Annotated in this window: 304 protein-coding genes, 7 tRNA genes and 2 riboswitches (1 of these 313 cut by a window edge); of the genes, 196 read left to right on the top strand and 115 right to left on the bottom strand. The window is 68.0% G+C overall.

Features of this window, described 5'->3' with window-relative positions:
- The 30 genes from AC07OH_RS03735 to AC07OH_RS03880 all read left to right on the top strand — a co-directional run.
- Nucleotides 1-890: the 3' portion of a DUF4055 domain-containing protein gene (locus AC07OH_RS03735; protein WP_495299646.1), read on the top strand. It extends 541 nt beyond the left edge of the window; the window shows 890 of its 1431 coding nt (coding positions 542-1431); its start codon lies off the left edge, out of view; its stop codon occupies nucleotides 888-890.
- Nucleotides 890-2002: a minor capsid protein gene (locus tag AC07OH_RS03740; RefSeq protein ID WP_495299647.1), complete on the top strand. Its 1113-nt coding sequence runs from the start codon at nucleotides 890-892 to the stop codon at nucleotides 2000-2002. Before AC07OH_RS03735 ends, AC07OH_RS03740 begins: the two co-directional genes overlap by 1 nt.
- Nucleotides 2002-2244, top strand: a complete 243-nt coding sequence (locus AC07OH_RS03745; protein WP_495299648.1) for a hypothetical protein — start codon at nucleotides 2002-2004, stop codon at nucleotides 2242-2244. Before AC07OH_RS03740 ends, AC07OH_RS03745 begins: the two co-directional genes overlap by 1 nt.
- 81 nt (nucleotides 2245-2325) lie before the next feature.
- Nucleotides 2326-2490, top strand: a complete 165-nt coding sequence (locus tag AC07OH_RS03750; protein WP_495299649.1) for a hypothetical protein — start codon at nucleotides 2326-2328, stop codon at nucleotides 2488-2490.
- 443 nt (nucleotides 2491-2933) lie between these two features.
- Nucleotides 2934-3698 carry a DUF6651 domain-containing protein gene (locus AC07OH_RS03755; protein ID WP_495299650.1) on the top strand — a complete coding sequence of 255 codons (765 nt, stop codon included), beginning with the start codon at nucleotides 2934-2936 and terminating at the stop codon, nucleotides 3696-3698.
- Nucleotides 3699-3767: 69 nt separating this feature from the next.
- Complete coding sequence (locus AC07OH_RS03760) at nucleotides 3768-4922, top strand: major capsid protein (protein ID WP_495299651.1); 1155 nt, start codon at nucleotides 3768-3770, stop codon at nucleotides 4920-4922.
- A gap of 56 nt (nucleotides 4923-4978) precedes the next feature.
- The gene (locus tag AC07OH_RS03765; RefSeq protein WP_495299652.1) at nucleotides 4979-5218 is read left to right on the top strand and encodes a HeH/LEM domain-containing protein; all 240 of its coding nucleotides are present in this window, start codon (nucleotides 4979-4981) and stop codon (nucleotides 5216-5218) included.
- A gap of 63 nt (nucleotides 5219-5281) precedes the next feature.
- On the top strand, nucleotides 5282-5860 hold the full coding sequence (locus AC07OH_RS03770; protein WP_495299653.1) for a hypothetical protein: 579 nt from the start codon (nucleotides 5282-5284) through the stop codon (nucleotides 5858-5860).
- Nucleotides 5861-5877: 17 nt separating this feature from the next.
- Complete coding sequence (locus tag AC07OH_RS03775; protein WP_495299654.1) at nucleotides 5878-6645, top strand: LamG-like jellyroll fold domain-containing protein; 768 nt, start codon at nucleotides 5878-5880, stop codon at nucleotides 6643-6645.
- Complete coding sequence (locus tag AC07OH_RS03780) at nucleotides 6642-6989, top strand: hypothetical protein (protein ID WP_495299655.1); 348 nt, start codon at nucleotides 6642-6644, stop codon at nucleotides 6987-6989. Before AC07OH_RS03775 ends, AC07OH_RS03780 begins: the two co-directional genes overlap by 4 nt.
- On the top strand, nucleotides 6986-7477 hold the full coding sequence (locus tag AC07OH_RS03785; protein ID WP_495299656.1) for a DnaT-like ssDNA-binding protein: 492 nt from the start codon (nucleotides 6986-6988) through the stop codon (nucleotides 7475-7477). Before AC07OH_RS03780 ends, AC07OH_RS03785 begins: the two co-directional genes overlap by 4 nt.
- Entirely contained in the window at nucleotides 7474-7908 is a 435-nt protein-coding gene (locus AC07OH_RS03790) for an Ntn hydrolase family protein (protein WP_495299657.1), read from the top strand. The genes AC07OH_RS03785 and AC07OH_RS03790 overlap by 4 nt, the downstream gene beginning before the upstream one ends.
- Nucleotides 7908-8273, top strand: a complete 366-nt coding sequence (locus AC07OH_RS03795; protein WP_495299658.1) for a hypothetical protein — start codon at nucleotides 7908-7910, stop codon at nucleotides 8271-8273. Before AC07OH_RS03790 ends, AC07OH_RS03795 begins: the two co-directional genes overlap by 1 nt.
- Entirely contained in the window at nucleotides 8273-8677 is a 405-nt protein-coding gene (locus AC07OH_RS03800; RefSeq protein ID WP_495299659.1) for an HK97 gp10 family phage protein, read from the top strand. The genes AC07OH_RS03795 and AC07OH_RS03800 overlap by 1 nt, the downstream gene beginning before the upstream one ends.
- Entirely contained in the window at nucleotides 8674-9090 is a 417-nt protein-coding gene (locus tag AC07OH_RS03805; protein ID WP_495299660.1) for a phage tail terminator-like protein, read from the top strand. The genes AC07OH_RS03800 and AC07OH_RS03805 overlap by 4 nt, the downstream gene beginning before the upstream one ends.
- An 80-nt stretch (nucleotides 9091-9170) precedes the next feature.
- Nucleotides 9171-9815 (top strand): phage tail protein, encoded by a 645-nt coding sequence (locus tag AC07OH_RS03810; RefSeq protein ID WP_495299661.1) that lies wholly within the window; start codon nucleotides 9171-9173, stop codon nucleotides 9813-9815.
- A gap of 5 nt (nucleotides 9816-9820) precedes the next feature.
- A complete protein-coding gene (locus AC07OH_RS03815; protein WP_101489141.1) occupies nucleotides 9821-10129 on the top strand; it encodes a phage tail assembly chaperone in 309 nt (102 codons plus the stop codon).
- A gap of 14 nt (nucleotides 10130-10143) precedes the next feature.
- On the top strand, nucleotides 10144-10437 hold the full coding sequence (locus AC07OH_RS03820) for a DUF1799 domain-containing protein (protein WP_495299662.1): 294 nt from the start codon (nucleotides 10144-10146) through the stop codon (nucleotides 10435-10437).
- 3 nt (nucleotides 10438-10440) lie between these two features.
- Nucleotides 10441-13629, top strand: a complete 3189-nt coding sequence (locus tag AC07OH_RS03825) for a phage tail tape measure C-terminal domain-containing protein (RefSeq protein WP_495299663.1) — start codon at nucleotides 10441-10443, stop codon at nucleotides 13627-13629.
- The gene (locus AC07OH_RS03830) at nucleotides 13626-14216 is read left to right on the top strand and encodes a DUF2460 domain-containing protein (protein ID WP_495299664.1); all 591 of its coding nucleotides are present in this window, start codon (nucleotides 13626-13628) and stop codon (nucleotides 14214-14216) included. Before AC07OH_RS03825 ends, AC07OH_RS03830 begins: the two co-directional genes overlap by 4 nt.
- Nucleotides 14213-15166 carry a phage/gene transfer agent baseplate hub protein gene (locus AC07OH_RS03835; RefSeq protein ID WP_495299665.1) on the top strand — a complete coding sequence of 318 codons (954 nt, stop codon included), beginning with the start codon at nucleotides 14213-14215 and terminating at the stop codon, nucleotides 15164-15166. The genes AC07OH_RS03830 and AC07OH_RS03835 overlap by 4 nt, the downstream gene beginning before the upstream one ends.
- Entirely contained in the window at nucleotides 15163-15603 is a 441-nt protein-coding gene (locus tag AC07OH_RS03840; RefSeq protein ID WP_495299666.1) for an NlpC/P60 family protein, read from the top strand. The genes AC07OH_RS03835 and AC07OH_RS03840 overlap by 4 nt, the downstream gene beginning before the upstream one ends.
- On the top strand, nucleotides 15603-18329 hold the full coding sequence (locus tag AC07OH_RS03845) for a phage tail protein (protein WP_495299667.1): 2727 nt from the start codon (nucleotides 15603-15605) through the stop codon (nucleotides 18327-18329). The genes AC07OH_RS03840 and AC07OH_RS03845 overlap by 1 nt, the downstream gene beginning before the upstream one ends.
- Complete coding sequence (locus AC07OH_RS03850; RefSeq protein ID WP_495299668.1) at nucleotides 18329-19183, top strand: DUF2793 domain-containing protein; 855 nt, start codon at nucleotides 18329-18331, stop codon at nucleotides 19181-19183. The genes AC07OH_RS03845 and AC07OH_RS03850 overlap by 1 nt, the downstream gene beginning before the upstream one ends.
- Entirely contained in the window at nucleotides 19183-20220 is a 1038-nt protein-coding gene (locus AC07OH_RS03855) for a WD40 repeat domain-containing protein (RefSeq protein ID WP_495299669.1), read from the top strand. The genes AC07OH_RS03850 and AC07OH_RS03855 overlap by 1 nt, the downstream gene beginning before the upstream one ends.
- Complete coding sequence (locus tag AC07OH_RS03860; protein WP_495299670.1) at nucleotides 20221-20511, top strand: hypothetical protein; 291 nt, start codon at nucleotides 20221-20223, stop codon at nucleotides 20509-20511.
- 56 nt (nucleotides 20512-20567) lie between these two features.
- Nucleotides 20568-20912, top strand: coding sequence for a hypothetical protein (locus tag AC07OH_RS03865; RefSeq protein WP_495299671.1), 345 nt, complete (start codon nucleotides 20568-20570; stop codon nucleotides 20910-20912).
- Nucleotides 20912-21214, top strand: coding sequence for a hypothetical protein (locus AC07OH_RS03870; protein ID WP_495299672.1), 303 nt, complete (start codon nucleotides 20912-20914; stop codon nucleotides 21212-21214). Before AC07OH_RS03865 ends, AC07OH_RS03870 begins: the two co-directional genes overlap by 1 nt.
- Entirely contained in the window at nucleotides 21214-21747 is a 534-nt protein-coding gene (locus AC07OH_RS03875) for a glycoside hydrolase family 19 protein (RefSeq protein WP_495299673.1), read from the top strand. The genes AC07OH_RS03870 and AC07OH_RS03875 overlap by 1 nt, the downstream gene beginning before the upstream one ends.
- Nucleotides 21744-22244: a hypothetical protein gene (locus AC07OH_RS03880; protein WP_495299674.1), complete on the top strand. Its 501-nt coding sequence runs from the start codon at nucleotides 21744-21746 to the stop codon at nucleotides 22242-22244. The genes AC07OH_RS03875 and AC07OH_RS03880 overlap by 4 nt, the downstream gene beginning before the upstream one ends.
- A gap of 458 nt (nucleotides 22245-22702) precedes the next feature.
- On the opposite strand, the gene AC07OH_RS03885 is transcribed toward AC07OH_RS03880, so the two are convergent.
- The 5 genes from AC07OH_RS03885 to AC07OH_RS03905 all read right to left on the bottom strand — a co-directional run bounded on the left by AC07OH_RS03885 (nucleotide 22703) and on the right by AC07OH_RS03905 (nucleotide 25543).
- The gene (locus tag AC07OH_RS03885; protein WP_495299675.1) at nucleotides 22703-23911 is read right to left on the bottom strand and encodes a PIN-like domain-containing protein; all 1209 of its coding nucleotides are present in this window, start codon (nucleotides 23909-23911) and stop codon (nucleotides 22703-22705) included.
- 113 nt (nucleotides 23912-24024) lie between these two features.
- Nucleotides 24025-24330, bottom strand: coding sequence for a hypothetical protein (locus AC07OH_RS03890; protein ID WP_495299677.1), 306 nt, complete (start codon nucleotides 24328-24330; stop codon nucleotides 24025-24027).
- Entirely contained in the window at nucleotides 24327-24584 is a 258-nt protein-coding gene (locus AC07OH_RS03895) for a hypothetical protein (protein ID WP_495299678.1), read from the bottom strand. Before AC07OH_RS03895 ends, AC07OH_RS03890 begins: the two co-directional genes overlap by 4 nt.
- Nucleotides 24585-24589: 5 nt before the next feature.
- The gene (locus tag AC07OH_RS03900) at nucleotides 24590-24805 is read right to left on the bottom strand and encodes a hypothetical protein (RefSeq protein ID WP_495299679.1); all 216 of its coding nucleotides are present in this window, start codon (nucleotides 24803-24805) and stop codon (nucleotides 24590-24592) included.
- 324 nt (nucleotides 24806-25129) lie between these two features.
- Nucleotides 25130-25543: a hypothetical protein gene (locus AC07OH_RS03905; RefSeq protein ID WP_495299680.1), complete on the bottom strand. Its 414-nt coding sequence runs from the start codon at nucleotides 25541-25543 to the stop codon at nucleotides 25130-25132.
- Between the two features lie 86 nt (nucleotides 25544-25629).
- Here AC07OH_RS03905 and AC07OH_RS03910 point away from each other — a divergent pair, with 86 nt between their 5' ends.
- Nucleotides 25630-25839: a hypothetical protein gene (locus tag AC07OH_RS03910; protein ID WP_495299681.1), complete on the top strand. Its 210-nt coding sequence runs from the start codon at nucleotides 25630-25632 to the stop codon at nucleotides 25837-25839.
- Between the two features lie 3 nt (nucleotides 25840-25842).
- Nucleotides 25843-26550, top strand: a complete 708-nt coding sequence (locus tag AC07OH_RS03915) for an SOS response-associated peptidase (RefSeq protein WP_495299682.1) — start codon at nucleotides 25843-25845, stop codon at nucleotides 26548-26550.
- On the opposite strand, the gene AC07OH_RS03920 is transcribed toward AC07OH_RS03915, so the two are convergent.
- Nucleotides 26547-27848, bottom strand: a complete 1302-nt coding sequence (locus AC07OH_RS03920; RefSeq protein WP_495299683.1) for a tyrosine-type recombinase/integrase — start codon at nucleotides 27846-27848, stop codon at nucleotides 26547-26549. The genes AC07OH_RS03915 and AC07OH_RS03920 overlap by 4 nt on opposite strands.
- Nucleotides 27849-28072: 224 nt before the next feature.
- Between AC07OH_RS03920 and AC07OH_RS03925 the strand changes: the two genes are divergently transcribed.
- Nucleotides 28073-28146: transfer RNA gene (locus AC07OH_RS03925), tRNA-Gly, on the top strand.
- Nucleotides 28147-28462: 316 nt separating this feature from the next.
- Here the strand turns inward: AC07OH_RS03925 and AC07OH_RS03930 are convergent.
- A complete protein-coding gene (locus AC07OH_RS03930; RefSeq protein ID WP_489057112.1) occupies nucleotides 28463-29269 on the bottom strand; it encodes a transglutaminase-like domain-containing protein in 807 nt (268 codons plus the stop codon).
- A gap of 188 nt (nucleotides 29270-29457) precedes the next feature.
- On the opposite strand from AC07OH_RS03930, the gene AC07OH_RS03935 reads away from it, so the two are divergent.
- On the top strand, nucleotides 29458-30915 hold the full coding sequence (locus AC07OH_RS03935; RefSeq protein WP_495299684.1) for a GntP family permease: 1458 nt from the start codon (nucleotides 29458-29460) through the stop codon (nucleotides 30913-30915).
- Nucleotides 30916-31080: 165 nt separating this feature from the next.
- Here AC07OH_RS03935 and AC07OH_RS03940 read toward each other — a convergent pair whose 3' ends face one another.
- The 3 genes from AC07OH_RS03940 to AC07OH_RS03950 are packed head-to-tail and all read right to left on the bottom strand — an operon-like array spanning nucleotide 31081 to nucleotide 35494.
- Nucleotides 31081-33444 carry a CHASE2 domain-containing protein gene (locus tag AC07OH_RS03940; RefSeq protein ID WP_495299685.1) on the bottom strand — a complete coding sequence of 788 codons (2364 nt, stop codon included), beginning with the start codon at nucleotides 33442-33444 and terminating at the stop codon, nucleotides 31081-31083.
- Nucleotides 33445-33458: 14 nt separating this feature from the next.
- Nucleotides 33459-34751, bottom strand: coding sequence for a FecR family protein (locus AC07OH_RS03945; protein ID WP_495299686.1), 1293 nt, complete (start codon nucleotides 34749-34751; stop codon nucleotides 33459-33461).
- Entirely contained in the window at nucleotides 34751-35494 is a 744-nt protein-coding gene (locus tag AC07OH_RS03950; protein WP_495299687.1) for a response regulator transcription factor, read from the bottom strand. The genes AC07OH_RS03945 and AC07OH_RS03950 overlap by 1 nt, the downstream gene beginning before the upstream one ends.
- Nucleotides 35495-35807: 313 nt before the next feature.
- On the opposite strand from AC07OH_RS03950, the gene AC07OH_RS03955 reads away from it, so the two are divergent.
- From AC07OH_RS03955 to AC07OH_RS03965, 3 genes are read left to right on the top strand one after another with little or no spacing between them, the layout of a single operon-like run.
- Complete coding sequence (locus AC07OH_RS03955) at nucleotides 35808-48032, top strand: ESPR-type extended signal peptide-containing protein (RefSeq protein ID WP_495299688.1); 12225 nt, start codon at nucleotides 35808-35810, stop codon at nucleotides 48030-48032.
- A gap of 26 nt (nucleotides 48033-48058) precedes the next feature.
- Complete coding sequence (locus AC07OH_RS03960; protein ID WP_495299689.1) at nucleotides 48059-48919, top strand: OmpA family protein; 861 nt, start codon at nucleotides 48059-48061, stop codon at nucleotides 48917-48919.
- Nucleotides 48920-48921: 2 nt separating this feature from the next.
- Nucleotides 48922-49359, top strand: coding sequence for a hypothetical protein (locus tag AC07OH_RS03965; protein ID WP_099796569.1), 438 nt, complete (start codon nucleotides 48922-48924; stop codon nucleotides 49357-49359).
- Between the two features lie 39 nt (nucleotides 49360-49398).
- On the opposite strand, the gene AC07OH_RS03970 is transcribed toward AC07OH_RS03965, so the two are convergent.
- The 3 genes from AC07OH_RS03970 to AC07OH_RS03980 form a co-directional block, all read right to left on the bottom strand.
- Complete coding sequence (locus tag AC07OH_RS03970; protein WP_495299690.1) at nucleotides 49399-50193, bottom strand: winged helix-turn-helix domain-containing protein; 795 nt, start codon at nucleotides 50191-50193, stop codon at nucleotides 49399-49401.
- A 3-nt stretch (nucleotides 50194-50196) separates the two neighbouring features.
- Nucleotides 50197-50433: a hypothetical protein gene (locus AC07OH_RS03975; protein WP_492678465.1), complete on the bottom strand. Its 237-nt coding sequence runs from the start codon at nucleotides 50431-50433 to the stop codon at nucleotides 50197-50199.
- Between the two features lie 733 nt (nucleotides 50434-51166).
- Nucleotides 51167-51988: a ferritin-like domain-containing protein gene (locus tag AC07OH_RS03980; protein ID WP_495299691.1), complete on the bottom strand. Its 822-nt coding sequence runs from the start codon at nucleotides 51986-51988 to the stop codon at nucleotides 51167-51169.
- 260 nt (nucleotides 51989-52248) lie between these two features.
- Here AC07OH_RS03980 and alaS point away from each other — a divergent pair, with 260 nt between their 5' ends.
- The 23 genes from alaS (at nucleotide 52249) to AC07OH_RS04095 (ending at nucleotide 79006) form a co-directional block, all read left to right on the top strand.
- Entirely contained in the window at nucleotides 52249-54873 is a 2625-nt protein-coding gene (gene alaS / locus AC07OH_RS03985; RefSeq protein ID WP_495299692.1) for an alanine--tRNA ligase, read from the top strand.
- Between the two features lie 33 nt (nucleotides 54874-54906).
- Nucleotides 54907-55923, top strand: a complete 1017-nt coding sequence (locus AC07OH_RS03990; protein WP_495299693.1) for a 2-dehydropantoate 2-reductase — start codon at nucleotides 54907-54909, stop codon at nucleotides 55921-55923.
- A gap of 53 nt (nucleotides 55924-55976) precedes the next feature.
- On the top strand, nucleotides 55977-57236 hold the full coding sequence (locus AC07OH_RS03995; RefSeq protein ID WP_495299694.1) for a D-amino acid dehydrogenase: 1260 nt from the start codon (nucleotides 55977-55979) through the stop codon (nucleotides 57234-57236).
- A 191-nt stretch (nucleotides 57237-57427) separates the two neighbouring features.
- Nucleotides 57428-58411, top strand: coding sequence for a Bug family tripartite tricarboxylate transporter substrate binding protein (locus AC07OH_RS04000; RefSeq protein ID WP_062474573.1), 984 nt, complete (start codon nucleotides 57428-57430; stop codon nucleotides 58409-58411).
- Between the two features lie 20 nt (nucleotides 58412-58431).
- Nucleotides 58432-59247: an SDR family oxidoreductase gene (locus AC07OH_RS04005; RefSeq protein ID WP_370869887.1), complete on the top strand. Its 816-nt coding sequence runs from the start codon at nucleotides 58432-58434 to the stop codon at nucleotides 59245-59247.
- 43 nt (nucleotides 59248-59290) lie between these two features.
- Nucleotides 59291-59827: a cupin domain-containing protein gene (locus AC07OH_RS04010; RefSeq protein ID WP_062474577.1), complete on the top strand. Its 537-nt coding sequence runs from the start codon at nucleotides 59291-59293 to the stop codon at nucleotides 59825-59827.
- 27 nt (nucleotides 59828-59854) lie between these two features.
- The gene (locus tag AC07OH_RS04015; RefSeq protein ID WP_495299695.1) at nucleotides 59855-60724 is read left to right on the top strand and encodes an alpha/beta fold hydrolase; all 870 of its coding nucleotides are present in this window, start codon (nucleotides 59855-59857) and stop codon (nucleotides 60722-60724) included.
- Nucleotides 60725-60760: 36 nt separating this feature from the next.
- Nucleotides 60761-61594: an IclR family transcriptional regulator gene (locus tag AC07OH_RS04020; RefSeq protein ID WP_070060330.1), complete on the top strand. Its 834-nt coding sequence runs from the start codon at nucleotides 60761-60763 to the stop codon at nucleotides 61592-61594.
- 17 nt (nucleotides 61595-61611) lie between these two features.
- Nucleotides 61612-62451 (top strand): SDR family oxidoreductase, encoded by an 840-nt coding sequence (locus AC07OH_RS04025; RefSeq protein WP_495299696.1) that lies wholly within the window; start codon nucleotides 61612-61614, stop codon nucleotides 62449-62451.
- Complete coding sequence (locus tag AC07OH_RS04030; protein WP_062474586.1) at nucleotides 62444-64141, top strand: thiamine pyrophosphate-binding protein; 1698 nt, start codon at nucleotides 62444-62446, stop codon at nucleotides 64139-64141. Before AC07OH_RS04025 ends, AC07OH_RS04030 begins: the two co-directional genes overlap by 8 nt.
- Nucleotides 64142-64161: 20 nt before the next feature.
- Nucleotides 64162-64962: an aspartate dehydrogenase gene (locus AC07OH_RS04035; protein ID WP_495299697.1), complete on the top strand. Its 801-nt coding sequence runs from the start codon at nucleotides 64162-64164 to the stop codon at nucleotides 64960-64962.
- An 8-nt stretch (nucleotides 64963-64970) separates the two neighbouring features.
- Nucleotides 64971-66446 carry an aldehyde dehydrogenase gene (locus tag AC07OH_RS04040; protein WP_495299698.1) on the top strand — a complete coding sequence of 492 codons (1476 nt, stop codon included), beginning with the start codon at nucleotides 64971-64973 and terminating at the stop codon, nucleotides 66444-66446.
- 13 nt (nucleotides 66447-66459) lie between these two features.
- Nucleotides 66460-67431, top strand: coding sequence for a VOC family protein (locus AC07OH_RS04045; protein WP_495299699.1), 972 nt, complete (start codon nucleotides 66460-66462; stop codon nucleotides 67429-67431).
- A 14-nt stretch (nucleotides 67432-67445) separates the two neighbouring features.
- Nucleotides 67446-68432, top strand: a complete 987-nt coding sequence (locus AC07OH_RS04050) for a Bug family tripartite tricarboxylate transporter substrate binding protein (RefSeq protein ID WP_307693878.1) — start codon at nucleotides 67446-67448, stop codon at nucleotides 68430-68432.
- Nucleotides 68433-68464: 32 nt separating this feature from the next.
- A complete protein-coding gene (locus AC07OH_RS04055) occupies nucleotides 68465-69634 on the top strand; it encodes an FAD-dependent monooxygenase (protein ID WP_495299700.1) in 1170 nt (389 codons plus the stop codon).
- 30 nt (nucleotides 69635-69664) lie between these two features.
- A complete protein-coding gene (locus AC07OH_RS04060; RefSeq protein ID WP_062474598.1) occupies nucleotides 69665-69886 on the top strand; it encodes a recombinase-like helix-turn-helix domain-containing protein in 222 nt (73 codons plus the stop codon).
- An 11-nt stretch (nucleotides 69887-69897) separates the two neighbouring features.
- Nucleotides 69898-70941: a Rieske 2Fe-2S domain-containing protein gene (locus AC07OH_RS04065; protein WP_139701712.1), complete on the top strand. Its 1044-nt coding sequence runs from the start codon at nucleotides 69898-69900 to the stop codon at nucleotides 70939-70941.
- Nucleotides 70942-70964: 23 nt separating this feature from the next.
- Nucleotides 70965-71933: a PDR/VanB family oxidoreductase gene (locus tag AC07OH_RS04070; RefSeq protein WP_495299701.1), complete on the top strand. Its 969-nt coding sequence runs from the start codon at nucleotides 70965-70967 to the stop codon at nucleotides 71931-71933.
- Between the two features lie 57 nt (nucleotides 71934-71990).
- Nucleotides 71991-73097 carry a porin gene (locus AC07OH_RS04075; RefSeq protein ID WP_495299702.1) on the top strand — a complete coding sequence of 369 codons (1107 nt, stop codon included), beginning with the start codon at nucleotides 71991-71993 and terminating at the stop codon, nucleotides 73095-73097.
- Between the two features lie 15 nt (nucleotides 73098-73112).
- A complete protein-coding gene (locus tag AC07OH_RS04080; protein WP_495299703.1) occupies nucleotides 73113-74270 on the top strand; it encodes an alpha/beta hydrolase family protein in 1158 nt (385 codons plus the stop codon).
- 41 nt (nucleotides 74271-74311) lie between these two features.
- Complete coding sequence (locus AC07OH_RS04085) at nucleotides 74312-75628, top strand: MFS transporter (protein WP_495299704.1); 1317 nt, start codon at nucleotides 74312-74314, stop codon at nucleotides 75626-75628.
- Nucleotides 75629-76284: 656 nt separating this feature from the next.
- Nucleotides 76285-78519 carry a M1 family metallopeptidase gene (locus tag AC07OH_RS04090; protein WP_495299705.1) on the top strand — a complete coding sequence of 745 codons (2235 nt, stop codon included), beginning with the start codon at nucleotides 76285-76287 and terminating at the stop codon, nucleotides 78517-78519.
- Nucleotides 78520-78598: 79 nt separating this feature from the next.
- Nucleotides 78599-79006 carry a hypothetical protein gene (locus tag AC07OH_RS04095; RefSeq protein ID WP_495299706.1) on the top strand — a complete coding sequence of 136 codons (408 nt, stop codon included), beginning with the start codon at nucleotides 78599-78601 and terminating at the stop codon, nucleotides 79004-79006.
- Nucleotides 79007-79056: 50 nt separating this feature from the next.
- Here the strand turns inward: AC07OH_RS04095 and AC07OH_RS04100 are convergent, their stop codons facing one another.
- From AC07OH_RS04100 to AC07OH_RS04120, 5 genes are all read right to left on the bottom strand, one after another.
- Nucleotides 79057-79791 (bottom strand): transporter substrate-binding domain-containing protein, encoded by a 735-nt coding sequence (locus AC07OH_RS04100; RefSeq protein WP_495299707.1) that lies wholly within the window; start codon nucleotides 79789-79791, stop codon nucleotides 79057-79059.
- Nucleotides 79792-79861: 70 nt separating this feature from the next.
- Entirely contained in the window at nucleotides 79862-80710 is an 849-nt protein-coding gene (locus tag AC07OH_RS04105) for a substrate-binding domain-containing protein (protein ID WP_495299708.1), read from the bottom strand.
- A 53-nt stretch (nucleotides 80711-80763) separates the two neighbouring features.
- The gene (locus AC07OH_RS04110; protein WP_495299709.1) at nucleotides 80764-80967 is read right to left on the bottom strand and encodes a type II toxin-antitoxin system antitoxin; all 204 of its coding nucleotides are present in this window, start codon (nucleotides 80965-80967) and stop codon (nucleotides 80764-80766) included.
- A gap of 45 nt (nucleotides 80968-81012) precedes the next feature.
- Nucleotides 81013-81909 carry an SPFH domain-containing protein gene (locus tag AC07OH_RS04115; RefSeq protein WP_489057074.1) on the bottom strand — a complete coding sequence of 299 codons (897 nt, stop codon included), beginning with the start codon at nucleotides 81907-81909 and terminating at the stop codon, nucleotides 81013-81015.
- Between the two features lie 24 nt (nucleotides 81910-81933).
- Nucleotides 81934-82854 carry a LysR family transcriptional regulator gene (locus AC07OH_RS04120; protein WP_495300955.1) on the bottom strand — a complete coding sequence of 307 codons (921 nt, stop codon included), beginning with the start codon at nucleotides 82852-82854 and terminating at the stop codon, nucleotides 81934-81936.
- A gap of 109 nt (nucleotides 82855-82963) precedes the next feature.
- On the opposite strand from AC07OH_RS04120, the gene AC07OH_RS04125 reads away from it, so the two are divergent.
- On the top strand, nucleotides 82964-83395 hold the full coding sequence (locus AC07OH_RS04125) for a VOC family protein (RefSeq protein WP_495271528.1): 432 nt from the start codon (nucleotides 82964-82966) through the stop codon (nucleotides 83393-83395).
- A gap of 10 nt (nucleotides 83396-83405) precedes the next feature.
- A complete protein-coding gene (locus AC07OH_RS04130) occupies nucleotides 83406-84320 on the top strand; it encodes an amino acid ABC transporter substrate-binding protein (RefSeq protein ID WP_495299710.1) in 915 nt (304 codons plus the stop codon).
- 29 nt (nucleotides 84321-84349) lie between these two features.
- Here AC07OH_RS04130 and AC07OH_RS04135 read toward each other — a convergent pair whose 3' ends face one another.
- The 3 genes from AC07OH_RS04135 to AC07OH_RS04145 form a co-directional block, all read right to left on the bottom strand.
- Nucleotides 84350-85120, bottom strand: a complete 771-nt coding sequence (locus tag AC07OH_RS04135) for a TIGR04325 family methyltransferase (RefSeq protein ID WP_495299711.1) — start codon at nucleotides 85118-85120, stop codon at nucleotides 84350-84352.
- A gap of 92 nt (nucleotides 85121-85212) precedes the next feature.
- Nucleotides 85213-86106 carry a response regulator gene (locus tag AC07OH_RS04140; RefSeq protein ID WP_495299712.1) on the bottom strand — a complete coding sequence of 298 codons (894 nt, stop codon included), beginning with the start codon at nucleotides 86104-86106 and terminating at the stop codon, nucleotides 85213-85215.
- The gene (locus AC07OH_RS04145) at nucleotides 86078-89473 is read right to left on the bottom strand and encodes a hybrid sensor histidine kinase/response regulator (protein ID WP_495299713.1); all 3396 of its coding nucleotides are present in this window, start codon (nucleotides 89471-89473) and stop codon (nucleotides 86078-86080) included. The genes AC07OH_RS04140 and AC07OH_RS04145 overlap by 29 nt, the downstream gene beginning before the upstream one ends.
- 244 nt (nucleotides 89474-89717) lie before the next feature.
- Between AC07OH_RS04145 and urtA the strand changes: the two genes are divergently transcribed.
- The 8 genes from urtA (at nucleotide 89718) to AC07OH_RS04185 (ending at nucleotide 96908) form a co-directional block, all read left to right on the top strand.
- Entirely contained in the window at nucleotides 89718-90986 is a 1269-nt protein-coding gene (gene urtA, locus AC07OH_RS04150) for an urea ABC transporter substrate-binding protein (protein ID WP_062478305.1), read from the top strand.
- Between the two features lie 124 nt (nucleotides 90987-91110).
- Complete coding sequence (gene urtB, locus AC07OH_RS04155) at nucleotides 91111-92025, top strand: urea ABC transporter permease subunit UrtB (protein WP_139701702.1); 915 nt, start codon at nucleotides 91111-91113, stop codon at nucleotides 92023-92025.
- Between the two features lie 28 nt (nucleotides 92026-92053).
- Nucleotides 92054-93250, top strand: a complete 1197-nt coding sequence (urtC, locus tag AC07OH_RS04160) for an urea ABC transporter permease subunit UrtC (RefSeq protein WP_095744995.1) — start codon at nucleotides 92054-92056, stop codon at nucleotides 93248-93250.
- A gap of 21 nt (nucleotides 93251-93271) precedes the next feature.
- A complete protein-coding gene (urtD, locus tag AC07OH_RS04165) occupies nucleotides 93272-94015 on the top strand; it encodes an urea ABC transporter ATP-binding protein UrtD (protein ID WP_062478314.1) in 744 nt (247 codons plus the stop codon).
- A 15-nt stretch (nucleotides 94016-94030) separates the two neighbouring features.
- Nucleotides 94031-94720 (top strand): urea ABC transporter ATP-binding subunit UrtE, encoded by a 690-nt coding sequence (gene urtE, locus AC07OH_RS04170; RefSeq protein WP_070060401.1) that lies wholly within the window; start codon nucleotides 94031-94033, stop codon nucleotides 94718-94720.
- A gap of 24 nt (nucleotides 94721-94744) precedes the next feature.
- Nucleotides 94745-95977: a formamidase gene (fmdA, locus tag AC07OH_RS04175; RefSeq protein WP_495299714.1), complete on the top strand. Its 1233-nt coding sequence runs from the start codon at nucleotides 94745-94747 to the stop codon at nucleotides 95975-95977.
- A gap of 4 nt (nucleotides 95978-95981) precedes the next feature.
- Nucleotides 95982-96326 carry a zinc ribbon domain-containing protein gene (locus AC07OH_RS04180; RefSeq protein ID WP_495299715.1) on the top strand — a complete coding sequence of 115 codons (345 nt, stop codon included), beginning with the start codon at nucleotides 95982-95984 and terminating at the stop codon, nucleotides 96324-96326.
- A gap of 231 nt (nucleotides 96327-96557) precedes the next feature.
- Nucleotides 96558-96908, top strand: a complete 351-nt coding sequence (locus AC07OH_RS04185) for an alpha/beta hydrolase (protein WP_489057068.1) — start codon at nucleotides 96558-96560, stop codon at nucleotides 96906-96908.
- A gap of 91 nt (nucleotides 96909-96999) precedes the next feature.
- On the opposite strand, the gene AC07OH_RS04190 is transcribed toward AC07OH_RS04185, so the two are convergent.
- Together AC07OH_RS04190 and AC07OH_RS04195 are read right to left on the bottom strand one after the other, a co-directional pair.
- Nucleotides 97000-97353: a VOC family protein gene (locus AC07OH_RS04190; RefSeq protein WP_070060357.1), complete on the bottom strand. Its 354-nt coding sequence runs from the start codon at nucleotides 97351-97353 to the stop codon at nucleotides 97000-97002.
- Nucleotides 97350-97658: a hypothetical protein gene (locus tag AC07OH_RS04195; protein WP_495299716.1), complete on the bottom strand. Its 309-nt coding sequence runs from the start codon at nucleotides 97656-97658 to the stop codon at nucleotides 97350-97352. The genes AC07OH_RS04190 and AC07OH_RS04195 overlap by 4 nt, the downstream gene beginning before the upstream one ends.
- 136 nt (nucleotides 97659-97794) lie before the next feature.
- Between AC07OH_RS04195 and AC07OH_RS04200 the strand changes: the two genes are divergently transcribed.
- Nucleotides 97795-98724: a MurR/RpiR family transcriptional regulator gene (locus tag AC07OH_RS04200; RefSeq protein ID WP_492678533.1), complete on the top strand. Its 930-nt coding sequence runs from the start codon at nucleotides 97795-97797 to the stop codon at nucleotides 98722-98724.
- Here AC07OH_RS04200 and AC07OH_RS04205 read toward each other — a convergent pair.
- Nucleotides 98661-99536, bottom strand: a complete 876-nt coding sequence (locus AC07OH_RS04205) for an HAD-IIA family hydrolase (RefSeq protein WP_495299717.1) — start codon at nucleotides 99534-99536, stop codon at nucleotides 98661-98663. The two genes, AC07OH_RS04200 and AC07OH_RS04205, sit on opposite strands and share 64 nt — an antisense overlap.
- 187 nt (nucleotides 99537-99723) lie before the next feature.
- On the opposite strand from AC07OH_RS04205, the gene AC07OH_RS04210 reads away from it, so the two are divergent.
- The 6 genes from AC07OH_RS04210 (at nucleotide 99724) to AC07OH_RS04235 (ending at nucleotide 106545) form a co-directional block, all read left to right on the top strand.
- A complete protein-coding gene (locus AC07OH_RS04210) occupies nucleotides 99724-100659 on the top strand; it encodes a phosphate/phosphite/phosphonate ABC transporter substrate-binding protein (protein WP_495299718.1) in 936 nt (311 codons plus the stop codon).
- 8 nt (nucleotides 100660-100667) lie between these two features.
- A complete protein-coding gene (phnC, locus tag AC07OH_RS04215) occupies nucleotides 100668-101468 on the top strand; it encodes a phosphonate ABC transporter ATP-binding protein (RefSeq protein WP_495299719.1) in 801 nt (266 codons plus the stop codon).
- Nucleotides 101465-102463 (top strand): phosphonate ABC transporter, permease protein PhnE, encoded by a 999-nt coding sequence (phnE, locus tag AC07OH_RS04220; protein WP_495299720.1) that lies wholly within the window; start codon nucleotides 101465-101467, stop codon nucleotides 102461-102463. Before phnC ends, phnE begins: the two co-directional genes overlap by 4 nt.
- Before the next feature lie 147 nt (nucleotides 102464-102610).
- Entirely contained in the window at nucleotides 102611-102799 is a 189-nt protein-coding gene (locus tag AC07OH_RS04225; protein WP_495299721.1) for a hypothetical protein, read from the top strand.
- Nucleotides 102800-102868: 69 nt separating this feature from the next.
- Nucleotides 102869-105121, top strand: coding sequence for a phosphocholine-specific phospholipase C (locus tag AC07OH_RS04230; protein WP_495299722.1), 2253 nt, complete (start codon nucleotides 102869-102871; stop codon nucleotides 105119-105121).
- Nucleotides 105122-105126: 5 nt separating this feature from the next.
- Complete coding sequence (locus tag AC07OH_RS04235; RefSeq protein ID WP_495299723.1) at nucleotides 105127-106545, top strand: YadA family autotransporter adhesin; 1419 nt, start codon at nucleotides 105127-105129, stop codon at nucleotides 106543-106545.
- 276 nt (nucleotides 106546-106821) lie between these two features.
- Here AC07OH_RS04235 and AC07OH_RS04240 read toward each other — a convergent pair whose 3' ends face one another.
- The 7 genes from AC07OH_RS04240 to AC07OH_RS04270 form a co-directional block, all read right to left on the bottom strand.
- A complete protein-coding gene (locus tag AC07OH_RS04240) occupies nucleotides 106822-109101 on the bottom strand; it encodes a glycoside hydrolase family 3 N-terminal domain-containing protein (protein WP_495299724.1) in 2280 nt (759 codons plus the stop codon).
- Nucleotides 109102-109201: 100 nt separating this feature from the next.
- A complete protein-coding gene (tcuB, locus tag AC07OH_RS04245) occupies nucleotides 109202-110431 on the bottom strand; it encodes a tricarballylate utilization 4Fe-4S protein TcuB (RefSeq protein WP_495299725.1) in 1230 nt (409 codons plus the stop codon).
- Nucleotides 110415-111842, bottom strand: a complete 1428-nt coding sequence (gene tcuA, locus AC07OH_RS04250; protein ID WP_495299726.1) for an FAD-dependent tricarballylate dehydrogenase TcuA — start codon at nucleotides 111840-111842, stop codon at nucleotides 110415-110417. Before tcuA ends, tcuB begins: the two co-directional genes overlap by 17 nt.
- A 77-nt stretch (nucleotides 111843-111919) precedes the next feature.
- A complete protein-coding gene (locus AC07OH_RS04255; protein WP_495299727.1) occupies nucleotides 111920-112846 on the bottom strand; it encodes a LysR family transcriptional regulator in 927 nt (308 codons plus the stop codon).
- A 7-nt stretch (nucleotides 112847-112853) separates the two neighbouring features.
- Nucleotides 112854-113732 carry a bile acid:sodium symporter family protein gene (locus tag AC07OH_RS04260; protein WP_495299728.1) on the bottom strand — a complete coding sequence of 293 codons (879 nt, stop codon included), beginning with the start codon at nucleotides 113730-113732 and terminating at the stop codon, nucleotides 112854-112856.
- A 98-nt stretch (nucleotides 113733-113830) separates the two neighbouring features.
- Entirely contained in the window at nucleotides 113831-114598 is a 768-nt protein-coding gene (locus AC07OH_RS04265) for a class II aldolase/adducin family protein (RefSeq protein ID WP_070060369.1), read from the bottom strand.
- A 19-nt stretch (nucleotides 114599-114617) separates the two neighbouring features.
- A complete protein-coding gene (locus tag AC07OH_RS04270; RefSeq protein WP_062478352.1) occupies nucleotides 114618-115208 on the bottom strand; it encodes an HD domain-containing protein in 591 nt (196 codons plus the stop codon).
- Between the two features lie 123 nt (nucleotides 115209-115331).
- Between AC07OH_RS04270 and AC07OH_RS04275 the strand changes: the two genes are divergently transcribed.
- Nucleotides 115332-116054: a Crp/Fnr family transcriptional regulator gene (locus AC07OH_RS04275; protein ID WP_070060370.1), complete on the top strand. Its 723-nt coding sequence runs from the start codon at nucleotides 115332-115334 to the stop codon at nucleotides 116052-116054.
- A 102-nt stretch (nucleotides 116055-116156) separates the two neighbouring features.
- The gene (locus AC07OH_RS04280; protein WP_062478359.1) at nucleotides 116157-116849 is read left to right on the top strand and encodes an alpha/beta hydrolase; all 693 of its coding nucleotides are present in this window, start codon (nucleotides 116157-116159) and stop codon (nucleotides 116847-116849) included.
- Nucleotides 116850-116855: 6 nt separating this feature from the next.
- Here AC07OH_RS04280 and AC07OH_RS04285 read toward each other — a convergent pair whose 3' ends face one another.
- Nucleotides 116856-118379, bottom strand: coding sequence for an MFS transporter (locus AC07OH_RS04285; RefSeq protein WP_495299729.1), 1524 nt, complete (start codon nucleotides 118377-118379; stop codon nucleotides 116856-116858).
- Complete coding sequence (locus AC07OH_RS04290; protein WP_495299730.1) at nucleotides 118376-118951, bottom strand: GNAT family N-acetyltransferase; 576 nt, start codon at nucleotides 118949-118951, stop codon at nucleotides 118376-118378. Before AC07OH_RS04290 ends, AC07OH_RS04285 begins: the two co-directional genes overlap by 4 nt.
- A gap of 71 nt (nucleotides 118952-119022) precedes the next feature.
- On the opposite strand from AC07OH_RS04290, the gene AC07OH_RS04295 reads away from it, so the two are divergent.
- The gene (locus tag AC07OH_RS04295) at nucleotides 119023-119901 is read left to right on the top strand and encodes a LysR family transcriptional regulator (protein WP_070060373.1); all 879 of its coding nucleotides are present in this window, start codon (nucleotides 119023-119025) and stop codon (nucleotides 119899-119901) included.
- A gap of 6 nt (nucleotides 119902-119907) precedes the next feature.
- Here AC07OH_RS04295 and AC07OH_RS04300 read toward each other — a convergent pair whose 3' ends face one another.
- On the bottom strand, nucleotides 119908-121077 hold the full coding sequence (locus tag AC07OH_RS04300) for an ABC transporter substrate-binding protein (protein ID WP_495299731.1): 1170 nt from the start codon (nucleotides 121075-121077) through the stop codon (nucleotides 119908-119910).
- A 144-nt stretch (nucleotides 121078-121221) separates the two neighbouring features.
- Here AC07OH_RS04300 and AC07OH_RS04305 point away from each other — a divergent pair, with 144 nt between their 5' ends.
- Nucleotides 121222-121725, top strand: coding sequence for an energy transducer TonB (locus AC07OH_RS04305; RefSeq protein ID WP_495299732.1), 504 nt, complete (start codon nucleotides 121222-121224; stop codon nucleotides 121723-121725).
- A gap of 21 nt (nucleotides 121726-121746) precedes the next feature.
- Here AC07OH_RS04305 and trmB read toward each other — a convergent pair whose 3' ends face one another.
- The 4 genes from trmB to AC07OH_RS04325 all read right to left on the bottom strand — a co-directional run bounded on the left by trmB (nucleotide 121747) and on the right by AC07OH_RS04325 (nucleotide 125591).
- Nucleotides 121747-122520, bottom strand: a complete 774-nt coding sequence (gene trmB, locus AC07OH_RS04310; protein ID WP_062478378.1) for a tRNA (guanosine(46)-N7)-methyltransferase TrmB — start codon at nucleotides 122518-122520, stop codon at nucleotides 121747-121749.
- Nucleotides 122517-123422, bottom strand: coding sequence for a tRNA glutamyl-Q(34) synthetase GluQRS (gene gluQRS / locus AC07OH_RS04315; protein ID WP_495299733.1), 906 nt, complete (start codon nucleotides 123420-123422; stop codon nucleotides 122517-122519). The genes trmB and gluQRS overlap by 4 nt, the downstream gene beginning before the upstream one ends.
- A 15-nt stretch (nucleotides 123423-123437) precedes the next feature.
- Nucleotides 123438-124520: an NAD(P)/FAD-dependent oxidoreductase gene (locus AC07OH_RS04320; RefSeq protein WP_495299734.1), complete on the bottom strand. Its 1083-nt coding sequence runs from the start codon at nucleotides 124518-124520 to the stop codon at nucleotides 123438-123440.
- Between the two features lie 117 nt (nucleotides 124521-124637).
- Entirely contained in the window at nucleotides 124638-125591 is a 954-nt protein-coding gene (locus AC07OH_RS04325; RefSeq protein WP_095947849.1) for a LysR family transcriptional regulator, read from the bottom strand.
- Nucleotides 125592-125754: 163 nt separating this feature from the next.
- Here AC07OH_RS04325 and AC07OH_RS04330 point away from each other — a divergent pair, with 163 nt between their 5' ends.
- The 4 genes from AC07OH_RS04330 (at nucleotide 125755) to AC07OH_RS04345 (ending at nucleotide 128522) form a co-directional block, all read left to right on the top strand.
- Nucleotides 125755-126456, top strand: a complete 702-nt coding sequence (locus AC07OH_RS04330; protein ID WP_492678573.1) for a pirin family protein — start codon at nucleotides 125755-125757, stop codon at nucleotides 126454-126456.
- Nucleotides 126457-126511: 55 nt separating this feature from the next.
- Nucleotides 126512-126937 (top strand): DoxX family protein, encoded by a 426-nt coding sequence (locus AC07OH_RS04335; protein ID WP_492685478.1) that lies wholly within the window; start codon nucleotides 126512-126514, stop codon nucleotides 126935-126937.
- A 75-nt stretch (nucleotides 126938-127012) separates the two neighbouring features.
- Entirely contained in the window at nucleotides 127013-127564 is a 552-nt protein-coding gene (locus tag AC07OH_RS04340; protein WP_070060379.1) for a flavodoxin family protein, read from the top strand.
- Nucleotides 127565-127598: 34 nt separating this feature from the next.
- The gene (locus tag AC07OH_RS04345) at nucleotides 127599-128522 is read left to right on the top strand and encodes a pirin family protein (protein ID WP_062481625.1); all 924 of its coding nucleotides are present in this window, start codon (nucleotides 127599-127601) and stop codon (nucleotides 128520-128522) included.
- 9 nt (nucleotides 128523-128531) lie between these two features.
- Here the strand turns inward: AC07OH_RS04345 and AC07OH_RS04350 are convergent, their stop codons facing one another.
- The gene (locus AC07OH_RS04350; protein WP_495299735.1) at nucleotides 128532-129317 is read right to left on the bottom strand and encodes a sulfurtransferase; all 786 of its coding nucleotides are present in this window, start codon (nucleotides 129315-129317) and stop codon (nucleotides 128532-128534) included.
- Between the two features lie 87 nt (nucleotides 129318-129404).
- Between AC07OH_RS04350 and AC07OH_RS04355 the strand changes: the two genes are divergently transcribed.
- The 3 genes from AC07OH_RS04355 (at nucleotide 129405) to AC07OH_RS04365 (ending at nucleotide 134809) form a co-directional block, all read left to right on the top strand.
- Nucleotides 129405-130766: a tetratricopeptide repeat protein gene (locus tag AC07OH_RS04355; RefSeq protein WP_495299736.1), complete on the top strand. Its 1362-nt coding sequence runs from the start codon at nucleotides 129405-129407 to the stop codon at nucleotides 130764-130766.
- A 57-nt stretch (nucleotides 130767-130823) separates the two neighbouring features.
- Nucleotides 130824-134342, top strand: coding sequence for a DNA polymerase III subunit alpha (dnaE, locus tag AC07OH_RS04360; RefSeq protein ID WP_495299737.1), 3519 nt, complete (start codon nucleotides 130824-130826; stop codon nucleotides 134340-134342).
- Nucleotides 134343-134437: 95 nt separating this feature from the next.
- Nucleotides 134438-134809, top strand: a complete 372-nt coding sequence (locus AC07OH_RS04365; protein ID WP_083259096.1) for a YgiW/YdeI family stress tolerance OB fold protein — start codon at nucleotides 134438-134440, stop codon at nucleotides 134807-134809.
- Here AC07OH_RS04365 and AC07OH_RS04370 read toward each other — a convergent pair.
- From AC07OH_RS04370 to AC07OH_RS04440, 15 genes are all read right to left on the bottom strand, one after another.
- Nucleotides 134793-140003 (bottom strand): DUF4011 domain-containing protein, encoded by a 5211-nt coding sequence (locus AC07OH_RS04370; protein WP_495299738.1) that lies wholly within the window; start codon nucleotides 140001-140003, stop codon nucleotides 134793-134795. The two genes, AC07OH_RS04365 and AC07OH_RS04370, sit on opposite strands and share 17 nt — an antisense overlap.
- Complete coding sequence (locus AC07OH_RS04375) at nucleotides 140000-141238, bottom strand: M48 family metalloprotease (protein ID WP_495299739.1); 1239 nt, start codon at nucleotides 141236-141238, stop codon at nucleotides 140000-140002. Before AC07OH_RS04375 ends, AC07OH_RS04370 begins: the two co-directional genes overlap by 4 nt.
- Nucleotides 141239-141331: 93 nt before the next feature.
- Nucleotides 141332-142255, bottom strand: coding sequence for a cell envelope integrity protein TolA (gene tolA, locus AC07OH_RS04380; protein WP_495299740.1), 924 nt, complete (start codon nucleotides 142253-142255; stop codon nucleotides 141332-141334).
- A gap of 3 nt (nucleotides 142256-142258) precedes the next feature.
- Nucleotides 142259-142696: an ExbD/TolR family protein gene (locus tag AC07OH_RS04385; protein WP_495299741.1), complete on the bottom strand. Its 438-nt coding sequence runs from the start codon at nucleotides 142694-142696 to the stop codon at nucleotides 142259-142261.
- Nucleotides 142697-142730: 34 nt separating this feature from the next.
- Complete coding sequence (gene tolQ / locus AC07OH_RS04390) at nucleotides 142731-143453, bottom strand: protein TolQ (RefSeq protein ID WP_489057040.1); 723 nt, start codon at nucleotides 143451-143453, stop codon at nucleotides 142731-142733.
- On the bottom strand, nucleotides 143450-143908 hold the full coding sequence (gene ybgC / locus AC07OH_RS04395) for a tol-pal system-associated acyl-CoA thioesterase (RefSeq protein WP_495299742.1): 459 nt from the start codon (nucleotides 143906-143908) through the stop codon (nucleotides 143450-143452). The genes tolQ and ybgC overlap by 4 nt, the downstream gene beginning before the upstream one ends.
- Nucleotides 143905-145092, bottom strand: a complete 1188-nt coding sequence (locus tag AC07OH_RS04400) for a pyridoxal phosphate-dependent aminotransferase (RefSeq protein ID WP_495299743.1) — start codon at nucleotides 145090-145092, stop codon at nucleotides 143905-143907. The genes ybgC and AC07OH_RS04400 overlap by 4 nt, the downstream gene beginning before the upstream one ends.
- Nucleotides 145089-145619: a transcription antitermination factor NusB gene (nusB, locus tag AC07OH_RS04405; protein WP_070060390.1), complete on the bottom strand. Its 531-nt coding sequence runs from the start codon at nucleotides 145617-145619 to the stop codon at nucleotides 145089-145091. The genes AC07OH_RS04400 and nusB overlap by 4 nt, the downstream gene beginning before the upstream one ends.
- Nucleotides 145616-146077: a 6,7-dimethyl-8-ribityllumazine synthase gene (gene ribH / locus AC07OH_RS04410; RefSeq protein WP_070060391.1), complete on the bottom strand. Its 462-nt coding sequence runs from the start codon at nucleotides 146075-146077 to the stop codon at nucleotides 145616-145618. The genes nusB and ribH overlap by 4 nt, the downstream gene beginning before the upstream one ends.
- 6 nt (nucleotides 146078-146083) lie before the next feature.
- Nucleotides 146084-147238, bottom strand: a complete 1155-nt coding sequence (gene ribBA, locus AC07OH_RS04415; RefSeq protein ID WP_139705478.1) for a bifunctional 3,4-dihydroxy-2-butanone-4-phosphate synthase/GTP cyclohydrolase II — start codon at nucleotides 147236-147238, stop codon at nucleotides 146084-146086.
- A complete protein-coding gene (locus tag AC07OH_RS04420; RefSeq protein WP_489057038.1) occupies nucleotides 147235-147906 on the bottom strand; it encodes a riboflavin synthase in 672 nt (223 codons plus the stop codon). The genes ribBA and AC07OH_RS04420 overlap by 4 nt, the downstream gene beginning before the upstream one ends.
- Nucleotides 147907-147992: 86 nt before the next feature.
- Nucleotides 147993-149123, bottom strand: coding sequence for a bifunctional diaminohydroxyphosphoribosylaminopyrimidine deaminase/5-amino-6-(5-phosphoribosylamino)uracil reductase RibD (ribD, locus tag AC07OH_RS04425; RefSeq protein WP_495299744.1), 1131 nt, complete (start codon nucleotides 149121-149123; stop codon nucleotides 147993-147995).
- Between the two features lie 28 nt (nucleotides 149124-149151).
- On the bottom strand, nucleotides 149152-149595 hold the full coding sequence (gene nrdR / locus AC07OH_RS04430; RefSeq protein WP_007836918.1) for a transcriptional regulator NrdR: 444 nt from the start codon (nucleotides 149593-149595) through the stop codon (nucleotides 149152-149154).
- 33 nt (nucleotides 149596-149628) lie between these two features.
- Nucleotides 149629-150873, bottom strand: a complete 1245-nt coding sequence (gene glyA / locus AC07OH_RS04435) for a serine hydroxymethyltransferase (RefSeq protein WP_070060410.1) — start codon at nucleotides 150871-150873, stop codon at nucleotides 149629-149631.
- Between the two features lie 38 nt (nucleotides 150874-150911).
- Nucleotides 150912-151038: riboswitch (ZMP/ZTP riboswitch) on the bottom strand.
- Nucleotides 151039-151077: 39 nt separating this feature from the next.
- A complete protein-coding gene (locus AC07OH_RS04440) occupies nucleotides 151078-151938 on the bottom strand; it encodes a lytic transglycosylase domain-containing protein (protein ID WP_489057035.1) in 861 nt (286 codons plus the stop codon).
- Between the two features lie 712 nt (nucleotides 151939-152650).
- On the opposite strand from AC07OH_RS04440, the gene AC07OH_RS04445 reads away from it, so the two are divergent.
- On the top strand, nucleotides 152651-156469 hold the full coding sequence (locus tag AC07OH_RS04445) for a DUF748 domain-containing protein (protein WP_495299745.1): 3819 nt from the start codon (nucleotides 152651-152653) through the stop codon (nucleotides 156467-156469).
- A gap of 189 nt (nucleotides 156470-156658) precedes the next feature.
- Nucleotides 156659-159508, top strand: coding sequence for a DUF349 domain-containing protein (locus tag AC07OH_RS04450; protein ID WP_495299746.1), 2850 nt, complete (start codon nucleotides 156659-156661; stop codon nucleotides 159506-159508).
- An 86-nt stretch (nucleotides 159509-159594) separates the two neighbouring features.
- Here AC07OH_RS04450 and AC07OH_RS04455 read toward each other — a convergent pair whose 3' ends face one another.
- From AC07OH_RS04455 to AC07OH_RS04475, 5 genes are all read right to left on the bottom strand, one after another.
- Complete coding sequence (locus AC07OH_RS04455) at nucleotides 159595-160386, bottom strand: M90 family metallopeptidase (RefSeq protein ID WP_495299747.1); 792 nt, start codon at nucleotides 160384-160386, stop codon at nucleotides 159595-159597.
- 15 nt (nucleotides 160387-160401) lie between these two features.
- The gene (locus AC07OH_RS04460) at nucleotides 160402-161178 is read right to left on the bottom strand and encodes a UDP-2,3-diacylglucosamine diphosphatase (RefSeq protein WP_495299748.1); all 777 of its coding nucleotides are present in this window, start codon (nucleotides 161176-161178) and stop codon (nucleotides 160402-160404) included.
- A 25-nt stretch (nucleotides 161179-161203) separates the two neighbouring features.
- Nucleotides 161204-161716, bottom strand: a complete 513-nt coding sequence (locus tag AC07OH_RS04465) for a peptidylprolyl isomerase (protein WP_495299749.1) — start codon at nucleotides 161714-161716, stop codon at nucleotides 161204-161206.
- A gap of 27 nt (nucleotides 161717-161743) precedes the next feature.
- Complete coding sequence (locus tag AC07OH_RS04470; RefSeq protein WP_082818298.1) at nucleotides 161744-162340, bottom strand: peptidylprolyl isomerase; 597 nt, start codon at nucleotides 162338-162340, stop codon at nucleotides 161744-161746.
- A gap of 97 nt (nucleotides 162341-162437) precedes the next feature.
- Nucleotides 162438-163028: a tetratricopeptide repeat protein gene (locus AC07OH_RS04475; RefSeq protein ID WP_495299750.1), complete on the bottom strand. Its 591-nt coding sequence runs from the start codon at nucleotides 163026-163028 to the stop codon at nucleotides 162438-162440.
- A 192-nt stretch (nucleotides 163029-163220) separates the two neighbouring features.
- Between AC07OH_RS04475 and cysS the strand changes: the two genes are divergently transcribed.
- The 6 genes from cysS to AC07OH_RS04505 all read left to right on the top strand — a co-directional run bounded on the left by cysS (nucleotide 163221) and on the right by AC07OH_RS04505 (nucleotide 168845).
- Nucleotides 163221-164597, top strand: coding sequence for a cysteine--tRNA ligase (cysS, locus tag AC07OH_RS04480; RefSeq protein ID WP_495299751.1), 1377 nt, complete (start codon nucleotides 163221-163223; stop codon nucleotides 164595-164597).
- Nucleotides 164594-165265: a DNA-3-methyladenine glycosylase family protein gene (locus AC07OH_RS04485; RefSeq protein ID WP_095947831.1), complete on the top strand. Its 672-nt coding sequence runs from the start codon at nucleotides 164594-164596 to the stop codon at nucleotides 165263-165265. The genes cysS and AC07OH_RS04485 overlap by 4 nt, the downstream gene beginning before the upstream one ends.
- A gap of 157 nt (nucleotides 165266-165422) precedes the next feature.
- Entirely contained in the window at nucleotides 165423-166403 is a 981-nt protein-coding gene (locus tag AC07OH_RS04490; RefSeq protein ID WP_056582036.1) for an acetyl-CoA carboxylase carboxyltransferase subunit alpha, read from the top strand.
- A 20-nt stretch (nucleotides 166404-166423) separates the two neighbouring features.
- Nucleotides 166424-167401, top strand: a complete 978-nt coding sequence (gene tilS / locus AC07OH_RS04495) for a tRNA lysidine(34) synthetase TilS (protein ID WP_495299752.1) — start codon at nucleotides 166424-166426, stop codon at nucleotides 167399-167401.
- A gap of 55 nt (nucleotides 167402-167456) precedes the next feature.
- On the top strand, nucleotides 167457-168725 hold the full coding sequence (locus AC07OH_RS04500; RefSeq protein WP_495299753.1) for an aspartate kinase: 1269 nt from the start codon (nucleotides 167457-167459) through the stop codon (nucleotides 168723-168725).
- A 27-nt stretch (nucleotides 168726-168752) separates the two neighbouring features.
- Nucleotides 168753-168845 (top strand) — tRNA-Ser (locus AC07OH_RS04505).
- 120 nt (nucleotides 168846-168965) lie between these two features.
- On the opposite strand, the gene AC07OH_RS04510 is transcribed toward AC07OH_RS04505, so the two are convergent.
- The 5 genes from AC07OH_RS04510 to AC07OH_RS04530 form a co-directional block, all read right to left on the bottom strand.
- Complete coding sequence (locus AC07OH_RS04510; protein ID WP_495299754.1) at nucleotides 168966-169187, bottom strand: hypothetical protein; 222 nt, start codon at nucleotides 169185-169187, stop codon at nucleotides 168966-168968.
- Between the two features lie 30 nt (nucleotides 169188-169217).
- Nucleotides 169218-169493, bottom strand: a complete 276-nt coding sequence (locus tag AC07OH_RS04515) for a hypothetical protein (RefSeq protein ID WP_495299755.1) — start codon at nucleotides 169491-169493, stop codon at nucleotides 169218-169220.
- A 130-nt stretch (nucleotides 169494-169623) separates the two neighbouring features.
- Nucleotides 169624-170157, bottom strand: a complete 534-nt coding sequence (locus tag AC07OH_RS04520) for a nucleoside 2-deoxyribosyltransferase (RefSeq protein WP_495299756.1) — start codon at nucleotides 170155-170157, stop codon at nucleotides 169624-169626.
- 59 nt (nucleotides 170158-170216) lie between these two features.
- Entirely contained in the window at nucleotides 170217-170654 is a 438-nt protein-coding gene (locus AC07OH_RS04525; RefSeq protein WP_495299757.1) for a hypothetical protein, read from the bottom strand.
- A 138-nt stretch (nucleotides 170655-170792) separates the two neighbouring features.
- Complete coding sequence (locus tag AC07OH_RS04530) at nucleotides 170793-170999, bottom strand: hypothetical protein (RefSeq protein WP_062480931.1); 207 nt, start codon at nucleotides 170997-170999, stop codon at nucleotides 170793-170795.
- A gap of 221 nt (nucleotides 171000-171220) precedes the next feature.
- Here AC07OH_RS04530 and AC07OH_RS04535 point away from each other — a divergent pair, with 221 nt between their 5' ends.
- Both AC07OH_RS04535 and AC07OH_RS04540 read left to right on the top strand, forming a co-directional pair.
- Complete coding sequence (locus AC07OH_RS04535) at nucleotides 171221-171901, top strand: LuxR C-terminal-related transcriptional regulator (protein ID WP_495299758.1); 681 nt, start codon at nucleotides 171221-171223, stop codon at nucleotides 171899-171901.
- A gap of 74 nt (nucleotides 171902-171975) precedes the next feature.
- Nucleotides 171976-173760, top strand: coding sequence for a sensor histidine kinase (locus AC07OH_RS04540; protein ID WP_495299759.1), 1785 nt, complete (start codon nucleotides 171976-171978; stop codon nucleotides 173758-173760).
- Nucleotides 173761-173778: 18 nt separating this feature from the next.
- Here the strand turns inward: AC07OH_RS04540 and AC07OH_RS04545 are convergent, their stop codons facing one another.
- Nucleotides 173779-174708, bottom strand: a complete 930-nt coding sequence (locus AC07OH_RS04545; protein WP_095947825.1) for a LysR family transcriptional regulator — start codon at nucleotides 174706-174708, stop codon at nucleotides 173779-173781.
- Nucleotides 174709-174813: 105 nt separating this feature from the next.
- Here AC07OH_RS04545 and AC07OH_RS04550 point away from each other — a divergent pair, with 105 nt between their 5' ends.
- The 9 genes from AC07OH_RS04550 (at nucleotide 174814) to AC07OH_RS04590 (ending at nucleotide 182014) form a co-directional block, all read left to right on the top strand.
- Complete coding sequence (locus tag AC07OH_RS04550) at nucleotides 174814-175809, top strand: Bug family tripartite tricarboxylate transporter substrate binding protein (protein WP_495299760.1); 996 nt, start codon at nucleotides 174814-174816, stop codon at nucleotides 175807-175809.
- Nucleotides 175810-175870: 61 nt separating this feature from the next.
- The gene (locus tag AC07OH_RS04555) at nucleotides 175871-177091 is read left to right on the top strand and encodes a helix-turn-helix domain-containing protein (RefSeq protein ID WP_495299761.1); all 1221 of its coding nucleotides are present in this window, start codon (nucleotides 175871-175873) and stop codon (nucleotides 177089-177091) included.
- 48 nt (nucleotides 177092-177139) lie between these two features.
- Entirely contained in the window at nucleotides 177140-177838 is a 699-nt protein-coding gene (locus AC07OH_RS04560; protein ID WP_495299762.1) for a Vgb family protein, read from the top strand.
- A gap of 28 nt (nucleotides 177839-177866) precedes the next feature.
- On the top strand, nucleotides 177867-178625 hold the full coding sequence (locus tag AC07OH_RS04565; protein WP_495299763.1) for a DUF899 domain-containing protein: 759 nt from the start codon (nucleotides 177867-177869) through the stop codon (nucleotides 178623-178625).
- Between the two features lie 36 nt (nucleotides 178626-178661).
- A complete protein-coding gene (locus AC07OH_RS04570; protein WP_495299764.1) occupies nucleotides 178662-179228 on the top strand; it encodes a hypothetical protein in 567 nt (188 codons plus the stop codon).
- Nucleotides 179229-179332: 104 nt separating this feature from the next.
- Nucleotides 179333-180403 carry a putative FMN-dependent luciferase-like monooxygenase gene (locus AC07OH_RS04575; RefSeq protein WP_495299765.1) on the top strand — a complete coding sequence of 357 codons (1071 nt, stop codon included), beginning with the start codon at nucleotides 179333-179335 and terminating at the stop codon, nucleotides 180401-180403.
- A gap of 13 nt (nucleotides 180404-180416) precedes the next feature.
- Nucleotides 180417-181040: a CMD domain protein gene (locus tag AC07OH_RS04580; protein ID WP_495299766.1), complete on the top strand. Its 624-nt coding sequence runs from the start codon at nucleotides 180417-180419 to the stop codon at nucleotides 181038-181040.
- A gap of 7 nt (nucleotides 181041-181047) precedes the next feature.
- Complete coding sequence (locus AC07OH_RS04585; RefSeq protein ID WP_495299767.1) at nucleotides 181048-181659, top strand: alkylhydroperoxidase domain protein; 612 nt, start codon at nucleotides 181048-181050, stop codon at nucleotides 181657-181659.
- 94 nt (nucleotides 181660-181753) lie between these two features.
- On the top strand, nucleotides 181754-182014 hold the full coding sequence (locus tag AC07OH_RS04590) for a hypothetical protein (protein ID WP_495299768.1): 261 nt from the start codon (nucleotides 181754-181756) through the stop codon (nucleotides 182012-182014).
- Here the strand turns inward: AC07OH_RS04590 and AC07OH_RS04595 are convergent.
- Nucleotides 182011-182712 carry a TetR/AcrR family transcriptional regulator gene (locus tag AC07OH_RS04595; RefSeq protein WP_495299769.1) on the bottom strand — a complete coding sequence of 234 codons (702 nt, stop codon included), beginning with the start codon at nucleotides 182710-182712 and terminating at the stop codon, nucleotides 182011-182013. The two genes, AC07OH_RS04590 and AC07OH_RS04595, sit on opposite strands and share 4 nt — an antisense overlap.
- Nucleotides 182713-182910: 198 nt before the next feature.
- On the opposite strand from AC07OH_RS04595, the gene AC07OH_RS04600 reads away from it, so the two are divergent.
- Genes AC07OH_RS04600 through AC07OH_RS04615 form a run of 4 tightly spaced genes read left to right on the top strand, consistent with a single transcriptional unit; the run spans nucleotide 182911 to nucleotide 187609 of the window.
- Nucleotides 182911-184755: an FAD-dependent monooxygenase gene (locus AC07OH_RS04600; protein ID WP_495299770.1), complete on the top strand. Its 1845-nt coding sequence runs from the start codon at nucleotides 182911-182913 to the stop codon at nucleotides 184753-184755.
- Entirely contained in the window at nucleotides 184752-185285 is a 534-nt protein-coding gene (locus AC07OH_RS04605; RefSeq protein WP_495299771.1) for a VOC family protein, read from the top strand. The genes AC07OH_RS04600 and AC07OH_RS04605 overlap by 4 nt, the downstream gene beginning before the upstream one ends.
- A 20-nt stretch (nucleotides 185286-185305) precedes the next feature.
- Nucleotides 185306-186256 (top strand): fumarylacetoacetate hydrolase family protein, encoded by a 951-nt coding sequence (locus AC07OH_RS04610; protein WP_495299772.1) that lies wholly within the window; start codon nucleotides 185306-185308, stop codon nucleotides 186254-186256.
- Between the two features lie 39 nt (nucleotides 186257-186295).
- Nucleotides 186296-187609, top strand: a complete 1314-nt coding sequence (locus AC07OH_RS04615) for an OmpP1/FadL family transporter (protein ID WP_495299773.1) — start codon at nucleotides 186296-186298, stop codon at nucleotides 187607-187609.
- A 14-nt stretch (nucleotides 187610-187623) separates the two neighbouring features.
- Here the strand turns inward: AC07OH_RS04615 and AC07OH_RS04620 are convergent, their stop codons facing one another.
- The 3 genes from AC07OH_RS04620 to AC07OH_RS04630 all read right to left on the bottom strand — a co-directional run bounded on the left by AC07OH_RS04620 (nucleotide 187624) and on the right by AC07OH_RS04630 (nucleotide 189903).
- Entirely contained in the window at nucleotides 187624-188358 is a 735-nt protein-coding gene (locus tag AC07OH_RS04620; RefSeq protein ID WP_495299774.1) for an AP2 domain-containing protein, read from the bottom strand.
- Between the two features lie 13 nt (nucleotides 188359-188371).
- Nucleotides 188372-189082 carry a Crp/Fnr family transcriptional regulator gene (locus tag AC07OH_RS04625; RefSeq protein WP_495299775.1) on the bottom strand — a complete coding sequence of 237 codons (711 nt, stop codon included), beginning with the start codon at nucleotides 189080-189082 and terminating at the stop codon, nucleotides 188372-188374.
- Between the two features lie 161 nt (nucleotides 189083-189243).
- Nucleotides 189244-189903, bottom strand: a complete 660-nt coding sequence (locus AC07OH_RS04630) for a hypothetical protein (RefSeq protein WP_489057004.1) — start codon at nucleotides 189901-189903, stop codon at nucleotides 189244-189246.
- 356 nt (nucleotides 189904-190259) lie between these two features.
- Between AC07OH_RS04630 and AC07OH_RS04635 the strand changes: the two genes are divergently transcribed.
- Nucleotides 190260-191294 (top strand): AraC family transcriptional regulator, encoded by a 1035-nt coding sequence (locus tag AC07OH_RS04635; protein WP_495299776.1) that lies wholly within the window; start codon nucleotides 190260-190262, stop codon nucleotides 191292-191294.
- Between the two features lie 380 nt (nucleotides 191295-191674).
- Nucleotides 191675-192382, top strand: a complete 708-nt coding sequence (locus AC07OH_RS04640; RefSeq protein WP_495300956.1) for a winged helix-turn-helix transcriptional regulator — start codon at nucleotides 191675-191677, stop codon at nucleotides 192380-192382.
- A gap of 13 nt (nucleotides 192383-192395) precedes the next feature.
- Here AC07OH_RS04640 and AC07OH_RS04645 read toward each other — a convergent pair whose 3' ends face one another.
- Nucleotides 192396-192746 carry a c-type cytochrome gene (locus tag AC07OH_RS04645; protein WP_495299777.1) on the bottom strand — a complete coding sequence of 117 codons (351 nt, stop codon included), beginning with the start codon at nucleotides 192744-192746 and terminating at the stop codon, nucleotides 192396-192398.
- 173 nt (nucleotides 192747-192919) lie between these two features.
- Between AC07OH_RS04645 and AC07OH_RS04650 the strand changes: the two genes are divergently transcribed.
- On the top strand, nucleotides 192920-193600 hold the full coding sequence (locus tag AC07OH_RS04650; protein ID WP_495299778.1) for a hypothetical protein: 681 nt from the start codon (nucleotides 192920-192922) through the stop codon (nucleotides 193598-193600).
- Between the two features lie 28 nt (nucleotides 193601-193628).
- On the opposite strand, the gene AC07OH_RS04655 is transcribed toward AC07OH_RS04650, so the two are convergent.
- The 4 genes from AC07OH_RS04655 to AC07OH_RS04670 are packed head-to-tail and all read right to left on the bottom strand — an operon-like array spanning nucleotide 193629 to nucleotide 197093.
- A complete protein-coding gene (locus AC07OH_RS04655) occupies nucleotides 193629-194435 on the bottom strand; it encodes a PPK2 family polyphosphate kinase (protein WP_495299779.1) in 807 nt (268 codons plus the stop codon).
- Between the two features lie 48 nt (nucleotides 194436-194483).
- Nucleotides 194484-194951 carry an RNA-binding S4 domain-containing protein gene (locus tag AC07OH_RS04660; protein ID WP_447748714.1) on the bottom strand — a complete coding sequence of 156 codons (468 nt, stop codon included), beginning with the start codon at nucleotides 194949-194951 and terminating at the stop codon, nucleotides 194484-194486.
- A 19-nt stretch (nucleotides 194952-194970) separates the two neighbouring features.
- On the bottom strand, nucleotides 194971-196392 hold the full coding sequence (locus tag AC07OH_RS04665) for a sensor histidine kinase (protein ID WP_495299780.1): 1422 nt from the start codon (nucleotides 196390-196392) through the stop codon (nucleotides 194971-194973).
- A 17-nt stretch (nucleotides 196393-196409) separates the two neighbouring features.
- Nucleotides 196410-197093, bottom strand: coding sequence for a response regulator transcription factor (locus tag AC07OH_RS04670; RefSeq protein WP_099796689.1), 684 nt, complete (start codon nucleotides 197091-197093; stop codon nucleotides 196410-196412).
- A 153-nt stretch (nucleotides 197094-197246) separates the two neighbouring features.
- Here AC07OH_RS04670 and AC07OH_RS04675 point away from each other — a divergent pair, with 153 nt between their 5' ends.
- The 4 genes from AC07OH_RS04675 (at nucleotide 197247) to AC07OH_RS04690 (ending at nucleotide 200925) form a co-directional block, all read left to right on the top strand.
- On the top strand, nucleotides 197247-198206 hold the full coding sequence (locus AC07OH_RS04675) for a tripartite tricarboxylate transporter substrate binding protein (protein ID WP_489056997.1): 960 nt from the start codon (nucleotides 197247-197249) through the stop codon (nucleotides 198204-198206).
- A 99-nt stretch (nucleotides 198207-198305) separates the two neighbouring features.
- Complete coding sequence (locus tag AC07OH_RS04680) at nucleotides 198306-198857, top strand: tripartite tricarboxylate transporter TctB family protein (RefSeq protein ID WP_489056996.1); 552 nt, start codon at nucleotides 198306-198308, stop codon at nucleotides 198855-198857.
- Nucleotide 198858: 1 nt separating this feature from the next.
- Nucleotides 198859-200382 (top strand): tripartite tricarboxylate transporter permease, encoded by a 1524-nt coding sequence (locus AC07OH_RS04685; protein ID WP_489056995.1) that lies wholly within the window; start codon nucleotides 198859-198861, stop codon nucleotides 200380-200382.
- Between the two features lie 207 nt (nucleotides 200383-200589).
- Entirely contained in the window at nucleotides 200590-200925 is a 336-nt protein-coding gene (locus AC07OH_RS04690; protein WP_369632617.1) for a DMT family transporter, read from the top strand.
- 30 nt (nucleotides 200926-200955) lie between these two features.
- On the opposite strand, the gene AC07OH_RS04695 is transcribed toward AC07OH_RS04690, so the two are convergent.
- From AC07OH_RS04695 to AC07OH_RS04710, 4 genes are read right to left on the bottom strand one after another with little or no spacing between them, the layout of a single operon-like run.
- A complete protein-coding gene (locus AC07OH_RS04695) occupies nucleotides 200956-204066 on the bottom strand; it encodes an efflux RND transporter permease subunit (RefSeq protein WP_495299781.1) in 3111 nt (1036 codons plus the stop codon).
- A 20-nt stretch (nucleotides 204067-204086) separates the two neighbouring features.
- The gene (locus AC07OH_RS04700) at nucleotides 204087-205277 is read right to left on the bottom strand and encodes an efflux RND transporter periplasmic adaptor subunit (RefSeq protein WP_495299782.1); all 1191 of its coding nucleotides are present in this window, start codon (nucleotides 205275-205277) and stop codon (nucleotides 204087-204089) included.
- Nucleotides 205274-206764, bottom strand: a complete 1491-nt coding sequence (locus AC07OH_RS04705; protein ID WP_495299783.1) for an efflux transporter outer membrane subunit — start codon at nucleotides 206762-206764, stop codon at nucleotides 205274-205276. Before AC07OH_RS04705 ends, AC07OH_RS04700 begins: the two co-directional genes overlap by 4 nt.
- Complete coding sequence (locus tag AC07OH_RS04710) at nucleotides 206761-207489, bottom strand: TetR/AcrR family transcriptional regulator (RefSeq protein WP_495299784.1); 729 nt, start codon at nucleotides 207487-207489, stop codon at nucleotides 206761-206763. Before AC07OH_RS04710 ends, AC07OH_RS04705 begins: the two co-directional genes overlap by 4 nt.
- A gap of 128 nt (nucleotides 207490-207617) precedes the next feature.
- On the opposite strand from AC07OH_RS04710, the gene AC07OH_RS04715 reads away from it, so the two are divergent.
- The 10 genes from AC07OH_RS04715 (at nucleotide 207618) to AC07OH_RS04760 (ending at nucleotide 217448) form a co-directional block, all read left to right on the top strand.
- On the top strand, nucleotides 207618-209159 hold the full coding sequence (locus AC07OH_RS04715; RefSeq protein ID WP_489056989.1) for a sigma-54 interaction domain-containing protein: 1542 nt from the start codon (nucleotides 207618-207620) through the stop codon (nucleotides 209157-209159).
- Nucleotides 209156-209422: a hypothetical protein gene (locus AC07OH_RS04720; protein WP_070060447.1), complete on the top strand. Its 267-nt coding sequence runs from the start codon at nucleotides 209156-209158 to the stop codon at nucleotides 209420-209422. The genes AC07OH_RS04715 and AC07OH_RS04720 overlap by 4 nt, the downstream gene beginning before the upstream one ends.
- A gap of 156 nt (nucleotides 209423-209578) precedes the next feature.
- Entirely contained in the window at nucleotides 209579-210766 is a 1188-nt protein-coding gene (locus tag AC07OH_RS04725; protein WP_070060448.1) for a substrate-binding domain-containing protein, read from the top strand.
- Nucleotides 210767-210942: 176 nt separating this feature from the next.
- Nucleotides 210943-212397: an extracellular catalytic domain type 2 short-chain-length polyhydroxyalkanoate depolymerase gene (locus AC07OH_RS04730; RefSeq protein ID WP_495299785.1), complete on the top strand. Its 1455-nt coding sequence runs from the start codon at nucleotides 210943-210945 to the stop codon at nucleotides 212395-212397.
- Nucleotides 212398-212445: 48 nt separating this feature from the next.
- Nucleotides 212446-213210: an ABC transporter ATP-binding protein gene (locus AC07OH_RS04735; protein WP_062475886.1), complete on the top strand. Its 765-nt coding sequence runs from the start codon at nucleotides 212446-212448 to the stop codon at nucleotides 213208-213210.
- Complete coding sequence (locus tag AC07OH_RS04740; RefSeq protein WP_159277159.1) at nucleotides 213207-213935, top strand: ABC transporter ATP-binding protein; 729 nt, start codon at nucleotides 213207-213209, stop codon at nucleotides 213933-213935. The genes AC07OH_RS04735 and AC07OH_RS04740 overlap by 4 nt, the downstream gene beginning before the upstream one ends.
- Nucleotides 213932-214912 carry a branched-chain amino acid ABC transporter permease gene (locus AC07OH_RS04745; RefSeq protein ID WP_070060451.1) on the top strand — a complete coding sequence of 327 codons (981 nt, stop codon included), beginning with the start codon at nucleotides 213932-213934 and terminating at the stop codon, nucleotides 214910-214912. The genes AC07OH_RS04740 and AC07OH_RS04745 overlap by 4 nt, the downstream gene beginning before the upstream one ends.
- A gap of 13 nt (nucleotides 214913-214925) precedes the next feature.
- Nucleotides 214926-215993, top strand: a complete 1068-nt coding sequence (locus AC07OH_RS04750) for a branched-chain amino acid ABC transporter permease (RefSeq protein ID WP_070060452.1) — start codon at nucleotides 214926-214928, stop codon at nucleotides 215991-215993.
- 23 nt (nucleotides 215994-216016) lie between these two features.
- Nucleotides 216017-216889, top strand: coding sequence for an alpha/beta fold hydrolase (locus tag AC07OH_RS04755; RefSeq protein ID WP_495300957.1), 873 nt, complete (start codon nucleotides 216017-216019; stop codon nucleotides 216887-216889).
- A gap of 52 nt (nucleotides 216890-216941) precedes the next feature.
- Nucleotides 216942-217448 (top strand): DUF1993 domain-containing protein, encoded by a 507-nt coding sequence (locus tag AC07OH_RS04760; protein WP_495299786.1) that lies wholly within the window; start codon nucleotides 216942-216944, stop codon nucleotides 217446-217448.
- 6 nt (nucleotides 217449-217454) lie between these two features.
- On the opposite strand, the gene AC07OH_RS04765 is transcribed toward AC07OH_RS04760, so the two are convergent.
- On the bottom strand, nucleotides 217455-218306 hold the full coding sequence (locus AC07OH_RS04765) for a class I SAM-dependent methyltransferase (protein ID WP_495299787.1): 852 nt from the start codon (nucleotides 218304-218306) through the stop codon (nucleotides 217455-217457).
- Nucleotides 218303-219343 (bottom strand): ferrochelatase, encoded by a 1041-nt coding sequence (hemH, locus tag AC07OH_RS04770; RefSeq protein ID WP_495299788.1) that lies wholly within the window; start codon nucleotides 219341-219343, stop codon nucleotides 218303-218305. Before hemH ends, AC07OH_RS04765 begins: the two co-directional genes overlap by 4 nt.
- Before the next feature lie 15 nt (nucleotides 219344-219358).
- On the opposite strand from hemH, the gene AC07OH_RS04775 reads away from it, so the two are divergent.
- Nucleotides 219359-220090 (top strand): HAD family hydrolase, encoded by a 732-nt coding sequence (locus AC07OH_RS04775; protein ID WP_447743727.1) that lies wholly within the window; start codon nucleotides 219359-219361, stop codon nucleotides 220088-220090.
- Nucleotides 220091-220220: 130 nt separating this feature from the next.
- On the opposite strand, the gene AC07OH_RS04780 is transcribed toward AC07OH_RS04775, so the two are convergent.
- Nucleotides 220221-220526 carry an NIPSNAP family protein gene (locus tag AC07OH_RS04780; RefSeq protein ID WP_095947796.1) on the bottom strand — a complete coding sequence of 102 codons (306 nt, stop codon included), beginning with the start codon at nucleotides 220524-220526 and terminating at the stop codon, nucleotides 220221-220223.
- Between the two features lie 108 nt (nucleotides 220527-220634).
- On the opposite strand from AC07OH_RS04780, the gene AC07OH_RS04785 reads away from it, so the two are divergent.
- Nucleotides 220635-221276, top strand: a complete 642-nt coding sequence (locus AC07OH_RS04785) for a LysE family translocator (protein ID WP_495299789.1) — start codon at nucleotides 220635-220637, stop codon at nucleotides 221274-221276.
- 10 nt (nucleotides 221277-221286) lie between these two features.
- On the opposite strand, the gene AC07OH_RS04790 is transcribed toward AC07OH_RS04785, so the two are convergent.
- From AC07OH_RS04790 to hpnC, 4 genes are read right to left on the bottom strand one after another with little or no spacing between them, the layout of a single operon-like run.
- Nucleotides 221287-221595: a hypothetical protein gene (locus AC07OH_RS04790; RefSeq protein WP_495299790.1), complete on the bottom strand. Its 309-nt coding sequence runs from the start codon at nucleotides 221593-221595 to the stop codon at nucleotides 221287-221289.
- The gene (hpnE, locus tag AC07OH_RS04795; RefSeq protein ID WP_495299791.1) at nucleotides 221592-222857 is read right to left on the bottom strand and encodes a hydroxysqualene dehydroxylase HpnE; all 1266 of its coding nucleotides are present in this window, start codon (nucleotides 222855-222857) and stop codon (nucleotides 221592-221594) included. The genes AC07OH_RS04790 and hpnE overlap by 4 nt, the downstream gene beginning before the upstream one ends.
- 19 nt (nucleotides 222858-222876) lie before the next feature.
- Complete coding sequence (gene hpnD / locus AC07OH_RS04800) at nucleotides 222877-223716, bottom strand: presqualene diphosphate synthase HpnD (RefSeq protein WP_495299792.1); 840 nt, start codon at nucleotides 223714-223716, stop codon at nucleotides 222877-222879.
- Nucleotides 223713-224687 carry a squalene synthase HpnC gene (hpnC, locus tag AC07OH_RS04805; protein ID WP_495299793.1) on the bottom strand — a complete coding sequence of 325 codons (975 nt, stop codon included), beginning with the start codon at nucleotides 224685-224687 and terminating at the stop codon, nucleotides 223713-223715. The genes hpnD and hpnC overlap by 4 nt, the downstream gene beginning before the upstream one ends.
- 23 nt (nucleotides 224688-224710) lie before the next feature.
- Here hpnC and AC07OH_RS04810 point away from each other — a divergent pair, with 23 nt between their 5' ends.
- The 4 genes from AC07OH_RS04810 (at nucleotide 224711) to AC07OH_RS04825 (ending at nucleotide 231316) form a co-directional block, all read left to right on the top strand.
- A complete protein-coding gene (locus AC07OH_RS04810; protein WP_495299794.1) occupies nucleotides 224711-226633 on the top strand; it encodes a potassium transporter Kup in 1923 nt (640 codons plus the stop codon).
- Between the two features lie 109 nt (nucleotides 226634-226742).
- Nucleotides 226743-227945, top strand: coding sequence for an efflux RND transporter periplasmic adaptor subunit (locus tag AC07OH_RS04815; protein WP_489056978.1), 1203 nt, complete (start codon nucleotides 226743-226745; stop codon nucleotides 227943-227945).
- Complete coding sequence (locus AC07OH_RS04820) at nucleotides 227942-231127, top strand: efflux RND transporter permease subunit (RefSeq protein WP_495299795.1); 3186 nt, start codon at nucleotides 227942-227944, stop codon at nucleotides 231125-231127. Before AC07OH_RS04815 ends, AC07OH_RS04820 begins: the two co-directional genes overlap by 4 nt.
- A 102-nt stretch (nucleotides 231128-231229) precedes the next feature.
- A tRNA-Leu gene (locus AC07OH_RS04825) sits at nucleotides 231230-231316 on the top strand.
- An 85-nt stretch (nucleotides 231317-231401) separates the two neighbouring features.
- Here the strand turns inward: AC07OH_RS04825 and AC07OH_RS04830 are convergent.
- Nucleotides 231402-232376 (bottom strand): tetratricopeptide repeat protein, encoded by a 975-nt coding sequence (locus AC07OH_RS04830; RefSeq protein ID WP_495299796.1) that lies wholly within the window; start codon nucleotides 232374-232376, stop codon nucleotides 231402-231404.
- A 267-nt stretch (nucleotides 232377-232643) separates the two neighbouring features.
- Between AC07OH_RS04830 and tig the strand changes: the two genes are divergently transcribed.
- From tig to AC07OH_RS04875, 9 genes are all read left to right on the top strand, one after another.
- On the top strand, nucleotides 232644-233960 hold the full coding sequence (tig, locus tag AC07OH_RS04835) for a trigger factor (protein WP_495299797.1): 1317 nt from the start codon (nucleotides 232644-232646) through the stop codon (nucleotides 233958-233960).
- 123 nt (nucleotides 233961-234083) lie between these two features.
- A complete protein-coding gene (gene clpP / locus AC07OH_RS04840; RefSeq protein WP_062475843.1) occupies nucleotides 234084-234692 on the top strand; it encodes an ATP-dependent Clp endopeptidase proteolytic subunit ClpP in 609 nt (202 codons plus the stop codon).
- Nucleotides 234693-234802: 110 nt separating this feature from the next.
- Nucleotides 234803-236071, top strand: a complete 1269-nt coding sequence (gene clpX / locus AC07OH_RS04845) for an ATP-dependent Clp protease ATP-binding subunit ClpX (RefSeq protein WP_062475840.1) — start codon at nucleotides 234803-234805, stop codon at nucleotides 236069-236071.
- 15 nt (nucleotides 236072-236086) lie between these two features.
- On the top strand, nucleotides 236087-238528 hold the full coding sequence (gene lon, locus AC07OH_RS04850; protein WP_495299798.1) for an endopeptidase La: 2442 nt from the start codon (nucleotides 236087-236089) through the stop codon (nucleotides 238526-238528).
- 61 nt (nucleotides 238529-238589) lie between these two features.
- A tRNA-Gly gene (locus AC07OH_RS04855) sits at nucleotides 238590-238665 on the top strand.
- A 63-nt stretch (nucleotides 238666-238728) separates the two neighbouring features.
- Nucleotides 238729-238802, top strand: a tRNA-Cys gene (locus AC07OH_RS04860).
- A 98-nt stretch (nucleotides 238803-238900) separates the two neighbouring features.
- Nucleotides 238901-238992 (top strand) — tRNA-Leu (locus AC07OH_RS04865).
- 23 nt (nucleotides 238993-239015) lie between these two features.
- On the top strand, nucleotides 239016-239654 hold the full coding sequence (locus AC07OH_RS04870) for a DUF6806 family protein (protein WP_495299799.1): 639 nt from the start codon (nucleotides 239016-239018) through the stop codon (nucleotides 239652-239654).
- Between the two features lie 30 nt (nucleotides 239655-239684).
- Complete coding sequence (locus tag AC07OH_RS04875) at nucleotides 239685-240989, top strand: MFS transporter (RefSeq protein WP_495299800.1); 1305 nt, start codon at nucleotides 239685-239687, stop codon at nucleotides 240987-240989.
- A gap of 14 nt (nucleotides 240990-241003) precedes the next feature.
- On the opposite strand, the gene AC07OH_RS04880 is transcribed toward AC07OH_RS04875, so the two are convergent.
- From AC07OH_RS04880 to proV, 7 genes are all read right to left on the bottom strand, one after another.
- A complete protein-coding gene (locus tag AC07OH_RS04880; protein ID WP_495299801.1) occupies nucleotides 241004-243199 on the bottom strand; it encodes an Ig-like domain-containing domain in 2196 nt (731 codons plus the stop codon).
- 89 nt (nucleotides 243200-243288) lie between these two features.
- Nucleotides 243289-244077, bottom strand: coding sequence for a PA3715 family protein (locus AC07OH_RS04885; RefSeq protein ID WP_495299802.1), 789 nt, complete (start codon nucleotides 244075-244077; stop codon nucleotides 243289-243291).
- 17 nt (nucleotides 244078-244094) lie between these two features.
- Nucleotides 244095-244907: a glutamate racemase gene (murI, locus tag AC07OH_RS04890; protein WP_495299803.1), complete on the bottom strand. Its 813-nt coding sequence runs from the start codon at nucleotides 244905-244907 to the stop codon at nucleotides 244095-244097.
- Nucleotides 244904-246457 carry a fumarate hydratase gene (locus AC07OH_RS04895; RefSeq protein WP_492678709.1) on the bottom strand — a complete coding sequence of 518 codons (1554 nt, stop codon included), beginning with the start codon at nucleotides 246455-246457 and terminating at the stop codon, nucleotides 244904-244906. Before AC07OH_RS04895 ends, murI begins: the two co-directional genes overlap by 4 nt.
- 103 nt (nucleotides 246458-246560) lie before the next feature.
- The gene (gene proX / locus AC07OH_RS04900; RefSeq protein ID WP_495299804.1) at nucleotides 246561-247571 is read right to left on the bottom strand and encodes a glycine betaine/L-proline ABC transporter substrate-binding protein ProX; all 1011 of its coding nucleotides are present in this window, start codon (nucleotides 247569-247571) and stop codon (nucleotides 246561-246563) included.
- Nucleotides 247572-247593: 22 nt separating this feature from the next.
- Nucleotides 247594-248778 carry a glycine betaine/L-proline ABC transporter permease ProW gene (gene proW, locus AC07OH_RS04905; RefSeq protein WP_495299805.1) on the bottom strand — a complete coding sequence of 395 codons (1185 nt, stop codon included), beginning with the start codon at nucleotides 248776-248778 and terminating at the stop codon, nucleotides 247594-247596.
- A gap of 21 nt (nucleotides 248779-248799) precedes the next feature.
- A complete protein-coding gene (gene proV / locus AC07OH_RS04910; protein ID WP_062475815.1) occupies nucleotides 248800-250053 on the bottom strand; it encodes a glycine betaine/L-proline ABC transporter ATP-binding protein ProV in 1254 nt (417 codons plus the stop codon).
- 556 nt (nucleotides 250054-250609) lie between these two features.
- Here proV and fumC point away from each other — a divergent pair.
- Nucleotides 250610-252007: a class II fumarate hydratase gene (fumC, locus tag AC07OH_RS04915; protein ID WP_095947781.1), complete on the top strand. Its 1398-nt coding sequence runs from the start codon at nucleotides 250610-250612 to the stop codon at nucleotides 252005-252007.
- Nucleotides 252008-252071: 64 nt separating this feature from the next.
- Here the strand turns inward: fumC and AC07OH_RS04920 are convergent, their stop codons facing one another.
- Entirely contained in the window at nucleotides 252072-252689 is a 618-nt protein-coding gene (locus tag AC07OH_RS04920; protein ID WP_495299806.1) for an NAD(P)-dependent oxidoreductase, read from the bottom strand.
- Between the two features lie 107 nt (nucleotides 252690-252796).
- On the opposite strand from AC07OH_RS04920, the gene AC07OH_RS04925 reads away from it, so the two are divergent.
- On the top strand, nucleotides 252797-253708 hold the full coding sequence (locus tag AC07OH_RS04925) for a LysR family transcriptional regulator (protein ID WP_095947779.1): 912 nt from the start codon (nucleotides 252797-252799) through the stop codon (nucleotides 253706-253708).
- Here the strand turns inward: AC07OH_RS04925 and AC07OH_RS04930 are convergent.
- On the bottom strand, nucleotides 253705-254340 hold the full coding sequence (locus tag AC07OH_RS04930) for a YqhA family protein (RefSeq protein ID WP_062475803.1): 636 nt from the start codon (nucleotides 254338-254340) through the stop codon (nucleotides 253705-253707). The two genes, AC07OH_RS04925 and AC07OH_RS04930, sit on opposite strands and share 4 nt — an antisense overlap.
- A 153-nt stretch (nucleotides 254341-254493) precedes the next feature.
- On the opposite strand from AC07OH_RS04930, the gene acs reads away from it, so the two are divergent.
- Complete coding sequence (acs, locus tag AC07OH_RS04935; RefSeq protein ID WP_495299807.1) at nucleotides 254494-256491, top strand: acetate--CoA ligase; 1998 nt, start codon at nucleotides 254494-254496, stop codon at nucleotides 256489-256491.
- A gap of 199 nt (nucleotides 256492-256690) precedes the next feature.
- Complete coding sequence (locus AC07OH_RS04940) at nucleotides 256691-257191, top strand: Signal transduction histidine kinase (protein ID WP_070060479.1); 501 nt, start codon at nucleotides 256691-256693, stop codon at nucleotides 257189-257191.
- A gap of 30 nt (nucleotides 257192-257221) precedes the next feature.
- On the opposite strand, the gene AC07OH_RS04945 is transcribed toward AC07OH_RS04940, so the two are convergent.
- Nucleotides 257222-257533 carry a c-type cytochrome gene (locus tag AC07OH_RS04945; protein ID WP_495299808.1) on the bottom strand — a complete coding sequence of 104 codons (312 nt, stop codon included), beginning with the start codon at nucleotides 257531-257533 and terminating at the stop codon, nucleotides 257222-257224.
- A 105-nt stretch (nucleotides 257534-257638) separates the two neighbouring features.
- Here AC07OH_RS04945 and AC07OH_RS04950 point away from each other — a divergent pair, with 105 nt between their 5' ends.
- On the top strand, nucleotides 257639-257896 hold the full coding sequence (locus AC07OH_RS04950) for a TIGR04438 family Trp-rich protein (RefSeq protein WP_101492947.1): 258 nt from the start codon (nucleotides 257639-257641) through the stop codon (nucleotides 257894-257896).
- 46 nt (nucleotides 257897-257942) lie between these two features.
- A complete protein-coding gene (locus tag AC07OH_RS04955; RefSeq protein WP_495299809.1) occupies nucleotides 257943-258761 on the top strand; it encodes a DUF3592 domain-containing protein in 819 nt (272 codons plus the stop codon).
- A 7-nt stretch (nucleotides 258762-258768) separates the two neighbouring features.
- Here AC07OH_RS04955 and ilvD read toward each other — a convergent pair whose 3' ends face one another.
- Entirely contained in the window at nucleotides 258769-260463 is a 1695-nt protein-coding gene (gene ilvD / locus AC07OH_RS04960; protein ID WP_495299810.1) for a dihydroxy-acid dehydratase, read from the bottom strand.
- Between the two features lie 106 nt (nucleotides 260464-260569).
- Here ilvD and AC07OH_RS04965 point away from each other — a divergent pair, with 106 nt between their 5' ends.
- The gene (locus tag AC07OH_RS04965; protein ID WP_495299811.1) at nucleotides 260570-261511 is read left to right on the top strand and encodes a LysR family transcriptional regulator; all 942 of its coding nucleotides are present in this window, start codon (nucleotides 260570-260572) and stop codon (nucleotides 261509-261511) included.
- Between the two features lie 3 nt (nucleotides 261512-261514).
- Here the strand turns inward: AC07OH_RS04965 and AC07OH_RS04970 are convergent, their stop codons facing one another.
- Nucleotides 261515-262453, bottom strand: a complete 939-nt coding sequence (locus AC07OH_RS04970) for a LysR family transcriptional regulator (RefSeq protein WP_495299812.1) — start codon at nucleotides 262451-262453, stop codon at nucleotides 261515-261517.
- Nucleotides 262454-262593: 140 nt separating this feature from the next.
- Between AC07OH_RS04970 and AC07OH_RS04975 the strand changes: the two genes are divergently transcribed.
- The 8 genes from AC07OH_RS04975 to AC07OH_RS05010 all read left to right on the top strand — a co-directional run bounded on the left by AC07OH_RS04975 (nucleotide 262594) and on the right by AC07OH_RS05010 (nucleotide 270367).
- On the top strand, nucleotides 262594-263367 hold the full coding sequence (locus tag AC07OH_RS04975) for an SDR family oxidoreductase (RefSeq protein ID WP_495299813.1): 774 nt from the start codon (nucleotides 262594-262596) through the stop codon (nucleotides 263365-263367).
- A gap of 42 nt (nucleotides 263368-263409) precedes the next feature.
- Nucleotides 263410-263679 carry a hypothetical protein gene (locus AC07OH_RS04980; protein ID WP_492695956.1) on the top strand — a complete coding sequence of 90 codons (270 nt, stop codon included), beginning with the start codon at nucleotides 263410-263412 and terminating at the stop codon, nucleotides 263677-263679.
- Nucleotides 263680-263736: 57 nt separating this feature from the next.
- Entirely contained in the window at nucleotides 263737-264567 is an 831-nt protein-coding gene (gene lgt / locus AC07OH_RS04985) for a prolipoprotein diacylglyceryl transferase (RefSeq protein ID WP_495299814.1), read from the top strand.
- A gap of 190 nt (nucleotides 264568-264757) precedes the next feature.
- Nucleotides 264758-265426, top strand: coding sequence for a GntR family transcriptional regulator (locus AC07OH_RS04990; RefSeq protein WP_062480546.1), 669 nt, complete (start codon nucleotides 264758-264760; stop codon nucleotides 265424-265426).
- Between the two features lie 40 nt (nucleotides 265427-265466).
- Nucleotides 265467-266933: a malonyl-CoA decarboxylase gene (locus tag AC07OH_RS04995; protein ID WP_492685539.1), complete on the top strand. Its 1467-nt coding sequence runs from the start codon at nucleotides 265467-265469 to the stop codon at nucleotides 266931-266933.
- Between the two features lie 93 nt (nucleotides 266934-267026).
- Nucleotides 267027-268016: a Bug family tripartite tricarboxylate transporter substrate binding protein gene (locus tag AC07OH_RS05000; protein ID WP_495299815.1), complete on the top strand. Its 990-nt coding sequence runs from the start codon at nucleotides 267027-267029 to the stop codon at nucleotides 268014-268016.
- Nucleotides 268013-268795 (top strand): enoyl-CoA hydratase/isomerase family protein, encoded by a 783-nt coding sequence (locus tag AC07OH_RS05005; protein WP_495299816.1) that lies wholly within the window; start codon nucleotides 268013-268015, stop codon nucleotides 268793-268795. The genes AC07OH_RS05000 and AC07OH_RS05005 overlap by 4 nt, the downstream gene beginning before the upstream one ends.
- Nucleotides 268796-268822: 27 nt before the next feature.
- Nucleotides 268823-270367 (top strand): malonate--CoA ligase, encoded by a 1545-nt coding sequence (locus AC07OH_RS05010; protein WP_495300958.1) that lies wholly within the window; start codon nucleotides 268823-268825, stop codon nucleotides 270365-270367.
- Between the two features lie 21 nt (nucleotides 270368-270388).
- On the opposite strand, the gene AC07OH_RS05015 is transcribed toward AC07OH_RS05010, so the two are convergent.
- Together AC07OH_RS05015 and AC07OH_RS05020 are read right to left on the bottom strand one after the other, a co-directional pair.
- The gene (locus tag AC07OH_RS05015) at nucleotides 270389-271453 is read right to left on the bottom strand and encodes a phenylacetaldoxime dehydratase family protein (RefSeq protein WP_495299817.1); all 1065 of its coding nucleotides are present in this window, start codon (nucleotides 271451-271453) and stop codon (nucleotides 270389-270391) included.
- 20 nt (nucleotides 271454-271473) lie between these two features.
- On the bottom strand, nucleotides 271474-272478 hold the full coding sequence (locus tag AC07OH_RS05020) for a carbon-nitrogen hydrolase family protein (RefSeq protein WP_492742217.1): 1005 nt from the start codon (nucleotides 272476-272478) through the stop codon (nucleotides 271474-271476).
- A gap of 179 nt (nucleotides 272479-272657) precedes the next feature.
- Here AC07OH_RS05020 and AC07OH_RS05025 point away from each other — a divergent pair, with 179 nt between their 5' ends.
- Nucleotides 272658-273623 (top strand): AraC-like ligand-binding domain-containing protein, encoded by a 966-nt coding sequence (locus AC07OH_RS05025; RefSeq protein WP_495299818.1) that lies wholly within the window; start codon nucleotides 272658-272660, stop codon nucleotides 273621-273623.
- A 45-nt stretch (nucleotides 273624-273668) separates the two neighbouring features.
- On the opposite strand, the gene AC07OH_RS05030 is transcribed toward AC07OH_RS05025, so the two are convergent.
- The 4 genes from AC07OH_RS05030 to AC07OH_RS05045 all read right to left on the bottom strand — a co-directional run bounded on the left by AC07OH_RS05030 (nucleotide 273669) and on the right by AC07OH_RS05045 (nucleotide 275847).
- Nucleotides 273669-274094, bottom strand: coding sequence for a universal stress protein (locus AC07OH_RS05030; protein ID WP_495299819.1), 426 nt, complete (start codon nucleotides 274092-274094; stop codon nucleotides 273669-273671).
- 73 nt (nucleotides 274095-274167) lie between these two features.
- Complete coding sequence (locus AC07OH_RS05035; RefSeq protein ID WP_495299820.1) at nucleotides 274168-274995, bottom strand: sulfite exporter TauE/SafE family protein; 828 nt, start codon at nucleotides 274993-274995, stop codon at nucleotides 274168-274170.
- Between the two features lie 292 nt (nucleotides 274996-275287).
- A complete protein-coding gene (locus tag AC07OH_RS05040; RefSeq protein WP_062480529.1) occupies nucleotides 275288-275623 on the bottom strand; it encodes a cell division protein ZapA in 336 nt (111 codons plus the stop codon).
- Nucleotides 275620-275847 (bottom strand): hypothetical protein, encoded by a 228-nt coding sequence (locus AC07OH_RS05045; protein ID WP_056581479.1) that lies wholly within the window; start codon nucleotides 275845-275847, stop codon nucleotides 275620-275622. Before AC07OH_RS05045 ends, AC07OH_RS05040 begins: the two co-directional genes overlap by 4 nt.
- 133 nt (nucleotides 275848-275980) lie before the next feature.
- A riboswitch (cobalamin riboswitch) is annotated at nucleotides 275981-276220 on the top strand.
- 72 nt (nucleotides 276221-276292) lie between these two features.
- On the opposite strand from AC07OH_RS05045, the gene AC07OH_RS05050 reads away from it, so the two are divergent.
- The 17 genes from AC07OH_RS05050 (at nucleotide 276293) to AC07OH_RS05130 (ending at nucleotide 293385) form a co-directional block, all read left to right on the top strand.
- Complete coding sequence (locus AC07OH_RS05050) at nucleotides 276293-278245, top strand: TonB-dependent receptor domain-containing protein (protein ID WP_495299821.1); 1953 nt, start codon at nucleotides 276293-276295, stop codon at nucleotides 278243-278245.
- Nucleotides 278230-279627: a cobyrinic acid a,c-diamide synthase CobB gene (locus AC07OH_RS05055; RefSeq protein ID WP_495299822.1), complete on the top strand. Its 1398-nt coding sequence runs from the start codon at nucleotides 278230-278232 to the stop codon at nucleotides 279625-279627. The genes AC07OH_RS05050 and AC07OH_RS05055 overlap by 16 nt, the downstream gene beginning before the upstream one ends.
- Nucleotides 279614-280195: a bifunctional adenosylcobinamide kinase/adenosylcobinamide-phosphate guanylyltransferase gene (locus tag AC07OH_RS05060; RefSeq protein ID WP_070060494.1), complete on the top strand. Its 582-nt coding sequence runs from the start codon at nucleotides 279614-279616 to the stop codon at nucleotides 280193-280195. Before AC07OH_RS05055 ends, AC07OH_RS05060 begins: the two co-directional genes overlap by 14 nt.
- Nucleotides 280192-281073: an ABC transporter substrate-binding protein gene (locus AC07OH_RS05065; protein ID WP_495299823.1), complete on the top strand. Its 882-nt coding sequence runs from the start codon at nucleotides 280192-280194 to the stop codon at nucleotides 281071-281073. The genes AC07OH_RS05060 and AC07OH_RS05065 overlap by 4 nt, the downstream gene beginning before the upstream one ends.
- A gap of 5 nt (nucleotides 281074-281078) precedes the next feature.
- Complete coding sequence (locus tag AC07OH_RS05070; RefSeq protein WP_095747588.1) at nucleotides 281079-282089, top strand: FecCD family ABC transporter permease; 1011 nt, start codon at nucleotides 281079-281081, stop codon at nucleotides 282087-282089.
- The gene (locus AC07OH_RS05075) at nucleotides 282086-282868 is read left to right on the top strand and encodes an ABC transporter ATP-binding protein (protein ID WP_495299824.1); all 783 of its coding nucleotides are present in this window, start codon (nucleotides 282086-282088) and stop codon (nucleotides 282866-282868) included. The genes AC07OH_RS05070 and AC07OH_RS05075 overlap by 4 nt, the downstream gene beginning before the upstream one ends.
- 64 nt (nucleotides 282869-282932) lie before the next feature.
- The gene (gene cobO / locus AC07OH_RS05080) at nucleotides 282933-283502 is read left to right on the top strand and encodes a cob(I)yrinic acid a,c-diamide adenosyltransferase (protein WP_095745107.1); all 570 of its coding nucleotides are present in this window, start codon (nucleotides 282933-282935) and stop codon (nucleotides 283500-283502) included.
- Nucleotides 283503-283507: 5 nt separating this feature from the next.
- On the top strand, nucleotides 283508-284206 hold the full coding sequence (gene bluB / locus AC07OH_RS05085; RefSeq protein ID WP_495299825.1) for a 5,6-dimethylbenzimidazole synthase: 699 nt from the start codon (nucleotides 283508-283510) through the stop codon (nucleotides 284204-284206).
- Nucleotides 284206-284679 carry a MotA/TolQ/ExbB proton channel family protein gene (locus AC07OH_RS05090; protein WP_492735541.1) on the top strand — a complete coding sequence of 158 codons (474 nt, stop codon included), beginning with the start codon at nucleotides 284206-284208 and terminating at the stop codon, nucleotides 284677-284679. The genes bluB and AC07OH_RS05090 overlap by 1 nt, the downstream gene beginning before the upstream one ends.
- Nucleotides 284676-285029, top strand: coding sequence for a DUF2149 domain-containing protein (locus AC07OH_RS05095; RefSeq protein ID WP_070060498.1), 354 nt, complete (start codon nucleotides 284676-284678; stop codon nucleotides 285027-285029). The genes AC07OH_RS05090 and AC07OH_RS05095 overlap by 4 nt, the downstream gene beginning before the upstream one ends.
- Nucleotides 285026-289015 carry a cobaltochelatase subunit CobN gene (gene cobN, locus AC07OH_RS05100; protein ID WP_495299826.1) on the top strand — a complete coding sequence of 1330 codons (3990 nt, stop codon included), beginning with the start codon at nucleotides 285026-285028 and terminating at the stop codon, nucleotides 289013-289015. Before AC07OH_RS05095 ends, cobN begins: the two co-directional genes overlap by 4 nt.
- Nucleotides 289016-289033: 18 nt before the next feature.
- Nucleotides 289034-290014 (top strand): adenosylcobinamide-phosphate synthase CbiB, encoded by a 981-nt coding sequence (cbiB, locus tag AC07OH_RS05105; protein WP_495299827.1) that lies wholly within the window; start codon nucleotides 289034-289036, stop codon nucleotides 290012-290014.
- Nucleotides 290011-291027: an aminotransferase class I/II-fold pyridoxal phosphate-dependent enzyme gene (locus AC07OH_RS05110; RefSeq protein ID WP_495299828.1), complete on the top strand. Its 1017-nt coding sequence runs from the start codon at nucleotides 290011-290013 to the stop codon at nucleotides 291025-291027. Before cbiB ends, AC07OH_RS05110 begins: the two co-directional genes overlap by 4 nt.
- Nucleotides 291028-291081: 54 nt before the next feature.
- Nucleotides 291082-291435, top strand: a complete 354-nt coding sequence (locus AC07OH_RS05115; RefSeq protein ID WP_056581435.1) for a CidA/LrgA family protein — start codon at nucleotides 291082-291084, stop codon at nucleotides 291433-291435.
- Nucleotides 291432-292160 (top strand): LrgB family protein, encoded by a 729-nt coding sequence (locus tag AC07OH_RS05120; RefSeq protein WP_062479889.1) that lies wholly within the window; start codon nucleotides 291432-291434, stop codon nucleotides 292158-292160. The genes AC07OH_RS05115 and AC07OH_RS05120 overlap by 4 nt, the downstream gene beginning before the upstream one ends.
- 42 nt (nucleotides 292161-292202) lie before the next feature.
- Nucleotides 292203-292667 carry an OsmC family protein gene (locus AC07OH_RS05125; protein ID WP_495299829.1) on the top strand — a complete coding sequence of 155 codons (465 nt, stop codon included), beginning with the start codon at nucleotides 292203-292205 and terminating at the stop codon, nucleotides 292665-292667.
- Between the two features lie 91 nt (nucleotides 292668-292758).
- Nucleotides 292759-293385 (top strand): FMN-binding negative transcriptional regulator, encoded by a 627-nt coding sequence (locus AC07OH_RS05130; RefSeq protein WP_495299830.1) that lies wholly within the window; start codon nucleotides 292759-292761, stop codon nucleotides 293383-293385.
- A gap of 21 nt (nucleotides 293386-293406) precedes the next feature.
- On the opposite strand, the gene AC07OH_RS05135 is transcribed toward AC07OH_RS05130, so the two are convergent.
- Nucleotides 293407-294321: a LysR family transcriptional regulator gene (locus tag AC07OH_RS05135; protein WP_495299831.1), complete on the bottom strand. Its 915-nt coding sequence runs from the start codon at nucleotides 294319-294321 to the stop codon at nucleotides 293407-293409.
- Nucleotides 294322-294502: 181 nt separating this feature from the next.
- On the opposite strand from AC07OH_RS05135, the gene AC07OH_RS05140 reads away from it, so the two are divergent.
- The 4 genes from AC07OH_RS05140 (at nucleotide 294503) to AC07OH_RS05155 (ending at nucleotide 301607) form a co-directional block, all read left to right on the top strand.
- Complete coding sequence (locus tag AC07OH_RS05140) at nucleotides 294503-295384, top strand: alpha/beta hydrolase (RefSeq protein ID WP_307693759.1); 882 nt, start codon at nucleotides 294503-294505, stop codon at nucleotides 295382-295384.
- Between the two features lie 155 nt (nucleotides 295385-295539).
- The gene (locus AC07OH_RS05145) at nucleotides 295540-296793 is read left to right on the top strand and encodes an efflux RND transporter periplasmic adaptor subunit (protein ID WP_489056936.1); all 1254 of its coding nucleotides are present in this window, start codon (nucleotides 295540-295542) and stop codon (nucleotides 296791-296793) included.
- 40 nt (nucleotides 296794-296833) lie between these two features.
- Nucleotides 296834-300106 carry an efflux RND transporter permease subunit gene (locus AC07OH_RS05150; RefSeq protein ID WP_495299832.1) on the top strand — a complete coding sequence of 1091 codons (3273 nt, stop codon included), beginning with the start codon at nucleotides 296834-296836 and terminating at the stop codon, nucleotides 300104-300106.
- 25 nt (nucleotides 300107-300131) lie between these two features.
- Nucleotides 300132-301607, top strand: coding sequence for an efflux transporter outer membrane subunit (locus AC07OH_RS05155; protein ID WP_495299833.1), 1476 nt, complete (start codon nucleotides 300132-300134; stop codon nucleotides 301605-301607).
- A 16-nt stretch (nucleotides 301608-301623) separates the two neighbouring features.
- Here the strand turns inward: AC07OH_RS05155 and AC07OH_RS05160 are convergent, their stop codons facing one another.
- Nucleotides 301624-301863: a hypothetical protein gene (locus AC07OH_RS05160; protein ID WP_492735529.1), complete on the bottom strand. Its 240-nt coding sequence runs from the start codon at nucleotides 301861-301863 to the stop codon at nucleotides 301624-301626.
- 93 nt (nucleotides 301864-301956) lie between these two features.
- On the opposite strand from AC07OH_RS05160, the gene AC07OH_RS05165 reads away from it, so the two are divergent.
- The 4 genes from AC07OH_RS05165 to AC07OH_RS05180 are packed head-to-tail and all read left to right on the top strand — an operon-like array spanning nucleotide 301957 to nucleotide 305823.
- Nucleotides 301957-303423 (top strand): cobyric acid synthase, encoded by a 1467-nt coding sequence (locus AC07OH_RS05165; RefSeq protein WP_495299834.1) that lies wholly within the window; start codon nucleotides 301957-301959, stop codon nucleotides 303421-303423.
- Nucleotides 303420-304463, top strand: a complete 1044-nt coding sequence (gene cobT / locus AC07OH_RS05170; protein WP_495299835.1) for a nicotinate-nucleotide--dimethylbenzimidazole phosphoribosyltransferase — start codon at nucleotides 303420-303422, stop codon at nucleotides 304461-304463. Before AC07OH_RS05165 ends, cobT begins: the two co-directional genes overlap by 4 nt.
- Nucleotides 304460-305254, top strand: a complete 795-nt coding sequence (locus AC07OH_RS05175; protein ID WP_495299836.1) for an adenosylcobinamide-GDP ribazoletransferase — start codon at nucleotides 304460-304462, stop codon at nucleotides 305252-305254. The genes cobT and AC07OH_RS05175 overlap by 4 nt, the downstream gene beginning before the upstream one ends.
- Nucleotides 305251-305823 (top strand): histidine phosphatase family protein, encoded by a 573-nt coding sequence (locus AC07OH_RS05180; RefSeq protein WP_495299837.1) that lies wholly within the window; start codon nucleotides 305251-305253, stop codon nucleotides 305821-305823. The genes AC07OH_RS05175 and AC07OH_RS05180 overlap by 4 nt, the downstream gene beginning before the upstream one ends.
- A 10-nt stretch (nucleotides 305824-305833) precedes the next feature.
- Here the strand turns inward: AC07OH_RS05180 and AC07OH_RS05185 are convergent, their stop codons facing one another.
- Both AC07OH_RS05185 and nth read right to left on the bottom strand, forming a co-directional pair.
- A complete protein-coding gene (locus AC07OH_RS05185) occupies nucleotides 305834-306688 on the bottom strand; it encodes an Ivy family c-type lysozyme inhibitor (RefSeq protein ID WP_495299838.1) in 855 nt (284 codons plus the stop codon).
- Nucleotides 306689-306710: 22 nt separating this feature from the next.
- Entirely contained in the window at nucleotides 306711-307358 is a 648-nt protein-coding gene (gene nth / locus AC07OH_RS05190; RefSeq protein ID WP_492678793.1) for an endonuclease III, read from the bottom strand.
- A gap of 175 nt (nucleotides 307359-307533) precedes the next feature.
- Between nth and AC07OH_RS05195 the strand changes: the two genes are divergently transcribed.
- Nucleotides 307534-308721, top strand: a complete 1188-nt coding sequence (locus AC07OH_RS05195; RefSeq protein ID WP_447743806.1) for an aminotransferase-like domain-containing protein — start codon at nucleotides 307534-307536, stop codon at nucleotides 308719-308721.
- A gap of 9 nt (nucleotides 308722-308730) precedes the next feature.
- On the opposite strand, the gene AC07OH_RS05200 is transcribed toward AC07OH_RS05195, so the two are convergent.
- Nucleotides 308731-308958 (bottom strand): hypothetical protein, encoded by a 228-nt coding sequence (locus AC07OH_RS05200; RefSeq protein ID WP_013541760.1) that lies wholly within the window; start codon nucleotides 308956-308958, stop codon nucleotides 308731-308733.
- Nucleotides 308959-309015: 57 nt separating this feature from the next.
- Between AC07OH_RS05200 and AC07OH_RS05205 the strand changes: the two genes are divergently transcribed.
- Entirely contained in the window at nucleotides 309016-309342 is a 327-nt protein-coding gene (locus AC07OH_RS05205) for a DUF6172 family protein (RefSeq protein WP_495299839.1), read from the top strand.
- A 6-nt stretch (nucleotides 309343-309348) separates the two neighbouring features.
- Here the strand turns inward: AC07OH_RS05205 and AC07OH_RS05210 are convergent, their stop codons facing one another.
- Genes AC07OH_RS05210 through mfd form a run of 3 tightly spaced genes read right to left on the bottom strand, consistent with a single transcriptional unit; the run spans nucleotide 309349 to nucleotide 314599 of the window.
- Nucleotides 309349-310413, bottom strand: coding sequence for an Ldh family oxidoreductase (locus AC07OH_RS05210; protein ID WP_495299840.1), 1065 nt, complete (start codon nucleotides 310411-310413; stop codon nucleotides 309349-309351).
- Complete coding sequence (serB, locus tag AC07OH_RS05215; protein WP_447743810.1) at nucleotides 310410-311120, bottom strand: phosphoserine phosphatase SerB; 711 nt, start codon at nucleotides 311118-311120, stop codon at nucleotides 310410-310412. Before serB ends, AC07OH_RS05210 begins: the two co-directional genes overlap by 4 nt.
- The gene (mfd, locus tag AC07OH_RS05220; protein ID WP_495299841.1) at nucleotides 311117-314599 is read right to left on the bottom strand and encodes a transcription-repair coupling factor; all 3483 of its coding nucleotides are present in this window, start codon (nucleotides 314597-314599) and stop codon (nucleotides 311117-311119) included. The genes serB and mfd overlap by 4 nt, the downstream gene beginning before the upstream one ends.
- Nucleotides 314600-314717: 118 nt before the next feature.
- On the opposite strand from mfd, the gene ispD reads away from it, so the two are divergent.
- A complete protein-coding gene (ispD, locus tag AC07OH_RS05225; RefSeq protein WP_062480715.1) occupies nucleotides 314718-315431 on the top strand; it encodes a 2-C-methyl-D-erythritol 4-phosphate cytidylyltransferase in 714 nt (237 codons plus the stop codon).
- Nucleotides 315428-315919: a 2-C-methyl-D-erythritol 2,4-cyclodiphosphate synthase gene (ispF, locus tag AC07OH_RS05230; RefSeq protein WP_070060518.1), complete on the top strand. Its 492-nt coding sequence runs from the start codon at nucleotides 315428-315430 to the stop codon at nucleotides 315917-315919. The genes ispD and ispF overlap by 4 nt, the downstream gene beginning before the upstream one ends.
- A 15-nt stretch (nucleotides 315920-315934) precedes the next feature.
- Here ispF and AC07OH_RS05235 read toward each other — a convergent pair whose 3' ends face one another.
- Nucleotides 315935-317356 (bottom strand): sensor histidine kinase family protein, encoded by a 1422-nt coding sequence (locus AC07OH_RS05235; RefSeq protein WP_062480711.1) that lies wholly within the window; start codon nucleotides 317354-317356, stop codon nucleotides 315935-315937.
- 77 nt (nucleotides 317357-317433) lie between these two features.
- On the bottom strand, nucleotides 317434-318165 hold the full coding sequence (gene ompR, locus AC07OH_RS05240) for an osmolarity response regulator transcription factor OmpR (RefSeq protein ID WP_007837017.1): 732 nt from the start codon (nucleotides 318163-318165) through the stop codon (nucleotides 317434-317436).
- Nucleotides 318166-318260: 95 nt separating this feature from the next.
- On the opposite strand from ompR, the gene AC07OH_RS05245 reads away from it, so the two are divergent.
- Nucleotides 318261-318698 carry a hypothetical protein gene (locus AC07OH_RS05245; protein ID WP_495299842.1) on the top strand — a complete coding sequence of 146 codons (438 nt, stop codon included), beginning with the start codon at nucleotides 318261-318263 and terminating at the stop codon, nucleotides 318696-318698.
- Between the two features lie 54 nt (nucleotides 318699-318752).
- A complete protein-coding gene (locus AC07OH_RS05250; RefSeq protein ID WP_489056919.1) occupies nucleotides 318753-319460 on the top strand; it encodes an SIMPL domain-containing protein in 708 nt (235 codons plus the stop codon).
- Nucleotides 319461-319518: 58 nt separating this feature from the next.
- Here AC07OH_RS05250 and AC07OH_RS05255 read toward each other — a convergent pair whose 3' ends face one another.
- Nucleotides 319519-320289 carry a 3-hydroxybutyrate dehydrogenase gene (locus AC07OH_RS05255; protein ID WP_307693746.1) on the bottom strand — a complete coding sequence of 257 codons (771 nt, stop codon included), beginning with the start codon at nucleotides 320287-320289 and terminating at the stop codon, nucleotides 319519-319521.
- A gap of 68 nt (nucleotides 320290-320357) precedes the next feature.
- Here AC07OH_RS05255 and AC07OH_RS05260 point away from each other — a divergent pair, with 68 nt between their 5' ends.
- From AC07OH_RS05260 to rimO, 6 genes are all read left to right on the top strand, one after another.
- The gene (locus AC07OH_RS05260; RefSeq protein WP_495299843.1) at nucleotides 320358-321311 is read left to right on the top strand and encodes an alpha/beta fold hydrolase; all 954 of its coding nucleotides are present in this window, start codon (nucleotides 320358-320360) and stop codon (nucleotides 321309-321311) included.
- Nucleotides 321312-321369: 58 nt separating this feature from the next.
- Nucleotides 321370-323559 carry a RelA/SpoT family protein gene (locus AC07OH_RS05265; protein WP_495261621.1) on the top strand — a complete coding sequence of 730 codons (2190 nt, stop codon included), beginning with the start codon at nucleotides 321370-321372 and terminating at the stop codon, nucleotides 323557-323559.
- A gap of 38 nt (nucleotides 323560-323597) precedes the next feature.
- Nucleotides 323598-323674: transfer RNA gene (locus tag AC07OH_RS05270), tRNA-Val, on the top strand.
- Between the two features lie 267 nt (nucleotides 323675-323941).
- Nucleotides 323942-324265 carry a hypothetical protein gene (locus AC07OH_RS05275; protein WP_495299844.1) on the top strand — a complete coding sequence of 108 codons (324 nt, stop codon included), beginning with the start codon at nucleotides 323942-323944 and terminating at the stop codon, nucleotides 324263-324265.
- A gap of 69 nt (nucleotides 324266-324334) precedes the next feature.
- The gene (gene phaR / locus AC07OH_RS05280) at nucleotides 324335-324895 is read left to right on the top strand and encodes a polyhydroxyalkanoate synthesis repressor PhaR (protein WP_062480702.1); all 561 of its coding nucleotides are present in this window, start codon (nucleotides 324335-324337) and stop codon (nucleotides 324893-324895) included.
- An 82-nt stretch (nucleotides 324896-324977) separates the two neighbouring features.
- Nucleotides 324978-326384 (top strand): 30S ribosomal protein S12 methylthiotransferase RimO, encoded by a 1407-nt coding sequence (gene rimO, locus AC07OH_RS05285; RefSeq protein WP_495299845.1) that lies wholly within the window; start codon nucleotides 324978-324980, stop codon nucleotides 326382-326384.
- The last annotated feature ends 92 nt before the right edge of the window (nucleotides 326385-326476 follow it).

Genomic DNA, 326476 nt, shown 5'->3' on the forward strand with positions numbered 1-326476 from the left:
AGGTGCCTGACGGTGAGTTTGGCGTCAAGACTGAGCCGCGCGTGCGGGTGCTCGAGCCGGGCAAGTGGTCGGTCTACATGCCGGGCGCCAAGGCTGAAGACGATTGGACGCTGGAGGAGGGGGGTGTCACGACGCTCACCGAGATCCCCTTCGTGCCGTTCTACGGCAAGAAACTGGGCTTCATGTGTGGCGTCTCTCCGCTACTCGATCTGGCCCACCTGAACGTCAAGCATTGGCAGAGCCAGAGCGACCAAGACACCATCCTGCACGTCGCGCGCGTGCCGATCCTGGTCATGATCGGTGCCGAAGAGAATTCCAGCCTGACCGTGGGCGCATCGTCGGCGGTGAAGTTGCCGCTCGGTGCGGACATGAAGTTCGTCGAGCACACGGGCGCGGCCATCGACGCCGGCGAGACCTCCCTCGAAAAGCTCGAGGACCAGATGGTGCAGACCGGCGCCGAGCTGCTGGTGGTCAAGCCGGGTGAGCAGAAGTCCGCCACCCAGTCGAACAACGACGCAGAGGCGAACAAGAGCGACCTGCAGCGCATCACCGAGATCGTCGAGGACGGGCTCGACCAGGTGCTGCAGCTGATGGCGAAGTGGGTCAATGAGCCCGAGGGCGGCCATGCCAGCCTGTTCAAGGACTTTGGTGCCGGCAGCCTGAGCGATGCCTCGGCCCAGCTGATCCTGAGCATGCAGCAGGGCGGCCTGATCACGAAGCAGACAGCCATCCGCGAGCAGCAGCGCCGCGGGATGCTGGCTGCGGACATCGACCCGGAGACCGAGCTCGACGCAGTGGCCGAGGAGGGGCCGAAGCTGGGCGCGATCACGGACGAGGACATCGACCCCGCGACAGGCCTGCCGAGAAAGCCTGAACCGGCCGCTGCCTGATGGCCACGGTCAACGAGAAGCTGCTGGATGCGGAGACCGACCACACGGTCAACCTGCAGCAGTACAGCGCGGGGGTAGTGCAGCGCATCATTGCGATCCTGAACCGGGCTGACGCGCGGCTCGCAGCGGCCCTGATGGAGGCGCTGGAGGGGATGGACGCCACGACGTTCACGATTGAGCGCCTGGAGGTGATGCTGGGAGCTGTGCGGTCCCTGAATCAGGAGGCCTACGACGCCATCGGGCGCGCGCTGCCCGAAGAAATGGCGGTCCTGGCGACCTACGAGGCGGGCTACCAATTCGATCTGTTCGCCAAGACGATTCCAGCCGGCGTGCAGGCAGTCATTCCAGTGCAGGCGATCAGCACTGAACAGGCCTACGCGGCAGCAATGAGCCGGCCTTTCCAAGGGCGCTTGCTGCGCTCCTGGGCGGCGGCTGTCGAGCCGACCCGCATGGCGCAGATCCGGAGCGCAGTGCGCGACGGCTACCTGCAGGGCAAGACGAACGATCAGATCATCCGTGACATCCGCGGCACGAAGGCGAAGGGCTATGAAGACGGCATCCTGAACCGGGGTCGCATCGAGGTAGAGGCCGTTGTCCGGACAGCGGTGGCGCATACAGCGGCCATGGCCCGCGAGGAGTTCTACAAGGCAAACACCGAGTTGATCGCGGCCCTGAAGTGGGTGTCGACGCTGGACCTGCGCACGAGCGCGATGTGCCGGATCCGCGACGGGAAGAAGTACACGACGGACCACAAGCCCGTCGGGCACTCGGTGCCATGGCTGCAGGGGCCGGGCCGGCTCCACTGGCGGTGCCGCTCGAGCAGCGCGCCGATCACGAAGTCATTCCGCGAACTCGGCATCGACATCGATGAGCTGGCGCCGGCCGAGCGCGCCAGCATGGACGGCCAGGTGCCGGCGGAGATGAGCTACGGCGAGTGGCTGCAAAAGCAGTCGGCCAAGCGACAGGATGAGGTTGTCGGGCCAGTGCGTGGCAGGCTGATGAGAGAGGGGAAGGTTCCCTTCGACCAGTTTTACAACGCCAGGGGCGAGTGGATTGACCTGGATGTGTTGCGCGCTCGGGATGCCGAGGCTTTCAAGAGGGCGGGTGTCTGATGATCTACGGACCACGCGATTGCCAGGTGCCAGCCCATGTGCACGACATGGACGCGGGAGGAGCTCAAATCCTGCAAGTCCTGCAAATCGATACCGGCGTTGGAGAGGTGTTGCGTGCGCAGAGTCCACTGCGCACCGAGTGCGGCGAGGTGGCAACCAAGATCGAACGATTCCGGGCAATCTATGCCTTCCCGGAGCACAAGCCGACCCTGTTCCATTGCTACGGAAGGCTGACCCAGTAAACTGCCCGCGTGCCCCGTCTCAAGCTCGTACCCCCTACCGAACCCTCTCCAGCCGAGAAGGTCCGCCAGCGCGTGCGAGCGATGCCGAGGCCGGCAGCGGTGCTGCAGTGCAACTGCTGCGGCGGGCGCGAGATGATCGAGACGAAGACCGGCATGCTGTTCAAGGATGGCAAGGCCAGCGGCGGGACGAAGCAGATCGTCTGCGTGGCCTGCCTGATGAAGGGCGAAAGGGTGGTGGTGCTGTGAACGACGTGGAGCTGCAGTCCGCGACTGTGGTGCTGCTTTGCCTCGATGGCGCAAGGCTTCGGCTTCTGAGCGATGCAGGTGACTTGTACAAAGTGATCATGCGCTACGAGTACTTCGATCGAGCCATTGAGCGCCTCCAGCCCGGCAGTTTCATTGACATCAATGAGCCCGGGAAGTCACAACGCGAAATGAAGGTTGCAGTGGCGCCATCACGTTGGCGCGAAGGAGAATTGCTGCTTGTGCTTCGTGCCTGGCATTCCCCCTAACTGCCAGACCAACCCTACAACCCGCCCCGGGAAGCCGCGGCGGGTTTTCTTTTTCCCAAGCCGTTGTGCGCAAGCCCAGCGGCTTTTTTCATGCCCAGACGACGGATGTCTGAGGGCGCTTCGCCGCGGATGCGGCACCGAACCGACGGCGGATGCCCGAGGAAACAGCAACTCACCATGAAACTGAAACTTACCCCTGAAGGTCATGCCGTCGTTCTGGATGGCAAGCCGGTTTACACCACCGACGATGGCAAGGAAGTCGCTTTTGACGCTCTTGGCACGGTCGCGACCATCACTCGCCTCAATGGCGAGGCGAAGGACCATCGCATCCGCGCTGAGACTGCCGAATCGAAGCTCAAGCCATTCGAAGGCATCGAAGACGCCGCCGCCGCCATCAAGGCGCTGGCCACCGTCAAGAATCTCGACGACAAGAAGCTGGTGGATGCCGGCGAAGTCGAGAAGGTCAAGCTGGAAGCAATCCGCGCCGTCGAAGAGAAGTACGCACCCGTCGTCAAGGAAGTCGAGACGCTGAAAGGCTCGCTCTACTCCGAGAAGATCGGCGGCGCGTTCGCCCGTTCCAAGTTCATCGCCGACAAGGTCGCCATCCCGGCCGACCTGGTGCAGGCGAGCTTCGGCGGCCGATTCAAGATCGAAGACGGCAAGGTCGTGGCCTACGGTGCAGACGGGAACAAGGTCTATTCGAAGGCAAGCCCGGGCAACCCGGCCGACTTCGAAGAAGCACTGGAAATTCTCGTTGACCAATACCCGCACAAGGCATCGATCCTCAAAGGGTCGGGCGCTTCTGGTGGCGGTGCAGGCGGTGGTGGCAGTGGTGCAGGTGCTGGCGGCAAGAAGACCCTCACCCGTGAGCAGTTCGACAAGATGGACCCTGCGGCGAAAGCTGTTGCGGCCCGGGATGCGAACACCGTGATCACGGAATAGACCGATCCCTTTTTCCTCGCAACCTCGGGCCGCTCATGAGCGGCCTTTTTCATTCCAGAAAGGCTCGTCATGAGCAACACTCTCACCGGTCTCATCCCGACCATCTACAACGCCCTCGACGTCGTCTCGCGCGAACTCGTCGGTTTCGTTCCGGCCGTGTCCTCGGACATGACCTATGGCCGCGCGGCCGTCGGCCAAACGGTCACCTCGCCGGTTGCCCCTGCCGCCACCGCCAGCGACATCACGCCCGCCGTGACGCCGCCTAACGACGGCGACCAGGTCATCGGCAAGGTGGACATGACCATCACCAAAGCACGCCGCGTGCCGGTGCGCTGGAATGGCGAAGAAAAGCGTGGCCTGGACAACAACGGCGCCAGCTTCAACATCATCTTCCGCGACCAGATGGCTCAGGCCATGCGCGCACTGGTGAACGAAGTCGAGGCCGACCTCGCCGCCCTGCACATCTACGCCTCGCGCGCCTACGGCACGGCCGGCACCACGCCGTTCGCGTCGAACCTGGCCGACCCGGCCCAGATGCGCAAGATCCTGGCCGACAACGGCGCGCCCATGGGTGACCTGCAGCTGGTGATCGACACGTCGGCCGGCGCCGCGATGCGCACCTTGGCGCAGCTGACCAAGGCCAACGAAGCCGACGACACCTCGCTCCTGCGCCGAGGCGTGCTGCTGGACATCCACGGCTTCGCGATCCGCGAATCGGCCCAGGTGAAGACCTCGGTGGCCGGCACCGGCGCCAGCGCGACGACCAACACCGCAGGCTACGCTATCGGTGCCACGGTCATCACCCTGGCTTCGGCCGGCACCGGCACCGTCGTTGCAGGCGACGTGATCACCTTCGCGGGTGACACGAACAAGTACGTGGTCGCCTCGGGTGACGCGGACGTGTCCAACGGCGGCGCCATCACGCTGGCCGCTCCCGGCCTGCGCAAGGCGATCGCCACCTCGGCGACCGCTATCACCGTCGTGGCTGCTGCCGCGCGCAACATGGCTTTCGCCCGCTCGGCGATTGCCCTGGCCACGCGCGCCCCGGCCCTGCCGCCGCAAGGTGACAGCGCCGTCGACCGCCAGATCGTCACCGACCCGGTGAGCGGCCTGTCGTTCGAAGTGGCGATGTACCCGCAGTACCGCCAGATGCAGTACGAGGTCTCGCTCGCCTGGGGCGTCGCCGCGGTGAAGCCGGCCCACATGGGCATCCTGCTCGGCTAATCCGAGCCGCCCGGGGCTTCGGCCTCGGGCTCTTCCCACAACTTCGGAGAAGCGCCATGAAGACCATCAAGATCAAGCCGTCGCACGAGAGCCAAGGCGACCACATCCTCATCAACGAGGCCGACTTCAACCCCGACCTGCACGAACTGCTGGACGGCGCGCCGGCTGCGGACGAACCCAAATCGATGACCGCTGCCGAGCTCAAGGAAGCCCTGACCGCCAAGGGCATCGAGTTCCGCGGCAATGCCAGCAAGGCAGATCTGCAGGCGCTGCTGGACGGCGCGCCGGCTGCCTGAGCCTGCCTCGCGAAGCGTCTGTTGGGCGCTTCCCAAGACTGACTCTCCCTCGAAAGGCCTCCTATGCCACTCGTCAATTCCGGCTATCGCTTGGGCCAAGGCGGTTACTACAAGGATTCCGACGGCTCCGGCCCCTATGCCATCGACTCTGCTGGAGTCGCCACCCTGATCGGAGGCGGTGGCGGTGCCGGCGGTTCGGTCACTGTCACGAACTTCCCGGCGACGCAGCCCGTTAGCGCCGCTTCGCTGCCGCTGCCCTCGGGCGCAGCCACCTCGGCGGCCCAGACAACGGGCAACAACTCGATTTCGAGTATCGACGGCAAGCTGCCCGCGCAATCGACGGGCGCCGTGCCTGTCGAGACGATCAAGCAGGCCCTCGTGGCCCGGCAGCTTGCCTTCGCAGCCTCCAGCGGTGCGAGTGCCAACACTGCGCTGACCACGACCTGCCGCCGCATCAGCATCTACGCCCGCGGCGCCGACGTGCGCTACGCCATCGGCTCCAGCGGCCAGACGGCAAGCGCGACCAGCCACTTCATCGCGGCAGGCGAGCGCATGGACCTCGCAGTCCCTGCGACGCCGAACATCGCAGTTCTCGGCGCCACGTTGACCACTGGCACCCTGGAAGTCTCGGAGCTTTCGTGAGGCAGCGTGCAACACGCATGGGCGGCAACAGGGCGCCGGCCGCACTTGCCGCGCGCGTGGCCGCGCTCATGGCGTCGTTCTCAGGACCGAAGCTCTGGCTCGACCCGTCCGACGTGTCCACGATGCAGCAGGACAGCGCGGGCGCCACGCCCGTCGCGTCGGCAGGCGACCCCATTGGACGGATCATGGACAAGAGCGGGGCGGCGAACCACTGCATCCAGGCGACGACGACCAGCCGTCCACTGTGGCAGACGTCCCTTGCGGCGTTCGACGGCACAGACGACTCGTGGGCATCGGTATCGTCGATCGACTTCACCGCCACGGACAAGGTGACGGTGATTGCTGGGGTGCGCAGGCTCAGCGATGCTGCAGCGGCGATCTTGTGCGAACTGAGTGCATCGCTTAATGCCAATACAGGCACCTTCAACCTCAGAGCGCCAGACAGTGTCGGGGCGAACTATTCATGGAGCAGCAGAGGCGCCACACAAGCAAATGTTTTCGTCAGCTCAGCCGCATCGCCTGTCACGAATGTTCTGTGCGGCATCGGCGACATCTCAACAGACATCGCGACGTTGCGGGTCAATGGTGTGGCAACAAGCGCTGCAACAGACCAAGGCGCAGGGAACTACGGAAATTTTCCATTGTTCATCGGCCGCCGCAACAACGCATCGCTTCCATTCAACGGCAACCTCTACGGCCTGATCGTCATTGGTCGGCTGCTCTCGCCCGACGAGCTGTGGGTCTGCGAACGCTACATGGCTCGGCAGGCGGGGATTTCGATATGACCTATGTCCATCGGTGCCTGATTGTTCCCGCTGCGCTTGCACCCCAGGCGCGAACCCTGTGCGAGCAGCTGGCCGGCCCTCCCGGTTCTGGCATGTTCGTGATGGGACTTTCCGCCACAAGTTCCTCGCCCGCGACTCACTACGTTTCCAGCGGCAAGATCGAGGACACGTTTGCCGCCGTGCTGGCCGATCCCGCAGTCATGGTCGCAGCGTGCCTGAAGGCCGGGATCGTGATCTCGTTGGCCGTGTGCCAGGCACTTCTGTCGGGGAGTGATGTGAGCGCCGATTTGCCGTTTGCCGCGATGGCCCGGATGGGCCTGAAGCTGGTCCAGGAGCCCGCATGACCCTGATCATCCCTCCCGCCGCCAACGCGAACTCTCTCTGCTCGGTCGCGGATGCCGACACCTACCACGCCGCGCGCAAGAACGCCGCGTGGGCAGCGCTGGCAAACGACGACAAGGAGGCGAACCTCATCAAGGCGACCGACTACCTCGGCCAGGTCTACGGGCAGCGCTGGAAGGGCGTCCGCACCTCTTCGCTGCAGACCTTGGACTGGCCGCGCTACGACGTGTGCGCCAACGGCTATCCGGTGGCGAGTGACATCGTGCCGGTGGCCGTGGCCAATGCCTGCGCCGAAATGGCGCTGCGGGCGATCACCAGCCCGAGCCTGGCGCCTGATGTCGCGCGCCTGAAGAAGCGAGTGAAGGTCGGCCCCATCGAGACGGAGTATGTCGACGGCAGCACGGGCCTGACGCGGTACACGGCCGTCGACAACATGCTGGCCGCCTACCTGAGCTCGAGCGGCTCGATGATCAAGCTGGTGCGCGCATGACGATCATTGCGTGGGACGGGAAGACGCTGGCCGGCGACAAGCGCATCAACTTCGGCGGGTTGCACGCGACTACGACCAAGGTGCATAGGATCAAGGGGCATCTCGTCGGCTGCGCGGGGAACACGGCACAGATTCAGGAGATGCTCGACTGGTTCGCCGGGAGCTGCGAAGACGCGAAGTTTCCGGCGCTGCAACGGGACGCCAAAGAGTGCGTGACGATGCTGGTCATTGGTGCCGATGGGCGTGTGCTGCACTACGAGAACACGCCGCACCCGATTGTCATCGAGAACCCGTTCTGGGCGGTCGGGAGCGGTCGGGATTTCGCGATGGCGGCCATGCATCTCGGCCATGACGCCAGGAAGGCTGTCGAGGTTGCCTGCGCGCTCGATCTGGGCTGCGGCAACGGCATCGACGCTATGGAGTTGATCTGATGGCCTTCTACGACGAAATGGCGGCTCTCGCCGACGAGCTGCTGATCGAGTACGGCGCGCCGGCGCTGCTGACCCGAGTCACGCCCGGCGGCTACGACCCTGACACCGGCATGACGACGCCCGACGTCACGACCACATGGGACGGCACGGGCGCCAAGTTCGACTACGAGCAGGACGACATCGACGGAACCAAGATTCGGCAGGGCGACCAGCGCGTCTACATGAGCGTGGTGGGCGTGGCGAACCCCCAGACCAGTGACACCCTGACGATTGATGGCGTTGTCCTGAACGTCGTCATCTCGCGGGCGCTGAAGCCCGCCTCGACGGCCGTCCTCTACGACGTTCAGGTCCGCGGGGTGATCTGATGGGCCAGTTCGCCATTCAGCTGTCGGAGTTCGCAAAGAAGGCCGGCCAGAACGCCGACCTGGTCATCAAGAAGGTTGCCATCGACATCCTGGCGCGCGTGATCCAGCGCTCGCCCGTCGACACGGGGCGCTTCCGTGGCAACTGGCAGTTGACGGTGGGCTCGCCGGCGTCAGGCGCGAGCCAGGCCGCCGACAAGAGCGGCGCCTCCACCGTGGAGGCCGGCTCAAAGGTCATCGCGAAGTTCGAGGCGGGGCCAGACATCTACATCGTGAACAACCTGCCCTACGGGCCGCGCCTGGAGTACGAGGGCTGGTCGAAGCAGGCGCCCGCTGGCATGGTCCGAATCACAGTGGCCGAGTACCAAGGCCTGATCGCGAAAGCGCTGGGCGAGGTTCCGAAATGAGCGAACAGTTGATCCGCAGCCTGTACGAGGGGCGCCTGAAGGCTTGGGCGGCCGCGCGCGTGCCGGCGCTGCCCGTGGCCTGGGAGAACGTCTCTTTCACCCCGCCAACGGGCACCTACCTACGGGCCTTTCTGCTGCCGGGCGACACCAGGAGCCGAGACCTGATGGGCGACAACCGGCACCGGGTCGGCGTCTTCCAGGTGAATCTGGTGTGTCCAGGCGGCAACGGTCCCGGCGTGGCCGGAGGCATTGCGGCCGAGCTCGAAGCTCTGTTTCCCATGAACCTGATCCTCACCAGCGGCACCTTTTCCGTCACACAGGTGTCGCCGCTGCGCACGCGCGCCGCACTGACCGACGACCGCTACACAGTCCCGGTGGACTTCCAGTACCGCTCGGACACCTACCCGACCTGATTTCTCTCCCGCCCTTTCGTGGGCTTCTGCAACCTGGCCGCCATTGAGCGGCCTTTTTCATTTCCGAAAGGGCATCCGCCATGTCTTCCTACTTTCCCAACAAGACGATCCTGTCGATCAGCACGGGCTTCGACGCCGCAAAGACCGTCTCGGCGGTCACGAATGCGGATCCGGGCGTGGCCACGTCCACCGCCCACGGCTATGCGAACGGCGACATCCTTCTGATGGCGTCCGGCTGGACCGATCTCAACGACCGAGCCGTCCGCGCCGCGAACATCGCCACCAATGCATTCGACCTCGAAGGTTTTGACACCACCAACGCGACCCGTTTCCCGGTGGGCGCCGGCGTGGGCACGGCGAAGAAGGCGACCTCGTTCGTGGCCTTCTCCCAGGTCACCGACGTGCAAACGGCCGGCGGAGAACAGCAGTACTTCCAATGGGTCTACCTGGAAGACGGCCTGCAGCGCCAGAAGCCGACGTTCAAGAACGCGCGCTCGATGACTGTCACGCTGGACTACGACAACGCTCTGGCCTGGTACGACACGCTGCTCAACCATGACCTGACGGGCGACACGCAGATCCTGCGTGCCCAGCTTCCCAACGGCAAGGTCTTCTACTGGTCCGTCGTGGTCGGCTTCGACGGCGAGCCGAACTTCAACATCAACACCAACATGCAGGTCACTGCACAGCTGGCGCTGGTCAACCCCCGTTCGACGAAGTACTGATCCGCATGTTCAAGCTCAAGGCTGACCCTACTTTCTCCGCGAAGGTCGCATTCCCCGTCGCAGGCGGGGCTTCTGTGGACGTGCCCATCACGTTCAAGCACCGAACCAAAGCCGAGCTCAACGAGTGGCTCAAGGGTAGCAAGACCCGCAGCGACGAGGACACCTTCCTCGACATGGTGCAAGGCTGGGAAATCGACGAGCCCTTCACCAAAGAGAACGTCGCCATCCTGTTGCAGCACCACATCGGCGTCGCCCTGGCCGCGTACCAGGTCTACATCGACGAGCTCACAAGGCATCGCGAAAAAAACTCCTAGAGGCTGCGTGGCGGTTGTTCGATCCCCCGGATTGGGCAGGCCGCGCAGCACTCGGCTTTGAGCCGGAGGACTTCGGAGACGAGCGCTTCGAAGTCTGGCCGGACAACTGGCAGGCCGTGGGTGTTTTCTCCGCGATGCGCTCCCAGTGGCGCGCCGGCATGGGCGGCTTCTACGGGCTCGACCTCAACGTCCTGCCCGAGATCTGGCTACGCCTGAAGGTCCCAGAGGCCGACCGCGACGAAGTTTTCGAGTCCCTTCTTCTGATGGAGGGCTCCGCTCTGAAGTTCATGCATTCGAAGAAGGACTAGACCATGGACTTTGCAACCCTTGGCATCAAGATCGACAGCAGCCAGGCCAAGAAGGCGTTCGAGGACCTGGAGAAGCTGGAGAGCGCGGGCAGGGGCGCCGAGAAGGCTGTCGAGGACGTCGGCAAGGCCGCGGACAAGGCGGCAGTAGGGCTGGAAAGCGCTGGCAAGGCGACCAAGGAGGCCGCGTCCTCGGTCGACACCTACGCCCGAAAGGTCGATGGCCTTGCAAAGTCGCAAGTTGCTGCCGCTGCTGCTGCCAAGCAGATGGAGCTTTCGACCAAGGGCGTCGCTGCGGCCCAGGCAAGCATCGCCAAGGGCGGCCTCGACTCTGCGGAGATCAAGCGCACCAGCTCGGCAATCGATGAGCAGGTCAAGAAGCTGCAACAGGTCGCCTCGACGCATGGCATGAGCGCCCGGGAGGCGAAGCTCTACGAGTTGGCCGTGCAAGGCGCCTCGAAGGCTCAACTCCAGGCTGCGGACTCTGCGATCCGCATGAACGAGGGCTATGAGCGCGGCATTGCGATCGGGCAGCGCTTGCGCACTGGGCTGATCGCGACCGCAGCGGCAGCGGCGACATTGGCGGCCGGCGCTTTCGTGGCAACGAATCGGATCGCCGACAGCATCGCCAAGTACCAGGACCTTGCCGACAAGACTGGTGAGACCGCGTCGAACATTGCGTCGCTTCAAGCGGCGTCGGATCTTTCGGGCGTGTCGCTCGACACGGTAGCTGCGGCCTCCATTCGCCTGACGGCCGCTCTGTCGAAGACGGACGACGAGTCAAAGCTCGTTGGCAAGGGGATCAAGGCACTGGGCCTGAACTTCGACGAGTTCAAGAAGCTGTCTCCGGCCGAGCAACTTGATGCAGTGGCAAAGTCCTTGGCTGGGTTCAAGGACGGGGCTGAGAAGACGGCCGCTGCGGTCGCGATCTTCGGGAAATCGGGCGCCGAACTCATTCCGTTCCTGAACGACCTGGCCGATGGTGGCGAGCGCCAAATTCGCCTGACCGACGAGCAGATCAAGGCGGCCGACGAGCATTCGAAGGCTCAAGCGCGTCTTCGTACCGAGATCACCCAACTCGCCCAGTCGATCGTCGTCAACACCATTCCTGCTGTCTCGGACCTAACTGGCGCATTCAAGGATGTGATCGCGGAGGTCGTAGGCACGGGGAAAGAGGCGGACCAGCTCGGACGGAACAACAGCATTCGCCAATTTGCCGAGGACGGGGCCATGTTCCTCGCCACGCTCGCCGACTACGCGGTGAAGGTGGGGGAGGCGTTCCGGGCGCTTGGCAAGACCATCGGCGCCGCCGGCGCGGTGCAGTTCTCCCTGGCGAAAGGCGAATTTAAGGAGGCCTTCAATGCCAGCAAGGCGTTCTTCGAAGACACCGGGACCTTCTTCAAGACGCCGAGCCTGGCTGATGCACTCGGCAAACGCTTCGCCGAGCGCCGACAGAACGAAACGCAGCGCAGGCTAGAGGACCGAGGGTTTGACCCGCGGACGCGCATCGATGCGACGGGCCTAAACACCGACCGCGGGGCGAAGGGAAAGCGGGACAACACCGCGGCCCAGGAAGCCAAGGCTCAACTCGCCTTTGACCTGGACGACATTCGCAAGGCGCAGGAAGCGCTGTCGAACACCATTGCCAACGGCGAGAAGCTGCTCGAGGCCCGTCGCTCGGCGAGCCTGATCACCGAGGCCGAGTATTGGAAGCAGAAGCGCGTTTTCCTGCAGCAGAACGAGTCGTCGCAAGAGGCCGCGCTTGAGAAGGAGCTCGCGCGCTTACAGCAGGAGCAGCTGACCGGAAAGGAGAGGATCGACAACGATCGCAAGATCCTTGACGCCCAGGCGAAGCTGGCCAAGGTGCGCGAGAACGCGGCGACGAATCTCCAGGTCCTCGGGATCAAGGAGGCGGACGCCCTAGACAAGATCAAGATCAAGTTCGAGGAAGCGCAGAAGTCGGCACAGCAGTACGTCGACACGATCGCGCGCGCAAACCAACGCGATCTCGACGGGCTGGGCCGCGGCGCCCAGCAACGCGAGATCGGAGCACGGCGCAACCAGCGTGACGACCAGTTGCTCAACCGAAGTGATCAGCTTAGCTCGCAGCTGCGGGCCGGACAGATCACCAAGGAGGAGTTCGACAAGTACCTCGCCATTGAGAAGGCGGCCTATGACAGGGCGCTTGACGAAGACGCCAAGTATTGGCGAAAGAAGCTAGAAATCCAGCAGGATGGTGTCACAGGCGCACTGGAAGGGCTGCAGAACTACATCGACGAAGTCAACAACTCCTATGAGCGTGCAAACAAGCTCGTAGGGGACGGTCTTCGCGGATTCAATGACTCCCTGACTGATGCGCTGTTCGACAGGAATCTCGACTCGGCCAAAGATTTCGGCAAGCGATTCGCCAAGCAGATCATCTCCGGCATCCTGGATCAGCAGATTACAAAGCCGATTGCCGAATGGCTGCAATCCAGCTTGAAGGATGAGAACTCCATATTCGGCAATTTGATTGGCGGGCTCACTGGCACGAAGAAAACCGGCGAGAACTGGCTCGGACTTATCGGGCTTAGTGGAAAGTCTTCTGGCGCCAGCAGCGATCCACTCGGAGACCTGATCAAGTCGAAGGGGTTGATGGGCGATGCGACGGGCTTGTCATCTGCCGCGGCATCGACGGCTGCATTCTCTGCTGCACTTACGGCCGGAACTGCAGCGACTACGGCTGCGCTCGGCACGCTGGCGGCAGCTGCATCCGCTGCGGCTACGGCCATGGGTGGATCGAGCATCGGCGGCAGCCTGAGCGGTCTGGGCGGTCTGTTCTCCGGCAGTGGCGGCGGTGGCAGCGACCCACTCGGCGCGCTGATCGCGCTCAACGGCTGGGACGACGGCGGCTATACGGGCGCCGGGGGCAAGTACGAGCCGGCAGGCATCGTTCACCGCGGCGAGTACGTGGTGAACGCCGAGAACACCCGGCGTCTGGGGCTGTCGTTCCTAGAGCGCCTGAATCGCCGGGGCTATGCCGACGGTGGTTTCGTCGGTTCGGTGATGGGTGGCAGCCTGGCGGCGCCGTCGTCGAGCTCCTCCATTTCGAACACGAACAACATCAACGTAGCGGGCGACATGACGCGCAGCACGGCGAATCAACTCGCCAATCGCCTCGACCGCGACCAGCGTCGCGCCCGGAGACTACTGTGACCTTCATTGACCAAAGACTGAGCAAGAGTGTCGAAGCTGGGTTCACCGGTGGGCCTGAGTGGAAGACTTTGATCGTCCCGATGGCAAGCGGCCGCGAGGCCCGCCGCGGGCAGTGGTCGATGCCTCACTTCAAGTTTTCAGCCGACTATGCCGTCCTCAACCCGCGTGAGCAGAACGACATCCTGGCGGCGTTCATGGCCGCGCGCGGCCAGTTGCACAGCTTTCGGTTCAAGGACTGGAACGACTTCAAGGCGTCCAAGCAAGTTCTTGGCGTGGGAAACGGGACGAGCACCCCCATGCAACTCGTGAAGCACTACGAGTTCGGGCCAAGCTCGTACACGCGCGTCATCGAGTTGCCGATCGCCGCCAGCGTGACGGTGCGGACGAATGGCGTGCCGGTTTCCGTCTATATCGATGAGGACACTGGACTCGTGACTCCGATGTCGGGTTGGCCGAGCGGCCAATCCATCACTGCGGACTTCGAGTTCGATGTGCGAGTCCGATTCGCTGCTGATCACTTCCCTTTCACGCAGCACGCGAAAAGTGTTGGGCATGTGAGCATCGACTTGGTCGAGGTGATGACATGAGGTCGGTGCCATCTCTCCTGCAATCGCACCTCAACAGTGGCGCCACCACCGTCACGGTGCTGATGCGGATTGAGCCTGCCGCGCCGGGTTACGCGGTGGTCGGATGCACGCAGCTTGACCGCGATGTCGTCTACGACGATGGCTCTGGCGAAGTGGTCTATGCGGCCACAACGGCGCTCACCCCATCGAACCTGCAATCCACTGCCAGCATGGGCGTCGACAACGGCGAGTTTCAGCACCTGCTGCCCGAAGGCGACATGGGCATCAGCGAGAAGGAGTTGAACTCGGGCGCCTACGACTACGCGAAGTACAAGCTGTACCTCGTGAACTACGAAGACTTGACCATGGGTCACGTCCTGATCGGCAGCGGGACGCTTGGGCAGATCCGGGTCGAGGATGGCCTCACGTTCTGGACTGAGGCCGCGTCCACGGCGAAGAGCCTGAAAACCCAAGTCACTCAGAAGGGCTCGCGCACCTGTCGGGCCGTCTTCGGAAGCCAGGCGCTCGGCACTGCTGGTGGCGTGGTCACGGAGCGATTTCCTTGTGGCAAAGATTTGGCTGGCCTCTGGCAGGCCTTCGCGGTGCAGGCGGTCGGCATCGATTCGAATCGTATGTTCACGGTGACGAGCTGGGCCGCGCCAGCACGGACCTTCGTGCCCGGAATGCTCCGCTGGACCAGCGGGGCGAACGAGGGGCGCTCCTACGAGGTCGAGGTGCAAGGCGACGCGGGCAACATCGAACTTGCATTCGAGACCATGTTTCCAATCCAGGCCGGCGACGCATTCGAGATCCGTCCGGATTGCACGAAGTGGAAGGATGGCGCCAACGGCTGCAAGTCCCATTTCGGCGACCAGTGGGCCCTTCATTACCGAGGCGAGCCGAACATGAAGCCACAAGACGGAAACACGGTGATTGTTCCCGGCATCGCCATCAGCCAGGGGGTGGAATGAGCGAAGTCATCGAGGCGGCACGCTCATACCTTGGCGTTCCGTTCAAGCATCGCGGCCGAGATCGACGTGGGCTTGACTGTGCGGGACTGGCATGGTGTTCGTTCCGGGATATCGGGCAGGTGATGCCAGACGTGAAGCGATACGGGAGAGAGCCGCACCGCGACGGCTTGATGGAAACCTGCCGCCTAGCGTTTGGGGAGCCGGTGTGGGCGGGCTCAATCGACGAAGTCGTGTCGCGCGAAATGTTGGAAGTCGGTGACGTTCTCGTGATCCGATTCGAGCTGCATCCGCACCACATCGCCATGATTGGCGACGACTCGCTCTATGGGCTTTCGATGATCCATGCCGACGGCTCGCCGGCCGTGCGGCGCGTTGTCGAGCATGGTCTTGATGACCGTTGTCTGCGCATGATTTGCGCCGTGTTCAGGAGCGACTGATGGCCAGGCAGGTACTTCCAATTATTGGTGGGCTGGTCGGCAGCTACTTCGGCTATCCACAACTCGGATTCGTCGTGGGCGGCCTGCTCGGCGGGCTCGCGGATCAGGGTGTCGCCCAAGGGCCAAAGCTCGGTGAACTGGCGATCCAGTCTTTCGACGAAGGCTCGCCGCGGGCGATCATCTACGGCACCAGCCAGTGCTCTGGCTATGTCATGGAAGCCGGCATGCCGATCAAGACCACCGAGGTCGTGACGGGCGACAAGGGGGCGCCCAAGACAGAGAAAGAAGTGGTCTACCGCAACTATGCGATCGCGATCTGCGAGGGGCCTATTGCGGGCGTCCTGCGAGTGTGGTCCGACGACAAGCTGGTCTTCGACGTTCGCCCGGGCTCACTGATGCTCGCGGAGTCCTACGAGTGGGCCAAGAAGAAGACCTTCTACCTCGGCGGTGAAGAGCAGTTGCCCGACATCTTCCTCGGGGTGAATGTCTCGGGTGTCACTGAAACCCCAGCGTTTCGAGGCACGGCCTACATGTTCGCGCTACTCGATGACCTGACGGATCGGCGCGGCTCAATTCCCCAGTTCCGGTTCGAGGTCACCGAGACGGTGATCAGTACACCGTTGGAGCAGATTCCAAGCACTGAAGGATTTATCAACGGGTACTACGACCCGCTCTGGTTCGACTGGCAGACGGTTTTTGAGATGAGTACCACTGTGCCATTTCCAGACGCTCGGGTCGGGCTTTTCAAGTTAGAAATAAGAAAATCGCTTGCCGAAGCCCAGGTTGTCACGGACTTCACCGTCGCGTTCGGATCAGGGGAGGAGTTCCACGGAAGGATCATCGGCAACGGCACGTATCTCGTGGAGGTGCTTTCGATGAATCAGCTCATTCGAGTGGATGTGCACATCGAAAAGCTGGAAGGCGTGGAGACACCGATTGAGTATGACTCCAAGTTCTTCTACCCCGTTCCAAACGATCTTGATCCTGCGTACACGGCCTACTATGGCGGCGGCACCCCTCCGAGTCTCATCTATCCAGGCGACAGATATTTCGGTGTGCTCTACGACCCGGTGAGCGGAATCTTCGGGGTGGATTGGGGGCCAGCATTTCTTTTCGAGGAAGGAGGCCCGACCACACTCCAATCGATCGTGTCTGACTTGCACGCGCGCGTGGGCCTCGGCGCGTCCGACTTTGACGTCTCCGAGCTCACGAACAGCGTTGCCGGCCTGACCCTCTCCGGCGACTACAGCGCGGCCAGTGCAATCGATGTATTGCGTTCCTGTTACTTCTTTGATAAGTGCGAGCCGGGCGACAAGATACGTTACCCCAAGCGCGGCAAGCCGGTCGCGCTCACGCTGTCAATTGATGACCTCGTGGAGTTGCCAGACCTTGCACGTCGCGAGCAGGTCAGCGAGGTCCCGAAGAAAATCCATCTGCACTACTCGAATGCGCTGGCCGGCTATGCGCCGATCAAGGCCACGTACATGCGGTCGAGCCAGGACGATCAGAGCACGGTGGAAAGCACAGTGCAAGTGCCGGTCGTGCTCGATGTCGATGAAGCCGCGCGGATGGTGGAGAAGATGTTCAAGGTGACCGCGACCGATGCGCAGGGCGAGATCACGATCAGCGTGCCGGACAGCTTCATCCGCCTGGTCGCATCGGACTGCATCGGGCTCAACCTGCGCGGCCAGGTTCGCAGGCTGCGAATCGACGAGGTCAACTGGGCCGATGGCGTCATGAATCTGACTTGCCGCGTTGACAGGCAAAGCGCCTACACCTCGGTGCTGACGGGCATCCCCGTTGACCCGCCAGTGTTGCCGCCTTCAACCATCGTCGGCGACACCGTCTTTGCTGTGCTGGACATTCCCGCGCGCATCGATAGCGAGGACGACCTGAACTACTTGGTGGCGGGATCGGGAACGAAGCCGGCTTGGGCCGGTTGGGCCTACCAGCGCAGCACGGACGGCGGGGCGAACTACACCACGGTCAGCCGCATTGAGCAGTCGACGGTGATGGGGCGGCTTGTTGATCCGGTGCCATCGGCATCCGAGCATTTCACGGACACGACGAACGTTGTGCGAGTGCGGATGATCCGCCCGGGCCATGTGCTCGAGAGCCTGACCGAGCAGCAGTTTCTGAGCGAGCAGGGCGCCTTCGCGCTGCAACTGGTGGATGGTTCGTGGGAAATTCTGCAATACCTCGATGTCGACGACGAGGGTGACGGTGTCTATGCGCTTCGCTCCCTCCATCGCGGTCTGCTGAACACCGCGCCAGGGGAGCACGTTGCTGGCGCTTTGTTCGTTCGACTGGACAGGGCCACCCACATCGCCGCGCAAGCCTCCTGGCTGGGCGCCGATCTGACGCACCGCGGGGTGTCGTTCGGAAATTCGCCGGAAGGGGCTGCAGAGTTCGCGAAGGGCTTCCAAGGTCGATCGCAGATCGAGTGGCCCGTCGCATACCTCACTGTGAGCCGCGATGCTTCAAATGTGCTGACCGGTTCATGGACGCCGTGCCATCGATTCGGATCGGACGACGGCCCAGTGGCTTCGATAAATTTTCAGGGGTATCGAGTGAGCATCACCGACGGCAGCGCGAGCGCGACTTTCGACCGTGTGACGCCCGACTTCACCTACGACGCTTCGTCTATGACTGCACCGGTGACCGTCAGCGTCTCGGCGGTAAACCGAATCACGGGCGCAGGCCCAGCAACGACTGAAAGCATCTGATGGCAAGCACCCCGATCCTTCCCTTTGCCGTTTGGCAGTCTGGCACCAACCAAAATAGCATCCCGGCGAACGACAACGCGCTGCGCGCTGAGATCCTGCAGCGCAACGTCAACAACGCCACGACCGCGCAGCCCGGTAGTCCGACCGATGGCGACACATACATCATCCAGAGCACCCACACAGGGGCGCAGTGGTCCACGTTCACTCCGAAAGATCTAGCCATCTACAAAGGCGGGACATGGAAGGCGTTCGCCCCAGTGGAGGGCGTGAAGATCACTGTCGGCGGCGCGGTCTACGTCTACACGTCTGGCGCGTGGACGGCTGCGGGTGGCGGCGGTGGAGGCTCCATGACCAACCCTATGACCGCTGTCGCCGACCTTGTCGTGGGCGGAACGGTCACGGGCGGTGTGGCGGCCCCGACTCGCCTCGAAAAAGGCTCGGCTCTGCAAGATCTGCGCGTCAACGCGGCCGGCACTGCGCTGGAGTGGGCAACGCGGACCGTCGCAATCCCGATTGCGTGCAGCGATGAAACGACGGCGCTGTCGGCGGGCACCGCGAAGGTGACCTTTCGCATGCCCTTTGCGATGACGCTCACGGCTGTGCGTGCGTCGCTCACGACCGCGCAAGCCGGCGGCAGCATCTTCACGGTGGACATCAACGAGGGTGGCGCGACGATCCTCTCTACCAAGCTGACCATCGACAACACCGAGAAGACCAGCACCACGGCTGCGACTTCACCTGTCATCAGCGATGCGGCCTTGGCCGACGATGCCGAGATCACGATCGACCTTGACCAGATCGGCGACGGCACCGCCAAGGGCCTCAAGGTCTATCTCATTGGGGCGCCTGCGTAATGCTGCTCAACCCCTATCGATTCGGACCTCCGACAACGAGCAGCTACTCGCTCGCTGTCGCGCACTTCACGTCGCCCTACGTCTCTGTTTACCCATTTACCACGGGCGTCGGGTTTGGCGCGAAGTTCGCGGACCCGTCGACGCTGCCGACAGGCAACGCCTATGGAGTGAAGTTCTCTCCTGACGGCGCCAGCATCGCGGTGGGACACGATGTGACGCCCTATGTTTCCGCTTACCATTGGTCATCTTCTGGCTTCGGGACAAAATTCGCAAACCCCGTCGCATCTGTCGGCGGTTACTCGGCTGCGCTCGCTTTCTCACCTAGCGGAGGCGACATTGCAATCGCGTATATAAACTCGCCCCGGATAGCTGTCTATCCGTGGAATGGTGGCACGGGATTCGGATCAAGGCGAACAGACCCTGGAACTTACCCCGCCGGCAATGGCCAGGGCGTGGCTTTCTCTCCCGCCGGAAACGCACTTGTCGTTGGACATGCCACGACTCCCTACATCACAGCTTATTCATGGTCGACGGGATTCGGCTCTAAGTATTCCGATCCGGGGACGTTGCCAACAGGCGGCGGATGGGGTGTGGCCTTCTCTCCCGACGGCACGCGACTGGCGGTCGCACACGACACCTCTCCCTATATCTCGGTCTACCCATGGTCGCAGGTCACTGGCTTTGGCACGAAGATCGCTAACCCGTCAACGCTGCCCACTGGCAACGGCCGCGGAGTGGCGTTCTCTCCTGATGGAAGTTCTATCGCGATTGGATTCGCCGCTTCTCCCTATGTCTCGGTCTATCCCTGGTCGGGATCAGGCTTCGGCACGAAGTACTCCGACCCCACGGCCCTGCCAGCGGCAGTGGTGACTAGCGTTGCCTTTTCTCCTGACGGCCTAAGTATTGCCGTCTCACCCGTCAGTTCTCCCAACGTCATCGTCTACCCATGGTCTGGGTCCGGCTTCGGCGCCAAATATTCTGATCCTGCAACACTGCCAACAGGGGCCGGCACCGGCGTCGCCTGGGGAACCATCTAAATGAACATTGAAGAAGCCATCGCATCGGCCGTCGCTCAACGCGAAGAAGAAGTCGCGGGCTACCAATTCAACATCACCAACTTCGAGATGATGCTGGCGCGCCTGCCCGCGCGGTGGGACGACGCTGCCATTGCGCTGCGCGAGCGAGAGATCGTCTCGCAAGATGAGGCGCTTTTGCTGGGCCGCCACAAGTTGCGCGACGACATCCAGCAGAGGCTCGTCGCCGAGAAGGTGCAGATGCAGACCGCACAGCTCGTGCTCGATGTGCTGCTCGAGCGTCGAGGCCAGTAGATGGCACCACTCCCACAACCCGCTTCGGCGGGTTTTTTTATTCCTGAAAGGACTTCATGCCTGAGCCCACCACTACCGCCGGCGTGATCGTCGGCGCCATCTCGATGATGACTCTCGCGCTGCTGGGCGTGGACTACTACTCACTGCTCTGGGCGCTGGTGGGGGCGCTGCTCGCGCTTTACCAGTCCGAGTCGATGGGCAAGGTCCGCACGGTGATCTTCATCCTGCTGTCCACGCTGATCGGCGCCGCGTGCGGTACGGGTGCGCTCGCCTTCGTCAGTAGTGAATCGCGCCCGCTGCTGATCATCGCAAGCCTGGTGTCCGGCTACGGCGCGCAGATCGTCGTGACCGCGCTGCTCAACGCAGGGGTCAAGCGCATCGAGAAGCTGGGAGGTCAATGATGGAAACGATCCTTCGCCTGGCGGGCCTGTCCGGCTGCGTGCTGGTGCTGGCCGGCTGCATCTGCCGCATCGGCCTCATGCAGCGCAAGCGCAATCGCTTCATCTGGTGGCTGGTCTACGCACTCATGGCGGTGTATGCGGGCGGCGTGCTGCTCGACCTGGTCATGGATCGTCGCGTCGACTGGTACGAGATCGCCGGCATCGGCGGGATCGTGCTGCAGCTGGAGGCGACGCGGCGTGCGTGGCGCAACGGGGCGCCCCCTGAAACCCGCACAGACCATTCACCCCTCGGAGGCAAATGATGGACGCAAAGACCCTTGTGCGCTGCACGGGCGCGCGGATCGACCGTGCCCAGCGTTTCGCTGAGCCGCTCTCGGCCGCAATGGCGGAGTTCGGCATCGGCACGGCGGGGCGCCAAGCGGCATTCCTCGCGAATGTCGGCCACGAGTCGGGCGGCCTGCACTGGGTCGTGGAGCTGTGGGGCCCGACCATCGCCCAGCAGCGCTATGAGGGCCGGCGCGACATCGGCAACACGCAGCCGGGCGATGGCTTCCGATTCCGTGGCCGCGGCCTGCTGCAGACCACTGGCCGGGCGAACTACGCCGCGCTGAGCAAGGCGCTCGGCGTGGACTACGTCGCCGACCCAGACCGCCTGGCGCAGCCCATCGACGCTGCGCGCAGCGCGGGGTACTTCTGGCAATCGAAGGGCCTGAGCGCATTCGCCGATGCGGGCGACTTCCTGACGGTGGTGAAGCGCATCAACGGGGGCTTCAACGGCCTGAGCGAGAGGCAGATGCTCTGGGCTGATGCCAAGGCTGCACTGGGGCTCAAATGATCGGGCTTCTCGACCTCAAGACCCCGCTGCTGTGGGTGCTCGGCCTGGGGCTCGTGGCCGCGCTGGCCACGGCCGGCATCGAGCGCACGCGCGCGGCGGGCGCACGGGCCGATGCTGCCACGGCGCGCAAGGATCTCGCCAACTACAAGTTCTCGATCTCCGAGACCTCCCGCATCCTGCAGGCCGCCAACGACCGCAAGGCTGCAGACAACTACGCCCGACAACTGGAGGCACTGAATGCCGCTCGCACCCGTGAAACCCTGGCAGCTCGCACTGCTGACGATCTGCGCCTTGAGCGCGACAGGCTGCTCGACGTCGTCCGTATCGCCACCCGTCGCGATCGCGTGCCCGGCGCCGCCGCCACCGCCCAAGCTCAGCCGGCCCATCCCCTTGCAGACGTATTCGGCCAGTGCACGGCTGAAGTTCAAGAGCTGGTCCGAGCAGCTGACGACCACGCCTCCGACGTCCAAACCCTGAACGACAGCTGGCCGCGCTGACCTGCCAGCGCCTGCCACGCCCCCGCTCTGGCTCCGGCCGGGCCGGGGCGGGGCGGGGCGGGGCGGGGCGGGGGATTTTGTCATTTGGGGCGCCCAAGAAAAAGCCCGCACGAAGGCGGGCAAGGCGATCCCCGGAGGAGGGAGGATAGAGAGATGGGAATCGCGAAGTAAGTCTAACGTATTAATGTCTCCAGGGCGAGGCCCATGAAAAACCGTCTCGAGGGCGGCTGTGCGAGGCCGACTCATTGTTGAAGGGCGAGACAACGAAGTGCAGCTTTTGCATCAAACAGTGAAGAACGTTCGCGCGTTGCTCGTGGGGCCGTAGACTCGTCGCCAAAGATCCTAGGGCTTTCAACCTCTGTGGCGCGCGGCACTGCCGGGGAAAGTTGTTGCGCCTTCGGCCAGGATCATGTTGATCGGCGACACTGCAGCAGAATCGAAGCAGCAGGGCAGATGAATTAGCGACTCCTCGTGGCCTGCCACCACAAGTTTGGGTCTCGCTGGGAATCCCCGTCTCCGTGAATTAATAGCTCTTGAGCTGCATTGATTAGGAGTCCCCAGCCTCCCGTAGTGAGTTCGCTGTCACGAGAGATTGAATTAATCCCTCTGAGGCCAATCAAGGCGCCGGGATCCATGGACGACGCCAGTTTGCTGAACTCTTCAGCAACCTCTTCAAATTTCCAATTCAGCACATTTTTCGGACCAATAGTAAAAGCAATTTCCTTTAATATGGCCATCCTGCCCGGCGATACACCCCAATTTTCTGTTCGTGGAACATCTGGCGGAAAGAGTGTCGTCACGGGTTTTTCGGACGCAATCGATCTTACTTCGCTTATGTTGTCTGCTGTGACATCTATGTGTGTGATATGAGACGTCTTTTCTAGGAATTGGTCGACGGTATACATCCAAAAAGGCTGGTTGGACAGCGCTCTAAACTCATTAACCAATTCTGGCTGTGGGCCTATTCGTTGTCCTGATTGCTCTAGCCACCAGTCCTCTTTCTTGTCATCCGTCACAAGGATCATTGGAAGCTTGCACGACTGTGCTCTTGCTATTACCTGTTTCCAAATGAAGAGGTCTCCAAACTTTTTGTTGATGTCGCCGTCTGGCTCTTTATCTTTGTCTTTCCATCCAGGGGGGGTTTGAGACTTGTTGCGGCGCTCTCCTTCATTTCTGATTTCTGCCGCGCGATTGTCATCAAACGGCTCACCCGTGCAGTCTGAAAATAGGTCTTGAATAATTTTCAAGTGTGGATCGTCGGTGATTCTCTGGCTGATTTCTGATTTTTTATTTTCAAGCTGAGCGACGATTTTTGGCTTTAGCTGAAGAAATTGATCAAGAACTTCGCCTTCCAAGTAGGGGTGTCTACTTGTGTTGGTGAGTGCGTCTGAAATCTTGTTGAAATCTAGAGTTGCATTTGCATATGCTTTTGCTTGAAGGGCCGTAACGCCATGTCTGTTTCGCAAGAATTCTTTTGCGGCTTGGTGGGGGAGGAAAATTCTTCCCTTAAAAGATGTCAATGCTTGCTCTAGCTTCCCTCGGGTGGCATCTGAATATCTATAAATATTCAGTAAGACATTTGCGTCGAACGCAAAAATGCATTTCCCCAATATGGAATCAAATTCCTCGTTGGTCGGATGAAAGTAGCCTGGGAAGATGTTCTTCATATACGCTTAGTGCCGTGTGGACTCGAGCTTGCGATACTGGGTTTCAACTACAAGTGGTGGAAACCTTCGGGTCGACGGAGGTTTCTGCTGCAAGGGACGGGGTCGATCGTGTCTCAAGTGAGTTCGGGTATTTCGGCGCCGTACCGGGCCGCCACGATAGCCCGGCCGACGGCCATGCGCGGGTTCGGTCCTTCCTGCCACGGGCCTCGGCCTTCCGGCAGGCGACCGCCGGGCCGGCCCACGACGATAGAGCACCACTGGTGCCCCTTTCCGGGCATCGGCGCTACGTGGATTGCCTCGCGCTCGAGCAGCTGATCGAAGCCTGGCCAAGAGGTGGTGTACGCCGTGCCCGGCTCGTCGCCCAGGGCCTTGGCGATCCAGGCGTGCAGGGCGGCGCCGGCCAGCTCCGAGGTCTTCATTCCTCGGTTGAGACGAGCGACACCTCGGTGCCGTCGGCGGCGATCATGACGCCCGGCGTGCTGTCGGATACTTCCACGCGCACGCCCATGTGCTCGAACCCGTCGATGTTGGGCCCGCCGATGCCCTTCTTGCGCGTCTCCACGTAAACCGTGTGCTGCTCAGGCGTGAGGATGAATTTTTGGGGGTAGGCGTTGCCGTTCGCGCGCCAGTGCGCGATCAGCTTTTCGGTCATTGGGAGGTAGAGGCTTTGCATGGTGATCAGCCCCTCAGGACTTCGACAGGGCCGACGCCGTCGTAGACCGTCTCTCCGGTCTTCAGGTTGGTCACGGTCCAGCGCACGCCGGCCGCGCCCGGCGTGACCTTGTAGTCACCAAGGGAGAGGGGAAGAGGGTGGTCATCGCGCGCGACGCCGTCGTACCAGACGGGTGTGCGCAGGATCGTGGTCGGGGCGGGGAAAAAGTCGGTCTGGCTCATGGTCAGATTGTCGCGGTGATGGCGGATCGCCTCGCAACTTGTCCTGCTCCTTCATGCGCGCTTCATAGTCTCGAAGATGCCTGCCGATGGCTTCCGCCGTGTTGTTGGAGCCGTTGTGTCCCCGTGGCCAATCTGCCACTGCCGTGCGGATTTCGTCCTCCGTGTCTGGAAGCGTCTGGACCTCTCGCGTGCTCAAGATCGGCGTCGCGCCCGGATGGCGTCTTGCCGCCTGCTCCATCGTCAGTTTGAAGCTCGATGGGTGCGACTTCTTGCGCCAGATGTCGGGCGGCAGCATGAAGGTGAAGTACTCGACGTCTTTCACGGTCAGAACGGCAGGGGTCCATAGACTGCGCGGAGGTGGTGGCCGGCCGTGGCGCGAGCGGGATCTCCGTAGCCGTCGCCGACCTTCGCGCACAGCCCCACGATGTCGTAGGCGTAGTCGAGCATTCGCTGATCGAGCTTGTCGCCTTGCTTGATCAGGCCCTTCTCGGCGGCGAGGGCCGTGAAGATGTTGACCGGGTCGCGCACCCAGTTGAGGTGGCGCTCTCCAGCTTCCTTGTGGTGGCGGCGAGCGTACTTCGCTGGATCGGTCTTGCCATGCACAGGGAATGCTGCCTGGCCATCTTCGAACAGCTGCTCGTGGTCGGCCTTTCCGTCGGAAATGGCGAACCACTCTTTGATGAAGGCGGCGATCCACTGCTCCTCGGTGAAGGTGGTTGCGGAGGGAAGCTTGGGCATTTCGATCTCCAAAATACTGTATGGATAAACAGTATCTTCCTGCCCATGGCGCGCCGTCAACTGGTCCCCGAGTGCAAAATGTGGACATGAGCCACCTACGCCAAATCGCCCTCACGGTCGACGAGCAGGACCCAGGCCACTACTACTGGGTGCTGATCGAATCGAGGGACGACGCCAGGATTTACGGGGAGCTGAAGGCTTCAGACGAGCCGTTCGGCACCTATATGGAAGCCTTCGATGCTGGCGTCCAGGAGCTGCGGCGCATGGTCAACTGGCGCGACGGCCTGAGGGGGTGAGCGATGTGTACTCGTTACGTCTCCCCCGAAGAGCGTGAGATAGAGGCCTTCTGGAAGATCGATCGCACGACCAACCAGCGCAAGGACTGGGAGGCGCTGCTGACGGTGTTCCCGCTCTCGCCGGCCATGTTCATCCGCCGCGCCGACGCGGTCGACTACGCGCGCGAGCTGGTGACCGGGCAGTGGGGAATGATTCCACCCTGGTCGACTTCGAACGTCCCGGCGACGAAGCCGAAGAAGGGCGAGGAGAAGGGCAAGCGCCTGAGCACCGTCAACGCGCGCACCGAGGGCATGGAAAGGTCGCCGACCTACAAGAACGCCTGGGCCCGCGGCAAGCGCTGCATCATCCCGGCCGCCAGCTACGACGAGCCGAACTGGGAGACGGGCAAGAACGTCTGGTGGCGCTTCCGCCGTGCCGACGGGGCGCCTTGGGGCTTGGCTGGCCTGTGGGACGCCTGGACCGACCTGAAGACGGGCGAGGTCTGGGAGAGCTACACCATGCTGACGATGAACGCCGACGGCCACCCGCTCATGGGCCGCATGCACAAGCCCGATCCGAGGCTTCCGGCCGACCAGCAGGACAAGCGCACGGTAATCCCGCTCGAGGTGCGCGACTTCGACCGCTGGTTGACCTGCACAGTCGAAGAGGCGAGGAAGATGCTGAAGGTGCCGCCGGTCGAGTTGTTCGACGCCGGGCCGGTGCCAGCTTAGGCGCTCTTCGCCCGCGCCTCGCGCGCCAGCTTCTCCAAGTGCTTCGATAGGACCGTCAGCCAGCGGCGGCGCTCGACGTCGTAGGTGTGAGAGTTGTACGTGACCTCGATCACCGAGGGCATGTGGCCCAGCAGGGCCTCGCCGATTTCCTTCGGGCAACCCAAGGCCGCCAGCATTGTCCGGCTCGTGCGGCGCAGGTTGTGCGGCGTCCAGTGGGTGACTGGGAGAACAAGCCCTTCGCTTGCGCGCCGGCGGACCTTTTCCGAATACGGTTGCAGCCCGTAGATGTAGGTCGAGAAGTCGTGCTGCGTGTACTGCTCGCCACGAGCATCCTCGAACAGCCAGCCGGACTTTCCGACGTTCGCCAGCCGGCGCTGCACGATCTTCAGCGCGCGGCCGACCAGCGGCACCCGCAGGTCGACAGCATCGGCGAATCGCTCGTTCTTCGTCATCTCCCGCGGCACCGTCCACCACCAGCCGTCTTGTTCGTCGGTGATGTACTCAGGCCGCATGGATAGGATCTCGGAGCCGCGGGTACAAGTCCAGAGGTAGACCTGAAGCGTGTCCTGGCCAAGCTCGTGCATGTTCGGGAGCCAGGCCAATAGGTCGCCAACTTGTTCGCCCTGGAGCAGGGGGCGCTGTTGGCCCTGATGCTCGCCGCCGATGATCTTTCCCTTGCTTTTCAGCTTGCCCTTTTGAACCATGAGCCACCAGTTCGGTGTGTCCTGGTCGAGGCGGCCTGCGTCGAGAGCTCGGGCCCACGCGGCCCCGAGCATTGAGCGTAGCTTTTGGGCTGCGGTCGGCGTAGCTTTTCTGGATTCGAGGATGTCGAAGCAGGTCGAACGGCTGACAGAGGCGGCTGCCGAATCTGCGAAATCTGGCTCTTCGTCCATCAGCCGCTCCAGCGCGCGGCGCGCGGCTGTGGCGCCAGCTTCGTCTCGTTCCTGCAGGATGTGGCCGGTGATGTAGTCGGCGACCACCTTGCGCACCGTGAGCACTTCCGTCGTCGGAGCCGGCGAAGCCACTGCTTTGCGCTTTCGGCGCTGGTGCTCTTTCGGGTCTATTCCTTCGGCGCGCAGCTTGCGCAGTGCATCCCAGGCCGCGGCCGCCTCGGGCGCCTTCATGGATGGATACGCGCCGATGGACGTCTGCTTCATCAGTCCGCTGGCTGGCGACTTGTAGCGATAGGTCCACGTCTGCTTCGATGCCGACGCCACGAGGCGCAGCCCCTCGCAGCCATCAACCACAAGGTGTTCGCCAGGCTTGAGCAGCTTGGCGGCGCGGACGTCGAAGAACATGGACCTATACTCCCGGCTGTCGTCGTGGCGCAGAAGTGCCCACGGCGCGTAGGCCAAGCGAAGTTTCCTCAGAAACCTACGCCAAAACCTACGCTAAGGCGCGAAGTGTAAAGGGGTGAGGCGGGGTGAATTTGGGAATCCCCGCCGATGCCGAAAGGCAATATTTCCTCTGTAAATCAAGCACTTAGACTGAAAACTCGTTAGAAATCAACGAGTTGCGATAAGCGGGTGTAGTTCAATGGTAGAACGGCAGCTTCCCAAGCTTCATACGAGGGTTCGATTCCCTTCACCCGCTCCAGCTCCCATTCCCAGGCATTCCTTGCGACCTCCATGAAGGTCCACGCGAAGGAAGTCTGCGCGATCTGGCCAAAGCCAGCGCCTCCACGGGGCACGACACCGGGAACACCGGTGTTTCTGGTTGGACTCAAGCCGCCTCGCTCACCAACTGCACCAGCACATCCGCCAGCGGCGCGCAGCCACGGCACGCACCACCGTGCGCACCGGACTGGGCGCCAAGTTCACACGTGCACGTCAAGGCGTTGACACGCGCGCAAGCTGTCGTTCTTCGACGCTGTGGACTGACCCGACCCCGTGCGTGCAAGAAGCGATTCAGGTCACTGCACCTCGTCGCACCACACCCTGAACCCGTCCAGCTCGTTGGGCCCGAAGGTGCTGGACAGCGCGACATCGCTGGCGTCGCGCCCTTGCGCGATCAGCACGCGGCCGATGCGGGGCACGTTGTTGCGCGCATCGAAGGTGTACCAGCGGTCGCCCAGGAAGGCCTCGAACCAACCCGCGAAGTCCATCGTGCCGTACGGCGGCAGGGTGCCGACATCGCCGAGGTAGCCAGTGCAATAGCGGGCCGGAATGTTCAGGCAGCGGCACAGCGTGAGCGCCAGGTGCGCATAGTCGCGGCACACGCCTTGCCCTTCGTTGAAGGCCTCAAAGGCTGAGCGGGTGCGCCGTGCGTGCTGGTAGCCGAACTCGATGTGGTGGTGCACGAAATCGCACACCGCCTGCACGCGGCCCCAGCCGGTCGGGCCGTTGCCGAAGCGCTGCCAGGCGAAGTCGGACAGCAGGTCGGTCTCGCAGTAGCGGCTGCCCAGGAGGTAAAGCAGGGTGGATTCGGGCAGGTACTCCACCGGCACCTGCGGCGCCGAGGGCACGACGACGTCCGGCGCGCCGCTGTCGCGGATCACGGTGTCGGTGCTCAGCACGAAGCGGCCCGCAGGCGCGACCAGGCGTGTGCACCAGTTCCCGAACAGGTCGCGGTAGGCGGTGGTGGGGACGGACGGGTTGGTGAGCAGGTGGTCGGGGCGCTGCAGGTCCGAGGCGCGCGAGTAGTGGATGCTGAGGGTCAGGATCATCGGCGTCGGCCGGGGAAACTGGTACGCGATCTCGAAGCCGAGGTGGATGTTCATCGGCCCATGATGCGCCTTCGTTCGCGGGTGCGCGGGAATTCGCGGTGGGTTTCAAGCTGCACGGATCGTCGGCGCTCCTTGCGCAGGATGGCTTCCAGCGCTTTCATGGCTTGCGAAGCCCGACAGACGCAGGGATCGCCGGGACATGCCCGGCTGCTAGAGTGGGCCGCTCCATCAAGGGCGCAAGAATGGGCTTGTCGGGCATCCTCGTCGCACTCCTGCTGCTGATCTGGCTGGCGTTTCGCAGCTGGAGCGTGCTGCTGCTGGCACCGGCCGCCGCGGCGCTGGTGGCGCTGCTGAGCGGCGAACCCGTGCTCGCGCACTGGACCCACACCTTCATGGGCAGTGCGGCGCATTTCCTGGCGCAGTACTTTCCGCTGTTCCTGCTCGGCGCCGTGTTCGGCAAGCTCATGGAAGACAGCGGCTCGATCACCGTCATCGCCGATGTGCTGATGCGACGCCTCGGGCCGCGCCACGCGGTGCTGGCCGTGGTGCTGGCCGGCGCGCTCGTGACCTACGGCGGGGTGAGCCTGTTCGTCGCCTTCTTCGTGCTCGCGCCGATGGCGCAGCAGCTGTTTCGCGAGGCGGGTGTGCCGCGCCGCCTGATGCCTGCCGCCATCGCGCTGGGCACCTCGACCTTCACGATGTCGGCGTTGCCCGGCACGCCGGCGATCCAGAACGCAATTCCGATGCCGTTCTTCGGCACCACGCCGTTCGCCGCGCCGGGGCTGGGGCTCATCGCGTCGGCGGTGATGCTGGCCTTCGGCCTCGCATGGCTGCGGCGCCAGGAGGCGAGGGCGCGCCGCGCGAACGAGGGCTTCGGTGCCGATGGCGCACGCGCGGCGCCGGCCGCGCTCGAGAACGACGCCACGCTGCGCGAACGCGCCAGTGCCGCGCGCGAGTTCGATCCGGCCGAGATGGCGCACAGCCGGCGCGCCGAGGTGGCACCGCGTGCGCTGCTGGCCTTCCTGCCGCTGGCGGTGGTCATCGGCGTGAACCTGCTGATGTCGCTGGTCGTGCTGCCGCGCGCGAACCTGGCGTACCTGGCCGCGCCCGAATGGGGCGGGCTGTCGCTGTCGGCGGTGGGCGGGGTCTGGTCGGTGCTGGTCGCGCTGGCCTGCGCCATCGCGGTGGTGATCGCGACCCAGTGGCGCCGGCTCGATTCGCTGCGCGCCACGCTCGGCGCGGGCGCCAACGCCGCTGCGCTGCCGGTGCTCAGCGTGGCGAGCCTGGTCGGCTTCGGTGCGGTGGTGGCGGCGATGCCGGCCTTCGGCCTGGTGCGCGATGCCGTGCTGGGCATCGGCGGCGGGCCGCTGGTGTCGCTGGCGGTGTCGACCAACGTGCTGGCCGCGCTCACGGGCTCGGCCTCGGGCGGCCTGACGATTGCGCTCGACGCGCTGGGCGGCACCTACCTGGCGCGGGCCGCGGCCATCGGGCTCGATCCGGCCCTGCTGCACCGCGTGGCGGTGATCGCCTCGGGCACGCTCGACAGCCTGCCGCACAACGGCGCGGTCGTCACGATGCTGACGGTCTGCGGCTGCACGCACCGCGAGAGCTACCGCGACATCGTGATGGTCAGCATCGTCAGCGCCTTGCTGGCGCTGGTGGCGGTGATCGGGCTGGGGACGGTGTTCGGATCGTTCTGAGCCGTTGGAAGTGTGGCGAAAACGCCGAGAAAAATATTTCTCCGGGTTTTTCAGCGTCGCTGCCTGTTTCGTAGGCACCGTGTTGCAGGCCCCGCCAGGCAACGGTTTCGCGCGCTGCACACACGGTTTTCCACAACATTGTCCCCATCGGATTGGGAAAACCCGTCACTTCGGTGTGCTAGGGCCCTCGCTGGGCAGGGGGAGCAGCAGCCAGACGGTCGTGCCGACGCCGGGCGTGCTCTGCGCGCCGAGGGTGCCTTGGTGTTTCTGGACCACCGCACGCACGACCGAAAAGCCCAGGCCCATGCGCCGCGTGCCCGTTCCCTTCGTGTCGCCGGCGGCGGTGTCCGCGATGCTCGGGGTGCGTCGGCCGCGCGGTGCGTGGAGCAGGGCGTCGAGCTGTTCGGGCGTCATGCCCGAGCCCTGGTCGCCCACGGAAATTCGCACGCGGGCCGCGTCGGTGGCTGCGGCGCCGGGCGCGAGGTCCATGCGCAGTGCCACGCTGCGGCCGGACGGGCTGTGGCGGATGGCGTTGTTCAGCAGGTTGACGATGGCGCGGGTCAGCAGGGCGCCGTCGGCGTGCAGCAGGGTGTCGCCGGCGGCGTCGTCGACGCGGGCTTCGACGCGCACGCCGTGGGCCTGCGCGTAGTGCCAGACCTGGTCTCTTGCATCGAGCAGCACGGCGCCGACGTGCGTGTCTGCAAAGCGGTAGTCGTCCGATTCGGCGAGCGCGAAATCCATGAAGCCTTCGGCCATGGCGAGGGTGCGCTCGGCTTCGCGGCGGATCGCCGTGCGCATCGACGCATCGCCGGCTTCGTTCATCGCGAGGATGCTGAGGATCGTGACCTGCGGGCTGCGCAGGTCGTGCGACAGGAACTGGCGCCACTCGTCGCGCTGGCGCTGCGCCTCGCGCTCGGCCGTGAGCTCGGGCAGCATCACGACCCAGCCGCGGTCCTCGGGCGCGTCGCCGCTGAAGGCCGCGGCCTCCGGGCGGAACACGCGCGCGTCGGGTGTCACGTACTCGCCATGCAGCCGATCGGTCCAGTGGTCGGCGTCCGTGCGGGCCGGCGTGCCGTTGGCTGGCGGCACGGCCAGGGGCGCGATCAGCTCGGGCAGCCGCATGCCGCGCAACGCGACCGGGGTCGGGTCGTCGCCGTGCGATGGCATGGCGCTGCCGCCCAGCAGCCGGAAAGCCGCCGCGTTGCCCGACCCGATGCGTCCCTCTTCGTCGCAGATCAGCATGGCCACGGGCATCGCCTGCAGGGCCTTGTCCATGAGCTGCTGCATGCGCCGCAGGCGGGCAATGGCGCGGTCGAGCGCCTGCTTGGGATGCTCCGCCGGGTCCGCAGGCTCGGGCGCACGGGCCGGCACGACTTCGAAGGTGCCGCCCGGGAGCGCATCGAGCACCTGCGCGCGCTTGCGCAGGTAGATGAACTGCGACTCCAGGCGGCGCCAGCTCCACAGCAGGTAGAGGATCGCCAGGCCGAGCATCGGCGCGGCGGGCGGCAGCCAGTGGTGGCACGCCAGCATGGCAACGCCGCTGATCAGCAGGCAGGTGCTCGCCAGGCCGACGGCGATCGGCAGCGCATGCCGGCCCCTGCGCAGCAGCAGCCACAGCGCGATCCACAGCGGCACGACGGTCCAGGCCGCATGCCACAGCGGGGGCGACACGCTCACATTGCGCCCGTGCATCAGGTTGTCGATGGCATTGGCGTGCACTTCCACGCCGGGCAGCACGCCGCGGATGCCGGCGTTGGGCGTGAGCGTCTGGTCGCCGAGGCCGGGCGCGGTGGCGCCCACGAGCAGCAGCTTGTCGCGCAGCAGCTCGACGGGCACTTCGCCGCGCAGCACGCTCACGTAGGGCACGGTGCGGTAGCTGCCGCGCGGGCCGGCGAACAGCAGGCGCAGCGGGCTCTGGCGCAGCCAGTCGACCGGCGTCGCCTCGGGGTCGGCCACGGGCTGCGGGACGCGCTGCGCCATCAGCGCGCCCACGTAGGGCTGCAGCTGGTTCGGATAGCCCTCGAGCAGGTACAGCGTGCGCGCCACGCCGTCGCTGTCGGGCGCCAGGCCGGCATGCCCCACGCCGCGGGCCTGGGCGGCAAAGTCCGGCAGCGGCGGCAGGAAGCCCGGCCATTCGTGGCTGGTGAAGGCCAGGGGGCTCGCGTGCAGCAGCGGCAGGTACACGGGCAGCAGGCCCATGGCCTGCGCCAGGCGTGCGTCCTCGCGCGGGTCGGCGCTGGGCTCGGTCAGGAAGAGGTCGAGCAGCACGGCGCGCGGCGCCGCCGGCGCAAGCCGTTCGAGCAGGCGGGCGTGGGTCTCGCGGCTCCAGGGCCAGCGCCCGAGTTCGCGCAGGCTGTGCTCGTCGATGGCGATGATCAGGATGTCGGGCGACGCCCGGTGCGAGGCCAGGATCAGGAGGCGGTCGTGGATGTACGCATCCAGCTGCAGCAGGCCCGGGCGGTGCGCCAGGCCGAGCATGGCCAGCGGCAGCAGCAGCGCCATCAGCAACCGTTCGAGGACGAGGCGCATGCGCGTGCCCCGCTTCAGCGCACCGGAATGTCGAAGCTTCCGCCGAAACCGGTCGCTGCGGACGCAGCACCGTCGGGGGTGGCCTGGCGCGCGCGCCAGTGGTAGCGCCCGCCGAGCACGAAGGGACCGACCGTCATGCCGGTGGCGTAGACCGCAGGCTCGTTCACCAGCAACACGGCGAAGTCAGGGCTGCGCGAGAGTTCGAAGGTGTAGCGTTGGCCCGCGAGGCCCGGCCAGCGGACCTCCACGCGCCCGTCCGAAAGCACGGACGATGTGCCCGGGCCGCCCGCGCCGCCTTCGACCGTGGGCAGGTAGACCGCGCCGTCGCCCGGCAGCCCTTCGAGCCGGGCGGCGTCGAAGGCCGTGAGGCGCAACTGGTAGAGGCCCGACGGCAGTTCTGCCGGCACCGTGAAGGAAGGTCCTGGGCCGCGTTGTTCGTACACCGGCAGCAGGAAGCGCTCGTCGCGCGCCAGTTGCAGGCGGTAGGTTTGCGCGCCCGCAACGGGCGTGAAGCGGAACGTGCGGTCGTTGCGCGCCGTTGTTTCAGGCACCAGCTGGGGCGCCGGCAGCAGGCCCTGCGCCTGCGACGGGCCGCTCTCCAGCAGCACCGCGCCGCGGCCTTCGCGCAGCACGAGCGGCGGTTCGGACTGCGCGGGGCCTTGCACGACCACCTCGCCCGAGATCACTTCGCCCGTCAGCACGCCGTCTTCGTCGCGCACGCGGAAGTGCGTGCCCCGCACGCCCAGGCCCATCGACCGCGCGCGGATCTCGAACTGCTGGTTCGGCTGCTGCTTGTGCACCTGCGATTCGACGCGGCCTTCGATCAGCCGCAGCCGCACCGTGGTCGCGTCGATGGCCAGCACCTCGAGCGCGCTGCGCGAGGGCAGCACGACGCGGCTGCCACCCGTCACCCCGAGGGTCACGAAGGCGTCGGTGCCGGTGATGAGCGTGTCGCCGGCCTGGATGGGCATGCCGGGCGTGAGCGCCTGTTCAGGCACACCCGCGCGCTTGCGCGAGGCCCGGCCTTCGACCGCGGTGACCACCGCGGCGCCCTCGGGCACCAGCCGGCCGTCGGCAAAGTACAGCACCGTGCCCGGCTGCAGCAGGCGCGGCTCGCCCACCTGGTTGCGCTGCTGCACTTCGGGCCAGCGCAGCGGCGTGTCCAGCTGCTGGCCCGAGATGCCCCACAAGGTCTCGCCGGGCTTGACCACATGCGGCGACTGCGCGTTCGCGGCCATCGCGGCGACGAGCAGTGCGGCACCGGCCACGAGGCGATGCAGGCGAGGCCTGGTGTCGCGCGTCGCCATCACGCATCCACCTGCGGTTGTTGCGTGGCTTCGAGCCGGTAGCCGCGGCCGTACACCGTGCGCAGGCTCAGTCCGCTTTCGGCTTCGAGGCCGAGCTTGCTGCGCAGCCGGTAGATGTGGCTGTCCAGCGTGCGCGAAGGCAGCTCTTCGTTGCTGTAGCCGGCGCTTTCGAGCAGATGCGCGCGCGACACCGTGTCGCCCATGTGCTGGAACAGTGTCAGCGCGAGCTTGAATTCGCGGTCGGTGAGGGCATGCCGCTGCGGCGCGGCGTCGTCGCCCGGGCCCGGGTGGATCAGCACGCTTTGCGACACCCGTTCGAACTCCCAGCGGCCGAAGCGCTCGCCGTCGGACGGCGCCACCGGCACGCGCCGGGTCATGAGGCGCTGCACGCGTGCACGCAATTCCAGCGGTCGGAAGGGTTTGACGATGTAGTCGTCGGCGCCGAGGGTGAGGGCCTCCACCACGTCGTGCTCGGAGGCACGCGAACTCAGCATGAGCACCGGCACCTTGTCGGTCTGCCACTTGCGCAGCCACTGCAGCAGTTCGACGCCGGCCAGGCCGGGCACGTTCCAGTCGAGCACCAGCAGGTCGAAGCTCTCGCGCCGCAGCGCCTGTTGCAAGGTCGACCCGTTCGAAAACGTGATGCAGGTCACATTCGTCTCGCCAATTGTTAACAGCTGCTCGAGTGTCCGCACGAGATGCGAGAGCTGGTTCGGGTCGTCTTCAAGGATGGCGATGCGCATGGACTCCAGGGGTGGCGGTGGCAATTTTGACAGTGAATCCACGCCCGAAATCTGACGAATTCCGTAGCGTAAACGTTAGCAACATTGTTGGCGATGGTTATGAAGTAGTAAAGAAATTCACAAATGCAGACTAAAGCTGGCTGCAAATCTGACCAAACCTCACGCGGGCCCCTTGGCCTTCGGAGGCCCCCGACATCATCCGCCCCCTGTAGCGCCACCCGGCGCTCCGATCACTCCACATCTCCGGTTATCTCCGCTCGCCATGTCGCGATCCTGCGGGGTGCGGCCGGCTTGCATTTGAGGAACAGGGGAAATGAACAAGTCTTATCGGTCCATCTGGAATGAGGCGCTGGGCGCCTGGGTTGCTGCGTCGGAAACGACCCGGGCGCGCGGCAAGCGCGGCAGCGTGGTGCGCGCGGCCGTGACGGCCGGGGTGATGGGCGCGGCGCTGCTGAGCGGTGGCCAGGGCTGGTCGCAGACGATGATCAACGAAGCCGTCCCCACGGGGCACCCGGGTCCTGACGCGGTGCCGGGAGCCATCCTCGACATCAACTCGTACACCCGCGGCGTGATGATGCCGCGCGTGGCGCTCACCGATGCCACCACCTGGGGCCTGCCCGGCGGCGTGCCGGCCGACGGGATGATGCTCTTCAACACCACCGCCGGCACCACCACCAATGGCCTCACGCAGGGCTTGGTGACCTGGAAGGGCGGGCGCTGGGTGAGCGTCGACGAGACACCGTACCTGCACGTGAATTCCACGGCGGTCGGCAATTCGACGCAAGCCAACTCGGGCGCCATCGGCGCCAACAGCGTGGCGATCGGGCCCGATGCCAAGGCGCAGGCGGCCAATACGGTGGCGATGGGCAATGGCGCCCAGGCGCTCATGGACGGCGCGATTGCCATCGGCCAGGGCGCCAATACCGGACGGCAAACGGCCGCGAAGGACGCCATCGCCATCGGCACAGGCGCCAGCACGGGGGAGTACGCGCAAGCCGCCATCGCCATCGGCGCCAAAGCCGTCGCGGGCTCGGGCCGACCGGGCGCCATCGCCATCGGCGAAGGGGCGCAGGCGATCGGGGGCAATGCCATCGCCATGGGCAATGGCGCTGTTGTCAACGGGGCGTCGTTTGCCGTCGCCGTGGGCGATGCCGCGAAGGTGACCGGCGAATACGGTGTGGCAGTCGGTTCGGGCGCGCAGGCCGGCGGTGCCTACGCAACGGCGGTCGGCCCTGGGGCCGGCACCTCTGCCACGGGCGAGAGCAGTGTCGCCATCGGTCACGCAGCCGGCTATTCCGTGACCGGTGCCACGAACGTCGCCATCGGTCGCAGTTCGGGGCGAGGCCTCACGGGCGAGGGCAATATTTCCATCGGTGCGGATGCGGGCAACAGCGGAACCGCGCGCAACCACAGCGTGGCCATCGGTACCAACAGCGTGGTGCAGGCCGACTCGGCCATCGGCATCGGTCAAGGGACCATCGCCGGCGGCGCCAACGCCGTGGCCATCGGCGGCGACGCGACGCAAGGCGCCAACGGTGTCGCGGGCGCCGCCCGTGCCGAAGGCGCTCGCAGCGTGGCGCTGGGCTACGGCGCCATGACCAACAGCGCCGACAGCATTGCGCTGGGCGACAGCACGACCAACGGCACCGACACCATCGCGGCAGGACGCGGCGCGCTGGCGCAGGGCACCTTCGCCACGACCATCGGCGCCAACACACAGGCCACGGCCGTCAATGCAACGGCGGTGGGTGCTGCGGCAAGTGCCGCAGACGCCGCCCAGGCCACGGCTGCGCGCGCCACCGCGTTGGGCTACGGCAGCCTGGCCAGCGGCACGGACAGCGTGGCCATCGGCGACAGCACCGCCAGCGGCGCCAAGGCGATCGCCTTCGGCAGCGGCGCGCAGGCCAAGGGCACTCAGTCGATCAGCATCGGCACGGGCAACGTCGTCAACGGCAACAACAGCGGCGCCATCGGCGACCCGACCGTGATCGACGGCGCCAACAGCTACAGCGTGGGCAACAACAACACGCTGGGTGCGGCGGCGAACAACACCTTCGTGCTGGGCAACAACGTCAACGTCAACGTGGCCAACGCCACGGCGCTGGGCGATTCGACCAGCGTGACGGTGGCCGACGGCGTGGCACTGGGCAGCAAGTCGGTGGCGAGCACGGACAAGGGCGTGGCGGGCTTGGACCCGGCCACGGGCCTGGCCTCGACGGACACCTCGGCCGCGTGGAAGAGCACGCTGGGCGCGGTGAGCGTGGGCGGCAATGGCCAGACACGCCAGATCACAAACGTGGCGGCGGGCACGCAAGCCACCGACGCAGTGAACGTGGCGCAACTTCAGGCTGCGCAGGCCGCGGCGACCACGCACTACTACAGCGTGAACGATGACGGCAAGCAAGGCGGCAACTACAACAACGATGGCGCCAGCGGCAAGAACGCGATGGCCGCCGGTGTCGGCGCCCAGGCCTTGAAGCGAGGCGACGTCGCGATGGGCTTCCAGGCCGTCGCCAGCGGGGCAGACGTCCTGAACGGGCCGACCGAGAACTGGAGTTCCGTAGCGGTCGGCACCTATGCCACCGCCAGCGAAGGCAACTCCGTCGCCCTGGGCGGCTCGGCCAAGGCCGAGGGACGCGGTACGGCGCTGGGTTCGCGCGCCGAGGCCGGCTACGACACCGTCGCGATCGGCACGTTCGCGGGCATGGGCCGCCCCGCCAAGGCCGACCCCAACGATTTCAGCAATTCGCTCAACACCTTCGTCGGCAGCGGCTCGGGCGTGGCCGGCAATGGCGCGCGCAATTCCTACGTCGGCAACCAGGCGGGCCTGTCCGTGCAGGGCGACGAGAACGCCGGCATGGGCTACGGCGCGGGCGGGCTCTCGGCCGGCAACCGCAACGTCGCGGTGGGCCAGCGCGCCGGCCAGTTCGTGACGGGCGACCAGAACATCAACCAGGGCACGATGGCGGGCTTGCAGTCCAAGGGCAGCAACAACATCGCGCTCGGCACCCTGGCGAGCGCCAACCTGGCGCTGGCCGCGCAGGACCCGAATGCCCCGATCTCCCAGGCCGCCGTGCAGGCGGCGAACCTGGCGGCGCAGACCGAGTACATGGGCTTTCTGGCCAAGCGCGGCGTGACCGAGGCCGGCCTGGCCGACGGCACCTACACCCTGGACGCCAGCGGCAACGTCATCGAGGCCAGCAGCGGCAACGTGCTGGTCACCGCCGCCGAGCTGCAGACCTCGGTCACCCAGGCCTTCCAGCGCAACGGCGTGGCCGGCATCGACGCCAGCCGCACGACGGCCATCGGCCACCTGTCGCGCGCCACCGGCGACGACGCCGTGGCGCTGGGCTCGTCGGCGGTCGCCGGCGACAAGGCCGCCGTGGCCGTCGGCACGGCGAGCAAGGCGTTCGGTGTGTCCAGCGTGGCCGTGGGCGACAGCGCTTTCGCGCAGGGTGAAGCCTCCATTGCCATGGGCAAGGGTGCCCAGGCCAACGGCACGCAGTCGATCAGCATCGGCACGGGCAACGTCGTCAACGGCAACAACAGCGGCGCCATCGGCGACCCGACCGTGATCGACGGCGCCAACAGCTACAGCGTAGGCAACAACAACACGCTGGGCGCTGCGGCGAACAACACCTTCGTGCTGGGCAACAACGTCAATGTCAACGTGGCCAGCGCGACAGCACTGGGCGATTCGACCAGCGTGACCGTGGCCGACGGCGTGGCACTGGGCAGCAAGTCGGTGGCGAGCACGGACAAGGGCGTGGCGGGCTTCGACCCGGCCACGGGCCTGGCCTCGACGGACACCTCGGCCACGTGGAAGAGCACGCTGGGTGCGGTGAGCGTGGGCGGCAATGGCCAGACGCGCCAGATCACGAACGTGGCAGCGGGCACGCAAGCCACCGATGCGGTGAACGTGGCGCAGCTCAAGGCGGGGCAGACGCACTACTACAGCGTGAACGACAACGGCGTGCAGGGCGGCAACTACGCCAACGACGGCGCCACCGGCATCAATGCCCTGGCAGCGGGCGTGGGCGCGCAGGCGAACGGCGAGCGCAGCGTGTCCATCGGCTATCTGGCCGGCGTGGGCGCCAGCGCCGGCCTGGCCGGCCAGAACAACGTGGGTATCGGCACCGAAGCGGGTGGCGGTGTCGTGGGTTCCAGCAACACCGCCGTGGGTTCCGCTGCGGGCAAGGACGTGGCCGGCAGCTCGAACGCAGCGTTCGGCATTGCGGCGGGCCAGGGCGTTCAGGGCGACTACAACCTCGCGATGGGTGTCTACAGCGGCATCGGGACCAAGGGCACCTACAACACCGCGATCGGCGGCAGTGCGGGCCAGGCCGTGAACGGCAACGACAACATCGCCATGGGCGACCTGTCGGGCGCCTCGGTTGTCGGCGATACGAACGTCGGCATCGGCGCGGCGGCGGGCGCCGGCACCAAGGGCAACAGCAACGTCGCCATCGGCACCCTGGCGGGCGTGGTCGATCCTGCAACGTTGAGTGGCATCGCCGCCGACAACACGGTGAGCATCGGCAACAGCGCCGTGGCCAGCAAGAACGACGGCGTTGCCATCGGCCGCCAGGCGCAGGCCAGTGCGGCCAACGGTGTCGCACTCGGCGCGGACTCGAAGGCGACGCAGGACGCGGCCGCATTGGCGCTCAAGAACGCCTATGTGCCGGCAGGCGCGACGGCCGTGGCCGGCGCCATGCCGGTGGGCGAGGTGTCGGTGGGCAGTGCGGGCAAGGAGCGGCGTGTCACCAACGTGGCGGCCGGTTCGGACGATACCGATGCCGTCAACGTGAGCCAGCTCAAGGGCGCGCAGACGCACTACTACAGCGTCAAGTCGGCGAACCAGGCGGCGGGCTCGAACTACAACAACGACGGCGCCACCGGCGTGGACAGCCTGGCCGCCGGCGTGAATGCCGCTGCCGGCGGAAACAGCGCCATTGCCATCGGCAACAGCAACGCCGCAGGCGCACGCGCCATCGCCATGGGTTCGAAGGCGTCCGCGCCAGAGGCGGATACGGTCGCCATCGGAACCGGCGCCGCGGCGCTGACCAGCAATGCGACCGCGCTGGGAGCTGGTGCGCTCGTCAGCGCGTCGGGCTCGGGCTCCACAGCGCTGGGCGCAGGCAGCAAGGTCACGGGCGCACGGTCGCTCGCGGTGGGAAGCAGTTCGGTGTCTGCCGGGCAAAGCAGCGCCATGGGCTACCTCAACAACGTCGACAACACGGGCGGTGACGGCGCAGCGTTCGGCTCCTTCAACACGGTGTCCGGCACGGGCCGCGGCTCCCTGGCGCTCGGCTTTGTCAACACGGCCTCCGCAGATGCCGCCACTGCCGTGGGGCAGCGCAACGTGGCCTCCGGCAGCAAGAGCGTGGCCTTGGGCCACGGCAACAAGGCCGCCGGCGCCAACAGCATCAGCATCGGCACCGGCAACACCGTCAACGGCGACAACAGCGGCGCCATCGGCGATCCGAGCGTGATCGACGGCGCCAACAGCTACAGCGTGGGCAACAACAACACGCTGGGTGCTGCGGCGAACAACACCTTCGTGCTGGGCAACAACGTGAACGTGAACGTGGCCAACGCCACGGCGCTGGGCGATTCGACCAGCGTGACCGTGGCCGACGGCGTGGCGCTGGGCAGCAAGTCGGTGGCCGACAGGGCCGCCGGCGAGCCCGGCTTCGACCCGCGCACCGGCACGTTCAGCACGGCCTCCACCCCGACCTGGAAGAGCACCCTGGGCGCGGTCAGCGTGGGCAACGGCACCGACACCCGGCAGATCACCGGCGTGGCAGCGGGCACCGCCGAGACCGATGCGGTGAACGTGGCGCAGCTCACCGCTGCGCAGACGCATTACTACAGCGTGAACGACAACGGCACGCAGGGCGGTAACTACGACAACAAGGGCGCGACCGGCATCAATGCGATCGCGTCAGGCGTGGATGCCGTGGCCGCGGGCGTGGGCACCGTGGCGGTCGGCAACTTGGCCGGCTCGGGCAGCACGGCGGCTGGCAATTCGCACAACACCTTCGTCGGGTACGCCGCGGGCCGGCAGGTCGTGGGAGCGGACAACACGGCCGTCGGCAACAGTGCCGGTGTGTCGGTGACGGGCGGGACCAACACCGCGCTCGGGGCGAGCGCGGGCGCCCGCGTCACCGGGGATTCCAACATCGGCATCGGCGTGAACGGCGGGGCGGTCACGACCGGTTTCTCCAACGTGGGCATCGGAAGTTCCGCGGGGCAGGGCACCAACGGCGCCTTCAACGTGGCGCTGGGCGGTCTTGCCGGCGGCGGGGTCCAGGGCAGCGCCAACGTCGCGATCGGCTTGAACGCGGGCGAGAGCATCAGCGCCAGCAACACCGTCGCCATCGGCAACCGTGCCAAGGCCACGGGCGACAGCGGCGTCAGCATCGGCACCGATGCCAGCGCCACCTACGCGAACGCGGTGGCACTGGGTGCCAACAGCACCACGGCCTCGGACCTGACGACGTTGAACGCGAACGCGGCCTATGTGCCGCCGGGCGCCACGTCGGTCGCCGGCGCGACGCCGGTGGGCGAAGTGTCGGTAGGCGGCGTGGGTGCCGAGCGGCGCATCACCAACGTGGCGGCCGGCGCGGTCGATACGGATGCGGTGAACGTGAGCCAGCTCAAGGCCGTCGATGCGACCGCCAACGCGGGATGGAACGTGGCGGCCAACGGCGAAGCCACGGGGGGCAATGTCGCACCGGGCGCCAAGGTCGACTTCAGCAATTCGGACAGCAACATCGCGATCACGCGCACCGGCACCAATCTCGACTTCAAGCTCGCTGACGATGTGAAGGTCAACAACAGCGTGACGGTGGGGCAGAGCGTGCTCAACACCACGGGCCTGACGGTGAACGACGGCGCGGGCAATGTCACGAAGACGACGGCAGCGGGCACCACGGTGACCAACGGCACGACGACCACGGTCGTCGCGGCCGGTGGCGTGACCAGCGGCAGCGTGAATCTCAGTGGTGTCAGCAACGACATCCAGGGCCTGAGCAACAAGACGCTGACTGATCCGAGCTTTGCGACGGTGGGGCGCGCAGCGACCGAAGAGCAGCTCAAGATCGTCAATGACACGGCCAGCGCAGGCTGGAACGTGGCAGCGAACGGCGAAGCCACGGGCAGCAACGTGGCGCCGGGCGGCAAGGTCGACTTCAGCAACTCGGACAGCAACGTCACGATCACGCGAAGCGGTACGAACCTCGACTTCAAGCTGGCTGACGATGTGAAGGTCAACAACAGCGTGACCGTAGGCCAGAGCGTGCTCAACACCACGGGTCTGACGGTCAACAACGGCACGACGACCACGGCGGTCGCCGCCGGCGGCGTGACCAGCGGAACGGTCAACCTGAGCGGCGTCAGCAATGACATCCAGGGCCTGAGCAACAAGACGCTGACCGATCCGAGCTTCGCGACGGTGGGCCGTGGGGCCACGGAAGAGCAGCTCAAGATCGTCAACGACACCGCCAGCGCGGGTTGGAATGTCGCAGCCAACGGCGAAGCCACAGGTGGCAATGTTGCACCGGGTGCCAAGGTCGACTTCAGCAACTCCGACAGCAACATCGCGATCACGCGCACCGGCACGAACCTGGACTTCAAGCTGGCCAACGACGTGAAGGTCAACAACAGCGTGACAGTGGGCCAGAGTGTGCTCAACACCACGGGCCTGACCGTGAACGACGGCACGACCACCACGGCCGTTGCCGCCGGCGGCGTCACCAGCGGCACCGTCAAGCTCAGCGGCGTCAGCAATGACATCCAGGGTCTGAGCAACAAGACGCTGACCGACCCGAGCTTCGCGACCGTGGGCCGCGCTGCGACGGAAGAGCAGCTGAAGCAGGTCAACGACACCGCCAGCGCAGGCTGGAATGTCGCAGCCAACGGCGAAGCCACGGGCGGCAACGTCGCACCGGGCGGCAAGGTCGACTTCAGCAACTCGGACAGCAACATCGCGATCACGCGCACGGGCACGAACCTGGACTTCAAGCTCGCCGACGACGTGAAGGTCAACAACAGCGTGACCGTGGGCCAGAGCGTGCTGAACACCACGGGCCTGACCGTGAACGACGGCGCGGGCAATGTCACGACGACGTCGGCGACGGGCACGACCGTGACCAACGGCACGACCACTACAGCGATGGCTGCCGGCGGCGTGACCAGCGGAACGGTCAACCTGAGTGGCGTGACGAACGACATCCAGGGCCTGAGCAACAAGACGTTGACCGATCCGAGCTTCGCGACGGTGGGCCGTGCAGCGACTGAAGAGCAGCTCAAGATCGTCAACGACACGGCCAGCGCAGGCTGGAACGTGGCGGCCAACGGCGAAGCCACGGGCGGCAATGTCGCACCGGGCGGAAAGGTCGACTTCAGCAACTCGGACAGCAACATCGCGATCACGCGCACGGGCACGAATCTCGACTTCAAGCTCGCTGACGATGTGAAGGTCAACAACAGCGTGACCGTGGGCCAGAGCGTGCTGAACACCACCGGCCTGACGGTCAACAACGGCACCACGACCACCGCGGTGGCTGCAGGCGGCGTGACCAGCGGCAGCGTGAACCTCAGCGGTGTCACCAACGACATCCAGGGTCTCAGCAACACGACGTTGACCGACCCGAGCTTTGCGACGGTGGGGCGTGCGGCCACCGAAGAGCAACTGAAGAAGGTCAACGACACCGCCGGCGCGGGCTGGAATGTCGCGGCCAACGGCGAAGCCACGGGCGGCAATGTCGCACCGGGCGGCAAGGTCGACTTCAGCAATTCGGACAGCAACATCGCGATCACGCGCACGGGCACGAATCTCGACTTCAAGCTGGCTGACGACGTCAAGGTCAACAACAGCGTGACGGTGGGGCAGAGCGTGCTCAACACCACGGGACTGACGGTCAACAACGGCACCACGACCACCGCGGTGGCCGCAGGCGGCGTGACCAGCGGCAGCGTGAACCTCAGCGGTGTCACCAACGACATCAAGGGCCTCAGCAACACGACGTTGACCGATCCGAGCTTCGCGACGGTGGGGCGTGCAGCCACTGAAGAGCAGCTGAAGAAGGTCAACGACACCGCCAGCGCAGGCTGGAATGTCGCGGCCAACGGCGAAGCCACGGGCGGCAATGTCGCGCCAGGCGGCAAAGTCGACTTCAGCAACTCCGACAGCAACATCGCGATCACCCGCACCGGTACGAACCTCGACTTCAAGCTGGCTGACGATGTGAAGGTCAACAACAGCGTGACCGTAGGCCAGAGCGTGCTCAACACCACGGGTCTGACGGTCAACAACGGCACGACGACCACGGCGGTCGCCGCCGGCGGCGTGACCAGCGGAACGGTCAACCTGAGCGGCGTCAGCAATGACATCCAGGGCCTGAGCAACAAGACGCTGACCGATCCGAGCTTCGCGACGGTGGGCCGTGGGGCCACGGAAGAGCAGCTCAAGATCGTCAACGACACCGCCAGCGCGGGTTGGAATGTCGCAGCCAACGGCGAAGCCACAGGTGGCAATGTTGCACCGGGTGCCAAGGTCGACTTCAGCAACTCCGACAGCAACATCGCGATCACGCGCACCGGCACGAACCTGGACTTCAAGCTGGCCAACGACGTGAAGGTCAACAACAGCGTGACAGTGGGCCAGAGTGTGCTCAACACCACGGGCCTGACCGTGAACGACGGCACGACCACCACGGCCGTTGCCGCCGGCGGCGTCACCAGCGGCACCGTCAAGCTCAGCGGCGTCAGCAATGACATCCAGGGTCTGAGCAACAAGACGCTGACCGACCCGAGCTTCGCGACCGTGGGCCGCGCTGCGACGGAAGAGCAGCTGAAGCAGGTCAACGACACCGCCAGCGCAGGCTGGAATGTCGCAGCCAACGGCGAAGCCACGGGCGGCAACGTCGCACCGGGCGGCAAGGTCGACTTCAGCAACTCGGACAGCAACATCGCGATCACGCGCACGGGCACGAACCTGGACTTCAAGCTCGCCGACGACGTGAAGGTCAACAACAGCGTGACCGTGGGCCAGAGCGTGCTGAACACCACGGGCCTGACGGTGAACAACGGCACGACCACCACGGCCGTCGCGGCTGGTGGCGTGACCAGCGGCACCGTCAAGCTCAGCGGTGTCAGCAACGACATCCAGGGCCTGAGCAACAAGACGCTGACCGACCCGAGCTTCGCGACCGTGGGCCGCGCGGCCACCGAAGAGCAGCTCAAGCTGGTCGACGCCACGGCCAGCAAGGGCTGGAACCTGAGCGCGAACGGCGAGGCAACGCCGCAGAACATCGCACCGGGCGGCACGGCCAACTTCGCCAACGGCGACAACATGGTCGTCACCCGCAACGGCAACACGCTGACCGTGGCGACCGCCAAGGACGTGAAGTTCGACAGCGTGACCACCGGCGACACGGTGATGAACAACGCCGGCGTGACCGTCGGCCCGAACGTCACCCTCGGTGCGACCGGCCTGACCATCGTCGGCGGTCCGAGCGTGACCACGGCGGGGGTCGACGCGGGTGGCAAGGTGATCACGAATGTCGCGCCGGGCGTGGCCAACACCGATGCGGTGAACGTCAGCCAGCTCAAGGACACGGTCGCCGAGAGCAAGACCAAGTACTACAGCGTGAACTCGACCGGTGGCGGCAACGAGAACAACGACGGTGCCACGGGCGCCGACGCGATCGCTGCGGGCAAGGACGCACAGGCAACGGCCGTCAACGCGGTGGCGATGGGCACGGCGGCGCAGGCCGCGGGCGTCAGCGCCACGTCGATCGGCAATGCCGCCTGGGCGATGGGCGACCGCAGCACGGCGGTGGGTTACTTCTCGACGGCCGACGGCATCGACAGCGCGGCCTTCGGCGCCTGGGCGCGGGCTGCGGGCAACGGCAGCGTGGCCGCGGGCGCGGCCTCGAACGCCTCGGGCGTGGCAAGCGTCGCGATGGGCGCGGCGAGCGCCGCTGTCGGCGATGTGAGTGTGGCAGTGGGCGCAGGCAGCACGGCCGCCGCGGCCGGCGGTGCGGCCCTGGGCGCAGGCTCGGTGGCAGACCGCGCAGCGGGCGTGAAGGGCTATGTGCCGCCAGAGGCGACCGCGGCACAAGCGGATGCCATCGCGGCCACCACCAGCACGACGGGTGCGGTGGGCGTGGGCGACGTCGCCAACGGCGTGTTCCGCCAGATCACCGGCGTGGCCGCCGGCTCCGCACCGAGCGACGCCGTGAACGTGGCGCAGCTGCAGGCGGTGGCCAGCCAGGCTGCGGCGGCGGGCAGCAAGTGGATCACCGGGTCGCCGACGACCTACGTGGCGCCCACGTCCACGGGCACCGACAGCACGGCGGTGGGCTCGGGCGCGGCGGTCAAGGCCGACCGGGGCGTGGCCATCGGAACGGGCGCCGTGGTCACCACGAAGAACAGCGTCGCGCTGGGCAACGACTCGACCACGGCGGAGGCCAAGCCCACCAAGGAGGTCACGCTCCAGGGCACGACCTATCAGTTCGCCGGCACCAAGCCGGTGGGCGTGGTCAGCGTCGGCTCGAAGGACGCGGAGCGCCAGATCACCAACGTCGCGGCCGGCGAGATCAGCGCCACCAGCACCGACGCGGTGAACGGCAGCCAGCTGTACGCGACGAACCAGGCGATCAACAACATGACCACCGGTGGCGGCGGCATCAAGTACTTCCACGCCAACTCGAAGGCGGCGGACTCGAACGCCGCCGGCGCCGAGAGCGTGGCCATCGGGCCGAACGCGGTCGCGCTGGGCAACAACGCCATCGCCACCGGCAACGGCGCGCAGGCCAAGGCGGCCGGCAGCATCGCGCTGGGCGCCAACAGCACGGCCAGCGCGGCCAACAGCGTGGCGCTGGGCGACGGCGCGGTGGCCAACCGCGCCGGCATGAACGGCCAGCGCGAGATGTTCTCGAACACCGTCGTGCAGTCGGCGCAGGGCGCGGTGTCGGTCGGTTCGGCCGGCAACGAACGCCAGATCACCAATGTGGCCGGCGGCACGCAGGCCACCGACGCGGTGAACGTGCGCCAGCTGCAGGCCGTGCAGCAAAGCGCGGTGCGCTACGACACGAACGTGGACGGCAGCGTCAACTACAACAGCGTGACCATGGGCAACGGCGCCTCCACCGGCCCGGTGACGGTGCAGAACGTGGCACCGGGCGTGGCACCGACCGACGCGGTCAACGTGCAGCAGCTCAACCAGGCCGGCGCGGCCAACATGGCCTACACCGATGCGCGTGCCAACGCGCTGGGCGGCGAGATCCGCAATGTGGCGAAGAACGCGTATGCCGGCGTGGCCGCCGCCATGGCCGTGCAGATGCCGGGCACCTCGGTGCCGGGCAAGACGGTGATGCGTGTGGGTTACGGCACCTTCAAGGGCGAGAGCGCGGTGGGCATCAGCTTCCGTCGCACGGCCGAGAACAACGGCTGGAGCATGACCGGCGGCGTGGGCATGAGCCGCGCCGGGGCGGCGGCCACGGTCGGCGCCGAGTGGGTCTTCAATTGAAGCGGGAGAGAAAAAGAATGAAGCAGATGAATCGAACCCTGTCCGCCGTCGCCCTGGCGGCGGTGCTTGCGGCCCTTCAAGGCTGCGCCTCGCCCGGCGCCGCCATCGACAAGGACGCGCAGGCGCGCGCCGCGGCCGAGAAGCCGGCGCCGCCCAAGCCCGAGGAGTTTCCCGACCTGGGCAGCGCCAAGTGGAAGCAGGGCGCCTTCCCCGGCGTCGACAAGTTCCAGCGCGTGCGTCCCGGCATGGGCAAGGACCAGCTGCGCGAGCTGCTGGGCTGGCCGCACTTCAGCGAAGGGCTGTGGGGCGTGCGCGAGTGGAACTACATCTTCCACTTCTACACGGGCAAGGGCAGTGACTACACCACCTGCCAGTACATGGTGCGTTTCAACGGCAACGAGCTGATGACCGGCGGCTGGTGGAAGAACCCCGACTGCGCCTTGCTCGCGCAACCGCCGCTGGCCACGCCGATCCCGGCCAGCACGAAGCTGGCACCGCCGCAGAAGGTCACGCTCAGCGCCGACGGGCTGTTCCGCTTCGACGGCGCCTCGCTCACCGACCTGCAGCCCGCAGGGCGCGCGCGGCTGGAGCACCTGGCCGGCGAGCTGCGCAACAACTTCCGGTCGCTGCACTACATCGTGGTGACGGGCCACACCGACCGGCTGGGCGGCGACGCCTACAACGAGGCGCTGTCGCTGGAGCGTGCCAACACCGTGCGCGACCTGCTGGTGCAGCAGGGCCTGGACCGCAAGCTCATTCGCACCGCGGGCATGGGCAAGCGCCAGCCGGTGGTGTCCGATTGCGAAGGCACCCAACGCACGCCGGCGCTGCTGCAATGCCTGCAGCCCAACCGACGGGTCGAGCTCGACATCGCAGGGGAGCAGTGACGATGAACGCGCCCGCTCCTTCGGGATACCGGATCGCGCTGGTCGATTCCGACGCCCTGCAGCGCGCCTGCACCGGCAACTCGCTGACTGCATTGGGGGCCGACTTCATCCCGTTCGTGCGCATCGCCGACCTGATCCAGGCGCTGGAGGTGGGCCAGCGTTTCGACGGGGTGATCGTCGGGCTGCACGCCGACGCGCAGAAGACGGTGGCGCGCGTGCCCGCCATGCACCAGGCGGCCGACTGGATGCTGCCGCTGCTGTACCTCACGCACCGCTCGGAGCTGCCGAGCGTGGAGGCGGTGCCGGTCGCGGTGCGCGCGCAGCGCTCTTTCGAGCTGCTGCTGACGCCCGTGTCGAACGAGGATCTGGGCGTCTGGCTGGGGTCGCTCGACGGCCGGCTGAAGCCGGCGCGGCTGATTCGCGTGGGGGCGGACGCCTGACGCGTGCCCGGGGCCCGGCCCGATGCAGGGCCGGGCCTGTCAGAAATTCACGGCAAGGGCGGCATGGCGTGGCCGGCCTCGTCGCGTGAACTCCCTCTCCTTGACGGGTTTGGACACGGGCCACACCGGCACCAGCCGGTAGCCCTGCTTGTAGACCGCGCGCAGCTCGTACCCGTTCTCGGCGCACAGGTCCAGGCGCTTGCGGATGTTGGCCGCGCACACATCGAGCACGCGCGTGCCTTCATAGGGCGTGGTCTTGTCCCAGATCGACTGCCACAGCCAGTCGCGCGTGATCACCTGCCCGGCATTGCGAAACAGGGTGACGGCGAAGGCGTACTGGCGCGGCTGCAGGCGGATGCGCCGGTCGCGCAGCAGCACGGTGTGGGCCATGTCGAGAAAGCGGTAGGGACCCCAGGTCGGTGGGCCGAGGCTGGCGGTCTGTGCGGCATGCCGGGCGCGCAGCAGCAGGGTGCGCATGCGCCAGGCCAGCTCGTTCATGGCGTCGTCGATGCCGGCGCCGTGCAGCTCGATGAAGTCGTCCCAGACCGGCGCGTCGCGCCAGGGCAGGAGCTGCTCCCACCGCTTGTCGCGCACGATGAGCAGCGTCTGGATGTTCAGCGCCCGGCAGGCGGCAAAGAGGCTGCGGGAGGCCAGTTCGTTGTCGACCACCACGAGCAGCAGATCGACCTGTCGGCCGCTGTCCAGCGACGCAAAGAAGTCGGCCAGGCTCGAGAACTGGAAGGCGTCGTAGCCCAGGAGGGGCAGGTTGTGCAGCAGCTGCCCGCCGGTCACGCCCTGTTCGTCGAGCAAGGCCACGCGCGTGGTGAGCGGCATGGCTCAGGACGCCTTCTTGCCGTCCCGGGCCGCCAGGACGACGGTGCCCACGGCGCACACCGCGAACAGGATGCCCGTCGGAACGGCGCCGATGCTGCCCAGCAGCCCGCTGTACAGGTCGGTCAGCATGGCGATGAGCCGGTTGCCGCTGGACTGGCGGCTCAGGTCGTTGGCAATGAATGCGTTGAACGACAGCACGGCGAACACCAGTGCCACAAAGCCAGCCACGATCCACTTCACGATGTTTTGCTCCCTTTTCCCCGGCGCAGCGCAGGCTGGCCGCCCGGGTCCTTCGATGCTAGTGGCGGCTTCGAGGGAGGAGTCTGATGAATTCTTTCAGCGCGGTTCGCGTCGGCGACGGGCGGCAGGCGGGTGGCTTGGGGCGGTGGGAAACAGCCCGGAAAAATATTTTTCCGGATTTTTTCCGCCCGCTGCCTGTTTCGCAGGCACTGCGTTGCAGGCCCCGCCAGGCAACGGTTTCGCGCGCTGCACACACGGTTTTCCACAACGTTGTCCCCATCGGATTGGGAAAACGCGTCATTTCGATGTGGTAGGGCCCCTGGAGGGGGCGCGGCGGACAAAAAAATACCCGCCGGGGCGGGTATTTCGAGGGGCCCCCGAAGGGGCGCGCTCTAAGGCAAACAGAGAGCTCTTCTTCTGCGGCCCTGTTGCGTGACAGCAAGCTCATCCTCGGTGACGAAGGGCCTGCGGCCTGTCAGCGGAAAAATGTCGTAACCGTAGGACAAGTTAAAAAGTGTGAAGAATTTGGCACTTTTTCGAGCTTCCGGGGATACCCTCGGTCCGAACGATCGTGCAGAACTGTCGGTGTTGTCCGACAAGCCGGGGGCGGCCCGGGCCCTAAATTTTGCGGACTCGCTTCAAGTGCGGGTTCTCTGTGCGTGACAGCAATCCAGAGATTCAGCCCAGCATCGTGCTGGGTTTTTTTTGCCCGTTTTGGGGTGGTTTCGGCTCGTCAGCGCAGGAAGACGTGCTCCATGAACTGCCGGATCGGGTACTGGATCACCGTCTGCACCCGGGCCGGCAGCTCCAGCGGGCGCATCAGCATCTTCAGCGTGGCGCCGGGGCTCAGGTTGTTGCGGATGGTGCTGTTCATGCGCGCGCTGAGCTGCTGCACGTAGGCCGCGTCGCCGGCCCGGTGCGGGGCGCGGGCCTGCAGCACGTGGCGGACGGCGCAGTCGGCGTCCTCGCTTTTCAGCTCCAGCGTGCGCCGGCCGATGGTGCCCATCACGCGGAAGCGGTTCAGCCGCTCCTGTGCGCGGTAGCGGCGGAAGAACCGGTAGAAGTGCTTGTAGTGGTTGACCTCGTCGGTCGCGATGCGCGTGGCCAGGTCGCGCAGCACCGGCTCGGTGGTGCTGCGGGCCATGGCGCGGTAGTAGGTGGCGGTGCCGGTCTCGACCACGCAGCGGGCGGTCATTTCCAGGGCACGGGTCGGGGCCAGCAGCTCGACCTTGCAGTAGGTGGCGTATTCCGCCAGGAAGCCGCGATAGGCGGTGTCCCAGTCGAACTCGGGCCACACATGGCGCACGTAGGCGCGCAGGGCCTGACCGTGTTGCAGCTCTTCCTGCTCCCAGTGGTTCGACAGCCACTCGGTGACCTCGTCGTCGCCGCGGAAGAAGTCGACCAGGTTCTGCGTGTACAGGTCGGAGCCGCTCTCGATGAAGGAGGCCGACGCCACCAGGTAGAAGAGGTTTTCGTCCGAGCGCACCTGCTCGCGTGCGATGCGGGAGAAATCGAGGTCTTCGATCTTCCAGTGTTCCGAGGCCTGACCCGCCATGCGTGCTCCTTGATTCATGTTGCCGATGAAAACAGGGAAGAAACAGGCTGCAGCCGGGGAGGGCGCGCACCGCTTCAGCCGTCCATATTAGCCCCGGCTTGCGGATCGCGCGTGCGCATGGCCCGTGGCGGGCCCGGGCACCATGCGCAAACCTATAATCGATTGTTCAAGCAAATCAAGCAGTTAGGCCGGTTCAACGCAGTGGTTTCGACGCAGGGTCGCCATCGCCAGGCCGCCCCGACCGCAGACGAAATCCAAAGATGAGCCAGCCCACATTCACGGTCGCGGACATCCGCAAGACCTTTCTCGATTTCTTCGCCTCCAAGGGCCACACGGTGGTGCCTTCGAGCTCGCTGGTGCCGGGCAACGACCCGACGCTCATGTTCACGAACTCGGGCATGGTCCAGTTCAAGGACGTGTTCCTGGGCGAAGACAAGCGCCCCTACGTGCGCGCCGCCTCGGTGCAGGCCTGCCTGCGTGCCGGCGGCAAGCACAACGACCTCGAGAACGTGGGCTACACCGCGCGCCACCACACCTTTTTCGAGATGCTGGGCAACTGGAGTTTCGGCGACTACTTCAAGCGCGACTCGCTGAAGTGGGCCTTCGAGCTGCTGACCCAGGTCTACAAGCTGCCGGCCGAGAAGCTCTGGGCCACCGTCTACATCGAGGACGACGAGGCCTACGACATCTGGACCAAGGAAATCGGCCTGCCGCCCGAGCGCGTCGTGCGCATCGGCGACAACAAGGGCGGGCGCTACATGTCCGACAACTTCTGGATGATGGCCGACACGGGCCCCTGCGGCCCGTGCTCCGAAATCTTCTACGACCACGGCCCCGAGATCCCCGGCGGCCCGCCTGGCTCGCCCGATGAAGACGGCGACCGCTACATCGAGATCTGGAACAACGTGTTCATGCAGTTCGACATGCAGCCCGACGGCTCGGTCAAGAAACTGCCCGCGCCCTGCGTCGACACCGGCATGGGCCTGGAGCGCCTGGCGGCGATCCTGCAGCACGTGCACAGCAACTACGAGATCGACATCTTCGACGCGCTCATCAAGGCCGCCGGCCGCGAGACCGGCACGCAGGACCTGTCGAACAACTCGCTGCGCGTGATCGCCGACCACATCCGCGCCACCTCCTTCCTGGTGGCCGACGGCGTCATTCCGTCGAACGAAGGCCGCGGCTACGTACAGCGCCGCATCGTGCGCCGCGCCATCCGCCACGGCTACAAGCTGGGCCAGAAGAAGCCCTTCTTCCACAAGCTGGTGCCCGACCTCGTGAAGCTCATGGGCGACGCGTACCCCAAGCTGGTGGCCGATGAGAAACGCATCATCGACACGCTGAAGGCCGAAGAAGAACGCTTCTTCGAAACGCTGGCCAACGGCATGGAAATCCTCGACGCGGCGCTGGCCGGCGACGCCAAGGTGCTGCCGGGCGACGTGGCCTTCAAGCTGCACGACACCTACGGCTTTCCGCTCGACCTGTCGGCCGACGTGTGCCGCGAGCGCGGCCTGAGCGTCGACGAAGCGGGCTTTCACGCCGCGATGGAAAAGCAGAAGGCCGCGGGTCGTGCCGCCGGCAAGTTCAAGATGGACCGCAACGTCGAGTACGCCGGCGCGGGCAACACCTTCACCGGCTACGACCACCTGGAAGAAAGCGCCAAGGTCGTCGCGCTGTACCTCGACGGCGTGGCCGTCGACGCGCTGAAGGAAGGCCAGAGCGGCATCGTGGTGCTCGACACCACGCCCTTCTATTCGGAAAGCGGCGGCCAGGTCGGCGACCAGGGCGTGCTCGTGGCCGAAGGCGTGCAGTTCGGCGTCGACGACACGCAGAAGATCAAGGCCGACGTGTTCGGCCACCACGGCACGCAAACGCAAGGCACGCTGAAGGTCGGCGACGCGGTCAAGGCCGCGGTCGACACCGCGCGCCGCGCCGCCACCATGCGCAACCACTCGGTCACCCACCTGATGCACAAGGCCTTGCGCGAAGTGCTGGGCGACCACGTGCAGCAGAAGGGCTCGCTGGTCGACGCCGACAAGACGCGCTTCGACTTCGCGCACAACGCCCCCGTCACGCGCGAGCAGATCCTCGAGATCGAGAAGCGCGTCAACGCCGAGATCCTGGACAACGCGCCCACGCAGGCCCGTGTGATGGATCTCGAGTCGGCCCAGAAGACCGGCGCCATGATGCTGTTCGGCGAGAAGTACGGCGAGACCGTGCGCGTGCTCGACATCGGCACCAGCCGCGAACTGTGCGGTGGCACCCACGTGGGCCGCACGGGCGACATCGGCCTGTTCAAGATCGTCAGCGAAGGCGGCGTGGCCGCCGGCGTGCGCCGCATCGAAGCCGTCACGGGCGCCAACGCGCTGTCGTACCTGCAGGACCTCGAATCGACCGTGCACAGCGTGGCCGCGACGCTCAAGTCGCCGGCCGCCGAGCTGCAGGGCCGCCTCTCGCAGGTGCTCGAGCAGGTCAAGACGCTCGAACGCGAAGTGGGTGCGCTCAAGGGCAAGCTCGCGTCGTCCAAGGGTGACGAGCTCATCGCGCAGGCGGTGGACGTCAACGGCATCAAGGTGCTCGCGGCCAAGCTCGACGGTGCCGACGCCAAGACGCTGCGCGACACCATGGACAAGCTCAAGGACAAGCTGAAGACCGCCGCCATCGTGCTGGCCGCCGTCGACGGCGACAAGGTGCAGATCGCCGCTGGCGTCACGGCCGACAGCATCGGCAAGGTCAAGGCCGGCGAGCTGGTCAACTTCGTGGCCCAGCAGGTCGGTGGCAAGGGCGGCGGCAAGCCCGACATGGCCATGGCCGGCGGCACCGACGCCGCGGGCCTGCCGGCCGCGCTGCAATCGGTGCAGGCCTGGGTCGCCCAACGGACCTGAGGTCCTTTCCGCTCACTTTCCACACAGCACTTCATGTCCGACGCGATCCCCGGTGAAGTGCTCGTGATGGGGGCGGGCACCATCGGCTGTTTCATCGGCGGCAGCCTGGCGGCGGCGGGCGTGCCCGTCACCTTCGTCGGCCGTCCGCGCGTGCTCGACAAGCTCGCGCGCCACGGCCTCACGCTCACCGACCTCGACGGCGCCCGACACAAGCTGGCGGCGCCCACGCTGCGCCTGTGCGAGCAGGTGCCGGTGGGCGCGCGGCCCGCGCTGGTGCTGCTGTGCGTGAAGAGCGGCGCCACGGCCGAGGCGGCGCGCGAGCTGGCGTTTGCGCTGCCGGCCGGCACCACGGTGGTTTCGCTGCAGAACGGCATCTCGAACTGCGCCGCCGCGGGGCAGGCCGGCCCCTCGCTGAACATCCGCGCCGGCATGGTGCCGTACAACGTGGCGGAGATCGACGACGGCGCCTTCCATCGCGGCACCCCCGGCCGTCTGGCCGCGGAAGACGACCCTGCGCTGCGCGACTGGCTGCCCGTGTTCGAGCGCGCCGGCGTGCCGCTCGACCTGCATGCCGACCTGCTGCCGGTGCAGTGGGGCAAGCTGCTGCTCAACCTCAACAACCCGGTCAACGCGCTGTCGGGCCTGCCGCTGCGCGACGAGCTCATGCAGCGCGGCTACCGCCGCTGCTTCGCGGCGCTCATCGACGAAACGCTGGACGTGCTGCGCACCGGCGGCATCGTGCCCGCGCAGGTGGCGGCCGTGCCGGCGCGGCGGCTGCCGGGTTTGCTGCGGCTGCCCGACTGGCTGTTTCGCATCGTCGCGGCGCGCATGCTGCGCATCGACGCCAAGGCGCGCTCCAGCATGGCCGATGACCTCGCATTGGGGCGTCGCACCGAGATCGACGCGCTGAGCGGCGAGGTGGTGCGGCTCGCGCAGGAGCATGGCCTGAGCGCGCCGCGCAACGCGCGCATGGTCGCGCTGCTCGAGGCCTGGCCGCAAAACCAGAAGCGCTGGACGGCACGCCAATTGCAGGACGCACTGGGCCTCTAGTCGCCGACCCTGTACCCTCGGCCCATGGCGGCTTTCAAGAGGGAGGGGTTGTCATGCAGGTCCTGATTCTCGGCAGCGGTGTCATCGGCACCTCGGTGGCGTACTACCTGGCGCGCGCCGGGCACGCGGTGACGGTGCTGGAGCGCCAGCCGGCGCCCGCGCTCGAAACCAGCTTCGGCAACGCGGGCGAAGTCTCGCCCGGCTACTCGGCGCCCTGGGCCGGGCCCGGCGTGCCGGTCAAGGCGATCAAGTGGATGCTCATGCAGCACAGTCCGCTGGTCATCAAGCCGATGCTCGATCCGGCCATGTGGCGCTGGGGCCTGTCGATGCTGCGCAACTGCACGCAGGCGCGTTACGAACTCAACAAGGGCCGCATGGTGCGGCTGGCCGAATACAGCCGCGACTGCCTGAAGACGCTGCGCGCCGACACCGGCATCCGCTACGACGAGCGCATGCAGGGCACGCTGCAGCTCTTTCGCACGCAGGCACAGCTCGACGGCACCGCGAAAGACGTGGAAGTGCTGAAGGCGTCCGGCGTGCCCTACCAGGTGCTCGACCGCGACGGCTGTGTGCTGCATGAGCCCGCGCTCGGCGCCGTGAAGGACAAGTTCGTCGGCGGCCTGCGCCTGCCGGGCGACGAGACCGGCGACTGCTTCAAGTTCACGCAGGCGCTGGCCAAGCTGGCCGAAGCCGAGGGCGTGCAATTCAGATTCGGCGTGACCATCCAGGCCCTCGAACACGAAGCGGGGAAGGGCGTGACCGGGGTGCGCACCGACCAGGGCCGCTTCACCGCCGACCGCTACGTGATCGCACTCGGCAGCTACTCGCCCGCGCTGGTGCGGCCGCTGGGCATCGATCTGCCGGTGTACCCGGTCAAGGGCTTCTCGATCACGGTGCCCATCACCGACGCGAGCGGCGCGCCGGAGTCCACCGTGATGGACGAGACCTTCAAGGTCGCCGTCACGCGCCTGGGCGATCGCATCCGCGTGGGCGGCACGGCGCAGCTTTCGGGCTTCGACCTGGCGCTCGACGCGCGGCGACGCGACACGCTCGAGCACGTCGTGACCGACCTGTTCCCGCGCGGCGGCCCGGTGCGCGACGCGTCCTTCTGGACCGGCCTGCGCCCCATGACGCCCGACGGCACGCCGGTGATCGGTGCCACCCGCGTGCCCAACCTGCTGCTGAGCACGGGCCACGGCACGCTCGGCTGGACCATGGCGGCCGGCACCGGCCGCGTGATGGCCGACCTGGTCGCGGGCAGGGCGCCCGAGATCGACATGGAAGGCCTGACCGTCGCGCGCTACGGCGGGTAGCCGCTCCACGCTTTTTCCCTCGAAGGGCGGCCCGAAACGGCCGCCCTTTTTCGTGGGCCGCGCACCCCGGTGTCACTTCAACTAGGGTTTTTACCTAGTCATGAAGTTGTCTTCGTCGGTATTCTCGCGGTGTTCCATTAATAAATCGTTGTTTCGTTAGTGAAACAAATCACCGATTCCACGGACCCCCGATGACACACACTCGCCGCCTCGCCATCGCCGCTGCCGTCTCCCTGGCCGCCGCTTGCGCTTCCGGACTCGCCTGGGCTGACACCTACCCCAGCAAGCCGATCACGCTGGTCGTTGCCTATCCGGCGGGTGGCGACACCGACGCCCTGGCGCGCCTGTACGCCGAGAAGCTCTCGGCCCGCGTCGGCCAGCCCGTGGTGGTCGACAACCGCCCCGGCGCCAGCGGCATCATCGGCAGCGCCTTCGTGTCGAAGGCCGCGCCCGACGGCTACACGCTGCTGCTCGCGCCCAGCACCTTCTCGATCGCGCAGCTGGTGCTCAAGACCGGCAGCACCTCGGGCTACGACGTGCTCAACGGCTTCACGCCGATCGTGCAGACCGGCAACCTGCCGCTGTTCCTCGTGGCCAGCGGCGCCAAGGGCTACACCGGCCTGAAGGACGCGGTGGCCGCGGCCAAGGGCGGCAAGTCGCTGAGCTACGCCAGCCCGGGCAGCGGCTCGCCGATGCACATCCTGGGCGAGATGTTCGCCCGCGCCTCGGGCACCAGCCTGGCGCACGTGCCGTACAAGGGCGTGGCGCCCGCCGTCAACGACGTGCTCGGCGGCCACGTGCCGGTGACCTTCATCACGCTCGGCCCGGTGGCGCCGTACATGCCCAACGGCAAGATGGTCCCGCTGGCCGTGGCCTCGCGCGAGCGCTCGCCGCTCGCACCCAAGGTGCCGACCTTCGCCGAGCTGGGCTACAAGGACGTCGAGCTCACCGCCTGGAACGGCCTGTGGGGCCCGCGCAACCTGCCGCCCGAGATCGTGAAGACGCTCAACGGCCACTTCAACGAGATCCTGAAGATGCCCGACATCGTCGCGCGCATGGCCGTGCTGGGCACCACGCCCGTGGGCGGCGACGCCGACGTGCTGGCCAAGACCAACGCCGCCGACTTCGCGCGCTTCGGCAAGGTCATCAAGGAACTCGGCATCCAGGCCGACTGAACCTCACGGAGACGCCCGCCATGACCGACCTCAAAGCCATCGCCGATCCCTCCAGCCTGCAGGCCCTGCTGGCCGAGATGCCCGCCAACCTGCTGGCCGGCCGCCGCGTGCTCGTGACCGGCGGTGCGCGCGGCCTGGGCCTGGCGTTCGCGCAGTGCGTGGCCGCGGCGGGTGCGAGCGTGGTGCTGGCCGACATCCTCGGCGAGCTGGCCGAGACCGAGGCGAAGGCGCTGCGCGATGCCGGCCGCACGGCGCACGCGCTGGCCATCGACCTGTCGGACCCGGCCTCCATCGAGGCGGGCGCCGCCGAGGCGGTGCGCCTGCTGGGCGGCCTCGATGGCCTCGTCAACAACGCCGCCATCACCAACTCGGGCGGGCGCGACGCGCACCAGCTCGAGATCGACATGTGGGACCGCGTGATGAACGTCAACGTGCGCGGCAGCTGGCTCATGGGGCGCGCCTGCCGCCCCGCGCTGGCGGCCAGCGGCCGTGGCGCCATCGTCAACCTGGCGTCGGACACGGCGCTGTGGGGCGCGCCCAACCTGCTGGCCTATGCCTCGAGCAAGGGCGCTGTCATTTCCATGACGCGCTCGCTGGCGCGCGAATGGGGCGGCGACAACATCACGGTCAATGCCGTGGCGCCCGGCCTCACGCTGGTCGAGGCCACCGAGTACGTGCCGATGGCGCGCCACCAGAAATACCTCGAAGGCCGCGCCATCCCGCGCGAGCAGCAGGCGGCCGACGTCTGCGGCGCGACCGTGTTCCTGCTGTCCGGCCTGGCGCGCTTCGTCACCGGCCAGCTGCTTGCCGTCAACGGCGGCTTCGCGATGCACTGAACCTGTCACCACCGACCGAATTTCCCGACCAAGGAGTACACCCATGAGCGATTTGTCCGAACAGCAGAAGATCAACAACACCCTGGCGCAGCCCGAGGGCAGCAGCCTGGCCGAGTGGATGAACACCCGCATCGCCCGCTACGAAACCCGCAAGTACGATTGGGACGCGCTGAAGTTCCAGGCCGACTTCGACCCCAAGTTCCGCCGCGCGCAGATGCGCTACGTGGGCACCGGCGGCACCGGTGTCGCGGCCGACACCAACACCGTGCCCTCGGAGCACTTCACCTTCTCGACCATGGTGATCCCGGCCGGCCACGAAGGCCCGCCGCACATCCACACCGACGTGGAAGAAGTGTTCTTCCTCATCCGCGGCAAGCTCAAGGTCGTGATCGAGAAGGACGGCGAGCGCTTCGAGACCATCATGACCGACCGCGACCTGATCTCGGTGCCGCCCGGCGTGTACCGCGAAGAGATCAACATCGGCGACGAAGACGCGCTGATGTGCGTGATGCTCGGCGCCAAGAAGCCCGTCACGCCGACGTACCCCGCCGACCACCCGCTGGCCAAGATCAAGCGCTGAACGAGCGAGCAAGCGAGCGAACAGGCCATGAGCACCGTCGACATCTCCGCGCAGACCCTGCCGGCTTCCGAGCTGGCGCGGCTCGACGCGCGCTTTCCGGCCCGCGACGTCGCGGTCGGCGGCGGCGCGGTGGTGTCGGTGCGCGAATGCGGGCAGGGCCCGGTGATCGTGTGCCTGCACGGCATCGGCTCGGGCGCGGCCTCGTGGCTCGACACCGCGGCGCTGCTGGCGCCGCAGGCCTGCCTCATCGCGTGGGACGCACCGGGCTATGGCCGCTCGACGCCGCTGGCCTCGGCCGCGCCGACCGCCGTCGACTACGCCGCACGCCTTGAAGCAATGCTCGATGCGCTGTCGATCCGTTCCTGCGTGCTCGTCGGCCATTCGCTGGGCGCCATCGTGGCCGCGTCGGCCGCCCGCAGCGATGCGAGCGCCAGTGCCCGCATCCGCCGCCTCGTGCTCGTGAGCCCTGCCATCGGCTACGGCGCTGCCGCGCGCATCGACGCCCGCGCCAAGGTGCGCGCCGAACGCCTGGCCACGCTCGACGACCTCGGCATTGCCGGCATGGCCGCCAAGCGCGCGGGCCGGCTCGTGTCCGACGGCGCCTCCGAGCACGCCCGCCAGTGGGTGCGCTGGAACATGGCGCGCCTGAACGACCACGGCTACCGCCAGGCCGTCGAGCTGCTGTGCAACGCCGACCTGCTGGCCGACCTGCCGCCGCCGATGCCCGTGCGCGTGGCCTGCGGCGCGCTCGACGTCGTCACGCCGCCCGCCGCCTGCGAAGAAGTCGCGCGCCGCTGCGGCGTGCCCCTCGAATTGGTGGACGATGCGGGTCACGCCGGCTATGTGGAACAACCGCAGGCCGTCGCCGCCTTGCTGCGCGAATCGCTCGCCGGCTGACCCGACACGAACAAGACAACCGAGAGGAATTCCAAGATGGCCACCGACAACGAAGTGATGGAAGAGGGCGCGGACCGCTACAACGTGCCCGCGCTGGAGCGCGGCCTGCGCGTGCTGTGCGAGTTCAGCCGCGAGAGCCGCACGCTCTCGGCGCCCGAGCTGGCGCGCCGCTTCGACCTGCCGCGCTCGACCGTCTTCCGCCTGCTCACCACGCTGGAGAACATGGGCTTCCTCGAGCGCGCCGAGGGCGGGCGCGACTACCGCCTGGGCCTGGCCGTGCTGCGCCTGGGCTTCGAATACCTGGCCTCGCTGGAGCTCACGCAGCTGGGCACGCCGCTGCTCAACCGCCTGTGCGACGAACTGCGCACGCCTTGCAACCTGGTGGTGCGCGACGGCCGCTCGATCGTCTACGTCGCCAAGGTGGCGCCGGCCACGCCCTTCGCCAGCTCGGTCACGGTGGGCACGCGCCTGCCGGCCCACGCCACGGTGCTGGGCCGCATCCTGCTGGAAGACCTCACGCTGCCGCAGCTGCGCGCGCTGTACCCCGAAGACAAGCTCGAGACCTTCTCGCCGAGCACGCCCAAGACCGTGAACGAGCTGTTCGACATGGTGCAGGCCGACCGCCAGCGCGGCTATGTGCTGGGCGAGGGCTTCTTCGAATCGAACATCTCGACCATCGCCGCGCCGGTGCGCGACCACAGCGGCCACATCGTGGCGGCACTGGGCGCCACCATCACCTCGGGCCACATCGACGAGAACCGCATGGACGAGATGGTGCAGCGCGTGCGCGGCACCGCCGACGAGATCTCGGGCCTGCTCAATTACTCGCCCGCACGCACCAGCAAGGTGGTTCCGCTGCGCAGCGCCTGACACGCTTTTTTTCGATCATGACGACCTCCGCCCCTTCCTCCTCCTTCTTCGCCGCCGACGCACTGGCCGGCCGCGTGGCCGTGGTCACGGGCGGGTCGTCGGGCATCGGCCTGGCCACCGTCGAGCTGCTGCTGGGCTGCGGCGCCGCCGTGGCGCTGTGCGGGCGCAACGCCGAACGGCTCGATGCCGCCGTGGCCGGCCTGCGCGCGCAGTACCCCGACGCCAAGCTGTTCGCGCAGACCTGCGACGTGCTCGACGCCGCCTCGGTGCGCGCCTTCGCCGCCGCCAGCGAGGCCGCGCTCGGCCCGGCCTCGATGCTGGTCAACAACGCAGGGCAGGGGCGTGTCTCCACCTTCGCCGACACCGACGACGCGGCCTGGATGCAAGAGCTGAACCTGAAGTTCTTCTCGGTCATCCACCCCACGCGCGCCTTCCTGCCGCAGCTCACGGCGCAGCGCGCGGTGCTGGGCGATGCCGCCATCGTCTGCGCCAACTCGCTGCTGGCGCGCCAGCCCGAGCCGCACATGGTCGCCACTTCGGCCGCGCGCGCGGGCCTGTTGAACCTCGTGCGCTCCATGGCCACCGAGTTCGCGCCGCAGGGCGTGCGCGTCAACGGCATCCTGATCGGCCTGGTCGAGTCGGGCCAGTGGCGCCGCCGCTTCGAGGCGCGCGAAGACAAGTCGCAAGACTGGTCCGCCTGGAGCCGCCAGCTCGCCACCACCAAACACATCCCGCTGGGTCGCCTGGGGCTTCCGACCGAAGCCGCGCGCGCGATCCTTTTCCTTGCTTCACCGCTCGCGTCGTACACGACCGGCAGCCACATCGACATCTCCGGAGGCCATTCCCGCCATGCATAACCCCAACAACACCGTCACGGTCGGCGCCGTCGTCGCCGCCTTCCTCGAGCAGTGCGGCGTCAAGGCAGCCTTCGGCGTGATCTCGATCCACAACATGCCGATCCTCGATGCCTTCGCGCAGCGCGGCACGGTGCGCTTCATCTCGGCGCGCGGCGAAGCCGGCGCGGGCAACATGGCCGACGCCTATGCGCGCTCCACCGCCAGCCTGGGCGTGTGCATCACCAGCACCGGCCCGGCCGCGGGCAACATCGCCGGCAGCATGGTCGAGGCACTGACGGCCGGTGCGCCGCTGCTGCACATCACGGGCCAGATAGAGACGCCGTACCTGGACAAGGGCATGTCGTACATCCACGAGGCGCCCGACCAGCTCACCATGCTCAAGGCCGTGTCGAAGGCCGCGCTGCGCGTGCGCAGCGTCGAGACGGTGCTGGGCACGCTCAAGCGCGCGGTGCAGCTCGCCATGACGGCGCCGACCGGCCCGGTGAGCGTGGAGATCCCGATCGACATCCAGTCGGCGCTCACGACCATGCCGGCCGACCTGTCGCCGCTGCCCATCGAGCGCCCCGTGCCTTCGGCCGCCGGCCTCGATGCACTGGCCGCGCGCCTGGCCACGGCCAAGCGTCCGCTGCTGTGGGTCGGCGGTGGCGCTCGCCATGCGCGCAGTGCGATCCAGCGCCTGCAGAAGCTGGGCTTCGGCGTGGTCACGACCACGCAGGGCCGCGGCACGGTGCCCGAGGACGATGCCGGCTCGCTCGGCGCCTACAACATCCAAAAGCCGGTCGAGGCCTTCTATCAGACCTGCGACGCGATGCTCGTGGTCGGTTCGCGCCTGCGCGGCAACGAGACGCTCAAGTACGAACTGAAGCTGCCGCGCCCGCTGTACCGCATCGACGCCGATGCCGCCGCCGAAGGCCGCTGCTATGCGTCCGAAGCCTTTGTCTGCGGCGATTCCGCGCTGGCCCTCGACGGCCTGGCCGACCGCCTCGAAGCCGCGAAGTACCAGGCCGACCCGCAGCTGCTGGTCGACCTGCGCGCCGCGCACGACCAGGCCGTGGCCACGCTGCGCGACGGCCTCGGCCCGTACGCCGAACTCGTGCGCCAGCTGCAGTCGGTGGCCGGCCGCAAGTTCAACTGGGTGCGCGACGTCACGGTGTCCAACAGCACCTGGGGCAACCGCGAGCTGCGCGTGTTCGAACCCAGCGCCGGCGTGCACGCCACGGGCGGCGGCATCGGCCAGGGCATGCCCATGGCCATCGGCGCGGCCATCGGTGCGGCAGTGACGGGCTCGGGCCGCAAGACCTTCTGCCTGGCCGGCGACGGCGGCTTCATCCTGAACCTGGGCGAGCTGGCCTGCATGGTGCAGGAGAAGGCGCCCATGGTCATCGTGCTCATGAACGACAAGAGCTACGGCGTGATCAAGAACATCCAGGACGCGCAGTACGGCGGCCGCCAGTGCTACGCCGAGCTGCACACGCCCGACTACGACCTGCTGTGCAAGTCGATCGCGCTGCCGCACGCTCGCGTGAAAGACCTGGCCGACCTGCCGGCGCAGCTGGACCAGGCGCTCGCCGCCGACGGCCCGTTCCTGCTGGAGATCGACATGCTGTCGATCGGCGGTTTCAAGACCAGCTTCGCCGGCCCGCCGACCAACACGGTCACGCAGATTCCCGCGCTCGGCGCGGCCAAGTGAGCGAACGCGGAGCCCCACGCATGACCACTGCCATCACGCGCATTGCCCTCGTCGGCTGCGGAGCCATCGGCACCTCGGTGCTCGAACTGCTGCGCGGCGATCCCGCCCTGAAGGTGGTGGCCATCGTCGTGCCGGCCGAAGGCATTGCTGCCGCGCAGAAGGCCGCGCCCGACGCGCAGGTGGGCAGCGCCGTGCCCGCCGACGGCATCGACCTCGTGGTCGAGACCGCCGGCCATGCCGCCATCGAGGAACACGTGCTGCCCGCGCTGGCACGTGGCACGCCCTGCGTGGTGGCCTCGGTGGGCGCGCTGTCGGCCACGGGCTTCGCCGAGAAGCTCGAGGCCGCCGCCGTCGCCGGCCATACGCAGGTGCAGCTGATTCCCGGCGCCATCGGCGGCATCGACGCGCTGGCCGCGGCCCGCATCGGCGGCCTGGACAGCGTGCGCTACACCGGCCGCAAGCCGCCGCAGGCCTGGAAGGGCACGCCGGCCGAGCAGGGCCGCAACCTGGACACGCTGGCCCACGAAACCGTGATCTTCGAAGGCAGCGCGCGCGAAGCCGCCTTGCTCTATCCGAAGAACGCCAACGTGGCGGCCACCGTCTCGCTCGCGGGCCTGGGCCTGGACCAGACGCTGGTGCGCCTCATTGCCGACCCGGCCACCACCGAGAACGTGCACACCGTCGAAGCCGAAGGCGCCTTCGGCAGCTTCGCACTGACCATGCGCAACAAGCCGCTCGCGGCCAACCCCAAGACCTCGGCCCTGACCGTGTACAGCGCCGTGCGCGCGCTGCGCAACCGCGTCGCGGCCCTTGCCATCTGAGCCACCCCATGATCTCCACCGAACTCCTTCCGATCTGCATCGCCGGCGAATGGCGCCTGGGCGGCGGCGACGTCTACGAAAGCCTGTACCCGGCCACCGGCGAGCCCATCGCGCGCCTGAGGGCCGCGAGCCTGGCCGACGTCGAAGAAGCCATCACGCGCGCCGACCACGCCTTTCGCACCAGCGGCTGGGCCCAGCGCCTGCCGCACGAGCGCGCTGCTGTGCTGCACCGCGTGGCGCAGCTGATCCGCGAAGAGGGCGAGTCGCTGGCGCAGAAGCAGCGCCTGGACAACGGCAAGCCGATCAGCGAAACGCGCAACCTCGTGGCCAGCGCCGCGGGCACTTTCCAGTTCTTCGCCGCCGCATTGGAGACGCTGGAAGAAACCATCACCCCCTCGCGCGGCGCCTTCGTCACGATGAGCGTGCACGAGCCCATGGGCGTGGTCGCGGCCATCACGCCGTGGAACTCGCCCATCGCCAGCGAAGCGCAAAAGCTGGCGCCCGCGCTGGCCGCCGGCAACGCGGTGGTCGTGAAGCCCGCCGAAGTCACGCCGCTCATGGCGCTGGAACTGGCCCGCATCTGCGAGCTGGCCGGCGTGCCCAAGGGCATCGTGAGCGTGCTGCCGGGCAAGGGCTCGGTGATTGGCGACGCGATCACCAAGCACCCGCTGGTCAAGCGCGTGTCGTTCACCGGCGGCACCACCACCGGCAAGCACATTGCCCACATCGCGGCCGACAAGATGATGCCGGTGTCGCTCGAGCTCGGCGGCAAGTCGCCCACCATGGTGCTCGACGACGCCGACCTCGACCATGCGGTGAACGGCGTGCTGTACGGCATCTTCAGTTCGTCGGGCGAGTCGTGCATCGCGGGCTCGCGCTTGTTTGTCGCGCGCGGCATCTACGACGAGTTCCTCACGCGGCTGGCCGAAGGTGCCAATGCGCTGCGCGTGGGCGACCCGGCCTCGGAGCGCACGCAGATGGGGCCGCTCATCACGGCCAAGCACCGCGAGGGCATCGAGCGCTACGTGGACCTGGGCGTGTCCGAAGGCGGGCGCATCCGCACGGGCGGCGTGCGCCCGCACGGCGCCGACTACGACAAGGGCTACTTCTACCAGCCGACGATCCTCGAAGGCCTGACCAACAACGCCCGCATCAGCCAGGAAGAGATCTTCGGCCCGGTGCTGGTCGCGATGCCCTTCGACAACGAGGAAGAGCTGATCGCGCAGGCCAACGACAGCGTCTACGCGCTGGCTGCCGGCGTGTGGAGCCGCGACTTCAAGCGCGCCTGGAAGCTGGGCCGCGCAGTGCAGGCCGGCACGGTCTGGGTCAACACCTACAAGCAGTTCTCGGTCTCGACGCCGTTCGGCGGCTGGCGTGACAGCGGCCTGGGCCGCGAGAAGGGCCGCGAAGGCATCTTCCAGTACATGGAACAGAAGAGCATGTACTGGGGCACCAATGAACAACCGCTCCCGTGGGCGAACTGAACAGGAGCACACGATGAGCGTACTTGGCATCGACCAGATCACCTACGGCGCGGACGACCTGCCCGCCTGCCGCCAGTTCTTCCAGGACTGGGGCCTTTCACTCGTGTCCGAAGCCGCCGATGAACTCGTCTTCGAGTGCCTCAACGGCTGCAAGGTGGTCGTTGCGGCGTGGGACAAGCCCGGCCTGCCGCCCGCGATGGAAGAGGGCCCGACGCTGCGCGAAGTGGTGTGGGGCGTGGAAAGCGACGCCGACCTGGACCGCTACGCCGCCGCCATCGCGCAAGACCCGGCCTTCACCGACACCACGGTCGACGGCGCGCGCCGCATCGGCTGCACCGACCCCAACGGCCTGGCCGTGCGCCTGCAGGTCAGCCGCAAGCGCGCGGTCGAGGTCGACTGCGGTGCCATGAACACCTGGAACGCCAAGCCGCGCGTGAACCAGCCCGCACCGATCTACGAACGCGCCGCGCCGATCGAGGTGGGCCACGTCGTGTTCTTCGTGAGCGACGTGAAGGGCACGAGCGCGTTCTATGCGCAGCGTTTCGGCTTCGTGTCGTCCGACGGTTATCCGAACCGCGGCGCCTTCATGCGATGCGCGCCCGAGGGTGGCCACCACGACCTGTTCCTGCTGCAGATTCCGTCGGGCAAGCGCGGGCTCAACCACGTGGCCTTCACCGTGCGCGACATCCATGAGGTGTTCGGCGGCGGCCTGCATTTCTCGCGCTGCGGCTGGGACACCCAGCTGGGCCCGGGCCGCCACCCGGTGTCGTCGGCGTACTTCTGGTACTTCAAGAACCCGGCCGGCGGCCTCATCGAGTACTACGCCGACGAAGACCAGCTCACCGCCGACTGGCAGCCGCGCGAGTTCGAACCCGGCCCGACCGTGTTCGCCGAATGGGCGGTCGACGGCGGCCTCGATGGCCACACGCGCCGCCAGAAGAACGCCGAAGGCCCGAAAGGTGCTTTCCTGACCGAGAAGAAATGAATCCGGTGACCCTCATGCAACGACGTTTCTCCTTCTCCCTGCTGGCCGCCGCGGCGCTGGCCATCGCCTTGCCCGCGCACGCACAGAGCGACGCGCACAAGCAGCTGTCGAGCGACCGCTTCACCATCGTCTCGCCGTTCCCGCCCGGTGGCCCGGTCGACACGCTGGCCCGCATCCTGTCCGACGGCCTGGCCAAGCGCTACGGCCAGGCGGCCGTGGTCGAGAACATGGTGGGCGCGGCCGGCAACATCGGCATCGACAAGGTCAAGCGCGCCAAGGGCGACGGCCACACGCTGCTCGTGGTGCCGGCCGGCAACCTCACGATCAACCCGACGCTGATGCCGAACTTCCCGTTCAACATCGAGAAGGACTTCGTGCCCGTCACCATGCTCGCCAAGGCGCCCAACGTGCTGGTGGCGTCGCCTGCCTCGGGCATCAAGAGCGCGAAGGAACTGGTGGCGATGGCCAAGGCCAAGCCCAACACGCTGTCGTATGCCTCGCCTGGCGTGGGCAGCGGCCTGCACCTGGCGGGCGAGCTGTTCAAGCAGCAGGCCGGCATCGACCTGCTGCACGTGCCCTACAAGGGCACGGCGCCCGCGCTCAACGACGTGCTCGGCGGCTCGGTGCCGCTGATGTTCAGCAACCTGCCCGCGACCATGCCCTTCATCAAGAACGGCAAGCTCGTCGCGCTGGGCGTGACCGAAGCCAAGCGCAGCGCCGCCGCGCCCGACATCCCCACGCTGGCGGAGCAGGGCATCCAGGGCGTGGCCGTGACCTCGTGGTATGGCCTGCTGGCCCCCAAGGGCACGCCGCCCGCCGTGGTCGAGCAGCTGGCGAAAGACGCGGCCGAGATGCTGGCCCAGCCCGACGTGCGCGAGCGCCTGAAGGCGCAGGGCATGACCGACGCGGCCATGAAGCCCGCCGAGTTTGCTGCCCACATCCGCGATGAGACGGCCGTCTGGGCCCGGATCATCAAGGCCCGCAACATCGTGGCCGAGTGAGCCACCCCCAAGAACAAAGAGAGACAGAGACCATGCAGACAAGCGAATCCACCATCGGCATCGTCGGTGCCGGCATCGGCGGCCTGGTCGCCGCCATCGCACTGCGCCGCGCGGGGCACGACGTGGTCGTGTTCGAGCAGGCGAAACAGTTCGCCCGCGTCGGCGCCGACATCAACCTCACGCCCAACGCCGTGCGCGCACTCGACGGCCTGGGCGTGGGCGATGCCGCCCGCGTGACCGCGGCCCGCCCGTCGCACCGCATCAGCCGCACCTACGACAGCGGCGAGGAAACCTCGCGCCTCGAAATGGCCGACTCGGCCGAGCAGCGCTACGGCGCGCCGCAGCTCACCATCCACCGCGCCGACCTGCTGGCTGCGCTGGCCGACATGTTCCCGGCCGAGCGCGTGGCGCTGGGCAAGCGCGCCGAGACCATCGCGGCCGACGACAAGGGCGTGACCCTGTCGTTCAGCGACGGCACCAGCGCCCGCGTGGGTGCGCTGATCGGTGCCGACGGCATCCACTCGGGCGTGCGCACCGCGATGTTCGGCGCCGAGAGCCCGCGCTTCACGGGCATCGTCGCCTACCGCGCCGTGGTGCCCGCCGAGCGCGTGGCCGGCGTGCCCAACCTGGGCGCCTTCACCAAGTGGTGGGGCCCGAACCCGCAAAGCCAGATCGTCACCTTCCCGCTGAACTGCGGCAAGGACATCTTCATCTTCGCCACCACGCCGCAGGACACCTGGCACCTCGAGTCGTGGACCGCGCCGGGCAGCGTCGACGAGCTGCGCGAGCAGTACGTGGCCTACCACCCCGAGGCGCGCGCGCTGCTCGACGCCTGCGACACGGTGCTCAAGACCGCGCTGTACGAGCGCGACCCCATGCCCGCCTGGGCGCAGGGCCGCATGGCACTGCTGGGCGATGCCGCGCACCCGATGCTGCCCTTCATGGCGCAGGGCGCCGGCATGGCCATCGAAGACGCCGTGGTGCTGTCGCGCCACCTCGACGGCGTGGCCATGGCCGGCATCCCGGCCGCGCTGCAGGCCTACCAGACCGCCCGCATCGAGCGCGCCAGCCAGGTGCAACTTGGCTCGCGCGGCAACAACTGGCTGCGCGAAGGCGGCAACGCCGACTGGGTGTACGCCTACGACGCCTGGGCCGTGCCGCTGGGCGTGCCGGCGCAGGGCGCTGTCGCTGCCGCCGCCTGAAATTTTTCCCCTCGCTTACGGAGGCTCACGATGCAACAAGACCGCTTTCTCCAACCGCACCAGGCGCGCCAGCGCCCCGCGACCACCTACGAAGACCTGCTGGGCGACGTGATCGAACGCGCCTACGCCGACGGCATCCACGACCTGCCGGGCCTGGTGCAACGCCTGAACGACAGCGGCCTGGCCACGCCGGGCGGCCTCGCATGGACCGAGGCGCTGTACCGCAAGGAAATGGCCACGCTGGCCGCCTGAGGAGAACCACCATGACCATCGCCATCCATCCCGTTCCCGCCGATCCGGTCGACCACCTGCTCGAGATCGGCCTGAAAGACCTCTGGTACCCGATCTGCCCCTCGCACTTCATCAAGGAGAACCCCATCTCCCTGCGCCGCCTCGGCCGCAAGATCGCGCTGTGGCGCGACGGCGAAGGCGTGCTGCACGCGCTGGAAGACCGCTGCCCGCACCGCGGCGCGCCGCTGTCGCAGGGCGTGGTGCTGGGTGACCGCCTCTCGTGCCCGTACCACGGCGTTGAAGTGCGCCACGACGGCGTGGTCACGCGCGTGCCCGGCAGCCCCGGCTGCAAGCTCGAAGGCTCGCGCGCCACGCGCCACTTCCACGTGCAGGAGCGCGCGGGTGCCGTGTTCCTCTACAACTCGAAGGAGCCGGTCGATGTGCCGCCGCCGCTGGTGCTGCCCGAGCAGCTGACCGACGAGGCCGAGTACTCCAACTTCCTGTGCTACACGGAATGGAAGGGCGACTACCGCTACGTGCTGGACAACGTGATGGACCCGATGCACGGCACGTACCTGCACAAGCAGTCGCACTCGATGGCCGAGGGCGACTCGAGCGCCAAGTTCGGCGTGCGCCCGACCGACATCGGCTTCGTGTTCGAGAAGGAAGGCCAGCGCAACGTCAACTTCGACTGGACCGAGTGGGCCGACACCGGCATCCACTGGATGCGCCTGGAAATTCCCTACCCGAAGACCGGCGGCCCCGGCGGCAACTTCATCATCATCGGCGCCTTCTCGCCCATGGCCAACGGCATGACGGCCACCTTCTTCTGGCGCGCACGCAAGCTGGCGCCGGGCTGGGAGCGCGACACCTGGCGCTTCCTCTACAAGAACCGCCTCGAGGCGCGCCACTGGCACGTGCTGGAACAGGACCGCGTGATGCTCGAAGAAATGGAAGCCGACGCCAACCAGCACGAGAACCTGTACCAGCACGACCTGGGCATCGTCCGCCTGCGTCGCCACATGCGCAACCTGGCCCAGGCGCAGCTGGCGCAAGCCGAGGCCGCCACGGCCTGAACTGCAAGCAAGCGAGCATCGCCATGTCTTCTCCCACGCTGAACGCCCTCGTGCACACCATGCGCTACGAGGCCGACGGCATCGTCAGCGTCGAGTTCCGGCCGGCCACGCCGGCGGTGGACTTTCCCGCCTTCGAGGCCGGCTCCCACATCGACCTGCACCTGCCCAACGGGCTGGTGCGCAGCTACTCGCTGTGCAACCCCTCGAGCGACCGCCAGCGCTACGTGGTGGGCGTGCTCAACGACCGCAAGAGCCGCGGCGGCTCGCGCTACGTGCATCAGCAGCTGCGCGTGGGCATGACGCTGCCCATCTCGGCACCGCGCAACAACTTCAAGCTGGAAGAGGGCGCCGAGCACTCGGTGCTCGTGGCCGGCGGCATCGGCGTGACGCCCATCTGGTGCATGCTGCAGCGGCTCATCGCCATCGGCCAACCGGTCGAAATCGTCTACTGCGCGCGCACCCGCAAGGAAGCCGCCTTCTGCGACGCCATCGAAGCGCTGGCCGCCGAGAAGTCGGTGCAGCTCACCTGGCACTTCGACGACGAGAAGGGCGCGCCGCCCGACCTCGCGTCGCTGCTGGGCGGCAAGGGCGCCACCAGCCACTACTACTGCTGCGGCCCCACGCCGATGCTCGACGCCTTCGAAAAGAGCTGCGAGCAACTGGGCTACGCCAACGCACACATCGAACGCTTCGCCGCCGTGCATGTGGAGGCGCCCAGCGCCACGCAGACCTGCGTGGTGCAGTGCGCCAAGAGCGGCAAGAGCGTCGAGGTGCCTCCGGGCAAGTCGATTCTCGACAGCCTGATCGACGCTGGCCTCAACCCCGACCACAGCTGCAAGGAAGGCGTCTGCGGCGCCTGCGAAACGGCGGTGCTCGAGGGCGAAGTCGATCACCACGACGGCATCCTCACCAAGATCGAACGTGCGTCCAACAAGACCATGATGATCTGCGTCTCTCGCTGCAAGGGCGAGCGCTTGGTGCTGGATATCTGAGCAACAAGGCCACAACCCACAAGACGGCCGAGAGAAGAAAACCAACCGAGACATTCAATGAAAAAGTACTTGATCGCGATGGCTGCGGCCACCGCGGCTGGCGGAGCGCTGGCCCAATCTTCCGTGACGCTGTTCGGCGTCGTCGACGCCTCCGTGGTCTACACGCGCGGCAGCGGCAACGGATCGGCCCACAAGACGCAGCTGGGCAACAGCGGCAACATGTTCAGCCGCCTCGGTTTTCGCGGCACGGAAGACCTCGGCGGCGGCTACTCGGCCAACTTCTGGCTCGAGATGGGCCTGCAGAACGACAGTGGCACGGGCTTTCCGTCGAACTCCAACAACCAGGCCAGCGGCAACGGCACGCCCGGCGTGCTGAGCTTCAACCGCCGTTCGACCGTGAGCCTGGCCGGCCCCTTCGGCGAAGTGCGCCTGGGCCGCGACTACGTGCCCGCCTTCTGGAACACCGCGATCTTCGACCCCTTCGGTACGGGCGGCGGCATCGGCGCCAACCAGATCTACTTCTCGGGCCTGGGCGGCCTGGTGGCGCCCACCGGCACGCGCGCCTCGAACAGCATCGGCTACTTCCTGCCGGGCAGCCTGGGCGGCTTCTACGGCCAGGTGATGTACGCGATGGGCGAGAACGACTCGACCTCGGTGCTGCCCGGCACCCAGGTGTCGAACAAGCGCGACGGCCAGCACACGGGCGCGCGCTTCGGCTACCAGAGCGGCGGCCTCAACGTGGCGCTGGCCACCGGCCGCACGCGCTACGTCGCGGGCGACCTGCGCGTGACCAACCTGGGCGCGTCCTACACCTTCGATGCGGCGCTCATGAACCTCAAGCTCACGAGCGAGCTGTACAAGGAATCGAAGGGCAGCACCGACGCCAAGGGTGTGCTGGTCGGCTTCCAGCTGCCCATCGGTCCGGGCGAGATCAAGGCTTCGTACGCGCGCTACAAGCTGGAGCCCGCCAACGCGGTGCGCGAGCCCACGACGTCGAAGCTGGCCATCGGCTACGTGCACAACCTGTCCAAGCGCACCGCCGTGTACGGCACCATCGCGCGCATCAGCAACAAGAACGGCGCGACGCAGGCCCTGGCCGGCGCCATCACCATGCCCAACCGCGCCTCCAGCGGCGTCGAGTTCGGCATGCGGCACATGTTCTGACGCGGGAGGGCCGGCATGCGCGCAACCCCCGTCTGGCCGCAGGTGCGGCGCCTCGCGGCGCTGGCCCTCGGATCGCTGCTCGTGGCCGGCTGCGCCGGCATGTCGCCGACCGCGCAGCCCGCGCCCGGCCAGCTGCTGCTGGCCAGCCCCGACAAGCTGCACGGCCTGCCCGACGCAGGGCGCAACTGGGTCATGTCGTACGCGTCCACCGCCTTCGACGGCGCGAACGCGGTGGTCGTCGGCCAGGTGGCGCTGCCGCGCACGCCCGCGCCCGCCGGCGGCTATCCGGTGATCGCTTGGGCCAACGGCTCGACCGGGCTCGCACCGCAGTGCGCGCCTTCGCTGGTCGTCAACCGCGAGCGCGATGCCTACCTCAACGCCTGGGTGCAGCAGGGCTATGCCGTGGTGCGCACCGACTACGCAGGGTGGGGCGCCTTCGGGCCGGTGCCCGACCTGCACAGCCGCAGCAACGCCGAGAACCTGGCCGATGCCGTGGCGGCCGCGCATGCGCTCGACGGCGCGAAGCTGCGCCCCGACTGGATCGCCGTGGGCCACAGCAAGGGCGGCGGCGCCGTGCTGTGGGCCGCCGGCCTGCCGGACCGCAGCGCGGGCCGCTACCCGCTGCGGGCGGCCATCGCCATCGCGCCCACGGGGCCCGGCGTGCTGCGGTTCATGGACAGCGTGATGCGCGGCGAAGCGGTCGCCGTCCCGGCGCTGCCCTTCGTGTCGCTGACCGTGATGAGCGCCAAGGCGATGAAACCGGACCTCGACGTGCAGGGCCTGACCTCGCCCGCGCTGCGCCCGCACCTCGACGCGATGGGCTCGGCCTGCCTCTCGGGGCTGTTCGCGATGCCGCCGCTGCCGCCGGGCCCGTACCTGAAGCCCGGCGCGGCGTACGACGCGATGGCGCGGCTGCTGGCCGCGCAGGATGCCTCGTCGCTCACGATGCGGGTGCCCGTGTCGGTCATCCAGGGCGAGAAGGACGAGACGACGGTCACGCCCGACACCACGGCGGCGATGGTGCGCAGCCTGTGTGCGCGCGGCGCGACCGTGCAACTGAAGCAGTACGCCGGACAGACCCATCGGTCGGTCATCGGTGCCTCGCAATCCGACGCGTTCGGATTCGCCCGAACGGTCCTCGACGCAGGCAGGCCAGCGAGCGACTGCCCCTGAAGCCGCGCCGGCCCCCGTGCAACCCACCTGAGAAGAATCCCATGTCATCCAAGGCCATGCGCTGGTACGGGGTCGTCACCCTGTTCGTGATCGTCGCGATCTCCTACGTCGACCGCATCAACATCGCGGTGCTGATCACCGATGCGGCCTTTCTGAAGCACGTGGGCATCGACGCCGCCGACCGCGTGAGCCAGGGCCTGCTGGCCACGGCCTTCATGCTGGGCTACGGCATCTCGGCCTTCGTGCTCACGCCGTTCTGCTCGGCGCTGTTCGGCGTGCGGCGCAGCCTGATCTATGGTCTCGTGCTGTGGGGCGTGGTGACCTGGGCCTCGCCCATGTTCCACAGCTACGGCATGCTGCTGGCCTCGCGGGTGCTGCTGGGCGTGTCGGAAGGGCCGCTGTTCTCGCTGGCTTCGTCGTACATCAAGGCGCACTTCCAGAGCCACGAGAACGGCAAACCGAATGCGCTGGTGAACATGGGCACGGGCCTGGGCCTGGCGGTGGGCTACCCGCTGGTGGGCTACCTGCTCACGCAGTTCGAATGGGACAGCTCGTTCCATGTGCTGGGCGTGCTCAACATCGTGCTGGGCATTCCGCTGGTGCTGGCCTTCGTGCGCATGCCCGCGGGGCACGGCGACGGCATCAAGCCTTCGTCGCTGGGCGATGCGATGTCGCGCGTGGCGGGCATCGTGAAAGGCGCGCTGCACACGCGGCACCTGTTCCTCATCACGCTGCTCACCTCGGCGGCGCTGGCCTACCTCTGGGGCAGCAGCAACTGGCTGCCGACCTACCTGCGCGAAGCGCGCGGCTTCTCGCTGCGCGAGATGGGCTGGATCGCTTCGCTGCCGCAGTACGCCACGGTGCTCGCGGTGTTCACGGGCGGCGTGCTCATCGACAAGCTCGGGCGCGACCGCGTGCCCTTCATCTTCATGGGCGCGAGTGCGGGCGTGGCACTGTCGGTGCTGCTGGCCATCAACGCGCGCGACCCGTACATGGCCGCGACCTGCCTCGTGGCGGCGAACTTCTTCTGGGGCCTGCAAAGCCCCGCCATTCCGAGCACCGTGCAGCACTGCTCGCGGCCCGAGCACACGGCCAGTGCCTTCGGCGTGACCAACGGCGTGGGCAGCCTCGTGGCGGGCTTCATGCCGGCGCTGATGGGCGGCGTGATCACCGCGGTGTCGCACGGTGGTGGCGCAGCGCACACAGCGGTCACCGCGGCCTCGTCGGCGGCGGGTTTCTTCGCGGGCTTTGCACTGCTCATCGGCACGCAGGTCGTCGTGTTCGCATGCGGCTTTCTGCTGTGGTGGCGCGAGCGCGCGCAACGCACGGCTGCAGTCTCTGGTTCACAGCTTTCGTAGCCTTCGCCGCGGCTTGAACCTTCGTACTGTGGCCGCTTCGTCACAGTGAAGGGCCCGGGTTTTTGTCATCTGCGTGAGCAGGTGTTGCGGGCACAGAACCATCTTCGTATCGCATGGCACGCGTCGCGTGCCATGACGCCATTCGGCCTATCGCGCGCGAACAATTGGAGAGAGAAAAGTTCCGCGGATCGTTGAGCTCATTGCATCGATCAGCTACAACTGCGTGCACTTCAACGGACGAGGGAATGCGCGTGAAATCAACCACAAGAGCCGCAGCCAGTCTTGCCGTCGCCATCGCTTTCGCCATGGCCCCGGCCGTTCACCTGACGGGTGAACGCATCGCGTCGATGCACGGGCACTGAGCCCGGCCCGCGACACCCCACCGCGTTCACACGCTCCCCCCAACACCCCGCGTCTTGACGGGAATGGCGCCGCTCGCCCCGCGCATCCTGGGACCACCGCAGCACACGCGGTGCGGTCCGGCCTGAGCCTGCGTTCCTGACGAACTGCTTGTTCGCCGGGAGGGCGTTGTGCTGCCCGCATTTCCTGTTGATCTGTCGTTCCACTCATCCCGCGCGCGTCACGCGCATCGCCGGCTATCCGCCGGTGCCTGCGGTGCGGCGCATGTTCCTTACCAAGAGTACCCAGAGGCGATCATGAAATCACTGAATACACCTGTCGTTCATTGCCTGGCCCTCACGGCCGTGACCCTTGCCGCGCTGACGGCCTGCGGCGGCGGCGGAGACAGCGGCGGTGGCGCATCCTTCGGCGGCTCCGGCCTGAACGCGCCGTCGCTGGCCAACGCGCCCGCGGCCGACGGCGGAGACACCACCAAGAAGACCCCCGACGATGGCGTGCCCGCTGCACGCGATTCGGCAGTGGCCGCGGTCGATCGTTCGGCGCGGCCGATGGAACTGCCCGACACGGTCTGGCCCGTGAACTACAAGCTGTGGTTCCGCCCCGATGCGGCGCTCAAGACTTTCGTGGGCCGCGCCGACGTGGAGATCGACGTGCTCCAGCCGGTCGACGCCATCGTCGTCGCCGCGCACGACCTCAACTTTGCGCGCGGGCGCACCACGCTGCGCAAGGTGTCCAAGCCGGGCGAAGCGATCCCGCTGATTCCCACGCCGCAGACGCGCGGCGACTTCGTGCAGCTGCGCCTGAACGACGGCCAGATCGCCAAGGGCAAGTACCTGCTGCACATGGAGTGGGACGGCAAGATCCAGTTCTCCGACGCCGAGTACTGCACGCCGGACGTGATGGCGAAGAACCCGCTGTGCTCGGCCGCGTCGGGCATCTTCAAGGTGGGCCTCTCGACGCCCGAGGGCGTGAGCAGTGACGCCATCGTGACGCAGGGCGAAACCAACTTCGCGCGCCAGTGGTTCCCGGGCTGGGACGAGCCGGCCTTCCGCCACACCTTCGAGATCTCGGCCGAGGTGCCGGGCGACTGGAAGACCGTGTCCAACGGTGCGCAGACCGAGGCCGTGAAACTGCCCGACGGCTACCAGCGCGTGGCCTTCGAGAAGACGCCCTCGATGCCGATGTACCTGGCCTTCTTCGGCGGCGGCAAGTTCGACATCCTGGCCGACACCTTCAAGAACCCGCTGGACGGCAGCGACATGGCGCTGCGCTGGTTCACGCCGCCGGGCCGCTCCGACTGGGCCAAGTTCGCGATGGAGTGGACCAAGGTGTCGATGGACTACTACTACAAGTACACCGGCATCCCGCTGCCCTTCAAGAAGTTCGACACCGTGGCCGCCAACGACAGCTACGACAACAAGCCCAACACCGGCTTCGGCGGCATGGAGAACTGGGGCTCCATCTTCGAGTTTGCCGACGCGGTGCTCACCAAGCCCGGCGACAAGCCCACGCTGTACTCGGTGACCGTGGTCACGCACGAGGTGGCGCACCAGTGGTTCGGCGACCTCGTCACGCTCGACTGGTGGGACAACGTGTGGCTCAACGAGTCGTTCGCGCGCTGGTTCGAACGGCGCACCACGATCAAGTTCCACCCCGAGTACTACAGCTTCTCCGACTACGTGCTGGACAAGCACAACGTGATCGTGGCCGACCTGAAGCCCTCGGCCGTGCCGGTGCAGCGCAACCTGAACGACGCGGGCTCGTTCGGCTTCATCAGCCCGTCGATCTTCGTCTACAACAAGGGCAGCCACGTGCTGGAGACGATCCAGAACTACATCGGCGAAGAGGCGATGCAGAAGGGCCTGCAGATCTACCTGAAGGACTATGCGTACGGCAACGTCACGCCCACGCGCCTGTGGACCTCGCTGGAAAAGGCCACCAACAAGAAGGTCAGCGACATCGGCGACAGCCTCATCCGCCAGACGGGCGTGCCGCTGCTCACGGTGGATGCGCAGTGCGCCGGCAACCGCACCTACGTGAACATCACGCAGGAGTCGTTCCCCAACCAGAACCAGTTCCCGGCCTCGACGTGGACCATTCCCGTCACGCTGGCGTACGGCGACGCGATGGAAAAGCGCGAGACCTTCGTGATGTCGAACAACGCCACGCAGGTCGAGCTGCCGGGCTGCACCGCGGTGCTCGCCGGGCCGACGGGGCAGGACTACTACGTGAGCAACTACAGCGCGCAGTCCTGGAGCAACCTGCTGGCCAATGTGCAGAACTTCGCGGGCAACAAGCCGCTGCTGCTGAACATCGAGCGCGATGCCTTCCGCCTGCTGGGCGTGGGGCGCATCACGCAGGCGCAGTACGACCAGATCAAGGGCGTGCTGAACCTGCCGGCGCCGCTGCTCGCCAAGACGCAGCTGAGCCAGCAGAAGATGGCCGCGGTGGATGCCGGCGAGAAGGAAGAGTACCCGCACGCGCTGCGCTTCCAGGGCAAGCTGCCGCTGCGCGAGAACCAGAAGCGTTGAGTCGGATTGATCTGAGCCTTATTTCGTGAACCTCGCATGCGCCGCGCCGGCGGCGCATGCGTCACCTCATTCGAACCTCATGAAAACTCTTCTGAATTTCTTTCTGGCAGTGGCCTGTGTGTCGCTGCTCTCGGCCTGCGGCGCACGCGGCGGACCCGAGACCGAACTGGTCGGCGTCTACGCCGTCGAGCGCAACGGCGTGCTCAAGGAGGTCGTCAAGATCGAGCGCGACGGCGACCGCTACATCATGCGCGACAAGGTGCGCACCCCCGAGTGGAGCGAACCCAAGATGCAGCTGCAGCCGGTGACGCGCGAGCGCTGGAGCCGCATCACCACCGACACGGAGAACACGTCCTTCGTCGGCATCTCGAGCGACCAGCTCGGCATCTTCAAGGTGCCGCCCGGGTGGCAGAAGAACGGCTTCAAGACGCAGACGGGCTACTTCTTGTTCTATTCGCAGGGGCCGGTGGAAGCGCACAAGCTCTGATCGGCCACCAGCACCACGACAGCGCACGTGCCCCGAACGAGAGGACCTGGTTACGGCGCAACGATCGCGCCTTCGATGCGGTGACGCTTCAACGCATCAGCGACAAAACCAGAAGCCTTCATTTCTTCGACGAAGGAGGCAAGCAGCGCCTGCGCCTGCGCCCCGCGACTGGCCGGCGTCCCCATCGCCTGCTGGATCACCATGAAGCGCCCCGGCAGCACACGCACGCCTGGTGCGCGGGCTGCTTCACCTTCGAGCAGTTGGCGGATGCCCGCCGCCACCTCGACCTCGCCCGCACGCAATGCAGCGAGCGCAGGCCCCGCGCCCTGAAGGCGCACGATCTCGGCCGCCTTGATCTCGCGCGTGAGGAACAGGTCGTAGGCGCTCCCAGAGCCGACCGAGATGCGGTGGCCTGCGGCATCGACCTGCGCGTTGTTGGTCAGCGCAGAAGATTCGGGCACGAGGTAGCTGCCCTCGATCAGCACATAAGGCGCCGTGAAGCGCAGCCCTTCGCTGCGCGCCGGATCGACCGCGAAGAAGCCGATGTCGGCCTTCTCGTTCTTCACCGCGTCCACCGAGGCTGCGGCCTTCTCGAACACCACCAGCTCGATGCCCACGCCAAGGCGCCGCGCGAACTCGCGGGCCAGGTCGATCGACACGCCGACGGGCTCGCCCGTGCTGGCGTCCTTGTTGGCCAGGATCGGGTTGCCGAGGTTGATCGAGGCGCGCAGCGTGCCGCTGGGCGCGAAGGCGGTCACGAGGGCGGAAGAGGGCGAAGTGGTCATGGCGTCCGTTCGTCGGGAAGGCGGAAGGAGGGGATGAAGGCCGCCAGTTTACGGGCCGTGGGGCGCCGGTTCAGCGTGCCGACAGGGGTTCCAGCCCCGTCTTCGCGATCGTCGGCGCTGCGGCCGGCGCGTTGAGGTAGCGGATCAGCTGGCGCGCCGCCTCGGGCTGCTTCGAGGCCGTGGCGATGCCGGCCGAGAACACCGTCACGCGCTGCACCTCGGCGGGCAGCGGGCCGATGTAGTCGATGCCCTCGATGGGCAGCAACTCGCTCACTTGCTGCAGGCCGAGGGCTGCGTCGCCACGCGCCACCACCGTGCCCACGCGCTCGCTCAGGATGCGCTTGCTCTTGGGCTTGACCTGGTCCTCGATGCCCAGCGTCTTGAGCAGCTCGGTCTCGTAGTACGTGCCGCTCGCGCTCGCCGAGTAGGCGATCGACGGCGCTGCGAGCAGCGTGCGCTTGAGCGCATCGACCGTGCCGATGTCGGGCTTGGGCGCGCCCTTGCGCACCGCGAAGCCGATCGACGAACGCACCAGGTCGACCTGGCTGCCCGCCACCACCTTGCCCTGCGCCACCAGCGCATCGAGCGCGGGGCGGGCCAGGATCACGACGTCGGCGGGTTCGTTGCGGCCGAGGCGGCTGGGAATCGAATCGCTGGCATTGCCCATCGACGCACCGTAGGCCGTCTTCACGCTGCGCCCGGTGCTGCGCTCGAAGCCCGGGCGCAGCTCGTTGTAGGCGGCGGTGAAGCCGCCGGAGGTCATGACGTGGATGTCGCCTGTGGCGGCGGGTGGGGTGCTGACGCAACCGGCGAGCGCGAAGGAGGCGGCCAGCGCCAGGGCGGCGCGGCGGGTCAGGGCGGAACGGGGGAAGGCGAAGGCTGTCACGGCGTGTGTCTCCTGAAGATCGTGCCGTGCCATCGTAGGGGCCGAGCCTGTCAATCGGCCTTCAGGAAATTCCGGGTTACTACCAGCTACCCGCGCGAGGGCTTGGGCGGGTCCGCGTCCTTGGCGGGCGCCGCCGCCGGCAGCCGCCCCCGCTTCGCCAGCCCTTCGCGCAGCAGGAATTCGACCTGCGCGTTCGCGCTGCGCAGCTCCTGGGCCGCCAGCCGCTCGATCTCGGCCCACAGGGCCGGATCGATGCGCAGCGGGTAGGACTTCTTACCGGGACTGGCCATCAGGGAACAACGACGTGGCGGCGGTGAACGGGAGCCTTGGATGCATCAGGTGTAGAGCGTGCCCGTGTTGACCACGGGCTGGGTTTCGCGGTCCGAGCACAGTACCACCAGCAGGTTCGACACCATCGAGGCCTTGCGCTCGTCGTCGAGCACGACGAGGTTGCGCTCCGACAGCCCCTTGAGGGCGGCCTCGACCATGCCGACCGCGCCCGCCACGATCTGGTGCCGCGCGCTCACGATGGCCACCGCCTGCTGACGCCGCAGCATCACCTGGGCGATCTCGGGCGCATAGGCCAGGTGGGTGAGCTTGGCGTCGAGCACCTCGACGCCGGCGCTGGCAAAGCGCTGGTTCAGCTCGGCCTTGAGGGCATCGGCCACCACGTCGAGCCCGGCGCGCAGCGTGACCTCGTCGCTTTGCAGGTCGTCGCCGCTGTCGTAGGCGTAGAGCGTGGCCAGGTGGCGGATGGCGGCTTCGGACTGGATGGCGACGAACTTGTTGTAGTCGTCGATCTCGAACACGGCCTGCGCTGTGTCGTGCACGCGCCAGACCACGGCCGCGCCGATCTCCACCGGGTTGCCGCGCTTGTCGTTGACCTTCAGCGGCGGCGTGTTCAGGTTGCGCGCGCGCAGCGAGATCTTCTGGCCCGACTGGAACGGGTTGGTCCAGCGCAGGCCCTCGCTGCGGTCGGTGCCCTGGTACTTGCCGAAGAGCGTGAGGATGATGCCCTCGTTGGGCTTGAGCATGTACAGGCCCGGCAGCAGCGAGACGCCGACGACGATCAGCAAGATGCTCAGGGGCAGCGGCATCATCCGCCGCACGAGAACCCAGGCGCCGACCGCAAGGATCAGCAGCGCCACGGCGACGATGCCGTATCCGTTGACGGACCGGTACGGCCGCTCCCTGCGGACCGGGCGAGGGATGGACGGGGTCTGCTCGTGCATGAAGGCCTCCTGTTGAAAGTGATATCACTTTAATATCTTTTTGGAGGTCGTCAAGGCTTTCTTTCGGCTCGCCTTCGCCGGTTCGGCTGCCTCGCGCAGGCACTGCGCAAACTGCGCGACGAGGGGCGGGCTGGCGCGTGGCTTGCGCTGCAGGAGGCCGATCTCGCGATGGAACGTGGCCTCGCCGAGGGACAGCATGCGCACGCCCGGCGGCAGCGGCAGGTGGGCCTCGACCCGCGGCACGAGCGCAACGCCCAGGCCCTTGGAGGCCAGGTGGATGAGCCCGGAGATTTCGTCGACCTCGATGGCGTCGCTGACCACGAGGCCTTCGCGCTGGAGGAATCGTTCGACCATGCGCCCGCCGAACGATGCGCGGTCGTAGCGCAGGAACGGCTGTTCCTGCAGCAGGGTGCGCCAGTTCCTGCCCGGCACGTTCGCGGGGGCAATGAGCACATAGGGCTCGCGCACCAGGGTCTGCCACGTCAGCTCGGGAAGAATGCCGAAAGGCGGCCGGATGATCACGGCCGCATCGATGCTGCCGGCGTCCAGGTCGTCCATCAGCCGCATCGACACGCCGGGCGAGATGTGCACGCGCAGCAGGGGGAAGCCGGCGCGCAGTTTCTCGAGCGCCCGCGCCACCAGTGTCGGCTGCGCGGACGCGATGGCGCCGATGCGCAGCAGCCCGGCGTTCGCAGCGTCGTCGGGCAGCTCGCCGAGCTTGGCGTAGAGGCCGCAGATTTCTTCCGCCCGTCCCAGCGTGGTCTCGCCCGCCGCATTCAAGGTGGCAGAGCGGCCCGTGCGATCGAAGAGCGGGAACCCCAGGGATTCCTCGAGCCGCTTGATCTGGCTGCTGACGGCCGACTGCGTGAGGCCGATGCGCTCTCCCGCCGCGGCGAATGTGCCGTGGCGACACACGGCGATGAAGGTTCGAAGCTCGGTGATCATTAGGGATTCATCGAAATGGGTGGTGCTCAGCGATGAAATATATCGTTTTCGGTTATGTGGCTCGCTGCTTAGAGTTTGCTCACCCTGAACTCCTTGATCGATGAACCCCATGAGCACCCCCACTGCACGCATCCCGTTCCACCTGGCCTTTCCCGTGCGCGACATCGCCGAGGCACGCGCCTTCTACGGCGAGTTGCTCGAATGTCCCGAAGGCCGCAGCTCGACCGAGTGGGTCGACTTCAACTTCCACGGCCACCAGATCGTGGCGCACCTGGCGCCCGACGAATGCGGCCACAAGACGCACAGCGCCGTGGACGGCCACGACGTGCCCGTGCGTCACTTCGGCGCCGTGCTGCCGATGGACCTGTGGCAGGCAATGGCCGACAAGCTCATCGCACGCCAGACGCCATTCGTGATCGAGCCCTACATCCGGTTCAAGGGCGAGCCCGGCGAACAGGCGACGATGTTCTTTCTCGACCCGTCGGGCAACGCCATCGAGCTGAAGTCCTTTGCGGACCTGGATTCGCTGTTCGCCGTCTGAAAGCGCCGACGTGAAAACAACCCACTGCCTTCTGGCGGCCGCAACGGCCGCGGCGCTCCTGCTGTGTGCGGGGCGTGCATCCGCCCAAACCGACGTGCTGAAGAAGATCAGGGAGTCCGGCGCCATCACCATGGGCGTGCGCGATGCCTCGGGTGCCATGTCCTTCACCCTGGGGCCCGGCAGCTACACGGGCTTTCACGTCGAGGTCTGCGAACGTGTCATTGCCGACATCGGGAAGGCGTTGCAGATCGGCAAGATCCACGTGAAGTACCAGCTCGTCACGCCGCAGAACCGCATGCCGCTCGTGCAGAACGGAACGGTCGACATCGAGTGCGGCACCACGACCAACAATGCGGCGCGCCAGAAGGACGTCGCGTTCGCCCCGACGCTCTATGTCGAGGGGGTTCGCATCGCGGTCAAGGCGACATCCGGCGTTGCTTCGGCGGCCCAGCTCGCCGGCAAGGCGGTGGCCGTCACGACGGGGAGCACCTCCGTCCAGCTGCTGAGAAAACTCAAGCGCGACAACGCCCCGGAGATTGCGGAGGTGTACGCCAAGGACAACAGCGAAGGGTTCCTGCTGCTCGAATCGGGCCGCGCAGAGGGCTTCGTCGCCGACGGGCAGATCCTTGCCACCTTGATTTCCAGGAGCAAGGAGCCGGCGCAGTACCGCTTGCTCGACCAGGTGCTCAGCGTCGAGCCGATCGCGATCATGGTTCCCAAGGGCGATGCCGCGTTCAAGAAGCTGGTCGATCAAAGTGTCCTGGCGTTGGCAAGGAGCGGGGAGGCCGCGCGGCTCTACGACAAGTGGTTCATGCAGCCCATTGCGCCGCACGGCGCGAAGGTGGGGCTGCCGGCCAGTGCCCTGACCAGGGCCGCCTGGGCCAACCCCAGCGACAAGCCGATGGAAGACTACGAGGTGCGATAGGGTCGCACGCGCAAGGCGACGAGGTCGAATCAGACGATCAGGTCGAAGCAGGAGCCCGCGTAGTAAGGCTTGTCGCCGCCATCGACGAAGGGCACCTCGATCGGCTTGCCCTCGTTGCGCCACACGTCGCGCTTGCGGTAGCCGGCGCGTGCCAGGTCGGCCAGCAGCTCGTCGTGGTGCTGGATGCGGTAGGCGCACACGGCCACGCCGATGCTGTTGAGCGTGTAGATCGTGCGCTCGGGGTGCACGGCCGTGGTGTTCATGACGATGCGTCGGGGCTTCACGGCGAGCGCGGAAAGAATCGCGTCCATGCGCATCGGCAGGTACTGCAGGCTGCCCGACACGTACAGCACGTCGCAGCCGCTCGCGTCGCGGTAGTCGGTGGTGAAGCTCAGTTGCGCGGTCGCCTCGCGCTTGAGGGCCATCGCGCGGCCGCTCTCGACCACGCCGGGCACGTCGCACACCGTCCAGCGCAGGGTGTCGGGGTAGCTCAGCACGCGCCGGAAGGCGTAGTACTTGATGCCGACGTGCCCGCCCAGGTCGAACACGCGCGTCAGGCCCGCGTCGATGGAGCGGCCCAGCCAGAAGAGGCCGGGGTAGTCGTAGAAATAGATCTGCGGGCTGTAGAGCTCGCCCGCGTCGGCATTGGCGTAGCCGACGGCCTTGCTGGGCGGCGCGCCGGCCTCGGCCGCCTCGAAGCTCTCGAACGACCCCATGAAGAGGTTCTCGTCCGTGTTGTTCAGGAACTTGCGCCGGTAGGCGCTTTCGCGGGGCGGGAAGGTCAGCAGGCTTGAAAGCATGTCTCTCTCCTGTGGCTTTCGCATTCTGAGCGCAACCGGCGCCTTTGGGGGGCGATAGCCCAGCGCCGCGGGGGCGGTTACCCCGTGGGGGTTTACATGCCGCTCGCCAGCGCCGCAGCCGCCGCGCGGGTCTCCACCCCCAGCTTCTCGAAGATGTGCTCCAGGTGCTTGTTCACCGTGCGCGGGCTGGTGCCCAGGATCTCGCCGATGTCGCGGTTGGTCTTGCCCTTGGCGAGCCACGACAGCACCTCGGTCTCGCGCGGCGTGAGGGCCGCGTCGGCCAGGCGCGCGGCCGGGCCTTCGCGCTGGAGGGCGAACAGCAGCATGGTCTCGCCCAGCGCCGCCGCGCCCAGGTTGCGCACCGACAGGCGCATGCCCGTGGCGGTGCCGATGGCGATCGATGCACCCGGCGCCAGCGCGGGCTCCACCGACGCGGGCAGGCGCCCCGGCGCCACCGGGTCTTCGAGTGCATGCAGCCACAGCGCGGCCTGCGGCGAGCGCCAGGCGATGCGCCCGCGCGTGTCGACGAACACCACGCCCATGCCCGCCACGTCGACCGCGTCGCGCGCCATGCGCGTGATGCGGGCGTTGCGCGTGTGGGTGTGCAGCCGCGCCAGCACCTCCTGCGCGCGGATCGGCTTCACCACGTAGTCGACGCCGCCGCACTCGAAGCCCTCGACCACGTGCGCGGTTTCCGACAGGCCGGTCATGAACAGCACCGGAATGTGCGCCAGCGCCGCGTTGGCCTTGATGCGCCGGCAGGTCTCGAAGCCCGAGAGGCCGGGCATGAGGCCGTCGAGCAATATCGCGTCGGGCACCACCAGCTCGAGCCGCTGCAGCGCGGCCTCGCCGTCAGCCGCCACCAGCACGGTGTAGCCGCTGGCCTCGAGCGTGTCGCACAGCATGCCCAGGCTGCTGGGGGCGTCGTCCACCACCAGCACGACGGGGCGTTCGGGTTCATGACCGGGCGAGGGGAGTGTCTGCATCTTCTGCCAGTGCGTTGCGGAGGGTGTCGAGTTCGAAGCGCGCGACCATGCCGCGCAGCCAGGTGCAGGTGGCCGCCGCGGCGGGCGAGGCGGCGGCCAGCCGGTCGAGCGCGGTGTGCAGGCCGCGCACATGGCCCATCTGCACCAGGCGCATGAGGTCGGCGCGGTCGTCTTCGCCGAGCGCGAGCAGGGGCGGGCGCGGCGGCGCCAGGTCGGGGTCGGCGGGAGGCGGCAGGGCATCGCCGGTCGCCAGCCATTCGAGGCCCAGGTGCCGCTCCAGCGTGGCGATGAGTTCCGACTCGATCACCGGCTTGCCCACGAAGGCCTGGCAGCCCGCGGCGCGCAACCGGTCGGCCTGGTTCTCGAACATGTTGGCCGAGACGATGATGATCGGCAGCTCGGCAAAGCCCGAGGCCCGCACCGAGCGCGCGGTCTGCCAGCCGTCCATGTCGTCCATCGTCAGGTCCAGCAGGATGGCCGAGGGCAGCTCTTCGCGCAGGCTGTCCAGGCACTCGGTGCCGCTGGCCGCCTCGCGCACCGTGAAGCCCAGCGGCGCGAGCATGCCGGCGAGCATCTGGCGCTGCACCGGCTGGTCGTCCACCACCAGCAGCGTGCGGCGCTCGCCCAGGTAGCCCGACACCGGCTCGCGCGAGCCCGCCTGCGGGCCGGGGTCAGCCACCTCACGCAGGTACACGCGCACGCTGAAGGTGCTGCCCGCCGACGAGGTCGACGCCAGCTTGAGCTCGCCGCCCATGAGCGAGGTGAGCAACCCGGTGATCGTCAAACCCAGCCCCGTGCCCGGCTCGCCGCGCCGGCGACCCGCGGCGCCGCGCTCGAAGGGCAAAAAGATGCGCTGCCGGTCCTGCGGCGCCACGCCGATGCCGGTGTCGACCACGTCGAAGCGCAGCACCTCGCGCCGCGCGTCCACGTGCAGCGTGACGGTGCCGCTGTCGGTGAAGCGCACGGCGTTGGTCAGCAGGTTGATGAGGATCTGGCGCAGCCACTTCACGTCGGCATGCACCCACGGCGGCAGCCGGCCCGCATGCGTGTAGACGAACGCCAGGCCCTTGGCCTCGGCCTGCGGGCGCACCATCTGCACCACCTGGTCGAGAAAGGCCGGCAGCGCCAGCGGCGAGGGCTCCAGTTGCAGCCGCCCGGCCTCGATGCGCGCCAGGTCGAGCAGCCCGTCGATGAGGCCCAGCATGTGCTCGCCGCTGCGGTGGATGGTCTGCACCGCTTCGCGCGGTGGCAGGGCCGCGTCGCCGCCCTTGAGCAGGATCTGCGAGTAGCCCAGGATGCTGTTGAGCGGCGTGCGCAGCTCGTGCGTCATGCCGGCCACGTAGCGCGTCTTGGCCTGGTTGGCGGCCTCGGCGGCTTCCTTGGCGGTCTGCAGCGCGGCGTCGGTGCGGCGGTGGGCCTCGATCTCGAGCGCGAGCAGGTTGTTGTGGCGGTTCGATTCTTCCTGCGCCATCTGCCGGCTCTCGCTGCCCAGCACCACCCACCACGCGGCCACGGCCGCCACCACCGAGAGCAGCGCGAACACTTTCAAAAAGGCTGTCGCCATCGCCGAATCGATGGTGCCCGCGATGGCCTCCTGCGCGTAGACCACGCCCACCACCGTGGCCAAGAGCGCGATGAGCGAGGTGGCGACCAGCAGGTAGTGCGCGACGCGGAAGTTGAGCCGCGCCGACAGCGCGGGCGGCAGCAGCGCCTGCAGCCAGCCGCTCATCTGCTCGGCCGCGCGCGAGTCGGTCTTGCAGCGGTCGTGGCAGCGCGATTCGAGCGTGCAGCACAGCGAGCAGATCGGCGCGCTGTAGGCCGGGCAGTGCGCCATGTCTTCCGACTCGAAGCTGTTGTCGCACACCGAGCATTTCACGCTCTGGCCGGGCGTCCAGCGGTCGATGTCGGTGCGCGCCAGGTAGTAGCGCCCGCGCGTCCGCCACGCCAGCAGCGGCGACACGGCCATGGCCGTGGCCAGCGCGATGAAGGGCGAGAAGGCCCGCGCCCACTGGCCCAGCGCGCCCGAGTAGGCCAGCATCGCCAGCGCCGCCGCCACCAGCATCGCGACCAGGCCCACGGGGTTGATGTCGTACAGGTGCGCGCGCTTGAACTCGATGGTCTTCGGGCTCCAGCCCAGCGGCTTGTTGATGACGAGGTCGGCCACCAGCGCGCCGACCCAGGCGATGGCGATGTTGCTGTAGAAGCCCAGCACGTGCTCCAGCGCGGCGAACACGCCCAGTGCCATCAGCAGGATCGCGATGGCCACGTTGAACACCAGCCACACCACGCGCCCCGGGTGGCTGTGCGTGAGGCGCGCAAAGAAGTTCGACCATGCGAGCGAGCCCGCATAGGCGTTGGTCAGGTTGATCTTCATCTGCGACACGACGACGAACAGCACCGTGATGCCGAGCACCCATGCCGGGTCGCGCAGCACGTACGAGAAGCCCGTGAGGTACATCTGCGTGGGCTCGATCGCGTGGTTGGCCGGTATCTCGTGCTGCAGCGCCAGGAAGGCGAGGAACGCGCCGCCCATCATCTTCAGCATGCCCGGCACGATCCAGCCCGGCCCGGCGACCAGCACCGCCGTCCACCAGCGCCCGCGGTTGGCGGCGGTCTTCTCGGGCAGGAAGCGCAGGTAGTCGACCTGCTCGCCGATCTGCACCACGAGCGAGAAAGCCACCGTGGCCGCCGCGCCGAACATCAGCGGATCGAAGCCGCTGCTGTCCGAGGTGCGGCCCACGAGCCCGGTGAAATCGGCGTACAGCTCGGGCTTCTTCACCATCACCGCGATGAAGGGGCAGACGAACAGCACGATCCAGATCGGCTGCGTCCACAGCTGCAGCCCCGAAATGAGCGTGATCCCGCGTGCCACCAGCGGAATGATCACGATCGACGACACCAGGTACAGCAGCCACAGCGGCCAGTCCAGGTACATCTGCAGCGCCAGCGCCAGGATGGCCGCCTCGAGCGCGAAGAAGATGAAGGTGAAGCTCGCGTAGATCAGCGAGGTGAGCGTGGAGCCCAGGTAGCCGAAGCCCGCGCCGCGCGTGAGCAGGTCCATGTCGACGCCGTGGCGCGCCGCGTAGTACGAGATGGGCAGGCCCGTGAGGAAGGTGATGAGCCCCACCACCAGGATCGCCCACAGCGCGTTCGAGAAACCGTAGCTCAGCGCGATGGCGCCACCGATGGCCTCCAGTGCCAGGAACGAGGTGGCGCCGAAGGCCGCGTTGGCCACGCGGAACTCCGACCACTTGCGAAAGCTGCGCGGCGTGTAGCGCAGCGCGTAGTCCTCCAGCGTTTCGTTCGCGACCCAGGCGTTGTAGTCGCGGCGGATGCGAAAGATCTTCTGTCCGGAGACGGATGTCATGGCGGGTTCTCGCGGCGGCGGCAACGGTGGCATGCGGCAGGTACAGCAAGAAGCGCTCCCTGCGGTCCCGTGCCTTGTCTGCTCGCGAGTCTGCGGCCCGGGCAGGGGCGCATCGCTACGTTGAATGACGTATTCGCGCAGAGGCAAGTGATTTCTAAAGTACCAGCCATGGTGCTCGCAGCACCGTCCGATGCACTGCGATGGTGCGCGGCTCACTCTTCTTTCAACCTGCCTGGAGTTCCTGATGTCGCGTGATTCCGATCCTTCTTCCCTCGATGCCATGGCACTGCGCCGCCGCCGTCTGTTGCAGGGCGCCGCCGCGCTGCCCGTGATGGGCCTGAGCGGCCTGAGCTTCGGCCAGGGTCAGTTCCCCACGGCCAAGGTCAACACCACCAAGCTCGCGGTGACCGACACCGAAGTCACGGTGGGCCAGCTGCATTCGTCCACCGGCACCATGGCCATCTCGGAGACCGGCTCGATCCAGGCCGAGCAACTGGCCATCGACCAGATCAACGCGATGGGCGGCATCCTGGGCCGCAAGATCAAGGTCATCAAGGAAGACGGCGCCTCCGACTGGCCGACCTTCGCCGAGAAGTCGAAGAAGCTCCTGGTCAACGACAAGGTCGCCGCCGTGTTCGGCTGCTGGACCAGCGCCTCGCGCAAGGCCGTGCTGCCGGTGTTCGAAAAAGAGAACGGCCTCTTGTACTACCCGACCTTCTACGAAGGCCTGGAGCAGAGCAAGAACGTGATCTACACGGGGCAGGAGGCCACGCAGCAGATCATCTGGGGGCTGGACTGGGGCGCGAAGGAGAAGAAGGCCAAGACCTTCTTCCTCGTCGGCTCCGACTACATCTGGCCGCGCACCTCGATGAAGATCGCGCGCAAGCACATCGAGAACTTCCAGAAGGGTTCGGTCAAGGGCGAGGAATACTACCCGCTGGGCCACACCAACTTCAACTCGCTGATCAACAAGATCAAGGTGGCCAAGCCCGACTGCATCTTTGCGGCCGTGGTGGGCGGCTCGAACGTGGCCTTCTACAAGCAGCTCAAGGCCGCGGGCATCACGGGCGACAAGCAGTTCCTGCTGACGCTGGCCGTGACCGAGGACGAAATGACCGGCGTGGGCGGCGAGAACTTCGCGGGCTTCTACTCGTCGATGAAGTACTTCCAGACGCTGGACAACGAGAACAACAAGAAGTTCGTGGCCGCCTTCAAGGCCAAGTACGGCAAGGACGCGGTGATCGGCGACGTGACGCAGGCGGGCTACCTCGGACCGTGGCTGTGGAAGGCGGCGGTGGAGAAGGCGGGCAGCTTCGACATCGACAAGGTGGTGGCGGCATCGCCGGGCATCGAGCTGAAGACGGCGCCGGAGGGCTACGTGAAGCTGGATGCGAACCATCACTTGTGGAGCAAGGCGCGCATCGGGCAGGGGCAGCTGGATGGCAGCTTCAAAGTGGTTGCCGAATCGGGCGAGCTCATCAAGCCCGATCCGTTCCCCAAGGGGTATCAGTAACTCCCCCGAAGCGGCTCACTTCGTGTAGCCGCCTCCCCCTCAAGGGGGCGACACCTGCGGCCCGGCAAAGCCGGTTCCGCGGTGTCTCACGACTTGTTCCCTGACCCTTACCGGATATTGCGCAATGAGCCTCTCGGACATGATGAACATCGGCCTGATGCAGGGCTTCGCGGGGCTGAGCCTCTTTGCGGTGCTGCTGCTCATGGGCCTCGGGCTCGCGATCATCTTCGGGCAGATGGGCGTGATCAACATGGCACATGGCGAGTTCATGACCATCGGCGCCTACTCGATCTTCCTGGCCGCGCAGGTGACCGAGCGCATGGCGCCCTCGCTCATGCCGTACTACTTTCCGATCGCGATCGGGCTGGCCTTCGTGTTCGCCTTCATCGCCGGCTGGCTCGTGGAGTGGGCGCTGATCCGCCACCTGTACAAGCGCCCGCTCGACACGCTGCTCGCCACCTGGGGCGTGAGCCTGGGCCTGCAACAGATCTTTCGCACCTTCATCGGCCCGAAGGAGGTGAGCCCCACGCTGCCCGAGTGGCTCATGGGCTCGTGGACGCCGCACGAAGGCCTGGACATTCCGATCAACGGCCTCTTCGTGCTGGCGCTCACCGCGCTGGTCACGGGCGGCGTGCTCATCGCCTTGCACAAGAGCCGCTGGGGCCTGCGGGTGCGCGCCACCGTGGCCAACCGCACCATGGCCAACGCCACCGGCATCGACACCAAGAAGACCGACCGCCTCACCTTCGCCATCGGCTGCGGCATTGCCGGCGTGGCGGGCGCGGCCTTCACCACCATCGGCTCGACCGGGCCGACCTCGGGCTCGCTGTACATCGTCGACGCCTTCCTGGTCGTCACCTTCGGCGGCGCCGCCAGCCTGCTGGGCACCGTGGTCTCGGCCTTCGGCATTGCGCAGACGCAGTCGATCTCGGAGTTCTTCATGACCGGCTCGATGGCCAAGGTGCTGACGCTGTCGCTGATCGTTTTGATTCTGATGATGCGACCGCAGGGACTGTTCGCAGTCAAGGTCCGCCGTTGAACCCGATTTCTTCCCGGAGAACCTCCCGATGAATTTCCTCAAGGCCTCGATCCGGCGCTACCAGCTCGGCAGCCTCCTGCTGCTGGTGCTGCTGCTCGCGGTGGTGCTGCCGCTGTCGCTCGACATCTTCCGCCTCAACCTCGTGGGCAAGTACCTCAGCTACGCCTTCGTGGCCGTGGGGCTCGTCATGGTGTGGGGCTACGGCGGCGTGCTGAGTCTGGGGCAGGGCGTGTTCTTCGGCATCGGCGGCTATGCGATGGCGATGTTCCTGAAGCTCGAAGCCTCCGACCCGATCACCACCAAGATCCAGTCGACGCCCGGCATTCCGGACTTCATGGACTGGAACCAGATCACCGAGCTGCCCGCGCTCTGGTTGCCGTTCAAGAGCCTGCCGCTGAGCCTGGCGCTGGTGGTGCTGGCGCCGATGGCGCTGGCCTGGCTCATCAGCTTCGCGATGTTCAAGCGCCGCGTGGGCGGCGTGTACTTCGCGATCATCACGCAGGCGGTGGCGCTGATCTGCACCGTGCTCATCATCGGCCAGCAGGGCTACACGGGCGGCGTGAACGGCATGACCGACCTGAAGACGCTGCTGGGCTGGGACACGCGCACCGACAGCGCCAAGTACATCCTCTACTACGTCTGCGTGGGCCTGCTGGTGGCCAGCATCGTGCTGTGCCGCTGGGTGCAGACCAGCAAGCTGGGCACGCTGCTGCTGGCGATGCGCGACAAGGAAGACCGCGTGCGCTTCTCGGGCTACGACGTGTCGAACTTCAAGGTCTTCACCTTCTGCCTGGCGGCCGGGCTCTCGGGCATCGGCGGCGCGATGTTCGCGCTGCAGGTGGGCTTCATGTCGCCGAGCTTCGTGGGCATCGTGCCCTCCATCGAAATGGTGATCTTCTGCGCCGTCGGCGGCCGCATGAGCCTGGTGGGCGCGGTGTACGGCGCGCTGCTGGTGAACGCGGGCAAGACGCTGTTCTCCGAGAGCTTTCCCGACCTGTGGCTGTTCCTGATGGCCGCGCTCTTCATCGGCGTGACCATGGCCTTCCCGATGGGCCTGGCGGGCCTGTGGGAAGACACGATCAAGCCGTGGTGGGCCTCGCGCCGCCAGGCCCTGCGCGACGCCGCGACAAAGCCGCCGCCCGCCGCCGTGTCGGCCCCTTCACCCGTCGCCGCGCCGCAGGCCGAGCCCGTGCTGCCCGAAGGCATCGGCCGCCAGCGCGCCTGACCGACACCGGAGCCCCACCTCATGAGCAACACCGACTTCGCCCTCGCCGTGGAAGACCTCAGCGTCTCCTTCGACGGCTTCAAGGCCATCGACGACCTGACGCTGTACATCGACAAGAACGAGCTGCGCGTGATCATCGGCCCCAACGGCGCCGGCAAGACCACGCTGCTCGATTTGATCTGCGGCAAGACGCGCGCCAGCGCCGGCAGCATCAAGTTCAAGAACACCGAGCTCACGAAGATGGCCGAGCACAAGCGCGTGCGGCTGGGCATCGGGCGCAAGTTCCAGACGCCGTCGATCTACGAGAACCTCAGCGTGTTCCAGAACCTGGAGGTGTCGTTCCCGAAAGGGCGCTCGGTGTTCGGCGCGCTGGCCTTCCAGTGCGACGACGAGGTCAAGGGCAAGGTGCAGGCCATCGCCACGGAGATCGGCCTGGCCGACAAGCTCGGCACCGAAGCAGGCCTCCTGAGCCACGGCCAGAAGCAGTGGCTGGAGATCGGCATGCTGCTGATGCAGGAGCCCGAGCTGCTGATGCTCGACGAGCCCATTGCGGGCATGAGCGCGCGCGAACGCGAACTCACGGCCGACCTGCTCCAGCGCATCTGCCGCAACCGCGCGGTGATCGTCATCGAGCACGACATGGCCTTCGTCAAGCAGATCGCGCACAAGGTCACCGTGATGCACCAGGGAAAGATCCTCGCCGAAGGGCCGATGGAGAAGGTGCAGGCCGACCCGAAGGTCATCGACGTTTATCTGGGGCACTGAACCATGAGCACCATCATGCTGAAGGTCGACGACCTGCACACCGCCTACGGCCAGAGCGAGGCGCTGCACGGCATCTCGTTCGTGGGCCATGCCAACGAAACCATCGCCATCATGGGCCGCAACGGCATGGGCAAGACCACGCTGTTCAAGAGCCTCATGGGCGTGCTGCCGATCAAGAGCGGTCGCATCGAAGTGGCGGGGCAGGACGTGTCGCGCGACGAGAGCTTTCGCCGCGTGGCCAAGGGCATCGCCTACGTGCCGCAGGGCCGGATGATCTTCCCGACGCTGACGGTGGAAGAGAACATCCAGACCGGCCTGGAGAACTCGAAGACCCGCCGCATCCCCGAGGAAATCTACGCGCTGTTCCCCGTGCTGTGGGACATGAAAAGCCGCAAGGGCGGCAACCTCTCGGGCGGCCAGCAACAGCAGCTCGCCATTGCGCGCGCGCTCGTCACCGACCCGAAGGTGCTGCTGCTCGACGAGCCCACCGAAGGCATCCAGCCTTCGATCATCAAGGACATCGCCAAGGCGCTCAACGAGATCCGCAAGCTGCGCGGCATCACCATCGTCGTGTCCGAGCAGGTGCTGAGCTTCGCGATGGACGTGGCCGACCGGCTGTTCGTCATCGAAGGCGGCCGGCTCGTGCACGAGACCGCGCGCGACAAGACCGATGTGGACCACATCAAAGCCTATCTCTCTGTCTAACCACAACCCCAGGAGCCACTGCACATGACGGACACGCTGATCAAGGTCGACCTGACCAAGCCGCCCACGGAGAACGAAAACATCCACAACCGCTGGCACCCGGACATTCCGATGGCCTGCTGGGTCAACCCGGGCGACGACTTCATCCTGGAGACCTTCGACTGGACCGGCGGCTTCATCAAGAACAACGACAGCGCCGACGATGTGCGCGACATCGACCTGAGCACGGTGCACTACCTTTCCGGCCCGGTGGGTGTGAAGGGCGCCGAGCCCGGCGACCTGCTGGTGGTCGACCTGCTCGACATCGGCGCCAAGCAGGACAGCCTCTGGGGCTTCAACGGTTTTTTCTCGAAGAAGAACGGCGGCGGCTTCCTGACCGATCACTTTCCCGAAGCGCAGAAATCGATCTGGGACTTCAAGGGCATGTTCACGAGCTCGCGCCATATTCCCGGCGTCAACTTCGCGGGCCTGATCCACCCGGGCCTGATCGGCTGCTTGCCCGACAAGCCGATGCTCGACCTATGGAACGAGCGCGAAGGCAAGCTCATCGCCACCGACCCGGACCGCGTGCCCGGCCTCGCGAACCCGCCGTTCGCCGGCACCGCCCACATGGGCAAGATGACCGGCGAGGCGAGGGCGAAGGCGGCAGCCGAGGGCGCGCGCACCGTGCCGCCACGCGAACACGGCGGCAACTGCGACATCAAGGACCTGTCGCGCGGCTCGAAGGTGTTCTTTCCCGTGTACGTCGACGGCGCGGGCCTGAGCGTGGGCGACCTGCACTTCAGCCAGGGCGACGGCGAGATCACCTTCTGCGGCGCCATCGAGATGGCCGGCTGGGTGCACATGAAGGTCACGCTCATCAAGGGCGGCATGGCCAAGTACGGCATCAAGAACCCGATCTTCAAGCCCAGCCCGATCACGCCGCAGTACAACGACTACCTGATCTTCGAAGGCATCTCGGTCGACGAGAGCGGCAAGCAGCACTACCTGGACGTGAACGTGGCCTACCGCCAGGCCTGCCTGAACGCCATCGAGTACCTGAAGAAGTTCGGCTACTCGGGCGCGCAGGCCTATTCGATTTTGGGCACCGCGCCCGTGCAGGGCCACATCAGCGGCGTGGTCGACGTGCCCAACTCGTGCGCCACGCTGTGGCTGCCCACGGGCATCTTCGACTTCGACATCAACCCGAACGCCTCGGGGCCTGTGAAGTTCATCGACGGCAGCGTGGACATGCCGCTGTCGCACGACCTGCGTTGACGCCATGCCGACCTACGACTACGCCTGCGGGCAGTGCGGCGGCTTCGAATCGCTGCGGCCTTCGGGCCAGCGCGACGAGCCCGCTGCCTGCCCCGATTGCGGCTCGGCCTCGCCGCGCGTGTTCACGGCCGCGCCGCGCCTGGCGCTGATGGCCGCCGACACGCGCCATGCGATGGCCACCAACGAACGCGCGCGCCACGAGCCCGCGAGCTCGCGCGACTACGCGCGGCTGCGGCATCCCTCGGGCTGCGGTTGCTGCGCGGGATCGTCGCGGCGCAGTGCCACGCAGACCGCGCCGAACGGGGCGAAATCGGCCCCGTCGCGGCGGCCCTGGATGATCTCGCACTGAGGGTCCGGCGTGCATTCCTTGCATGCGCTAGGCGCATGCAAGGAATGCCGGCAGCGAGAACTTTCTCGTGCGTTCCCTCTGGAGGAGAGGGTTCCGGGTACCGCATCGCATGCGCGGGCGGCGCGCGATTGTTTCAATCCCGTGAACGCCGCGATTCCTTTTGCTGCGGTTTTTTGGGGCGCTTCAGGTTCAAACTTCATCCCATCGACACACCACCTGAAGGAGATTGAAATGAATGCCTCGAAGACCCTCGCCGCCGTTGCGCTCTCGCTCCTGGCTGTTGCCGGTGCCCACGCCGAAACCTATGACGGCGTGCACACCGTGAACTCGACCCTCTCGCGTTCGGACGTCGCGTCGCAAGCCGTGGCCGCCGCCCGTGCCGGCAACGAGTACAGCGACGGCGCCACTGCCGGCGCACAGACCTTCACCTCGACCGCCGACCGCTCGACGATCCGCGCTGAAGCCGTCGCCAAGGCCCACGACCCGCTCGCCAGCCTCGACCGCCGCGCGTTCTACCGCGACGAAGTGCCGGCCGCTTACAAGAAGCCCAGCGTGTCGTTCACGCGCCAGGCTGGCCTGTAAGCCAGGTCGCTGCGGCAAGCCGATGCTTCCATCGGCTGCCTGAAGAACGAACGGGCCCTTGCGGCCCGTTTTTTCGTTGGGACGTCGCGCGTCAGGCGGCGTGTGCAAGGACGTTGACGAGCTTCCCGAACGGATCGCGGACATAGAAACGGCGCACACCCCAGGGTTCGTCGACCGGGCCGTATTCGATGGCAAAGCCGGCAGCCCGCATGCGCGCAAGCGCCGTGTCGACATCGTCGACTTCGATGGAAAGGTCAGGCACTGGCGTGCCCGAACCGCCTTCAGACGCAAAGCTGACCTGCACGCTCATCTCGGCCTGCGAACCGTAGGTGCGTATCCAGCCGTGGTCCATCAGCAGATCGAGGCCGAGCACGTCGGCGTAGAAGACCTGTGCGCGTGCCACATCCTGCGTCGCGAAGTTGGCGACCAGTCGTTTGACTTTCATTGCTTGGAACTCTCTTCGACGGTTTCGGGTGCGATGCGGAAAGCCTTGGGCTTGCCGCCGGATTCGGCATGGAGCAGGTCACCTTCGATGCGGATGCGGGTCCACGTGTCGATGATGCCGTCGGCGCCGATCAGCTCGATGCTGTCGCCAGAAAGCACCCGGTAGCGAAACGACGGCGCGCACTGCGGACCATCGTGCGTGCCCAGCACCGCGCGAAGGAATCCGTTCGATGCGAACCAGTAGATCTCGACCCGGGTGTCGGAGATGAGTTGCAGCCGGCGGTCGATGGGGAGGGCGGTAGTCATGAGAGATGAGTGGGCGGGGGGGTCACCACAAGGCAGCCAATTCCGAATGAGGAGCGGCCGAATATAGAAGACCCCGCATGAGCCTGGCCAGCCGCGTGCGTGAAACCGCCATCGAGGGCGGGTAAGCTCGCGGCCCATGAAGCGCAACAGCACTCCCCGCACGTCCAAGTCCACCGGCGGCAAGGCTGCCGCGGCGCCCGCCGCCGAGGCACCCGACGTTCCGGTGTCCGCTGTGCTGGCACGCATCGAAACCCTCTGGTCCTCGCTCGGCCCCGTGGGGCAGCGCATTGCCGACTTCATCGTGAAGAACCCGCGCGAGGTGGTCCACATGTCGGTCAGCGAGGTGGCGGAGCGCACCGGCTCGAGCGAAGGCAGCATCGTCGGCCTGTGCAAGAACCTCGGCGCCACGGGCTTCCAGCAGATCAAGATCGCGCTGGCGCAGGAGATCGTGCGGCCGGTGCAGTTCATCCACGAAGACCTCGACCCGCAGGACAAGGCCGACGCGGTGATCCGCAAGATCTTCCAGAGCAATGTGCAGACGCTGCACGACACGCAGTCGATGCTCGACGCCAAGGCGATGGAGCGTGCGGTGCAGCTGTTTCGCAAGGCCGAGCGCATCGAGATCTACGGCATCGGCAGCTCGGCCACCATCGCCGAGGATGCGCACTACCGCATGCTGCGCATCGGCCTCAATGCCAAGGTGGTGGTCGATTCGCACGTGCAGGCCATCAGCGCCTCGCTCACGAATGCGAAGACGGCGGTGCTGACCATTTCGCATTCGGGCAGCACGCACGAGACGGTGACGGCCACGCGCCTCGCGAAGGAGGCCGGCGCTGCCACGGTGTGCATCACCAACTTCGGCAAGTCGCCGATCCAGGCCTTTGCCGACGTGCTGCTGTTCACCATGGCGCGCGAAACCAACTTCCGCACCGAGGCGATGACGAGCCGGCTCGCGCAGCTGGCGATCATCGACGTGCTGATCGCCTGCCTGGCGTTGTCGGACTACGACACCTCGGTGCGCACGCTGCGCCAGACCTTCGACGTGCTCTCGCTCAAGCGGTACTGAGGCGCGGGTTCCACTGCTTCTGAGACGGGCGGCACGAGCAGCCCGGCCACCGTGGGCGCCACCGCCCCCGGCGATTCACCCACCAGCACGCAGGCCAGGCCGAGCCGCGCGGCGCCTTCGCCGTCGGTCAGCGGATTGTCGCCGACCACCACCGTGCGCCCGGCGTGCGCGCCGAGGCGGCGCAGGCCTTCCTCGAACAGCAGCGGCGCAGGCTTGCCGACCACGCACCACGGCTGCACGCCGCTGGCCGCGACCACGGCCGCCAGCAGCGCGCCGGTCTCGGGCACCACGCGCCCGTGCGGGCCCGGGTGTGTGGCGTCGGCATTGGTCACCATCAGCCTGGCGCCGCGCCGCAGTGCGTTCGCGATGACCGACAGGCGCGCGTGGCTGAAGTGCATGTCGAGCGCCAGCAGCACGACGTCGGCCTCGGCCTCCGCGGACACCAGCCGGCAGCCCTGCGCGCGCGCATAGCGCTGCAGGGCAGGGCTGGCGGCCAGCAGCACGCGCGCCTGCGGATGCTGCTGCGCCAGCTGGCGCACCGCGAGTTCGCCGGCCAGCACGATGCGCTCGGGCGGCACGCGCAGGCCCAGCTTGCGCAGCCGCACCGACAGGCCCTGCGCCGTGTGCGTGGAGTTGTTGGACACGATGGCGTAGCGGTCGTGGAAGTGCGCCAGCAGGCGGGCCGCGCCGTCGATGGCCTCCTGCTGGCGCACCAGCGTGCCGTCGAGGTCGACCAGCAGGTGGCGGGCCTGCGCCAGCGCATGGACGGCGCCTGCGTTCAGGGTCCCTGTTGTCGTGTGATGCGTGCTCATGGATCTCCGGGATTGGGGCCGTCGTGGGGGCTCGGCCGTGGCGGCGGATTCTATTGAATATTGCTCAGTGAAATTTGAATTTTGAAATGAGCTTATTTCATTTTCCTGTCATCTGCGCCTCCTAAAGTTCTCTTCATCGGGGCGTTGCAACCGCACGCCCACTGCTTTCCAAACGAAGGAACCGACCATGAAAAAGCTCTTGGCCCTTGCGGCTGCCGCCCTCTCGCTGACTGCCGCGCTGCCGCTGGCCGCGCAGGCCCAATCGGTGGCCGACGGCTCGCGCGAGCGGCCCCTGCGCGTGCTGCTGATCCCGGCCGACGGTGGCACCGAGTCGGGCACCAAGGCCGACTACGCGCCGGTGTTCAACGCCATCACGCGCAGCACCGGCCTGAACTTCGACCTCAAGGTCGGCCAGTCGTACGGCGCGGTGGTCGAGGGCATGTGCAACCAGCTCGCCGACATCGCCTTCTTCGGCCCGGTGTCGTACGTGCAGGCGAACAAGCGCGGCTGCGCGCAGCTCCTGGCCGTGGGCGTGGAGAAGGGCGCCTCGGTGTACTACGCGGGCATGTTCGCCAAGGCCAACGCGCCCATCGTCTCGGTCAAGGACCTCAAGGGCAAGCGCGTGGCCTTCGGCGACGTCAACTCGGCCTCGAGCTTCACCTTCCAGGTCGCGATGCTGCTCGATGCCGGCATGGACCCGGCCAAGGACCTCGGCGCCATCCGCATGACCGGCAGCCACGCCAGCAGCCTGGCCGCGCTGGTGCAGGACCAGGTCGACGTGGCCTCGCTCTCGTTCGACTCCTACGAGAAGGCGGTGAAGCAGGGCGTGGTCGACCCGAAGACGGTGAAGGTGGTGGCGCGCAGCATGGCCATTCCGTACCCGCCGCTGGCGCTCAACTCGAAGCTGCCCGAGCCGCTGAAGGCGAAGCTGAAAGACGCCTTCCAGACCGTGAACAAGGCCCCCGGCGTCACGCCCGACATGATCCGCGGCTACGGCGGCGGCAAGATCGACGGCTACGACACCAAGTTCTCCGAAGCCGAGTTCAACGTCGCCGCCGAAAAGCTCGGCCTGCTGACCGACGAGCTCAAGGGCCGCATCCTCGCCAAGTCCGCCGAGCGTTGAGCGTCGCCATGCTGAATTTCGAATCGGTCGCCATGCACTACGCCGACGGCACGCGCGCGCTCGACGGCGTGTCGCTGCAGGTGCCGGCGGGGCAGTTCTGCGTGGTGCTGGGCGCCTCGGGCGCGGGCAAGTCGACGCTGCTGCGCATGGCCAACGGGCTGGTCAAACCCACGCAGGGCGCGGTGCAGGTCGAGGGCGTGCAGATTGCCGCGCACTCGCTGGCCCGCATCCGCCCGCGCATCGGCATGATCCACCAGCAGTTCAACCTGGTGCTGCGTTCCACGGTGGCCGACAACGTGCTGGCCGGTACGCTGCCCGCGGTGCCGACGTGGCGCGCGCTGCTCGGCCTGTTCACCGACGCGCAGCGTGCCAAGGCCTGCGCGTTGATCGAATCGGTCGGCCTGCAGGAGCAGCACCTGCTGCGCCGCGTGAGCGAGCTCTCGGGCGGACAGCAGCAGCGCGTGGGCATTGCGCGCGCCTTCATGCTGGAGCCGCCGCTGGTGCTGGCCGACGAACCCGTGGCCAGCCTCGACCCGCAGACCAGCCACGACGTGCTGTCGTTGCTGCGCACGCAGGCCCGCGAGCGCGGCACCACGGTGCTGTGCAGCCTGCACCAGATCGAGCTGGCCTGCGAGTTCGCCGACCGCATCGTGGCGCTGCGCCACGGCGCCGTGGTGTTCGATGGCGCGCCCGCGGCCTTCGACCCGAAGGTGTTCGACGCGGTCTATGGCCGCACGCCGGCGCCCGCGCGGCTCGCGCCCGAAGCGCCGTTGCCGCTGCATGCCGGCGCGCTGGAGCTGGTGCCATGAGCCGCCCCGCATCCGCCTGGGACCTGCCGCGCCCCTTCGGCGCCCGCAGCCTCGCCGTGCTGCTGCTCGTGGTGGTGGTCGGCTTCTTCGCCGGCCAGCGCGTGGAGATGGGCCGCATGCTGTCGCTCACGGGCGAGGGCGTGCTCGCGGCCGTCGGCCTGCGCGATCAGTCGCAGGTGCTGTCGGGCCTGGGCACCATCGCCAGGTCGCTCTTTCCGCCGCAGGTGTCGGAGCGCACCGAGGTGTCGCGCATCGAGGGCTTCGACCGCGAGCGGCTGCCGTGGTTTTCGCATGTCGAGATGGAGGAGTCGCGCCAGCCCAAGCTCAACCCGCAGACGCTGCAGATGGAAGAGGTGGTGGACCGGCGCGAGGTGCTGGTCGAGCCCTTCGGCTACCTCTGGCATGTGGCGGTGAAGATGCTCGAGACCTTCGAGATCGCCATCTGGGCGACGCTGCTGGCCATCGTGCTGAGCGCGCCGCTGGCCTGGTGCAGCGCGAAGAACTACACGCCGAACCGCGCCGTCTACACGCTGGCGCGCGGTGTGGTCGGCATGTTCCGCGCGGTGCCCGAGCTGGTGAGTGCGCTGTTCCTAGTGCTGGCCTATGGCTTCGGTCCCATCGCCGGCGTGCTGGCACTGGCGCTGCATTCGGCGGGCTTCCTCGGCAAGTTCTACGCGGAAGACATCGAGACCGCCGACGACAAGCCGCAGGAGGCGCTGCGGGCCATCGGCGCCAGCAAGTTGAAGGTGATGCGCTTCGCGGTGCTGCCGCAGGTGATGCCGCAGTTCATTGCCTACACGCTGTACATCCTCGACCGCAACGTGCGCATGGCCACCGTGGTCGGGCTGGTGGGCGCGGGCGGCATCGGCCAGGAGCTGAAGGGCCGCTACGACATGTACAACTACGCGCACGTCGGAACGATCCTGATCGCGATCTTCCTCACGGTGCTCGTGCTCGACAGGGTCGCAGCCCGGCTGCGCAGCCGCTATGCCTGAGCGCTGACACCCACCCATCCGCCCACTTCGGGCACCCGAGTTCTCCCCGTTTCTTCCCGTTCCGGTGCAAGCCCTTCGAGGCCTGCACGGCCCGGCTTCGCCCTGCTTTTCTTCCCACGCCCCTTCGATCCAGAAAAGGACACCTTCATGACCTCACGTTCTTCCCGGTATGGCCTCGCTGCGGCGGGCTTTCTCCTGTGCCTGAGCCTTGCCGCATGCGGCGGCGGAAGCGGCGGTGGTGGCGGCCTGCCGGTGCCGCCGCCCACCGGCCCCACGCCCCCGACCACCACGCCGGAGCCACCCGGCCCGACGCCGGCGCTGAAGTGCGCGCCCTGAGCCGCGCGCCGCCTTCATCCACACGCCTTCCATTTCTTCTCTTTTTGTCCTCGCGTTGAAAGACTCCCCATGAACCCCTCCAACCGTCGCGATTTCTTCCGCAAGTCGGCCGGCGCCGTCGGCGCGGCCTCGGCCCTCACCCTGCTGCCGCCCACGATCCGCAAGGCGCTCGCCGTCGAGGCCGCGGTCGACACCGGCACCATCAAGGACATCAAGCACGTCGTGATCCTGATGCAGGAGAACCGCAGCTTCGACCACTACTTCGGCACGCTGCGCGGCGTGCGCGGCTTCGGCGACCGCTTTCCGATTCCGCTGGCCAACGGCAAGTCGGTGTACTTCCAGTCGAACCCCGCGGGCGGCGCGGAGATTCCGCCGTTCCGCCGCGACTCGACGATCGCCAACGCGCTGATCGGCTCGGGCACGCCGCACAACTTTCCCGACCAGCAAGCCGCATGGAACCAGGGAAAGATGGACCGCTGGATCCAGTTCAAGAACCAGGCCACGATGGGCTACTACCTGCGCGAGGACATCCCGTTCCAGTTCGCGCTGGCCGATGCCTTCACGGTGTGCGACGGCTACCACTGCTCCATCCTCACCGGCACCGACCCGAACCGCATCGTGTTCTGGTCGGGCTCCAACTTCAACCCGGAGCTGCGCAAGAAGGGCATCAACAGCACCGACACCGACTCCGAACCGGTGAACTCGCGCTGCTGGCCCAAGCCGTCCAACTGGGTGGCGAACCGCCCGCAGGAGGCCGACGGCTCCGGCCAGAAAGACCCGATCACGGGCGACTACAACTACAAGTACGTCAACAACGCCTTCAAATGGGACACGCTGCCCGACCTGCTGGAGAAGAAGGGCGTCAGCTGGCACATTTACCAGAACATGAACAACAACTGGACGGGCGCCATGCACGGCTGCCTGGCCTTCGAGAGCTTCCGCACCGCGCAGCCGGGCTCGCCGATCTATGAGCACGGCCTCACGGGTGGCCCCGACACGGCCGACGGCGCCACCAACTTCCTGGCCCAGCTCAAGCAGGACGTGATGACGGGCAAATTGCCGGACGTCTCGTGGGTGCTGCCCACGCAGGCGCTGGCCGAGCACCCCGGCAGCAGCGAAGGCACGGCCGGCGCGGCCGACTTCATCGCCGACGTGCTGGACGCGCTCACGTCCAACCCGGCCGTGTGGAGCAAGACCGCGCTGTTCGTGACCTTCGACGAGAACGACGGTTTCTTCGACCACCTGGCCATGCCGGCCGTGCCCTCGTACGACGCCAACGGCACGCTCATGGGCAAGTCGACCGTGCCGCTGGAGGGCGAATACTTCGACGCCTCGGTGGGCAGCTACCTGGCCGCCGCCGACAACACCACCACCGGCAAGATCCGCCCCTGGGGCCTGAGCTCGCGCGTGCCGATGTACGTGGTGTCGCCGTGGAGCAAGGGCGGCTGGGTCAACTCGCAGGTGTTCGATCACACCTCGGTGGGCCGCTTCCTCGAGAAGCGCTTCGACATCACGGTGGATGCGATCAGCCCGTGGCACCGCGCCGTGTGCGGCGACCTCACGACCTGCTTCGACTTCGTGAGCCCGAACGACCCGGTCGTTCCCAAGCTGCCCGACACGAGCAACTTCCCCGCGATCAATGCGGCGCAGCGGCTGCTGCCCACGGCCCCCGTGAGAAACGCCCCCGCCACGCCGCAGCCGCTGTACCAGGAGACCGGCACGCGCTTCTCGCGCGCGCTGCCCTACGAACTGCACACCAGCGCGCGCGTCGAGCCGCGTGGCCTGGTGCAGCTGGTGTTCGCGAACTCCGGCACGCAGGGCGCCGTGTTCCATGTGTACGACAAGCTGCACCTGGACCGCATCCCGCGCCGCTACACGGTCGAAGCCGGCAAGCAGCTGGCCGACTACTGGAACACCGGCGCCAGCGACAGCGGCAAGTACGACCTGTGGGTGTACAGCACCAATGGCTACGTGCGCAGCTTCCAGGGCGACGCACTGGCCTTCGACACCGCCGCCTTCAAGCCCGAGGTGCAGGTCTGCTACGAGCCGGTCGACGGGCAGGTCTACCTGAAGGTGCACAACAACGGCAAGGCGGCCGGCAAGGTCACGGTGACGGCCAACGCGTACCGCAACGACGGCCCCTGGACGCTCGAGGTCGCGCCGGGCGCCACCGGCATGCTGCACTGGAGCCTGGACAAGAGCGGCTACTGGTACGACTTCACCGTCAGCGCCGGGCACACCGAGCGCCGCTTCGCGGGCCGCGTCGAGACCGGCAAGCCCGGCGTGAGCGATCCGGCCATGGCCCTGCACCTGAAGGCCTGAGCGTCATGAAGTTCAAGAACAGAACGCGCAGCAAGACCCTGCTCGGACTGGCCGTGGCCTTCGGCTCGGTGGCCGGCATGGGCATCGCCTCGGCCCAGCCGATCACCTGGGACCCGGCCAAGGGCAACCTGGGCATCGGCGACAAGGCCGGCACGACCGGTGTCACGGGCAGCAACGACCTGGCCTTCGGCAAGGGCGCGGGCAACAACGTCAGCACCAACTGGAACCTGGCCATCGGCGAGGGCGCCGGCACCGGCGTGTCGGGCAAGAACGCCAACCAGGCCATCGGCTACTACGCGGGCACCAACGTGGTCGGCGGCTGGAACCAGTCGATGGGCCGCAGCGCGGGCCAGAACGTGACCGGCGACTACAACAACGCCGTCGGCTTCTGGGCCGGCACCGACGTGAAGGGCAACGGCAACGAGGCCTACGGCAGCAACGCCGGGCGCAACGTGACCGGCAACGCCAACCAGGCCTACGGCGGCGACGCGGGTCGCAACGTGACCGGCAGCAACAACCTCGCCACGGGGCAGGGCGCGGGCAGCGGCGTCACCGGCTCGGGCAATCAGGCCTCGGGCCAGATGGCCGGCGCGCAGGTGGCGGGCAGCAACAACGTGGCCATGGGCCAGGCCGCCGGCGGCGGCGTGCAGGGCAACCAGAACCTGGCGCTGGGCACGGCCGCGGGCCAGGGCGTGGTGGGCAGCCACAACATCGCGCAGGGCAGCGGCGCGGGCCAGAACGTGATGGGCAGCGGCAACATCGCGATCGGCGCCGACGCCGGCGTGTACGTGAACGCGAACCAGGCGATCTCGCTGGGCAGCGCCGCGCGCGCGAGCGCCGACAACGCCATTGCCCTGGGCAGCAACGCATCGGCTTCTCACGCCAACAGCGTGGCGCTCGGCGCGGGCAGCACGACCACGCGCGGCGCGCAGTCGAACTACGTGGCCGTGGGCATGAGCGGGCTGCAGTCGTCGACCGGCGAAGTGGCGCTGGGCAACCGCCAGCTCACCGGCGTGGCGCCCGGCAGCGCGCCCGACGACGCGACCAACGTGGGCCAGGTGCAGGGCATGGTGCAGCAGGGCGTGAGCACTGCCAACGCCTACACCGACAGCGTCGCCGCGCAGGGCCTGCCGTTGGGCAAGGCCTACACCGACTTCACTGCTGCGCGACTGCAAAGCCAGATGGACGAGAACGCGCGGCGTGCCTATGCCGGTATTGCAGGTGTCGCCGCGATGGAAGCTGCGCCTGTCGTGCCGGGGAAGATCAGCTACGCCGTGGGGCTGGGCAACTTCCGCAGTGAAAGCGCGATGGGCGGGTCGATCCGTCGCACCTCGCAGGATGGGCGCTACAGCGTGACGCTTGGGGTGGGTGCGAGCAGCTCGGGCGTGGTGAGTCGGGTGGCGTTCACCGGGGTGTTCGACTGATCTTGTTCAGGGCGACGATCCCGCCGACGGGGTGCCTTGCTCCGCGAATGTCCCCCGGCCTGCGGCCTCCTCCTTGATTTCGCTGCGCAAGGCACCCCATCGACGTGATCGTCATCAGTGCTGTCGTTGATCGGCCAGCACCACGACAGCGCTCGGTGTGCGCAGGACACTGGGTGCTTCCCGCAGCGAAACCAAGGAGGAGGGCGTGAGGCGCAGCCCCGGGGGACATTCGCGGAGGGAAGTACCCGGTGGCCTGTGCACGCGCCCTGAAGAAACTCACTCCCGCGTCAACACGAAGCGCTTGCGAATCCCGTCAGAAGCAGAAGGCGCGACCCACAGATCGATCTCACCCGGTTCAACAACAGGCTTCATGTCCCGCCCCAGAAACTGCAGGTCGTCATTGCCGACAGCGAACTCGACCACCTCCGAAGCCCCCGGCGCAATCCGCACCTTGCGGAAGTTCTTCAACTCGCGCACCGGCCGCGTCACGCTCGCAGCGCGCTGCGCCAGGTACAGCTGCACCACTTCTTCCGCCTCGCGCGTCCCCGTGTTGGTGACGGTGGCGCGCACACGCAGCGTCTGGCCGATGGCGAGGCGGTCCGTGCTCAGCTCGACCTGGTCGTAGCGCACCGGCGCATAGCCGATGCCGAAACCGAAGGGGTACAGCGCCTCGTTCGTCGCGTCCAGGTAGCGGGTCTTGAAGGCCGTGCCCGGTGCGCTTTCGGGCGAGGGGCGGCCGGTGCGCTTGTGGGCGTAGTAGTAGGGCACCTGGCCCGCAGTCTGCGGAAAGCTCACGGGCAGGCGGCCCGAGGGATTGGCGTCGCCGAACACCACGTCGGCGATCGCGTGGCCGGTCTGCACGCCGAGGAACCACGTCACGAGGATGGCGCGCGCATCGCGCACCGCCCCCTTGAGCGCCATCGCGCGGCCGTTGCTCAGCAGCACGACCACCGGTTTGCCCGTGGCGGCCACGGCTTCGGCCAGGTCCTGCTGGGCCTGCGGCAGGCCGATGTCGCTGCGCGAGCGCGACTCGCCCGACATCTTCTGGCTCTCGCCGATGGCCAGCACCACCACGTCGGCGTCGCGCGCGGCGGCCACGGCGGCCTCGATGCCGCCAGGCAGCGGCGATTCGACGTTCGCACCGCGCGTGACGGTCAATCGCGAGGCCTCGGTGCCCAGCGCGGCATGCAGGCCTTCGTCGATGCCCACGGGCGCGGACTGGCCCGGGAACAGGCTCCAGGAGCCCATCAGGTCCTTCGTGCCTTCGGCGAAGGGGCCGATCAGCGCGATCTTCTGCGGGCCGGTTTTTGCGAGCGGCAGCAGCTGGCCTTCGTTCTTCAGCATCACGATGGAGCGGCGCGCGCTCTCGCGGGCCAGCGCGATGAACTCGGGGTTCTCCACGCGCTGCGCGGCCGGCGGGCCATCGAGGCCGCGCATCGGGTCGTCGAAGAGGCCGAGCTTGAGCTTGACCCGCAGCACGCGCCGCACGGCCTCGTCGAGCCGCGCCATCGGCACTTCGCCCGAGGCCACGAGGTCGGGCAGGTGGCGGATGTACAGGCCGCTTTGCATGCTCACGTCGGTGCCGGCCATGAAGGCCAGCTTGGCCGCCTCGCGGCCGTTGGCGGCGTGGCCGTGCTCGATGAGCTCCTCGTCGGCCGTGTAGTCCGACACCACGAAGCCCTTGAACTTCCACTCGTCGCGCAGCACGCCGGTGAGCAGCGCGGGGTTGGCGGTCGAGGGAACGCCGCCGATCTCGTTGAAGGCGCTCATGACCGACAGCGCGCCCGCATCGAGCGCCGCGCGAAACGGCGGCAGGTAGACCTCGCGCAGCGTGCGCTCGGAGATTTCGCTCGTGTTGTAGTCGAGCCCGCCCTCGGCCGCGCCGTAGGCCGCGAAGTGCTTGGGCGTGGCCAGCATCGAGTCGGCGTTCGCGAGGCTGCTGCCCTGGAAGCCGCGCACGCGCGCCGCCGCGAACTGGCGCGCCAGGTACGGGTCTTCGCCCACGCCTTCGAGGCCGCGGCCCCAGCGCGCGTCGCGCGCGATATCGACCATGGGCGCGAAGGTCCAGCGAAAGCCGTCGGCCGTGGCCTCGACCGCCGCCGCGCGCGCGGTGCGCTCGGCCAGCGCGGGCTCCCAGCTCGAGGCCTCGGCCAGCGGCATCGGGAAGATGGTGCGAAAGCCGTGGATCACATCGGCGCCGAAGATCAGCGGAATGCCCAGCCGCGACTCGCGCACCGCCACCTGCTGCAGCCGCCGCTTGCCTTCGAGGCCGGCGTTGTTGAACAGGCCCGTGAGCCGCCCGTTGCGCACGTCCTCCGTCTCCTGCTGCCCGTTGCGCCAGCCGGCCTGCGGGTTGTTCGGCGTGTTGATGTCGGCCGGGCCGTAGAGGCTGAGCTGGCCGGCCTTTTCCTGCAGCGTCATGCGCGCGATCAGCGATTCGATGCGGGCTTCGGCGGCGTCGGAGGGCTGGAGGTTTTTCGGAACGGACGCCGCGATCGCGGGGAGGGAGAGGGCGGACAGGACGAGGGCGAGAACGGCGGCTTTTCGAACATGCATGGCCGCCTATTCTGCAGACAACGCCCGCCCGCCCCGGCCAGCGGGTTTCCGCCCTGGGCGTAGGGCCTTGTCCGACCTTGGTCTCTTCAGGCCCTGCCGGTCAGTCCGCGCCCAGCCGCAACCGGCTGGGCAGTCGCTTCTCGATCGCGAACTTCAGGAGCGCCGCGCAGCGGAAGATGCCGTGCGCGAACTTGCCGTAGGGCAGTGTGAGAAAGAGCGCCATCACCACGCCCAGGTGAACCGCCAGCAGCAGCGCCATGAAGCGCGTGTCGCGCCACGCGAGCAGGGCCAAGCCCGTGAGGCTCGTGAGCAACAGCAGCGCGATGAAGCCGCGGTCCATCGGCCGCTGCGCCGCGTCGCCGTGCGCGGCGTGGCGCCGCAGGTTGAGCCACAGCAGGCCGACAGGGCCGATCACGAGGCCGATGCCGCCCGTGGTGCCCAGCAGCACGGGCAGGCTCGTGAGCGCATAGGGCGCATGCAGGTCGAACAGGTAGTGGTAGAGCGTCGCCACGCAGGTGGAGGCGAAGCACAGCATGAAGCCGTAGAAGGTGAAGTGATGGAAGCGCCGGCGCCACAGCGTGAAGCGGTCGTCGGCGTTGTTGCAGCCTTCGCCATGGCCGCCATCGAGATACCTCAGGCGCAGCGCGTCGTGCGCGGCTTCGGCGCTCGCTGCGCGGCGCACGCCCGGCAGGTCGGGCGCGTTGCCCGGGTCGTTCGCGGGCGAGACCTCGCGCCAGAAGCGGCGCGTGCCCATGGCCAGCGCAAACATCACGAACACGAACACCGCGCCGAACACCAGCGCGAGGAAGTTGTGCGGAAAGATCGCGTAGAAGTTGCCCGCGAGCGGTTCGTGCACGAGCGAACCCGCCATCGCCATGGCCAGCACGAGGAACAGCGCGAGCCCGCCTGCCAGCGCCAATGCGACGGTGAGCCCGGCCCGCTTGTAGAGCGCGCCCATCGTGGGCGGCCAGGCGTAGTCGTGGTAGGTCTGCAAGCGCACCTGCGCCATCGCCTGCGGCACGTTCACGGCGAACTCGTGCGGCGGCGCGTACTGGCAGGCATGCAGGCAGGCGCCGCAGTTGTGGCACAGGTTGGCGAGGTAGTGCGTGTCGGCCTTGCCGAACTCGAGCCGGCGCGTCATGGCGGGGAACACGGCGCAGAAGCCTTCGCAGTAGCGGCAGGCGTTGCAGATCTGCAGGATGCGCGCGACCTCGCCTTCGCTCGCGGTCACTGGAAGGGCGGGCTGGATCGGGATGACGCGCGACGGGGCGCTGCCGATGCCATCGGCATCCGCACGGGCGCGTGCGACGAGGTCAGTGAGCTGCTGCAAGGGTGGTCTCCGGGGACTTCTTTGAAATGTTCTTGGCGGCCTTCGCGGCCTGCGTCCCGGCGATGCGGCCGAAGGCCGTGCCGATGCTCATGCCGACGCCGGCCGTGTAGCCCTGGCCCAGCACGTTGCCGGCCATCATTTCGCCGGCCACGAAGAGGTTGGGGCTCGGGCGTCCGCCGAAGCGCACGGCGGCGGTCTCGTCCACCTTGAGGCCCAGGTACGTGAAGGTGATGCCGGGGCGCAGCGGATACGCATGGAAGGGCGCGGTGTCGATCGGGCGCGCCCAGTGCGTCTTGGCGGGTGCGAGGCCTTCGGTGTGGCAGTCGTCCAGCGCCGTGTGGTCGAAGCGGCCGACGCGGCAGGCGGCGTTGTAGTCCTGCACGGTGCGCACGAAGGTGGCTTCGTCCAGGCCGATCTTCTGCGCGAGTTCGCCGAGCGTGCTGGCCTGCGTGCCGGGGAACACGGGCGGCATGAAGCGCCCGACCGCCTGCTGGTCGATGACCGACCAGGCGATCTGCCCCGGCTGCTGCGCCACGAGCCGGCCCCAGATCGCATAGCGCTTGGGCCAGAAGTCTTCGCCCTCGTCGTAGAAGCGCTGCGCGTCGCGGTTGACCACCACGCCGAGTGACACGCAGTCGATGCGCGTGCAGATACCGCCGTCGTACAGCGGTGCGCGTGCGTCGATGGCGACCATGTGGCCCTGCGACGGATCGCCGATGGGGTCGGCGCCCGCGTCGATCATGTGCCTGAGCAGCACGCCCTGGTTGAAGCGCGTGCCGCGGATGAGGAAGTTGTCGGCCGGCCACTCGCCGCGCTCGTTTTGCCCCCACGCCTCGCGCAGCCATTCGCGGTTCGATTCGAAGCCGCCCGAGGCGAGCACGCAGCTCCTGGCTTCGATGCGCTCGCCGGCCTCGGTGCGCACGGCCACGAAGCGGTCGCCCTCGAGCTCGACCGAGGCCACGGGCGTGTCGTAGCGGATCTGCACGCCGAGCGCTTCGGCGCTGCGGTAGTAGGCGTTGACGAGCGCCTTGCCGCCGCCCATGAAGAAGGCGTTGGTGCGCGCGACGTGCAGCGCGCCCGACAGCGGCGGCTGGAAGCGCACGCCGTGGCGGCGCATCCAGTCGCGGCAGTTCGACGAGGCGCGGATCACGAGGCGCGCGAGGCGCTCGTCGGTGAGGCCGCCGGTCACCTTCAACAGGTCTTGCCAGTACTCCTCTTCAGGGTAGGCCTCGACCAGCACGTCCTGCGGTGCGTCGTGCATGCAGCGCAGGTTGCGGGTGTGCTGCGAATTGCCGCCGCGCCATTCTTTGGGCGAGGCTTCCAGCAGCAGCACCGAAGCGCCGGCCTCGCGCGCCATCAGCGCGGCGCACAGCGCGGCATTGCCGCCACCGACAACCAGTACGTCTATCACTCGTGGGTCTCCTTGGAATGCAGGAGACTTTAGGCAGCGAGGCCTTCACGCGAAAGGCCGAAAGAGGCAACAGGTGTTCAGCTTTCGAGAAGACTTGCGCCGACCCAGCGGCCTTCGCTGACCAGTGTGCGGGCCGTTTCGGCGACCACCACACGCGCGGCCAGCGCGGCGGGCGAGAGCTCGTCGTCCGACAGGCTCACGAGCAGGTTGCGGCGCCCGACGTGGGCATCGGCAATCTGCGTGAGCTCGAGGTCGTCGCCGTCGTGCCGTGCGGTGGCGGCGCCAGGCTGGATGGTGGCGCCGTGGCCGGCGCGCACCGCGTCCATCAGCAGCGCCAGGCCGTCGACCTCGGCCACGATGCGCGGCGCCACGCGCGCCCGTGCAAAGGCGGCCATCAACGTGGCGCGCAGGCCGTGGCTGCCGCTGGGCAGGATCAGCGGCACCTCGGCCAGCTGCGACAGGCGCACCTTCTTGCCCGTGGGGCGCGGCGTGAGTGCGGGCGACGCGATCACGAAGAGCTTTTCGGCCAGCAGCGGCGACACGCTCCAGCGCCGCGGCGTGTCGGTCTGGAACAGCACGGCGAGGTCGAGCTGGCGCGCATGCAGCATCGTCGTGAGGTGGCCCGACAGCGCCTCGACCATGTGCAGCCGCACCTCGGGGTAGCGCGCCTGCATGGCCTGCATCAGCGGCACGCCCAGCACGGCGGCGGTGGTGGGCGCCAGGCCCACGCTCACATGGCCCGACAGGCGTGCCTGCTGCGCGGCACGCACGGCGTCGTCGGCGTGGCGCAGGGTGAGCTGCGCCTGGTGCAGGAAGGCCAGGCCGGCGTCGGTGGGCATGACGCCGGTCGAATGGCGGCGCAGCAGCCGGGTCGAGAGTTCGCTTTCGAGCCGGCTGATCTGCTGGCTCAGCGCCGAGGTGACCACCCCCAGCTCCACGGCCGCGCGGCCCATGCTGCGCAGCTCGCAGACCTTGACGAAGTAGCGCAGTTGTCTCAGTTCCATGCGCGCATCATGGCGCAGGCACGGCGGCGGGCTGGCCGCGCCGCACCAACAGCCATCCGAACAGTGGGGCGGTGATGTACATCACGACCGAGTAGATGGCGGCCGGCAGCGCGAGCGGAAAGCTCCCCAGCACGCTCACCGCGATGAAGATGGCGAGCGTGGAGTTGTGGATGCCGATCTCGTAGCTGATGGCGGTGGCCAGCGGCTTGTCCAGGCCGGCGGCGCGGCTCAGGTAGTAGCCGGCCAGCAGGCTCACGAGGTTGAACAGCAGCACCGGCACGCCGATCTCGGCGAAGGTGGTGGTGATGTTCTTCCACTCGTTGGCAATGGCGAGCACCGTGACCACCGCGAGCACCACGCCGCTGAAGATCTTGGTCGGCTTTTCCATGCGCGCCGCGAAGCCGGGCTTTCGCGACGCCACGACCATGCCGATGGCCACCGGCACCAGCACGATGGCGATCACCTCGACCAGCTTGCGCGTCTGCAGCGGCACCACCTGGCCGCTTTGCGCGAAATGGCCGATGGCCCAGTTGGCGATGAGCGGCAGCGTGACGATCGACAGCAGCGTGTTCACAGCCGTGAGCGAGATGTTCATCGCCACGTTGCCGCCGAACAGGTGCGAGAACAGGTTGGCCGAGATGCCGCCCGGCGAGGCCGCCAGCAGCATGAGCCCGATGGCGAACACCGGCGACAGGCCGAAGCCCACGATGATCGCGTAGCAGGCCAGCGGCAGGCCGATGACCTGCAGCACGAGCGCGATGGTCACGGCCTTCGGATGCTTGAACAGGCGCCGGAAATCCTCGAGCGAGAGCGACAGCCCCAGCCCGAACATCACGAGCGCGAGCGCGCCGAACAGGAACCGGGTCACGATGAGCGTGGTGTCCATGCGGTGGTGTCTCCTCTTGGGTTCTTCTGCTTAAAAAAATGGCTGCCGGCACCCGTCGCGCGGGCGCTGGCAGCCGTACAAAACCGGGGTCGACGCTCTTATTGTTTGTAGCTGTCGTCGATGCGGTCGAGTTTGCGGATCAGCGAAGGCCAGACGAACATGCCGCCCAGGCCGCCGCTTTGCACCTTCATGGCCTGGCCCACGCCGTCGATGATCCTCGGGTCCACGTGCGTGAGTTCACCGCCGCCGGCCTGCGCGGCGATCTGGATCTGGCAGGTGTTCTCGAAGGTGTACATCGAAAGGAAGGCGTCGGCAATGGTCTTGCCGCAGGTCAGCAGGCCGTGGTTGCGCAGCATGAGGAAGTTGGCGTGGCCCATGTCGGCCTGCAGGCGCGGCTTCTCGTCGTCGCGGAAGGCCACGCCTTCGTAGTCGTGGTAGGCCAGCGAGGCCAGCACGAAGGTCGACTGCTGGCTGATGGGCAGCACGCCGTTCTTCTGCGCGCTCACGGCGATGCCGGCCCGGGTGTGGGTGTGCAGCACGCACTGGATGTCTTCGCGCGCGGCATGCACGGCGCTGTGGATCACGAAGCCGGCCGGGTTCACGGGGTAGGGCGAGTCGATGATCTTGTTGCACTGCTGGTCGACCTTGACCAGGCTCGAGGCCGTGATCTCGTCGAACATCAGGCCGTAGGGGTTGATCAGGAAGTGGTGCTCGGGGCCGGGCACGCGTGCGCTGATGTGCGTGAAGACGAGGTCGCTCCAGCCGTACAGCGCCACCAGGCGGTAGCAGGCGGCGAGGTCGACGCGCAGCTGCCATTCTTCGGCGGAGACGAGCTTCTGGATTTCGGAGGCGGAGGTGGCGTTCATGGGAGGTCCTTGGTCTTGATCAGGCAGCGGTCGGTTCTTGCAGCACCGTCTTGTAGACGCTCTGCTTGGGCTGCGCCATCAGGCGGCGCAGCATGGGCTCGAACTCGCTGATGGGCAGGGTCTCGGCCTTCGGGTCGAAGGCCGGGTTGTCGTAGAGCGCGCAGAACTCGGCCGTGCGCTCGTAATGCGGGTGGTCCTTGAAGCTGTCGCGCATGTCGCGGTCCAGCCCGATGTGGTGGAAGAAGTAGTGGCCCTGGAAGATGCCGTGGTTCTGCACCATCCAGTGGTTGGCCTCGCTCACGAAGGGCTTGAGGATGGCCGCGGCGATGTCGGGGTGGTTGAAGCTGCCCAGCGTGTCGCCGATGTCGTGCAGCAGCGCGCACACCACGTACTCCTCGTCGCGGCCGTCGCGCAGCGCGCGCGTGGCGGTCTGCAGCGAGTGGGTGTAGCGGTCGACCGGAAAGCCGCCGTAGTCGCCTTCGAGGATCTGCAGGTGCTTGATCACGCGCGCGGGCAGGCCGCCCGCGAACTGCATGAACTCGCCGCCGATCAGTTGCCAGTCTTCACGCGTGCTGTCCTGCATGCGCTTGAAACTTGCCCGTGCGTTCATCGTGTGGGGTCTCCGTTCTTGGGGGGATGGCGGCCACTGTAGACCTGCGCTTGACCTTCAACTGTCAAGAATTTGACAATGCGAGGTTCTGGTAAACCCGCCTCAGGCGCCTTTTTCCCCTCCATGGCCACCTCGACCAAGCCGCGCCTGTCGGCCGCGCACCGCGCCGCGCTCGACGGCAACCCCTGGTTCACCAGCATGCCGCGCGCGCAGCGCGATGCGCTGCTGGGCGCGGCCGAGCTGCTGCATGTGCGCCGCGGCACCATGGTGTTCCGCCAGGGCGATCCGATCCATGCGGCGGGCGGCGGCTTCTACGGGCTGGTGGCGGGCACGATCAAGATCTCGTCGCTGCGCCAGGACGGGCGCGAGGCCATCCTGGCGGTGCTGGAGCCGGGCAACTGGTTCGGCGAGATCACGCTCATCGACGGCTCGCCGCGGACGCACGACGCCACCGCGCTCGAAGCGCTCGACCTGCTGGTGGTGCCGCCCGAGGCCTTCGTGCGGCAGATGCGCGACGTGGTGTTTTCCAACGCCATCGCCGCCATGCTGGCCGCGCGCGTGCGCATGCTCTATGGCCTGGCCGAAGACGCGACCTTGCGCAGCCTGCGCGCGCGCGTGGCGCACCGGCTGCTGGTGCTGGCGCGCGGCGACGCCACGCAGTCGGTGCACCTGCGGCACGAACTCATGCTGTCGCAGGAGGCGCTGGCCATGATGCTCGGCGTGACGCGCCAGACGCTGTCCAAGGAGCTCAATGCGCTGGCGACCGAGGGCGTGGTGTCGCTGGGCTACGGGCGCATCGTGCTGCTGTCGCTCGAGGCGCTGCAGGGGCTGGTGCGCACGGGCTGAGGGTCTTGTCACAGCGCGGGCAGGGCACAGGCGTATAAGACCTTCCCGGCCCGCCATTCCGGCGGCCCGGCGTCTTATTTCTTCACAGGAAGGTGGCGAATCATGAGCAACAACAAACCGACGGTCGTCCTGGTCCATGGTTTCTGGGGTGGTGCGGCGCACTGGCACAACGTCATCGTGGAGCTGCTGCGCAAGGGCCACACGGCCATCCGCGCGGTCGAGCTGCCGCTGACCTCGCTGGCCGACGACGCCGAGCGCACGCGCAAGATGGTGGCGCAGGTGCAGGGGCCGGTCTTGCTGGTCGGCCACTCGTACGGCGGCGCGGTGATCACGCAGGCCGGCGACCTGCCCAACGTGGTGGGGCTGGTCTACATCGCCGCGTTCGCACCCGACGCGGGCGAAAGCCCCGGCGGCATCACGCAGGAGCATCCGCCCGTGGCCGTGCCCAACCTGGCGCCCGACAGCGACGGCTACCTGTGGGTGATTCCCGAGAAATACCACGAGAGCTTCTGCCAGGACCTGAGCGCCGAAGAAGGCCTGGTGATGGGCCTGACGCAGAAGGCGCCGCTGGCCAGCACCTTCGGCGACACCATCACGGCGCCGGCCTGGAAGAAGAAGCCGTCGTGGTACCAGATCTCGAGCGAGGACCGCATGATCTCGCCCGTGAACCAGGAGCGCATGTCGGCGCGCCTGGGCGCGAAGAAGGTCATCACGCTGGCGGCCAGCCACGCCTCGCTGGCCTCGCAGCCGCAGGCCGTGGCGGCGCTCATCGACGAAGCCGCGAGCGCTGCCTGAGGCCGGCTACGCGCAGCGCTCGGTGCGCTGCGCAGCCGTCGGGCGGGCCCGCCAGCCGAGGAACGCCACGGCGCAGGCTGCTGCAATCACGATCGCCACGGCGACGCCCATCACCGAGAAGAAGGCCTGGTCGAAGGCCGTGTGTGCGAGCGCCACGAGCTGCGAGGCGATGGGCGCGGGCAGCGTTTCGGCGGCCAGCAGCGCGGCATCGATGCTGTCGCTGGCCGAGGCCGGCACGGCCAGGCCGTCGGGAATCACCAGCGCGGCCGTGTAGCTCGCCGAGAGCACGCTGCCCAGCAGCGCGATGCCCAGCACGCCGCCGAGTTCGTACGACACCTCCTCGATCGACGCCGCCATGCCGGCGTGTTCCACGGGCGCGTTGTTCATGACCGCGTTGGACGCCGCCGTGATGGTTGCGCCCACGCCCAGCCCCAGCAGCACCAGGATCGCCGGCTTGAGCAGGCCTGCGGCATCGACCGCCAGTGCCAGCGCGCACAGCGCCAGCGCGGTGGTCACGAGGCCGCCCAGGATGACGGGGCGCGAGCCGACGCGTGCCAGCAGCAGGCCCGCGAGCGGCCCCGCCACGAAGGCGGCCAGCGGCAGCGGCAGCAGGGTGAGACCGGCTTGCAGCGGCGTGAGGCCGACCACCAGCTGCAGCCGCTGGCTGAACACCAGCTCGACACCGATCAGCGCCACCGAGGCCACGATGGCTGCGATCACGCCGCCCGAGAAGTAGGCGTTGCGGAAGAGGCGGAAGTCGATCAGCGGCGCGCTGCTGCGCCGCTGGCGCCGCACGAAGAGGGCCATGGCCACCACGGCCAGCGCGCCGGTGATGGCGGCCGTTGTGACCGAGGGCGCGAACTTGGTGAGTTCCTTGATGGTCAGCACCAGGAAGACCAGCCCCGCCAGCACCTGCACCGAGCCGATGAAGTCCCAGGGGCGCGTGCCGGTGTTCTTCTGCGTCGGCAGCAGCCACAGGGCCAGCACCAGCGCGAGCACCACCACGGGCACGTTGATGAGAAACACCGAACCCCACCAGAAGTATTCGAGCAGCACGCCGCCCACGACCGGCCCGAGCGCCGCGCCGCCCGAGGCCACCGAGGCCCACACGCCGATGGCCACGGCGCGCTCGCGCTCGTCGGTGAACACCAGCCGCAGGATCGCCAGCGTGGCCGGCATCATCATCGATGCGCCCACGCCCAAGAGGGCCCGCGCGGCGATGAGGACGGCCGGGTTCGGCGCGTAGGCCGCGCACAGCGAGGCCACGCCGAACACGGTCAGGCCCGCGACGAACATGCGCCGGTAGCCCACGCGGTCGCCCAGCGCGCCCATGCCCAGCAGGAAACCGGAGACGACCACGGTGTAGGCGTTGAGGATCCAGAGCTTCTCGGTGGCCGAGGCGGCCAGGTCGTGCGTGAGCGTAGGCAGTGCCGTGTAGAGCACGGTCATGTCGACCACGATCAGCAGCAGCGCCATCGAGACGATGCCGAGCGTGATCCATTTCTTGGCGGTGGGGTTCAAGCCGTTCATTGCGTGGCCCTCCGGTCGTGCGACTGTGCGGTGGTGCCGTCCAGTTCCTTGAGCATCGTCACCGAGACCGTCGCGCAGCCGCGAGCGTGGAAGAAGTCGTGCGCGCGGGCGTTGCCGATGCCGCTTTCGAGAAAGAGGCGCTGGATGCCGCGGCCCTGCAGCTCGGCGCAGACCCAGTCGAACAGCCGCCCGCCCAGGCCGATGCCCTGGAAGCGCGCGTCGACGACGAGGTCGTCGAGCGTCGCGAAGCTGCGCGCGGCGCGGCGGGTGTCGTCGATGGACACCAGCGCGAAGCCGGCCAGTGCGCCGTCAGCTCGCGCGACGGCCACGCGGGCGTGGGCGGTGGCCGGGTCCAGCGCTAGGGTCTCGCGCACTTGCGCCATGAAGACGGCGGGCAGGTCGCTGCGCCATTCGCCGAGGGCTACGGCGCGCTGCTCCTGCAGCTCCGAATGGGAGATGTAGGAAGGGGAAAGTTGCTGCAGGAACAGGGCGGTCAACGCCTGCGCCTGGGAAGGATCGCTGCACCAGCTGAGTTCGAACGCCGGTGTCGTCTTGTTGTTCACATTCGTCATGGCGCCATCTTGCGTCATTGAAATGAATGAATAAAGATGGAATTAATCTAAAAAATAGATGGATGACCGAAATGGAATGGACCGTTGACCAATTGCGCCAGTTCGTGACGACCGCCGAGTGCGGCTCGTTTTCGGCCGCGGCGCGCCACCTGGGCAAGGCCCAGTCGGCCGTGAGCACCGCCATCGGGCTGCTCGAGGTCGACCTCGGCGTGGCGCTGTTCGACCGCTCGCGCCGCAACGCGCAGCTGTCGGACGCGGGCCGGGTGCTGCTGCTGGAGGCGCGCGAGCTGCTGCGGCAGGCCGAGCAGCTCGACCAGCGCGCCCGCTCGCTGCACGAAGGCGACGAGGCGGCGCTGTCGCTGGCGCTGGACGAAGCCCTGCCGTACACCGCCATCGGCACGCTGATGCGCGAGCTGTCGGTGAAGTTTCCGAGCCTCGAACTCACGCTGCTCAACGGCACCGCGACCGAGGTGGCCGACTACGTCGAGCAGGAGCGCGCCAGCGTGGCCTTCCACTTCGACCGCGGCCCGGTGCGTGCCAGCTTCGACCAGCGCCACATCGGCAGCGTGCGCCAGGGCGTGTTCGTGGCCAGCGACCACCCGCTGGCCGACGGCCGCACCGTGCGGCGCCAGGACCTGGCGCGGCAACGCCAGCTGCTGATGCACGCGGACGACGTGCACGAGGTGGCCTACAGCCCGCGCGTGTGGCGCTCCGACAGCTTCTACAGCACGGCCGAGATGGTGGCCGACAACCTGGGCTGGGCCGTGCTGCCCATCAACATCGCGCGCTACGAAGGCTTCAGCAAGGCGCTGAAGGAAGTGCCGTGCCCGTCGCTGGCCTTGCCGCGCTTGTCGGTGCGCATGCTGTGGCTGCAGGGGCGCCCCCTCGGCGCGACGGCGCTGTACGTGCAGCAGCGCTTCACCGAGCTGCTGCGCGACAGCGCCGTGTGAGGCGCGTCAGCGGAGCACGCGGCCGTCGGCCGAGATGCTGATGAGGTCGATGCTGCGCACGTTGTCGCGCAGACCCGGGCGCAGGTTGATGCGGAAGCCGCCCACGTCGTAGTCGGTCATCGCCGTCATCGTGCGCTGCAGCGTCGCGGTGTTGAAGCCGCGGCCTGCGCGGCGCACGGCCTCGCCCGCGGCCTTGGCGGCGATGAAGCCCTCGAGCCCTTCGTACGACGCGGTCTGGTCGGAGTTGTCGACCGCCGCGAGGTATTCCTTGACGATCGGAATGGCCGAGGGCCGCGGCGAGGGCACCACCTGCGAGATCACGATGCCGCCGATGTCCTTGCCCAGCTCGGCGTAGAGCGGGTCGATGCCGACGATCGAGAAGGCCATGAAGTTGCCCGTGTAGCCGCTCTTGCGCAGCTTGCGGATGGCGCTGGCCGTGGTGCCCGAGAGCGACACCAGCACGATGGCCTGGGGCGTCTGCTGCTGCACGGTCTTCAGCGCGGCGTCGAGCTTGTCGGCGCCCGCGGGCACCAGCGCGCTGGCGACCAGCGGCGGCAGCTTGAGTTCGGAAACGGCCTGCTGCACGGCGGCCAGGCCGGCGCGGCCCATGGCGTCGTCGTCGCCCACCAGCGCGATGCGTTTCTGCCCCACGGTGGCGCATTGGCGCACGATCTTGAGGGCCTCGTCGATCATGCCGGGGCGCACATGGAACACGTTCGGGTGATCGGGGCCGCGCAGCGTGTCGGAGGCGGCGAAGGGCGCAAAGAGCAGGCTGCCCTGCTGCGTGGCGACCTTGGCGCCGGCCTCGCTGCTGGCGGTGCCGACAAAGCCGAACAGCATGTCGGCCTTGTTCGCGCCCAGCAGGGTGCGGGCATTGGTGGTGGCGCGCGCGGCGTCGTAGCCGTCGTCGAGCTGCAGCAGCTTCAGCTGCAGGCCGGTGGCGGCGTTGCGCGTGTTGAAGTCGCTCACGGCGAGCCGGCTGCCGGCCGCGAAGGCGTTGCCGATCTCGTTGGCGCTGCCGGTGAGCGGCACCGACTGGCCGAGCAGGACGACGCGGGCCCCGGCGGCGGCCGGGCGTGGCGTCTGTGCCAGCAAGGGACGGGTGATGCCGAGGCCGCTTCCCAGAAGCAGCGTTATGGAGGCTTTTCCCAGCCATGTCCTGCGAGACGCGTTCATTGGCTACCTTTTGCTAACAATAGTAAAAAAGTGTAGCAATTTCGAGGCCAGGGCGGAAGGCGCGGGTGCTCCAGAATTGCCCTGATGAAAACAACTGTGTCCTGGGTTCTGGGAGGGATGTGCGCGGCGCTCGCCGGGTGCGTCGTGTCGCCCCCATCGAAGGTGGTGGAAAAGGCGCTGCCCGCGCCGGAGGTCTTCGTGCCCGTGGCTGCGCCGCAGCCGCCGCAACCGAGGATCGAGCCGCCGCCCCTGCCGCCCCCATCGATGATCGAGCCGCCATCGCTGCCACTGGCGGGGCCGCCGATGGCATTGCCGTCGGGGCCGACCCTCATGGCGGCGCCGCGCGCCGATTCGCGCGTTGCGTCGGACGCGGTCGTGACGGAGCCGGTGATCCGCCAGCGCCGTTATCCCAGCTACCCGTCCGCGCTGGTGGAGGAGGGCATCGAGGGCCTGGTGATCACGGCCTTCTTCGTCGGCGTGGACGGCAAGCCCGAAGACATCCGCGTCGAACGCTCGCCGCACCCGCTGCTGTCGCAGGCGGCGACCGATTCGCTCAAGGGATGGCACTTCGACCCGGCGCGCACCGCGGACGGGCGTGCGGTGCGCGCCCGCATGCGGCTGCCGTTCCGCTTCAAGCTCGTCGAGTGAGCGGGGGGAGTTGACGCGCGCTCAGGCGCGTTTTTCGAACACCAGGTCCCACACGCCGTGGCCCAGCTTGAGGCCGCGGTTCTCGAACTTGGTGAGCGGGCGGTACGCCGGCTTGGGCGCGTAGCCGGTGTCCGGCGCGGTGTTGCGCAGCAGCGGCTCGGCGCCCAGCACTTCGAGCATCTGCTCGGCGTAGGGCTGCCAGTCGGTGGCGCAGTGGATGTAGCCGCCGGGGCGCAGGTGCTGCGCCAGCTTGGTCACGAACTCGGGCTGGATCAGGCGGCGCTTGTTGTGGCGCTTCTTGTGCCAGGGGTCGGGAAAGAACACATGCACGCCGGCCAGCGTGCCGGGCTGCAGCATGTGGTCGATCACGTCGACCGCGTCGTGCGCGCAGATGCGGATGTTCGAGATCGACTGCTCGCCGATGCGCTTGAGCAGCGCGCCCACGCCGGGCTCGTGCACCTCGCAGCACAGGAAGTTGGTCTCGGGCAGCACCGTGGCGATGTGGGCCGTGGCCTCGCCCATGCCGAAGCCGATCTCCAGCACCGTCGGGCCCACGCGGCCGCCGAAGGCCGCCGTGAGGTCGAGCCGCTCGGGCGTGTAGGGCACGAGGAACAGCGGGCCCAGCTCGGCGAAGGCGCGGGCCTGGCCGTCGGTGGTGCGGCCGGCGCGCTTCACGAAGCTCTTGAGGCGGCGGTGCAGCGGATGCGGCTTGCCGTCGGTGGCGTCGTCTTCGGGGGATGCGGGCAGGTCGTCGCCGGGCGGGAGGTCGTTGGACACGGTGTCGGGAATGTTCATGAGGGCCGCGAATTGTAGAGATCGCGCCATTCGGGCACCCAGCCGCCCAGGGCGGCGGTGCAGTGGCCGGCGGCCGTGGGGCGCAGGCCGAGCGCGCGCGCGGCGGTGTCGAGCGCGGCCAGCGCGGCCTGCGGCGTGGCGGTGTCGATGGCCGTGGCGCCGTTCTGCTTGGAGAGCTTGTCGCCGTCGGCGCCGCGCACCAGCGGCGTGTGCAGGTAGCTCGGCGTGGGCAGGCCGAGCGCCTGCTGCAGCAAGATCTGGCGCGCGGTGTTGTCGGCCAGGTCCTCGCCGCGCACCACGTCGGTCACGCCCTGTTCGGCGTCGTCGACCACCACGGCCAGCTGGTAGGCCCAGGGGCCGTCGGCGCGGCGCAGCACGAAGTCGCCGACCTCGCGCTGCACGTCCTGCCGCTGCGGGCCGAGGCGGCGGTCGTGCCAGTGCAGGTCGCCGGCCGGCATGCGGTGCGCGGCAAAGCGCCAGGCGCGCGCGGGTTTGCCGTGCAGGCCGTCGCGGCAGGTGCCGGGGTAGACGCGCTCGCCGTGGCGCTCGTGCGCGTGGCCGAGCCGGGCCAGGGCCAGGTCGATGTCCTTGCGCGAGCAGCCGCAGGGGTAGGTGAGGCCGCGCGCGCGCAGCGCGGCCAGCGCCGCCTCGTAGTGCGCGGTGCGCTGCGTCTGCCACTCGGGCGGTTCGTCGGGGAGCAGGGCGCAGTCGGCGAGCTGGCGCAGGATGTGTTCGCCCATGCCGGGCAGGCAGCGCTCGGTGTCGGCGTCCTCGATGCGGACCAGCCAGCGCGCACCGTCGCCGCGCGCCCGCACGTCGAGCCAGCTCGCGAGCGCGGCCACCAGCGAGCCGGCGTGCAGCGGGCCGGTGGGCGAGGGGGCGAAGCGGCCGGTGGCCCGCATCCTTTCTTGGAGGACTTAGAGAACGGCCAGGGCCAGCGAGAGGCCCGAAACGAAACCGTCTTCCACGCGATGGCCGATGCACCAGTCACCGGCGATGCCGATGCGCGCCTTGGCGTCCCACAGGTGGGTCTGGCCCACGGGCACCTGCGTCTGCGCTTCGGGCCAGCAGCGCGCCTTGGCGTGGCTGGGCGTGGCGTGGATGCCGGTGATCTCCGAGAAGGCGCGCAGCAGCTTGGCCTCGATGCGCGCGGGCGTGTCGCGCAGGTGTTCTTGCGACCAGGTGGCGCTGGCCTGCAGGGTCCAGCGCTCGACGCGCTCGCGGCCGGGCTTGGACGATTCGCGCGCCAGCCACGCCACGCGGTGGTGGGTGCTGCGCGCCACGTTCCATTGCGGGCCGAGGTGCGACATGTTGGCCTGGTTGGCCTGGGGGAAGGCGATCATCAGCGTCCAGCAGGGCGCGATGCGCACGCGGTCGATCTTGCGGCTCAGCGTGGCCGAGCGTTCGCCATCGGCCAGCAGCTCGCGGGTGCGCGCGGGCGGCACGGCCAGCAGCACGGCGTCGAAGCCGGAGTACACATGCTGCGAATCGTCGGCGCCGGCGGTGCGCAGCTGCCAGCGGGTGGCGTCGAGCGCGTCGGGCTCGATGCGGGTGACCTGGGTGCCGGTGACGAGGTGCTCGCCCAGCGGCGCGGCCCAGTGGGCCACGAGCGCGTCCATGCCGGGCTGGGCGACCCAGTGCGGCTCCAGCGAGGGCAGCGCCGCCTCGGCCACGCGGCCGTGGGCGTCGAGCACGCGCACGAGGTTGGCGCTCCAGGGGCGGCACAGCGCGGGCGTGGTGGCCAGCACCTGGGCAAAGCGCGGATCGCGCACGGTGAAGTACTGCGCGCCGCTGTCGAAGCGGCCGAAGGCGGTGTCGATGCTCGCCATCCGCCCGCCCGGCGTGGCCTCGCGTTCGAACACCGTGACACGGTGCCCGGCCTGCATCAGCGTGCGGGCACAGGCCACGCCGGCAATGCCGGCGCCGATGACGGCGTAGTGGCGGGCGGCGGCGGGAGTTCGGTGGCGGTCGGCGGTGGCGCGGGCTTTGGCTTTGGGCATGGCGGACTCTTTTCTTTTGACAGGGTGATGACTGAGGAGGCCGTGCACACTCTAACTCGGTCTGCGCGCGCCGCCGGGCTGGGGGCGACCCTTAGGCAGCCGCGAATCACATGGCGTTCAGCGACCGCGGTGGCGTTCGAGCAGCGCCTTGCGCGTGCCCTCGTGCTCGAACTGTGCGAGCCACCATTCGAGCGCGCGCCCCGGCTTGCCCGCGCTGCGCACGCGCCACGCGCAGTGCATGGTGCCCAGCGGCGGCTGGCGCTCGGTCTGCAGCTCGACAAGGTGGCCGGCCTCGATGTAGGGCCGCGCCATCGGCTCGGGCAGGAAGCCGCCGCCCAGGCCGTGCAGCTGCGCGGCGATCTTGGCCTGCATGCTGGGCACGGTGAGCACGTCCTGTCCGCCCACGAGGTTCACGGTCATGCTCGGCCCGCTGCGCACCGAGTCGGCCGCGGCCACCGCGCGGTGCTGGCGCAGCACCGCGTCGCTCAGCGGCTGCGGCAGGCGCGCGAGCGGATGGTGCGGCGCCACCGCGAACACGAAGCGCAGTTCGCCGATCGGCCGGCTGCGGATGCCGGTGGCGGTGAAGGCCAGGCTCGCGGCATCGAGCACCGCGCCGATGGCCAGGTCGGCCTCGCCGCTGGTCAGCGCCTCGATGGTGCCCAGCAGGGTTTCGTCGCGCAGCTTCAGCCGCGTGGGTGGCTCGAGCGCGAAGAAGGCGGTGCACAGGTCGAGCAGCGGGTCGCGTGCGATCACGCTGTCGACCGCGATGGTCAGCATCGGCTCCCAGCCGGTGGCCACGCGCTTGACGCGGTTGGCCACGGCGTCGATCTCGCCGAGCAGGCGCGCGGCCTCGCGCAGCAGTTCGGCGCCGGCCTCGGTGATGCGGGCCTGCCGCGCGCTGCGGTCGAACAGCAGCACGTCCAGGGCGTCCTCGATCTGGCGCACGCGGTAGCTCAGCGCGCTGGGCACCAGGCCGAGCGCGCGCGCGGCGGCGGCGAAGCTGCCGGTGGTGGCCACCGTCTGCAGCATGGCCAGCGCGTCGGGGGTGAGGACGTCTCGGGCGCTCGTCATGGGGCGGGCTCCATCATTCAAATAATTTGAATGATGCCATCAAAACCGGGCGTCTTTCAGAGGGGGATGGAGGTCCAGAATTCTTCTCATCCGCTGCGCATCCGGCGCGGCCCACGACGAAAGCCCCGGCGCCCGAACCGGGTGGGGCAGCAAGGAGTTCGATATGTTGCAAGTGCGTAAATCCCAGGAACGCGGTTATGCCGACCATGGCTGGCTGCGCTCGTTCCACAGCTTTTCCTTCGCCGGGTACTACGATCCGGCCTACATGGGCTTCGGCAACCTGCGGGTGATCAACGAAGACCGCGTGGCGGCGGGCGCCGGCTTCGGCACCCACGGCCACCGGGACATGGAGATCATCAGCTACGTGCTCTCGGGCGAACTCGCGCACAAGGACAGCATGGGCAACATCGAATCCATTCCGCCGGGCGACGTGCAGCGCATGAGCGCCGGCCGTGGCGTGATGCACAGCGAGTTCAACCACAAGGCCGACCAGACCACGCACTTCCTGCAGATCTGGATCGAGCCCAAGGAACGCGGCATTGCCCCCGGCTACGAGCAGAAGCAGTTCAGCGACGCCGAAAAGCGCGGCACCCTGCGCCTGGTGGCCTCGCCCGACGGCCGTGACGGCTCGGTGACGGTGAACGCCGACGCGCGCCTGTTCGCCGGCCTGTTCGACGGCAGCGAAACCGCCAGCCTGGCGCTCGACCCGCAGCGCAAGAGCTACGTGCACCTGGTGCGCGGCGAGCTCGAAGTCAACGGCCAGAAGCTCGTGGGCGGCGACGCCGCGATGCTCGAAGGCGAATCGCAACTCACGCTCGGCGCCGGCACCGATGCCGAAGTGCTGGTGTTCGACCTGACGGCCTGAGACGGCGTCTTTTTTTCCTGTCCCTTTGCTTCAACAACCAACGAGGAGTTTCACCATGGCCATTACGACCACAACCACCGCCCCCAACGCTGCCCAGGACACGCTGGCACTCATCGGCCGCGTGCTGCTTGCAGCGCTGTTCGTGCCCGCCGGCTTCGGCAAGCTCATGGGCTTTGCCGGCACCGTGGGGTACATCTCCTCGGTGGGTGCACCATTGCCGCAGGTGGCGGCGGTCATCGCGATCGTCGTGGAGCTGGGGCTCGGCCTGCTGCTGCTGGTCGGCTTCAAGACGCGCCTGTCGGCCATCGTGCTGGCGATCTTCACCGTGGCCGCGGCTGTGATGTTCCACAACTACTGGGGCATGCCCGCAGACAAGGCCTTCGTGAACCAGCTGATGTTCTTCAAGAACATCGCCATCGCCGGTGGCCTGCTCGCTTTCGCGGCATTCGGCGCCGGCCGTTTCAGCATCGATAAAAAGTAAGCTCGCTCCCCAGGCCGCGCACACCTCGTGGGCGCGGCCTGCTGACTTCATCGCTTCTTTGAGGAAATCCGTTTCATGGCAAACATCGTCGTTGTCTTCCATTCCGGCTACGGCCACACCCAGCGCGTGGCCCAGGCCGTGGCCGACGGGGCGGGCGCGCAGCTGCTCGCCATCGACGCCGACGGCAACCTGCCGGCCGGTGGCTGGGAGACGCTGGCCGCGGCCGACGCGATCATCTTCGGCTCGCCGACCTACATGGGTGGCGTGAGCTGGCAGTTCAAGAAATTCGCCGACGCGTCGTCCAAGGTCTGGTACACGCAAGGCTGGAAAGACAAGCTCTTCGCCGGCTTCACCAACAGCGCCACGATGAACGGCGACAAGGTCACGACCATGACTTACCTGTGGACGCTGGCCATGCAGCACAGCGGCATCTGGGTCAGCATGGGCATCCTGCCGACCAACAACAAGGCGGCCACGCGCGACGCGATGAACTACGTCGGCGGCTACGGCGGCCTGCTCACGCAGTCGCCTTCGGACGCGAGCCCGGCCGAGATGCCCAAGGGCGACCTGGAAACCGCGCGCGCCTTCGGCGAGCGCGTGGGTGCAGTGGCAAGATCACGCGCATAACGCCCCACTGAACTTCGCCCACAAGGACCCCACGATGACCGACACCATCCCCGAAATCCAATTGCTGCGGCCCCACGACAAGGACCTGGGCGGTGGCTTCAACGTGCGACGCGTGCTGCCGGCGGCGCAGCGCCGCTCGGTCGGGCCCTTCGTGTTCTTCGACCATTTCGGCCCGGCCACCGAGCAGCCCGGCAACGCGCACGACGTGCGCCCGCACCCGCACATCGGCCTGTCGACGGTCACCTACCTGTTCGAGGGCGCGATGATGCACCGTGACAGCCTGGGCAGCGTGCAGGAGATCCAGCCCGGCGCCATCAACTGGATGACCGCGGGACGCGGCATCGTGCACTCCGAGCGCAAGCCCGAGCGCCTCTTGGCCGACACGTTCGTGAACCACGGCCTGCAGCTGTGGGCCGCGTTGCCGCAGGCCCATGAAGAGGTCGAGCCCAGCTTCGAGCACACGCCGGCCGACGCCATTCCCGAGCTGACGGTGCAGGGCGTGCCCGTGCGCGTGCTGGTGGGCGAGGCCTTCGGCGTGCGCTCGCCGGTGAAGACGCTGGCGCAGACGGTCTACCTGGACATCGCGCTGCCGGCCGGCGGCCGTTTCGAGCTGCCCGCGCTGGCGCCCGAACTGGCGGTCTACATGGTCGACGGCGATGCGCGCGTGAACGGCGAGCCGGCGCCCGCCCACACGATGGCGGTGCTGCCGGACGGGCAGGGCGCGGTGTTCACTGCCGACGCCGCCGTGCGCCTGATGGTCATCGGCGGCGAGCCGCTGGACGGCCCGCGCTACATCACCTGGAATTTCGTCTCGAGCCGGCGCGAGCGCATCCTCGAAGCCGGTGCCGACTGGGCTGCCCAGCGCATGGGCCACGTGCCCGGAGAGACCGAGTTCATTCCGCTGCCGGGCAAGCCCTTCGGCGTGCGCGAGCCCGACACGGGCACCACGCCGGTCTGAGCCTTCCGTTTATTGCTTGATGCCGATGTCCGGGTCTTCCGAGGCCCGGGCGCTGGCATCGGAGGCGCGCGCGCTGAGGTCGGGCGCCAGGGCCCGGCGGCCGTCGAACACGAAGCAGTCGCCGTGGTAGTGCGCGCCGCCGACGTCCTCGAAGTACTTGAGGATGCCGCCTTCGAGCTGCAGCACGTGTTCCACGCCTTCCTCGCGCATGAGGATGGCCGCCTTCTCACAGCGGATGCCGCCGGTGCAGAAGCTCACCACCGTCTTGCCCTCGAAGTCGGCGCGGTGCGCCTTCAATGCGGGCGGGAATTCGGTGAACTTGGTGATGCGCCAGTCGATCGCGCCGTCGAAGGTGCCTTCGTCGACCTCGAAGTCGTTGCGCGTGTCCAGCATCACGATCTCCCGGCCCTCGTCGTCGTGGCCCTGGTCGAGCCAGCGCTTGAGCGTGGGCGCGTCCACGCCGGGCGCGCGGCCCGCGGCGGGCTGGATCGCGGGGTGGTCCATGCGGATGATCTCGCGCTTGAGCTTCACCAGCATGCGCCGGAAGGGCTGCGTGGCCGACCAGCTTTCCTTGGTTTCGAGGTCGGCAAAGCGCGCATCGGCGCGCAGGTCGGCCAGGAAGGCGTGGATGGCATGCGCCGTCCCCGCCAGAAACAGGTTGATACCTTCGGGCGCCAGCAGGATCGTGCCCATCAGGCCCAGGGCCTGCGCGCGCTCGCGCAGGGTCTCACGCAGCACGGGGCTGTCGTTGATGCCCACGAACTTGTAGGCGGCGATATTCAAAATCTCTTGCACGGGGCGGGATTGTAGGGACCGGCGAATGACGGGCGGACTCAGGGAGGAGGTAAAGTCTTGATACAAATAATCTGGAGGGAAGAATTCATGGTTCGACGTTTGATCGCGTGTGCGGCCATTGCGCTGTCTGCAACTGCGTGGGGGGCCTCCGACGCGTTGCAGGATGCCTACGATCTCTGCAATACAGGCCGGGGATTCACAACGGACAGGCTCACCGCCTGCGACAGGGTAATTGCCGCCAAGGGACTCACGAAGCGGCAATATGCCGTCGCACACGCGGTTTTGGGCAACGCGCTGAAGGAGGATGGCGATTTTTCTCGCGCGATGGCCGAGTACACCGAGGCTTCCCGTATCGATCCGACCTACACCTTTGGCTACAACAACCGTGGCGCTCTGTGGAATTTGGCGGGTGAGCCGCGCGAGGCGTTGCCCTTTTTCGACAAGGCGGTCGACGCCCATAAAAATCTCGACAAAGAAGCGACGCCAGCGCCCAAGTACGCGGAGGTTTATCGGAACCGCGGCGCGACGTTCGTCAAGTTACGCGAATTCAAGAAGGCGATCGCAGACTACGATGAGGCGCTTCGGATCCATCCCGAGAGTTCTGGGGCATATCAGGGGCGCGCGTCCGCTTGGGAGGAAGCAGGCGAACTGGACAAGGCGCTTGCAGATTACGACCAAGCGCTACGCATCGATCCGAAGGACTCCTTTGGCTATCAAGGTCGAGCTTTGGTGTGGGAGCGAAAGGGTGACTATGACCGCGCGATTGCTGACAACACCGAGGCACTGCGTACAAATCCCGGGAACGTCCAAGTGCTCAACAACCGTGCGGTGGTTTGGGAGCGGAAGAAAGAGCCGACGAAGGCGATCGACGACTACAGCGAAGCGATCCGTCGCTCGCCCTCGTTTCCCATGGCATACAAGAATCGCGGCATGCTGCGGGAGAAGTTAGGCGAGCACGACGCAGCCATTGCGGATTTTGATCAAGCGATTCGTCTGATACCGAGCTTCACCGAAGCTTATTTCGGTCGAGGGCTTTCTTGGGCCTCCAAAAGCGACTACGAGAAATCATTGGCTGATTTCAATGAAGTCATTCGTCAGACGCCGAAGCGAACGATGGCTTACGTCTATCGCGGGACAGCATGGATGAAGACACAGAATTTCGACCGCGCCTACCAAGACTTCGACCACGTCGTTCGTACGACACCTGAATATGTAGACGGCTATTTCGGTCGAGCAAATGCACGAAGGGCAAAAGGCGATCTTGACGGCGCGCTTGTGGATCTGGACAAGGTCATCAGCTTCAAGACTTGGCGCGCTGTCGATGCCCATCTTGTGCGCGCTGATATCTGGCGTAGCAAGAATGCCCCGAAGCGTGCAGCCGAAGAAGAAGAGGCCGCCTACCGCCTCGATCCCGGCCTCAAGGCGCGGCTGGCAAAACCCGCGACATGATCCGAACGAGGGTCTTCCTGACGGCGCCTCCGGGCGCCCGAAAACTACAATGGCAGGATGTTTGTTCACCTGCGTCTGCACACCGAGTTTTCCGTCGTCGATGGCACGAATCGAATCGACGAAGTCATCAAGGCCGCCGCTGCCGACAAGCAGCCCGCGCTGGCCATCACCGACCTGAACAACCTGTTCGGGACGGTCAAGTTCTACAAGCAGGGCCGGGGCAAGGGCGTCAAGCCCGTCATCGGCGCTGAAATCTTCATCGACGGGCTGGGCAAGGAGCCCGGCGCGCTGACCCGCCTCATTCTGCTGGTGCAGAACATGGAGGGCTACCTCAACCTGTCGGAACTGCTGGCCCGCGCCTGGACGCAGAACGTGAGCCGCGGCCAGTCGCAGGCGGCCTGCAAGCTCGAGTGGCTGCAGGAGCTGCAGGGCGGGCTGATCGCGCTGTCGGGCGCGCAGGCCGGGCCGCTGGGCCAGCCGCTGCTGCAGGGCCAGGAAGAGCGCGCCGCCGAGCTGGCGCTGCAACTCGCGGGCATGTTCCCGCACCGCTTCTACATCGAGCTGCAACGTGCCGGCCGCCCCGAAGACGAGCCGCACGTGATCGCGGCCGTGAAGCTCGCGGCCCGACTGAAGCTGCCGGTGGTGGCCACGCACCCGGTGCAGTTCGCCGAACGCCAGGACTACGAGGCGCACGAGGCGCGCGTGTGCATTTCCGAAGGCGAAATCCTGGGCAACCCGCGCCGCGTGCGCAAGTTCACCGAAGAGCAGTACTTCAAGTCGAGCGCCGAGATGCAGGCGCTCTTTGCCGACGTGCCCAGCGCGCTGGCCAACACGGTCGAAATCGCCAAGCGCTGCAACCTCACGCTGGTGCTCGGCAAGCCGCAGCTGCCCGACTTTCCCACGCCCTTCATCAGCGAAGGCGTGCGCATGCCGATCGGCGAGTTCTTCCGCCAGGAGTCGTTCGACGGGCTGGAGGTGCGACTGAAGCACCTGTACCCCGACGAAGCCAAGCGCGATGCCGAACGGCCGCGCTACGTGGAGCGCCTGGAGTTCGAGATCAACACGATCCTGAACATGGGCTTCCCCGGCTACTTCCTGATCGTGGGCGACTTCATCAAGTGGGCCAAGGAAAACGGCTGCCCCGTGGGCCCGGGCCGGGGCTCGGGTGCGGGCTCGCTGGTGGCCTACGCGCTGAAGATCACCGACCTCGACCCGCTCGAATACAAGCTGCTGTTCGAACGTTTCCTGAACCCCGAACGCGTCTCGATGCCCGACTTCGACATCGACTTCTGCCAGGGCAACCGGGACCGCGTGATCGACTACGTGAAGGACAAGTACGGCCGCAACGCCGTGAGCCAGATCGCCACCTTCGGCACCATGGCCGCGCGCGCGGCCATCCGCGACGTGGGCCGCGTGCTCGACATGAGCTACATGTTCTGCGACGGCATCAGCAAGCTGATCCCGAACAAGCCGGGCATGTCGGTCACGCTGCAGTACCCGCCCGCGACCAAGATCGAAGGCGACAAGAACAACTACGCCATCGAGATGGAGCCGCAGCTGGCGGAGCGCATCGAGAAGGAAGAAGAAGTGCGCATGCTGGTCGAGCTCGCGCAGAAGCTCGAAGGCATGACCCGCAACATCGGCATGCACGCCGGCGGCGTGCTCATTGCGCCGGGCAAGCTCACCGACTTCTGCCCGCTGTACCAGCAGCCCGGCAGCGAATCGGCCGTGAGCCAGTATGACAAGGACGACGTCGAAGCCATCGGCCTCGTGAAGTTCGACTTCTTGGGCCTGGCCACGCTCACGATCCTGGAGATCGCGCGCGAGTTCATCATGAAGCGCCACAAGGGCCAGGAGAACTTCGCGTTCGAGAACATCCCGCTGAACGACGGGCCGACCTACCGCCTGTTCTCCGACGGCAAGACCGAGGCCGTGTTCCAGTTTGAATCCCGCGGCATGCAAGGCATGCTGAAGGACGCGCGGCCCACGCGCCTGGAAGACCTGATCGCGCTGAACGCGCTGTACCGTCCGGGCCCGATGGACCTGATTCCCAGCTTCGTGGCGCGCAAGCACGGTCGCGAAGACGTGGAGTACCCGCACCCGGCCGTGGCCGAAATGCTCTCCGAGACCTACGGGATCATGGTCTACCAGGAGCAGGTGATGCAGACCGCGCAGATCCTGGGCGGCTACTCGCTCGGCGGCGCCGACTTGCTGCGCCGCGCGATGGGCAAGAAGAAGCTCGAGGAAATGGCCGAGCACCGCGAGAAGTTCCGCGCGGGCGCCCTGGCCACGCACGGCATCGTGCAGGACAAGGCCGACGAAATCTTCGACTTGATGGAGAAGTTCGCGGGCTACGGCTTCAACAAGTCGCACGCCGCCGCCTACTCGCTGCTGGCGTACCACACGGGCTGGCTCAAGGTCCACTACACGGCCGAGTTCTTCTGCGCGAATATGACCGTGGAAATGGACGACACGGACAAGCTCAAGCTCTTGTTCGAAGACGCCCAGAAGAATTTCAACATCACCTTCGAGCCGCCGGACGTGAACCGCGGCAACTACCGCTTCGAGCCGGTCACCAACCGGATCATCCGCTACGGCCTGGGCGCCGTGAAGGGCACGGGCCAGCTCGCGGTCGAGGCCGTGGTGCGGGCGCGCGAAGAGGGCGGGCCGTTCAAGAGCCTGTACGACTTCTGCGTGCGCATCGACCGCCAGCGCATCAACAAGCGCACGGTCGAGGCGCTCATCAAGGCTGGCGCGTTCGATGCCATCCAGCAGAACCGCGCCTCGCTCATCGCCTCGGTCGACCGCGCCTTCGAGTTCGCCATCGCCACGGCGGCCAACGCCTCGCAGGCCGACATCTTCGGCGACTGCGAGCACGGTTCGGCCACGCAGGAGCCCGACCTGGTCGACGCCACGCCCTGGGGCGTGAAAGAGCGTCTGACTTTCGAGAAGACGGCCGTGGGCTTCTACCTGTCGGGCCACCTGTTCGACGAGGTTTCGCACGAGGTGCGGCGCTTCTGCAAGCGCGAGATCGGCGACCTGCTCGACAGCCGCGACCCGCAGGTCATCGCCGGCATCGTGAGCGACTTCCGCGTCATCAACGGCCAGCGCGGCCGGCTGGCGATCTTCAAGCTCGACGACAAGTCGGAGTCCATCGACGCCACGGCCGACGAGGCGCTCATCAACGCCAACCGCAACACGCTGAAGGACGACGAGCTCGTCATCGTGAGCGGCAAGCTGCAGCCCGCGCGCGGCGGCTTCGAGGCGCGCTTCCAGGTGCAGCAGGTGTGGGACCTGGCCTCGGCGCGCTGCCGCTTCGGCAAGTTCCTGCGCGTGGCGGTCAATGGCAAGGTGCCGGAGATCGCGCGCCTCTTGAAAGACTTTCCGGCGCGCACCGAGCAGACCGAGGTCGGTGACCTGGTGCACGGCCTGCCCGTGCGTCTGTCGATGGCGCGGGGCGGGGCGCAGGTCGAGTTGCAATTGGGCGAGCGCGCCAAGTTCTTCCCGACCGATGCGGCGCTCGCGAGCTGGACCGCGCAAGCCGAAGCGGGCAAGGCGCAGGTCATCTACGATTGATCGGATCGCGCGGCCCCGGGGAACCTCGGGGCCTGCGCGCGGTCCATCAGACTGTTGCAACCCGGCCCTGGGCCATTCACAGGAGGAACGACCGCATGCATTTCAAGAAGATCCTCAAGACCACCGCATTGACATTCGGCGTGGCGCTGCCCATGGCCGCGGCCTGGGCCCAGTACGCCGGCCCGAGCTCGGTGCCGAACCTGACGGTCAAGCAGTTGATCGAGACCGGCCAGGACGACCAGCACGCCACGGTGCGCGGCTTCATCGTCTCGCACGACGGCGGCGAGCACTACACCTTTGCCGACGACACGGGGCGCCTGAAGGTCGAGATCGACGCCAAGTACTTCCCGCCGGGCGTGAAGATCGACGACAAGGTGCGCGTCGAGCTCAGCGGCGAGTTCGACAAGGACCGGCTCACCGGCAAGACCGAACTCGACGTCAAGCGCGTCATCACCGTCCTGCGCTGACCCCGGCCTTTTTTCCGAGCGCCTGCTCGACTTGGTCGAGCACGGCCTCGGGGGCGTGCAGCCAGTCCTTGGCCAGCACCTGCATCACCTGCCAACCGAAAGCGTCGAGGATGCGCGGACGCGAGACATAGCGTTCCAGCACGTTGTGACGCGTGCCGTCCTGCGCCGCGCCGTCCACGAGGAGGCCCAGCGCATAGTGGCCCTGTCCCGATGCGCGCACCGCGAGGTCGCAGCGAAAACGCGACTGTCCCACCTGTTCGTCCACCGCATGGCCGCGTGCGCGCAGCGCCTGCGCGATCTGCGCCGTAACCTCGTCCGTGCGCGCCTGCCGCGCCACGTGGCCGCGCGCCAGCGGGTTCATGCCTTCGAGCACGCGCCGCGCCGTGTCCTCGTCGCCGCGTGACAGGCACTCGGCATAGCGCAGGAAGTTCTTCAGCGCGGCTGCGCCTTCGTTGTGGTCGTTGGTGATCGCCTCATGGCGGATGGTCGAGACCACCGCCATGTGGTGCTTGGCGCGGCTGAAGATCACGTTCAGCCGCTTCTCGCCGCCGCGCTGGTTGATCGGGCCGAAGTTCATCAGCATGCGGCCCTCGGGGTTGGGGCCGTAGCAGATGCTGAGGATGATGATGTCGCGCTCGTCGCCCTGCACGTTCTCCAGGTTCTTGATGAAGAGGCCGCAGAACTGGTCGTCTTCCTCGCGCACGTACTCGGCCTCCAGCCGCGCTGCGAAGTCGGCATCGACCGCGCCGAGCGCGTTCAGCTCCTCCTCGATCTCGCCCTGCTGCGCCTCGGAGAACGCCACGATGCCCAGGCTGCGTCCGGTCTCGCGCTTGAGCAGCTCGCGCACCAACTGCGCAATGTGCCGCGCCTCGCCGTCGTTGATGCGGTTCTCGTACACCGCATCGGCCACGCGGTGGAAGCTGATGGCGCGCGAGAGCAGGGCGTCGACCTGCGCCTTCACGGACTCGTCGCTCGGGCTGCGCGACTGCACCACGATCTCGCCGCGCTCGGGCGCGGGCAGGCTGCGGTCGGGAATGGTGTACAGGTTGCCCGCGTAGAAGGCCGCGTTCGAAAAGCCGATGAGCGATTCGTAGCGGCTGCGGTAGTGCCAGGCCAGCAGCGTGGCCGGCAGGTTGCGCGCGCCCTGGTTCAGCAGGCTGTCGGCGTCGAGCACGACGGCGATGCGTTCGCCTTCCTCGCCGTTCTCTGCATCGTCGCCTGCCACCGACACGGTGTCTTCCTCGGCATCGCGGCCCGACGAGAAGAAGCTGGTCGGCGGCAGCTGCATCTCGTCGCCCACCACGATGATCTGCGGCGCGCGGTACAGCGCCGGCACGGCTTCCTCGACCGGGATCTGGCTGGCCTCGTCGAAGATCACCACGTCGAACAGGTCGGCCGCGAGCGGCAGCGTGTCGGACACCGACAGCGGGCTCATGAGCCAGATGGGCTTCATGTCGCGCACCACGCGGCCGGTGTCGCCACTGGCCAGCTCGCGGATCGCCTTGTAGCGCATGGTCTTGCCGAATTCGTGCTCGAGCTCGCGGCGGCCGGCGTTGTAGCTCTTCTTGAAGACCTTGCCGTCGGCGTCGAGCTGGCTGGCGGGCAGGGCGCTCTTTTGCACATGGTCGCGGAAACGCTGGCGTACCGCGGCGGCGAGCGTGCGTGCGTTGCGTTCGAGCAGCTTGCGTTCGCCTTCGCCCAGGCGCTGCGCATGGCGCGCGAGCGTGGCGCCGTCGAAGCGCGGCAGCCAGCGTTCGGTGCGGTACACGCGCTCCAGCCCTTCGCGCGCGACGGCGTACTCGATGGCCTCGGGCGGCAGCGGCAGGGTGCGCAGCGCGGCGGCCACGGCGGGGTCGGCGTCGGCCAGTTCCTGCAGCGGCTGGAGCACCGACGGCAGCGCGTCGGCCTGGTCGCGCAGCGTGCGGGCCAGGGCGTCGAGCGCGTCCAGCGGTTGCGCGCCGGCGTCGTGCAGCAGGTCGCGCCAGAGGGCCTCGAGCGTGTCGACGCGCGGCGCGGCGGCGACGAGCTGCTCGACGCTGCGGCGGCCCGCGTCGGTGCGCAGGTGAGCCTGGAACGCCGCGCGCAGGCCGGCGCCGGCGTCGATGCCGCGCATCGCCTGCAGCTGCTGCGCGAAGGCCTCGGCGTCGGTGCAGCCGTAGTCGGCCTCGAGGCGCGCCGCCTGCTGGTCGAGCGCGGTGCGCGCGGCCTGTTCGGCGCGCAGGTCTTCGAGGATCCGGCTGGGCCGCGGACGCACGGCATGGGCGGCGAAGTCGTAGCGGCGCTTGAGTTCGCCCGACAGGCGCCACCACGAGGGCTGCAGCCAGCGCAGCAGCGAGCCTTGCTGCGCGCGGGCCTGCGCCAGCGCGGCTTCGGTGTCGCCGGGCGAGAGCTTGTCGCGCCAGTGGGCGGTGCGCTGCAGCTGCGCGTCGAGCGCCTGCTGCAGCGTACGTCTTTCATTGAGGGCGGCGCCGAGCGTGAGGCTGCTCGGGTGCGTCGCATCGAGCAGCGCCAGCTGGCCACGCGCGGCCAGCGCGGCGACGCTGCGCGCATCGGCCACCACGGCGAGCGCATCGCGCCACAGCACGCCGGCCTCGGCCAGCGGCGACCAGGCATCGACCAGCGCATCGCGGCAGGGGGCGCTCAGGTCGATGGCGCGTTCGCTGCGCTCGACCAAGCGCGCCAGCGGCTTCTCCTGCGCGAGCAGCGAGGGCGCGAGCTGTGCGAACACATGCTGCGCGAAGCTGGGCGCACCCAGGCTTTCGGTCACGGCCAGGTGCAGGCGCGACACCAGCTCCGCATGCCGGCGCCAGGCCGCGAAGGCGGGCAGTGCCTCGGCCTGCAGCGGCGTGAGCGACGGGTCGTCGGCCTGGAGCGCCACCAGCCGCGAGAGCAGCTCGCGCAGCGTCACGGCGATGTGCTCGGGCACGTCGTGCATGGCGGCGTCGAAGCGTTCGAGCGCGCGCAGGTCGAGGTCCATGGCGTCTAGCACCTGCGTGCGCTCGGTGCTTTCCTGCGCCAGCGTGCCGGGCGCCTCGAGCCACAGCTCGTAGGTCTTGCGCAGGTTCTGCACGAAGGCCTTCTTGTCGCCTTGCGAGTCGTGGATCATGCAGCACAGCTCGTCCAGCCCCTGCTGGCGCAGGCGGTGGAACACGACGTCGATGGCGGCGCGCTTCTCGCAGACGAACAGCACGCGCTGGCCGCGGCCCACGTAGTCGGCGATCAGGTTGGTGATGGTCTGCGACTTCCCCGTGCCCGGCGGGCCCTGGATGATGTAGCTGGTGCCGGTGCGCGCTAGCGCCACCGCGGCGGTCTGCGTGGCGTCGGCCTGCACCACGGGCCACTGGTCGGCCAGCGGCAGGGCGGGCGGCGTCTCGGCGTCGACGCGGCGCGGCTGCAGCGAGAACACGCGGTCGAAGGCCTCGCTCGCCAGGTCGGATTCGGCCAGCCCCGAGTAGTCGCGCACCAGCGACATCTTGCGGTGGTTGAAGTTGCCCAGCGTCACGGCCGTGAGGTCGATGTCCCACTGGTAGGGGTTGCCGCTGCTTTCGCGCAGCGCGAAGGTCTTGCGCTCGGTGTCGTCGACCGCGGTGGCCGCCATCTGCGGTGCGCGCGGCTGGGGTGCGCCACCGACGGCTTCGCGCACCGGCAGCGGCACGGGGCGCACGCGCGCATGGAACAGCTGCAGCCCGCGCGGGCGGAAGTCGTCCTGCGCGTAGCTGAAGTCTTGCGCGGCCACGGGCACCGCCGAGGGCGAGCGCACGCGGGTGCGGCGCTTGAACTGTTCGAGCCGCTGGCGCGCGCGCTGGTGCATCACGGCGATCTCGGGCTGCTTCACGAGCCGCAGCTGCACGCCGGGCTCGCTCTGCGCGATCTGCGCCGACAGCTGCGCATGGAACTGCTCGAGCGAGGTCTCGCGCAGGTCCACCGTCTCGGGCAGCGCGATGCCGTAGAGCTGGCGCAGGTGATGGCGCAGCGTGGGGTTCACCTGCGCCTCGCTGGCCGAGGCTTCGAGCAGGTACTGGTCGCGCACGCCTTTCTTGCGCGTGAGCTCCACCGGCAGCATCAGCAGCGGCGAGGCGATGCGCTCGGCCTCGCCCTCCTTGAGGTTGTGCCAGCGCAGGAAGGCGATCACCAGCGACAGCTGCGAGAAGCCGTACTCGGCCCGGTCGCGCCGCGCCTCCTGCAGGATGCGGTCGAGCGCGCCGGGCAGGTAGGGCTGGTCTTCGAAGCGCAGCCAGCGCGCGAGCGGCACGGGGTCGCAACTGGCGATGTCGGCGGCAAAACGGCCGTCCCACACGCACAGCTGGTCGGTGCGGATGCTGTTCAGGTCGACCACCAGCGGCACGCTGGCGACGGTGAGGTTCACGTGCGCCTGCGTCGGCTTGAAGTACAGCAGGCGGTTGCGCCGCGAGAGGTCGAAGAGCCGGTCGCGCAGGTGCAGCTGGATCGCCTGGCGGCGCTGGCCCGCGCCGTCGCGGGCGGGCGCGATGCGGTCCAGGCCGAGGTCGACGGGCTGGTCGCGGTAGGTCTCGAGGCGCCGGATGACCGAGGGCAGGTCGCGTGCGCGTTCGTGGCGGTCGAGCGCGGTCATCTCGAAGATCACGGCGGCCACCACCGGGTGCAGCCGGCGGTTCAGCTCGAACAGGTTGCCGCGGTGCGTGGCGAAGCGGGTCAGGTCGTCGCCGTCGGTAAAGTCGAGCCCGCACGACAGGCTGGCCAGCACCTGGCCCAGGCACAGGATGTCGCCGAGCGCGTCGTGGTGGCCCAGGCGCAGTTCCCACGCGGCGTAGCCGGGCAGGTAGACGGGGCGCGTGGGCACGGTGTCGGGGCCGGCCTCGGGCATCACCGCGAGGTTCTCGAGCGCGACGCCGGCCTCGGCATCGACGGTCAGGCGCGTTTCGCCGACCACGCGCAGCACCGAGGCGGCGGGTTGTTCGAGCGGTGCGATGGCCTCGGGGTGACGGCGTGGTGCGGTGCCTTCAGGCTGGGCGAGCGCCAGCGCGGGTTCGGCGGGCGCGTCGGTCACGCGGTAGGCGAAGGCGTTGCCGAGCGCGGCGACGTGGCCGAGTTCGTGCAGGGCCGAGACCTCGCGCAGCAGCGGCAGCACGAGCTTGAGCACGTCGTCGGTCTGCAGGCCGCCGTGGGCCTCGGCGGTGGCGAGCAGTTGCAGGAGCGGGGCGGGAGCGAGGGTCATGCGGCGGCGGCCTGCGAAGAAGAGGTGGCGGCCTTGTCGAGCAAGGCGGCGGCGTCGCGCTTGACGCGGGTGAAGTTGCGCTTGGACAGACCCAGGTCTTTCAGCACGCGCTGTTCGAAGGGCGTGTCGCAGCCGAGCGCATCGGCCAGGCCCAGCGCGGCGGCGAGGGTGACGTCGTCCATCTCGGGATCGGCGGCGACGAAGTCGACCAGCACGCTGGCCAAGTAGTCGTGCAGGCCGGCGGGCGCGGGCTCGGGCGACGGCATCGCCGACGTGGGCGGCGCGAAGTCGGGGAAGAAGCGGCGCGCATGCGCCAGCAGCGATTCCGACTGCAGCACGGGCCGCTGCAGCAGCTGCGCGAGGGTGCCGCGCGTGAGCGCGCTCACGCGTTGCTGGCCGAGCACGTCGAGCGTGGCCAGGTCGAGCGGGCCTTCGAGCGCGGCTGCCAGCCATTCGTCGGCGTCGTGCTCGCGGCCGGCCCACAGGCGCAGCGCGCGGGCGCGCACGAACACCTCGGGGTGGCTCACGCCGCGCGTCTGCAATGCCTTGTTGTTGGGGTCGGCGCAGATTTCCTCGGCCTGCGCCAGGTAGCTCGCCACGTTGACCTGCGTGAGGCCGGTCTCGATCTTGATGAGCGCACTCACGGCGGGCTCGAGCGCGCCGCAGGCCACGCAGCCGCCGCGGTCGGCAAAGGCCTCGGTGTACAGCGCATGGCGCCGCGCGGCCTGCAGGTGGCTCGCATCGGCGCGCGGATCGGCCGCCGTGGCGTGCAGCAGGCGGTCGACGACGTGGTGCTGGCCGCCGTCGCGCTCCCACAGCAGATAGTGCGCGAGCTCGTGGCCGAGCACGGCCTGACGCTCGGGTGGCTGCAGCTTTTCGAGCAGCGGGCCCGAGAGCACGATGTGCGCTTCGCCCGGCACGACGTAGATCGCGGCGTTCATGGCCGCGCCGTCGCCGGACGGGGCCTGGTAGAGCGTGATGCGCGCCGTGACGCCGAGGCGCTGCGCGGCCAGGGTGGCATCCGCGTGCAGGTCGGGGTGCGCGTCGGCGTCGAGGCGGTAGGCGCTGCGCAGCAGTTCGGCGCGCATGGCGGCCGTGTGTTCCTCGCGCGCTTCAGCGGAGGCGGCCCAGCGCCAGGCCTCGGGTTCGTACGCCTGGAGGTGGGCGGCCAGTGCCTGCTGGTAGGGCAGTGGCGTCAGGTCTTGGAGGCGAACGGCAGGGAAAGAGTCGACCATGTCAGGAGCGCCAGCAACAATGAGTTGCCGACGATCCTAAACGAGCGGGTGGTGTCGCTTGCAATCACCCACGATGTGGGTGAATGCGGGGTGTCAACGCTTCGGCTTGAGCGTGACGATCAGCGACGGGAAGATGCGCCCGTCCGTGTCGCGCGGCAGCTTGTCGGTCTTGCGCAGGCCGCGTTCGGCCGCTTCGTCCCAGGCCGGAAGGCCGCTGGACTTGGCGAGCTTGACGCCGACGATGGTGCCGTCGGGTGCCAGGTTGACCAGGAACTCGGCCTCGGGGTTGCCGTTCACGCTGTCGGCATCGGGGAAGGTGATGTTCGGGCGCACGGCGGCGGCGATGCGGCCGGCATAGCCGCTCGACGGGCCGGACGAGCGTTGGGCATTGCCCTTGGCGTCTTCGTTGCCGCTGGCGCCCGCCATGCCCTGCATGCGCTTGAGCGTTGCGGCGCGATCGGCGGCCGCCTGCTTGGCGACTGCTTCCGCCTTCTTCGCTTCGGCCTGCTTGGCCTCGGCTTCCTGCTGCTTCTTCTGCTCGGCCAGTTTCTTCTGCTGCTCTTTCTTGCGCTCGGCTTCGTCTTCGGCGCGCTCCTTGGCCTCGAGCTCTTTCTTCTTTTGCTGCTGGCGCTGCTGTTCGAGCTCGCGCTCCTTCTGCGCCTTCTGTTCCTTGAGTTTCTTCTCGCGCTCCAGTGCGATGTCGGGCGCAGGGGCAGGCGCCGGCTCAGGTGGCTTGACGGCCGGGGGAGGCGGCGGGGGCGGTGCGGGTGCAGGCGGCGGCGGTGCGGGCACGGGCGCCGGCGGCTCCGGCACCGACAGGCGTGGGGCGGCCTGCATCACGGTGGTCGACCACAGCTCGGCATCGACCGCGCCGTCGTCGGCTTCGCTGCGCCAGCGCACGCCCCAGGTGAGGGCGGCGATCAGCAGCGCATGGGCAATGAGCGCGAGCACCACCGCGCGGGGCGTGCCGCGCTGCGGCGGCGGCGCGAACTCGGGGCGATCCAGGGCGAGCGACATGCCTTATTTGCCGCCCGTGGTCGTGACCGACAGCCCCACGCGCTCGATGCCGCTGCGCTTGAGCTGGTTCATCGCCTTCACGACGGTTTCGTACTTCACCGACTTGTCGGCGCTGATGACCACGGGGCGCTGGGCGTCGCCGCCTTGCGCGGCCTTGGCCGCCGAGCCGATCTGCGTCATGGGAATCGAGGCGCCGCCGGTGCCGGTGGATGAATCTTTCTTGATCTGCACTTCGTCGTCGCTCTTGATGACGATCTCGATGGGCTTCTCGGGCTGCTTGTTGGCTCGGTCGACCGAGGGCAGGTTGATCACGCTGGGCGTGATGAGCGGGGCCGTGACCATGAAGATGATCAGCAGCACCAGCATCACGTCGATGAACGGGACCATGTTGATCTCGTTGATCGTGCGGCGGCCGCGGCCCCGGGATGAAACGGCGGGCATGTCGTCGCGTCCTTTGTCTTATGCGCGCCGCTCTTCAGCGGTTCGCGGCGGTGACCGAGGCGGCGGGCGTCACGGCGCCGGGGTTGGCCGAGAGGTTGCGCTGCAGGATGTTGGAGAACTCTTCGATGTAGGTCTCCAGGGCGATGGCGATCTTGTCGATCTCGCGCGCGAAGCGGTTGTAGCCGACCACCGCGGGAATGGCGGCGAACAGGCCGATGGCCGTAGCCACCAGCGCTTCGGCGATGCCGGGCGCCACGGTGGCCAGCGTCACCTGCGTGAGGGCGGCCAGGCCGGTGAAGGCATGCATGATCCCCCAGACCGTGCCGAAGAGGCCCACGTACGGCGACACCGAACCGACGGTGGCCAGGAACGACAGGTTCTGCTCGGCCGCATCCAGTTCGCGCTGGAAGCTGGCGCGCATCGCGCGGCGGGCGCCGTCGAGCAGCGTGGGCGCATCGGTCACATGGCGCTCGCGCAGCTTCTGGTACTCGCGCATGCCGGAGGCAAAGATGCGCTCCATGGGGCCGGCGAACTTGGCGTTCTGCGCGGCCGAGGCGAACAGCTCGTTCAGGCTGGTGCCCGACCAGAACTCGCGCTCGAAGTCGTCGTTGAGCGCGCGGATGCGCTTCAAGGAAAAGTACTTGCGGATGATGGCGGCCCAGCTGGCGACCGACACGATCACCAGCAGCAGCACGACCAGTTGCACCACGAAGCTGGCGTGGAGCAGGAGATTGATGATGGAGAGATCTTGGTTCATGGCTTGAAAGGTTGAGTCATGGAGCCGCTGGAGTGCTCGAGGGTTCCCGAAACTTGGGCCGGAATGCGCGCAGGGCGCAAGGTGGCGGCGTTCACCCAGCCGATGCGGATCGTGCCTTCGCAAAGCAAGACCGGTGCCGCGGCCCCGGTGCGTTCTTGCTCTGTTTTTGATAGCACGCGCTGAGCGATTATCAACGACGCCGTGCCCAGTTGCCGCAGCTCGGCTGTAACCAGCAGTTCGTCGTCCAGCCGCGAGGGCCGATGGTATTTGAGCTGCGTTTCGCTCACCACGAACTGGCCGCCGGTGGCTTCCTTGAGCTTGCGCTGCTCGACGCCCAGGGAGCGCAGCCACTCGGTGCGACCGCGCTCCATGAACTTCAGGTAGTTGGCGTAGAACACGATGCCGCCCGCATCGGTGTCTTCCCAGTAGACGCGGATCGGAAACTCGAAACTCATTGGGCGATCATGGCCCGCAGGCGCTCGACCGATTCCTGCAGGTGCGCCATCGAACTGGCGGTGGAGAAGCGCACGAACTTCGCGGTCTCGGCCGTGCCGAAGTCGCGGCCCGGCGTCACGGCCAGGTGGGCGCGCTTCATGGTCTCGAAGGCGAAGTCCCAACTGCCCGAGATGCCGAGTTTGTCGGCCACGCTGGTGCAGTCGACCCAGGCGTAGAAGGCGCCGTCGGGCACCACGGGCACGTTCAGGCCCAGGGCGTTCAGTTGCGGAATGAACCAGTCGCGGCGCGCCTTGAACTCGGCGCGGCGGCGTTCGTACTCGGCGATGCTCTCGGCCTCGAAGCAGGCCAGCGCCGCGTACTGCGACACCGTGCTCGCGCAGATGAAGAGGTTCTGCGCCAGGCGCTCGACCACCGGCACCAGCACCTCGGGCACCACCAGCCAGCCCAGGCGCCAGCCGGTCATGTTGAAGTACTTGCTGAAGCTGTTGATGCTGATGACGTTGTCGTCGATGGCCAGCGCCGTCTGCCCGAAGGCATCGTCGTACGACAGGCCCAGGTAGATCTCGTCGATCAGCGTGATGCCACCGCGCTGCGACACCACCTCGTGGATGCGGCGCAGTTCGTCGGGCGCGATCGAGGTGCCGGTCGGGTTCGAGGGCGAGGCCAGCAGCACGCCGCGCGTCTTGTCGGTCCAGGCGGCTTCGACCTTGGCGGCGGTGAGCTGGAAGCGCTCCTCGGCCGTGGTCGGCACCAGCACGGCCTTGCCGTCCGCAGCACTCACGAAGTGGCGGTTGCAGGGGTAGCTCGGGTCGGGCATCAGGATCTCGTCGCCCGATTCGACGAGCGCGAGGCAGGCCAGCTGCAGTGCGGCCGAGGCGCCGGCCGTGACGACGATGCGGCGCGCCGGCACGTCGACGTTGAAGCGCTGCTTGTACCAGCCGCTGATGCGTTCGCGCAGGTGATCCAGGCCCGTGGCCTGCGTGTACTGCGTGGCGCCGGCGCGCACGGCGCGTGCGGCGGCTTCCTGCACCAGGGGCGGGGCGGTGAAGTCGGGCTCGCCGATGTTCAGGAAGATCATCGGACGGTCGGTGTGGGCCACTTCGCGGGCCAGCACGCCGGCGGCTTTCGCCACCTCCATCACATAGAACGGTTCGATGCGCTGCGCGCGCGTCGAGATCCTCATGGGCGCGCCTTGCCGGTGGCCCGGTCGGCTTCCACTTCAAGTGGGCGCAGCTGCGGTGCCAGCCCATTGAGCACGGCGTTCACGTACTTGTGGCCGTCGGTGCCGCCGAATTCCTTGGCGAGTTCGATGCACTCGTTGAGCACCACGCGCCAGGGCACGTCGGGGCAGTTCTGGAACTCGTACACGCCGATCCACATCACGGCGTGCTCGATGGGCGAGATTTCTGCGAACTTGCGGTCCAGCAGCGGCAGGATCAGCGCGTCGAGCTGTTCGGCGCCGTTGATCGAGCCGTGCAGCAGCGCGTCGTAGTGCGCCGCGTCGGCCTTGTGGAAGCCCGCGAGGTCGCGCGTGAAGTGGTCGATGTCGGTCGGGTCGTTGCGACCCACCAGGTGCTGGTAGAGCGCCTGCAGCGCGAACTCGCGCGCGCGGCTGCGGTTCGACTTGGCCGCGGCCTTGCGCACGCCCGTGCTCGTGAGGCCGGTGCGCGACTGGCGGGACTTGGCGGACTTGGAGGTGTCTTCGGTCATGAAAGGGTGGCCAGCAGTTGTGCCATCTCGACCGCCACCTGGGCTGCGTCGCGGCCCTTGTCGGTCTGGCGGGCGACGGCCTGTTCGAGGTTTTCGGTCGTGAGGATCGCGTTGGCGATGGGCAGGCGGTAGTCGAGTGCGACGCGGCTCACGCTCGCGCCCGATTCGTTGGCCACCAGTTCGAAGTGGTAGGTCTCGCCGCGGATGATGCAGCCCAGCGCCACGAGCGCGTGGTAGCCGCCGCGCTCGGCGAGCGCCTGCAGCGCCACCGGCACTTCGAGTGCGCCGGGCACCTGCACATGATGGATGTCGGAGGCGGCCACGCCGAGTGCCTCGAGCTCCGACAGGCAGGCCGTGGCCAGTGCGTCGGTGATGTCGGCGTTGAAGCGCGCCTGCACGATGCCGATGCGCAGGCCTTTGCCGTTGAGGGTGATCTCGCCCTTGTTGGAACCTTGCATGGTCGTTCAGTCTTTCGTGAGGTAACCGGCGATTTCGAGGCCGAAGCCGGCGGCCATGCTCGGCATGCGACGCGGCGCGCCGAGCAGGTTCATCTTGTGCACGCCGCATTCGCGCAGGATCTGCGCGCCGATGCCGTAGTTGCGCAGGTCCATGCGGCCGCGCTCGGGCGCTTGCGCAGGGCGCGCGGTGCCGTCGAACTGCGCGAGCAGCTCGGCCGCGGTTTCGCCGCAGTTCAGCAGCACGGCCACGCCCTTGCCTTCGTTCGCGATGTGCGAGAGGCTGGCGTCCAGGCTCCAGGAGTGCATTGGGCGGTTGACTTCGAGCGCGTCGAGCACCGACAGCGGTTCGTGCACGCGCACCGACACCGTCTCTTCGGGCGCCCACTGGCCGCGCACCAGCGCGAGGTGCACGCCGCGGCTGGGCTTGTCGACGAAGGCGTGGGCGGTGAAGGTGCCCCAGTTGGTCTGGATTTCGCGGCAGCCGACTTTTTCGACCAGCGATTCGACGCGGCTGCGGTGCTCGATGAGTGCGGCGATGGTGCCGATCTTGAGGCCGTGTTCGGCCGCGAAGATCTGCAGGTCGGGCAGGCGGGCCATCGTGCCGTCTTCGTTCATCACCTCGCAGATCACCGAGGCGGGCGAGCAGCCGGCCATGGCGGCCAGGTCGCAGCCGGCTTCAGTGTGGCCGGCGCGCATGAGCACGCCGCCGTCCACGGCCTGCAGCGGGAAGATGTGGCCGGGCTGTACCAGGTCGGCGGCCACGGCGTTGCGCGCCACGGCGGCCTGCACGGTGCGGGCGCGGTCGGCGGCCGAGATGCCGGTGGTCACGCCTTCGGCGGCCTCGATGGAGACGGTGAAGGCGGTGGAATGCTTGGCGCCGTTGCGCTGGACCATCGGCGGCAGCTGCAGCCGCTCGCACATCTCGCGCGAGAGCGTGAGGCAGATCAGGCCGCGCGCGTGGCGGGCCATGAAGTTGATGGATTCGGCGGTGATGTGGTCGGCGGCGATGACGATGTCGCCTTCGTTCTCACGGTCTTCCTCGTCCACGAGGATGACCATGCGGCCGGCGGCCAGCTCGGCCACGATGTCTTCGACCGGGGAGATCGGTGCGGGTGCACGGTCGGCGCGCGGGGCGCCGATCGGCGTGACGGAGGCGTTCATTTCGAAGTGTCCTTGGGAGACGTGGAAGACGTCAGAGAGGGGGTGAGCATGCCGGCCTGAAGCATGCGCTCCACGTAGCGCGCCACGGTGTCGATTTCGAGGTTGACCTTCGAGCCGGCCTTCAGGCCGCCGAGGGAGGTGTTTTCCACGGTGTGCGGGATCAGGTTGATGCTGACCTCGGCGCCGCCTTCGATGTCAGCCACGCTGTTGACCGTGAGGCTCACGCCGTTGATGGTGATCGAGCCCTTGTAGGCCAGGAAGCGGGCGAGGGCAGGCGGTGCGACCACGCGCAGCTCCCAGCTTTCGCCGACCGGCGCGAAGAAGCTCACGTGGCCGATGCCGTCCACGTGGCCCGAGACGATGTGGCCGCCGAGGCGGTCGCTCGCGCGCAGGGCCTTCTCGAGGTTGATGCGGCTGCCTTCGTCGGTCAGGCCGGCCGTCTTGTCGAGGGACTCCGCGGAAATGTCGATGGTGAATTGCCCGCGTTCAGGTGCGAGCGTGGTGACCGTCATGCAGGCGCCGTTGAGCGCGATGCTGTCGCCGAGCCCGACGTCGTCGAGGTAGCCGTCGGGCACCTCGATGCTGAGTCGCTTGCCGTAGGAGGAGGAGGTGCCGAGGTCGTGGATGGCGGCGATGCGCCCCACGCCGGTGATGATTCCGGTGAACATTTCCACATTTTCGCAGACATCGAGGGGTCTTCGGCCCGAAGGGCCGGTTTGCGGCTGCGAATGTGCCGCGCCGCGTGGGCGGCGGCTCAGAAGCGGTCGCGGCCGACGACGCGCGCGACGATGCGCAAGTCGGGCCCCAGCATGTCCACCGACTTGAATTCGAGCGGCAAGGCGCCCGCCAGCGAGGTGAGCGGGCCCTCGGCATGCAGGTGGCTGGCGATGTCGAGCCCGCTGCCGATCAGCTTGGGCGCCAGGTACACCAGCAGCTCGTCCACGCAGCCTTCGCGCAGCAGCGAACCGTTGAGCTTGTGGCCCGATTCGACGTGCAGCTCGTTGACGCCGCGCGCCGCGAGGTCCTGGAGCATCGCGGGCAGGTCGACCTTGCCGTGCAGGTTGGGCAGGCAGGTGATGGTGGCGCCGCGGGCTTCGAGCGCGGCTGCCTTTTCTTCGTTGTGGCGGCTGGCGGCGTAGATCCAGACGGCGCGGCCAGCTATGAAAATGTGAGCGTCGGGCGAGGTCTGGAGATGGCTGTCGACCACCACGAGGTGGGGCTGGCGCGGCGTGTCGACCAGGCGCACGTCCAGGCGCGGGTTGTCTTCGAGCAGCGTGCCGACGCCGGTCAGCACCGCGCCGGTGCGGGCCCGCCAAGCATGGCCGTCGGTGCGCGCAGCCTCGCCGGTGATCCACTGGCTCACGCCGTTGTGCAGGCCGGTGCGGCCATCGAGCGAGGCGGCAATCTTCATTCGAACCCAGGGCTGCTTGCGGATCATGCGGCTGAAGAAGCCGATGTTGAGTTCGCGGGATTCGTCGGCGCCCGGGCCGACTTCGACTTCGACGCCCGCCGCGCGCAGGCGCTCGAAGCCTTGTCCCGACACGAGCGGGTTCGGGTCGGCGAGCGAGGCCACGACGCGGCGCACGCCGGCGGCGATCAGCGCGTCGCAGCAGGGGCCGGTGCGGCCGTGGTGCGAGCAGGGTTCGAGCGTGACGTAGGCGGTGGCGCCCGCGGTCGAATGGCCCTGGGCCTGCGCATCGCGCAGCGCCATCACCTCGGCATGCGGACCGCCGGCTTGTTGCGTGTGGCCCTGGCCGATCACGCGGCCTTCAGCGTCGCACAGCACGCAGCCGACGCGCGGGTTCGGGTCGGTCAGGCGGATCGCGGAGGCGGCCAGCCGCAGGGCGGTGGCGATGTGGGAGGCGTCGTGTCGGGAAGAGGACATGCCGGGTTCGTTCACGCCTTCTCGGGGGTCAGATGTCGCGCAGCAGCTGGCGGAACTCGTCCACGTCCTCGAAGCTGCGGTACACCGAGGCAAAGCGCACGTAGGCGACCTTGTCGAGTTTCTTGAGTTCGCGCATCACGAGCTCGCCGACTTTCGTCGAGTCGATTTCGCGCAGGCCGCTGGCCAGCAGCTTCTGTTCGATGCGCAGCAGGGCGTTGTCGATCTGCTCGATGCTCACGGGGCGCTTGCGCAGCGCCAGCATCATCGAGGCGCGGACCTTGGTCGAGTCGAAGTCGGCGCGGCTGCCGTCCTTCTTGACCACGACGGGGAAATTGACGTCCGGGCGCTCATACGTGGTGAAGCGCTTGTCGCAGGCGCTGCACTGGCGGCGCCTGCGGACGAAGTCGGCGTCTTCCGAAACGCGGGTCTCGACGACCTGCGTTTCGAGATGACCGCAAAAAGGGCATTTCATGCGGCCAGTGCTTCTCTTCTTCTATTTACGAAATCAACGGTAGACAGGGAAGCGGCTCGTCAAGGCGTGGACCTTGGCGCGCACCGCGTCGATGTTCGCCGCGTCGCGCGGGTTCTCGAGCACGTCGGCCACCAGGTTCGCCGTGATGCGGGCCTCTTCGTCCTTGAAGCCGCGCGTGGTCATGGCGGGGGTGCCAATACGCACGCCGCTGGTGACCATCGGCTTTTCCGGGTCGTTGGGGATCGCGTTCTTGTTGATCGTCATGTGGGCGGCGCCCAGCACGGCTTCGGCTTCCTTGCCGGTGATGCCCTTGGAACGAAGGTCGACCAGCATGACGTGGCTTTCGGTGCGTCCGCTCACGATGCGCAGGCCGCGCGAGGTGAGGGTGTCGGCCACGATCTGGGCGTTCTTGACCACCTGTTGCTGGTAGGCCTTGAACTCGGGCGTCAGGGCTTCCTTGAACGCGACGGCCTTGGCGGCGATCACGTGCATCAGCGGGCCGCCTTGCAGGCCGGGGAAGATGGCGCTGTTGATCGCCTTCTCGTGCTGCGACTTCATCAGGATGATGCCGCCGCGCGGGCCGCGCAGGCTCTTGTGCGTGGTCGAGGTCACGATGTCGGCGTGCGGCACCGGGTTGGGGTACACGCCCGCGGCCACGAGGCCGGCGTAGTGGGCGATGTCGACCATGAAGATCGCGCCGACGTCCTTGGCGACCTTGGCGAAACGCTCGAAGTCGATGTGCAGCGAGTAGGCCGATGCGCCCGCGATGATCAGCTTGGGCATGTGCTCATGCGCCTTGCGTTCCATCGCGTCGTAGTCGATGGCTTCGTTGGCGTCCAGGCCGTAGCTCACCACGTTGAACCACTTGCCGCTCATGTTCAGCGGCATGCCGTGGGTCAGGTGGCCGCCTTCGGCCAGGCTCATGCCCATGATGGTGTCGCCGGGCTTCAGGAAGGCGAGCATCACGGCTTCGTTGGCCGAGGCACCGCAATGCGGCTGCACGTTCGCGGCGTCGGCGCCGAAGATCTGCTTGACGCGGTCGATGGCCAGTTGCTCGGCCACGTCGACGTGCTCGCAGCCGCCGTAGTAGCGCTTGCCCGGGTAGCCTTCGGCGTATTTATTAGTGAGCTGCGAGCCCTGGGCGGCCATGACGGCCGGCGAGGCGTAGTTCTCGCTGGCGATCAGCTCGATGTGGTGTTCCTGGCGCGCGTTTTCGGCTTGAATGGCGGCCCAGATTTCGGGATCGGTCTGTTCGACCAGGATATTGCGTTGGTACATGGCAGTCCTTTGAAGACGAGGTCCTTGTTCAACCAAACAAGGGCTGCCCAGGCGAACGGCTGAACGCCTGTTGTGGTCAGGCGGCACGCTTCCCAGTGGTATTCCACGTCAGCGCGTGGCACCTTTTTCAGGGTGCTGCGCCTATCGCCAGTCGCGTACAGGCCGAGTGTAGCGCAGGCCCGGAGGCTTCCGGGCCGCAGGGCTTCAGGAAACTGCGGAGAGCAGGGCGACCTTGGCCGGCTCGCTGCCGGTGGCCGGTTCTTCACGCGCCGGCTTGGCCGGTGCCACGACCGGAATTGGCTGTGCACGCGCCGTGGTCGGCGGCGGCACGACCATCGTCGACGGCGCACGGCCGGCGGCGACCTGACGCAGGCGCTCGTGCTCGGCCAGCACCTTGGCGGCATAGCCGCCGTCGTCGTCGAGGTTGGCGGCGCCCACGTAGTAGCGCAGGCCGCCTTCGAGCGAACCGGCGCGGGCGATGCATTCCTGCAGCACCTTCACGCCGACGCGCATGTTGGTCACCGGGTCGAAGGCGGTGAGCGTGCCGCCCGCGCTTTCGTACTTGTCGCCATGCACGCGGGTCATGACCTGCATCAGGCCCTGGGCGCCGACGTGGCTTTGCGCGAACGGGTTGAAGCTGGATTCGATGGCCATGATGGCCAGGATCAGCGTCGGGTCGAGCTTGGTGCGCTTGCCGATCTGGTAAGCCTCGGAGACCAGCACGCTCAGCGGCTCGGCCGCAACGCGGTACTTCTTGCTGAGCCAGTAGGCCACCGCCGCCTGCTGCTTGGGCAGATCGTCGGGACTCGCGGCCGTGGTGCGCTCGATGGCGGTCGGCTCCAGGTCGGTGGCTTCGGGCGCGGGCTTGCGCGACTGCAGCCAGCCCATCAGTTGTTCCTCGCCGGTCTTGCGCAGATCGGGCCGCGCCACGAGGGCGAGGGCCGCGAACACGATGGCCAGGCCGACCAGTGCAAACCCGTTGTGGGTGATTTCAAAAAAGCCGTCTGCCACATCGGACACGAAGGTCCGTAGCCCGCGGGCTGTGGCATCAAACGCCTTGCTCATCGCTTTTTTTCCTTTCTGTGCGGCACCTGGCATGCAGCGCCGAAAGGGCGATGGATGAAGGCAGCGGCGCTTGGATTGGTATGTACGAATCAGGCTCCGCGCATGGAGGGGGTGGGGTAAGGAGCGCGGCGGCCTGATCACGCCGGTGGAATTCGGCAGCGGATTCAGGAAGGCCCTCCTGCGTCCGGCAGCGAGGGCAGGCGGATTCTAGCGTGGCTAAATACACGGTCAAGCATAAGGATTTGGTTTCATATGTTAATAAGTGCTTGAAGAATCCCCTCGTCCGAGGGGGCTCCAGGGGGAGTGCACCTACGGGAAATCCCTGGGAAAAAGGCATTTGCAAAGGAAGGGAGGGACGCCTAATCTGGACGGGCCTGAGGTTTCAGGCGTTTTTCCGAAGTCAGGCAGTCCGAGGTGCAAGTCAAGGACTCGAACGATGGAGGACTCCACGGCGGCAATCTCTTGCTGCCAGCACGGCGGGAACCAATTGACTTCCGGTCGCGCGAATCGATGGCATGGGTTTTGAGCCCGCCATCAAGCCCGGTGACAAGACACTTCGTCGACTCACCGGGCTTTCTTGTTTGTGGCGTTCACACTTTCGGCCTACCGATCCTGTCGAGGGGCGCGCGGGCATCGCAATGCCTCGCCAAAAGGGAACGCATTCACGTTTCAGCCAACTTTGTTGGCATCTGTTTGCGGCACACTTCTGCGGATGGATGCTGCTTCGATCAAACAAAACAAATGGGTGCGGCGTGGGGTTGTCGCGTTGCTGGTTCTGCTGGCCCTGTGGGTCATCGCCTGGCTGGCGGTGCCGCCGATTGCCAAGAGCCAGCTCCAGAAGATCGCGAGCGAGAAACTGGGCCGGCAGGTCACCGTCGGCAAGATCGATTTCAAGCCCTGGACGCTCGAACTTGCACTGAATGACCTGCGCATCGCCACGGCCGACGGCAAGCAGCCGCAGGTGGCCATCAAGCGCATCTATGTCGACGCCGAACTGCAATCGCTGTTCCGCCTCGCGCCGGTGATCGATGCGGTGACGGTCGAGGCACCCGCGGTGCTGCTCACGCACCAGGCCGACGGCAAGTACGACATCGACGACATCCTGGCCAAGCTGGCCTCGGGCCCGCCGCCCGACCCGAAGGCCGAGCCCGCGCGCTTCGCGATCTACAACATCTCGATCAAGGACGGCGCGGTCGATTTCGACGACCAGACCGTCAAGCGCCGGCACGAGCTGCGCGGCTTCATGCTGAACGTGCCGTTCCTGAGCAACCTCGCGTCCAAGCGCGAGATCACGACCGAGCCCAAGCTGGCCTTTGCGCTCAACGGCAGCCACTTCGACTCGGCCGCCTTCACGACCCCGTTCGCGCAAAGCCGCAAGACCGACGCCCACGTGCAGTTCAAGGGGCTCGACCTCGTGCCGTACCTGGGCTACATCCCCGGCGGCCTGCCGGTGAAGCTGCAGGCCGGCAGCCTGGACGCCGACCTGAAGATCGATTTCCAGCAGACCAACACCATCGGCCTGAAGATCACCGGCACGGTCGAGGCCCACGGCGCCAAGCTGGGCGACGCGCGCGGGCGCGACCTGCTGGGTTTCGACTCGCTCAAGCTGGCACTGGCCGACGTGCGGCCGCTGGAGTCCGTGTTCCACCTGAGCGAGGTCGCGCTGACCAAGCCGCAGTTGGTGGTGGCGCGCGATGCGGCCGGTCAGCTCAACCTGATGGCCACGAACCCCGCGACCGGCGCGGCCGAAAAGGCGGCGCCGCTGCCCGCGCCCGCCGCCAGCGCCCCGGGCGGCAAGCCGGCCGCCGAGAAGCCCAAGCTCAAGGTGCAGGTCGACAAGATCGCGCTCGACGGCGGGCGCATCGGCTGGCGCGACGAGACCGTCAAGCCCGCCGCGGCCATCGACCTCACCGACCTCGGGATCAACCTCACGGCCGTCACCTGGCCCATGGAGAAGCCGGCACAGTTCGACGGCAGCACCGCGGTTGCCGGTGCCACGCTGAAGTTCAAGGGCACCGCGACCGACAAGGTCGCCGACGTGCAGACCGAGGTCGAGGCGCTGCCGCTGTCGCTGGCCGCGCCGTACCTGGCGCAGAGCCTGGAGCCCACGCTCGACGGCAAGCTCAGCGGCCAGATCGACGTGTCCTGGGCCCAGCCTGACCTGAAGTTCAAGGCGCGCCGCCTGGCCGCCGACGGCCTGGCACTGACCCAGGCCAAGACCGCGCTGGCCAGCGTTGGCCGCTTCGAGCTGGTCGATGCCGAGGTCGACATGACCAAGCACACCTTGAACATCGCGTCGTTCACCGCGACCAACCCCAAGGTGAGCGTCGAGCGCGACAACGAGAAGCGCTGGATGTTCGAGCGCTGGCTCAAGACCCCGGCCGGCGGCGCCAAGGTGGCGGCGCCCAAGCCGGCCGACGCCGGCGCGGCGCGCCCCAACAGCGCCAACACCAAGCCCTGGGCGCTGACCCTGGGCACCCTGGCCGTGGACAACGGCAGCCTGTCCTATGCGGACAAGGCCGGCTCGGCGCCGGTGGCGATCGAGGTCACGGCCTTCAAGCTGCACGCCCAGAAGATCGCACCCGACACCAACACCGTCTCGCCGCTGCAGGTGTCGGGCCGCATCGGCGCGGGCCGCCGCGCGGACCCGGGGCGCTTCGACTACAAGGGCACCGTCGTGCTCAAGCCGCTCGCGGCCGAGGGCCGGCTCGAGGTGGCGTCGTTCCCGGCGCATGCCTTCAAGGCCTATTACGCCGACGCGCTCAATGTCGACATCCGCCGCGCCTTCGCGAGCTACCGCGGCACGGTGCGCTATGCAACCGCGCCGGCCGGCATGAGCGTCAAGCTGGCGGGCGACACCGCGCTGGACGACTTCCGCGCCAACAGCGTGTCGCTGACCCAGTCGCCGGGCTTCGACCGCAGCAACAGCCAGCTGCTGAGCTGGAAGACGCTGAGCCTGCGCGGCCTGCAGGTCAGCCTGGCGCCCAACGCAGCCCCGACCGTGGACGTGCGCGAAACCACGCTGACCGACTTCTTCGCCCGCGTGATCGTCGACCCGACGGGCCGTCTCAACCTGCTGAGCCTGACCAAGAAGGGCGAGGAGGCCTCGAAGGCGGCCGCTGCCGCCGCCACCGAAGCCAGCACCAAGAAGGGCCCGGGCGGCACGACCACCACGACCCGTGCGCCGGCCTCGGCGCCGCAGCGGGCCTCGGGCGGCGCGCCGGTGTCGGCCGAAGCCATGGTCGGCGGCGCACCCGACGCCGCGCCGGCCGCACCCGCCCCGGCGGTGGCCGCCGCACCCGCGGCCGACAGCGGCCCGGCGCCGGTCATCAACTTCGGTCCGATGAGCCTGGTCAACGGCAAAATCGATTTCACCGACCTGTTCGTCAAGCCCAACTACTCGGCCGACCTGAGCGAGCTGACCGGCAAGCTCAGTTCCTTCTCGTCGAATCCGCCGAACGGGCAGGGGGGGCGGCCGGCGCTGGCCGACCTCGAACTGCGCGGCAAGGCGCAGCAGACCGCGGCGCTGGAAATCACCGGCAAGCTCAACCCGCTGGCCAAGCCGCTCGAACTCGACATCACGGCCAAGATGCGCGACCTTGACCTCGCGCCGCTGTCGCCGTACTCGGTGCGCTACGCGGGCCACGGCATCGAGCGCGGCAAGATGAGCATGGACGTCAACTACAAGATCGCGCCCGACGGCCAGCTCACCGCCACCAACAAGCTGGTGCTCAACCAGCTGAAGTTCGGCGACGAGGTGGCCGGCGCGCCCAACAGCCTGCCCGTGCGCCTGGCCGTGACGCTGCTGGCCGACCGCAACGGCGTGATCGACGTCGACCTGCCGCTCAGCGGTTCGCTCAACGATCCGCAGTTCAGCATCGGCCCGCTGATCTTCAAGGCCGTGGTCAACCTGATCGTCAAGGCCGTGACCGCGCCGTTCAGCCTGCTCACCGGCGGCCTGGGCGGTGGCGGCGGCGGTGATTCCAGCGCGATCACCTTCGAGCCCGGCAGCTCAGCGCTCAGCACCGGCGCCAAGGAAAGCCTGGACAAGGTCGTGAAGGCCCTGACCGACCGGCCGACGCTGCAGATGACGGTGGTGGGCACCTCCAGCCTCGAAAAGGAGCGCGATGCCTACCAGCGCCAACGCCTGCGCCAGCTGACCCAGGCCGAGAAGCGCCGCGTCGCCGTGCGCGGCGGCGAGACCGGCACCGAGGTGCCGCCGGTGACCGATGCCGAATACCCGGCGCTGCTCACTGCCGTCTACAAGCGCTCCGACATCACCAAGCCGCGCAACATGGTCGGCCTGGCCAAGGACCTGCCGGTGAAGGAAATGGAAAACCTGCTGCTGGCCAGCGTGCCGGTCGACGAAGAGTCGATGCGCCAGCTCGCCGTCGAGCGCGGCGCCGTGGTGCGCGACTACCTGCTGGCGCAGAAGCTGCCGAGCGAACGCCTGTTCCTGGGGGCCGTGCGCACCACGGCCAGCGGCGCCGACTGGAAGCCCGGCGCCGAGCTGAGCCTGACCATGAAATAGCCGGCAGGGCTTGGCTTTTCGCCACGCCTTGCTATATATCCAGCGGGCCCTTTCCAGCCCGCCGAACGGTGCACGCCGCAGTTCCGACACGGAATTCGGCGGGCTGTTCGCCAACTGGGTGAAAATGTCGATGTGCGCCGGCCTTTGCCGGCGCCTTCGCTTTCTCTACCAAGACAACGATTTCGCGCAGTGACCTCTACTTCTTCCAAGCCACACGACCTCCAGGCCCTCGATACGCTCACCGGTGGCGCCTTCACCGCGCCAACCTCGGGCGAGCGTTCCGCGCGCATCCGCGACTGGCTCGCGGGCAACCCCACGTCCGAGCAGATGCAAGAGGTCTTCAAGGAGTTGAGCGGCCGCGACAAGGGCGCGGCGCGCCTGCTGCGCGAAAAGCTCGACGAAATCAAGCGCGCCAAGGGCCAGGAGGCCATCGCCGCCGAGTGGGCGCAGAAGGCTGAAACGCTGCTGGCGCAGTCCAAGCTCAACATCGCCGACGCACTGGCCTGGCAGCGTGACGCCGCCAAGGCCGGCGCGCCGCTGTCGCGCGAACCGCTGGCCGGGCTGAAGGCCCAGCTGGCCGAGCGCGTCAAGGGCATCGAAGACCTGCAGCACCGTGCGCAGGTCCACCGCGAAGCCGCCGTCTTGCTGGCACAGCGCTTCGAAGTGCTGTCCACCAAGGGCTGGAAAGACGCCCAGGCCGCCGAAGAATCGCTGCGCGCCGACGTGACCCACTGGCAGCAGCAGGCCGCCGATATCGTGGCCGATGCCAACTGGAACAGCCTCGACGCCAAGTTCGCACCCCAGCTCGACGCGTCCAAGTCGCAGCTGCTCGTGGTGTCCGACTCGTTCCACGGCGCGCTGGCCCAGGCCATTGCCGCCGCGGCCGATGCCGCCGCACCGCTGCCGCCCGTGCCCGTCTGGGCCGACGAGCTGCGCGCCGCACGCGGCGAAGTGGTGGCCCCCAAGGCCGCCGCACCCGCGCGTCCCGCCGCACCCAAGGTCGACCCGGCAGTGCGCGCTGCAGCGCAAGACGCCGTGCAGGCCGCCCTCGCCAAGCTCGAACAGGAAACCGCCGAAGGCCACGGCAAGGCCAGTGCCGGCGCCGCCGCTGCGCTGCGCGCCGTGCTCAAGGAACACGGCAAGCTGGTCGACGCGCCGCTCGAAGCCCGCGTGCATGCCGCACTGGTCGCCGCCGGCGAACTCGAAGGCTGGCAGCGCTGGAGCGCCGACAAGGTGCGCGAAGACCTCGTCGCCAAGGCCGAAGGCCTGCTCAAGCGCCCCGAAGGCCAGGCCCTCGGTGGCCGCAAGATGCAGGAAACCCTGCGCGCCCTGCGCGACCAGTGGAAGCAGGCCGACCAGGGCGGCGTGCCGAACCACGCGCTGTGGAAGCGTTTCGACGAAGCCTGCAACGAAGCCCACAAGGTCGTCGAGGCCTGGCTCGAGAAGGTGCGCGCCGATGCCGCCGAACACCGCGCCCTGCGCGTCGCACTCATCGAAGAGGTCAAGGCCTGGGCCGCGGCGCATGCCGGCGCCACCGACCTGAAGGCGCACAACCGCGCGCTGCACCAGTTCGCCGATCGCTGGCGCGATGCCGGCCACGTGGGCGAGAAGGTGTTCGCCGAACTGCAACCGCTGTGGAATGAAGCCTTCGGCGCTGCCCGCGCCCCGTTCGAAACGGCGCAGAAGGCCAGCGTCGAACGCCGCCAGGCCATGATTGCCGAGGCCACCGAGCTGGGCGCCCAGCCGATGCTGCGCATCGACGCCGTGAAGGCGCTGCAGCAGCGCTGGCAGGCCGAGGCACAGAGCGTGCCACTCGACCGCCGCCACGAACAGAAGTTGTGGGACGCGTTCCGCGCGCCCATCGACGAAGCCTTCAACCGCAAGACGGTCGAGCGCGAAAAGGCATCGGCCGCGATGAGCGAGCACGATCGCTACGTGCTCGACGCGTCCAAGGCGCTCGACGCGGCCAATGCCGGCGGCGACGCACAGAAGATCCGCGCCGCCATCGCCGGCCTCGAAGCCGCGCTGCGCGGTGAAGCACCGGCGCCCGCGCCGGCACCCGCCACCACGAGCGACGGCCCCTCGGTCGGCGCGACCGGTGTCGAAGCCCCCGGCCAGGCCGCCGCCGAGTTCGGCGAAAGCGCCGAGCAGACGCCGGGTTCGAGCGACGCCGAAGCCCTGCCATCCGCCCCCGCGGCGGCAGTGGCCGATGCACCCGATCTGGTCGCTCCCGCAGACGGCGCCGATGCCTCGGCCCGCAGTGACAGCGCCGCGCACGAAGCGGGTGAAGCTGCAAGCGTCGCGCCGGCCGCGCCGCCGAAGCCCGCACCCAAGCCCGTGGTCGCCATGCGCGGCGACGACCGGCCGAGCAGCAAGAAGGGTGAAGCTGCACCCGCTGCGCGTGGCACCGGCCGTTTCGGTGACCGCCGCGACGCCGGCCGTCCCGGTGCCGGTGGCCCCGGTCGTCCGAACGACCGTGGTGGCCCGCGTCCCGATGCACGCGGTGGCGATCGCGGCGCACCCGGCGGCGGTGGCCGTTTTGGCGACCGTCCGCCGCGCGAAGACCGCGGCCCGCGTCTGGGCGATGCCGCCTTCCGCGCCCAGCGCGAAGCGCTCGAGCGCGCCGACTTTGCGCTGCGCAAGCTGGCCGCGCAGGCCCACGGCGAAGCCCTCACGCAGGTGCTCGGCGCCTGGGAGCAGCGCGACGCCGCCCGCCTGCCGAGCGTGCAGGAACTGGGCCGCGCCGTGACGCCGGCCGTGCGCAGCCAGTGGTCGCAAGCCGTGGGTACCGCACCGACGGCCGCTGCAGGCGATGCCGCCGAAGCGCTGCTGCGCCTGGAGATGGCCGCCGAAGTGCCGACGCCCGCCGAGCAACTCGACGCACGCCGCGCGCTGCAGCTCAAGCTGCTGACGAAGCGCGGCGATCCGACGCCGGCCCAGACCTGGGGCCAGGACGCCGGCAAGGTGCTGGCTGCTGCGCATGACGCTGCCACCGCGCGCCGTCTGCAGAACGCGCTGAAGGCGCTGCTGCGCAAGTAAGAAGAGGTATCGCGGCGATGCAGCCGCATGCATGAAAAAGGGGCGCCTCACCGAGGCGCCTTTTTCTTTGTCTGAATCGCGTCAGCTCAGGGCTTCGCGGGAAGGAAAAATGCGTCGAACAACGCCACGACCTGCGGAAAGTCGCGCGCGAAGTTCGGCCGGTTCACGAAGTAGGCCTCGCAGGCCACCGCGAAGAATTCGCTGATCGAGGTCGCGCCGTAGTCGTCGAGCCAGGGCGGCTCGGCGCCGAAGCGCTCGGCGAGGATGGTCTTTTCTCGGAAGTCGTCATAGGCCGGCTGCAGCACCGCCATCCAGGCCGCACGCGCCTCGCGTGCGCTGCGCCGGCCCATGAAGCCGGCCGGCAGCGGCGGGCAGCCGTCGGCGATGCCGCTGCGCATGTCGATCTTGTGGGCGAACTCGTGGATCACGACGTTGTAGCCGCCTTCGCTGGTCACGCTGCTCGCGAGCACGTCCTGCCAGCTGAGCATGACGGGGCCCTGGTCCATCGCCTCGCCGGCGACGACCTCTTCGTACTCGTGCACGACCAGCGCGTCATCGACGACCTTGCGCTGCGCCACCACCTCGGACGGATGCACCACGATGCCGACGAAATCGTCATACCAGTCGAGCCCGTCCTTCAGGTGCAACACCGGCAGCACGGCCTGCGCCGCGATGGCCAGCGCCACCTCGTCAGTGATGACGAAGCCCTGCGTGCCGTGGAATTCCTTGTCCCGCAGGAACTCGGCCGCCAGCGTGCGCAGCCGTTGCTGCTGCGCAGGCGGCAATGCGCCCAGGAAGGCGTAGCGCGTGAGCGTGGTGCGCCAGGCGGCGTCGGGAATCGGAGGCAGGGTGCGCAGCCGGCGCAGCCACTTGAACATCGGTGGGCGGTGCGGCTAGCGCAGGTCGACGCGCTGCGCGCCGGCGGCCGACAGGCACAGCAGTTGCGCGCGCGGCGGATGGGTGGCGGCATCCCAGTCGCTCAGCACGATGCGACGCAGGCCATGGCCCAGGTCGTGGACGGCGGGGCGGTGGGTGTGGCCGTGGATCAGCGCGCTGGCGCCCGCGTGTTGCAGCCATTGGCGGGCAGCGTCGGGGTCCACGTCGGCCCAGAGGGTCGAGGGATCGCGCTTGCGGTCTTCGCTCTGTGCGCGGATGGCGCGGGCAAGCGCGCGGCGCTCTTCCAGCGGGCGCGCGAGGAACGCGGCCTGCCATTCGGGCGTGCGCACCTGGGCGCGAAACTGGAGGTAGTCGGTGTCTTCGAGGCAGAGCGCGTCGCCGTGGCTCAGCAGCCAGCGTTCACCGTGCAGCACCAGCACGGTGGGGTCGTCGAGCAGCGTGAGGCCGCATTGCGCGGCAAAGGCCTTGCCGACGAGGAAGTCGCGGTTGCCGTGCATGAAGAACACGGGCATGCGCTGCGCCGTACGCTGCAGCAACTCGACGCATTGCGCCTCGAAGCCGGGCTGGTCGGCGGCATCGTCGCCCACCCACACCTCGAACAGGTCGCCGAGGATCACCAGCGCATCGGCCGGCGTGGTCTGCAGGTAGCCCTGCCAGGCCTCGAAGGTGGCCAGCTCGCTAGCCTGCAGGTGCAGGTCGGAAATCAGGTCGACGGTGCGCCACGCGGGCGGCGCCACCAGCTCGGAGAAAGCCGGGTTCGCCATGGGCGTCATGCCGCGCCGCCGTGCCTGGAATGCGTCATTCCGCGATGACGACGGCCTTTTCGATCACGACGTCTTCGAGCGGCACGTCGTCATGGAAGCCCTTGCGGCCCGTCTTCACGGCCTTGATCTTGTCGACGACATCGGCGCCGCCCGTGACCTTGCCGAACACCGCGTAGCCCCAGCCCTGGGCCGAGGGGGCGGTGTGGTTCAGGAAGCCGTTGTCGGCCACGTTGATGAAGAACTGGGCGGTGGCCGAGTGCGGTGCGCTCGTGCGGGCCATGGCCACGGTGTAGTTGGCGTTCTTGAGGCCGTTGTTGGCTTCGTTCTCGATCTCGGCGCCGGTGGGCTTTTGCTTCATGCCGGGCTCGAAACCGCCGCCTTGCACCATGAAGCCGGGGATCACGCGGTGGAACACCGTGTTGTCGTAGTGGCCCTTCTTCACGTACTCGATGAAGTTGGCGGCCGACTTCGGTGCCTTTTCGGCGTCGAGTTCGAGCGTGATGACGCCGTAGTTCTTGATGTGCAGTTCGACTTGGGGGTTGCTCATGGGATAGCTCCTTCTACGGAAATGAGATTACTTCGCCAGCGTGGCGGACTTGATGGTGAGGGTTTCGACGGGCACGTTCTGCATGCCGCCCTTGTTGCCGGTCTGCACGGCGCGGATCTTGTCGACCACGTCGGTGCCGGCGACGACCTTGCCGAACACGGTGTAGCCGTAGCCGTCAGGGTTGGGTGCGTTGAGCGAGTCGTTGTTCTTCACGTTGATGAAGAACTGCGAGGTGGCCGAGTTCGGGTTGCCGGTGCGGGCCATCGCGATCGTGTACTTGTCGTTCTTCAGGCCGTTGTTGGCCTCGAGCGGGATCGGCGGGCGCGTGGGCTTTTGCTGCAGGTCGGCCGTGAAGCCGCCGCCCTGGATCATGAAGCCGTCGATGACGCGGTGGAACACCGTGCCGTCGTAGTGCTTGTCCTTGACGTACTGCAGGAAGTTTTCGACCGTCTTGGGGGCCTTGGCCGCATCGAGCTCGACCACGATGTCGCCCGCCGAGGTGGCGAGCTTGACGCGCGGCGCGGCCTGCTGGGCGTGCGCGCCGGCGGCGGCGCCGAAGGCCAGGGCCGCAGCCAGTGCGAGGGCGCCGCGGCGGCTGAAACGGGAAAGTGCAGAGGTCGTCAAATGAGGCTCCGTGTGCGGGTGGAGGGGAGGGCGGTGGGCCTGCGAGGGCGCAGGTTGGGAGGCAACTGTGTGCGCACCGCCGGATTGCAAGAGGCTGTTACTTGGTCGTGCGGCCCACGGGCTTGCGCACTTCGGCGGGTGCGGCCGGCAGCGCGGCCGCATCGGCCGCGGCCTTGGGCGTGAAGATCTGGCGGATCAGCGCGAGCTTGGGCGCGACGCTCGCGTTGGTGGTGGCGAACTGCTGGGCGCGCTGGTATTCCTGGGCCGCCAGGCGCGCGTACACGTCGCCGAGGTTTTCGTGCGCGGTGGCGTAGTTGGGGCTGAGCTTGAGCGCGGTTTCGAGCGCGGCGCGGGCCTGGTCGAACTTGCTCTGCGAGGCATACAGCGCCGCGAGATTGTTGTAGGGCTCGGGCAGTTCCGGGAAGTCCTGCGTGAGCTGCGTGAACGCGGTGGTCGCCTCGGCGGTCTTGTTCTGCTCGGTGAGGATCACGCCGCGCAGGAAGCGCATCTGCGGGTCGCGCGGCTTGCCGGCGATGTAGGTGTCTGCCTTGGCGAGCGCCTCGGCGGACTTGCCCTGGCGCAGCAAAAGGTTGACGTCGTCGTAGTCGTTGGCGTGCGCGGCAAAGCCCCACAGACCGAACAGCAGTGCAAAGGCGAGGGGGAGTTTGGAGAACACGGCGTGCTTCATGAAGTCTCGGCAGGATAGGGGGAGCGGGCCTGGAGAACACCCGGATGCTGCGCGGCGGCAGCCGTTTATACTGCGTCGCATTGTAGCCGAGGGGCCACGTCCAACCCCTCGTAGCCACGCCCCCCGTCACCCCTGAAATACACCGTTGTTCGCCCGTACCGCACGTGCGCGAATCAACGCTTTCCGAGTCCCATGAGTCTGCGCATCTACAACACGCTGTCGCGTGAATTGGAGGAATTCTCCCCCCTGCAACCTGGGCAGGTTCGCATGTACGTGTGCGGCATGACGGTCTATGACCTGTGCCACATCGGCCATGCCCGCATGATGATGGCGTTCGATGTGGTGCAGCGCTGGCTGCGCGCCAGCGGCTATGCCGTGACCTATGTGCGCAACATCACCGACATCGACGACAAGATCATCGCCCGCGCGGTCCAGCGCGGCATCACCATCCGCGCGCTGACCGACGAGGTGATCGCGGCCATGCACGAGGACATCGGTGCGCTGCGCATCGAGCCGCCCACCATCGAGCCGCGCGCCACCGAATACGTGCCGCAGATGCTCGGCATCATCGAGACGTTGGAGCGCAAGGGCCTGGCCTACCGCTCGGACAACGGCGACGTGAACTATGCCGTGCGCAAGTTCCCCGGCTACGGCAAGCTCTCGGGCAAGTCGCTCGACGAACTGCACGCCGGCGAGCGCGTCGCGGTGCTCGACGGCAAGCAGGATCCGCTCGACTTCGTGCTCTGGAAATCCGCCAAGCCGACCGAGCCCGACGACGCCAAGTGGGAGAGCCCCTTCGGCACCGGCCGCCCAGGCTGGCACATCGAGTGCTCGGCCATGAGCTGCGCCACGCTCGGCGAAACCTTCGACATCCACGGCGGCGGGGCCGACCTGCAGTTCCCGCACCACGAAAATGAAATTGCGCAGAGCGAAGGCGCCAACGGCAAGCCGCTGTCGCGCTTCTGGGTGCACAACGGCTTCGTGCGCGTGGACAACGAGAAGATGTCCAAGAGCCTGGGCAACTTCTTCACCATCCGCGAAGTGCTGCAGAAGTACGACGCCGAGAGCCTGCGTTTCTTCCTCGTGCGCACGCACTACCGCAGCGCGCTGAACTACAGCGACGCGCACCTCGACGACGCGCGCAACTCGCTCAAGCGCCTGTACACCGCGCTCGACCTGGTGGCCCCCGCGACCGTGGCCATCGACTGGGCGCAGCCCCACGCCGCGCGCTTCAAGGCGGCCATGGACGAAGACTTCGGTACGCCCGAGGCCATCGCCGTGCTGTTCGAGCTGGCCGGCGAGGTCAATCGCACGAAGTCCGCAGACACCGCGGGCCTGCTCAAGGCGCTGGCCGGCACGCTGGGCTTGCTGCAAGGCGATCCGAAAGCGTTCCTGCAAGCGGGCACCACGCTCGACGAAGCCACCATCCAGGCGAAGATCGATGCACGCGCGGCGGCCAAGGCGGCGAAGAATTTCGCCGAAGCCGATCGCATTCGTCAGGAGCTCCTCGAGCAGGGCATCGTGCTCAAGGATTCGCCCACGGGAACGACCTGGGCGGCCGCACAGTGAACGGAACGACGAACCCCGTACCCGCCACCCAGCAGACCAGCGTGCGCATCTACACGCCGGACTATTGGGAGGAAGCCTGCAAGCACCTGGCCAAGAAAGACCGCGTGATGAAGCGGCTCATTCCGAAGTTCGGCGAGGCCTGCCTCGAGTCGCGCGGCGACGCCTTCACCACACTGGCGCGCAGCATCGTGGGCCAGCAGATCTCGGTCAAGGCCGCGCAGTCGACCTGGGACAAGTTCGCGGCGCTGCCGCGCAAGCTGACGCCGGCCAACGTGCTCAAGCTCAAGGTCGACGACATGCGCGGCGCCGGGCTGTCGGCGCGCAAGATCGAGTACCTGGTCGACCTGGCCCTGAATTTCGATTCGGGCACCGTGCATGTCGACCGCTGGAAAGACATGTCGGACGAGCTCATCATCGAAGAGCTCGTGGCCATCCGCGGCATCAGCCGCTGGACCGCCGAGATGTTTCTCATCTTCCACCTGATGCGCCCGAACGTGCTGCCAGTCGACGACCAGGGCCTGCTCAACGGCATCAGCGTCAACTATTTTTCGGGCGACCCGGTCAGCCGCAGCGATGCCCGCGACGTCGCCGTGGCCTGGGCGCCGTATTGCAGCGTGGCGACTTGGTATATTTGGCGATCGCTGGACCCCGTGCCGGTCGTTTACTAAGGATCACCCCCAGGCTTCGCGCACTTCGTGTCGCTTCGCCAACCCCCTTCGAGGGGGCAACACCGCAGGCCCGGCAAAGCCGGTTCCTCGGTGTTTCTGGAATGAATGCAAAAGAGCCGGATGGCCGGTCAATTGATGAAATAAACAGGAGAAGACGTTGGCGAAACGAACCTTCCTCGACTTCGAGCAGCCCATTGCTGAACTCGAAACCAAAATCGAAGAACTGCGCTATGTCCAGACCGAATCGGCGGTCGACATCTCGGAAGAAATCGATCAGCTCGGCAAGAAAAGCCAGCAGCTCACCAAGGACATCTACAGCGACCTGACGCCCTGGCAGATCACCAAGATCGCGCGGCATCCGGAGCGCCCGTACACGCTCGACTACGTCAACGAAATCTTCACGGACTTCGTCGAGCTGCATGGCGACCGCCACTTCTCGGACGACCTGTCGATCGTCGGTGGCCTGGCACGCTTCAACGGCGTGCCCTGCATGGTGCTCGGTCACCAGAAGGGCCGCGACACGAAGGAGCGCACCGCGCGCAACTTCGGCATGAGCAAGCCCGAGGGTTACCGCAAGGCGCTGCGTCTCATGAAGACGGCCGAGAAATTCAAGCTGCCGGTGTTCACCTTCGTGGACACGCCCGGCGCCTATCCCGGCATCGATGCCGAAGAGCGCGGCCAGTCGGAAGCCATCGGCCGCAACATCTTCGAGATGGCGCAGCTCGAGGTACCCATCATCGTCACCATCATCGGTGAAGGCGGTTCGGGCGGCGCGCTGGCCATTTCGGTCGGCGACCAGCTCGTGATGCTGCAGTACTCGATCTACTCGGTGATCAGCCCCGAAGGTTGTGCCTCCATTCTCTGGAAGACCAGCGACAAGGCGCAGGAAGCCGCCGATGCCCTGGGCATCACGGCGCACCGCCTCAAGGCGCTGGGCCTGGTCGACAAGATCGTCAACGAGCCCGTCGGCGGCGCGCACCGCGACCATCGCCAGATGGCTGCGTTTCTCAAGCGCGCGCTCAATGACGCCTTCCGCCAGGTCAGCGACCTGAAGACGAAGGAACTGCTGGACCGCCGCTACGAGCGCCTGCAGAGCTACGGCCGATTCAACGACACCAAGGCCGACAACAGCCGCTGAGCGGCTTTCCCTTTTCCATCATGAGCGAAGCCTTCGAACGCGCCATGGCCGCGTTCGAACCGGCCTGCCTGCCGCTGGCCGTCGGCTTCAGCGGCGGTGCGGATTCGACCGCCTTGCTCGCGGCCTGCGCGGCGCGTTGGCCGGGGCAGGTGATCGCTTTTCATGTGCACCACGGCCTGCAGGCGGCGGCCGACGACTTCGAGCGGCAGTGCGCGCAGGTCTGCGAGCGGCTCGGTGTGCCGTTGGTGACGCACCGGGTCGACGCGCGGCATGCCTCAGGTGACAGTCCCGAGGATGCGGCGCGACGCGCACGCTATCAGGCGTATGCCGCCATGGCGCAAGCCGATGGGGCGCGGCCTGCCGTGTCGTCCATTGCGCTGGGGCACCATGCCGATGACCAGATCGAAACACTCCTGCTGGCGCTGTCCCGCGGCGCCGGCCTGCCGGGCCTGGCCGCGATGCCTGCGCATGCTGTGCGCGACGGATTGAACATTCACCGGCCGCTGCTCGCAGTGCCAGCGGCCGACATCCGCAGCTGGCTGGTGCAGCAGCAGTTGCCATGGATCGAAGACCCGAGCAACGCCGACGCACGCTACACCCGCAACCGCATTCGCGCCGTGCTGCTCCCTGCATTGGCGGACGCTTTCCCGCAGTTCCGCGCCACCTTCGCGCGCAGCATCGGCCACGCGGCGCAGGCGCAGCAGCTGCTGGGCGAATTGGCTGTGCAAGACCTCGCCGCGGTGGGCGAGCCGCCGCAGATCCGGCCGCTGCAGGCGCTGTCCCGCGCACGGCAGGCCAACGTGCTGCGCCACTGGCTGATGCAGTCTCATGGCTGCGCACCGAGTGCGGCGCAACTCGACCAGCTGCTGGACCAGGTCCGCGCCTGCACCACGCGCGGCCACCGCATCCACCTCAAGGTGGGCGCAGGCTTTGCCGAGCGCAGGGGAGAGCGGCTGCATTGGTACAATGCCCCGCCCTCGCTGAAGACTTCGCTCTGACGGCTTGCAGGGCGCCGCTGTCCAGGCGGCCCTTTATCTTTCTCTGATTTCATCCATGGCATTGATCGTTCACAAATATGGCGGCACGTCGATGGGCTCGACCGAGCGCATCCGCAATGTCGCCAAGCGCGTCGCCAAATGGGCGCGTGCGGGTCACCAGATGATCGTGGTGCCCAGCGCCATGAGCGGCGAAACCAACCGCCTGCTCGGTCTTGCCAAGGAGCTCTCACCGGGCAAACCCGGCGTGGCCTATCACCGCGAACTCGACATGCTCGCCGCCACCGGCGAACAGGCCTCGTCGGCGCTGCTGGCGATGGCGCTGCAGGCCGAGGGCGCAGAGTCCGTGAGCTACGCGGGCTGGCAGGTGTCGGTGCGCACCGACAACTCGTACACCAAGGCCCGCATCGAGAGCATCGACGACGCCAAGGTGCGCGCCGACCTCGCGGCCGGCCGTGTCGTGGTCATCACCGGTTTCCAGGGCGTGGACGACGAGGGCAACATCACCACGCTCGGCCGTGGCGGCAGCGACACCTCGGCCGTGGCCATCGCGGCGGCCATGAAGGCCAGCGAGTGCCTGATCTTCACCGACGTCGACGGCGTCTACACCACCGACCCGCGCGTCGAGCCCGATGCGCGCCGCCTGAACACCGTGAGCTTCGAAGAGATGCTCGAGATGGCCAGCCTCGGCTCCAAGGTGCTGCAAATCCGCTCGGTGGAATTCGCCGGCAAGTACAAGGTGCCGCTGCGCGTGCTTTCGAGCTTCACGCCGTGGGACATCGACATCAATGAAGAGGCCAAGTCCGGCACGCTGATCACTTTCGAGGAAGACGAAAACATGGAACAAGCCGTCGTATCCGGCATCGCATTCAATCGCGACGAAGCCAAGATCTCGGTGCTCGGCGTGCCCGACAAGCCGGGCATCGCGTATCACATCCTCGGTGCCGTGGCAGACGCCAACATCGAAGTCGATGTGATCATCCAGAACCTCAGCAAGGACGGCAAGACCGACTTCAGCTTCACCGTGCATCGCAACGAGTTCGCGCGCACGGTCGAGCTGCTCGAGTCGAAGGTGATGCCTTCGCTGGGCGCCACCGAAATCGTGGGCGACACCAAGATCTGCAAGGTCAGCATCGTGGGCATCGGCATGCGCAGCCACGTGGGTGTGGCGAGCAAGATGTTCCGTGTGTTGAGCGAAGAGGGCATCAACATCCAGATGATCTCGACCAGCGAAATCAAGACCTCGGTCGTGATCGACGAAAAATATATGGAATTGGCCGTGCGCGCGCTGCATAAAGCGTTTGATCTCGACCAACCGACCGCTTAAGTAATGGCATAATTGCGGTTGCTTTCAGGAACTGTGACCGAGTGGCCGAAGGTGCTCCCCTGCTAAGGGAGTATGGGGTGTAGAGCCTCATCGAGGGTTCGAATCCCTCCGGTTCCGCCAGGATTGGCTTCCTGATCACCTTGCAGTGATCAAACAGCCCAAAAGAGCCCCGCCAGTCGGGGCTTTTTTGCGTCTGCGCGCGACGCGTGGCTGCCTCGCCGAAAAGGCGAGGCGATGTCTTCAGGACGGCTGCGGTCCGAGCACGGACAGCGTTGCGATCGGCGCTGCGCCCACATGCAGTTCGCAAGGATCGCAAGGCACCGAAATCTGCCGTCCGTCGAAGCGCACCCGCACATGCGGATAGGTTGCTCCGGTGATGGTGCCGAGCCGGCCTTCGCTGACGACGCGGTCGCCGCGACGGAACGACCGGCCGAACCGCAGCTTGATTTTTTCGAAGCTCATTTCAGTCTCTCCTTGGTGGGCACCTGATGCTCAACGCACCGGATCGGATTCGATCGATGGCCGGACCAGGGTCGCGGCCGTGTCTTGAAGGATCAGCGCGTGATCCGGGTCGTGGCTGAGGTAGGGGCTGGTCAGCAACTGGCCGATCAGCCGGTCGAAATGGAATCGGACCTTCGCCGGCTCGGGGTGTGCGGCGTACAGGGCGCGAAGCATCGAGACGATGGCGCTGATCTGCGTGGCAAGGACCTCCATGGAACCCAGGCGGCCCGCCGCTTCGAAAACTGCTTGTTGATCTGAGGGGGGCATCCGGGCCTCCTTTTTGGGGCGTTGGCATGTCCAACGCAAAAAGAGGCTGAAAGGCTTACTTCGAGAGGATCGCTCCCCAGAATTGGTGATGTCCCGCCTTCAATTCGTGACTTATTTCACGAATCTAGGCTCACTGGCGCTGGGCGGGCGCAGACCCCAACACCTCCGCCAGCACCCGCAAGGCGTCAGTCGCCAGGTCCGAAAAGCGCACCGAGCAGGCCAGCATGAGGTTCAGCGGCAGCCCGAAGTCTTCGATCAGCGTGCCTTCGGGGTCGCGCAAGGTGCCGTCCGGATCGCGGCCGACGAGGCCTGCCGTGCCGACGCGCTGCGCGTAGGTGCCCGGCGGGACGCCATAGGCGGCCACCGGCAGGCCCAGTGCGATGGCCACGCCAACTTCGAACACCGTGCCCGAGTCCGGCTCCAGCCCGCGAAACGGCGCGAGGTTGGCAATGACGCCGTCCACCGACCGCAGCAGCTTCATGTTCTCCTCGTAGATCCGGCGCGCGGGGTCGGGGCCGGCGTGCGTGCCGTCGAACGGCGGTACGGCCGTCATGCCAAGCGCGTCGCAGGCCAGCGCCAGCGCGGCAAAGTACTGCGCGGCGTCGGGCCGGAACACGTCGGGGCCGGCGAGGTAGACCCGCGGGCGCGTGGAAGAGGAGGGCATCTGTCGAGTATGCGACCGCCCCCGGCCAGCGCCAACGGGAAGGGCTGCGACCCGGTTGGTTACTTCTTCATCGCCTTGACTTCGGCCATGCCCTTGCTTTCGTCGGCCTTGGCCTGCTTCACGCAAGTCGACTTGGCTTCGCCCTTCTGGTCGTCGCATTTTTCCTTGGCGATGCTGTAGGCCACTTCCACCTTGGCTTCGGCCACCTTGCGGGCATTGCTGTCGCTGGGCTTCATCTTCTGGTCGAGCTCGGCCTTGGCGATCTTTTCCTTGCCCTTGGCTTCCTCGACGCAGACGTCCTTGGCGTTGTCCTTCATGGCATCGCAAGCGGCGCGGTCGGTCTTGTAATCGGCCGAGATCTTGTCGCGGGCTGCCTTGTATTCGGCGACCGCCGGGTCGACCGTGGCCGCGGGCGGCGGGTTCACCTGCGCTTGCGCCGACACGGCCGTGAGACAGGACACGGCAGCGGCGCACATCCACATGAGCTTTCTTTGCATGGTCATCTCCTTGAAGGCGCCGGCGGTTGCTTCATTGCCACAAGCGCAAGAGAACCGGCGCCCGAAAACCATCCTAGGAACCGATGGCGCGAGAGCGGTAGGACGCCTCGCGAATCCGCCGTCAGCGCATGCTGACGCTCAGTGGCCTTCTGTTGTAGCGTGCGCGCGCATCTCGCTGCGCAGGGCGCGCTGTCCCGACGCCAGGGCGAGCTCGTAGCTCTCGACCGGGTCGAAGGCGCAGCGAAGGACGGTGGGATGCGCACCGTCGGTGTCGGTTTCAAGCAGCCGCCAGACAAAGGATCCGGGAGCCGGCTCGTCGATGATGAGTTCGATCGGATGTGTCATGGCCCCACGATGGTCGCTCGCATGGCGCGTGTCTGTAGGCGAAGACCGCCCGATGCCGCGCCTTGCCCCCAGAACCCCCAGATCTGGTGATGGCAGGAGCGCAGCCGCGAGGGGACACTGCACCTTCGCGCGCGAAGCCTGGGTGATGATTCGGGCATGCTTCCCACCTTGTCCGAACCGTCCTGATGTCCGCTTTCTCTCCCCCGCCCGAAGGTCCGGCGATGACGCCGCCGCCCAGTCCCGACCTGCCGGCGCCCGTGCTGATCGTCGAGGACGACGCGCTGATGCAGCGGCGCATCGTCGACATCCTGGCCCAGCTGGGCTACGCCCGCGAGGTGCTGGTGCTGGCAGGCACGCTGGCCGATGCGCGCATCGAACTTGCCCGGCAGCCGTTCGCGCTGGTGCTCGTCGACCTGGGCCTGCCCGACGGCAACGGCGTGGAGCTGATCACGCAGATGAGTGCATCGATGAATGCGGACGACGGCCCCGGCATCCTCGTGATCTCCGCCTGGAGCACCGACGACCTCATCCTCAACGCGCTGCGCGCCGGCGCCACCGGCTACGTGCTCAAGGAGCGCGACGACCTGGAGCTGCTGCTGTCGATCCGCAGCGTGCTGCGCGGTGGGGCGCCGATCGATCCGTTCATTGCACGCCGCATCCTCGACCTGACGCAGGCGCCGCCGGCCACGCCGGGGCGCGTCGGCGAAGATGTGCTGACCTCGCGCGAACTCCAGATCCTCCAGCTGGTTGCCGAAGGCCTGACCAACCGCGAGATAGCCGAGCAGATCTTCCTGTCGCGGCACACCGTCGAATGCCACATCAAGAACATCTACCGCAAGCTCACCGTTTCCTCGCGCACGCGCGCCGTTTTCGCAGCGCGTTCGCGTGGCTTGCTGGCCTGAGCCTGTGGTGGTTGTTCGCGCACACGGCATGGGCGGTCGAGGCGTGCGCGCCGCACATCGACAGCGTGCGAGCCGTGCGCGCCACCGCCGGCGCGGGGCCTGAAGCACCGCCGCCCATCGACGGCTGGCAGCCGGTGACGCTGCCCGACCACTGGGCCACGCGCTGGCCCGGTTTCGAAGGCATCGTGTGGTACCGCATCGACTGGCAGCGCCCCTGCGCGGGCCGCGACGACGCACCGCAGCTGGGCGTGGCCTTCGACTACCTGAGCATGGCCGGCGCGATCTCGCTGAACGACAACCTGCTCTGGCGCGATGCCAGCCTGGTCGAGCCGCTGAGCCGCAGCTGGAACACGCCGCGTGTCTTCTTCCTGCCGGCCGCCGCGTTGAACCCCGGCACCAACACGCTGTGGGTGCAGGTGGTGGGCGGCAGCATGTACGGCTCGGGGCTGGGCCGCGTGGTGCTCGGCCCGGCGGACGAGGCGGTGGCATACCACGACGAACGCCGCCTGTTCGCGCGCGTGCTGCCCGCGGTCAACCTCGTCATCTCGATCACGCTGGGTTGCTTCTTCCTCGTGCTGTGGCTCATGCGCCGGCAGGAGGTCGCCTACGGCTGGTACGCGCTCAGCGCCATCGCCTGGCTGGTGTTCGCGAGCAACACCGTGGTCAGCACCTTGCCGTGGCCGTTCGCCTCCACCGACGCCTGGTCGCGCTGGATCACGGCCTGGATGGTCCTGTACGTGAGCTGCTTCTGCATGTTCATGTGGCACTTCGGCGGCCAGCGCTTTCCGCGCCTGAGCCGCGCGCTGTGGACCGTGGCCGCGCTGGCCGTGGCGGCGATCGCACTGCTGCCGCAGCCTGCGCTGTCGGTCGCGACGCTGGCGGTGTTCATCGTCTACTCGCTGCTCTTCATGGCCGTGTGCGTGCAGTTCATCCTGCGCGCGCTCGACACCAAGAAGACCGAGCACCTGCTGCTGGCCCTGTGCGCCTTCGGCTTCCTGGTGGCCGCGGTGCACGACGCGCTGATGATCCTGCGCGTCATCGACGACCGCTTCGGCTACACCGTGGTCACGGCGCCGCTGATCATGATCGGCATGTCGCTGATCCTGGCGGGCGGCTTCACGCGCAGCCTGCGCCGCGTCGAGAGCTTCAACGACGAGCTGGCGCGCGAAGTGCTGGGGGCACGCACCGAGCTGGCCGACACGCTCAGCCGCGAACACCGGCTCGAACTCGACAACGTGCGGCTGAACGAGCGCCTGAGCGTGGCGCACGACCTGCACGACGGCCTGGGCAGTTCGCTGGTGCGCTCGATCGCGCTGGTGGAGCAGTCGGGCGAGGCGCTGCAGCGGCCGCAGTACCTGTCGATGTTCAAGTCACTGCGCGACGACCTGCGCCAGATCATCGACACCCACAGCGGCGGCGCGGCCCCGGTGGCCGCCACGCCCACGCAATGGCTGGCGCCGATGCGCCACCGCTTCGGCCGCCTGTTCGAGGAGATGGGCATGCGCAGCCACTGGCAGACGCCCGCGGCCTGGCCCTGCGCGCTGTCCGCGCGCCAGGTGCTGGGCCTCACGCGCCTGCTCGAAGAGGCGCTGGCCAACGTCGTGAAGCACAGCCGCGCGCGCACCCTGCGCGTGCAGCTGCTGGCCGACGGCGAAGCGGGCGTGCTGCTGAGCGTCGAGGACGATGGCGTGGGCTTCGATGCGGTGACGGTCGCCTCGTCGATCGGCGGACTGGGCTTGCGCAGCATGCAGGCGCGCATGACGCGCATCGGCGGCACGCTGCAGATCGACGCGGGCGACGGAGGCACGCGGCTGGAGGCGAGGGTGCGGGCGCCCGTGGCAGGCGCTGGCAGCAGCTGAGGCACGCTGCGCGCGTGATCAGCGCGCCTTGCGGAACGCGCGCACCTCGGGCGCCGGATGGTCTTCGATGTGCTGCAGCAGGAAGTCGAGAAACTCCTGCGCCGACGGCGAGAGCCCTCGGTCCTTGTTGAGCCACACCTGGAACTTGCGGCTGAGCACGGGCGTGACGAGGGGGCGGAATTCGAGCTGCTGGCGCTGCAGCAGCACGCCCGCATACGGCAGGCAGGTGGTCACGCCCAGGCCGTGCTCGACCATGCTCAGCGCCGTGGTCAGGAAGGCGACTTCATGCGTCGGGCTGAACTCCAGCCGGCCCGGCGACGCATAGAGCTCGGCGCTGAGCAGCTGCGTGTATTCGCCCTGCAGCGAGATCACGGGGTAGCGGACCAGGTCGCTCCAGGCGACCCTTTGCTTTTTGGTGAGCGGATGCCCCGGGGGCAGCACCGCCAGAAAGGGCAGGGTGAAGAGCGTGCGCGCCACCACGTTGGCCGGCGCGTCGCGCTCGGGGCCGATGGCCAGGTCGACGTCGCCGTTGATGAGCCGGCCCAGCACGCTTTCGACCATCGAGTCCTGCAGGCGCACGCGGATGCCGGGGTACTTCCGGGCGAAGGCGGCCATGATTTCCGGCATGACCGTGCACGCCATCACCTGCGGCACTGCGATGCGCACGGTGCCGGTGCGCAGCTCGCGCAGGTCGGACACCGCATCGAGCGCCATGCCCAGGTCCTGCAGGATGCGCTCGGCCATCGGCAGGAAGACCTCGCCCGCGCTGGACAACTGCAGCTTGCGCGTCGTGCGGTGAAGCATCTGCACGCCCAGGTTCGACTCCAGGTCCTTGATGAGGCCGCTCAGTGCCGACTGCGTGATGTGCAGCCGCAAAGCCGCCTCGGTCACGCTGCCTGCGCGGGCCACCGCGATGAAGGCGCGCAATTGGCGCAACGTGACATTCATCGGTTTATCAGATAAGTAGGAAAGAAATATCTGATTGAACCATGAATGAAGCTCGCATCCAATCGCAGCGCTGTCACAACAACCACTGCCCAGGAGACATCGTTCATGCCCGTTTCTCATCGCCTCGCGCGCCGCGCCTTCCTTTCACTTGCGGCTGCCATGCTTGCTTCCGGCGCGGGCCACGCGCAAGCGCAGGCGCAGGCCTTTCCGTCCAAGCCGATCAAGTGGATCGTCGGCTATCCCGCCGGCGGCGGCAGCGACTTCCTGGCCCGCACCATCGGCGCGCAGATGTCGGTGCAGGCCGGCCAGCCGGTGATCGTCGACAACCGCGCCGGTGCCGGCGCCATCATCGGCGCCGAGGTCACGGCCCGGTCGCCCGGCGACGGCTACACCGTGTTCACGGCCGACAACGGCGTGCTCGTGTACAACCCCGCGCTCTACAAGAAGCTGCCCTATGCCGTCGATCGCGACTTCGCGATGCTCGGCCTGATGGCGCGTACGCCGCTGGTCCTGGTGGCGGCGCCCTCGACGAACCTCAAGACCATCGGCGCCCTGATGGAGCAACTGAAGAGCAAGCCGGGCACGCTGTCGTACGCCTCGCCGGGCAACGGGAGCCCGCACCACTTGGCGATGGAACTGTTCCTGAGCCGCAGCGGCCTGTCGACCATGCACGTGCCGTACCGCGGCGCCGCGCCCGCGCTGCAGGACGTGATGGGCGGACAGGTGCCGCTGATGGTCGTCGACACCTCGTCGGGGCTCAGCGCCATCCAGTCGGGCAAGGTCATTCCGCTGATGGCGTTCAGCGCCAAGCGGCTGCCGATCCTGCCCGCCGTGCCCACGGTGGGCGAGCAGGGCTTCAAGGATTCGGAAGCCTACGCATGGCAGGGGCTGGTGGTGCCGGCCAGCACGCCCGCGGCCATCCAGGAGCGTCTTTCCAAGGAGATGCAGGCCGCACTGGCCAACGAGGGCGTGCGCAAGCGGCTGCAGGAAGGCGGCTGGGAGCCGGTGCCGAGCGACAGCGTGCTGATGAAGACCTATGCCTTCGCCGAGACCAAGAAGTGGCACGCGCTGATCCGTGAGCGTGGCATCTCGCTGGACTGAAGACGCCGCCTCGTGAGGGGGCGGGCCGGGGCGCACCGGCGGTGTTGTAGCCTGTCGCCCCATGGATTCCCTCATCGCCGCCTCCGCGCGCGCGCTCGCTGCCGGCGACGCGCTGGGTGCCCTCAAGCGCGTGGCCCTGCGCGACGACCCGCCGGCGCTCGCGTTGCGCGGCATCGCCATGGCCCAGCTTGGCGAGCACCCGCGTGCGCGCGAGCTGCTGCGGCGTGCCGCGAGCGGCTTCGGATCACATGAAGAACTGGCGCGCGCACGTTGCGTCGTTGCCGAGGCCGAGGTGGCGCTCGCGATGCGCGACCTGGGCGGCTCGCCACGCGCGTTGACCGCGGCGGCCGTCACGCTCGAGGCGCGCGACGACCTGGTCAATGCACTGCAGGCGCGGCTCATCGCGGCGCGTCGGCTGCTGCTGCTCGGCCGGCTCGACGAGGCTGCCGCCGCGCTGTCGCTGCTCGACGGACACAGCCTGCCGCCGTCGCTGGCGGCGGTGGCTGAGCTGGCGTCGGCGGAACTCGCCCTGCGTTCGCTGCGCACCGGCACGGCACGGGCAGCGCTCACCCGCGCACACGACGCAGCCCTGCGTGCGCGCGTGCCGGCGCTGCTGGCCGAAGTGGCGGAGGCGCGCGCCGCGCTCGAACGTCCCGCCGCCCGGCGCATCGCTGCCGGCGGTGAACAGGCCCTGCGCCTCGATGAGGTCGAGGCGCTGCTCGCGTCCGATGCACTCGTCGTCGATGCCTGCCGCCGTGGCGTCGGAGGCGGCGACACCTGGCGCTCGCTTGCACGCCGGCCCGTGCTGTTCTCGCTGGCACGTGCGCTGGCCGCGGCCTGGCCCGGCGATGTCGACCGCGACGCGCTGATCGCCGACGCGTTCCGCACCCGCGACTCCGACGAGACGCACCGCGCGCGCCTGCGCGTCGAGATCGGCCGGCTGCGCGCGCTCGTCAAGCCGATGGCGCGCATCGAGGCCACGCCGCAGGGCTTCATCCTCCAACCTCTGGATGCGCGTCCGGTCGTGGTGCTGGCGCCGCCCATCGACGGCGAGCAGGCCTCGCTGGTGGCGCTGCTGTCCGACGGCGCGGCCTGGTCGACCTCGGCGCTCGCGCTGGCCCTGGGCGCGAGCCAGCGCACGGTGCAGCGCGCACTGGCCGAGCTCGAGGCCGAGCGGCGCGTGCGCGCCATCGGCCAGGCCAGGGCGCGCCGCTGGCTGGCCCCGCCGCTGGCGGGATTCACGACGATCTTGTTACTCCCCGCCGCGCTGCCGATTGAATAGAGTCGGGCTCATGCGCTACCCCCTGTGGCGCACCTACAGGAGCCCACCATGAGCAGCAGCAACAGCAGTCAGAGCAAGAAGGCAGGCAAGGACCGGTTCGAAGGCGCGGTGCAGGCCGCGCAGATCGTGCGCGAATACGGCCCGTTCGAAGGCGTGGAGCGCATCCACGGCGTGACGCACGACGGCCACCAGGTGTGGGCCGCCACCGGCGGGCAACTGGTCGCCTTCGATCCCGCGAGCGGTGAAGCCACGCGCCGCATCGACGTCGCCTGCGACGCCGGCACCGCCTTCGATGGCACCTGCTTCTATCAGATCGTCGAGGCGCGCATCGACAAGATCGACGCCGCCACCGGCAAGGTGCTGGCCTCGATTCCCGCACCCGGCAACGGCTCCGACTCGGGCCTCACCTGGGCCGAAGGCAGCCTGTGGGTGGGCGAGTACCGCGACCGCAAGATCCACCAGATCGACCCGGCGACGGGTGCGATCCGCCGCACCATCGAATCGAACCGCTTCGTCACCGGCGTGACCTGGGTCGACGGCGAACTCTGGCACGGCACCTGGGAAGGCGACCAGAGCGACATCCGCCGCATCGACCCCACCAGCGGCGACGTGATCGCGCGGCTGGAAATGCCCAGCGGCGTCGGCGTGAGCGGCCTGGAGTCCGACGGTGCGGGGCTCTTCTACGCCGGCGACGGCCGGGCCAGCAAGGTCCGCGCGGTGCGCCGCCCGAAGACGGCCACGGCCTGAACGACACACACGCCAAGGAGCACACACCATGAACACCTCTGTGAATCACCCCGTCGTGACCCCCGAGCGCTGGATCGATGCGCGCAAGTCGCTGCTGGCGCGCGAGAAGGAGCTGACCCAGCTGCGCGACCGCATCGCCGAGGAGCGCCGCGCGCTGCCGTGGACCCGCGTCGAGAAGGCCTACGTCTTCGACACGCCTCAGGGCCGCCGCCCGCTCGCCGACCTGTTCGAAGGCCGTCGCCAGCTGCTGGTGCAGCACTTCATGTTCGGCCCCGACTGGGAGCAGGGCTGCCAGAGCTGCTCGTTCATGGCCGACCATACCGACGGCATGCGCGTGCACCTCGAGCACCGCGACGTCACGCTGGTGGCCGTCTCGCGCGCGCCGCTGGCCCGCATCGAAGCGTTCCGCCATCGCATGGGCTGGCAGTTCGCCTGGGTCTCGTCGCACGACAACGACTTCAACCACGACTTCGGCGTGAGCTTCACGCCCGATGAAATGGCCAGCGGCGCGGTCGCCTACAACTACGTGAAGCAGCCGTTCCCGAGCGAAGAAGCACCTGGCGTCAGCGTGTTCTTCAAGGACGACGCCGGCGACGTGTTCCACACCTACTCGACCTACGGTCGCGGCGTGGAAGTGATGATGGGCACCTACAACATGCTCGACCTCGTGCCCAAGGGGCGCGACGAGCACAACCCGTCCTACACGATGGACTGGATCCGTCACCACGACCGCTACGAGCCCGCGCCTGTTGCGGCGGTGGGTGGTTGCTGCCACGCGCAGTCGTAAAGAAGCGCACGACCTGCGTGCTGATCGGTCCGCACCATGGCAAGCCTCTGGCCCTGGCTGGCGGTGGCGGGAATGGGCGTCCTGCACGGCCTGAACCCCACCACCGGCTGGATGTTCGCCGCCGCCTGGGGCCTGCGCTCGCACGACCGGGCGCAGGCGCTGCGGGCGCTGTGGCCGATCGGCGTCGGGCACGTCGCCTCGGTGGTGCTCGTGGTCGTTGCGGTGGCCTTCGGCCTGTCGATGGACCGGGGCCTGCTGCAGTGGCTGGCCGGCGGGTTGTTCGTGGGGGTCGCGCTCGTTCACCTGTCGGGTCGTCTTCCCATCATGGCGCGTGCGCCGGCGGGGCATGCGGGGCTGGCGTTGTGGTCTTTCATGATGTCCACCGCGCACGGTGCCGGCCTGATGCTGGTGCCGGCGCTGATCCCGCTGTGCATGGGCGATGCAGCGAAGGGCGTGATGAGTGGTTCGCTCGTGCTGGCGTTCGCGGCCGTCGCGCTCCACGCGGCGGCGATGCTGGCCACCACCGGGCTGATGGCCATCGCCGCCGGGGCGGGCGTGAGCTGGCTGCGGCGCCTGGCGCGCCGGCCTACTGCCTTGCGCTGAACGCCCGATGCGCGCAAAGCGCATAAGCAAACGCGAAAACCGGCGTTCCATTCGAGCGGCCTGCGGCGCAACACTCGAAGGCTCTCGACCCCACAGGCCTTCGGATGCCCGGTACCTTCACTTCCCCGCGCAAGCGGCTCGGCTTCTTCAGCCGGCTGCTCGACGATGCCCCCGCCGCCGAGCGCTACCGCCTCGTCACCGCGCAGATCGCCCACGCCGAGGCCTTCGGCTTCGACTCCGCCTGGGTGGCGCAGCACCATTTCCATGAGCACGAGGGCGGCCTGCCGTCGCCCTTCGTCTTCCTCGCCCACGTGGCCTCGCGCACGCGGCGCATCCGCCTGGGCACGGGCATCGTCACGCTGCCGCTGGAGAACGCGGTGCGCACGGCCGAAGACGCGATCGTGCTGGACCTGCTCTCGGGCGGCCGGCTCGAAGTGGGCGTCGGCACGGGCGGCACGCCGGCGTCCTTCGCCGCCTTCGGGCTGGACAGCGACAACCGCGCGGCGCTGTTCGAGCGGCAGCTCGCCACGGTGCGCGACGCCTGGGCCGGCCGGCCGCTGCCCGGCGGCGACACGCTGTACCCGGCGGGTGCACAACTGCTCGGCCGGCTCTGGCAGGCCACGTTCTCGGTGAGCGGTGGCACACGCGCGGGCACGGCCGGCGACGGGCTGATGCTCTCGCGCACGCAGCCGCGCACCGCGCAGGCGCCCGATGCATCGCTGGCCGACCTGCAGGACCCGATCATCGACGCCTACCTGGCCGCGCTGCCGCCGGGGCGCACGCCGCGCATCGTGGGTTCGCGCAGCGTGTTCGTGGCCGACTCCCGCCAGGAGGCGCTGCGCCTGGCCGAGACCGGGCTGCGCCGTGCGGTGGTGCAAGCTGCCGCCACGGGGCAGATCGGCCTGGCCGACCGCGTCCGCGCCGATGCGCCGCTCGAGCAGCTGATCGCCGCGTACGACGTGCATGTCGGCGCGCCCGACGACGTGATCGCCTCGCTGCGCGCCGACCGCACGCTCGCGCGCGTGACCGACCTCGTGTGCCAGGTGCACTCGGTCGATCCGCCGCACGCGGCCATCCTGCGTTCCATCGAACTGACCGCCACGGTCGTCGCACCGGCCCTGGGCTGGGCGCGCGATACGGGTGTGCCGGACCTTCAATCGCTTGCGCTTCTCTAGGTTGTTCTTTCTTATGAATGCCGTTGTTTCTTCTACTCCCATTCTTCAGACCTTCGACGTGATCGATGAGTTGGTGGGCATCGCGCCCGGCAGTGCGCTCGACCGGCTGCGCGCGCAGCGTGAGCAGGCGCGCACGCAGGCACAGCAGAGCTATCTCGCGCTGTTTGCGCCGGCTGAACCCGTGGTCGGGCACTTCGAGATCGCGGACCGTTTCGCCGTCGCGGCCTTCGTCGCCGGATTGCACGGGCAGCCCGAGGTGGCGCGCTTCTATGCCGAGGCCTTGGCGGGGCAGGGCGTGGCAAAGGCCATCGAGGCCGAGGTTGCACGCGGTGCCACGCAAGGGCCGTATGGCCGCTATCCGGAAGGTCCGCTCAGCGTGGAAGACGCGGCCGGCCCGGTCTACGCCGTCGAGGCGGCGCAGCGCGCGGTGCTGGGCGAACGGCTGTCGGCCGGCCTTGCACACGCGCACCTGCTGGTCTTCCACCCGCGCGACGCCAGCCCGGCGGCATTGCAAGCGCTGCTCGATGCGGGATGGCGCACCACGGAGATCGTCACCTTGTCGCAACTGGTGGCGTTCCTCGCGTTCCAGATCCGCGTTGTCATCGGCCTGCGCGCGCTGGCCACCACCTCTGCATGAGCGCCCCATGAGCACCGAATCGACCCTGACCCATCCCCACAACACGCACCCGCGCGCCTTCACGCAGACGCAGCTCGAATGGCTGCCCTGGCTCGAACCGTTGCCCGAGGACGAACTGACCGAGCGCCACTACGCAGGCCTCGTCGACGCGTCGCGCGCCAAGTCGCCGTACTTCCGTCTGCTGGCGCGCGACCCCGACATCCTCGGCGCACGCACGCGCACCGACAAGGACATCTTCTACAACCCCGACGCCGGCCTGCCGCGCGCTGAACGCGAGCTCTCGGCCGCTGCGGCCTCGCGCTTCAACGGCTGCATCTACTGCGCCTCGGTGCATGCGCGCTTTGCCTCGCACTTCTCGCAGCGCACGGACGACGTGCAGCGGTTGCTCGACGAGGGCGTGCAGGCCGAGCTGGGCGCGCGCTGGAACGCGATCGTGCAGGCGTCGGTCGCGCTGTCGGCCACGCCGTCGACCTTCGGTCCTGCGCACATCGACGCCTTGCGCGCGCAGGGGCTGGACGATCTCGCGATCGCCGACGTCGTGCACGGCGCGGCCTTCTTCAACTGGGCCAACCGGTTGATGCTGTCGCTGGGCGAGCCGCAGGAGCCTGCTGCCGCCTAGGCGCGGATCACCGCACGCAGCTTTGTTGCGGCGGCAAGTGAGGGGGATCACAGTCGGGCGCGCGGTACGCTTTCGGGTCGGCACGATGACCCGCATGGACACCGACGCCCCTGTGTACGCAACGACACGCCAAGGCCGCGCTCCGGCGCCGGGCCTTGCTTTCGGCAATCCTTTTGTCCGCTGCCGATGCGGACTGGCCGGCCTGGAGCGCATCCACCGACGGTCGTGGATGAAGTTCCTGCCCGGCTTGCGCTTCTATCGCTGCAGCGGTTGCGGCAAGCCGCAGCTGGCGCCGAAGCGCGCGGTGCGCGACGCGGTCATTGCGCACAGGAGCGAGCAGCAGAACCAGCGCTAGCGGCTCTTCTCCCGAGGTGCGTCCGTCAGCATCCCATTCAGCAGCAGGTCGATGGTCTGCTCGGTGTGCTGCTCGGCCTGCTCGGGGCTCATCGGATCGACGTTGTAGAGCCGCTTGATCAGGTGCATGGACGACTGCACCGAGGTCAGCAGGCTCGTCATCATGACGCTCGCATACGCACGCGGATAGGGCTTGATCAGGCCCTCCGCCTGGCATTCGGCGAGCAGCGCGTCGAGCAGCTCATGGAACGGCCGCATGTAGTGCTCGATGATCCAGTCCAGCCGTGGCCCGGCCTGCGCCACCTCGCGCAGCACCAGCGAATGCGCCGCGGGGTGCAGCACGTTGATGATGGCGAACACCCGCAGCGCGCTGCGCAGCTTGGTGAGCGCATCGGCCGTGTCCTCGTCGACCTGCATCGCGTCGATGGACGCCATCGCCTCGGTATACGTGCTCTCGACCACGGCGCGCCACAGGCCTTCCTTGCCGCCGAAGTGGTAGTTGAGCAGCGGCTGCTTCACGTCCGCGCGCCGCGCGATGGCCAGCACCGACGTGCCCTCGAAACCTTTCTCGGAGAACTCGACGATGGCCGCGTCCATGAGGCGCTGCCGGCCTGAGGTGTCGGCCGCGGGTTCCGCCGCCTCGGTGCGGGCAGGGGCGGGGGTGCGCTTCGGGGCGGTCTTGCCCGTGGGAGTCTTCATGGATGGCGTGCGCCGGCGGGCCGTGGCTGGTTGACGATGGCCGCATTGTCCAACAGTCGCGCGCACCGGTCGGCCGGTCGACGTGTTTGACTTATATAAGTATAAACACGCATCTTGCATCGACTTATATTTGTATAAATTCACGTGCATGGCAGCCGTTGGTGCTGCCGAAGGTCGAGAGAGCCACAGATGCACGTGTTGGAAGTTCCCGTTTTGATCGTCGGTGCCGGGCCCGTCGGGCTCACGATGGCGGCCCTGCTGGCCGACCAGGGCATTGCGTCGCTGCTCGTCGAGCAGCGCGACGGTCTGCACCAGGCGCCGCAGGCGCATGTCATCAGCGCGAGGACGCGCGAAATCCTGGCCAGCCTGGGCATCGCCGACGAGGCGTTGGCGCGCGTGACCACGCCGCCGGCCGACGCGCGCTACGTCACGTGGCGGCGCAACCTCGCCGAGGAAGACATCGCACGCATCGAGATCGGCGGCGAGGCGCGCTTCGTGCAGCTCGATTCGGTGAGCGGCAAGCGCAGCGCGAACGTGCCGCAGCATCATCTCGAGCGCGTGCTGTTCGACGCGCTCGCCGGCCGCACCCACTGCGAGACGCGCTTCGGCCAGACCTGGCGGGCGGCGGAAGAAGAGGGTGATCGCGTCGTCTCGCGCATCGAGGACGCGGCGAGCGGCGAGGTCTATGCCGTGCGCAGCCAGTGGCTGCTGGCGGCCGACGGCGCGAGCAGCTCCGTGCGGCGGGGCGCGGGCATCGCGATGGCCGGCGACACGAACCTGGCCCACATGGTCACGGTCAACTTCGAGGCCGACCTGCGCCCGCTCGTGAAGGACAGCCCGTCGATCCTGTTCTGGACCCTGTCCGCGAAGGCGCCCGGCACCTTCATCGTGCACGACGCGGCGCGCTACGCGGTGTTCATGACGCCGTACTTCCCGCCGCACGAACAGCCCGCGGACTTTCCGGTCGCCCGCTGCGAACGCATGCTGCGCGCCGCGCTGGGCACGGCCGAGGTGCCGTTTCGCATCACCTCGCTCTCGCACTGGACCATGCAGGCGCACGTGGCCGACCGCTACCGCCAGGGGCGCACCTTGCTGATCGGCGACGCGGCGCACCGCTTTCCGCCCACGGGCGGGCTGGGGCTCAACACGGGCATCGCGGACGCGCACAACCTGGCGTGGAAGCTGGCGCTGGTCATGCAAGGCCGCGCGGACGAGGGCCTGATCGACACCTACGGCGCGGAGCGCCGCCCCGTCGCGGTGGCGAACTGCGAGGCCAGCGTGAAGAACTTCCACAAGATGCGCGAGGTCACCGCGGCCATGGGCATCGACGACCGCCGGCTGCCGCTGCTGGGGCGCGTGCGTTCGAGTGCGCCGGCGCGCGCGCTGCCGGGGGCGGTGCGCTCGGCGCTCGGTGGGCTGTTCGTGGCGCCGGTCGAGTGGCGCACGCGCCGCATCGCGAAGGCCGCGTCCGTGCGCTGCGCGGCCATCCGGCAGCGCGTGCAGCGCGCCGCCGAGGACCAGATGGCGCACTTCAGCACCGTCGGCCTCGACCTGGGCCATGCCTACGAGGGCGCGGCCGTGCGGGGCGACGGCACGACCGCGCCGGTTGCGCCAGACCCCGTGCGGGACGTGTGCCAGTCGCTCACGCCCGGCGCGCGCTGGCCGCACTTTCACCTCGCCCCCGATGCCGGCGTTGCGTACCGCACCAGCTCGCACGAGCTTCTGAGGCCCGGGCACTTTCTCTTGGTGGGCATGGGCCGCCACGGCGCGGCGTGCGAACGGCTGGCGGCCTCGCTGGGCATGGCCGTCGTGGGCGTGAACCTGGACCTCGCCGCCTCGCACAAGGCGCTCGCGCAGCTGATCGCCTGGAACGACGGCCGGGCCGACGCCACCCTCCTGGTGCGGCCCGACGGTCACATCGCCTGGCGCAGCACCGCGCCGCAACCGCCAAGCCAGGACGAGGTCTCGGCGGTGCTGTGCGCCATCTTGCAGATCACCCCCTCCCGCCTTCTCCAACCCCTCGACAACAAGGACATGCAATGACGAACCCCATGGACCGCTTTCCCCTTCCTTCGCCCGACCCGCAGGCGAGGTCGCCGCGCAAGCTCGCGCACGTCGTGCTGGCGACACGCCGCTTCGACGAATCGATCCGCTGGTGGAGCGTGGTGCTCGGCGCACGCACGATGTTCCGCAACGAGATGCTGTGCTTCCTGAGCTACGACGACGAGCACCACCGCGTGGCGCTCATCAACGCGCCCACGCACAGCGCCGGGCAGGCCCAGACCGCGGGCGTGGACCACGTCGCCTTCACCTACGGCACGCTCGACGACCTGCTGCACACCTACGCGCGGCTCAAGGGCCACGGCATGCAGCCGGTGTGGAGCATCAACCACGGGCCGACCACCTCGCTGTACTACCTCGACCCCGAGGGCGTGAAGGTCGAGCTGCAGGTCGACAACTTCGAGAGCGCGGCCGAGCTGGACGCGTGGTTTCGCGCCGGCGATTTCGCGACGAACCCCATCGGCGTGGAGTTCGATCCCGAGGTGCTGCTCGCACAGCATCGCGCGGCCTGACGCGCAAGGAGAACCACCCCATGCGCCTGTGCACTTTCTCGACCGATGCGTTCTCGCGGCACGTCGGCCTCGCCTTGCCGGACCAGCGGCTGCTCGATGTCAGCGCCGCGTTGCCCGGCGATCCGCGCTTTGCCACGTTGCTGGACGTGATCCAGCATGAAGACGACACGCTGCCGATGCTGCGCGCGCTGCTCGCGTCGACGCAGATGCCGCAAGGCTGCCTGCATGACCTGAAGGACGTGCGGATCGAGCTGCCTTACCAGCCGCCGCAGATCCGCTGCTTCAGCGTGTACGAGCAGCATCTGAAGAATGCCTTCCGGCAGGTCGCCGCGAACGTCTCGCCGGCGGCCGGTGCACCGGCGTGGGCGATGCAGATTCCGGCGGCCTTCTACGAGACACCCGTCTACTACAAGGGGGTGCGGCTCAACCTGTCCGGCCCGGGCGCCCCGGTGCGGCGGCCCGCGCCGGGCACGATGCTCGACTACGAGGCCGAGCTGGCCGTGGTGGTGGGGCGCGGCGGCAAGAACATCGCGGCGTCCACGGCCATGGCGCATGTCTTCGGCTACGTCGTCTTCAACGATTTCTCCGAGCGCGCGCAGCTCATGAAGGAACTGCGCAGCGGCGTGGGCACCGGGCCCGCGAAGGGCAAGGACTTCGATGGCAGCAACAGCCTGGGGCCCTGGATCGTCGCGGCCGACGAGATCCCCGATCCGCATGCGCTCGACGTGACGGTGCGCGTGAACGGGCAGCTGCGCGGGCAGGGCAGCACCTCGGGCATGACGCACCGCATCGATCGCATCCTGAGCTTCGCGTCGCAGAACGAGACGCTGCATGCGGGCGAGCTGCTGGCCACGGGCTGCGTGCCTGAGTGCGCGGGCGTCGAGCAATGGCGCTTCCTGGACGACGGCGACCGCGTGGCGGTCGAGATCGCGGGGCTCGGGGTGCTGGAGAACACCGTCATCGCCGCCTGATCGCCTGCACGCTCAAAGAAAACAACAACGGAGACAACGATGACAACGACATGGCGGACCCTGGTGTCTGCAGCTGCGCTGTGCCCGGCGCTTGCCGCGGCCGACAACGGCTATTTCCAGATCGGCTACGGCGCCGAGGCACGGGGCCTTGCCGGCGCCGCGGCCGCATCGACCCGCGATGCCTTCGGCGGCGCGAGCAACCCCGCCACCACGGTGTGGGTCGGCGACCGGATGGAAGGCAACTTCATCGCCACGCGCGGCGACACGCAGATGGTGCGCACGGCGAACATGCCACCGCCCACCACGGGCCTGCTCGACACGCGGACCGACAGCCTCGGCCGCTGGGAGCCGCTGGCCGAACTGGCGATCAGCCGCGTGATCGCGCCGGGGCTGTCGGCCGGCCTCGTGGCCTACAGCAACGGCGCTGGCACCTACTTTCCCGCCGACAGCACGCCGTGCCCGTCGCCCGGCGGCGCAGTGCAGCGGGCGAACGCGGCCTGCGGCACGGGGCGCAGCATCACGACGATCAAGCAGCTGACGGTGGCGCCCACGGTGTCGAAGCAGCTGGGCGAGCGCTGGTCGGTCGGCGCCTCGCTGCTGCTCACGGCGCAGCAGTTCAAAGCCGAGGGCGTGCAGCCGCTGGCGCCGCAGTCGGCGGCGCCGCTGCACCTGAGCAACCAGGGCGTGGCCTCGTCGTTCGGCGTGGGCTTTCGCGTCGGGGCGTACTGGCGCGCGAGCGACACGCTGAGCCTGGGGGCTGCGTGGTCGCCGCGCACGCGCATGGGCCGCATCAAGGCCTACGAGGGCTTGCTGGCAGACCATGGGCGGCTCGATGTGCCGATGAACCTGCTCGTCGGGCTGCAGTGGTCGCCGACCGAAGCGCTGTCGGTGCTGCTGGACTACCAGCGCATCGGCTACGCGGGCGTGTCCGGGTTGGGCAACCGGCCCTTCGATGGATCGGTGCCGCGCGGTGCGGCGGGTGGCCCGGGCAACGGCTGGAAGGACATGAACGTCGTCAAGCTCGGCGTGCGCTACCAGGCCACGCCGGCCTTGCGCCTGTCCGCGGGCGTGTCGGCGAACAGCGCCGCCTATGCGGACGCGGCCACCAGCGACAACCTCAATTCGCCGTCCACGTTCCGCCGGCACTTCACGCTGGGGCTGGGCTATGCGACGTCGGCGCGCACCGAGTGGTCGGTCTTCTATTCGCTTGCGCCGGCGCACCGCACGAGCGGACCTTCGGCGCTTGCCGCAGCGGTGGGCGCGCAGCTGAACGGTGTGTCGAACCCCTGGGGCCGGGAGAGCCTGGCCACGCGCCAGCAGAGCCTCGGCGTGCAGTACGCGGTGCGTTTCTAGTGCGTTGCCAGCGCTCAGGCGTCGTCGGCCGCCGTCTTCGCCTGCAACTGCTGCTGGCGTTCGGCGATGGCCATGTCGCGGGCCACGTCATGGCCGAGCGTGCGCACCGAGAACGACCGACTCACGCTGCCCTTGCCCGCCGTGTAGGTGATCGCCACCCAGTACCCGGGATGGCCCGCGCGCGGCGTCTTGAACTGCACGCCGCTGACGCCGCTCGTGTTGTTGCGTCGCACGATCTCCGACTTGGATCGCTTGGGCGGCAGCTCGGCTTCGTCGTCGGGCGGCGGGCGTTTGCGGATGGCTTCCTCGGCGGGATGGATTCGGGCAAGGCCGACCATGCGGCCGAGTTGGCGTTGCCGCTCGCCGATGGCGTGCGCGCGCGCCGCGGGGCCCCAGTCGGCCAGGTCGAACTCGGTGCGAAGGATTTCCTCGTGGCCGAGGTAGGTCTTGGCCAGCCAGGCCACGGGTTTGCCCTGCGCCGAAAGCCGGGGGAAGACGCCAGGCTCGCCCGTCCTGTTGTTGCTGCGCAGGGCCTGCGCGCGTTCCTTGCGCGCGACCGGCGGGTGCTCTTTCACGATGGTGTCGCGCCAGGCCTGCGCGCGCCGCAGCGCCTGTTGGGTGCCGCCGTAGCTGGCGTGGCCGAAGAGGCGCGCGTAGCGCACGCCGTCTCGCACGAGCGACACCTCGAAGCCCCAGGGACGGGGAGAAATGCCGTACATGTCGGTGGGGTTCGGAATACCTTTGGGCATCGTCAGTGCGTGGTCATGGCGTTTCGGGGCTGTCGCTGTCCCAGGCGCAGAGCTCGTCGGACAGCTCGTGGGCTTCCGGCAGCAGGCTGCCGAAATCGGTCGAGGCGAAGGTCGGCGCCACGTGCACGCCCTGGTCGTCGCGGCGCACCAGCCCGCGGCTTTCCATGTCGCGCATGGTCTTGTTGACGACCTCGCGCGAGAGCCCCGAGTACGACGCGATCACCGCCTGCGTGATGCGCTTGTCGTAGCCGCCGGTGGCCGCAGGCGCCAGCTGCGTCAGCTCGTGCAGCACGCGGCTCACCAGGCTTTCGGACGACAGCGACGAGATGCGGCGCAGTTGCCCGCGCACCATGGCGACGCGCTTCATCGCGATTTCCAGCAGGCCCATGGTCACCTCGGGGTACAGCGCGCACAGCCGGCGCACCGCGGCCACCGGCAGGTGGTAGACCGACGAGGGCAGGGCGGCCACCAGCGTCGAGGTGGCCTGGTAGCTGTTCTCGCCCAGCGAGGGGCCGAGGAAGAAATCGCCCCGGCGGATGAAGTCGGTCGTCACGTCCCGGTCGACCGCGCGCAGCAGGCCCGTGGCCACGCAGTAGATGCGGTCGGTGTGCGTGTCGGCCTGCAGCACGATCTCGTTGCGCCGGTAGGAGTGAAGCGCGCTGCTGCGAATCAAGGCGGCGCGCTCGTCGGGCGGCACGCTGGCGATCAGGGGATGGAGATACATGGCCATGGCGGTTGCGAGACCAGCGGCGGTTCATGCGCATGCGCGAATCCACGGGCGGCGGTCAAGGAACAGGACGGTGCGGCGCCCCCGGGGCGGCTCGCCATCGAGCGCCCCTTCGCCGGACCGGGCTGCGACGGGCTGATGAAGGCGACGAAGCCATCTCAGCCGGGCTGGAGCTGCGCGAACAGCGTGTCGATCCGGGCCCGTTCCTCGGCCCCTCGCAGACAGCGCTCGCGCAGCCACAGGGCATCTCCCTGCCGCGCGATGCGCAGGTCGTAGACGTGTTCGATGTCGTCGACCACGACGTCGCCCGCAGGCCGCGCCTTGGCCGTGGGCGCGGGATGCGGTTGTGCGGCCCACAGGGCCAGTTCGATCTCGGCCGGGCTCATCGGCCCGCTGTCGCGCAGCGCGATCCAGTCGGCATGCAGTTGTGGCTGGGCGGCGATGCCCTTCACGAGGATCGGCTCGCGCCCGAGCGCCGCGAGCAGGTCGTCCAGCCGTGCGTGGCGGGTTCGCAGCAGAAAGCAGTCGTCGCGCAGGCAGGTGAGGTCGGTGTCGGCCACCGGCGACGGCGGAAAGGCCGCGAAGAGCCGGCGCCGGACCTCGCGGCTCACGCCCGCCGCCACCTCGGGGCCGTCGGTCTCGGCGAGCTGCGCAAGGTTGGCAATGAAGACCAGCGCACACACCCGGTCCGGCGGCGGCAGGGGAGGCGAAGGCCGCACCGTTTCGGCATCGCGGCGCGGGCCCGGCAGGCAGGACGCCAGCGCCGCGCGCCATCGTGCGCCGAAAGGTTCGAGTTCCGTGAAATACAGAGCAGCCATTTCATCCCCAGTAGAGAGAGTTCCGGTTGACGTTCGGTCCGAAGGGATGCTACGAATCGCGCCCTTCTTTGGCATTCGCTTTCGCGGCGCGGATGTGTCGCGAGTCACATTCAGATGCAATTGCCCGCCGGGGGCCCGGCCCTGGGCGCCGCGGCGGCCAAACCGGCGGGCGTCGTGCAGCTTGCTTCGGTCCGCGCGCCGCTCCATCCCCCCGAACACCTGGGCTGTTATCTCTGTTATTGTTTGTAAAAATTATCCGAGGTCCGCACGGATCTGTCAGGAAGAATCGGGGAGTTCCCGCTTGTGATTCGTGGCCCTGGCGTTGCGCGGGCCGCCATGGAGGGAGGGCGTGCAGCATGTCCGAGCCAGAGACCGACGCGCGCATTCAGCGCTTTCACACCGGCATGGTGCCGCGCAAGGATGGGTTCGCCTTCTGGGCCGACGAGATCGGTCCTCATGTGGGGCGGCTGGACAGCCCTGAGCGCTCGCACTTCCAGCAGGAACTCACCATCGTCGACACGGCCGGGCTGGCGTTCATGCGCGTGCACGGCAGCGGCGCGAGCATCGAGCGCAAGGGCCCGAGCCAACTGATGGGGGCCGACGTCTACCCCTATCACCTGCTGATCAAGCTCGACGGCGGCCTGGCCATCAGCGAGCAGCGCGGGCGCGTCGAGCTCGGCGCCGGCGACATGGTGCTGATCGACTCCTGGCACCCGCTGCGCCTGCGCTCGACCGAAGTCACCAACTCATGGACGCTGGGTCTGTCGGAGGCCGTGGTGAACCGCTGGCTGCCCCATGCCGGCCAGTCCATCGACCTGCGGCTGGCCGGCGACAAGGGCTGGGCCGCGTTGCTGTCGGGCTATCTGCGCGCGCTGGATATCGGGCACCTGTGCGCCATCCACAGCCCCGCGCAGCGCCAGCTGCTGGGCGAGCACCTGATGTCGATGCTGTCGTTCACGCTGGAGCAGAACGGGCTGTCGGCGCAGCCGGGCGCGCTGGGCGAGCGGGTGTCGCCGCGCGACGGCGAACTGCACGCTCGCATGCGGGCCTGGATTCGCGAGCATCACGCCGACACCGAGATCGATGCGCAGAAGCTGGCCGCCAGCTTCAATGTGTCGGTGCGCTACGTGCACAAGGTGTTCGCCAAGGCCGGCCGCGGCATGACCTTCCTGGAAACCCTGCAGGGCGACCGGCTGGAGGCCGCGGCCCGGATGCTGCGCAGCCCCGAGGGCGCGCGCAAGTTCGTCGCCCAGGTCGCCTACGAGTGCGGATTTGCCGACCCGGCCTACTTCGGCCTCGTCTTTCGCAAGAAATACGGCTGCACGCCGCGCTCCTTTGCGCTGCAACAGCCAGGACACGCCGAGACAGACGGCGCACCCCTTCTTTCCTGATTCGGGCACCTGGCGCCGTGCCGCAGTTCACGGCCGGCCGGTGTTTTCGGGCATGGCCGCGCGACCGTGCCCGATTTTCATACTTCTGTTCCCTTCATTGATACCTGTGAATTTTCTTTGGGAATAAATTCTCTATTCGGCAATTCTGGTTGAATAAAAATGCATTCGTAAAAAAATGCATCTGCCTTCAACAATTTAGAGCAATTTATTGTCAGAGGTGTGAATGATGAGGGCCAATTTCCCGGTGAATGAGGCAAAAATAGAAGTTTGTAACGCCACGGTGTGCAAGGTAATTTTCAATGTTTGATCAAAAATCTCCGCACATTGCAGTGTTGGATTCTTCCCCCCGAACGCGATGGCACGCCAGTCGCGCCGTGAAGATGCTGGGCTATACGCCCATTGCATTTTCGAATATCGATGAATTGATTTCGCAGGTCGAGCCGGACGGCAAATTCGAGGCATTGCTGGTCGCAATTCCATCGGCACCCGACGATGTGCAAAAGCTGATCGGCCAGGTGCGTGAAACGCTGCGCTACAACACGCCGCTGGTCATGAGCGCGCGCAAGCGCCAGATCCGCGGGCTGTCGCTGCTGCACGCCGGTCCTGACGACGCCGTGCTGCCCGAGCCGTCGACCTTCGAAGAGATGTACTTCATGCTCGAATTCTTTCTGCGCCAGCGCAACCGGCCGGTGGTGCCGCGCAGCCTCGATTGGCAGGAATTCAGCCTGTTGTCGCCGTTCGACATGGTGGATGTGGCGGGCACGGAAATTCGCCTGACGCCCATCGAATTCGACCTGGCGGCTGAATTCTTCCGCCACATGAACCGGCCGCTGGGCCGCGAGCACTTGGAAATGATCGGTTGGCAAAGTGGTGTCGCCGCCGGCTCCCGCACGCTGGACGCCAACGTGTCGAAGCTGCGCCGAAAGCTCGGCCTGTATGTCGACCAGCCGCACGGCCTGTCGCTGCACGCGGTGTGGGGCATGGGCTACCAGCTCAGCCAGATGGGCAAGCGCGACGCGCCCGGCACCTGGACCTTCCCGACGGACTTCCGGGTGGAGGCGGCGTCACAACCGCGGCTGGCGTCCTGAACGACGCTGCGATTCAGCGGCCCGGCGGTTGTGCCAGCACCCAGCGCGCGAGCACCTGCGCGTCGGCCTCCGAGACCAGCGACTGGCGCGGCATGATCACGCGGCCCCAGGTGCCCACGCTGCCGTTGCGGATCTTGTCGGCCAGGCGCGCGGGCGCGGTGGCGTCGTTCCGGTAGCGATCGGCAATCTGCGCGAAACCCGGCCCCACCTGTTTGTGCACCAGCCCATGGCAGGCCATGCAGGCGTTCTTGCGGGCCAGGTCGACGGCAGAGGGCTGCGGCTGCTGGGCTGCGGCGCCGACGGACGCGGCGGCGAGTGCGATCGCGAGAAAGTGGGGAGCGGGAAGCCGGGGAATGCAGGGCATGGAGGGGAAACCGGGGAGGGGCGAAAACTGTACCGCGCCCCTTCGCACACCTGCGTTTACAGCCCGAATGCCCTTGCCGGCGCTCGTCGCTCATTCGCGACAAGTCGATTCAAGAGTAACTAGTTGTATGGTTAAATCCCTCGCAACTACCGCGAAGAGGACGAGGGATTCCCATGAAGCTGCCGCTCTGCATTGCATTGGCCACCGTGGTCCTGGCCGGATGCGCCAGCGCACCGCCGACCGGTCCCGGCCAGGGCACCGGCATGTCGTACATGCCGATGGTCGCCATGGAAGGCGTGGACAAGGCGCGCTACGACAGCGACGTGGCGGACTGCCGCACGGCGGCCACCCGCATCACCGCGCGCAGCGAATCGGACGACGCCATGTGGGCCGCGCTGGGCCTGGGCCTGATCACGGTGCACGGCCAGGGCATCGTCGCCGCGGCCTCGTACACCGGCATCACCGCCGCCGTCATCGACTGGAACACCCGCCCCAGCGGCGCGCTGATCGCCGAGCACCAGCAGATCGCCATCGTCCATTGCATGGCCAAGCGCGGCTACCGCAACCTCGACCCGAACGTGCAGGACACGTTCTACGGCAACACCTACAACCCCGTGCTCGCGCTCAAGCCGCGCCGCACGAGCATCGACACCTACAACGTCGAGCGCCTGGCCAAGGCCGGTCGCTGCAACGTGCAGCCGCGCGCCGAGATGACGGCCAAGGGGCCGGGCTACGAGACCTACAGCGTGCCGTGCGCGAGCGGCATGGCCTGGGCCGTGCGCTGCGAATTCGGCAACTGCCGCGTGCTGGCGCAGACGCCGGTTCGCCCGACGGCGCCCGTGCGCCGCTCCTGAGCCCGTACCGCCCACCGGGCGGATCGGCTCACTTCACGACCATGCCCTTGAGCGCCGGGTCGGGCGGCGGGGGCTTCAGCTTCATGTCGCGCAGCGTCTTCACGAGCAGCTGCGCAATCATCATGTTGCGGTGCCGCTTGCTGTTGGCGGGAATCACGTGCCACGGCGCGTGGTCGCTCGAGGTGGCGACCAGCGCGTTCTGATACGCCTTCTGGTAGTCGGCCCACTTGGTGCGCACCTCGAGGTCGCCCATGCTGAACTTCCATTGCTTGCCGGGCGTGTCGATGCGGGCCTGCAGGCGCTCGCGTTGCTCGTCCTTGTCGATGTGCAGCATGCACTTGACGACGACCGTGCCGGTCTCGGTGAGCAGCCGCTCGAAATCGTTGATCTGCGCGTAGCGGCGGCGGGCTTCGTCGCCGTCGATCCAGCCCTCGACCACGGGCACCAGCACGTCTTCGTAGTGGCTGCGGTTCCAGACCATGATCTCGCCGGTGCGCGGCACGGCGGCGTGGCAGCGCCAGAGGTAGTCGTGCGCGCGTTCTTCCTCGCTCGGCGCCTTGAAGGCCGTCACGCGCACGCCCAGCGGCGAGGTGCGCGAGAACACCCAGCGCACCGTGCCGTCCTTGCCGCTGGTGTCCATGCCCTGCAGCACCAGCAGCACCTTGCGCCGGCCTTCGGCGTGCAGCACGTCCTGCAGTTCGTCGAGCTCGACGGCCAGGGTGTCGACCTCGGCGCGCTGGCCTGACTCGTCGCCCGTGAGGAAGGGCGTGTCGTCCGGGTCGATGCGCGAGAGCTTGAACTTGCTGCCGACGCGGTACTTCTTGAATTTGGACATCTGCGGGCGCTCCGTCAAAAAAGAAACGAAGCCCGCAGGGTACGCGAATCAGCGCTGCGGGCGGCCACGCGGCGGCGGGTGGTCGTCGTCGCCGTTGCTTTCGTCGATCGATGCGCTCCAGCGGTTGTCCCACTCCGCCTGGTGGCGCACGCCGTCGATCTCGCGCCGGTCGCGCTTGGTCGGTCGGCCCTGTTCGATGGCCAGGGCCGGCTCGCTGCCCATGCGGCGCTGCTCGCGGAAGGCGGCCTGCGCCGCCAGGCTCTCGGGCGTTTCCTCGTAGAGCTGCTGGGCCACGGGCGCCGGACCGCGCTGGCCGCTGAGGCCGCGCACGGTCACGGTCCGCGTGAGCGGGCCCAGGCGCATCGCGACCGTGTCGCCGGCCTTGACCTCGCGCGAGGCCTTGGCCACGTCGCCGTTCACCTGGATGCGGTTCTTGCCGATTTCGTCCGCGGCCAGCGAACGGGTCTTGAAGAAGCGGGCGGCCCAGAGCCACTTGTCGATGCGCAGACGGTCCATGAAGGTCGGAAATGAAAGGTCAGCCATTGTGGCGCGACAGCGGCAGCCGCACCACGGCGTCGAGCCCGGTCACGTAGGCGCTGCCGCCGGCGCCGAGCACGGTGCGGTTGTCCAGGCTGATGCGCCCGCCCAGCGCCAACACGATCTCGCGGCAGATCGCCAGGCCCAGGCCCGAGCCGCTGGAGGTGTTGCCTGCCGAGAACGGCGCGAACAGGCGCTGGCGCAGCTCGGTCGAAATGCCCGGGCCGTCGTCGCGCACGGTGAGCACGGCCTCGTCGCCCTCGGCGTGCACGCGCACCGAGAGCGGGGCGCCCACGGGGCTGTGCTTGATGGCGTTGTGCAGCAGGTTGCGCGTGAGCTCCTGCAGCATCCACTGGTGCGCGCGCACCGTCACCGCGTCGTCGGCGGCCAGCTCGAAGTCGAGCGCCTTGTCGGCCACCAGCGGCGACAGGTCGAGCGCGATGTGGCGCACCACGTCGCCCAGGTCGAGCAGCGCCGATTCGGGTTGCTGGCGCAGTTGCTCCACTTTCGCCAGCGACAGCATCTGGTTGGCCAGCGTGGTGGCGCGCTCGACGGTCTGGCTGATCTCGACCAGCGCCTGCTCGGGCGCCACGTCGCCGCGGCGCGCCGACTGCACCTGTGCCTTGAGCACCGCCAGCGGCGTGCGCAGCTGATGGGCGCTGTCGCGCACGAAGCGCTTCTGGTGGTCGAGCAGCCGCTGCAGCCGCCCCATGACCTCGGTGGTGGCGTCGATGAGCGGGCGCAGCTCGGCCGGCGCACCGGGCGCGTCGATGGGCGACAGGTCGTCTTCCGGGCGCCGCTCGATGGCTTCGCCGAGCTCACGCACCGGCCGCGTGGCGCGCTGCACCACGACCACGGTGACGAGCGCGATCACGCCCATCAGCAGCAGCTGGCGCCAGAGCATGTCGAGCAGCAGCTTGCGCACCAGCGTCTCGCGCAGCTCCAATGTTTCGGCGACCTGCACCACGGCCATGCCGCGACCGCGCGCGCTGGCCACGGGCTGCAGCAGCACGGCGACGCGCACCGGCTGGCCGCGAAACTCGGCGTCGTAGAAGTCGACCAGCGCCGCATACGCCCCGCGATCGGGAATGCGCCCGCGCCAGAACGGCAGCTCGGCAAAGCCCGAGACCATCTCGCCGTCGAGCGCCGACACGCGGTAGAACAGGCGGCTGCGGTTGTCGGCCTCGAAGGCCTCGAGCGCGGAGTAGGGCACGATCGCGCGCAGCCGCGCCATGTCGTCATAGCCTTCCACGTCGAGCTGTTCGCCGATGGTCTTGGCCGAGGCCAGCAGCGTGCGGTCGTAGGCGGTGGTGGCGGCTGCCAGGCTCTGGCGGTACAGGCTCACGCTGTTGATCACGACGAACACCGCCACCGGCACCAGGATGCCGAGCAGCAGCCGTGCGCGCAGGGACGACATCATCTGCCGCATGCCTGCGGTCAACTCTCGGCCCGCAGCAGGTAGCCCAGGCCGCGCATCGTCATCAGCACCGTGCCCGTGCCCACCAGCTTCTTGCGCAGGCGGTACACGACCACCTCGATGGCTTCGTACTGCACGTCGGCCTCGCCCGGGAACACCAGCTCGAACAGGCGCTCCTTGGTGACGGCGTGGCCGGGCTTCATCATCAGCGCCTTGAGCAGTGCCAGTTCGCGCGGTGTGACCTCGAGCAGCTCGGCGCGGTGGTAGATGGCGCCGTTGTCGGGCTCGAAGCGCAGGCCGCCGACCTCCATCGGATTCATCGCAGCCGCCTCGGGCCCGGCGCTCTGGCTGCGCCGGCGCAGTGCGCGGATGCGCGCCTCGAGTTCGTCCAGGTCGAAGGGCTTGGGCAGGTAGTCGTCCGCGCCGGCGTTCAGGCCCATGATGCGGTCGCCCACCGTGCCGCGCGCGGTGAGCAGCAGCACCGGCGTGCGCAGGCCCTCGGCGCGCGCCTGGGCCAGCACCTGCAGGCCGTCGACGTTGGGCAGGCTCAGGTCGAGCGCGACCACGTCGGGCTCGATGGCGCGCCATTGCGCCAGCGCTTGTGCGCCGTCGCCGCAGATGCGCACGTCGATGTGCCGGCGCCCGAGCGTGCGCTGCAGGGTGAGTTGCATCGAGGGGTCGTCTTCGACGAGCAGCAGCTTCATACGGGGCGCGGGATCGGGAGGGATCGGAGGGGGAGCTTCTTCGGTGTTTTCCCCAGTCTGGTGGACAGCCAACTGACAGCGGGGCGGCGCATGATAGCGGCTCAGGTCCAAGTCAGGTTCCATCCGTTCCCAAGTTCTGAGGAGACACCAACAATGCGTCGCGATACCTTTTTGAAGTCCCTGGCCGCACTGGCCGCTGCCGGTGCCTTGCCGCTGTCGGCGCGCGCTGCCGCCAACGTCAAGATGATGATCCCCGCCAACCCGGGCGGCGGCTGGGACACCACGGGCCGTGCACTGGGCAAGGCCCTGACCGACGCCAAGGTGGCCGACACCGTCACCTACGACAACAAGGGCGGTGCCGCCGGCGCATTGGGCCTGGCCCAGTTCGTGAACGGCTCCAAGGGCGACGCCAACGCACTCATGGTGATGGGCTCGGTCATGCTGGGCGGCATCATCACCGGCAAGCCGCCCGTGAAGCTCGAACAGGCCACGCCCATCGCGCGCCTGACCACCGAATACAACGTGTTCGTGCTGCCCGCCAACTCGCCTTTCAAGACCATGAAGGACGTGGTCGACCAGCTCAAGAAGGACCCGGGCAGCGTCAAGTGGGGCGGCGGTTCGCGCGGTTCCACCGAGCACATCGCCGCGGCCATGATCGCGCAGAAGGTCGGTGCCGACCCGTCCAAGATCAACTACGTGGCCTTCCGCGGAGGCGGTGAAGCCACTGCCGCCATCCTGGGCGGCAACGTCACCATCGGCGGCAGCGGCTACAGCGAATTCGCCGAGTACATCGCCGCCGGCAAGATGAAACCCATTGCTGTCACCTCCGCCCAGCGCCTGCCGGGCATCAACGTGCCGACCCTGAAGGAACAGGGCATCGATGTCGAGATCGGCAACTGGCGCGGCGTGTACGGTGCCCCCGGCATCTCGGCCGAGCAGCGCAAGGCACTGACCGACATGGTGCTGGCCGCCATGAAGAGCCCGTCGTGGGCCGAGTCGCTCAAGAAGAACGACTGGACCTCGGCCGTGCTGTCGGGCGAAGCCTTCGCCAAGTTCGTGGACGACGACTTCGCCAGCCTGCGCGCCATCATGACCAAGTCCGGCATGGTGTAAGCGCGCCAGCGCCTGCCTGCCCGCTCAACGGCGCGCTGTCCTCGCAAGAGACGACAGCGTGCCGTTTTCAAATCCAGCACCACATTCCGGGAGCAAAAAATGACAACTCCAGATCCCTCGGTCTCGTCGTCTGACGGGGCCGCGCAAGCCGCGGCCGTATGGCCTCAAACCCTGGTCGGCGCCGGCGTGCTGCTGACCGGCCTGGCGCTGGCCTTCGGCGCCATCGGCATTTCTTCCGAAGCCGGCTACGGCGGCGTCGGCCCCAACTTCCTGCCCTGGCTGGTGTCGGTGGTGCTCGTGCTGTGCGGCGCGTGGATTCTGTGGGAGGCACGCACCGGGGGCTTTCGCGAACTCGACGCGCCCACCGGTGCCGACCGCGCCTACTGGCCCGGCTTCATCTGGGTCTCGGCGGGCCTGCTGCTCAACGCTGCGCTCATCACGACGCTCGGCTTCATCCTCAGCTGCACGCTGTGCTACGTGCTGGCCGTGCAGGGCTTGCGCCGCGCGAGCGGGCAGGCCGGCGTGAACGCGCCGCGCACCTGGCTCACCGACTTCATTGCGGGCGCACTCATCTCCGCGCCGGTGTTCTGGATGTTCACCCAATTCCTGGCGATCAACCTGCCGGGCCTGACTTCTTCCGGGTGGTTCTGACATGGAAATCTTCAACGCACTCATGGCGGGTTTCGCCACGGCGATCACCCCGATCAATCTGCTCTGGTGCCTGGTCGGCTGTGCCCTGGGCACCGCCGTGGGCGTGCTGCCTGGCATCGGCCCGGCGGTGGCGGTGGCGATGCTGCTGCCCATCACCGGCAAGGTCGACATCACGGCCTCGATGATCTTCTTCTCGGGCATCTACTACGGCGCCATGTACGGCGGCTCGACCACGTCCATCCTGCTGAACACGCCCGGCGAAACCGCCAGCATGGTGACAGCGATGGAGGGCAACAAGATGGCCAAGAGCGGAAGGGCTGGCGCAGCGCTTGCCACTGCCGCCATCGGCTCCTTCGTGGCCGGCACCATCGCCACCGTCATCGTCACGCTGTTCGCGCCCTTCGTGGCCGAGTTCGCGGTCAAGCTCGGCCCGCCCGAGTACTTCCTGTTGATGCTGCTGGCCTTCACCACGGTGAGCGCGGTGCTCGGCAAGAGCACGCTGCGCGGCATGACGGCGCTGTTCGTCGGCCTGGCCGCCGGCTGCGTGGGCCTGGACCAGATCTCGGGCCAGGGCCGCTACACGGGCGGCGTGCCCGAGCTGCTCGACGGCATCGAGATCGTGCTGGTCGCGGTCGGCCTGTTCGCCGTGGCCGAAGTGCTCTATGCCGTGCTGTACGAAGGCAAGGTCGTCGAAGGCCAGAACAAGCTCAGCCGCGTGCACATGACCAAGCGCGACTGGAAGCGTTCCATTCCGGCCTGGCTGCGCGGCACCGCCATCGGCACGCCTTTCGGCTGCATTCCGGCCGGCGGCACCGAGATTCCGACCTTCCTGAGCTATGCGATGGAAAAGAAGCTCGCCAAGGACAAGGACGCCAAGGCCGAGTTCGGCACCAAGGGCGCCATCGAAGGCGTGGCCGGCCCCGAGGCCGCCAACAACGCCACGGTGACGGCCGCGCTGATTCCACTGCTCACGCTGGGCATTCCCACGTCGAACACCACCGCCATCCTGCTGGGCGCATTCCAGAACTACGGCATCCAGCCGGGCCCGCAGCTGTTCACCACCTCGGCCGCGCTGGTGTGGGCGCTGATCGCCTCGCTCTACATCGGCAACGTCATGCTGCTGGTGCTGAACCTGCCGATGGTCGGCCTGTGGGTCAAGCTGCTGAAGATTCCGAAGCCCCAGCTCTACGCCGGCATCCTGATCTTCGCGACGGTCGGTGCCTACGGCATGCGCCAGAGCGCGTTCGACCTGTTCCTGCTCTACGGCATCGGCCTGCTGGGCGTGGTGATGCGGCGCTACGACTTCCCGACCGCCCCCGTGGTGGTCGGCATGATCCTCGGCCCGCTGGCCGAAGCGCAACTGCGCAACGCCATGTCGATCGGCGAGGGCAGTGCGGCCGTGTTCTTCCAGCGTCCGATGTCGATCACCCTGGTGGTCATCGTGGTCGCCGTGCTGGTGCTGCCGCGCCTGGCCAAGCGCATGAGCGAGCGCAAGCTGAAGCGATTGGCACAACTGGACGCCTGACGCGACCGGCTTTCTTTTTCGGTTCACATGCCGCGGGCGATTGGCGCCCGCGGCATTTTTTTGAATGCGCCTGCGGCGCCAAGGGGCTTGACTGCGCAGTCATCACCGCGTCGCCGCAGGTCCCCAGAATGGCGGCTTCGTTCGGGGTACCGCTTGCATCGCCCGCATTCCATGCCCGGTACGGCAGGGGTGTGACGAGGTATTCCCATGAAGAGTCCACAGACTCTGGCCTGGCTGCTGCTCGCGGCCAGCGTGGCGGCGGAAGTCGCCGGCACCATCGCCCTTCGCCATGCCGAAGGTTTCACCCGCCTGTTGCCCTCGCTGCTCACCGCCGCCTGCTATGCCGGCGCGATCTGGCTCATGTCGCTCGCGGTGCGCGTACTGGATGTGGGGCTGGGCTACGCGGTCTGGGCCGGTGCCGGCACCGCGCTGATCGCGGTCGCCGGCATGGTCTGGTTCGGTGAAGCGGTCACGCTGACGCGCGTGGTCGGCCTGCTGGCCATCGTGGCAGGCGTGGTGGTGCTGAACATCGAGGCGCGGTAGCGGGGGCACCGCTGCCTGCGCTCGGAGGTCTCAGCGCTGCGGCGCCTCGACCAAATCGTCGTCGATGTGCGGATCGGCCGGCTGCCCGCGCAGCTTGCGCACCGTGCGCCGTATCCAGTGCTCGATGTCGTCCACGTAGGTGAACACCGCCGGCACCACCAGCAGGCTCAGCACCGTCGAGGTGATGAGCCCGCCGATCACCGCCATCGCCATCGGCGAGCGGAAGCTCGAGTCGGCGGCCCCGAAGCCCACGGCAATGGGCAGCATGCCGGCGCCCATGGCGAGCGTGGTCATGATGATGGGCCGGGCGCGCTTGTGGCAGGCGTCGCGCAGCGCGTCCCAGCGGCTCATGCCGTGGTCGCGGCGCGCCACGATGGCGTACTCCACCAGAAGAATGGAGTTCTTCGTGGCGATGCCCATCAGCATGATCAGGCCGATCAGCGACGGCATCGACAGCGCCTTCTGCCCGATCAAGAGGCCCACGAAGGCGCCGCCCAGCGCGAGCGGCAGCGCGCACAGGATGGTCACCGGGTGCAGGAAGTCCTTGAACAGCAGCACCAGCACGATGTAGATGCACAGCACACCGGTGAGCATGGCCAGGCCGAAGCTGGCGAACAGCTCGGTCATCACTTCGGCGTCGCCCACCTCGGCGATGCGCACGCCCGGCGGCAGCTTCTGGATCGAGGGCAGGGCCTCGACGGCGGTCTTGGCGTCGCCCAGGCCCACGCCCGACAGTTCGATCTCGAAGTTGACGTTGCGCGAACGATCGTAGCGGTCGATGACGGCCGGGCCGCCTTCCATCGTGAGCGAGGCCACCTGGCTCAGCATGACGGGGCCGCGCGCGCCCGGCACCGACAGGCGACCGATGAGGTCGAGGTCTTGTCGCGCCGAGTCTTCGAGCTTCACCACGATCGGCACCTGCCGCTGCGCGAGGTTGAGCTTGGCCAGCGCCTGGTCGTAGTCGCCCAGCGTGGCCACGCGCAAGGTCTCGGCGATGGCCGAGCTGGTCACGCCCAGGTCGGCGGCGCGCGCGAAGTCGGGGCGCACGGCGATCTCGGGGCGGATCAGGCTCGCGGTCGAGGTGATGTTGCCCAGGCCGGGAATGGTGCGCAGGTCTTTCTCGACCGCGCTCGCGGCGGCCGACAGCGCGACCGGGTCTTCGCCCGTGAGCACCAGGATGTACTTCTCGCCCGAGCCGCCCAGGCCCACGGTGCTGCGCACGCCGGGCAGCGTTTCGAGCGCGGTGCGGATCTCTTTCTCGATCACCTGCTTGCGCGGCCGGTCGCCGCGCGGGTCGAGCTGGATCGTCAGCGTGGCCTTGCGCGTCTCGGGCGTGCCGAAGTTCGCGAACGGGTCGCCGCCCGCGCTGCCGCCCGCCACCGTGGTGTAGACGCTCTTCACGTGGTTGATCTTCATCACGCGGCGGCGCGTTTCCTCGGCCGCGGCCGTGGTCTGCGCCAGCGTGGAGCCCGGCGGCAGCGACAGGTAGACCTGCGTCTGCGAGTTGTCGTCGGCCGGGATGAAGCCGGTCTTGAGCAGCGGGATCATCGCCAGCGAGCCGAAGAAGAAGAGGGTGGCCATCACCATCGTCTTGAAACGGTTGTGCGTGCTCCACGTCACGGCGCGCATGTACCAGCGCAGCCAGCCCGGTTCCTTCTCGGCACCGACGATGGGCTTGAGGATGTAGGCCGCCATCATCGGCGTGAGCACCCGCGCGACCACCAGCGAGGCGAACACCGCGAGCGACGCGGTCCAGCCGAACTGCTTGAAGAACTTGCCGGCCACGCCGCTCATGAAGGCCGTGGGCAGGAACACCGCGATCAGCGTGAAGGTGGTGGCGATCACGGCCAGGCCGATTTCGTCCGCCGCTTCCATGGCCGCCTGGTAGGGCGACTTGCCCATGCGCAGGTGGCGCACGATGTTCTCGACCTCCACGATGGCGTCGTCGACCAATATGCCGACCACCAGCGAGAGCGCGAGCAGCGAGATCACGTTGACCGAGAAGCCCAGCAGGTACATGCCGACGAAGGCCGGAATCACCGACATCGGCAGTGCCACCGCCGAGACGAAGGTGGCACGCCAGTCGCGCAGGAACAGCCACACCACGATCACCGCGAGGATGGCGCCCTCGTACAGCAGGTGCAGCGAGCCGTTGTATTCCTCTTCCACCGGGTCGACGAAATTGAAGGCTTCGGTCAACTCCAGGTCGGGCCGCTGCGCGCGCATGTCGGCCAGCGCTTTCTGGATGGCGTGGCCCACTTCGACCTCGCTGGCGCCGCGGCTGCGGGCCACCTCGAAGCCCACCACGGGCTTGCCGTTGAGCAGCGCGGCGGCGCGCGGCTCGGCGATGGTGTCGCTGATGCGTGCCACCTGGTCCAGGCGAATGCGGCGGCCGTCGCTCAGTGCGATCTGCATGTCGGCGAGCTGGTCGGCCGACTGCACGGTGGCCATGGTGCGCACCGGCTGTTCGCTGCCGCCCAGGTCGATGCGCCCGCCCGCGCTTTCGGTCTGCACCTGGCGCAGCTGGCGCGAGATGTCGGCCGCCGAGGCGCCCAGCGCCTGCAGCTTGCTCGGGTCGAGGTCGATGTGCACCTGGCGCGTGACGCCGCCCACGCGGCTCACCGCGCCCACGCCGGGCAGCGCGAGCAGCTTCTTGGTGACGTCGTTGTCGACGAACCAGCTCAGCGCCTCGTTGTCCATGCGCGACGAGGCGATGGTGAAGGCCAGCACCGGCTGGGCCGCGAAGTCGAGCTTGGTGACGACCGGGTCGCGCACGTCGGCGGGCAGGTCGGCACGCACCTTCTGCACGGCCGAGCGCACGTCGTCCACGGCCTCCTGCACGGGCTTCTCGAGGCGGAACTCGACGATCAGCGTCGCGGCACCGTCCTGCACCTTGGTCGTGATGTGCTTCAGGCCCTGGATGGTGGCGATGGAGTTCTCGAGCTTGCGCGCGACGTCGGTTTCGAGCTGCGAGGGCGCGGCGCCGGGCAGCGAGACCGAGACCGTGACGGTCGGCAGGTCGATGTCCGGGAAGTTCTGCACCTTCATGGCGTTGAACGACAGCAGCCCCCCGAAGGTGAGCAGCACGAACAGCATCACCGCCGGAATGGGGTTGCGTATGGACCAGGCGGAAACGTTCATGGCGTGTCCTTTGTGCTTGCTTATTTAGGCGAAGGCGCGGATGCCGCTGCCTTCGCCGGGGTGGCGGACGCAGGCGTCGCCGCGGGCGTAGCGTCCACCACGCGCACCAGGTCGCCGTCGTTGAGGAAGCCCGCGCCCTGCACCACGATCTGCACGCCCTCGGGCAGTGCGTTGGTGATTTCGACGCGGTCCTTCAGGCGGCGGCCGGTCTGCACCTTGAGCTGCGCCACGCGGCCGTCGGGCAGCAGCGTGAAGACGTTGTTGAAGCCGTCGCGTGGCACGATCGCGCTTTGCGGCACGGTCGGCGCGGAACTGCGGCCGAGTTCGAAGTCGCCGCGCGCGAACATGCCGGCCTTCACGCCGGTGTTCTGCTGCACGTTGGGCAGGTCGACGTAGACCAGCGCCGCGCGCGTCTGCGGATCGACCGTGGGCGCGATGCTGCGCACCGTGCCCTTCACCTGCGCGCCGCTGGCGCTGACCACGAAGGCCGGCGTGCCCACGGCGATGCGGCCCAGCTCGGCCGAGGTGACTTCGGCGCGCCATTCGAGCCGGCCCTGGCGGATCAGGCGGAACAGTTCGGTGCCGGCGCTCACCACGCTGCCGACCGTGGCAGTGCGCGCGGAGATCACGCCGTCGTCCGGTGCCAGCACCTGCGTGTTGCGACCGCGCACCTGTTGTGCGGCCAGCACGGCCTCGGCCGCTTCGGCGCGCGCCTTGGCGGTCTGCTCGGTGGTCTGGTACTGGTTGATCTGCTGCTGGCTCAGCGCGCCCGTGGCCTGCAGCGTGCGGGCGCGCGCGGCGTTGCCGGCGGCGTCGGCGGCCGAGGCGCGGGCTTCGGCCAGCGAGGCGCGCGCCTGCGCGATGTCGGCCTGCACCGTCTCGGGCGAGAACACCGCGAGCACCTGGCCCTTCTTCACGGTGTCGCCCACGTTGACGCGCACCTCGGCCAGCTTCAGGCCGTTCGATTCGGAGCCGACCACGGCCTCCTGCCAGGCCGCCACGTTGCCGTTGGCGGCCAGCGTGACGGTCAGCTCGGTGGCCTCGGGCTTGGCGACCGAAACGGTCAGCGCCGGACGCTGCGCGGGGCCCTTGGCGGCGGGCGCGGCCTTGTGGTCGCCGTCCGGCTTGCGGGTGAGCCACAGGCCTGCGGCGACAACGACGACGAGCGCCAGCAGCGCGAGGACAAGGGTGGAACGCTTCATTGTTTTCATGGCGACGTCGCGACCTTGGCGGCCGGGGTGGTGGTCATTGGGGACGATGCTTCGGCGGGGCGGCTCCAGCCGCCGCCCATCGAGCGGTACAGGGAGACCCAGGCTTCGGTGCTCTCGCGCTGCAGCGAGACGCGCGCGGTCTGCGCGGCGAACAGCGTGCGCCGCGAATCTTCGAGTTCGAACAGGCTGGCCAGGCCGCTGCTGTAGCGGGCCTGGGTGGCGTCGAACGAGGCCTGGTAGTTCTTCACCGCGCTGTCGGCGTCGGTGCTGCGCGCGGTGGTGGCGTCGAGGTTCACCAGGGCTTCCTCGACCTCGCGCACCGCCTGGCGCACGTTGGCGCGGTAGAGCGACACGGCCTCGGCGTAGCGCGCCTTGGCGGCCTCGGTGTTGGCCGCGCGCGCACCGCCGTCGAGCAGCGGCACGGTGAGCGACAGCGGCCCGACCGTCCAGGTGTCGAGCGATTCGCGAAAGCCGCTGGTGCGGATCTGCATGCGGCCGATCGAGCCCGAGAGCGTGAGCTTGGGGTAGCGCTCGGCCTCGGCCGAGCCCACCTCGGCGCTGGCCGCGGCCACGCCGAGCTCGGCCGCGTACACGTCGGGCCGCTGCGAGAGCGCCTGCGCCGGCACACTGGCGATGGCGCCGACCACCGGCAGCGCACGCTGCGTGGGCGAGGCCGCGAGCTTCTGTGCGAGCGTGGGCTCGTCGAGCCCGCTGAGCGCCACCAGCGCCTTGCGCTGCACCGCGCACAGGGCGCGCTGTTGCGTGAGGCGGCCTGAGGCGTCGGAAGCGCTGGCACGCGCCAGCGCGGCGTCGGCCGGCGCGGTGAAGCCGGCGCGCGCCGACAGGTCGGTGAGCCGCGCCGTTTCGCCGCGCGACTTCGCATCGGACTCGGACACGTTCAACTGCTGCTGGCAGGCGCGCTCGGCGAAATAGGCGTTGGCCGTCTCGGCCGCCACGGCGACGCGGGCGTCGTGCCACTTGGCGGTGGCGCTGTCCAGCTTCTGCTGGGCCGCGTCGCGGTCGGCGCGCAGGCGGCCGAACAGGTCGATCTCCCACTTCGACTGCAGGCCGGCCTGCAGCGTGGTGACGGGCGCGGTGGAGGCGCTGCTGCTGCTCGAAGAGCCGCCCGCGCCGAACGACGAGCCCGAGACGCCCCGGCTGGCCGACGCCGTGCCGTCCAGGCTGGGCAGCAGCGCCGCGCCGGCCTGCACGCGCGTGGAACGCGCCTCGGCCACGCGCGCTGCGGCGCTCGCGAGGGTGGGGCTGGCGGTTTCGGCGGCGGCGATCAGCTCGACCAGCAGCGGGTCGTCCAGCTGGCGCCACCACTCGGCCAGCGCGGCCAGCGAGCCGCCGTGGGGCAGGGGCGCGTGCCACTGCGCGGGGAAGGGCGCCTGCACCGAGGCGGGCGGGCGCGTGAGGCCGCAGCCGGCAAGGCCGAGGCCCAGCGGCAGGCTCAGAACAAGGGCAATCCGTCGGAGTCGTCTCATGGCTTCTTTCTCTGCTCGGCGGCCACCTGGCGGCGGCGTGCGGTTTCGGCCTGGACCAGCGCCATCGCGTAGCCCGTGAGCCGGTCGGCCCAGGTGTCGATGGCGCGCGGCGTGCGCAGCAGCGACGGGCGCAGGGCCTCGATGAAATCCTGGCTCACGTACAGCTGCATCGACAGCCCCGTGATCGCGAAGGTCAGGCGGTGGATGTCGTCGTCGGCGCGCTCCACCTGCAGGTGGCGGCACAGCAGCTCGACGATGGCACGGTGCGGGCCCTTGATGTCGCGTTCCAGTTCCTTGGCCCACTGGCTGGTGGGCTCCAGCATCTCGCGCATGTGCAGCTGGATGCACTGGCGCACGATCTCGCCCTGCTTGAGCGGATCGATCATGGTCGCCATGCAGATGCGCAGCGTGTCCTCGAGCGACTGGCCGGGCACGTTGCAGGCGGCCACCAGGTCGTTCGAATCGCTGCCCATCGGTTCGTTGAAGGTGGCGCCGTACAGCCCCTCCTTGTCGCCGAAGTAGTAGCTGATGGCCGACACGTTCACCCCCGCCTCGCGCGCGATCTCGCGGATCGAGGTCTTGGCGAAACCGTTCTGGGCGAACAGCCGCAGCGCGGTGTGCAGCAGGCGGTGGCGCGCCTCGGCGCCGTCGCTGCGGGGGGCGCGGCGCGGCGAGGGCACGGGCGTTGGCGTTGGCGTGGGGGTGAGAGGGTCCCTGGCGTTCATCGGCGCGATTAGAGCATGATTGAAATCAAACGATTGATTTACTTAAGGCTTGCTGAAGGCTTTTGTTTTTGGTTGCATCTGGGCCTGCGCGAGGCCGGGGCGGGGGCCGCACACAGTACGATCCGCGCATGTCCGTCGCCCCCTTTGCCGCCGCACCGCCGCCCGCCTTGCCCCTGGACGCCGAAGGCATCCTCGCGCTGGCCGCGCGCTCGATGTTTCATCTGTTTTCGAGCATCAGCCAGGGCATGTTCCTGGTCGACCGCAGCGGGCGCATCGTCTGGGTGAACGAGGGCTACCGCCGCTTCCTGCCGGCGCTGGGCTTTTCGTCCATCGACGAGTTCATGGGCCACATGGTCGAGGACGTGATTCCGAACACCATGATGCGCCGCGTGCTCGAAACCGGCGAGCCGATCCTCATCGACCTGCTGACCAACAAGGCGGGCACCTTCGTGGTCAGCCGCATCCCGCTGCGCGAGGAGCGCGAAGACGGGGAGGGCCTGGGCAAGGTCATCGGCGCCATCGGCATCGTGCTGTTCGACCAGCCCGAGACCACGCTGCAGCCGCTCATCAGCAAGTTCGCGCTGCTGCAGCGCGACCTCGACGACGCGCGCCGCGAGCTGGCCAGCCAGCGCAACAACCCGCTGTACCAGCACGCACCCGACGGCCAGCGCCGTTCCAAGTACACCTTCGCGAGCTTCATCGGCAGCAGCCCGGCGGCCGTGGAGGTGAAGCGCCATGCACGCCGCGCCGCGCAGTCCACCAGCCCGGTGCTGCTGCTGGGCGAGACCGGCACCGGCAAGGAGCTGCTGGCGCATGCGATCCATGCGTCGTCCACGCGCGCCAAGGGCCAGTTCGTCAGCGTCAACATCGCGGCCGTGCCCGACACGTTGCTCGAGGCCGAGTTCTTCGGCTTCGCGCCCGGCGCCTTCACCGGCGCCGACAAGCGCGGACGCGAAGGCAAGTTCAAGCTGGCCGACGGCGGCAGCCTGTTCCTCGACGAAATCGGCGACATGCCGCTGGGCCTGCAGGCCAAGCTGCTGCGCGCGCTGCAGGAAGGCGAGATCGAACCGCTGGGCTCCAACAAGCTGATTCCCTTCGACGCCCGCGTGATCGCCGCCACCTCGCGCGACCTGCCCGAGCTGGTGCGCCGCGGCCTGTTCCGCGAAGACCTGTACTACCGCCTCAACGTGCTGCCGCTGCGCGTGCCGCCGCTGCGCGAGCGACGCAGCGACATCCCGGCGCTGGTCGAGGCGCTGGGCGAGGACATGGCGCTGCGCAGCGGCGAGGCCCCGCCCGAACTCACGCCCGACGCGCTCGCGCTGCTGGCTGGCCAGCACTGGCGCGGCAACATCCGCGAGCTGCGCAACGTGCTGGAGCAGGTGACGATGCGCAGCGACTCGCAGCGCATCGACGCGGCGCAGCTCGAACGCATCCTGCGCGAGGCCGGGCTGGAGCAGATCGAGGCGCCCGACACCTCGCACAGCCTGCGCGACGTCGACCAGGAAGCCGCGCTGCTGCGCCCGCTGTCGCAGCAGGTGGCCGAGCTGGAGCGCAAGGCCATCGCCGCCGCGCTCGAAAGCACCGGCGGCAACAAGCTCGCGACCTCGCGGCTGCTGGGCATCTCGCGCGCCACGTTGTACGAGCGCATGACGGGGATGGGCCTGTCATGAGCGTGAAGGCACTGCGCTCCACCTTCGGCCCGAACTGCCATTGGTGCGGACTGCCGATGGACTTCGACGAGCCGCACGGACGGCCCGAGTCGGCCACCATCGAACACCTGCTCGACGCCACGCTGGGCGGCGTGCGCCAGCAGAAGCACCGGCGCCTAGCGCACGCGGTGTGCAACCACACGCGCAACGAGCTGCGGATGCGGGCCGAGCGCGAGTTCGAAAGCTGGCTCGCGGCGCGCCGCGACTCTGCTGGGAAACCCTGACTGATCAGCAGACAGTTGTCTGAAATAAAGACAACTCAAATGCACTGAAATCAGGCGAAACCGGTTGCGCCCGAATGAGGAAGCCTTTGTTATCAATGGCTTAGGCGGGTGGCACGAACTGTGCAATATTCAGTCACCTTTATCAGGAGACAAGACATGCACCGTCGCCACCTCATCGCCCTGGCCGCCCTCGGCGCCACCGTTGCCACCATGCCCGCCTGGGCCCAATCGAACGAGATCCGCATCGCCCACGTCTACAGCAAGACCGGCGCGCTGGAGGCCTACGGCAAGCAGACGCAGACCGGCCTGATGATGGGCCTGAACTACGCCACCGGCGGCACGATGATGGTCAACGGCAAGAAGCTGGTGGTCATCGAGAAGGACGACCAGGGCAAGCCCGACCTGGGCAAGTCGTTGCTGGCCGCCGCGTACTCCGACGACAAGGCCGCGCTCGCGGTCGGCCCGACCGCTTCGGGCGTGGCGCTGGCCATGCTGCCGGTGGCCGAGGAGTACAAGAAGATCCTGATCGTCGAGCCCGCTGTGGCCGACTCGATCACCGGCGACAAGTGGAACAAGTACATCTTCCGCACCGGCCGCAACTCGAGCCAGGACGCCATCTCCAACGCCGTGGCCATCGACAAGGCCGGCGTCACCGTCGCCACGCTCGCACAGGACAACGCCTTCGGCCGCGACGGCGTGAAGGCCTTCGGCGCCGCGCTGAAGAAAGCCAAGCTCGCGCACGAGGAATACCTGCCGCCCGCCACCACCGACTTCACGGCCGGTGCGCAGCGCCTGATCGACAAGCTCAAGGACCAGCCGGGCCGCAAGATCATCTGGATCGTCTGGGCCGGCGCGGGCAACCCGTTCAAGATCGTCGACCTCGACCTGAAGCGCTACGGCATCGAGATCGCGACCGGCGGCAACATCCTGCCGGCCATGGCGGCCTACAAGTCGCTGCCGGGCATGGAAGGCGCGGCCTACTACTACTTCGGCATCCCGAAGAACCCGGTGAACGAGGCGATGGTCGCGGCCCACTACAAGGAATTCAAGACGCCGCCGGACTTCTTCACGGCCGGCGGTTTCTCGGCCGCGATGGCGGTGGTGACGGCGCTGAAGAAGACCAACGGCGACACCGGCACCAACAAGCTCATCAGCACGATGGAAGGCATGAGCTTCGACACGCCCAAGGGCAAGATGACCTTCCGCAAGGAAGACCACCAGGCGATGCAGTCGATGTACCACTTCAAGATCAAGGCCGACCCCGCCTTCGCGTGGGGCGTGCCGGAGCTGGTGCACGAGATCAAGCCGGAAGAGATGGACATCCCGATCAAAAACAAGCGCTGAACACGGCGCTGATCGCCCCCTGAACCCGCGGCGCGCATGCAGGCGCCGCCCCCTTTTCGCCCCGGATGGCCGCCGGGCGAAGCGCCAGCCTGCGTCCGCGCCAGCTGTCGTGTGCCACGGTCAATTCGTCAGTCTGCAAGCAAGCGTTCGATCAAACACAACAGAAGGAGACAGCGATGCCAGCGATGCGATGGAACAACTGGAGGGGGTTTGCCGCAGCAGCGGTGATCACGGCGGCGGCGCAGGCCGCCACGGCGGCCGTGCCGCTGCCGGCACTGGGCGCCAACCCGGCGGAGGTGAGCGTGTCCGGCCTGTCGGCCGGCGGCTTCATGGCGGTGCAGCTGCACGTGGCCTACTCGGCCACCTTCAAGCGCGGCGCGGGCGTGGTCGCCGGCGGTCCGTACTACTGCGCCGAAGGCTCGGTGGTCAATGCCACCGGGCGCTGCATGACGCACAGCACCAGCATCCCGGTCTCCACGCTCGTGAGCACCACCAACAGCTGGGCCGCCAGCGGTGCGATCGACCCGGTGTCGAACCTCAGCAACTCCAAGGTCTACCTGTTCTCGGGCACCTCGGACAACACCGTCAAGCAGCCGGTGATGGACGACCTGAAGACGTATTACCAGAGCTTCGTGCCGGCCGCCAACACGGTCTACAAGAACAACCTCGGCGCGGGCCACGCGATGGTCACCGACGACTACGGCGGCGCCTGCAGCACCACGGCCGCGCCGTACATCAACAACTGCGGCTTCGACCTCGCGGGCGAGATCCTCACGCAGCTGTACGGCCCGCTGAACCCGCGCAACAACGGCGCGCTGGGCGGCACCTTCACCGAGTTCAACCAGTCGGAGTTCGTCTCCGGCCACGGCGTGGCCGCCACCGGCTGGCTCTACGTGCCGCAGGCCTGCACCACCACCTCGTGCCGCGTGCACCTGGTGCTGCACGGCTGCAAGCAGAACTACACCGACGTGAGCGACCAGTACGTCAAGAAGACGGGCTACAACCGCTGGGCCGACACCAACAACATCATCCTGATCTACCCGCAGACCAGCACGGCGGCCACCAACAGCTGCTGGGACTGGTGGGGCTACGACAGCGCCAACTACGCCAAGAAGTCGGGCCCGCAGATGGCCGCCATGAAGGCCATGATCGACCGCGTCACCGGTTCGGCCGGCGGCGGCGGGCTGCCGGCGCCCACCGGCGTGGGCACCTCGGGCGCGACCAGCAGCAGCATGGTGATCGGCTGGGCCGGCGTGTCGGGCGCCAGTGGCTACAACGTGTACCGCGGCGGCAGCAAGGTCAACGCCTCGCCGGTGGCGGGCACCAGCTACACCGACACCGGCCTGGCCGCGTCGACCACCTACAGCTGGACCGTGGCCGCCCTGAACGCGAGCAACGTCGAAGGCGCGATGTCGGCGGCCGCCACGGGCGCGACCACGGCGGGCCCGGGCGGCGGCGGAACCTGCTACACCGCGAGCAACTACACCCACACCATCGCCGGACGCGCCTATGCGCTGTGGGGCCTGACCTATGCCAACGGCTCGGGCCAGTCGATGGGCCTGTGGAACATCTACGCCATGACCACGCTGAAGCAGACGGGCGCCAACTACTACGTGATCGGCACCTGTTGAGGCCGTTCACCCTGCACTGATTTTTCGATTCGCAAGGACCTTTCCACAATGCTTGAGACCCGGGATCTGACCATCCGCTTCGGAGGGCACGTGGCCGTCAACAGCGTGAGCTGCGCATTCGCGCCAGGCACGCTGACGGCCATCGTCGGCCCCAACGGGGCGGGCAAGACCACTTACTTCAACCTGATCTCCGGGCAGCTCAAGGCCACGGCCGGCACGGTGTCGCTCGACGGGCAACCGTTGTCGCACCTGTCGCCGTCGGCGCGCACGCACGCCGGGCTGGGGCGCGCGTTCCAGCTCACCAACCTGTTCCCGAACCTCACGGTGCTGGAGAACGTGCGGCTCGCGGTGCAGGCCACGCGCGCTGGCGCGCACCGCCACGGGCTCAACCTGTGGAGCATCTGGAGCGACCACAAGGCGCTGACCGAACGCGCCGAGCAGATCCTGGCCGACGTGGCGCTCGAGCCGCGCGCGCACGCCACCGTGGCCAGCCTGCCGCACGGCGACCAGCGCAAGCTCGAGGTGGCGCTGCTGATGGCGCTCGAACCCAAGGTCTTCATGTTCGACGAGCCCACGGCCGGCATGCACGCGGCCGAGGCGCCCGTGATCCTCGACCTGATCCGCAAGCTCAAGCAGGACAAGACCAAGACCATCCTGCTGGTCGAACACAAGATGGACGTGGTGCGCGAGCTCGCGGACCGCATCATCGTGCTGCACAACGGCACGCTCGTGGCAGACGGCGAACCGGCCGAGGTGATCGCCTCGCCGGTGGTGCAGGAGGCCTACCTGGGCATCGCGAAGGAGGCCGCATGAGCACCGAAAATTTGCTGACCCTGGAAGGCGTGCAGACGCACATCGGGGCGTACCACATCCTGCACGGCGTCGACCTGGCCGTGCCCAAGGGCCAGCTCACCATGCTGCTGGGCCGCAACGGCGCAGGCAAGACCACCACGCTGCGCACCATCATGGGCCTGTGGCACGCGTCGCAGGGCAGGGTGCAGTTCGCCGGCAAGGACATCACGGCCCTGCACACGCCGCAGATCGCCGAGCTCGGCGTGGCCTACGTGCCCGAGAACATGGGCATCTTCTCCGACCTCACGGTGAAGGAGAACATGGTGCTGGCCGCGCGCGGCGCCAAGAACGCCGACGCCATCGACGACACGCGGCTGAAGTGGATCTTCAAGCTCTTTCCCGCGGTCGAGAAGTTCTGGAACCACCCGGCCGGCAAGCTGTCGGGCGGGCAGAAGCAGATGCTGGCCGTGTCGCGCGCCATCGTCGAGCCGCGCCAGTTGCTCATCATCGACGAGCCCAGCAAGGGCCTGGCGCCCGTGATGATCAACAACATGATCGAGGCCTTCGGCGAGCTCAAACGCAGCGGCGTGACGATCCTCTTGGTCGAACAGAACATCCACTTCGCCCAGCGCCTGGGCGACACCGTCGCGGTGATGGACAACGGCCGCGTGGTGCACAGCGGCTCGATGGCCGCGTTCTCCGCCGATGCGCAACTGCAGCAATCGCTGCTCGGACTTGCCCTATGAAACTCGACTTCGACTGGAAGCCACTGCTTCTTGCCCCCATCCTCGCGCTCGTCGCGCTGCCGCTCACGGGCTCGGTCTCGACCTGGCTCACGCTCACGGTGGCGGGGCTGGCGATGGGCATGATCATCTTCATCATCGCCTCGGGCCTCACGCTGGTGTTCGGCCTGATGGACGTGCTGAACTTCGGCCACGGCGTGTTCATTGCGCTGGGCGCCTTCGTGGCCAGCAGCGTGCTGGGCCTCATGGGCGACTGGACCGGCTCGGGCGAGCTGTGGCGCAACCTCGTGGCCGTGTTCCCGGCCATGCTGGCCGCGATGGCGGTGGCCGGCGCCATCGGCCTGGCCTTCGAGCGCTTCATCGTGCGGCCGGTGTACGGCCAGCACCTGAAGCAGATCCTCATCACGATGGGCGGCATGATCATCGGCGAAGAGCTCATCAAGGTGATCTGGGGCCCGGCGCAGATTCCGCTGCCGCTGCCCGAGGCGCTGCGCGGCTCGCTGCTGGTGGGCGACGCCGCCATCAGCAAGTACCGCCTGCTCGCGGTGGCTGTGGGCGTGGTGGTGTTCGGCGTGCTGGCCTGGACGCTGGGCCGCACCAAGATCGGCCTCTTGATCCGCGCCGGCGTGCAGGACCGCGAGATGGTCGAGTCGCTGGGCTACCGCATCGGGCGCCTGTTCGTGGGCGTGTTCGTGGTGGGCAGTGCGCTGGCCGGCCTGGGCGGCGTGATGTGGGGGCTGTTCCAGCAGAACCTGGTGCCGCAGATGGGCGCGCAGGTCAACGTGCTGATCTTCATCGTGATCATCATCGGCGGGCTGGGCTCGACCGGCGGGGCGCTGCTCGGCGCGCTGCTGGTGGGGCTCATGACGAACTACATCGGCTTCTTGCTGCCCACGCTCACGCAGTTCGCGAGCATCTTCCTCATGGTGGCCGTGCTGCTGTGGCGCCCGCAGGGCGTGTACCCCGTGGCGAACCGTTGAGGAGAAAGCCGTCATGTTCCTGAAACGACTTCTCTCCAACGACATGCCGCGCAGCCGCCTGCTGGCGCTGCTGCTGGTGGCCCTGTTCCTGGCGCTGGCCTTCGCGCCGTTCCTGTTCCCGGGCGTCAAGGCGCTCAGCGTCGCGGCCAAGATCCTGGTGTTCGTGGTGCTGGTCGCGAGCTTCGACCTGCTCCTGGGTTACACCGGCATCGTGAGCTTCGCGCACACGATGTTCTTCGGCATCGGCGCCTACGGCATCGCCATCTCGGCCTCGCGGCTCGGGCCCAACTGGGGCGCGGTGCTGGTGGGGCTGGGCGCGTCGCTCGCGATCTCGCTGGTGCTTTCGCTGGCCATCGGCCTCTTTTCGCTGCGGGTGCGCGCGATCTTCTTCGCGATGATCACGCTGGCCGTGGCCTCGGCGTTCCAGACGCTGGCCTCGCAGCTGTCGGACTTCACCGGCGGCGAAGACGGCCTGACCTTCAAGCTGCCCGAGCTGATCTCGCCGAGCTTCGAGTTCGCCGAAGAGCCCTTCCTCGGCGTCTCGCTCGACGGGCGTCTGCTGTGCTACTACCTGCTGTTCGTGGCGGCGGTGGTGCTGGTGCTGGCAATGCTGCGCATCGTGAACTCGCCCTTCGGCCGCGTGCTGCAGGCCATCCGCGAGAACGAGTTTCGCGCCGAGGCCATCGGCTACCGCGTGGTGGTGTACCGCACCACGGCGGCCGTGCTGTCGGCGCTGTTCGCCACGCTGGCCGGCGCGATGCTCGCCATCTGGCTGCGCTACAACGGGCCCGACACCTCGCTGAGCTTCGAGATCATGATCGACGTGCTGCTCATCGTCGTGATCGGCGGCATGGGCACGATCTACGGCGCGGCCATCGGCGCGGTGCTGTTCGTGGTGGCGCAGAGCTACCTGCAGGACCTGCTGCGCCTGGGCAACGAGGCCGCCAGCGGCCTGCCGTGGCTCGCGGCGCTGCTGTCGCCCGACCGCTGGCTGCTGTGGCTGGGCGTGCTGTTCGTGCTCTCGGTCTACTACTTCCCGACCGGCATCGTCGGCAAGCTGCGGGCGAGGGCAGCGAAATGAGCGACGGCAACAACAACAGCACCATGACGCCGACATCGCACTACGCACAACTCGCAGGCCGTGAAATCCACTGGCTCGATTGGGGCGATGCCAACGCGCCCGTCGTCATCGCCTGGCACGGCCTGGCGCGCACCAGCCGCGACATGGACGAGCTGGCGCAGCACTTTGCGGCGCGCGGCTTTCGCGTGATCTGCCCCGACACCCTCGGGCGCGGCCTGAGCCAGTGGAGCCCGGCGCCCGACGAGGAATACACGCTCGCGTTCTACGCGCGGCTGGCCAATGCGCTGTGCGACGAGCTGCGGTTGGGCCGCGTGCACTGGGTGGGCACCTCGATGGGCGGCGCGATCGGCACGGTCTGCGCGTCGGGCCTGTTCGAGCCGCGCATGAAGGCGCGCATCGCCAGCCTCACGCTCAACGACAACGCACCGCAGCTCGCGCAGGCCGCCATCGAGCGCATCCGCGCCTACGCCGGCGACCCGCCGGCCTTTGCCACGGTGGCCGAGCTCGAGGCCTTCTTCCGCACGGTCTACAAGCCCTACGGCTGGCTCAGCGACGCGCAGTGGCGCCGCCTGACCGAAAGCTCCACGCGCCGCCTGGCCGACGGCCGCGTCACGCCGCACTACGACCCGGCGATGGTCAAGCAGTTCAGCGCGCACGACAACGACTACCTGATCTGGCCGCACTACGACGTGATCGAGGCGCCGGTGCTGTGCCTGCGCGGCGCCGAGTCCGACCTGGTGCTGCCCGAGGTGATCGACGAGATGCACCGGCGCGGGCCGGGCGCGGCCGGGCGCCTGCAGGTGATCGAGGTGCCGGGCTGCGGCCATGCGCCCGCGCTCAACGTGGCGGAACAACTGGACCCGATCGAGGGGTTTATCCGCGCGGCCGGTCGTTGAAGGCATGGCCGGATCACAATCCGGCCGACTTCAACTCCAAGATCACCTCGCCATGGCCCTCTCGATGTACGACCTGTCCGTGCCGGTTTTCACCCGCGGACTCGGGCAACTCACCCACCTGCTCGACAAGGGCCTCGCGCATGCGAAGGCCCAGGGCATCGACCCGGCGACGCTGGTCGAAGCGCGCCTCGCGCCCGACATGCTCACGCTGGCCGGCCAGATCCAGCGCGCGAGCGACGCCTCCAAGCTGGGCACGGCGCGCATCGCCGGCATCACCGCGCCGAGCTTTCCCGACGAGGAAAAGACCTGGGACGACCTGCTGGCGCGCATCGTGAAGACGCAGGATTTCCTGGCCGGCGTGGACCGCGCGCTCATCGACGGCCAGGAAGAACGCCCCGTGACCATCAAGGCGCGCGAAGGCGAGGCGCACTTCACGGCGCAGCGCTACCTGCTGCAGTTCGCGCTGCCGAATTTCTTCTTCCACGTGACCACCGCCTACGACGTGCTGCGCCACAAGGGCGTGCCCGTCGGCAAGATGGACTACCTCGGCCGCTTCTGAGTTCGCTCAGGCGCGGCGGGCCGCCAGCGCGTACATCAGCGGAATGCGCGGCATGCCCTCGGCCGGGGCCATGCGCCGTCCGCCGAGTTCGCGCATGCCCTCGAAGGGCTTCCAGCCGTTGGTGTACGGGTACTCCTCGAAACGCTCGATGGCCAGGCCCGCCTGCGCGAGCGCGGTCGTCACCTGGCCCAGGCCCCAGGTGAACTCGAAGCTCGGGTGCGGGTTGCGAAAGCCTTGCACGCCGGGCATCGGGCGGTCGTCGGCCACGAGGCCGTCGCCCGACTCGGCCACGTAGTCGCCCACGCCTTCCTCGGGCACGGGCGCGTCGTTGAAGTAGTCGTAGTGGAACTTCCACTGCGGGTCGAACACCAGCGCGAACGGGTGGAACTCGACGATCACGAAGCGACCGCCGGGCTTGAGCAGCTGCGCCACGCCGCGCGCCCAGGCGCCGATGTCGGACAGCCAGCACAGCGTGCCGTACGAGCAGAACACGAGGTCGTGGCGCTCGCCGCGCGCGGCGGCAGCCTCGAAGTAGTCGTAGACGTCCGCGCGCTCGAAGCGCGCCGCAATGCCCGACTCGGCCGAGAGCCGGGTGGCGAAGTCGATGGCCTCGTCGGAGATGTCGACGCCGGTCACGCGGGCGCCGCGGCGCGCGATGCTCAGGCTGTCCTGCCCCGCGTTGCACTGCAGGTGCAGCACCGAGAGGCCGTTCACGTCGCCGAGCAGGGCGCTTTCCTCAGGGAAGAGCGTGGAGCCGCCCGCGCGGAAGAAGGCGGCCTGGTCGCCCTTGTGGCTGTTGTGCGCCACCGTGGCGGCGTTCCACGACTGGCGGTTGGCTTCGTGCAGGTCTTTCTTCATGGTGTCGTCGTGTCTTGTCGGGTCGGCCAGCCCGCCAGGTGGCGTTCGGCGATGCCCGTGAGCGCGGTGATCCACGCCGGGCTGTCGTTGAGGCAGGGGATGTAGCCGAAGCGTTCGCCGCCCGCGTGGAGGAAGGCTTCGCGGCCTTCCATCGCAATCTCTTCGAGCGTTTCGAGGCAGTCGGCCGGAAAGCCCGGGCACACCACGTCGACGTGCTTCACGCCGCGCGCGCCGAGCTCGCGCAGGGTGGGCTCGGTGTAGGGCTCCAGCCACTTGGCGCGGCCGAAGCGCGACTGGAAGGTCGTTCGGTACTGCGTGGACGCCAGGCCCAGCCGCGCCGCGAGCAGGCGCGCAGTCTCGAGGCACTGCGCCTCGTAGGGGTCGCCCAGCGCGATGTTGCGCGCGGGAATGCCGTGGAAGCTCATCACCAGCAGTTCGCCGCGGCCTTCGGTCTTCCAGTGCTTCTCGATGCCTTGCGCGAGCGCCTCGATGTAGGCGGGGTCGTCGTGGTACTGGTTGACGAAGCGGAACTCGGGCACGTGGCGCTGGCGTCGGCTCCAGGCGTTCACGGCGTCGATCACGCTGGCCGTGGTGGTGGCCGAGTACTGCGGGTAGGCCTGCAGCACCAGCACGCGCGTGGCGCCCTCGGCCTGCAGCGCGTCGAGCCGCGAGGCGATCGACGGGTTGGCGTAGCGCATCGCGTCGCGCACCGTCACGCGGTGGCCGCGCTCGCCGAGCCAGCCGGCCAGCAGGGTGGCCTGCTTCTGCGTCCAGACCTTGAGCGGCGAGCCTTCGGGCAGCCAGATGCTGGCGTACTTCGCGGCCGACTTCGCGGGCCGCGTGCGCAGGATGATGCCGTGCAGGATCAGCGCCCACAGCGCCCTGGGAATCTCGACCACGCGCGGGTCGCCCAGGAAGTCGGCGAGGTAGGGGCGCACCGCGGCGGCGGTGGGGGCATCGGGCGAACCCAGGTTGCACCAGAGCACGGCGGTGCGGTCGTTCTTGCTGTTCTGACTGTCTTGGGGGGCGAGAGGCATGCGATATTCTCGGGCATGACTTCCGCTTCCCCGGCGCCCGGCGGCGCCACGCCGCTCGACATCTCGCGCATCTCGGCGATCACGCTCGACCTCGACGACACCCTGTGGCCGATCTGGCCGACCATCGAGCGTGCCGAGCGCGTGCTGCACGAATGGCTGCTGCGCGAGGCGCCCAAGACGGCCTCGCTGCTGCTCACGCCGGGCGTGCTGCGCGAGCTGCGCGAAGCCACCGCCAAGGAGCGCTCCGACCTCGCGCACGACCTGAGCGCGCTGCGCCGCGAGTCGATCCGCACGGCGCTCGTGCGCGCGGGCGAAGACCCGGCACTCGCCGACCCGGCCTTCGACGCCTTCTTCGAAGAGCGCCAGCGCGTCACGCTGTACGACGACGCCCTGCCGGCACTCAAGTGGCTCAGCGAGCGCTACCCGCTGGTGGCGGTGTCGAACGGCAACGCCGACCTCCACAAGACCGGCGTCGGCCGGTGGTTCCGCACCGCCTTCAATGCGCGCGCCTTCGGCAGCGGCAAGCCGCACGCGCCGATCTTCCGCGCCGCGGCGGCCTCGGTCGGCCTGCTGCCGAAAGACGTGCTGCACGTGGGCGACGACGCCGCGCTCGACGTGGTGGGCGCGCTCAATGCCGGCATGCAGGCCGCGTGGCTGGTGCGCGACGAGCGGCCGTGGGAGCACGGGGCGCGTCCGCAGCTGATCGTGCCCAACCTGCACGCGCTGTGCATCGCGCTGGGCGCCTGACGCTCGCCAGCACCAAGAACGTCACCGCGGTCGATACCAGAAACACCGAGGAACCGGCTTTGCCGGGCCTCTGGTGTTGCCCCCTGCAAGGGGGTTGGCGTAGCGACACGAAGTGCGCGAAGACTGGGGGTTAGCCAAATACTGGGCGGAAGAAGCTGCGTTCGTAGCTGACGATGCAGCGGGTTTCCTCCGCGTAGCGGAAGGCGGCCTGGCAATCGGCGTCCTGCATCGAATCGGCCCGGTAGGTCTCGTACGCGGCCAGGCTCGGAAAGCTGAACATCGCCAGCGCCACGTTGTTCGCGCCTTCGGACGGCAGGAAGTAGCCGTGGTGCTGGCCGCCGAACTTCTCGACCAGCGGAATCCAGAGCTTGCCGTAGTGCTCGAATTCCTTGAGCTTGAAGGGGTCGACGATGTAGCGCAGGTAGCAGGTGATCATGGGTGAGGAGCGTCAGGGGACTATCGGCGCGGCCCGAGCGGCGCGCGGCTGCCCGGACTATAGTTTTGCGACGGCCTCCTTTCACTGCTTTCGCGCGAATTTCCTCCCATGCATCTTTCCACCTGGCTCCTCTTTTGCGGCGTGACCCTGCTCGTCGTCTTCACGCCCGGCCCGGCCGTGCTGCTCGCGGTCTCCAACGCCATCACCGTCGGCCCGCGCCGCGCGATGATCAGTTCACTGGGCAACGCCTGCGGGCTCTTCCTGGTCTCGGCCGCCGCGATGGGCGGGCTGGGCGTGGTGCTCAACACCTCGGCCACGGCCTTCATGGTGCTGAAGGTGGCGGGCGCGGGCTACCTCGTGTACCTGGGCATCCGGCAGTGGCGCAGCCGCACGAGCGTGCTCGCCGAGCTGCAACCGTCGGCCACGCCGGCGCCTTCACGTTCCGCGCGCCGGCTGTTTGGGCATGGCGTGACGGTGGCGCTGACCAACCCGAAGGGCATCCTGTTCTTCTCGGCGCTGTTCCCGCAGTTCCTCACGCATGACGCGCCGATCCTCACGCAGTTCGCCGTGCTCACCACGACCTTTGCGGCCGGCTCGGTGTTGGCGCATGGCTCGTACGTGCTGCTGGCGCGCCTGCTGAAGAAGCAGTTCGCGAACCCCAAGCGTGCGCAGCTGTTCAACCGCGTGTCGGGCGGCGCCTTCGTGCTGTTGGGGTTGAGCCTGCTGCGCCTGCGCAACAAGACCGCCTGAACCGGCTTTTTCAGTCGAGCCCGAAGCGTTCGCGCAGCGCCGCGCAGAAATCGGCGGTGCCGCTGAGCGAGAGCGTGAGGGTGTCCAGGCGCGGGTTGTCTTCCCGCGTGCGCTGAACGTCGCAATCCCACGTCGCACCTTCGTCGAGCGCGCCGCGCATACCCGGGAAGCTGGCCTCGGCCCAGGCCAGCACCAGCGCGATCTCGGCTTCCACCTCGGGCGTGCGCTCGGGCGGGGTCGAGGCCATGGCGTCGAAGGTGCCGTGGTCTTCGGTGTCTTCGCTGTAGTCGAAATCGAGGTAACGCAGGGTCGTGGTCATGGGGTGGCAAGCGCGCGTGCGACGGCCAGTCCGTTGAGGACCGCGCCTTCGAGCGTGGCGGGATAGGGGCCTTCGGTGTAGTCGCCGCAGGCCTGCAGCCCCGGCGCGATGGCGGCCGGCGGACGCGCCAGGCCGGGCGTGCAGGCGAAGGTGGCGCGTTTTTCGACCACAGTCTGGATCGGTGTGAGCCCCGGTTGCCCGAGCTGCGCGCCGGCTTGGATGAGCACCTGTTTCTCGAGCGTCTCGCGCGGCGTTTCGTTGGCGCTCACGACAAAGGCGAGCACGCCTTCTGGTCCACCGAGCTGGCCGCGATCGAACACGAACTGGGCCGGTGCGCTGCCCGGCTGGCTGCGCAGCGCGAGCATCGGTTCGGCCAGCGGTGTGGCGCCGCGCACGTAGACCGTGGCAATCGCCTCGAAGCGCAGCGATTCGGTGACGTTGCACCAGCGCGAGGCTACGGGCAGGCCGGTGGCGCGGGCGAGCCGCGCGGCGTCCCAAGGGGCGCCCGCGAGCACGGCCTGGTCGAAGACCTCGTCATCGACGCGCCACCGGTCGCCTTCGGGCGCGATGGTGCGCACGCGGTGCCCGATGCGCGTGGTGGCGCCATGCCGGGCAAGCCACGCCAGCGCGGCGTCGGGCAGCAGCGCGCCAAGGTCGACGCGCGGCAGCAGCAGGTCGGCACCGCCGCGCCCGCTGAACAGCGCGTCGTGCAGCACGCGCAGGAACACCTGGCCGCTCGATTGCGGCACGGGCGTGTTGAGCGCCGAAACGCACAGCGGCTCGATCAGCTCCTGCATGACGCGTGGCGTGAGCCCGGTGCAGAGCGTGGCGACGCTGGTGCCGGGCGCGCAGCGAAAGCCCGCGAGGCGCCAGCGCACGGCGGTGGCCAGCAGTGCGGCCTTGTCGCGCCAACTCCAGCCGCGCGCGGTGAAGATGCCGATCAGCAGGTCGAGCGGCGGCGGCCGGCCCGCGGGCAGCTGCAGCCCGCCGCCGTCGGCAAAGCGCAGCGAGAGCGGCAGGCGCTGCAGGGCGGTGTCGACATCCACACCCACGTCGCGCATGACCGCCAGCGTGGCGGTGTAGGCGCCGATCAGGATGTGCTGGCCGTTGTCGAGCGCCATGCCGTGCATGTGATCGACCCGGCGCGCGCGCCCGCCGGCCATCGGCGCGGCTTCGAACAGGGTGACGGCGTGGCCGAGGCGCGTGGCCTCGACGGCGCAGGCGAGGCCGGCCCAGCCGGCGCCGATGACGGCGAGCCTCATGGGCACGAAGGGTGGGGCGTCATATCCGGCCTAGGGCCTGGACTTTCCATGCGAGCCACAGCTTGCGCACGGGGGTGAGGCTGACGCGCTGGTTCAGCACCTGGAAGTCGTCGCGCTCGATCTCGCGCAGCAGCGTGCGGTAGATGCTGGCCATCATCAGGCCGGGCTTCTGCGTGCGACGGTCGGCCAGCGGCAGCAGGGCCAGCGCTTCGTCGTAGGCGGCGTGGGCGCGCTGGGCCTGGAACTTCATGAGCGCGACAAAACGGTCGGAGTGCACGCGGTTCAGGATCTCGTGCGCCTTCACGTCGAACTGCTGCAGCTCGTTGACGGGCAGGTAGATGCGACCGCGCAGCGCGTCTTCGCCGACGTCGCGCAGGATGTTGGTCAGCTGCAGCGCCAGGCCGAGCTTGTGGGCGTAGGCGGTGGTCTGCGGATCGGTCTGGCCGAAGATGCGCGCGGCGACTTCGCCGACCACGCCGGCCACCAGGTGGCAGTAGCGCGCGAGGCCGGGAAAGTCGAGGTAGCGGGTCTGGTCCAGGTCCATCTGGCAGCCGTCGATCACCTCGTGGAGCTGGCGCGCCTCGATGCCGTAGGCCGCGGCATGCGGCGTGAGCGCCTGCATGACCGGGTGGCGCGGCGTGCCGGCAAAGGCCTGGGCGACCTCGGTGCGCCACCAGGCGAGCTTGGTGGCGGCCACGCCGGGGTCGGAGACCTCGTCGACCACGTCGTCGACCTCGCGGCAGAAGGCATAAAAAGCCGTGATCGCGGCGCGCCGCGGCTTGGGCAGGAACAGGAAGGCGTAATAGAAACTGCTGCCCGAAGCGGCGGCTTTGTCTTGCACGTATTGCTCGGGATTCATCGGGGAGGCGCTGCTTTCATGGGGCGTGATTGTCTCCGCATCCGCCATGCCTTCCAGAGCAGCACGGGCGCATCGGCCTTGCCGACGGTGGGGCGCTGCGAGAAGGTGTCGAAGCCCAGGTCCTCGATCTTGTCGAGGATGCGCAGGCCGCCCTGCACGACGAGGCGCAGCTCCCAGCCCACGCGGCCCGGCAGGCGGTGCACGAGCGGGGCGCCTTCGGTCATGAGCTCGCGCGCCCAGAAGGCCACCACTGCTATCAGATTGATAGCTTCCTGCGGCGGCGGCGCCGGCGACAGCGGTTCGAAGACTTTGAAATGCTCCGAGGTGAGGCCGCGCCGCGCGCAGTCGGTGCGTGGAAAGTAGAAGCGCCCGCGCGGTAGGTCGACGCTCGGGTCCTGCCAGAAATTGATGAGCTGCAGCGCGCTGCAGATGGCGTCGCTCTGGGCCAGCGCCTGCGTATCGGTCACGCCGTACAGGTGCAGCAGCAGCCGGCCGACCGGGTTGGCGGAGCGGCGGCAGTAGTCGAGCAGCTCGGCGCGGTCGGCGTAGGTGCCGCGGTCGCGGGTCTTCTCGATGTCCTGCATGAAGGCGCTGAGCAGGTCGGCGAGCAGGTCTTCGGGCAGGCGGTACTCGGTGATGGCCCAGGCCAGCGGGCCGAACACGTGGGGCCAGCGCGAGTCGGGCAGCGCGTCGCCGCGCGCGGCGGCGGCCAGTTCCTCACGGTAGGCGCGCAGCTCGGCCAGGCGCGCATCGGGCGAGGCGTCGCCCTCGTCGGCGATGTCGTCGGCGGTGCGCGCGAAGTGGTAGATCGCGGCAATGGGCGGACGCAGGTGCGGCGGGCACAGCCAGGAGGCCACGGGAAAGTTTTCGTAATGGGCCGGCGCGGCGGCTTGGGGGGGAGTGGCGGACACGCCACGATTGTCGGCGACGTCATGTCCGGGCACTATGCTCGTGGCGTCGCCACTTTCCATCTCTCTTTCTTTCGCCTATGACGATGAAAGCAACTGCCGCGGCTTCCGGGACCTCGCTTCCCGCTTCGGGCGACACGGCACACGCGGCCGGGCCGGGACTGATGATCGCGGCGCTGGGCGTCGTCTTCGGCGACATCGGCACCTCGCCGCTGTACGCCTTCAAGGAGACGATGAACCCCGAGCACGGCGTGCCGTTCTCGCCCGACGCAGTGCTGGGCCTGCTGTCGCTGATCTTCTGGGGCCTGATGTTCGTGGTGACGCTCAAGTACGTGGTGTTCGTGCTGCGCGCCGACCACGACGGCGAGGGCGGCATCCTGGCGCTGCAGGCGCTGGCGCGCAACGCCGTTTCCGGCCCGAAGACCAAACCCTGGGTGTGGCGCGGGATCGGGCTGCTGGGCCTGGTGGGCGCGGCCATGTTCTACGGCGACAGCCTGATCACGCCGGCGATCTCGGTGCTGTCGGCGGTCGAGGGCCTGGAGGTGCAGGCACCGGTGCTGCAGCGCGCGGTGATCCCGATCACGCTGGCGATCCTCGTCGGGCTGTTCATGGTGCAGAAGAAGGGCACCGGCGTGGTCGGCAAGATATTCGGGCCGGTGATGCTGCTGTGGTTCCTGGTGCTGGGCCTGGCCGGCCTCTGGCAGGTGCTGCAGCAGCCGCAGGTGCTGGCGGCGCTCGACCCGCGCCGGGCGGTGAGCTTCCTGGTCGTGCACCGGGCGCAGTCGCTGGCCGTGCTGGGCGCGGTGTTCCTGGCGTTCACGGGCGGCGAGGCGCTGTACGCCGACATGGGGCATTTCGGCGCCAAGCCGATCCGGCTGGCGTGGATCTTCATTGCGCTGCCAGGGCTGGTGCTCAACTATTTCGGGCAAGGCGCGCTGGTGCTGGCGAACCCGGCGGCCATCGACAACCCGTTCTTCCGGCTCTTTCCGTCGTGGGGCGTGCTGCCGATGGTGGTGCTGGCCGCCATGGCCACGGTGATCGCGTCGCAGGCGGTGATCTCGGGCGCCTTCTCGCTTACGGCGCAGGCGATGCGCATGGGTTACCTGCCGCGCATGCGCGTGGTGCAGACCTCGGGCACGGCCATCGGGCAGATCTACGTGCCGGCCGTCAACTGGCTGCTGATGGTCGGCGTGCTGCTGCTGGTGCTGGGCTTCCGCAGTTCGGGCGCGCTGTCGGCGGCGTACGGCATCGCGGTGTCGATCACGATGGTGACGACCACGTTGCTGGCCGGCATCGTGGCCTGGGGGCTGTGGCGCTGGAACAAGGTGGCGGTGGTGGTCGGCGTGCTGGCCTTCGCGGCGGTCGACCTGACCTTCGTGGTGTCCAACAGCCTGAAGGTGGCCGAGGGCGGCTGGCTCACGCTGGCGGTGGCGGCCGGGGTGATGGTGCTGTTCACCACCTGGGCCAAGGGCCGGCGCCTGGGCCTGGAAGCGGCCGAGGCCGACAGCCTGCCGCTGCGGCCCTTCGTCGAGTCGCTGGCGCTGAACATGCCGCACCGGGTGAGCGGCACGGCCGTGTTCCTGAACCCCGACGCCACGGCGGTGCCGCACGCGCTGCTGCACAACCTCAAGCACAACCAGGTGCTGCACGAGCAGGTGATCGTGCTGCGCGTGCTCTCGTGCGACACGCCGCGCGTGGACGCGCGCCTGCGCATCGAGGCCGAGCAGCTGATGGACGGCATCTGGGTGGTCACGGCGCGGCACGGCTTCATGGAGCGGCCCGACGTGCCCGAGTTCATCCGCATCCTGGCCTACCAGAAGACCCTGGCCATCGACTCGATGAAGACCTCGTACTTCGTCTCCCGCGCCTCGGTGGGCGAGGAGAACCTGCCGGGCATGAACCCGGTGCGACGGGTGCTGTTCGGCTGGCTGCAGCGCAACGCGGGCCGGGCATCCGATTACTTCGAGCTCCCCGACAACCGGCTGGTAGAGATGGGGCAGAGAACTTAGCGGGAACGTGGTCAACTGACCGGCGGGTCATTGACACTGTTTAACGTTTACCCTAGATTACTAACCGGTGGGTCATTAATGACCCGGTTCCTCTCTTCTTGGGTGTCTCATGACCGCCTCCGCCGCCTCACTCCGTGCCCGCAGCGCCGCCTGGCTGCTGCTTCCTGCCATCTTTCTGGCCGGCTGTTCGCCGAAACCGCCTGCCCAGGAGCCCGTGAGGGCGGTCAAGTTCGTGACCGTCGGCACCAGCGACTACGACGCCCAGCCCGAGTTCTCGGCCGAGGTGCGGGCCCGGGTCGAATCGCGCCTGGGCTTCCGGGTGGCGGGCAAGATCACCAAGCGCCAGGCCGAACTCGGCCAGCACGTGCAGGCCGGCCAGGTGCTGGCGCAGCTCGATCCGCAGGACTACCGCCTGGCCGCCGAGGCCGCCCGGGCCCAGCAGGCTGCCGCGCAGACCAACCGCGACCTCGCAGCCGCCGACCTGAAGCGCTACACCGAGCTGCGCTCGCAGAACTTCATCAGCGGCGCCGAACTGGAGCGCCGCGAAACCACCTGGAAGGCCGCGCAGGCGCAGCTTGAGCAGGCGCAGGCGCAACTCGCCTCGCAAGGCAACCAGGCCAGCTACACGACCCTGGTGGCCGATGTGGCGGGCATCATCACCGCCATCGAGGCCGAGCCGGGCCAGGTGGTGCAGGCCGGTACGCCGGTCGTGCGCATTGCCCAGGACGGCGCGCGCGACGTGGTGTTCGCGGTGCCTGAAGACCGCGCCGCGCTGATCAAGCCCGGCTCGCCGGTCGCGGTGCGCGGCTGGTCCGGCGGCGAGGTGCTGCAGGGCAAGGTGCGCGAGGTGGCCGCCAGTGCCGATGCGGTCACGCGCACCTACTCGGTCAAGGTGTCGATTGACGCCGCGACCTCGCCGGCGCTCGGCGCTACGGTCTATGCCAGGCCGCAGGCCCTGGCGCGCACCGACGTCGCGGTGATCAAGCTGCCGACCAGCGCGCTGCGCCAGGAAGGCAAGGGCTCGGCAGTGTGGGTGCTCGACAAGGACAGCATGACCGTGCGCTCGCAGCCGGTGCAGGTGGTCACGGCCGACGGCAATGAAGCGGTGATCGGTTCGGGCCTGGCGCCCGGCATGATGGTCGTGGCCGCGGGCGTGCACGTGCTGTCGCCGGGGCAGAAGGTCACCATCTACCAGTCGAAGGAGGCCATGGCGGCCGCCGCCAATGGCCAGCAACAGGCGCAGGCGAAGCAGCAGGCCGTCGAGGCCGTGGCCGCGACGAAGAAGGAGATCGCAACGGGTGCCGCCAAATGACGGAAGGCCCTGCAACCCCTGAGACTCCCGGACACAAACCCGCCGGCTTCAATCTTTCCAAATGGGCGCTGGACCACGCGCCGCTCACGCGCTACCTGATGGTGGTGCTGATGGTGCTGGGCGCGTTCGCGTACTTCCAGCTCGGCCAGGACGAAGACCCGCCGTTCACCTTCCGCGCCATGGTGGTGCGCACCTACTGGCCCGGCGCCACCGCGCAGCAGGTGGCCGAGCAGGTCACCGACAAGCTGGAGCGCACGCTGCAGGAAGCGCCGTACGCCGACAAGATCCGCAGCTATTCCAAGCCGGGCGAGTCGCAGATCATTTTCCAGATCAAGGATTCGTCGAAGGCCGCCGAGGTGGCCAACGTCTGGTACACGGTGCGCAAGAAGATCGGCGACATGCGCGGAACCTTGCCCGCGGGTGTGCAGGGGCCGTTCTTCAATGACGACTTCGGCGACGTCTACGGCGTGATCTACGCGCTGGAGAGCGAAGGCTTCAGCTACGCCGAGCTCAAGACGCTGGCCGACGACGTGCGCCAGCAGCTGCTGCGCGTGAAGGACGTGGCCAAGGTCGACCAGTTCGGCGTGCAGGACGAAAAGGTCTTCATCGAGATCTCGCAGAAGCGCCTGGCGCAGCTGGGGCTCGACTTCAACGCCGTGCTGGCTCAGCTCGGCTCGCAGAACGCGGTCGAAAGCGCTGGCACGATCCAGTCGCCGCTGGACGTGGTGCAGGTGCGCGTGGGCGGCCAGTTCACCAGCGTCGAACAGCTGCGCGAAATGCCGATCCGCGGCAGCTCGGGCAACCAGATCAAGCTCGGCGACATCGCCGAGATCCGCCGCGGGTACGTCGATCCGCCGGCCGTCAAGGTGCACCACCAGGGCAAGGAAGTGATCGCGCTGGGTGTGTCGATGGCCAAGGGCGGCGACATCATCGCGCTGGGCAAGGCCCTCAAGGCCACCACCGCCACCATCGACCAGCGCCTGCCGGCTGGCGTGAAGCTGGCGCAGGTGCAGGACCAGCCGGTGTCGGTGGCCAGCTCGGTCAACGAATTCGTCGGCGTGCTCATCGAGGCCGTGGCCATCGTGCTGGCGGTGAGCATCATCGCGCTCGGCCTGCACAAGGGCGGGCGCTTCGGCTGGTACATCGACATGCGCCCGGGGCTGGTGGTGGCCATCACCATTCCGCTGGTGCTGGCCGTGACCTTCCTGGCCATGAACTACTTCGGCATCGGGCTGCACAAGATATCGCTGGGGTCGCTCATCATTGCGCTGGGCCTCCTGGTGGACGACGCGATCATCGCGGTCGAGATGATGGTGCGGAAGATGGAAGAGGGCTACGACAAGGTCCGCGCCGCCACCTTCGCCTACGACGTGACGGCCAAGCCGATGCTCACGGGCACGCTCATCACGGCGGCGGGTTTCCTGCCGATCGGCATCGCCAAGTCGGTGACGGGCGAATACACCTTCGCGATCTTCGCGGTGACGGTGATCGCGCTGGTGCTGTCGTGGATCGTGTCGGTGTACTTCGTGCCGTACCTGGGCACGCTGCTGCTCAAGGTGAAGCCGCACGACCCCGATGCGCCGCCGCACGAGCTGTTCGACACGCCGTTCTACAACGGCTTCCGTCGCGCGGTGAACTGGTGCGTGCAGCACCGCTGGCTGACCATCGGTGCCACCGTGCTGATCTTCGCGCTCGGCATCGTCGGCATGGGCAAGGTGCAGCAGCAGTTCTTCCCCGATTCGAGCCGGCCCGAGATCATGGTGGACATCTGGTTCCCCGAAGGCACCTCGTTCGCCGCGAACGAAGAAGTGGCCAAGCGCGTCGAACAGCGCGTGATGAAGGAAGAGGGCGTGAAGACCGTCAGCACCTGGATCGGCTCCGGCGTGCCGCGCTTCTACCTGCCGCTGGACCAGGTGTTCCCGCAGACCAACGTGTCGCAGCTCATCGTGCTGGCCAAGGACCTGAAGGTGCGCGAGACGCTGCGCCTGCGGCTGCCGGCCTTGCTGGCCGAGGAATTCCCCGAGGTGCGCGGCCGCGTCAAGCTGCTGCCCAACGGCCCGCCGGTGCCGTATCCGGTGCAGTTCCGCGTGATCGGCACGGAGCCCGCCCAGCTGCGCGCCCGTGCCGACGAGGTGAAGGCCGTGCTGCGCGAGAGCCCCAACATGCGCGGCGTGAACGACAACTGGAACGAGTCGGTCAAGGTGATCCGCCTCGAAATCGACCAGGCCAAGGCGCGCGCGCTCGGCGTGACCAGCCAGGCCATCGCCCAGGCCTCGCGCACCATGTTCAGCGGCACCACGGTCGGCCAGTACCGCGAGAACGACCTGCTGATCGACATCGTGCTGCGCCAGTCGGCCGACGAGCGCGAGGCCATCTCGGACATCGGCAACGCCTACATCCCGACGACTACAGGCCGTTCGATCCCGCTCACGCAGATCGCCCGCCCGGTGTTCACCTGGGAGCCCGGCGTGATGTGGCGCGAGAACCGCGACTACGCCATCACCGTGCAGGGCGACGTGGTGGAAGGCCTGCAGGGCGCCACCGTGACCGAGCAGCTGCTGCCGAAACTGCGCGAGCTGGAAGCCGGCTGGCATGCGGCCGGGCAGGGCGGCTACCGCATCGAGGTGGCGGGCGCCGTGGAGGAAAGCTCCAAGGGCTCGGCCTCGATCGTGGCGGGCGTGCCGATCATGCTGTTCCTGGTGTTCACGCTGCTGATGCTGCAGCTGCACAGCTTCAGCCGCTCGCTGCTGGTGTTCATCACCGGCCCCATGGGCATCGCCGGCGTGGCCGCCGCGCTGCTGCTGCTGAACCGGCCCTTCGGCTTCGTGGCGCTGCTCGGCGTGATCGCGCTGATGGGCATGATCCAGCGCAACGCCGTGATCCTGATCGACCAGATCGAGAGCGACCGAGCGGCCGGCGTGCCGGCCTGGGATGCGATCGTCGAATCGGCCGTGCGGCGCCTGCGCCCCATCGTGCTGACCGCTGCGGCGGCGGTGCTGGCGATGATTCCGCTGTCGCGCAGCGTGTTCTGGGGACCGATGGCCGTGGCCATCATGGGCGGACTGATCGTGGCCACCGTGCTGACCCTGCTCGCGCTGCCGGCGATGTATGCCGCGGCCTTCCGCATCAAGCGGGAGCCGACGGAGTCGGAGGCACCGAAAGGCACCCCCATTCATGTTTAAAATCGAAAGCTGACCGATTTCAAGCGGATGGTCTTTGGCCCGAGGGATTCCCGAGGTGCCGGAAGGCCGTCCGCTTTTGCATTCACCTGAAAGATTGGCATCGCGCGGGTGGCGAAATTGGTAGACGCACCAGGTTTAGGTCCTGACGTTCGCAAGAACGTGCCGGTTCGAGTCCGGCCCCGCGCACCAGCCCTGCTATGTAGCCCGTTCTATCGAGCAGTGACGAAGCCCCGTTTCGCAAGGAACGGGGCTTTTTCTTTGGCCGTCGTTCGCTTCACCAGTCGCTGCTGCTACTGCTGTCGCTGCTTGAACTGTCCGAGCTGCTACTGCTGCTCGAGTCGTCCCACGAACTCGTGTCCTTGATGCCGAAGTTGTCGTCCACGAAGCTGTGGTCGGGCTCGGGGGCGGAAGAAGGCCAGAGGCTGCGCCCGATGTCGGCGTTGTGGCTGCGGCTGCCGTGGTGGTTGAAGATGTTGATCGTGCTGCCGCGGTGGTCGTCCGACCGGTCGCGCAGCAGGTGGTGCAGCAGTTCGCCCGCGACCGCCGCGCCGACGCCGACTGCGGCGCCGGTCGCCAGCGCGCTGCCGATGCCCAAGTCCTGGCTGGGCGGCGGCGCGGGCGGAAATCCTCCGTCGCTGTTCGCTGCGGCGTAGCCCATCGACGAGTCGCTCGTGGGCCGGGAGAACCGGGGCGCCGGCGCGGCGGCGGGGAAGGTGGCGGCGCGCGAACGCCGCTGGAAGAAGACGTAGGCCGCAACGATCAGCGCGACGACGCCGATGGGACCCCAGGGGATCGAACCGGTGGGCGGAAAGGAGTCGACCGGCGCGGGCGACGCTGCGGGCGCCGGCGCGCTGACGGGGCTGGGCGCGGGTGGCGGCTCGGGCGTGATCTCCACCGGCTTTTCGAGCTTGCGTTCGAGCTTGGCGACCGACTCGGCTTTCGCGAAGGAGAGCTCCGGCGAGATGTCCCTGGCCCGGTCCAGCGCCTCGCGCGCGTCGTCGAGCTTGTTCTCCATGGCGAGGAGTTCCGCGTGGACGTAGTGGGCCTTCGCGCTGTTGGGGTGGCTCTTCAGCACCTTGGCGATCATCGCGTTGGCCTCCGCCATCCGGCCGTTGCTCGCAGCCTGGTGGATCTGCTGGATCGTCGGCTCCTTCGCTGCCGGTACGGCCGTCTTGGCCTGCGAAGGCGAAGCAATGCCAAACGCAAGAACCAGGGTGAAGGCGAGGGCGGCGAACAGTCGCTGAAGCATGGAAAGGTCCCTGTGGGCGGTGGCAAATCGCCCGCCACTTTAAAGGGGAATTCGCCCCCGGAGCCGGGGGCAGGGCGCAATCCGCGCGCACGGGCGTTCGCATCGGCGAGAGCGGGTGTTTTCCGCCGATTAGAATCGCGGGTTGCCCAGTTTTGCAGGCGGCACGTGTGTGCCTCCGCATAAATCCCGCGAGCGCGTGTAAGTCCTTGATCTGTATTGATTAAAAGATGCAGGCCCGCGCACCAGCCCCCTTACCAGGAAGACATCATGACCGTGAACGTTGAAACTCTCGAGAAGCTCGAACGCAAGATCACGCTGACCCTGCCGGTCGGCACCATCCAGAACGAAGTCGATTCGCGCCTCAAGAAGCTCGCGCGCACCGTCAAGATGGACGGCTTCCGTCCCGGCAAGGTGCCGATGAACGTCGTGGCCCAGCGCTACGGCTACTCGGTGCACTACGAAGTCATGAACGACAAGGTCGGCGAGGCCTTCTCGCAAGCCGCGAACGAAGCCAAGCTGCGTGTCGCCGGCCAGCCCCGCATCACCGAGAAGGAAGAGTCGCCCGAAGGCCAGCTCGCCTTCGACGCGGTCTTCGAAGTGTTCCCCGAAGTCAAGATCAACGACCTGTCGGGCGCTGAAGTCGAGAAGCTGTCGGCCGAAGTCGGCGACGAAGCCATCGACAAGACCCTGGACATCCTGCGCAAGCAGCGTCGTACCTTCGCCCAGCGCGCCCAAGACGCCGTGGCCGAAGACAACGACCGCGTGACGGTCGACTTCGAAGGCAAGATCGACGGCGAGCCCTTCCAGGGCGGCAAGGCCGAAGACTTCCAGTTCGTCGTCGGCGAAGGCCAGATGCTCAAGGAATTCGAAGACGCCGTGCGCGGCATGAAGTCCGGCGACAGCCGCACCTTCCCGCTGTCGTTCCCGGCCGATTACCACGGCAAGGACGTGGCCGGCAAGCAAGCCGACTTCATGGTCACCGTGAAGAAGATCGAAGCCTCGCACCTGCCCGAAGTCAACGAACAGCTGGCCAAGTCGCTCGGCATCGCCGAAGCCACCGTGGAAGGCCTGCGCGCCGACATCAAGCGCAACCTCGAGCGCGAAGTGAAGTTCCGCCTGCTGGCCCGCAACAAGAACGCCGTGATGGACGCCCTGGTGGCCAACGCCGAACTCGACCTGCCGAACGCCAGCGTGCAGTCGGAAGTCGCCCGCATGATCGAAGGCGCCCGCGCCGAGCTCAAGCAGCGCGGCATCAAGGACGCCGACAAGGCCCCGATCCCCGAGGAAGTGTTCCGCCCGCAAGCCGAGCGCCGCGTGCGCCTGGGCCTGGTGGTGGCCGAGTTGGTGCGTGCCAACAACCTGCAGGCCAAGCCCGAGCAGATCAAGGCCCACATCGACGAGCTGGCCGCCAGCTACGAGAAGCCGCAAGACGTCGTGCGCTGGTACTTCAGCGACAACAACCGCCTGGCGGAAGTCGAAGCCGTGGTCATCGAGAACAACGTGACCGACTTCGTGCTGGGCAAGGCCAAGGTCAACGAAAAGTCGGTGTCGTTCGACGAACTGATGGCGCAGCAGCAGCAGTAAGCTGGTTTCCGTCGCTGCATGCAGCAACGCCGATGGGGCTTGTGCTTTGCGGCACGAGCCCCATTTCACTCAGGCGTACAGTTCAATTAGAGCGAACGAATCCATTTTCCGGAGAGCAAATTCATGAGCGCACAGGAAATTCAAGGCCTCGGCATGATCCCGATGGTCGTCGAGCAGTCGGGCCGCGGCGAGCGGTCGTATGACATCTACTCGCGTCTCCTCAAGGAACGCATCATCTTCCTGGTGGGCGAGGTCAACGACCAGACCGCCAACCTCGTGGTGGCCCAGCTGCTGTTCCTCGAGAGCGAGAACCCGGACAAGGACATTTCGTTCTACATCAACTCCCCGGGCGGTAGCGTGAGCGCCGGCATGGCGATCTACGACACGATGCAGTTCATCAAGCCGTCGGTGTCGACCATGTGCCTGGGCTTCGCGGCCAGCATGGGCGCCTTCCTGCTGGCAGCCGGCGAGAAGGGTAAGCGTTTCTCGCTGCCCAACTCCAAGATCATGATCCACCAGGTGCTGGGCGGCGCACGCGGCCAGGCCACCGACATCGAAATCCATGCGCGCGACATCCTGCGCACCAAGGACCAGATGAACCGCATCCTGGCCGAACGCACTGGCCAGCCGCTGGAAAAGGTCAAGTCGGACACCGAGCGCGACTACTTCCTGACCGCCGACGAGGCCAAGGATTACGGCCTGGTCGACCAGGTCGTCTCCCAGCGCGGTTAATGCCGCCCGGCGCCTCGGGCGCCCAAAAGGCAAAAACGGCGTTTCCCACACGGGAAACGCCGTTTTTGTTTAGTTATCATTGTCCATACCCTGTCACGAGGCAAAAGTCCATGGCCGAAAAAAAAGGCACCTCCAGCGAAAAAACGCTTTATTGCTCGTTCTGCGGCAAGAGCCAGCATGAGGTCAAGAAGCTGATCGCGGGCCCTTCGGTCTTCATCTGCGACGAATGCATCGACCTGTGCAACGAGATCATCCGTGACGAGCTGCCGGCCGGTGAGGAAGCGCGCGACGCGCGCAGCGACCTGCCCACGCCGCTGGAGATCAAGACCAACCTCGACAACTACGTGATCGGCCAGGAGCCGGCCAAGCGCATGCTGTCGGTGGCGGTCTACAACCACTACAAGCGCCTGCGCCACAAGGAAAAGAACACCAAGGGCGACGAGGTCGAGCTCAGCAAGAGCAACATCCTCTTGATCGGCCCCACGGGTTCGGGCAAGACGCTGCTGGCGCAAACGCTCGCGCGCATGCTCGACGTGCCCTTCGTGATGGCCGACGCCACCACGCTGACCGAAGCCGGCTACGTGGGCGAGGACGTCGAGAACATCATCCAGAAGCTGCTGCAAAGCTGCAACTACGAGGTCGAGCGCGCCCAGCGCGGCATCGTCTACATCGACGAAATCGACAAGATCTCGCGCAAGTCCGACAACCCGTCGATCACGCGCGACGTGTCGGGCGAGGGCGTGCAGCAGGCGCTGCTCAAGCTCATCGAAGGCACCATGGCCAGCGTGCCGCCCCAGGGCGGGCGCAAGCACCCGAACCAGGACTTCCTGCAGATCGACACGACCAACATCCTGTTCATCTGTGGCGGCGCCTTTGCCGGCCTCGAGAAGGTCATCGAAAACCGCACCGAGGCCTCGGGCATCGGCTTCGGCGCGGCGGTCAAGAGCAAGGCCCAGCGCAGCATCACCGAGGTGTTCCGCGAAGTCGAGCCCGAAGACCTGATCAAGTTCGGCCTGATCCCCGAACTGGTGGGCCGCATGCCCGTGGTCGCGTCGCTGGCCGAGCTGAGCGAAGACGCGCTGGTGCAGATCCTGACCGAGCCCAAGAATGCGGTGGTGAAGCAGTTCACCAAGCTGCTGCAGATGGAAGGCGTGGACCTCGAAATCCGTCCCGCGGCGCTCAAGGCGATCGCACGCAAGGCTCTGGCCCGCAAGACCGGCGCGCGCGGCCTGCGCTCGATCCTTGAACAGTCGCTGATCGACACCATGTTCGAATTGCCGAACGCGACCAATGTCGACAAGGTGGTGGTCGAGGAATCGACCATCGACGAAAACAAGCCCCCGCTGCTCGTGTACCGCGAAACGGCGAAAAAGGCCTAAAGGACAAGGACGCTCATGTCTGGTCATACCCCATTGCCCCCCGAAGCCCTCGACCTGCCGCTGCTGCCGCTGCGCGACGTCGTGGTGTTTCCCCACATGGTGATCCCGCTCTTCGTGGGTCGCCCGAAGAGCATCAAGGCGCTCGAGCTGGCGATGGAGGCCGAGCGCCGCATCATGCTGGTGGCCCAGAAGGCTGCCGCCAAGGACGAGCCCTCGGTCGAGGACATGTTCGAGGTCGGCTGCGTCTCGACCATCCTGCAGATGCTCAAGCTGCCCGACGGCACCGTGAAGGTGCTGGTCGAAGGCCAGCAGCGCGCCCGCGTGAACCGCATCGATGACGGCGAAACGCACTTCTCGGCCAACGTGACGCCCGTCGAGGCGCCCGAAGGCGGCGAGAAGGGCACCGAGGTCGAGGCGCTGCGCCGTGCGGTGATGCAGCAGTTCGACCAGTACGTCAAGCTGAACAAGAAGATTCCGCCCGAGATCCTCACCTCGATCTCGAGCATCGACGACGCCGGCCGCCTGGCCGACACCATCGCCGCCCACCTGCCGCTCAAGCTCGACAACAAGCAGGCTGTGCTCGACCTGGACGACGTCAAGGCGCGCCTGGAAAACCTGTTCGGCCAGCTCGAGCGCGAAGTCGACATCCTGAACGTCGACAAGAAGATCCGTGGCCGCGTGAAGCGCCAGATGGAGAAGAACCAGCGCGACTTCTACCTCAACGAGCAGGTCAAGGCCATCCAGAAGGAGCTCGGCGAAGGCGAAGAGGGCGCGGACATCGAGGAGATCGAGAAGAAGATCAAGCTCGCCAAGATGTCCAAGGAAGGCCTGAAGAAGGCCGAGGGCGAGCTCAAGAAGCTCAAGCTCATGTCGCCCATGTCGGCCGAAGCCACGGTGGTGCGCAACTACATCGACGTGCTCATCGGCCTGCCGTGGAGCAAGAAGACCAAGATCAAGCACGACCTGGCCAATGCCGAAGCCGTGCTCAACGCCGACCACTACGGCCTCGAGAAGGTCAAGGATCGCATCCTTGAATATCTCGCGGTGCAGCAACGCGTCGACAAGGTGAAGGCACCCATCCTGTGCCTCGTGGGCCCGCCGGGTGTCGGCAAGACCTCGCTGGGGCAGTCGATCGCGAAGGCGACCGGCCGCAAGTACACCCGCATGGCGCTGGGCGGCATGCGCGACGAAGCTGAAATTCGCGGCCACCGCCGCACCTACATCGGCGCGCTGCCGGGCAAGGTGCTGCAGGGGCTGAGCAAGATCGGCACGCGCAATCCGCTGTTCCTGCTCGACGAGATCGACAAGCTGGGCACGGACTTCCGCGGCGACCCGTCGAGCGCGCTGCTCGAGGTGCTCGACCCCGAGCAGAACCACACCTTCGGCGACCACTACGTGGAAGTCGACTTCGACCTGAGCGACGTCATGTTCGTCGCCACCTCGAACTCGATGAACATCCCGCCGGCGCTGCTGGACCGCATGGAAGTCATCCGTCTCTCGGGCTACACCGAGGACGAGAAGACCAACATCGCGATCAAGTACCTGCTGCCCAAGCAGTTGAAGAACAACGGCGTGAAGGACGACGAACTGGCCGTCACCGAATCCGCCGTGCGCGACATCGTGCGCTACTACACGCGTGAAGCCGGCGTGCGTTCGCTGGAGCGCGAGCTGTCCAAGATCTGCCGCAAGGTGGTGAAGGGCCTGCTGCTCAAGCAACTGACGCCCAAGGTCACGGTCGACAGCGAGAACCTCAACGAGTTCCTCGGCGTGCGCAAGTACAGCTTCGGCCTGGCCGAGAAGCAGAACCAGGTCGGCCAGGTGGTCGGCCTTGCATGGACCGAGGTCGGCGGCGATCTGCTGACGATCGAAGCGGTCACCATGCCCGGCAAGGGCGTGATCAGCCGCACGGGTTCGCTCGGCGACGTGATGAAGGAATCGGTCGAAGCCGCGCGCACCGTGGTGCGCAGCCGCTCGCGCCGCCTGGGCATCAAGGACGAGGTGTTCGAGAAGCGCGACATCCACATCCACGTGCCTGATGGCGCCACGCCCAAGGACGGCCCGAGCGCGGGTGCGGCGATGACGACCGCCTTCGTGTCGGCGCTCACCGGCATCCCGGTGCGTGCCGACGTCGCGATGACCGGCGAGATCACGCTGCGCGGCGAGGTCACGGCCATCGGCGGCCTGAAGGAAAAGCTGCTGGCCGCATTGCGTGGCGGCATCAAGACCGTGCTGATCCCCGAAGAGAACGCCAAGGACCTGCAGGACATTCCCGAGAACGTGAAGAACGGCCTCGAGATCGTGCCGGTGAAATGGATCGACAAGGTGCTCGAGATCGCGCTCGAGAAGATGCCCGAACCGCTGTCCGACGAAGAGGTGGCCGCATCGGCTGCTGCGGTGGCCGAACTGGCCAAGCAGCGGGCGGGTGCGCCGCCTTCCGAAGGCTCGGTCAAGCATTGATCGATTGATTGCAGAACTTGTGAAGCCTCAAAAAACTGGTATATAATTTGAGGCTCGAAACGCGGGAATAGCTCAGTTGGTAGAGCGCAACCTTGCCAAGGTTGAGGTCGAGAGTTCGAGACTCTTTTCCCGCTCCAGTTTTGAAAAAGGGAAGCAAGCAGCTTCCCTTTTTTTCGCAGTTCGATTTCGTTATTCAGCGTGGCGCGATAGCAAAGCGGTTATGCAACGGATTGCAAATCCGTCTAGCCCGGTTCGACTCCGGGTCGCGCCTCCACTCTCTCATCAAGACCGATCGGCTCCGATACGCAAGCCCCGCCAACCGACGTTGCCGGGGCTTGTTTCATTTGGGTTATCGTCGATGTTCAACCTGTGGCCCGGATGGTGAAATTGGTAGACACATCGGACTTAAAATCCGCCGCTTCCTTGATCGGGGCATACGGGTTCGACCCCCGTTCCGGGTACCACCATATTTACAAGGGAGTATTTGATGCCTCGCTACAACGCTCCATTTGAGATCCATGTGCATGGCGATGTGCCGCTGCGCGCGGACGCGAGCTTCGAGCAAATCCAGGAGGCGCTGAAGCCGCTCTGGAAATACGCGGGCGCCAAATCGCTGGCCGACGGTGCCACCAGCACCTACGAAGAAGAACCCGGCATTCGCTTCGAGCAAAAGGATCACACGCTGCAGATCTGCTGGACCGTGCCCGGCGACGAAGACTTCCGCCAGGCGCTCGACGAGATGTGCATGGCCCTGAACGAACTCTCCGAGCGCGGCGCCGCCATTGAAGTCACCTTCTACGACACCGATTTCGACGAGGAAGAGGGCGACCCCGGCGAAGAGTCGCGCGACGACTTCCTGATGCTGTTCGTGGGCCCCAACCCGGCCGCGATCATGCAGGTGCAGCGCGACCTGCTGGTCGAAGACGTGGTCAACCTCATGGAACGCCACTTCGACGGCGCCGAGCTGGGCGGCGTGGTCGCCGAGATCGATCGCCTCTTCAGCGACCGTTTCGATGCCCTCGTGAACTCGCTCGAAATCGGCAAGCGTCCGCGCGGTGCCGGTGGGGCCGGCGGCGGCAGCGGTGGTGGTCACGGCGGTGGCCGTCGTCCGCGCCACCTGCACTGATCCTTCACCCCGTCCGGTCCTAAAGGCCGCATGGCCCTGTTCCCAGCCTCCGCGTTGCGCCCCGGCGTGCGCAAGCGCGAGGTGTTCGGCTGGGCGATGTACGACTTCGCGAACTCGGGCTACACCACGGTCGTGATCACGGCGGTGTTCGCCGCCTACTTCGTGGGGGGCATCGCCAAGGGCGCGCCATGGGCCACCTTCGCGTGGACCGCGGCCCTCAGCACCTCGTATGCCATCGTGATGTTCACGATGCCCGCCATCGGCGCCTGGGCCGACCTGCGCGCCGCCAAGAAGCGCGTGCTGGTCATGACGACCGCGGGCTGCGTGCTCGCCACCGCGGCGCTCGCGCTCACGCCGGGCTTCGCGGGCGGGGCGATGGGCGTCGCGCTCGCGGTGGCGCTGGTGATCGTCTCCAACGCGTTCTACTCCTACGGCGAGTCGCTGACGGGCGCCTTCCTGCCCGAGCTGGCGACGGCCGAAGGCATGGGCAAGGTGAGCGGCTGGGGCTGGGCCTTCGGCTATGTCGGCGGCATGCTGGCGCTGGGGTTGTGCCTGGCCTACGTGCTGTGGTCGCAGGCGCGCGGGTTGCCGGCGGCGCACTTCGTGCCGGTCACGATGCTGATCACCGCGGCGATCTACGGCGTGGCCGCCTGCGTCACCTTCGCGCTGCTGCCCGAACGCGCCGTGCCGCAGGTCAGTCGCGGCGAGGACAGCGCCTGGCGGCAATTGCGCGCCACGTTCCAGCAGGCGCGCGCCTACCGCGACTTCATGTGGCTGCTGGTCTGCACCGTCTGCTACCAGGGCGGCGTGGCGGTCGCAATCACGCTGGCCGCGATCTACGCGGAGCAGGTGATCGGCTTCGTCGCGAGCGAGACGATGGTGCTGATCTTCGTGCTCAACATCGCGGCCGCGCTCGGCGCTTTCGCCTTCGGCTACGTGCAGGACCGCATCGGCCACAAGGTGTCGCTGGCCGCGACGCTGCTCGCGTGGATCGCGGTGTGCGTGATTGCCGCGTGGGTCACGACCAAGGGCGGCTTCTGGTGGGCCGCCGCGATCGCGGGGCTGGCGATGGGCTCGAGCCAGTCGGCCGGGCGCGCGATGACGGGCTACCTTGCACCGCCGCAGCAGCTGGCCGAATTCTTCGGCCTCTGGACCTTCGCCACGCGCCTGGCCAGCATCATCGGCCCGCTGAGCTTCGGTGCCATCACCTGGGCCACCGGCGGCAACCAGCGCATCGCGATCCTCTCGACGGCCGTGCTGTTCGTCGGCGGGCTGTTGCTGCTGCTGCCGATCGACATGCAACGCGGCCGCAAGGCCGCACTGCAGGCGCGCTAGTTACTCAACGACGCTCAGGGCAGCTTGTCGCCGAACAGGCTGTCGCGCGTGAGCGGGTAGCCGGCTTCCGGCGCATAGCGCTTGATCCAGTTGTCGGGGTTCTTCACGCGCGTCGCGAAAGCCGCCAGGTCCGAGCGATCGAGCGAGCCGTTGTAGATCGCGTTGGTCTGGTTGGCCGGGCTCACGGTGAAGCTGAACGCCGTGCCGGCCGTCGTGAGTGCATCGGGAATCGTGCCGGCGGCGCCGCCGAGCGTGATGCTCGCCAGGTAGTTGCCGACCGCCGTGATCTTGCCGGCCTTGCCTTCGCCCAGGCCTTCGATCGTGCCGCCCGCGATGGCGTAGACGGTTTCCGACTTGCCGATACCACCCGGCGAGCCCAGCGTGAAGCCCTTGTCCGCGATCGGGCTGCCCACGACGTCGGTCTGGATCGTCACGATGGTGCCGGCCGGCAGGTTCTGGTTCGCGGTCCAGAAGAAGGCCGTCTCGTTGGTGATGTCGGTGAACTCGGCCGCGTCCTTCTTGCGGTCGCGGTCGGTGAACAGCACCTGCGTGCCGCCGTTCACCGCCTTCAGCAGCACGAAGGCATAGGCGTCGGGTGCCTCGGCGTTGGCGGCCATGAAGAGCAGGTCGCCGGCCGCCAGCGGCGTGGGCACGCCGGCCGTCGTGAAGCCCAGCGTCGCCGTGTCGTGGATGCCCGCGAAGGCGTTGCCGGCGGCGTCGGTGATGGCGTCGGCATCGACCGTGACGTAGTAGCCGGCATTCATCGCGAGCTTGGCCGTGGGCACCAGCGTCAGCACGTTGAACGCCACCTGCACGCGCGCGGCGGGGCTGTTGGCGTGGAAGGTCTCGACCACCGCGCCGTCGGCCGCATGCAGCACGATGCGCCCGGACCCGAGGCGCACCGCCTCGTTGAACGACAGGATGATCGAGGTGTCGAGGTTGACGCCCACGCGGCCGGCCGGCGGCGACGCCTTCTGCAGCTTCGGTGCGGCCGTGTCGACCCACGGCGCGCCCAGGCGCACGACGAAGCCGTCGAACTTCTGCTCGGCGGCGGGCAGGTCCTTCGAGGCCGTCTTGCCGTCCCACTTGGTGTCGCCGTTGTCCAGCAGCAGCTGCACCTGCGTGCCGGCCTTCACTGGGCCCGGCACCTCGACGACCGATTCGAAGCTGCCGCCCGTGGCCTTGCGCAGCGCGTCGAGGTCGTTCGACAGCTCGACCGGTGCGCTGTTCGGGTTGCCGTCCCAGGCGAACAGGGCGAAGTTGCGGTCGACCTCCGGCACCGCGGCGCCCGCCGGGCCCGCGACGATCAGGTAGTTGCCGTCGGTGCCCTTGTCGATCGAGCGGATGCCGCGGCCGCCCAGCTCCAGTTCGATGGGCGCGCCGAAGACGGCCTGCGTGGCGGTACCGGCCATCAGCGCGGCGTGGTTCTGCAGCGGCACGATCAGCGCCTTGGCGCGCACCGAGGCGCCGGTCTGCGGCGCGCGAAAGCCCAGCCACAGGGCGGCGTCGCCCGGCGCGCTGGTCAGGCCTTCGATCGAGAAGCCGTCGATGCGCTCTGGCACGACGCCGGCAGCGGCCGACACGGCAAAGCCGAAGTGGTCGGCGCCGAGCCCGTGGGCGTTGCCTTTGTCCCAGGCGATGAGCTGCGCTTCGAGCAGCGAGAACTGGCCCACGTAGTCGAAGGTGGTGGCCGCGCCGGTGCCGCCGACCTTCACCGCGAAGAGGTGTGAACGGTCGGCCGCTGCGTCGCCGCCGTCCTTCTTGTTGCTGTTGGAGCCGGTGAAGTACAGCGTGTCGCCAATGCGCGTGCCGGCTTCGAGGTCGAGTTCCTTGGCGAGCTTGGGGCCTTCGAGCTTGTAGCTCCATTCCTTCACCGCGGCGCCGCCGGCGCGCGGGTATACGCGCAGCACGTTTGCTTCGTCGTCCGCCACCAGCATGAAGTCGCCGGGCAGGGCGAGGGCGGTCGATGCGTCCGACGAGCCTTCGGTGGTGCCTGCGTTGGGCGTGAACTGCGCCTTCGACACGAGCTGGTCGGGCTCGGGCTGCACCACGGCGGGTGGCGTGGTCGGCGGCGGGTTGGCGACCGGCGGGAAGAACCCGCTGAAGCCGCCGCCGTCACCGCCGCCGCAGGCCGCCAGCAGGATCGAGAGGGTGCCGGCGAGCAGCATGGGGCGGAAGGGAATGCGGGTCGGGTGGGAAAGCGAACTCATGGTGCGTGGCCGTTCTTTGGAACAAACCGCGCATGCTGTTGCTTTCGTATGACGGGTCCGTGAATGACCCGCCGGGTTTCAAGTGCGCCTCAGGGCGTTTGCTGCAGCGGCTTGGGCGCCTTGTAGCGCTCGCCGTCGTAGCGCAGCGTCACGGTGCTGAATTTGGCGGGCAGCGCTTTTTCGACGCAGCCCTGGTCTTCCTGTTCCTGCGCGCGGCTTTGCACCAGCGTGCGCGACAGCTGCAGGTCGGCCAGGCCGTTGCTCGTGGTGCGGGCGACCGACAGCATGGTGCGCAGCTTCTCGAAGTGGCCGGTGCAGGTGGCGTCCCAGCCGCCGTTGTCGTGGTCGAGCTCGATCTCCTGCAGCACCTGGCGCAGCTTGTTGCCGTGCTGCACGTACAGGCGCACGGTCTCGCTGGCCTGCGGGCCCGAGGTCGTGCTGTTGCCGCGGTAGCGCACGCGCAGGCCGAAGGCGCGCGTGTCGGGCGACAGCACATAGCGCGAGGTGTCGACGCGGATTTCCTGGATCGAGGTGGTGGCGTCTTCATCGAGCGCCTCGGGCAGGAAGATCCGCCCGATCACCGTGTCGCGGTCGGTGTTGCCGTTGTCGGGCCGCTGGATCAGCAGCAGCGCGAGGTCGAAGACCTTGGCGCCCTTGTCCGTGGTCTCGCGCGGCATGGGCAGCACCACGATGCTGCGGCCGGGAAACGCCGGCCAGACCTTGCAGGCGGCCAGCCGCTCATCGAGCGGCTGCTTCGGATAGAGCTTGGCGTGCATGCGCTCGGCCAGCCCGCTTTCGCAGGCGGCGTGGCCCAGGCCGGCGGCCGAGGCCAGGCCCAGCAGGACCAGTGCATGACGCAGAAAGAAGAGGGCGCGCATTTGCTGGTGAGTGGATGTCAGGCTGCGTTCGCCGCCGGCACCGAAGCGCCTTGCACGCGCGCGGGTAACCAGCGCGCCGCGGCGGCTTCGAGCACCGCCAGGACGCCGCTGCTCTCGAGCACCAGAGCGCCTTCGCCGTTGTCATCTGCCAGCCGGCCGAGCGATGTCAGCACGCGGCGCGTCTGCTGCGCGACCGGTGCGCCGGTGTCGATGAAGCGCAGCGTCGGCGGTGCGTGGCGCTGCAGTTCGTCTTTCACGAGCGGATAGTGCGTGCAACCGAGCACCACGGTGTCGACCTCGCCTGGCCCGTCGCCGAAGGGGCCTGCTTCCGCCATGTAGCGCTCGCACAGCGCGGCGATGCCGGGGTTGTCGAAGCCTTCGATGGCCTTCACGAGGCCGTCGCACGGCACGGGCCGCACGGTCGTCGCGCCTGCAAAGGAATCGCGCAGCGCTGCATACCGGGCGCTGGCCAGCGTGCCGCGCGTGGCCAGCACCGCGATGTGGCCCGTGCGGCTCGTCGCCACGGCGGGCTTGAGCGCCGGCTCCAGGCCCACGATGGGCAGCGAGGGAAATTCGGCGCGCAGCACGTGGATCGCCGCCGTGGTGGCCGTGTTGCAGGCCACCACCAGCGCCTTGATGTCGTGCGCACGCAGCAGGTGTTCGACCACCTGGCGCGAGTGCGCGATGACGTAGGCGTCGCCGCGCTCGCCATACGGCGCGTTCGCGGTGTCGGCGAAGTAGACGAAGCGTTCCGTCGGCAGCTCGGCCTGCAGCGCGGCGAGCGTGCTCAGCCCCCCGACGCCGCTGTCGAACACGCCGACCGGGTTCAAGCGACTTCCAGCGGAATGGTCTTGAACTCGCCGCTGGCGATGCGCTTTTGCCACTCGGCCGGGCCGGTGATGTGCGCGCTGGTGCCGCCGGCATCGACCGCCACCGTCACGGGCATGTCGACCACGTCGAATTCGTAGATGGCTTCCATGCCCAGGTCCGCAAAGCCCACGACCTTGGCGGTCTTGATGGCCTTGCTCACGAGGTAGGCGGCGCCGCCCACGGCCATGAGGTAGGCGCTCTTGTGCTTCTTGATGGCCTCGATGGCGACCGGGCCGCGCTCGGCCTTGCCGATCATGGCGATCAGGCCGGTTTCGGCCAGCATCATCTCGGTGAAGCCGTCCATGCGCGTGGCGGTGGTCGGGCCGGCGGGGCCCACGGCTTCGTTGCCGACCGGGTCGACCGGGCCGACGTAGTAGATGACGCGGTTCGTGAAATCGACCGGCAGCTTCTCGCCCTTGGCCAGCATGTCCTGGATGCGCTTGTGCGCGGCATCGCGGCCCGTGAGCATCTTGCCGTTCAGCAGGATCGTGTCGCCCGGCTTCCAGCTGGCGACTTCGGCGGGCGTGAGCTTGTTCAGGTCGACGCGCTTGCTCTTCTTTTCGTCGGGGGCCCAGTTCACGTCGGGCCACAGGTCCAGCGACGGCGGATCGAGGTAGACCGGGCCGCTGCCGTCCATCACGAAGTGCGCGTGGCGCGTGGCCGCGCAGTTGGGGATCATCGCCACGGGCTTGCTGGCCGCGTGCGTGGGGTACATCTGGATCTTGACGTCGAGCACGGTGGCCAGGCCGCCCAGGCCCTGCGCGCCGATGCCCAGGGCATTGACCTTCTCGAACAGTTCGAGGCGCAGCGCCTCGACCTTGCTGAGCTCGGCGCCCGAGGCGGCCTTGGCCTGCAGCTCGTGCATGTCCAGGTCGTCCATCAGGCTTTCCTTGGCCATCAGCGCGGCCTTCTCGGCCGTGCCGCCGATGCCGATGCCCAGCATGCCGGGCGGGCACCAGCCGGCGCCCATGGTCGGCACGGTCTTGAGCACCCAGTCGACCACGCTGTCGCCGGGGTTCAGCATGACCAGCTTGCTCTTGTTCTCGCTGCCGCCGCCCTTGGCGGCCACCGTCACTTCGACGGTGTTGCCGGGAACGATCTCGGTGAAGATCACCGCGGGCGTGTTGTCCTTGGTGTTCTTGCGATCGAACTGCGGGTCGCCCACGACCGAGGCGCGCAGCGTGTTGTCGGGGTGGTTGTAGCCGCGGCGCACGCCTTCGTTGATGGCGTCGTCCAGCGAACCGGTGAAGCCGCCCCAGCGCACGTCCATGCCCACCTTGAGGAACACGTTGACGATGCCGGTGTCCTGGCAGATCGGGCGGTGGCCCGTGGCGCTCATCTTGCTGTTGGTCAGGATCTGCGCGATGGCGTCCTTGGCGGCGGGACTCTGCTCGCGCTCGTAGGCCTTGGCCAGGTGGGCAATGTAGTCCGCGGGGTGGTAGTAGCTGATGTACTGGAGCGCGGCGCTGATCGATTCGATCAGGTCGGCCTGCTGGATCGTGGTCGTCATGGTGGGGAGTCTTCTTGGAGGGGGAACGCCCTCGATTATCTCAGCCACCAATACCGCAGGCCGGCGCCGGGCGAAAGGGCGCCGGCGCGGGTGTGAGTCGGTGTTACCGGGCGGCGGCGCGCGCCTGCGCAATCCACCCGTCGAACGTCGCCTGGTGCACGCGAATCCACCCGTCGGTGTGGCGCGTCACGTCCTGCATGCTGTTCGCGCCTTCGCTCATGCGCAGGTTCTGCGCGTTGATGTCGCTGATCGGCAGCTTCATCACCTCGAACAGGCGGCCGGCGGCGGGGTTCTTCTCGATGAAGGCCCGGTTGGCGACGATGCGCTGCTCGTTGGCCAGGAAGCCGTAGTTGCGGCCATTGGGCAAGCGGGTGTCGACCTGCGCGCCGGCCTGCGCGGGCGAGAAGGGCACCTGCAGCCAGACCACGTCGGCGCCCGGGCGCAGCACGGCGCTGACCCAGTAGGGCGTCCAGGTGTAGTAGAGGATCGGCTTGTCCTGCTTGAAGCGCGCGATGGTGTCGGCCATGAGCGCGGCGTAGCTGCCCTGCTTGTGGGTCACGCTGTCGCGCAGCTGGTAGGCGCTCAGGTGGCCCTCGATGGCCAGTTCGCAGCCCCAGCCGGGGTTGCAGCCGGTGAGGTCGGCCTTGCCGTCGCCGTCGGCATCGAACAGCTTGGCGATGGCCGGGTCTTTCAGCTGCGCGAGGTTCGTGATGTTGTATTGCTCGGCGGTTTTGCGGTCGATCAGGTAGCCCTGCACCGCGCCGTCGGAGTACGTGCCCTGGCGCCACAGCTTGGCGTCGCCGCCGCTGTTCTTGTAGAAGTCGGCGTGCAGCAGGCTCCAGTGGTTGGCCATGAAGGTGGCGTCGCCGTTGGCAATGGCCAGGTGCTCGGTGGCGGGCTCCAGGTCTTTCATCGGCTCGACCTTGTAGCCGAGCTTTTCGAGCGCGCGCATCACCAGCAGCGTCTGGAAGGCTTCCTCGGCGAGCGAGCTTTTCAGCGGCTGCACGGTGATGCCCTGGCCGGGCAGGTCGTTGGCGGCCTGTGCGGTCGCTCCGAAGGCGACGAAGCCCAGCGCCAGGAGGCTGCGGGCGAAGAGGAGGCGGGTGGTCTTCATGCGTGGATGTCCTCCGTGACGGTCAGTGCGCTGGCGTGGAAGGGGCGGGCACGGCGTCGTCGGCGTGCGCGCCGCGCGAGGGCGTGCCGACAAGACGCTGCAACGTGCGCAGCGCAAGGCCGGCCGGTCCCGTGTACCACCAGCGATGGCCGGCGCTGCGGCGCGACTTGCCCATGGCCTGTGTCAGGCGGTCCAGCGTGATCGCCAGCAGCACGATGCCCAGGCCGCCGACGGTGGCCAGGCCCATGTCGAGCCGGCCGATGCCGCGCAGCACCATCTGGCCGAGGCCGCCCACGGCGATCATCGAAGCGATCACCACCATCGACAGCGACAGCATCAGCGCCTGGTTGATGCCCGCCATGATCGACGGCATCGCCAGCGGCAGTTTCACCTTCACGAGCATCTGCCAGGGCGAGGCGCCGTAGGCACGCGCGGCCTCGATGAGGTCGGGGCGCACCTGGCGCAGGCCGAGGTTGGTCAGGCGCACCAGCGGGGCGAGCGCGAAGACGATGGTCACGATCACGCCCGGCACGTTGCCGATGCCGAACAGCATCACCACCGGCACGAGGTACACGAAGGCCGGCGTGGTCTGCATGGCGTCGAGCACCGGGCGCATCACGCGCTGGGCACGGTCGTTGCTGGCCAGCAGCACGCCCAGCGGCAGGCCGATGACCATGCAGAACACCAGCGAGGTCAGCACCAGCGACAACGTGACCATGGCCTCGGGCCAGATGCCCAGCACGGTCACCAGCATCAGCGACACGACGGTGCCGACGGCCAGCGCGCGGCCGGCGAACTGCCAGGCGAGCAGGCCGATGAGCGCGATCATCGGCAGCGCGGGCAGGGCGGTGAGCAGGCCCTGCACCGAGTTGAGCGTGCTGTCGATCGGCAGGCGCACGGTTTGGAAGAAGGGGCGGAAGTGCTCCACCACCCAGCCCAGGCCCTGGTTGATCCAGGCCTCGACGGGCAGCGAGCCGTCCCACAGGCGGTGCAGCGCGAAGCCATTGGTGGCGGTGTCGGCCTGCCCCGCGAGGGCGTGCGCGGTGTTCGCCGACGCGTCGAGCCAGGCGCTGGCGGTCGAGGTGTCAGGTGCGGCCGAGATGGCTTCCCACGGATCGAGGGCAACAGGGGGCGCGGCGGGCGTGTCCAGGACGGGGGTGTCCAGCAGGGGCGCGTTCAGGTCGGAAGGCAATGTGGTGTCGTTCATCGTTCAAGGTCCTTCGTGAATTCAGTGCGGCTCGGCGGCGAGTGCGGGCGCGGCATGCGGCGAGACGGGTTCGATCGGCGGCGTGTCGCGGTCGAGGAAGCGCAGCAGCGTCGTCTTGCTGATCGCGCCGCAGAAGCGGCCGTCGCCGGCCACGACCGGCAGCGCGCACGGTGCCTGCGCGAGCTGGCCGATCAGGCCGGCCACGGGGGCCTCGGCGTCGATGCGCGGCAGGTCCTCGAGGAAGGCGTGCTGCAGTCCGAGCGGGCCCGAATGCCCGTCGAGCGCACCGCGCAGCGTGTCGGCCGACACCACGCCCAGGAAGCGCTTGGTCGGGCTGGTCACGTAGGCAAAGTCGCGGTCCTGGTCTTCAAGCAGCTTGAGCGCCGCGCGCGCGCCGCGCTCGGGGTGCTCGCACACCACGGTGAGCGACTTGCGCGCGATGTCGGCCGCCTTGAACACCGCCGCCGCGTCCACGCCGCGCACGAAGCTGCGCACGTAGTCGTCGGCGGGGGTGCGCAGGATCTCGTCGGGCGTGCCGACCTGGATCACGTGGCCGTCCTTCATGATCGCGATGCGGTCGCCGATGCGCATGGCTTCGTCCAGGTCGTGCGAGATGAAGACGATGGTGCGCCGCTGCACCTGCTGCAACCGCAGCAGCTCCGACTGCATCTCGGTGCGGATGATCGGGTCGAGCGCCGAAAAGGCTTCGTCCATCAGCAGGATCGACGGGTCGGACGCCAGCGCGCGCGCCAGGCCCACGCGCTGCTGCATGCCGCCCGAGAGCTCGTCGGGGTAGCTGTCGCCCCAGCCCGAAAGGCCCACCTGCGCCAGCGCCAGGTCGGCCTGCGCGAGGCGGTCTTTCTTGCGCGTGCCCGACAGCTCCAGGCCGAAGGCGGTGTTCTCGCGCACCGTCATGTGCGGCATGAGCGCGAACGACTGGAACACCATGCTGATGTCCTTGCGGCGCAGCGCGCGCAGCTTGCTGTCGGAGTGCTCGTTGATGTCGGCGCCGTCGATCACGATGCGCCCGGCGGTCGGCTCGATCAGCCGGTTCAACAGGCGCACCAGCGTCGACTTGCCCGAGCCCGACAGGCCCATGATCACGAAGATCTCGCCGGCCTGGATCTCGAAGGTGGCATCGAACACGCCGATCGACTGGCCGGTCTTCGCCAGGATTTCCTTCTTGGAAAAACCTTGGCGGACCAGCTCGAGGGCTTGTTCGGGCGAATCGCCGAACACCTTGAAGACATGGTCGATGAGAATTCCTTTGGCCATATGCCGGGGCTCCTTGAGTGAAGGGTGGACACAGCACCGCCCCGGAGGGCGGCAACGGCCACGCCATCAGCCCGATGAGGGAGCTGCCCGACAGCGCGCATGAAGATTGCGCATGCGCATGCAATGGCCCGGCGAGCCCCGAGGGCTGCCGACAGGCACTGAAGACGACTTGGCGACGAAGCCAGTGCCCGCCGGATGCTTCATTCGCAGACAACGGGCCTGGTCGAGGGGCGCCGCCTGGATGAGCGTGACGTGGCAATGGGGCCGGAAAAAAGATCCGGCCGGTTTGCCGGGCTGGGCCCGGCGTGAAGGGCCTTGCACCGCGACGGGATTCACAGATCCGCGAGTAGTGCAAGGGTGACCAATATGACTTGTTGGTCGTCGGAAGCCGCTAATTATAACTTTTTGGCATGACGCGAGTCAACCCGCAGGCGTATCGTGTCTGTGGGACCCGGGCGAAAGGCCTCGTCAGATGCGAGCCATTCTTATCGAGACCATACTCGGCATCGCGCCCGATAAGCGGCGCAACCATCCAAGACTGCGGAGCCTTTTTCTCATGACGACTTCTCCCAAGACCCGTGCCGAGCGCGACACCTTCGGCCCGATCGACGTGCCGGCTGACAAGCTGTGGGGCGCGCAAACGCAGCGCTCGCTGCAGAACTTCGACATCTCCGGCGAACAGCAGCCGCGCGAGATCATCAAGGCGCTGGCCCAGGTCAAGCGCGCGTCGGCGGTGGTCAACCATGCGCTGGGCCTGCAGGATGAAAAGAAGACGCACGCCATCGTGGCCGCGGCCGACGAGGTCATCGCCGGCAAGCACCCGGGCGAGTTCCCGCTCGTGGTCTGGCAGACCGGCTCGGGCACGCAGAGCAACATGAACGTCAACGAGGTGCTGGCCAACCGCGCCAGCGAACTGCTCGGCGGCGAGCGCGGGGAAGGGCGCCTCGTGCACCCGAACGACGACGTGAACCGCAGCCAGTCGAGCAACGACGTGTTCCCGACCGCCATGCACGTGGCGGCCGTGGAAGCCATCACGCACAAGCTGCTGCCCGCCATCGCCAAGCTGCGCGGCACGCTGGCGAAGAAGGCCGAAGACTTCGCCGACATCGTGAAGATCGGCCGCACCCACCTGCAGGACGCCACGCCGCTCACGCTGGGCCAGGAGTTCTCGGGCTACGTGGCGCAGCTGGCGCACGGCGAGGCGCATGTGCGCGCCGCGCTGCCGCACCTGTGCGAACTGGCGCTGGGCGGCACGGCCGTCGGCACCGGGCTCAATGCGCCCAAGGGCTACGCGGAGCAGGTCGCGGCCGAACTGGCGAAGCTCACGAACCTGCCGTTCGTGACCGCGCCGAACAAGTTCGAAGCCATGGCCAGCGTCGACGCGCTGGTGCATGCCCACGGCGCGCTCAAGACGCTCGCCGCCAGCATGAACAAGATCGCCAACGACGTGCGCTGGCTCGCGAGCGGCCCGCGCAGCGGCATCGGCGAACTGAGCATTCCCGAGAACGAACCGGGCTCGTCGATCATGCCGGGCAAGGTCAACCCGACCCAGAGCGAGGCCGTGACGATGCTGGCCGCGCAGGTGTTCGGCAACGACGTGGCCATCAACATCGGCGGCGCCTCGGGCAACTTCGAGCTGAACGTGTTCCGCCCGATGGTGGCGCACAACTTCCTGCAGAGCGTGCGCCTGCTGGCCGACGGCATGGTGAGCTTCAACGACCACTGCGCCGTGGGCATCGAGCCGAACCGCGAACGCATCACGGAGCTGGTGCAGCGCTCGCTGATGCTGGTGACGGCGCTGAACACGCACATCGGCTACGACAAGTCGGCCTACATCGCGAAGAAGGCGCACAAGGAAGGCACGAGCCTGCGCGAAGCGGCGATTGCGTCGGGGCACCTCACGGCCGAGCAGTTCGATGCGTGGGTGGTGCCGGAGAACATGACCGGTCGCTGATTCGTTCGGCAGCCCTCATGAAAAAAGGACCCGCGAGGGTCCTTTTTCGTTGCCGGCCGATCGATCAGTAGCCGATCGTGTAGCGCTGGCGCGAGTGCGCGGGCTTCTCGAGCTCGTCGATGAACGCGATCGCGTAGTCCTCGAACGTGATCCAGCTGCGGCCTTCGGCGCTCACGAGCAGGTCGTCCTTGCCCAGGCGGAACTTGCCGGTGCGCTCGCCTTCGACGAATTCGGCGGAGGGCGACAGGAAGGTCCAGTCGAGGTCCTTCTCGTTGCGCAGCGCATCGAGGAACACGCCGCCTGCGGTGGCTTCGGCGCGGTAGGCATCGGGGAAGTTCGGCGTGTCGATCACCTTCAGGCCGGGCGCTGCGAACAGGCTGCCGGCGCCGCCGACCACCAGCAGGCGCTTCACGCCCGCGCGCTTCACGGGCTCGATGACGGCCGCGGGCGGCACGGTGGCGAAGTGCGCGGCGCTGAACACGGCGTCATGGCCGGCCACGGCCTTTTCGAGGGCGGCGGCGTCGAGCGCGTCGACATCCACGGCCTTCACGTTGGCGCGGCCCGACAGCTTCTCGCTGGCCTTGCGCGCGATGGCGGTGACGGTGTGGCCGCGGCGCAGTGCTTCTTCGAGAAGGCGACCGCCGGCACGTCCGGTGGCGCCGAGGATGGCGATGTGGCTCATGAGGGACTCCAGTCAAAAGTTGGGAAGGGGATGAACCGCATCTTAGGTTTCTGGTTTCGAAAGAAATACCTCGAATTCCGCGCTTCTTTATTCCTAAAATCGTTCGAATGGACCGATTGAACGCAATGCGGGTGTTCGTGACCGTGGTGGACGCGGGCAGCCTCTCGGCCGCGGCCGACAAGCTCGACCTGTCGCGCCCGGTGGTCACGCGCTACGTGGCCGAACTGGAGCAATGGACCGGCGCACGTCTGCTGCACCGCACGACGCGCCGCCTCAGCCTCACGGCGGCGGGCGAAGAGTTGCTGCCACGCTGCCGCCAGGTGCTGGAGCTTGCGGGCGACATGCAGGCGGCGGTGCGCCATCCGGCCGAGGCGCCGAGCGGGCAGCTGCGCATCACCGCCAGCACCTCGTTCGCGCAGGCGCAGCTGGCCGGCGCGGTGGCCGACTACGTGCGGCGCTACCCGGGCGTGGCGGTCGACCTGGTGCTGCTCGACCGCGCGGTGAACCTGGTGGACGAGCGCATCGACCTGGCCATCCGCGTGTCGTCCGAGATCGATCCGAACCTCATCGCGCGCCGGCTCTCGGTGTGCCGTTCGGTGGTCTGCGCAACGCCCGATTACCTGAAGGCACACGGCCAGCCGCAGCGCGTGGAAGAACTGGCGCAGCGCAACTGCCTCACGCATTCGTATTTCGGCCGCAGCCTGTGGAACTTCACGCGCAAGGCCGACGGCCTGCCGGTCTCGGTGGCCGTGGCCGGCAACCTCTCGACCAATGACGCGGCCAGCCTGATGGCGTTGGCGCGGGCCGGAGCGGGCATCGCGATGCTGCCCACCTATCTGACGTCGGGGTTGCTGCAATCGGGCGAGCTGGTGTCGCTCTTTCCCGATCACGAGCCGCAGGTGCTGGGGGTGTATGCGGTGTACGCCTCGCGCAAGCACATGCCGTCTGCGCTGCGCACCTTGCTCGATTTCCTGGCCGAGCGCTTCACCGAAGTGCCGGCCTGGGACACGCCTTCCTAGTGGTGGGCGTTGGCGGCGGCCGCCTCGTTCATCAGTTTGTCGGTGTAGGCGATGGCCATGGCCGAGAACAGGAACGCGATGTGGATCACGGTCTGCGCGATCAGCACCTTGTCGGTGTAGTTGTCCGCGTTGATGAAGGTCTTGAGCAGGTGGATCGAGCTGATGCCGATGATGGCGGTGGCCAGCTTCACCTTGAGCACCGAGGCGTTCACGTGGCTCAGCCACTCGGGCTGGTCCTGGTGGCCTTCGAGGTCCATGCGGCTCACGAAGGTCTCGTAGCCGCCCACGATCACCATGATCAGCAGGTTGGAGATCATCACCACGTCGATCAGCGCCAGCACCACCAGCATGATCACCGTCTCGTTGAGCGCGCCGACCGGTGCGGTGGTCTTGTAGCCGATGCTCGCGATCAGGGCCTGCAGCGCGTCCTTGTTGCCGAAGGCGGCTTCGACCAGGTGCAACAGCTCGACCAGGAAGTGCACCACGTACACACCCTGCGCCACGATCAGCCCCAGGTACAGCGGCAGCTGCAGCCAACGGCTCGCGAAGATGAGCCGGGGCAGGGGCTTCAGCGGGGAACTGCGCGCTGGTACGGGCGCGTTCCGGGCGTCGAAAGGATCGGGGGCGGACATGGGGAGTAAGAAGACAGGTGTAAAAAGTCGGGCGATTCTAGAGGTCTCCCAGTGACGCACTCGTGATAACCCTGCGAACTAACATCGACCCCGTCAGTGGCCCGTAAGTGCGTGCCCCGACATTACGGCCGCATTCAATCAGGAGACAAGAGCATGAGCAGCGCATCGAAGAACATTGAATCCGTCCTGGTCGAGAACCGTGTGTTCCCGCCCGACGCCCGCGCCACCGAAGGCGCCCGCATTGCCGGCATGGCCGCCTACGAGGCGCTGTGCAAGGAAGCCGAACAGGACTTCGAAGGCTTCTGGACCCGCCTGGCCAAGGACAACCTGCAGTGGACGAAGCCCTTCACCCGCACCCTGGACGAATCGAAGGCGCCGTTCTACGAATGGTTCGGCGACGGTGAACTCAACGCCAGCGCCAATTGCCTGGACAAGCACATCGGCACCCCCGTCGAGAGCAAGACCGCCATCGTCTTCGAAGCCGACGACGGCGCCGTCACCCGCGTCACCTACAAGGAGCTGCTGGCCCGCGTGAGCCAGTTCGCCAACGCGCTCAAGGCGCAGGGCATCCGCAAGGGCGACCGCGTCATCATCTACATGCCGATGACCATCGAAGGCGTGGTCGCCATGCAGGCCTGCGCGCGCATCGGCGCCACCCACAGCGTGGTGTTCGGCGGCTTCTCGGCCAAGGCGCTGCAGGAGCGCATCATCGACGCGGGCGCGGTGGCTGTCATCACCGCCAACTACCAGCTGCGCGGCGGCAAGGAACTGCCGCTCAAGGCCATCGTGGACGACGGCATCGCACTGGGCGGTTGCGACACGCTCAAGACCGTGCTCGTGTACGAGCGCACCCCCACCGCGTGGAACCGCGTCGAGGGCCGCGACAAGACCTTCACCGAAGCGCTGGCCGGGCAGAGCACCGAGTGCGCGCCCGTGCCGGTCAATGCCGAGCACCCGCTGTTCATCCTCTACACCTCGGGCTCCACCGGCAAGCCCAAGGGCGTGCAGCACGCCACCGGCGGCTACCTGCTGTGGGCCAAGCTCACGATGGACTGGACCTTCGACATCCGCCCCGAAGACCTGTTCTGGTGCACCGCCGACATCGGCTGGATCACCGGACACACCTACGTTGCCTACGGCCCGCTCGCGGCCGGTGCCACGCAGGTCGTGTTCGAAGGCATCCCGACCTTCCCGCATGCGGGCCGCTTCTGGGAAATGATCCAGAAGCACAAGGTCTCGATCTTCTACACCGCGCCCACCGCCATCCGCTCGCTCATCAAGGCGGCCGAAGGCGACGAAAAAGTGCACCCGAAGAACTGGGACCTGACCAGCCTGCGCATCCTCGGTTCGGTCGGCGAGCCGATCAACCCCGAGGCGTGGATGTGGTACCACCGGAACATCGGCGGCGAGCGCTGCCCGATCGTCGACACCTTCTGGCAGACCGAGACCGGCGGCCACGTCATCACGCCGCTGCCGGGCGCCACGCCGCTGGTGCCGGGCTCGTGCACCTTGCCGCTGCCGGGCATCATGGCCGCCATCGTCGACGAGACGGGGAAAGACCTGCCCAACGGCGCCGGCGGCATGCTGGTCATCAAGCGGCCGTGGCCCTCGATGATCCGCACGATCTGGAACGACCCCGAGCGCTTCAAGAAGAGCTACTTCCCCGAAGAGATGGGCGGCACGATCTACCTGGCCGGCGACGGCGCGGTGCGCAGTGCCGACCGCGGCTACTTCCGCATCACGGGCCGCATCGACGACGTGCTCAACGTGTCGGGCCACCGCCTGGGCACGATGGAAATCGAATCGGCGCTGGTGTCCAAGACCGACCTCGTGGCCGAAGCCGCGGTGGTGGGGCGTCCCGACGACGTGACGGGCGAGGCCGTGTGCGCCTTCGTCGTGCTCAAGCGCGCGCGCCCGACCGGCGAGGAAGCCAAGCAGATCGCCAACGAGCTGCGTGCCTGGGTCGCCAAGGAAATCGGCCCCATCGCCAAGCCCAAGGACATCCGCTTCGGCGACAACCTGCCCAAGACGCGCAGCGGCAAGATCATGCGGCGCCTGCTGCGCAGCATCGCCAAGGGCGAGGCGATCACGCAGGACACCTCGACGCTCGAGAATCCGGCGATCCTCGACCAGTTGTCCGAGACGAACTGACCTCCGCGATTGGCCGAATCCGGCCAATCCGGAACAGTTGTCACGAACCTGCTGTATCGAGGTGTAGGACATGGCCGTTTGTGCGGCCGTGTGCACCAAAGCGGGCTCCTTGCTGAGGTAAAACCGATGTCGTTACCGCGCGCCACGACAGGCGCGCGGCTTTTGTCATCGTGATCGGTTGTTTGCAAGGAGGCGCCACATGGGCGTGAGATCCGCTTTTCTTTTTGTCATCGTGCTGCTCATCGCGGGGCTTGCCGCGCTGAACTGGGGCACGTTGTCCGCACCCACTGACGTGTGGCTCGGCTTCATGAGCGTGTCGGCGCCGCTGGGGCTGATCATGCTGGGGCTCACGGCCGTGCTCGCGGCCTTCTTCCTCGTGTACGTGCTGTACCTGCACAGCTCGGTGCTGCTGGAGACCAAGCGCCACACGAAGGAAATGCAGACCCAGCGCGACCTCGCCGACAAGGCCGAGGCCTCGCGCTTCACCGAGCTGCGCAACTTCCTGGAAGCGCAGGAGAAGCAGCACATGTCGCACAACGCCGATCGGCACACGGCGCTGCTGGCGCGCATGGATCAGCTGGAAAGCGCGGTCAAGCTGCGTTCGGACCAGACCGACAACACGGTGGCCGCGCACATCGGGCAGCTCGAGGACCGCATCGAGCGCCGTCCGCTGCCCAGCGACATCAACCCGAGCATCTGACCGGGCGCGCCGCGCGCTTCGTTTCTCTGATTACTTCGTCGACAGCACCCAGGCCGCGAGCTTCTTCGCATCGGCTTCGCTGACTTGGTTGTTGGCCGGCATCGGCACCGGGCCCCACACGCCCGAGCCGCCCTTGATGATCTTGGTGGCCAGCGTGTTGGCCGCACCCTTGTCGTCCTTGTACTTGGCCGCGATGTCCTTGAACGACGGCCCGAGCACCTTGCGTTCGACCGCGTGGCAGCTCATGCAGTTCTTCGACGTGGCAAGGGCCAGGTCGGCAAAGGCGGGCGCCGCGAGGCCGAGGCCCAGGCCCAGGGCTGCCATCAACATCGTTCTTTTCATGGGGCTGTTTTCGTAAGGGCTGAGTTACATTCGATCAACGCGATTGTAGGTAGCGCGGTGCACACGCACCGGCGGCGATACCGACCAACTCGGAGGGTATTCGCGATGTGGTTTCTGCTCTTGGGCCTGCTTGGTATAGCCCTCAAATATTTCGAAGTGGGCATGGTCGCCGGCTGGAGCTGGTGGATCGTGCTGAGCCCGTTCGCGCTGGCGCTGGCCTGGTGGGCCTGGGCCGATTCGTCGGGCTACACCAAGCGCAAGGTCATCGAGCGCGAAGAGCGGCGCAAGCAGGCGCGCATCGACCGCCAGAAGACCAACATGGGCCTGCGCACCAGCAACGGTCAACAGCGCCCGCGCCGCTGACCAGGCGGCCCCGTCACCTGCGCCGCATGCCGACAGGACGCGCGCCATGGACGACGAAGCCGCCACCCACGCCTTGCTCGTCTTCGGGCTGTCGCTGCTGGTCGGGCCGGCTGTCGGCGCGCTGGTCGGGCGCTTCAAGACCTTCTTCTGGGGCGCCGGCGTTGGCGCCTTGCTGATCGGCTGCGCCGGCCTGTACGGCGCGGTCACGGTGGGTTGGCAGCGCTACCAGTCGATCGCGGGCACGGCCAGCACGCAGGGCAGCCTGATCGAGTTCGTGGAAGAGCGCAGCAAGGACAGCAAGGGCTACGTCACCACCACGCGCGCGCCCCTCGTCGAATACACCGCCGCCGACGGGCAGAAGCGCCGCGTCAAGGGCCTGGGCGGCAGTCTGTCGGACAAGGAGTGGGGCGATGCGGTCGAGGTGCGCTACAGCACCGCCGACCCGGCCCAGGCGCTGGTGGCCGACTTCCAGAACATGTGGGGCATCGTCTGGGGGCTCGGCCTCTTCGGCGGCTTTCCGACGATGTTCGGCCTGTTCTTCACCGGCATGGCGCTCAAGGAAGGCCGCAGGGGCCGGCCGGCGCCGGTGCGCGAGCCGACGCCCACGCAGAAGAAATGGCGCATGCGCGGCACGGTGCTGGCGAACGTGGTGTTCCTGGCCGGCTTCGCGCTGGTGTTTCTCTATCCCGACGACAGTGCGATGAAGCAGTTCGGTGCGGGTTTTCTCACCATCGGCGCGGGGGCGCTGCTGCACTTCGTCGTGCAGAGCTTTCCCCCGGCGATGGACTTCGAAGCCCGAGGCATCTTCGCGATCGTCGGCCTGGGCTTTGCGGCCTTCGGCTACGGCGCGTGGATGATGGGCTGATGCCGCTTCAGAACTTGTCGAGCACCGCACCCGAGCTCGCGCTCGAGGCGTTGAACGCGAACTTGGCTTGCACGCCGCGCGTGTAGCGCGGGGCCGGCGGCGTCCAGCCTTCGCGGCGCTTGGCCAGCTCGGCTTCGGGCACGTTCAGTTCGAGCACCAGCTTGTGCGCGTCGATGGTGATCGAGTCGCCTTCGTTGACGAACGCGATCGTGCCGCCGGCCGCCGCTTCGGGCGCCACGTGGCCGACCACCATGCCCCAGGTGCCGCCCGAGAAGCGCCCGTCGGTGATGAGGCCGACGCTCTCGCCCAGGCCCGCGCCGATCAGCGCACCCGTGGGGGCCAGCATTTCCGGCATGCCCGGGCCGCCCTTGGGGCCGAGGTAGCGTAGCACCATCACGTCGCCGGCGACGATCTTGCCGGCCAGGATGGCCTGCAGCGCCGACTGCTCGTCGTCGAACACGCGGGCCGGGCCGGTGATGACCGGGTTCTTTAGGCCGGTGATCTTGGCGACTGCGCCTTCGGGCGACAGGTTGCCCTTCAGGATGGCCAGGTGGCCTTCGTCGTACATCGGCTTGTCGATGGGGCGGATCACGTCCTGGTCGGCACGCGGCACGTCGGGCACGTCCTTGAGCACTTCCTCGATGGTCTGACCGCTGATGGTGATGCAGTCGCCGTGCAGCAGGCCGGCCTTGAGCAACACCTTCATGACCTGCGGAATGCCGCCGGCCTGGTGCAGGTCGACCGCGAGGTACTTGCCCGAGGGCTTCAGGTCGCAGATCACGGGCACCTTCTTGCGCATGCGCTCGAAGTCGTCGATGGTCCAGTCCACACCGGCCGTGTGCGCGATCGCCAGGAAGTGCAGCACCGCGTTGGTCGAACCGCCGGTGGCCATGATGACTGCCACGGCGTTCTCGATGGCCTTCTTGGTCACGATGTCGCGCGGCTTCAGGTCTTTCTTGATGGCCTCGATCAGCACCTTGGCCGATTCCTTGGCCGAGTTGGCCTTTTCGTCGTGCGGGTTCGCCATGGTCGACGAGTAGGGCAGCGAGATGCCCAGCGCCTCGAACGCGCTCGACATGGTGTTGGCCGTGTACATGCCGCCGCACGAGCCCGTGCCGGGAATGGCACGCTTCTCGATCTCGAGCAGGTCTTCGTCGCTCATGTTGCCGGCGGCGTTCTGGCCCACGGCCTCGAACACGCTGACGATGTTCAGGTCCTGGCCCTTGTAGCGGCCCGGCAGGATGGTGCCGCCGTAGACGTAGATGGCGGGCACGTTGGCGCGCAGCATGCCCATGAGACCGCCGGGCATGTTCTTGTCGCAGCCGCCGACCACCAGCACGCCGTCCATCCACTGGCCGCCGACGCAGGTCTCGATGCAGTCGGAGATGACTTCGCGGCTCACCAGCGAGTACTTCATGCCTTCGGTGCCCATCGCCATGCCGTCGGAGATGGTGGGGGTGCCGAACACCTGCGCGTTGCCGCCGGCTTCCTCGATGCCCGCGATGGCCGCGTCGGCCAGCTTCTGCAGGCCCGAGTTGCAGGGCGTGATGGTGCTGTGGCCGTTGGCGACGCCGACCATCGGCTTCTTGAAGTCGCCTTCCTCGTAGCCCATGGCGTAGAACATCGAGCGGTTGGGGGCGCGGCTCTTGCCTTCGGTGATGTTCGCGCTGCGGCGATTGATCTGGATGGTCTTGGTGTCCATGGTGTCTCTTCTGTCGTGGGGAGATCGTGAGGGGGAGCGCCAAGTATCGGACTTCTGATTGATTGGTTCCAATCCAATTTGAAGCATGGATTGATATGCTCAGCGTATGAATGAAGCCCTCATCGACCTGCGCGCCTGGCGTCAGTTCGTGGCCGTGGCCGAAGAACTGCACTTCGGCCGCGCCGCCCTGCGCCTGCACATGACGCAGCCGCCGGTCACGCAGGCCATTGCCCAGCTCGAGAAAACGCTGGGCGTGGTGCTGTTCGACCGCACGCGCCGCCGCGTGGCGCTCACGCCGGCCGGCGAAGCGCTGCTGCCCGACGTGCGCGAGCTGCTGGCGCGTGCCCAGGCGCTGCCGGCGCGGGCGCGTGCGGCCGCGGCGGGGCAGGTGGGGCGCGTGCGCATCGCCTTCGTTTCGACGGTCGGGTTCGAGCAGCTGCCGGCCTGGGTGCGCGAGTTCCGCGTGCTGTGCCCCGAGGTGGCGCTGGAGCTGGTCGAGGCCACCGGCGACGTGCAGCTCGAAGCCTTCGCGCGCGGCGAGATCGATGCCGGCCTGATGCTGCATTCGCCGGGCGCCGCGCCGCCGGGGCTGGCCTGCCTGCCGGTCGAGGTGGAGCCGCTGGTGCTCGCGCTGCCCGCCCAGCACCGGCTGGCCGAGGCGCGGCCCGTGCCGCTGGCCGAGGTGCTGGACGAGCCGCTGGTGATCTTTCCGCGCCGCATCGTGCCCTCGCTGCACGACGCGATCTTCGACCTGTACCACGCGGCCGGGCGCACGCCCCGGGTGGCGCAGGAGGCGATCCAGATGCAGACCATCGTCAACCTCGTGTCGGGCGGCATCGGCGCGGCCTGGGTGCCGCACAGCGTGATGCAGTTCCGGCGCGCGGGCGTGGTCTACCGGCAGGTCCACGAGTTCAAGGGCGTGGGGCGCCGCCGCGTGACGCTGCCGGTGTGCGAGACCAGCCTCGTGTGGCCCGCGCAGGCGGCGCACCCGGCGCTGGCGCGCTTCGTGGCCTTCGTGCGCGAGCGGGCCGGGCGCGTGCCGGCGTAAGGCTCAGGCGCTGCGCGCCGCCCGGCCGGCGGGCGAGGGCGCATCGAGCGAGGCCGCCAGCAGCGCATCGAGCCAGCCCGCGAAGGCCTGCACCCGCCGCGACAGATTGCGCCGGTGCGGGTAGACCAGGTGCACCGGCAGCGGCTCGGCGCGCGCGTCGGGCAGCACTTCCACCAGCTCGCCGGCCGCCAGGTGCTCGCGCACGTCGTAGGCCGGGATCTGGATCAGGCCCAGCCCGGCCAGCGCGCAGGCGATGTAGGTCTCGGCGTTGTTCGCCGCCACCTGGCTGCGCAGGCGCAACACCTGGGTCTCGCCGTCGCGCACTTGCCACTCCCAGGGCGCGGCCCGGCCGCTGGTCGGCGAGGCGTAGTTGACCGCCATGTGCTGCGGCAGGTCGGCCGTCGTGCGCGGCGTGCCGTGACGCGCGAGGTAGGCGGGGCTGGCGCAGTTGATGAGCGTGAAATACCCCAGCGGCCGGGCCACGAGGCTGCTGCTGGCGAGCGGGCCGACGCGCAGGGCGCAGTCCACACCTTCGAGCACGAGGTCGACCGCGCGGTCGCTGGAACCGAGTTCCAGTTCGACCGCCGGGTGGTGCGCAAAGAAGTCGGGCAACGCCGGCGCGATCAGCAGGCGCGCGATGCGGCTGGGCACGTCGACCTTGAGCCGGCCGCTCACGCTGCTGTGCGCGGGCTGGAACTGCTGCTCCATGTCTTCCATGTCGGCCACCAGCGCGCGGGCCCGCTCGAGCAGCACCTCGCCGTCGGGCGTGAGGCCCACGCGGCGTGTGGTGCGGTGCAGCAGGCGCGAACCCAGGCGCGCCTCGAGCTGCTGGATGGCGGTCGAGATGGTGGCGCGCGGCAGGGCCAGCCGGTCGGCGGCGCGCGTGAAGCTGCCGGTTTCGGCCACGCGCAGGAAGACCTGGAGGAGTTCGATGCGGTCCATGGCGGCGGGGCTGATTGTTCGTGGTTTTCAGAACAGTCTAGCCTTGAATGAATGATTTATCTGCAACTTGGCGATCAATAGACTGGCGGCTCGTCACACATCCCGTCCCGGGTCTTTCACTCACTCAGAGGAATCCATCCATGTCCGCACGCACGCTCACGAACAAGGTCGCCGTCATCGCCGGCGGTGGCAAGAACCTCGGTGCCCTCATCGCCCACCAACTGGTCGACGGCGGCGCCCGCGGCATCGCCATCCACTACAACAGCGACGGCTCGCGCGGCGAGGCGGAGCAGACGGCCGCCGCGCTGAAGGCCAAGGGCGCCGACACGCTGCTGGTGCAGGGCGACCTCGCCGTGGTCGAGAACAACGTGAAGCTGTTCGACCAGGCCGTGAAGCACTTCGGCCAGGTCGACCTGGCGATCAACACGGCGGGCGTGGTGATCAAGAAGCCGATCCTGGACATCACCGAGGCCGACTACGACAAGAGCTTCGACGCCAACGCCAAGGCGGCCTTCTTCTTCATCCAGCAGGCCGGCCGCACCATGGCCGACGGCGGCAGCATCGTGACGCTGGTGAGCTCGCTGCTGGCGGCCTACACGCCGTTCTATGCCATCTACCCGGCGGCCAAGGCGGCGGTGGAGCACTACACGCGCGCGGCCTCCAAGGAGTTCGGCGACCGCGGCATCTCGGTGAATGCCATCGGCCCGGGCCCGATGGACACGCCGTTCTTCTACGGCCAGGAAAGCCCCGAGGCCGTGGCGTACCACAGCAGCGCCGCCGCGCTCAGCAAGTACTCGAAGAAGGGCCTCACCGACATCGAGGACATTGCGCCCATCGTGCGCTTCCTGGTCACCGAAGGCTGGTGGATCACGGGCCAGACCATCTTCGCCAACGGTGGCTACACCACGCGCTGACCCGCCGATATCCGGCAAGATGCGCCCAGGAGGGCAACGCAGATGCACACAGTCATGGTGATGGGAGGCGGCTTCGCGCTGCTGGTGGTGTTTCTTCTGGCCGGCCGCTTCATGGGCGACGGCTCGACGATGGCGCTGGCCGCGGCGGCCAAGTGGTTCATTCCGGCGTGGTTCGTCGGCGCGGGCATCAACATGGCCGTGGGCGTGCTCAAGGCCGGGTACTCGGTGGCCGAGGAGCTGCCGATCTTCCTGTTCATCTTCGCGGTGCCGGCCCTGGTGGCGGGGTTGCTGTGGTGGAAGTTCGGGCGCTGACATTGCCCTGAATGCCCCCGTGGCGGCGGCGTCATTGCGCCACGGCACAATCGTCGGATGCTCATGTATCCGCAGATCAATCCCATCGCCTTGCAGCTGGGGCCGGTGGCCATCCACTGGTACGGCCTGACCTACCTGGCGGCCTTCGCGCTGTTTTACTTTCTGGGCACGCGCCGCCTGCACCACGAGCCGTTCCGCTCGCTGGCCACGGCCGGCGTGTGGCAACGCAAGGACATCGAGGACATCCTGTTCCTGGGCGTCATGGGCGTGATCGTCGGCGGCCGGCTCGGCTACTGCCTGTTCTACAAGCCCGAGTACTACCTCACGCATCCGCTCGAGATTCTTTATGTGTGGCAGGGCGGCATGAGCTTCCATGGCGGCCTGCTCGGCGTGATCGGCGCCATGGTGTGGTTCTCGCGCTCGCGTGCGCGGCCGTTCTGGCAGGTGATGGACTTCGTCGCGCCTTGCGTGCCGACCGGCCTGGCCGCAGGCCGCGTGGGCAACTTCATCAACGGCGAGCTGTGGGGCCGCTTCAGCAGTCCCGACCTGCCCTGGGGCATGGTGTTCCCGCAAAGCGGTTCGATGCTGCCGCGCCATCCGTCGCAGGTCTACCAGTTCCTGCTCGAAGGCCTGCTGCTGTTCGTCGTGATGTGGCTCTATGCGCGCAAGGAGCGCAAGCAGGGGCAGGTGGCCGCCGTGTTCCTCATCGGCTATGGCGTGCTGCGCTTCGTGGCCGAGTACTTCCGCGAGCCCGACGATTTCCTGGGCCTGCGCGCGCTCAGCCTGAGCCAGGGCCAGTGGCTCAGCGTGCCGATGGTGATCGGTGGCATCGCGCTGTGGATCTGGTTCGGCCGCGCCGGAAAGACCGGCAGCACCGCGCGCGCCTGATCTTTCAGACCCCCGCATAACGCGGCGCAGCACCTTCGGGTGCGCGCCGCTTTTTTTCGTCCGTCTCAGGGTAATTCCGGGCCGCAAGGGCAGGGCGCGGCCCTTGCATTGCGTTAACCATGCACTCACAATTATGCGTAATTACAGGAAATTACGCGAAACGCCCACCGACTTTCCGAGTCCTCAACGCATGCGCCTGGTCCCCAATTCCCTCCACGACGAAGTCGCCGCCACGCTGCGCGAGCAGATCTTCGACGGCACGCTGTCGCCCGGCAGCTTCGTGGACGAGGTGGCCCTGTGCGAGCGGCTGTCGATCTCGCGCACGCCGCTGCGCGAGGCGCTGAAGGTGCTCACGGCCGAAGGCCTGCTGCGCCACGAGCCGCGCCGCGGCTGCTTCGTGAACGAGGTGACCGAGCGCGACCTGGACGAGATCTTTCCGGTCATCGCGCTGCTCGAAGGGCGCTGCGCCTACGAGGCCGCGCGCAACGCCAGTGACGCCGAGTTGAACGAGCTCGACGCGCTGCACGAGCGCCTGGTGCGCCACGCCAAGGCGCGGCGCATCAACGACTACTACGCCACCAACCACATCATTCACGAGGCGATCATCAAGCTCGCCGACAACAAGTGGCTGGCCCAGGTGATCGGCGACCTGCGCAAGATCCTGAAGCTGGCGCGGCTGCAGCAGCTGCACGCGCCGGGGCGGCTCGACCAGAGCCTGTCGGAGCACCTGGCCGTGTTCGCGGCGCTCAAGGCACGCGACAGCGAAGGCGCCGACGCCGCCATGCGCACCCACATGACGCGCCAGCGCGAAGCCTTGCGCGAAGTGATGCAACAGCAGAAATCCCGGGTGATGCCGTGACAGGCGCCACCCATCCAGCCAACGGCACAGGAGCAGATCGATGAGTGCGACCGAGTGGTTCCAGGCGCGCCTGCGCATGGGCGAATCGTCCAAGGTTCCCGTGGCGAGCAACGGCGCCACGAAAGGCCCGGCCCGCCACACGCCCAAGCCCAGCGCCCGCACCACCGCCGAGCGGCTGCAGGCCACGCTGCGCAAGGCCGACGAGGCGCTGTCGCCGCGCACGCTGCGCCGCGTGCTGGCCGAGCTGCAGGCGGTGATCGATCCGCGCGTGAGCGAGGTCGAGGGCGGCCGCCGCGCCCATGCCATCGCGCAGGCCTACGCCGGCGCCTCGCCCGAAGAGCGCCGCGACTACTGGGCGCTCATGAGCGAGCATTTCGCCGCCGACGCGGGCAAGCTCAAGAGCGCGCGCGATCAGCACCAGAGCGCCGTCGGCACGCCCGACGAAGGGCAGGCCGAGCTGCGCCTGCGCCGCGCGCTGGTGTCGCCGCGCATGCGGCTGCTGCAGCGCTTCGCGGTCGAGCCCGGCGGCATGCGCTTCCTGGTCGACCTGCGCGCCGACCTGCTGCCGTGCCTGAAGTCCGACAAGCGCCTGCTCGCGCTCGAGGCCGAGCTGGAGCACCTGTTTTCCACCTGGTTCGACGTGGCTTTTCTCGAGCTGCGCCGCATCGACTGGAACTCGCCGGCCTCGCTGATCGAGAAGCTCATCCGCTACGAGGCGGTGCACGACATCAAGAGCTGGTCCGACGTGAAGAACCGGCTCGATGACAGCGACCGCCGCTGCTACGGCTTCTTCCATCCGCGCCTGCCGAACGAGCCGCTCATCTTCGTCGAGGTGGCGCTGGTCGACCGCATCAGCGAAGGCATCATGCCGCTGCTCGACGAGGCCGCCGTGCCGGTGCAGCCGGCCAAGGCGACCACCGCGATCTTCTATTCGATCAGCAACACGCAAACCGGCCTGCGCGGCGTGAGCTTCGGCGACTCGCTCATCAAGCGCGTGGTCGAGACCCTGCAGGACGAACTGCCGCGCCTGAAGACCTTCGCCACGCTGTCGCCCATTCCGGGCCTGCGCGCGTGGCTCGCCAAGAACGCCGCCGAGCTGCTGCCGCGCCTGGACGAGAAGCGCGAAGCCGAACTCGGCCGCCTCGTCGGCTCGGTGCCGCCCACGGCCGAGCGCCTGCTGGCGGCGGTCGATGCGGCCGCAGAACTCGACGCGAAATCGCCGCTGCGCCAGTGGCTGCTGCAGGCCACCGCCGAGTACCTGGGCCGCACGCTGGTCGACGGCACGCCGGCCGACCCGGTGGCGCGCTTTCACCTGGGCAACGGCGCGCGCGTCGAGCGGCTCAATTGGGCCGGCGACCCGTCGGCCAAGGGGCTCAAGCAGTCGTACGGCCTCATGGTCAACTACCTGTACGACCTCAAGCGCCTGGACCGGCATCGCACCTGGCTGGCCGAAGGCAAGATCGCGGTTTCGGGAGACATCGAAGGCCTGTTCCTCAAAAAAGGCTGAGTCCGTTCGCTTCGCCGCGGCAGCGCTGCGGCCCGCACCTTGACCGCCGGAGGGCGGCAACATCTACAACGACGACGACAGGAGACGAGACAGATGACGCAACAGAGTTTTCAACGACGCGATGTGCTGCGCGTCGCCGCAGCAGCCGGGGCCGTGGCCCTGTGCGGTGGCGCACGTGCCCAGGGCTGGCCGACCAAGCCCGTGACCATGGTGGTGCCGTTCCCGGCCGGCGGAGGCACCGACGCCTTCGCGCGCCCGCTGTCGGCGCAGTTCTCCCGCGCGGCAGGCCAGACGCTGGTCATCGACAACCGCGGCGGCGCGGGCGGCACCGTGGGCGCGAGCATCGCGGCCAAGCTGCCGGCCGACGGCTACTCGCTCTTCATGGGCGCCGTGCACCACGCGATCGCGCCGTCGATCTACCCCAAGCTCGACTACGACCTCGAGAAAGACTTCGTGCCGCTGATGCTGCTGGCCAACGTGCCGCAGGTGGTGGTGGTCAACCCGAAGCGGGTGCAGGCCGCGACCATCCAGGAGCTGATTGCCACCGCCAAGCGCAACCCCGGCAAGCTCAACTACGGCTCGGCCGGCTCGGGCACCTCGCACCACCTGGCGGGCGAGTTGTTCAAGCTGCAGACCGGCACCTTCATCACGCACATTCCGTACCGCGGCGCGGGTCCGGCGCTGTCCGACCTGATCGCGGGCAACGTCGACCTGATGTTCGACGGGCTGGGTTCTTCCGCGCAGCACATCAAGGGCGGCCGCATCAAGGCGCTCATGGTGGCCGGCGCCAAGCGCAACCCCGCGTTCCCCGACGTGCCCTGCGCCGCCGAGGTCGGCCTGCCCGACTACACCGTCACCACCTGGTACGGCCTGTGGGCGCCCAAGGGCACGCCGGCCGAAGCGCAGACGCAGATCATCGACACGATGAAGAAGGCGCTGGGCACCGACGAGCTGAAGGCCATCTGGGCACAGAACGGCTCCGAGATCCCGAACGTCACGACCGCCGCCTACGGCCGCTTCGTCAACGCCGAGATCAAGCGATGGGCGACCGTCGTGAAGGCCTCGGGCGCCAAGCTCGAATGAGCGAGCGGCAGGTCTCGCTGCGCCGCGACGGCGCTGTGGCGCTCGTCACGCTGTCGAACCCGGGGCGTCTCAATGCGATGACGCGCGCCATGTGGCGCGCGTTGCGCGCCGTGTTCGACGACCTGCACGGCGACACCGCGCTGCGCTGCGTCGTCGTGCGCGGGGAGGGCGGTGCCTTCTGCGCGGGCGGCGACATCTCCGAGTACCCCTCGTTCCGCTTCGAGGAAGCGAGCCTGCGCGAATTCCACGAGAACGAAGTCTGGGCCGCGCTGCAGGCGATGCTCGACTGCCCGCTGCCGCTGGTGGCCCAGATCGAAGGCGCCTGCATGGGCGCCGGCGTCGAGATCGCCAGCTGCTGCGACATCCGCCTGGCCGGCGCGTCGGCGAAGTTCGGCGCGCCCATCGCGAAGCTGGGCTTTCCGATGGCGCCGCGCGAAGCCGCGCTGGTGCATGGCGCCATCGGCGACGTGCTGGCGCGCGACATGCTGCTGGCCGCCGGCGTGCATGGCGCGCAGCGGCTGTACGACGCCGGCTTTCTCTTGCACGTGCTGCCCGACGCCGAGGTGCCGGCCGCTGCGCAGGCGCATGCGGCGCGCATTGCCGCGCTGTCGCCCCAGGCCGCGCGCTTGCACAAGGCCACCTTCACCGCACTCAAGAGTGGCGGCGCGGCGGCACAGCAGCTGCTGGCCACCGCGTACGACTATGCCGACACCGCCGAGCACCGCGAAGGCATCGAGGCCTTCCTGGGCAAGCGCCCTCCGAATTTCCGCTCTTCCTGAGCCTGCCGTTCGATGATGACGAAGATGATGAAGACGAAGTCCTCCCCCAACGCCAACCTGTTCGCCGCCTTGCGCGCCGCCTTTCCCGCTGACCTCGATGCCATCGCGGTCGAGACCGACAACGGCCTGCACTATTCGTGGCGCGACCTCGACCGCGCCAGCGCGATGATCGCCAACCTGCTCGACGGCCTGAAGCTCGAGAAGGGCGCGCGCGTCGCCGTGCAGGTCGAGAAATCGGTCGAAGCCATGCTGCTGTACCTCGCGACCTTGCGCGCGGGCTACGTGTTCCTGCCGCTCAACACGGCCTACCAGAGCGCCGAGATCGAGTACTTCATCGGCAATGCCGAGCCCGCCGTAGTCGTGTGCACCGGCCGCAACGCGGCCTGGGTGCGCCCCATCGCCGAGGCGGCCGGCACGCGCCATGTGTTCACGCTGGACGACGACCGCACCGGCACGCTGCTCGATGCGGCGGCGCGCTGCAGCGACCGCCACACCGTGGCGCTCAAGAAGCCCGACGACCTCGCCGCCATCCTGTACACCAGCGGCACCACCGGCCGCAGCAAGGGCGCGATGCTCACGCACCGCAACCTGCTGTCGAACGCCGAAGTGCTCAAGGACTACTGGGGCTGGACGAAGGGCGACGTGCTGATTCACGCGCTGCCGATCTTCCACGTGCACGGCCTGTTCGTGGCGCTGCACGGCGCGCTGCTCAACGGCAGCAAGATCCTGTGGTTCTCGAAGTTCGACCCCAAGCGCATCGTCGCCAAGCTGCCCGAGGCCACCGTGTTCATGGGCGTGCCCACGCTCTACGTGCGCCTGCTGGCCGAGCCGGGCCTCACGCGCGAGGCGGTGCGCACCATGCGCCTGTTCGTCGCGGGCTCGGCGCCGCTGCTCATCGAGACCTTCGACGAATGGCGCGAGCGCACCGGCCACACCATCCTCGAACGCTACGGCATGAGCGAGACCGCCATGCTCACGTCCAACCCGTATGACGCCAAGAAGGGCGAGCGCCGCGGCGGCACCGTCGGCTTCGCGCTGCCCGGCGTGCAGCTGCGCGTGCGCGACGACGAGGGCAAGGACCTGCCGGTCGACGAGATCGGCGGCATCCAGGTGAAGGGCCCCAACGTGTTCGCCGGCTACTGGCGCATGCCCGAGAAGACGAAGGAAGAATTCACCGCCGACGGCTTCTTCAAGACCGGCGACGTGGGCAAGATCGATGCGCGCGGCTACATCACTATCGTCGGGCGCAGCAAAGATTTGATCATCAGCGGCGGCTACAACGTCTACCCGGCCGAGATCGAGGGCTACATCAACGAGATGGCCGGCGTGGCCGAAAGCGCCGTCATCGGCGTGCCGCATCCCGACTTCGGCGAGGTGGGCGTGGCCATTGTGATCCCCAAGGGCGGCGCCACGATCGACGCCGACGCCATCGTGGCCGAGCTCAAGGCCAAGCTGGCGAACTTCAAGATCCCGAAGCGCTGCTTCGTCGTGCCGGAACTGCCGCGCAACACGATGGGCAAGGTGCAGAAGGCGCTGCTGCGCGCCGAGCACAAGGGACTGTTCGCCGCCTGAGCCCCGCCGCGCGCCCGGGCTTCAGGCGGGGGGCGCGAGCCCGTTCATCAGCCCGCTGCGCGCGTGGCAGTTGATGTACTCGTAGCTCTGCTCGTCGGCCTTGAGCACCGACACCTCGTGGTACAGGCGCAGGCGCAGCTCGAAGTTCAGCGCCTGCACGTAGCGCATGAAGCTGCCGAAGATCGCGACGTGTGTCGGGTGCGACTCGGCCCAGCGCTCCATGTCGGCCAGCGAGCGCCAGTAGCTCAGGCCGAAGGACTTCTGCAGCGGTGCACCGTGTGCGTCGAGGTGGTGCATGAAGCGGTTGCTGTAGCAGCCGATGGGCAGGCCCTGGTCGCGCAGGAAGTCCATGCCGTCGCGCAGCACCGGGGCCATGTCTTCCAGGTAGCGCTGGCGTTCCTGGCCGCTGGTCTCGGTCCATTCCTGGCCCGAACGGATCATCGCGAGGTGCGCGTGGCCCGCGATGCGCACGCGCTGACCCGGTGCAGGCGTGCCGGCGATCACCGCGCGCGTGCCCGAAGGCGCGAGCGCGTCGGCCTGCGCGAGCGGGAGCCGATCGCGCATCGACCCCCAGTAGCCGTGCTCCTGCAGTTCGCCGCTCACACCGCCCATCACCACGCCGATGCCCTCGAGGCGGTCGGGCGTGCTGAACAGGGTCTCGAAGTGCGCAGCACGCGGGGAAGCGATTTCTCGGAAGTAGCCGAGGCCCTCGTGCAACCGCTCGTTGGCGTTCCACCAGGCTTCGACGGCGGGCGTGGCACACCAGCGCGCGAACGCCGCCGCATCGCGCCAATAGGCGATGGCGATCAGGTTGTCGTACCCGTCGGCGTCCACGCAATGGGCCAGGTCGTGGTGACCGGGGCCGTCGGGCAGGGCGAAGTCGCCAGCGATTTTCAGGAGCGCGGCGCAGGCCCGGCCCTGCATCGCCGGACCGCGCGACTGCACGCCGAAATAGCCCATCACGACCTGGGTCGTCGCCACGGGCGCGCGCGCCGACCAGCCGGGGTAGGGCGGGGTGTGGTCGCCTGCCACGCGACGCTCGCGGGTGCGCGGGCAGCGCAGGTGCTCGGGAATGGCCGATTCCATGGTGCGGCTCCGTGGTCGGCTCAGGCCACGACCGGCTCGGGCACGCTGCCCTCGGGCTCCGGCGTGAGCTGCACCACCACGGGCGTGCGCCGCGTCTTGTTCAGCAGCAGCTGTGTGACGTCGGGCCGCGAATAGTGGCCGCTCGGATCGGCCGCCGCCTTGGCGAGCGCGATCATCCCGAGGTCGATGTCGGCGATCACCAGGCCCTCGGCGTCTTCGGCCAGCGGCGTGCCCAGTGGCGAACCGTCCGGGCCGTAGATGCGCGCATGCCCGCCGCCGACGCCCAGCATCTGCCGCTTGCCGTCGTCGGTGCACATCAGCTCGCTCATGGCCTTCGACACCGTGGCGCAAGGCGCGATGACGAAGCAGCCGCCCTCGACCGCATACACCTGGCTCGCGGCGTTGTTGACCTCATGGCCCAGCGCGTAGGCCGCGCCGCGGTAGAGCGAGAAGCTCGGCCATGCGCCGCAGTGGATCTGCTCGTTCTGCGCGTACATCGCGTACTTGCTCAGCGGCTGCAGGTGTTCCCAGCAGCACAGCGAGCCGATGTTGCCCAGCGGCGTCTGGACCACGTGCAGGTCGGCGCCGTCGCCTTCGCCGAACACGGTGCGTTCCACGTGCGTGGGCTTGAGCTTGCGGCGCGTCTGCACGGTACGACCCTGGTCGTCGATCAGCGCCTGCGCGATGTACAGGCTGCCCGCCGCTTTCTCGCTGTAGCCGAGCGAGAGCCAGATCTTGTGCTGGCGCGCCGCCGCCTGCAGGCGTTCGAACTCGGGCGAGCCGATGACCAGCGAGTTGTCGTGGTAGCGCTGCACGAACTGCATGCCCCAGGCCGGCGAGTCGAGCCAGACCCACCACGGGTAGCCCGGGACCCAGGTCTCGGGAAAGGCGATGAGCTGCACACCCTGTTTCGCGGCCTGCGCCATGAGGTCGATGGTCTTGTCGATGGTGGCGTCGAGGTCGAGGAACACAGGCGCGGCCTGCACGGCGGCGACGCGGAGCTGGGGGTGGACGGTGGTCGGCATGGGGTGTTCTCCAGGGGGCAATGAACGTAACGAAATCCCCACTGTGCGCACCGGGTTTGCGCGGTGGCATGCGGGTTGCATGAAGCGTAAATTCGCGCCGCCGGAACGCCTTGACCCGGATTGGCGGCGTTCTTGTTCCAGCGTTGCATGTGCCTTGCGAAGGCCTTCCGAGGACCCCGATGACCCCCTTGCTCAGCACCGATGCCGTCCCGCGCGAGCAGCGGCTCGCGTACTGGACCGACATGATCTGCAACGTCTACGTGCAGCTCGAATGCGACGCGGTGCGCACCGGCGGGGGTGGCGACTTCGAGGGCAGCATCCGCCAGCACGCGCTGCCCGGCCTCGGCATGTCGGTCGTGACCTCGCGGGCGCAGAAGGTGATGCGCACGCCGGGCCACATCGCGGCGTCGAGCGACGACTGTTTTCTCGTGAGCATCCAGGCGCGCGGGCAAGGCGTGGTGCGCCAGGACGGACGCGACGCCGTGCTCGGCGCCGGCGACTTCGCGCTGTACGACAGCACGCGGCCTTATCAATTGCTGTTCGACCGGCCCTTCGAGCAGATCGTGCTCAAGCTGCCCGGCGAGCGGCTGCGCAGCGAACTGCGCGACACCGAAGCGCTCACGGCCACCACGGTGTCAGGGCGCGAGGGCGCGGGGCACCTGCTGCTGGGCATGATCCGCACGCTGCGCGAGGACTTCGACGCGCTGCAGCCGGCCTCGGCGCTGGCGGTGGCCCATGGCGTGCAGAACATCTTGGTGGCCGGCTTGCAGACGCTGCCTGCGGCGCACGCACCGGCGCTCAGCAAGCTCACGGCGTACCACCTCGCGCGCGTGAAGCAGCGCATCGACGAGCAGCTGGCCGATCCGACGCTGTCGGTGGGCACGCTGGCGGCGCAGCTGGGCATGTCGGTGAGCCACATCCACCGCGTGTTCAAGAGCGAGCCGCTGACGCCCTCGCAGTACATCTGGGAGCGCCGGCTCGACGCATGCAGCCGCGACCTGCTGGAGCCGCGCCTGGCAGGGCGGCCGGTGGGAGAGATCGCGTACGGGAGAGGGTTCAACGACGCGGCGCATTTCAGCCGCGCGTTTCGCGAGCGCTTCGGGTGCTCGCCGCGCGAATGGCGGCGGCAGCGCTCGCAGCCATGACCGCGGCCACGGCGCATCGGCCGTCGCCGCGGTGGCCGGGGCTGCTTACTGGACCAACAACACCGAGATGTCGGTCTCGGCCACGACCTTGGTCGCGACCGAACCCATCAGCGCGCGGCCCAGGATGCCGTGGCCGTGCGTGCCGAGAACGATCAGCTCGGCCTTCGATTCGGTGGCCGACTTGAGGATTTCCTCGGCCGCGTGGCCGTGGCGCGCGTCGGCCTTGAAGTTGGTCACGCCCTTGTCGGCGAACCAGGCCTTCACCGGGTCGAGCACCTTGGCGTTTTCCTCGGCGTAGTAATCGGTGACGATTTCCTTGCTGAGGTGCCGTGCCACGTGGCCGGAGATGCCAGTGCAGACATTCACCACCACCAGCTCATGGCCGTCCACGAACATGGCGCGGTTGGTCAGCAGGTAGTTGAGGGCTTTTTGCGTGTAGGCGCTGCCGTCGACTGCGATGAGGATTTTCATGGCTTTCCTTGTACGACTGTGAAGAACTGCCACATAGGATGGCACAGGAAAGCCAGCGAGTGTTTGATATGCCTCAGCCCCGCAGGCCCTTCCAGAGCATGTAGGCGGCCAGCAGGTACAGGATGCTCGCGAACACGCGCTTGAGCTTTTTCACCGGCAGGCTGTGCGCGGCCCTGGCGCCCAGTGGCGCGGTGAACACGCTGCAGGCCGCGATCACCACGAGCGCGGGCAGCCAGATGTAGCCGAAGGCGCCGGCCGGCAGACCCTGCACCGACTGGCCGCTGAGCACGTAGCCCAGCACGTTGGCCACGGCGATCGGAAAGCCCAGCGCCGCGCTGGTCGCCACCGCGTTGTGGATCGCCACGTTGCACCAGGTCATGAACGGCACGCTGATAAAGCCGCCGCCCGCGCCCACCAGGCCCGAGATGAAGCCGATGATGCCGCCCGCCGCGAGCTGGCCGCTGGTGCCCGGCATCTGCCGCGTGGGCTTGGGCTTCTTGTCGAGGAACATCTGCGTGGCCGAGAAGCCCACGAACAGCGCGAAGAAGATGGCCAGCGCCGTGCCCTTGAGCAGCGCGAACACGCCCAGGCTGCCCGCGAGGCTGCCGATGACGATGCCGGGGGCCAGGCGCTGCACGATGTCCCAGCGCACCGCGCCGCGCTTGTGGTGCGCGCGCACGCTGGACACCGACGTGAAGATGATCGTCGCCATCGAGGTCGCGATCGCCATCTTCACTGCCAGGTCGGCCGGCACGCCGCGCTGGCCCATGATGATCGTGATGAACGGCACCATCAGCATGCCGCCGCCGATGCCCAGCAGGCCGGCGAGGAAACCGGTGCCCAGGCCGAGCGCGGCGAGTTCGGCGATCAGGAGCGGGTCGAGCAGGGCAGCGAGGTTCACGGGAGGATGGGGAAAGAACGAGCGGCTGAAAAAGCAACGGCCCCGAGCGGTGAGGCAGGGGGCCGTGGCGGGAAAAGGTGTCTGCAGATGGTGTGCCGGACCCGCATCCTGAACCAGGGTTCAGGTGGGCGAGGGCAGCAGGACTTCGGGTTCATCTGACGCGAGATGATCACGCCCGTCAAGCGATGTACCAAGCCCGGCTCCGGAGAGCATTGGAACAAGGAAATATTAAGCCCGACACGTCTGCAGACAAAACGGATTTTACGCCCCGGATGTGCCGGGCCGCGCGCCCTCAGAGCAAATGTCCATCGCCCGCCAGGGCCTGATCGAGTCTCTGAATGAGCTGGGCGGCCTTCGGGTCGGTGTCGGTGGCGGTTTCTTCCGTGCTGCTGGCCGCGACGGGGGCCGGTGCGGCGGCAGCAGCGGCCTGCTGGGCCGCGAGATCGAAAGCCAGGTTCAGCGAGGCGAGCACGGCGATGCGGTCGCGTGCCTTCACCTTGCCCGCGTCGCGGATCTTGCACATGGCCGCGTCCACGCGGTCGACGGCCTCGCGCAGTTGCGCTTCGCCGCCGTCGGGACAGCCGAGCAAATAGCTCTGGCCCATGATCTGTACTTCAATCTGCTTCATGCGTGATGGGAATCTTCGGAAGGGGGTTCGGCCGGCAGCCGTTCGAGCAGGGCATCGAGGCGGGTGCGGGCCGCGGCGAGCCGCGACTTCAGGCCGTCGCGTTCACGCGTGAGCGCATCGACCTGTTCCTGCAGCAGCGCGTTGGTGCGCTGCACCTCTTCGTGACGCACGAGCAGGCGTTCCACACGCTCGGCGATCTGGTCGATGGGGCTGGAGGCGGGCATGGTTGGCGATTGTAGTTTCCCGGGAATTCGGAAGGTCTGGCGCACCGCGCGGGGCGCGCACCGGACGTGGCCGAGATTCTGGGGCCTGCGCCGTCCGTGATCAAACCCGGTGTGGCGTGCCCGCCCCGTGGGCCTAAAATCTCGCCCGTTGGTGCTCGCGGCGTGGTTCGCACGGCGCAGTTCAACGGGAAGCAGGAGTGGACGCCCCCCGGGGCCGAAGCCGCCTGCGCTGCCCCCGCAACGGTCAAGCAGACGACGCCGCAACGCGTCACCCCTTTCCATCCAGCCACTGGGCGCCCTGAAACAGGTGCCTGGGAAGGCGGCAAAGGGTCGATCTGCCAGCCCGGATACCGGCCAACAAGGCGGCTGCCGCATCGGCAGCCATGACGCCCATGGCGCCGGCGGGGAAGCCGGCCAGGGCATAGAAGTTCGTTCGGTTCACCCCATGATTTCCTGTGTTTCCCTCTCCAGCGGCCGCGCCAGCGTGCGCCGCAACCGTCCCGCGTGCCTGCCGCTGACGCTCGCCCTGGCCTCGGCCTTCGGCGGCCTGGCCCTGGTGCCGCTGGCCGCGCAGGCGCAAGCCGCCGCAGCAGCATCTGCCACGCTCGACGAGACCGTGGTCACCGCCAACCGCACGCCGCAGGCGCTGTCGGACCTGGTGGGCGATGTCTCCATCATCGACCGCAAGACCATCGAGCGCAGCGGCGCGACCGGCGTGGCCGACGTGCTGGCGCGCCTGCCCGGCATGGAGATCTCGCGCAGCGGCGGCGTGGGCAACGCCACCAGCGTGTTCATCCGCGGCGCCGAATCGCGCTTCACCGCGGTCTACCTCGATGGCGTGCGCATCGATTCGCAATCGACCGGCGGCGCCGGCTGGGAAGGCATTCCGCTCGCGCAGATCGACCGCATCGAAGTGCTGCGCGGCCCGGCCGCCGCGGTGTACGGCTCGGATGCCGTGGGCGGCGTGATCCAGCTTTTCACCAAGCGCGGCGAGGAGGGCGTGTCGCCCTACGCCGGCATCGGCTTCGGCAGCCACGGCCTGCGCCGGATCGAAGGCGGCGTGAGCGGCAAGTCGGGCCTGCTCGACTACTCGTTCGGCGTCGCGCATGAAGAAAGCAAGGGCTTCAACATCCAGCCGATCGCCAAGCGCACGCCCTCGAAGGACGGCTTCACCAACCCCGACCGCGACGGCTACCGCAGCACCTCGGGCAACCTGAAGCTGGGCTTCCAGATCACGCCCGACCAGCGCATCGACGCCACCTTGCTTACCAGCAACACCGAGGCGGCCTACGACCCGTCGGTGAGCTTTCGCACCAAGCCGCCGATCACCTTCCGCGACGACGTGTCGACCAACGAGCTGCGCACCGCCGGCCTGACCTGGTCGGCCAAGTGGAACGACATCTACAGCACCCGCCTGCAGGTGACCGATTCGCAGACCGTCTACAAGACCCAACCTTCGTTCTACCGCACCGAGACCCGCCTGCGCGGCTACCTGTTCCAGAACGAATTCCGTTTCGGCGCGCACCTGGTGACCGCCACGCTCGAGCGCCGCGAAGACGCGCTCGAGAACGCGCCCACCACCTCGGCCAAGCTGTTCTCGCGCGACCGCTCGCAGAACGCCGCCGCACTGGGCTACGGCTACGTGAAGGGCCCGCATTCGCTGCAGCTGCACGTGCGCCATGACGACGACAGCGAGTTCGGCGGCAAGACCACCGGCAGCGCCGCCTACGGCTACGCGATCACGCCGAGCCTGCGCGCCACCGTGTCGGCCGGCACCGCGTTCCGCGCGCCCACGCTGTACCAGCGCTTCAGCGAGTACGGCCTGGCGAGCCTGCAGCCCGAATCGAGCCACAACGTCGAGCTGGGCCTGCAGTACACGGCCGGCGCCACGCAGGCCGGCATCGTGCTGTACCGCAACCGGGTGCAGAACCTGATCGTGTTTGACGGCAGCGCCAAGGGCTGCCAGTCGTCGTTCGGCTGCTACGCCAGCACGGCGCGCGCACGCTACCAGGGCGTGACGCTCACGGGCGGCCACCGCATCGGCGACGTCACGCTGCGCGCCTCGCTCGACTACCAGGACCCGCGCGACCTCGCCACCGACCACCTGCTGGCACGCCGCGCCCGGGCCCACGGCACGCTGGGCGCCGACTGGCGCATCGCCGGCTGGACGCTGGGCGCCGAGGTCCAGAGCTCGGGCAAGCGCTACGACGACGCGGCCAACACCGTCAAGCTCGGCGGCTACACGCTGCTGAACCTGTCGGCCAGCAAGCAGATCACGCGCGACCTGAACCTGGTGGCGCGCGTGGACAATGTGGGCGACAAGGACTACCAGTTCGCACGGCTCTACGCCACCGGGGGCCGCACCGCGTACGTCGGACTCAAGTGGACTCCGCAGTAAACACCCGCCGCTCCTCGCCCGGCGCAGCCGTCACCTGCGCCGCGGTGCTCGTGGCCGCGCCGGCCTCGGGGCAGGGCAAGACCACGGTCGCGGCCGCGCTGGCACGGCTGCACGTGCGCCAGGGCCGCCGCGTGCGGGCCTTCAAGTGCGGGCCCGACTTTCTCGATCCCCACTGGCTCGCGCTGGCCACCGGCGCGCCGGTGCATTCGCTCGACCTGTGGATGACCGGCGAGGCCGACTGCCGCGCGCGCCTGCATGCCGCCGCGAGCGAGGCCGACCTGGTGATCGTCGAAGGCGTGATGGGCCTGTTCGACGGTACGCCCAGCGCGGCCGAGCTGGCCGAGCGCCTGGGCCTGCCGGTGCTGGCCGTGATCGACGCGCAGGCCATGACCGGCACCTTCGGCGCGCTGGCCTACGGCCTGCAGAACTTCCGCCCGGGCCTGCCCTGGGCCGGCGTGCTCGCCAACCGCGTGGCCGGCGAGCGCCATGCCGACATGCTGAAGGACGCATTGCGCGAGCCCGACGACTGGCTCGGCGCCTTGCCGCGCAGCGCCGATTTCGCGCTGCCCGAACGCCACCTGGGGCTGGTCGGCGCCGCCGAACTCGGCGATGCGATGGTGCGGCTCGACGCCGCGGCCGACGTGCTCGCCGCCACGCCGCTGGGGCAGCGCGCGCCCGGGCAGCTGCCGCAGGTGCGCTTCGAGCCGGAGGCCGCTGCGCCCGTCGCGCCGCTGCTGGCCGGACGCACCATCGCCATCGCGCGCGACACGGCGTTCTCGTTCATCTACCCGGCCAACCTCGAGGTGCTCGAAGCCCTCGGCGCGCGGCTCGCGTTCTTCTCGCCGCTGGCCGACGAACCGCTGCCGCCTTGCGACGCCACCTGGCTGCCCGGCGGCTACCCCGAGCTGCATGCGGCCGTGCTGTCGGCCAGCGACCGGCTGCGGCTCTCGCTCGCCAACCACGTCACGGCCGGCAAGCCGATCTGGGCCGAGTGCGGCGGCATGATGGCGCTGTTCGACGAACTCGCCACGCGCGACGACGCCGAGCCGACCGACGTGCACCGCCTCTGGGGCGTGCTGCCGGGGCGGGCCGTCATGCAGAAGCGGCTGGCCGGCCTCGGCCCGCAGCAGCTCGATCTGGGCGCGCATGCTCTGCGCGGCCACACCTTCCACTACTCGCGCTGCGAGACGCCGCTCGCACCCGCCGCGCGCACCGTCGGCACGCGCGGCGGCGAGGCGCTGTACGTGCATGGGCCCGTGCGCGCGAGCTACTTCCATGCGTGGTTCGCGTCCAGCCCGGAAGCGACCGCGCGGCTCTTCAGCGCCATGCCCCTCGAACTCGACAGCCACGCCGCACAGGCGCCCCCCGATGCCCCTCACTGAGCACGAATTCATCCTCGGCGGCCAGAAAAGCGGCAAGTCGCGCCGCGCTGAACAGCGCGCGGCCGACTGGCTGGCCCAGGCGCCCGCATCGCGCCGTGCGGTGTTGATCGCCACCGCGCAGGCCCACGACGACGAAATGCGCGAGCGCATCGCGCGCCACCAGGCCGACCGCGCCGAGCGCGTGCCCGGTCTGCAGACCCTCGAGGAGCCGATCGAGCTGGGGCGTGCCATCGTCACGCAGAGCGCGCCCGACACGCTCGTGGTGGTCGACTGCCTCACGCTGTGGCTCACCAACCTGCTGATGCCGCTGCGCACCGAAGGCGCCGCCGTGGTCACGCGCACGCCCTCGGCGCACGCCACGCTGCTGCTCATCGCGCTGCGCGAGGCGCGCGGGCCCGTGGTGCTGGTGGGCAACGAGATCGGCCTGGGCGTGATCCCGCTGGGCCGCGAGACCCGCGCTTTCGTCGACGTGCTCGGCCGGCTGAACCAGGACGTGGCGGCCGCCTGCCATCGCGCGACGCTGATGGTCGCCGGCCTGCCGCTGACGCTGAAGGCACCCGGCGCATGAGCTTCGATCGCACGAAGACCTGGTTGCGCGCGTCGTTGCTCGGGCTCGCCCTGGTGGTGGGCGCGCAGGCGGCGCAGGCCGTCGATGTGGTCGATGAGCGCGGCGTCACCGTGCATCTGGTGCAACCGCCGCAACGCATCGTCTCGCTGCTGCCGTCGCTGACCGAAGGCGTCTGCGCACTCGGCGCCTGCGACCGCCTGATCGGCGTCGACCGCTATTCCAACTCGCCCGCGCAGGTGCGCGCGCTGCCGCAGCTCGGCGGCGGGATCGACCCGAACGTCGAAGCCGTCGTCGCGCTCAAGCCCGACGTGGTGCTGCTCGCCAAATCGTCGCGCGTCACGCAGCGGCTCGAAGCGCTGGGCCTGAAGGTGATCGTGCTCGAACCCAAGAGCCACGCCGATGTGCGCCGCGTATTGGGCGCGCTCGACCAGGTGCTCGGCACGCACGAGGCGCCCGCCGTGTGGCGCGCCATCGACGCGGCCGTGTCGGCCGCGGCGCAGTCGCTGCCCGCCAGCGCCAAGGGCCTGCGCGTGTACTTCGAGGTCAACACCGGCCCCTACGCGGCGGGCGATTCGTCCTTCATCGGCGAGACGCTCGCGCGGCTCGGCGTGAAGAACATCGTGCCGGCGTCGCTTGGCCCCTTTCCCAAGCTCAACCCCGAGTTCGTCGTGCGCGCGAACCCCGACCTCATCATGGTCAGCGTGCGCAGCGCGATGGGGCTGGAGCAGCGACCCGGCTGGGGCGGCATCCGCGCGGTGCGCGAAGGCCGCGTGTGCCGCTTCGACGCCGAGCAGACCGACGTGGTCGTGCGCCCCGGTCCGCGCATGGACGAGGCCGCGCGCCTGATGGCGCAGTGCCTGGCGGACAAGGGGCGGTGAGCGGCATGCATTCCGCCCATCTGCGTCGCGTGCTGCTGCTCGGTGCCGGCCTGCTGGTGCTGGGCGCGGCGCTGCTGCTTTTCGGCCTGGGCATCGGCAGCACCGGCTTCCAGAGCCTGCTGTCCGCGCGGCACGACCCGGTGGCGCTGCAGATCGTGTGGGACATCCGCCTGCCGCGCACCCTCGGTGCGTGGCTCGCGGGCGCGCTGCTCGGGCTTGCGGGCGCGGTGGCGCAGGGGCTCTTTCGCAACCCGCTGGCCGATCCGTACCTGCTGGGCAGCGCCTCGGGCGCGTCGCTCGCCGTGGCGTTGGCGCTGATGCTGTTCGGCGGCTCCGTCACCAGCACGCAATGGGTGATGCGGCTGGGGCTCACCGGCGCGGCCTTTGTCGGCGCGGTGGCCGCGGTGCTGCTCACGCTCACGCTGGCGCGCGGCGTGCAGCAGACCCTGCGCCTGCTGCTGGCGGGCGTGATCGTCGGCGTGGTGCTGGGCGCCGCCAAGGACCTCATCACCATCGCCTCGGCCGACATTCTTCAGGCGCTGCAGGGCTTCGTGCTCGGCAGCACCGGGCTGGTCGGCTGGGCCGCCTGCGCCGTGATGGCGGCGGTCGGCGCGGCCTGCCTGCTGCTGGCCTGGGCGCTCGCGCCGGTGCTCGACGGGCTGGCGCTGGGCGAGGCCACGGCGCGCAGCCTGGGCCTGCCGCTGGGCGCCATGCGCGCCGCGCTGGTGGCGGTGCTGGCGCTGGCGACCGGCGCCGCCGTCGCGCAGACCGGTCTCATTGCTTTTGTCGGCCTGGCCGCGCCGCACCTGGTGCGCTCGGTGGTCAAGACCACGCATGCGCGGCTGATCGTGCTGTCGGCGTTGATGGGCGGGCTGCTGCTGATGGCGGCGGACCTGCTGGCGCGCTGGCTGATCGCACCGCAGGAGCTGCCCGTGGGCGTGCTCACGGCCGTGCTCGGCGGCAGCTACCTGCTGTGGCTGATGCACCGGCGCGGCGCGAAGGGAGGCGGCCTGTGAGCCGCACGCCATCCGCCGCGCTCGAAGCGCATGGCCTCAGCGCCACGCTCGGGTCGGTCGAGGTGCTGCACGGCATCGACCTGTCTCTCGCGGCCGGCCGCTGGACCAGCATCGTCGGGCCGAACGGGGCCGGCAAGTCGACGTTGTTGAAAGCGTTGGCCGGCCTGCTTGCACATCGCGGCGAGGTGCGGCTCTTCGGCGAGGCGCAGGCTGCTGTGCCGGCCCGCGTGCGCGCGCGGCGCCTGTCCTGGTTGGGCCAGAGCGGCACGGGCGAGGGCAGTGCCGACGACCTGATGGTCTACGACGTCGCCATGCTGGGGCGCCTGCCGCACCAGCGCTGGCTCGCGGCACCCAGCGAAGCCGATCGCGATGCGGTGGAGCGCGCATTGCGCAGCACCCAGGCTTGGGACTGGCGCGACCGTCCGCTGGGGCAGCTCTCCGGCGGCGAACGCCAACGTGTGCTGCTGGCGCGTGCGCTGGCGGTCGAGGCAGAGCTGCTGCTGATGGACGAGCCGCTGGCCAACCTCGATCCGCCGCATCAGGCCGACTGGATGCAGACGGCGCGCGAACTGGTCGCGCAAGGCCGCACCGTGGTCAGCGTGTTGCACGAGCTGCCGATGGCGCTGGCTGCGGATGAACTGGTGGTGATGAATCGGGGGCGGGTGATGCATCACGGTGCTTGCGCCGATCCTGCGACGCATGCTGCGCTCGAACAGGTGTTCGACCACCGGATTCGCGTGCATCGCGTGGCAGACCAATGGATAGCGTTGCCGCTATGAAGCTTCGCGCCTGTGCACACGCCCTGAACGACAGCGCCAAAGACACAAGCAAACGGAAAACCTCATGCAAATAGAAACCCCTCCCAGCGAAAAGCCCTACGAAAAGCCCGAAGGCGAACGCCGCGGCATCGTCATCGTCAACACCGGCGACGGCAAGGGCAAGAGCACGGCGGCCTTCGGCCTCGCGCTGCGCGCACACGGCCGTGGCAAGGCCGTGAAGATCTACCAGTTCATGAAGGTGCCTTCGGCGCGCTTCGGCGAGCACCGGATGTTCGAGCAGATCGGCATTCCCATCGAAGGCCTGGGTGATGGTTTCAGCTGGAAGAGCCAGGACCTCGAACGCTCGGGTCAGCTCGCGCGCGACGGTTGGGAAAAGGCCAAGGCCGCCATCCTGTCGGGCGACTTTTTCCTCGTGGTGCTCGACGAGATCACCTACCCGCTGATCTACGGCTGGCTGCCGCTCGAAGGCGTGCTCGAGACCCTGCGTGCGCGTCCCAAGCACGTGCACGTCGTGCTCACCGGCCGTCGCTGCCCGCCCGAGATCATCGAGCTGGCCGACACGGTCACCGAGATGCAGATGGTCAAGCACGCGTTCAAGGCCGGCATTCCGGCGCAGCGCGGCATCGAGGACTGACCCCGATGGTGGCGCATGCGTTCGCGGCCGACGAGGCGAGGGCGGTGTACCGCGCCATCCACGAGCGGCGCGACATGCGCCACTTTGCAGGCGGCGAGGTGGCGCCCGAGGTGCTGCGCCGCCTGCTCGACGCCGCGCACCACGCGCCCAGCGTCGGCTTCATGCAGCCCTGGCGCTTCATCCGCGTGCGCGGCGAAGGGCTGCGCCGGCAGTTGCACGAGGTGGTCGAGCGCGAACGCGTGCTCACCGCCCGCGCGCTCGGCCAACGCGAAGAGGAGTTCATGCGCCTCAAGGTGCAGGGCGTGCTCGACGCGGCCGAGCTGCTGGTGGTGACGCTGGCCGACGGCCGCGAGCCGCATGTGTTCGGCCGCCGTACCCTGCCGCAGATGGACCTGGCCTCGGCCTCCTGCGCCATCCAGAACCTCTGGCTTGCGGCGCGTGCCGAAGGGCTGGGCATGGGCTGGGTGTCGCTGTTCGAGCCCGCCGAACTGGGCGTGCTGCTCGGCTTGCCCGAAGGCGCGGAGCCGATCGCCTTGCTGTGCCTGGGCCCGGTGCATGCGTTCTACGAAGAACCGATGCTGCAGCGCGAACGCTGGGCCCGGCGCGCGCCGCTGGCCTCGCTGGTGTTCGATGAAAGCTGGGGCCGGCCGTCGGACCTGTTCGATCCTTCTTCCACTTCATCTTCTTGCGTGGAGCTCACCTGATGCTGGCCTTCGACACCGTTCTCTTCGAGCTCGCGCGCCTGTTCCTCTGGCCCGTGACGCTCGGCGTGCTGCTGTCCTTCGTCTACGCGGTGTACTGCCTCGGCGCCTTCGGCATCGAGTGGTGGCAGCGCCGCGGCGATCCGTCGCGCGCGCTGGTGCTGCAGCGCCACGCGCAGGCCAGCCAGGAGCAGATGGAACTGGTCGTGCTCAAGCAGCTCGAAGGCGTGCGCCTGTGCAGTCGCGTGGCGCCGATGCTGGGGCTGATCGCCACCATGATCCCCATGGGCCCGGCGCTCGTGGCGGTGGCCTCGGGCGAATCGCAGGGCGTGGCGCAGAGCCTGGCGCCCGCGTTCGCGGCCGTGATCGTGGCGCTGGCCTCGGCCTCGATCACCTTCGTGGTCTACACCGTGCGCCGCCGCTGGCTCATGCGCGAGCTGGTGATGCTGCTCGACGCGCGGGACCGGCTGTCATGAGCCGGCGCCAGTTCTCCATCCTGAGCAGCCTGGACAGCGATGACGACGACCCGGTGCTCTCGACCATCAACCTGATCGACGTCTTCATGGTTGTCATCGGCATGCTGATGATCGCGGTCATCAACAACCCGGTGAATCCGTTCTCGCAGGACAAGGTGACGGTCATCCGCCACGAGGGCCAGCCCGACATGGAGATCATCACGCGCGAAGGCCGGAAGGTCACGCGCTTCAAGGCCAGCGGCGCGACGGGGCAGGGCGATGGCGAAAAGGCCGGCACCGCCTGGCGTCTGAAGGACGGCACGATGATCTACGTGCCGGCGGACGCGGTGCCGGCGCCGGGCGGGAAGTGACGCGGCTTCTCGTCTTCTGGCTCGGGTTCCTGTGCCTGATGGCGCAGCCTGCGGTGGCGGCCGACTCGCGCGTGGTGGTGCTGAGCACGGCGCTGGTGTCGCCTGCGCGTGTGGTGCGGCTGCAGGCGGCGGCGCGCGAGGCTGGCGTGCCGCTGCAGGTGGTGTCGGCTGCGCAGGAGACGCCCGAGGCGCTCGCCGCCGCGCTCGACGGCGCGCGCCTGCTGGTCATCGATGCGCCGCACCTCAGCGTCGCGCAGTCGGCGGCGGCGCGCTTCGGCGATGTCATTGCGCGAACCTCCGTCCCTTACGTGCAGATCGGGGAGTTCGCGCTCGTGGCAAAAGGCCAGAAACCGCCCGAGGTGCCACCGCTCGCGGCCGAGCGCGGCGTCGATGCGGCCTGGGCGCAGCGGTTGCGTGCCTACTGGCGTTTTCCGGGCGAAGCGAACCTGAAAGCCTCGATGCAGGCGATGGCACACATCGGCGATGCCGCCGGGCTGCCCGACCCCGTGCCGTTGCCGCTCGCGGGCTTCTATCGCCCCGATTGGCCGCGCGTCGAAAGCAGCATCGCCGTCGTCGAGGCATTGCCAAGCGGGCAGGGTACCGTCGCCATCGCCGTCAACAGCGCCACGCTCACCAGCGACGACACCGACTGGCTCGACGGCCTGATCGGCACGCTCGCGCAGCGTGGCCTGCGCGCCTATGCCTTCTACGGCCCACGTCAGCAGAAGGACCTGTTCTTCCGCATGACGCACGCGGGGGAGGGCGATCGCCGCGTGGCCGACCTCCTCATCAACGCCGCGCTGGTATTCAGCCCGAACGAACGCAAGGCCGAACTCGAACGCATCGGCGTGCCCGTGCTGCAGACGCTGCCCTCGCTGGCCATGGACGCGGCGCAGTGGGCGCGCAGCAAGGACGGCCTGGCGCAGACCGACATCGCGGCCTACTACAGCCCGAGCGAACTCGCGGGCATGACCGACCCGATGCTCGTCACCGCGCGCGATGCCGTCACCGGCAGCCTGCAGCCACTGCCCGCGCAGATCGACGCCGTGGCCGACAAGGCCGCCGCGCTGCTGCGCCTGCGGCGCACGCCCGCCGCCGAACGCCGCGTGGCGATGCTGGTCTACAACTACCCGCCGGGCGAGGCGAACTTCGGCGCGTCGTTCCTCAACGTGCCGCGCAGCGTCGACCGGATGCTGTCCGCGATGCAGGTGGCCGGCTACCGCACCGAGGCGCCGGGCGCAGACAAGGTCATTGCGCAGGTGCAGGCCACGATGAAGGCCTACTACCCGACCGCGCAAGGCGGCGATGCGTTGCAGCCGCTGCTCGACCAGGGCCTGGCCGATACGCTGCCGCTGTCGCAGTACCTCGCGTGGTTCCGCGCGCTGCCCGTCGAGACGCAACGCCGCATCGAAGCCTACTGGGGTCCGCCCGAGGCCTCGACGATGCTGCGGCCCGTGGCCGGCGCGCCGGCCTTCGTGGTGCCGCGCGTGCAGTTCGGTCAGGTGGTCGTGCTGCGCCAGCCGCCACGCTTCGAGCCCGGCACGCAGGTGGCCGACAAGGCGCAGCAGGTCTACCACCGCGCGGCCGTGCCGCTGAGCCACGGCTACCTCGCGACCTACCTCTGGCTGCGCAGCCGCTTCGGCGCCGATGCGCTCGTGCACGTGGGCACGCACGGCACGGTCGAGTGGTCGGCGGGCAAGGAGCGCGGGCTCTCGGTGCAGGACGATCCGCTGCTCGCGCTGGGCGACGTGCCCAACGTCTACCCGTACATCATGGACAACCTCGGCGAGGCGACGACCGCCAAGCGCCGCGGTCGCGCGACCATGGTGAGCCATTCGACGCCCATGTTCGCGCCCGCGGGCTTCCGCCCCGGCGTGCGAGAGATGCACGAGCGCCTGCACGACTGGGAAACGCTGTCGCCCGGCGCGGTGAAGACCGCGCTGGAACGGCGCCTGACCGCCGAGTTCGTTGCCCAGCACTACGACCGCGACCTGCAATGGACGCCCGCGCGCATCCGCGCCGATTTCGCGGGCTTCATCGCCGTGCTGCACCCGTACCTCGACGAGCTGGCGCAGACCGCGCAGCCGCTGGGTCTGGCGACCTTCGGCGAGGCGCCTGATGCGCAGCGGCGGCGCCAGACGATCCTGCAGATCCTCGGCAAGCCCGTGGCGCAGGCGATGGGTGAAGACCTGGACGAGATGTTCCTCACGGATGCGCAGGGCATCGCGGCTTCGAAGCCGGCGCGCTGGCTGGAGGCCGTGCTGGCGGGCAACGACACGGCCGACGCTGAACCTCTGCGCACCCTGGCCGCACGGGCCCGCGCCCTCGACGCGGTGCTGGCCCACAACGAGGAAATCGAAGGCCTGCTCACCGCGCTCGACGGCCGTTACCTGAAATCGCGCTACGGCGGTGACCCGGTGCGCGACCCCGACAGCCTGCCGACCGGGCGCAACCTCTACGGCTTCGACCCCAGCCGCGTGCCCACGCGCGCCGCCTGGGACACCGGCGTCGCCGCGATGGACGACTGGATCGCCGCGCACGCCCGCACCCACGGCGGCCGTGCGCCGCAGAAGATCGCCTTCACGCTCTGGGCCGGCGAGGCCTCGCGCCACCAGGGCGTGACCGAGAGCCAGGCCTTCCACGCGCTGGGCGTGAAGCCGCGCTGGGACGAGGCCGGGCGCATGGTCGGCATCGAGATCGTGCCGGCTGCGGTGCTGAAACGACCGCGCATGGACGTGCTGATCAGCGTCACCGGCTCCTACCGCGACCAGTTCCCGCACGTGATGCGCTGGCTCGATGAGGCCGTGCAGCAGGTGGCCGCGCTCGACGAGCCCGGCAACGCCGTCGCGCAGCACAGCGAGGCGATGGCGCGCACGCTGCGCGCCGGGGGCGCGACGGCGGCCGAGGCGCGGCGCTGGTCGACCGCGCGCGTGTTCTCGAACGAGCAGGGCAGCTACGGCGCCGGGCTCGAGGAAGCGGTGCTCGCCACCGACCTCTGGAAGGGCCAGCAGCGCGGCGGCGGTGATGCGCAGATGGCCGGGCTCTACATGGACCGCATGGGCCACGCCTACGGGCGCGGCCTCGACGGCGCGGCGCGCCCGGGCGCCTTCGCGGGCAACCTCGCGCAGGTCGATGCGGCGCTGATGGCGCGCACCTCCAACCTCTACGGCGTGCTGACCAACGACGACCCGTTCCAGTACCTGGGCGGCATCGCGCTGGCCGTGCGCCATCTCACGGGCAAGGACCCGGCGCTGTACGTGCAGAACCTGCGCGACGGCGCGGCCGTGCGCACCGACACCGCCGCCGGCGCCATCGCACGCGAGATGCAGACGCGCTACCTGCACCCGCAGTGGATCGAGGCGCAGAAGGCCGAGGGCTACAGCGGCGCGCTGCAGGTGCTCAAGACCGCGCAGTTCCTCTGGGGCTGGCAGGCGACCGCGCCCGCCGCGGTGCGCGCGGACCACTGGCAGTCGCTGCACGAGGTCTATGTGCGCGACACCTACAAGCTCGGCACGCGGCAGTGGCTGGAGCGCGAGAACCGTGCCGCCTTCGCACAGACGCTGGAGCGCATGCTCGATGCCGTGCGGCTGAACTACTGGGCGCCCGACGCCGCGACGCGGCGTGAGCTGGCGCAGGCCTACACCGAGGCGGTGCGCGCCACGGGGCTGCGGGAGCGCAACGAGGCGGTGCAGCGGTTTGCGAAGGCTGCGTTGGCGCCGTCGCCTGTCACTGCCCCTGCACCGGTCGTCGTCGCACCCGCCGTCGCGCCCGTCGAAGCGACCCAGCCCGCACCCGAATCGCCCGCCGCAGCGGACCTCACGCAACCGGTGGCCGGCTTGCAGCTGAAGCCCGTCGCCGATACCCCATCGCCCCCGCCGCCATCCGCCGTGCTGCCGCGCCTGCTCGCCGCTTTCGGCGCTGCCTTGCTGCTGGCTGTCGGTGCGCTGGTGCAATGGCGGCGCGGCCGGGCCGTGCCTGCCGCCTGATTCACGAGAATGCCTGCCATGCCCGCGCTCGATCCCTTCACTGTCTTCGCCCTCGCGCTGGTCGCCGCCCTGTGGCTGGCGTTGGCCGTCGACCGCTGGCTGGGCGAGCCGCCCGCCGCGCTGCATCCGGTCGTGTGGATGGGGCGCTACCTGGACTGGATGGGCAGCCGCCTCGCACCGCGCGCGGCCGACGCGAAGCCGCGCGACCTGCCCGGCTTCGCGATGGGGGCGCTCAGCTGGTGCGTGGGTGCGATGGCCGCGTTCGCCGTCGCATCGGCGGTGCAGAGCCTGGCGATGCAATGGCTGCCTGTGTGGGCCATGGCCGTGGTGCTCGGGCTTGCATTCAAGCCGCTCTTTGCGTGGCGCATGCTGCGCGACGAGGTGCAGGCGGTCGAGGCCGCGCTGGGCGAATCGCTCGACGCGGGCCGCGCACGGCTCGCGCGCCTCGTGAGCCGCGATGTCTCGGTGCTGAGCGAGCGCGAAGTGCGCGAGAGCGCCATCGAGTCGCTGGCCGAGAACCTCAACGACTCGCTGGTGGCGCCCGTGTTTTGGTTCGTGCTGTTCGGCCTGCCCGGCGCGGCGCTCTACCGCTTCGCCAACACCGCCGATGCCATGTGGGGCTACCGCGGCGAACGCGGCGGACGCGACTGGACCTGGTTCGGCAAGTGGGCCGCGCGCGCCGACGACGTGCTCTCGTGGCTGCCTGCACGCCTCACCGTGCTGTTGCTGGCCCTCGCGGCCGGCCGCTGGCCGCGTGGCGTGGCCCGCGAAGCGCGCCGCACGCCGTCGCCGAACAGCGGCTGGCCGATGGGGGCGATGGCGCTGTTGCTGGGCGTGCGGCTCGCCAAGCCGGGTGTCTATGCGCTGAACGGGGAAGGGCGCGCCGCCACGTCGGCGGACACCGCGCGCACCGCGCGACTCGGCGAACGGGCGGCGTGGGGGCTGGCGGTGATCGCTTCGCTGGCGATGCTGTCGCCGTTGCTGGCGAGGTGGGCATGACGAACCCCGCCATGGTGCATGGCGGCCCCGACGAGACCGGGGCCGCGCCGCACGACTTCTCGACCAACGGCAACGCGGTCGGCTCGTGCCCCGCGGTGCTGGCTGCGCTGCGCGAAGCGGACGCCGCGCACTATCCCGATCCGCGCTACACCGCGCTGCGCGCCGCGCTCGCCGATTTCCACGGCGTGGCCGTGGAGCGCATCGCGATCGCCGCGAGCGCGAGCGAATTCATCCACCGCATCAGCGCCGCTGTGGCGCAGGACGGTGGTGCAGAGGTCTGGCTGCCCGCGCACAGCTACGGCGACTACGAACGTTCGGCCTTGGCCTGGGGCCTCGGCGTGAAGCGCGCACCCGAGGAGGCCGACGGCGCCGCGCTGCGTTGGTGCTGCGAACCGTCGAGCCCGTTCGGCCAGCCGCAGCCCGACATTGCCGAACATGCCGCGAGCGATGCCGTCTGCGTGCTCGACATGGCCTACGAGCCGCTGCGCCTCGAAGGCCAGCCCTCGCACGACGCCGCGCAGCGCGATCGCCTCTGGCAGCTGTGGACACCGAACAAGGCCATGGGCCTCACGGGCATCCGCGCCGCCTACGCCATTGCGCCCGCGAACGCCGACGAGGCAGGTCCGCTGCTGGAACGACTCGAACGTCTTGCCCCGTCGTGGCCGCTGGGCACGCACGGCGTCGCGTTGCTCACGACCTGGACCACCGACGAAGCACAAGGCTGGCTCGCGCGCAGCCTCGACATCCTGCGCGACTGGAAGGCACGGCAACGCGCCGTGTGCGAATCGCTGGGCTGGCAGGTGCTGCCGGGCGACGCCAACTTCTTCGGTGCGCAGCCCGACGTGCCATACCCGCCCCGCGCCGCCGCACTGCGCGCCGAGGGCATCAAGCTGCGCGATTGCGCGTCCTTCGGCTTGCCGGGGCACCTGCGCCTGGGCGTGCTGCCGCCGGCCAGCCAGCAGGCCTTGAAGGCCGCGTGGGCGAGGGCCAGCGTCGCACGACACAGCGGCTGAACGCACCTCGCACCACAATAGGGCCGTCTCAAGAAAAGGAAAACGAACAGGCCCATGCTCTACGCCATCACCACGCTCTTCCTGTGCCAGCTTGCGGGCGAACTGCTCGTGCAGTGGCTGTCGCTGCCGATTCCCGGTCCGCTGATCGGCATGCTGCTGCTGTTCGTCGGCCTGCTGGTGCGCGGCGGCGTGCCGCAGGAGTTGACCGACACCTCGGGCCACCTGCTGCGCAACCTGATGCTGCTGTTCATCCCGGCGGTGACCGGCGTCATGCTGCATTTCGAGCGGGTGGGGCGCGAATGGCTGCCGTTCCTGGCGGCCGGCGTCGTGGGCGGCGCCTTCACCATGGCGGTGACCGCGCTCACGCTGCGCTGGATGATCCGCATCACCGGCAAGGACGCCGAATGAACGCGCCCGCCAAGTTGTCTGAAATCTGGGTCTTCCTGGCCCAGTCGCCGCTGTTGTGGCTGTCACTCACGTTGCTGGCCTACCTGGGCGCGCTGTGGCTGCATGCGCGCAGCGGACGCAACCCGATGGTCAACCCGGTGCTGGTGTCGGTGATCGTCATCGTCGGCGTGCTGCTGCTCACGCGCACGCCTTACGACACGTATTTCGAGGGCGCCAAGTTCGTCCACTTCCTGATCGGCCCGGCCACCGTGGCACTGGCCGTGCCGCTGTACAGCCAGGTCGGCCGGCTGCGGCGCCTGTGGCTGCCGATCGGCGTGGCGCTGCTGGTGGGCTCGGTCGCTGCCATCGTGTCGGCCATCGGCATCGGCTGGGTGCTCGGCGGTTCGCACGAGCTCCTGATGTCGCTCGCACCCAAGTCGGCCACCATGCCGATCGCGATGGGCGTGGCCGAAAAAATCGGCGGCCTGCCGTCGCTGGCGGCCGTGGCCGCGGCCATTGCCGGCATCTCGGGCGCGATCATGGCGACGGGTTTGCTGAACCTGTTGCGCATCAAGGAACCCGCGGTGCGCGGCTTTGCCGTCGGCATGGCGGCGCACGGCATCGGCACGGCGCGCGCCATCCAGGTGAACGAGACCGCGGGCGCGTTCTCTGCGCTGGCGATGGGGCTGAACGGCATCGCGACCGCGCTGCTGGTGCCGCTGATCGTGAAGCTGATGACCGTCTGACATCCATCGCTCATTCATTCCATTCATCGAGGAGCACGACCCATGTCCGAGTACACCGCCGAGATCGTCTGGGAGCGGGGCGACCAGGACTTCCTGGCCAACACCTACAGCCGCCACCACGTGCTGCGCTTCGATGGCGGCGCGCAGGTGCCGGGCTCCTCGTCGCCGCACGTGGTGCCGCTGCCGTTCTCCGACGCGTCGGCGGTCGACCCGGAAGAGATGTTCGTGGCCTCGCTGTCCAGTTGCCACATGCTGTGGTTCCTCACCATGGCGGTGAAGCGCAAGTTCGTGGTCGACCGCTATGTCGATGCGGCCACGGGCGTGATGGAGAAGAACACCGAAGGAAAGATGGCGATGACTGTGGTCACGCTGCGCCCGCAGGTGAGTTTTTCGGGTGAGAACCTGCCCACGCGCGAGCAGATCGCGCACCTGCACCATCGGGCGCATGAGGAGTGCTTCATTGCGAATTCGGTGAAGACCGAGGTGCGGTGCGAGCCGGTCTACTGACCCGTGGCGGGTGGGTGACCTCCACGCGACTGCGTTGGACGGGAGGGGGCGCAATACTCGACGCGCATCGATCCCCCGAAAGGCCTCCCCCGTGCACATCCAGCCCCTCTTCGCCATCGAGGCGCGCGACGAGCTTCACCGGCTCATGCGTGCCTACCCGCTGGCCACGCTCTTCACGGTCGCGGGCAGCTCGGTCGATGCCAACCTGCTGCCGCTGGAGGTGATCGATCGCGGCACGCACGGCGTGTTGGCAGGCCATGTGGCCCGCAGCCATTCGCTATGGACCGGCGAGGCGCGAGGCGGTTGCGACGTCACCGTCGTGTTCCAGAGCCCGAACGCGTTCATCTCCCCGCGCTGGTACGTCAACGGCCAGCGCAGCGGGCGATTGGCGCCGAGCTGGAACTACATCGCGGTGCAGGCAACGGGGCGGTTGCGGTTCGTCGAAGACGCCGCCTGGCTGCGCTCGCACCTCGAAGCGCTGACGCGCTCGCAGGAAGCGGGGCGCGAAGAGTCTTGGTCGCTGGCCGATGCATCGCCCGAATTCGTCGATGACGCGCTGCAGCGGCTGGTCGGGTTCGAGATCGACATCCTCGCGCTGAGCGGCAAGCGCTTTCTCTCGCAGCAGCGCACCGAGGCCGACCGGCGCAGCCTGGTCGAGCACCTGTCCCGAGAAGAATCGCTGCCGGCGCGTGCGCTGGCAGCGCTGATCCAGCCCTGAAAAGGCGAGAAAGGGCGCCCCTCAGCGCCGCTGCAACCGCGGATTCTTCGCAAACAGATCCGCCGCCCAGTCCACAAACGCCCGCACCTTCGCGCTCAGGTGCCGGTTCGGCGGATACACGACATGAATCGGCAGCGGGTCGCGCTGCCAGTCGGCCAGCACTTCGACGAGTTCGCCGCTTTCCAGCAGCGGCTCGGCGGTGAAGGTGATGCACTGCGACAAACCGAAGCCCGCGAGCACGGCCGTCATGTGGGCGTTGCTCTCGTTGACCGACACGCGGTAGGGGCCGTTGAGCTCGATGTACTCGTCGCCCTTCTTGAACTCGTGCGGGTACACGCGCCGGGTGGTGCCCGAGAAGTAGCTCACGACGTGGTGGCGCTTCTCGATGTCGTTCGGATGCTGCGGCGCACCATAGCGCTTGATGTAGGCCGGCGAGGCCACGGTTATGAAGTGCAGGGTGCCGATGCGGCGCGCCACCAGCGACTGGTCGTTGAGTTCGCCGGCGCGGATCACGCAGTCGACGTTGTCGCTGATCAGGTCGACGGTGCGGTCGCTCACGCCCAGGTCGACCTGGATGTCGGGGTAGCGGTCGCAGAAGCTGGCCAGGTTGGGCAGGATGATCTGCTGCGCCACCGAGGTGCCCACGTCGATGCGCAGCCGCCCCGTGGGGTTGGCCTGCGCATTCGTCATGCTGGCTTCCATGTCGTCGAAGTCGTTCAGCAGCCGCGCGGCGCGCTCGAAGTAGGCGGCGCCGTCGGGCGTGACGGTGACGCGCCGGGTCGTGCGGTTGAGCAGCTTCACGCGCAGGCGCGATTCCAGCGCCTGGATCTGCTTGGTGACGGTGCCCTTGGGCAGGGCCAGAGAGTCGGCGGCACGGGTGAAGGTGCCGGCTTCCACGACGCGGACAAAGATCCGCATTGCCTGGATTTGATCCATCGAATGCCTGTTCAGGGAGACCGGCATATGCCGGAAGGAGGCGGATTCTCACACAAGGAATGCGCCCCTACGGAGTGCCCGATTGTTCTCCGTTTGGAAACAGAGTAGGGCTGTGTTTCCTGTTTCAACGTGCTTGTAGCGCCTTATATTTCAACCATCGCCCATCCCCCTGAGGTCGCCCATGTCACCCCGTCCATCGTCCCGGTCCGCTGAAGCTGCTGCGCTTGCCGCGGCGCAAGGCGTGGAGTCCGATCTGTCGATCGAGCTGCCCGGCCGCGAGCCCGTGGCTGCCCGTGTCTACGGACTGCGTCCACGGGGCGAGACCGTGCCGCTGGTGCTGCACTTCCATGGCGGCACTTTCATCTGCGGCAACCTGGACAACGGCCGCAACGTGGCCCGGCTGCTGGCCGGCGCGGGCGCGGTGGTGGTCTCGCTCGACTACCCGCTGGCCCCGGCGGCCCCGTTCCCGGAGCCGGTCGAGGTGGGTTATGCGGCGCTCGAATGGCTCTACAAGCAGCGCGTGAAGCTCGGCGGCAAGGGCGCCCAGGTGTACCTGGCCGGCGAAGAGGCCGGCGGCAACCTGGCGGCCAGCGTGGCCCTGGTGGCCCGCGACCGCGCCCATCCGCCGCTGGCAGGCCAGATCCTGCTGTCGCCCATGCTCGACCCGTGCGCCGGCACCGCCTCGCTGCGCAATGCCACGAACGACGCGGCCGAATGCCGCTGGGCCACGGGCTGGGCCAAGTACCTGAGCTGTCCCTCGAACGCCACGCACCCCTATGCGGTGCCGAGCGGATCGCTGCGGCTGGCCTCGCTCGCACCGGCGCTGGTGCTGGTGGGGCCCGACGACGCGATGCGCGACGAGGCCATGACCTTCGCGGGCCGGCTGCGCTCGGCCGGCATCGAGGTCACGAGCAGCGTGCTGACCGGCGCCGACAACTGGCCCAAGGCGCTGTACGACACCGAGGCTGTGGGATGCGCGTCCTGCGAAGCCAGCGTGCAGCAGCACTTCCGCGAGTTCTTCAGCGCCACCACACCGCCCCCGGCGGTCCCTGAGCCCAGCTAGGCCCGCGAGGGTCCGCTCCGCCCCCTGAACCAAGCCGCCGCCTCCACCGAGGCGGGTGGCAGGGCTTTCTGTTCTCCGAATTCCGCCTCCTGACGCCGCTGGCGCCGGGATGGCCTGTTGCATCCCGAAAAAGTCATCGAGAAGGACGAACCATCATGTCGAACAAGAACGAACAATCGCTGTCTTCCGCTGCTCGCAAGAGCCTGTGGCCCGCCGTCACCGGCCTCACCGCGGTGCTGGCCGTGGCCGCCGCGGTGGTGGGCATGTACAGCTTCAAGGCCGAGGCCACCGCCCCGGTCGCCGCGCAACAGGGCACGCCGGTGTCGGTCGCCACCGTGGCGTCGAGCGAGATCAACGCCTGGGACGAGTTCTCGGGCCGCCTCGAAGCCGTGCAGCGCGTCGACGTGCGCTCCCGCGTGGCAGGCGCCGTGCAGGCGGTTCACTTCCGCGAAGGCGCGCTGGTGAAGCAGGGCGACCTGCTGATCACCATCGACCCGGCGCCGTACGCTGCCGAGGTGGAGCGTGCCGAAGCGCAGGTCGCGTCGGCACAAGCCCGCCAGGCCTTCAGCCGCAGCGAGCAGGAACGCGCCAAGCGCCTGTGGGACGAGCAGGCCATCGCCCAGCGTGAACTCGACGAGCGCGTGAACGCTGGCCGTGAAGCCGAAGCCAACCTGCGCGCCGCGCAGGCCTCGCTGCAGACCGCACGCCTGAGCCTGGGCTACACCCAGGTGCGCGCACCGGTCTCGGGTCGCATCGGCAAGCTCGAAGTGACCGTGGGCAACCTGGTGGCCGCCGGCCCCGGCGCGCCCGTGCTGACCACGCTGGTGTCGGTGAGCCCGATCTACGCGAGCTTCGACGCCGACGAGCAGGTCATCACCCGCGCGCTGAAGGACCTGCCGGCCAACGCCGGCGCCCGCGGCCAGATCGACACGATTCCCGTGCAGATGGGCACCGCCGGCCTCGAAGGCACGCCCTTCACCGGCAAGCTGCAGCTGATCGACAACCAGGTCGACGCCCGCAGCGGCACCGTGCGTGTGCGCGCCTCGTTCGACAACAAGGACGGCGCGCTCATTCCCGGCCAGTTCGCCCGCATCCGCATGGGCCAGGCCCGCAACGACACCGCGCTGCTGGTGAGCGAGCGCGCCATCGGCACCGACCAGAACAAGAAGTTCGTGATGGTCGTGGGCGACGACAACAAGGCCATGTACCGCGAGGTGACGCTGGGCGCACCCATCAACGGCCTGCGCGTGGTGAGCAAGGGTCTGAAGGCCGGCGACCGCGTGGTGGTGAACGGCCTGCAGCACATCCGCCCGGGTGCGCTGGTGGTGCCGCAGACCGTGACGATGGACGCCAAGCTCGATACGAAGCAACAACAACCGGAACGCGTGGCCGAGGCCGCGAAGTCCTGATTTCGGAGGAGGGCGCCCTGGCGCCCGCCGGAGAACCAACATGAATCTCTCAAAATTCTTCATCGACAGGCCGATCTTTGCCGGCGTGCTGTCGCTACTGATGCTGATCGCGGGCCTGATTGCGCTGCGCGGTCTGCCGATCTCGGAGTACCCCGAAGTCGCGCCGCCCTCGGTGGTGGTGCGCGCAACGTACCCCGGCGCCAACCCGAAGGTGATCGCTGAAACGGTGGCCACGCCACTCGAAGAGCAGATCAACGGCGTCGAAGGCATGCTCTACATGGGCAGCCAGGCGACGACCGACGGCGTGATGACGCTCACCGTCACCTTCCGCCTCGGCACCGATCCCGACAAGGCCCAGCAGCTGGTGCAGAACCGCGTCTCGCAAGCCGAGCCGCGCCTGCCCGAAGAAGTGCGGCGCCTCGGTATCACGACCGTCAAGAGCGCACCCGACCTGACGATGGTGGTCCACCTCGTCTCGCCGAACAACCGCTACGACATCAACTACCTGCGCAACTACGCGGTGCTGAACGTGAAGGACCCGCTGGCGCGCATCGAAGGCGTGGGCCAGGTGCAGATCTTCGGCGGCGGCGACTACTCGATGCGCGTCTGGCTCGACCCGCAGAAGGTCGCGCAGCGCGGCCTCTCGGCTTCCGACGTGGTGGCGGCCATCCGCGGCCAGAACGTGCAGGCCGCGGCCGGCGTGGTCGGCGCATCGCCGGGCCTGTCGGGCGTGGACATGCAGCTGTCGATCAATGCGCAAGGGCGCCTGCAGAGCGAAGAAGAGTTCGGCGACATCATCGTCAAGAGCGGCACCGACGGCGCCGTGACCCGCCTGCGGGACATCGGCCGCCTCGAAATGGGCGCCGCCGACTACTCGCTGCGTTCGCTGCTGAACAACGACCCGGCCGTCGGCATGGGCGTGTTCCAGGCACCGGGCTCCAATGCGCTCGACATCTCGTCCAACGTTCGCAAGACGATGGAAGAGCTCAACAAGAACATGCCCGAGGGCCTGGAATACCGCATCGCCTACGACCCGACGCAGTTCGTGCGTGCGTCGATCGAATCGGTGATCCACACGCTGCTCGAAGCCATCGCGCTGGTGGTGCTCGTGGTGATCCTGTTCCTGCAAACGTGGCGCGCGTCGATCATTCCGCTGCTGGCCGTGCCGGTGTCGGTGATCGGTACCTTCGCGGTGCTGCACATCCTCGGTTTCTCGATCAACGCGCTGAGCCTGTTCGGGCTGGTGCTGGCGATCGGCATCGTGGTGGACGACGCCATCGTGGTGGTGGAAAACGTCGAACGGAACATCGAAGCCGGGCTCACGCCGCGTGAGGCCACCTACCGTGCCATGCGCGAAGTGTCGGGTCCCATCATTGCGATCGCGCTGGTGCTCGTGGCCGTGTTCGTGCCGCTGGCGTTCATCAGCGGTCTCACGGGCCAGTTCTACAAGCAGTTCGCGGTGACCATCGCGATCTCGACGGTGATCTCGGCCATCAACTCGCTGACGCTGTCGCCGGCCCTCGCGGCACTGCTGCTGCGCGGCCACGACCAACCGAAGGACGCCCTGACGCGCGGCATGGACAAGGCCTTCGGCTGGCTGTTCCGTGGCTTCAACAAGTTCTTCCATCGCGGCTCCGAGGCCTACAGCGGCGGTGTCAAGCGCGTGATCTCGCGCAAGACGCTGATGCTGGTGATCTACCTGGCGCTGGTCGGCGTGACCTTCGGCCTCTTCAAGGCGGTGCCCAGCGGCTTCGTGCCGGCGCAGGACAAGCAGTACCTGATCGGTTTTGCCCAGCTGCCCGACGGCGCCACGCTCGACCGCACGGAAGAGGTGATCACCCGCATGGGCGAGATCATGAAGAAGAACCCGAACGTGGAAGACGCCATTGCCTTCCCGGGCCTGTCGATCAACGGCTTCACCAACAGCTCGAACTCGGGCATCGTGTTCGCCACGCTCAAGCCCTTCGACCAGCGCAAGCGCCCCGACCAGAGCGGCGGTGCGGTGGCCGGCCAGCTCAACGGTGCGTTCTCGAGCATCCAGGACGCGTTCATCGTGATGTTCCCGCCGCCGCCGGTGGCAGGCCTGGGCACGACCGGCGGCTTCAAGCTGCAGATCGAAGACCGCGCCTCGGTCGGCTACGACCAGATGGACGTCGCGGTGAAGGCCTTCATGGCCAAGGCCTATGCAGCGCCTGAACTGACGGGCATGTTCACGAGCTGGCAGGTCAACGTGCCGCAGCTGTACGCCGACATCGACCGCACCAAGGCGCGCCAGCTCGGCGTGCCGGTGACGGACATCTTCGACACGATGCAGATCTACCTGGGTAGCCTGTACGCCAACGACTTCAACAAGTTCGGCCGCACGTACAGCGTGCGCGTCCAGGCCGATGCGCCGTACCGCGCCCGTGCCGAAGACGTGGGCATGCTGAAGGTGCGCTCGACCTCGGGCGAAATGGTGCCGCTGGCCGCGCTGATGAAGGTCAACTCGACCTTCGGCCCGGAACGCGCCATGCGCTACAACGGCTACCTGGCCGCTGACATCAACGGCGGCCCGGCCCCCGGCTATTCGTCGGGCCAGGCGCAGGACGTGATCACCAAGATCGCGGCCGAGACGCTGCCCAAGGGCGTGAGCTTCGAGTGGACCGAGCTGACCTACCAGGAAATCCTGGCCGGCAACTCCGCCTTCCTGGTGTTCCCGCTGGCGATCCTGCTGGTGTTCCTGGTGCTGGCTGCGCAGTACGAAAGCCTGACGCTGCCGATCGCGATCATCCTGATCGTGCCGATGGGCATCATGGCCGCGATGGCGGGCGTGTGGATCTCGGGAGGCGACAACAACGTCTTCACGCAGATCGGGTTGATCGTGCTGGTGGGGCTGAGTGCGAAGAACGCGATCCTGATCGTGGAGTTCGCACGGGAGCTGGAGTTCGCCGGACGCACGCCGATCCAGGCCGCGATCGAAGCCAGCCGCCTGCGCCTGCGCCCGATCCTGATGACCTCGCTGGCCTTCGTGATGGGTGTGCTGCCCCTCGTGCTCTCGACCGGCGCCGGCTCCGAGATGCGCAAGGCGATGGGCGTGGCGGTGTTCGCCGGAATGATCGGCGTGACGGCCTTCGGCCTGTTCCTGACGCCGGTGTTCTATGTGCTGATGCGCCGCCTGGCGGGCAACCGGCCGCTCAAGCTGCACGGCGAAGTGCCGCACGGCGACGACTTCGTGTCGGCCGACCATCCGGTGACCCCGTCGCACGGTGGCGGTGGTGGCGGTCTGCACCCGGTGCCGGCCTCGCCGCGTCCCTCGCATGGCGCGCATGACTGATCGACAAGAAGAAAGAAGGTTGTCCATGACATTCGCAATCCCAACCCTGATGCGCCCCTTGCGCGCCGCCGTGCTGCCATTGGTGGCGGCCCTGGTGCTGGCCGGTTGCGCCAGCGTGCCTTCGGGCATGCCCACGGTGCCGACCGCGGCGCAGTTCAAGGAACAGCCGCAGCAGCAACCGGGTGCCACGGCACCGGCCGGCTTCACCCGGGCCACGCCCGCCGAGGCGCAACCGCGCGGCGAGTGGTGGCTGGCGTTCAACGACCCGGTGCTCAATACGCTGATCCAGCGCGCCGAGGTCGACAACACCAACATCCAGGCCGCCGCCGCGCGGCTGGCCGAGGCCCGCGCGCTGGCGCGCAGCGCCCAGGCCGACCGCCTGCCGCAGATCGGCCTGGGCGCCGGCGCCAACCGCGGTGCGGGCCTGGACAAGGCAACGGCCAGCACCCGGCCCGGCACCATGACCAACATCGGCGCCACGTTCTCCTACGAGGTCGACCTGTTCGGCCGCCTCTCGGGCGCGGCCGATGCGGCCAAGCTCGACGCGGCCGGCCGCGAGGCGCTGCTGCAGAGCACCCGGCTCGCGGTGCAGGCCGAGGTGGCGCAGACCTACCTGCAGCTGCGCGCGCTCGACGCTGAACGCGTGCTGGTGCGCGAATCGGTCGCGGCCTACCGCGACACGCTGCGCCTGACGCAGCGCCGCCAGCAGGCCGGCGACATCGCCGAGCTCGACGTGGCGCGCGTGCAGACCGAGGTGTCGTCCACCGAGTCGGACGCGCTCGCGCTCGACCGCCAGCGCGCCCAGGTGGAGCATGCGCTGGCCGTGCTGGTGGGCGATTCGGCCTCCAGCTTCGGCATGCGGCCCGACGACTGGGCCACCGCGCTGCCGGTGATCCCGCCGGGCGTGCCGTCCACGGTGCTCACGCGCCGGCCGGACGTGTCGGCCGCGCAGAGCGCCGTCATGGCGGCGCAGGCCCGCGTGGGCGTGGCGCAGACGGCGTGGTTCCCGAACATCTCGCTGACCGGCGCGGCCGGCTATGCCTCGCCCGAGATCGGCGACCTCTTCAAGTGGTCGGCCCGCTCGTGGGGCGTGGGCGCGCTGCTGTCGCTGCCGATCTTCGACGGCGGGCGCCGCGAGGCCGGCGTGCAGGGCGCCAACGCCCAGCTCGACGGCGCACTGGCCAGCTACCGCTCGCAGGTGCTGGTGGCGTTCCAGGAGGTCGAAGACCAGCTGGCCGCCATCCGCATCCTGCAGGAGCAGTCGGTGGTGCAGGCGCAGGCCGTGACCTCGGCGCAGCGCGCCACCAGCCTGTCGGACACGCGCTACCGCAACGGCTACGTGAGCCAGCTCGACCTGCTCGACGCGCGCCGCAGCGAGCTGCGCAACCGGCGCCAGGCGCTGCAGGTGAAGTCGGCCCAGTACCAGGCGACGGTGGGGCTGATCCGCGCCATCGGCGGCGGCTGGGAAGTGCCGGCCACGGAGAAGGTGGCGACCCGCTGATCGGGCGGTTCCGGGCTCAGGCTCTGTCGCCAGGGCCCGGATGTGTCGCCGTGGCGGCCGCCTGTTTCAGCGCTACCGCCCCCAGCGCGAGCGCGCTCGAATAGCTGGCCTGCGGGCGCGCAGCCACCCGCAGCGGCCGGTAGCCGAGCGTGTCGGAGGTGCTGCCGGTGTCGTGGACGGCTTCGAGCAGGAGCCAGTAGAACCGGCCCGGCTCACGTTCCTCGACCGTCAGCGCCAGATCGTTGAGGGCGGACATGGCTTGGCGGAGGCGGCCCGCAGCGGGCCGCATCCCTTGGTACGTCCGATTCGGCTTTCCGGATTCGGTTCAGCGCTCAACGACAATCCCCGGATGAGTTCTAGAGCGACAAGCGGGCCGGCGCGCTGCGTCATGGTCCTGGGCACCACCAGCGGCGCCGGCAAGAGCTGGCTGGCCACCGCGCTGTGCCGGTGGTATGCCCGCCAAGGGCTGCGGGTGGCGCCGTTCAAGGCGCAGAACATGAGCAACAACGCCCGCGTGGTCGAGGGCGGCGAGATCGGCAGCGCCCAGTACTTCCAGGCCCTGGCCGCCAACGCCGTGCCCGACGTGCGCATGAACCCGCTGCTGCTCAAGCCCGAGCGCGACACCCACAGCCAGGTGGTGCTGATGGGGCAGGTGAGCGAGTCGCTGTCGACCCTGCCGTGGCGCGGGCGCAGCGAGCGCGTCTGGCCGCAGATCGCGCAGGCCTTCGATGAGTTGCGCGCCGAGAACGACGTGGTCGTGATTGAAGGCGCGGGTTCGCCGGCCGAGATCAACCTCATGGCCAGCGACATCGTCAACCTGCGCGTCGCCCGCCACGCCCAGGCGCGCTGCCTGCTGGCGACCGACATCGACCGCGGCGGCGCCTTCGCCCACCTGTACGGCACCTGGGCGCTGCTGCCCGAGGCCGACCGGGCGCTCATCAACGGTTTCGTGCTCAACAAGTTCCGGGGCGACGCGTCCCTGCTGGCGCCCGCGCCGCAGCAGCTGCAGGCACTGACCGGCGTGCCGACCGTGGCGACGCTGCCCATGTGGTGGCAGCACGGCCTGCCCGAGGAAGACGGCGTGTTCGACGACCGCAGCCGCGCCAGCGGCGTGGTCACGCGCACCGTGGCGGTGGTGGCGTATCCGCGCCTGAGCAACCTCGACGAATTCCAGGCACTGAAGAACGTGCCCGGCGTGCGCCTGGTCTGGGTCCGCACGCCGGCCGACGTGGCCGGCGCCGACTGGATCGTGCTGCCGGGCTCCAAGCACACGAGCGGCGACCTCGCCTGGCTGCGCGCGCAGGGGCTGGACCGCGCCGTGGCCGAGCATGCCGGGCGCGGCGGCGCGGTGCTGGGCGTGTGCGGCGGGCTGCAGATGCTGGGCGAGGCGCTGGTCGATCCGCATGGCATCGACGGCAACGCACCCGGGCTCGGGCTGCTGCCGCTGGTGACCGTGTTCGAGCGCGAGAAGACCGTGCGGCACCGCGAGGCGACCTTTTCCAGCGATCTCGTGGCCGGCCCCTGGTCCGCGCTGGCGGGCGTGCGCATCGCCGGCTACGAAATCCACCACGGTCAGACGGCCGCCCACCCCCAATTGGCCCACGACGGCCGCGCCGTGATGCCCGAGGGCCTGGCCTGGCAGAACGCGCGCGGCAACGTGCTGGGCCTGTACCTGCACGGCCTGTTCGAGGACCCGGCCGCGCTGCAAGCGCTGTTCGGCACCACGGCGCCCACGCTGGACGCCACCTTCGACGGCCTGGCCGACTTCATCGACACCCACTTCGACGCCGGCGTGCTCGCCGGCCTGATCGCATGACCGACATCGACCTGATTCCCGCTGTTCCAGACATCACCGACGCCGCACTCGCGGCGCGCCTGCAGGCCACGCTCGACAACAAGACCAAGCCCGTCGGCGCACTGGGCCGCCTCGAAGCACTGGCGCTGCGCATCGGCACTATCCTGGGCACCGAGCAGCCCGTGCTCGACGCGCCGCAGATGCTGGTGTGCGCGGGCGACCACGGGCTGGCGGCGCGCGGCGTGTCGGCCTACCCGAGCGACGTGACCTGGCAGATGGTCGAGAACTTCCTGGCCGGCGGCGCGGCCGTCAGCGTGCTGGCGCGCCAGCACGGCCTGGCGCTCACCGTGGTCGATTGCGGCGTGCGGCGCGACTTCCAGCCGCGCCCCGGCCTGGTGTCGCGGCGCATCGCCGCCGGCACGGCCGACGCGTCGGCTGGCCCCGCCATGACGCCCGAACAGTGCGCCCAGGCCATCGCCAACGGCCGCGAGGTGGTGCGCGCGCTGCCGGGCAACGCGCTGCTGCTGGGCGAAATGGGCATCGGCAACAGCTCGTCCGCCGCGCTGCTGCTGTCGCGCCTGGCCGGGCTGGACATCGGCCTGTGCACCGGCGCCGGCACGGGGCTCGATGCTGACGGCCTGGCGCGCAAGCGCGAGGTGCTGCGCGAGGTGCTCGCCCTGCACGCGGGCGCGACCGCGCCGCTCGAGGCGCTGGCCGCGTTCGGCGGCTTCGAGGTGGCGACGCTGGTCGGCGCCGTGCTGCAGGCGGCGCAGGAGCGGCGCGTGATCGTGGTCGACGGCTTCATCGCCAGCGCGGCCGTGCTGGTCGCCCAGGCGATTCGCCCACAGGTGACGCAGCGCTGCGTGGCTGCGCACAGCTCGGCGGAGCCCGGGCACACGCTGCTGCTGAAACACCTCGGGCTCGAGCCCTTGCTGAACCTCGACCTGCGCCTGGGCGAGGGCTCGGGCGGTGCGCTGGCGTGGCCGCTGCTCGAATCGGCCTGCCGCATCCTGCGCGAGATGGCGAGCTTCGAATCGGCGGGCGTGTCGCGCCAGCAATGAACGGCGTGCGCCATTTCCTGCTGGCGGTCCAGTTCTTCACCCGCGTGCCGGTGACGGGAAAACTCGCCGCCTGGGTCGGCTTCAGCCCGCAGATGCTGCGCGCCGCCGCGGCGCATCTGCCGGCCATCGGCTGGATCGCGGGTGGGGTGGCTGCTGCGGTGTTTGTCGCCGTGGGGGCCGGCCTGCCGGGCGTGGCAGGGGCGCTGGTCGCGGCCGTGCTGAGCACTGTCGCCACCGTGATGCTCACGGGCGCCTTCCATGAGGACGGCCTGGCCGACGTGGCCGACGGCCTCGGTGGCTCGGCCAGCCGTGAGCGGGCGTTGGAGATCATGAAGGACTCGCGCATCGGCGCTTTCGGCGCGGTCGCGCTGGTGCTGGCGCTGGGCCTGAAGTTCGGCCTGCTCGCCGCACTCGCTGCGCGCGGGCTGGACGTGGTGGCCGTGTCCATCGTCGGTGCGCATGTGCTGTCGCGGCTGGCGCCGCTGTTCCTCATCCGCTGGCTGCCTTATGTGGGCGACAGCAGCGGCAGCAAGGCCAAGCCGCTCGCCGACGCGATCAGCGGCGGTGCGCTGCTCGTCGCCGTGCTGTGGGCCGCACCCGCCGTGGCGCTGCTGCTGTGCGCGCACGACGTGGTGCATGTGGGCGCGGCGCTCGCGGCGCTGGTGCTCGCCGGGGGCTGGATGGCGCGGCTCTTCGTGCGTCGGCTGCAGGGCTTCACGGGCGACGGGCTGGGCGCCACGCAGCAGGTGTGCGAACTGGCGATCTACCTCGCGCTGGCGTGGAAGGCATGAGCACCGCGACCGCCCGGCTCTGGCTGCAGCGCCACGCGCCGGTGATCGCGCCGGCGGGCCTGTGCTACGGCGCGACCGACCTCGACGCCCATGCGGACGGCACGCAGGCCGCCGCGGCGCGCATCGCCGCGGTGCTGCCGGCCGGCATCGCGCTGTGGAGTTCGCCGCTGCGGCGTTGCGCCTTGCTGGCGGACGCCATCGTCGCGCTGCGGCCCGATCTGTCGGTGCGGCGCGATGCGCGGCTGGCGGAGATGAGTTTCGGCGCCTGGGAAGGGCGCCTGTGGTCGGCCGTGGCCCGCGAGGAATTCGAGGCTTGGACGAATCGTTTTGCTGATGCCCCCGCAGGAGGCGATGGCGAGAGCGTGCGCGTCTTCATGCAGCGCGTGGCCTCGGCGCATGCCGACTGGCTGGCGACCGGCGGCGATGCGCTGTGGGTCACGCATGCGGGCGTGCTGCGCGCGGTGCAGCTGCTGTCGCAGGGCGTGTCGTGCCCCGAGCGGGCCGATCAATGGCCCAACGACGCAGCGGCTTTCGGCGACTGGCGCGTGGTCGCCGCGCCGGTCGCCTGACGAGGCGCCGTCAGTTCTTCGCGCGCCACTGCTCGCGCCAGAGCCGGTCGAGCTGCCCCGCGAACTGTGGCGAGGGTCCACCTAGGAGCTGGTTCTGCCCGTTGCGCTGCACCAGGCCGTAGAGCCGGCCCGAGCCCTGGTCGTAGAGCGCGATGGCGTTGTGGTCGTAGCAGTCGTGCGGCTTGCAGAAGGCGTGCAGCAGGTAGCGCGTGCCGTCCACCGTCACCCATTGCGGCTCGGGCGCCGGGCCTTCGCGGCGCACCAGCCAGCGTTCAGTTTCGCGCGTGCCCAGCGCGGCGCGCCAGGCCTTGTCCATCGCAGGGCCCCGGGCGAGGGCGGCCGGGCTGCCCGTGGCGGGTGCCGGTGGCTTGATCGTGGCAGCAGGTTCGGCGGGCGGCGTCGCGGCGCGAGCCGGGCCGTCGCAGCGCCAGTAGCGCTGCTTCATCAGCTCCGGGCCCAACTGACCGACGACCGGCTTGTCGGCCTTCAGCGTGATCGACTGGCCGCGCGCGTCGCGAAAGACCAGGAAATTCATCGTCGCGTTGTCGCCCTTGCCCACGCGGCTCATCAGCGCCACGTCGAAGTTCGGCGGTGGCGGCTGGTTGCCGAAGAAGCTGTGCGCCGTGTCCGGCTGGCGGCCGACCACGCGGCGCTTGCCGCGCTCGGCGATCAGCATGTCTTCGCGCACCTGCAGCGTCGGTGCGGCTGCGTCGGCGCAGTTGGCGGACCAGCGCCCGCCGTAGAGCGCCATCGTCTCGGGCGGCAGCACGCCGTCGCGCGACCAGGCGGCGCCCGCGCTGCACAGCGCTGCGAGGAAGAGGAGGGCGGCGGAAGGCGTCTTCTTGAAAATCGTTGTCGTCGTCATGTGCGAGATGGTGTGGTGCCGCTCAGGCGGTCTTGGGGGCCGGCGTCTTGGGCTTGAACGAGCAGAAGCTGGAAACCGCGCATTCCCAGCAGCGCGGCTTGCGCGCCACGCAGACATAGCGCCCGTGCAGGATCAGCCAGTGGTGCGCGTGCAGGCGGAATTCGGGTGGGATGCGCTTTTCGAGCTTGAGTTCCACGTCCAGCGGCGTCTTGCCGGGCGCAAGCCCGGTGCGGTTGCCGATGCGAAAGATGTGCGTGTCGACCGCGATCGTCTCCTCGCCGAAGGCCACGTTGAGCACCACGTTGGCCGTCTTGCGCCCCACGCCCGGCAGCGCCTCGAGCTCGGCGCGCGTGCGAGGCACCTCGCCGCCGTGCAGCTCGACCAGCATCCGGCAGGCCTCGATCAGGTGCTTGGCCTTGCTGCGGTACAGCCCGATCGTCTTGATGTACGACTCCAGTCCTTCCACCCCGAGGTCGAGGATCGCCTGCGGCGTGTTCGCCACCGGATACAGCCGGCGCGTCGCCTTGTTCACCCCCACGTCGGTGGCCTGCGCCGACAGCAGCACGGCGGCCAGCAGTTCGAAGGGCGTGGTGTATTCGAGCTCCGTGCGCGGCTCGGGGTTGGCGGCCTGCAGGGTGGCGAAGAAGAGGGGGATGTCGGATTTTTTCATGGGTCGTGGTGGCCGCCGTTCACGGCGAGGGGCTCGCGGGGCGCGTGCCGTGGAAGGCAGGGCGAGCACCGGCGTTTGCGGCGATGGATGCAATATATCGTCGAAAAGCCATGGCCCTACGCAGCTTTCCTGCCCGGGCTTTCGCGACAATGACGCCCAGAAAGTGAGACTGACCATGCAATTCGCCTCCCGCCTCGACAACGTCGAAACCTCCGCCATCCGCGAACTCTTCAAGCTGCTGGGCAAGCCCGGCATCATCAGTTTTGCGGGCGGCTTTCCCGACAGCGCCATGTTCGACGTCGAGGGCCTGAAGGAGGCGAGCCAGAAGGCGCTGGCCGAAGAGCCCGGCGCGGCCTTGCAATATGGCGCCACCGAAGGCTACGAGCCGCTGCGCAACCAGCTCAGTTCCTTCATGAAGACCAAGGGTGTCGACGTCGACCCCAGCGGCCTGATCGTCACCACCGGCAGCCAGCAGGCGCTGGACCTGCTAGGCAAGACCATGATCTCGCCCGGCGACAAGGTGATCGTCGAAGGGCCGACCTTCTTGGCCACGATCCAGTGCTTCCGCCTGTACGGCGCGCAGCTCATCAGCGCACCCATCGACGCCAACGGCGTGAAGACCGACGAGCTCGAGAAGCTTATCGCCGAGCACAAGCCCAAGTTCGTCTACCTGATCCCCACCTTCGGCAACCCCAGCGGCGCCATGCTGAGCCTGGAGCGCCGCAAGAAGGTGCTCGAGCTGGCCGTGAAGTACCAGACGCTGATCGTCGAGGACGACCCCTACGGCGACCTGTACTTCGGCGAAGCGCCGCCGCCGTCGATCATGTCGCTGAGCAAGGACGTGCCCGGCAGCCGCGAACTGCTGGCGCATTGCGGCAGCCTGAGCAAGGTGCTGAGCCCCGGCCTGCGCATCGGCTGGATGATCGCGCCGCCCGAGCTGCTGGCCAAGGCCACGATGTGCAAGCAGTTCAGCGACGCCCACACCAGCACCTTCGCGCAGGCCACGGCCGCGCAGTACCTCAAGAGCGGCCGCATGCCCGGCACGCTGGCGCATGTGCGCGAGGTCTACGGCCAGCGTGCGCAGGCCATGGGCGCCGCGCTGACGCGTGAGCTGGGCGATGCGGTGAGCTTCACGCAGCCCAACGGCGGGCTGTTCTTCTGGGCGCGCCTGACGGGCGCCAACGGCAAGCTGGCCGATGCCAACGAGTTGGCCAAGCGTGCGATCGAGAAGCTGGTGGCTTTCGTGCCCGGCGCGCCGTTCTTCGCCGAGAAGCCCGATGTGGCGACGCTGCGCCTGAGCTTTGCCACGGCCGACATCGAGAAGATCGAAGAAGGCGTGAAGCGCCTCGGCCAGGCCCTGTAACGCCGACGTTCAGGGGGACCGGTGCAGCCGGGGCGCCGCCAGCAGGTCCAGGTTGTCTGAAATGGCCGCATCCACGTTCGGATAGCGGCCTTTCATTTTGGAGAGCGTCATGATGGTCTGCAGCGCCTTCAGGTCCTTGACCGACGGCGCGACCTTGATCTGCGCGATGGCCGCAGGGGCGTTGCCGCCGTTCACCAATGCCATCACCTTGCTTGCCCAGTCGTTTGCGCGTGCCATGTCTTCACCTGCTTTCCATTTGAACCGCCGACTTTACACAGCGGGTTACCATCACCCATGAGAAAAACCTTCCAGCTTCAGGTCGAGGGCAAGCACCCCGACCGTCTCCTCGAAGCCGTCAAGCACGAGATCCGCAAGTACATCAAGCGCGAGCGCCGCCGCGACCTGCCCGAAGGCGCCGACTTCTGGGACTTCGACTGCCGGTTCGGCACCGCCCAGGAATCCGCCGAAACCATCCACCTCACGGCCATCACCGGCCTCATCGACGGAGTGGTGAAAGAGGGCGGCAAGCAGTTCTACATCGAGATCCTGGCCAAGCCCGGCAAGCGTCAGCCGCGGCCCGCGGGTGCGTCTGAGCACACCGAGAACGACGGCGAGGAATAAGCCCCGTCAGATCAGCGCCTGCGCCAGCCGCAGGCCATGCCGCTGCTCCGCCTCCTGCAGCGAGCGCGCAATCGACGGGTGCAGCCGCACCCCGTTCGCCGATTGCGCTTCCCGACGCTTCAACCCGCCTTCACCCGGCAGCCGCACAGGCTTGGCCGGGTCGACGGGCGCGTTGTCGCGGCATTTCTCGGCCACGTGGTCCATCTGGCGCAGGAAAGCGTCCTTGCCGCCGAAGGCGTGCAGGTCATGCAGCGTGAGGTGCACCGTCGCGCCCCAGCCTTCGGGCGGGTCGGCGCGCCCGTGGCCCGCGAGGCCGGCCGTGAGCGTCTCGACCAGCAGCGCCATGCCGTAGCCCTTGTGGCCGTGGCTCAGGCCGCCCACGGGCAACAGCGTGCCGGGCGGCTGGTCGAACAGCACCTGCGGGTTGTTCGACGGCTTGCCCGAGGCGTCGATCAGCCATTCCTCGGCGAAGGTCTCGCCGGCCGCGCGCTTGCGGTTGCTCATGCCATTGGTGGTGATCGAGGCCGAGATGTCGACCATCACACCGCCCTGCGACAGCGGAAAGCCCATCGCCAGCGGATTCGGCGTGAACACCGCCTGCGTGCCGCCGAAGGGCGCGACGCTGGCGGTGTTGGGGTCGGAGCAGGCCAGCAGCATCAGCATGTCTTCCTGCAGCGCGCGCAGCATGTAGACCGCGAGGCAGGCGATGTGGTGGCTGCGGCGGATCACGAGCGAGGCCGTGCCCAGTTCGCGCGCACGCGGCACCAGCAGGTCCATGCCTTGGTCCATGAGCCAGGGGCCGGGCAGGCGCCTGCCGTCCCACAGCACGGCGGCGGGGCGGTCGGACAGCACCTCGGGCGCGCCGTCGCGCGTCATGCCGCCCGATTCGATCTCTTTCACGTAGCCGGCCAGCAGCGCAAGGCCGTGCGTGTCGTGGCCCAGCAGGTCGCCTTCGACCAGCGTGCGCGCCACGCTGTCGGCCATCGAGGCCGCGAGCCCCGCTTTCTGCAGCAGGGCACTGGCGTAGTCGCGCAGTGCGTCGGCGCGGTAGAGCGGGGCGGCGTCGGTCATTTCAGGATTTCCAGCACGCGGTCGAGCCCGCCTTCGTTGATCGCCACCATGGCCTGCTCGCGCACCTTCGGCTTGGCGTGATAGGCCACCGACAGCCCGGCCTCGCCCATCATCGGCAGGTCGTTGGCACCGTCGCCCACGGCGATGGTTTCCTGCGGCGAGATGCCCATGAGCGAGGCCACTTCGAGCAGCGTGCGGCGCTTTTCGGCGCCGTCGCAGATGTCGCCCCAGCTTTGCGTCACGACCTGGCCGGTGAGCTGGCCGTCGGCTTCGTCGAGCAGGTTGGAGCGCGCGAAGTCGATGCCCAGGCGGTCCTTCACGCGGTTCGCGAAGAAGGTGAAGCCGCCCGACACCAGCAGCACCTTGAGGCCGGCCTTCTTGCAGGCCGCGACCAGCTCGGTGGCGCCGGGGTTGAGCTTCAGGCGCTCGTCGTACACCTGCTGCAGCGCGGCCACGGGCACGCCCTGCAGCAGCGCCACGCGGCGGCGCAGGCTTTCCTTGAAGTCCTTGATCTCGCCGCGCATCGTGGCTTCGGTGATCGCGGCCACCTCGGCCTTCTTGCCGACGGCATCGGCGATCTCGTCGATGCATTCGATGTTGATCAGCGTCGAGTCCATGTCGAACGCGATCAGCTTGAAGTCGGCGAGCTTCAGCGGCGGCTTCACGCGCTGGAGGACGAGGCCGGGGGAGATTTCAGTAGCGCTCATGCGGGGGCGGTTTCCTTGACGAGGGGTTGTCCGAGGCTGCGCAGCACGTCGCGCACCATCTGGGCGCGGTCCTTCGGCTCCTTGAGTTCGCGCTCGATGCGCAGCTTCTCGTTGCCGGCGAGCTTGATGTGCTTGTTCTTCTGGATCAGCTGGATGATGGCCATGCCGTCCACCGGCGCGTCCTTGCGGAAGGTGATGTTGATGATGCCCGGCGCCGCGTCGACCTTGACCACGCCGTAGGGCCGCGCCAGCACGCGCAGGCGGTGCGTGTCGATCAGCGTCTGGGCCTGCGGCGGCAGCTTGCCGAAGCGGTCGACGATTTCTTCCAGCAGCGTGTCGATCTGGTCGGGCGTCTTCGCGGTGGCGAGCTTCTTGTAGAACGACAGCCGCAGGTGCACGTCGCCGCAGTAGTCGTCGGGCAGCAGGGCCGGGGCGTGCAGGTTGATCTCGGTCGTGACCGACAGCGGCGAGAGCAGGTCGGGCTCCTGCCCGGCCTTCAGCGAGCGCACGGCTTCGCTGAGCATCTCGTTGTAGAGCTGGAAGCCGATCTCCATCATGTTGCCGCTCTGGTTCTCGCCGAGCACCTCGCCGGTGCCGCGAATTTCCAGGTCGTGCATCGCCAGGTAGAAGCCCGAGCCCAGCTCTTCCATCTGCTGGATGGCCTCGAGCCGCTGCGAGGCCTGCTTGGTCAGGCCTTCGGTGTCCGGCACCATGAGGTAGGCATAGGCTTGGTGGTGCGAGCGGCCGACGCGGCCGCGCAGCTGGTGCAGCTGCGCCAGGCCGAACTTGTCGGCGCGGCTCATCACGATGGTGTTGGCGGTCGGCACGTCGATGCCGGTCTCGATGATGGTCGAGCACAGCAGCATGTTGTAGCGCTGGGCCACGAAGTCGCGCATCACGCGCTCCAGCTCGCGCTCGGGCATCTGGCCGTGGGCCACGGCGATGCGGGCCTCGGGCAGGATTTCTTCGAGCTTCTGGCGCCGGTTCTCGATGGTCTCGACCTCGTTGTGCAGGAAGTAGACCTGGCCGCCGCGCTTGAGCTCGCGCAGCACGGCTTCGCGGATCACGCCCGTGCCCTCGTTGCGCACGAAGGTCTTGATGGCCAGCCGGCGCTGCGGCGCGGTGGCGATCACGCTCAGGTCGCGCAGGCCCTCGAGCGCCATGCCCAGCGTGCGCGGAATCGGCGTGGCCGTGAGCGTGAGCACGTCGACCTCGGCGCGCATCGCCTTCATCGCCTCCTTGTGGCGCACGCCAAAGCGGTGCTCCTCGTCGATGATCAGCAGGCCCAGGTTCTTGAACTTGACCGACTGCGACAACAGCTTGTGCGTGCCGACCACGATGTCGACCTGGCCCTCGGCCAGGCCCTTGGCGGCGGCCGTGATTTCCTTGGCCGAGCGGAAGCGGCTCATCTCGGCCACCTTCACCGGCCACTTGGCAAAGCGATCGACGAGCGTCTGGTAGTGCTGCTCGGCCAGCAGCGTGGTCGGCGCGAGAAAGGCGACCTGCTTGCCGCCGGTGACGGCGATGAAGGCGGCGCGCAGGGCGACCTCGGTCTTGCCGAAGCCCACGTCGCCGCACACGAGGCGGTCCATCGGCTGGGGCGAGATCATGTCCTGCACCACGGCGTGGATCGCGGCCTTCTGGTCGGCGGTTTCCTGGAAGCCGAAGTCGTTGGCGAACACCTCGTAGTCGGCCGGCGAGTAGCGGAAGGCATGGCCTTCGCGCGCCGCGCGGCGGGCGTAGATGTTGAGCAGCTCGGCGGCCGAGTCGCGCACCTGTTCGGCGGCCTTGCGCTTGGCCTTTTCCCACTGGCCGGAGCCCAGCTTGTGCAGCGGCGCCTCGTCGGCGCTCACGCCGGTGTAGCGGCTGATCTGGTGCAGTTGCGACACGGGCACGTACAGCGTGGCCTTGTCGGCGTACTCCAGGTGCAGCATTTCCTGCAGCAGCGGCTTGCCGTCGGCGCCCGTGCCCTGGCCCAGGTCCATGTGGATCAGGCCGCGGTAGCGGCCGATGCCGTGCGCGCTGTGGACCACGGGGTCGCCCACGTTGAGTTCGGACAGGTCCTTGATCAGCGCCTCGACGTCGCTGACCTGTTCCTGCTTCTTGTTGCGCCGGCGCGTGGTGGGCGCGGTGGCGAACAGCTCGGTCTCGGTGACGAAGTCGATCGCCTGTTCGCGCCACGCGAAGCCCGAGGCCAGCGCGGCGGTGGCGATGCCGATTTTTTCGTCGCCCGAGGCTTCGAACTCGGCCAGCGAGTCGAAGGCCGGCGGGTTCACGCCGCTGGCGCGCAGGAAGTCGAGCAGGCTCTCGCGGCGGCCGTCGCTCTCGGCGATCAGCAGCACGCGGTGCGGCGTGGCGGCGATGTGGGCCTTCAGGCCGACCAGCGGGTCTTCGGCGCCGCGCACGACGGCAAAGGGCGGCAGCTTGTCGAACTCGGCGTAGGGCGCGTCGGTGGCGATGTCGCCGCGAATGGCCAGCTGCGCGTGCGGCTTGGCGCGCTGATAGAACTGCTCGGCGTTGAGGAACAGCGCCTCGGGCGGCAGCGCGGGGCGCTCGGGGTCGCCCTGCACCAGGCGGTAGCGCTCGTTGGTGTCCTGCCAGAAGTGCTGGAACGCGGGTTCCAGGTCGCCGTGCAGCACGACGGTGGCGTCGGGGCCGAGGTAGTCGAACACCGTGGCCGTCTCGTCGAAGAACAGCGGCAGGTAGTACTCGATGCCGGCGGTGGCCACGCCGTTGCCCATGTCCTTGTAGATGCGGCTCTTGGTCGGGTCGCCCTCGAGCAGTTCACGCCAGCGGCTGCGAAAGCGCGCGCGGGCGTCGTCGTCCATCGGGAACTCGCGGCCTGGCAGCAGGCGCACCTCGGGCACGGGGTACAGGCTGCGCTGGGTGTCGGGGTCGAAGGTGCGGATGGAGTCGATCTCGTCGTCGAACAGGTCGACGCGGAACGGCACCAGCGAGCCCATGGGGAACAGGTCGATCAGGCCGCCGCGCACCGCGTACTCGCCCGGGCTCACGACCTGCGTCACGTGGCTGTAGCCGGCCAGCGTGAGCTGCGCCTTGAGCTTGGACTCCTGCAGCTTCTGCTTGGCCTTGAACTGGAAGGTGTAGCCGGCCAGGAAGGCCGGCGGCGCCAGTCGGTACAGCGCGGTGGTGGCAGGCACCAGCACCACGTCGGCCTCCTTCTGGCTGATGCGCCACAGCGTGGCCAGGCGCTCGCTGATCAGGTCCTGGTGCGGCGAGAAGCTGTCGTAGGGCAGCGTTTCCCAGTCGGGGAACAGGGCGCAGCGCAGCTCGGGGGCGAAGAAGGCGATTTCGTCGATGAGCCGCTGGGCGTCGTTGGCGTCGGCGGTGAACATCGCGGTGGCGCGGCCCGCGGCCTTCTCGCGCATGCCGAGCTGGGCCAGCATCAGCGCATCGGCGGACAACGGGGGACGCGGCAGCGTGAAACGCTTGCCCGCCGGGAGAAGGGGGAGGTCCATGGAGCGGCTCGAAAAATGCACGACACCCCGCGCCGGACGGCGAGGGGTGTGCGAATGTCAATTCTAGAATGGCGGCCCCTTATCCGCTTGTCGGCCATCGGCCCGTGCCGCACCCTCCATGTCTTCTTCCCGTTTCTACGTGCTGATCCCCTGTGCCGGTTCCGGCCACCGCGCCGGCGGCGCGCAGCCCAAGCAGTACCGGCGCCTGGCGGGCCAGTCGATGGTGGCCCACACGGTGGACGCGTTTCGTGCGTTGGCCGGGCGTTTCGCGGGCGTGGCCGTGGTGGTGTCGCCCGACGACCGCGAGGTGCAGACGGCGCTGCCGCGCTTCCCCGTGACCGGCGAGTACCTGCTGCGCGTGGGCGGCCTGACGCGCGCCGCTTCGGTGCGCAACGGCCTGGCGGCGCTGCGCCAGAAGGGCGCCGGGCCGCACGACTGGGTGCTGGTGCACGACGCGGCGCGCTGCCTGGTCACGTCCAGCCAGATCGAGGCGCTCATCGCTGCCTGCGAGCACGACGCCGTCGGCGGCCTGCTGGCGCAGCGGTTGGCCGACACGCTGAAGGTCTCGTCGACCGACAGCCGCTCGACCCAGACCCTGCCGCGCGCCGACAAGTGGCTGGCGCAGACGCCGCAGATGTTCCGCATCGGCATGCTGCTCGACGCGCTGGAGCGCGTGGGCGATGTGGTGACGGACGAGGCCAGCGCCATCGAGACCCTCGGCCTGGCGCCGCTGCTGGTGCCCGGCAGCGCGCAGAATTTCAAAGTGACGTTCCCCGAAGATTTCGCACTGGCCGAGGCGGTGCTGCTCGGTCGCAAGAAGGCCATGGCATGACGACGACCCCGTTCAACATCCGCATCGGCGAAGGCTGGGACGTTCACCAGTTGGTGGCAGGGCGCAAGCTCATCCTGGGTGGCATCGAGGTGCCGCACACCACCGGCCTGCTCGGGCATTCGGACGCCGACGTGCTGCTGCACGCCATCACCGACGCGCTGCTCGGCGGCGCCGGGCTGGGCGACATCGGCCGGCATTTTCCCGACACCGACGCCCAGTTCCGCGGCGCCGATTCGGCCGTGCTGCTGGCCGAGGCGGCGCGCCGCGTGCGGGCCGCCGGCTGGGAAATCGGCAACGTCGACAGCACCGTGATCGCGCAGGCGCCGAAGCTGGCGCCGCACATCCCGGCCATGTGCCAGCGCATCGCCGACACGCTGGGTATTGCGCTCGATCAGGTCAATGTGAAAGCCAAGACGGCCGAAAAGCTCGGCCCGGTGGGCGAGGGGCGGGCGATGGAAGCCCGCGCTGCGGTGCTGCTGCACCGCTGAACCCGGGATTCTTCTTCAGGCGACCTGCTTCTTGCCCGGCACCTCGCCGGGCTTGCTGCTGCCCGCCGGCATCGCGCGCGGCATCCGGATGTGGGCTGCGAGGCCCCGGCCCGGCGTGCTGGTGAGCGCGAAGGTGCCGCCCATGCGCTCGATGTTCTTCGCCACGATCGACAGCCCCAGGCCGGCGCCGGCCGCCGAGGTGCGTGCCGCGTCGCCGCGGAAGAAGGGCTTGGTCAGCTGCACGAGCAGGGCGGGCTCGACGCCCGCGCCGTGGTCGCGGACCTTGATCAGCACCGCGTCGTTGTTGGCCTGCGCCTGGATCGTGACGTCGGCCACGCCGGTCGACGGCGTCTTGCCGTAGCGCCGGGCGTTCTCGACCAGGTTGGAGATCACGCGCGTGAGCTCCACCTCGTCGCCCATCACCTTCAGGTCGGCGGGCACGTCGACGTGGATGTTCATCTCTTCGTAGTCCTGCACGGCGTAGGTGCAGGCGTCGATCACGTCGCGCAGCAGCACCGGGCGCTGGTCGACATGGTCGGGGCGGGCGTAATCGAGGAACTTGTCGATGATGGCGTCGAGCTGTGCGATGTCGGCGGCCATGTGGTCGCGCGCGTCTTCGTCGGCCACGCTCATCTCGGTTTCGAGCCGCAGCCGGGCCAGCGGCGTGCGCAGGTCATGCGAGATGCCGGCCAGCATGATGGCACGGTCCTGCTCGATCTTGGCGAGCTGGTCGGCCATGCGGTTGAAGCCGATGTTGACCGCGCGGATCTCGTTGGTGCGGGCGCGCTCGTCGAGCCGGTGCGCCTCGTACTCGCCCTCGCGCACCTGCAAGGTGGCGCGCGACAGCTGCTTGAGCGGCAGGTTGATGAGCCGCGTGATCAGCGCCGCGCCGGCGAGCGACAGCGCCATCGCCGTGCTGAGCCAGACCAGCCAGGTGCGCCCGCCCACGCGGCTGAAGCGCGTGGGGTCGAGCAGCAGCCAGTAGGTGTCGCTCTCGATGGTGAAGCCAATCCACAGGCCCGGCTCGTCGTTCACGCGGCTGGCCACCGTGGTGCCTTCGCCGAGTTGGGCGATCAGCTCTTCGGTGACGCGCTCGTCGAGCGCGCCGCTGGTGTAGGGCTGGAAGCGGTCGTTGGGTTCGCGCGGCAGGATGCGCACGCCTTCCTGGTCGGCCAGCGTCTTGATGAGCGAAACCCGCGTGATCGCGTCCGAATACACGAGCGCCGCGCGCGTGAGGTTCACGAGCGAGGCGATCTGGTGCCCGGTCTGGATGGCACGCGGCTCGTATTCGAGCGAGCGGAAGGTCTGCAGCCAGGCGACCGTGCAACCGATCAGCAGCAGTGCGAGCAGGAAGAAGGTGCGCCAGAAAAGACTGAAGCCCAGCTTGAGGCCGGGGCGGCGGTCACGTTGCGCGCTCGCTTCGAGCGGGCTCGGCATCGTGACCTGCGCACCGTCCTCCTGGGCCGGGTCAGGTCGGGCGGAATGGAGGCCGATGGCCACCTCTCAGCGGGTCGTCAGGCCGTGCCGTCCGGCACGAACACGTAGCCCACGCCCCAGACGGTCTGGATGTAGCGCGGCGCCGCGGCGTCGGACTCGACCAGCTTGCGCAGGCGCGAGATCTGCACGTCCAGGCTGCGGTCGAAGGGTTCGAATTCGCGGCCGCGGGCCAGCTGGGCCAGCTTTTCACGTGACAGCGGCTGGCGCGGGTGGCGCACCAGCGCCTTCAGCATCGCGAACTCGCCGGTGGTCAGCGAGAGTTCTTCGCCGTCCTTCTTCAGGGTGCGCGAGCCGAGGTCGAAGGCGAACGGGCCGAAGGTGACGGTCTCGTTCTCGGTGGAGGGGGCGCCCGGCGCCTCGAGCGGCGGACGGCGGCGCAGCACGGCGTGCACGCGGGCCAGCAGTTCGCGCGGGTTGAAGGGCTTGCCCAGGTAGTCGTCGGCGCCGACTTCGAGACCGACGATGCGGTCCACGTCTTCGCCCTTGGCGGTGAGCATGATGATCGGCGTGCGGTCGTTGGCGGCGCGCAGGCGGCGGCAGACGGAGAGACCGTCTTCGCCGGGCATCATCAGGTCGAGCACGATCAGGTCGACCGTGTCGCGCAACAGGATGCGGTTGAGCGCCTTGCCGTCCTCGGCCACGATCACTTCGAATCCTTCCTGCGTCAGGTAGCGGCGCAGGAGGTCGCGGATGCGGGCGTCGTCGTCGACGATCACGATCTTGTCGGTGCGAGCGGGAACTTGAGTCATTTCTACAACGTTGAATTTGTAACAGCGCCGATTCTGAAGGCGTTAGGACCCCATTGCTGCCGAATTCCGTAGTGGTTGACACTAAGTTACACAACTTGCGGCCGCTCGCCGTCTGGTCATCCGGGCTTTGCCCGGCGGTGGCACAGTCCGTGCTGCCTTATGACGATTGCGCGATGAGACCTTCTTTTTCTGCCTTGCCTCTGCTTTTTTTCGCATGCGCCTGTGGTGCGACGTCCGTCGCTTCCGAAGGGTTTTTGCGGGTCAGTGAAGGGCGCCGCAGCGAAGTGCGCGATGCCGTGGCCGCGCACCGGGCGGCCCAGCGGGAAGAGCAGCGCCGTGGCGAAGCGATCGCCGGGCGCCGCCTCACGGCGGGCGAATTGTTCGAGTTGAGGCAGCAGGTCCGGGGGCAGTGGGTGCCCATGGGAACGGGTGTTCTTCTGAATTCGGCAGAATCACAGCCTGCCGAGCGCATCGTGCCGGCACCGCAGCCCGTCGCCAGTCCGCAAACCGCGCCGCGCAGCCTGCGCCACTGAAGAAGAAGGCGCAGGCGAGGGCTTTTCCTCGCATCCACCAGGGAGAAATCTGTCTTGAAGACTGTTCAATTGATCGCGGCCTGCGCCGCGCTGACCTTTGCCGGTGCCGCCTTGGCCCAGAATGCCGTCATGCCTGCTCCACAAAACGTGCTCCAGCTGTCGGTCTCCGGCACCGTCGAAGTTCAGCAAGACCTGCTGAGCATGACCCTCGTCACCACGCGCGACGCCGCCGAAGCGGGCACCGTGCAAACCCAGCTCAAGACCGCGCTCGACGCCGCGCTGGCCGAAGCCAAGAAGAATGCGCAGCCGGGCCAGCTCGATGTGCGCACGGGCAACTTCAGCCTCTCGCCGCGCTACACCAAGGACGGCAAGATCAACGGCTGGCAAGGTTCGACCGAACTCGTGCTCGAAGGCCGCGACTTCGCGCGCATCACCCAGACGGCAGGGCGCATCAGCACGCTCAGCGTGGGCAACGTCGGTTTCGGCCTGAGCCGCGAACAGCGCGCCAAGACCGAGACCGAGGCACAGAACATCGCCATCGACAACTTCAAGCAGAAGGCCACCGAGCTGGCCAAGGGCTTCGGCTTCGGCGGCTACACACTGCGTGAGGTGTCGGTGAACGCGAACGACAGCGGCCCGATTCGTCCGCGCGTGATGGCCATGCAGGCCAAGTCGTTCTCGGCCGCCGATTCGGCCGTGCCGGTGGAAGCAGGCAAGACCAGCGTGGTCGTGAACGTTTCCGGGTCGGTGCAGCTCAAGTAAGAAGCGCACGGCGCCGGCGGGCCGATGCCGCCGGCGTCTTCCGTATCTCTCTATTTATTTACTGAGCCGTCCAGCCGCCATCCATGGCCCAGGCGACGCCCCGCACCTGATCGGCTGCGGGAGAGCTCAGGAAGACGGCCAGCCCGCCCAATTGCTCGACTGTCGTGAATTGCAGCGAGGGCTGCTTTTCCCCCAGCAATTCGTTCTGCGCCTGGAGGGCCGAAATGCCTTCGCGCGCCGCGCGGTCGTCGATCTGCTTTTGCACCAGCGCCGTGAGCACCCAGCCCGGGCAGATCGCGTTGCAGGTGACGCCGGTGGTGGCGGTTTCGAGCGCCACCGATTTCGTCAGGCCCACGATGCCGTGCTTGGCCGCGACATAGGCCGACTTCTGCGCCGAGGCCACGAGCCCGTGCGCCGATGCCACATTGATGATGCGGCCCCAGTTGGCCTCGCGCATCGCCGGGATCGCCAGGCGCGTCGTGTGGAAGGCGCTCGTGAGGTTGATGGCGATGATCGCGTCCCAACGTTCGGTCGGAAAGTCTTCGACCTTGGCGACGTGCTGGATGCCGGCGTTGTTGACGAGGATGTCGACGCGGCCGAACTTCGACGCGGCGAACTTCATCATGTCCTCGATCTGGTCGGGCTTGCTCATGTCGGCCCCGTGGTATTCGGCGCGCACGCCGAGCGCCTCGATCTGGGCCTTGGGGGTGTCGGCGTCGCCGAAGCCGTTGAGCACGATGTGTGCGCCCTGTTGGGCCAGCGCCTTGGCGATGGCGAAGCCAATGCCACTGGTGGACCCCGTGACAAGCGCGGTTTTGCCTTTGAGCATGAAGATCAATCTCCGGATGAATTAGGATGCAACGAGACCATTATCCGCACCCGAACCCCTCCGTTTCCATGACAGAACCGACCCTTCACGACGTGGCCTGCAACGACGCCCAGGGCGGTCACCGCATGGCCTATTGGCAATGGGGCAGCGCGCACAGCGCGCATGTCGTGGTCTGCGTGCACGGACTGACCCGGCAGGGGCGCGATTTCGACGTGCTCGCGCAGGCCATCGTGGCGCGCGCGGGCGGCGATGTGCGCGTGGTCTGTCCCGACGTGGTCGGGCGCGGGCGCAGCGACTGGCTGCGCGACCCTGCTTTCTATCAAGTGCCCGTGTATGCCGCCGACATGGTGACGCTGATCGCGCAGCTGCACGGTGAGCATCCCATCGACACGCTCGACTACGTCGGCACCAGCATGGGCGGGCTGATCGGCTTCGTGCTGGCCGGCCACAAGGAGCTGCCGCTGCCACGGCCCATTCGCCGCTTCGTTGCGAACGATGTCGGCCCCACGGTCGAGCCCGCAGCCATCCAGCGCATCGGCGCGTATGTGGGCAAGAGCGGCCAGTTTCCGAGCGTGCAGGCTGCGGCCGACGCGATGTGGGCCATGTCGACCACCTTCGGGCCGCACACGCCGGAACAGTGGCGTGCGCTGTCGCAGCACATGGTGGTGCCGGCGTCCGAACGCAGCGCCGACGGTGCCGCCAAGACCGCCAGTGCCGGCCCGGTGGGCGAGGGCGCCTGGGTGCTGCACTACGACCCGGCCATCGGCGTGCCGTTGCGCGCCATCACGCCCGAAATCGCGGCGCAGGGCGGGGCGGTGATGTGGAGCCTGTACGACGCCATCGAGGCGCGTACGCTGCTCACGCGCGGCGCGGTGTCCGATCTGCTGTCGCCCGAAACGGCGGCGGCGATGACGCAGCGCGGCCCGCGTGCCACGCTCGTCGAGTTCGAGGGCGTGGGGCACGCGCCGACTTTCGTCGATCCCGCGCAGGTCGCCGTCGTCACGAATTTCCTGTTCGATTGAGGGCATCGTGAAGCGAGAGTCTGCGAACCTTCAGACGGCACCCCTGTCCGACGGTGTCATGGTCGACTACCCGCTGTCGGCTGCCACGGCCGACCGCTCGCCGGTCATGGAGAACATGCTGGCGCGCGCCCGCGCGTTCGCCGAGCCGCTGATCGCCGACGAAAAACTCGACACCGGCGAGAACACGCTGGCGCACGCCGATGCCGTGGCCGCCATCGTCGCGAAGATGGGCGGCTCCGAGGCGATGCAGGCCGCGAGCTACCTCGTGTATTCCTGCCAGCACCTGAACCGCCCGCAGGAAGTGATCGCCAAGGTTTTTGGCGACAACTTCGCGGCGCTCGCGGTCGAGACCACCAAGCTCGTGCGCGTGCAGGAGCAGGCGCGCACGGCCTCGCAAGGGCACCACGCCGAAGGCGCCGGCGCACAGACCGAGAACGTGCGCAAGATGCTGCTCGCGTTCTCGCGCGACCTGCGCGTGGTCATGCTGCGACTGGCCTCGCGCCTGCAGACGCTGCGTCACGCGGCGGCCAGCAAGCAGCCCGCGCCCGAGAGCGTGGCGCGCGAGTCGCTGCAGGTGTTTGCGCCGCTCGCGAACCGGCTGGGCATCTGGCAGGTGAAGTGGGAGATCGAAGATCTCTCGTTCCGCTTTCTCGAGCCCGAGACCTACAAGCTGATCGCACGGCTGCTCGACGAGAAGCGCATCGAACGCGAAGGCCACGTCGAGCAGTTGCGCTCGCAGCTGGAGCACGAGCTGCAGGCCGAAGGCGTCAAGGCCACGGTGCAGGGGCGTCCGAAGAACATCTACAGCATCGTCAAGAAGATGCGCGGCAAGTCGCTCGACTTCGAGCAGGTCTTCGACATCCTCGCGCTGCGCGTGGTGGTGCAGGACGTGAAGGACTGCTATGCCGCGCTGGCCTGGGTGCATTCGCACTTCCAGCCCATCGACGAAGAGTTCGACGACTACATCGCACGGCCCAAACCCAACGGCTACCAGTCGCTGCACACGGTGGTGCGCGAGATCGTCGATGGCAAGGTGGGCAAGCCGATCGAGATCCAGATCCGCACCGAAGAAATGCACGACCACGCCGAACATGGCGTGGCCGCGCACTGGGCCTACAAGGAAGCGGGCCACAAGGGCTACGCGGGCGTCTGGGCCAGCGGCGAGTACGACGCCAAGATCGCGGTGTTGCGCCAGCTGCTGGCCTGGGAGCGCGACCTGTCGGGCGGGTTGCAGGGGCAGGGGCTGTTCGACGACCGCATCTATGTGCTCACGCCCGATGCCGCCATCGTCGAGCTGCCTCAGGGCGCGACGCCGGTCGATTTCGCCTACACGGTGCACACGACGCTGGGACATCGCTGCCGCGGTGCGCGTGTCGATGGCGCGATGGTGCCGCTCAACACGCCGCTGTCGAACGGGCAGACCGTCGAGATCATGGCGGCCAAGGAAGGCGGGCCGTCGCGCGACTGGCTGAATGCGGAGCTGGGTTATCTGGCGAGCCACCGCGCACGCGCCAAGGTGCGCGCCTGGTTCAACGCGCAGATCACGCACGAGACCGTGGCGCGCGGACGCGAGGCCGTCGAGAAGCTGCTGCAGCGTGAAGGCAAGACGGCCATGCGGCTTGAGGACCTGGCTTCGCAGCTCGGCTTCAAGTCGGCGGACCATCTGTTCGAGGTGGTCGGCAAGGACGAGTTCTCGCTGCGCAACATCGAGACGCTGCTGCGCCCGCCCGAGCCGGCGCTGAACCCAGATGACGGCGTGCAGATCAAGAAGGCCCGCGGCAGCGAGAAGTCGGGCAAGGGCGGTGTGCTGGTGGTGGGCGTGTCGTCACTGATGACGCAGCTCGCCAAGTGCTGCAAGCCGGCGCCGCCGGATGCGATCCGCGGCTTCGTCACGCGTGGCCATGGCGTCAGCGTGCATCGCGCGGATTGCAGCAACTTCCGCACGATGGCTGCGAAGGATGGCGAGCGTGTGATCGATGTCGAATGGGGTCTGCCGAAGAAGGGCGCGGATGCGCCGGTCTACGCGGTCGACGTGGCCGTGGAAGCGGCCGACCGTCAGGGCCTGCTGCGCGATATCTCTGACGTGTTTGCACGCGAGAAGATGAACGTGATCGGCGTGCAGACGCAGTCGATCAAGGGCACGGCCTGGATGACCTTCACCGTGGAAATCGCCGATGCCGCGCGTTTGACGCAGGTATTGAGTGTGGTGACTGCGGTGACTGGTGTGCGATCTGCACGTCGGCGCTGAAAAGGGCCATTTCTCCTGCTATACTCGATGCTTCTCTTAGGCGCGTAGCTCAGTTGGTTAGAGCACCACCTTGACATGGTGGGGGTCGTTGGTTCGAATCCAATCGCGCCTACCAAATTCAAACACGGGTTGCAGCGATTTCGCTGCAACCCGTTCGTCGTTTGGACGACGTGTTTGTCTCTGGATTCGCCCGGTCGTCCTGAGTGATCGGCGCAAGCAAAAAACCCTTTCGCGGGCAGCCCTTCGCGCGGTGCAGGCAAGGCCCTGGCGCCATGTGGTTGTGCTACCTTGAGTGGTCTGCCAACCTTCTCGAATTTCCTTGATAAGCGATCTGATGAATACGCGATCAACGCCAGTTGATCGGGCGCACGCCGACCACCGCGTGGCCGCATTGCTCAAGCAGGCCCCTCTCGAATTTGCGCGCGCGGTTTACGGCATCAATGACCTTGCTGTCGGCCGCGCCGACACCATGGCCGCGCGCGAAGTGGCGCGTGCACAACGACAGGGCATGCCTGTGACCGAGGAGCGCGCCGAGCAGCGCGCGCGTGCCTATCTTCCGACAGCGGGGCAGGAGCATTGCCCCCGATGCTGGGTTGTCTACGGGCAGAAGATCCCGCTGCGATTCAGGTTGTCGACCCCGGAGCGTCCAGAAACTGCAGCGTGTCATGCGTGCGGTGCCGAGTACGCGACCGCGCCGGATGCCTGAAGAAGAATCACGGTCAGGGTAAACCTTGTCGCGATGCAGCAAAACCGCTCCCTAGAATCATCCGATGACATGGGCGTCCATGTGAAGGAGTCTGTAGTGCAGAGCAAGAAGTCCGGGGTGAAGCCGGTCCAGCGTGTGATCAAGAAGTACCCCAACCGACGGCTCTACGACACGGAGACATCCACGTACATCACGCTGACCGAGGTCAAGCAACTGGTCATCAAGAACGCGCAGTTCGTGGTGCGCGACGCCAAGACCGGCGACGACCTCACGCGCAGCATCCTGCTGCAGATCATTCTGGAAGAAGAGGCGGGTGGCGCGCCGATGTTCACCGAGCAGGTGCTGGCCAACATCATCCGTTTCTATGGCCAGGCCATGCAAGGTTACATGGGCCCGTACCTCGAGAAGAACATCCAGGCCATGACCGAGATGCAGGCCCAGCTCGCCGAAAAGGCCGAAGGCCTGACGCCCGAGATGTGGTCGCGCTTCATGACCATGCAGTCGCCGATGATCCAGGGACTGATGGGCAATTACGTCGAACAATCGAAGAACGTCTTCCTGCAGATGCAGGAGCAGATGCAGAAAAACACCGAGCAGGTGCTGGGGGCCTTTGGCATCAAGCGCCCCTGAGCGCCGCGCGGCGGCCCGCCCGAATGGGGCGACTGCCCGATGAATGCCCTGCTGTCACCGATAGCTGGGACAATAGAGGCCTATGAGCGAAGTTGCCTCCCCTGAACGTACCGTCACGCCGACCGCCCCCAAGGTCGGCTTCGTCAGCCTTGGTTGCCCCAAGGCTTTGACCGATTCCGAATTGATCCTGACCCGGCTGAGCGCCGAGGGATATCAAACCTCCAAGACCTTCGAGGGCGCCGACCTCGTGATCGTCAACACCTGCGGCTTCATCGACGATGCCGTGAAGGAAAGCCTGGACACCATCGGCGAAGCACTCGCCGAGAACGGCCGTGTGATCGTCACTGGTTGCCTGGGTGCCAAGACTGGCGATCAGGGCGGCAACCTCGTGCGTCAGATGCACCCCAGCGTGCTGGCAGTCACCGGCCCGCATGCCACGCAGGAGGTGATGGACGCGGTGCACGCCAACCTGCCGAAGCCGCACGACCCGTTCATCGACCTCGTGCCGAACACCTTCGGTGTGGCCGGCCTCAAGCTGACGCCGCGGCACTACGCCTACCTGAAGATCAGCGAAGGCTGCAACCACCGTTGCACCTTCTGCATCATTCCCTCGATGCGCGGCGACCTCGTTTCGCGCCCGGTGGGTGATGTGCTCAGCGAAGCCAAGGCCTTGTTCGAAGGCGGCGTGAAGGAGCTGCTGGTGATTAGCCAGGACACCTCGGCCTACGGCGTCGACGTGAAGTACCGCACCGGCTTCTGGGACGGCAAGCCGGTCAAGACCCGCATGCTCGAGCTCGTGCGCACGCTGGGCGAGATCGCCGAGCCGTATGGCGCCTGGGTGCGTCTGCACTACGTGTACCCGTATCCGAGCGTGGACGAAATCATTCCGTTGATGGCGAGCGGCCTGGTGCTGCCGTACCTCGACGTGCCGCTGCAGCACAGCCACCCCGACGTGCTCAAGCGCATGAAGCGGCCGGCCAGCGGCGAAAAGAATCTGGAGCGGATCGCGCGCTGGCGCGAGACCTGTCCCGAACTCGTGATCCGCAGCACCTTCATCGCTGGCTTCCCGGGCGAGACGGAGCAGGAGTTCGAGCACCTGCTCGACTTCATCCGCGAGGCCGAGATCGATCGCGCAGGTTGCTTTGCCTACAGTCCGGTCGAAGGCGCAACCGCCAATGACATTCCGGGCATGCTGCCTGAAGCCGAGCGCGAAGCGCGCCGTGCTCGCTTCATGGAAGTGGCAGAGGCTGTGTCGATCGCCAAGCTGCAAAAGCGCATTGGCTCGACGATGCAGGTGCTGGTCGATTCAGCGCCGGCGATGGGCCGCAAGGGTGGGGTGGGGCGCACGTACGCCGATGCACCGGAGATCGACGGCACCGTTCGCCTCCTGCCGCCCGAAAAGATCAGCAAGACGATGAAGGTCGGCGAGTTCACGCGTGCCCGCATCGTCGGCGCCGAAGGCCACGACCTGATCGCGTTGCCCGTTTGATGCGCCTGATTCAAACGGCCAAGAAAAAAGCCACCGGAGGCCGGTGGCTTTTTATAGAAGACCTGGTAAGGGTCTGTTCAATCTTGGTGCCC

It is taken from the genome of Variovorax sp. GW821-FHT10C12 (assembly GCF_059415405.1).

Bases quoted from the DNA above. Each gene is read 5' to 3' on its own strand.
- AC07OH_RS04690 (WP_369632617.1), top strand. From the start codon at position 200,590: ATGAAGAGTCCACAGACTCTGGCCTGGCTGCTGCTCGCGGCCAGCGTG.
- AC07OH_RS05050 (WP_495299821.1), top strand. From the start codon at position 276,293: ATGATTTCCTGTGTTTCCCTCTCCAGCGGCCGCGCCAGCGTGCGCCGC.
- AC07OH_RS04590 (WP_495299768.1), top strand. From the start codon at position 181,754: ATGGACACCGACGCCCCTGTGTACGCAACGACACGCCAAGGCCGCGCT.
- AC07OH_RS04330 (WP_492678573.1), top strand. From the start codon at position 125,755: ATGTTGCAAGTGCGTAAATCCCAGGAACGCGGTTATGCCGACCATGGC.
- rimO (WP_495299845.1), top strand. From the start codon at position 324,978: ATGAGCGAAGTTGCCTCCCCTGAACGTACCGTCACGCCGACCGCCCCC.
- AC07OH_RS03945 (WP_495299686.1), bottom strand. From the start codon at position 34,751: ATGGCGACGCGCGACACCAGGCCTCGCCTGCATCGCCTCGTGGCCGGT.
- AC07OH_RS03865 (WP_495299671.1), top strand. From the start codon at position 20,568: ATGCCTGAGCCCACCACTACCGCCGGCGTGATCGTCGGCGCCATCTCG.
- AC07OH_RS04705 (WP_495299783.1), bottom strand. From the start codon at position 206,764: ATGAGACGACTCCGACGGATTGCCCTTGTTCTGAGCCTGCCGCTGGGC.
- fumC (WP_095947781.1), top strand. From the start codon at position 250,610: ATGACGACTTCTCCCAAGACCCGTGCCGAGCGCGACACCTTCGGCCCG.
- AC07OH_RS05040 (WP_062480529.1), bottom strand. From the start codon at position 275,623: ATGAAGCAGATTGAAGTACAGATCATGGGCCAGAGCTATTTGCTCGGC.
- AC07OH_RS05095 (WP_070060498.1), top strand. From the start codon at position 284,676: ATGAGCCGGCGCCAGTTCTCCATCCTGAGCAGCCTGGACAGCGATGAC.
- AC07OH_RS04055 (WP_495299700.1), top strand. From the start codon at position 68,465: ATGCAGACAAGCGAATCCACCATCGGCATCGTCGGTGCCGGCATCGGC.
- ribH (WP_070060391.1), bottom strand. From the start codon at position 146,077: ATGCAAGGTTCCAACAAGGGCGAGATCACCCTCAACGGCAAAGGCCTG.
- AC07OH_RS04545 (WP_095947825.1), bottom strand. From the start codon at position 174,708: ATGAATGTCACGTTGCGCCAATTGCGCGCCTTCATCGCGGTGGCCCGC.
- AC07OH_RS04020 (WP_070060330.1), top strand. From the start codon at position 60,761: ATGGCCACCGACAACGAAGTGATGGAAGAGGGCGCGGACCGCTACAAC.
- AC07OH_RS04475 (WP_495299750.1), bottom strand. From the start codon at position 163,028: ATGAAGCACGCCGTGTTCTCCAAACTCCCCCTCGCCTTTGCACTGCTG.
- AC07OH_RS04295 (WP_070060373.1), top strand. From the start codon at position 119,023: ATGGAATGGACCGTTGACCAATTGCGCCAGTTCGTGACGACCGCCGAG.
- AC07OH_RS04135 (WP_495299711.1), bottom strand. From the start codon at position 85,120: ATGCTTTCAAGCCTGCTGACCTTCCCGCCCCGCGAAAGCGCCTACCGG.
- AC07OH_RS03890 (WP_495299677.1), bottom strand. From the start codon at position 24,330: ATGAAGACCTCGGAGCTGGCCGGCGCCGCCCTGCACGCCTGGATCGCC.
- AC07OH_RS05060 (WP_070060494.1), top strand. From the start codon at position 279,614: ATGCCCCTCACTGAGCACGAATTCATCCTCGGCGGCCAGAAAAGCGGC.
- AC07OH_RS04460 (WP_495299748.1), bottom strand. From the start codon at position 161,178: ATGACGCCCATGGCGAACCCGGCTTTCTCCGAGCTGGTGGCGCCGCCC.
- AC07OH_RS04085 (WP_495299704.1), top strand. From the start codon at position 74,312: ATGTCATCCAAGGCCATGCGCTGGTACGGGGTCGTCACCCTGTTCGTG.
- AC07OH_RS05150 (WP_495299832.1), top strand. From the start codon at position 296,834: ATGAATCTCTCAAAATTCTTCATCGACAGGCCGATCTTTGCCGGCGTG.
- AC07OH_RS03940 (WP_495299685.1), bottom strand. From the start codon at position 33,444: ATGCGCCTCGTCCTCGAACGGTTGCTGATGGCGCTGCTGCTGCCGCTG.
- AC07OH_RS03885 (WP_495299675.1), bottom strand. From the start codon at position 23,911: ATGAAGAACATCTTCCCAGGCTACTTTCATCCGACCAACGAGGAATTT.
- AC07OH_RS03790 (WP_495299657.1), top strand. From the start codon at position 7,474: ATGACGATCATTGCGTGGGACGGGAAGACGCTGGCCGGCGACAAGCGC.
- AC07OH_RS04240 (WP_495299724.1), bottom strand. From the start codon at position 109,101: ATGCATGTTCGAAAAGCCGCCGTTCTCGCCCTCGTCCTGTCCGCCCTC.
- AC07OH_RS04065 (WP_139701712.1), top strand. From the start codon at position 69,898: ATGACCATCGCCATCCATCCCGTTCCCGCCGATCCGGTCGACCACCTG.
- AC07OH_RS04605 (WP_495299771.1), top strand. From the start codon at position 184,752: ATGACGAACCCCATGGACCGCTTTCCCCTTCCTTCGCCCGACCCGCAG.
- AC07OH_RS03770 (WP_495299653.1), top strand. From the start codon at position 5,282: ATGCCACTCGTCAATTCCGGCTATCGCTTGGGCCAAGGCGGTTACTAC.
- AC07OH_RS04500 (WP_495299753.1), top strand. From the start codon at position 167,457: ATGGCATTGATCGTTCACAAATATGGCGGCACGTCGATGGGCTCGACC.
- AC07OH_RS04325 (WP_095947849.1), bottom strand. From the start codon at position 125,591: ATGACGAGCGCCCGAGACGTCCTCACCCCCGACGCGCTGGCCATGCTG.
- AC07OH_RS04745 (WP_070060451.1), top strand. From the start codon at position 213,932: ATGAAACTCGACTTCGACTGGAAGCCACTGCTTCTTGCCCCCATCCTC.
- ompR (WP_007837017.1), bottom strand. From the start codon at position 318,165: ATGACTCAAGTTCCCGCTCGCACCGACAAGATCGTGATCGTCGACGAC.
- AC07OH_RS04535 (WP_495299758.1), top strand. From the start codon at position 171,221: ATGACGCCGCCGCCCAGTCCCGACCTGCCGGCGCCCGTGCTGATCGTC.
- phnC (WP_495299719.1), top strand. From the start codon at position 100,668: ATGCTGAATTTCGAATCGGTCGCCATGCACTACGCCGACGGCACGCGC.
- AC07OH_RS04755 (WP_495300957.1), top strand. From the start codon at position 216,017: ATGACGCCGACATCGCACTACGCACAACTCGCAGGCCGTGAAATCCAC.
- AC07OH_RS04785 (WP_495299789.1), top strand. From the start codon at position 220,635: ATGCATCTTTCCACCTGGCTCCTCTTTTGCGGCGTGACCCTGCTCGTC.
- lgt (WP_495299814.1), top strand. From the start codon at position 263,737: ATGCTCATGTATCCGCAGATCAATCCCATCGCCTTGCAGCTGGGGCCG.
- AC07OH_RS04095 (WP_495299706.1), top strand. From the start codon at position 78,599: ATGAAAACTCTTCTGAATTTCTTTCTGGCAGTGGCCTGTGTGTCGCTG.
- AC07OH_RS03775 (WP_495299654.1), top strand. From the start codon at position 5,878: ATGGGCGGCAACAGGGCGCCGGCCGCACTTGCCGCGCGCGTGGCCGCG.
- AC07OH_RS03980 (WP_495299691.1), bottom strand. From the start codon at position 51,988: ATGGCGGGTCAGGCCTCGGAACACTGGAAGATCGAAGACCTCGATTTC.
- AC07OH_RS05175 (WP_495299836.1), top strand. From the start codon at position 304,460: ATGAACGGCGTGCGCCATTTCCTGCTGGCGGTCCAGTTCTTCACCCGC.
- AC07OH_RS05030 (WP_495299819.1), bottom strand. From the start codon at position 274,094: ATGAAAATCCTCATCGCAGTCGACGGCAGCGCCTACACGCAAAAAGCC.
- AC07OH_RS03870 (WP_495299672.1), top strand. From the start codon at position 20,912: ATGGAAACGATCCTTCGCCTGGCGGGCCTGTCCGGCTGCGTGCTGGTG.
- AC07OH_RS03810 (WP_495299661.1), top strand. From the start codon at position 9,171: ATGTCTTCCTACTTTCCCAACAAGACGATCCTGTCGATCAGCACGGGC.
- AC07OH_RS04765 (WP_495299787.1), bottom strand. From the start codon at position 218,306: ATGAAGAAAGACCTGCACGAAGCCAACCGCCAGTCGTGGAACGCCGCC.
- AC07OH_RS05200 (WP_013541760.1), bottom strand. From the start codon at position 308,958: ATGGCACGCGCAAACGACTGGGCAAGCAAGGTGATGGCATTGGTGAAC.
- AC07OH_RS04570 (WP_495299764.1), top strand. From the start codon at position 178,662: ATGGCAAGCCTCTGGCCCTGGCTGGCGGTGGCGGGAATGGGCGTCCTG.
- AC07OH_RS04185 (WP_489057068.1), top strand. From the start codon at position 96,558: ATGAATGCCTCGAAGACCCTCGCCGCCGTTGCGCTCTCGCTCCTGGCT.
- AC07OH_RS04440 (WP_489057035.1), bottom strand. From the start codon at position 151,938: ATGAGCAAGGCGTTTGATGCCACAGCCCGCGGGCTACGGACCTTCGTG.
- AC07OH_RS04635 (WP_495299776.1), top strand. From the start codon at position 190,260: ATGTCCGAGCCAGAGACCGACGCGCGCATTCAGCGCTTTCACACCGGC.
- AC07OH_RS04420 (WP_489057038.1), bottom strand. From the start codon at position 147,906: ATGTTCACCGGAATCATCACCGGCGTGGGGCGCATCGCCGCCATCCAC.
- AC07OH_RS04075 (WP_495299702.1), top strand. From the start codon at position 71,991: ATGAAAAAGTACTTGATCGCGATGGCTGCGGCCACCGCGGCTGGCGGA.
- AC07OH_RS05045 (WP_056581479.1), bottom strand. From the start codon at position 275,847: ATGCCCGCCTCCAGCCCCATCGACCAGATCGCCGAGCGTGTGGAACGC.
- AC07OH_RS03780 (WP_495299655.1), top strand. From the start codon at position 6,642: ATGACCTATGTCCATCGGTGCCTGATTGTTCCCGCTGCGCTTGCACCC.
- AC07OH_RS03855 (WP_495299669.1), top strand. From the start codon at position 19,183: ATGCTGCTCAACCCCTATCGATTCGGACCTCCGACAACGAGCAGCTAC.
- AC07OH_RS04995 (WP_492685539.1), top strand. From the start codon at position 265,467: ATGAGTGCGACCGAGTGGTTCCAGGCGCGCCTGCGCATGGGCGAATCG.
- acs (WP_495299807.1), top strand. From the start codon at position 254,494: ATGAGCAGCGCATCGAAGAACATTGAATCCGTCCTGGTCGAGAACCGT.
- AC07OH_RS04895 (WP_492678709.1), bottom strand. From the start codon at position 246,457: ATGACGACCACGATCCAGCAGGCCGACCTGATCGAATCGATCAGCGCC.
- AC07OH_RS05000 (WP_495299815.1), top strand. From the start codon at position 267,027: ATGACGCAACAGAGTTTTCAACGACGCGATGTGCTGCGCGTCGCCGCA.
- AC07OH_RS04040 (WP_495299698.1), top strand. From the start codon at position 64,971: ATGATCTCCACCGAACTCCTTCCGATCTGCATCGCCGGCGAATGGCGC.
- AC07OH_RS04235 (WP_495299723.1), top strand. From the start codon at position 105,127: ATGAAGTTCAAGAACAGAACGCGCAGCAAGACCCTGCTCGGACTGGCC.
- trmB (WP_062478378.1), bottom strand. From the start codon at position 122,520: ATGAACATTCCCGACACCGTGTCCAACGACCTCCCGCCCGGCGACGAC.
- clpP (WP_062475843.1), top strand. From the start codon at position 234,084: ATGAGCGCACAGGAAATTCAAGGCCTCGGCATGATCCCGATGGTCGTC.
- AC07OH_RS04115 (WP_489057074.1), bottom strand. From the start codon at position 81,909: ATGCACGAGCAGACCCCGTCCATCCCTCGCCCGGTCCGCAGGGAGCGG.
- alaS (WP_495299692.1), top strand. From the start codon at position 52,249: ATGAGCCAGCCCACATTCACGGTCGCGGACATCCGCAAGACCTTTCTC.
- AC07OH_RS04620 (WP_495299774.1), bottom strand. From the start codon at position 188,358: ATGCCCAAAGGTATTCCGAACCCCACCGACATGTACGGCATTTCTCCC.
- AC07OH_RS04610 (WP_495299772.1), top strand. From the start codon at position 185,306: ATGCGCCTGTGCACTTTCTCGACCGATGCGTTCTCGCGGCACGTCGGC.
- AC07OH_RS04775 (WP_447743727.1), top strand. From the start codon at position 219,359: ATGACTTCCGCTTCCCCGGCGCCCGGCGGCGCCACGCCGCTCGACATC.
- AC07OH_RS05070 (WP_095747588.1), top strand. From the start codon at position 281,079: ATGCATTCCGCCCATCTGCGTCGCGTGCTGCTGCTCGGTGCCGGCCTG.
- AC07OH_RS05260 (WP_495299843.1), top strand. From the start codon at position 320,358: ATGACAGAACCGACCCTTCACGACGTGGCCTGCAACGACGCCCAGGGC.
- AC07OH_RS05005 (WP_495299816.1), top strand. From the start codon at position 268,013: ATGAGCGAGCGGCAGGTCTCGCTGCGCCGCGACGGCGCTGTGGCGCTC.
- AC07OH_RS04950 (WP_101492947.1), top strand. From the start codon at position 257,639: ATGTGGTTTCTGCTCTTGGGCCTGCTTGGTATAGCCCTCAAATATTTC.
- AC07OH_RS04945 (WP_495299808.1), bottom strand. From the start codon at position 257,533: ATGAAAAGAACGATGTTGATGGCAGCCCTGGGCCTGGGCCTCGGCCTC.
- AC07OH_RS04335 (WP_492685478.1), top strand. From the start codon at position 126,512: ATGGCCATTACGACCACAACCACCGCCCCCAACGCTGCCCAGGACACG.
- AC07OH_RS04970 (WP_495299812.1), bottom strand. From the start codon at position 262,453: ATGGACCGCATCGAACTCCTCCAGGTCTTCCTGCGCGTGGCCGAAACC.
- AC07OH_RS04210 (WP_495299718.1), top strand. From the start codon at position 99,724: ATGAAAAAGCTCTTGGCCCTTGCGGCTGCCGCCCTCTCGCTGACTGCC.
- AC07OH_RS05015 (WP_495299817.1), bottom strand. From the start codon at position 271,453: ATGGAATCGGCCATTCCCGAGCACCTGCGCTGCCCGCGCACCCGCGAG.
- AC07OH_RS05025 (WP_495299818.1), top strand. From the start codon at position 272,658: ATGACCCCCTTGCTCAGCACCGATGCCGTCCCGCGCGAGCAGCGGCTC.
- AC07OH_RS04675 (WP_489056997.1), top strand. From the start codon at position 197,247: ATGCGTCGCGATACCTTTTTGAAGTCCCTGGCCGCACTGGCCGCTGCC.
- AC07OH_RS04010 (WP_062474577.1), top strand. From the start codon at position 59,291: ATGAGCGATTTGTCCGAACAGCAGAAGATCAACAACACCCTGGCGCAG.
- AC07OH_RS04025 (WP_495299696.1), top strand. From the start codon at position 61,612: ATGACGACCTCCGCCCCTTCCTCCTCCTTCTTCGCCGCCGACGCACTG.
- lon (WP_495299798.1), top strand. From the start codon at position 236,087: ATGTCTGGTCATACCCCATTGCCCCCCGAAGCCCTCGACCTGCCGCTG.
- hpnE (WP_495299791.1), bottom strand. From the start codon at position 222,857: ATGAGGCTCGCCGTCATCGGCGCCGGCTGGGCCGGCCTCGCCTGCGCC.
- AC07OH_RS03805 (WP_495299660.1), top strand. From the start codon at position 8,674: ATGAGCGAACAGTTGATCCGCAGCCTGTACGAGGGGCGCCTGAAGGCT.
- AC07OH_RS04080 (WP_495299703.1), top strand. From the start codon at position 73,113: ATGCGCGCAACCCCCGTCTGGCCGCAGGTGCGGCGCCTCGCGGCGCTG.
- AC07OH_RS04385 (WP_495299741.1), bottom strand. From the start codon at position 142,696: ATGCCCGCCGTTTCATCCCGGGGCCGCGGCCGCCGCACGATCAACGAG.
- AC07OH_RS03845 (WP_495299667.1), top strand. From the start codon at position 15,603: ATGGCCAGGCAGGTACTTCCAATTATTGGTGGGCTGGTCGGCAGCTAC.
- ribD (WP_495299744.1), bottom strand. From the start codon at position 149,123: ATGTCCTCTTCCCGACACGACGCCTCCCACATCGCCACCGCCCTGCGG.
- AC07OH_RS04145 (WP_495299713.1), bottom strand. From the start codon at position 89,473: ATGACATCCGTCTCCGGACAGAAGATCTTTCGCATCCGCCGCGACTAC.
- ybgC (WP_495299742.1), bottom strand. From the start codon at position 143,908: ATGAGTTTCGAGTTTCCGATCCGCGTCTACTGGGAAGACACCGATGCG.
- AC07OH_RS04665 (WP_495299780.1), bottom strand. From the start codon at position 196,392: ATGATGTCGTCCCTGCGCGCACGGCTGCTGCTCGGCATCCTGGTGCCG.
- AC07OH_RS05140 (WP_307693759.1), top strand. From the start codon at position 294,503: ATGTCACCCCGTCCATCGTCCCGGTCCGCTGAAGCTGCTGCGCTTGCC.
- AC07OH_RS05135 (WP_495299831.1), bottom strand. From the start codon at position 294,321: ATGGATCAAATCCAGGCAATGCGGATCTTTGTCCGCGTCGTGGAAGCC.
- AC07OH_RS03920 (WP_495299683.1), bottom strand. From the start codon at position 27,848: ATGTTCTTCGACGTCCGCGCCGCCAAGCTGCTCAAGCCTGGCGAACAC.
- AC07OH_RS04370 (WP_495299738.1), bottom strand. From the start codon at position 140,003: ATGACCCTCGCTCCCGCCCCGCTCCTGCAACTGCTCGCCACCGCCGAG.
- AC07OH_RS04980 (WP_492695956.1), top strand. From the start codon at position 263,410: ATGCACACAGTCATGGTGATGGGAGGCGGCTTCGCGCTGCTGGTGGTG.
- AC07OH_RS05145 (WP_489056936.1), top strand. From the start codon at position 295,540: ATGTCGAACAAGAACGAACAATCGCTGTCTTCCGCTGCTCGCAAGAGC.
- AC07OH_RS05235 (WP_062480711.1), bottom strand. From the start codon at position 317,356: ATGCCGAGCCCGCTCGAAGCGAGCGCGCAACGTGACCGCCGCCCCGGC.
- AC07OH_RS04630 (WP_489057004.1), bottom strand. From the start codon at position 189,903: ATGGCTGCTCTGTATTTCACGGAACTCGAACCTTTCGGCGCACGATGG.
- AC07OH_RS04790 (WP_495299790.1), bottom strand. From the start codon at position 221,595: ATGACCACGACCCTGCGTTACCTCGATTTCGACTACAGCGAAGACACC.
- AC07OH_RS04015 (WP_495299695.1), top strand. From the start codon at position 59,855: ATGAGCACCGTCGACATCTCCGCGCAGACCCTGCCGGCTTCCGAGCTG.
- hpnD (WP_495299792.1), bottom strand. From the start codon at position 223,716: ATGAATCCCGAGCAATACGTGCAAGACAAAGCCGCCGCTTCGGGCAGC.
- AC07OH_RS03800 (WP_495299659.1), top strand. From the start codon at position 8,273: ATGGGCCAGTTCGCCATTCAGCTGTCGGAGTTCGCAAAGAAGGCCGGC.
- AC07OH_RS04555 (WP_495299761.1), top strand. From the start codon at position 175,871: ATGGATTCCCTCATCGCCGCCTCCGCGCGCGCGCTCGCTGCCGGCGAC.
- AC07OH_RS05195 (WP_447743806.1), top strand. From the start codon at position 307,534: ATGCAATTCGCCTCCCGCCTCGACAACGTCGAAACCTCCGCCATCCGC.
- AC07OH_RS04105 (WP_495299708.1), bottom strand. From the start codon at position 80,710: ATGGCACGGCACGATCTTCAGGAGACACACGCCGTGACAGCCTTCGCC.
- AC07OH_RS03765 (WP_495299652.1), top strand. From the start codon at position 4,979: ATGAAGACCATCAAGATCAAGCCGTCGCACGAGAGCCAAGGCGACCAC.
- urtB (WP_139701702.1), top strand. From the start codon at position 91,111: ATGAGCCTCTCGGACATGATGAACATCGGCCTGATGCAGGGCTTCGCG.
- AC07OH_RS04515 (WP_495299755.1), bottom strand. From the start codon at position 169,493: ATGCCCCCCTCAGATCAACAAGCAGTTTTCGAAGCGGCGGGCCGCCTG.
- AC07OH_RS04340 (WP_070060379.1), top strand. From the start codon at position 127,013: ATGGCAAACATCGTCGTTGTCTTCCATTCCGGCTACGGCCACACCCAG.
- phaR (WP_062480702.1), top strand. From the start codon at position 324,335: ATGGGCGTCCATGTGAAGGAGTCTGTAGTGCAGAGCAAGAAGTCCGGG.
- AC07OH_RS04070 (WP_495299701.1), top strand. From the start codon at position 70,965: ATGTCTTCTCCCACGCTGAACGCCCTCGTGCACACCATGCGCTACGAG.
- AC07OH_RS03860 (WP_495299670.1), top strand. From the start codon at position 20,221: ATGAACATTGAAGAAGCCATCGCATCGGCCGTCGCTCAACGCGAAGAA.
- AC07OH_RS05125 (WP_495299829.1), top strand. From the start codon at position 292,203: ATGTCCGAGTACACCGCCGAGATCGTCTGGGAGCGGGGCGACCAGGAC.
- proX (WP_495299804.1), bottom strand. From the start codon at position 247,571: ATGAAGACCACCCGCCTCCTCTTCGCCCGCAGCCTCCTGGCGCTGGGC.
- AC07OH_RS04750 (WP_070060452.1), top strand. From the start codon at position 214,926: ATGTTCCTGAAACGACTTCTCTCCAACGACATGCCGCGCAGCCGCCTG.
- AC07OH_RS04940 (WP_070060479.1), top strand. From the start codon at position 256,691: ATGGGCGTGAGATCCGCTTTTCTTTTTGTCATCGTGCTGCTCATCGCG.
- AC07OH_RS04525 (WP_495299757.1), bottom strand. From the start codon at position 170,654: ATGCAAAGAAAGCTCATGTGGATGTGCGCCGCTGCCGTGTCCTGTCTC.
- AC07OH_RS04300 (WP_495299731.1), bottom strand. From the start codon at position 121,077: ATGAACGCGTCTCGCAGGACATGGCTGGGAAAAGCCTCCATAACGCTG.
- AC07OH_RS04060 (WP_062474598.1), top strand. From the start codon at position 69,665: ATGCAACAAGACCGCTTTCTCCAACCGCACCAGGCGCGCCAGCGCCCC.
- AC07OH_RS04715 (WP_489056989.1), top strand. From the start codon at position 207,618: ATGTCCGTCGCCCCCTTTGCCGCCGCACCGCCGCCCGCCTTGCCCCTG.
- AC07OH_RS03755 (WP_495299650.1), top strand. From the start codon at position 2,934: ATGAAACTGAAACTTACCCCTGAAGGTCATGCCGTCGTTCTGGATGGC.
- AC07OH_RS04640 (WP_495300956.1), top strand. From the start codon at position 191,675: ATGCTGGGCTATACGCCCATTGCATTTTCGAATATCGATGAATTGATT.
- AC07OH_RS03995 (WP_495299694.1), top strand. From the start codon at position 55,977: ATGCAGGTCCTGATTCTCGGCAGCGGTGTCATCGGCACCTCGGTGGCG.
- AC07OH_RS03880 (WP_495299674.1), top strand. From the start codon at position 21,744: ATGATCGGGCTTCTCGACCTCAAGACCCCGCTGCTGTGGGTGCTCGGC.
- nusB (WP_070060390.1), bottom strand. From the start codon at position 145,619: ATGACCGAAGACACCTCCAAGTCCGCCAAGTCCCGCCAGTCGCGCACC.
- AC07OH_RS03905 (WP_495299680.1), bottom strand. From the start codon at position 25,543: ATGCCCAAGCTTCCCTCCGCAACCACCTTCACCGAGGAGCAGTGGATC.
- AC07OH_RS04725 (WP_070060448.1), top strand. From the start codon at position 209,579: ATGCACCGTCGCCACCTCATCGCCCTGGCCGCCCTCGGCGCCACCGTT.
- AC07OH_RS05010 (WP_495300958.1), top strand. From the start codon at position 268,823: ATGAAGACGAAGTCCTCCCCCAACGCCAACCTGTTCGCCGCCTTGCGC.
- AC07OH_RS04685 (WP_489056995.1), top strand. From the start codon at position 198,859: ATGGAAATCTTCAACGCACTCATGGCGGGTTTCGCCACGGCGATCACC.
- AC07OH_RS05210 (WP_495299840.1), bottom strand. From the start codon at position 310,413: ATGACCGACGCCGCCCCGCTCTACCGCGCCGACGCACTGCGCGACTAC.
- AC07OH_RS04400 (WP_495299743.1), bottom strand. From the start codon at position 145,092: ATGAGGATCTCGACGCGCGCGCAGCGCATCGAACCGTTCTATGTGATG.
- AC07OH_RS05065 (WP_495299823.1), top strand. From the start codon at position 280,192: ATGAGCTTCGATCGCACGAAGACCTGGTTGCGCGCGTCGTTGCTCGGG.
- cysS (WP_495299751.1), top strand. From the start codon at position 163,221: ATGAGTCTGCGCATCTACAACACGCTGTCGCGTGAATTGGAGGAATTC.
- AC07OH_RS05090 (WP_492735541.1), top strand. From the start codon at position 284,206: ATGCTGGCCTTCGACACCGTTCTCTTCGAGCTCGCGCGCCTGTTCCTC.
- AC07OH_RS04205 (WP_495299717.1), bottom strand. From the start codon at position 99,536: ATGAGCACGCATCACACGACAACAGGGACCCTGAACGCAGGCGCCGTC.
- AC07OH_RS04035 (WP_495299697.1), top strand. From the start codon at position 64,162: ATGACCACTGCCATCACGCGCATTGCCCTCGTCGGCTGCGGAGCCATC.
- AC07OH_RS04355 (WP_495299736.1), top strand. From the start codon at position 129,405: ATGGTTCGACGTTTGATCGCGTGTGCGGCCATTGCGCTGTCTGCAACT.
- AC07OH_RS03960 (WP_495299689.1), top strand. From the start codon at position 48,059: ATGAATCGAACCCTGTCCGCCGTCGCCCTGGCGGCGGTGCTTGCGGCC.
- clpX (WP_062475840.1), top strand. From the start codon at position 234,803: ATGGCCGAAAAAAAAGGCACCTCCAGCGAAAAAACGCTTTATTGCTCG.
- AC07OH_RS05255 (WP_307693746.1), bottom strand. From the start codon at position 320,289: ATGCTCAAAGGCAAAACCGCGCTTGTCACGGGGTCCACCAGTGGCATT.
- AC07OH_RS04580 (WP_495299766.1), top strand. From the start codon at position 180,417: ATGAATGCCGTTGTTTCTTCTACTCCCATTCTTCAGACCTTCGACGTG.
- AC07OH_RS04100 (WP_495299707.1), bottom strand. From the start codon at position 79,791: ATGACCACTTCGCCCTCTTCCGCCCTCGTGACCGCCTTCGCGCCCAGC.
- AC07OH_RS04265 (WP_070060369.1), bottom strand. From the start codon at position 114,598: ATGAACGCCACCTCCGCCTCCGAAATCCAGAAGCTCGTCTCCGCCGAA.
- AC07OH_RS04445 (WP_495299745.1), top strand. From the start codon at position 152,651: ATGGATGCTGCTTCGATCAAACAAAACAAATGGGTGCGGCGTGGGGTT.
- AC07OH_RS04195 (WP_495299716.1), bottom strand. From the start codon at position 97,658: ATGACTACCGCCCTCCCCATCGACCGCCGGCTGCAACTCATCTCCGAC.
- AC07OH_RS04230 (WP_495299722.1), top strand. From the start codon at position 102,869: ATGAACCCCTCCAACCGTCGCGATTTCTTCCGCAAGTCGGCCGGCGCC.
- AC07OH_RS05115 (WP_056581435.1), top strand. From the start codon at position 291,082: ATGCTCTACGCCATCACCACGCTCTTCCTGTGCCAGCTTGCGGGCGAA.
- tolA (WP_495299740.1), bottom strand. From the start codon at position 142,255: ATGTCGCTCGCCCTGGATCGCCCCGAGTTCGCGCCGCCGCCGCAGCGC.
- AC07OH_RS05020 (WP_492742217.1), bottom strand. From the start codon at position 272,478: ATGCCGACCACCGTCCACCCCCAGCTCCGCGTCGCCGCCGTGCAGGCC.
- AC07OH_RS04030 (WP_062474586.1), top strand. From the start codon at position 62,444: ATGCATAACCCCAACAACACCGTCACGGTCGGCGCCGTCGTCGCCGCC.
- proW (WP_495299805.1), bottom strand. From the start codon at position 248,778: ATGAACGACACCACATTGCCTTCCGACCTGAACGCGCCCCTGCTGGAC.
- AC07OH_RS04110 (WP_495299709.1), bottom strand. From the start codon at position 80,967: ATGGCCAGTCCCGGTAAGAAGTCCTACCCGCTGCGCATCGATCCGGCC.
- AC07OH_RS04575 (WP_495299765.1), top strand. From the start codon at position 179,333: ATGCCCGGTACCTTCACTTCCCCGCGCAAGCGGCTCGGCTTCTTCAGC.
- AC07OH_RS03795 (WP_495299658.1), top strand. From the start codon at position 7,908: ATGGCCTTCTACGACGAAATGGCGGCTCTCGCCGACGAGCTGCTGATC.
- AC07OH_RS03850 (WP_495299668.1), top strand. From the start codon at position 18,329: ATGGCAAGCACCCCGATCCTTCCCTTTGCCGTTTGGCAGTCTGGCACC.
- AC07OH_RS05185 (WP_495299838.1), bottom strand. From the start codon at position 306,688: ATGACGACGACAACGATTTTCAAGAAGACGCCTTCCGCCGCCCTCCTC.
- AC07OH_RS03900 (WP_495299679.1), bottom strand. From the start codon at position 24,805: ATGAGCCAGACCGACTTTTTCCCCGCCCCGACCACGATCCTGCGCACA.
- AC07OH_RS03840 (WP_495299666.1), top strand. From the start codon at position 15,163: ATGAGCGAAGTCATCGAGGCGGCACGCTCATACCTTGGCGTTCCGTTC.
- AC07OH_RS03950 (WP_495299687.1), bottom strand. From the start codon at position 35,494: ATGCGCATCGCCATCCTTGAAGACGACCCGAACCAGCTCTCGCATCTC.
- AC07OH_RS05165 (WP_495299834.1), top strand. From the start codon at position 301,957: ATGAGTTCTAGAGCGACAAGCGGGCCGGCGCGCTGCGTCATGGTCCTG.
- AC07OH_RS05155 (WP_495299833.1), top strand. From the start codon at position 300,132: ATGACATTCGCAATCCCAACCCTGATGCGCCCCTTGCGCGCCGCCGTG.
- AC07OH_RS04560 (WP_495299762.1), top strand. From the start codon at position 177,140: ATGAGCAGCAGCAACAGCAGTCAGAGCAAGAAGGCAGGCAAGGACCGG.
- AC07OH_RS04965 (WP_495299811.1), top strand. From the start codon at position 260,570: ATGAATGAAGCCCTCATCGACCTGCGCGCCTGGCGTCAGTTCGTGGCC.
- AC07OH_RS04290 (WP_495299730.1), bottom strand. From the start codon at position 118,951: ATGACGAATGTGAACAACAAGACGACACCGGCGTTCGAACTCAGCTGG.
- AC07OH_RS04740 (WP_159277159.1), top strand. From the start codon at position 213,207: ATGAGCACCGAAAATTTGCTGACCCTGGAAGGCGTGCAGACGCACATC.
- AC07OH_RS04955 (WP_495299809.1), top strand. From the start codon at position 257,943: ATGGACGACGAAGCCGCCACCCACGCCTTGCTCGTCTTCGGGCTGTCG.
- AC07OH_RS04925 (WP_095947779.1), top strand. From the start codon at position 252,797: ATGGACCGATTGAACGCAATGCGGGTGTTCGTGACCGTGGTGGACGCG.
- AC07OH_RS04885 (WP_495299802.1), bottom strand. From the start codon at position 244,077: ATGCGCGCCCTCTTCTTTCTGCGTCATGCACTGGTCCTGCTGGGCCTG.
- AC07OH_RS03990 (WP_495299693.1), top strand. From the start codon at position 54,907: ATGTCCGACGCGATCCCCGGTGAAGTGCTCGTGATGGGGGCGGGCACC.
- AC07OH_RS04120 (WP_495300955.1), bottom strand. From the start codon at position 82,854: ATGATCACCGAGCTTCGAACCTTCATCGCCGTGTGTCGCCACGGCACA.
- AC07OH_RS04270 (WP_062478352.1), bottom strand. From the start codon at position 115,208: ATGAACGCACGGGCAAGTTTCAAGCGCATGCAGGACAGCACGCGTGAA.
- tolQ (WP_489057040.1), bottom strand. From the start codon at position 143,453: ATGAACCAAGATCTCTCCATCATCAATCTCCTGCTCCACGCCAGCTTC.
- AC07OH_RS03785 (WP_495299656.1), top strand. From the start codon at position 6,986: ATGACCCTGATCATCCCTCCCGCCGCCAACGCGAACTCTCTCTGCTCG.
- phnE (WP_495299720.1), top strand. From the start codon at position 101,465: ATGAGCCGCCCCGCATCCGCCTGGGACCTGCCGCGCCCCTTCGGCGCC.
- AC07OH_RS03970 (WP_495299690.1), bottom strand. From the start codon at position 50,193: ATGCCGCTCACCACGCGCGTGGCCTTGCTCGACGAACAGGGCGTGACC.
- AC07OH_RS04050 (WP_307693878.1), top strand. From the start codon at position 67,446: ATGCAACGACGTTTCTCCTTCTCCCTGCTGGCCGCCGCGGCGCTGGCC.
- AC07OH_RS04815 (WP_489056978.1), top strand. From the start codon at position 226,743: ATGACCGCCTCCGCCGCCTCACTCCGTGCCCGCAGCGCCGCCTGGCTG.
- serB (WP_447743810.1), bottom strand. From the start codon at position 311,120: ATGAGCGCTACTGAAATCTCCCCCGGCCTCGTCCTCCAGCGCGTGAAG.
- glyA (WP_070060410.1), bottom strand. From the start codon at position 150,873: ATGTACCAACGCAATATCCTGGTCGAACAGACCGATCCCGAAATCTGG.
- AC07OH_RS05180 (WP_495299837.1), top strand. From the start codon at position 305,251: ATGAGCACCGCGACCGCCCGGCTCTGGCTGCAGCGCCACGCGCCGGTG.
- dnaE (WP_495299737.1), top strand. From the start codon at position 130,824: ATGTTTGTTCACCTGCGTCTGCACACCGAGTTTTCCGTCGTCGATGGC.
- AC07OH_RS04880 (WP_495299801.1), bottom strand. From the start codon at position 243,199: ATGAGTTCGCTTTCCCACCCGACCCGCATTCCCTTCCGCCCCATGCTG.
- AC07OH_RS04280 (WP_062478359.1), top strand. From the start codon at position 116,157: ATGAGCAACAACAAACCGACGGTCGTCCTGGTCCATGGTTTCTGGGGT.
- AC07OH_RS04710 (WP_495299784.1), bottom strand. From the start codon at position 207,489: ATGAACGCCAGGGACCCTCTCACCCCCACGCCAACGCCAACGCCCGTG.
- AC07OH_RS04190 (WP_070060357.1), bottom strand. From the start codon at position 97,353: ATGAAAGTCAAACGACTGGTCGCCAACTTCGCGACGCAGGATGTGGCA.
- AC07OH_RS04595 (WP_495299769.1), bottom strand. From the start codon at position 182,712: ATGAAGACTCCCACGGGCAAGACCGCCCCGAAGCGCACCCCCGCCCCT.
- bluB (WP_495299825.1), top strand. From the start codon at position 283,508: ATGGTGGCGCATGCGTTCGCGGCCGACGAGGCGAGGGCGGTGTACCGC.
- AC07OH_RS04180 (WP_495299715.1), top strand. From the start codon at position 95,982: ATGCCGACCTACGACTACGCCTGCGGGCAGTGCGGCGGCTTCGAATCG.
- AC07OH_RS04260 (WP_495299728.1), bottom strand. From the start codon at position 113,732: ATGGACACCACGCTCATCGTGACCCGGTTCCTGTTCGGCGCGCTCGCG.
- AC07OH_RS04285 (WP_495299729.1), bottom strand. From the start codon at position 118,379: ATGAACGGCTTGAACCCCACCGCCAAGAAATGGATCACGCTCGGCATC.
- mfd (WP_495299841.1), bottom strand. From the start codon at position 314,599: ATGGACCTCCCCCTTCTCCCGGCGGGCAAGCGTTTCACGCTGCCGCGT.
- AC07OH_RS04645 (WP_495299777.1), bottom strand. From the start codon at position 192,746: ATGCCCTGCATTCCCCGGCTTCCCGCTCCCCACTTTCTCGCGATCGCA.
- AC07OH_RS04810 (WP_495299794.1), top strand. From the start codon at position 224,711: ATGAAAGCAACTGCCGCGGCTTCCGGGACCTCGCTTCCCGCTTCGGGC.
- AC07OH_RS04000 (WP_062474573.1), top strand. From the start codon at position 57,428: ATGACACACACTCGCCGCCTCGCCATCGCCGCTGCCGTCTCCCTGGCC.
- nth (WP_492678793.1), bottom strand. From the start codon at position 307,358: ATGAAAAAATCCGACATCCCCCTCTTCTTCGCCACCCTGCAGGCCGCC.
- gluQRS (WP_495299733.1), bottom strand. From the start codon at position 123,422: ATGCGGGCCACCGGCCGCTTCGCCCCCTCGCCCACCGGCCCGCTGCAC.
- hpnC (WP_495299793.1), bottom strand. From the start codon at position 224,687: ATGGAAAGTGGCGACGCCACGAGCATAGTGCCCGGACATGACGTCGCC.
- AC07OH_RS04140 (WP_495299712.1), bottom strand. From the start codon at position 86,106: ATGCAGACACTCCCCTCGCCCGGTCATGAACCCGAACGCCCCGTCGTG.
- AC07OH_RS04275 (WP_070060370.1), top strand. From the start codon at position 115,332: ATGGCCACCTCGACCAAGCCGCGCCTGTCGGCCGCGCACCGCGCCGCG.
- AC07OH_RS04720 (WP_070060447.1), top strand. From the start codon at position 209,156: ATGAGCGTGAAGGCACTGCGCTCCACCTTCGGCCCGAACTGCCATTGG.
- AC07OH_RS04615 (WP_495299773.1), top strand. From the start codon at position 186,296: ATGACAACGACATGGCGGACCCTGGTGTCTGCAGCTGCGCTGTGCCCG.
- AC07OH_RS04125 (WP_495271528.1), top strand. From the start codon at position 82,964: ATGAGCACCCCCACTGCACGCATCCCGTTCCACCTGGCCTTTCCCGTG.
- ribBA (WP_139705478.1), bottom strand. From the start codon at position 147,238: ATGAACGCCTCCGTCACGCCGATCGGCGCCCCGCGCGCCGACCGTGCA.
- AC07OH_RS04510 (WP_495299754.1), bottom strand. From the start codon at position 169,187: ATGAGCTTCGAAAAAATCAAGCTGCGGTTCGGCCGGTCGTTCCGTCGC.
- AC07OH_RS04660 (WP_447748714.1), bottom strand. From the start codon at position 194,951: ATGGACCGTCTGCGCATCGACAAGTGGCTCTGGGCCGCCCGCTTCTTC.
- AC07OH_RS04655 (WP_495299779.1), bottom strand. From the start codon at position 194,435: ATGTCCAAATTCAAGAAGTACCGCGTCGGCAGCAAGTTCAAGCTCTCG.
- AC07OH_RS04520 (WP_495299756.1), bottom strand. From the start codon at position 170,157: ATGCCCTCCTCTTCCACGCGCCCGCGGGTCTACCTCGCCGGCCCCGAC.
- AC07OH_RS04875 (WP_495299800.1), top strand. From the start codon at position 239,685: ATGGCCCTGTTCCCAGCCTCCGCGTTGCGCCCCGGCGTGCGCAAGCGC.
- proV (WP_062475815.1), bottom strand. From the start codon at position 250,053: ATGGCCAAAGGAATTCTCATCGACCATGTCTTCAAGGTGTTCGGCGAT.
- AC07OH_RS04200 (WP_492678533.1), top strand. From the start codon at position 97,795: ATGAAGCGCAACAGCACTCCCCGCACGTCCAAGTCCACCGGCGGCAAG.
- AC07OH_RS04700 (WP_495299782.1), bottom strand. From the start codon at position 205,277: ATGAAAACAATGAAGCGTTCCACCCTTGTCCTCGCGCTGCTGGCGCTC.
- AC07OH_RS04680 (WP_489056996.1), top strand. From the start codon at position 198,306: ATGACAACTCCAGATCCCTCGGTCTCGTCGTCTGACGGGGCCGCGCAA.
- AC07OH_RS03930 (WP_489057112.1), bottom strand. From the start codon at position 29,269: ATGAACATCCACCTCGGCTTCGAGATCGCGTACCAGTTTCCCCGGCCG.
- AC07OH_RS04375 (WP_495299739.1), bottom strand. From the start codon at position 141,238: ATGGTCGACTCTTTCCCTGCCGTTCGCCTCCAAGACCTGACGCCACTG.
- AC07OH_RS03875 (WP_495299673.1), top strand. From the start codon at position 21,214: ATGGACGCAAAGACCCTTGTGCGCTGCACGGGCGCGCGGATCGACCGT.
- ilvD (WP_495299810.1), bottom strand. From the start codon at position 260,463: ATGGACACCAAGACCATCCAGATCAATCGCCGCAGCGCGAACATCACC.
- urtE (WP_070060401.1), top strand. From the start codon at position 94,031: ATGCTGAAGGTCGACGACCTGCACACCGCCTACGGCCAGAGCGAGGCG.
- cobT (WP_495299835.1), top strand. From the start codon at position 303,420: ATGACCGACATCGACCTGATTCCCGCTGTTCCAGACATCACCGACGCC.
- cobO (WP_095745107.1), top strand. From the start codon at position 282,933: ATGCAAATAGAAACCCCTCCCAGCGAAAAGCCCTACGAAAAGCCCGAA.
- AC07OH_RS04625 (WP_495299775.1), bottom strand. From the start codon at position 189,082: ATGTATCTCCATCCCCTGATCGCCAGCGTGCCGCCCGACGAGCGCGCC.
- urtC (WP_095744995.1), top strand. From the start codon at position 92,054: ATGAATTTCCTCAAGGCCTCGATCCGGCGCTACCAGCTCGGCAGCCTC.
- AC07OH_RS04465 (WP_495299749.1), bottom strand. From the start codon at position 161,716: ATGAGCAACCCCCAAGTCGAACTGCACATCAAGAACTACGGCGTCATC.
- AC07OH_RS05160 (WP_492735529.1), bottom strand. From the start codon at position 301,863: ATGTCCGCCCTCAACGATCTGGCGCTGACGGTCGAGGAACGTGAGCCG.
- AC07OH_RS05265 (WP_495261621.1), top strand. From the start codon at position 321,370: ATGGTCGACTACCCGCTGTCGGCTGCCACGGCCGACCGCTCGCCGGTC.
- AC07OH_RS03910 (WP_495299681.1), top strand. From the start codon at position 25,630: ATGAGCCACCTACGCCAAATCGCCCTCACGGTCGACGAGCAGGACCCA.
- AC07OH_RS03835 (WP_495299665.1), top strand. From the start codon at position 14,213: ATGAGGTCGGTGCCATCTCTCCTGCAATCGCACCTCAACAGTGGCGCC.
- AC07OH_RS04455 (WP_495299747.1), bottom strand. From the start codon at position 160,386: ATGTTCAAGTGGCTGCGCCGGCTGCGCACCCTGCCTCCGATTCCCGAC.
- AC07OH_RS03815 (WP_101489141.1), top strand. From the start codon at position 9,821: ATGTTCAAGCTCAAGGCTGACCCTACTTTCTCCGCGAAGGTCGCATTC.
- AC07OH_RS04585 (WP_495299767.1), top strand. From the start codon at position 181,048: ATGAGCACCGAATCGACCCTGACCCATCCCCACAACACGCACCCGCGC.
- AC07OH_RS04320 (WP_495299734.1), bottom strand. From the start codon at position 124,520: ATGCCCAAAGCCAAAGCCCGCGCCACCGCCGACCGCCACCGAACTCCC.
- AC07OH_RS04255 (WP_495299727.1), bottom strand. From the start codon at position 112,846: ATGGAACTGAGACAACTGCGCTACTTCGTCAAGGTCTGCGAGCTGCGC.
- AC07OH_RS03750 (WP_495299649.1), top strand. From the start codon at position 2,326: ATGCCGAGGCCGGCAGCGGTGCTGCAGTGCAACTGCTGCGGCGGGCGC.
- AC07OH_RS04005 (WP_370869887.1), top strand. From the start codon at position 58,432: ATGACCGACCTCAAAGCCATCGCCGATCCCTCCAGCCTGCAGGCCCTG.
- nrdR (WP_007836918.1), bottom strand. From the start codon at position 149,595: ATGAAATGCCCTTTTTGCGGTCATCTCGAAACGCAGGTCGTCGAGACC.
- AC07OH_RS05205 (WP_495299839.1), top strand. From the start codon at position 309,016: ATGAGAAAAACCTTCCAGCTTCAGGTCGAGGGCAAGCACCCCGACCGT.
- AC07OH_RS05120 (WP_062479889.1), top strand. From the start codon at position 291,432: ATGAACGCGCCCGCCAAGTTGTCTGAAATCTGGGTCTTCCTGGCCCAG.
- AC07OH_RS03955 (WP_495299688.1), top strand. From the start codon at position 35,808: ATGAACAAGTCTTATCGGTCCATCTGGAATGAGGCGCTGGGCGCCTGG.
- AC07OH_RS04760 (WP_495299786.1), top strand. From the start codon at position 216,942: ATGGCCCTCTCGATGTACGACCTGTCCGTGCCGGTTTTCACCCGCGGA.
- AC07OH_RS04830 (WP_495299796.1), bottom strand. From the start codon at position 232,376: ATGCTTCAGCGACTGTTCGCCGCCCTCGCCTTCACCCTGGTTCTTGCG.
- AC07OH_RS03825 (WP_495299663.1), top strand. From the start codon at position 10,441: ATGGACTTTGCAACCCTTGGCATCAAGATCGACAGCAGCCAGGCCAAG.
- AC07OH_RS04045 (WP_495299699.1), top strand. From the start codon at position 66,460: ATGAGCGTACTTGGCATCGACCAGATCACCTACGGCGCGGACGACCTG.
- AC07OH_RS04090 (WP_495299705.1), top strand. From the start codon at position 76,285: ATGAAATCACTGAATACACCTGTCGTTCATTGCCTGGCCCTCACGGCC.
- AC07OH_RS04990 (WP_062480546.1), top strand. From the start codon at position 264,758: ATGCGCCTGGTCCCCAATTCCCTCCACGACGAAGTCGCCGCCACGCTG.
- AC07OH_RS03740 (WP_495299647.1), top strand. From the start codon at position 890: ATGGCCACGGTCAACGAGAAGCTGCTGGATGCGGAGACCGACCACACG.
- ispF (WP_070060518.1), top strand. From the start codon at position 315,428: ATGACGACGACCCCGTTCAACATCCGCATCGGCGAAGGCTGGGACGTT.
- AC07OH_RS04920 (WP_495299806.1), bottom strand. From the start codon at position 252,689: ATGAGCCACATCGCCATCCTCGGCGCCACCGGACGTGCCGGCGGTCGC.
- AC07OH_RS03965 (WP_099796569.1), top strand. From the start codon at position 48,922: ATGAACGCGCCCGCTCCTTCGGGATACCGGATCGCGCTGGTCGATTCC.
- AC07OH_RS04930 (WP_062475803.1), bottom strand. From the start codon at position 254,340: ATGTCCGCCCCCGATCCTTTCGACGCCCGGAACGCGCCCGTACCAGCG.
- urtD (WP_062478314.1), top strand. From the start codon at position 93,272: ATGAGCAACACCGACTTCGCCCTCGCCGTGGAAGACCTCAGCGTCTCC.
- AC07OH_RS05110 (WP_495299828.1), top strand. From the start codon at position 290,011: ATGACGAACCCCGCCATGGTGCATGGCGGCCCCGACGAGACCGGGGCC.
- AC07OH_RS04530 (WP_062480931.1), bottom strand. From the start codon at position 170,999: ATGACACATCCGATCGAACTCATCATCGACGAGCCGGCTCCCGGATCC.
- tig (WP_495299797.1), top strand. From the start codon at position 232,644: ATGACCGTGAACGTTGAAACTCTCGAGAAGCTCGAACGCAAGATCACG.
- hemH (WP_495299788.1), bottom strand. From the start codon at position 219,343: ATGCCTCTCGCCCCCCAAGACAGTCAGAACAGCAAGAACGACCGCACC.
- AC07OH_RS04730 (WP_495299785.1), top strand. From the start codon at position 210,943: ATGCCAGCGATGCGATGGAACAACTGGAGGGGGTTTGCCGCAGCAGCG.
- AC07OH_RS03895 (WP_495299678.1), bottom strand. From the start codon at position 24,584: ATGCAAAGCCTCTACCTCCCAATGACCGAAAAGCTGATCGCGCACTGG.
- AC07OH_RS04565 (WP_495299763.1), top strand. From the start codon at position 177,867: ATGAACACCTCTGTGAATCACCCCGTCGTGACCCCCGAGCGCTGGATC.
- AC07OH_RS04695 (WP_495299781.1), bottom strand. From the start codon at position 204,066: ATGAACGTTTCCGCCTGGTCCATACGCAACCCCATTCCGGCGGTGATG.
- tilS (WP_495299752.1), top strand. From the start codon at position 166,424: ATGAGCGAAGCCTTCGAACGCGCCATGGCCGCGTTCGAACCGGCCTGC.
- urtA (WP_062478305.1), top strand. From the start codon at position 89,718: ATGTCGCGTGATTCCGATCCTTCTTCCCTCGATGCCATGGCACTGCGC.
- AC07OH_RS04975 (WP_495299813.1), top strand. From the start codon at position 262,594: ATGTCCGCACGCACGCTCACGAACAAGGTCGCCGTCATCGCCGGCGGT.
- AC07OH_RS04670 (WP_099796689.1), bottom strand. From the start codon at position 197,093: ATGAAGCTGCTGCTCGTCGAAGACGACCCCTCGATGCAACTCACCCTG.
- AC07OH_RS03745 (WP_495299648.1), top strand. From the start codon at position 2,002: ATGATCTACGGACCACGCGATTGCCAGGTGCCAGCCCATGTGCACGAC.
- fmdA (WP_495299714.1), top strand. From the start codon at position 94,745: ATGACGGACACGCTGATCAAGGTCGACCTGACCAAGCCGCCCACGGAG.
- AC07OH_RS04735 (WP_062475886.1), top strand. From the start codon at position 212,446: ATGCTTGAGACCCGGGATCTGACCATCCGCTTCGGAGGGCACGTGGCC.
- cbiB (WP_495299827.1), top strand. From the start codon at position 289,034: ATGCCCGCGCTCGATCCCTTCACTGTCTTCGCCCTCGCGCTGGTCGCC.
- AC07OH_RS04365 (WP_083259096.1), top strand. From the start codon at position 134,438: ATGCATTTCAAGAAGATCCTCAAGACCACCGCATTGACATTCGGCGTG.
- AC07OH_RS03935 (WP_495299684.1), top strand. From the start codon at position 29,458: ATGGGCTTGTCGGGCATCCTCGTCGCACTCCTGCTGCTGATCTGGCTG.
- ispD (WP_062480715.1), top strand. From the start codon at position 314,718: ATGTCTTCTTCCCGTTTCTACGTGCTGATCCCCTGTGCCGGTTCCGGC.
- AC07OH_RS04820 (WP_495299795.1), top strand. From the start codon at position 227,942: ATGACGGAAGGCCCTGCAACCCCTGAGACTCCCGGACACAAACCCGCC.
- AC07OH_RS04870 (WP_495299799.1), top strand. From the start codon at position 239,016: ATGCCTCGCTACAACGCTCCATTTGAGATCCATGTGCATGGCGATGTG.
- AC07OH_RS03760 (WP_495299651.1), top strand. From the start codon at position 3,768: ATGAGCAACACTCTCACCGGTCTCATCCCGACCATCTACAACGCCCTC.
- AC07OH_RS04225 (WP_495299721.1), top strand. From the start codon at position 102,611: ATGACCTCACGTTCTTCCCGGTATGGCCTCGCTGCGGCGGGCTTTCTC.
- AC07OH_RS04780 (WP_095947796.1), bottom strand. From the start codon at position 220,526: ATGATCACCTGCTACCTGCGCTACATCGTCGACCCCTTCAAGCTCAAG.
- AC07OH_RS04345 (WP_062481625.1), top strand. From the start codon at position 127,599: ATGACCGACACCATCCCCGAAATCCAATTGCTGCGGCCCCACGACAAG.
- AC07OH_RS04650 (WP_495299778.1), top strand. From the start codon at position 192,920: ATGAAGCTGCCGCTCTGCATTGCATTGGCCACCGTGGTCCTGGCCGGA.
- AC07OH_RS04550 (WP_495299760.1), top strand. From the start codon at position 174,814: ATGCCCGTTTCTCATCGCCTCGCGCGCCGCGCCTTCCTTTCACTTGCG.
- AC07OH_RS03915 (WP_495299682.1), top strand. From the start codon at position 25,843: ATGTGTACTCGTTACGTCTCCCCCGAAGAGCGTGAGATAGAGGCCTTC.